The sequence below is a fragment of the Pseudoruegeria sp. HB172150 genome, from assembly GCF_013184805.1.
Lineage (GTDB): Bacteria > Pseudomonadota > Alphaproteobacteria > Rhodobacterales > Rhodobacteraceae > Psychromarinibacter.
In genome coordinates this window covers 1,697,953-2,149,968 of the sequence record NZ_JAATNG010000001.1, presented here as the reverse complement: position 1 = coordinate 2,149,968, position 452,016 = coordinate 1,697,953, and the positions used below count along the sequence as shown (strand labels likewise).

Sequence of the window (452,016 nt, the reverse complement as noted above, 5' to 3'; positions counted from 1 at the left end):
CCTGATCCCGCATATCGTCAAGAACGGCAAGGCGATGGCGCACCGCTTTGCCGACAGCTGCGTGATGAGCGGGCTGGAAAAGGAGCCCTACTGGCGCGACGTCGGCACCATCGACGCGTTCCACGAGGCCAACATCGACCTGACGGATTTCATCCCCGAACTGGACATGTACGATCAGTCCTGGCCGATCTGGACTTATTCCGAGCTGGCCCCGCCCGCCAAGTTCATCCACGACGAGGAAGAGCGCCGGGGCAGTGCCGTGTCGTCGCTGGTGTCGGGGGGCTGCATCGTTTCGGGGTCCGAGATCCGCAATTCACTGCTGTTTACCGGCGTCCATGCGCACAGCTATTCCTCGATGTTCGAGGTTGTGGCGCTGCCCTACGTCGATATCGGCGAGAAGGCCGATCTTAAGAAATGCGTGATAGATCGTGGCGTGCAGATCCCCGAGGGGCTGGTCGTCGGCGAGGATCCTGAAGAGGATGCAAAATGGTTTCGCCGGACCGATGCCGGTACCGTCCTGATCACGCAGGACATGATCGACGCCCGGGCAGCGAAACTGGGGTAGACAGATGCGGCGCGTTCTTTCCGTAGCTTCCGAGTGCGTGCCGCTGCTGAAGACCGGCGGACTTGCGGATGTCGTGGGCGCGCTGCCCAAGGCGCTGAAGGAGCACGGCTGGGGCATGCGGGTTCTGTTGCCCGCCTATCCCGGTCTGATTCAGAAGCTGACGAAGCCCGTCGTCGTGTGGAAGGATGCCGACCTTTTCGGTGGCAAGGCGCAGATCCTGAGCGGTCAGGTCGAGGGGCTCGACATGCTGCTTCTCGATGCGCCGCACCTCTATGACAGGGCAGGCGGGCCGTATTCCGGGCCGGGCGGCGACTATCCCGACAATCCCGAACGTTTCGCCGCGCTCAGCTGGGCCGCAAAGGAGATTGCGGCCGAGGGACTCAGCGACGGCTGGCGCCCCGAGATCGTTCATTGTCACGACTGGCAGGCCGGGTTCGCCCCGGCCTTTATGCGTTACGCCGGCATCGAAGACGTCAAATCCATCGTCACGGTTCACAACATAGCCTTCCAGGGCAATGCGCCCGTCGACCGGTTGCAGGCGCTGAAACTGCCGCCCTCCGGTTTCACCTCGGACGAGCTGGAATACTGGGGCAACCTGTCCAGCCTGAAGGCCGGGCTGGTGATGGCCGACGCGATCACAACCGTCAGCCCGACCTACGCCAACGAACTGATGCGGGGCGAGTACGGGCTTGGGCTGGAAGGGGTGATCCAGAAGCGCGCGAACGACCTTCATGGCATCCTGAATGGCGTTGATACGGAGATCTGGTCGCCGGAGACGGACCCGCATATCGAGAATTTCAGCGCCAAGGCGCTTGCCGACAAGGCGAAGAACCGCGCCGCGCTGATCAAGGAATTCAAACTTGGTCCGGTGCCCGGCCCGCTGGCGGTCGTCATCAGCCGCCTGACCACGCAGAAGGGGCTGGACCTGATCCCCTCGCTTCTGACCGAGTTCACGTGGCGCGGCGGCGGGCTGATCGTGCTGGGTTCCGGCGATCCGCAGATCGAGATGGCGCTGCTGCACGAGGCGGATCTGAACCCGACGCGGATCGGCATGCGCATCGGCTATGACGATCCGCTGTCGCACCGGCTGTTCGCGGGCGGCGACGCGGTGCTGGTGCCGTCGCGGTTCGAGCCCTGCGGCCTGACCCAGATGTACGGGCTGCGCTATGGCACGATCCCGGTGGTGGCCGCCACCGGCGGGCTGAACGACACGGTGATCGACGCCAATCCCGCCGCCGTTGCGGCGGGCGTGGCGACCGGCGTGGTGTTTCATCCGACAGACGGATTGGCCTTTGCGCAGGGGCTGCGCCGGCTGATAACGCTTTATGAAGACAAGAAGGCCTGGCGGCAGCTGCAACGCAACGGAATGAAAGCAGAGCTTGACTGGGGGCGCTCTTCGGCGGCTTATGCCGATCTATACGAGAGCCTTGCGCCATGAACGTAATGAAAGAACGCCTGCCCGCAAAACTGGCCGGGCATTCCCTGTCGGCAGGCCGGCCTGACCCGTTGGGGGCGACCTTTGACGGGGAAGGGGTGAATTTCGCCGTCTTCTCTGCCAATGCCGAACTGGTCGAGCTTTGCCTGTTCTCCGACGACGGGTCGGCCGAACTGGCGCGTATTCCCCTGAGCGAGCGGGACGGCGATGTCTGGCACGTGCATGTCTCGGGGCTTGGACCCGGCACCCGCTATGGGTTTCGCGTTGATGGCCCGTACCGCCCGGAGGAAGGGCACCGGTTCAATCCCAACAAGCTGTTGCTCGATCCCTATGCCAAGAAGATCGCGGGCCAGCTGACATGGAACGACGCGCTTTACGGCTACGACATGAATGCGCCGAAGCGCGATCTGAGCTTCGATCCGCGCGATTCCGCGCCTTTCGTGCCGAAATCCGTGGTGGCCGATCCGAGCTTCAACTGGGGTGACGACAAGCCGCCGCGCATCCGCCGGTCTGAAACGCTGGTCTACGAGGCGCATGTGAAGGGCCTGACCCAGGCCCATCCCGACATCGACCCCTCCATCGCCGGGACCTACCGCGCCGTGGCCAGCGAGCCGATGCTGGATCACCTGGTGAAGCTGGGCGTCACCTCGGTCGAACTGCTGCCGGTGCACTATTTCCTCGACGACCGCTTCCTTGTGCAGAAGGGGCTGCGGAATTTCTGGGGCTACCAGTCGCTCGGGTTCTTCGCGCCGACGCCGCGCTATTCCGCGCAGGGCGATCTGTGGGAGTTCCAGGCGATGGTGCGGCGGCTGCACGCCGCGGGGATCGAGGTGATTCTCGATGTCGTCTACAACCACAGCGCCGAGGCGAACGAGCTGGGGCCGACGCTGGCCTTTCGCGGGCTCGACAATGCCAGCTACTACCGGCTGACCGGCGGCGGGCGGTATTACGTCAACGACACCGGAACCGGCAACACGCTGAACATCGCGCATCCGGCGATGCTGCGGCTGGTGATGGATTCGCTGCGCTACTGGGTCGAGGTGATGCATGTCGACGGCTTCCGCTTCGACCTGGCCGCGACGCTGGGGCGGGAGGCGGACGGGTTCGACCCGAATGGCGGGTTCCTCGATGCGATCCGGCAGGATCCGGTGCTGGCCAAGGTCAAGCTGATCGCGGAGCCGTGGGATATCGGGCCGGGCGGCTATCAGCTGGGCGCCTTCCCGCATCCGTTCCTCGAATGGAACGACAAGTTCCGTGACGGGGTGCGGCGGTTCTGGCGCGGCGACGATCTGATGACGGCGGATCTTGCCAGCCGCGTCACCGGCTCGGCGCAGCAGTTCGACCACTCCGGCCGCGCCGCCACATCCTCGGTGAACTTCGTCACCGCCCATGACGGTTTCACGCTGGAGGACCTCGTCAGCTACACGTTCAAGCGGAACCTTGCCAATGGCGAGGGCGACCGCGACGGCAAGGACGAGAACTTCTCGGACAACCTCGGCTTCGAGGGGCCGACCAAGAATTACACGATCCGCAAGGCCCGCGACCTGCGCAAACGGAACCTGCTGGCGACGATGTTCCTGTCGCAGGGAACGCCGATGCTGCTGGCCGGAGACGAGCTTGGGAACTCGCAGGGCGGCAACAACAACGCCTATGCGCAGGACAACGCGACGGGGTGGATCGACTGGGTGAACACCAACCCGGATCTTACGGATTTCGTGGCGAAATTATCCGCTCTTCGGCGGGAGCACTCGGTGCTGCGGCAGCGCCTTTTCCTGCATTCCCGCCCGCGGGAACGCGACGGCGTGGCGGATCTGTTCTGGCACCGGCCCGACGGCGAGGTGCCCAGCAAGGAGGACTGGCAGGATCCGGACTGGAAGACGCTTTGCGTCGAGCTTCGCACCTCCTACGGAACCCCCGAATACGCCGCCTCGGACGACGTGATTTTTGCGGTGTTCAATGCCGGGGACGAAACCGAGGTGACGCTGCCATCCTGCCCGCAGGGGTTGATCTGGGAAGTGATTCTCGACACCACTCTGCCCGAAGCCGGGCCGCATAACCCGCTGGGCGGCAAGCTGATTGCGCCGGCGCAATCGGTCTTGGCGCTGCAGCGCGTGCCGATGAAAGAGGATGTTGAATGAGTATTGCCACGGTCAAGACCGAGCCGATCCACGGGCAGAAACCGGGTACCTCCGGCCTGCGCAAGAAAACCCAGGTCTTCATGCAGCGGCACTACCTGGAGAATTTCGTTCAGGCAATTTTTGACGCGATCGGCGGGGCTGCCGGCAAGACCTTCGTCGTCGGCGGGGACGGGCGCTATTTCAACGACCGTGCCGTGCAGGTAATCCTGCGGATGGCGGCCGCGAACGGCGCCACCAAGGCAATCGTCGGGCAGGGTGGAATCCTGTCAACTCCGGCTGCCAGCCATCTGATCCGGCTGAACAAAACCGATGGCGGCATCATCCTGTCGGCCAGCCATAATCCCGGCGGGCCGGATGAGGATTTCGGCATCAAGTTCAACATGTCCAATGGCGGACCGGCCCCGGAATCGGTGACCGCCAGGATGCTCGAAGCCGCAAATTCCATGTCCGAATACCGGATCCACGAAGGTCACGACATCGACCTGTCGGCGCTGGGCACGCACATGGTCGGGGACATGTCGGTCGAGGTGATCGATCCGGTCGCCGACTATGCCGACCTGATGGAAACGCTGTTCGATTTCGACGCGATCCGTGCGGCCATCGCCGGTGGCATCCGCATCCGCTTTGACGCTATGTGCGCCGTGACCGGCCCCTACGCGGTGGAAATCCTCGAAAACCGCCTTGGCGCGCCGCGTGGCACGGTGGTGAACCGCCAGCCGCTGCCCGATTTCGGCGGCCTTCACCCCGATCCGAACCCGGTCTGGGCCAAGCTGCTGATGGACGAGATGTTCGGTGCCGACGCCCCGGATTTCGGCGCCGCCAGCGACGGCGACGGCGACCGCAACATGATCGTGGGGCCGAATACCTATGTCTCGCCCTCGGATTCGCTGGCCGTGATCGCCGCCAACGCGCATCTCGCCAAGGGCTATGCCGACGGGCTGAAGGGCGTCGCGCGGTCGATGCCCACCTCCGGCGCGGTAGATCTTGTGGCCAGGGCCAAGGGCCTCGACTGTTTCGAGACGCCGACAGGCTGGAAATTCTTCGGCAACCTGATGGATGCGGGGCGCGTCTCGCTCTGCGGCGAGGAAAGCTTTGGAACAGGTTCCGACCATGTCCGCGAGAAGGACGGCCTCTGGGCGGTGCTGATGTGGCTGAACATCCTGGCGAAACGCGAGGAAGGCGTGGCCGATATCATGGCCGCGCATTTCAGGGAATACGGCCGCAATTACTATTCCCGGCACGATTTCGAGGGCCTCGATACCGCAAAGGCAGAGGCGCTGCTGAGCGACCTGAAGGGGCGGATGGGCGACATGCCCGGGCTTGAAATCGACGGGATGACAATCGCTTCCGCGGATATCTTCAAGTATGAAGATCCGGTTGACGGCTCCGTGTCCGACAACCAGGGCTACCGCATCGTTTTCGGGGATGGCTCCCGCATCGTGATGCGCCTGTCAGGCACCGGGACCACCGGAGCCACGCTGCGAGTCTATCTGGAACGCTACGTGCCGGGCCCTGACGGCCTGAACGAAGACCCGCAGGTGGCGCTTGCCCCGATCATCAGCGCGGCGCGCGACCTGTCCGGCATGGCGGCGCATATCGGCCGCACCGAGCCCGACGTCATTACCTGATCCGTATCTTCTTCTGGTCGAAAATATCCCGGGGAGCGCGAGGGGCAGAGCCCCTCGCACCGGTCGGATCGCCGAAGGCGATCCGAAACCTCAGGCGTCCAGGGTGATCCAGACCGGCACGTGATCCGACGGCTTGTCGCGGCCGCGGATTTCCTTGTCGATCCCGCAATCGGTCATCAGGTCGGCCGCCTGCGGCGTCAGCAGCAGGTGGTCGATGCGGATGCCGTTGTTCCGCTGCCAGGCGCCGGCCTGGTAATCCCAGAAGGAATAATGCCCGGGGGCGGAGGTTCGGGCGCGGAACGCCTCGGTGAAGCCGAGGTTCACGATCCGCCGGAACGCGGCGCGGGTCTCGGGCAGGAAAAGCGCGTCCTCGACCCAGGATTCGGGTTTCGCCGCATCCTCTGCCTGCGGAATAACGTTGTAATCGCCTGCCATCAGCGCCGGTTCTTCCTGCTCCAGCAGGGCCTTGGCGCGGGTTCTTAATCTTTCCATCCAGGCAAGCTTGTAGTCGTATTTCGGCCCCGGCACCGGGTTGCCGTTGGGCAGGTAGAGCCCGCAGACGCGGACCGCGCGCTTGCCGACGACGGTGGCCTCGATCCACCGGGCATGATCGTCCTCGTCATCGCCGGGCAGCCCGCGCACCACGTCCTCCAGCGGGAATTTCGACAGGATAGCGACCCCGTTGAAGCTATTCTGTCCGTGGGTTTCGACGTTGTAGCCCTTGTCCTCGAACATCTCGCGCGGGAACGCCTCGTCGACCGACTTGATCTCCTGCAGGAGCGCCACGTCGGGCTGCGCCTCGTCCAGCCAGTCGGACAGCGCCTTGATGCGGGCCTTGATGCCGTTGATGTTGAAGGTGGCGATTTTCATGTCGGCGCTCCGGCTGTTCCGGTTTCAGGTTGACCACATGGTGCCGGGCTTGTCACGCGCGGGCGGCGATGGCGGTGCCTGCGGCCCAGCCCGAGGACCAGGCCCATTGGAAGTTGTAGCCGCCGAGCCAGCCGGTGACGTCGACCGCCTCGCCGATGTAATACAGGCCGGGAACGAGGGTAGACTGCATCGTGCGGCTGTCCAGCGCGTCGGTGGCGACGCCGCCCAGCGTGACCTCGGCGGTGCGGTAGCCTTCGGAGCCGGCGGGATTGAGGGTCCAGCTGGTCAGGGCGTTGGCGATCTCTTCGAGTCGCGTGTCGGGAGTGTTGGCGAGTTGTCCGTGGAGGCCGTGGAGGTCCGCCCAGGCTGCCGCGAACCGCGACGGCAGCAGGTCCGCGAGCGCCGTTCCGATGGCGCGGCGGCCGTTTTCGGTGCGGGCGGTTTTCAGGGCGTCGAGGGCGTCTGTTTCGGGCAGGAGGTTGATCGAGATGGTTTCGGTTTCGCGCCAGTAGCTGGAGATCTGCAGGATCGCCGGACCGGAGAGGCCGCGATGGGTGAAGAGCAGCGCCTCGTCGAAGCTAACGCCGTTGCAGGTGACGCGGACAGGCAGGGAGACGCCGGCAAGCGGTTTGGTCAGCGACAGGATGTCGGGGCCGAAGGTGAGGGGCACGAGGGCGGGGCGGGTTTCGGTGACGCGGTGACCGAACTGGTCGGCGATGCGGTAGGCGAGGCCGGAGGCTCCCATCTTTGGGATCGACTTGCCGCCGGTCGCGATGACGAGGTTGGAGCAGGTGAGTTTCGGGTCGCGGGCGACGCTGAGGGTGAAGCCGTCGTGGCCGTGGGAGATCTCGGTGACTTCTGCCTGCAGGCGCAGGTCGGCGCCCGCCCGGTTCAGTTCGGCCAGCAGCATCGCGATGATGTCTTTCGCGGAGGTGTCGCAAAAGAGCTGGCCGAGCGTCTTTTCATGCCAGGGGATGCCGTGGCGGTTCACGAGGTCGATGAAATCCCACTGGGTGTAGCGGGCGAGGGCGGATTTGGCGAAATGCGGGTTTTCGGAGAGGAAGTTTTCGGGGCCGGCGTAGAGGTTGGTGAAATTGCAGCGGCCGCCGCCGGAGATACGGATCTTTTCCCCCGGGGCTTTGGCGTGGTCGAGGACCAGCGTGCCGGGGCCGGCATGGGCGGCGGCCATGAGGCCCGCGGCGCCAGCGCCGAGGATGATCGTTTCGTGGTACATGGGGGCGGTTTGGCCTGTTGCGGGGCGTGCCGCAAGTGGGGGTGTGGGTGGCGTGCACCGGGTGCAAACCGCTTTCGCGTTATGCTGCGGTGCGGTTAACTGTCGGTATGACCGACGCGAAACGTCTCAGCCTTCACGCCTCGCACACGCATCTCTACCCGGGTGCCGGCGGGCGCTATGCGGGGACGTGGCGCGACGGGCCGTGCGCGCTGGAGTTCTCGGACGGGAACGTGGTGCAAGCGCGGTTGGTGAAGGAGGTTCTGGAGGTGCCGGAGCACCGGACGCTCGCCGGGACGCGGATCGCTCAGAAACGCTGGGAAATCCGCGGTGAATGCGACGGGTTCACAATCCTGCGGGCGGCCTAGACCGGTATCAGATCGAAAACGACGTTCCGCAGCCGCAGGACGAGGTGGCGTTCGGGTTTTCGATGACGAAGCGCGCGCCGATCAGTTCCTCGGTGAAGTCGATGGTGGCATCGGCGAGGAAGGGCAGGGAGACGCTGTCGACGACGACCTTCTCGCCGCCGCCTTCGAGGACGAGGTCATCGTCGGCCGGGTCGTCGAGCGAGATGTCGTACTGAAAGCCCGAACAGCCGCCGCCTTCGACGGCGACGCGCAGGGCCTTGCCCTGTTCGGCCGCACCGATCTCGGCCAGGCGGTTGTAGGCGCGCTCGGTCACCTTGGGCGGAAGGATCATCTCGGACTCCGGCATATCATTCCAGACACATAGCGCATATATGAGCCCCGGGACAGGGCGACAAGAACGGGGCAGGACATGCTTCAGCCATTTGCGGCGCGCGAAGAGGACTCGCGCGGACGCCTATTCGAAGAGGAACCGAGCCGGTTTCGAGATTGCTATCAGCGGGATCGCGACCGGATCGTGCATTCCAGCGCCTTCCGGCGGCTGAAGCACAAGACGCAGGTCTTCGTCGAGCATGAGGGCGACTATTTTCGCACACGCCTGACCCATTCCATCGAGGTCGCTCAGGTCGCGCGCACCGTCGCGCAGGCGCTTGGGCTGAACACCGATCTTGCCGAAGCCGTTGCCCTGGCCCACGACCTTGGCCATCCGCCCTTCGGCCATACCGGCGAGGACGCGCTGTCGCGGCTGATGAAGCCCTATGGCGGCTTCGACCATAACGCGCAGGCGATCCGCATAGTGACCGCGCTCGAACGTCATTACGCTGAATTCGACGGGCTGAACCTGACCTGGGAGACGCTGGAAGGCATCGCAAAGCACAATGGCCCTGTGGTGGGCGAGGTGCCCTATGCGCTGGCGGAGTTCAACGCGGTCTACGACCTGGAACTTCACACCCATGCCAGCATAGAGGCGCAGGTCGCCGCACTTTCCGACGATATCGCCTACAACTCGCATGACCTGCATGACGGGCTGCGTGCGGAGCTGTTCTCGACCGAGGACCTGTCGCAGCTGCCCCTGCTCAGCGAGTGTTTCGCGGCGACCGACGAGAAATACCCGAACCTGAACCTCTACCGCCGCCGGCACGAGGCGCTGCGCCGGTTCTTCGGCATCCTCGTCGATGACGTTGTGACCCAGGCAAAGATGCGTCTGGCCGAGCTGCAGCCGCAGACGGCGATGGATATCCGCCTTGCCGGCCGCCCGATGGTGCGGTTTTCGGACGAGATCTGGGAACAGCTGAAGGTCACCCGCGAGTTCCTGTTTCACCAGATGTACCGCGCGCCCGACGTGGTGAAGGTGCGCAAAAAGGTGACCAAGGCCGTGGACGGTCTGTTCCCGTTCTTCATGGATAACCCGGCCTACCTGCCGAAACAGTGGCGCAAGGAAGTGGCCGAGGTGCCGGACGAAACTGCGCTGGCGCGCATCGTCTGCGACTATATCTCGGGGATGACGGACCGGTTCGCGCTGCGCGAGTGGAAGCGGCTGAAGAAGCTTTAGGTGCGGTCCGTCAATCGAGACCGATATAGGTCAGGGCGTAGACCGACAGCTTGTTCAGCTCTTCCGTCAGGTCTTCGTCCTCGACTTCCGGGAACACGATCAGGGTCGGACCGAGCTGTCCAAGGGCGATCGGCAGGCCGTCGATCCGGGTGGCAAGGATCGGCTGCTGCGTCTCTACCATGTCCCACGCAATTTCCACTTCGTACCCATCGAGCGCCATCGGGTGCGAAGTCTTGCCCTGTGCGCCCGCCATGGTCAGCACATCGGCGAGCAGCGGGCCGCTGTAGGTCGCGGCGCCCTCGTCGGCGAACAGGGTCCGCGTGATTTCCTGCTGTGGCAGCGTGTCCAGGATGGCCAAGTCGAGGCCGATACCGGTGCCGTATTCAAGTTCCAGATAGTTGAAGAAGCCCCGCTTTTCCGGGTCGGGCGCGGCGCCGTTGGCTTCGGCGGTGCCGCCAAGGGTGACGATCACCAAGCCCTCGGGTTCCGGCACCTCGGCCAGCGCCGGCGTGGCGAGTGCCAATGTCAGAGCGGCCAAAAACGACAAACGCATCCTTCAAATCCTTCCGCTGAGTCCAAATTCGGCGCCACTCTAGCCCCGCGCAATTGTTTCGCGAGTTATGAATCTCGACAGGTGGTATGTGGGCGAAATCCAGCCCTGCAGCGCCGGACGCAGGCGCGTTCTGCGCGTCCATTGCCGGGCCGCGCGGGGAAAGACCGGCTTGACCCTTCGCTTGCCTCTGTTACAGCAGCAACCTGCCATTCACCGGAGACATCGATGAACCTGTTTTCAGAGATCAGAGACCTCGTTCTGGACCAGCTGGCCGCGCTGGCGGCCGAGGGCGTGCTGCCCGAGGGGCTGGACACCGCCAACGTGACGGTCGAGCCGCCGCGAGACGCGGCGCACGGGGACATGGCGACGAACGCGGCGATGGTGCTGGCGAAACCGGCGGGCATGAAGCCGCGCGATATTGCCGAGACGCTGGCGGCGAAGCTGGCGGGCGATGCGCGGATCGAAAGCGCCGAGGTGGCGGGGCCCGGGTTCCTGAACCTGCGGCTGTCGGCGGATGTCTGGCAAGGGCTGGTGACGCGTGTGCTGGCCTCGGGCGAGGCCTATGGCCGGTCCGATATGGGCAAGGGCACGAAGGTGAACGTCGAATACGTCTCGGCGAACCCGACCGGTCCCCTGCATGTGGGCCACACGCGCGGCGCGGTGTTCGGGGATGCGCTGGCGTCCTTGCTGGATTACGCGGGCTACGACGTCACGCGGGAGTATTACATCAACGACGGCGGCGCGCAGGTGGATGTGCTGGCGCGGTCCGCCTTCGAACGCTACCGGGAAGCCTGCGGGCTGGATCCGGAAATCGCCTCGGGCCTCTATCCCGGCGACTACCTGATCCCGGTGGGCGAGGCGCTGAAGGAGAAATACGGCGAGGAGCTGCTCGACAAGGGAGAGCAGTACTGGCTGGCCGAGGTGCGCGAATTCGCGACCGAGCGGATGCTGGCGATGATCAAGGAGGATCTGGGCGTTCTGGGCGTCGAGATGGACGTCTATTTCTCTGAGAAGTCGCTTTACGGCACCGGCCGGATCGAGGCGGCGCTTGATGATCTGAACGACAAGGGCCTGATCTACGAGGGCGTGCTGGAGCCGCCGAAGGGCAAGGTGCCGGAGGACTGGGAGCCGCGCGAGCAGACGCTGTTCCGGTCGACCGAGCATGGCGACGACGTGGACCGCCCGGTGAAGAAATCGGACGGCGCGTGGACCTACTTCGCGCCGGATATCGCGTACCATTATGACAAGATTACCAGAGGGTTCGACGCGCTTATTGATGTGTTCGGCGCGGATCACGGCGGGTACGTGAAACGGATGAAGGCCGCCGTCAGCGCGCTGTCGGACGGCAAGGTGCCGCTGGACATCAAGCTGACGCAGCTGGTGCGGCTGTTCAAGAACGGCGAACCGTTCAAGATGTCGAAGCGGGCCGGCAACTTTGTCACCCTGCGCGACGTGGTGGATCAGGTCGGGCCCGACGTGACCCGTTTCGTGATGCTGACGCGGAAGAACGACGCGCCGCTGGATTTCGACTTTGACAAGGTGCTGGAGCAGTCGCGGGAGAACCCCGTTTTCTACGTGCAGTACGCCAATGCGCGGGTGCATTCGGTGCTGCGCAAGGCGGCGGAGCAGGGGCTCGACATCTCGGACACTCCGACGCTGGAGGACGAGGCCGAGATCGCGGTGGCCAAGAAGCTCGCGGAGTGGCCACGGCTGGTGGAAATCGCCGCGCGGACGCATGAACCGCATCGCGTTGCGTTCTATCTTTACGAGCTGGCCAGCGATTTCCATTCGCTCTGGAACAAGGGCAACGAAAAGCCCGAGCTGCGTTTTCTACAGGACGATTCCGCCTCTGTGGAAAAAATTGCCCTGCCACGGGCCGTTGGCGTTGTTATTTCAGCCGGTCTTGGTATTCTTGGCGTGACCCCGGTCGAGGAAATGCGCTGATAAACAGGCGCAACCCGGCCTCAGCGGGTCTTGAGCAGGCAAGATAAGCCCAAAGAGCGCGGCGGCGCCGAAAGGGCAGTGAGGCAGACATGGCGGATATGTATCTGGGCGGACGCGCAGAGCCGGACGGTGTAGCCGGTCAAAGCGTTTTCGGCTTCATTTTCAATTGGGTGGGTGCAATCAGTTCGGTGGCGTTGATCGCCGGGCTCGGGCTGTGGGGTTACCAGCTATTGATGCGCGACGTGTCCGGCGTGCCGGTGGTGCGCGCGCTGGAAGGGCCGATGCGCGTCACGCCGGAAGAACCCGGCGGCGAACAGGCGGAACATCAGGGGCTGGCGGTGAACAACGTCGCCGCCGAGGGCGTGGCCGAAGGGCCCGCCGACCGGCTTGTGCTGGCCCCGCCGCCACTGGACCTGACCGAAGAGGATCAGCCGACGCCGACGCTCAGCGCGTCGGAGGCGACCGAAACCACCGAGGTGATCGCGTCGCCGGAGGAACGGGCCTCTGCGGATGATGTCATGGCGCTGGCCGATGAGCTGACAAGCGGCGTCACGCCGCTCTCTGCCATCATCGAGGAAAAGGACATGGCGGCCGAGATCATTCCGGCCAGTATCCCCGGTGTCTCGGCTTCGCCGGTGCCAAGGGTTCGCCCCGCCGGTTTCGGTGGCGGCACCGACGCGACGGCCGAAGCGGTTGCCGCCAGCGTTGCCCGCGCCGTGGCCGCCCCGGCGGTCGAGGTCGATCCCGAAACCATCGCCGAGGGCACCCGTCTGGTACAGTTCGGCGCCTTCGCCAGCCCCGACGAGGCGCGGCAGGAATGGGCGCGGCTCGACGCCCGGTTCACCGATTTCCTGACCGACAAGAGCCGCGTCATCGAAAAGGCGGTCTCGGGTGGCAAGACCTTCTACCGCCTGCGCGCCGAGGGTTTTGAGGATATCGCCGACGCACGGCGCTTCTGTTCGGCCTTCGTGGCGGAGAAACAGGCGTGCATCCCGGTGGTCGCCCGCTGATGGCCGGGCTTACCTCGGTCATACTTGGCTGCGACGGTCCGCGCCTTACGCCGGAGGAACGCCGCTTCTTCGCCGAGGTGCAGCCCTGGGGCTTTATCCTGTTCGCCCGCAACGTCCAGACACCGGATCAGGTCAAACGTCTGACCGATGGGCTGCGCGACGCGGTGGGCCGCGACGCCCCGATCCTGATCGACCAGGAAGGCGGCCGGGTGCAGCGGATGGGCCCGCCGCACTGGCGGCAATGGCTGCCGCCGCTGGACCAGATGGCGATTGCGGGCTGCAACGCCGCGCGGACGATGGAGCTGCGTTATCGGATCATTGCGTCGGAATTGCGCAACGTGGGCATCGATGTGAATTGCGGTCCGACCTGCGACATCGCCGAGGACGGGACGCATCCGATCCTCAAGAACCGCTGCTATGGCACCATGCCCGGCCCGGTGACGGACGCGGCCCGCGCCGTGATCAAAGGACTGCGCGCCGGCGGTGTATCCCCGGTGATGAAGCACATGCCCGGACATGGCCGCGCGCTTGTCGACAGCCACCTTGGCCTGCCTGTGGTGACCGAAAGCGCCGAAGCGCTGCGCGCCTGGGATTTTGCGCCGTTCACCGCGCTGTCTGACCTGCCGATGGCGATGACCGCGCATATCGTCTTTACCGCCTTCGACCCGGACCAGCCGGCGACCACCTCTGTCATCATGCAGCGGGTGATCCGCGAGGAGATCGGCTTCACCGGTCTTCTGATGACCGACGACATTTCTATGGAGGCGCTTGCAGGCGGGCTGGCGGACCGTACCGCCGCCGCGCATGCCGCAGGATGCGACCTTGTCCTTCACTGTTCCGGCCGGATGGCCGAGATGCAGGAGGTCGTGGGTGCGTCGCATACGCTGTCGGGCGTTGCCCTGCTGCGTGCAGAGGCCGCTCTGGCCGCGCGGCCGAACCCCGTCCCCATTGACATTGCGGAGGCGGAAGCGGAGCTTGAGGCGCTATTGAAACATGGTGCCGATGACAGACGAGTCAGCCTTTGAAAATGTCGAAAGCGTCGAGGCCCGCCGGGCGGCCGAGGCGCTGATCGTCGATGTCGACGGCTTCGAGGGGCCGCTCGACCTGCTGCTGACCCTGTCGCGCACCCAGAAGGTCGATCTGCGCAAGATTTCCGTCCTGCAGCTGGCCGAGCAATACCTTGTTTTCGTGAAAAAGGCGCAGCAGCTTCGCATCGAGCTCGCCGCCGACTATCTGGTGATGGCCGCATGGCTCGCCTTTCTGAAGTCGCGCCTGCTGCTGCCGCCCGATCCGACCGAGGAAGGACCTTCGGGCGAGGAACTGGCCGCGCATCTGGCGTTCCAGCTGGAACGCCTGCAGGCGATGCGCGAGGTGGCAGCGCGGCTGATGGGCCGCGATCAGAAGGGCCGCGACTTTTTCGTGCGCGGTATTCCCGAGAACATGGAACGGGTCCGGCGGATCACCTACACCGCGACGCTGCTGGATCTGATGCAGGCTTATGCCCGGATCCGCACCAAGGACGATTTCCGCCCCTTCGTGATGGACCGGGACCGGATCCTGACGATGGAGCAGGCGCTGGACCGGATGCGTCCTCTGATCGGCTTTGCCGGTGAATGGACCGACATCATGTCCTACCTTCCCGAAGGCTGGGAAACCGAGCCGCAGCTGCGCCGTTCGGCCACGGCGGCGACATTCGCGGCCTCGCTGGAACTGGCCAAGGAAGGTCGGATCGAGATACGGCAGGCCGAGACCTACGCGCCGATCCAGATACGCAGAAGGAACACGGATGGCTGAGGAACAGGAGGAAAGCCTGTTCGAGGCCCCGCCGATGGGCGAGCAGGAGCGCATGGTCGAGGCAATCCTTTTTGCCTCTGCCGAACCGGTCTCGGTTGTCGAACTGAATGCGCGGATGCCGCATGGCGCCGACGCGTCGGAGGCGCTGGTTCACCTGAAGAAGCGGTACGAGGGCAGGGGCGTTCACCTTGTCCGCGTCGGCGATGCCTGGGCGCTGCGCACCGCGCCGGATCTCGGCTTTCTGATGCAGAAGGAGACGGTGGAGACGCGGAAGCTGTCCCGCGCCGCCATCGAGACGCTGGCGATCATCGCCTATCACCAGCCGGTTACGCGGGCGGAGATCGAGGAAATCCGTGGCGTATCCGTGTCCAGAGGCACCGTCGACCAGCTATTGGAGCTGGAATGGATCAAATTCGGCCGCCGCAGGATGACACCGGGCCGCCCCGTCACATATGTCGTGACGGAAGAGTTCCTTGATCACTTCGGGCTGGAAAACGCTCGCGACCTGCCGGGGCTGAAGGAGCTGCGCGAGGCGGGGCTGCTGGAAAGCCGGCCACAGATGGGGCCGCTGCCGGCGGGCGAGAGCGAAGAAGACGACGACGAGGCCGTGCCCGATACCGATCAGGGCGAGATGTTCGAATAGGAGGCCCGCAGGATGAACACGAACCGACTGGTGAACATGGCGATCCGCTATCTGACGCGGAAGGGGATGTTCATGGGCGTTGATGCGGCCACGAAACGCATGAACCGCAATGGCGCTCCGGCAGACCCGAAACAGAAGCGCCAGAACGCCGATGCCGCCAAGCGCGCGCGGCAGGGCATGCGGGCGCTGCGGCGGCTGACCCGCTTCTGACCGGCGCAAGTGTTAACGGCCCCGTCGGTCGTAAGGGATTCATTTAAAACTCACGCCAAACTCGCTCCGCCGGTTTAGCTCTCTTTTACCGCGCCGGCGCTAAACGATCCCCAATCGAGGTGGCGGCAGGATCCTGGATCCCCGCCGGCTTTGGGGGCCGATGGTGTGACGATGACCGATCAGGCAGCGAATGCGACTGGCGTTTCCGGTGTGAAACCGGGGCGGCGCTCAATGCGGCTGGTGCGCTGGGTCCACGGCATGCGCTACAGCCTTGTCTGGGCGGTGCTGGCCATGGGTTTCTTGGTCTTCGCGGGCTACGCTCTTGGGAACGAAAGGATGTTCCGCCCCGTGGAAGGTGGTGGTGGGACCCATCCCCTGACGCTTTTCTGCGTCTACCTCCTGGCTGCCGCCGTTTCCACCTACCGGCCCCTGCGCCGCCTGACCTTCGTCGCGCGCCTGTTTGCCGGCCTGGTCGTCGTCATCTGCCTCGCGCGGTTCGCGGAGGTTCTCATTGCCGGGAACGACATGCCGTTCAGCGACCTGTTCCTGCTGCCGGGCGTGCCCGTCGATCCTGACAATCCGATCCGCATGGGTGCGAACACTGCCTGGGTGGCACTGGCCGTGGCACTCGGTCTGCTGCTCCGGCGCGAACTGCCGCGCAGCGGCTTCTTCTTCGCCTCCGCTGCGCCTTTCCTGCCACTGATGTCGCTGATCGGCTATTCCGACGGGGTGAACCGGTTTCACGGCGCGATGTCGCCTATCTCGGCGCTTATGCTGCTGGTTCTGGCAGTCGCAGTGCTCAGCACCTATGCCCATCTCGCCTCGGTGCGAGTCCTGATGCGGGACGATCTGCCCGGGCGGCTGGTGCGTTACCAGATCATGGCGATCACGGTCTTCTTCGGTGCCTGCGCCTTCCTGCTGCCGCGTGTCGGGGCGGATTACGGGGCAATCTTTGCCACCGTGACGATCTGGTTCAGCATCGCCATGGTGACCTATACCAGCCAGCTGCACGAGAAATCCGACCTGCGGCGGCGGCTGGTGGAACGCCGGCTGAAATGGGAATCGGTGACCGATCCGCTGACCGGGCTTACCAATCGCCGCGCCGCGACGGCGCTTGGCCAGAACCTGTTCGCGCAGGCCTGCCGCACCGGCGAGGCAATGTCGGCGTTGATGATGGATCTCGATCACTTCAAGCGCGTCAACGACACCTATGGCCATGCCGAGGGTGACCGCGTGCTGCGCGATGTGGCCGAGGTCCTGCGTACACGCCTGCGTCGCACCGATGTGCTCTCGCGCTGGGGCGGTGAGGAATTCCTGCTGCTGCTTCCCGGCGCCGGCGAGGTCGAGGCGCATGGTGTCGCCGAAGAGCTGCGCCGCCTTGTCGCAGCCCGGGTGAAACCGCCCGCCGGCCCGGTCCATCTGCCGATCACCGCGTCCATCGGCGTCGCCGGGCAATCGACCTCTGACGAAGACCTGAACGAGCTGATCCAGCGTGCCGATGCCGCGCTCTATGCCGCGAAGGATCAGGGCAGGGACCGCGTCGTCGGCTGTCACCAGCTGGTCGAACTGCAGACCGGCGCACCATGCCCGCATGCCAGCCCGGAAGGACGCGGCAATCCGGGCCCCGGTTTCGGGGCGTCGCCCTGCGGCGACTGCCCGCTCCACGGCTGCGCTTCGCGCATGGTGACAGAGACCTTCATGATCCCGAAGGCAAAACCGGCCTGACCGGTCACGACGCGCCGGTCAGGCAGCGCGGAAGTGCTTCGACAGCTTCAGTCCCTGGCCCTGGTAGTTCGACGCAATCCCCGCCCCGTAGAGCTGCTCCGGCCGCTCTGCCATCTGCTCGTAGACCAAACGCCCCACAACCTGCCCGTGCTCAAGCACGAAGGGCGCTTCGTGGCACCGCACCTCCAGCACCCCGCGCGACCCGGCGCCGCCCGCAGCGGAATGCCCGAACCCGGGGTCGAAGAACCCGGCATAATGCACCCGGAATTCGCCCACCATCGCGAGGTATGGCGCCATCTCGGCGGCGTAATCCGGCGGGATATGCACCGCCTCGCGGCTGACGAGGATATAGAACGCGCCGGGGTCGAGGATGATGCGCCCATCCTTGGTGTGCAGCTCTTCCCAGTATTCGGCGGGGTCGTATTCGCCGATCCGGTCCAGATCGATCACCCCGGTATGCGGCTTGGCGCGGTAGCCCACCAGCGTCCCGTCGCGCGGTTTCAGGTCGACGGAGAACCCCAGGCCCTCACCGATCACCGCCTCGCCATCCACCAGCGGCTCCTGCGCGTGAAGCGCGCGCAGGGTGTCGTCGTCCAGCACCGCGTGTCCACGACGGAACCGTATCTGGTTCAACCGCATTCCCGGGCGGACCAGCACCGAGAAGGAGCGGGGGCAGATCTCGGCGTAAAGCGGCCCGACATAACCCGGCAGGATCCGGTCGAACTCGGTGCCGCCATCGGTGATCGTCCGGGTGAGCAGGTCGAGCCGCCCGGTGGAGCTTTTCGCATTCGCCACCGCCTGAATGCCCTCTGGCAGGGCGAGCCGCTCCATCAGCGGCACCACATAGACACAGCCCTTTTCCAGCACCGCGCCGTTGGTCAGGTCGATCTCGTGCATTGTGAATTCGTCCAGCCGGTCGGCGACCTTCGCGCCCTGACCCGCAAGGAACGACGCGCGCACGCGGTAGGCACGGGTGCCGAGACGGAGATCGAGCGAGGCGGGCTGGATCTGAGCAGGGTCGATCGGCGGATCGGCGGCGAGCACGCCCGAGGCGATCATCGCCTCGATCTCCTGGCTCGGCAGCACGCCGGTCCGGCTCATCGCCCCCTCCGATACGACAACGCCCGCGGCGCAGGCTCGCGGGCGGAGAATTCCTTGGTCGGGCTAGCAGGACTTGAACCTGCGACCTTCCGTCCCCCAGACGGACGCGCTACCAGACTGCGCCATAGCCCGACGCGAGCCCCTTCATACTGGTTTTGCCGGGCGGGGCAAGGGCGGAATGGGTCCGTCAGTGACTGTGCTCCGCATCCATGCGGTCACGCAATTCGGCAAGCTGCCGGTAGATCGGCAACAGGTGCTCCGGCGGCGCCTTGGCACCGGCGCGGAGCCGCTCGAGTACCTCGTCGGCGATGGTCGGGCCATCGGGAATCGCGGCGGCTTCGGGCAGCACCAGCGGAGCCGGGCGCGGCGGTTCCGGAATAGCGGCGGCATCGGTGGCGGGCTCCGGCTCGGGGCTGTGCTCGAGGTCGTAGGGCTGCACCGGCTGCGCTTGCATCGGTTCAGATGCTGGCGCGGGTTCATGCACGGATTTCGGCGCAGGTGTCTCCGGCTCTGCCTGAGCCGGTTGGGCGGACCCGTGAGAGAATCCGGGGAAGGACGGCTGATCGTCTTCTTCGTCCGCAGCGGGCGGCTCTGCCGGTTCCGGCGTATCGGCGATCTCCGGTTCCGCCGTGGGCGGCTCGGGCGCCGCGCTGAACGGCACCGATGGTGCCACGGGTTCCGGCTCCGGTTTGGGCTCGGCGGGCGTGGCAGCAAATGCGGGTGGGCGGTCGGATTCCGCGACCGCCGGCTCCTCGGCAGTTGACGCGGCAAAGGGGTTCACGGTTTCGCCGGTGGGTGCGGGCGTGTGCGGCGGCACCGGATCGGGCAGGGTGGCGGCGGATGCCTCCGCTGGCTCCGGCTCTTCAGATCCGTCCAGCGGCTGCGACAGCGCGGCCACGTGCTTTACGCCCTCCGTGCGCAGGATCTTCTGCACGCCGCGGATCGTCAGCCCGTCATCGTGCAGCAGCTTCTTGATCCCGCCCAGCAGCGCCATGTCGTTGGGACGGTAATACCGCCGGCCCCCGGCGCGTTTCACCGGCTTGATCTGGGTGAAGCGGGATTCCCAGAATCGCAGGACGTGGGTCGGTGTGCCGAGCCAGTCGGCAACTTCGCTGATCGTGCGGAATGCGTCGGGCGACTTGTCCATGCGGTTCGGGTCTTAACCCTTGTTGCCCGCCGCCACGCGATCTTTCATCAAATGCGACGGGCGGAAGGTCAGCACCCGCCGGGGGAGAATCGGGACCTCCTCGCCGGTCTTCGGGTTGCGTCCGACCCGTGCCGCCTTGTCACGCACCGAGAAAGTCCCGAAAGACGAGATCTTCACGGTTTCCCCCGAAACAAGCGCATCGGACATGTGATCGAGAACCGATTCCACGAGCTGCGCGGATTCGTTGCGGGAAAGGCCGACCTCGCGAAATACTGCTTCGCTCAGGTCCATACGGGTCAAGGTCTTGCTCATCAAACGCTCCCATCCGGAATTACGGCAGGATAGTTCGGGAAAATTTTCGGAGTCAACATCAACCAAAGGGGCTATGCGATTGACTCGCCGCTTTTTTCCTACCAGCGCAGGACGACGGAGCCCCAGGCGAGCCCGCCACCGATGGCCTCGGTCACGATAAGGTCGCCCGGTTTGATCTGTCCGCGCTCCACGCCGACCGATAGCGCCAACGGAATTGACGCAGCGGAAGTGTTGCCGTGGTCTTGGACCGTTACAACGACATGGTCCATCGGAACGCCGAGTTTCTGGGCCGTTGCCTTGATGATCCGCAGGTTGGCCTGGTGCGGCACGATCCAGTCGACATCGTCATGGGTCAGCCCGGCCTTTTCCAGCGCCGCGTCGGCGGTCTTGGCCAGCTTTTCGACCGCGTGGCGGAAGACTTCCTTGCCCTGCATCCGCAGGTAACCCGTGGTCTGGGTCGAGACGCCGCCGTCGACATAGAGCAGTTCGCGGTGGCGGCCGTCGGAATGGAGATCCACAGACAGGATGCCGCGGTCGGCGGTTTCGCCGGTGCCCTCGGCGGCTTCCAGCACCACCGCGCCGGCCCCGTCGCCGAACAGCACGCAGGTGGATCTGTCTGTCCAGTCCATGATCCGGCTGAAGGTCTCGGCGCCGACCACGAGGATCCGCTGCGCCTGTCCGGAGATGATCATCGCGTTGGCATTCGACAGCGCATAGATGAACCCGGCACAGACCGCCTGCACGTCAAAGGCAAAGCCGCCGTCCATGCCCAGCTTGGCCTGCAGCATTGTCGCGGCGGAAGGGAAGGTCAGGTCGGCGGTCGAGGTGGCGAGGATGATCGCGTCGATATCGGTCGCCTTCACACCGGCGCTTTTCAGCGCGGCGGTGGCCGCGTGAAAGGCGAGATCAGAGGTGGTTTCCCCTTCGGCGGCGAAATGCCGGCGCTCGATTCCCGACCGTGACCGGATCCACTCGTCCGACGTGTCGAGCGTCTTCTCGAACTCCGTGTTCGGGACGATCCGTTCGGGTAGATAGTGACCGACACCAGTTACGACGGCGCGTTTTATCATTGATTATTACCGTGCCCGGCCTCTTTACTGGCGGCATCATTGCCCGGCATGGCAGCGGATGCAACCCGAGCGGCCAAACGTTCGGTAAAGTTCGATTGAGCGAGGCGGAAGGCCAGCTTGATCGCCGCCGAAACGCCCGTTGAATCCGCCGCGCCGTGGCTTTTCACCACGGTCCCATTCAGGCCCAGGAACACACCTCCGTTGACCCGGCGCGGATCGGTCCGCTTTTGCAGACGGCGCAAAGATGTCACCGCCAGCAGTGCTGCTATCCGCGACAGCGGCGTCGCCTTGAACGCCTCGGCCAGAAAGTCGCGGATCAGCGTCGCGATGCCTTCGCCGGTCTTTAGCGCGATATTGCCGGTGAACCCGTCGGTGACGATCACGTCGACGCGGTCAGACGGGATATCGCCGCCTTCGACGAACCCGACATAGTCGTAGCCGCCCAGCGACTGCGCGTTCGACAGCATCTCGCCCGCGATCTTCAGCTCGGCCCGGCCCTTGTGCTCTTCGGTGCCGACGTTCAGCAGGCCGACGCGCGGACGGTCCAGCCCCATGCCGTTGCGGGCGTAGGACGCACCCATCATAGCGTATTGCAGCAGGTCGTCTTCGTCGGCACGGATGTCGGCGCCCACGTCCAGCATCATGTTGAAACCGCCGGGGTTTCGCGACGGCCACAGGCACGCGATGGCGGGACGGTTCACGCCCTCCAGCTTTCTCAGCCGCACCATCGACAGCGCCATCAACGCGCCGGTATTGCCGCAGGAAACACAGGCCTGCGCCTCGCCGTTGCGAACTGCTTCGATCGCCGACCACATCGAGGTGCCCTTGCCGTGACGCATCACGTGGCTGGGCTTCTCGTCCATGGTGACGACGCCCTCGGTATCGCGGATTTCGCAGCAATCCTTAAGCTGCCAGCGCTTGGCGACGAGCGGCTCAAGCTCGGTCCGGCGACCGTGCAGGATGAAGGCAATTTCCGGATTCTTCGCGGCGGACTTCGCACAACCGGCAACAACGGCGGCCGGTCCCCGGTCGCCGCCCATTGCATCGACAGAAATTACATAGCGTTGGGCGCCTTCGACTGGCAATTGCGTGTCACTGGCACCCATACTGACGCCTGTTCCGGCTTACGCCGCGTCTTCGTCCAGATCGATTTCATCGACCATGGCGACGATTTCGCGGTCGTCGTAGTGGCCGCAGGACGGGCAGACGTGATGCGGGCGTTTCAGCTCGCCACAGTTGGAGCACTCGTTCGGATTCGCACCGTTGAGCGCGTGATGCGACCGGCGCATGTTGCGCCGCGACTTGGTAACTTTATTCTGAGGGACAGCCATGTCTCAACCTCGGTTTACGGCGGGCCTAAGCGCCCTGATTTCGTGATGCGGCGCGGGGTGCGCAACCCTTCGGCCCGGATATCTCAGAGAGGGCGCGAACATACTGCGATTTCTTTCCCATGCAAGGGGTTTTTCCACGATTTTGTAACACCCCCGAGAGGCGCGTATCAGACGGGAAAGATTGTCGCAATCCGTGTGTCTCCGGCGAAATTTCTTGACGCGGGGGGCGGCCTCGTCCGAGCATGACCGGTACCCGCCCGGGCTTTGCGCCCATGAAGCGGGGCAGAGGCAGGCATATCCGCATCCGTTCGGGCAGGGCGCCACGCGCCATGTGCCACCACAACGGAGGAGGATGATTATGCGTTGCTTCACGGTACTCGGACCGTCGCAATCCGGTAAAACGACCCTTGTCTCGGCCCTGGCGGGGCTGGACGGGCGAGCGCAGGAAAGCCGTTTCTCCGACCGTTTCACGCTGACGACATTCGATTATCTAGGCGAACCCTGGGGCGCCTTCGACATCACCGGCGGATCCGACAACCTTGGTGCTGCGGGTCACGCGCTGGCGGCGTCCGACCATGCCGTGCTGGTGTTGCCGCCGCATCCCGACGCCGCGCCGCAGGCCGCGCCCTACCTGCGTCTGATCGAGGAGGCGGGTGTCCCATGTTCCCTTTTCATTAATCACATGGACGGTTTCGAAGGGCGGGTACGAGACATCGTGGCCGCCCTTCAGCTTTATGCGAGTCATCTTCTGGTCCTGCGCCAGGTGCCGATCCGCGAGGGCGGAGAGATCGTCGGCGCGGTCGACCTGATCTCGGAACGCGCCTGGGAATACCAGGAAGGCCAGCCTTCCAACCTTGTCGAGATGCCCGATGGCGTGCGCGACCGCGAACAGGAGGCGCGGACAGAGCTGCTGGAATGCCTGGCCGATTTCAACGACGACCTCCTGGAGCAGCTGATCGAGGACAAGGTGCCCGCGCCTGACAGTGTGTTCTCGATGGTTGCCGATATGCACATGCGCAACGAGCTGATCCCCGTCTTCCTGGGCTCCGCGCTGCATGCCAACGGCGTAACCCGGCTGATGAAGGACCTTCGCCACGAATCGGGAAGCGCCGAGGCGGTGGCGGAGCGTATGGGCATTGCGCCGGACGCGGTGATCGGGGTCTATGCGGACAACCGCAAACATGTCGGCAAATCTGTTCTTCTGCGCGCCCTGGGCGGCGGGCTGACGCAGGGCCAGTCGCTTGGTGGCGGCGGCATCGGTGCGCTGAACGGGCCGGACGGCAAGCCGATGAGCGGGGCGGTTGATCCCGGCGGGCTGGCCGTCGCGGTGAAGTCCGACCATCTCAACCCGGGGATCGTTTACAGCGGCGGCGACGCCAATCCGGTTCCCGAATGGGCCTACGGCCCGCCGCCGGTCTTTCGCCGGGTGCTGACCCCGGCCAACGAGCGCGATGACGCGCGCCTTTCCGGCGCTCTGTCGCGGATCGAAGCGACCGATCCCGGCCTGCAACTTGGCCAGGACGAGGATAGCGGCCACATCCTCGCCTGTCTGCAGGGTCCGATGCACCTGCGCCGTGTGATGCAGACCCTGAAGGACGATTTCGACATCGTGGTGGAAGAACACGTGCCAGCGGGATCGTATCGCGAGACGATCTCGGCCAGCAGCGACACCCATTACCGGCACCGCAAGCAATCGGGCGGTGCAGGGCAATTCGCGGATATCCAGATGACGGTCAAGCCGCAGGCCCGGGGCGATGGTTTTGCCTTCGATGAAGTGGTGAAGGGCGGCGCCGTGCCGCGGAACTACATTCCCGCGGTGCAGGCGGGGTGCGAGGAGGCGCTGAAGACCGGGCCGCTGGGGTTCCGGGTGATCGACGTGGCAGTGACCCTGACGGACGGCAAGCATCATTCGGTCGACAGCTCTGACTTTGCCTTCCGCACTGCGGGGCTGATGGGCATGCGTTCGGCGCTGCAGGAGTGCAACCCGGTGCTGCTGCAGCCGATTGACCAGGTCGATATCCATCTGCCTTCGGTCTACACCGGCGCGCTGGTTGGCGAGATCTCGTCGCTGAAGGGGCAGGTGCTGGGCTTCGACCCGCATCCGACCGCCAAGGGCTGGGACGTGTTCCATGCCCTGATCCCGGCGCCGGCGCAGGACGCACTGTTCCAGTCCCTGGGCGGGCTGACACACGGGACCGGCTGGTACGAGACCCGGTTCGACCACTACGAGGAGATCCACGGCCGCGAAGCCGAGAAGGTGCGCGCCGAGCGGGCGGAGGCGGTGGCCTGAACCGGATCGGACTGCGGGTTGCAATCCGGCTGGCGGCTCTGCCTATCCGTCCTTGCCCATCTTGTCCTTCAGCGAGGCAAGCCCGGCGAACGGCTTGGTCTCTTCCTCGCTGATCGGCTCGGCGCCCGGCGCCGCAAAGGTCTCCTCGACCGGCGCGGCACCGTCGACATGCGGGTAGAGCGGCAGGTTGAGCGCGAGTTCCTCGATCATCAATGCTTCGAGGTCCAGAACTGCCGGCAGTTCCTCGATCGTGTCGTCCTCGGGGATCTCTACCTCGTCGCCTTCCGGCATCGGCGGCGGATCGGCAAGGTAGCGGCGGGTGATGTCTGCGTCGATCCGCGTGGTCACCGGCTCCAGCGTCGAGACGCAGGGCTGCACGACCGTTGCCCCGATCTGCGCTTCCAGCCGCCAATCGGATTTTCCCTCGGGAATCAGGCGTCCTTTCAGCCGCAGCTTACGCAGGCCCAGCAGGTCCAGCTCCTCGGCGATGGCCGCGCGGGCGGTGGCGTCCGGCTGCAGCAGGACATCGCGCACACCGTCGCCGTGAAGCCCCTGAAGGCGCAGGCGCGGCGTGCCGGCCTCGGGTTGCGGGGTGTCTTCCATTCCCTTGATCCTTCAGCCTTCCTTCTGTAAGCGGATTAAAAGCTCAGCCATATCATGGCAAGAGGGGGCAGTATGGGCAGGCATATCACCGGTTTCCGGGTCATTCTACTGGCGGGTCTGCTGGGCCTTCTGGCGGCCTGCTCGAACATCGACCGGAGCCATGGTTATGTCCCCCTGGACGAGGATTTGAACCAGCTTATCGTCGGCGTCGACACGCGGGAAACCGTCGAAGAGGTCGTTGGTCCGCCCTCCGTGTCCGGCATCCGCAGCGTCGGCGGCTGGTACTATGTGAAAAGCAAGTTCCGCGCCTATGGCTTTCGCGAGAACAAGGAAATCGGCCGCGAAGTCGTTGCGATCACCTTCGACGAGCAGGGTGTGGTCCGGAACATCGAGCGCTTCGGCCTCGAGGACGGCCGCGTCATCGCGTTGTCGCGCCGCGTCACCGACAGCAACATCGAGGGCGTCTCGTTCCTGCGGCAGCTCTTCGGCAGCGTCGGCAACTTCACCGCTGAACAGCTTCTGGGGCAGTAGCCCCGGGGCGGCCGGACCGGTCACCCCTCGTCGGGCTTGAACTCCAGCGCCACGCCGTTGATGCAGTAGCGCAGCCCGGTCGGCTGCGGTCCGTCGGGGAAGACGTGGCCCAGATGCGCCTCGCACTGGTTGCAGTGCACCTCGGTGCGCTTCATGAACCAGCTGCGGTCGACGCTCTCGCCCACCATCTCGGGGTCTTTTGGTTCCCAGAAAGACGGCCAGCCGCTGCCGCTGTCGAACTTGTGCGCCTGATCGAACAGCGGCGCGCCGCAGCAGACGCAGGCGAAGGTGCCGGGCGCTTTCGGGAAATCATCATGGGTGAAGGCCCGCTCGGTGCCGTGCTTGCGAGTGACCTTGTAGGTCAGGTCATCAAGCTCTGCGCGCCATTCCTCGTCGGTCTTCGTCACCTTGCTCATTTGTCCGCTCCCGTTCCGTTTCGTCAGACGCCTGTCACATCTTGTGTGTAGGCATGGTCAAAACCATAGCTAAGATACAGGCACGGCTTTCCAAGCCAAGCATTCGTGAAGAGGTGTGGCATGCTTCGCAAGGGCAGGTACGACGCACGGCTGGCGGAAACGCGCGCAGATGTAGTGGCGGCGCAGGAACTGCGCTACCGCACCTTCATCGCCGAGACCGGCGCTTCCCCGCGCGAGGGCGGGCGTGATGCGGATCCTTTCGACGAGATCTGCAGCCATGTGCTTGTGGAAGAGGTCAAGACCGGACGCCTCGTCTGCTGCTTCCGGCTTTTGCCGCTCAAGGATGGTGGCGAGATCGCGCGCAGCTACTCGGCGCAGTATTACGATCTGGACGCGCTGGAGGCCTACGGCGGCAAGATGGTCGAGATGGGGCGGTTCTGCATCGCTCCCGACCATGCGATGGATCCGGATATCCTGCGCGTCGCCTGGGGCGCGATGACTCGTTTCGTTGACGAGCAGGAGGTGGAGATGCTGTTCGGCTGCTCCTCTTTCCACGGGACGGAGACGGAGGCTTATCTCGACGCCTTCGCGATGCTGAAGGAACGCCACCTTGCGCCGAAGCGCTGGCTGCCGCGGGTGAAGGCGCCGAAGGTATTCCGTTTCGCTGCGCGGCTGCGACGCAAACCGGACCTGAAGGCGGCTATGAAGACGATGCCGCCGCTGCTGCGCACCTACCTGATGATGGGCGGCTGGGTCAGCGATCACGCGGTGGTCGATCAGGACATGAACACGCTGCATGTCTTTACCGGGCTGGAGATCTCTGCGGTGCCGCCAGCGCGGAAGCGGGCGCTGCGGATGGTGGCCGGGTAGGGCGTTACACCGGCAATCGCGCGGCCCCCGTTGACGTTTCACGGGCGCGGTTATAGCTCGCGCTGCATGGCACGGGCACCTCTTCTTCAGCTTTCCGACATCGCGCTGACTTTCGGCGGCAATCCCCTGTTCGACGGGGTCGACCTTGTCGTGCAGCCGGGCGACCGCATCGCGCTGGTCGGCCGCAACGGCTCCGGCAAGTCGACGCTGATGAAGGTACTCGCGGGGATGGTGGAGCCGGACCGCGGCGACCGCGTTCTGTCGCCGGGGACAGGCACCGGTTACATGGAACAGCACCCGGATCTCTCGGGTTTCGCCACGCTCGGAGATTTCGCCGCCAGCGGGTTGGACGCCGCCGACGCCTACCGGGTCGAGATGGCTGCCGAAGGACTGAAATTCGATCCTGCCACGCCGGTCGGGGCGGCTTCGGGCGGCGAGCGACGGCGTGCGGCGCTGGCCAAGCTGATGGCCGAGGTGCCGTCACTGATGCTGCTCGACGAGCCCACCAACCACCTCGACATCGAGGCGATCGGATGGCTGGAAGAACAGCTGAAGGCGACCCGCGCTGCTTATGTCCTGATCTCGCACGACCGCGCCTTCCTGCGCGCCTTGACGAAAACCACGCTCTGGCTCGACCGGGGCGAAGTGCGGCGGCAGGAACGCGGCTTTGCCGATTTTGAAGTCTGGCGCGACAAGGTCTGGGAAGAAGAAGACGTCGCCCGCCACAAGCTGGATCGCAAGATCAAGGCGGAGGCGCGGTGGGCTGTCGAAGGCATCAGCGCCCGGCGCAAGCGCAACATGGGGCGGGTCCGTGCACTGCAGGATCTGCGGGCCGAGCGCGCCTCGCTGATCCGGCGCCAGGGCGCCGCCGAAATGGCGCTGGAGGCGGGCCCGCAATCCGGCAAGCGTGTCATCGAAGCGAAAGAGATTTCAAAGAGCTATGACGGAAAGCTCATCCTGAAGCCTTTCTCTCTGCGGGTGCTGCGGGGCGACCGGGTGGCCTTTGTAGGGCCGAACGGCGTGGGCAAGACCACGCTGCTGAAAATGCTGACCGGGGAAATCGCGCCGGACAGCGGCACGGTCACCCAGGGAACGAATCTGGAAATTGCTGTCTTCGATCAGAACCGCTCGCAGCTCGATCCCGATGCGACGCTTTGGGACAGCCTGACCAACGATCCGCAGATGAAGATTTCGGGCCAGTCCGATCAGGTGATGGTGCGCGGCACGCCGCGCCACGTGGTGGGTTACCTGAAGGATTTCCTGTTCGACGAGGCGCAGGCCCGCGCCCCGGTGCGCTCGCTTTCCGGGGGAGAGAAGGCGCGGTTGCTGCTGGCGCGGATCATGGCGCGGCAGTCGAACCTGCTGGTGCTGGACGAACCTACGAACGATCTGGATATCGAGACGCTGGACCTGCTGCAGGAACTGTTGGGCGATTATGACGGCACCGTTCTGCTGGTCAGCCACGACCGGGATTTCATTGATCGCGTCGCATCGACCACCATCGCGATGGAGGGGGACGGGCGTGCTGTGATCTATGCCGGGGGCTGGAGCGATTACCGGGTGCAGCGGGGCGATGCCGGGGCGGACGTGAAACCGGCTTCTCCGAAACCCGCTCTGAAACCCGAAAAGGTGGAAAAACCCGAGGCGAAACCGGCAAAACCGGTGGGCAATGGCCTGAGCTTTACCGAGAAACACCGGCTCGACGTTTTGCCTGGAGAGATGGAGCGGCTGGAGGCGGAAATCGCGAAACTGACCCAGTTTCTCGCCGATCCGGAGCTTTTCACCCGTGAGCCGGTGAAGTTCCGCAAGGCCTCCGACGCGCTGGTCGAGCGGCAATCGGCGCTGTCCGCCGCCGAGGAAGAATGGCTTTCGCTCGAGGAAAAGGCAGAAGCCGCGCGGACGTGACTGCGGCACGGTGGCAACACGGCCCGGCGGGCGTGCCATCCACCTTGGAAACCGGCGTGATCGCACCTAGCTAGACTGTCATGGGGACAGACGGAGCTTAGCCACGACATGGCACGCAGCACGATCGCCTACTTCCGGTGGGCATTTCTCGTCACGGTTGTGGGATTGCTGCTGACCGCCTGGCTTGGCTGGACCTGGACAGGTACACTGGCCGGGACCCTGACATTCCTGATGATCGGTGCGGTCCTGGCGGTTCTGGAGATCTCGCTGAGCTTCGACAACGCCATCGTCAACGCCAACAAGCTGAAATACATGACCCCGAAGTGGCAGCACCGGTTCCTGACCTGGGGTATCCTGATCGCCGTTTTCGGCATGCGGATCATCTTTCCTCTGGCCGTCGTTGTGGTCGCCGCCGGTATCAGCCCGTGGGCCGCGGTCAAACTGGCGGCGACGGAGCCCCATGCCTACGCCCAGATCATGGAAGGCGCGCATGTCAGCATCGCGGCCTTCGGCGGCGCATTCCTGATGATGGTGGCGCTCACCTATTTCATCGACGAGGGGAAAGAGGTCGACTGGATCGGCGCGCTGGAATGCCAGCTGCGACGCTGCGCGCCCATCAGGGGCATGCAGTTTTCCACCGTTCTCGTGCTGCTCCTGATCTTCGCAAGCCTGCTGGACGAGGCGCACCGGTCGGAGTTCCTCTATGCCGGCCTCTTCGGTCTTGTGGTCTTTACGCTGGTGGAGATCCTGGGCCAGGTTCTGGACAAACGCGAGCAGGCCAAGGCTATCGGCGCCGGGGGCGGGCTGGGAGCATTTCTTTACCTTGAAGTGCTGGACGCCAGCTTTTCCTTCGACGGCGTGATCGGCGCCTTTGCGCTGACACACAACCTTTTCCTGATCGCCATCGGGCTGGGCATCGGTGCGATGTACGTGCGCTCGATGACCATCATGCTGGTGGAGAAGAAGACGCTGGCGCAGTTCCGCTATCTGGAGCACGGCGCCTTCTATTCGATCTTCGCGCTATCAGTGATCATGTTCGCCCAGTCGATCTACGAGATACCGGAACTCATCACCGGGCTGATCGGGGCAGGGCTGATCCTGCTGGCGCTCTGGTCCTCGATGCGCTGGAACCGGCGTCACGGTCACGAAGGCGTCGCCGGGTTCGAATGATTTCGCCGTGTCAGGCCTCGGAGTCCTTGCCGCAGAACAGGTCGTAGACCACTTCCATGATCCGCGTCGAACGGTCGTCGGCAAGGCTGTAATAGATCGTCTTGCCTTCGCGCCGGGGGGTCACCAGCCCCTCCAGCCGCAGCCGCGAAAGCTGTTGCGACACCGCCGCCTGCCGCGCCGACAGCAGCTCTTCCAGCTCCGTTACCGATTTCTCGCCGCTGGCCAGGTGGCACAGGATCATCAGCCGCCCTTCGTGGCTGATCGCCTTGAGGAAATTCGCCGCTGCCTGAGCGTTCCGGGTCATACGGTCGAGATCGGCCGAGGATTTGTTACCGGTGAAAGCGGGCAGGGTATCGCTGTCCGCAATGCCAAAGCTGGTTTCGTTCGTCCGTTCCAATAGGTCTTCCTGCTGCATCTTCGCGAACACGCGCTTTCCTTAACATAGCGACTTGACGGGGCCAGGCCAAATTATGTACCGGACCCGCCGGTTTCGAGACAAGCCCGACCAACGCCCAATCGATGGGCGGATCGCGCAATTCACATTCACTAAATGGTATGTGTCTTGCTCCTTTCAACCGGGCGGGCGGGCAAAATGCCTTGTTCTTTGGCAATACCGCTCAGGGAAAATCCCCTCACAAGATCGTGCGCAGGCATTTCGAGCCTGCGCGGAGGGCGCTCCAAGTCGCACCCGATTCGGAGAAAACAGCACAAAGTTGCGCAGAAATGTCCGCCTGGGATCGGATTCGGCCCGTGATCCGGCATCTGGCGCAATCGTCCGCCGTGCACGTCGCGTAATATCACTATCTGGTTGCTGGCAGATTCGGTCTCTATAAAATCGCTCCATTCTTAGGCAGCGCCAAACGGAGAAACAAACCGGCAGAAATGGCGCCAACCAGGGGAGACCTTACATGAAACAGATGACGAAACTCATGCTGACGACCGTGCTGTCGGCGTCGGTCATGACCGGTGCGTCCTTCGCGGCCGGAACACATCCCACCACGGGCGAACCGCTGGCGGACGACCAGACCTTCACCTACCGCGTTCTCGACGAGCACAGCTCTGTCGACCCGCAGGTGGTCGAGGATGTGTCCGGCTCGGAAATCGTGCGCGACCTGTTCGAGGGCCTGATGAACCAGGACGAGAACGGCGAACTCGTTCCCGGCGTCGCCACCGGTTATGACGTCTCTGAAGACAAGCTGACCTACACCTTCCACCTGCGTCCCGAGGCCGTCTGGTCGAACGGCGATCCGGTTGTTGCGGGCGATTTCGTCTTCGCCTGGCGCCGCGCTGCCGATCCGGCGCTCGCCTCCCCCTACCAGTGGTTCATCGAGCTGATGTCGCTTGAGAACGCCTCTGAAATCGTTGCGGGCGACATGGCCCCCGAGGAACTGGGCGTTACCGCGGTCGACGACCACACGCTGGAAGTCAAGCTGACCGCTCCGCTTCCCTACTTCCCCTACATGACCACCCACGCCACGACTTTCCCGTCGCCGCAGAAGGTGATCGAGGAATTCGGCGAGGAATGGACCCGGCCCGAGAACATCGTCTCTAACGGCGCCTACATCCTGACCGAGCACCTGCCGAACGAACGCTCCGTGCGCGAGCGGAACGAGATGTACTGGGACAACGAGAACACGATCATCGACAAGGTCGTCGCCCTGGTCATCAACGACGAGAACGTGGCCCTGACGCGTTACCTTGCCGGCGAGCTTGATCGCACCGAGGTTCCGGCCGGTCAGTATCCGCGCCTGCACGAGGAATATCCGGACGAGGCGATCTCGTTCCCGCGCCTCTGCAACTACTATTACACGTTCAACCTGTCGGATTCCGGCCCCGAGGCCTTCAAGGACGTGAACGTGCGTAAGGCACTGGCGCTTGCCGTCGATCGCAAGATCATCGTCGAGAACATCCTCGCGGGCGGTCAGCCCGAAGCCTACACCTTCACTCCTGAGGCCGTCGCCGGGTTCACCCCGCCGACCGTTCCGATGGCCGAGATGACCCAGGCCGACCGTGACGCGATGGCGACCGAACTGCTGGCCGAGGCCGGCTATGGTTCGGACAACCCGTTGTCCTTCTCGCTGGTCTACAACACCTCGGAAGCGCACGAGAAGATCGCCGTGGCGCTGTCCCAGATGTGGAAGCAGAAACTCGGTGCCGAGGTCGAGCTGGCCAACATGGAGTGGAAGGTCTTCCTCGAAGAGCGCGGCAACCAGAACTTCGAACTGGCCCGCGGCGCATGGTGCGGCGACTACAACGAAGCCTCCACCTTCCTCGACCTGCTCGACAGCCAGTCAGGCTATAACGACGGAAAATATTCCAATGAGGAATATGACAGCCTGCTCGAAGCTGCCAAGACCGCAGAGGACACGACGCCTCTCTACACCTCGGCTGAACAGATCCTTGCCGAGGAAATGCCGGTCATCCCGATCTACCACTACGCCGGTGTCTACATGATGGACAGCGACGTCGGTAACTGGCCGGTGAACAACGTCGAGCAGAACTGGTACTCGAAGAATCTGTACAAGATTGCCGAGTAACCCAACCTAACTACAACTGAACCATTATCCCGCCCCACGCGTTCCAGCGTGGGGCGGCGATAATAATTTGGTGGCATTGCCATGTTTGCCTACATCATCCGACGCGTCATGGTCGCGGTGCCGACGCTGCTCTTGCTGATTGTCGCGTCGTTCTTCCTGATGCATCTCGCGCCCGGGGGACCATTCACCTCTGAACGCCCGCTGCCGCCGGCCGTGCTGGCGAATATCGAAGCGCGCTACGGTCTTGACCAGCCGCTGCTCGTGCAGCTCTGGGACTACATGACGAACATCATCCTGCATTTCGATTTCGGCCCGTCCTTCAAGTTCAAGGACCGGGACGTGAACGATATCATCGCGCAGGGTTTCCCGATCTCGCTGACCTACGGTTCGCTGTCCTTCCTTGTGGCGACGATTGCCGGCATCAGCCTCGGGATCGCAGCCGCGATCAAGCACAACAGCTGGATCGACTATACGGCCGTGTCGCTGGGTATCGCCGCACAGGCGCTGCCGAACTTCATCATGGGTCCGATCCTGATCCTGACCTTCACACTGTGGCTGGGCCTGTTGCCGGGCGGCGGCTGGAACGGCGGGCAGTGGCAGTACCTGATCATGCCGGTTATCGCGCTGGCGACCTCATATATCGGGAACATCACCCGGATCACGCGGTCGTCGATGCTTGAGGTGATGAACTCCAACTTCATCCGCACCGCGCGGGCCAAGGGCCTACCGCAGCGCACGGTAATCTGGCGCCATGCGATGAAGCCGACGCTGCTGCCGGTGATCTCGTATCTCGGCCCCGTTTTCGTCTACGTGCTGACCGGCTCGGTCTTCGTCGACCTCTATTTCTCCACCGGCGGGCTCGGGCAGTCCTATGTCAATTCCGCGCTGACCCGCGACTACGCGGTGCTTCTGGGGGTCACGATCCTCTACGGCGCGCTGACCATCTTCGTGAACCTTCTGACCGACCTGGCTTATGCCTGGTTCGATCCGAAGATCCGGTATTGAGGGGGCGGCCATGTTTGGCAGATCCGAAAAAGCAGAGGCGCTCGCCTCCGACATCACCGATTTCACAGCCGTGCGCGGCCGGTCGCTGCTGCGCGATGCCCGCGACAGGTTCCTGCGCAACAAGGCCGCGATGGCCAGTGTGTTCGTACTGGGCCTCATCGTTCTGTTCGTGATCTTCGGCCCGTTCTTCGCGCAATGGTCGAATGAGGAAATCGACTGGGCGCGCATGGGCGACATCGCAGGGCAGGGCGCCCCGTCGATCGAGAACGGCCACTACTTCGGCCTCGATGAACTGGGCCGCGACCTTTACAGCCGTGTGATCCAGGCCACCCGCACCTCGCTGCTGGTCGGCCTGATCGGCGCGGGCATGGCGCTGCTGGTCGGCACCGCCTATGGCATCATCGCCGGCTTCTACGGGGGGCGGCTCGACAGCGTGATGATGCGCATCGTCGATATCCTGCTGGCGATCCCGCTGACCCTGGTCATCATCCTGATCCTGGTGATCGCGGGACGTTCCTTCGTTACGCTCTTCATAGCGCTCGGAGCGGTGTCATGGCTGACCATGTCCCGCATCGTGCGCGGTCAGACCCTGACGCTGAAGACCCGCGAATTCATCGAGGCGGCCCGCGCCGGCGGCGTGTCGGAACCAACCATCATCGTGCGGCACATCCTGCCGAACCTGCTGGGCGTCGTGATCGTCTACGCCTCGCTGCTGGTGCCGGAGATGATCCTTGCCGAGTCGTTCATCTCGTTCCTCGGCCTCGGCATTTCCGAACCCAATACCTCGCTCGGTCGCCTGATCGCCGAGGGCGCCGGCACCATGGCGTACGGCACGCTCTGGCAGCTGCTCATCCCGCTCTTTTTCTACGTCACCATCATCATCACGATGTTCTTCATCGGCGATGGCCTGCGTGACGCACTCGACCCGAAGGATCGCTGACATGTCCGTTCTGACCGTCAAAGACCTGAAAGTGGGCTTCGACACGCCGGACGGGCGCGTGCAGGCCGTCAAGGGTGTCTCGTTCCACATCGAGCCGGGCGAATGCCTTGGAATCGTCGGGGAAAGCGGATCTGGCAAAAGCCAGACGTTCATGGCCGCGATGGGCCTGCTGCCTCCAAATGGTGTCACGATCGGTTCTGTACAGCTGCAGGGCAAGGAGATCCTGAACCTGCCGATCAACCGCCTCAACAAGGTGCGCGGCGCCGATGTGGGCATGATCTTTCAGGACCCGCTGACCGCGCTTACACCGCACCTGCGTGTCGGCGATCAGATGGCGGAGGTCCTGAAGGTCCACCGCGGGCTCTCCGGCAACGAGGCGCGGCGCCAGTGCATCGACTGGCTTGATCGTGTCCGCATCCCCGAGGCCGCCCGCCGTCTGAAGCAATATCCGCACGAACTGTCCGGCGGCATGCGCCAGCGGGTGATGATCGCTCAGGCGATGCTCTGCGATCCCAAGCTGCTGATCGCCGACGAGCCCACTACCGCGCTCGATGTGACTGTGCAGGCCGAGGTGCTCGACCTGATCGCGGCGCTCCAGAAGGAGCACGGTACGGCCGTCGCGCTGATCACCCACGACATGGGCGTCGTCGCCCGGATGTGCGACCGGATCGAGGTGATGCGCCTTGGCGGCTTCGTCGAAAGCGGCGATATCGAAGATATCTTTGCCCGCCCCCAGCATGAGTACACCCGCAAGCTTCTGGAAGCGATGCCGCGCATCGATGCCGGCGATGCGCCGGACGACGTGAAGCCCGATGCCAAGCCGATCCTGCGCGTGAACGACATGAAGGTGCATTTCGGCATCCGCGTCGAAGGCGGTCTGTTCGGCCGCCACGTGCCGCTGAAGGCGGTGAACGGCGTGACCTTCGACCTCGCTGAGGGCGAGACCATGGGGATCGTCGGCGAATCCGGCTGCGGCAAGTCCACGCTTGCGCGCGGGGTTCTGCGGCTGATTGAGCCGACCGCCGGTTCTGTCAGCTGGCTTGGCAAGCCGCTTACCGATCTGGACCGCAACGAGATGACCAAGGCTCGCAAGGACCTGCAGATCGTGTTCCAGGATCCGCTGGCTTCGCTCGATCCGCGGATGACGATCTCGGCCTCGATCGCTGAACCGCTGAAGACCTTCCGCCCCGACCTGACCACGCGGGAGCGCAAGGAGGTGGTGCAGGAGATGATGGAGCGCGTTGGCCTCGACCCGTCTATGTACAACCGCTATCCGCACGAACTGTCAGGCGGGCAGAACCAGCGTGTCGGCATCGCCCGCGCCATGATCAACAAGCCCAAGCTGATCATCTGCGACGAGGCCGTCTCTGCCCTCGACGTGTCGATCCAGGCGCAGATCGTGCAACTGCTGAAAGACCTGCAGGCCGAGTTCGGCATGTCGATGCTGTTCATCAGCCATGACCTTTCAGTGGTGCGCTCGATCTCGAACCGGATCATGGTGCTTTACCTTGGCCGCATCGTGGAGCTTGCCGATGGCGAGACCATCACGAAGCACCCGCAGCACCCATACACCAAGTCGCTGATCTCGGCTGTGCCGATCCCGGACCCGGTGGCGGAACGCACGCGCCAGCGCATCCGGCTGCCGGGCGATCTGCCGTCGCCGCTTGATCCCCGGGCAGCACTCCGGTTCCTGCCCAGCAAGCTGGCGACGGGGCAGGTGGATTATGTCCCCGAACTGCAGGAGGTCGCGCCGGGTCACTGGGTGGCCGAACACGACCCGCTGGAAGAGATCATCGCCGGCGAGCAGGAACTGCAGCAGTCAGCCGCCTGAGGACGGCCGTATGACCGGCGGCTGAATAGTGTGCAGCCGCCGGCGAAACCGGAGAAATCCGCGCGGATCTGCGCAGAGGACATTGCGCCCGAACCGGCGGATTCGTAACCTCGCCACAGTGATTTAGCGGCACGGCCGATAGGCCGGAAAAGGTTTCCCCGACAGATGGGCCAGCCATCGTCCAAGCGCGCACCCGCAGCGGCGTTCCAGCCTGCCGAAGCCATTACGGCACTGCATTCCGCCGATTTCTTCCCGGCCCTTCTGCGCCAGCTCGACGCCGTCGTGCCCTTTACCGGCGCGCTTCTGACCCACATCCACCGCGACCGGAAACCGGAGCACATCTTCGACACGGTCCGCGCCGAACGGCGCCGCGCGGTCGTCGACCAGTACCTCGACAGCGCCTACCTGCTTGATCCCATCTACGATGCGTTCCGGCAGGGGGCGACGAACTGCGTGATGCGCCTGCGGGACGTGGCGCCGGACCATTTCCGGCGGTCCACCTATTACAAGCACTATTACGGCACCATCGACCTTGGCGACGAGCTTGCGATCCTGATCGGCATGCCGCGCGACAGCGCGGTCTTCGTCTCGGTCGGCCGTCCGGGGAATGGCAGCCACTTCGCCACGCGCGAACTCGCGCTGATCCGACGCGACCTCGACGTGATTTCGGCGCTCGTCCGGAAGCATTTCGACCGACCCACACAGGAGCCGGCCCAGATTGACGTCGGCAGTTCGATTTCCGCGGCGATGGACTGCTTTGGTGACGGGGTTCTGACAGCCCGGGAACAGGAGGTCGCAACGCTTATCCTGCGCGGCCATTCCTCGCGCTCAATCGCTGCGCGAACCGGTACGTCCGAGGGCACGGTGAAGATCCATCGCAAGAATCTTTACCGCAAGTTGCGGATTTCTTCGCAGTCCGAGTTGCTCGCGAGTTTCCTCGGCTCGGTCATGCCCTAAGGTTAATGCGCGGGAATATATCCCCTTCGGGGTATTTACGCGGCTTGGCGGTGGCTCCTAGCCTTTGGAAAACGACGGGGAACGCGTGGCGACACAGACGATGGAAAAGGCCGGTGCCGAAAACCGGCGCAATGTGGCGATCAGCGCGCGCTCGCTGGTGAAGACCTTCGGAACCGGCGAATTCGCCGTCCACGCGCTGAAGGACGTGGACATCGACATCCGCGAAAACGAGTTCTTCACGCTGCTCGGCCCGTCGGGCTGCGGCAAGACCACGCTTCTGCGGATGATTGCCGGGTTCGAGTTGCCGACCAGCGGCATCATCCAGCTTGACGGGCAGGACATCACTGCGCTGCCGCCGCACAAGCGGCCGGTGAATACGGTGTTCCAGTCCTACGCCTTGTTCCCGCACATGACCGTGGCAGAGAATATCGGCTTTGGCCTCAAGATGCTGGGTCGCTCGGGCGGCGACATCGACAAGCGGGTGAAGCGGATGCTGGCGCTGGTGCAGCTTGAGGCGATGGCCAATCGCCGTACCGACCAGCTTTCCGGCGGTCAGCAGCAGCGGGTGGCGCTGGCCCGCGCGCTGGCGCCGGAGCCGAAGGTGCTGCTACTGGACGAACCGCTGGCCGCGCTGGACCTGAAGCTGCGCAAGAACATGCAGATCGAGCTGAAAAGCCTGCAGGCCGAAACCGGCATCACCTTTGTCTTCGTCACCCACGACCAGGAAGAGGCGCTGACCATGTCCGACCGCATCGCGGTGATGCGTGCGGGCGAGATCCTTCAGATCGGCGCGCCGACGGATATCTACGAGCGTCCGACGCACCGCTTCGTCGCGGACTTCATTGGCGACATCAACATTCTGGAAGGCTCGGTGGTTTCGTCCGAAGGCCGGACTGCGCAGGTCCGCCTGAAGGACGGCGCGGTGATCGAGGCGCGGGTACCTGAAGGCGTTGACGGCAGCGGCGACGTGGCGCTTGCCATCCGGCCGGAGGCTGCGCGGCTTGCCGGCCCGGACGAAACCGCGGCGTTATCCGGTACGCTGGAGAACGTCGTGTATTTCGGCGCCGCCAGCTATCTGCATCTGCGGTTGGGGTCGGGCGAGGAATTCGTTCTGCGCCACTCCGGCGCGCTGGATGCGTATGATCTGAGTACGGGCAGTGTGCTCGGGATCGCGCTGCAGCCGGGCCGCGCCCGGGTGCTCGAATGAGCGGCGCGCAGCTCTCCGCCGCCCATGCCGAGGCGGGACGGCGCGCCCGCAACGCGCGGCTGGGCCTGCTGGGCCCGGCGGTCCTGATCATCCTGCTGATCAGCATTCTGCCGCTTGGTATCACGGTGGTGTATTCGTTCCTGACGCCGGGCACCTACGGCGGCGTCACCTGGGAATTCTCGACCGCCGCCTATGTCCAGTTCCTGTTCGAGGAGGACATCTTCGACGGCACGCTGGCCTTCAACCCTGCTTACCTGCAGATCTTCCTGCGCTCCATCGGGCTGGCCTTTGGTGCGATGATCGGAACGCTTATCCTGGGATTCCCGACCGCCTATTTCATCGCGACCAAACCCCGCCAGCAACGCACCTTCTGGCTGTTCCTGATCACGCTGCCGTTCTGGACCAACATCCTGATCCGGACCTATGCGATGCTGCTGATCATTCGGGACGAGGGCTTCATCAACCTGACCCTGATGAACCTGAGGATCATCAACCATCCGCTCTCGATCCTCTATACCGACACCGCCGTCTTCATCGGCCTGATCTATACCTATCTGCCCTTCATGGTGCTGCCGCTTTACGCCAGCCTGGAGAAGCTTGATTTCCGTCTGGTCGAGGCCGGATACGACCTGTACGCCAGCCGCTGGAAGGTCCTGAGCCACGTCATCGCACCGCTCGCGAAGCCCGGCATCATCGCGGGCTGTGTGCTGGTCTTCATTCCTGGTCTCGGCGCCTACATCACGCCGGAACTGCTGGGCGGCGGCAAGAAACTCATGATTGGCAACATGATCGCGATCCAGTTCGGATCCTCGAGAAACTGGCCCTTCGGATCGGCGGCGGCGCTGATCCTGATGGCGCTGGTCGTGATCGTGCTGCTGGTCTACGCGCGCGCTGCCGGGAGGGAGGCCAAGGCTCATGGCTGACCTCGCCACCACTCACGATGCTGCCCCGGCGGCGCGCGCACGGAAACTGAAAGCCCGCGACCTGAAGGCGATGCCCGGGTTCAAGGCCATTGCCTGGGCCTGCATCGTGGCGCTGTACCTGCCGCTGATCGTGCTGATCGTGTTCTCCTTCAACGACAACCGGTCGGTGGTGAAATGGACCGAGTTCTCGCTGCGCTGGTACCAGGCGGCGCTGGAGAACGAAGGTATCCGGAATGCCGCCTGGGTTTCGGTGAAGGTCGCGCTGGTCGCGACGATCCTGTCCACCATCGCCGCCACCATGGCCGCGCTGGCGACGACCCGCGCGGCTGCGTTCAAGGGGCAGGGGCTGGCCTATGCGATCATCAACCAACCGCTGATGATCCCCGAGATCGTCACCGCCATCGCGACGCTATCGCTGTTCTCGCTGGTGAAATACGTCACCGGGATCACGGGGATCGGCTATCTGATGGCGGCGCATACGGCGTTCTGCATTCCCTTCGCCTTCATGCCGATCCGAGCCCGGCTGGAGGACATGACTCTGACGCTGGAACAGGCCGGCGCCGACCTTTACGCGACGCCGCTGCAGGCGTTCCGGTACATCACGCTACCACTACTGATGCCCGGCATCGTGGCCGGCGCGATGCTGGCCTTCGTCGTTTCGCTCGACGATGTCATCATCACGCTGATGGTCGCTGGCCCGGGTGAAACCACGCTTCCCATTTACATCCTCGGCGCCATCCGCCGCGGTATCACGCCCGAGATCAATGCCGTCTCGACGATTCTCGTCGGGGTCTCGGTGCTTCTGGTCGCCCTGCTCTTCCTGGTGCAGCGGCGCATGGAAAAATGACGGCTCAACAGGAGAGAAGAACCATGAAACCAACCATCCGCATCGCAGCTGCCGCTTCGGCGTTTGCGTTCGTCGCCGTGGCTGCCAATGCCGAAGGCGAACTGAACATCTACAACTGGGGTAATTACACCAGCCCCGAGATGATCGAGAAGTTCGAGGCCGAGAACGACGTTACCGTCAATCTCGACGGCTACGACTCGAACGAGACCATGCTCGCCAAGGTGCAGGCCGGGAACACCGGCTACGACATCGTCGTGCCGGGCGATTACATGATCAAGGTGATGATCGAGCAGGACCTTCTGGAAGAGGTAAAGCCGAACGAAATGGAGAATTTCGGCAATGTCGATCCCGACTGGGTCGATGTCTGGTGGGATCCGGGCCGGAACTACTCGATCCCCTATCAGTGGGGCACCACGTCCTTCACCGTCGATACCGAAGTCTATGGCGGCGACATCGACACGCTGGCCCTTATGTTCGACGCGCCCGACGAGCTGAAGGGCCGCATCAACATGCTCAACGACATGAACGACGTGATCAATGCGGGTCTCCGTTACCTGGGCTACGGCCGCTGCAACGGCAATGAGGACGAGATGCGCGAGGTTCTCGAACTGCTGCTGGCGGCCAAGGAGGACTGGCGCACGATGGATTATTCCACCATCGAAAAGCTGACCTCTGGCGATGTTGATCTGTCGCAGACCTGGAATGGTGCTGCGATGCGCGCCCGCGCCCAGCGTCCGACGCTGAAATACGCCTATCCGAAGGAAGGCTTCACCGGCTGGATGGACAACGTCGCCGTCCTGAAAGGCGCGCCGAACCTGGAGAACGCGAAGCTGTTCATCAACTTCATGATGGACCCGGAGAACGCCGCGATGACCTCTAACTTCGCGCGCTATGCCAATGGTATCACGGGCTCGGAAGAATTCATGGATGCCGAGATGCTGGACGCGCCCGAGATCGTCATGCCCGACGGCGCGCCGACCCCGGATTTCGTGACGCCTTGCCCGCAGGAGGTCGTCGATCTCTACAACCGCGTCTGGACGCGTCTGAAGCAGTAATCGTTTCCGGCGCGCGGGGCTAAGTTCCGCGCGCCGTTGTTCCCTCTTAAGGACAGTCTGATGGCCAACACGACGCTGCCTCCGCGCGGCGCGCCGAAGACGGCACGCCAGCTCGGCATCATGGAAGGCTTTCCGCCGCCACCCGAGAAGCGTCCGACACTGGAAAACTGGGACCTGCCGCCGTTCAATCGCTGGAGCTTCCAGAACGTCCGCAGCTTGATCCCCTCGGTCGACGTGTTCCGCGGCTACGGCCCTGAAGGCACCTTGCCGGAGGCGCCCGAGCCGCTGGACGACCTGCCGGTCGCATTGGAGGGCGAGACTGTGCCGCTGGCGCGCGTTCTGGCGGACACTTACAGCGACGGCTTCCTGGTGATGCATCGCGGGTGCGTCGTTTATGAACGCTATTTCAACGGCATGGCGCCGGAGGCGCTGCACCTGTCGCAATCGGTGGCGAAGTCGGTGGTCGGCCTGCTTGCCGGGGTGATCCATGGCGACGGACTGCTGGATCTGGACGCGCCTTTGGCAGATCTGGTCCCGGAGCTTGCCGCCTGTGGGTATGGAAGCGCTACGCTGGACCAGGTGCTGGATATGCGCTCAGGTGTACGGTTTACGGAGGATTACAACACGCCGGGCAGCGACATGACGCGGATCGACATTGCCGCCGGCTGGCGGCCGCACGGCCCCGGCGAGGCGCAGACGACGATCCGCGACGTGATCCTGACGCTGCCGCAGATCCGCGAGCATGGCGGCGTTTTCGACTATCGCTCCATCGAGACCGACATGGTTGCCTGGGCGGTGGAACGTGCCACCGGTGAGGCGCTGGCGCCGCTGCTGAGCCACCGCATCTGGCAGAGGATCGGCGCCGGTCGCGATGCCTATTTCACTGTCGATACTGCCGGTACCGCGCTGGCCGATGGCGGCTTTAATGCAACGCTGCGCGACTATGCCCGGATCGGGCTGCTGGTACTGAACCGGGGGAGGGCGGGGGACGATCAGATCGTGCCCGAAGCCTGGATTGACGCGATGCGGCAGGGCGACCATTCGGTGTTCGGCGAGCCGTGGTCGCTGAACTATCCCAACGGCGCCTACCGCCGTTTCTGGTGGATCCGCGACGCCGACCGCGGCGATATTTGCGCCGTTGGCGTTTTCGGCCAGTTGATCTATGTCGATCCGGAAAGCGACATGGTCGTCGCCAAGCTGTCGACATGGCCGGATTTCCTGATGCCGGCGCTCAGCCGCAAGACCTTCCGCGCCATCGACACCATACGCGACGCCCTGACCGGAGCCCCGTAACATATGACCATCGCCGACAGGATCATCGTCAACGGCGCCGTCCTGACGATGGACAGCTGCATGCCCAATGCCGAGGCCATCGCCATCGCGGACGACCGGATCCTCGCTGTCGGCTCGAACCTTGAGATCGAAGCGCTCGCCGGTCCCGAGACGGACCGAATTGATGCGAATGGCGCTACCGTCCTGCCGGGGTTCATCGAAAGCCACATGCACCTGTTCATTGGCGGGGCGGAGTTGGGCAATCTCCATCTCGACAATTGTGCCGACCCGGACCGGATGCGCGGGCTGATCCGCGACTACGCGGCGTCGCGCCCCGACCTGCCGCTGGTGGTCTGCCAGTCGCCCGATTACGGGGTTTTCGGAGATACTCTGCCGCGCGTTCTGCTCGACATCATTCTGCCGGACCGGCCATTGGCGCTTGTGGGGCACGATCACCATACGGTCTGGGCCAATACCGCCGCATTAGATGCTGCCGGAATCCTGAACGGGATGGAGACGGATCCCGGGCACGAGGTCGTCATGGGTCCGGATGGCCTTGCCACCGGCGCGCTCTACGAGCCGCAGGCCTATGAGCCGGTCATGTGTCTGGGCGGGCAGGAACGGATGATGCTGGGCCTCAATACCGGCCGCGATCCTGATCCGGCGCCGACTGATGCAGAGCGCGAGGAGGATCTCGCGCATCTGAAACGCGGGCTTGATCACTGCGCCGCGCAGGGCATCACCTCGATCGTGAACATGGATGGCAACGTTTACACGCTGGAACTACTTGAGGAACTGCGCAGTCGTGGCGAGTTGAACGTGCGGGTCCGGGTGCCGTTCCATTTCGTGCCCGATATGGAGGTTGGAGAGCTCGAGACCGCGCGTCTGATGAACAAGCGGTGGAACGACGACTGGCTGTCCTGCGGGTTCGTGAAGTTCTTCATGGATGGCGTGATCGACAGCGGCACCGCCTTCATGACGAACGACTATCCTGGGCGGCCGGGGCACCGGTCGACCGGTCGCTTCACGGCCGAGCGCTTTGCGGACCTCGCCACGAGGGTCGATGCCCTGGGCCTTCAGATCGCCGTCCACGCCATCGGCGATGCTGCCATTGCACGCACCCTCGATGGCATCGCCGCCGCCCGTGCGGCCAATGGCAGCGAGATCCGGCATCGGATCGAGCATCTGGAACTCGTGGCGCCCGAGGATTTCGATCGTCTCGCTGAGTTGGGCGTCACCGCTTCGATCCAGCCAGCCCACGCACCGGGATGCGCCGGGCTGCCGCTGGAACCGACGCTTACAAATATCGGCCGAGACCGCTGGAAGGATGCGTTCGCGTGGCAGCGTCTCGCCGGAAGCGGTGCCCTGATTGCGCTCGCTTCCGACTGGCCCGTGGCCGATGTCTCGGTGATGGTCGGTCTGCACGCCGCCGTCACCCGCGAGGCCTGGGTTGCGGATGTTCCCGACCATCGCTTCAAGCTTGAGGCGGCGCTGGCAGGCTACACCATCGGCGGAGCCAAGGCAGAGCAGACCGAGGCAAAAAAGGGCTCGCTGCGCGAAGGCAAGCTTGCCGATATCGTCATTCTGGACGGTGATATCACCGGCATTCCGTCGTCCGATATTGGCGGGATGCGGATCCGCACCACGATCTGCGGCGGTGCCGTGACCTATCACGGCACCGGGTAGAATCACCCGGTTTCGCTAGGTCGCGAACAGCGGACCCCGGTGTCCAAATTTTCTGGTGCGGCCCGCAACAATCGCACCCCGGCTGAGAGGAACACCTAACGAACCGCAAAAATGCGGGTGAATTGGTCACAGTACGTGCTACCAATGGTGGTAGGCTGAGGAGCGTAGCAAGTGCCTGACCGCAAGCATCCAGATCTTGATCGGACCGTACTGAACAAGCACTGCATCGTCACTTATTCCGACGAACACCACGTACTGGTGGATGTAAACGACAAGCTGCTGCAAATTACCGGCTATGACCGCGACGACCTGATTGGGAAGGACGCCAAGATCCTGCACCCGCCGAATGCCGCACCGATCGCGACAGCGATTCGGCAGGCAATGGAAAAGGGCGAATCCTGGGATGGCGAAACGCGTCTGCGCTGCAAGGACGGCTCCCTTAGGTGGACACAGACGACGGTTTATCCCTACCTGGGGCCCGACGGCCAGTTCCTTGGCGCCATCTCGGTGCGGACCGACGTCACCGACGTGAAGATTGCCACGACTGACCGGGAAATGACCTCTGTCGTCCACCGGATTGCCGATCTCGTTTTCGTCATCGATGCGGCAACCCATCGGTTCATCTACATGAACGAAGCGGCGGCGAGCCAGCTTGGCTGGACGGGACAGGAATATGCCAGCCGCTCGCTCGCGGACGTCAACGAGCGTATTACGCTCGAACGGTTCAACGAGATCGTGCAGCCGCTTGTCGACGGCAATGCGACGCGGATTGACCTGGAGACCGACATTTTCAGCGAACCGCATTCCGTCACGGTTCAGCTCGTCACTCCTGAGGCTGGCTCGGCCCGGTATGTCGCGATTTTCCACAATATCAGCGCACGGATGGAGGCTGAGCGTGTAAAGAGCGAACTGGTGGCCACCGTCAGCCACGAGCTCCGTTCGCCGCTGACTTCGGTCAAGGGTGCCATGGGTCTGTTGCTCGCCGGGGCCTGTGGGGAACTGCCCGACAAGGTGCGCGAGATGGTCGAGATCGCGCAGCGGAACGCCGACAATCTGGTCCTGATCGTGAACGACATCCTCGATATCGAGAAATTCGCCGCCGGTCGGATGGAGTTCAACATACAGAACAGCGACATATGCGCCGTGATCCGCGAAGCTGTCGAAGCCAATTCCGCCGGTGCCGCCCGGTTCGATGTCGAGTATGTCATAGAGGGCTGTGACGAGGCGGTAATGGTCGATTTCGATTCCGGCCGGATCCAGCAGGTTTTCGGCAACCTGTTTTCCAATGCGATGAAGTTCTCCAACGCAGGTGGACGGATTGTCGTGTCTCTCAACCCGGTCGAGAACGGCTATGACATTGCTGTGCGCGACTATGGTGTCGGGATCTCCGAAGAGGAACTTGGCGGCCTGTTTGAACGCTTCTCGCAGGCGAGGAACCGGACCAAGCGCAGCGGCGAGGGTACCGGGCTGGGCCTTAGCATCGTCAAGGCCATCGTCGAGGCGCATGGCTGGACGGTGCGGGCGGAGAGCACCCTCAACGAAGGCACCTGCATCACGATCTGCCTGCCGCGTCCGGACGGGGGCGCCATGGCATCGGCGGACGAGTCAGATGGCAAGCGCCGTAATCATACCTGAGAAAGCCGCGGCGCGATGAGGGACGCGGTGCGAAACCCCATCGCCATGATCGTCAGAACCGGGTTGAATGCGCCATTCGTCGGATGCAGCGAGGCATCGGCGATCCACAGGTTTTCATGGCCCCAGACGCGCCCCTCTGGCGTGCAGACAGATGTTTCAGGCGACTTGCCGATACGGCAGGTGCCCGCCTGATGCTGGTATGCCGAAAGCTTTGGTTTCGGGACCTCTCCCCATGTTTCCCGTGCGTCGGACGCCAGCAACCAGTCCCGCGCGCGGTCGAGCAGGTACGCCGCCGTCCGTGTGGTTTCCGGATGCACCACGCCGGAGAGCCGGGCCACCGGGCGACCCCACTTGTCCCGGACATTCGGGTCCAGTTCCACCCTGCAGGCGGGCGACGGGATCTCTTGCACCGGACCCTTCACCTGCGTCACACGGCGGTAGTTGTCATGCATGAAGGCGTGTGGCTCGGCGCCCCAGTGTTTCAGGCGCGGCGGCAGCGCCTGCCGCCAGAACTGCGCAGGTACCATGATGAAGTCGTCGGCCATCATCGCGCCGCCGATCACGCCGGGATTGCCATGCGTCCATTCTGTCGTGGCGATGCTGACACCGGGCCCGCGATCCGGGTGCGCCTGCGTGTCAAAACGGCCGTAGACTGTGGGATAGGTATGTCCCTGCAGGTTTCGCCCGACTAGCCCGGCACCGTTGCCGAGCCCTTCCGGTTCGCGTCCGGAAGCGGAGAGCAGCAGCAGGCGCGCGGTCTCGATTGCGCCGGCGGCGAGAACCACGGTTTCCGCATTGATCGTCAATTCTTCCGGGCCGTTGAGGCCCTCGCGAACCACGGAAACCCCGGTGACCGTTCCGGCGCTGTCGGTTTGCAGCCGCTGGACGACAGTTCTGGTGGCGAGCGTCAGGTTTCCCGTAGCGAGTGCTCGCGGCAGGACTGTGTTCTGGGTCCCGTTCTTGGCATCCACCGGGCAGGGAAACCCGACGCAGGTTGCGCATTCGATACAGGCGGGCCGGTCCTGTCGGGGGACGGTGTTGACGGCCAGTGGAGGAACGAAGGTCCCGATCCCCAACCTTCGGGCACCTTCACTGAGTACCCGCGCGCTTTCATATTGCGGGACAGGCGGCATCGGCAGGTCGGCTGAACGAAACGGTTCGTGCGGCAGACGACCGGACGGACCCGCCACGCCGATCTCGGCCTCCGCCCGCGCATACCAGCGCTCCATCTCTTCATAACCGAACGGCCAGTCGGCCAGCGAGGATCCCTCCGGCGTGCCATAGCGGGAGGCCATGCGAAAATCGTCGGGATGGAACCGCCAGGCCTGGGCGCCGTAGACGAAGGTGCCGCCACCGACGCAGGCGGCATTGTTGGAATAGCCCGGCTCGTGCGGGGCAAACTCCCGCGCCGCGCCGTCCGGGCCAATTAAGACCCGCGCGCCGTCGCTGTCGTCCGGCCCGGTGTTATGACCGTAGCGCGGATTGCGGTGATTGCGCAGATGGTCGCGCGGATCGTCCTGCGGCGTCAGCCAGTCGCCGCGTTCGATCAGCAGCACCTGCTTCCCGTTCAGAGCCAGCTCCGCCGCGCAGACGGTTCCACCTGCGCCTGCACCGACGACGATCACATCGACGAACTGGCGGTCGCGGGTCAGTGCCGGGGCAGGAGGTGGTGTAGTGCGAGGTGCTTCAACCGTTCCGCGCGGATCGGAGAACCCGATCCATGCCCAGCCACGACCGTCGCGGTTCCCGCCGTTTCCGGGGTCGGCATAAATGCCCTCGGCCACCCATTCGGATAGCTGCCGGAACCAAGGTTCGTCTTCTACCTCGTGCAAGTGCCCGCGCAGGTCCCCATCCGCAATACCGCGGAGACGCTCGATCCCGTTGCGGACCGTGCCGTCGTCTTCTGCGAGGCAGTTTTCGACATATGGCAGGGCGCCCGCAGCAATTGCTCCGCCGTCCGGGTCCGGGGCGATGGCATCGCAGATCTGACGCAGCAGGTCATCCATCGCAGACGTATAGCGCGGTTGCGGCGTCCCAGTCGTCCTCTGTGTCCAGCGGCCACATCGGGCGGTCGATCTTGCTCCACTCCAGTGCAGACAGGTCCAGAGCGGAGCATCCGGGGCTGGTTAGAAGGATATGGCGAGCGGCGACATCCTCGAGCTGCGGGTGCAGGTAGCCGAGTTTGACCACGTAGATATCATGCGCTTCCGGGTCGATGCCCATGGCGCGGAAATGCGCGGGCGTTGTGATGCCGACCGGTGAGTCGTGGAAGGTGGCGAGGATGCCACCAATCCGGGCTACGGCCCACGCGCCCTCGCGCGAGCGGTAGGGCTGGAAGCCGCCAAGTTCCAGTTCCGGTGCTGCAGCGATCACCTCTGCGCGTACGGTTCGGTGTGTGGCGGGAGCGGAAACATGCTCTGAACCAAGGTCCAGTTCGACTGTTGCGCCAGGGCCCGCAGCGCTCAGTTTCCGGACGGTTTCCGGCGCGGTGATACCGGCGACGACGGTGTTTGCCAGGCCGGCATCGAGAGCCGCCTGCAGTACCGTTGTAAGGTCACCCGGCGCGCCAGCTGTCGTGTTGTCGCCGGAATCCGAAACGAAGACCGGGCGCGCAGCGGAACCTGCTGCGAGTTCCAATCCCTCGGACAGTCCGGCGGTCTCCATCCGCAGCCGGAACTCGGCGCGTTCCGCCCAGATCCGCCGGGCGAGATCGAGCGCCTGAGCATTTGCCAGTTCTGCATCGCCTTCGCTCACCGCGAAAGCAGTTACGGAGGTCCACGGACGGTCGTTCCAGGCAAAGCCGAGCAGGATATTGGCCTCCATCATGCCCGGAACGCTGTCATAGTCCGGCAGGCATCCATAGAGCTGTCGCGCCGGGGGCAGGGCGGTCACGGCCGTTTCGCCGGGAACAAGGATAGGGATCTTCACCGCGGCTTTTGCGGGCCGGATCCCGGTGCGGATGACCTGCAGCAACTGATCCGCAGCCCGACGCCCGGTTTCTGCATCGTCGCGATGTGGTGCGGTGCGCAGAACCGAGAACACGGTTCCCGCGCGTAGCAGTCCCTCGGTCATGTCGCCGTGCAGGTCGAGCGAGACGCCGATCGGGATATCCGGCCCCACAGCCGCGCGGATCGCTTCGACGAAATCGGTATCGGCATCGCGGCCCAGACCTGCCACCTCCAGTGCGCCGTGATTGGCCAGCAGCACACCGTCGAACGGCCCCTGCGCCGCCATTCCATCCAGCACCTGCGCCTTCACCCCGGCATAGGATTCGGCGGTCATTGAGCCGCCCGGCAGCGCCGTGGTCCAGGACAGCGGCACCGGCTCCACATCTGGTTCTTCGTCCAAGCGGGCCAGCATGCCGCGTATCATCCAGAGGTCCTGCGACCACATTTCCTCGGCGGAATAGGCCTGCAGGTCTTTGGACTCTGTCGGCAGCGGCGAGGACAGCATCATCTCTATGGATATTCCGGTGATCGCGATGCGCATCGTCAGGACCTTTCGCTTTTGGATCGTCCGCTGGCTTCCAGCCCGTCCGTCGGCGTCAGGCGAAGGAACCCGAGCGCCGCCGCCGCGGGAAACAGCCCCAGAACGATGAAGCCCGTCGCGTAGCCGCCGTCGTCGCCGATCCACGCCACGAGGATCGCCGACAGGGTCACGCCAAGCGCCATTGTAAGCTGCTGCAGCACGCTGCCGAGCGTCACGCCCTCGGTCTGCCGCCGTTTCGGCAGCTCTGCATAGCTCAGTGCGTTGCTGCCGTTGTAGTGCCACGACCGGACGCTGCCGATGATCAGCAGCAGCATCAATATGATGACCTGTGGCGTCGCAGGCGTCAGCAGCGCCAGCGACGCGGTCAGCGCCCCGGCGATCAGGCTGTTCAGGATCAGCGCACGTCGAAAGCCCAGCCAGGCGAAGATGCGCGCGGTGAACAGCTTGGCCAGCAGCGAGCCGAGGCCGAGGATGAACACCAGCCCGCCGGCGATGTGCGGCGCGAGTCCGAAGCCGACCTGAAGCTGAAGCTGCAAAAGGAACACGATGCCGGTCAAGCCGATGCGGCCAAGCCCACCTGCGATAACCCCGATGCGGAAGCTGCGATAGCGGAACAGGCCAAGCCTCAGCACCGGGCGCGTCACGCGCCGCGTATGGGCGAAGTAGGCGGCCCCTGCGGCTACCGCTACGCCCGCCGCGCTCCAGCCGAGCCAGGCGGGAAGGAACGCGCCGCCGAGGTTCTCTGCCGCCGCCTGCGCCCCCAGAAGGGCAAGGCCGCAAAGAAGGAATCCCAGAAGGTCCAGGCGCCCGACCTTCTGCGGCGGCTGGGGATGCAGCACCCGCGCCGCTGCGACCAGCAGGAACAGGCTGATCGGCAGGTTCATCAGGAAGATCCAGCGCCAGGAGCCGAAGCTGACCGCCAGCCCGCCAATCAGTGGCCCCACCACCGGGCCGATCATGGCGGGCGTCGACATCAGGGTGATACCGCGGACGATATCGGCGCGAGACACACTGCGCAACAGCATCAGCCGCCCGACCGGCGCCATCATCGATGTGGCCACGCCCTGCAGCATCCGCGCGGCGATCAGTTGGCCCAGCGTTCCGGCGGCGGCCGAACATAGCGAGCCGGCCATATAGGCGCAGACGGCGCAAAGGAACACGCGCTTTGCACCGTATCGGTCGGCGACCCAGCCGCTGATCGGGATGAACACGGCCAGCGTCAGCATGTAGGACGTGATCACCAGCCCCATCCGCGCCGGCGCCTCGCCGAATTCGCGCGCCATTTCCGGGATTGCGACCATCACTGCGCCGGTATCGAGCTGTTCCATCAGGAAACAGATGCCAAGCACCAGCGCGGCACGGCGCCAGTAGGGGTTACCCTCTGCCTGCGGCTTGGTGCGATTTAGCTGGCTCTCTGTCGTCGTGGTCATGCGGGCGTCCGTTCCAGCCGGTTCGGCGGCATCAGCCAGAGCGACCCAAGCACCAGTGCCACCGCAACAAGGCTCAACGCCGATGCGGCGAAATAGGCAGAGGCGCCTGCGCGTTCGGCGAGGGCGCCGAAGCCGATCAGCACCACGGCGGCCATTGACTGACGCATCACCGAAACGATGCTTTGCGCGCGCGCGGCCACCGCGTCATCCGTCCAGTTCACCACGAAGGCGATGGTGGCGAGGTAACTTAGGCCGAACGAGAACATGTGCAGCACCTGCAGCCCGGCCAGAACCCAGAATCCTGGTTCCAGCGCCAATCCGGCCCAGCGGATTGCGGCGACAATCCCCGCGGCGGCCAGCATCCAGCGCGCCGAGGCGAGCCGGGATAGCTTGCCGAAGCTGAACATCAGTACGATCTCGGAGGCCGTCGCCGTTGCCCAGAGCAACCCGATCTGCCCGCTGCTTAGCCCCGCCTGCGCCCAGTAGAGAGCGCCGAAGGCATTCTGCATCAGGTGCGAGGCGTTGATCGTGGCGGCGGCCAGCAAGGGCAGCACGAACCAAGCGCGGCGGAACTGTGCCATACCGGCGGGCGGCGGCGCCCCGGTCTCCGGCCCGGCCGTTTCCGCCCGCCGCATCTCTGGCAGGGCAAGCCCGGTCAGCAGGCGCATGCCCGAGATCAGGAACAGCAGCGGCAGGAATGCCGCGATGCCGAAGGCGCCGATCACGAAGCCGGACCCGGCTGTGATCAGCATGTGGCCGATGGTGGCCCAGACGCGGATATCCGCATAGCTGCGGCCCTCGCGCCGCGCGATCCGCGCGCTGGCCGCATCGGTGACGGGGATCGTCACGTGCACAGGCAGCAACACCAGGAGCCAGCACAGGGCGAAGATCCAAAAGCGATCCGCGAAAAGCAGGCCAAGTGGCGTTAACGCTGCGACCGTAACCCCGGCGACGATGGTGGTGCGCCAGGTGAACAGCAGGTCGGCCACGCGGCCGACGATCAGGTTGAAGGCCAGCACCGCGGCGAAGGGCGCGGCGTTGACGAAACCGATCTGCTGTTCGGTCAGGCCCCGCCCGCTGAGCCAGATGGCAAGATACGGCGTGGCCAGCGCCGTCGTCCCCATCAGCCAGAAATAGAACGCCGATACGCGGTAGAGGTGCGGGATGCGTGACAGCATCCCGCTGGGAGGTGACTGGAACACGGCGAAACCTGCGTCAGGCGGTGGCGAGCAGCCCCTTGTTGCCCTCGAATACGCCTTCGATCGAGCTCCACTCCATGTCTCCGTCCATCGGGAAGCAGGGGCGTTTGACCTTGCTGTATTCCAGCAGGGTGAAATCCAGCGCGCCGACGCCTTCGGACAGAAGGCAAATGTTGCGGTTCATGATGTCTTCCTGCTGCGGATGCAGGTAGCCGACCTTGACCACGTAGATCTTGTGCGCGGTCGGATCGACGCCCACCGCCTCGAAATGTCCCGGCCCGGTGAAAGAGACGCGCGCGGAATGGAAGGTGGCGATGACGCCGCCGATCTGCACCTTGGCCCAGGGCGAGTCGTTGCCGCGCAGGTTGGTGTAAGCGGATGTGTCCACGGCATCGCCGCTCGCCAGAACCTTCGCCGTCACCGTCTTGATCTGCTTGCGGGCAGAGATGTGGTGGCCAAGCTCCAGAGTCACCTCGCTGTCCACGCCTGCCGCGATGCACTGGTCGACGAGGTCTGGCGCATAGATGCCACCGATGATGATGTCTTGCATGTCCAGGTCGATGGCTTCCTGCAGCACGAATGTCAGGTCGCCACCAGCGCCGCAGGTGGTGTTGTCGCCAGAATCGGCGAGGTAGATTATCTTCTCCGGCGCAGCTGCGGCCTGCTCCAGCCCCTCGCGCACGCCAGCAGTGGGCATCTTCAGCCCGAATTCCTTTCGCCGGGCCCAGACCTTGTCAGCGATCTCGCGCGCCAGGCGCAGCGCCTCTTCCTCACTCGTTTCATGGGTGACAACGGCCTTCATCCCGCACCACGGCAAGTCGTTCCAGCCAAAGCCCACGAAGATATGCGCCTCGGTCACGCCGGGCAGGGCGTCGTAGTCGGGCAGCATGCCGAACAGGTCCTTTGCGGGGGCGTAATCGGTCATGCATTTCTCGCCAGGGATCATCATCGGGATATGCACCGCAGCCTTCTTCGGTTTGCGGCCGGTCTTCATGATGTCGATGAGCTGTTTCGTCGCGCGGACGCTGGTCTCGTAATTGTCCCGGTGCGGCGCGGTGCGCAGGCAGGCCATCGCGTCGATGGCGTCGAGCAGTTCCTGTGTGACCTGCCCGTGGTGGTCGAAAGGTACCGTAATCGGGATGTCCGGGCCGACCACCTCGCGGACCGCGACGATGTAATCGGTATCGGCATGCACACCCAGCCCGTCCGTTTCTCCCGCACCGTGGTTCAGGACAAGGACTCCATCAAAGAGGCCGTGCTCTTTCAGCAGGTTTAGCGAGTCGCCCTTCATCTTTTCGTATAGTCCGCGTTCGAACCCGCCTCCGGGCAGGGTGCGGCAGAACAGAAGTGGCACCGCTTCGAAACCGTCTTCCGCCGCGATCGTGTCGAAGACACCTGTCAGGGTCGTCACGGGCACGTCGAGCAACTCATCAAGGTACCATGTCATCGTCGTGCTTTCATCGGTCAGGAACGGGCAGGCGATCATGGCTTCATGTCTGAACCCGAGCACGGCTATGCGCTTCGATGTCATCGGTGCATCCTTTCTGGCGTTGCGATATGTTTTTCTGGTGGTCGGATAAAAGTCTGTCGGCGCTACCGTTCGCCGTCAAGCGGACCAGTCGCACCATGCGGGAAATTCGGTATTATTCTTTAATCCCGTCAAAATTAGCCCAGATCGCCGCGTTTTTTTTTGGCGCAGGGTCGCCTCCAGGTTAGATTTTGACCATTTTTCAGGCATTTTTACGAATCTCCCGGCGCCGCTCAGAGAAAGATTGACTCGTGACGGTATCCATTTTTTATTTTTTTGTGAAATCGGAATAAATTGATTTCATCCGCGAGAGTGATCTCAGCACCGCAGGAGAGGTATGGAAATGAACGGAGTATTCGCAAAATTGCGCACGGGTTTGGCTGCCGCTGCGCTTGCGTCGACCGCGCTGGCTGGACCGGTGTCGGCGCAGCAAGTCAAGGAATTCTGGCACTACCTGGGGGCCGGCGGCGAGCTTGAAGGCGTCGAAGGCATGATGGAAGTCGCCAAAAGCAAAATCGACGAAGAGTTCACGCACCGCGTCGTGCCGGGCGGCTCGGCCGGCCTGCGCCAGCAGGTGCAGGTGTCGCTGATGGGGGGCGTGCCGCCGATGGCCTATCAGGTCTCCGCCGGGCTGGAGCTGAACCAGCTCGCCCAGAGCGGCCGCCTGGTGCCTCTGACCGAGGCCTGGGAACAAATCAACGGTGACGAGATCTTCCCCGAGGGTCTGATCCAGGTGATTTCTTACGGCGACGAGAAATACGGTCTGCCCTTCGCGATGAGCATGCTGGGCAACACCTGGTACAACAAGGGGATCTTCGAGGAGCTCGGGCTGGAAGTGCCCACGACATGGGAGGAATGGGACGAGGTCGCCACGACGCTCGAGGAAAACGGCTATGTCGCGCTGACTTCCGGTGGTGGCTCGGCTGCATGGACCATCTATCAGTTCTACGCTGCCCTGTTCGACGCGGCGGGAGCCGACGGGTACTGGGAATTTGTCGGCGGCATGATGCCGTTGGACGATCCGCGCTTCGTGGAAGCGGTGGACCTGTTCGAGGCACATTTCGTCAAATACTTCGATGATGAATGGACCGGGGGCGTCTGGTCGGACGGGCTCGACCGCCTGATGGCCGGCGAAGTCGCGATGTACAACATGGGCGACTGGGCCTCGGGCTATATGCGTCAGCGGGGCTGGACGCCGAACGAGGAATACAGCTTCTTTCCGGCGCCGAGCCTTCAGAACGTCACCATCTTCCAGTCAGACGTGATCGTTGTGCTTAAGGGCGAGGAAACCGACCTCGGCATGAAATTCGCCGCCGCGGCCGCTTCGCCAGAGGCACAACAGGCATTCAACGCGGCGAAAGGTTCCATCGCGCCCAGCAACGAGATAGATCCGTCGTTCTACGATCCGATCGCCAAAATGGAATACGACAAGCTCGTTTCCGAAGACGCGATCGTGCTGCCGAACCTTTATGTGCTGATGCCGTCGGGTTTCAAGGAAGACCTCGGAAACGCCTTTACCCGCTTCGGCGCGACCAAAGACCGGGCAGCCTTCGATGAAGAGCTCGCGCGCCTCGAAGAGATGCGTAAGGAAATGTACGAAGCCGGCGAATTCGGTACTTTCTGATCCTGTACCGGCAGCCGCGCAACGCGCGGCTGCCGGCATCCTTTCTTTCGGAGCCCGACTCCCCGTGACCACACTGAACCCACTCGCAGCGATCCCGTTCCGCCAGCGCGACCGGATGACCTATTTCATCTTCCTCATGGTCCCGGCGGTTCTATACGTGGCCGCCTACATCTACCCGACGATTGAGACCTTCCGGCTGTCCTTCTTCGAATGGGACGGGTTCTCGCCGCCAGAATACATCGGGCTGGAAAATTACTGGGAACTGCTGGGCGAACCCCGGTTCCGAAACGCGTTCTTCAATAACCTGAAATGGCTGGTTTTCTACCTGACGCTCCCAACCGTTACCGGGCTGGCACTGGCGCTACTGCTGGATGCGGAACTCAGGGGATCGGTCGTGTTCCGCACGATCTTCTTCATCCCCTTCACGATCACCACCGTGGCCGTCGCCTCGGCCTGGCGCTGGATGTACAAGCCGTCCAACGGCGTGATGACCCAATTCGTCGAGGCGCTGGGGTTCGACGCGCCCAACTGGCTGGGTGACCCGTCGATAAATACCTATTCGATCATGGGTGCCGCGCTCTGGGCGTGGAGCGGTTTCACCTTCCTGATCTATTTCGGCGGCCTGCGCGCGCTGCCCACGGAACTGATCGAAGCCGCCCGCATCGACGGCGCGAAGTTCTGGACCATCCTCTTCAAGATCAAGCTGCCGCTGCTCTGGCCCTCGACCATCGTCGTGCTGGGCATTGCGGCCGTCGACTCGATGAAGATCTTCGATCTCGTCTGGGCGATGACACAGGGTGGCCCCTACCGGTCATCCTCGGTGCTCGCTGTCGAAATGTACGAGACGTCCTTCGTTATGTTCAAACTGGGACAAGGCGCCGCCGTCGCCTTTGTCCTGCTGGTCGTCGCCTCGATCGTGGTGATGCCGTACATCTATCACATGACCCGTCAGGTCGATGAGGTGAAGGAATGAGCGTGACCACCGACACCCACCCCGTCGCCGCGTCCCGGATGTCCGGCCTGACCCGCAAACAGGTCACCCGTGGCCTTCGCTACGTCGCGCTGACGCTGCTTGCCATCGTGTACATGATGCCGCTGCTGGTGGTCCTGAACGCCAGTCTGAAGACACCGGCCGACATCCAGCAGGTGCTGGCCCTTCCGACACAGATCGAATGGGCGAACTACGTCGCCGGGTGGGACCGGATCGGGCGGTCGCTGTGGAACTCGGTCCTGATTACAGGACCGTCCGTGGTGCTGTCGATCCTGATCGGCGCCATGGCGGCCTATCCGCTGTCGCAGGTGCGGTTCAAGGGCGACAGGATCGTTTTCCTGTTCCTTCTCGCGGGCATGCTGGTGCCGCAGCAGGTAGTGCAGATCCCTCTCTTCATGATGATGCGGGCGCTGGGGCTCTACAACACGATCCCAGGCCTGTGGCTCGTGCACCTCGCCTTTGGCATCCCGTTCTGCACCTTCTTCCTGCGCAACTTCTTCACGACCATTCCGTCTTCGATGTTCGAGGCGGCGCAGATTGATGGTTGTACCGCCTTCAGCTATTTCTGGAAGATCCTGATGCCGGCCTCGATCTCTGGCATCGCGGCGCTCGCAATTATCCAGAGCCGGTCGGTCTGGAATGACCTGTTCTTCGGTCTGACGCTTACCAACAGTCCGAACACACAGCCGACACCGGTGGCGCTCTATACGTTGATCGGCGGCATGGAGGTGGACGAGGGCCCGCTGATGGCGGCCACGGTGATCTCGATCATCCCGGTGATGGCCGTCTTCCTCGTGTTCCAGAAGGCATTCACCCGCGGGCTGCTGGGAGGCAGTTCCAAATAATCAGGTCTCTCCCGGCCCGGCGTCACAGCCGGGCAACTGAAAATGGCCGGCTCTCTTCCCGGCCATTTTCTATGTTTCCGCGGCCAGGCAATAGAATACCCGCCACACTTGCGCGTGACGGGTCTGCAATTGTAAGGCTTGGCGCTCAGCGGCCGGGTTTCAGCACCTTCTCGGTTTCAGGATCAATCAGGTGCATCCGCGACAAATCCAGGCTGAAGGTAACCTTGTCGCCATGGTGCCCGGTAAAGCCCGCGGGCATCTTGGCGCAGGCGTTGACCTCTCCCACAGGGAAGAACACCAGTGTTTCCGCGCCAAGCGGTTCCAGATAATCGATCTCGGTGGTCAGATCGCCATAGCCGTAGGCGCCGGCCTCGCCGATGGCCTCGGGGCGCAGGCCCAACAACATCTTCTTGCCGACCGCGGCACCATAGGTCGCCTGACGGTCCGCCGGCAGCGTCACCACAGTGCCGTTCTCCAGCCGCGCCTGCAATCCGCCGTCGCCGCGATCCACTGTCACCGGGAAAAGATTCATTGCCGGAGAGCCGATGAAGCTGGCGACGAACAGCGTGTCCGGATGGTTGTATAGCTCCTGCGGCGGGCCGACCTGTTCGATCTTGCCGTTGGACATCACTACGACGCGGTCCGCCATCGTCATCGCCTCGATCTGGTCGTGGGTAACGTAGATCGTGGTGGTCGGGATCTTCTGGTGCAGGTGCTTGATCTCTGCACGCATCTGTACCCGCAACTTAGCGTCTAGGTTCGACAGCGGCTCATCAAACAGAAATACCTTCGGGTGCCGCACAATGGCACGGCCCATGGCGACCCGCTGACGCTGGCCACCGGACAGCGCCCGGGGCTTTCGTGCAAGAAGTGGCTCAAGCCCCAGGATCCGCGCGGCATCGGCGACGCGCGTCTTGATTTCGGACTTGGGCATCCGCTGCTGCTTCAGCCCGAACGAGATGTTGTCCTCTACCGTCATATGCGGGTAGAGGGCATAGTTCTGGAACACCATCGCTATGTCGCGCTCCGCCGGGGCAAGATCGTTCACGCGTTTTTCGTCGATCAGCAGGTCGCCCGACGTGATCTCTTCCAGACCCGCCACCATGCGCAATGTCGTGGACTTACCGCAACCGGACGGACCGACCAGCACGACGAATTCCTCGTCGCGTATCTTAAGGTCGAAATTGGTGACGGCCTGCACGCCCTCGCCATAGGTCTTACCGACAGTGTTAAGCGAAACGGTGGCCATGGTCAGTTCTCCAGATCGGGCGAAAGCGTCAATACGCGGTCCGGCTCGGACCATTCGGGTGGTAGCCAGAGTGGGGTGTTCGACAGCGGTAGGACTTCCGGTGCCAGTTCGAGACCAATGACATCGGAAACGAAGGCGCGCCGCGCCTCGACGCGGGCATAAAGCTCTGGGTGAAGCTCTGCGAGTTTCCCGCACAGTTCCTTATCAGCGAAGACCACCGCATCTTCGCAGTTCAGCGCCTGTCCCTTGCCGAGCGGGCCGGGGATCACATCCACCTGAAAGGCCATGCCGGAACGGATCTTTTCGGTCGAACCCGGCCGGATCGCGCTGTGTGTCCATTCGTCGTAACCCAGCAGGTGGCCGGGGTTCAGCGCCGGTTTCAGCCCGCCCTCAGCCAGCGCGGCGGTCACGGCATCATGGATCTCGCCGCCGGTCACGCCGATGCGGGCCGTCTTGTACCAGGTGACCAGCGCGTTGAAGTAGGTATGGCAGGCATCGAGGAACCCGGGCGCCGCCGAAGCGCCGCTCAGCATCCCCGCACGAGAGGACAGGGCACCCCAATAGCCCACAGCCGTGGTAACCCCGCTTCCAGCCGTCAGCCGCTTGGCCGTGGGGCTGCGCAGGCCGACCACGCGCCCTGTCTCGTCGGCGGACGCCATCATCATGTGGCACGACAGGGGCTCGCCCTGGTAACCCATCAGCCCCGCTGCCTCGAACTCCGTCATACCGGGCCCCGTGCCCTCGACGATCCGCCGCACGGCGGCAGAGGCACGCGCGGCGGCCCATTCGAAGACTGCGATCTGGTCCGCATCCACCACCGCGCGTTCGCCGGTTTCGGGATGCATCAGGATCGGCGTCGCTTCCACCAGTTTGTCCGTTCCGCCCACTGCTTCACGGACAGCAGCCAGAATGTTGTGGGGCAGGACAAAGCCGGCGCCTTCCTCGGGCGTAAGGTATTTCCAGCCGACAAGGCCGACAGTCTGTCCCGGCTTCAGGCCGATTTCCCACAATACCGGGGCAAGGGCAGGGGCCACGCTGCGATCCTGACCCATCAGCGACAAACTCTGGCACAAGTGCAGGTCCAGCCCGTCAAGCCGCGCAAGTGGCGCATAGTCCATCGTCTCGTTACCAACGACCAGCGCCCGTAGCCCGTTGCGCCCCAGCACGAGCAGCGCCTCCTCGAACCGCGGTTCGATGCCTGTAAGGTGCAGCATGTTGGCCACGTGCTCGCGGTCCGCGTAGACAACGACCCAATCCGTGCCGGCACGCGCCAGCAGGCTGTCAGCGCGCCGGGCATAGGTTTCTCGCGGGATCTGAGGCAGGGCCGCGGGGATGCCGAAATCGGGCAGCGTTATGCGCCGAAGCGTGCAGGCAGGAGTGCCGCCGGTTATCGATTCGGCTTTCGTCATAAAGTCTCTCCGCTGGTTGCGAGGGAATTAAGGGGTTCGCGCTGCTGCGGCGGCGCCCAGGGTGCGTGTTCCAGGGCCGCGAAACCGGTGCAACCTTCCAGAGCGATGGCGACGCCGCCCAGCGGCCGTTCCCGGTTCTCTTCCATTCCGACGGTAAAGCGCAGGTCGACCAGCAGCTGTGGATGGATCAGGTCTTTCAGCGCCTCGTGCAGTTGCCGCTCGATATGCGGGTACATCGCCGCCATACCGCCCGACAGAACTACGTCGGGCAGGCCGGTCACGGATACCGAATTGGCCAGCCCCATTGCCATTGCGTCGATGTAATCCTTCATGATCCCGGTCATGCGCGGATCGCCGGCCTCGACCAGCCGCACGATATCGGCAAATTCGTCAACCTCGATCCCGGCCTCGCAGACGATCGCCATCATCGACCGGTTTGAGACATGGGCGTCGAGGCATCCATGCGACCCGCAGATACAGTTCCGCCCGCCGCGCATGATTTTCTGGTGGCCGATCTCGCCGGCAAATCCGCCATCGCCACGGCAAAGCTCACCGTTATAAACGAGGCCTGCGCCCACACCTGAATCGCAGAGCACCAGCATGAAGCTGCGGTCGCTCGGCGGGTTCTTCAGCAGAATTTCACCCAATGCGGCGCCGTCTGCGTTGTTTCCGATGAAGACGGGCACTTCGGTTTCGGACATCAGCTGCATCTTGGGATTGAAATTCGACCAGTCGAGGTTCGGCGAGTGCCGCACCGTCCCATCTGTCTGCACCAGGCCCGGCACAGTGATTCCGACGGCGCGCAGTGTCGCTTCTTCCAACCCGGCCGAAATCATCAAGCCGACGATTCCAGCGTGGATGCTGCGGCCGATATCGTTGACGTTCTCGGCCATCGGGCGTGACAGCACAGCGCGCGGTTCTCCGGCCAGGTCCGCCAGCACAAGGCGGATCTCCTTCGGGCGCAGGTTCACTCCCACGACCAGCCCGCCGGCGGAAGAGATCGCGTAGCCCTCGGACGGGCGGCCACGGCCGCCGGAATGACGGCGTTCGACGCGTTCGATCAGGCCCAGCTTTTCGAATTCGCGCAGTACGGTCGATACGGTCGACTTGTCCGCCTCGGACATTTCGACGATTTCCCGTTGGGTCGCGCCCGGCGTTGACCGGACGGCGTGAAAGATGCGGGTTGCATTCCGGTGGCGGACGGCGATCTGAGACATGGAGCCTAATTTTTACGACTTCTGTAAAAAATAGATCGTGACTTGCGGAAGAGGTCAACCCCGCGATGGTTTGACACCTTACAAAACTGGTGATTTCGCCATTTTCTTAGGCGGAATTGAATCTGTTCATTCGGCGAATACGTGCTGTTTTCACCTATTTTTCTCCAATTTTTCCGATGGATGCTTGACTCCGGCGAATGCCGGAACCTTTTAATCCGATATCAGGAAAAAAGGAGCTGTCATGCGTCGGATCGCGGTAATGGGCATGTCGAATGAGACCATGCTGGCCTCTCCCGGTCATATCGACCTGTCGACCTCGCTGTTCTGGCGGGGCGAGGAAATCTTTGGGGAAGAGCTTTTCCTGATGCGCGGCGTGCTTCAGCGCCTGAGAGAGGAACCGGACGTGGAAATCGTGCCGATCATGCTGGTGCGCTGCCGCGCGACGCCGGTCTTTTCCCGCGCGCAGTTCGACGAAGTGAAGGGCGAAATACTGGAACGCCTCGCCGCCGCCGGCCCTCTGGACGGTGTGGTGGCCGCCAATCATGGCGCAATGGAGGTCGAGGATGGCGAATCCACCGCCGACACCGAACTGATGACTGACGTGCGCAGGATCGTAGGGACGGACGTTCCCATAACAGTGGGACTCGACCTACATGGCCACGTCACACCTGGCTATTTGAATCAGGTTGATGGATTCGCGGTCTACCGCACTGCGCCGCACCGGGATGACGGTGAAACCGGCTATCGCGCCGCCGATCACCTGATGCGGATCATGGCTGGGGCCAAACCGCGCCACGCCGCGGTTCACATCCCACTGTTCCTGCCCGGTGAAACCGCGATGACGATCTATCCGCCGGCTGACGAGCTTTATGCAATGCTGTCGGACTACGACGCTATGGACGGGGTGGTAGAGGCGAACCTGTTCATAGGCTTCGCCTGGAACGACCTGCCCTGGGCCGGCATGCACGCACTTGTCACCACGGACGGCGATGTTGATCTGGCGCGCAAGCTGGCACAGGACATCGCCGCCAAAGTCTGGGCACGGCGCAGCGAGTTCGGCCTCCAGATGCCCAGTTACGAGGTGGAGGAGGGGTTGCGGAAAGCGATGGAAATGCAGCCACCCGTCCTGCTCAGCGATTCCGGAGACAACGTCACTGCAGGCGCATTCGGCGACCTGACGCTGGTCCTGCAGCAGGCGCTCGACATGCCGGAGCTGGAAGACATCGTGATCGTCAACATCGTCGCCCCCGGCTTAGTCGATCAGGCCCGGCAGGCCGGGGCTGGTGCAATGATCGAGGTCGATATCGGCGCCGAGCACCTGTCGCGCCCCGCTACCCACCGCAAAACGGAGGCCGAAGTTCTTGCCACTGGCGCAGAACTGAACCCACCCGGCGTCTTCCGCGGCTCCTCTGCGCCATGGGCGGTGCTGAAAATCGGCCACGTGACGGCCAGCTTCCATCATTCGCGCCTCTCGATCAACTCGCCGCAATTGCTGGAAGCGATGGGGATCGACAGCGCCGCGCACCGTCTCTACGTCTACAAGGTCGGCTACCTGCACCCGAAACTGGAGGATCTTGGCTTCGGTCACGTGTTGCTCTTGTCCGATGGCACTTCGAACCTCGATCTCACGAAGCTCGACTATCACCGCATCGTTCGCCCGGCCTATCCCTTCGACCCGGATATGACATGGTCGCCAGAACAGGGCCTGTACGACGACGGGCGCGGCTGATGGCCGAATATGCTGCGCTTCCCTTTGACGCAGAGGTAATTCTTGCGGGCGTAAGGCCTTGGGTCACCTGCGAAAGCCCGTCATGGGATGTTGCCGCCGTAGAACACATGTTGGCTATTGCCGCCGCCGACATGGCGGCGATGGGCGCGCGGATTAGGTCTCTGCCCACGGAGTACGGCCGCGCCGGCTGCGTTCTCGCCGATTTCGGCCCCGAAACGCACGCGCCCGGGATCCTGATCCTCAGCCACCTCGATACGGTCCATCCCCTCGGCAGCCTCGCCGGCGCCGTTCCCTGGAGACGCGATGGCGACAAGGCCCACGGCCCCGGCCTGTTCGATATGAAATCCGGAGCCTATCTGGCGCTAGAGGCCCTGCGACAGCTATCTACTGCAGGCATTTCGCCAAAGCTTCCGGTCCGGGTCATGATGACCGGCGACGAGGAAAGCGGCAGCGTTCCGGCGCGGCCGCGGATTGAGGCACAGGCGCGAGCGGAGAAATACGTTCTTGTTCCGGAAGGCGCGCAGCCCAACGGGCACCTTGTAACCGGCCGCTTGCCGTCCGCCCGGTTCCGCATCTTCCTGCACGGCCGCCCGTCCCACGCTCTGTTGCAGAAGGAGGAGGGGACCTCTTCCATCCTCGCCATGGCCACGCTGTTGCAGCGGATCGAGGCGATGACGGACGGCGAGACCGCACTTACCGCAAGCATCATCCAGGCAGGCCAGGCGGTTTCGTCCGTGCCCCTGACCTGCATGGCCGAGGTGGTCTGCGTCGCTCCAGACGACGACAAACTCGACGCGATCGAAAAGCGCATTCGTGCGATGGCGACGGAACTCCCCGGTATCCGGCCAGAAATCGACCGAAAGACCCACCGCCCCACATGGTGGCCCGGGCTGAAGGACCGGCAGCTTGCCGATCTGGCAACAAAGCTAGGCAGGGGCATTGGCCTGGATCTGGAATTCGACATGCTCGCAGGCGGATCCGACGGCAATTTCACCGGAGCAATCGGAGTGCCGACACTGGACGGCCTCGGCCCTGTCGGCGCCGACGCCCATCAGCTGAGCGAGCATATTTTCGTGTCGAGTATCGTGCCACGGGGCAGGCTGCTTGCAGGGCTGATCGCCGAACTGGAGTGATGCCGCCGGGCTGAAACTAGATTGCTTGGTATTTGGCGCGGCCCGATGGCCGCGCCGTATCGTTCGGGTTGCGCCCGTCAGGTGAACGCAAACTCGTCCGTGCCGAAATCGAGCCCCACGATCAGCGGATCATGGTCCGAAGAGGCATAAACCCCGTCATTGTAGAAATCGGCGTTGTTGTAGGTGCTGTCATAGCCGATCAGGTCCGGTTCATCGGCGTTGATGTGCCATTCGGTGACACCAGTGACATTGTCCGCCATCGAACCGTCCGCCAGACCCTGGTCCAGTGTGCCTTGCATTCCGTCGAAGACATAGGAATAGGCCTCGTCCTGGCCGATGAAACTGTCGATCAGGTCGGTCAGTCCGGCATCGTCGTCGAGATATTGAACCGCGTCTTCTTCGGCATAGGAGTTCAGGTCGCCCAGCAGCAGATAATTGCTGACCCCGACGTCGTTGTACTCGGTAGAAATCCACTCGGCCAACTCCATCGCCGCGTCCAGCCGAACGCCGTTCCAGAAGCCCTGACCATCGCCCTGGTCGAAGTTGGCGTCGGCATACAGTTGGTTGAGCAGGTCCGAAACCGCGTCGTAATCTGCGGAACCGCCGTTGTTCGCCAGCCAGCTTTCCGCCGCATCCGCAACGTCCTGCAGGTCGCTGTCGCCCTTCGACTTGAAGTGCGAGGATACGATGGTGAAGGTCTCTCCGGTAGCATTGTCCTCGAATGTCGCAGCGACCGACGGGCGGTTGCGCTGGTAATCGTCGAACTCGGCGCCGACCAGCGCGGCCAGAGCGGACGCGATGGCATAGGTGGCGTCGGCGGAACTCTCCTCGAACACCAGGTAGTCGCTGTAGATCAGCGTCACCGCCGAGCTGTCATAGATGATGCCGGTCGTGATCGCGTCGGTACCGATGAAATCGCCGATCCCGGTCGGGTCGACAAAGGCATAGGTGGCGCTGGTCCCCTCGGCATTAAGCAGATCAACGAGCGTGCCGATGGCGGTGGTGCCGTTGTTCTCGATTTCCTGCAGCGCGAGAACTTCGGCGCCGGTGCCAATGATGCCGTCGACGATCTTGGCCGACTGCCGGTCGAATTCTTCCTGGTTGTCGGCGCCGCGCGGATCCAGGTCGCCGCCCGGGCCGGTCCCGCCCGAGAACGTGGTGAAGAAGTTCAGCACGTTGTACGACGCAACCTGCAGCGAACCGCCCACATCCTCCGGACTGCCCTCGCGGGTACCGGAATTGGTTTCCTCGACGAAGGTCATGGTCTCGGATACGTTCAGCGTCCATTCGTCGTAGGCAAAGGTCAGAACGCCTTCGACGCTGCCGTCGACCTCGGCGCCAAGCCGGACGGTGGTGCCGCCGTCGGAAAAGTCGTCGCCGCTGTCGAGGATACCGTTGCCGTCGTCCCCTGCGCCGCCCGGTAGGTAGGCAAAGCTGTCGGGGTTTTCGGTCGAGGATGCGTCATCCAAAAGCAGCCGGGCATTCGCATTGGCCTGGTTCAGCGCTGCGACCTCTGCCGCCTGGGTCTGGGCGTCGTATATCTGCGTGGCCTGGGTCTGGGTGCCTGCCGAGATTGTGATCTGGCCATAGCGGTCGAGGTTGAAGTTCTCGATCACCGTGAGCGCGTCGCTGTTTCCGGTGGTGACCGACAGCCTCATGCCTTCGACGCTTTCATAATCTTGCACAGTGTCGGGCGACAATGCGATGACGGTCGCGGCAGGCAGTTCATAGTCCGACGCAAGGATCTCGATCGACGATACCGAGGTGATTTCTGTCAGCCCATAATACTCGGCAACCGTGCCGGTCGCTTCGACGAGGTCGCCAAGCGTCACCGCGTAGCCGCCATTCGTGTAAACGAAGATCCCTTCAGATGTCAGCAGGCTGCCGTCGCTCTCCAGGTCTTCTTCCTGGAGGAAGAACCCGTCATCGGTGATCATGGTCACCACGGCCGAAACGGTCACCGCCATTCCGACCATCGCCGACTCTGCCACTTCGCCCTGGATTGCCGAGATCAGCGTGACTTCGGGCTCTTCGCCGCCGTCGCCGGAGGCATCGGGATCAGAGGTCACTACGACATTGTCGATGTAGAGCGCCTCGTCGGCCGAGTTGCTGTCCAGTTCGACCACAAGCTGTACCGAAGAGATCTCGTCGCCAATTGTCGCCGACAACGTCTGCCAGCTGCCTTCAATCCCAAGGTCGTCGATATCCTGACCGGTGGTATCCAGCAGCGACACGATGCCCTGATCGGTCATGACGTAGATGTTCGCCAGGTCATCCGCTTCCCAGCCGGTCTCTTGCAGGAAGGCATCGAGCGAGATGGTGACCTCTCCCACGGCGGACAGGTCGATCTCGTCAAAGCTCAGCCGCAGCAGCCCGTCAGCATCGGAAAGCTCGTAGCCCTGGCTGCCATCGGTGAAGCTTCCGACGACACCGGTGTAATCCTGCACGCCGACGAAATCGGCATCTGACAGACCGACATCCTCGCGGCTGTTCACCCAAGTCAGGTCATAGCCCAACAGCCCAGCAGACGCCTCGGTACTGTCGACAGAGGCAAGCCCGTCGATATTCGGGACCTCCACTTCGTCACCTTCGGCCACGAAGCCATCGGCCGCGCCGTCGAAATCGTACTTGCCGCCGGTCGCCTCGGTTTCGAAGCTTTGTGTCAGCTGGAACACTTCCTTGACCGCGACATTGTCGAGATACAGCGTCTCGGACGAGGAATTGCTGTCCAGCTCAACGATCAGCGTCGCCTCGGTCACATCGGCCGCCAGCGTCGTGCTCAGGGTGGTCCAGCTATCCTCGATACCCAGATCGTCGATATCGGTGCCGCTGGTGTCGAGCAGGGCCACGGTGCCTTGATCGGTCTCGATGTAAACGCGGATCAGGTCGTCTTCTTCCCATCCTGTCTCGTTCACGAAGGTGTCGAGCGAGATCTTGACGACTGTATTCGCTGCGCGTGACGACAGGTCGACCGTGTCAAAGGTCAGTCGCAGCAGCCCGTCGGCGTCCTGCATTTCGTAGCCCTGCACACCGTCGGTGAACTGGCCGACATCGCCTGAATAGTCAGTGACGCCGATGTAGTCGCCATCCGATATCCCCTCATCGTCGCGCGTGTTCACCCAGCTCAGGTCAAAGCCCAGTAGACCGGCCGAGGCGTCGGTACTGTCGACGGCAGACTGGCCGGCGAAGTTTGGGAGATCTACCTCCGCCCCGATCTCCACCAATTCGCCATCGGCGCCGTCGAACTGGTACTGGCTTGCGGCGGTTTCGGTCTCGAAGCTCTGGGTCAGAGCGATCGGGTCCCAGAGGTCGCTGACCGAAACCGACAGGGCGGTGCTGTCGGTGGCACCGAATTCGTCAGTCACGGCGACCGTCAGCTCATAGATGTTGTCGCCATTCGCGTCTGCGGGAGCTTCGAAATCCGGCGTGCCGGCAAAGGCGATCTCGCCTGTGTTCGAGTCGATCGAGAACAGCGCTGCGTCGGCGCCATCCAGGCTGTAGGTAAGCACCGCGCCCGCGTCGACATCGCTGGCGCTGACATCGACAGGCACGGCCGTCTCGCCCTCTGCCACGCTCACAGCGGCATCCGAAATCATCAGAACCGGCGCGTCGTTGCTGCCGGTCACGGTGACCGTGACGGTGGCTACATCGGTTCCGCCTTTGCCGTCATCTACGATGTAGGTGAAGCTGTCGATAATGGTCTCGCCCTCGGCCAGCGCGTCGAACGCGGCGCCCGGGTCGTAGGTGATCTCGCCGCCGCTGAAGCTGACGGTCGCGCCAAGCGCGGAAGTTCCGTCGACTGCCGCGATAAAGATCGCGTCGCCGTCGAATTCCAGGTCATTTGCCAGCAGGTCGGTCGCGGACAAAACTGTGGCGCCATCCTCGTTCGCCGCAGCGTTGTCATCCCCAGCCAGAACGGCGTTGTTGCGGCCATCAAGGTACAGCGTGAAGTCATCCGCGCGGAAATACAGGGCCTCGACATTCGTCAGCGTATCGACGGAGTTGATTTTTCCGTCGCTGTCATATCCGGTGACCAGGGCGGTGCTCGCTTTCAGGCCGTTCGCCTTACCCCCGGACACACCAAAGAAACTCATCTCCACGTCGCGGATCGACCCGTCATACAACACCGTATCGAAGTCACGGCCGCCGTCGATCCAGTCGAGTCCGAGCGAGGCGACAATCGTGTCGTTGCCTTTCAGGCCGAAGATCAGTTCAGTCTTATCCGTTCCCGACAGGGAGTCGTCGCGCCGGCTGCCGATTTCGAGATTGACCGGAAAGCGCGCCAGCGCCGCGCCGAATCCATAGGACTGAAATGATTTGTAGAACATTATGACCCCCTGTGCGTTCTGCCCGGTCTGCATCCCATCGCTGGGTAACAGCCACATGAATTTACTGTTGCGATGTGAAGGAAGTCTGTCTGAAAAGCCGGAGTTATGAAACCGAAGATTGACGGAAGTGGAACGTTCTGGGTATCGTCCGCTGCGAAATTTTCTATTCAGTCGTCAATATTGTAGGATGGAAATATATCTAGCTTTGTACGGTGGATATTGAAATAAAAAGTCCTGATACTAAAAATACGTTGAAAATTTCTGGTGAAAAAAAATAGTAATTTATTATTTAAATCTGATGGATCACGTGCCGATGGAAATCACGAAGATTGCTCGCGCCATGAGTGCATAGCAAAACCTTAAGTGGAATCCGCACTTAACACACGCCGTCGACATCTCAATATTCCCGGTTGCGGGACATACTTGCGGGCGTGTGCCGGCTTGCTTGCTTAACCGCTTCAGTTCCCATTCTACGCCGGAAAAATCCTTGCCACAGGAGTATGAACCTAGTCGCGGATTGCACTGCTTCCGGCTGCCGCAATATCCGGTTCGCTCATCCCGTTCCGCCAATGCGCAAAGGCAACCGTGTTACTCGCCGGAATTCCAAGGTCGCGTACGGCCCGCCGCATCGAGCGGAACGCGCCATATTCGGCACCGCACCAGAACGCGCATTGCTCGCGATCTGTCGGCCAGTCAATTTCGGCAAAGGCCTTTTCAAGCAGATTTGAAGTGCCCGGGGAGACCCTGCCGCGCCACAGCCACCGGACTGCCATACCGTCCGGTGCCGACAGTTCCTGTTCGTCTTGTGGACCTTCAATCTCGATCAGCGCCACGCCCTCCGCGCCCCGGTCCAGCGCCTCAAGGCAGCGTGCGATCCCCGGAAGTCCGGTTTCATCGCCGGCGAGTACCTGGAATGGCGCCCGCACTAGGCCCCGCGCGGCGGGACCGATGAAGCCGACGCCATCACCTGGCTCCGCTCCGTGCGCCCATCTTGTGGCAGGCCCGTCATGATCGCCGAGAAAGAAATCGACAGCTAGTCGGCTCGCTGCCAAGTCTACCGACCGAACCGTGTAGACACGCGTGTCCAGCGCCGCGTTTCCGTCCGGCCACCGAATCTGCCCTGCATCGGTCATTACCGGCCAGTCCGTAGGGATGCCCCGCCCACGTTTGAAGAACAGACGGCTGTGCAGCTGTTCGACCGTGTCGTAGCGGGTCAGATCGTCCCCGGAAAACCAGATCCGGCGCATGCGCGGCGTGATCTGCTCGGTGTTCGTTACCTGCAATAACTGCAGTTGTGGCGGCAGCGTATCGCCCGCCATATCGCCCTCCCAATGGATCTGCGGCGCAGCCTCGCGGGCATTGAAATCGATCAGGCTCGTTACCGAGTAGCGCATCGAATTCAGCGATGCGGCGTCCCGGCAGTTTATCGTCACGTCCAGCCGGTTGCCGCGGATCTCCAGCGCGACTTCGCTGCCCGGGCCGGCGATGGCCCGTTGGGGACCTTCGCGGCGCACGGGCAATTGATGCGCCTCAAGTGCGTCGAGAATTGTCGGGAAGTACCGATCCGCGTCCGGAAATTCGATCCGGGCATATGTTTCGAGCATTAGTCATCTTCCAGCGATAGCCACAAGGGGCCTGGCAATGGGTGGGCGAAGTAGTGATTCAGATCGTTCAAAGTCTTGGCGGGGGCGAGGTCGGCGCAGTTTTCCGGATGCATCCACTGACCCAGGCATTCGGCAAGAACCGGGACCAACAGAGGTGACGAGATCAGGCCCGACCAGATGCCGTGAACACGGCCATTTAGCACTGCAGGTGAGACTTTCAGAGCCGCGCGTGAGGCTGCTCGCCGCAGACCTTCACGCCCCTTCGCCGGATCTAATCCCGGGCCGATTCCGGGCTGCCGGTCAGGGGCAAAGCTGCCGCCAGTCGCAACGTAGACTTCGGGTTCTAGCGAGATTAGCCCTTCCTCGGAAAGCTGCCCGCCCCAACCGTCGGAACCGGCCAACAGGGTGCCCCCGGCCATGTCGAACAGATCGCCCCAAAAAGCGCTTCCGGCAGCCCAGCAACAATCGTCGAAGGTCGACATGATCTCCATGTAAACCCGCGGCTTCGGGCCGACCGCGGCACAGGTGCGAACTGCGTCGAAACGCGACAGGCCCAGTTCCGCTACCTGTTCGGCTCTGGCCGTCTGCCCCAGTACCGCGCCCCAGAATGCCATCGCGCGCGTCAGCGATTGGTCCGGCGGCAGCGCCAAGTCGTGGCCGCTGGTCCAGGCAACGGGAATGCCGGCGGCCTGTAGATGTTGCGCCAGTTTCGATCCGCCGTCAGGCGGCAGCATGTAGGCGCTGGCGACCACGAGATCCGGGTCCAGCGCCAGGATGCCCTCGACAGAGACCGTGTCGGCGGACAGCTTGCCCACCTCCGGAATATCCAGCTTCGGCAACACGCCGGACTTGCCCAGATCCAGCCGCGCCACGCTGGACCAGCCCACGATCAGTTCGGTCGGGTTCGGTACGAGCGCCGCGATGGAATAAAGGTCGGTCGCGTCGAGCAACACGATCCGTCGTGGCGGTGCCGCAAGCGCAATCCTGTTGCCCAGTACATCCACCGCCTCGACGTCACCCGCGCGCACAACCGCTGGCGCAGCCAGGAACGCCGCCCCCGCCACCAACAACCGGCGCCGTGTCACCATGTCTTGCGCAGTCCAGCCGTCACGATGCGGCCCTCGCCGTACTGGCAATAGAAATTGTAGCTGCAGCTCGAATAGTAGGTCTCGTCGAACAGGTTGCGCACGTTCAGTGTCGCCTCCATCCCGTCGAGCGCCGGATTGGCCTGGCCGAGGTCGTAGCGTATCGCAAGGTCGACCAGCGTATAACCGTCGGCCTTCACGGTGTTGGCGTCGTCACCATAGCTGGAGCCCACGAAACGCACCCCGCCGCCCAGTTCGAACCCGTCAAGCGAACCTTCGAACGCGTAGTTCAGCCAGATCGACCCGAAGTACTCCGGAACCGCCTGCGGGCGGTTGCCAATGATGCTGGCATCGGTCGATTCCGTAACCTCAGTATCCAGCAGCGTCAGCGCGCCGATCAGTTCCAGCTGCGGCGTCACCTGTCCACGCGCTTCGAATTCCAGGCCCCGGGACCGGACCTCGCCAGTCTGGATCGAGAACCCGGGAACGCTGCCAGGCGTCAGAACGTTTTCCTGCGTGATGTCAAAGGCCGACAGTGTGAACAGCGCATCGATTCCTGCCGGCTGGTACTTCAGGCCCAGCTCGAACTGCTCGGACCGGGTTGGAACGAAGGGATCGCCGCCGGCATCGACGCCGATCACCGGCTCGAAAGAGGTCGCGTAGCTGACATAGGGTGCGACGCCGCTGTCGAAGAGATACAATAGCGCGGCGCGATAGGACGTGGCCTCCGAGTCCTGCGTGGTTGTCACGACCGCCAGCCGGTTCTCGCTTTCGGTTTCGATCCAGTCATGCCGCGCGCCCAGCACGGCGCGGAATTTGCCGAACGACAGCTGATCTGTGACATAAATGCCGGTTTGCCAAGTGGTCTGCAGGCTGTCGGAGAGCGGCACAAACGGGCCGGGCACGCCGCCATAGACCGGCGCGGTGACGTTGAGTATCGGTGCAAGCGCGTAGGCATACTGCCAATCGCTTTCGTTCCGCATCAGATCGACCCCGGCGAGCAGCCGGTGCGAGACCGCACCCGACGCGAAGGTGTATTCCAGATTGGTGTCCCAGGCGAAGCCCTTGATCTCTTCTTCGGACATCACTGCCAGGCGTGTCAGATCGCCGGTGGCCGAGATCGGCGCAGCCATTTGGATTCCCTGCATGTCGGCCTGAACGTTGGCAAAGCGCAACTTCGACCGAAGTGTCAGGTTTGGCGCAACGCCGTGCTCAAGTCCCGCGTAGACACCCCATTGCGTCCTGTCGAAGGAATCGAAATCCGGATCACCAACGTTCAGGTCACGATTGAGTTCGTCCGCGAAGTCCGGCGCAAGGAAGGTGGGGTAGATCGAATTGAAATAACCGCCCTCGGGGTCCGACTGCCAGTAGGCGCCGAATGTCAGCCGGGTCCGGTCGCTCGGTTGCCAGACCAGGGTCGGCGCAAGCGCATAGCGCGCTTCGTCCACGTCGTCATAGCGTGAACCCGCGCCGCGCCCCATGGCGGCAAAGCTGTATTGCAGCGACCCGTCCTTGGCGAGCACACCGTGTTGCTCGAATCCCGCCTGCACCCGGCCATAGCTGCCGAATTCCAGCCGCGCCTCGCCGCCGGTGGTTCCGTCCGGGCTCCGGGAAACCATGTTCACCAGCCCGCCTGGATTGCCATAGCCGTAAAGTAGTGCTGAAGGTCCTTTCAGCACGTCCACACGGTCCAGTACGAACGGGTCGATTGCGGATTGCGCAAAGGCCTGACCTCTAGGAAGGCGCAGCCCGTCAAGAAACGACACGAATTGCGAAGCCGTTCCGAACCCTCCGAAACCACGCAAGAACACACTGTCGTACCGGGTCGAGGCATCGACCTCAGAAAGCACGCCGGACGTATAGCGCAGTGCCTGGCCAACCGTCTGGGTGTTCTGGTCGTCGAATTGCTTACGCGTCAGCACGGTCAGTGCCTGCGGAGTCTCGACGACGGGCGTGTCCGTCTTCGTTGCCGACCGCATCTCGGGCAGCGCGTAGGAGTTCGACGTGTCGGCCACGTCCGCTTCCAGCACGATGGTCCCCAGATAGTCGTAGTCCTGCGCGATGCCCGCTGTTGCCACCCAGCAGATCGCGGCCGCCAGTGCCGAAACTTTCCCCAACATCGCGCGTCTCCGTTCCTTGCGTCCAAGACAGCGCTACCAAAACGGGACAGTAACGTCCAGATAAATCCTGATAGAAACAATAAGAAATATACGGACATTGTCGGACAGCGCAAAATCCGCGCATAGTCCCCTAAACTATCTGGAAGAACCGAACAGGCATGCAGACGTCACAGGCAAAGCGACCGGCACGCGGCGGGAGGCCGACCAAGCGCGAGTCCGAACGGATCGCGGCCGACATAGTGGACGCCGCTCGGCATCTCTTCGTGACGCAGGGCTTTTCGGCGACGACTATGGAGCAGGTGATCGCTCGGTGTGGCATCGGCAAGGACACGCTGTACCGTCGCTTCGCTACCAAAGAAGATCTCTTCGCTGCGGTAACCGAAATGGCACTTGCGCGCACCATTGACTGGCTAGAAGCAGCCGAAGCTGAAAGCCCGTCGCAGCCTCTGGATCGCGTGCGTCATCTCGCCCGCTGGTTTCTCGATGCCAACTTGGACCCGCAACTGCTTGCCCTAAAACGCGAAGCATTCATCGAAGCGATGCGCGCGCGGCCGCTCGCGGGCGAAGACCCCTTCACACCTCGCCTCGCTAAAGCCATCGCAGAAGCCGACGCCAAACGCCAATTGCACGCCCCCGATCCCAAATTTATGGCCTCGCAGCTCATCGCGGCGGTTGTACTTGGGCCCAGCAACTCGGCGCTTATGGGCGACATGGCGCTAGAAGATTCCGAGGCGCGGGATGCCTGGTTCGAAAAAGCATGGGCTCTGTTCGTAGAGGGCGCTGGTGTGGGCGAAACCTCCAAGCAATCTGACCGGGCGAACCAGTAGCGCTTAAGCGCATGGCCAGCCGCACAGCAGTTACGATGCGTATACTTCGGCGACAAAAATCCGGACTTTGGAATGGGGCAGGGCGGCCACCGAGCCACAATGTGACGAGATCCTGCCCGAGGCGTGCGACGGCTGTATACTAGCCCCGTCCTCAAGCGCTATGACCGGAACGCTGGACAATCTCGACTGTCACGCCGCCGGGGCCTGCCCCGGAACTGGAGGGAGGACCCGACAATGACCGTGAAATTTGCAATCCTCGGTGCCGGGCGGATCGGACAGGTCCATGCAAGAGCTATCGCGTCAGTTCCCGGCGCGGCATTGGTGGCCGTGGCCGACCCCATCGCCAAAGCTGCCGATACTGCCACCGCCGCGTATGGTGGCGAGGTCCGCACCATCGACGCGATCTTGACGGCGGAGGACGTGGACGCTGTGGTCATCTGCACCCCCACTGACACCCACGCTGACCTGATCGAGCGAAGCGCCAGGGCCGGCAAGGCGATCTTCTGCGAAAAGCCCGTGGACCTCGACGTTGCCCGCGCCAGACGTGTCGTTGAAGTTGTCGAAGAGGCCGGCGCCACCCTCATGGTCGGCTTCCAGCGCCGTTTCGATCCAGATTTCCGTGCGCTCCGCGCGGAGGTCGACCGTGGCACGATCGGTGAGGTCGAGATGGTCACAGTGATGTCTCGCGACCCCGGAGCGCCCCCAATCGACTACATCAAACGGTCCGGGGGCATCTTCCGCGATATGACGATCCACGACTTCGACGTCGCCCGTTGGATGCTCGGCGAGGAAGTGGCAACGGTCATTGCCGCCGCCTCCAATCTGGTCGATCCCGAAATCGGCAAGGCGGGCGACTGGGACAGCGTCAACGTCATCCTGACCACGGCCAGCGGCAAGCAATGTACCATCAGTAATTCCCGCCGCGCAACCTACGGCTACGATCAGCGGATCGAGGTGCACGGCAGTATGGGCAGCATCGCGGCGGAGAACACGCACAAGGCGCGGGTGACCGTAGCAAACGATACAGGCTACACCCGACCGCCGCTGCTCGACTTCTTCATGACCCGCTACACCGCTGCCTATGCCGCCGAGATCGCCCATTTCGTAGACGCGCTCGAAAGCGGCAGCCCCACGGCGACCACCGGGTACGATGGAGTTATGGCCCTTGTTCTGGCCGAAGCGGCCGTCCGCTCGGTGGACGAGGGCCGCACCATCAAACTGTCGGAGGTACTCCTGACATGATGATCCAAGATCCGATCGGGAGAGTTCCCGGCATTCAGGGCGAAACGCCAGCCGTGCCTGAACGGCACGCGATCCGCACGGCCCGCGCCGGTAACATGGCCAGATTTCCACGGCAGAGGGCCAACTGATGGCAGTCCAAATAGGCATATCTCTGATCGCCTGGCAGAACGACGACCTGCCGGATCTTACTGCGGCATTCACCACAGAAGGTGCGATGGAGGATGCTGGCAGGATTGGCTATGCCGGCGTCGAACGCGGCCGCAGGATGCCCGCCGACACCGACGGCCTGCGCGAATATCTTGACCGCCACGGCGTGTCACTCTGCGGGGGCTGGTTCTCTGGCGAAATGCTATCGCGTTCCATTGACGACGAAAAAGCCGCAATGGCAACGCAGGTTCAGCAGTTCGCCGCGCTCGGCGCGCCCTGCATCGTTTACGGCGAGTGCTCAAACTCAATCCAGGGAGAGCTGGCAATTCCTGTCTCGCAACGGCCCAGGCTTTCGCGCGACGAGATCACCAGCTTCGCCGGCCGCATGACCGAACTGGCCAAGTGGAGCGCGGGGCAGGGAATGCCACTGGCATATCACCACCATATGGGCAGCGTGATTCAGGCGGCGGAGGATATCGACTGGCTCATGGATGGGTCCGGTCCCGATCTGACCCTTTGCTTTGATACCGGCCACCTGCTATTCGCCGGGAGCGACCCGTTAGCCGTCCTCGACAGGTGGGGCGAGCGGGTGCATCACGTCCATTTCAAGGACGTGCGTCCGGTGGTTCTGGACTGGGTTCGTACCGAGGACAAGAGCTTCCTCGATGGCGTCCGCCACGGCGTTTTCACCGTTCCCGGCGACCCGGACGGCTGCTTCGACTTTGGGGCAGTGACCGACCGTCTGGCGCGTATCGGCTTTTACGGCTGGATTGTAGTCGAGGCAGAACAGGATCCGGAAAAGGCCCCGCCTTTCGAGTATTCCAAATTGGGCTTTGAACACATCAAGAAGATCTGTGCCGCCTCGAAGCTGGTAGTCGCAGGGTAGGGCGCGAATTAAGCAGCGCGGATCCCAGTGCCAAAGAAAGGCATAGTATCAACCGCGCAAACCCTGACCACAAATTGTTACAGCTCAGGCGGGCCTGCCCGAAGTTGCCCTGCAATTCGGAAAGAGGATGATGCGACCCGTCAGGCACAGTGAGCAAAAAGGTTCGATGTCTCCAGGTAGTTGTTAGATCAAAAATGATCTTTGGAGTTTCGAACGACAGCCCGGTGCATTCGTCGTCGCTCAATAACCGAATTTCTGCTTTGACGGATGACAGGTAATTGAGGTCGAGAAAGGCGAGGGAATGGTGGCCGCTTCAGGTCAAGCGACGGAAGTTTTCAGGTCCTGGCAGCAATGTCAGGTTTATTCCGCCGCTATCGTCATCGAAGCATCCGGGCGGTAATTCAGGATCGGCGCGAGCCATCGTTCGGCTTCTTCCAGTTCCATCCCTTTCCGCGCCGCATAATCGGCTACTTGATCGCGTTCGACCTTGGCAACACCGAAATAATAGGTGTCCGGGTGGCCGATGTAGAGGCCAGAGACGGAAGAGCCAGGCCACATTGCCATGCTCTCAGTCAGTTCCACCCCTGTGGCGGCTTTCGCGTCCAGCAGGTCAAATAGGGTCCGTTTCTCGGTATGATCAGGCTGTGCGGGATAGCCCGGGGCTGGGCGGATGCCGCGATACGGCTCGCCAATCAGTTCGTCAGGCGCAAACTGCTCGTCAGGCGCATAGGCCCAGAACTCGCGGCGCACGCGCTCGTGCAGCATCTCAGCCATGGCCTCGGCGAACCGGTCGGCAAGGGCCTTGACCATGATCGCGCCGTAGTCGTCGCCGGCTTTCTCGAACCGCTCTGCCAATTCGGCCTCTTCCGGTCCGGCCGTCACCACGAAACCGCCGACCCAGTCTTTCACGCCCTCCGGCGCAACGAAATCAGCGAGGGCAACGTTCGGGCTGTCCTTCCGCTTTGATGTCTGCTGTCGCAGCGTGTGAAGCATCGCGAGCTCTTGTGTTCGTTCCGGATCACGGAAGAGACGGATGTCGTCCCCGTAGCGGTTCGCGGGCCAGAATCCGACGACCGCGCGGGGGCCGAACCAGGATTCCCCGATGATTCGCTGCAGCATGGACTGCGCATCCGCCAGCAAGTTGCGTGCAGCCTCGCCGTACTTCTCATCGTCGAGGATGCGGGGATAGACGCCTTTCAATTCCCACGTCTGGAAGAAGGGCGTCCAGTCTATGTAGCGGGCGATCTCGGCCAGGTCCCAGTTGTCTACCACCTTTGCTCCGGTGAAGGCCGGCCGCGGCACAGAGTAATCGGTCCAGTCGATCTTCAAGGCGTTCGCCCGGGCAGCGGCAAGCGGCAGTCGGGATTTGGCCCGTTCGGCGCGCTCATGGCGATCGGCCACCTCCGCGTACTCAAGCCGGATGCCGTCGATGTAGTCTTGTTTCTGGGTCTTGCTCAGAAGCGACGAGACCACCCCTACGGCCCTACTGGCGTCGGTGACATAGATCGCCTGGCTGCGGGAATAGCGCGGCGAAATTTTGACCGCCGTATGCACTCTGGAGGTCGTCGCCCCGCCGATCAGCAAGGGAATGTCAAAGCCTTCCCGTTCCAGTTCCGTGGCAAGGTGAACCATTTCGTCCAGAGACGGGGTGATCAGGCCGGAAAGGCCTATGATATCGACATTACGCGCCTTTGCCTCTTCGAGGATCTTCTGCGGCGGCACCATCACGCCGAGGTCAATGATCTCGTAATTGTTGCAAGCCAGGACCACGCCGACGATATTTTTGCCGATGTCATGCACGTCCCCCTTCACGGTAGCCATCAACACTGTGCCGGCAGTTTCTTTTCCACCGCCTCCGCTGAGCCGCTTCTCCTCTTCCATGTAAGGAAGCAGAACGGCGACGGCCTGTTTCATAACACGGGCCGATTTCACCACCTGCGGCAGGAACATCTTGCCGGCACCGAAGAGATCGCCGACCACGTTCATTCCCGCCATCAAGGGTCCTTCAATTACGTCCAACGGCTTCTCGGCCATTTGGCGCGCTTCCTCGGTGTCGTGGTCGACGAATTCCGTGATGCCGTTTACAAGAGCGTGTTCCAACCGCTTTTCTACAGGCCAGTCTCGCCAGGCGAGATCGCGTTTCTTCTCTTCGCGCTTGTCGCCCTTGTAGCGCTCGGCGATGTCCAGAAGGTTCTCGGTCGCGTTGCCGCCGTTGGCGGTCGATCGGTTCAGGACAACATCCTCGCAGGCTTCGCGCAGGTCGGCGTCGATCTGGTCGTAAACGGCAAGCTGGCCCGCGTTTACGATCCCCATGTCCATCCCTGCCTTGATGGCGTGGTAGAGAAAGACCGCGTGCATCGCTTCGCGCACCGGTTCGTTGCCGCGGAAGCTGAAGGACAGGTTAGAAACGCCGCCAGAGATGTGGCAATGCGGCAGGTTCTGTCGGATCCAGCGCGCCGCCTCGATGAAGTCGACACCGTAGTTGTCGTGCTCTTCGATGCCGGTCGCGACTGCAAAGATGTTGGGGTCGAAAATGATATCCTCGGGAGGAAACCCCACGCGCTCCGTCAGGATCTTGTAGGCTCTTGCGCAGATCTCGGTCTTGCGCTCGAAACTGTCGGCCTGACCTTCCTCGTCGAAGGCCATGACGACCACTGCCGCCCCGTAGGCGAGGCAAAGGCTTGCATGGTGCAGGAACACCTCTTCGCCTTCCTTGAGCGAGATCGAGTTGACGACCGGCTTGCCCTGCACGCATTGTAGACCGGCTTCGATCACATCCCACTTCGAACTGTCGATCATCACCGGGACCCGGGCGATGTCCGGTTCGGCAGCGACCAGGTTGAGGAAGTCGATCATCGCCTGTTTGGAGTCGATCAGCCCCTCGTCCATGTTAACGTCGATGATCTGAGCGCCATTTTCGACCTGATCGCGAGCGACGTCGAGCGCGGTGGCATAGTCGCGGTTAGTGATCAGCTTGCGGAACTTGGCAGAGCCGGTAACGTTGGTTCGTTCACCGACGTTCACGAAGGGTATGTCCTTCGTCAGCACGAATGGTTCGAGACCCGATAGTCGGAGTAGCGGCTCACGCATCAGCCATCTCCCAGATGTTGCGCGGGGCGTAGGCGCTAACACGCTCGGCGATTTCGCGGATGTGGTCCGGCGTGGTGCCGCAGCAACCTCCGACCACGTTGACCAGGCCTTCCTTGGCAAAGACCTCGACCTTGCGGGCGGTGTCTTCGGGCTCTTCGTCATACTTGCCGAAGGCGTTAGGCAGCCCGGCATTCGGATAGGCGCAGACCAGGGTATCGGCGGCGCCCGCCAGTTCGCTCAGGTGCGGACGCATGGCGTCCGCGCCGAGTGCGCAGTTCAGACCGACGGTATAGGGCCGCGAATGGCGGACCGAGTGCCAGAAGGCCGTAGGTGTCTGACCGGAAAGCGTACGGCCCGACGCGTCTGTGATCGTGCCGGAGATCATGATTGGCAGGCGTGCCCCATGCTCGGCAAATGCCTCGAAACAAGCGAAGATCGCGGCCTTGGCGTTCAGAGTGTCAAAGATAGTCTCGATCAGGATCAGGTCCGCCCCGCCGGCGATCAGCCCGCGGATCTGCTGGCCGTAGGCGATGCGGAGATCGTCAAACGTCACGGCACGGTAGCCCGGATCGTTTACGTCCGGGCTGATCGAAGCGGTCCGGTTTGTCGGACCGACAGCGCCGGCGACCCATCTAGGCTTGCCATCTTCCGCCGTCGCGCGGTTCACAGCCTTGCGCGCGATGCGGGCCCCCTCGGCATTGAGGTCATGTACCGCTGCTTCCATTGCATAATCAGCCTGGGCGATGGTCGTGGATGAGAAGGTGTTCGTCTCGACGAAATCCGCGCCTGCCATGGCAAAATCGTAGTGAATCGCTTCGATCGCGTCAGGCTGCGTCAGGATAAGGAGGTCGTTGTTGCCCTTCTGCGGAAGCTCAGAGTGATAGGCGCAGCTGCGCCCTCCTTGGCCGCGAAATGCGTCCTCATCCAGTCCGAGAGACTGGATCTGGGTACCCATGGCGCCATCCAGAAAGAGAATGCGTTCCCGGGCGACCCGGTTCAAATCGGCAATGTTTTTGGCTGGCGGAACAGTAAAGCTGCGCATCTCGGGCTCAATGATTTCAAGCCTTTTAGTTATGCAATTGCAGCGCGCAGATCAAATTCATCTTTTGCGACAGGATTATGAAAATCCCTCATAATCCTGTCGCTCTGCCCATGCTTCTAGCTGAATCCGTAGCTGTTTTTCGGCTAGAGCATTCGTCTACGCTCGTGCGCACCGCCCCGGCGACGTCGCTCGGGCAGATCGAGGTCGAGCGGTTCGATCCGCCCGGAGAGCGATCTCCGGACCAGATCGCAAAAAGCCCTGATTGCAGGATCAGTTTCGCTGAAGGGTTCTGCCAGGTTTAGGGCCCGGGCCGTTTCCTCCGGATAGCAGGCCTCGGGGCTCAGCCAAGCAAGCCATTGCAGGAACCCAAGTTTGCCGAGTTCATTGGCCCGCTCAGGGCTCTCCGCCCGGCATTGCAAAGAGGTGATTGTTCTTTCCAGCAGCATTGCGCCCTCCGCACGAAGAGACAGGGCCGCAAACGGCAGGACAATGATGTCGGTGGACTGAAACTATCCATCTCAAGACCTCCGCCCCCGTGGCGCCCCGACCGGTTCATGGTGACTGCGACGCGATCAAAGCGCCGGAGATGGCAGGTCTCCTGACTCGCGGGTCTATGCTGTCCCGAACCTTCCCGGACTCGTGGATCCAGTGGTGTCAATCGGGACCGCTCTCCGCCTACAGTTGCGGGGGCAGTCGCGGCATTGGGCAGAACCCGCACCGCGTTCCCTTTCTGGCCGTCGGTTTCGGGCGGTACCATCGGAGCGATGCTTTGCACGGAGTACGGCTATTGTAAACGACCTTGTTGCGCTCATCCTGTGGCTGCGAACATAAGACGCGGAAAGCTCGGCCATATGTCATCCGAAGATGATCAAGTAAAATCGAAAAACAGCCAGCGAAGGTATCCGCCTATGGGTTGTTTCCCGCCTGATCGCATCGTCCACCTCACGGAAGAAACCGTAGAGACACTCGATCTACTTGGACATGAGTACCGGATCGTCGGCATATAGGGTTATACGGTGCGGCCAAGGCGTGCGCGTCATGAGCCCCCCCCGGTTCTCCGCTTTCACCTTGGCCGAAATTCCGAGGATCATGGTGCTCGAACCGGACCTGGCACTCACATTCTCCGACCTTCAGGCCGACGGCACGGCACATCTGTTGCGCCAGGGCGTCACGGGTATTGGCGCCAATTCGCGTGGCATCGCAGGGATCTTCGCGATGATCCGCATGCTTGGGGCGTTGACCGGATGTGAAGTGGCTACCTCGAACCTGATCGCCGGTTACCAGCGCCCATTGACGGAACTGGCGGCGGCTACAGAAGGCCGGAAACGACCAATCGTTTATCTCGAGGACCGGCCAGGCTGGGAAATGATTCCAGCGGTCAGTAGCAGTCGCATTATCGAAATCAAGTCGCCCCTCATCTTGCAGCCCGATCCGGCCGCATTGACCAACGGGCTGGATGCAATCCGTCGCTGCGCAGCGAGGCTAACGAAAGATCGTCCTATGAGTGAACACACTGCGGCGGAATTGTCCCCGGGACTTATGCTCCGCGTCAGTTCCTGAGAAATGCCTGAAAGCCGGTGACCAGAGAAGCCTTTGGCGTATCGCAAAGCTGGGCGTACTGCCGGCGCAACTCCGACTCGTCCAGATTTGTCCCAATCACCACCAACCGATTTTCAATCGAACCCGCGGGCCATTTTTCAAGGCGGTAGATCGGATAGAGACGATGCTGTACGGCATGGACCACCGCTGGCGACCCGGGATGATCTTGTAATGCCAATAGGCCCTTGATCCGGAGCAGGCCATTCTCCGACGAGGTGGTCAGACTGATGAGAAACTGATGCAACCTGTCGGCCGGTAGCGGCGAGTCGCTCGTTAGTGGAACAGCCAGGACCTTTCCATGACGGTTGAGGTTATGGAAATGTCTGCCGTGACCGTGTTGGTCGGTCTCATCCGCCAGCCACCTATCCACGTTTTCGCCTTTTCCAAAGGCTGAATAGCTGCCTGGTACAAGAAGTGCGGCAGGGTCGAAATCCATCGCTGACTCGTCATGCACTGTCAGGTTGCCGTTCATTGCCCGCAGGCGTTCTGGCCAGTCGCCTGCGGGCATTTCTCCTGTTCTGGTCAATACGGCATGATCTGAAAACGCGATCTGGCGCAGGCTCTCGGGATGTGCGTCGAGCGCGGCCGATATGCTCTCTACATTCACAACGGTAATTACGCCGGACAGTCGAAAGGCGCGCGCAACCATGTGATCGCCAAGCGACATTGCTCTGGTCCCGCCGGGAATCAGGCTGTTGATGATTGGCGCCGGATCTGCGAGGCCCGTCGTTTCGACAATGACGCGAGAAAAAGGTGGCAGTTGCCCGTTCTGGCGGCCAACAAGCAGCTCTTCGAGCGATGAGCGAAGATCGCTGCCAACAGTACAGCAGATGCAGCCGGTAGTGGTAACGACCGGCCGCTCTCGCCCTTCGCGAACCAGGTCATGATCGACAGGGACGAGACCGAACTCATTGATGATGATCGCGGTATCGTGAAACACCGGATCCTTGAGAATGCGGTTCAACAGCGTCGTCTTCCCGGCGCCCAAAAACCCGGTCAGCAGAAAGACAGGGATCTGATCCCTAGAGACGATCACGACAGTTTCCTAACTGAAGTTTCACCGGACGGTGCATCATCATAACCGGATTGCGTCAACTCTCACCCCAGATCGCCTCCGCTGTTTTAAACATGAACTCAAGCATCAGCTTTTCATCATCTTCCGTAATCTCGTTACTGCGCTCAGTTGAAGCAAACCCACATTGCAGCGCAACATCCAACTGATCTGGATCGACGTATTTCGATGCATCATCATTCTTGGACTTCAGCCTGTTCCGAGTCTCCAGCTTTCCGGTTTTCGTCGTGATAAAACCAGGCATTACCAATTTTCCCCATTTGGAAGCCTTGCAAGCGGTTGGAGCCCATCCACGCGTTCGGTGTCATATTCCATCAGGTAGTCATCGACCGAGGTCATATTGAAGATTGCATTTGCCGCAATGTGATACCCGCCCTCGGCAAAATGAGACGACCGGAAGCTGCCTCGATATACATGCATACCGATCACCATATCGTCGGGGCGGTCCTTGATCGCCTCTTTCGGCATCCAGGCATATTTATGCACCAGCCTTCCGGTCCCTGCCTCAATGCTCTGCGCTCTTCTCGCTGGTCCGCGTCTTCCAGATAGTCAAAGAAGATGTCATCAAGCCGCAGGTAACGATAGCCCACGTCGCAGAAGGCTTGCACGGCCTTCTTGTAGGTTGCAGCAATGTCGTGGAACAACATTTTGGTCCCGATAGGTTTCGTCTCCGGTATTGTCGGGCAGCGCGTTTGCATTCCTAGTGCGCGTCCCGAGTCGCAATTAGCAGAGGTCTCGAAACGATGAAGCGTAGCGTGAAGGTTATCGGCATTGGTGCGGGCAACCCCGAATACGTGACTGTTCAGGCCATCAATGCGATGAACCGCGTTTCGGTTTTCTTCATTCCCAACAAGGGCGCTGAAAAAGCGGCTCTTCTTCGTCTGCGCTACGAAATCTGCGAGCGTTACATCGAAGGAAGCAACTATCGTTTCGTTGATTTCGATGTCCCGGAGCGATCAAAAGCTGGCGCATACAAGGCTGATGTCGAGGCCTGGCGTGGAGAGGTTCAGAAGATTTACGAGAACCTATTGGCCGAGCACCTTAACGAGGACGAGGTTGGTGCGTTCCTCGTCTGGGGTGATCCCACACTTTATGATGGCACACTGAGCATTCTGGATCGCATCGAGTTCGGCGGCGGATTCGATCTGGAGGTGGATGTCATTCCCGGTATCAGCAGCGTTCAGGCCCTGGCGGCATGCCACAGGGTCGCGCTGAACCGGATCGGCGAGTCGCTGACGATCATGACGGGGCGCCAGCTGGCGAAAGGCTATCCCGACGGTGGGGGTAATATCGTTGTTATGCTGGACTCGCTTGGAGCCTTCCGCGAACTTGATGGAGATGTCGATATACACTGGGGCGCCTATGTCGGGACCGAGGACGAGATCCTCGTTGCCGGTAAATTGCGCGAGGTATGTGACCAGATCGACAGGCTCCGTGCCGTTTCAAAGGATGAACACGGCTGGATCATGGATACATACATGCTTTCCGGAAACTGCCGGGATGGCGACACGTAGTCCGGGTCGCGCTTACAGTTCGGGGGGGCAGCCGCGGCTTTGCCCGATGAGGGACGCCCCAGGCACCTTTTCAACCGCAAATGCGAAAGTGACTGTCATCGCTTACATTGCCTACGCTGGTGGCACCTAGGTCGAGCCGGTATCGACCTCCCAGGATCCGGTTCCATCAGAGCGGTCATGTTTAGTCACAGCCCGATGCAGGATATGGAACTAAGGTGCGTGTGGTGACATTGGCTACAAGTGGGCAGCCACTCATCAGAAAAGCGTTCTGGCGTCAGTCGCGGCGTTCGCAGAGTTTGCACGCCGTTCCGATGTCTGCGGCATTGATACGCTGATCCAGCGGCACACGTTGTCAGGCTCTGTTTTCGTTTTGCACGGTTGGAGTGTGGAAAGATTTATTCCTGTCGAGGCGAGGCCCTGAAACACCGGGTGAAATGCAGCGGACACTTCGGCGGCCCTGATTACTGCAAACGCGGATCACACCTAAACCTCCTCCCAGGGATCAGCCAAAACCCGGTTGCGATGTTCATGCGGTTGCCTTTCGCGATGCCTGTCGCAAATATCGGTATGAGACAGATATGCCAAGATGAGCTGCCATCAGTTGTCAGGTTCACGAAGGTAGAAGTCGGTGCCAATCGTGTAATTGCTTGCTGCAAAGTGGGCTTGGCGCAGCAGTCCAAACCGAGGCGTCTGAACACTTCCTCGAATTTAGAACTTCAAATGGAGTTGGAACCCCATTGAAACCGTAAGCTGACATCAACCACGGGTTTAGTGTGTGGGCTAATTGGTGATCGATCGATTGGTGGCGAAAATTATCATGAAAGCAAAATTTGCTACATGATTAAGTGGCGGAGAGACAGGGATTCGAACCCTGGGAGCCCGTGAAGGCTCAACGGTTTTCGAGACCGCCCCGTTCGACCACTCCGGCACCTCTCCGCGAAGGGTCTGGGCGGCTCATGTAGGGCAAGTGCGCCGACCGTGCAACCAGAAAACAGGATGTTTCCGCCGGCTCAGAAATCGGGTGGATTTGCGGTCTTGGAATGGTTGGGGCGGGGTATTAGCTTTGACAATCAACCAAAGGATCCCTGACATGCTTCGCGCCCTTCTGATAACCGTCGTCCTTGGATTCATGCCGCTTGCGGCGCACGCACAAGCGACCGCGCGGATCGATCCCGTTTATCGGGCCCTGAAGATGCCAGAGGTTATCGCCATCATGCGTGACGAGGGGCTCGACTACGGCAAGGAACTGGCGCTCGAGGTGTTCGGCGAGCCGGGAGGAAATGCCTGGGCACGTGTCGTTGACGGAATATACGATCAGGCCTTGCTGGAAGAGGTAGTCCGCCGAAGCCTGGCAGAGGATCTCGATGGCACGAACATAGAAGCAATGGTGACCTTCTTCGATTCCGAACTGGGTCAGCGCATCATCGGCCTCGAGATCGGCGCACGCCGGGCTCTGCTCGACCCGGATATCGAAACCGAAAGCCGCGCTAACCTTGCCGACATGCGCTATGACAGCGACCCGCGGCTGGATCTGATCGAAGAATTTAGCGAAGTGAACGCGCTGATTGAGAACAATGTCGTGGGTGCGCTGAATTCGAACTTCGCCTTCTACCAGGGACTGTCCGAAGGCGGCGCCTTCGAACAGACCTTTTCCGAGGAAGAGATGCTGGCCGATGTTTGGAGCCAGGAGGATGCGATCCGTGTCGAAACCGAGGATTGGCTCTATTCCTACCTCGCAATGGCCTACGACCCGCTGAGCGACGAGGAACTGCGCAACTATATCGCGTTTTCGCGGACCAAGCCGGGCGAGGCTTTGAACCAGGCGGTGTTCAACGCCTTTGACGATATGTTCGTGGCCGTCAGCCTCGCGTTGGGCAGCGCGGCGGCGGATTTCATGGCCAGCCAGGAACTCTAGGCACGTTCGAATCCATCGCGGGAATCGGAGGCGAGGGCTTGACGAAACGGCCCATCTTGCGCATAAGCGCGGCTCTTGCGGCGGGCTGAGTCCCGCCCATATGACTCAATGCGCAGTTTGACGGCGGGCCAGTCGTGCCCTAAACGCCCCGGAACCCGGGGGGCCACAGGACGCGGAACGAAAAGGAAGACAAAAGATGTTTGCGGTCCTCAAGACCGGTGGCAAGCAGTACAAGGTGACCTCGGGCGATGTCCTGCGGGTCGAAAAGCTGGCCGCCGATGCGGGTGAAACCGTTCAGTTCAACGAGATCCTGATGGTAGGCGACACCATCGGCGCTCCGCTGGTGGAAGGCGCCGGGGTACAGGCCGAGGTCATTGACCAGATCAAGGGTGACAAGGTCATCCACTTCGTCAAGCGCCGCCGGAAGCACTCGTCGCAGCGCACCAAGGGCCACCGCCAGCAGTTGACCCTGTTGCGCGTCACCGAGATCCTGGAGAAAGGCGCCGAAAAGTCCGGTGTCAAGGCCGCCATCGGTGCCGGCTCCGTCTCGGGCGCCGCCGTTGCCGCCGCCGCGCCGCAAAAAGCGGAGACGAAGGCCGAAAAGCCGGCGAAAGCCGAGAAACCCGCCGCCGAAGCCGCTCCGGCCCAGGGCGACGACCTGAGCGCTATCACCGGCGTCGGTCCCGCCGCCGTTAAGAAGCTGAATGAGGCTGGCATCACCACCTATGCTCAACTGGCCGAGGTGGACCCGGAGACCTTCGAAGGCACCAAGGTGAAGCCCGAGTGGGTCGAACAGGCCAAAGAACTGGCCGGAAAGTAAGGAGCAAGATCGATGGCACACAAAAAAGCAGGTGGTTCCAGCCGTAACGGCCGCGACTCCGCAGGCCGTCGCCTTGGCATCAAGCTGTTCGGCGGTCAGGAAGCGATTCCGGGCAATATCATCGCGCGCCAGCGCGGCACCAAGTGGTGGCCGGGCGAAGGCGTCGGCATGGGCAGGGATCACACCATCTTTGCAACCGCCGAGGGCCGCGTGACCTTCCACAAGGGTCTCAAGGGCCGCACCTTTATTTCGGTACTCCCGGCAACGGAGGCCGCAGAGTAAGCCGACACCTCAGGTAAAGACTTTCAAGGGGGATCGGCGAAAGCGCCGGTCCCCCTTAAGCGTTTTGGAGGGGAAAGAGCGTTAAGTCCGATCCATTGCTCTGGGAGGAGCAGATGAAACTGGAGAAAGTGATCGACCAGCCCGTTATCGAAGCCGCGCGGTTCTTGCTGCGGCCGCTGCGGCGTTCCGATGCCGGGCTACTGAATATGTATGCCGGTGACGAGCGTGTCGCGCGCAACACCACATCTATCCCGCACCCTCTGCCGCCCGGGGCGACAGAGGCGTTCATCGCCCGCGCCCTGGCAGACGACCGGGATGAGGATGTCTGGGCGCTGGACGGCGCGCAGGATGGGCTCAGCGAACTTCTGGGCGTGATCAGTCTGGAACGCATGGGCGGAGGCCAGTCCGAGATCGGATACTGGGTCGCGCCGGCCTTCTGGAACACCGGAATCGCGTCCGAAGCGGTCGAGGCGTTGCTGGAGGCCAACCCGCATGACGCACGGACCTTCTTCGCCTCTGTCTTCCAGGACAATCCGGCCTCGGCCAAGGTGCTGACCCATGCCGGGTTCCAATACATCGGCGATGCCGAGGCGTTCTCTGTCGCGCGCAACGCCAAGGCTCCGACCTGGACCTACCTGCGGAAGCTGGACCGATGAGCCGCGCGCCTCTGGCCACGGCCCGGCTTCGGCTGCGGCGGCCGGAGGCGGCGGACGCCGGATGGATCGCCCGTAGCATCTCGCTTCCCGAGGTGCAGAAGAACCTGACCTCGCCACCGCACCCGTTCCAGCAGCACCACGCCGAGGAGTGGCTGGCGCGTGAGGCAGAAAAGCCCACTTCTCTGGTGATCGAGGGCGACGAAGAGGAACCGCTTGGTGTTGTCACCCTGCGGACGGGTGAGGTTGCGCCGGTGCTTGGCTACTGGCTGAAGCCGGGTGCCTGGGGCAGGGGCTACATGACGGAAGCAGCCGGTGCCGTTCTGGCGGATCACTTCGCGCAGACGGAAACCACTGCCCACTCCGGCTACATGCCCGACCACCCGACCTCCGGCCGGGTCCTGGCCAAGCTCGGCTTCGTCGAACTGGAACCGGAACTGCGGCAATGCCATTTCCGCGGCGGCGAAGTGCCGGTGATGCCGGCGGAACTGACCGCCCAACGCTGGCGGAGCTTGAGGCAGGCGGCGCAATAACGTATCCGCAGGGCTCGGAACGCTAGCGCGAAAGGCGCATTTCACGATGAAGTTTCTCGATCTGACCAAGGTCTACATCCGCTCTGGCGCGGGCGGTAACGGGGCGGTCTCGTTCCGGCGCGAGAAGTTCATCGAATACGGTGGACCGGACGGTGGCGACGGCGGTCGCGGCGGCGATGTCTGGGCAGAGGCGGTGGACGGGCTGAACACTCTGATCGACTTCCGCTATCAACAGCATTTCTTCGCCAAGAGCGGGCAGGGCGGCATGGGCCGTCAACGCACGGGCAAGGACGGCGACGACATCGTGCTGCGGGTCCCCGTTGGAACTGAAATCCTGGACGAGGACGAGGAAACGGTCCTCGCCGACCTGACAGAGGTCGGCCAGCGCGTGCTGCTGGCAAAAGGTGGCAACGGTGGCTTCGGCAACTTGCATTTCACGACCTCGACCAACCGCGCGCCGCGCCACGCCAATCCGGGCCAGCCCGGGGTGGAACGCACGCTTTGGCTGCGGCTGAAGCTGATCGCGGATGCGGGTCTTTTGGGCCTACCCAATGCAGGAAAGTCCACTTTCCTCGCCGCCACCTCAAACGCCCGGCCCAAGATCGCCGACTATCCCTTCACCACGCTGGTGCCCAATCTCGGCGTTGTCGGCGTGGACAACGCCGAATTTGTCGTGGCCGACATACCCGGCCTGATCGAGGGTGCACATGAGGGCAGGGGAATCGGCGACCTCTTCCTCGGTCATATCGAGCGCTGCGCGGTCCTTTTGCACCTCGTCGACGGCACCGCCAACGAGGTGGCAGAGGATTATCAGACCATCATCGACGAGATCGAGGCCTATGGCGAAGGCCTTGCCGACAAACCCCGCATTACGGCGCTCAACAAGATCGACGCGCTGGACGACGAATTGCGTGACATGCAGCGCGAGGAGCTGGAGAAAGCGTGCGGCGGCAAGGTCTATATGATCTCCGGTGTCAGCGGAGAAGGACTGCAGGACGTGCTGCGCGCGGTCAAGGCGGAAATCGACGACGACCGTCTGCGCTACCGTGCCACCGACGAAGAGGAAGACGCGCCTTGGCGTCCCTGACCGCGGCGAAGCGCCTGGTCGTCAAGATCGGCTCGGCCCTGCTGGTCGACCGTCAAACTGGCGCATTGCGCCATGACTGGCTGGTTGCGCTGGCGCTCGACGTGGCCGAATTAAAGGCACGCGGCGTCGATGTCATTCTCGTCTCTTCCGGCTCCATCGCCCTTGGCCGCAGCGCCCTGAACCTTCCTGCGGGCACCCTCGCTCTGGAACAGTCGCAGGCCGCCGCCGCCGTCGGCTCCATCCGTCTTGCCCGCGCCTACGAGGAAGTGCTGGCACCCCACGGCCTCGTCGCCGCGCAGGTGCTGCTGACGCTCGAAGACAGCGGCGACCGCCGCCGCTACCTCAATTCCCGCGCCACGCTGGAACAGCTGCTGCGCCTCGGCACCGTTCCGATCGTGAACGAAAACGATACCGTCGCCACGGATGAAATCCGCTATGGCGACAACGACCGCCTTGCCGCGCAGATCGCCGTGACCGTGGGCGCCGACACGCTGGTGCTGCTCTCCGATGTCGACGGCTTCTATTCCGGCAACCCCAAGGAAGACCCCACAGCCAAACGCTTTGACGTGGTCGAGCACATTACGCCCGAGATCGAGGCGATGGCGGGTGATGTCGGATCGGGTCTGTCGAAAGGCGGCATGAAGACGAAACTCCTCGCCGCGCGCACTGCCACCCATGCCGGCTGCGCCATGGCGATCACCGAAGGCTCCGTCCTGCGCCCGCTCAAGGCGCTGGCAGATGGCGCGCCTTCCACGTGGTTCCTTGCCGAGGGCGACCCGCAGGCCGCGCGCAAGCGCTGGATCGCCGCGATGAAGCCGCGCGGCCGGATCTTGGTGGATGCCGGGGCGGCGCGGGCGCTGGGGCAGGGGAAATCCCTGCTGCCCGCCGGTGTGACCGCGGTGACTGGTGAGTTCGGCCGTGGCGAACCGGTAGAGATAGCGGGACCGAAAGGCGTGTTAGCGAAGGGGCTCACGCGCTATACTTCGGAAGAGGCCACCCTGATCGCGGGGCGGCAATCCGGTGACATAGAGGCCGTGCTGGGCTATCCCGGCCGCGCGGCGCTAGTTCACCGCGACGACATGGCGATGTAAGCGGCAGGAGGCGAGGATGAAGGATCTCGACGATATCCACGCAGTGATGACCGACCTGGGCCAGCGCGCCCGGGCCGCCGCCGCGGATCTCGCCTTCGCCCCGGCCGAGACCAAGACCAAGGCGCTGAACGCCGCCGCCGATGCCGTCTGGACGCGCCGCGCCGAGATCGTCGAGGCCAACGACAAGGACATGGAGTTCGGCCGTGAAAAGGGCCTGACCGCCGCCATGCTCGACCGCCTGATGCTGGACGAGTCCCGCATCCGGTCCATCGTCGACGGCCTCCGCAACGTTGCCGCCCAGGACGATCCCGTCGGCGCCGTTATCGCCGAATGGGACCGCCCCAACGGCCTGCATATTAAGCGTGTGCGCACCCCTCTTGGTGTCGTTGGTGTGATCTACGAATCCCGTCCCAACGTAACCGCCGATGCCGGCGCACTGTGCCTGAAGGCCGGCAATGCCGTGATCCTGCGGGGCGGGTCCGAAAGCTTCCATTCCTCCGGCGCGATCCACGCCTGCCTTGTCGAGGGGCTGCACGCCGCCGGCCTGCCCGAGGAGGCAATTCAGCGCGTGCCCACCCGCGACCGCGCCGCTGTCAGCGAAATGCTGACCATGACCGACTACATCGATGTAATCGTTCCCCGCGGCGGCAAGGGCCTCGTGGGGCTCGTTCAGCAAGAGGCGCGGGTGCCGGTCTTCGCCCATCTCGAAGGCATCGTGCATATCTACATCGACAAGGCCGCCGATCCCGAAAAGGCGATGCGCGTCGTTCTGAACGCCAAGACCCGCCGCACCGGCATCTGCGGGGCCGCCGAATGCCTGCTGGTCCATCAGGACGTCGCGGACACTCTGGGCGTCGACCTGATCCGGAGCCTGATCGAAGCGGGGGTAGAGGTCCATGCCGGCCCCGGGTTCGACATCGACGGCACGGTTCCGGCGACAGAAGACGACTGGGGCCGTGAATACCTCGACATGAAGATCGCCGCGAAAGTTGTTGGGAACATTGACGAAGCAATGTATCACATTCGCCGCTATGGCTCCAGCCATACCGAGGCGGTTATCACCGAGGATGACGTAGCCGCGCAGCGTTTCTTCGACCGGCTCGACTCGGCGATCCTGATGCGTAACGCCTCTACCCAGTTCGCCGATGGCGGCGAATTCGGCATGGGAGCGGAAATTGGCATCGCCACTGGCAAGATGCATGCCCGTGGCCCGGTGGGAGCCGAGCAGCTGACCAGCTTCAAGTATCTGGTTACGGGCGACGGCGCGACGCGGGCCTGACCGCCCGCCGCACGTACGGCTTTAAAACCAGACCGTTGCGCTGGTCTCGCTCAGCTCTACCGTTAGGCTGCGGTCCAGATCGCGCGCCACAGACGGCGCCAGCAGGAACTGCACCTCGGCCGCGCTGACGCCAAGGGCGGTTCCGGGCCGCGCCAGCGCTTCCCACAGCGGCCCCTCGATTCTCAGGCGCTCCGCCGTTGCCTGCAAGTACCATTGCCCGCCATCCCGCGTGACGTCGACCCGCCCGCCACGCGGCATCGCGCTTTCCAGGCAATTCAACACCAGGAAGGCCAGCTTCACCTCCGGCCGCGGCGCATTGCCGTTGGCGTTCCACACAATCTCGATCCGCTTGCCGCGCGACAGATCCGCCAAAACCTGCCGAACCTCCGGCTCTCCCAGAGTCTGCTCTTCCGACGCCGCGCCGAACGCGATGCGGAAAAACCCGATCCGGGCATTGGCGTGCTCGACGCTTTGTGCGATCAATTCGATCTCGGGCATCGAACCGGCGCCCGACATCGCCAAAAGCTCGACCCCGTTCGAGATTGCCCCGATCGGCGAAATCAGGTCGTGGCAGATGCGCGAGCCGAGCAGGGCGGCAATGTCGGATGACGGCAGGGTCATGGCACGGCCTCCTTGGCCGGAAAGGGAAAGATGAATGACCTCAACAGTTTGCTCGAGCCCGGAATGATGGTACGCCACCCGCACCAGCCGGATTGGGGGCTGGGCCAGGTGCAGTCGAACATCGGTGGCCGGATCACGGTCAATTTCGAGCACCAGGGTAAGGTGGTGATTGACGGCAAACGGATCGAGCTCCTTCCCGTATTCGATCAGTAACGTTTCATTGACTCTACCAGAAAGGTTAATAGTCGCCTAATGACTCGCCGCGGACAGAGCAATATTGCCAAGCCCGCCATGCAGCCTGTAAAAGCCGCGCGATGAAGGCCGACACCCCTAGCCAGACGGCGGAAAAGCCCGTCCTCGCGCCGGAATTCGAGGTCCGGCTTGCCGCCGGTCCGGACGATCTGCGCGCGGCGCAGCGGCTACGCTATGAGGTTTTCGTTAAGGAACTGGGCGGGTCGGGGCCGCTTGTCGACCATGCCGCGGGGCTGGAACGCGACGAGCTTGACCCGCATTTCGACCACCTTATGCTGTTCGACCGCGCCCGGAAGGGCGAGCAGGTGGTTGGCGTCTACCGTTTGCTGCGCTACGACCAGGCCGCACAGCTTGGCCGGTACTATTCGGAAACCGAATACGACCTTACCCCGCTCCTGTTTTCCGGCCGCCGCCTGCTCGAACTCGGCCGCTCCTGCCTGCACCGTGACTATCGCGGCGGCACGGCGATGTACGAGTTGTGGAGCGGTCTGGCCGACTACGTGTTGAAACACGGGATCGAAGTGCTGTTCGGCGTGGCTTCGTTCCACGGTACCGATACACGGTCGCTCGCCGCGCCGCTGTCGCTGCTGCATCACCGCCACCTCGCATCGCCGGAACTGCGCGTTCGCGCCCGCGCCGATCACTATCAGGACATGAATCTGCTGCCGGAGCACGAAATCGACCGCGTCGCCGCCATGCGCGCGGTCCCGGCTTTGATAAAGGCTTACCTGCGCCTCGGCGGCTTCGTGGGAGAGGGCGCCTGGATCGACCACGCCTTCAACACCACCGATATCTGCCTCGTCATGGACACCACGCGGATGAGCGACAAGCACCGCAGCCTCTATACCGGCGGACGCGCAAGGTGAACGTCACCTGGCGTTCCGACGAAGAACCGGCCGCGAAACCGATCCGCTTCGCCGGCTGGCTGCGTGTCGTTATCCGAACTTTAATTATAGCCTGTATCATGCTAACCGGGCTGGTAATTTTTCTCCCATTGCGCTTGGTGGAGTGGGCCGTTCACGGCCTTTCCAGGCCCTGGAGCCCGTGGATCGTTCACATCTTCTCGCGCCTCGTCTTCCTGACGCTCGGACTGCGCCATCGGGCCGAGGGACCGCGCCTTGTCGGCCCCGGAGTGATCGTCACCAACCACGCATCCTGGCTCGACATACTCGTGCTGAACGCGGTGACGCCGGTGACCTTCGTTTCCAAGGCCGAAGTCGCGCGCTGGCCGGGTATCGGATTCCTCGCACGGATCGCCGGAACGATCTTCATCACCCGCGACGCGCGCCACGCGGGGCAACACCGCGATCTCCTCGAATGCTACCTGCGGGCCGGGCACCGGCTGGCCTTCTTTCCGGAAGGGACCTCCACCGATGGCATACGGGTTCTGCCATTCAAATCAACGCTCTTCGCGGCTCTCTTCATGCCGGACCTACCCGCGCTGTCCGTGCAGCCCGCCACCATCCTCTACCGTGCACCAGAGGGCGAGGATGGCCGCTTCTATGGCTGGTGGGGCGACATGGATTTCGGCGTGCATGCCTTGAAGCTGCTGGCGCAGCGCTTGCAGGGAGAGGTCAGGGTAATCCTGCACCCACCCGTCAAGGTTGCGGATTTCGCCGACCGCAAGGCGCTCGCCGCAGCCAGCGGCGGCGCCGTCCGGCAGGGGATGGAAACCGCCCTAGAGGATCGCTGAGGCCAGCGTCTTCAGTGCCTCTGCCGGGTCTTCCGCCTTCCAGATCTCCGGCCCGATGGCGAAGAAGTCCGTGACTGGCGCCAGCGACGCCACCAGTTCAGCCGTCAGTCCGCCCTCGGCCACTACCGGCACCTCGATCATCTGCGACCACCAGCCGAACAGCTCTGCATCGGCAAAGGACCCGTCACCAAGCGCCGTCGCCGCGCAAGGCCCGAAGGCCACGTAATCCGCGCCGGCCTCGCCCGCGTTCATGCCGTCATGCCGCGAGGTGCCGCTGAAGGCACCGACGATGGCGTCCTGTCCCAGCGCCTTGCGCGCCGCGCGCACGTTCCGTGCTCCGTCCAGCAGGTGTACCCCGTCCAGCCCCAGCCGTTCCGCAAGCTGCCAGTGCCGGTCGATCACCAGCGGCACGTCCCGTGCATGCGTCACCTCGCGCAGCGCATCGCCCGCCCGCATCAGCCTGTCCTCGTCGGTCGAGGTCAGCGCCAGCCGCAGGCACGCCACTGGCGCCGCGTCCAGCACGGTGGCCAAACGGTCGGGAAAGGACGACAATTCCACCTCGGCGGGGGTGATCAGGTAAATCTGCGGCTGCTCGGCATCGGCCATTGTCGGGCTCCTTCGTGTCTCGGTGCGCGCCCTATAGCGTTTGGCTACTTCGGCGGCAACGCACCCACGAAGCCCAGCGACAGCCGCAGCCATTCGCCGCGCCGCGCATCATCCGCCAGTGCCTCGTCGCTGACATCCACCATGCCGCTCATTGGCCGCCCTGTGAACGTCATCGGCCCGGCGCCCTCAACCGCCAGCGCCGCGGCCTCGTTCTTCTTGCCGACGCGGATCATGCCGCCGCCTTTGTGGGCGCCGCAAACCAATGGCCGTTCAGCAGAAAGCACAGACCGCCGAACATCTTTTTCTCGGTCACGCCCGGTGGCTCCGCCAGATCGCCCCGCATCAGCTTCGCCAGCCCTTCGTCATAGGCCATGGCCGCCCTCCTTGCCCATCCGTGGTCATCAGACTATCACCCGGCGCACCGTTCCGGAAGAAAGCCCGCATGACCGACCGCCAGCCGATCTTCGTCCTCGTCCGCCCGCAAATGGGAGAGAACATCGGCGCGGCCGCGCGCGCGATGCTCAACTTCGGGCTGGACCGCATGCGCCTTGTTGCGCCCCGCGACGGCTGGCCGAACCCGAAGGCTACGGCGATGGCCAGCGGGGCGGGGCGGCTCCTCGACCGGGCCGGCCTCTACGGCACCACGGCCGAAGCCGTCGCCGACTGCACCCGCGTCTATGCCACCACCGCCCGCCCGCGCGACCTGACCAAGCAGGTCCTGACCCCAGAGGCGGCGATGCAGGACGCAAATGCGCGCCTCGCCAGCGGCGAACAGGTCGCCATCCTCTTCGGCCCCGAACGCGCCGGGCTGGAAAACGACGATATCGCACGCGCCAGCGCCATCATCTCGGTTCCCGTGAACCCCGAATTCGCCTCGCTCAACCTCGCGCAATGCGCACTGCTGACCGCCTATGAATGGCGCCGGCAGGCCGAGGCGGCGGAACCCGTGCGCATGGATTACGCCGGCACTGAACCCGCACCGCAGATCGAAGTGGAAAAGCTCGGCGACCACTACGAACAGCGGCTGGATGCGGCGGGATTCTTCTTTCCGGAAACCAAGGCGCCCGGCATGAAACGCGCGCTGCGCAACATGTGGTCGCGTCTGGAACTGACGCGCGCCGATGTGCAGATGTTCCACGGCATGCTGCGGCAGCTTCTTCGCCGTCCTGATGACCTTGAAGGCGGAGAGCTGCGTGACTAGGGTCTGCCGGTACACGACGTCCCGGCACACGGGGCGCAGCCAAGTGCCCATTATACCCCCAGTGCCGTCAGCAGGGAAGCGAAGCCCATGAGCCAGAAACGGTCGATTTTCGAAGAGGTTGGCGTGGAGAGTTCAACCCGCCAGACCCCCGCGACCGGCGCCATCGACAGCGGCCGTCGCGACGCACGCGGCGCGATCCGACTATGGCTGATGCTGCTTTTTGTGCTGGTCGTTCTGATGATTGCCGTGGGCGGGCTGACCCGACTTACCGATTCCGGCCTGTCGATCACGGAATGGAACCCGGTCACCGGGGCGCTGCCGCCGATGGATGAGGCGAAGTGGCAATCCGAATTTGAGAAATACCAGGCGATCCCTGAATTCCAGCTTCAGAACAGCGAAATGACGCTGTCCGAATTCCAAAGCATCTACTGGTGGGAATGGGGCCACCGCCAGCTTGGTCGCATCATCGGCCTTGTCTGGGCCGTGGGCTTCCTGTTCTTCTGGCTGACCAATCGGCTGTCGCCCGGTTGGCCGCTGCGCCTGCTTGGCCTCGGCGTGCTCGGCGGGCTGCAGGGTGCAATCGGCTGGTGGATGGTCTCGTCCGGACTGACCGGCGTGATGACCGACGTGGCGAGTTACCGTCTCGCCCTACATCTCGGCCTCGCCTTCGCGATCCTCGGCCTGATCGCCTGGTATCTACTTCGCCTCGCCCGGCCTGAACGGGAGCTTATGCAGGCGCGCCGCTCGAAGGATTCCGGCCTCATGACGCTCGGCAACCTGCTGATTGCACTGGCGCTGATCCAGATCCTGCTGGGCGCGCTCGTCGCCGGCATCGACGCCGGGCGCAACTACACCGACTGGCCGATGATGGCGGGCAGTATCACACCTCCCGGCATGTGGGAGATTGAACCAATATGGCGCAACGTCTTCGAGAATGACGGCACCGTACAGTTCATCCACCGCATGGTCGCCTATCTCCTGTTCCTTTTCGGTCTTTTCTCCTGGTTCGCCGCCCGCCGCTCCGCCCTGCGCTCGGTAAAGACCGCTTATTCCTGGGCGGCGGTCGCGATCTTCGGCCAGGCAGTGATCGGGATCGTCACCGTCATGCATTCCGCCCCCGTGGCGCTTGCTCTGATGCATCAGCTTGGCGCCGTCGTCGCGTGGAGCCTGATCCTGCGCGCGCGTTTCATGGCGCAATACCCCCTCGCACAATCGGTCAGAGGATAGCGAATGAACCCGTTTGAAGAGCTGATGGCCTATCAGCGTGACACAGAAGCGCTGGCAGCCATCGCTGGGCGGCTGGGTTGGGACCAGGAAACGATGATGCCCCGCGGCGCTGCCGAGCAGCGCGGCGAGGAGATGGCTGCCATCGAATCCGTCCTGCATGCCCGACGGATCGACCCGCGCGTCGGCGACTGGCTGTCGCTCATCAACGAAGAAAAGCTGGATGATGCCGACCGCGCCAAGCTGCGCCTGATCCGCCGCAGCCACACCCGTGCCTCGAAGATCCCGGCACGCCTGGCCAGCGAACTGGCCCGCGTAACCTCCGTTTCGCAGGGCGTCTGGGCCGAGGCACGCCGTTCCGAGGATTTCGACGGCTTCGCCCCCACGCTCTCCCGCGTTCTCGACCTGAAGCGGGAGGAAGCGGCAGCGCTTGCCAATGGCGGCGATCTCTACGATGCGCTGCTCGACGATTACGAGCCAGGCATGACGGGTGCCGAGCTGGATCGCCTGTTTTCCGCCCTGCGCCCGCGACTTGTCGCTCTGCGCGAGGCGGTGCTGGGCGCGAACCATCAGCCCGACCCGATCAGCGGCCATTTCGACGAAGCCGTGCAGATGCATCTGTCCCGCGAAATGGCGGAGGCATTTGGCTACGATTTCAGCCGAGGTCGCATCGACAAGGCCGTGCACCCGTTCAGTTCGGGCTCTGGCAGCGATGTGCGGATCACCACGCGCACTGTGGAAAGCGAGCCGTTCAACTGCATCTATTCCACCATCCACGAGGTCGGCCACGCCAGCTATGAACAGGGTATCGACCCGGCCTATGCGCTGACGCCGCTGGGGCAGGGAGTCTCCCTCGGCGTCCACGAAAGCCAGAGCCGAATTTATGAGAACCAGCTTGGCCGTTCCCGCGGTTTCACCTCGTATCTGTATGACCGGATGAAGGCGCTTTATGGTGACCTAAACATCCGCGATGCGGACGCGTTCTATGGCACCGTCAACCGGGTCTCACCCGGCTTCATCCGGACTGAGGCGGACGAGGTACATTACAACCTCCACATTCTGCTGCGCTTTGATCTGGAACGAGCGCTCGTCTCCGGCAAGCTGGAGGCCGCGGATCTGCCCGACGCCTGGAACCAGCGGTTTGAGGCGGATTTCGGTGTGAAGATCGACCGCCCCAGCCGCGGGTGCCTGCAGGATGTGCACTGGTCTGTGGGCCTTTTCGGCTATTTTCCGACCTACACGCTGGGCAATGTCTATGCGGGCTGCCTGCTGAAAGCGCTGATGCAGGACATCCCCGACCTCGACGCGCAGCTGGAGGCTGGCGACACCACTGCCGCAACGGGCTGGCTGCGGCAGAACCTGCAGCAGCATGGTGGCCTGCGTGAACCGCGTGCGACTATTGCACATGCTTGCGGCTGTGAACCGGGTGAAGGGCCACTTCTGGACTACCTGGAGGCGAAATTTGCGGCGCTCTACCGTCTGTAACTGGTGGAATACCTGACCTTCGGAGGGGCTGACCTAAAGTAAGGCTTCCGTACCTCGTCTCGAATGCATTATTCCGTTCCAATCTTATATTTTGAGCGGACACGGGGCAGGACCTACCGATGGCCGGGAATTTCCTTCAGACGGCGCCGGACGCCGCAGACTCTGTATTCCATGTCGGACGCTGGCGCGTTGACCCCGCCGCGCGCCATGTCACCAATGGCATCCACGACCGGCGCCTGTCTCCGCGCGCGATGCGGCTGTTGCAGGAGCTTGCCGAGGCAGGGGGCGACGTCATTACTCGTGAGAGCCTGCTCGAACGTGTCTGGCCCGATGTCGTCGTCGGAGACGACAGCCTGACCCAGGCCATTGCCGAACTGCGCCGCGTTTTCGAGGATCCGAAGGTTATCGAGACAATTCCGAAGCGCGGCTATCGCCTGACCGCCTCAGTCTTGAGTGGGGTGGAACCCGATCACCTGCCATTTGCCGATACGGTTGAGGATTTTGATCTCGCGGCCTATAGCCTCTGCCTCGAATCCCGCATGGTCCTGTCCCGCAGTGGCGCGGGCGCACTCGAACGCAGCGAGTTACTGGCACGTGAGGCCGTGCAGGTCGCCCCCACTTTCGCCATGGCGCAGGCCGATTTGTCCGTCGCGCTCGTGCAGCGGCATCTCTACAGCGTCTGCGGCCTTGCCGGGCTGACCGAGGCGTTGGAATGCGCTGAAGCCGCTGTGCGCCTACGTCCGGATCTGCCCGCCGGCCACATGGCGATGGGCTTTGCGCTTGGTGCGGTAGAGCGCTGGTCGGAGGCGAAGGCTGCTTTCGCCCGCGCCATAAGTCGTGATCTGAACGACCCCGACACCCACTATCTTGCAGCCCGCACCATGTTCGCGGCGGGCGATGTTCGTACTTCTGCCGCCCTTGCCGAACGTGCCGGGCAATTAAATCTCGAGGATTACCGCGCCCTCTACCTTGCGGCTCGTGCTGCGGGCGGGTTCGACTCCGAACGTGGCCGTCGGAATGCTGAAGCATCTCTGTACCGCGTACGGACACGGCTGGCCCGCGATCCAAACGAACCTCGCGCTCTGAACGCGCTTGCGCCGCTACTGGCGCACCTCGGAGAAGTTCCCGCCGCCGCCACTGCGCTCGAGGCAGATGAGGTGCGCGGCTCACCGCTGGAATTCTACAACGCTGTCACCCGCTCAATGGTCGGTGACACGAGCGGCGCTCTCGACGCGCTGGAAAGCGTCGCCGAACGTGGTTGGAGCCATCCGGCCTGGTTGCGTGTGGAACCTTCGCTGTCGCGGCTATCCGCGGAGCCCCGGTTCCAAAGGCTTTCCCGCCAGCTCGGCGCCGCCTGAAGACAATCTTCAGAAAAGATTCAGCGGACCTTCAGGCGTTCCGTCCCAAGCTGCCGTAGAAGGGCCTTCTCACGCACGGCGGTCTTTTCAGGTCGCCGCGGAAGACCAAACCATGAGGATACCAATGTCTCTTTATCTGGGCGCTCCCGCCCCCGACTTTATTGCGGAAACCACCGAAGGCACCATCAGCTTCCATGATTGGATCGGCGACGACTGGTGCATACTGTTCTCTCATCCGAAAGACTTCACCCCCGTCTGCACCACGGAACTTGGCGCCGTCGCGCGGCTGATGCCAGAATTCAAGCGCCGTGGCGTGAGGGTCATCGGCCTTTCGGTAGATACGCTCGCCCAGCACCGCGCGTGGTCGAACGACATCGTCGAAACCCAGGGCATCGCGCCGAACTACCCGCTGATCGCGGATCCGGAGCTCGCGATTGCCAAACTCTATGGCATGCTGCCTGCCGATGCCGGAACCACGGCAGAAGGCCGTACCGCCGCGGATAACCGAACCGCGCGTAGCGTCTTCGTCATTGGACCCGACAAGACCGTGGAGCTGATGATCACCTATCCGATGACCACAGGCCGCGATTTCAACGAGATCCTGCGCGCCATCGATTCATTGCAGCTCACCCGTCGCCATAAGGTCGCGACCCCGGCCAATTGGCGCCAGGGCGAGGATGTGATCATCGTGCCTGCGGTTCCGGATTCCGTCGCGCAGGAGATGTTTCCCGCTGGTTGGAACGCTCCGAAACCTTACTTACGGCTCGTTAAGCAACCAGCTGCGTAACCCCGACAATTCAAGGACTGAACCCATGTTTCAAAGAACACTCGTTCGGCTCGCCGCAGGGATGGCTCTGGCTGCCTCGCTGGTCGCCCATGGCACGGCCCAGTCGGGTTACGCGAATCCCGATTTGCTGATCGCGCCCGAAGAACTGGCGCAGGCAATCACGGATGCAAAGTATGGCGTGCCTCCACTAATACATGATGGCGAAATCCTCCTGATCGACGTCAGAGAGGCCGCCGATTTCGACGCTGGTCATATCCCCGGAGCATTGCAAATCTCACCGGATGCCGTCGCGGATCCCGATTCTCCGGTCGCTGGCGCTCTGCGTCCGCTTGAGGAGCTTGCCGCGATGCTGGAGGCGCTCGGCGTTACCCCGGCCAAGCGGCTGATCTTCTACGACGACCGCGGCGCGTTCCACGCCGCTCGCATGTTCTGGCTCGCTGAGTACCTCGGTCATCAGAACGTCAGCGTTCTCGACGGGGGCCTCACCGCCTGGACCAAAGCAGGCGGACCGCTCGCCACCGGCCAGGCGGAAGCAGCCGAACCCGGTGCATTCACTGCGGCGCTGATGCCGCGCCGCCACGCCACGGCCGACTGGATACTGGAGCACCGGGACGATGCAAGCGTCATCGACGTGCGTCCGGCGAAGATGTACGCCGAAGGCCATATCCCGTGGGCCCAGAACATCCCGTGGGCCGGCAATCTCGGCGACACCGGCCGCATGTTGCCGGCAGATGCCCTGCAGGCGCGGTTCGCGGAATTCGGTGTCACGCCCGACAGCAATGTCGCCATTCATTGCCAGGTCGGCCTCGCCGCAGCGCACAGCTATGTCGCCCTGCGCTTGCTCGGCTATCCACAGGTCCGGGTCTACCACCGCTCGTGGTCGGAATGGGGCGCCTTCGACGATCTGCCCCGCGACGGCGGCGCTTGACCCGAGATAACACGCAACGACGAGGGGCGGCGACCACTGCCCTTCGACACTGAATTTGCATTGTCGGATCAGTGTTATGGCAAGCTTACTTCATGTTAGAAGGCGTCGACCCATCAACAACCTCCCCAGCAAACAGTCCATGGATGCCGGGCTGTCCCTGATGCTGAAGGTGCGCCGCGAACGCCGCAGACTCGGCGACCTCCCGCCATATCTGATTGAGGATATGGGCTTGACCCCTGAGGAGGTCGATCGCGAAGCCAATCGCTGGCCGTGGGACCTGCGCCGCATCCGATGAAACTTATTGCCGCCACTCCGGATCGCGTTTCTCGAGGAAGGCGGCGATGCCTTCTTCGGTATCGCGATCCAGCATGTTCTCGACCATGACCTGCCCGGTATAGGCATAGGCTTGGTCTAGCGGCATCTGTATTTGCTCGTAAAAGGCGCGTTTGCCGATCCGCACTGCGGATGCAAGTTTGCCCGCCACGGTTTCCGCCAGCTGTTCGGTCACCGCCGATAACTCCGATGCTGGCACCACCCGGTTCACAAGACCAAGCGACAGTGCATGCTCCGCTTGTATGAACCCGCCGGTCGTCAGCATTTCGAATGCCTGCTTGCGCGGAATATTCCGCGACAACGCCACCATCGGCGTCGAGCAGAACAGTCCAATACTCACGCCGTTCACTCCAAACCGAGCCTCCTCCGACGCCACCACCATATCGCAGGAGGCGACCAACTGGCACCCCGCGGCGGTGGCCAGCCCTTGAACCTCGGCGATCACCGGCTGCGGCAGACGCGGAATCGCTTGCATCATCTCGGAGCAGCGCTGGAACAGGTGGGCGAAATAGGCGGCTCCGCCATCCTCGGCCTGTCGTCCCCGCGTCATCTCCTTCAGATCGTGCCCGGCACAGAACGCGCGACCTTCCGCACGCAGCACCACGACGCGCACCGTCTGATCCTCTGCCAGCGTGTCGAACGCATCCTGCAACGCAGCCAGCATCGTATCGCTTAATGCGTTCAGGTTCCCCGGCGAATTGAGCCGCAGATAGGTGACAGCGCCCTGATCCTCCCGTTCCAGCAATGCCATCTTGTCCTCCGCGCAGTTTCACCCGAGTCTAGGCGTCCGGGAGGAATTGGAAAAGCATGACAGTAAAGATGACGGTGGATGAGCTCCACGCCTTCATGGCGACGGAATTTCCGCAGGTCGCCGGCGACTACACCGTCGAGGAGGTCGGCGGGGGAACGATCCGCGTACGGATGAATGTTGGCGAGAAGAATCTGCGCCCGGGTGGCACAGTCTCGGGCCCGTCGATCTTTTCTTTGGCGGATGTGACGATCTACCTCGTCCTGCTGGCGATGATCGGCCCGCAGGCGCTGGCAGTGACGACGAACTGCTCCATCGATTTCATGCGCAAACCCGCCGCAGCCACAGACCTGATCGCCGAGGGGAGGATTCTGAAACTCGGCCGTGTCCTCGCCGTCGGAGACGTGCTTGTCTATTCCGAGGGCGCCGCCGAGCCCGTGGCTCGCGCCTCTCTGACCTACTCTATCCCTCCCGCCCGGTAATAACGGAGTATCGATTTCACGCGAGTTCTCGCGGATCGCCGACCACACGTACGGCATTCGATCCGACACGCTGTCGAATCCAGTTCCCCTGGCTCAGTTCCACGCGCACATCTATCGTCCCTTCACCAAGCCGCGGCATGGTTAACCGCTCCTAACCGGGTTTTACCAGCACGGTCTCGATAACCGCTTCCGCCTCCAGCGTTCGGTGCACCGGACAGCGATCGGCAATCGCCAGCAGTTTCGCTCGCTGCGTGCCGGACAATGATCCCTCCAGTGCAATCTCGCGCCGGAACCGGTCGACCTTGGGGGAAGAGGCGTCACCGACATCTTGTGCATGCACCTTGGAATGGCTCACATCTACCCGCACATGCTGCAGCGGCCAGTCCTTGCGTCGCGCGTACATCCGGATCGTCATCGAGGTGCAGGCGCCCAGACCGGCCGCCACGAACCCGTAGGGCGACATCCCCCGGTTCGTCCCGCCATAGGCTTCCGGCTCGTCCGCCACGGTGTGATGCCAGGGCCCGTGTGAGACGTCCTGCAGGAATCCGTCCGCATCCGCTTCGCTCACACGCACGATCCCTTCTGGCGCGCCAGGCGGCGGCGCCGGCGGATGTAGCTCGAGGTATTTGCCCGCCCAGGCCGAGATCACTCCGGCCGCGTATTCCGCATCCTCTGCTCGCGATACTAGGTGATCCGCATTGTCCAGCGTCACGAAGCTCTTCGGATGTTTCGCCGCCCCGAAGATGCGCGCGGCATTCTCTATCCCAACCACCGCATCGCGTGGCGCGTGCAACACCAGCAGTGCACGTTTCAGTTCGGCTAGCGCCGCCTCGATGTTCGCTTCCTGCACATCCTCGACAAAGTGCCGCCCGACCCGCACCGTGCGCCCGCCCAGAGACACCTCGGCCACGCCTTCCGAGGCAATCTTTGGCATTGCGTCCTCGAAATGGCGCACAATACTTGCCGGATCGAACGGTGCGCCGATCACGGTGACCGCCTTCACACTGGCGATTTGCCCGGCGGCGCAGACCACCGCCGCGCCGCCTAGCGAGTGCCCGATCAGCAGTGCGGGCGCCATGCCGCGCCCCGTCAGGTACTCCGCCGCAGCCACCAGTTCGCCGACATTGGAGGCGAATGTAGTTTCCTCGAAATCCCCCTCCGAGTCGCCCAGGCCCGCGAAATCGAATCGCAGGACCGCAATCCCCATCGCCGCCAGCCGTTGCGAGATTCGCCGCGCGGCCGGGTTGTCCTTGCCGCAGGTGAAGCAATGGGCGAAAAGCGCGGTAACGAGCGTCGGTCCCTCGGGCAAATCGAAACGGGCGGACAGCGTCTCGCCAGAAGGTCCGTCAAAGAACACGGGCGCCGTTGGCATTTGGGTCGTCCTTTCGGGTCGCGGCTGCAGGCCGCCAATGCTGGTCCCGACGGCACCAATCGGCAAGGTGTCAGCTGGGACCGTAACGCCAAGGTGACGGCAAGAGAGCGAGGGGCAGGGGAGTGGGCAAGTCGTTCCGTGTGGTGCTGGCAATGCTGGCAGGGCTGGCGCTCTGCCTGCTCGCGTTCAGCTTCGCCGGCGCACTACACCCCATGGGCGATTCGCTCGCGGTGCTGCGCTGGCAGATCGCCTCCACCTTGGCCCTCGTCGCCGCCGCGATGCGATTGGTGAACATGAAAGGCTCGAGCTGGCTGCTCTTGGCGGCTCTCCTCGCCGTCACGCCCATTCTCTGGGCCATGCTCCGACCGCAGGCGGTGCCGGAAGACGCGGTCACGCTCTACCAGAAAAACATGCTCTGGAGCATTGGTGACCACGCGCCGCTGATCGCCGACATCCATGCCACCGCGCCGGACGTCCTGACTCTGCAGGAAGTCACGGACAATAACCGCGCGTTGCTCGACGGGGTCAGGGATATCCTGCCGACGCAATTCTGGTGCCGTTTCCAGACCGTCGGAGGCGTCGCGCTCGCATCGCGCTGGCCGCTGATCGAGGGGACCGAAACCTGCGGCGTCGGGCTCGCCGCCGTTCAGCTGGAAACGCCGCACGGTCCACTCTGGCTCGTTTCAGTACACTATTACTGGCCGTGGCCGCACGGCCAGGCGCACCAGGTCGAACGGCTGCTACCCGTGCTTGAAACTCTTCAGGGGCGGGTCGTGATCGGAGGCGATTTCAACATGGTCCCATGGGGCAGCTCGGTTGGGCGGCTCGCTCACGCCACAAACACCGAGCGGATCGGCCGCGCGCTAATCTCGTTCGCTCGGCTGGGACCCTTGCTGCCGCTTCCCATCGACCAGGTCCACGCCCCCAGAGGCGCAACCGGCGCGGTCACGCTAAGGCCGCTTCTGGGATCGGACCATCACGGCCTGCTTGCTCGGATCGGCCTCTGAAGCGTTTCAATTTCACCCTTAAACGGATCGCATAACGTAATGCGTTGAAATTTCAGATTTAAGGCAGCACTGCGTGAGTCAGGTCAAACCGACAAGGCTATGGTCATTGCCTTGTTAATCCGCCAACTTGCGTGCGAAGGAGATGCGCGATGCTCACAGGATCCTGCCTTTGCGGAGCCGTAACCTGGCGGCTTGCCGAAACACCCGATCACGCGACCGCCTGTAACTGCACCGCCTGCCGCAGATATGGCTCGCTATGGGGATACGGGTACGAGAACGAGGATCTTTTCGTTGACGGTCCGTCCGGCAACTATGTGCGTGGTGACAAGGAGCTTGCCTTTCACTTCTGCAACACCTGTGGCTGCTTGACCTACTGGCGGGGGGTAGAGCCGGGCCCGGACGGCCGCCGCCGCATGGCAGTCAACCTGCGCCTGGCAGAGCCAGAGGCTGTCGCCGACGTGAAGATCAAGCATTTCGACGGTCTGGATACTTGGCGGACCGTCGAACGCGAGGCGACCTGCGTCGCCGATATGTGGTATTGATCGCCTGGAGCCATTTCGAATTTATCTTAAGCACGCAACGCTGCCTGAAATCAGATGTTTCGGCGCAACGCGTGATGTAGTCCTTTTTGCGAATGAAATCGCAACGCCCTAACCGTCGATCTGTGCCGCGATGATGGCGATGGCGCGCTGATAGACGCTTGCCGCGTTCCACTCCTTGATCGCGGCGAAATTCGGCTGCCCCTCCTGATAGCCCGCGCCAGGCTGCCATCCTTTCTGCCGAAGGTACCAGGCGGTCGAAGCCATCGCGTCGGCCAGGTTGGTCAGGTCCACGCGCCCGTCGCCATTGCCGTCGCGGCCATAGGCCAGCACGTTACCCGGCAGGAACTGCGTGTGCCCCAGCTCACCATGCTTTGCGCCCACCGTCGCTGGCGAGATCCAGCCCCGATCTACCATCTGTAGTGCCGCAATCAGATGCGGGCGAAAGAACTCCGGTCGCCGGCAGTCATAGGTCAGCGTCGCTGTTGCAGAGACGAGATTCGTGTCCCCCATGAACCCGCCGAACCCGGTCTCCATCCCGTGGATTGCCAGCAACACCCCTGCCGGCACCTCGTAGACCCGCTCCAGACTTGCATAAAACTGCGGGTTCTGCGCCTTCATCTGTCGGCCGCGGTTCACAATGTAATTGGCGCCGCGGATCTCCATGAATCTGTCGAGAGTGTAGGTGAAACTCTTCTGGTTCCGGTCAGCCCCGATCGTTCCGTGCGAGTAGCCGGCATTGGCCAGCGCGGCTAGCCCCGGCTGGCCCACGCCTGCCTGCGCGGCTTCCTGTGCAAAGGCGGCTTTCCAGGCATTGAAGCCGGACGCATCGTTGCCGCAGGGGGCGGCGAGTGAGGCAACGGGAAGGGAGCAAAGGAACAATGTGGCAATAGAACGCATGAAACAGACCTCCAGATACGCTTACCCAGCACCATAGCGGGGCGATTGCGCCCCGGTAACCCTTTGCGTGGCACCGGTTTTCAGATTGGCGTGAGCATGCCCATACCGCTGCGGTTTCGGCACGGGGCAGGGCGCTTCACCAGCTTCCGTAAACCAGCAGCACAAGTGGGATCGTCAGCACCGCTGCGAAGGTCTGCGCGGTGACCAGGCCCGCCATGAACGTGCCGTCGCCGCCCAGCTGCCGCGTCAGCACATAGGCGGTCGGCGCCGTCGGGATTGCCGCGAAGATCACAAGGATTAGGGCCTCTGTTCCCTCCAACCCGAAGATGTGGCCGCCCAGCACCGCCAGCACCGGCATGCCCAGTAGCCGCAGCGCCCCGTTCCCCGCGAGGGCCGCGATGTCCTGCCGGACGGCAGCGGGCTGCAGCGCCGCACCGACGCAAAGCAGGCCCAGCGGAAGACTCGCCTGCGCCATCAATTCCAGGAAACGGTCGGTTCCGAAGGGCAGCCCGACTCCGGCCAGCGCCAGAGCGAAGCCAAAGGTGCAGGCCAGGATCAGCGGATTGGTCAGCACGGCGCGCAGCAGGATTGCCGGCATCCGCGTCCCACGCGCCTCGGTGAGTGCAATGATTGACAGCACGTTCACGAAAGGCACTGCGATCGCCAGGTACACCGCCGCCCGAGTCAGCCCCTCGTCACCGGTCAGGCTGCCGGTGATCGCGAGGCCCAGATAGGTGTTGAACCTGATCACACCCTGCAGCGCGGGGCCGAACCGCGCTGCCGGCACCGGACGGATCAGACGTGCTAACGTCATCCCCGCCGCTGCCACGCAGATTGTTACGAGCGCCGCGCCGCCAAGCCGCAGGATCGCAGGATCGCGCACCGGCGCTTCCACAAGGCTGGTAACCAGCAGCGCCGGGAACAGCACAAAGTAATTCGCCCGCTCCGCCGCGGGCCAGAACGCCGGGTCCGGGAATCCGGTCTTGGTGAATACGAAGCCAAGACAGATCAGCCCGAAAAGCGGCCAGATCGTATAGAAAAGCACGTCACACCGCCTCAATTTGTCCCGGCAACACTACCAGAACGTTCAGAAATCCTTCGGATAGAGGAACACCTGCGTCCCGAGCGGCACCTGATCATAGAGGTGCACCATATGATCGTTGATCAGCCCGACGCAGCCATTCGAGACCGCGTGCCCAATGCTTTCTGGCGCGTTGGTGCCATGGATCCGCAAAAAAGTGTCGCCGCGCCCCGGCTGGAACAGGTACAGCGCCCGCGCGCCCAGCGGGTTGTCGGGCCCGCCCGGCATTCCATCTGCAAACTGCCCCCAGCGCTCTGGCTCGCGATCGATCATGCCCGGCGTCGGCACCCAAGACGGCCATTCCTTCTTGGCTCCAATCGTATACTCGCCCGGCTCGTAAAGATTGCCGCGCCCGACTCGCACTGCATAACGGATCGCGAACCCGTCGGGCACGGTCCAGTACAGCGCGAACTCGTTTGGATAGACCAGGATCACGCCGGGCCGGTATTTCACTGGCATCTGCACGATCTGCGGCGGCGGCACGAGTGGTCCCGCCGGCAGTTCTGTCGTGGCCGGGATTTCCTGGGCGAGGGCCCGTGTGCCGGAAACGGCCGCAATTGCGCCAGTCAGCAGGGTTCGGCGGTTCAGGGTCATGGCGGACACTCGCTAATGAAATCAAATGGTCCGCTACCATCGTTATTGAAGCAACAGACGGCAATCCAGCGATCGCGCAGTCAACACACCGCGACACCCCTGACTGTGACACGCCCGCCGCAGGTTACCGATTGATATCCGGGCAATGCACGAGATAGTTAACATATCACGTGTTAGCGATCAGGAAAGCGTATGGTCCGCACCGGCTTCATTGATCACATCGGCCTTGCCGTCCCCGACTTGGCGGAAGCCAGAAGTTACTATGATGAACTGATGCCGATCCTGGGGATGAAACAATGGTTCCCGACAGCTCCAGAGTTCAATTACGGACCGAACGGGACACTCGGCACGCAACTCTTCTTCTATGAAGCGCGCGAAGCGGCGACCTATTCGCGCCATGCCGTCGGCCTGCAGCATATCGGCTTCGCCGTGGCTAGCCGCGCCATCGTTCGTGAAGCTCACGACTGGGCGGGTTCGAAAGACCCTGCCTGCATCCTCGAGGCGCCACAGAACTTTCCGCAATACGGCACCCACTACGCGACCTACTGGCTCGATCCCCACGGATTCAAGCTGGAGGCCGTATGCCACATCGAAGAAAACGTGTGAAATCGCGGGAAATGACAAAATATCTGATCATGTTCGTCAGATAGTATTCACTATCCTTTTCAGCACGACCCCGTGTGGCCCAAGCCCGATCCGGCAGCGCGGCGCCATAGGTCGCGGCACTGGACAACACAGCAGGGAACCGCAGCGATGATCATCGACCAGCCGATCCCGGAATTGCCCGTGCGCGACGTGCGAAGCGCCCAGGACTATTTCCACGACAAGTTCGGCTTCCGATGTGGCTTGGCACAATGAAGAGGGCCGGATCGGCGCCGATATCGTCGACCCGATTGCGGACAAGCCTTGGGGCCTACGCCAGTTCACAGTGAAGGATCTGAACGGGAACCTGTCCCACTTTCACCACGACCTTGGCTGAGGCGCGACAAAGGGCAGGCCGCGGCTACTCCGGGCCGTCGCTCACCCCTGAATGCACCGCCGGAACTCGGCGACCGTCACCGCCATTTCCACCTCGCCATCCAAGATGCGCCCCGTCCGCCGGAACCCGCAGCGCTCGTAGAACGGGATCGCGCCGAATTCCTTCTCCACCGCGGACACCAGTAGCCGGGGCCTGTCCCAGTCTTCGGCCACCGTCGCCGCCTCCGCCAGCGCCCGCTGGCCAAAACCCTTGCCCTGATAATCCGCATCCACCATCAGGCGCCAGATATAGGCCGCGTCGTATTCCACCTCTTCGCCCTCGGGATGCTGCACTGGGTCGATCATCGCCAAGAGTCCGACAGGAACGTCCCCGTCCCACAGCCCCCAGACCAAGCCGCCCGGCTCATAGGCCGCCTGAGCCAGGGTGATCGCATTCGGAGCCACCTGGCCATCCTGCTCCGGTTTCACCGCCAGACGGCAAAGCGCCCTGACGTGCTCGCGGGTGACGGGCCGTCGGAAGTCCATATGCCTGCTCCAGTGTTTGCTGACTTCCGCCAACAATAGCCGAATCCGGGCCGTCCTGTCTTGGTAGTCAGGTGGGTCTACGCCGTCCCCATCAGCGCCGCATCGTACGGATACCACGTCAGCAGTTCATACCCCGTATCGGTGATCAGCACTTGGTCCTCCAGCTTGATCGAGAAGCCGCCGCCCGGTTCCGCGACCAGCGCCTCGACGCACAGCACCATGCCCGGCTCGAGCAGGTACTCGTAGGCCCCCTCGTCGAACCCATCTGGATAGCAGATCCGGGGCCACTCGTCGCACAGGCCCACTCCGTGCATCATGCAGCCGTATTTCAGCTCCTGAAACCGATCGTCCAGCTTGTGCGCGTTGAAGGTCAGGTCACGCATCGGCACACCCGGCGCCAACAACTCCATGTTGGTCATGATATGCTCGTGCCCGTGCCGCATCGCGTAGATCATCGCGTTGGTGGGTTTCTCGTCGCCGATCCACCAGGTGCGCGAGATATCCACGCAGATCCCGTAGCTGCCCACCAGATCGGTGTCGAAGGCGAGTATCTCGTTGTTCTGCAGCTTCCGCGGCCCGCATTCCTGGAACCACGGGTTGGTGCGCGGACCGGAAGCCAGCAGTCGCGTCTCGATCCACTCGCCGCCGCGCCGGATGTTTCCCAGATGCAGCTGCGCCCAGACGTCGTTCTCGCTGACCATGCCGGTCGGCCCGAATTCCCGCGCGAAGGCTTCCATCTCCGCCATCGCAGCCTCGCAGGCGTTCACCGCGCAGCGCATCGCGAGTATCTCGTCCGGCCCCTTGATGACGCGGGCCTTTTCGGTCAGCTCCTCGCCTTCCATCAGGTCGTAGCCAAGCTCTTCCAGTGCCCGGACCCCGTGCAGCATCAGCTTGTCGATGCCCAGCCGCTTGTTGCTGCCGCCATGCTCCCGCACCAGCGAATCGACCTTCCCGGCCCAGGCGCGCGCCTTGTCCTCCGCAACGTCGCCCGCGTCGAAATAGAAGAAATCCGCGCCGGTCTCGCGGATGCGCTCCCTCACCAAAGGATTGAATTCCGTCAGGAACGGCGCCCGCTCGTAATCCCAGATCGCCATGTAGCCGTCCGCGCCGACGAACAGCGCCCGGAACGGGTTGTGCATGTTCCAAAGCTGCATATTCGTGGAATCCGTGGCGTAGCGGATGTTCAGCGGATCGGTCAGCACCACGCCGCCCCAGTCCCGCGCCACGATCCCCTCGACCAGCCGCCGCCAGCGGTATTCCCGCATTCGCGCCAGATCCGGCAGCACCAGCCCCGCCGCCTCCCACTCGCCATAGGCCAGCTCGGTCGGTCCGATTTCGCAGCGGTCGGCGTCGTTCGGTGTGCCGTCGCCCAGCACCGGGCCTTTCGTGGGGTCGATCTTCCTGGCGTCGCGGTAGAACTGGGTCATCGGCACACCTCCGTATACCACAGATGCTAGGCGGGCGAGGAAGCAAGTCCGGCAGGAAACCGACACGGAACGGGTCCGTTTGCGAACTGTTCGGGAAAAAGCGCCTGCGCGACCACCCAAGACGCCACGGCTGCGACAGTCGGGCGATATGGCCCGTCCGGCCGCAGGAAGGTGAGCCCTAGCCGAAGACCATCGTGCCGAGAACCGGCATCGTGCAAATGCCGATTGCGGCGGAAGAGCACATCATTGATGCCCCGCGCACCACCTGGTGCTTACTCGGCCGGACCAGCGGCTGCACCGGCTGCATCTCGTCGCGCGAGGTTTGGCCACCGGTAATGCGCTCGATCACAGACTGGCTCCGCGCTTCGCGCCGGTGCGCGCCCTGCGTAATCTGGGTCTGGATGTAGAACATCGCGTTCGCCTCCAGCGTCCGCTGGCTGTCGAACTGCTTGCGACCCTCTTCTAGCGTCGCTGGTGCACGTCGGCGCTCGGTTTCTGCCTGCTTGCCCTTTCCGCAGGCCTTGGCGAATTCCTCGCTTGCGAACAGCATGTCCGTGTCGCTCCAGAACACCAGCGAGGCCCGGTGCCGCTCGCGCAGCGCGTCAGTGATATGCCTGCACAGCCGTTCCTTCAGTGTTTGCCGCTCTTCGCAATCGGGGAATGGCAGTTCGGGATTGTCCGTCACCAGAACGGACAGGCTGTATTCGTGCGAGGTCAGCCGCGCCAGCACCGCGGTCTCGTTCAACAGGGTTTCGCCAGGACGTTGTGCTTCCAGGAAATGTGCAGCGGGCAGCGGATCGCCGCAGCCGGTGATTAGGACCTGGATCTCGCCGAGATGAAACAGCCTGAAGGCCGGATCGTCGGTCGGCAGCATCCTAACTGTCAGGTCGCACGCCCTTGCGATCCTGCCTACATCTTCCTCCAGCCCCGCCGGATCGTCATCGATCGGCGCTTGAAACAGGAGGCTCGATTCGAAAATCGGAGTGAGTGAGTCCATCCCCGGAACCCTCTGAAACCTGTCTTTTTGTATATAGACTTAAGCAATGTGCCGAAACTGCGGCGCTAACAGGGTTCCCTAAGGGCAGATTTAGCATTTATTGACGTCTAAGTGGGCGGAAAATCGCTTATTTTTGGGAATCCCCGTGCTGGTTTCCGCAAGGTAAACAAAGGAAAAACAAGAAATTCGTGCGCTGTGGCTCCGGGATGAAAACGATACCGGCGGATTCTTGCAGATTACCGGTCGCTTGCACAACAATAGCACTAATCCCGCCCTAATCTCTTCACAGTTGTTAGCCAGATTTTAACCAATGAACGATTGTCAGGGCGAATCTGGACCGATGACAAACAATAAGATCGAGGCAAAACTGCTCTACGGCGCTACCGGCGACATGTTGGACCGCGTCGACAGGCTGGCACTGGAATCCCTGGTGGAGAACCTCGGATTTCCTATCGAGGATCGCGGCTATGTCGCCGGCGACTATATTTCCATGACCCTGCCGGGTGTGCAGGTGGTGATCGCCTACACTGATAAGCCCTTCGCCATCCGTCACTTCCGAGGGGTAACTCGCCCGCCGGAAGACGAGAAAAAGCGCCGCAAAGTGCTGCAGCGCCTGTCGAACCACAAAGCTAGCATTAGCATCGTCGCGCTGGACCGGACAACCGGCGGTCCGGTTCCGCAAGGCCGCAAGCAGCGGCTGGTCTGGGAACTCGTTGACCATATCCTGACCGTGGCCCATGTGGACCTGGTACAATGCCCGGGGCTCGATCGCCTGATGACCGGCGAAGAGGCAGAGGACTGGCTGACAGATATTGTCGACCGGATACCAGACTTCGCTTTCGAAGCCTCGCATGACCGCAATTCCCGCAAGGCGATTTTCATGGAAGAGCCGCACATGTCGCCCCGCGTGGCCGACTGGCTGGGACAAAAGCCGGAAGACGACGAGGAAGAGGATCTGCTGGGTGACGCCCTGCGTGCCTTCCTTGCTCACCAGGACGGCCCCGAGACCAAATCGCTCTCCGATACCGCGGCCGGCCGTTCGGCGCTCTATATTTTGAGTGCGACGATAATGATCTTCGCCCTGCCGCTCGGTGCCTCGGCATTGACATACAACGCGCTCTCGGGCGGCTCATTCAGATTTACGGCCTATACGATGGCGGCGACCGGACTGATCTCGGTCGGCGAGAAGATGGGCCTGACGGAGACGGCAATGCAGTTGATGCCGTTCTTGGGTTAAAAAATTCTCCAGCGGGGGATGCGCCCGGATCGTGTAAGCGGAGATCCGGGCGCATCCCAGACGCATCGCTCTGGAAAGCCGGCGTACCCTACGCCGGCTTTTCTGCATCCAGCCCGGCGAATACGCGGAATAGCCGCATCAGCTCTCTGGATTTCCCAGGGTCTGTGGACACCGCATCAACCAGCTCTTGAGACGCGGGCTGGGTTCCGTCCTTCTTCTGTACAGCCTCATCCCGTACCTGGCCGTCTCCCATTGTCCGCAGCAGCTGTGTGATATGCGACAAGGAAGAGAAAACCTTGTACCAGAACGGTCCGCCAAGTCCGATCAGGAAGCCGGCCAGAAGCACCTTTGCCGCCCAGGAGGCATAATCGCCGATGTCTGCGTCATTCGGGACGCCGCTTTTTCCATAAGGGAAATAGCTATGGCCGATCGGCAGATCGAATTCCGTGCTAAGCCTCCGCAAGTTTTCTTCGGTGGCCATTAAACGCTCGCTGATCATCGCGCGCTGCTCATCGGTCAGTTCGACTTCCGCATCGATCTCCAGGACATCCAGCACCCGCTGGAACGCAGAACGGGTCGCTTCATCCAGGCGGGCGGCTTCTTCGAACTCGCCGCTGATTGCGCCGCTGATCTCCCGCTCCTCGAACAGATAGTTGAACAGCCGTACTGCATCGATGTTCATCGCGAACGCGAAGATGATCGAGACGACCATTGCGATCGCCTGAGCCTGCTTGCGGAACAGTTCGTTGGAGGCGGCGACATAGCGCTCGAACCCCATCGTCAGGCCGCGCAGTATGCTTTCATTCGCGGTTTCGGCAATTTCCCTGCCAAGATCGGTCGTCGCCAGACGCTGCAGGAAGGCGTAAGTGGACAGCTTGTCCACCCGTTCGGCACCGTGGTTCCACGCAACCATCCCACGCAGTCTGTTGAGAAAGGAACCGTTCTCGCCGATTGGCGCGCCACCGGCCGGATTTTCGGTCAGCCGGTCTCGAACCTTCGCCAGCTTGGCATCGGCCAGCAGGCTCACATCCTCGACTGCGGCCTGCAGAACCCGGTCCTCCTTGAGGAACCGCAACACTGTCGCCGCCAGTACCCGCGCCCGCTTGGCCGTGATCCGAAGATAAGTTTCCGTCAGCCCGGTAACCGCGGTGGAAGACATGATCATCACCACGGCAAATGCCATTGCGGCCTGAAATACGTCCATGGGGAAGCCCCCAGAATATCATTAAACTATCAGGTGAGTATATCACGGAACTCTGCAATCAGGAAAAGAAAAGACACGCAACGCCGCCCGCTTACCCGCGTGCAACCCGGCGTCGGAGCCGCCTTTTCGGTGCAAGTCAGATCACGACCTCACCCTCGATCTCCATCGCGAAACCCAGCGGCAAGCCCGCCACTCCGATGGTCGACCGGGTATGCCGACCCACAGCCGTGCCGAAGACTTCGAAGACTAGGTCACTGAACCCGTTCATGACGAGATGCCGCTGGGTTTAGCCAGGCACCGAGGTGACAATCCGGTGAACCCGCAACCATCCGGATATTCTGGATAACTCTCCGATCACCGCTTTGATTTTCGCCAACGCGGAAGCGGTATTTCCCCACGCATCGGCATAGGCTTGGTCGGTCGATAGGTGGGTTCCGACTGTTCCAAATGGTCCCGCGATTCTTCCGTCCATCGCGGTCTTGGCATGGCCGGAAAGCAAAAGCCTATCACCCCTTGCAGTCATGAATGAAAACGGCAGATGCAACCCATCTGGCACCTTTGTCGGCCGCGGCAGGGTTAGGCCTAATTCTGACAGCCCGGCTTCAGGGGAGGCATCTGAATGAACTCCTCCAGCTGGTATGCCTGCTAGAGTCGCCCTCTCACCGCCCGTTTGGGAATAAATACCCCTTACGCCGCAGGTTCGGGCCTGTACACTCGGCTTCCCTGCAACTGACTCCGATTGCGCGAGGGATCATCCTGATCCGTTCGCTGCGCCCGCTGTTGAAATCTGTAAACCAAAAAAGGGCGCCGAAACCGGCGCCCCTCTCTCTATTCTGCGGCCGTCGATCAGCAGCTGTAGTACATCTTGAATTCCATCGGGTGCGGGGTGTGCTCGTAGGCGTAGATCTCTTCCCACTTGAGCTCCATGTACCCTTCGATCTGGCTCTTGGTGAACACGTCGCCGGCCAGCAGGAAGTCCATGTCCTTTTCCAGCTCGTCCATGGCTTCGCGCAGCGAAGCGCAGACGGTCGGGATCCCGGCCAGCTCTTCCGGCGGCAGATCGTAAAGGTCTTTGTCCATCGCGGCGCCCGGATCGATCTTGTTCTTGATCCCGTCGAGACCGGCCATAAGCAGAGCCGAGAAGCACAGGTACGGGTTCGAAGACGGGTCGGGAAAGCGGGCTTCCACACGCTTTGCCTTCGGCGATTCTGCCCACGGGATTCGCACGCAGCCCGACCGGTTCCGCGCCGAGTAGGCGCGCAGCACCGGCGCCTCGAAGCCCGGGATCAGGCGTTTGTACGAATTGGTCGACGGGTTAGTGAAGGCGTTCAGCGCCTTGGCGTGCTTCAGGATGCCGCCGATGTACCACAGCGCCTCGTCGCTGAGATCGGCATATTTGTCGCCCGCGAAGAGCGGCTTGCCGTCCTTCCAGACCGACATGTTCACGTGCATGCCCGTCCCGTTGTCGCCGGCGATCGGCTTCGGCATGAAGGTCGCCGACTTGCCGTAGGCCTGCGCCACGTTGTGGATGACATACTTGTATTTCTGCAGCTCGTCCGCCTGCTTGGTGACGGTGCCGAAGATCAGGCCCAGCTCGTGCTGGCACGACGCCACTTCGTGGTGGTGCTTGTCGACACTCATCCCCATGCGCTTCATTGTCGACAGCATTTCGGACCGGATGTCCTGGCCGTCGTCGATCGGGTTCACCGGGAAATAGCCGCCTTTGACGCCGGGACGGTGGCCAGTATTGCCCATCTCGTATTCGGTATCGGTGTTCCATGCCGCGTCGAGCGCATCCACCTGGTAGCCGACCTTCTGCATCGACACTTCGTAGCGCACATCGTCGAATAGGAAGAATTCCGCTTCCGGTCCCATATAGGCTGTGTCGCCGATGCCCGAGGACACCAGGTAGGCCTCGGCCTTCTCGGCGGTGCCGCGCGGATCGCGGTCATAGGCTTCCATCGTGTCAGGCTCCACGACGGTACAGTGCACGCAAAGGGTTTTTTCCGCGTAGAACGGATCCATGTAAGCAGACGACCCGTCGGGCATCAGTTTCATGTCCGACTGGTCGATCGACTTCCATCCGGCGATGGACGAACCGTCGAACATGAACCCCTCCTCCAGGAAGTCCTCGTCGACTTGGTCCGACATTACCGTCACGTGCTGCAGCTTGCCGCGCGGGTCGGTGAAGCGGATGTCGACATATTCGACCTCTTCATCCTTGATCGTCTTAAGAACGTCAGCGTTGCTCATAGTTTTTCCCTTGTCGTGGAACGTTTGGTTGTCTGAAAATGGCCCGGGCGGCGCGTCTTACAGCGCGTCTTCGCCGGATTCTCCGGTGCGAATCCGGATCGCCTGTTCGATCGAGGAGACGAAGATCTTTCCGTCGCCGATCTTGTCAGTCTTGGCGGCGCCGATGATGGCTTCGATCGCGGAATCGACCTGGTCGGTCCCCAGGACCACCTCGATCTTTACCTTGGGCAGGAAGTCGACAACGTATTCCGCACCCCGGTAAAGTTCGGTATGCCCCTTCTGACGGCCGAACCCCTTGACTTCGATGACAGAGAGCCCCTGAACGCCGATCTCCTGAAGGGCCTCCTTCACCTCATCAAGCTTGAAGGGCTTGATGACCGCCTCGATCTTCTTCATGTGCTGCGACTCCCTAGAAACCATACGGTCGGTGGTTGAAGATCACTTCTCTACCTGCGTCACAATTCGGTAGGGTAACGCAAAGAGCGCCGCAACAGGGGATTCTGACCCATTGCTCATTATTTATGCAAATTGCCCTAAACCAATGCGAGTTGTCAAAACGGGACCGGATAATCCATGACGATACCCATTTCGACCGCCCAAATGCGCGCGATAGAGCGGGCCGCGATCGCCTCAGGAGAGGTGTCGGGGCTCGAATTGATGGAACTTGCCGGCCGCGGCGTCGTCGATGCCACGCTGGAGGAATGGCCAGCCCTGGCCGATGGGACTCTGCCGGTGGTTGTGCTTTGCGGGCCCGGGAACAATGGCGGCGACGGCTTTGTCGTGGCCCGACTATTTGCCGAACAGGGCCTGCATGTCGTAGTGTTTCTCTATGGCGACCCGGAGAAACTGCCGCCTGACGCCCATGCCAGTTACGACCGCTGGCGCGCAATGGGTCCGGTCGCGCCGTTCCCGCCACAAAGCTATGCACCCACGCTGGAAATCTACCGCCCCGGAGCTATTTTCGTCGACGCGCTCTTCGGTATCGGCCTGACCCGACCGCTGGATTTCGAGCTCTTCACCGCGGTTGTCGGGCTGGTCGAGAACACCTTTGCCTATGAATGGCGCATCGTCGCCGTCGATATCCCTTCCGGGCTGGACGCAGACAATGGAGAACTGCTCTGCGATCCGCCGCCACACCCGGGGGTTGCGGCCGCCGCCGACCTCACGGTGACCTTCCACGCTCCGAAGACGGGCCAGGTCACCGGTGCCGGTCCGGAGGTCTGCGGCAAACTGGTGGTGAAGGATATTGGCCTCAGCAGATGGGCGGACACCTCGGCGTGACGGAACTTCTCACCGCCGCCCAGATGCAGGCCGTCATCGATGCCGCCATCGCGTCGGGCGAGGTGACCGGGCTGGAACTCATGGAACGGGCAGGGCGGGGCGTCGTCGAGGCGGTCTTCGAGGAATGGCCCGAGCTACAGGCCACGACTCACCGTGCTGTCGTGCTCTGCGGGCCCGGAAACAATGGCGGAACCGGCTTCGTCGTGGCGCGCCTGCTGAAACACTGGGGCTGGGAGGTCGAGGTCTTTCTCTACGGCAATCCGTCGCAGCTGCCGCCGGAGGCGCGGGCGAACTACGAGCGTTGGGGGGAGATGGGAGAGGTAACCGCTCTACAACCCGATAAGGTTGCCGCGACCTGCAACTTAGAAGATCCGGCAATCTACATCGACGCTCTCTCTGGAACCGGCCTTGGCAGGTCGGTGGAGGATGTCATTTCAAAAACGGCTTTTGCGGTTCATGGAGAACTCGGCCGTGCCGGGGTCGCCATCGACTGCCCGTCAGGCCTTTGCCTAGATAGTGGCCGCCACTTTGCCGAAAGCACGGTCTTCGACGTCGCTCTGACAGTCTCTATCCATCATGAGAAAGTCGGCCATCGATTGTTTCCGGGAGCAGGGTTTTGCGGCGCACTCCAGGTCGTTGACATTGGTGTCGGTTCATACGGCGACGGGTCTTCGTCCGTGGAACTCCTCACTAAAGACGCCGTTCTGTTCGAATTGGAAGATAGCCCGCACGCGTCGAAATCCGCCTTCCAGCACAAATACGCCCACGGCCACGCCCTGATCCTCTCAGGCGGACCCGGCCGCGGCGGCGCCGCGCGCATGGCCGCCCGCGGCGCGTTGCGAATAGGGGCTGGGCTGGTCACCATCGGCTGCCCGCCCGCCGCGATGCAGGAGAATGCCGCGCAGCTCAATGCCGTCATGCTGCGCGGCGTCGGCGATGTGTCCGCGCTGGAAAAGACGCTAGAGGATACCCGCCTCAATGCCCTCTGCCTTGGTCCCGGCCTCGGCTTGACCGACGACAGCAAGGCGCTCATCGAAACCTGCCTGAAGGCCCGCCGCAAGACGGTCCTCGATGCCGACGCCCTGACCCTTATCGCGGGGGATCCCGCGCTTTTCGCGCTGCTTCACGACAATTGCATCCTCACCCCCCATGGAGGCGAGTTCGCGCGCCTGTTCCTGGACATCGCCAACAAGCTTGCCGAGGAAGCCGCAAGCGCCCCGGCCTATTCCAAGGTCGACGCCACCCGCGACGCCGCCGCCAGTGCCGGCTGCACTATCCTCTTCAAAGGGCCCGATACCGTCATTGCCGAGCCCTCGGGCCGCGCCTCGATCAACTCCGCCGCCTACGACCGCGCCGCGCCCTGGCTGGCGACTGCGGGGGCAGGGGACGTGCTGGCCGGTTTCATCGCCGGCCTCCTCGCACGTGGCTTCGCACCGATGCAGGCCGCCGAAACTGCGGCCTGGCTCCATGTCGAATGCGCCCGCGCCTTCGGCCCCGGTCTGATCGCCGAGGACCTCCCCGAAATGCTCCCGAAGGTCTTCCGCGACCTCGGTCTCTGACCGCAGCCTGCCGGGGACAGAGATACGTCCTCCGACCCGCAAACGATCCGCCCCTTCTTCCGGCCGAAAACATTCCCGCCGGAGGCTCCAGCACCGACCGCCCCCGCGACCGCCGGGACATCGCGCCGCCCGGCCACGCGACCGACCCATCGCGGGACTGGGGGGCGGCACCCATCGCAACATCAATGAAATCCGTGCGCACGGCCTGCGTACGGTGGGTGTACAGGCTGTGTACCTCCGGTGCCTGGCCGAAACGCCGCTCAGCCGGAACAGCTCGCCCCGCCCAGTACGCAGAACTTTGCGCAATGCGGATGGTTCAGGAACACCTTACCCTCCGCCTCTGCCAGCGTTTCCCCAAGCTCGAATGCCGACTCATAGGGCAGCAGAGTACAGGCCACGACGGCACAGCGGTCCGCGCCCTTCCGCTTCACCACCATACGGCTCGAGGCGCACATCACATCCCCAGGCGACTTGCCCAGGATGCCCCAGCAGGCGGTCGTGATCTCGGGTACATCCACCCGCGAGTCCATCTCCGGAAACAATACCGTCATAGCCGGATCGAATGCATCGACGGCAAGTCCGTGCCGCGCGTAGAGCGCCGCATATCCGGCCCGCGCCTCCGCCTCGCTCTCGCCCCAGACGGTCCGCCCGGCCACCGCCATGCGCACGCCGGAATCGCGCAGCCATTCCATCCCGCGCAGGGTCTTCGCAAAGCTCCCGGCTCCGCGTTCCTCGTCATGCAGGCACGCGTCCCAGTGATCGACCGAAACCCGCAATATCAGCCGGTTGCCATGCATTGCGGCAAGATCCCGCAGCCCGTCCTGAACCTTCGGCCGCATCATGGGCCGCATCGCGTTTGTCAGGATCAGGACCTCATAGCCGCGCTCCAGCGCTGCCCCCGCCATCGCGATTATCTCCGGGTTCATAAACGGTTCGCCGCCGGTAAAGCCGATCTCGCGAACGCCCCAGTTCCGCGCTTCCAGCTGGTCCAGATACTCCGCGACCTCCGCAGATCTTATGTAGACCAGCCGGTCATTCTCCGGCGAGCTTTCGATATAGCAATTGACGCATTCGATATTGCAGAGCGTTCCGGTATTGAACCACAGCGTCCGCGGATCGCTCAGCGCGACCGACGCCCGCGCCTCGCCCTTCGCCGTCACCTCGCGATCCCGGAATTTTCCTGGGTCCAGCGCCTCGAAAACCTGATCCTTCATCGGGTCCTGCCCATCCGCCATCCGAAAACAGCTAACGCGCCGCACCGCGGCAGAAAAGCCGCGCAATCGCGCTGCACGTGGTTGTGATGCCCGACAACCACGCTAGACTTCGGACCAGCATGTGCTACATGCGGGCCCGTTAGCGCTAACCCAAATCCAAAAGAGGCTGCCCATGGTTTCGCGCGTCATCCCCGTAGATCCCTTCGATCTGGTCATCTTCGGTGGCACAGGCGACCTCGCGCGCCGCAAGATCCTGCCGGGCCTGTACCGGCGCTACTGGGCAGGTCAGCTGCCCGATGACTCCCGTATCGTCGGCGCCTCGCGCCGTGAGATGACCGACGACGAGTTCCGTCAGTTTGTCCGAGAGGCGATCGAGGAGTTCGCCATCGAAGGCAAGGACGATGCCCCCAAAATCGACGGTTTCCTCAAGCTTCTGAGCTACAATGCCGTCGACGCCACGGGTGACCAGGGCTGGAAGGAACTCGCGGACAAGATGCGAGAGGATGTGGTCCGTGCCTATTATTTTTCGGTCGGCCCCAGCCTGTTCGGCCACCTGGCAGAGCACCTGCACAAGTACAAGATCGCCGGAAACCACGCGCGGATCGTCGTCGAGAAACCGTTCGGCCACGACCTGAAATCTGCGAAAGATCTGAACGCCACGCTGCGCAAGTATTTTGCCGAGGAACAGATCTACCGGATCGACCACTATCTAGGAAAAGAGACCGTTCAGAACCTGATGGCGGTCCGTTTCGGGAATGTTCTGTTCGAGCCATTGTGGAACGCACTTTACGTGGATCACATCCAGATCACTGTCGCCGAGACCGTCGGTGTTGGCGGCCGGGGCACCTACTATGACAAGTCCGGCGCGATGCGGGACATGGTGCAGAACCACATGATGCAGCTCTTGTGCCTGATCGCAATGGAGCCGCCGCATCATTTCGAGCCCGACGCGGTGCGTGATGAAAAGCTGAAGGTCATCCGAGCTCTCGACCCGGTGGGGCCGCAAGATATCGTCCGCGGCCAGTATTCCGGGGCCGAAGGCATTGACAGTTATTTCACTGATGTGGAGGACGAGCGCTCGACCACGGAAAGCTTCATCGCCATGAAGCTGCATATTTCCAACTGGCGCTGGAAGGGCACGCCGATCTACGTCCGCACCGGCAAGCGGTTGAAGACCCGTGCCAGCGAGATTGCCGTGGTCTTCAAGCACCCGCCGCACTCGATTTTCGGCGAGAACCCAAACGACCGGCGCGGCAACGTGCTTGTCATCCGGCTGCAACCGAACGAGGGTATGAACCTCAGGGTGACGATCAAGGAACCCGGACCTGGCGGCATGCGTCTGATCGAAGTTCCGCTCGATATGTCCTTTGCCGAAGCCCTCGGGCCCGAGGCGGCCGATATACCGGACGCCTATGAACGGCTCATCATGGACGTGATACGCGGCAATCAGACACTGTTCATGCGCGGCGACGAGGCGGAGGCCGCCTGGGCTTGGGCCGATCCGATCATAGAATCCTGGGAAAAAGCGGGAGACCGTCCGAAGCTATACGACCCGGGCTCGGCCGGACCGGAGGAGGCACTGATGCTGCTCTATCGAGAGGGGCGTCGCTGGCGGGACATCAGGGAATGAACTTCGTTGAATATCCCGACCGCGACCTGATGATGATCACACTGGCCAACAAACTGGCGGGCGAACTCAACAGCCATGTCCAGCGCCATGACGAGGCCACGCTTGCGGTGCCGGGCGGCACCACGCCGGGCCCGGTTTTCGACGCGCTGTGCGCGGCAGATCTCGATTGGTCGCAAGTGCGCGTGATGCTGACCGACGAACGCTGGGTCCCAGAGGAATCCGAACGCTCCAACACCCGATTGATCCGCGAACGTTTGCTAGTCGAACGCGCGGCCGCGGCGAAGTATGTGCCGCTCTACGCGGAGGCGGAGGAACCAGAGACCGTGCTGGATGAACTGTCCGAACGGGTGAAGGAGGTGCTGCCGATCACCGTCCTTTTGCTCGGCATGGGCGACGACATGCACACAGCCTCGCTCTTTCCCTATGCCGTCGGGCTGGAGGACGCATTGGCCGACAATGCTCCGCCGCTTCTGCCAGTGCGAAGCAAGGATCAGCCGGAACCGCGCATCACGCTGACGAAGCCCGTACTCAGGGGTGCGATGAACACGCACATATTGATCACCGGCCCGAAAAAGCGAGAGGCGCTGGAACGGGCCCGCAAGGAAGGCGACCCGGTCAAGGCCCCGGTCATCTCGGTCTTGGGCGACGCCACAGTCCACTGGGCGGAGTAATCCCATGTTCGAAGAGCTGAAGACCCTCCAAGCGAAAACCGGGGAGCGTCAGATCCTGTCGCTCTTCGATGATAACAACCGCGCACGGGATTTCTCGGTCACGGCGCTCGACATGCTCTTCGATTATTCCAAGACCAACATCGACGCCGAAACGCGCGACGCTCTGCTGGCACTCGTGGACAGGGCCGATGTTGCGTCGCGGTGCGAGGCGATGTTTTCCGGCCAGAAAATTAACGAAACCGAGGGCAGGGCGGTCCTGCACACGGCACTTCGGAACCTGGACGCGTCGGTCATAGTCGACGGCAACGACGTGATGCCTGGCGTACGCGAAACGCTGGACAGGATGGCCACGTTCGCTGACGCAGTCCGCAAGGAAGAGATCAAGGCGCCGGGTGGTCGGGCCTTCACGGACGTTGTGAACATAGGCATCGGCGGATCCGACCTCGGCCCGGCCATGGGCGTGCTGGCGCTGGCGCCCTATGCGGATGGTCCGCGCTGTCACTTCGTTTCCAACGTGGACGGTGCACATATCCACGACACCCTGAAGGATCTGAATGCTGCAACGACTCTCGTGATCGTCGCCTCAAAGACCTTCACCACCATCGAGACAATGACAAACGCCGCAACCGCGCGCGATTGGATCGCATCGCATTGCGGGTCCGATGTGGCTGGTGATCATTTCGCGGCGCTTTCCTCGAACCTCGATAAGACAGCAGAGTTCGGCATCGACCCGGCTCGAGTGTTCGGTTTCGAGGATTGGGTCGGCGGCCGGTATTCAATCTGGGGGCCGATCGGACTGTCGCTGATGCTGGCCATCGGACCGGACGATTTCCGCGAGTTTCTTGCAGGCGGGGCCGCGATGGACGCGCATTTCCGCGAAGCGGCCGGCATCGAGAACATGCCGCTGATGCTGGCGCTCGTCGGGATTTGGCACAATCAGTTATGCGGTCATGCGACTCGCGCGGTTCTGCCTTATGACCAGCGGCTGTCGAGGCTGCCGGCCTATTTCCAGCAGCTGGAGATGGAGAGCAACGGCAAGTCCGTCGCCATGGACGGTAGCCAGCTGGATTGCAATTCTGGCCCAATCGTCTGGGGAGAACCGGGCACCAACGGTCAGCACGCCTTCTACCAACTGATCCATCAGGGCACCCGCGTTGTCCCCTGTGAATTCATGGTGGCGGCACAGGGGCACGAACGCGATCTTGCGCACCAGCACGACTTGCTGCTGGCAAATTGCCTCGCGCAGTCCGAGGCTCTGATGCGCGGCCGGTCGCTGGAGGAGGCCAAGGAAAAGGTCGCGGGCAAGTTCGCTGGCGCCGAACTGGAGCGGCAGGCAAGCCACCGGGTCTTTGCCGGAAACCGCCCCTCGACAACGCTGATCTATCCGAAGCTGACGCCAAAAATGCTGGGCCAGATCATTGCGCTGTACGAGCATCGCGTATTCGTCGAGGGCGTGATCCTGGGTATCAATTCCTACGACCAATGGGGCGTGGAACTTGGAAAGGAACTGGCGACGGCTCTGGGGCCCATCGTGACGGGTGACGAGAGCGCCGACTCCAAGGATGGTTCCACGAAACAACTCGTGGCCTACATCCATGCCCACAAGGGCTGATCAGCCGGGCGAAACCTCGGACACCGGGATCTCGTAGCGCTCGTCGCCGATGCTGACACGCACGATGTCCTCGACTGTCTCCACCGTGGCGTTGGCACTGCCGTGATAGGCAAAACCGCCATCAGCAAAGAACATCACGCGCGCGCTGCCGCTTGGAAGGTAGACGGTGAGGACCGCAAGATCCCTGTCGGTCGCTACGCCATAGTCGCAATCCAGCGGCTCGTTGTTGCCGCCTAGTTTGCAGGATAGTCGTCCGGTCCGGTCGAACAATCCTTCGTCAGCCCGTCTCTCGGCACTTACGGGCTGCAGGTACTCGGCCGCTGCCCAGCCCTGCGTCGGCGTTTCGTCGAGTGTTTGGACCTCACACCAGTCGTGCTCCGCTCCCTGCTGGCACCCCTGGTTCGACAACATTGTCCCAACCGTGATCTTGGCGACGACCTCCCCTTCGGTCGAAGGGGCATTGCGCAGGTTCAGATTTCCCCTCAGGCCCTGCACGTTGAGGTATGGCGCATTGAACGCAAGCGGCATGGCCGTTCGTTCCGAAGGATCGCTGCGCACCGGGTCGTCGCCGGTGACCAGTGCAAGCGACGTGCCGTCGCGCGACAGGGTCATCGTCGTGCCGAACGGATCGAAAGCCAGTTCGATTGATCCCTGTAACAAGGTGCCGATCGTGGCCTCCTGGCGGGTCAGCGCCAGGTCGGTACACGCTTTTCGGGTTAGTGCTAAGTTTCCATCGATGACCAACGATGTTGCTTCGGTTCGCCCGCGCCCGACAAATTCATTGCAGCCGGTGCTTCCGGTGATCGTTCCGTCCGGGTCGAACCGGATTTCGGGCTCGCCGAGTGCCTCGAACCCGTCCACGGCGACGATGCGCCATTCGGCACCATTGACTGGCTCGGCCAACGCAAAAATCGCGGCGCAGAATATTGCCGGTCTCATGAATGTTCCTCCACGCGGAAACTCCGCTCAACTCGCAACGACAAAGCCGCGCATCCAATGAATGATGGGTAGCAGTCGCATACCGATACGCCTTGGCATCATATCGAGTTGCCGAGTGGTCGTACCAGCACGTTAGCGAGGGCAGTGTCGTGATTTTTGGCGGCTCTCATTTGGGCGTCCTACGCCGATTTTCGCGCGATCGTGCCTTGCATTGTGCCGAGACTGACGCATGCATTGTAAAGCTCTGTTCCATAGGCCGGATCGAACCCGACATGGTTCCCTGCAATCCGGACGTGTGATCCTTGCTGTCTTCCGATAGCGCCCGGACTATCAACTATAGGGCGATTGGAAAACAACAAAAAGAGATCCGGATATGCCTATACCGCAGCTCTGAAAATCGCGTCGTTGGCGACTATCCGCCGCAATCTGCGTGAGCGCTGACATCGACTTCACAAGTGGCGGCAATAAGAGTGGGCCGGTGTGTTTCTAGCGTATCGAACGCCGCACGCACCTCCACCCGCGAAGTCGTCTCCGGGTCAATTTCGGTGAGATCAACCAACAGAGTCCCGGGAAGGTTCGGAAGCCGCTCCGCCAATCCGACGGCTTCCCGCTGCGCCGATGCCAGGTGACGCGAAATCGAGTCGTCAGACCAGCTTTCTGCGCCAAGTTGATCACGCAAGGCGTCGAGATTTCTCTCATACCCGTCGACGTAGTGCCGCAGAGTCACGGACTGCACGAGTTCGTCGTCCTCAGGCGCCATCATATAATTCATCGCGAGCGCTCCTGCGCCCACGGCAACACAGGCACCGACTATGAACCAAGTCTTGCGGGACATCTGGCGCATCCCCCGTGTAATCAAGAATAACCAACGAACGACGGAGGCCTGCCGGCGCGCCGCCAAGCTAACGCTACGTCAAAAATTGCGAATCAGGAAGGTTCGAAGCGCACTTCCGCCCTAAGTGCCTGAGAAACTGACTACGGTTGATAGCGGTGGCTTGGAGCGGGTGAAGGGAATCGAACCCTCGTCTTAAGCTTGGGAAGCTCCTGCTCTACCATTGAGCTACACCCGCGTTCCGTCCGGCAGAGGTAGACAAGGCGGGAGGGCCAGTCAATCTGAATGTTGGCCCTTGCCGGGTCTGCTCGGCGGTGCGTGTAAGGCACCGCCACCACACATGGTTTTACGAAGTCAGGCGTTTAGAATACGCGCTTTCTGCGCTTCAAACTCGGCGTCGGTCAGAATGCCCGCGGCTTTGAGGTCAGCCAGTTCCTTGAGCCGTGCGATCGCATCCGCATCGAGGCCGCCCGCAGATGCGGGAGCGGGGGCAACTGCCGGTTCCGGCTGTGCCGCGTTGGCCGGGCCCCGTTTACGGGTCATCGCGTTGGCGGTTCCGACGACAACAGCCGTGCGGCCCGCGGTTCTTGCGGCTTGACCGATGAGGCTGGGCCGTCCGCGTCTGCTTCCAAGCATGGTTAACTCCTATCTGAATAAGTTCGGTCAGGCCGTTTTTGCCGCTTCCAGAAGGCTCGCGCGGGCCGCGTCCACGATATCGCCGGGGATCCGCTGCGCCATTGTCAGCACACCGCCCGATGCGCGCACAGCCTTGGCGAAATCACCAAGCCATAGATGCTCGAACAGGACCATCATGGACGTGGAGTTGTCCGGAACCTCTGCAACAAGATCCATCAGGTCTTCTTCTGACATCAGGCCGCTGAACTCGCCTGCTAGTGCTTTCATCGCCTGAGCCACATCCTCGCGCAGATCCTGCATTTCGAGTACATCTGCATTGCCGTCGGCATCTTTGATGACGACGGCAAGGTCGATGACACGGATAAAGCCCTTGTCGATGAGGTCGAGAAGGCTGGAAGCGACCTCTCCATTGAACTGGTTGCCCTCAAAGTCGATCACGACAAGCTCGACAGGTCCGATCGAGGTGCTCATGGGCCAAACCTTTCACTGAAAATCGCCTGCAACAACTTTGCCGCGTAATTCGAGGCCGGACAAGTCCGGGTAGTGCATGACGTGAGGTTTCATCAAAAATTCAAACAGGGCCCGTGACTTGGCCGGTGTAGAACTCCCAGTGAGGTGTTGAGAGCCGCGGATCACACACGCCTGCGCCGCCTGCGTCCGCCGCCATCCGCATCGCCCGTGTTGAACGCCACATCTGGCAGCGACACAACCTGCCGCAACTGACTAAAAGGCGCGGTCGCATGCGGGATCGCGTTGGCCGCCACGAAATGCTCCTGGAACCGCGGCTCGATAGCAGTCTCGACTTTGTGGATCTCATACACCCGCCGTTCGATCTCTGCCCGTGCAGCCAGAGAACATAGAGCGATCCGCGCGCCAGTGCCGGCGGCGTTTCCGGCAGAGGTCACATTGTCCAGCGGGCAGTCGGGGATCATCCCGAGAACCATCGCGTGCAGCGGCGAGATATGTGCACCGAACGCGCCGGCAAGAACGACACGGTCCACGGTGTCGGTTCCGATCTCGTCCATCAGCAGCCGCGCCCCGGCATAAAGCGCGGATTTCGCCAACTGGATGGCGCGAATGTCGCCCTGGGTCACGGTGATTACAGGTCCGCCTTCGGCGCTGCCATCGTGAAGCAGATAGGCATGGGTACGCCCCTCGGGCAGGCTGCGGGCGGTTCCGGTCTGTTCGGCCGAACCGATCAGGCCCTTTGAGTCTACAAGACCCGCAATCCGCATTTCAGCGACCGCCTCGATGATGCCGGAGCCGCAGATTCCGGTGATCCCGGTCACGGCTGTCGCCTCGGCGAAACCGTCCTCATCGGACCAGAGATCGGAGCCGACCACGCGGAACCGCGGTTCCTTACTCACCGGGTCGATACGCACCCGCTCGATGGCACCCGGCGCTGCGCGCTGGCCAGAGGAGATCTGCGCGCCCTCGAACGCAGGGCCGGTGGGAGAGGAACAGGCAAGGGCCCGGTTCTTGTCGCCAAGCTGAATTTCGGCATTCGTGCCGACATCGACGATCAGGACGAGATCGTCGGATTTGTACGGCTCTTCGGAAAGCGCCACCGCCGCCGCATCGGCGCCGACATGTCCGGCGATGCAGGGCAGCACATAGACTCTGGCTGCCGGGTTGATGGCGGTCAGATCAAGTTCCGTCGCATCCAGCGACATCGCGCCCGAGGTGGCCAAAGCGAAAGGCGCTTGCCCCAGTTCCACCGGGTCCAGCCCGATCAGCAGGTGATGCATCACCGGATTGCAGACGAATACCGTCTCCATGATCTGGGCCGGCTCGATGCCGGCATCTTCGGCGATGCCTTTCACCAGTCCGTTCAGCGCTTCGCGAACGGCGGTTGTCATCTCGCGGTCGCCGCCCGTGTTCATCATGGCGTACGACACACGGCTCATCAGGTCCTCTCCGAACCGGATCTGCGGGTTCATCACACCCGCACTGGCGACGACATCGCCATTCCGCAGGTCGCAGAGATGCGCAGCGATGGTGGTGGAGCCAAGGTCTACAGCAAGGCCATAAAGCCGCCCTTCCCAGTATCCTGGCCAGATATCGAGCAGCCGCTCCTCGTCATCCGCATGATCGCGGTGCAGGGCGACGGTGACCTTCCATTCGCCCTTGCGCAGGGCAGGCTGAAGTTTCGACAGCACCGGAAGCGGCACGCGGAGGCCTTGCTCGCCCACCTGCCATTGTTTGGCGAGGGCGGCCTTCAGGCGCTCGAGGTCGCCCGACGGCTCATGCATGTCGGGCTCTTCGACCTCGACATAGAACAGCCGGGTTGCCGGATCCATGACGACGGCGCGCTCGGCTGCGGCCTTCCGGACCACCTGCTTGTGAACCTGGCTTTCGGGCGGCACGTCGATTACCACGTCGCCCTGGATCTGCGCCTGGCAGCCCAGTCTGCGTCCGGTCTTCAGCCCGCGCACGCGGTCATAGCGTTCCTCGACCGCGTTCCAGTCGGACAGCGCGTCTTCGCGGACCGTCACACCATGCTTGGCGAACTCGCCGTAGCCGGGGGTCACTTGGCATTTCGAGCAGATGCCGCGCCCACCACAGACGGAATCGAGATCCACGCCCAGTTGCCGCGCCGCGGTCAGGACGGGCGTGCCCTTGGGAAAACGCCCGCGTTTGCCGGAAGGGGTGAAGATGACGAGCGGATCCATAGGGGCCTTTCACATGTGACTGCGGCGCAGGATAGCGATTGACGGTGGGGGAGAAAGGCGATTGGCGGCGGAATTCGGTCCTCCGGCGGCATCGCAGCGACCGAGTGGCGTTACTGATGTATGAAACCGGGCCACCAAAGCCAGACGCCCAGCGGCAATGGCAGCACCGCAAGCGCGATGGTCGCAAGAGTGGCCGCGGGTAGAAACAGGCGCGTAAGACCGGCCATGAAACAGATCCCGCCGCCGCCGCCGATCACGGTGCTGCCGGGCAGGTTGATCAGCAATGCCAGCAGCAAATAGCGGCCACGCACAGCCACCGGGCCCAGCCAGTGGGGAAGCCTCGTCCGCAGCGCCGCCAGCCGCTCGTCCGGCGACAAAGGACGGATCGTTTCCACCAGCCCGCTCCAGCGTTTCAGGCCAAGATCGTTCAGCATCCGGCAGAGGTTCCGGTAGGGCAGCCACCGGCCGACGCCGTAGGACACCGACAGCCCCAGAACCGTCGCGAGATAGACGAAGGGTGCCATCGTCGACCCGCCCATGGCGATCATCGTCAGGCCGATTTCCACCCCCGGAACGAATGGCACCGCGATCAGAAGCGCGTAGGCGAGAAGGATGACGACCAGAAGCACGCGGTGCATGGCCGCCGTTTCCGGTGTAAGCGAGTTCGTCGCCGTCATCAGATAATGCGTCAGGCGATACAGCAGAAAAGCCGCCACAAGGACGATGGCAAGCCGCAGCAGGTTGCGCCAGAGCGGGTTGCGGGGGCCGCGTTTCGGCTCGTCCGGGTCGGGCGAAGGCGCGGTGATGGCCCGCGTCCTCAGCGCTCGAGGACCAGCTTGTCGCCGGAGATCTCGATCCGGTTGAAGCGCTGCAGGTAATCCATGCCCAGCAGGGAGCCTTCCATATCGCCGCGGTTCACCCAGACCCTGACGTCATGGTCGGTGATCGGGCCGACAGCAAATTCGTCAACGCGGGCGGGGGCAGTCTGGACGACGCCGTTGGCGGTGCCGGCCTGTCCGGAAAAAACCAGCCTGTCTGGATCGATCCCGACCATTCGCGCGTCGCTCTGGGTCAGGACGATGCCCGTCGCGCCGGTGTCGACGACGAAGATCACCGGCTTCTCGTTGACCAGGGCGGTCAGATAGTAGTGACCGTCATGGGCGCGGGGCACCTCGATCCGGCCGTCTTCGGCAAAGACCGACTGTTGTGGCATCACGTCCCGGCGAATGTCGGACCAGAGACCGACGCCGGCGATGACGCCGATGAAGATCAGGCCCCAGAGCAGCGCGTGCCGCGCGACCTGGCCCAGGTTGCCGCGATTGCTGACAAGGAAGTAGCTGAGGACCACGCAGCCCAGCAGGACCAGGTAGACGAGGCGGCCGATGTCGTAGCTGTCCATGAGGGGCGATCCTTTCTTCCCCATAGATAGGAAAGTTCTGGGGCTGTGTCAGCGGCTTCACGCAAGCGTCAGAGGGCGATACCCGCGCCGCGGAGGCCGTCGAGGACGAACTGGACCGACAGCGCGGCGAGGAGCATGCCGAGCAGGCGGGTGACGACGTTGATACCGGTGGGGCCGAGCAGGCGCTCGATCAGGCCGGCAGCGAGGAACAGCGTGAAGGCGATGGCGACAACGGCGATCATCACCAGATGGACTGCAAGGATCCAGGTCCAGTCGCTCCCGGACTGGCCGACGAGGAGGATCATCGTGGCCATGGCGCCGGGGCCGGCGAGAAGCGGGACGGCGAGGGGGAAGACGGACGGATCGTCGCCGGGGTCATCCTCTTCATGGCTACGGTTCTCGCGGCGCTTGGTGCGGCGCTCGAAGAGCATGTCGAGGGCGGTGAGGAACAGGAGGATGCCGCCGGCGATGCGGAAGGCGGGCATGGAGATGCCGACGAATTCGAGGAGGGTCTCGCCGAAGAGGCCGAAGAGGGTCAGGAGGCCGATGGCGACGAGGCAGGCGCGCAGTCCGATGGCACGGCGGCGTGCGGGCTCGATGCCCTGGGTGAGTGCGACGAAAAGAGGAGAGAGGCCGATCGGGTCGATGACCACGAAGAGGGCGACAAAGGCGGTTATGAGGGCCGTGGGGTCCATGGGCAGGTCATATCGGAGGGGCAGGAAAGGCGCCAGAGGGACGAAATGGCTGTGTCCGCTTGCGGACGCCATTCAACACACTGAAATCGCAGGAGAAAATACAGACTCGGCCTTTACACGCCGTGAACAGGCGCGAAGACAGGCTCCGAAAGCGGCGGCGCGTCAGTGCGTCTCCGCCGCCTCCAGCTTTTCCTGTGCCTGCATCCAGAGCCCTTCGGCGCGGTCGAGACCATCCATGACCTCGGCGTATTTCTTTTGCCAGACTTCCATCTCGCCGAGTTTCTCCGGCTCGTAGAGCCCCGGATCGGCCAGCTTCTTCGCCAGCTTGTCGCGCATGTCGTTCAGCTTCTCGACGCGCGCCTCGCATTTCCGGACCTCGGCGCGCAACGCCAGCTTCTGCTCGCGGGAGGCCACGGGCTTCGGCTTTTCCGCCCTGGCCTTGTCGACTGGCTTGTCCGAGGACAGGAGCATCCGGCGATAGGCCTCCAGATCCTCTTCGTAAGGCGTGACATGGCCGTCCTTCACCAGCCAGAGCCGGTCGGCGACGAGGCTCAGAAGGTGCATGTCGTGGCTGACGAGGATCACTGCGCCGGTATATTCGGTCAGCGCCTCGACCAGCGCCTCGCGGCTTTCGATGTCGAGGTGGTTGGTCGGTTCGTCGAGGATCAGCAGGTGCGGCGCGTCGAGCGTCGCCAGCATCAGCGACAGCCGCGCCTTCTGCCCGCCCGAAAGCTTTCCGACGACGGTTTCCGCCTGTGCGGCGCCCAGCCCGAAGCCGCCAAGCCGCGCCCGGTGCTTGCCCGGCAATTCACCCGGCAGCAGACGCCGCAGGTGTTCCAGCGGCGTTTCCTCGACCCGCAATTCGTCCACCTGATGCTGCGCGAAATAACCGATGCGCAGCTTGCGCGCCTTGGTCATGCGGCCGTCCATCAGGCCCAGCCGGTCTGACAGCAGCTTGGCCAGGGTCGACTTGCCCTGACCGTTGCGGCCAAGGAGCGCGATCCGGTCGTCCTGATCGATCCGCAGGGTCATGCCGCGCAGGACCTTGCGCTCGCCATAACCTGTGGCGGCGTTTTCCAGCGAGATGATCGGCGGCGACAGTTCCTCGGGCTCGGGGAACGTGAACTTCCTGAGTGCGGCTTCCTGCGGTGTCGCGACCAGCTTGATCCGTTCGATCATCTTCAGCCGCGACTGCGCCTGCACCGCCTTAGATGCCTTGTAGCGGAAGCGGTCCACGAAGCTTTGCAGATGCGCGATCCGGGCCTTGGCCTTGACGTTCTCGGCCTCGGCCTGCGCGATCTTCTCCGCCCGACGTTCCGCGAACTGGTCATAGGGAACGGCGTAATAGGTGAGCTTGCGATCCTCCAGATGCAGGATCGAGCCCACAGCACGGTTCAGAAGGCCACGGTCGTGCGAGATGACGATGACCGTATGCGGGTATTTAGCAAGGTAGCTTTCCAGCCACAGCGCGCCTTCAAGGTCGAGATAGTTGGTCGGTTCGTCGAGAAGCAGCAGGTCGGGCGCCGCGAATAGTACTGCCGCCAGCGCCACGCGCATCCGCCAGCCGCCGGAGAAGGCGGAGCAGGGCATGCGCTGTTCCTCGTCGGTGAAACCGAGGCCCTTGAGAATCGACGAAGCGCGCGCTTCTGCCGACCATGCGTCGATATCGGCAAGCCGGGTCTGAACCTCTGCGATCCGGGTGCCGTCGGTCGCGGTTTCTGCCTCTGCCAGCAGTTCGGCGCGCTCTGTATCGGCCTCCAGAACTGTGTCGATCAGCGATACTTCCGACCCCGGCACTTCCTGCGCGACGCCGCCGATGCGGGCGCGCGTGGGCAGGGAGATCTCGCCCGACTCCAAGGCCAGTTCGCCCCGGATCAGACGGAACAGCGTGGTCTTGCCCGCGCCGTTGCGGCCCACGAGTCCGACCTTGTGGCCGGTGGGAATCGTCGCCGATGCGCCCTCGAACAGGGGGCGGCCGTCGATGGCGTAGGTTATGTCCTCGATCCGAAGCATGCGCGCCGGGATGCTTTGCCCGGCGGCGCTTGTCAATGGCGGCTGGCGCCGCCTAGGGTGCCGCCAAGCCCGGAGGCCGCCGATGCGTCACATCCTGCCCGTCCTGCTTGTTGCCGCACCTGTTCATGCGCAGGATTATAACCTGCCCGACCTGCCGTTCCAGACGCCGGACGGCGCCATCGCCTGTGTCATCATCACCGGGCTGGAGAATTACGTGCGCTGCGACATCGCGGGGGCGGAACCGAGTTTCACCGAGCCACCGGAGGATTGCGACCTGGACTGGGGTTTTGCCTTCGAGGTCAAGCCAACCGGGCCGGGGCATTTGTTGTGCGCGGGCGACACGATCGCCGACCCTTCAGTGCAGAAAATGGAGCCGGGCTTCAGCCATTCGCGCGGGGGCGTCGCCTGTTTTTCCGAGCCGGACGGGATGACCTGCCTGAACGCGGAAAATCGCGGCTTTACCCTGACGTTGGGGAAGCAATCGGTCTTCTGACGCGCCGCAGGATTGTCGGTATCCCGTCGTGAAAACGTTGCGTTGGGGTGAAATGCCGGGTCCACCACTGGCGCCGGTAGGGCTTTGCAATCGCGAATCTCCGTGCTAACCGGCGCAGCAATGACGATTTCGGGACCGGACAGGCTTGTCCGGTCTTTCATCAAGGAGACCCCGACATGGCCATCGAGCGCACGCTGTCGATCATCAAGCCCGACGCCACCAACCGCAACCTGACCGGCAAGATCAACGCCAAGTTCGAGGAAGCGGGGCTGCGGATCATCGCGCAGAAGCGCATCCACCTGTCGAAGGAGCAGGCCGGCAAGTTCTACGAAGTGCACGCCGAGCGCCCGTTCTACGACGAACTGTGCGAATTCATGGCGTCCGCGCCGGTTGTCGTGCAGGTGCTGGAAGGCGAAGGTGCCATCGCGAAGAACCGCGAAGTGATGGGCGCGACCAATCCGGCCGATGCCGCCGCGGGCACGATCCGCGCCGAGTTCGCCGAGTCGGTCGGCGAGAACTCCGTCCACGGGTCGGACGCGCCGGAGACGGCTGCGGTGGAAATTTCCTACTTCTTCGCCGGGATCGAGATCGTCGGCTAAGCCGGGAACTTTCACGGATACAGATTGAAGGGCCCGCGCCGGATGCGTTCCGGGGCGGGCCTATTTCTTTTGCGCCGTCAGTGCCGTTCGGAGGCGTATTTCCGCATCAGCGGTTCGTACTGGTCTTCCGGCGGAAAGCCGTCGAACTGGTGCGGCGCGTCGAGGGCGGCGTAGGGCAGCGCCTCGGCCAGGCACGTCTCTATGAAGGGAACGTCACCGGGCACATTGTCCAGCATGGTCGTGCGGACATTGACGAGGAAATCTGCGCCGGCGGGCCGGGTGAAGACCCAGGAATGGCAGTCGGGGCAGTGCATGTGCTTGTTCTCGTTTCGCAGGCCGCCGGGCACCGGATCGCCGCTGTCCACGCGAAAGCCGACTGCCGGGACCGACATCGTTAGGGAATAGGCGCTGCCGGTCATCCGCTGGCAGCCGCGGCAATGGCAGGCGGAGGAAAAGAACGGCGACGCGGAAATTTCGAAACGGACGGCGCCGCAGCGGCAGCCTCCGGTGGCGGGCAGGGGGAGTTCGGTCATGGCAGCCTCCGTATTTGCGCAGCAGGGTGACAGATGCGGTCGTCAGCGCAAGCGAATGTGCGCTGGCTACCGGCACTGGAAATGCTCTCGCAGGAGGCGGACATTGCGGCGGTTCGACTTGAACCCGATGTCGAAGAGATCGCCGACGATGGGGATGGTGCCGATGGCGAGGTCGATGCCGGAGTTGAGGCCCATGCGGGCCAGCAGGTGCGCGGGGGCGCCGATGCGGCGGGCTTCGTAGAGGATGTAGAGGCCGGGGAGCAGGGCCACGGCGTCGCCGATGCCTGGCACGAGCCCGATAAGCGTGTCGAAGCCGAGCCGGACGTTGAAGATCGGGATGCGGAACCGCGCGTCCATGGTGTTCGCGATGCTCTGCAACCGGTCGAGGGTGGCCTGACGGTCGGTGCGCGGACGTGTGGTCCGGGCTTCGGTTCCGGCGCGTGTGTCGAACGTGTATGCGGTGCTCATCGGTCCTACCCGGCGTTGCGGTTGCGTGAACCTAACGAAGGGAAAGGCGGTGCGGTTCCCGCCTGTCAGCGCGGCGCGCGGACGCCGATTTCGTCTAGGGCGGCTTCGATGGCGGATAGGCCGGCGGGACAGGCTTCGGCGCAGATGGCGTCGAAACGGGCGCGAAGCGCGGTCTTTTCGGCGCCCTGGCAATCGTTCCAGGGGCGTCCCTGCAGACCCATCACCATGGCGTAGTAGGCGATGAAGTGCGGCCTGCTGCCGCTGGCGAGAAGCCGGCGGTACGCTTCGTCCGGTCCCAGATCGCGCAGCGCGTCGGCGCTGTCGATGCCGGCGAGGGCGTAGACCCTGTCGGAGGCAGGGCCAAGGTTTCGTATCGTCGAGACAGGGTCGGCCATGGCGCCCAGACTAGCCGGGCGCGGCGGTCCTGCAAGGGCTCAGATGCTGGCCCAGTCGGTGAAGATGGGGCGTTTTTCGTCGACCATTTCTTCGGGGCGGTAGAAGCGGCGCTGCTCTGCCTGGGGGGCGGGGTAGCTGCGTGGCGGCGTTTCGGGCCGCTCGTCGAACTGGCTGTCTTGTTTCTTGTTCATTTTTTTGTCCTGCTCTCCAATTTGCGCGAACTTGCCGTTTCGCGCCGGTCCCGGGAGCATCGCCCCTTCGGGCCCGTAACCGTAGAACACCAGATTTATTGGCCTGTTGGGAGGCGCAATTACGGCATCGTCGTGCCGATTCGTTTTGGGTTGTCTAAAATGTCACAGGTCCATGCGATAACTGCCGGAAGATCGAGCGGTTTGATCAATAAAGGGAATCCGGACATAGTCGGTCGGTCCGGCCAGATTGCGGAGGGGTGCAATGCGTCGATTTCTTGCCTGTTTTGCCGCGGCCTGCCTGTTTTCCGCGTGTCTGCCGGGTGCGGTCGCAGCGCAGGGATTCGTTTTCCAGGAGTCGGAGCCCGAACCGGAAGTCTCCGACCCCGCCGACGCGCCGGAGCAGGCACAGGCCGAGACGCCGGTTCCGGCGTCTGAATCGCCGGAACAGGACAACGACCCGCTGGAAAGCTTTTCCTTCGGCGGCGGCACGAGCGGCACAGGCAGTGCATCGGGCGCCGACCGGGCAGCTTGGCGGGCTGCGCGTGCGGAGAACTCAGCTGACGCATACGGTGACTACCTGAAGACCTTTCCGGAAGGCGCTTTTGCGGAAGACGCACGGCGTCAGCTTGCAGATCTTCAGGCTGCCACGGACCGACGTACGGCACTGATTGCGGCTTGCGACCGGATGGCCGGTGATCCAGAGGACAGCGCGCTCAGCGACGGCGCCACCGGCATTGCCGTGGGAGAGATCGACCCGGACGCGGCGCTCTGGACCTGCGCGCGTGCCCGCGCTGCCGCGCCGGACCTCGCGCGGCTCAGCTACAACATCGGCCGGATTTCCGAAGCCCAGGACCAGCCCGATGCGGCGCTGCGGTCCTATCGCTCCGCGCTGCGCCAGTCCGTCGAGCAGGACGGTGCGCCACACCTTGCGGCGGTAAAGGCGCTGCTGCGCCTGTCGGAGCCCGGGACGATAACGTCCGGCGGCCAGACAGACCGGACTTTGCTGCAGCTTATCGTCGAGGCGGAGAGCCGCACCGATGCGCTGCGCACAGAACTGACAGAGGCGCGCAGTGAAGCCAGATCACTGCGGGAGCAATTGGACGCTGCAGCTGCACGTGAAGCAGAGTTGCTTGAAAGACTGGAGGCGGCCCAGATAGAGGCACCGGCCGAATAGTCCTTACGTCACCTTCGGATATAGCACTTGAAACACAACCACCGGTGGTATTAGCGTTTTATCCACAGTGGGTGTGGAACGATGACGGGTCGGTTTCGGGTGACCGGCGTGTCGTTGGGCGAGATGTGTAGGAAAAGTTTCAATTGAAAACACTTGACGGAATCGTCTTTTCCACATGCTATGACAAAAAGACAACAACGGGACAACGATGCCGCTAACCTACGCGATATTCTTGTTTTTCGTGGCCGGGCTTGGAGAGTTCATGCGCCGCGGAGGACTGGATCTGACACCACTTGCGTCCGCTGGCGTGGTTGGCGTGATGACTGCGGCGTTTGCGTTGTTCCTTCTGGGCCGGGATGTTCCGTCGCTGATTCGCGCTCCGGGCCGCCGCCTGTACGATCAGGACGGCCTCGGCTGGTCCTGGGGACGAAGTGTTTCCCTGCTGGGCCTGATACCCGTCGTGCTGAGCGTTCCGATCGCTTGCGGCCTGCTGCTAACCGACATCGTCGTGTTCGTACCCGGCGTACAGAGCCTGCTCTGGGCGCTGTTCGTCCAGATCGCGATCATCGCGCTCCCGCAAGAGCTGTTCTTTCGCGAGGCGACGCTGAAGGTATTCAGAGCGAACCTGCCTGGGGCATTCGGCGTGTCGGCACTGGCGATGGTGCTCTACAAACTGCCAGAAGGCCTGCCGGCTGCATTGATTGCGGCGGGTGGGGCCTTTGCCTTCATGGCATTGCGGGTGGCGGGAATGAACATCCTGTTGGTCGCGGTGGTGCATGGCACGACAGCAGTGCTCTTCGGACGGGTGCTGGTTGCCGAACTGAGCGGCCAGGCGCTTTGGCTCTACGCGACCTGCTGCATGCTGGGCCACGCCATGTTTGCGCTGGCGGTGGTAACGGTGCTGCGCGCACGCAGGCCAATCGTCGTCGAGGCCGGGACCGAAGCATAGCCTGCTGACGTCGGACACCGGCATTAACCGAATGTTTACATAGAACTCCGCACAACCAAAGGGTCGGTGCACGGATTGCTGCCGTGCCAGCAGGGCGCTGGCCAAATGGCGTAAGCGCCCCGGTTACCCGAACGTTTCGGGGGAGTTGGCGCCATGTCAGAGCGGAACCGCATGCAGATCCGGTTGCTGGGAGATCTCGAACTGTCCGGCGAAACCGGCTGCCCCGTGCGGATGACGTCGCGGCGATGCTGGGGGCTGCTGGCCTACTTGGTGCAATCGGCGGGCCGGCCCGTTCCGCGACAGGAACTGGCAGAAATGTTCTGGCCGAAACGCTCGCCGGGACAGGCCCGCGCAAGCCTGCGGCAGGAGCTGGCCGTTCTGCGCAAGGCGCTTCGGGAAGCCGGGCTGGATGCGATCCGCGCCAGCAACACAGTGGTTACCTTTGTCGCCGACCCGGCAATTGCCGACTGCCGCGCGCTGGAGGTCTGTGTCGCTTCCGGAGAGGACCACGACCTGAGCAAGGTCGCGCAGATCTACCGGGGGCCGTTCTTGCAGGGCCTGACCTTGCCTTCACAGTCGTTCAGCGCCTGGCAATCATCCGAATGCAATCGCCTGCAGGCGATTGCGGTCGGGGCGCTGAAACAGCTATTGGAAAGCGAGCAGACTACGGGAAACACCCGGGCCGCCATGGGGGCGGTCGCAGCCTTGCTTGCCGTGGATCCGGGATCGGAACAGGCGCATCGCGTCTGGACCCGGGCGCGAAAGGCTACGCCGAAATGTGCGATACCACGTGAGACCGCGTTCGAGAATATCGCCGCGCTCGAACCGGTCGAAGTCTGTCTTCCCGATGCGACCGGCATCCCCGGCGATCCGCATGAGGCGGCGGTGCTCATCGCTTGCCTTCCGGAGCTTTCGGCGTTCGATCCAGGGATTGATCCCGGTGTCGTGCTGCACGCGCAAGCCGCGTTTGCAGATTTCGCGCGGCGCACGGTCGAGGGATACGATGGTACGGTTTTGCCTGGGCCGGGCGACCGGGTGGTCGCCGTGTTCGACGGAGGCGAGGCCGAGGAACAGGCGGAACGGGCCGGGCTTGTCGCGCTGATCCTCACGGCTGAGCCGGTGGCGGTGCAAGGGGCACGGCCGATCAGTGTATTGCCCGCCGCGGCGGTGGCACGCGGGCTTGTGGTGCGCAGCGGCGACGGGGCGATGGGGTTGCCACTGCTCTCCGCCGCACGGACGGTTGCGCTGGCACAGACGGGCGAGGCGCTGGCCGATGCATCATTCGGCGGTCTGAGCCCGGTGGACTGGTATCTGACGGCGGCGGAGGAACGCGCCGGGCTTTACATCCTGCGAACGGCTGAGGAGAGGCCGGCGATAGTAACGAGACCGCCGCAGTTGCCCGTCCTCTGGCAAAGCTGGCGCGCGGCCCTGACGCGGGGCGATCTGGCGCTGGTCCTGGCCCTGGGAGAGCAGGTGCGTTCCTGCGGCGGACGTGACCGGGCCATCGGTGACGTTATGGTCGGTGCCTCGCGGTTCTTTCGCGGGCGGCTGGCGGCGGCGGAAGAGGCGCTGTTGCCGGTCGAGGACCTGTACCTGCCGGACGGACCGCCGGGGCTGGACCCTGGCATGGTTGCGCGCAGCCTGCTGGCCTGGACGCGGGTGCTGCGCGGCCGCACCGCCGCATCGGGCGAGACGGTGCGCCGCGTGCTGAGCGAGGCGCAGGGGCTGGGCTGCGCGGACACCGCCCTGTGGTGCCGGCTTTTCGCCGCGCTGGTGCAGGGCGAGCTAGGCGCGGCGCGGGTCAGCCTGGCGCTGGCACAGACGGCGGCGGGACAGGCGCAGGGTCAGCCTCTGCGGCAGGCATTGGCGCGCGCGATCGTCGCCCGCGCCCGGGACAGGCTGGGCGAGCCGGACGCGGCGCGGCAGTTGGCAGGGGCGCTCGGCGACTATCGCCGTGGCGGCGGTACACTAGCTGTGCCCATGATCCACGCATGGCTGGCCGATGCGGCGCTAAGCGCAGGTGGCGATGACGCGCTGCTGCAGGTGGACGAGGGGCTGGCGGCTGCGTCGGCGACCGGTGTGCTGCACTATGAGCCGGAATTGCTGCGGCTGCAGGCGCAATTGTTGATCCGCAACCGCGATACGCGGGCGGGGCAGGCGGAGGCGGCGTTCCTGTCGGCGGTGGAGGCGGCGCGGCGAACCGGATCGGGGCTGCACGAGCTGCGGGCCTCGGTCGGGTTCGCGGCTTATCTGCGGCAGACAGGCCGCGCTCGCGACGCGGCGCTGAGGCTGGACCGGGGGCTGGAAGCGGTGGATCGGGGCGCGTCCTTTTCCGCCGATATCCGCACCGCGCAGGCGCTGCGGCAGCGGCTGGCAGTAGCTTAGCTTTCGTTTCTATCCGCCTCTTTCAGAAGCAGAAAAGCACGCCGGATGCGTTGCAGCGCTGTGACGTGGCAGAGGATCGCGTAAACGGTCAGCCCGGCGGGAAGAACCCAGTTCCACGGCAGTAGCCCGGCGAGCAGAAGCAGAAAGCAGAGGTAGATGATCCGCTCCATCCGCTCGAACAGGTCCGGCCAGTCGGTGTTGCTGACCGGCGTCTCGATGGCGGTGCGGGCCTTGGCGTAACTGGTCAGCATAGCACCGGAAAACGCCAGCAGCGCCAGTGCCCAGTGGCCTGTGACCCAGCCGATGGCGAGCAGGACGATCAGTTCCTGATACCGGTCGACCATTGCGTCGAAGTAACCGCCAACCTTGCTGGAAAGCCCGGTCTGCCGGGCCACGGCGCCATCCAGCGCATCGAAGACGAAGGCAAATGCCAGCGTCAGGCCGTAGATCCAGGGCGAGCGGTGCCAGAGATAGGCCAGCGAGGCGAGGATGATCAGCGCCAGCCCCAGCGCGGTGACCTGGTTCGGTGTAAGCCCGGCACGGGCCAGCGGACGCGCCATTGCTTCCCAGAGCGGGTCGATCACGTCCTTCATCAGACCGTCGATCATGCCTTGCCCTTACGGCGTTTGTAGAGCTTTGCCAGCGACTTGCGCAGCAATGCTAACTCGGCATAGCGGTCCTGCAGCATCGCCACGCGCCCCGGATCCGGCACGAAGTTCCGCGCCGGCCCGTCACGCAACCTGCCCGCAGCCTGCCACACGTCCCCGGCCCAGCCCAGTGTTGGCGCCGCGATGGCCGCCGCGCCGCGCATCCCGGCAAGGGCGGTTTCGCCGACAGAGATGGGCCGGTTCAGCACGTCGGCCAATGCCTGCGCCAGTTGCGGGTTAGCCGCCGCACCGCCGACCGCGGGGATCGGCCCGTCGGTGCGCGTGCCGCGCTCCTTTGCCACCAGATCGTAGGCCCAGCGGATGTTGCAGGCCACGCCCTCCAGCGCCGCGCGCTTCAGTGCCTCTGGCCCGTGCCGCAGGTTCAGCCCGTAGAAGGCGCCGCGCAGGCGTTCCTCGTCCATCGGCGAGCGTTCCCCTGCGAGCCAGGGCAGGAAGAACGGATCGTCCGCGGCGTAGTTGCCGATCCTGTCGTAATAGGCGGACAGAGCCGCATCGTCCGTGCCCGCACCCTGCATCCGCGCGAGCCAGGCGAGGGCCGAGCCCGCGGATTCCTGCGTCGCGATCAGCAGCGGCCGATGCCCGATAGCCGACGTGACCGTGGCATAGGAAGCGAAGATGTTCAGCACCCGGCGGTCGTAGAAGCCCGACACCCAGGAGGAGGTCGAGAGGCACAGATGCAGCGCGCCATCCGCCACCGCGCCGGAGCCGATGGCGGTCGCCGTCACGTCGCCGCCGCCTGCGACGACGGGAATGTCGGCGCGCAGTCCCAGGCCCTCAGCGGCCTCCCGGGTCAGCCCGCCGACAACCTCGGTGCCGTCGACGATCTTCGGCAGCTTGTCGAGCGTCAGGCCAAGGTGATGCGCCAGTTTCGGCGACCAGCCTTCGCGCCCCCGCCGTGTGTCCATCAGCCAGGTCAGGTTGGCGCTGTCTGCAGTGGTGGTGACCGTCCCGGTCGCGCGCAGAAGCAGCCAGTCCTTCACGTCGAGGATATGGTCGGCGCCGGAAAAAACGTCCGGCTCATGCTGCATAAGCCAGAGCATCTTGCCCGGCGGGTCCATGCCATTATGCGACGGCGCGCCATTGGCGATCCGGATCGAGCGCAGAAGGAAGGGCAGGTTGTACCCCGCCAGTGTCACAAGCCCGCCCATGCGCTTGCGGATCAGCGGCGCCGCGCGCTTGTCGAGCCAGACCATCGCCGGGCGCAGCACCGTACCGTCGGATTTGGCACAGATCACCGCGCAGAGCTGTGCCGTGAAGACCACCGCACCGCAACGCGCGGCGAGATCGGGGATCTCTGCCTTCAGCCGCGCGATGCCGCGCGCGAGCGCGTTCCACCAGTCTTCGGGGATCTGCTCGGCATGAGACGGCGCGGGCAGGTGCAGCGGATAGGGCTCGACCGTTGTGGCCACCGGCACGAGGTCGGGCCCGACAGCCCCGATCTTGACGCCCGATGTGCCGAAATCGGCGGCGAGGATCAGATCGGCCGTGCTCACGCGTGTCCCTTGCCCTGTGGCGGTCGGGTCAGCCGTGCCACGCGGGCCGGGGATTGGCAACATCGCATGGCCTTCGCGGGTGGCTGTTTTCGACGTCTGCGCTTTTGCCCGGCTCTGGTGCAGGCGGCGCGTGCGGGAGCCTCCGGCGGGGATATTTTCAGCAGGAAGAAGCGGGCGGATGGTCCGCGAGAACGGATTCGTAGAGCCGGAGAAACCGCGGGCCCTGATGCGCTATGTCGAGTCGGGCGGCCTCGTGCCGGGACCAGCGGTGGAGGCTGTCACAGGTCTCCGGGGCTGCGGCTAGGGTGATGATCTTCCGCGCCAGGGCACCGGCGTCTCCGGGCGGAACCAGCAGTTCCGCGCCGGGGCCGGTGAGGACGGAGGCGAAGCCGGGATTGGCGGCGGCGACGGGCAGGCTGCCGGCGGCCATCGCCTCTGTGAGCACAAGACCGAAGCTTTCGCCATATGGCGCCGGGGCGAGGCAGAAATCGGCGGCGGCCAGCAGCACCTGTGCTGCGGCGTCGTCCGGGCGGCGCACAAGGTGCAGTCTGTCGGAACGGGCGGCGTCGACCTGCGGGCGCAGTGGTCCGTCGCCAGCGATGGTGAGATGCGCGTCGGGCAGCGCCGCGGCAATGCGCGGCCAGGCGTCGAGCAGCACGTCGACGCCCTTGCGCGGCTCCAGCCGGCCGAGGAAAACCAGCGAAAGCCCCTTGCGCCGCACCGGCGACCGGCCCGCCGTGACCCAGGGAGACAGGTCGATGGCAGGCGGCAGGATCTGCGGTTCGAGGCCGGGCAGCAGGCGGCGCAGCATCGGCAGCGGCGCCCCGGACGGGATCACGACGGCGCGCGATTGCGGCAGGAGGCGCCGCGCGCTCCGTCGGATGAAGCGGTCGGCGATTGAATTCAGGCCGGATTCGGGAAGCGTGGCGTGGACCGTGGTAACTGCGGGCAGGGCGAGGGCGCGGAACATCTGGGCCGTAAGAAACGGTGTCCACGGCGTGTGCATGTGCACAAGCTCCGCGCCCCAGAGCTTCAGTTCGCGGGCAAGGGCGCGCAGGGCGGCGCGGCTGGCCCAGCTGACCTCGAATTCGGTGCCATGAAGGGCCAGCTTCCGGGCGTGGCCGATGCTGGTGATTTTGCCGTCGGCGCCGGTCTGGCCGCCCGGGGAGGGCGGGGCGATGATGCGGGTTCTGTGCCCCTCGCTCTCCAGCCATGCGGAGAGGTCACGGACGTGCCGCTGCACGCCGCCCGGGCGATCCATCGCGTAAGGGCAGAGCTGGACGATTTTCACGGGCGGAGATGCGGTAGCAACGCGTCGCCGATGTCGAGCAGGCTGTAGAGCAGGAGCAAGGTTGCCGCCACGCCTAGCCACACGCCCGTGAGCGCCAGGAACGGAAACAGGCCGGACAGGCCGGAGACGAAGACTATGGGCAGGTCGGCGAGGCGCAGCGGCGCCGGGTCTGCGTCGTCCAGTCCGCCGAGCCGCTCTCGCAGCATGCGGGCGAAAAGGCGCGTCCAGGCCGCGACAAGGGCCAGTGCGGTCCAGCCAAAGCCGGTGCCGAGGGTGCGGTCAGCGAGGAGGCCGATGGCGATGTAGAGGCAGGCCCATTGCACCATGTCGACGAACAGGTCGAACTCTGCCCCGGCGGGCGACGTGCGGCCGGTCACGCGGGCGAGGGTGCCGTCGGCGCAGTCGAGGATCTGGAACAGGACGGCCGCGACGACCACCGCCCAGGGGGCGGCGGAGAGCGGCACGCCCCAGGCGAGGAACGGCAGAGAAAGGGCGATGAAAAGGCCCACCCCGGTGACGGGCATCGGCCCGATGCCGAGGCGTGCGAAACTCCAGACGAAGGGCAGGCTGGGTACCCGGTAAAGCAGGGTCAGCGACCACGCGCTGCGCAATTCGTCGGCGATGCGCTTGCCGCGCAGGTCGGCGGCGATCCGGCCGATGCCAACCTTTTCATTTTCCTGCACGTTCATCGCTGCCTGCCGTCTTGATGCCGTGCCCCCCCTAGCATACCGTTCGGGTCAAGGCACGCCCGGTTCGCGCGCGGACCGGGACGAGGAAAGGGCAGGCATGACCGGGATCACGGCCGTCATCGTTGCGGCGGGCATGGGCATTCGGATGGGGCCGCTTGGAAAGATGGTTCCCAAAGGCATGCTGCCGATGGGCGGAGAGACCCTGATCTCGCAATCTCTGGCCAGCCTTAGGGCTTTCGGGGTACCGAAGATCCGGATCGTCACCGGCCATCTCGCGGATCATTTTCAGTCGGCACACGGGTCAGATGCAGATGTGGAACTGGTGCACAACCCAGCCTATGCGGTGACGGGCAGCCTGTTGTCGCTGCTGACAGGGCTGAAGGACCTGTCGGGCCCGTGCCTCGTGCTGGAATCGGACCTTGTCTATGCGCCGCAGGCGCTTGCGGCTGCGCTGGACGGGGAGACGCGGCTGCTGACGTCGGGTCCGACCCGGGCGGGGGACGAGGTTTATGTCTGGACCGGGCCGGGGAAGCACCTTGCCGCGATTTCGAAGGACCTGTCTGTGCGGCCGGAACCACCCTATGGCGAGCTGGTCGGAATCACCCGGCTGAGCGCCGAAGCGGTCGAGGCTTTGCGGGAGGTCGGCCCGAGAGTGCTCGCCCGTGTGCCGGACGAACATTACGAAGCGGGCATCGTCGAACTCGGACGCGAACTGCCGGTCGAGGTATTCCGCATCGACGATCTGCCTTGGGCCGAGGTTGATAACCTGTCGATGCTGGAGCGGGCCGAACGCGTTGTCTATCCTTGGATTGTCGAGGCGCGGAAAGAGATCACGTCGCCCGCCTGATCAGCAGAACCGCGACCGCCAGCCCGGCCAGCAGCGGTGTCAGCAGGGCGACGGGCGCGGACAGCGTGCCAAGCTCGCCAAGGCTCCAGAAAGTCTTGATGGCGGCGGTATAGCCGTAGCCAGCCGCGGCAAACGCGATCTGGTGCGGGATCAGCACGCGTCGGCCTTCGAAGCCAAGATGGGCAAGGCCCGCCGCCAGCAATGCGACCACTCCGGGCAGGAACCATGCGACGCGGCGGCGCCAGATCGCGGTTTCGATGTCGGCGATGTTCTCGGGCGGGTCCGGCATAGCGGCAATGGCGTGAAGCGGCCCATTGGGCAGGTAGAAGCCGGGGACGTCGTGGTACTGCAGCTGCTCGGGGATGAGAGCGAGGTCGAGGGTGCCGTCTGGCGCGGACAATGGTGCGGCGCCGGTCCCGGCGTTGCCGGGCTCCCATCGCGTGACGCCCTCCATCTGCCAGACCAGCGGCGTGGCGGTCGGCAAGATGCGCGCGGCCCCATCGATTGCTTGAAGCTGATCATCGCGAATGCCGTGGAAGATGACCGCGTTACGCATCTGGGCGTCGCTGTCGCGCAGGATGTCGGCACGGATCGCCGTATCGCCCGCGACCAGCCAGGTGTTGTCGCGCCATGTACGTGGAAATCGCTGTGCGTAGCTGCCAAAGCCGGTCTCCACCTGCGCCCAGATCGCCGCCGGCCGCCAGCGCGTTTCCAGCGCCCAGTGGACACTGCCGAGGACAAGCGCCACCCAGAGCAGGGCCGCGAAGCCGCGCGCGGGCGTCGCGCCGGCGGCGGCGAGCATTACGCTTTCCAGCCGCATCCGGCGGAAGATCTCGATCAGGAACACGCCGAAGAATGTGGCCATCGGCAACATGCGGGTGACGATGTCGACCCCGCGCTGGCCGAGATACGGGAAGAGGAGCGTAGGCAGGAACACGCCCTGACGCTGTGCGGCGGTGCGCAGCTTGGGGAAATTTCCGGCCAGGTCGATGGTGTAGGCGATCATCAGCAGGATGAAGAGGATCAGCAGGACGCCTGCCAGATACTCCGCCGCAGCACGCCGGGTGGCGAGCGCGAAAACGGCGGGCCGGCCCCTCATTCCCGGCCCCGGAGCGGGATGACGATCCGCTCGGCGCGGTGCCGGACGTAGATCAGGGCGGGGGCAAGGCCGAGCGCCAGCAGCGCCATGGCCCCTGCCCAGAACGCCGGATACCCGAGCGCCGCCGCCTCTCCCAGCACGGCGCGACCGCCGACATCCCCGCCGAGAACGAGGATCAGGCCAAGTGGCAGTCCGAGAAAGCGCCCGCGCCGCGTGCCCGCAAGGGCTGCGCCCGCGACCGCGAGCAGCGCGGCGACCGGGCAAAGGAGCGCGGCGGCGACGATTTCGCCGAAGGTGGGTGTAGGGGCGGGCGCTATCGCACCGTCGGCGTTTTCCACCGGTTCGCCGTCCACGGGTCCGCCTGCCTGCAACAGGAAGCGTTCGTTGAAATGGCGACTGCGGTCGACAGCCTCGACGATATCGCCGATCTGCAGCGCTACCTCCACAGTCTGCACATTAACCTGCGCGAAATCGAGCGTGGCCTTTCCCGGTGTGTCGTCTGGCATATCCGTGGGCGGCGGCGCTTCGGCCGCGTCGCCGCGATACTCGCGGAACCGCTTCAGTGCGACCTGATAGGCCCCGTCGTCATCCGGGCCGACAACCGCCCAGTCATCCGCGCGCGCCACCCGCCACCCGCCATCCGCCGTGCCGCTGTAAATGAAAAGAGAGCCGCGTTCGCTGTCCGGTGAGTCGGGCGGGCTGGCGATGATCGTTCGGCCCTCGATCTCCTGGATATGGATGCGGTCGCCGGGGTCAGTGATCGCCTGCAGGATGCGCTGTGACTGCAGGTCGTAATAAGTCAGCCGCAGCAGGTGGTTGGAGGCGGGCGTGATCAGGCCGGAAAAGAGCAGCGACAGCAGCATCGCCAGCAAACCGAATGTCAGCGCGACGCGCGGAATCTTCTGCCAGCGCTCGCCGGCGGCGGCGCAGATGATCAGTTCACGATCCGTCCGGGCGCCGTCGATAGCGAAGTAGAGACCGAGGAACAGCACGATCGGCAGGGCAAAGTCGATGACCTCGGGGGTGCGCAGCAGCAGCAGGCGCAGCAGGTCAAGCGCATGGCCGCCGCTTGAAATCACCGCCTCGAGTTCGGAGGTGAATATCTCGGTGATGAAGATCATGACGATCAGAGCCATCAATCCGAGGAGAACCCGCGACGCGCGCCGGGTCAGCAGCCGGATCATCGGGCTGCGCGTCATGGCAACGGGGTCTCTGGTGTCCGGATCACGGCGCGATGATGCGGTGAAGAGGGCGCCGGTTCAAATGCTTCGCGGCGCACGGGAGGTCAGAACGCGCCCGAGAGGGCAAGGAACCCGATGGTTGTGGCAATCCAGGCGTCGGTGATGTCAAGGAGCCCGCCCTGGTATGGCATGATGCGCGGGTAATCCTTGACCCCCGCGATCCGTTTGAGGCGCGAGGCGCAAAGGTCGCCCGCGACACTGAAGGAGCCAGCAGCGAGCGCGGCAGCGGCGGCCATTGTCACCGGGACGCCAAGGGCAGGGCCCAGCAGCACGGCGGTGAAAACCAGCATCACCGCCCCGGCGATCAGTCCCTCGATGGTCTTGCCGGGGCTGATCTGCGGAAACGCCTTGCGCCGGCCGAAAAGCTTGCCGCCGAGCAGGGCGTAGCTGTCGAAGGTCTCGACCAGCAGGAACGCGGCCAGCAGCAGTGCCGCCTCGCCGCGAAGGCCCGCGGCCGTGAAGACGATGAGAGGCAGGCCGGGAAACAGCACAATGTCGAGCCAGGCGGCCGCAGGGGATGTGCGCGGATCGGAGAAGGCAAGAACCAGTGCACCGATCAGCGCGAACAGGGCCAGCATCGCGACATTGGCTGCAAACACTTCAGAAAGGTATACCGAGCCCAGCCAGCCGAGCGCGGCCAGTCCGATGCCGAAGCCAAGGGCGGGCCATGGGCTTTCGTCGGGAAGGCGCACGCGGGCCGCCTCGTATCCGGTTCGGGCGGCATGCAGAAGGAGGGCGGCGGTCAATATCCAGCCACCGGCCCAGAGCGCGCCGACGGCGACACCGACGATGACGACCTCGGTCAGAAGGATCGGCAGCGCGTCGCGCGCTGTGGCCGCGGTAGCCGGGACGACGGCCAGTACCAGCACCAGCAGCGCGCCGAACGCCAGCAATACAAGGCAGGCCTGTGCCAGCAGCGCGATCTCCGGCATCATTTGCGGGTCTTCCGCACGATCCCCGCCTGCCAGCGTCGCAACCCCGGCGCCAGCAGCGAATGCAGCCAGAGAAGCGCGGTCATCTGCCAGCCGGGGGTGACGGCAAAACGTCCCTTGTCCGTGCGTTTGAGGATGACCCGGGCCACGTCTTCGGGCGACCACAACCCGCCGCTTGCGGTGATGAGCTTCGTCGCTTCTGGTTTCAGCCGTTCCTCGGTTTCCAGCATGGGCGTTTCGGTGTCGGGAGGATAGGCGAGCGTGACCGAAATGCCCCGGGGCGCCAGTTCCACCCGCAGCACCTCCGCCAGACCGCGCACGGCGAATTTGGACGGGGCGTAGGCGCCATAACCGTAGATGCCGAAGAAGGCGGAGCCCGAGCCGACGAAAACCAGATTCGCGCCCTCGGGCATCGCCACTGCGCAGGCACGGGCGAAATAGAGCGCGCCGAAGTAGTTGATCTGCATCTGGTATTCGTGCGCGTCGATGCGCTGTTCCAGAAACTCGCCCGGTTCGGCCACGCCGGCATTGGCGATGGCGTAGCCGGGCGCGCCGAGTTCCTCGATGGCCTGCGACACCGAGGCCTCGACCGAGGCGCGGTTGGCGACGTCGCAGGGATAGGCGCGGACATTCGGACCGATCGCTTCAGCTGCGGCCTGCAACTTGTTGGGACGTCTTGCGAAAATCGCGACAGGGTGGCCGCGCTCGGCGAGCTGCCGGGCAAGGGCCAGGCCGATACCGCTGGAGCCGCCGGTGATGAAGGCGGGGCGTTTGTCGGGGGTGTTCATTCGGTGTCGCCTTCGGCGAAGGCGAGCAACCGGTCATGCGCCTCCGGGTCGTCCATCTGCACCGGCGGATGCTTGAACAGGAAGGCGCAGGCATCGGGGATCGCGCCTGCAAGTCCCCGGTCACGCGCGATCCGGGCAATGCGGATCGCAGTAAGGGCCATGGCAGCGGCATTCGGGCTGTCTTCCACCTCCAGCCGCAGTTCGACGCTGGTGCGCGCGCCGCCCAGCAGCCGGCCTTCGAGGCGGACATATGCGACCTTGCGGTCCTGCAGCCATGGCACGTAATCCGACGGCCCGATACGGATGTCGCCATCGGCGAGGCGGGTGTCCATCGCGGCCTGCACGGCCTCTGTCTTCGACTCGCGTTTCGTTGCCAGCCGGTCCATGTCCATCATGTTGAGGAAGTCGGTATTGCCGCCGACGTTCAGCTGGTAGGTGCGGTCGATCTTCACGCCGCGCATATCCGCCAGATGCGCCAGCGCGCGATGGATGACGGTCGCGCCGAACTGCGCTTTGAAATCGTCGCCAAGGATCGGAAGGCCAGCCTCTTCGAACCGCAGCGCCCAAGCAGGCTTCGAAGCGAGGAAGACAGGGATGCCGTTGACCACTGCGCAGCCTGCGGCGAGCGCGCAGTCAGCGTAGAATTCCACCGCTGCAGTGGAACCGACCGGCAGGAACAGGATCAAAACCCCGGCCTGCGCGGCCCTGAGCTTTGCAACCACCTCGTCCCGTGTCAGGGCCGGGGCGTCTGACGGCGCGAAACTCAAATCGGACGGTTGATTGCGCATATAGGCGGAGATGCCGTCGAGATCGGGACCGCGATGTACCTGCGCCGGCTGATCATCCAGCCTGTCCCAGAAAACCTCGGTGCAGTTGGGCGTGGCGAGGACCGCTTCGCCAATGGGCCGGTTCACCTTGCGCGCGTCGATGTCGAAGCCCGCGACAATCTCGACATCCTCCGGTCGGTATCCGCCCAGCACCGGAAAGCTGACGCCGACCGCCTCTTCCCCCATGGCGCGGCAATAGGAAACCGCCTGCACCAGCGATGACGCGCAGTTCCCAACCCCTGCTATAGCCGTTCTGATGCGACCGCTTTGGGTCTTCGCCATGTATAGCCCGTTACAGTCCCGTTACTCTGGGCCAATCTCTTGGCACGGGTCGCGGCGCGGTGCCAGCAACTTCCGGTCTAATTCCGGGTTAAGGCCGGTATTCCCCGCCCGCGACGCTGAAATACTCCGAAATCGCGCCGCCGTCCGGCAGCACGCCGTGCAGAGACAGCCCGTTCACGCGCGGGATCAGCCCGGTATCGTCGACCTCGGCATAGGCATAGACGGCACGCGCGGTCTGTCCGCCGATCCGGCCCAGCAACTGCGCCTGACCGGGGGCGGTCTGCATCAGCAGCATGGACAGCTGGGGAAGCGGGTTTAGCCACACGGTATACTGATCTGGCTCGGGCCGTTTGCGGATCTGCATCCCGAAGGCGAGGATCTTTTCGATCGGTTTCAGCGGCATTCGTTCCCCCGCATCCCCGTAGCGGCGCCAGTAGATCTCGGCCGCATCGGGAAAGACCAGCTGCCCGTCGCCGTCATAGCGCGCCGTGAAGACGATGGTGTTCGCGTTGATCGACCGCTGCAGGTAAAAGATCTGGTTCGGCTCGTCCGGCACCGGCCACTCCGGCTGCAACAGCGGGACTCTGGGCTGTTCCGCCACCTTCACGCTGCGCAATGTCGCCGCCCCCGCCGGCAAGGCTGGCAGAAGGGCGGCGGCCCCGCTCGACAGGATCATGGCGCGGCGATTCATGATCGCAGTCATACGCTGGCCCGGAAGACCTGGCGAGATGGATTGCAGAGCCGTCGGCGGTGTTTTGCAGAGCGGCTCAGACCGTGGCGAGACGGGGAACCGACCGGACCCGCGTCGCGCCCGCCACCACGTCGACGGCACGCAGTATATCGGCCTCGTCATGTTCGGCGGAAAAGAAGAAGCGGATCCGCGGCTGATCCTTCGGCACGCCGATCTGCACGATGGGCGGGGCGTAGATACCGCTGTTCATCAGCGCCTGGCTGACCATCATCGTCTCTTCGGCGCTGTCGAAGAACAGCGGAACGACGGCAGCGCCGATTGCCTTGCCCGGATCGAGTCCCGCATCGCGCGCGGCATCCCGGAACAGAAGCGACTTGCGCTTCAGCCGCTCCACGCGATCCGGTTCCCGCCGCAGGATGTGCAGCGCGGCATTCGCGCTGGCCACCGTCGCGGGCGACAGGCCGACCGAATAGACGAAGCCGGGCAGGGTGAAACGCAGCCATGCGATCACGTCGGCAGAGGCACAGATGAACCCGCCCGAGGACACGAAGCTTTTCGACAGGGTGCCGACCGACAGTTCGATTTCCGCTGGATCGATGCCGAAATGCTCGCAAACGCCCCGCCCGTTGCGGCCCAGCACACCGAAGGAATGCGCCTCGTCCACCAGAAGCCAGGCGTCGTGGCGCTTCTTCATCTCGATCAGGCGGGGCAGGTCGGGGATATCTCCATCCATCGAATAAAGACCCTCGACCACGATCAGGACGTGACGGTATTCGCCCCGCGCCGCGGTCAGCTTTGCCGCCAGATCGTCGAGGTCGTTATGCGCGAAGGTCTTGCACTCGAACCGGCCGGACCGCGCGCCCACGACGATGGAGTTGTGGGCCAGCGAGTCGATCAGCACCAGGTCGCGCGGTCCCAGCAGGTGGTTGATCAGCGACAGATTGGTCAGGTAGCCGGAGATCAGCGTCAGTACGTCGCCGACGCCAAGGAATTTCGCGAGGTTCCGTTCCAGCGCGCGATGCGCGGTGCGCTCGCCGCCGACAAGACGCGAGGCGCCGACTCCCGCGCCGTGGGTGTGCAGCGCGTCGGACGCGGCACCCAGCACCTCCGGATGGCGGGCAAGTCCGAGGTAGTCGTAATGCGCCAGGCTGACATAGCCATCGGGCCGCGCGGCATACATCTGTTCCAGCCGGTCGACGGGAACGAAATAGGGGTGGCCCTTTTCGATGATCGACTTGCCAGCCAGCCGGAACCGCCTTTCGGCGACAGCCTGAAACCCCGGCCTTTCCGGCTTTGCCTCAGTCGCCATCACTGCCTCCTTCTGCGGCCTGCTGCCCGACCCGCTGCTTAAATCGCAAACTTGTTGTCACACTACCGTAACTGTCGGGTGCAGCAATAGTGATGCCCGGCTAAGTCCGGATAGTCACGCGGAAACGTGACGCACCCCTGTTTCTGGGCCTGGAAGATCAGTGTTTCCACCGCAGTCTTAGGAAATGGTTAAACGATGTCGCGCATGGCGCGGACCGGCGTGTCTTATCTGTATTCGCCCGTAGTAGAAGGCTGGCGCAATTGCGCGACCGGATTGATGCCGGTTCGCAATGTGCTTTCTCATGATCTCGCGTACCAGCGCACGGGCGTCGTGACTGTGCACGGTGCCATGCAATAGCGCATACTCCCGGCCCCAGTTGCAGCCCGGAGTTCCGCGTTCTAGGAGCTATTCACAGGTTAACGAAGGGATCAGGCGGAATGACGGTGCGGAGTAAGGGGGCCGGGTGGTGATCGGGGAATTCGCGCTGATCTTCGTCGCGATCGCAATGGGTGGCCTGCTGAAGGGTGCGATCGGGGCAGGAGCGCCGGTTCTGGCCGTTCCGGTCCTCGCATTGTTCTTCGACGTGCAGCTTGCGGTGGCGGTGATGGTCGTGCCGAACCTGCTGAGCAACTTGTGGCAGGGCTGGTTCTACCGGCGTGACATGCTGCCGAACGCCTTCACCTGGGGTTTCGCAACATCCGGCGGCATCGGCGTGCTGATCGGCACCGTTATTCTGGCCAGCGTTCCCGCACAGGTCCTGCTGATCGCGGTGGCGGCCACCGTTTTCGGCTACATCGCGTTCCGTCTCGCGCGACCGGACTGGGTGCTGAGCTATACCGCCGCCCTGCGCGCGGTCTGGCCCACGGGGACCGTCGCAGGCGTGCTGCAGGGGGCGACCGGCATCTCCGCGCCTGTCTCGATCACCTTCCTCAACTCGATGAAGCTGAAACGCGAGAGTTTCATCGCAACGATATCCGTCTTCTTCGCGCTGATCTCGGCGCTGCAGATCCCGGTTTTGTGGTGGTACGGGATCATGACGCCACAGAGGTTCCTCTACGGGCTGCTGGCGATGATTCCGCTGTTCGGCGCCATGCCGGTGGGCAATTTCATCGCCCGGCACCTGCCGCCCAGGGTTTTCGACCGGGTGATCCTGGTGCTGCTGGCACTCATCGCGGTCCGGATGATTTTCAAGGCGCTGCAATAGCTTCCGATGGGAAGCTCAGAAATCCGCCTCGTGCTCGATCACCTCGCACAGATGACTCGCGCAGCCGACCAGCGCGGCATAGTCGTCCGACACCACCGACACGCCGAAATTCTGCATGAACCCGGCAAAGCGGCCCTTGTCGCGGAAAGCGTCGTCGAAACCGAAGCGCTCCAGATAAGGCGCGAAAGCCGTCGCGACGCCGCCGATCAGGTAGATCCCGCCGAAGGGCAGCATGGTCAGAGCGAGGTTTCCGACGACGGAGCCCAGCAGCCGCACATAGACGCGCGCGGTTTCCTCGGCACGCGGATCGCTGCCTTCGGCCAGCGCCTCCATGATCTCCTTGGCGCGGACTTCGCGGACCGCGCCCTGCTCGTGGCCCAGCCAGGCGTAGATGCGTTCCAGCCCGCGGCCCGCCAGCACATCCTCGATGCCGGGGAAGCCATGCGCCGTCTCGACGAATTTCGCGAGGCGCAGATCGGCCTCGTTCCGGATCGGCATGTTCGCATGCCCCGCCTCGGCGGGCGGCACGATCCGGCCCTTGCGGGTGTGATAGACGGTGGCAGAGTTGAAGCCGGTGCCGGCGCCCACCACCAGCCGGGTGGCGTCGGGCACTGCGTCGGGCATCGGGATCACGGTTTGCAGGCTTTCGGGCTTCAGGTGTTCCAGCGCAAAGCCCTGCGCCTGCAGGTCGTTCAGGATCGATACGGTTTCAGCCTGCGTCGCCCGCGCCAGCGTGTCCGTGTCGATGCGCCAGTCAAGGTTGGTCAGCTGCCCGACACCGTTGCGAACCGGGCCCGCCACGGCAACGCAGGCGCCGGCGCAGTCGACGTCATCCTCGGACTCGAGATACTCGCGCAGGACCGTCTCCAGCCCCGGATATTCGGCGTTCCGGTAGCGGCGCACGGTGCCATGTACGATGTCGAGCCCCTCGGCGAGGGCGACGCGTGTGTTCGTCCCGCCGATATCGGCGACAAGGGAATAGCGGTCGGGCTGTCTGGTCATGGTCCTACTTGGCCAGGGCTTTCTTCAGCGCGTCATAAGAGGCTTTCGGCGTGCGTTCCAGAGTGTCGAAGTCGACATGGATCAGACCGAAGCGTTTTTCGTATCCCAACGCCCATTCGTAATTGTCCAGCAGCGACCAGATGAAATAGCCGCGAACGTCGGTGCCATCGGCGATGGCGCGTTTCACGACCCCAAGGTGTTGTTGCAGGTAGTCGATGCGGTGCTGATCGTTCACGGCACCGTTTCGGACCACGTCCGCCGCCGACATGCCGTTCTCCGTTACGTAGATCGGGATGTTCCGGGCATAGGCGTCGCCGACACGCTTGATCATCTGGTACAGGCCCTCGGGATAGATCTCCCATCCCATCGTCGTCTGCGGCAGGTCGCCGACACCTTCCTTGAAATCGCCGAACAGGCCGGACTCACCCGGCGAGATCAGCTTGCGGGTGTAGTAGTTGATTCCCGCCCAGTCGACCGGCGCCGAGATCGCCTTCATGTCGTCCTGCCAGTTCGTCGGCATATGCGGCTCCAGCCCCTCGAGCACGTCGGCGGGATAGGTGCCCGAATAGATGCCGGACAGGAACCAGCGGTTATAGATCCCGTCGTAAAGATGCGCGGCCTTGGCGGCCTCCTCGGTGCCGTCGGCGGGCAGGGGCCATTCGTGGTTGGTCACGGCGCCGAGGTTCTTCATGCCCAGCCCGCGCATTACCTCGATCGACCGGCCATGCGCCAGCAGGACGTGGTGCATCGCCCGCGCGGCGGCGCGGATGTCGCGGATGCCGGGGGCATGCAGACCCATGAAATGCGACAGCCACGCCACGCACCACGGCTCGTTGATCGGGGCGGCGGCATGCACGCGGTCGCCGATGCGGCCCATGATCACCTTGGTGAAATCGCCGAACCACTCGGCGATGTCGCGGTTGCGCCAGCCGCCGAGATCGGCCAGCGGCGAGGGCAGTTCCCAGTGATAGAGCGTCGGGAAGGGTTTGAGCCCGCGCTCCAGCATCGCGTCGACGAGCCGGTCGTAGAAATCGAGTCCTTCCGGGTTCGGCTTACCGCGCCCTTCCGGCAGGACCCGCGCCCAGGACGTCGAGAAGCGGTAGGCATCGACCCCCATTTTTGCCAGAAGATCAAAGTCTTCCTCGTATCTGTTATAGTGATCGCAGGCCCGCGATCCGTTCTCTGCCCGCACCACATTCCCGGGCGTCGCGGCGAAATCGTCCCAATGGGTGCGGCCGGCGCCACCCTGGGCGTGGCCCTCGATCTGGTAGGACGAGGTCGACGCCCCGAAGACAAAGCCCTTGGGGAATTCGGCGCGTATGGGAAGCATGGATACCTCTTAATCAGGTTTGGTTCGTAGGGGCGGGACCGGTCGACTGGCCCACCGTGAGTTCGGCCTCCAGCAGGCAGTGTTGCGCCGGCTGGTCGGGGTTCTGGACGAGGTCGATCACCCGTTCGGCACAGATGCGCCCCGCCTGCCGCACCGAGGAGCGGGTGGCGGTGAAGATCGGAACCTCGCGTCCGTTCGACAGGTAGGACAGATCGTCGTCATGGGTAATGATCGAAACGTCGCGCGCAAGTTTCAGCTCTGCCAATTCGACGGCGCGGCGCACGCCCATGGCGGCGATCATCGACGAACAGAGGAAAGCGGTCGGCGGCTCGGTAAGGGCCAGCATTTCTGTCGTCGCATCGAATCCATAGGCCTCGGTCATCTCTCCGGACCGTATCAATGCGTCGTCGTTCTCAAGCCCGCGTTCCTCGAGCGCCTCGACATAGCCCATCAGGCGCCGCTCGGCGAAATCCATCGAGACGAGACCGTTGATCAGGGCGATGCGGCGGTGGCCGAGGTCCAGCAGGAACTCCGTGGCACGTCGAAAGGCGCTGAGGTTGTTCACGTCCACCCAGTCGTAATCGTCGATCCGCCGCGACATGCGGCCATGCACCACGAAGGGCAGGCCGATCTTGCGCAGCATTTCGACGCGGGTGTCGTCGATCCGGGGGCCATGAACGATGATCCCGTCGACGGATCCCTTGGCGGCGAGTTCTCGGTATGCGCGTTCCTCTTCGTCGTCGGGAACGAGTGACAACACCATGTCATATCCGTGCCTTAGATAGCTCTCGCCGGCCCCGGCGATGAAGTCCGCAAAGATCGGGTTCACCATTTCATGCTGCGACGACACCGGAATGACATGCCCCACGGCCATGGCCCGGCCTGTCGCAAGGCTTTTCGCGCGGGCGTTCGGGCGATAGTTGTGTTTTGCGGCGGCTTCGAGGATCTTGCGGCGCGTCGCCTCGGCAACCTCGGGATAGCCGTTCAGCGCGCGGCTCACTGTGGTTTGCGAGAGGCCCAGCTTTTCCGACAGTTCCTTGAGGTTCATGCACGTTCCGGTGGTCAAAGCGCTTTGAGGCAATTTCGAAACTACGCGCGGATGGCAGCGGCGTCAAAACATTCAATTTCTGCGCTGCGTCATTGCAGGTGCAGAATTCCCTTTAATTCTTCGTACCTTGACGATTGCGCATTGACAGTTAACCTCAGATGAAAGAGCCTGACGGCGCCCAAAGCGCTTTGGAAATCGATTCAGGCGCTCAGTTCACCTTGGAAGGCGCCAGCGCGCCAGATCGGGAGGGAAATCCATGAAACATCTACTCTACACCGGCGCAGCATCTGTCGCGCTGGTTGCCGGTTCGGCAAATGCCGAACAGATTACCGTTTTCGGTCCGTGGATCGGTCCGGACCAGGAGCATGTCGAGGTCATTCTGAACGCCTTCGCCGAGGAATCCGGCCATGACGTGCGTTACACCGGCTCGGACAGCTTCGAGCAGCAGATCCAGATCGACGCCGAGGCCGGATCGGCCCCGAACGTCTCGGTGTTCCCGCAACCTGCGCTGGCCGCGAACCTCGCCGCGCGCGGGTTCCTGACGCCGCTGGCCGACGGAACCGCGGACTGGGTGAAGGACAACTACGCCGCCGGCCAGTCCTGGGTCGATCTCGGCACCTATGCGGACGAGAACGGCGAAGACCGGCTCTTCGGTTTCTTCTACAAGGTCGATCTGAAGTCGCTGGTCTGGTACATCCCCGAAAACTTCGAGGATTTCGGCTACGAAGTGCCGGAATCCATGGAAGACCTGAAGGCGCTGACCGAACAGATGGTCGAGGATGGCGAAACGCCGTGGTGCATCGGCCTCGGGTCCGGCGGCGCTACCGGCTGGCCCGCGACCGACTGGGTCGAGGACCTGATGCTGCGCACGCAGCCGCCCGAGGTCTACGACGAATGGGTGTCGAACGAGATCCCGTTCGATGACGAACGCGTGGTGGCCGCCATCGACGAATTCGGCTGGTTTGCCAAGAACGACGATTTCGTCGCGGGCGGCTCCGGGGCGGTCGGGTCCACCGACTTCCGCGATTCCCCCAAGGGTCTGTTCGATGTGCCGGCGCAGTGCATGATGCACCGTCAGGCGTCGTTCATCCCGTCCTTCTTCCCGGAAGGCACGGTCGTGGGTGAGGATGTCGACTTCTTCTACTTCCCGGCCTACGCGGAGAAGGACCTGGGCAACCCGGTTCTTGGCGCCGGCACGCTGTGGGCGATCACCAACGACAGCCCCGCCGCGCACGAGCTGATCGCGTTCCTGGAAACACCGGAAGCACATGAACTGTGGATGGCGCGCAAGGGCTTCCTGACGCCGCATACCGGCGTTGACCTCGACGTCTTCTCCGACCCGACCCTGCGCAAGATGAACGAGATCCTGCTGGGCGCGACCACCTTCCGCTTCGACGCGTCGGACCTGATGCCACCGGCCGTGGGTCAGGGGTCGTTCTGGACCGGCATGGTCGACTTCGTCGGCGGCAAGTCGGCCGAAGACGTCGCTTCGGAAATCCAGGCAAGCTGGCCGTAAGCCTGCCTGACACATAACGAAAATCGGTGACCCGGGGCGTTCCGCGCCTCGGGTCGTCGGCAAGATACGGGTGAAACAAGCGGCATCGATCCGTGTCACCCGCGCGAAGGGAGGGCGGCATGCATCCGGCATTACTGGCAGTCATCACGATCGCGATCGGCGTCGGTGGCTGTATCGGGTATTTCTACCTGTCGAACCTGTTCCTCGATAAGGTCCTGTTCCCGGCGAAGGGCCCGAACATCGGCCAGAACATAAACCGCGCCAACGCGATCCGCCCCTGGCTGTTCCTGTTTCCCGCGATGTTCGCCCTTGGGCTCTACCTTGCCTATCCCGTGTTCGAGACGCTGCGGCTGAGCTTCTTCAACCGCTCCCTCGGGCAGTATGTCGGCTTCGACAACTACGCCCGGATGTTCGGAGAGCCGAAATTCCTCGAAGCACTGCGCAACAATTTCCTTTGGCTCCTGATCGTGCCCGCTGCCTCCACCGCCTTCGGGCTGATGGCGGCGCAGCTGACCGACCGCATTAAGTGGGGCAACCTTGCCAAGTCGCTGGTCTTCATGCCGATGGCCATCAGCTTTGTCGGTGCATCGGTGATCTGGAAGCTGGTCTATGACGCCAAGCCGCTGGGGCAGGAGCAGATCGGCATCCTGAACGCCATCTACCTTGGCCTTGGCGGAAGTGAACCGCAGCAATGGCTGACCATCCCCCTGTGGAACAACATGTTCCTGATGATCGTGCTGATCTGGATCCAGACCGGCTTTGCCATGGTGATCCTGTCCGCCGCCCTGCGCGGTATCCCCGAGGAAACCATCGAGGCGGCGATCATCGACGGCGCGAACCCGTTCCAGATCTTCTTCAAGATCAAGGTGCCGCAGATCGCGGGCACCATCGTCGTGGTCTGGACCACGATCACGCTGGTCGTGCTGAAGATCTTCGACATCGTATTTGCGATGACCAACGGCCAGTGGAATACGCAGGTTCTGGCCAACTACATGTACGACAAGCTGTTCCGCGCCGGTGACTGGGGCGTCGGCTCCGCCTCGGCGATCGTGATCATGGTCCTGGTGCTGCCGATCCTTGTCTGGAACGTGCGCTCGGCCCGGAAGGAGATGCGGTAATGGACAACATCGCTGGTTCCAAGGCTGGCCTCACCTGGGCCGTTCACCTTTCCGTCGCCCTGCTGGTCTTCGTCTGGATGGTGCCGACCGTGGGCCTGTTCATCTCGTCGTTCCGCACGGCGGACCAGATCTCCTCCACCGGCTGGTGGAAGGCGGCCTTTCCGATCGAACAGAACCTGACCCTGCGGACGGCGGCGCCGGACACGCAGGTGCAGGAAGGCGACCAGTTCGTAGTCACCGGCAACCTCTTCGAAGAGGCGGAAAGCACGGTCTCCAACCTTTCGGCCTTTGCGATTTCGGCCAGGGATATCGGCGCTTACCAGCCCGGAGAGACGGCCGAAATGCGTGACGGTTCCAGAATCACGGTCGAGGAGAACGGCGACTATCGCCTGGAGAGCGCCGAAGCCTTCGAGGGCAGCCGTGGCGAGCGGGTGTTTGTTACCGCAACCGTGCCACCGGAATTCACGCTCGCGAACTACGATCAGGTGCTGGGTAAGGATGTAGCCAGGAACATCGTCATCTACGCGGTCGCCTCGCTACTGTTCGGCTTTGCCCTGACGCTGATCTTCCGAAGCTACGAAACCGGCGTGATGTCCTTTGCGCATTACATCGGTGGTTTCCTGCTGTTCTTCGCGCTGATCGCGATATTCGGTCTCAGCAGTGGCAAGGTCGCGGGCGCGCAGTCCACCGACGACATGTCGCGAGCCTTCATGTCCACACTGACGGTGACGATCCCGGCCACGATCATCCCCATCGTGATCGCAGCCTTCGCCGCATACGCGCTGGCGTGGATGGATTTCCCTGGTCGCGCGCTGCTGATCGCCTTCGTCGTGGCGCTGCTCGTCGTGCCGCTGCAACTGGCGCTGATCCCGCTCCTGAAGCTTCACCTCGCCATCGGCATCGGCAAGGGCTACCTCGGGGTCTGGCTGGCGCATACCGGCTTTGGCCTGCCGCTGGCGATCTACCTGCTCCGGAACTACATGGTCGGCCTGCCGCGCGACATCATCGAGAATGCCAAGGTCGACGGCGCCACCGATTACCAGATCTTCGTGCGGATCATCCTGCCGCTCAGTTTCCCGGCGCTCGCCAGCTTCGCGATCTTCCAGTTCCTGTGGACGTGGAACGACCTGCTGGTCGCCAAGGTCTTCCTGATCGACGCCACCGGCGACACGACCGTGATGACCAACCAGATCGTCGAACTTCTCGGCACCCGTGGCGGCAATTGGGAAATCCTGGCAACGGCTGCCTTCGTGTCCATCGCCGTTCCGCTGCTGGTGTTCTTCATGATGCAGAAATACCTGGTCCGCGGCCTTCTGGCCGGGTCCGTCAAGTAAGTAAACAGAGGCCTAAGTTGAACCTGCTCGACCCGACGACACCGCACCGCGACAACACCTCCACCGATCCCGACTGGTGGCGCGGCGCGGTGATTTACCAGATCTATCCCCGCAGCTATCAGGATTCCAACGGCGACGGGGTCGGGGACCTGGCCGGCATCATCCATCGCCTGCCGCATATCGCGTCCCTCGGGGTCGATGCGATCTGGATTTCGCCCTTCATGAAGTCGCCGATGCTGGACTTCGGCTACGACGTCTCGGACTACCGCGATGTCGACCCGATGTTCGGCACGCTCGGAGATTTCGACGCGCTGATCGAACGCGCGCATGAACTGGGCCTGAAGGTCCTGATCGACCTCGTGATCTCGCACAGTTCCGAGGTACACCCGTGGTTCAAGGAAAGCCGCGCCTCCGCCGACAATGCCCGGTCCGACTGGTATGTCTGGGCCGATGCGAAACCGGATGGCTCGCCGCCCAACAACTGGCTGTCGATCTTCGGCGGCTCGGCCTGGGAATGGGACGGGGAACGGATGCAGTACTACCTGCACAACTTCCTGACCTCGCAGCCGGACCTGAACCTGCACAACCCGGCCGTGCAGGACGAGCTGCTGGACATCACCCGCTTCTGGCTGGAACGGGGCGTCGACGGCTTCCGTCTCGACACCATCAATTTCTATTTCCACGACAAGAAGCTGCGCGACAATCCCGCGCTCGACCCGTCGGAGCGCAACGACAAGACCGCGCCGGCGGTGAACCCGTATAACTGGCAGAACCACCTCTATTCCAAGAACCAGCCCGAGAACCTGGAATTCCTCAAGCGTTTCCGGGCGGTGCTGGACGAGTTTCCCGGTTCCACCGCGGTGGGCGAGGTCGGCGAGGCGCAGCGCGGGATGGAAATCCAGGCGGCCTACACCTCGGGCGGCGACAAGGTCCACATGTGCTACGGCTTCGACTTTCTCGCGAACGAGCCGCTGTCGGGCAGCCACGTGGCACAGGTGCTGAAGGATTACGAGGAAGGCATCGGCGACGGCTGGGCCTGCTGGGCGTTTTCCAACCACGACGTGGTGCGCCACGCCTCGCGCTGGTACCTGTCCGAGGACGGGCTGCGCCTGGCCGCGGCGCTGTTGATGTCACTACGCGGCACGCTCTGCCTGTATCAGGGCGAGGAACTGGGCCTGACCGAGGCCTATGTCGCCTACGAGGACCTTCAGGATCCCTACGGCATCCGCTTCTGGCCGAAGTTCAAGGGCCGTGACGGCTGCCGCACTCCGATGCCGTGGAACCGCGACAATCACAACGGCGGCTTCACCGAGGGCAAGCCGTGGCTGCCGGTCGCGATGGAACACGTGAACCGCGCGGTGTCGGTGCAGGAGGACGACCCGTCCTCCACGCTTGCCTTCTACCGAAGGGCCATCGCGTTCCGGACGGCGCATGCCGCCTTCGCCAAGGGCAGCCTTGAGGTGGTGGAGGCCAGTCAGGACATCCTTGTCCTGATCCGGGCCCATGAAAAAGAACGCATTCTGTGTGCTTTCAATTTCGGCGGCGCGCCTGCAACTGTCTCGCTGCCCGACGGTGACTGGACAGCCGCGCCGGACGCGCCCTACGAGAGAACGGCAGAGAACGGAACCGTCATGCTGCCGCCGCTTGCCGCGTATTTCGGCATCGAGAAGAACGGGTAAGGGAGGACGCCCATGGCTGAGCTGAAACTGACCGATGTCGGCAAGAAATACGGCGGGACGGTCGAGGTTCTGAAGGACATCAACCTCGACATCCAGACCGGAGAGCTGATCGTCTTCGTCGGCCCATCCGGGTGCGGCAAGTCAACGCTGCTGCGGATGATCGCGGGGCTGGAAAAGATCACCTCCGGCACGCTGGAAATCGACGGGCTGGTCGTCAACGACGTGCCGCCCGCCCAGCGCGGCATTGCCATGGTGTTTCAATCCTACGCGCTTTACCCGCACATGACCGTGCGGGAAAACATGTCCTTTGCACTGAAAATCGCGAAGAAAACCAAGGAAGAGATCGACGCAGCGGTGAACAAGGCGGCAAAGATCCTGCAGCTTGAACCCTATCTCGACCGCCTGCCCAAGGCCCTGTCCGGCGGACAGCGGCAGCGGGTGGCTATCGGTCGGTCCATCGTGCGCGATCCCAAGGTCTACCTGTTCGACGAACCGCTCTCGAACCTCGACGCGGCGCTGCGCGTGGCCACGCGGATCGAGATCGCTCAGCTCAAGGAATCGATGCCCGACTCGACCATGATCTACGTCACCCACGATCAGGTGGAAGCGATGACGCTCGCCTCGCGCATCGTCGTGCTGGCGGACAAGGGGATCAGTCAGGTCGGCACGCCGCTGGACCTGTACGAGAAACCGCAGAACGAATTCGTCGCGCAGTTCATCGGCTCTCCCGCGATGAACCTGATTCCCGGCGAGGTGATCGAGACCGGCGCGCAGACAAGGATCAAGCTGGATGGCGAAGGCATCGCGGTATCTGCGATCCCCACGACCGACGCGGATATGGGGATGAAGGTCAAGGTCGGCGTCCGGCCCGAAGACCTGACGCTGGCTCAGGGCGAAACCTGTGTGATCGACGGCAAGGTCGACATTCTGGAAGCGCTCGGAGAGGTCACGCTGCTGTATTTTGTGCCCGAGCATGGCCGCGATCCGCTGATCGCCAAGCTGCCCGGCATCCACGACGACCTGCGCGGCAAGGATCTCCGGCTCGATGCGGCGCCGGGAAAGGTGCACCTGTTCCACGAAGGCAAGTCGCTGCTCTACCGCTGACCGGCGGGCGGACTGAGCCGGGAATATCGGAACATCGGGGCGGGTAGCTTCGTTTCCTTCTTGAAGGGAAGGAAACGCCTCCGCCATGCTCGATACGACTCAGTCCCGCAAAGCCGTGCTTTATCGCATGCTCATGCCCGACCACCTGTGCCCGTTCGGCCTGAAATCCAGGGACCTGCTGGAACGCGAAGGCTACGAGGTAGAGGACCATCCTCTGACCACCCGTGAGGAAACCGAAGCCTTCATGGACCGACATGGGGTGGAGACCACCCCGCAGACATGGATCGGCGACAAACGGATCGGCGGTTACGACGACCTGCGTGTGCATTTCGGCAAGGACGACCCCGAGCAGGAAACGAGTTATCAGCCGGTCATCGCCATCTTCGCCACCGCCTTCCTCATGGCCGTGGCGCTTGCCTGGGCCGCCTTCGGCACTCCGCTGGTCCTGCGCACGCTGGAATGGTTCATCGCACTGTCGATGTGTTTCCTCGCAGTGCAGAAGCTGAAGGATGTCGAAAGCTTCTCGACGATGTTCCTGAACTACGACCTGCTGGCGCGGCGCTGGGTGCGCTACGGCTACATTTACCCCTTCGCCGAGGCGTTCGCGGGCATTCTGATGCTGGCCGGCGGTGTCGCCGTCTGGCTGGCGGCCCCGGTGGCGGTGGTCATCGGAACGATCGGCGCGGTATCGGTGTTCAAGGCTGTCTACATCGACAAGCGAGAGCTGAAATGCGCCTGCGTCGGCGGTGACAGCAATGTGCCCCTGGGTTTTGTCTCCCTGACCGAAAACCTGATGATGCTGGCGATGGGCGTGTGGATGCCGCTGCGAATGATCCTCGGCCTCTGACCCTCAGGTAAGCAGCGCCCAGAGCGCCAGCCCGGCAAGGAAAAGCGCACTCCACGCGGCGGCCAAAAGCCCCGCGGCCCAGAGGGTAGGCCGCGGGGGCGGGGCATGTATCCCCGAAACTGAGTCGTTCGTTCGCTGCATAGCGCCATTAAGCTGGCATTAGGTTTCTGATGCGTTAACGTCTCCATGGAGATCCGCTGGGACAGACTGGACACCGCCGCATGGCAGGAGGCCCTGCCGCCCGACGCCTGCGCGATGCAGCAAAGCTGGCGTTACGGCGCGGCGGTCGCGGCCCACGGTCGCCACGTGTGCCGCGCTGAGATCCGGACAACGGAGGGCAGGGCGCTTGCCCAGACGATTATCCGCCGGGCAGGGCCGGTCACTGCAGGCTACCTGCCGCGCGGCCCTGTAGGCGTCTGCGGTCCGGAGATCTTATCCGCATTGCACCGAACGCTGCCCGGACACGGCCTGCGCCTTCTGATCGTCGCACCCGAAACGGAGACACCCGGCCTCCTGCCGCTCGTGACGCCTCAGACCCACGCGGAACTTGTCCTCACCGAGGCCGCCACCATGCGCCGACGCATGCACGGCAAATGGCGCAACCGGCTGAGCCGGGCGGAAGAGGCGAAGCTGAAGATCACCGTCACGACCCCCTCGCGTCAGGAGCTGCAGCAACTGGCCGACCTCGACCGCGCCCAATCCCGCGCACGCGGCTATTGCGGCCTGCCACCCGCATTCCTGAGCGCATGGTCCGAGACCCCCGGACCGCCGCCGCAACTCTTTTCCGCCCGCCAGCGCGGCGAAACCATCGCGACGATGCTGTTCCTCGATCATCCGCCCGGCGTGACCTATCAACTCGGCTGGTCCGGCGACGCGGGTCGTGCTGTCTCGGCGCATAACCTGCTGCTCTGGCGCGCGATGCTACACTTCGCGGGCAGGGGCCGCCGGCGTCTCGATCTGGGCACGCTCGACACCGTCACCGCCCCGGGACTGGCGCGGTTCAAGCTGGGGACGGGCGCGACAGTACGCAGGCTCGGCAGCACGGGCCTCGTACTGCCGTGGCGCCCATCGCCTCAGCCGTCCGCCGGTTCCGGCTCCACGACCGGCACCATCTTGAGATAGGCGGCAATCGCGGCGCGGTCCTCTTCCGGCAGTTCGGCGAGGTTCTGGACCACCAGAGCCATGTGCCCGCCTGCGCTGTCGAAATCGGGCGTGAAGCCCGAGGTGAAATACTCGATCAGATCCGCTTCCGACCAGTCCAGCGCACCGGGCGTGATGTTCGGGAAAGAGCCGCGCCCGGCCGGGTTCGGTGCGCCGCTCAGCCATTTCGTGGTCTCCAGCCCGCCCAGCGCATTGCGCGGCGTGTGGCATTCGCCGCAATGACCAAGCGCCTCCGCCAGATACCGCCCGCGTGTCTGCACCGGATCCAGATCCGCATTCACTACCCAGTCATCGTTCAGGAAAAGCCATTTCCAGCCACCAAGGCTGCGACGGATGTTGAACGGAAATCCAACGTCATGCGGCGTGTTCGCGGCATCGCTCGCCGGCAAGGTCTGCAGGAAGGCGTGAAGCGAGACGATATCCTCGGGCGTGGCCCGGATATAGGAGGCGTAGGGAAAAGCCGGGTAATAATGGCTGCCTTCCGGCGACACGCCGTTGTGCATCGCATTGTACAGGTCGAGCGCCGACCAGTCACCAATCCCGGCGTCCGGATCGGAGGAAATGTTCGGCGCGTAGAAGGTGCCGAAAGGGCTGGCAAAGCCCTGGCCGCCGGACAGGACCAGCTTGTCCTCGCCGCTCGCATCCACGGCGGCGTGGCACGAGGCGCAGCCACCGGCGTAAAACACCAACTCACCCTGCGCGAGATCCGGCTCGATCCCTTCCAGAACTTCAGCACTGGCCGTTACGGGTTTGGTAATCCACCAGAAAACGGCCGCCCCGATGACAATCAGGACGACCAGAAAAAGCAAAAAACGGCGCATGCCCTGATCCTATCGAAAAACCTCAGTCGGTTTGACGATAGCTCTGATGACAGGCTCCGCAAGCCCCGCCGATACCACCCATGTTCGCCTGTACGCCTTCCAGCGTTCCCGCGGCTCCAGCCATCGCCTCTGTGGCGGCCTGCAGCGCCGCGACCTTTTCCAGAACGTCAGGGATGTTATCCCACATGGCGGGCAGGGCACGGGTGTCTTCGACATCCGCATTGCTCGAACCCGGTGGCCAGTAAGCGGTGGTGTCCATCGCTGCAAGCGCGGCAAGGTTGTCCGCCGCGCGTTGGGCTGCATCGGCGTCGAAATCGACGTCGCCCTTGGCCATGTTTCCGAGGATACCGAGGTTGTAGGCATTCAGTTGCATATGGGCCTTACGGGCCTTGATCGCTCCCTCGACATTCACATGGCTGGCGGCAAGGACGACACTGCCCGCGACAGCGATGGCCGCGCCGAGAAGGGTAATGCTTGCGATTCTCATCTGCTGGCTCCCTGATCAAAAGATTTTGACGTAGCGGAATGGTAGCTGTGAGTTATTGGAATACCAGTGACCAATTTTGCGGCGAGGCTGTGAGCAATTGCACAAGGGTAACTGGGACGATCTGCGCTTCGTGCTGGCGGTTGCCGAGAATGGATCGGTGGCGGCGGCCGCGCGGTCTCTGGGCGTGAACCACGCCACGGTGCTGCGCAGGATTGCGGCATTCGAAGAAAGGCATGGCGGCGAGGTGTTTCTTCGCACCCCGCAGGGCTATGCCGTGCCGCAGGACCGTCAGCGACTGTTCGAGGCCGCTCGAGAGGTCGAGGCGGCGATCCTCGCCGTCGAACGCGTCATCGAGGGCGGCCACGCCCCGCTCACCGGAACCGTCCGGGTCACGTCCACCGACACTCTCTGTTCCACCCTGCTGCCTCCGGCCCTGGCAGAGGTGGGAAGGGACGCGACCGGCCTGAAACTGGAACTGATCTGTTCGAATGCGCATCTCGACCTTGCCCGCCTTCAGTCTGATATCGCGGTTCGCCCCGCCGCCGCATTGCCCGACGATCTGACAGGCATCCCCGCCGCGGATCTCGGCTTCGCGCCCTATGCCGCGCCCGGCGCGCCGGACCGGTGGCTCGTGCCCGGCGGTGCCCTGTCACGCTCCGTGCCCGCGAAATGGCTGGCGGAGCGGCATATGCCCGGCGGCATTGCCGGGTCATCCGACAGCTTCGTCACCCTGCGAGAGATGGCGGCGGCCGGCATGGGGCGCACGATCCTGCCCGCGATCCTCGGCGACGCCGATCCACGGCTCGACCGTCTGGAAGGCGTGATGCCGGCGATGTCGGTGCCGCTCTGGGTGGCGAGCCACGCGGATCTGGCGGCGGCGCCACGCATTGCCGTTGTGCGCGACCGGCTGGCCGAGGCGCTGGCGACACGGGCAAAGCTGCTGCTCGGCGAGCTCTAGGTCCTAGTCAGCGCACCACGCGCCCCGCCGGGAACCGGTTCGGCGTCAGCCACTCGGGCCACCCGAAGAAACGCTCGTAGGCGAACAGCGCCAGGCAGACGGCGACGATGGCGATCACAAAGACAACCCGCTGCCACGATGGCGGGTGCTGCGCCCAGCGCTTCATTCGCAGGAACCAGGCCGGTCCCATCAGGTCTCCGTCAATTGGCGCGGCAGGGCCGCGTGATGCCGCCATTCAAGGCGATTGTCGCGCCGTGCTCAACCCGCGCCCCGGCGGGCCCTCAGGCGCCGGTGAACCGGACCTTGCCGATATAGGGCAAGTTGCGGTTCCGCTGGGCATAGTCGATGCCATAGCCCACCACGAATTCGTCGGGGATCTCGAAACCGGTCCAGGTCGCCTTGATCTCCACCTCACGCCGAGACGGCTTGTCGAGCAGCGCGATGGTCTCCAGCCGCCGTGGCTCGCGGCTTTCCAGCAGCCGCACGACGTGGCTGAGGGTGAATCCCGTGTCCACGATATCCTCGACGACCAGAACGTCGCGCCCGGCAATCTCGCCGCGCAGATCCTTCAGGATGCGCACCTCGCGGCTCGATTCCATCGTGTCGCCGTAAGAGGACGCCTCGAGGAAATCGACCTCCACCGGCAGTTCCAGTTCGCGCACGAGGTCGGCGATGAACACGAACGATCCGCGCAGCAGGCCCACGACGATCAGTTTGCCGGTGCCCGCGAAAGTCGCTTCGATCTCGTCCGAAAGCTCTTCGATCCGGGCCGCGATGGCCTTTGCCGATATCATCTGATCGACCACATAGTCAGGCTGAGACATGCCGCCCCCTTGGATTCCCCGCCCGGGAACCATACGAAACACGGCATCAGACGAAAGTAGAATCCAGTTCCGTATGACCGCACATTCCGAAACCCGGCGCCTGCCGTACTCCGCCAGACAGATGTACGATCTGGTCGCCGACGTGGAAAAGTACCCCGAGTTCCTGCCCTGGTGCGCCGCCGCACGGGTCAACAAGCTGGTCGACACCGACTATGGCCGCCTGATGGAAGCGGATCTCGTGATCTCCTTCAAGGTCTTCCGCGAGAAGTTCGGCAGCCGCGTCGAACTTCACGACGAGGAGTTGAAGATCGTCACGGAATACATTGACGGGCCTTTCAAATATCTGAAATCCGTCTGGAACTTCCGCGATCTCGACGAGGGGTGCGAAGTGGCCTTCGATGTTGATTTCGAGTTCAGGAACATGATCCTGCAGCGTGCCATCGGGCTGGTCTTCAATCAGGCGATGCACCGCATCGTCGCCGCGTTCGAAAACCGCGCGAACGCGCTTCACGGCTGACGCGCCGGCTCTGGTCAGCCGGGAACCCAATCTTTACGATTTGCCGCGATAGGAGGAGGCGGGGCGTCCCCGAGCGGGCCTTCGCGCACGCCGACATTGTTATGGGCGGCCATCCGGTTGGGAGAGTTGGATGTGATGGTAACCGAGACTTTGGCGAAATTCGCGGTCGCGGCGCTGCCGAGCGAAGGCGCGCGCGCAATGATGCGGCTGTCGCTGTTCGACTGGGCGGTCTGCGGCATCGCCGGGCGGAACGAACCGGTCTCGCGCATTGTGCGCGAGATGGTCCGAGCCGAAGCTGGCGCGCCGCAATCGACGCTGTTTTGCGACAGCACGCGTGCACCAGCCCGTGCCGCCGCCCTGTCGAACGGCGCCACCTCGCATGCGCTGGATTTCGACGACACGCATTTCGGCCCCATCGCCCACCCGTCGGTCGCCATCATACCCGCGGCACTCGCCGTGGCGGAACGGGAAGGGGCCGACGGCGGCCGCTTCCTCGATGCCTGCCTGATCGGGGCGGAGGTGGCAATTCGCCTCGGCGAATGGCTGGGCCGGTCGCATTACGATGCGGGTTTCCACATGACCGCGACCGCCGGCACCTTCGGCGCCACCGCTGCCGTCGGCCGGATCCTGAAACTCGATGCCCACCGCATGGCCCACGCGCTGTCCATCGCCGCCACACGCGCGTCCGGGCTGAAATCGCAGTTCGGTACCATGGGAAAACCCTATCACGCCGGTCTGGCCGCCGCTGCGGGGGTGGAGGCGGCGACGCTGGGCGCCGCCGGCATCATCTCGCGCCCCGACGGCATCGAATGCGCCCAGGGCTTTGCCGATACCCATGCCGCGGAACGGAACGCCGATGCTTTCGACGAACTGGGGGAGGACTGGCGCTTCGACCATATCACGCACAAGTTCCACGCCTGCTGCCACGGCACCCACGCGACCGTGGAGGCGTTGACAGGTATGGCGCCGCGCCTCGCCGGGCAGACCATCGACACGGTAACCCTCCGCGTCCATCCAAGCTGGCTGAAGGTCTGCAACATCGAAACGCCCGAAACCGGGCTGGCGGCGAAGTTCAGTCTGCGGCTCTGCGCGGCGATGGCGCTGGACGGGCAGGAGACGGCGGATCTGGCGACGTTCAGCGATGAAGCCTGCAAGCGCCCGCGCCTGATCGAACTGCGCGACAAGGTAAGGGTGGAAGGCGACGACAGCCTCTCGGTCTCGGCAACCCACGTCGCCGTTTCGGTCGCCAGCGGCAGCACGTTCGAGGCGGTTCATGATCTGCAGACGCCGCTTCCGATGCCCGACCGGGCCACCAAGCTGCGCGGCAAGGCGCGCGCGCTGCTGGGCGACCCGATCTTCGGCCCGATCTGGAAAACGATCACGACCCAGGAAAAGCCGCACCTGCCGGCTTTCATTCGCTGTGTCGGTGGACAGTTTCCGGCACAGGTCGCGGCGAGCGGATGATGTTTTTTTTATTTGTATCAAAACCTAGAGCGGCATAGCTAACCTAAATCTGCGCCCCGGGCTTCAACGCCATCAGCATCAGGTCCAGCGCATAGTCCACGGTCGCCTGCCGAACGGCCGCACGGCCCAGCGCGCCGAACTCCATCACCTGCACCTCCACCGGCAGGCCCTCGCGTGCCAGCCCGAAACAGACCCGGCCTTCGGGCTTGTGTTCAGACCCACCGGGCCCGGCGATCCCCGTCACCGAAACCGCGATGGTTGCCGCCGACCGCGCCAGCGCGCCCGCCGCCATTTCGCCGGCAACCGCCTCGCTGACCGCCCCATGCGCGTCCAGCGTTGCTTGACGAACCCCCAGCATCTCGACCTTCGCGGCGTTGGAATAGGTGACGAATCCCCGGTCGAAGATTTCAGAAGAACCCGCCACATCGGTGATCGCACCGGCGATCAGTCCGCCGGTGCAGCTTTCCGCGGTGGCAATGATCGCTCCCGCTGTCCGGGCGCGGGACAGCAGCGTCTCCGCCCGCGTCGTCATACGCCCATCAGCCCGTGCGCCACGAAGGCAGCGATCCCGATGACCACCGCCGCCATCACTCCGGCGATCAGGTCGTCCAGCATCACGCCCAGCGCATCGCCGCGGCGGTCCGCCCAGCCGACGGGGCCCGGTTTCCAGATGTCGAACAGGCGGAAGAAGATGAACGCCCCGACCCAGCCCGGCCAGGGAAACACCCACGAATCCACGCCTGCGTGCCAAAGCCCGCCCGACAACGGCCAGAGCGCGATCCACACACCCGCCACCTCGTCGATCACGATCTCGGACGGGTCGTGATCGGTCGCGCCCTGCGTCTCCATCGACGTGGCCCACCACCCGGCAAGCACGACGACGATTGTCGCGGCCACGAGCAGGGGAAATCCGCCCAGCCCGTGCAGGACCCAGGCCACCGGGATCGCAAAGGCCGTGCCCCACGTGCCCGGCGCCCAGGGCAGGTAGCCCACGTAAAAGAAGGTTGCGATCAGACGGCTCATGCGCGCGCCAGCAGGGCCGTCGCAAGCGCGGCGATCCCTTCCTCCCGGCCGGTAAAGCCAAGCGTTTCCGTCGTGGTCGCCTTGATCGAGATGCGCCCGGGTTCCACTTTCATGATCTCCGCCATCCTTTCGGTCATCGATTGCGCATGTGGGCCGACCTTGGGCCGTTCGCAGATCACCGTCACGTCCACCGAACTGATCGCATATCCGCGCTCCGTTGCCTGCGCGACCGCGTGGCGCAGGAACAGGGCACTGTCGGCGCCCTTCCACTGCGGGTCGGAGGGCGGGAAATGGCGGCCGATATCGCCCAGCGCCAGCGCGCCATAGATCGCATCGGTCACCGCGTGCATCCCGACATCTGCATCGGAATGGCCCATCAGCGCCTTGTCATGCGGAACCCTGACCCCGCACAGCACCACGTGGTCGCCCTCGCCGAACCGGTGCACGTCGAACCCGTTGCCCAGCCGTATGTCCATCGCTTCCCTCAACATCGCTTCGGCGCGGACGAAATCACCCGGTTGGGTGAGCTTCAGGTTCCGTTCCTCGCCCGGGACCATCGCCACCTTGATCCCTGCGGCGCGCGCCACTTCAACATCGTCCGCCGCCGCGCCGCCATGCGCCCGGTGCGCTGCGAGAATCGGGTCGAAATGGAACCCCTGCGGCGTCTGTGCCCGGAGCAGCCCGTCGCGCGGCTGCAGGCCTGTTACAATTCCGTCATCGCCGCGCCAAAGCGCATCGGTGACCGCAAGCGCCGGCGCCGCGCCCTGATTGTCCTCCAGCGCCGCGATCACGTCCGCGATGATGCGCTGGCTGACCAATGGCCGGGCCGCGTCGTGAATCAGGACCCGGTCAAAGCCGCCATCCGCCAGCGCCTCCAGCCCGGCGCGCACCGAATCGGACCGGTTATCGCCGCCCGCGACCGCCAGAACCTCGCCAAGCCCTTCGCATAGCGGCATTTCCTGCGGATGCAGCACCACGACGATCCGGTCGACGCCCGGCGCATCGCGGAACGCATCCAGCGTCCGGTCGATCACCCTTCGGCCCGCCAGAGGCTGCCATTGCTTCGCCACGGGGCCGCCCGCGCGCAGACCCCGCCCGGCGGCGACAATGATGGCGGCGGTGCGGCTCATTCGGCATCCTCGGACATGGCCGTCTGTCTATTGCCAGACCGCAGAGGTGACAATGGAGGACGTTTCGCGGGCGGAAGTGATTAAATTTTACGCAACTGTAAAATTGATTGGTTAATCAAGTCTTCGGGAATTGTCATTGCCCCGATACCGCATTACCTCCCAAACCGTCCGCACAAGGAATAGGCATTTGACCATTCAAGTGGCGTCACTCACGTTCGCGCCTCCCGTTCTGTTGGCTCCGATGGCCGGCATCACAGACCTTCCGTTCCGCCGGCTCGTCGCCGGTTTCGGGGCTGGTCTCGTGGTGTCCGAGATGGTGGCCAGCCAGGAGATGGTGCAGGCAAAACCCGGCGTGCGCGAAAAGGCGGAACTGGGATTCGGGGACGGGCGGACGGCGGTTCAGCTTGCGGGGCGCGAAGCGTTCTGGATGGCCGAGGCCGCGCGGATGGCAGAGGCCAATGGCGCGCGGATCATCGACATCAACATGGGGTGCCCGGCCAAGAAGGTGACCAGCGCCTCCGGCGCGGGCGCCTGCGGCTCGGCGCTGATGAAGGATCTGGACCACGCGCTGACCTTGATCGAGGCGGTCGTCGGTGCCGTCACCGTGCCTGTGACACTGAAAACCCGGCTCGGCTGGGACGACACGCTGCGGAATGCCCCGGAACTGGCGCACCGGGCAGAGGCCGCCGGGGTTCGGATGATCACCATCCACGGCCGCACCCGCTGCCAGTTCTACAAGGGCCGCGCCGACTGGGCCGCGATCCGCGCCGTAAAGGACGCGGTATCGATCCCGGTGATCGCCAACGGCGACATCTGCGGCCCGGCCGACGCGCGCATGGCGCTGGCCCGCTCCGGCGCCGACGGTGTCATGGTGGGTCGCGGCGCGCAGGGAAAGCCGTGGCTGCTGGCACAGATTGCCGCGGCGCTCTACGGCACACCCAAGCCCCGCATCCCCGAAGGCGCCGCCTTCGCCGACATGGCCGCCGCGCATTACCAGGATGCGCTGTCCTTCTACGGCACCACGCTGGGCGCCCGCGTCGTCCGCAAGCACCTCGGCTGGTACATGGACGTCGCCGGCACGCCCGCCGCCCTGCGGCGCGAGGTGCTGACCGCCACGCCGGCAGGCACCCTGCGCCTGCTGCCGGGCGCACTGGCCGAGCCGGCGCTGGAGGCCGCATGACCTCGCTCGGTGAAACCATCTGGGCCTCGCTGCCGGTTCCCGCCTTCGTCGTCGATGGCGACGACCGGATCGCAGAGGTCAACGCCCCGGCAGAGCAGTTCCTGAACCTCTCCGCGCGGGCATTGCGCAGCGCGCCGATCTTCGACCGGCTCGCGATAGACGCCCCACTGGAAGAGGCCTTCGCCCGCGTCCGCACCGACCTGTCGCCACTGTTCATCAACAAGGTCGACGTATCGGGCGGCAATTCCGCCCCGGTGCAGTGCAACATCCAGATCGCCCCGCTGATCGGCCAGCCCGGGCACGTGCTCGTCCTGCTGGAACCGCGCCAGATCGCCGACCGCATGGGCCGCGCCTATTCCGTGACCTCGGCCGCCAAGTCCGCCATCGGCATGGCCGAGATGCTGGCGCACGAGATCAAGAACCCGCTCGCCGGCATCACCGGGGCGGCACAGCTGCTGTCGATGAACCTGCGCGACGGCGACCTCGAACTGACCGACCTGATCGTCGCCGAAAGCCGCCGCATCGTCGCGCTGCTGGAGCAGGTCGAGCAGTTCGGCAACCTGCGCCCGCCCGAGCGGCGCGTGGTCAACATCCACGATCTTCTCGACCGCGCCCGCAAATCGGCGATGGTCGGCTATGCCGCGAACATGAAGATCGTCGAGGAATTCGATCCCTCGCTTCCGCCCACCTATGTCGATTCCGACCAGATGCTGCAGGTATTCCTGAACCTTCTGAAGAACGCGGCAGAGGCGTCGGGCGGGCAGGGCGGCACGATCCGCCTGCGCAGCTTCTACGACATGTCCCTGCGGCTGCGCCGCCGGGACGGGGCAGGCGGCGCCCTGCCGCTGCAGATCGAGATCGTCGACGACGGGCCGGGTATCCCGCCCGAAATTGCGACGGAGATCTTCGACCCGTTCGTTTCGGGCCGAGAGAACGGCACCGGGCTCGGCCTGGCGCTCGTCAGCAAGATCATCTCCGACCACGACGGCTGGATCTCTGTTGATTCAGTGCCGGGCAAGACCGTCTTCCGCATTTCGCTCCCGGTCGCGCCGAAAGAGACGAGGGAGGACCAGTAATGTATGCCAAGGAGGCGATTTAGATGGACGGCACGGTACTTGTCGCCGATGACGACCGCACGATCCGCACGGTCCTGACTCAGGCTCTGACCCGCGCGGGCTGCAAGGTGCATGCGACATCCTCGATGGTGACGCTGATGCGCTGGGTCGAGGAGGGGAAGGGCGACCTCGTGATTTCCGACGTCGTCATGCCCGACGGCAACGGCCTCGACGCGCTTCCGAAGATCGCAGAGGAACGTCCGGGCCTGCCGGTCATCGTGATCTCGGCCCAGAACACGATCATGACGGCGATCCAGGCGGCCGAGAAGGACGCCTACGATTACCTGCCCAAGCCCTTCGACCTGCCGGACCTGATGAAGCGCGCCGCGCGCGCGCTCGAGGTCAAGCGGCGCGCAACGCCCAAGCGGGTGAATGGCGAGCAGACGCAGGACGACCTGCCGCTGGTCGGCCGCACGCCCGCGATGCAGGCGCTGTACCGGCTCGTGGCGCGGGTGATGAACACCGAGCTTGCGGTGCTGATCACCGGCGAATCGGGGACCGGGAAATCGCTGATCGCCCGTGCGATCCACGACTTTTCCGACCGCCGCACGCTGCCGTTCGTGGTTGCGGGCGCAGCGGATCTGGCAACGATGGATGGCCCCTCCACGCTGCTGTCGCGGGCCAAGAACGGCTCCATCCTGTTCGACGAGGTGGGCGATCTGGATGACGAGGCGCAAGCCCGAATCGTCCGCATGCTGGACAGCTTCACCGACAACGCGCCGCGCGTCATGGCCACCAGCCAGGCCGATCTCGCCTCCAAGATGGAAAACGGCGCCTTCCGGCAGGATCTGTTCTACCGCCTCTCCGGGGTGACTCTGAACGTGCCCAGCCTTAGGGAAAGAGTGGACGATATCCCGTTGCTGGCAGAGCATTTTCTGTCGCGCGCGGAACGCGACGGTCTGCCGGCGCGGCGCTTCTCCGAACCGGCGCTTGACCTGATCCGCGCCTATTCGTGGCCGGGCAACGTGCGCCAGTTGGAGAACACGATCCGCAGGCTGCTGGTGACTTCTACCGAAGAGGAAATCAGCCGCAGCGAGACCGAGCAGGTGCTCGGGAACCAGCCAGCGATGGAGCCTCTGCAGGGTGGAGGCGACGGCGACAAGCTGTCGTCCAGCGTCGCCAAGCATCTGCGCCGTTATTTCGACCTGCATGGCGGCGTCCTGCCGCCCCCCGGACTTTACACGAGGATCCTCAAGGAAGTTGAACTCCCGCTTATAGAAATCGCACTCGATGCGACGGGCGGAAACCAGGCCAAATGCGCCGATCTGCTTGGAATTAACCGTAATACGTTAAGAAAAAAGATCACCGATCTGGATATTCAGGTGACACGCCGCCGCAAGTTGATGTAAAACGGCAACAGAAGAGTGGCATAGGCGCCGCAGGCAGCGGAAAAGGCCACCAGATTTTGCGGTAGCGTCGCCGGAGTGCGGCGAGATAGTGAGGTGAGTCTCGTGCGCACAGCCGTACGTAGTCTCAAATGGGAGCGTCTGAGCAGGCTCCGCCGACAGCGCAAGGTGCAGAACGCGGCCACCCTCGGGCTGGTCATTCTGGGACCTTTGCTCGCGGCGGCGACTTTCCTGGTTCTTGGGCCGCTGAACCAGGGCACGTCCGGGCTGGCGTTGCGCCTCGTGCTTCTGGCCGACTTCGTCTACGTCATGCTGATCGCAGGGCTGGTTTTGCAGCGTGTGGCGGCGATGATCGCCGCGCGCCGCGCGCAATCCGCCGGCTCGCGCCTGCACCTGAGGCTGACGGGCGTTTTCGCAATCGTCGCCCTGGCCCCGGCGATCCTTGTGGCCGTCTTCGCCGTCATCACGGTGAATTTCGGCCTTGAAGGCTGGTTCTCTGACCGCGTGCGCACCGTCCTCGGCGCCTCGCTCAGCGCGGCGGAAGCGTACGAAGAGGAACACCGCCGCGATCTGCGGACGGATGCCGAGGCGCTGGCCGACTACCTCAACCGGGCCCGTCGCGCGACCTTCTTCGTCTCGGACGGCCAGTTGCGGCAGATCCTGACCCAGGGCCAGGCACAGATTCAGCGGGGGCTGCGGGAAGCCTACGTGATCAACGGCGCCGGAGAGATCCGGGCGAGGGGCGAACGCAGCTACCTGTTCGATTTCGAAGAGCCGGACACCGGCCTGCTGGAACAGGCGCTCGAAGGCGGGACCGTGGTCATCGAGGACTGGGACAACAACGAATTCCGCGCGATCGTCGCACTGGACGCCTATCTCGACCGCTATCTTTATGTCTCGCGCGAGGTCGACGGAGAGATCCTGAACCTGCTCGATGATACTCAGGAGACGGTTCACCTCTACACCCAGTTGGAAAGCGAACGCGGGCGCATCGTTTTCGAATTCGGATTGCTCTATCTGGGCTTTGCCGTGATCCTCGTGATGGCGTCGATCTGGCTGGGCCTGTGGTTCGCAGAACGCCTCTCGGGTCCGGTGGGGCGTCTGGCCGGCGCCGCACAGCGTGTCGGGGCTGGCGACCTGGACGTGCAGCTGCGTGAAGAGAAGGGCGATGACGAAATCGCCATGCTCGGGCGCATCTTCAACCAGATGACCCGCCAGCTGAAAGCTCAGCGCAACACTATGCTTGAGGCCAACGCTCAGATCGAGGCGCGGCGGCGGCTGTTCGATTCCGTGCTGAGCTCGATCACCGCCGGCGTGATGGGGCTGGACGATTCCGGGCACGTGACCTTCATCAACCGGTCCGCGGCCAGGCTGCTTGGCCTCGACCCCGATATGCATTCCGGCCGGCTGGCCGAAGTGGTTCCTGAATTCGACCCTCTGTTCAAGCGTCTGCGCAGCGGTATCTCGGAAACCGTTCAGGAAGAGATCAAGATGCTGAGGCAGGGGAAGCTCGAGAACCTGCTGGTCCGCATGGCCACCCGGCGTACGGATGATGGCAAGCTGGAAGGCTTCGTGATTGCATTCGACGATGTGACCGACCTGGTCTCGGCCCAGCGTATGGCGGCCTGGGGCGATGTCGCCCGCCGCATCGCGCACGAGATCAAGAACCCGTTGACCCCGATCCAGCTCTCGGCGGAACGCATCCAGCGCAAGTTCGTCCGCGAAGTCGAGGATGCCGAACGCCTGACCCAGATGACCGAGGTCATCATTCGCCAGACGAACGACCTGCGGAGGATCGTCGACGAGTTCTCCAAGTTTGCCCGCATGCCCGAACCGGACCGCAAGGTACAGGACCTGACCGGCATCCTTCGTGACGCGGTGCTGTTGCAGGAGGATGCGCAGCAGCAGGGCGTTACCGTTACGGCTGACCTGCCGGATGATCGGGTGCTCGCCGATATCGACGCCACGATGATCAGCCAGGCGCTGACGAACCTGATCAAGAACGCCGGAGAAGCGGTTGAAAGCTATCGCGAATCTTCGGAGGATGCCGACTATCCCGGCGAGGTGCGCGTTGCCATGCGCATCGGTCGCACCAGCGCCATTATAACCATTGATGACAACGGCATCGGCCTGCCGCCGGACCGGTCGCGCCTGTTCGAACCCTATGTAACGACGCGCGAAAAGGGCACCGGACTGGGCCTCTCCATCGTCAAGAAGATCGTCGAGGAGCACGGGGGAACCCTGTCGCTCATCGACGCGGAACCGTTTGCCCCGGGCGCCCGCAGCGGCGCCCGTGCCGAAATTCGCCTGCCGCTGGTGCCGCAGGAAAACACCCCCAAAAACCAGGAAATGGCCATATGAGGAAGCAGTCATGAGCGATATTCTGATAGTCGACGACGAACGCGATATCCGCGAACTGATCTCCGACATTCTCGAAGACGAAGGCTACACGACCCGCCTCGCCGCGAATTCCGACGAGTGCATGGCCTCGATCAACACCGAGCCGCCGGCGCTCATGATCCTCGACATCTGGCTCAAGGACAGCCGGATGGACGGCATCGACATCCTCAAGACCGTCAAGCGCGACAATCCCGGCATCCCGATCGTCATCATTTCCGGCCACGGCAATATCGAGATCGCGGTCGCGGCCATCAAGCAGGGCGCCTACGACTTCATCGAGAAACCGTTCAACATCGACCAGCTCATGGTCGTCATCGGCCGCGCGATGGAAACCTCCCGCCTGCGCCGCGAGAACTCGGAACTGAAGCGCCGCGACGAGGGCCCGACAGAGATGGTCGGATCAAGTTCCTCCTTCAAGGCACTGAAAAACAACCTCGACAAGGTGACCAAATCCAACGGCCGCGTGATGCTGACCGGCCCCGCCGGCGCCGGCAAGGAAGTCGCCGCGCGCTATATCCACGCCAATTCCAACCGCGCGCAGGCCCCGTTCGTGACCGTCAACTGCGCCTCGATCGAACCCGAACGGATGGAAGAGGTCCTGTTCGGCCGCGAGGGCGCGGATCGCGGCGTGGAACCGGGCTTCCTCGAACAGGCCCACGGCGGTGTGCTTTATTTCGACGAGGTCGCGGACATGCCGCTCGGCACCCAGTCCAAGATCCTGCGCGTCCTTGTCGAACAGCAGTTCCAGCGGGTCGGCGGCACCGACAAGGTCCGCGTCGACATGCGCGTGATCTCGTCCACCAACCGCGACCTCGAGACGGAGATCGACGCAGGCACCTTCCGCCAGGAACTGTACCACCGCCTGAACGTCGTCCCGATCCAGGTGCCGTCGCTGGAAGACCGCCGCGAGGATATCCCGCTGCTCGCCGGCCATTTCATCGAGGCGTTCAACAAGACCCAGGGCCTGCCGCTCCGCGATGTCAGCGACGACGCCATCGCGCTTCTGCAGACGATGGTCTGGCCCGGCAACGTCCGCCAGCTGAAGAACGTGATCGAGCGCGTGCTGATCCTCGGCGAGGGCACCGGCCCGATCACCGCCACCGAACTCCCGCAGAGCGAACCGGCGGGGCAGGAGGAGGGCAAGGTCGTGCTCTCCGGCTCGCTCGCCACGCTGCCGCTGCGCGAGGCGCGCGAACTGTTCGAGCGGGAATACCTGCTGACCCAGATCAACCGGTTCGGCGGCAACATCTCCCGCACGGCCAGCTTCGTCGGCATGGAACGCTCGGCGCTGCACCGCAAGCTCAAGTCGCTGGGCGTCGTGACCACGAACAAGGCCGGCAGCCGTATCGCGACCGTCGAGGAGGAAACCGTCAAGGCCGGCTAGGACCGGCACGGCAGAGGGAGGCAATCATGCGTGTAAAGAGGTTCCTGCCCGTGGCAGCGGGCACCCTGATGGCGGCCGCCCTGGCCATCGGCATGTCCGGCGCGGCCCGGGCCGATCCGGTCGCCGACATACTGGCCGAGGCCGCCGCGACCTGCGCCAGCTTCGAGAACGGCGCGTTCGACCCGCGGGACGCGGTCGCGCAGGCGGACCTGACCGGCGACGGCGCGATGGACACGCTGATCGACGAAAGCCGGTTCAGCTGCAGCTCCGGCGCGTCGATGTTCTGCGGCTCTGGCGGCTGCCTGCTGCACGCGGTCATTGGCGACCGGTCCTGGTCCTACCAGGCCGAAGGCTGGCGCCTGACCGACTGGGATGGCCGCCCCGTCCTGCTCATCGCCCGCGACGGAGGCTGGTGCGGCGGCGCAGGCGCGCAGCTCTGCTACGAAGCCGTGACCTGGAGCGCCGGCGAGATGCTGACGGTGATGCCGCAGGGGAATTGATGGCCGTTCGCGGAAGGGGCTGGAAAGAGCTTTTTCGAATTCGGCGAACTGCGCGGCAATTGACGCGATGGGCGGTAAGCGATCATTCGCTGCGCAAATCACCAACGTCCGCTTGGCGGACCAAGCTGACCTTCGATGAACGGCAGCTCCCGGCGTGGGACATAAGCGGTCATTTTTGTCGGTGACGGAAACCATGGGCACAAACGACCGAAAACGCGCCCGAGCTGAGGCACCGGCATCAAGGGGCCGTGTCCTCAGCCTTCCGGCTTGCAGGCCGCACCAACTTCTTGACGCAGAACCCTGTCCGTCTCCTAGTCTGCAGCAGTGAAGGCAGCTCCGAAGAACACGCGCCAGCTCAGCCGGACTTTAATCGCAGACACGTCACTCAGAAGGGCAGGGTGACAGTGTTCAGCCAATGCAGGGCTGTCCCCACCACCTGGCCGATCTTCTCAACGACCGGAACCCCTGCGAGCTGAGCAGTGACGCTGCCGACGACCGCGACACCGCTCGCTGAGCCAATCGCAGCCATGAAGCTATCGACGGACTTATCCAGTTTCTTGCCGATCCAGGAGAGGACTTTTTGCAACCGTCCTGCCGCGTCGACCACGACCTCTACGTTGGGCATTTCCTTTGCAAGCTCTGCATCCATCTCGTCGATGGCAACGGTTGCTTCGATCTTCAGGTCGACCGTCAGTGCCAGTTGCTCTGGCGGTTGATTGTGGCCAATTCCGCCATGCGGCTGCGGGTCTTGAGCGAGGAGCGCGCGCAGCTCCGCCAGTTCGCGGCGCAACGCCTCGCGTTCCTCGCGTTCAAGCGGGTTGCCAAAGGAAGGAACGACGCCGTTTTCTATCCGCCGCTGAATGTCCTCTAAGGCCGGGGGAGGGAGCTCGTCATAGTGTTCGGCCATTGCCTCTTCGCGGGCGGCTATCTGATCAGGGTGATTTGGACCTGGTGCCCATTCTAGCGTGCCGTCTGACTGTACCTCTTGGACGGCTTCCTGGATAACCTCAATGGGCACTATGCCGCTAAACTCGTCTTGGAGCTGTTCGTCGGCATCGTAAGGTCCGCCCCAAGGATAGCGATAGGGAGAGTCGCCAGGGTCTTCCTTGTCCGCGTAGGGCATCTCGTTCTGAGGGTCTTCAAACATGCCCCGAAACCAGTGGACCATGTACTCGAACTGCTTCTTCCGACCGAGGCGCTTGAGCCTGGATGGCGTAATGTAGTTTTCTGGATCGTCCGGTGAGTAATAGTGGGCTGCCACGTCCTGTCTTTCGTTAAAGGTTCGGGCCTACATCACTACTATCACCGCGTTGATGTAAGGGATGTGCTGCCACCTCGTACCGATTAATCTCGACCACCAGCAGGACAAGCGCCTTCGTACGCTTAAGGTAGTTCAGATCTTCTAGGGGCACGAGCATATCCCAAGATATCGCGCCATAAACGGTAGCTTTTAGGAATTCCAGTTAAAATCTTGGATCTCTCGCCAAGGCACTAGATTACGTTGCGGTTGCACTCCTGGAGTTCTGTCCTGTTCGATCATGCGCAGGGCGATTAGCTTTCCGGATCGCTTCAGATCACGAAGCTCATCCAGTGACTCGACGGCTATCTCGGCCCGGTAAGGGCCCATCGTGTCGAACTCCACAGGCACAAATACAGTTTCGCTGCCATCATCGTTCTCGCGGATACGTTTCAAAGATGAACCCTCGTCAAGGAGCTTCTGGACGTGATCAATCGAACTAGTGGCTGGTAATTTGGCAAGTCAACAAAAAAGCTTTTTGTAGCCTGCTTAGGACTGAGTGCCACAAACGGTCGTTTCTGTTCCTCCCTAAGGGTGCCTGCCACTACAGAAGGTTAGCCGCGACAGAACCCCAAAGCAAAACCCATGTGGTTCTGGCACGTATTTAGGCTGCTCGCGAGAGCCGCCGTTCGCCGCAGCCCGTCAAATGATCAGGAAGGGCTCGCAGTTGCCGTTCACTGCGTTTGTGATGAACGGCGGCTCAGGGCTGAAACCATACGACACTTCTTGAATTGGTGAGTGTCCGCATCGTCCACCAATCCAACCTTCGCCCACCCACAACTCCAACCTTCGCCCACCCACAACCTTGCATCCTCTGACACCCCCTCCGCCAGCCTTCCCCTACCGGCGCGGCACGCTGAACAGGATGTAGCCCATGTGCCGCGCGACCTCGCGGCCGCCGGTTTCCGAGGCGAACAGGCCCGGATCGGTTCCGACGGGGCAGGCGACAAGGTCGGCCGCGTCGTCGAGGAATTCCGCCGTGACTTCGCTTTCGCCGACCCGGCGGCAGGCGTCGCCGTCTCCGCGGTATCCGTCGCCGAACAGGGGCAGCCCGGCGGGCGGCGGGGGCGGCGGTGCGGGGGCGGGCTCGTCCTCGCATCCCGCAAGCGCCAGCAGCGCGGCCGTTCCCGCGATCAGTCCGGTGAATGTCCGCATGTTGTCCTCCCTCGGTCTGCGACCTGTTTCGGGAAAGGCTATTGTCTGCGTGGCGGGCTGGCTATCTTTCCGCCGCCGGCAGGCGGAATCCCGCCTTGCCGCCGCGGCGGTGCCGGGGCGCCGTCTGCCCGGCCGGTCGTCCCCGTCGGCGCTGCGTCCTCACCCGACGTTTGCGCTAACATGCCTGAAATCAAGCACTTGACCCCCCGTCCCCATGGGGACGCCCCGGATCGGATGCGGCCCGGATTGACCCCGGACCCGGCTTCTGCCATCGGTTAGGTCCCGGAAGCGGCGAGGCGGGAGCCCATGAAGGTCATCATCTGCGGCGCGGGCCAGGTCGGCTGGCAGATCGCGCGGCATCTCTCGGGGGAGAGGAACGACGTGACCGTCGTCGACAACAACCCCAACCTCGTCCGCCGCGCCACCGACACCCTCGATGTGCAGGGCATCGCCGGCTTCGCCTCCTATCCGGACGTCCTCGACCAGGCCGGCGCCCGCGACGCCGACATGGTCATCGCCGCCACCCATTCCGACGAGGTCAACATGGTCACCTGCCAGGTGGCCCACTCGGTCTTCTCGGTGCCGAAGAAGATCGCCCGCCTGCGCTCGCAGTCCTACCTCAACGCCCTCTATTCCGACCTCTACCGGCGCGAGCACATGCCCATCGACGTGGTCATCTCGCCCGAACGCGAGGTCGCCGACGCCGCCCTCCGCCGCCTCGCACACCCGGCCGCCTTCGACACCGAGAGCTTTCTCGACGGCAAGGCGCAGTTGATGGGCATTCTCCTGGATGACGACTGCCCGGTCGTGAACACACCGCTGCGCCAGCTCTCCGATCTTTTCTCCACCCTGCGGGCCATCGTCGTCGGCGTCCGCCGCGGCGGCCGGCTCTTCGCCCCGGAATCCGGCGACCAGCTTTTTCCGGACGACGAGGTCTATGTCTTCTCCCACACCGAAGACAGCGACCGGGCGCTGGAGATCTTCGGCAAGGAAGTCACCAAGACAAACCGCGCCGTGATCGTCGGCGGCGGCAATGTCGGCCTCGCCGTGGCCCGCGCCCTCGAAGGCCGGACGGACCGCGTGCGGGTCAAGGTGATCGAGCGCAGCCGCGACGTGGCAGAGCGTGCCGCGGACTCGCTGGAACGCACCATCGTTCTGAACGGCGACGGCCTGAACATGGAGCTCCTGGAAGAGGCCAACATCGAGCGTGCCGATGCCATCCTCGCGGTAACAGACGACGACAAGACCAATATTCTGGCCTGCGTTCGGGCCAAGGCGGCGGGGGCCAAGCTGGCGATCTGCCTGGTCAACGATCCGACGCTGACTTCGCTGATGGTGCCGCTGGACATCGACGCCTACATCAACCCGCGATCCACGACGGTCAGCTCGATCCTGCGCCACATCCGTCACGGGCGGGTGCGCAACGTCTATTCGATCGGCGATGCCGAGGCGGAAGTGATCGAAGCGCAGGTTCTTTCGACTTCGCCGATTTCCGGTCAATTGCTTCGTGATATCGACTTTCCGGAAGGCGTGCTGATCGGCGCAGTGATGAAGCAGGGCGAAGTGCTGCGACCGACAGGCAGGATGCGGATCGAGGAGGGTGATGTGATCGCCATCTTCTCCATGGCGGCGGACGTGCCGGAGGTCGAGCGGCTGTTGCAGGTCTCGATCGACTACTTCTGATGCGCGAGCACCTGTACCGCCTTCCGCTGCTGGTTCACCTCATGGGTATCGGGGCGGCGGCGATGCTGCTGCCCGCCGCATATGCCACCGCCGCACGCGACTGGGATAGCGCAAGGGTCTTTCTGCACTCTTCACTGATCTTTCTCGGTCTGACTGCGATGATCGGTGTGGCAATGGTCAACTTTGCGCCCCGACGGCAGGCGCGAAGCCACCTGTTGGCACTCTTGGGCGCCTACCTGGTCTTGCCGGTCATACTCGCTGTGCCAATCTACGAGTCGGTTGGAGACACGCGCTTCCTAAATGCCTATTTCGAGATGGTTTCGTCACTGACCACTACCGGCGCGACCATCTATGACGACCCGGCGAGATTGAGCGGGGCCGCGCATCTGTGGCGCGCAATGGTCGGGTGGATGGGCGGATTTCTGGTCTGGGTGACGGCGATCGCGATTCTGGCACCTTTGAACCTAGGCGGGTACGAGGTGCTGGGAGACAGGACGGAGCGGACCGGTCGCATCACTCAGATCATCGAGCTCGCCGACGCTCCGGCGCGGCTTCGACGGTACGGACTGCAGCTGCTGCCGATCTATCTGGTACTGACGCTAGTACTGTGGGTTGCGCTGCTGATAGCCGGCGATACTGCGCTGACAGCCATATGCCACGCAATGTCCACCTTGGCGACCAGCGGCATCTCTCCGAAGGGAGGGCTTGAAGGAGCCGGTTCGGGGTTTGCCGGCGAGGTTCTGATATTTCTGTTTTTCGGGTTTGCCCTTTCTCGACGTACATTTGAGCGAGAGGGTAACATCAGCCGTCGGCGCCGCCTCCGCCATGATCCCGAGATACGGATGGCTGTCGGCCTTGTGGTGATTGTGCCGGTGTTCCTGTTCCTGCGTCACTGGTGGGGTGCCTTCGAAGTCGAAGCCGGCCAATCGTTCGGGCAGGGGCTGCAGGCCCTGTGGGGTAGCCTTTTCACTGTTCTATCTTTCCTGTCGACCACGGGTTTCGTAAGCAACTCCTGGGACAGCGCGCAGAGCTGGTCCGGACTGCACACTCCGGGGCTGATCCTTATGGGGCTGGCGCTGATTGGCGGTGGGGTGGCGACCACGGCAGGCGGGGTAAAGCTGCTGCGGGTCTATGCGCTGTACAAGCACGGTCTGCGAGAGCTTGAGAAACTGGTTTATCCGTCGTCTATCGGCGGCTCCGGTGCGCTGGCGCGGTATCTGCGCAACCGTGGTGCCTACATCGCATGGATCTTCTTCATGTTGTTTGCGATCACCATCGCGGTGGTGATGTTGGCTTTGTCTTTAACGGGTCTGGGCTTCGACACGTCAGTGGTCCTGACAATTGCCGCGCTGTCGAATACCGGACCGCTGGCTGCGGTCGCCGCCGAAGCGCCAATCAGCTATTCCGAGTTGAGCGACCTTGCGAAAGCGATCCTCATCGGTTCGATGGTTCTAGGGCGGCTTGAGACGCTGGCGATCATCGCGCTTCTGAATCCCGAATTCTGGCGCAGCTGAGGGCCCAGAGCGTTCAGCCGGACGATTTTGCCCGATTTTCAATCGGAACCGGCCCATTTTTGGGGCTGGAATCCCGTTATGTTCCCGTACATACTTGCAGAGATGAAAAGCGGGACAGTCCGCGGCAGAGTATAAAAAAGGGTAACAACCAATGGCTGCCGACAAGCAGAATTTGCAGGATGCATTTCTGAATCATGTCCGGAAGACCAAGGTCTCGGTGACGATTTTTCTGATCAACGGTGTGAAACTCCAAGGTGTAATCACCTGGTTCGACAATTTCTGCGTGCTCTTGCGCCGCGACGGACAGTCGCAGCTTGTCTACAAGCACGCGATTTCGACTATCATGCCGTCTCAGCCGATCAGCCTGTACGAGGGCGACGACTAAGGCGTGAGTGAGGTTGACGCAGACATAACCCGTGCCTGGGTTCTGCATCCTCACATCCAGACCGACCGTGACGCGCGGGACCCGCAACCCGCGCTTGAAGAAGCCGTGGCCCTGGCCGCGGCTTTGCCGGGTCTGGAGGTGGTGGGGGCCGAGATCGTGCGCCTGCCCAAGGCGCAACCTGGGCAGCTGTTCGGGTCGGGCAAGGTCGAGGAACTTGGTGCGCGGCTGAAAGAGGTCGAGATCGACCTGGTTCTGATCGACGGCCCGGTTTCGCCAGTACAGCAGCGCAATCTGGAAAAGGTCTGGAAGGTCAAGATCCTGGACCGGACGGGCCTGATCCTTGAAATTTTCTCGGATCGTGCGCGTACCCGGGAAGGTGTTCTGCAGGTCGAGATGGCGGCGCTGTCCTACCAGCGGACGCGGCTGGTGCGGGCCTGGACGCACCTGGAAAGGCAGCGCGGCGGGCTTGGGTTTGTCGGCGGCCCTGGTGAAACCCAGATCGAGGCCGACCGTCGTGCCATCGACGATCAGCTGACACGCCTGAAGCGGCAGTTGGAAAAAGTGGTCAAGACGCGGGAACTGCACCGTGCAGCCCGACGCAAGGTACCGTTCCCCGTTGTCGCATTGGTGGGCTATACGAACGCCGGAAAGTCTACACTTTTCAACCGGATGACCGGCGCAGCTGTGATGGCCAAAGACATGCTTTTCGCCACTTTGGACCCGACGATGCGCGGTGTCACCCTGCCGTCCGGTCGGGAAGTGATACTGTCGGACACGGTGGGGTTCATATCCGATCTGCCGACGCAACTGGTCGCGGCGTTCCGTGCCACGCTGGAAGAGGTGCTGGCGGCCGACCTGATCCTGCATGTGCGCGACATTTCGCATTCCGAGACCGATAATCAGGCGGAGGATGTCGAGACCATTCTGGCTGAACTTGGTGTTGGGGAAGAGACGCCGATGGTCGAGGTCTGGAACAAGATCGACCTCGTCGAGGGCGAGCGCCGTGAGGCGTTGCTGGCTCAGGCAGAGCGGCATCCGGACGTGTTCGCCGTGTCGGCCTGGACCGGTGACGGGCTTGAAACGCTGTTCCAGGCGGTTTCGGACACGCTCGAAGAACCGAAGGTGGAGCGCGACCTGCATCTCGATTTCGCCGAGGGCAGGCGGCGCGCATGGCTTCACGATCAGGGCGTGATCGAGAAGGAAGTGCAGACCGAGGCGGGTTTCGACCTGCACGTCCGCTGGACGCCCCGGCAGGAGAAGCGGTACCGCGACCTTTAGCGTGGGACCAATGTGGTGATCCCGACCGCCGCCGCGCGTGCCAGCTGCGGGTCCAGAGACATCGGAATGTACTCGCCGCGGCGCCAAAGCTCGCCCAGGTCGTCATAGTGGCGGCTGAGCGGATGGCCCGACTGGCCAGTGGCGATGATGAAGACAGAGCTGTCCGGGTCCGCAAAATCGTAGATACCCCGATATCCGGCACCGTGAACGTTCAGGAATGGTTCCGGGTCACGGCCCGAGACGCGCCCTCGCATGAGGGTCTGATCGCCGCCGGAGGTCGACTGACGGATATTCACGATCCAGCCCAGGACCGGTACGTCGCCCAGCACCTGATGGTCATGCGTTGCCTGGTGCGCATTGCCCCAGCGCAGCGACTCCAGCGAACCCGGGTAGTTCTCGCCGATCCAGATCAGGGCATCGTCCAGCGCCATGCGCGCGATGTCCGTGCAGGTTTCCTCCGCCGCTGACTGGATCACGTCGCACCAGACGCCAGCGCCCTGCACATTCCGGAACACGCGCTCGATGAAAACGGGATCGACATGGGTGTAATCCTGCGCCAGCAGGCCAAGCTCATCACGGACCAGCCGGTCCTGCAGCGCGCGCATCCAGGCGTAGTAGATCAGCGGTTCGGGTAGATGCTCGTTCATCTCGCCGTTCCAGTCGGCAAGCAGTTGCAGCGCCTCCTGCCGCCGACGTTCAGGGGTGCCCGCAGGTGCGGCTTCTCCGGTGAACCAGAGGTTGGCGGCAACAAGGGGAAGCAATGAACGCGCGGCGTAAGAGACCGTGTCGAGCTGCGCCTCGATGAAGCTTTCGCGGGTATGCACCTCGCGCGCCTGCATGAGCCGGCGCCAGCGCTGGATGCGCTGGGTGTCGCCCCAGTCGTAGGAGATGTGCAGTGGGAAGGGGCGTTCAACAGTCTTATTGTTGGTGTTACCAAGAATTCCGCCCGCGGGCGAGACGAACTCGGGGTTGGCCTGGTAGTTCATTGTGCCATGCCAGCGGTTCACGTCGAGCCACCCGGGCGAAGGAATACGCCCTTTGGTCTGGTGCGATGCGTCGCGTCGCGGCATCACGCCCACCGTCTTCATCGCGATGGTTTCGGCATCGGCCAGAACGAGGTTCTGGCTGGGTGCAATGAATCGTTCGCCCGCCTTTAAGCCTTCCTCCACGGATTTCGCCTGCATCAGTTCGATGGCCGCGCTCATCGACGTGTCCCGGCCCGACAGAGCGGTCCAGGAGAGCGAGACAACGTGGCCGGGCGGTGTGATTGAAGACAGGCCGTACTGGTTTCCGGGCAGGACCGGGCCATTCTCTGTCCATTGCAGATCGATAGTGACCGGAACAGAGTCCTTGATCTGGATGATCGACGGCCGTGTCTCCATCGGCTTGAAGCCGGTGGGCGTGCGAACCTCGCCGGGATTGTCGGGGTTCACCTCCTCAATATGGAGATCCTGATCGTCAAGGTAGGAGGAAGTGACGCCCCAGCCGAAGTGCTCTGACCGCCCGACCAGCACGATGGGCATGCCCGGAATCGTGCCGCCGATTACTCCCCCGGATTGCAGTTCAAGCCGGGCAAGATACCAGGTGGACGGTGCCGTGAAACCCAGATGTGGATCGTTTGCCAGCAGTGTTCCGCCGCTGGCCGAGCGGTTTGGTGCGGCAGCCCAGGCGTTGGAGGCGCCGGAAAGCCCGCGAGGGGCGTAGGGCGCCAGCGGATCGGTTTCCGGAGCGACCTCTGCGTATTTTGGAACGTCCGGAAACAAGCTGGCATATTCCGGCAGGGCCGCGATGCCGGGGCCGGGGCTGTCGGGCAGGATGTCGCGCAGCCGCTCCGGCGAAAGGAGCAGGGATGTGCGGGCACGCAGTACCTCTTCGGCAATGTGGCCGGACAACTGCAGTGCCATCAGCTTGACGATCGCCAAGGAATCGGCCGGCTGCCATGGCGCGATCTGGGGTGGAAACAGGAAGAACTCTGGCGCGCCACGGCCCAGTGAGCCTTCGTTGATCTGGGCGAGCCGGGCGTTTACGCCAGCGGCATAGGCCTCTAGCGCGAAGATGGTCTGCGCGTCCTGAACCTCCACCGACTGGACCGCGAGATTGTAGATATCGAGCCGCCGCATCAGTTCATCGAACCGGAAGGTGCGCCGGCCGAATATCTCCGATAGCCGCCCTTGTGCGGTCCGGCGCATCATCATCATCTGCCAGAGGCGGTCTTGCGCATGGGCATAGCCAAGGCCGAAGTACACGTCGGCGTCAGTTTCGCCGAAAATATGCGGTACATCCGCATGGTCCCGCACGATCTCCAGCGGCGCGCTCAAACCATCGACCCGGACCGTTGCCGAGTAGTCGGGCAGGGAACGCGACGCAAAGTAATAGCCCAGGAACAGCGCGATGATGGCCAGACCGGCGACGACCCCGAAGAGCCTCAGAAGCCATCGAAAGGCTGTGGCCATGTGCGCGTTCCCCGGGTTGACCGCTTGATTGGGGCCGTTAGTTAGTCGGGGTCAGCAGTCACCGCAATGGGAGAGTGAAGGTCATGGCGAAAGTCGCATTTCTGGGCCTCGGGGTCATGGGATACCCCATGGCAGGGCACCTCGCCGCCAACGGGCATGAGGTTACCGTTTACAACAGGACCTTCGCCAAGGCGGAGAGTTGGGTTGAGCAGCATGGCGGCAGCGCCAAGCGAACGCCGCGTGAAGCGGCGGCGGGTGCCGCATTCGTGATGGCCTGTGTCGGCAACGATGACGACCTGCGCTCGGTCTGCCTAGGGGACCACGGCGCATTTGCCGGGATGACGGCCGGAACGGTCTTCGTCGACCACACGACGGTGTCTCCCGCAGTGACCCGCGAACTTTTCGAGGTCGCCAACGATTCGCAGGTGTCCTTCGTCGATGCACCGGTTTCCGGTGGGCAGGCCGGGGCCGAGAACGGCCAGCTCGTCATCATGTGTGGCGGCGACGAAGGGGCGTATGCGCGGGCTGAGCCGGTGATGGGATGCTATGCCAAGCTATGCAAGCGGCTGGGAGAGAGCGGATCGGGCCAGCTCTGCAAGGCGGTGAATCAGATCTGCATCGCCGGGCTGGTGCAAGGCCTGTCCGAAGGCCTGCACTTTGCCGAGAAGGCCGGGCTGGACGGGCGCGCAGTGGTGGAAGTGATCGGCGGCGGGGCCGCGGGCTCGTGGCAGATGGTGAACCGCTACGAGACGATGCTGGACGGTAAGTTCGACCACGGTTTCGCGGTGGACTGGATGCGCAAGGACCTCGCCATCTGTCTGAAGACCGCCGACGAGACAGGCGCGGCACTGCCTGTCACGGCACTCGTCGATCAATTCTACAAGGAAGTGCAGAAGATCGGGGGCGGGCGCTGGGATACGTCTTCGCTGCTGGAGCGACTGCGCAAGCTGGACGGTTGAGCGGGTTCCGACGAGGTCGGAACCTGCAATGCCATCGAACTTTTGGTGGGCGCGTGCTTTTTGTACGCGTCTTACCTTCTGCAATCGCACAGGCGGGAAATGCGGGCGCACATGGCGCGGGTATTTTAACCTGAAGACGCGAGCATTTCAGCGTTTTGACGCGCGCCAGGCCATGACCCAGATGACGACAAGCCCAAAGCTGATCAGCGCGTTCCAGCTGGCCATTGAGAGGCTCAGAAATTCAAACTGCACCTGATCGCAGCGCACAAGCGGCGGACCCGCGTCAATAGCCGGATTGATCAACTCGTCGGCGCTCAGGTTACCAAGACCGCCGAGGCCTGAGCACTCGGTGATGCCTTCCCACCAGCCGCGCTCCACGCCGGTGTGGAAAACGCCGATCAGTCCAGTGGTCAGGGCGGCAAGAGCCCCAAGAAGCGGCAGCAGCGCCCAGGGGACAACCAGGGCGGCAGCGCCGATCAGTACGGCCGCACCATGCGGCCAGCGCTGCCAGATGCACATCTCGCAGGGAGCCAGCCCGCCGATGTATTGCGAGCCCCATGCACCAAGAAGCAGTGCGGCCGAGCCGCCAGCGGCGAGCAGTACGAGGGAGTTCCGGGAGAGAGTCATAGGTATTTCAAAGCCACGAATCCGCCCAGCAACAACACCATGAAGACGGTGAACATCAAGCCCAGGCGGCGCTCGATGAAGTCACGAATTGGTTCCCCGAACTTCCAGAGCAGCGCGGCCACGACGAAAAATCGCAGACCGCGCGCGACGATCGAGGCAAATGTGAACACGACGATGTTCAGATGGGTCACACCCGACATGATCGTGATGACCTTGTATGGAAAGGGCGTGACGCCGGCGACCAGCACAGCCCAAGCGCCCCATTCGTTGTATTTTCGAGCGAACTCGTCGAAGTAGATGTCCTTGCCGTAGAATTCGAGGATCGGCTGGCCGACCGTCTCGAACAGCGCGTAGCCGATATAGTAACCGAACATACCGCCGAGAACGGACGAAACCGTCGCGATGCCCGCGATGAGAAAGGCGCGTTTCGGTGTGGCAATGATCATCGGGATCATCAGGATGTCGGGCGGGATCGGAAAGACAGAGCTTTCGATGAACGCAATTACAGCCAAGGCCCAGAGCGCATGCTGCGATGATGCGAGAGATATCGTCCAGTCGTAGAGCCGCCTGATCATGCCTGCCTCTTACCCTTTGCGCCCATTGGCCATGCTGCGCCTGCAAGGTCAAGCTTGCCGGATTGCCGGCGCGACATATCCTTTTGTCGTCCGATTGAGGAGTTCGACGTTAATGCGGTGGAGAGGGCGGCGCGGCAGCGCGAATATCGAGGATCGCCGGCGTGCCGGTGGTGGTGGCATTGCAATCGGCGGTGCCGGCGGGCTCGGCATACTGGCGATTGTTGTGGTCGGCTGGTTTTTTGGCGTCGACCTGTCGCCGATGCTGGACGAGACGGTGACGACGGACAGTTATGGCGGTGGCGTCGGGCTGACCGAGGCGGATCAGCAGGCGGGGGAGTTCGTGTCGGTCGTGCTGGCCGATACCGAGGACGTGTGGACCCAGGTGTTCAGCCAGGAGCTTGATGTGCAATACGATCCGGCAACGTTGGTCTTGTTCAAGAATTTCACGCAATCGCCCTGCGGTGGCGCCAATGGGGCGACGGGACCATTCTACTGCCCGCTGGACGAAAAGGCCTATCTCGACACGGCCTTCTTCACTACGCTGGCGCAACGGCTGGGCGCGAGTGGCGATTTCGCTGCGGCCTATGTGGTTGCACATGAGATCGCCCATCACGTGCAGGACGAATTAGGAATTCTTGCGCAGGCCAACGCAATCCGCGAGCGGTCGAGCGAGGCACAGTCAAACGCGATTTCGGTCCGCATCGAGTTGCAGGCGGATTGCCTGGCCGGAGTCTGGGCACGGTATGCCGACGAGCGGTTCGACATTCTCGAAGGCGGCGACCTGGAGGAGGCGATCAACGCGGCAAAGCGGATCGGTGACGATACGTTGCAGCGCAATGCCGGGCGGGTTCCGGCACCACACACCTTCACTCACGGTACCTCGGAACAGCGGATGCGCTGGTTCCAGCGCGGGTTCAGTGAGGGCAGGATCGAAGCTTGCGACACATTCAGCGCGCAGTCCTTGTGAAAAATCCTGTTTACGACGCGCATGCCGGACGCTAATCGAAGGGCCGGTGGCCCGAGTGGCGGAATGGTAGACGCAGCGGATTCAAAATCCGCCGGTAGCAATACCGTGGGGGTTCGAGTCCCCCCTCGGGCACCAGCTTTTCACATTTGCATCTGCTTGCCTTTTGCGCGGGCTCCGCTCCCTTGAGGGTTGCGCACGGGCCCTTCGTTGTCCGATGAAGGACGGGACAGAGGCGCGGGAAGGGTAGCTAATGCGCGGAAGCATCGAAACGCGGGCGGCGATCATCGCGGCCTGTCAGGAGATGAACTGGAGCGGGATCAATCAGGGTACGTCGGGGAACATCTCTGTTCGCGAAGGCGAGGGGATCCTGATCACGCCTTCAGCGACGCCTTACGACCTGATGACACCGAAAGATATCGTCTGGATGGGGTTTAACGGCGCGATCGAAGGCGAACTGAAGCCCTCGACCGAATGGCGGTTTCACCTCGATATCCTGCGCGACAAGCCGGAAGCCGGCGCGGTGGTGCATGCGCATCCCATTGCCTGCACGACACTGGCCATTATGGAAAAGCCGATCCCGCCGCTGCATTATATGATAGCGGTCGCAGGTGGTACGGATATCCGCTGCGCCCCTTACGCGACCTTCGGAACCGCGGAACTTTCGCGTCACGCGCTTGAGGCGTTGCAGGGGCGGCAGGCCTGTCTGCTCGCCCATCACGGGATGATCGCTTGCGGCGCGACGCTTGACAAGGCGATGTGGCTGGCGGTGGAGGTGGAGACACTAGCGAAGCAGTATCTCGGCTGTCTGCCGTTCGGCGAGCCGCCCCTGTTGAGCGAGGCGGAAATCGAGCGCGTACTTGAGAAGGTGAAAGGCTATGGCCGCCAGGACTGACACCTTGTGGCAAGCCAGACGCGCTTGGTCTACGGTGCAGGAGGCCGAAAACCGGTCGCCGACTGTGGCTGAGGCACTAGCGGGCAATGCCGGTTTCGCATGGCTTGGCCCGAGGAGGGGAATTGAAGACAGATGCGCCGGGTAAGGACACTGACGTGGACGACCCATTCCTGATCGCACCGGATCCCGCTGACCCGCGGTTGACGCAGGCGGTGGACGGCGTCGATCATGAGGGGCAGCCGGTGACCCTGAATGTCGTGACGGAGCGTCCACTGACCATTTACCTGAATTCGCAGGAGATCGTCACTGCGATGACCATTGGCGATTATCCGGATTATCTCGCACTCGGGTTCCTGCTGAATCAGGGAATGCTCCACCAGGATGACGACGTCACCGGTGTCGATTACGACGAAGAACTCGACGTCGTTGTGGTGCGTACCGCGCGAGCGACCGATTACGAGGACAAGCTGAAGAAGAAGACCCGGACGTCCGGCTGCGCGGTTGGGACCGTGTTCGGTGATATGATGGAGGGGTTACAGGGCGTTACCTTGTCATCCTCAACTGTCAGGACGTCTTGGTTGTACACACTGGCGCAGGCGATAAACACCGCGCCCAGCCTGTATCTGGAAGCCGGCGCAATCCATGGAACTGTACTTTGCCGGGAAGATCGGCCGCTGGTCTACATGGAGGATGTCGGACGCCACAATGCGGTCGACAAGATCGCGGGCTGGATGTTTCGTGAAGGTGCCCCGGCGGCCGACAAGATCCTCTACACCACCGGGCGCCTGACCTCGGAAATGGTAATCAAGACAGCGCAGATGGGAATTCCCGTGCTCGCGTCGCGGTCCGGATTTACCGCATGGGGCGTTGAGATCGCAAGAAATGTCGGACTTACGCTGATTGGCCGGATGCGGGGAAAACGGTTCGTGTGCCTTTCCGGCGCTGAACGGCTGGTCTGGGATGCCGATCCGCTGGCCGTGCCCGAAGAAGATGGTCGACACAGGAGGAAAAGCGCCGGTGTATGATATTCCGGGTGTAATCCTTGCCGGCGGGCTGTCGCGGCGAATGGGGGGCGGAGACAAGTCTCTGCTGCCTCTGGGCGGGCGCCCGATCCTGTCGCACGTGATCCGGCGGCTGACACCGCAAGTGCAAACAATCTACCTTAACGCCAATGGCGATCCGGAACGCTTTGCACCTTTCGGTCTGCCGGTTTTGCCGGACACGGTCAGCGACAATCCGGGGCCGCTTGCCGGTGTCCTGGCAGGGCTCGACCGCGCGGCGGAGGACGGCGCCGACTGGATAGTGACCGTCGCTGCAGACACACCGTTCTTTCCCAAGAACCTCGTGAGGAAACTTGCGGATGCCGTTGAAAAAGAAAGATATCCCATCTCGTTAGCCGCGACTCAGGATGAGAGCGGCGAACAACATCGACACCCGACATTCGGTCTTTGGGCGGTGACCCTGCGAGATGACCTGAGGCAGGCGTTGAAAGACGGGACTCGCAAGGTGGTAGCCTGGACCGACCGTCATGGTGCGGCTACGGCGCGTTTCCCTGCAATGCCCTTTGAGCCGTTCTTCAACATAAACACCGCCGAGGATATGCTCTTGGCCGAGGATATCCTGCGGGAGGAAGTATGAGTGCTGTGTTCGGTATCGTCGGCTGGAAGAACTCGGGAAAAACCGGCTTGATGGAGCGTTTGGTCACCGAAATCCGCGGACGCGGAGTCTCGGTATCCACGGTGAAACACGCGCATCACTCGTTCGATGTCGACCAGCCTGGAAAGGACAGCTATCGGCATCGTGACGCAGGTGCTCAGGAAGTTCTGCTGGCGTCGGGCCGGCGTTGGGTCCTGATGCACGAGCTGCGCGGGGCCACGGAGCCAACGCTGGAGGAACTGCTCGAACGGCTGTCGCCGGTCGATCTCGTACTGATCGAAGGCTACAAGCGCGACGCACATCCCAAGCTCGAAGCACACAGGTCTGCCACAGGACAGCTCCTTATCGCGACTGAAGACACATCGATCCTCGCGGTGGCGAGCGATGCGGATCATCCAGATCTGAACAGGCCGGTTTTCGACCTCGACGACACCATTTCCATTGCTGATTTTGTATTGGAGCAGACCAGCCTTGCGGCTCTGCGTCGGACCGGATCGTGAAACCGCCGCCGTTAAAGAACGATTGCTTCGCATTGCCACCGGGAGTGGACTGGACGCCGGTTGATGACGCCAAGGCGTTACTTCGACAGCGCCTTCACGCTGTGACTTCGGTCGAGCGTGTACCCTTGTTCCAAGCCGCTGGTCGGTTTCTGGCGGAAGATGTTTTGGCGGAGCGGTCCAATCCACCAATGCCGAATTCGGCAGTGGACGGGTACGGCTTTGCAGCCGCGGCGACCGGGCAGGGCGTTCAGATCCTTCCGCTGGTGCCGGGGCGAGCGGCAGCCGGGCAACCGTTTGAAGGTGAAGTACCCGACGGACATGCCATCCGCATCCTGACCGGAGCCATGTTGCCAGACGGAGTCGATACGGTTGTCCTGCAAGAGGATGTCACGGCGGAGACGGCGCGTATTGCGTTCCGTGGACCGATAAAACCAGGCTCGAACACGCGCAAGGCGGGTGAAGACGTACCGGCGGCAACCGTAGTTTTCAAGAAATCCAGACGGCTTGAACCACAGGATTTGGCGCTTCTTGCATCCGTTGGAGTGCGCGAAGTCAGGGTACATGTGCCCTTAAAGATTGGCGTACTATCGACAGGTGACGAGATCCGGGCGGTCGGCCAGGAGGCTAAACCGCACCAAATCTTCGATGCAAACCGTCCGATGCTTCTGTCGCTTGTCGCGAGCTGGGGCTACCGCGCGGTCGACTTGGGACACGTGCAGGACGACCGACATGAGCTGAGCGTCAGGATGAATATGGCCTCCGAGCAAGCGGATGTGATCCTGACCACTGGCGGCGCATCGGCGGGGGAAGAGGATCACATCTCTGCTCTTCTTAAAGACACAGGGACGATTGAGAGCTGGCGGATAGCAGTTAAGCCTGGGCGACCATTGGCTTTGGGCCTTTGGCGGCAGGTGCCGGTCTTTGGTCTTCCCGGCAATCCCGTTGCCGCCTACGTCTGCACCCTCGTATTTGGGGGCCCTGCCTTCCGAGTACTGGCCGGAGGGGACTGGCAGGAAGCCCTCGGCTACATGGTGCCTGCCGCTTTCAGCAAGTCGAAAAAACCCGGCCGTCGCGAATACCTGCGGGCGCGATTGAATGGTGACGGCGCAGCCGAAGTTTTCCGGTCGGAAGGGTCGGGCCGAATCTCGGGCCTAAGCTGGGCGTCGGGTCTGGTGGAGATCGGCGACGCTGCGCAGGAAATCCGACCCGGCGATCCTGTCCGCTTTCTGCCGTTTGAAGCTTTTGGGCGCTGACCGGTATTGTAGCGCAATCGATTACAAGTAAGCCAAAACTGAATAGCCGCCCCGAATGGGACGGCCGTGCTTTGGATTTACGAAAGGATTGCGGCCCTATCAGGCGCCCCAAGACCGGACTGCGCCGCAGTCCATGTGGACGAATTGCGACCCGGAGTACCGGCCGACACCGCCGGCGCGGCAAGCCTCCGCGGCGCGGGCCATTTGATTCACGCTACGAGATTGCAGGTGAAGGTCCGCAGCCTGGCCCTGCATATGCAGCGAATTCCTCGCCACACCGCTGGAGCGAGCACGAAGCATCGCGTTGGTCGAGGGGGAACGATAACCGGAGAAAAGCGTGTAAGGCTCCGTCGCATCCAGCAGGTTATGCGCAGCGGACATGATGTCTATTGTGCGCATGTCGATTCCGTGAAGTTCGTCTGTGCGCCAGTCGCGCATGAAATAGGTGACCTCTTGCATCACCTCTTTGATGTATTCACCCTCGATCCAGTAGATGCTGTCGATCATCTCGCCGGTTCGACCGGAGTACATTCGGATTCTGCGGATATCCCCTGCGCCTCGCAAAAACCCTGCTGCATTGCTGAAAGTCGGTGCTGCCGTTGCCGCGGTCGCGGCAAATGCCCCGAGCAACGCGCGCCTCGAAAGGCCATTCGAGCTCGTTCCCATGATGTAAAAGCGTCCCGTCGCTTGCCGTGTATGCCACTGTTATCGTGGCGTTTGTTGCTGCCTCATCCCCAGGCGCATCGTTTTTGTGCCACAGGTTCGAGGTGATTGCCAATACCTGCCCCGGTCAGGGTTCCAAAAAGCTTTTGGAATCGGCGGAATTCTGCTGAAACACTCTTACATTAACGTTAAGGCAGCGGAATTCAGCTTTTGGGGGCGAGCGTTGCGTGAAAGTGACACCGCCGTTGGCTGACCAAAACGTGATCAATTGAAGGCGAACGGTTCGGGCTACGTTATCGTCTTGTATGCATGTGAGAGTTGGGAATTGAAGAAAAGGGATCGAGTGGGAATGCTGCTGCCGGGATTCAATACAAGATTTGGCCGTGCTTTGGCTGCTGTGCTTTTTGCGACTGCGTCTTTTGGTGCATGCGTCGAGGTGCAGGCAGACCCGCGCGTGACTCCGTTCATGTCCGCCGTCGCCGAGACTGCCGCGCTGGATGATGAGATTGCGACGTTTTATCGATCCAATGCATATGCACCGGTCTGGGTCGGTCAAGGCGCTGAATTTGAGGCGCGCCGCGTCGCGTTGTTCACGGCGCTAAAGCGTGCGGCAGATCATGCCTTGCCGGCGTCCAGCTACAAGACCGATGCTCTCGAAGCGGCTATGCGTGGCGTCCGTACTCAGCGCGATCTCGGTCGGGTGGAAGTCATGCTGTCGCGCGTGTTCCTGAAATACGCCCATGATGTCTCAACCGGGATCCTCACTCCTAAGTCGATCGACGAAGGAATCGTTCGCGATGTGCCGCGCCGAGACGGCACCGATCTTCTCAAGTCGTTTGTGTCTGAAAACCCCGTGGTGTTCCTCCGCTCGCTGCCGCCGAAGGCGCCGGAATACAACCGTCTTATGAAGGCGCGTATCGAACTTCAAAGGCAGTTGGAACGTGGTGGCTGGGGCCCAGTGGTCAATGCGTCCAAGCTGGAGCCGGGCGACAGCGGAAACGCTATTGTGCAATTGCGCAACCGCCTGATTAAGATGGGTTACCTCAACCGTTCGGCTTCGGTCGACTACGACGCGGCTTTGCAGAAAGCGGTACAGGATTTCCAGTATGATATGGGCCTGAACACCGATGGGGTTGCGGGGACTGCCACGATCGAAGCCATCAATGTTCAGATCGAGGATCGGCTGCCTTCGATCCTCGTAGCTATGGAACGCGAGCGCTGGATGAATATCGAACGTGGCGAACGTCATGTCTGGGTTAACCTTGTAGATTTCACCGCGAAGATCGTCGACCACGGCGAGGTGACGTTCGAGACCCGATCGGTTATCGGCGCGAATTCCCATGATCGGCGCAGTCCGGAATTCTCTGATGTCATGGAGTACATGGAGATCAACCCGTACTGGAACGTGCCGCGATCGATTGCCGAGAATGAATATCTGCCGGCTATGATCGCCTCGCGCGGTGGCGCTGCGCGGCACCTGCAGATCGTCGCGGGAGGCGGGCAAATCATCCCTCCGGAACGTATCAACTGGGCGGCCGTCACGCCCAACAACTTCCCCTTTGCGCTTCGCCAGCCGCCCAGCAACGGGAATGCGTTGGGCTTGGTAAAGTTCATGTTCCCGAACCGCTACAACATCTACCTGCATGACACGCCTTCTAAATCCTTGTTTGCGCGCGACCGCCGCGATTTCAGCCACGGCTGCATCCGGCTCGCTGACCCATTCGACTTCGCCTACCATCTGCTGGCGCGGCAGGTTGACAACCCGGTCGATTATTTCCACCGGATCCTGAACACAGGGCAGAACACCCAGATTGATCTGAAGGAACCTATCCCGGTGCATCTGGTCTACCGGACGGCGTTCATTTCGCCGAAAGGGCACGCGAATTTCCGCAGTGACGTCTATGGGCGCGATGCCAAGATCTTCGACGCGTTGCTGCGCGCCGGGGTAGTATTGAACGGCTTCGCCAGCTAAACACGCCGCGATGATCCGGAACGGCGCGGGTTATCGGACCCGTGCCGTTGCGCTTTGTGCGGAGTAGGAATGCACGGTTTCACCATAGCCGAACTTGCCGAAGCTCTGGGCGCGAGCGCCTTTGGCAAAACGAGCCTTCGCGTAACCCACGCCGCCGAACCGGCTAGGGCCGGACCGGACGATCTGGCTTTGGCTATGGATCCGAAATACGCCGAGGGACTGACGCGGGGCAGGGCGCGCGCGGCGCTTCTCTGGCCCGGCGCCGACTGGAAAGCCCTGGGGCTGAAGGCCGCCATTGAAGTCCCACGCGGGCGGATGGCGATGGCTGCACTAACAGCGATGCTCGATCCGGGACTGGAGATTGCGCCGGGCGTCCACAAGACGGTTGTGATCGGAGAAGGGGCGGAGATCGGCTCGGGCGCTGCGATTGCGCCTTATGTCGTGATCGGGTCGGGCGTTCGGATTGGCCGCAACGCCCGGGTCGGACCGCATGTGTCGATCTCGAAGGACGCTGTGCTGGGCGACGATGCCCTGATCCATCCCGGCGTACGGATCGGTGCCCGCGTGAAGATCGGAGATCGGTTCATTGCCCAGCCTGGCGCTGTGATCGGTGCCGATGGCTTCAGCTTCGTGACGCCCGAAAAATCGAAGGCCGAAGCAGCACGGGAGACCATGGGCGACGCCGACACTGCCAAGGCACAATCCTGGATTCGGATTCACTCACTGGGTGCGGTGGAAATCGGAGACGATGTCGAACTTGGCGCGAATGCCTGCATCGATGCGGGCACGATCAGGCCGACCAGTATCGGCAGCGGCACAAAGATCGATAATCAGGTCCATATCGCGCACAACTGCGAGATCGGACGCGATTGTCTGTTCGCGGGACAGGTCGGTATCGCCGGTTCGGTCAAGATTGGAAACAACGTGACATTCGGCGGCAAGGTCGGCGTCGTCGACAACATCTTCATCGGTGACGGCGTGGTCGCGGGCGGCGCGACGGTCATCATGTCGAACGTTCCGGCCGGGCGTGTGATCCTCGGCTATCCGGCCGTGAAAATGGACACGCATGTCGAGATGTACAAGGCGCTGCGTCGTCTGCCGCGCCTGATCGACCGTCTCATGGAGCGCAAGAAACCGGTTTCAAATCCGGACCGGACCGACTAAATCACGCCGCAAAAGGGTGAGAGGACGGGCATGACTGCAGCTGTCAGAGATCGCGTCATCGGGATCATCGCCGAACAGGCGGTGCTCGAGGTCTCGGACGTCAAAGGCGAACAGACGCTTGAAGACCTGGGAATCGACAGTCTGGGACTGGTCGAGTCGATCTTTGCGATCGAAGAAGAGTTCGACATACAGGTGCCGTTCAACGCCAATGAACCCGAGAAGAGCGATTTCGACATTTCTTCCGTCAATGCCATCGTCACCGCGGTGGAAGGCCTGGTGAAAGACCAGCACGGATGAGACGCGTTGTCATAACCGGTGCGGGTACGATCAACCCGCTCGGTCAGAATGTGTCCGACACGCTGGAGGCAATGCGCGAGGGGCGCTGCGGTATCGGTGAGCTTGAAATTCGCGATGTCGACCGGCTTTCCGTCAAGATCGGCGGACAGGTTAAAGGATACGACGAGCACGCCCATTTCAACCGCCAGCAAATAGCCCTCTACGACCGTTTCACCCAATTCGCTTTGCTCGCCGCGAAAGAGGCGATCGGTCAATCGGGTTTGGAATTCATCGGAGACCTTGCAGCGCGGTCAGGTGTGGTCCTGGGGACCTCTGGCGGTGGCCTCTCGACCCAGGACGAGAACTATCGCGCGGTCTATGAGGAGGGCAAGAACCGAGTTCACCCCTTCATCGTGCCGAAGCTGATGAACAACGCGGCTGCCAGTCACGTATCCATGGAATGGAACCTGAAGGGTCCGACTTTTACCGTTGCAACGGCTTGCGCGTCGTCGAACCATGCGATGGGGCAGGCGTTTCAGATGATCCGCTCCGGCATGGCCGACGCGATGGTGACGGGCGGCTCGGAATCAATGCTCTGTTTCGGTGGTGTGAAAGCCTGGGAAGGGCTTCGCGTCATGTCGAAAGAGGCATGCCGCCCGTTTTCGGCCAACCGGTCCGGAATGGTGCAGGGCGAGGGGGCTGGTATCTTCGTTTTCGAGGAATACGAGCGGGCGAAAAAGCGCGGCGCTGAAATCATGGCAGAGGTCTCAGGCTTTGCGATGACTTCCGATGCGTCCGACATCGTGATGCCGTCGAAACAGGGCGCAGCGCGCGCCATAACCGGGGCTCTGGCGGATGCCAGAATGAACCGCGACGACATCGGCTACATCAATGCGCACGGAACCGGTACTGCCGCGAACGACAAGACCGAATGCGCGGCGGTGGCGGACGCACTGGGCCGTCAGGCGGACCGGTTGATGATATCATCCACGAAGTCTATGCACGGCCACCTGATCGGCGGGACCGGCGCGGTGGAGCTTCTGGCCTGCATCCTGGCGCTGCGCGACGGTATCATCGCGCCAACCATCGGTTATGAGGAAGCGGACCCTGAATGCGCGCTGGACGTTGTGCCGAATGACGCGCGCGAGGCGCCTGTCGACGCGGTGCTTTCCAACGCGTTCGCCTTTGGCGGTCTGAACGCCGTCCTTGCTTTGCGGAAAATCTGAAGTCCGAAGCAGTGTTTCGGGCCAAAAAGAAAACGCCGCCGGAGCCCGGCGGCGTTTTGTGTCCGGTATTGTCGTGGCGCGTTACTGAGCCGCGGTCGCAAGTTCCAGCGCTTCCTCGTAGGCCGCCGTGAAGCCTTTCAGCGAAATCGCCAGCGTGACGCGCTGGTCGGGGGCTGCGACGGGTACGATCACGACCGTTGCGGAGTTTCCGGCCTTGAACGTATCTACATCAGCCTGCGTGAAACCAAGCCGTGCAAAGCAGCCAATCTGCGAGCACCAGCTGAACGGATATTTCTTGAAGCCGCTGGTGTCCACGGACAGGGCAAGCTGTGCGGTGAGCAGCGTTTCCAGCGGCGTGACAACCGTTGCACCGGCCACTGCGTCGCCACCGGCTTCGCCCAGCGGAAAGATGTTGATTTCCGAAACCGGGTTGCCGTTCTCATCACTCAGCAGCTGATAGAGTTGGCACGGATCCTCGCCGCCTTCCGTACGGATACAGCGGATCTGCCAGTCATCATGAACCGATTTCTCATAGATTGAGCCGGGACCTTCTTCGGCAGTCTGGCCCATGTTCAGTTCCAGAGGATCAGGTGTGGCTTCCTCGGTTGCTTCGGGTGTGCCGGTTGCTTCCTGCGCAACGGCCGGTCCGGCAAGCGCGAGAAGAAGGGCAAGAGGAAGAGTGCGAATCAAGTCGTGCATTGGGCATCCATCTGTCATCAGACATTTCGTCGGCGCAGGGTGTAACATGGGTGCCCGCTGGTGTCAGGCCCCGATTTGGAGCCGCGGCAAGGCTCTGCCAGCGTTAAGACAAGACATGAAAAAAGGGCCATAAAAGGCCCTTTTCCCTGATAGTTTCTCTCCCTGCCGGACTGGCCGACTTGTATTGTGACCCGGAAGCTACGGCCTTTGTTCGCAGGCGTCAATGGGTAAGTTTTCACAATTTTTTCGCATCTTGGAGGCAGCAAAAAAGACCGCGCCCGAAGGCGCGGCCAGTCTGACAGGGAGGAAGTCTGCCCGTCGTCCAATGGATCGCCGGGCGCCTTCTCTATGGCACTCAAAACTTAACAATGTATTTTCGCCAGGTACGGATTTGACAGCTCAGGACGATTTGATGGAGAACCGGATATTCCTTGGCGGCGGCGGCGAAGCATACAGCGAACCTCAGGGTTTACGTCTTGACTATGCAAATCGTCACGGTCTGATCGCTGGCGCGACCGGCACCGGAAAGACGGTGACGGTTCAGATCCTCGCTGAAGGATTTTCCAAGGCCGGCGTTCCGGTGTTCCTGGCTGATGTGAAGAGCGATCTGGCGGGCCTGGCGATTTCCGGTTCGCCGGAATTCAAGCTGCACGAGGCGTTTACCAGTCGCGCCGAAAAGATCGGTTTTGACGACTACGACTACGAGGCATTTCCAGTCACATTCTGGGATCTCTTTGGGAAGAAAGGACACCCGATCCGCACCACCGTGGCCGAGATGGGGCCGCTCCTGCTGGCCCGGATGCTGGATCTGACTGAGGCGCAGGAGGGAGTTCTGAACATAGCCTTTCGGTTGTCCGACGAAAAAGGGCTGCCGTTGCTGGATCTGAAGGATCTGCGCGCTTTGCTGGTCTGGGTCGGCGAGAACGCGGCGGAGCTTTCGCTGCACTACGGGCATATCTCCAACGCGTCTGTCGGCGCGATCCAGCGCCAGTTGCTGGTGCTGGAGAACCAGGGAGGGGCCGGCATATTCGGCGAACCAGCTCTCGAACTGGCGGATTTGATGCAGATTGACGCAGACGGGCGTGGCAGGGTCTCGGTCCTGGCAGCCGACCAGCTTATGGCTTCGCCAAAGCTATACGCGACGTTTCTGCTCTGGCTTCTGTCCGAGCTGTTCGAAGAGCTGCCGGAGGTTGGCGACCCGAACAAGCCGAAGCTCGTTTTCTTTTTCGACGAAGCGCATCTCTTGTTCGACGACGCAGCCAAGGCACTCATAGATAAGGTTGAGACGGTGGCACGACTGATCCGGTCTAAAGGTGTCGGTGTCTACTTCTGCACTCAGAACCCCGATGACGTCCCCGAAGACATCCTGGGCCAGCTCGGCAACCGTGTGCAGCATGCGCTGCGGGCGTTCACCGCGCGGGATCAGAAGGCGCTTGTACGGGCCGCCGAGACCTATCGCTCGAACCCCCGCTTCGACACGGCAGAGGCGATCAAGGAGGTCGGGACCGGCGAAGCCGTGACCTCGATGCTGGAGGACAAGGGCGCACCGGGTATTGTCGAGCGCACACTGGTCCGGCCGCCTTCATCGCAGCTCGGAGCAATTAGTGATCAGCAAAGACAGGAAGTCATCGCGGCTTCGCCCTTGGCCGGCAAGTACGATACACCCTTGGATCGGGAAAGCGCATTCGAACTGCTGAAGCAGCGTGCCGATGCTGCAGCGAAGGAGGTCGAGGCGGCCGAGGCAGAAGAAGCCCGCTTGGAGGAGGAAGAGCGGGAATTCCGCTCTGCCCGGCGGTATTCCGGCGGCTCCGGTACGAAAAGTTCCAGGCGTTATGGTAATGACAGCATTGGCGGTGCGCTGACCGATGCTCTGGTCAAGGAACTGAGCGGTACTACCGGCCGCCGCATTGTGCGCGGAATCTTCGGATCAATCTTCAAAGCGCGTTAGCGATCCGTAGTTTCGTTGGACCGGGCCCGCCTACGGTCAGGACGCCCCGCTCGGTCGGATCTTGAGCCGCGTCAGACGGTTGTCCTCGCGCTTCACGACCTCGAAGCGAAACCCATGAAAGACGAAGACCTGACCCTGGCTCGGGATCATCTGCGCCTCGTGGATCACCAGGCCGGCAATGGTGTTGGCCTCTTCGTCAGGCAGTGACCAATCCGCGGCCCGGTTCAGGTCGCGGATCGTCATGGCGCCGTCGACCAGGTAGTCGCCATTCTCGGTCTGGCGAAGGGGATTATCCTCGTCCAGGTCGAATTCGTCGGTAATCTCCCCGACAATTTCCTCCAGTATGTCTTCCAGCGTGATCAGCCCTTCTAGTGAGCCGTATTCGTCTACGACCAACGCGAAATGGGTGTGTCGGCGAAGGAACTGCCGCATCTGGTCGTCGAGTGTCGTGGTCTCAGGTACGAAATACGGAGCCATAGCGATCTCGAGCACGTTGAACTCCGCCATTGCGTCGCTGCCGGTATCATCGTCCCGCATCCGAGCGTACATGGCGCGAAGCAGGTCCTTGGCATGAATAACACCGACGATGTTCTCGGGCTCGTCGCGATAGACGGGCAGGCGGGTGTGAGAGGAGTCGAGGCAGAGTTTCAGCACTTCATGCGCCGGCAGTGCGGCGTCGATCATCTCGATCTGGCTGCGGTGAAGCATGATCTCTTCGACTGTGCGCTCTGCAAGGTCGAGCGCGCCCAGCAATCTGTCACGATCTTCTTTTTCCACCGCACCTTCGCTGTGGCCAAGGGAAATGGCCCCGGCGATTTCTTCCCGGACGGCGAGGATCTGACTGGATGGGTCGGTCTTGACTCCGAACAGTGCCAGGATCGCGCGAACCAGCCAGCGGACCGCCGAGACGACCGGGTTCAGGACCAGAATTACCAAGCGGATCGCCGGCGAGACGAAACTTGCCGCCGTCTCGGCATTGGTGATGGCGTAGGTCTTCGGCAGCACCTCGGCGAAGATCAGCACCAGCAGGGTCATCACCAGTGTCGCCAGCGCCACACCGTTTTGTCCGAACAAGCTGGTGAACAGGGCGGTCGCCAGCGACGTGGCCAGGATGTTGACCAGGTTGTTGCCGAGCAGAACAGAACCGATCAATCGCTCGTTGTCTTCGGTGATCTTCAGCGCCATTGCGGCGGTCTTGGACCCCTTGTCGGCTTGTGCCCTGAGCTTGCCACGAGAGGCGGCTGTTAACGCTGTTTCGGAGCCTGAGAAAAATGCAGAAAGGACGAGAAGGGTTAGGATCGCGGCGCTGGTGATCCATATGGTGGCGTCGGCGGCCATTGGGTGGGGGTTCCTGTGTTGTTCCGGTATATTTTGAAGGCGTGTGCGTTGCCATGCAAGAGGTGCCGGAAAGGTCTCCTTGCATATGGTCGCACGCACAATGCTTTAATAAATAACAATAATCTCTGCGTTTCCGGGCTTTAGCTGTATGATTGATTTCTTGTGCCAGTATCGATAGCGTCGCTGCACCGCCTCGCCAGCCAGCCGCCAGCCGTTCATTTCGCGCAGTGTTCAACATATGCGCGGAGTGGCTTCGACATTTGCCGTGTTCTTTTCGAACGCGGCGCCTCAACCGCCGGAGATACCTCAATGTACATCGCCATGAATCGCTTCACTGTTCCTCTCGAGAATGCCGAGGCTTTCGAGGAGCGCTGGCTGTCGCGCGACAGCTATCTGCAGGAATTGCCCGGTTTCGTCGCCTTTCACATGTTGAAAGGGCCGGAGGAGGATGGCAACCGCCTCTATGCGTCCCACACGGTCTGGGAAAGCGAAGAGGCATTTTTTTGCCTGGACTCGCAGCGAGCAGTTCCGGACGTCACATCGGACGGCCGGTGAAACCAAACCGCTGCACGATGGCCATCCGCGGTTCGAGGGTTTCACCTCGATCCAAGGGATCGGTGCCTTGGAAGGTGTCTAATGGGTCCGGTGCGGATTTAGACGCCGCGGGCAAGGGGGTGATGTTCGAGCACGAGTTCCTTTAGCCGCTCGTCCAGAACGTGCGTATAGATCTCGGTGGTAGAGACGTCTGCATGTCCCAGTAGTGTCTGTATCGACACCAGATCGGCGCCATTCGCCAGCAGGTGCGTAGCGAAAGCGTGGCGCAGCGTGTGCGGTGTGACCTTGGCGGGTGATACACCGCCGGCAGCAGCCAGTTCCTTGATCAACATGTAAAAACGGTGACGTGTCAGGTGGCCGTCCTTGCTGCGCGAAGGAAACAGGTAGGGCGATCCTGGTCTCCCATTTTTCTGCGCCTCGGCATCCTGCTCGTCGCGAAGTGCAATCCAAGCTTTCAATGCGTCCCGGGCGGGCGGCGACAATGGCACCATGCGCTCCTTGCCACCTTTTCCCTTGACCAGCAGCATGCGCGGATCGCCTCGTGTGGCCGAGACGGGCAGTGTGACCAGTTCGCTGACGCGCATTCCCGTGGCGTACAGCAGTTCCAGCAGACAGGTATTGCGCAGCCGATCGGTCTTGGACCTACCATGGGTCTGTGCAGCCCGCAGAAGCGCGTCGACTTCCGGTACCGACAGAGTCTTCGGAAGCTTCGCCTCGCGGCCAGGACCCTTGATCTGGATTGCCGGGTTTTCACTCCGCAAACCTTCCTCAAAGGCGAACCGATAAAGCTGCTTGATGGCCGAAAGTCGGCGCGCTCGGGTCGATTTTGCCAGACCCTGCGCATCGCAATCGACCAGATACGCCTCGATGTCGCTGCGGCTGGCGCTAGCCAGGTCGCGGCCATTCCTTTCGAGCCAACCGGCGAAGTCTTTCAGATCACGGGCATAAGCTAGTTGAGTGTTTTTTGCGGCGTCGAGTTCGGCCGCTTGCGCTTCGAGAAAGCTCTGGACCCAATGCAGGGTCATGCGTCCTCCACAAGGATCATAGTCTGCAAGGCGAAACGACGCGCAGTGTCTTCCAGGCCGATGGAACGGAATAGCGCAACGGCGTCTCTCAGCTTTTCGAGGTCGCCTTGCGCTCCGTCCGTGGCCATACGTATCGCCCGCAGGATCGCTTCGCCGAGATTGCCGTCGTTTACCAGCCCGGCTAGGCGCTCGGGCGGTGTAGACATGCGAAAGCCTTCCGCGATCGCCGCTGAGGTCTCGTCTGGCGCGGAAATGCCGGTCACATCGCCTCGCGCGACCGCCTTGAGAAATTTTTCACTCGCATCCTGTGGCTGATGTTCCAAGGCAATCGACTCATAGTGCGGCGACAGCAGACCAACCTCGAATGCAAGATGTCCGGCTTCGCCGCCTAGAGCCGCGTCAGCCAGTTTGTCGGCGTAAAGGTCCGCGAAAACGGGTTGAAGATCGGCTTCCCCCAGAACGTTCCAGGCATGAACCAGGGTGCTCGCGATTTCTTCGTGATTTCCTGCGGCGAGCGCTGTTTCGAACGCCTGCACCGCCGCAACGCGATCCCACACCCCGCCGGATGCGGCTGGCTGGCGTTCCGTGTAAAGACCCAGCAGGCGGTTTTCGTCCAGCGTTCCAGAACGAGCGAGCCGTTCGGCCGCTTCGATCTGCGATTTCCAGCCGGTGTTCAATCGCAGGTCAGCCTGAGCGAATGGAAGCGGTAGTATGTTCGAAGGGATCGGCTCACCAACAGATTCGTATAGTCTGAACACAAGAGGCGTCGGGCGTGTTGGCGGCGCAAGTTCTGGCGCGCCCGAGAACGTTTCGGGGTCAAGGAACCGAGCCAGAATTGCATCTTCAGCGCCGGTCAACTGGTCAAGAGCACGGCCCGTTTCCAGAGTAACAGCGGCGGCATGCCAGTCTCCGTTGCGCGCCAGGCAGAAGATCCGCGTCGCAAGATTGGGGGCCAAATCCGGCTTGATCTTGAGTGTCGCGCAAGCGGCATCCTCAGTCCCGGTTAGCAGGCTCGCATCGAACCAACGGCTGAATGTTTCTTCGTCCGAAGGCCCAGCCCGTCTCAACAGCGCCTCGGCCTGTTCGACCGCGCCCAGTTCCATAAGCGCATCGACGCGCGCCAGGAACAGCGCATGTGACGGATCGCTGTCTGAGGGTGGGTCGAGCTCCGCCAAAAGCAGAGTAAGCAGCAAATCCTGCATTGCCGGCATCAGGCCGGTCTGGATCTGTTCAAGCTCCCGCGCCAGATCCTCGGAAGAACTCGTTCCCCAAAGTGTGCGCGGCAGGCCGGTTACCGATGTCGGCAGCAGCCCCACGGCGTCAGGCGAGACTTCGTCCAGCGGCGTGACGGAGATTGACTCGGTTCCTGCGCCATCGCTGGTCGTCGGCTCGTTCCAAGGAAAGGCCAGTGGATCCGAAGATACACTATCCGACAGCCAGTCGATCGCCGACATCGGTTTTTCCTGAGCGCCGGCGGTTGTCGCAATAGCCAGGGCGCCAAGCACAAGTGCGGAAATCTTCCTAGCTGCCATCCAGAATCACCGGTTCCGACACATCCTGTTGCTCCGGGGTCATATCCCCCAGATAAGCATAACCCGTTAGCCCGATCGCGCCCAACACCAACAATATAAGGATGAGCTTGAATATCAGTCTCATGGGTCTCCTGCCTGTCTGACCGTCTTGGGATGCGGCGTAGTCGGATTTATATATGGCATTTTCCGGCTCGACACGCCATTCAGTCCACCGGACGAATTTATGGGCGGGACAATGCCGTTTTGAGATACCGGCTGAAAAAGACTGTCGTGCTTGTCGGGATGATGGGTTCGGGCAAAACGGCTGTCGGTCAGGCACTGGCAAAGATCCTTGGTGTACCTTTTCTGGATTCCGACAACGAAATCGTGAAGGCGTCGAATCTGACGATTGCCGAAGTGTTCGAACGCTATGGCGAGCCTTTCTTCCGCGACAAGGAGACTCAGGTGATCACACGTCTTCTGGACGAACGGCCCGGCATTCTGTCAACCGGTGGCGGGGCCTTCTTGTCGGCGGACAATAGAGAAGTCATCTCACGTCGCGGTGTGGCCGTTTGGCTGCGGGCAGATGTTAATCTTCTGTGGCAGCGGGTGCGGCACAAGGCGACCCGGCCATTGCTGCGTACGCCGGATCCGTTCGCGACGCTGAAATCGCTGTGCGAAATCCGAGAGCCCTACTATGCGCAGGCACAACTCGTGGCCGATGCGCGGGCGGACTATGCCATTGAAGAAATGGCAGCGAACGTCATCGACGTGTTGCGGCAGAGGCCTGACGTGCTGGAGGTGCACGAATGACAGAGACGGTGCGCGTCGAACTCGGTGACAGGTCGTACGACGTCCGGATCGGAGAGGATCTGATCACCAGGGCAGGGCAGGAAATCGCGCCGCTGCTGCATGCGCCACGTGTCTCGGTTGTGACCGACAGTCATGTTGCGGACCTGCACCTCGCTCCCTTCTGCGATGGATTGGCCACGTCCGGCATCGAAAGCGAAGCGCTGGTCCTGCCGGCGGGCGAAGCGACGAAAGGATGGGAACAGTTCTCGCGCTGCGTTGAGTGGCTGCTGGAACAGAAAGTCGAGCGCCGCGGCATCGTCGTCGCACTCGGCGGCGGTGTCATCGGCGATCTCGCCGGTTTCGCCGCTGCCGTGCTTCGGCGGGGCGTACGCTTCGTTCAGGTGCCGACCAGCCTGCTCGCGCAGGTGGATTCCTCGGTTGGCGGCAAGACCGGCATTAATTCGGTTCAAGGCAAGAATCTGATCGGCGCATTTCACCAACCCTCGCTTGTATTGGCTGACATCGGCGCTCTGAGCACGCTGACTGGCCGGGATTTCCTCGCCGGGTATGGCGAGGTGGTGAAGTACGGGCTGTTGGGCGATGCGGAGTTTTTCGAGTGGCTGGAGGTTAACGGCCCCGGACTAGCGGCCGGAGATATGGCTTTGCGCAGCCATGCGGTGAAACGATCCGTCGAGATGAAGGCCGAGATCGTCGCCCGGGACGAGACCGAACAGGGTGACCGCGCTCTTTTGAACCTTGGCCATACGTTCTGCCACGCACTGGAATCGGCCACGGGCTATTCCGACCGGCTGCTTCACGGCGAGGGCGTCGCCATCGGCTGCGCATTGGCATTCGAAACCTCGGCGCGGCTTGGATTGTGCTCGCAGGAAGAACCGAGTCGAGTTCGGGCACATTTGAAGGAAATGGGGATGAAAACCGACCTGGCCGACATCCCGGGTGATCTTCCCGGTGCAGCAACCCTGCTCAACCTGATGGGACAGGACAAGAAGGTGCTGGACGGCAAGCTGCGCTTCATCCTAGCCCGCGGTATCGGCAAGGCGTTCGTTACTTCGGATGTCCCGCATGAGGTCGTGATGGACGTCCTGTCGGAAGGGCTAGCCGCGCGGCGTTGAGCCGCGCGGGTCATAGCATACAGTGACGGCGATCATACCGCTGCCTTGCGCGAGCCATCGACACTCCACGCTCCGGGTCCGGCGAAGACCATGTAAAGGAAGACAAAACAGTACATGATCGCCAGTTCGCCTCCGTTCAGCACGGGGTAGATGGACGACGGCGCGTGGAACATCCAGTACGCCACTGCCATCATGCCTGACAGGATGAAGGCGGTGATGCGCGTCTGGAATCCGATGATGATCAGGATACTGCCCACGAGTTCCAGGATGCCGCCGACGCCCATCAGCGATGCGATGGGTGGTTGACCCATTTCGGACGGCGGGAAGCCGAACAATTTCTGCGTGCCATGCTGTAGAAACAGCAGGCCAGTGACGACGCGTAGGATAGCAAGGACGCGAGGCGCCTGTGCGTTGAGCGTATTGATCATTCTGTCTGTCCAATCTTGAATTTCGGGCTGCGAAGTGCAGCGTTCCCGCATATCTAGCGGGCGGGAACTGGACGGAAAATCTCAATCCGCGCAGACAAACTGCGCGCAAATGCTCAGTGAATTGGTGTGCCCGAGGGCGTACTCACTCGGCCTGGCGGTTCATCATCTGCCAGATCAACGCCCCGATCGCACCGCCGATCAGCGGTGCGACCCAGAAAAGCCAAAGCTGAGCAAGGGCAGGCGCATCGGCGAATAGGGCGACGCCAGTTGAACGCGCCGGGTTTACCGATGTGTTCGTAACCGGAATCGAAATCAGGTGAATAAGCGTAAGTGCAAGCCCGATCGCAATCGGCGCGAAACCGGCCGGCGCTCCGGGTGAAGTTGCACCGAGGATGATGATCAGGAAGAAGGCAGTGAGCACGATCTCGATGATCAGCGCTGACATCACCGAATATCCCTGCGGTGACGCGTCTCCGAAGCCGTTGGTTGCAAAGCTACCGACACCGGCGAACTCGGACTGACCGGATACTACCAGATAGAGAACGGTTGCCGCGGCAATGGCTCCAAGAACCTGCGCGATCCAGTAGGGGATCAACTCCTTGGCTTGGAACCGGCCCGCAATCATCAGGCCGAGCGAGACGGCGGGGTTGAAATGCCCGCCCGATATGTGGCCGACGGCAAATGCCATCGTCAGCACCGTCAGGCCGAAAGCCAGCGAGACACCCAGCCAACCGATCCCGACATCCGGTACACCGGCAGCGAGGACCGCCGCGCCGCACCCACCAAAAACGAGCCAGAATGTCCCAAAGAATTCGGCCAAGAGCTTGTTGGTCATCGTTAGTCATCCCAAATTTAATCGAACTTTCCGCCACCCTTCAGCTCGAAGGATTCAAGTCGAACTGTAAATTCGAGAAGTTTTCCGAATTGTCCAAACCTGACAGTTTGCGCAAATCAGACTATTAGCCCGGATTTGTGCCTTCCGACCTCAAATGGACATTTCAAATCTGGCCGGGGCATTCACTCAAATGAAAAACCGGGCTTGCGATACGGCCCGTTTCCAATGTTCTGTGTGGAAATAAACTGGCAGACACTGCTGACGCCACCGACAGCTTTCCGTCAGAATGGAATCTCGTCGTCGATATCGCCGCCCGCTGGCGCAGATCCGCCATAACCGCCACCGCCCTGGCCGCCGCCGCCGCCGGAATACCCTCCGCCGTAGCTGCCGCGGTCATCCGAGTATCCGCCGCCACCGCCCTCACCACGGCTGTCCAGCAGTGTCAGTTCACCCCGGTAGGGCCTAAGGACAACCTCGGTCGAGTAGCGATCCTGACCGGACTGGTCCTGCCATTTCCGGGTTTCTAGCTGGCCCTCGATGTATACCTTCGAGCCCTTCTTCAGATACTGCTCGGCGATCCGCGCCAAGGGCTCCGAAAAAATCGCGACCGAATGCCACTCGGTCCGCTCTCGTCGCTCGCCGGTGTTGCGGTCCTTCCAGTTTTCCGATGTGGCGATCCGCAGATTGCAGACCTTGCCGCCGTTCTGGAACGTGCGGACTTCGGGGTCGCGGCCCAGATTGCCCACCAGGATGACCTTGTTCACCGAGCCCGCCATGCGCCGTTCCTTTTCTCGAATCTGTTTCCCGTCGGGTGCCTGTTAGACCATTCGTACATGGTGAAGAAAAGGTAAATGCGCAAGGAAATGCCGGCGCAGGTGGGTAGGGCTGGCGCCTGCCTGATAGCTGTTACAGGAATAACACTGGCGATGAGGGCGCAAAAACAATATCATGGCTATCGTTAATCAAAAGGGACAGTGAGATGCGAATTCTCTGGGGGGGCTTTTGCGCTGCTGCCATGCTGTGCGCGGGCTCTGCATCTGCCGAGGGGCTGAACCTTTCGACCAAGAACCGTATGGGTCTGTTTGCGGCCCAGACGAAGCTTTTGGACGAGCGTGCGTCGACGCAATACGCGAACTCCGTCAGATTTCAGCCAAAGACCTTCGAACTCGATGGTGCTGCCATTCAAGGCTACAGTGGCACATATGCCGGCCCGTATCTGGACATGGCGCGTAATGCGGCGCGCAAACACGGCGTGCCGGAGGATCTGTTCCTGCGCCTAGTGCAGCAGGAATCCGGCTGGCAACCGAAGGCCAAATCCCACAAAGGTGCTTTCGGCCTCGCACAGTTAATGCCCGAGACGGCGCGAACACTGGGTGTGGACGCGGCCGATCCGGCAGAAAACCTCGAAGGAGGTGCAAGGTACCTCAAGGCGCAGTATATGCGGTTCGGCTCTTGGCGGTTGGCGCTCGCGGCCTACAATGCCGGCCCCGAGGCGGTTGAGAAGCACAAAGGCGTGCCGCCCTACGCTGAAACACGGAACTACGTGCGGGTGATCTGGGGCAGTTAAGCGCCACTAAACCGTTGTCGGGAACCTCTTGGCCCATGGATGAGTTGCGCATGGGTAAGAGGAGTTGTTTTGTGCCCCAAAGTGATCTGTCCTGGACCCTGCCAATCATGCGCGCCGGTTATGCCGGACGTGGGCTCACCTATCTCGCAATCGCGGGTTTCTCGCTCTGGGCTATTTCGCGGGGCGGAGACGCGAAGGGGACCGGATCGGCGCTGCAGTCGCTGGAATCGAGTGGCGGCGGATACGCCGTGCTGGCACTGATCGCCCTGGGTCTTAGCGCCTATTTTGTCTGGCGGTTGGTGGATGCGTATTGGGACCTCGAAGCATACGGGACCGGCGCAAAGGGCATCATCGCCCGCGCAGGGATGGTCGTGACCGGGCTCATCCACGCTGCACTGGCTATCGCTGCACTGTCATTGATCTTTGGGTCCGGCAGCGGCGGAAATTCGGCGGTTATCACTTATGTCGGGAAGGCCCTGTCGGTACCGTTTGGCCGCTGGCTGATCGGGATTGCCGGGGTCTGCACAATCGGCGCCGGGATCTATTACGGCTACAAAGGGCTTGCAGGCAAATACCGGGAACACCTGCGCGGCAACAGCTTCACGATGAATTGGAACTGGGTCCTGAAGGCCGGCCTTCTGGCTCAGGGCGTCATCGTCGGCCTTATCGGTTTCTTTCTGATCCGCGCTGCTATCCTCGGCCAGCCCGAAGAAGCGGGCGGGCTCGACAAGGTGTTCGACTTTCTGGAATCGCAGGCCTTCGGTAAGGTGATCGTCGTAGCGATCTGTCTCGGTCTGCTTGGCTTTGCCGTTTTCTGCTTCGTCAACGTACGCTACCGCATCGTGCCGCGCGTGGCCGATGATGGCATCGAAACACTCGCGGCACGAATAGCGGCGGCCATCTGAAGCGCCTCAGGCAGCGCGCTTTGACCTGCAATAGCAGGACGCCCGCACCGGCACTTCCGCCCGCGCCTGCGCCCGGGCAAGCTGCTGGCGAATGTGCAGGATCTCCACACTCTCACCACGCCGCTGCAGGCATTCATGCAGTCCGTGCAGCGCCCAAATATTCTGTGGGTTCTGCAGGGGGCGGGGCAGCGTCGGATCGAGCCCCAGATCGGCGCGGTAGACGGTCTCTGCCTCCTCCCACTTGCCGGCCTCTATAAGAAGCGCCCCTAGCGCGTGCCGGGCAGGCTGGGGCCAGGCCCAGGGTTCTTCGTACATCAGACCGTCATCCAACCGCACCGCTTCGCGCAAATGCGCGAGACCCTTGTCGGTATTGCCGGACTTGAACGCGATCTCGCCCAGCATCATCTCCCGCGCCACGGCAAGAACGTCCCGGGCTTTGTTCTGGAACAGCATCCGTTCCTCCGGGATCGCGGCCATGGCGGTCAGAAATTTCTGCCCTTCCGCCTCCGCTTCGACAGGACGATGAAGGTTCGCCAGGGCTATGGCGCGGGCGTAGAGTGTCAGAGCCTGGGTGACGGCGTAGAGTTCCGTGTCCTGCGGGATCGTTTCGTTCAGGATCTCCTGCCACATGCCGAACCGGATCAGGACGTGCGGTCGCGATGCGACGAACGTTTCGAACAGGTCCGGATAAACCCGCACCACCTCGTCCGGCACTTCCGCGCGCAGACGCGCAGCGGCATCCAGAGCCCTGGAAGGCTGGGCCAGGAACATGGCCCCGTAGAGCTCGAAATGCAGGTTGTGGATGCGGTAAAGCGCATAGAAGTTCGCGCCGCCGGCATGCTCCTTGAATCGCCCGTCCACCAGCGAAGCCGCATGGTTGCGGGTCACGACGTTCTGGTAATCGCCGCAGAGAACGTCGATATGCGTGGCCATGTGCACGAGGTGCCCGGCATCCGGAACCAGCCCGGTCAGCCGGTCGCCGTGGCGCAACGCTGCCTCCGGTGTAGGCGACATCTCCATCAAGTGAATATACATGTGCAGCAGCCCCGGGTGATCCCAGGCGGCCGGCGTCTCGAAGGCACGTTCCAGCACCGCCCGCGCCTCTTCCGTTGAGGCATGCGGTGCGGGCTTGCCGGTGGGCAGATCCCAGAGCTGCCAGGGCGTGCGGTTCATCAGTGCCTCGGCGAAGACGAAGGTGACATCCAGATCGTCCTTGTGCGCCTCGTAGACCGGGCGCATGGACTCGGCGAAACCGTCGTTGAACGGCTGATAATCTTCGATTTCCGGATCCTGTGGATACCGCTCTGCCAAAGCTTCGACCATCGCGCGCTCGGCAGGCGGAAGGTCGAGCGCCTGGGCAGCGGCCAGCGCGGCGTGGGCACGGGCGAGGGCCGGGCCCTTTTCTTCCTCTGTGAAGACTTCCCAGGGCTTGTTGTAGTTAGGGCCTATTGCATAGGCGATGCCCCAATGCGCCAGACCGCAGGCAGGGTCGGCGGCCAGCGCCTTTTCGAAGCAGACAATGGCTTCCTCGTGGTTGTAACCGAATAGCCAGACAAGGCCCCGGTCGAACCATGTCTGCGCTTCGGCGATGCGGGTAACGGGACGCGAATAGGTCCCAAGATCGAAATAGCTCATAAAAAATCCTCCAATGTCCCTTGCCAACATCCCGGTTTCGGATGTCGACCGTATGAAGCGTACATGGGAGCAAACGCTTGTCGCGTGTGAACTGGTCGTTAGAGAAAATTCCACGCTTGAAGCGCGGCGAACGTCACTCCGCCGCGATCTTGATAACCGGCTCCATGTCCGCGAGCTGTTCATCGGACAGCCAGCAAAGCACCCTGTGCCCATCGCTCAGGTCGCGGTAGGGCGGCAGTTCCGACTCGCACTTGCCGCCGGGAACCTGAGATTTCCACCGGCAGCGGGTTTGAAACGGGCAGCCCGGCGGCGGGTTCATCGCAGAGGGAATGTCACCCTCCAGCACGATGTGCTTCTTCTCGACATGCGTATCGGCGATGGGCACGGCCGACAGCAGCGCTTCGGTGTACGGATGGTACGGCGGCGAGAAAACCTGCTCGGTCGTTCCGGTTTCGACAATATGCCCCAGATACATCACGACGATCCGGTCCGAGAGATAGCGGACGATGGACAGGTCGTGCGAGATGAACAGCAGCGTCGTCTTCTCATTGCGCTGAATCTCCATGAGGAGGTCGGTCACTGCTGCTTGCACCGAAACGTCGAGCGCCGAAACCGGTTCATCCGCGACCACGATCTTCGCGCCGCCGGCAAAGGCCCGCGCGATGCCGACGCGTTGCTTCTGCCCGCCCGAAAGCTGTCGCGGCATCCGTTCGGCGAACTCACGCGGGAGTTTCACCAGGTCGAGTAACTCCAGCATTCGCTGCCGACGTTCGGCTTCGTCTTTGCCGATCTTGAAGATCTCCAATGCGCGCATGATCTGGCGCCCGACACTCATCGACGGGTTCAGGGTATCGAAGGGGTTCTGGAACACCATCTGTACCGAAGACACCGTGTCAGTGCGCCGATCCTCAATCGGGATGTCCTGGATGTCCTGATTGTATAGCAGAACTTGCCCATCGGTTGCGGTCTCCAGACCCATCAGCACCTTGGCAAAGGTGGATTTCCCGCAGCCGGACTCACCGACAATAGCCAGGGTTTCAGACTCCCGCGCGTCGAAACTGATCGACTCGTTGGCCTTCACCACCTTCTTGTCGCCGCCGCCGAACAGCGCGTTGGCCGCGACCTCGTAGTACTTCTTGAGGTTGTCCATCTTCAGGACGACGTCACCGACCTGCGTCTTCTCATGCGTTTCGGCGGCCGCGACCTTGGCATGCCAGTCGATCTCGTCGATGCGCCGGCATCGAGAGGCGTGCCGGTCATCGCCGGGGATCTCAAACATCGGGACTTCGTCCGCGTTGCAGACGCCCTTTACGAAATAGTCGCAACGAGGACCGAAGTTACACCCGGGGGGCCGCTCATGGGGCAGGGGAAAGTTGCCCGGAATGGCTTTCAGCGGGCGCGTATTCTTGTCCGCCCCCGGCAAAGGGATCGAGCGGAACAGTGCCTGCGTGTATGGATGCCGCATCTTGTCGAAAACATCCTTGATCGAGCCCGTTTCAACCGCTTCACCCGAATACATCACGCAAAGCCGGTCGCAGGTCTCCAGTACCAGCCCGAGGTTGTGGCTGATGAACAGCATCGACGTGCCGTATTTCTTGCCCAGGTCCTTGACCAGTTCGACTACGGCGGCCTCGACCGTCACGTCCAGTGCCGTGGTCGGCTCGTCGAGGATCAGAAGGGACGGCTTCGACATCAGCGCCATCGCGATGACGATTCGTTGCTGCTGGCCGCCCGAAAGCTGGTGCGGATAGCTTTTCAGCATCCGCTCCGGGTCCGGCAGCTTTACGTCCGTTACGACCTCGAGCGCCCGTTTCCAGGCTTCCTTTTCCGAAACCCCCTCGTGGATCATCGGAACCTCGATCAACTGGCGCCCGATCTTCATCGCCGGATTCAAAGAGGCCATAGGCTCTTGGTAGATCATGGCGATCTCGCTGCCGCGGATGTCGCGCAGCTCATGATCGCTCATCTGGCCCAGGTCGCGGCCCTTGAACTTGATCGAACCGCCGACGATGGACCCGTTGACCCCAAGGTCCTGCATCACGCCCAGAGCTACGGTTGACTTTCCGCAACCGGATTCACCGACCAATCCCATAGCTTCGCCGGGTTGCACGGTGCACGAGAAATCCATGACCGCCGGGATCTCCCGTAATCGCGTAAAGAAGCTGATCGAAAGCTGGTCAATCTCGAGGATCGGACCGTCGTAATCCCATTTCGCCATGTCAGTCCCTCAAGCTTTCTTCGCGCAGACCGTCGGCCAGCAGGTTTAAGCCCAGCACCAGCGACAGCAGCGCAAGCGCGGGGGGCAGGGCAGGGTGCAGGTAGATGGAAAGAAGCTTCCGGCCCTCGTTGATCGTGGACCCCCAGTCCGGGCTTTCCGGCGACAGGCCCAGCCCGAAGAATCCCAACGTGCCGAGCAGGATGGTGGTGTAGCCGATACGGAGGCAGAAATCGACGATCAGCGGTCCGCGTGCATTCGGCAGGATCTCCCAAAGCATGATGTACCAGGGCCCTTCGCCACGGGTCTGAGCCGCCGCAACATAGTCCCGCGTCTTGATATCGAGCGCCAGGCCGCGAACGATCCGGAACACGGTGGGCGAGTTCACGAATACAACCGACACAAAGACCACCAGCAGATTTGGCGGGAATGCGATGATACCGAACGGATCGGCGTTCCACGCGATGCCGGCATACAGCCACAGCCCGACGACCAGCGTGATGCCGATATAGATCAACCGTTTCTGTGGCTGGGTGTGGAACCGCGAATTGAACAGCACCACGAAGAACACGATGGGAAAGATGAACAGGACCGCCGCCATGTAAACGGGTATCCCTGTCGCCACGATCTCCGGCGTGACCAGCAGGTAGAACAGCAGGATCACAGGGAAGGCGAGGATCAGATTGGCGAGGAAGGACAGGAACGTATCCAGCTTGCCGCCATAATAAGCTGCGGGCAGCCCCAGCGTGATCCCGACCATGAAGGCAAAGACGGTCGCGAAAGGAGCGATCTTGATGACTTCCCAGGCGCCCGCGACCATCCGGCTGAACACGTCGCGCGCCAGATTGTCGCCGCCCAGAAGATAATAGGGATAGTCGCCTTCCTCGGCGCCGGACAATGGCGTGCCCGGCAGCTTGTTCTTCATGCCGGACACCTGGGTCAGCGGGTCGTGGGTCAGGATCAAGTCCATCGCCGCGTAGATTCCGGTAAAGACCCAGAACATCACCAGTCCGAACCCGATCATCCCGATCGTCGAATCGAACAGCTTGCCGTACAGCCCGAGCCGCCGCTTGAACTGCAGAGAAAGTGCGAACACGACGACCAGCGACAGCCAGACCGGCCACAGCCGCTGCGACATCGCGCCCAGGATGCCTTTGGCCTCGAGGCCGGGTATCACCAGACCGCCGACGAGGTAAGCCAGGCACACCAGCACGATTAGGGCAAAGCTGGCAGCGGTGGCCCAGCCTACGTAGTCCGAGAGACTGCGCGGCGCTGCCATCGTCGGGCCCTGTATGACCGGGCTGGTTGTCACGAAAGACAACACGATCTGCAGCAAGACCGAGATGCCGAAGACAACGGCGGCGGCGATCAGCAGCGGGTTCAGAACGGGGCCGAGGATGCCGGTCCAGGTTAAGGGTTCCATCGGTGCCTCCTCAGCTCACGCGGATCCGCGGATTCAGATAGACGTAGCCGATATCGGATATCAGCTGCGTAATCAGAACCACGAAGACCGAGACGACCGAGACGCCCAGTAGCAGCTCGATGTCGTTGTTTCCTGCCGCTTCGACCAGCGTCCAGCCAAAGCCTTTGTAGTTGAACAGTGTCTCTACGATCACCACGCCGTTGAGCAGCCAGGGGAACTGCAGCATGATCACCGTAAACGGTGCGATCAGCGCATTCCTGAGCGCGTGCTTAAGTACGATATTCGGAAAAGACACACCCTTCAGCCGAGCGGTGCGGATGTATTGCGCGGTCATCACCTCGGCCATGCTCGCGCGGGTCATCCGCGCGATATAGCCCATGCCGTAAAGTGCTATCGTCAGCACCGGCAGGGTGAAGTTCTCCCAGGTGATGTCTTCCATCGCGCTGGTAGCGGTACCCTTGAACCATTTCAAGCCGACCGTGGAAGACGCGAAGACCGCGATAAAGATCACACCCGAAACGTATTCCGGCGTCGCCGTGGTAATGATCGAGAATGTCGATAGCGACCGGTCGAGCTTCGATCCCTCCCGCATCCCTGCCAGTACCCCGATAATCAGGGCGCCCGGCACCATTACACACATCACAGCCAGCATCAGCCAACCGGTCAGCCCCAACCGTTTGAAGACGATGTCCTGCACCGGTTCGCGAAACCGTGTCGACCAGCCCCAGTCGCCCTGCAGAACACCGCAGAAAGTCGGTGCGTCCTCGGGCGATCCTCCCTGCGGAAAACAACGCCCCCTCACCACACCATCGTTTCCTTCGATGACGTACCCGGGAAGGACGCCGAGCCATTCGCCGTACTTCACGAACAGGTTTCGGTCGTATCCTCTGTTGGCAAGCCATACCTCGACCTGCTCATCGGACATCCGCTGGTTGCCCTGCGTTTTCGCGAGCTTTTCGAGGTTGGGATACAGGTTCGTGAGAAAGAAAACGATAAACGTCAAGCACAGTGCCGTAAGGATCATGATCCCCAGTCGGCGGAGGATGAAGAGCGCCATGGCTTCCCCTGTCGTGGCTAGGGCGGATCAGCACCTTTTGCGGCGTCTTGCGCGGCCGTTCCCGTTAGGACCGCATCCGTCCCATTAGCGAAAAACCGCGCCCCGGTCGGGGCGCGGCGGTAGCTTTGGTCGTCAGGCTTCGAGTGCCCACTTGTAGTGATGATGCTCGAAGGTAATGTGCTGTTCGGCACCGATGATCCCTTCCCGCATGTGACGGAAAAGCGAGCGCCAGTAAGGTTGAATGGTAACGCCCTCATCCTGGATCAGCTTCTCGCACTTTGCCGCGATCTCGGACCGTTTTTCAGCATCGGCAACCGATAGCGCCTCGGCGAGCAGGGAGTCGAACTCTTCGTTTTCCCAGCCGAATTCGTTCCAAGCTTCGCCAGACCGGTAGGCGAGCGCCCAGATCTGCACCGCAAGAGGGCGATGGTTCCAGTTGGTCGACGAGAACGGGTACTTCGTCCAGTCATTCCAGAACGTCGATCCCGGAAGGATCGTCCGTTTCACCTTGATGCCGGCGTCCCGCAGCTGCGCGGCGACAGCATCGGTGGTGTTGCGGCGCCAGTCGTCGTCGATTGAAAGGATCTCGTGCTCGAAATCGGCCATACCGGCCTCTTCCAGCAGTGCCATGGCTCCGGCCGGGTCATAGGCCGGATCGCCGATATCCGCGTATTCCGGGTGCTTCGGTCCGGCATGGTGGTTTTGCGCCACGGCACCGCGTCCGCCATAGCCCAGTTCCAGCAGGACGTTGTTGTCCACCGCCATCGCCAGCGCCTTGCGGACCTTGGGGTCGGCATACGGCATTTTGCCGTCGATTTCGGCCAGCTGGTTCGGACGGATCACCAGGGTGGCCATGGTAACGACCTCTGACTTGACCAGTCCAAGCCCGTCCATCACGTCGATGAACTCGCCGACAGACTCGTAGAGCATGTCGACCTCCTCGGACTCGATCGCCGCAAGCCAGGCAGCCGGGTCGGTCCCGAAATCGATGTACTCGATGGTGTCCAGATACGGGCCACCATAGACTTCCGTGCCCCACCAGGTGTGATCGGTGTTCCGGACCAGGGTGCATTTTACGCCGACTTCAAGCTCAGAGATCAGGTATGGGCCGGTGCCAACAGCACTGATCACGTCATTGGAATTGAAGGTTTCGTGAACGATGGCAGCAGGATAGTCGGCAAAGCCGGCAATCAGCGAGATGTCCGGCGCCGGCAGGTGCAACAGCACGGTCGTCTCGTCAGCGACTTCGATGGCGCCTTCGATCGCGACGCCAGTGTCCGGATCGATGAGCGCACCGACGCGTCCGGCCATCGAGTTGGCTTCCACATCCTTCTCGCACCAGCGCGCGATGTTGCGGGCAACATCGTCTGCGGTGAACGGATCGCCGTTGTTCCAGGTCACACCGGGACGCACCTTAAGCGTGTATTCGGTGGCGTCGTCGTTGATTTCCCAGCTCTCCAGCAGCATGCCGCGGATCGAGCCGTCATTGTTGTACTCAACGAGGTACTCCAGGGTGCCGCGGCACTGGTTGGCAATTTCCGACCAGTCCCAGGTTCTGGTGTCCTTCAGGTCGTGAACGACCATCTGAACCCGCAAGGTTCCGCCTTCCTGCATATTGCCTTGGGCATGCGCAGGTTGGACGGCACCGATCAGGCCATAAGCCGCGCCAGCGGCCACGCCCATCGATGTCGCGCGCGTCAGGAACTCGCGGCGGTCCATCAGGCCCGCGCGGTACTCTTCGGCGTACATTTCCACGGCCGGATGGACCCGACCAGTTTCGGTGTGAAGCGTCATAGTCTACTCCCTGTGAGACATGATCTTTTTATTTTGGTGGCGCATGTCGTGCGAATGACACCGCACGCAGCTGTTATTTTTTTGCCGATGAACGGCGCCCTCCCTTGGCTTGACATTCCGCACACGTTTTGGCGTCGCGTCAATCGCCGCTTCCGTCTTATGACGGTCTGAAAGCGACATGCGCTTTGAGGAAAAACGACATAACCCTTCAATGCAACCGGAATCCCGGAATCTGGGCCGCTAGTCACGTGCTTTTATCGGCGGAACGCGTCAGCCGTGCTTACGGAAGCCCGTGGGCGTTTCGCCGGTATGTTTCTGGAACGCGCGGGTGAAATACGCGGCAGAGTTGAAACCAAGCTCCTGCGCGATGTCTTTCACCGGGCGCCTGGTTTCCGTCAGCAGGCGCCGTGCCTCGAAATGGATCCGGTCGGCCAGCAAAGCCGATGCCGACCGTCCACAGGCGATCTTGCAGCACCGGGTAAGATGTGTCGGTGTCACGCCCAGTTGTGAGGCAAAATAGTTTATGGTGCGACCGGTCTTGTAGTCGCGCTCTACCATCGCCGAATACGCAGCGGCAATCCGGCGGGCTGCATCCGGGTGCAGATCTTGTCGATGCCCAGCTTCCACTTCGCGATCAAGCCAGACCGCCAGTAGGCCTGCATGGGCTAGCATTGCCCGTTCCTTGCCGGGCCGGTTCGCCTGAAGCTCTGCCTGCAGGTTTTCGATCATGACCGAGAGTTCGGCCTGCTGCTGTACATCGCGGAAGCGCAGATGCACCGGCTCCTCCGGCAGGTTCAGGGACCGGTCGGTCGGGAGGTAGACGGCTGTACCGAATACCTGGCCGGACATCTCGTATCCGTGCATCGTGTCAGCGGGCAAGAACACCGCGTGATGCGGGCCGAAACCATGTGTGACGCCGGCGACGGTGATGCGGCCCTGGCCGCGCGTGAACCACAGAAGCAAAGGCTGCGCGTAGGAGCGCATCGCTTCGGTCCGCCACCGGTTTTCCGGTGTCACACGCGGCAGATTCTCGACGCGAAAGCGTCGAGCGCCAGTCGCCATGTTAATGTCGGGTCGGTTCTCGCTGAAGATCCGCATCGGATAAGTTGAGTATCACTGTCCCAGGTTTTTTAACACAGATTGCCTGTGTATTTGCAGCTTTTGTGCGATTGATCGAATATTATTTTGGCAGCTCGACCGTCGCCCATCCTTTCATCTTGGACCGAAACCAGGTGCGCTGTCTCTTGGCGAATTGGCGAGTAGCTGTTTTTCCTGCAGAGACTGCGTCTTTCAAGCTACGGTTTCTCAAAAGGTGGTCGATAAGCTCTTTTGCTCCAATGGCTTTGGCTGACGGCATCGTTGGGTCCCACCCTTCGGCCAGATTCCGCCGGGCTTCTTCCAGCGCTCCGTTCGCCATCATCGCATCGAAACGGCGGTCGATCCGATCGTTCAGCCAGTCTCGGTTCGCGTCGATCAGGAGTGTCTGCGACTCGCCTATTGGCAAAAGCGGCGGCGGTGTCTCGTCCTGCCATTGCGCGAGTCCACGTCCGGTTGTCTGCAAGACCTCCCAGGCGCGCTGGATCCGCATCGGGTTCATTCGGTCAATCCGCTCTGTCGTGGCTCTGTCGAGTTCGGCCAGAAGGGCGTCCGCGCCTTCCGCTTCCATACGCGCCATCGCTTCCTCACGCACGCGGTTCGGCGTTTCCGGAATGGCAGCCAGTCCTTCTGTCAAGGCGCTGAAATACAATCCGGTTCCGCCAACGATGATCGGGCGCGCGTCGCCGGTAAGGATCGGCTCGACATCTCGTAGCCACTGACCGACAGAGTACGGAAAATCCTTCGCGACATGTCCGTATAGAAGGTGTGGGGCCAGCGCTTCCTCGTCCAGCGACGGCCGGGCTGTCAGCACGCGCCAGTTCGCGAAGACCTGCAGCGCGTCGGCATTGACGATCACTCCCCCGGCGCCAATGGCAATTTCGAGGGCCATCGCAGATTTTCCGCTCGCCGTGGCGCCAGCGATCAGCACCGGTCGCTCGCTATCCAGGCGTTTCAGCGCTTTGGTGCACATCTGGTCGCTTCCGGATTGAACATGCGGGCCTTTTCCGACATTTTGCAGCGCAAGAAAAGCGGTGGCCGAGGGCAGGAAGATGAGTGATGTGGCGACGGCGATCTTGCCGGAAACCAAATACAAGCGTGTCCTGCTGAAGATTTCCGGCGAGGCGCTGATGGGCGATCAGGGTTTCGGCCTGCATCCGCCAACGGTGGAGCGAGTCGCGCACGAGGTGAAATCCGTTCACGACCTCGGCGTCGAGATCTGCATGGTGATTGGCGGCGGCAATATCTTCCGCGGGCTGGCAGGCTCGGCTCAGGGGATGGAACGTACGACCGCCGATTACATGGGTATGCTGGCAACGGTTATGAACGCCCTCGCGATGCAGTCATCGCTCGAGGGCCTCGGCGTATTCACCCGCGTCATCAGTGCCATCCGCATGGATGAGGTGGCGGAGCCATACATTCGCCGCCGCGCGGTGCGTCACCTCGAAAAGGGCCGCGTCTGTATCTTCGCCGCGGGGACAGGCAATCCGTATTTCACGACCGACACTGCGGCGACGTTGCGCGCCAACGAGATGTCGTGCGAAGCGATTTTCAAGGGGACCAAAGTCGATGGTGTCTATGATTGCGACCCCAAGAAACACGCTGATGCCAAAAGATACGACCGGGTCACCTATGACGAGGTGCTGCAAAAGCACCTGAACGTCATGGACGCCTCCGCCATTGCGCTGGCGCGGGACAACAACTTGCCGATCATCGTGTTTTCCCTCGACGAACCTGGCGGCTTCCGGGGAATTCTGGCCGGGCAGGGCACCTATACAACGGTGCATAGCTAGGTCTATAAGGCCCCAGCCCTCGGGAGGGGTGCCCGAATAACAGTAAAAGAGCGGTGCGATGGCTGACGAAATCGAAATCGATATTGATGACCTCAAGCGGCGGATGGACGGCGCAATGACCGCGCTGCGCCACGAATTCGCGTCGCTCAGGACCGGTCGCGCTTCAGCCTCGATGATCGAGCCGATCACGGTGGAAGCCTATGGTGCGGTGACACCGATAAACCAGGTAGGCACCGTAAACGTGCCCGAACCACGGATGGTCACGATCAACGTCTGGGACAAGGGCCTTGTCGGCAAGGTGGAAAAGGCGATCCGTGAAAGCGGTCTTGGCATCAATCCGCAGCTCAACGGCACCATCATCATGCTGCCCATCCCCGAGTTGAACGAGGAACGCCGCAAGGAACTGACGAAGGTTGCCGGCCAATATGCCGAAAGTGCCCGGGTCGCGATCCGCAACGTGCGGCGTGACGGCATGGAACAGCTGAAGAAAGCCAAGAACGCCGGCATGTCAGAAGACGAGCATAAACTCTGGCACGACGAGATTCAGGAACTGACCGACGGCCACATTAAGTCCGTCGACGAGGCACTGGAAGTGAAACAGGGTGAGATCATGCAGGTATAACCTGCCGGCGCGGAAACGCTCTGTGCACTATTTCCGCCGCATTTGGGCGTTACAGGCGGATATGTTTGAACCGATTTGACGCTGGACTGTAGAATTGGACATGTCAGCCGCGAGGCGATTGAGGCCGGGAGCAGAGCCATGACGAAGACCGCAGGAAAAGGGCCGGACCATGTGGCCATCATCATGGACGGCAACGGTCGCTGGGCGCAGGCTCGCGGCAAGGCCCGTCTCTTCGGCCATCACGCTGGTGCCCGCCGAGTGAAGGAGATCGTGCGCGCCTGCCCGGGACTGGGCGTCAAGTATCTGACGATCTTTGCATTCTCCACCGAGAACTGGAAACGCACCCAGTCCGAGGTTGCCGGATTGATGTCGCTGTTCCGGCGCTACATCCAGCGCGAGGCGCAGGAACTGCTGGCAGAGGGCGTGCGCGTCCGTTTCATCGGCGACCGCATCCGTCTGGATGACAAGCTTGTGCAGATGATGGACGAGCTCGAACTGCTGACCTCGAACAACGACAAGGTACATCTGACCGTCGCGCTGAATTACGGCGGGCGGGACGAGGTTGCCCGTGCGACGCGTCGGCTCGCGCACGATGTGAAGGCTGGCAAGCTGGATCCTAAGAATGTGGATGAAGAGACACTGCCAAAGTATTTGGACACCTACGTTTTGCCGGACCCGGACCTGGTCATCCGCACCTCTGGCGAGGCACGCATCTCCAATTTCCTGCTGTGGCAATCCGCCTATTCCGAGTACGAGTTCATAGACACGCTCTGGCCGGATTTCACGAAGCGGATTTTCGCCGAGATCGTCGAGAATTTCGCGGGTCGTGAACGCCGTTTCGGTGCCGTGCTTACATGACGTCCAGTGGGCGCCGATGGGACGATCTGCGCCCGCGGGTCATTACCGGACTTAGCCTGACAGCGGCCGGAATCATCCTGATCTCCATTGGCGGGACGACATTCGCGATAACAGCCGCGTTGGTGACCGGCATCATGCTTTGGGAACTCGCCACAATGGTCGCGCCGGACCGTAAGGCGGAAGCGATCCAGATCGGCGTGCTGACCGCCGCCGCGGTCCTCCTGGCTCGGGGGTTGCCCTCCGTATTCACGCTTCCGCTGCTGGTTGCACCGGCCCTGACGGGCATCGCATTGCTACGTCGGCATCCGCTGATCTTTGCCGTTTACGCGGTCGGCATCCTCGTCGCGGGTTATGGCCTGACCTGGGCGCGCGACACCTACGGCGTCGTCTGGCTGTTCTGGTTGGTGATAACCGTCGTTATGACCGACATAGCGGGTTACTTTGGCGGTCGGATGATCGGAGGCAAGAAATTCTGGCCCTCGATCAGCCCGAAAAAGACCTGGGCAGGTATCATCAGCGGCTGGATCGCGGCTTTTCTTGTCAGCCTGGTCTTTAAGAACATCACTGATGCCGGGCGAGACCTGTACTGGATTGCGGTCCTCCTGAGCTTCGCATCGCAGATGGGCGACATCGCAGAAAGTGCCTTGAAACGCCGCATGGGCGTAAAGGACAGTTCTAACCTGTTGCCGGGCCACGGCGGAGTCTTCGACCGCTTTGACGCATTGCTGGGGGCCTCGCTTTTCATGCTGCTGACTGCGCTGATCGTGGATGTTCCGGATTTGACACTCTGAGAGTCTGGTATGACGAGACGGGTAACGATATTCGGCGCCACCGGGTCGATCGGGCAAAACACCCTCGACCTTATCGCACGTGATCCCGAAGCTTATGATGTCGTCGCGTTGACGGGCGGCGCGAATGTGTCGCAGCTGGCGGAAGATGCGAAACGTTTCCGCGCTGACATCGCGGTTACGGCACATGAAGAACAACTGCCGATACTGCGCGAGGCACTCGCCGGCACCAGCGTCGAGGCGGCCGCCGGGGCAGGGGCGCTCATCGAGGCGGCGGACAGGCCGGCGGATTGGATCATGTCCGCCATCGTCGGATCGGCCGGGCTGGCGCCGGGCTTCGCGGCCTTGAGGCACGGCACAACCCTCGCGCTGGCAAACAAGGAAAGCCTCGTTGCGGCGGGACCGCTGTTGATGGCCGAGGCCAGAAAGCAAAACGCGACGATCCTGCCGGTGGACAGCGAACATTCCGCGGTGTTTCAGGCGTTGGTCGGTGAGGACCCCGCCTGCATCGAGCGCGTGATCATAACAGCCTCCGGCGGCGCCTTCCGCGACTGGCCGCTTGAGAACCTTGCCTATGCCTCGCCGGAACAGGCCGCCTGTCATCCGAACTGGGCCATGGGCCAGCGGATCACCGTCGACAGCGCGTCCATGTTCAACAAGTCCCTGGAACTGATTGAGACCAAGGAATATTTCGGCCTGGATCCGGACAGGATCGAGGTCCTTGTCCACCCCGAAAGCCTTGTTCACGCACTTGTTGGGTTCCGCGACGGGGCGCTTATGGCGCATATGGGCGCACCGGATATGCGACATGCCATCGGATATGCGCTGCACTGGCCCGAACGGCGGGATCTGCCGGTGGAGCGGCTGGATCTGGCGCGGATTGCCAGCCTGAGCTTCCGTGCGCCGGATCCGGAGCGTTGGCCCGCGCTGGGGCTGGCCCGCGAGGTAATGCGCATCGGCGGACTGGCTGGCGCGGCTTTCAACGCGGCAAAGGAAAAGGCGCTCGACGCATTTCTGGAAAGGCGTCTGGCGTTCACCGGGATGGCAGAGATCGTCGGCGAGGTTCTTGAGCGAATGTCAACCGAAGAGGGTCTAAGTTCCGCCCGATTCGACCTTGATAACGTGTTTCAAATGGATCATCTGGCCCGTGTTCGCGCGGGCGAGGCGATCGAGAAAAGACAGTAAGAGGCAGTGTTTTGGAACTGACCGAGCTCATCCCGACCTTTGGGAATACACTTTACACGATCGGCGCCTTCGTTGTTGCGCTGAGCATCATCGTCGCGGTTCACGAATACGGCCACTACATTGTCGGCCGCTGGTGCGGGATTCGGGCAGAGGTGTTCTCGGTCGGCTTCGGGCCAGTGTTGTGGAGCAGAACCGACAAGCGTGGCACGCAATGGCAGATTGCCGCGCTGCCGTTCGGTGGTTTCGTCAAGTTCCTCGGCGACGCCGGTGCGGCCAGCGACAAGGCGAGCGACGCCTATGATGCGATGGACGAGGAAACCCGACGGCACACAATGCATGGCGCGCCGCTCTGGGCGCGCATGCTGACGGTGGCCGCGGGGCCGGTATTCAACTTCATTCTCTCGATCGTCGTCTTCGGCGCTATTATCATGGCCACGGGTGTCGCGAGCGACCCGCTGACAGTGGGCGATCTGCGCCCGGCGCCAGGCTTGCAGGGACAATTGCAGCCGGGGGACGAGATCCTGGCGGTCGAAGGCGAACCGACGCCGCCCGTCGCCGAATTCCGCGATTTCATCGACACGCTTCCGGTCCAGCCGGAGCTGGACTTCACCATCCGCCGTGACGGGCAGGAAATGACTGTGTCCGTCCCATACCCCTATCCGGGGGCAGTGGTCGGCGTTACGCCGGGATCCGCGGCCAGCGAAGCCGGGATTCAGGAAGGCGACGTGATTACCGCCGTGGATGGCGAACCAATAGTGGCCTTCGAGGATCTGCGCACTGCCGTGGGCGAGTCCGATGGTGGCGAGATGGTCATGACGGTCTGGCGCGACGGCGAGACGTTCGAAGCCAGCCTGACACCCAAACGCATGGATCTACCGCTTGCGGATGGCGGGTTCGAGACGCGCTGGCTGATTGGCGTCAATGGCGGCATGATTTTCGAGCCGATGACGGAAACACCCGGGCTTGGCCAGTCACTGCTCTACGGCGTGAACCAGACGGTATTCATCGTGAAGTCGTCTGTCTCCGGCCTGTATCATATGGCCGTTGGCGCGATCTCCAGCTGCAATCTCCGGGGCCCAATCGGAATCGCTCAGACCAGTGGCGAAGCGGCAAGCCAGGGGATCGAAACCTTCATCTGGTTCATCGCGGTGCTTTCGACTGCGGTCGGCTTCCTCAACCTGTTTCCGATCCCGGTGCTTGATGGGGGCCATCTGGTCTTCCACGTCTACGAAGCCGCGATCGGCCGCCCTCCCAGCGACCGCGCCCTGCGTGTCCTGATGAGTGTGGGGCTTTTCATGCTGTTGAGCCTTATGGCTTTTGCCCTCTCAAACGACCTGTTCTGCCCTTGAAGCGGCGTAGACACGCCCAAATTCCGCCCAATTTCGACCCTACGTCATTTGCGCAAGTATCTTGCTTGGGTGAATGGAGGCAGAACTCATGAATGCGCTTCGGTCGGGATATCGCGGCCTGTCTTTGCTGGCTGACCTGAACTGGGACCGGCTGCTTTTCGCCGGTGGCGCCGCCGCCGCGCTGTTTGCTGCGGCCTACATTATCTCGCTCTAAGACCACCGGCGCCCAAAGCGCCATCGTAACAGGGCCACCATATCTGGTGGCGTAGCACCCGCTCGATGAATATCGGTGGGTGCTTTTGCTTTGTTTTCCGCTTTTGACACGACCCTGCTTTCGCGGTAACCACATTAAAAAACAAGCTTGTGGTGGGACTGGGACAGATGAAGCGGGCAACAATCAGCGAGCAGAACAAGGGACACAGAAGCCCAACAGCGATTTACAGGGCCGCTCTTGTCGTTTTCCTTGCAATCTCAACCTATTTTGGCGCTTCGCTTAGCGCCGCCGACGCGCAAAGCTACACGTTCTCGAACGTGACGGTGGAAGGTGGCGGCCGTATCGAACCCGGCACGGTGTTGTCGTATGCGGGAATCGAGCCCGGCCAGACAGTCACCGCCGGCCAGCTGAACGAGGCTTACCAGAACGTTCTCGGCTCCGGGCTGTTTGAATCTGTGGCATTCGAGCCACGGGGCGGCACGCTCGTGATCGTCGTACAGGAATTTCCGACGATCAACCGCATCAATATCGAGGGCAACAGCAAGCTGAAGGACGAAGCGCTTCTTGGCCTGCTCCGTTCGCAGCCCCGCCGCGTCTACTCGCCGACAGTGGCCGAGCAGGATGCCGCCGCGATTGTCGATGCGTATGAACAAGCAGGACGTCTTGCTGCGACAGTTGAACCGGTGATCATCCGTCGGTCCAACAACCGCGTCGATCTCGTCTTCGAGGTTGCCGAAGGCAAAGTCGTCGAAGTTGAACGCATCAGCTTCGTCGGAAACCGAGACTTCTCCGATCGCCGCCTCCGCCGCGTGCTGGAATCGAAACAGGCCGGTTTGTTCCGGCAGTTGATCCAGCGCGACACCTTCATCGGCGACCGGGTGCAGTTTGATCGTCAGGTTCTGACGGACTTCTATCGTTCCCGTGGCTACGTCGACTTCGATGTGTTGTCGGTCGCATCCGAATTCTCCCGCGAACGCAACGCCTTCTTTGTGACCTTTACGGTCCGCGAGGGCCTCAAGTACCGGTACGGCAATATCAGCGTTAGCAGCGACCTGCCGGAGATCGATGTCAGCGCCTATCAGAACGCAGTGGCCATCCGTTCCGGCCAGGTCTACAACCCGCTCGATATCGACAACACCATAGCCCGGCTGGAACGTCTGGCGGTGCAGCAGGACCTGGATTTCATCCGCGTCGATCCGCGTGTGACGCGTGACGACCGCAACCAGCTTCTGTTCATCGATTTCGCCATCGTCCGTGGCCCGCGTATCTTCGTCGAACGCATTGATATCGAAGGCAACGCGACCACGCTGGACCGTGTCATCCGGCGCCAGTTCACGGCGGTGGAAGGCGATCCTTTCAACCCGCGTGAAATCCGCGAGGCGGCGTCGAGGATCGAAGCGCTCGGCTTCTTCTCCAAGGCTGAAGTGAATCCGCGGGAAGGTTCCTCGCCGGATCAGGTCATCGTCGATGTCGATGTCGAAGAGCAGCCGACCGGTTCGCTGGGCTTCGGCGCCAGCTATAGCGGGTCTGCCGGGTTCGGTCTGACATTCAACTTCTCGGAGCGGAACTTCCTCGGCCGTGGTCAGGCGCTCAGCTTCGATGTCTCAACCGGTTCCGGTACGCAGAACTACTCCTTCGGCTTCCGGGAACCAGCCTTCCTCGGACGCGATGTGGCTTACTCCTTCAACATCGCCTACACCACGACGGAAGAAGCGAACTCGACCGACTACAACACGACCTTGGGCCGCGTCACCACCGGTTTCGATTTCCCGCTGGGCGAGTACTCGCGGCTTGGTCTCAACGTCTTCGGACGGCTTACCGATATCACTGACGTGCCGGCCGAGTCCTCGGCGATCCTCGCAGCTGAAGCTGCGCGCGGTCAGGAATGGGCCATTGGCGCCGGGTACGAATACACCTACCGCACGCTTCGCCGTGGCCTGAACCCCGACGCGGGTATCCTGTTCCGTTGGAGCCAGGACTTCGCCGGTATTGGCGGCGATGTTTCCTACGTGAAGAGTGAGGCGCTCTTGGTCGGTGAAACCAAGGTTGTGAACGACGAGGTCACTCTGCGCGCGATTTTCGAGGGCGGCGCGCTCAACTCGGTCAGTGGTGGCGACTCCCGCATCGTCGATCGCTTCACCTTGAACGGCAAAATTCGCGGCTTCGAGTACTTCGGCGTCGGTCCGAGGGACCTTGGTGCAGCCAACGAGGACGCCCTCGGCGGCAACTACTTTGCGGTCGCCAAATTCGAGGCGGAATTCCCGCTGGGTCTGCCTGAAGAGTACGGCATCCACGGCGGTGTCTTCCTCGATGTCGGCTCGGTTTGGGGGCTGGACAACACGGCCGGGACCAGCACCGTCGATGACGACTTTGCGCTGCGTTCGGCTGCTGGCATCTCGATCTTCTGGGATACGCCGATCGGACCGTTGCGCTTCAACTTCTCGAAGGCCCTCGTCAAAGAGGACTACGACGAAGAGCGTGAGTTCGACCTGACGATCTCCACGAGATTCTAGGCCATGGTGCGGCGCGTCCTCGTGCCGCTCCGCGCTTTCCTCGCGGCGCTGGCTCTGACGGCAGGGTCAGCCGCCGCGCAGGACGTGATACCAGTTCCTCCGCCGGTTCTTACCCTGGACCAGGAAAAGCTGTTTGCCGGATCCCGCGAGGCTGCGCGGATTGGCGAGGAAATGGAGCAGCGGGCAAACGAACTCGCCGCCGAGAATCGAAGCATCGAAGCAAACCTGACGTCCGAGGAACTCGATCTCACCGAAAAGCGCAAAACGCTGCCACCGGAAGAATTCCGCGCTCTTGCCGATGCATTCGATGCCAAGGTGCAGCGGCTCCGCACAGAGCAGGACGCCAAGGAACGGGACCTGCAGCGCATGCGCGAAGAGGCCCGGCAGAACTTTCTGAGCCGGATCACGCCCGTGCTGACGGAAATCGCCCGCGAACGCGGCGCTCTCGTCGTGATGGACCGGCGCGCAGTCCTGCTTTCTGCGGACTCGGTGGATATCACCGAGGAAGCGATAGAGCGCATCGATGCGACGTTCTCTGGACAGGGTGATGGAGCTGGCGGCGAAGCAACGTTGCCCGAAACTGACACGCCGGAGCCGGAGGTGACGATACCGTCCGAGCCCGAGACCTCAGACACCACCGATTGAACCCGCATCGCCGCTCACCACCGCTTGTTTAGCCGCGTCTTCGCTGCTACCAGACGCTGGCCTTTCCGAAGACCAAGGACCGCCCAATGAACGAAGCCCTGAAGACCGCCGATAACGACATGATCCAGCGGATCCTGCCCCACCGCTACCCGTTCCTTCTGGTAGATCGCGTGGTGGATATCGACGGCACGAACTCGGCCACGGGCATCAAGAACGTCACCTTCAACGAACCGCATTTCCAGGGTCATTTTCCCGGTACGCCGATCATGCCCGGCGTGACGATCATAGAGGCAATGGCGCAGACTGCCGGCATCATGATCGGGGTGGCGAACGATATCACCGATACCAACCTGCTGATCTACCTGATGAGCGTCGACAAGGCGAAGTTCCGTCGCAAGGTTGTGCCGGGCGACCAGCTGAAGCTGCATATCACCGGGCTGCGCACCGGCGGCAAGGTGCTGAAGTTCCACGGCGTCGCAGAGGTGGACGGACAGAAAGCGGCCGAGGCAGAATTCGCCGCGATGGTCGATCTGACACCGGGGAGTTGAGCCATGAGCATCCACGCCACCGCCCGCATCCATGACAGCGCCATTGTCGAGGAAGGGGCCGAGATCGGGCCGGATGTAGAGGTTGGAGCTTTCTCGGTCATCGGATCCAAAGTGAAGCTTTCGGCTGGCGTCAGGGTGAAGAGCCATAATGTGATCACCGGCCAGACCGAAATCGGCGAAAAGACCGAGGTGTTTCCGTTCTGCTCCATCGGTGACATTCCGCAGGACCTGAAGTTCTCGGGCGAGGACACGCGCCTGATCATCGGCGCCCGGAACACGATCCGTGAACATGTCACGATGAACCCGGGCACCGCACATGGCGGCGGAGAAACCGTCATCGGAGACGACTGCCTGTTCATGGCCGGCGTTCACGTTGCACATGACTGCCGTATCGGCAGCCGCGTGATCGTCGTGAACCAGTCCGGCATCGCGGGCCATGCCGTGATCGGCGACGACGTGATCATCGGCGGCGTCTCGGGCGTGCATCAGTGGGTTCGCATCGGAAAGGGTGCCATCATCGGCGGTGTCACCAAGGTCGCAAAAGACGTGATACCGTATGGCATGGTCGATGCCGACGCGGGAGAATTGCGCGGCCTGAACCTGGTCGGGCTTCGCCGAAAAGGGGTCGACCGGGCCGAGATCACCGCGCTGCGGGCGGCCTACAAGGTGCTTGGCGACGGCGACGGATCTTTCCAGGAACGCGCCGCGCGGCTGATGGAGGAAACCGACAGCGCCTACGTGAAAGAGGTTGTGGAATTCATCCTGACCGACAGTGACCGCCATTTCCTGACGCCGCGCTGATGGGAAGACTGGCGATTATCGCGGGCAGGGGCGCGCTGCCGCACCAGATCGCGAAAAAGCATCCCGAAGCCTTGTTCGTGTCGATCTCCGGTACGGATGTCGATGCCCCGCAGGGGGTCGATAGTGCCGAAATCAGCTACGAACGGTTCGGTCAACTGTTCCGCACACTCCGCGGGGCAGGGACCACCGACGTTGTCATGGCGGGCGGGATGGTCCGGCCTGTTCTGAACCCCGCGCGCTTCGATACCAAGACGATGATGCTCGCGCCCCGCTTCCTCAAGGCCATGCAGGGCGGCGACGACCAGTTGCTGCGAACCGTCGTTAGTGCATTCGAAGAAGAAGGGTTTGCAGTGCGCGGCGCCCACGAGCTGCTGCCGGACCTGACGGCGAAACCCGGACGCCTCGCGGGACGCAAGCCGTCGTCGAAGGATAACGCCGATATCGACCGGGCAATCGAAATCCTGACCGCACTCGGGCCGCTCGATGTGGGGCAGGGCGCCGTCGTGGCGCAGTCGCTCTGCTTCGGGATCGAAACGGTGCAGGGCACCGATGCCTTGCTGCAATATGTGGGCGACACGCGCCACAAGCTGCGCCATCAGGGCGGTGTGCTTGTGAAGGTTCCGAAACCGGGTCAGGACCTGCGGGTGGACATGCCAACAATCGGGCCCCGCACAATCGAAGGGGTTCAGAAGGCCGGCTTGAACGGCATCGTCATTGCAGCCGGAAAGGTGATGATCATCGACCGCCCGGCCGCCATCGAAGCTGCGGAAAAGGCCGGGCTTTTCCTGCTGGCAAAGGACGTCTGATGCGCGTCTTCATCCTCGCGGGCGAGCCATCCGGTGACAGGCTTGGCGCCGCACTCATGCGGGGTCTGAAAGCATTGCGCCCGGAGGTCCAGTTCGACGGTATCGGCGGGGCCGAAATGCAGGCCGAAGGACTTGTCTCCCGCTTTCCCATGGAAGAACTCAGTGTCATGGGCATCGCCGAGGTGCTGCCGAAGATCCGGCATCTGAAGCGCCGGATCTCACAGACGGCGGATTGGGTGGCGGACACCAAACCGGACGTGATGATCACCATCGATAGCCCCGACTTCAGCCTTCGCGTCGCAGCGCAGGTGAAGGCGTCCAGTGACATCCGCTGCGTCCACTACGTAGCTCCTTCCGTCTGGGCCTGGCGCGAGGGCCGTGCGCAGAAAATGGCGCGCTACATCGATCAGGTTCTGGCGCTCCTGCCGTTCGAGCCGCCCTACATGGAGGCCGCAGGGGTTCGCTGCGACTTCGTGGGCCACCCCGTCGTCGAAGACCCGCTGGCAAGCCCTGATGAGATTGCGGAATTCCGTGCCGAGACTGGGTTGTCCAACGCGCCGATCCTGCTGGTTCTGCCCGGCTCCAGACGTGGCGAGGTCTCGCGCCTTGCCCCCATCTTCGGCGAAGCGCTGCGTCCTGTTCTGGCTGCGTTGCCCGAAACCCGCGTTGTCGTCCCCGCAGCGCCCGGAGTCGCAAGCGCGGTCATCGACGCAACGCACAATTGGCCCGGTAACACAATCGTCCTCGATTCCCGTGATAGCGCCGGTGTTGATGTCGCCCGCCGCAAGCGCGCCGCCTTTGCTGCGGCGGATGCGGCGCTGGCCGCCTCCGGTACGGTGTCGCTGGAACTCGCCGCGGCGGCCACACCGATGGTCATCGCCTATGACATGAACTGGCTGACCTGGCAGATTGCCAGCCGCATGCTCAAGATCGACACGGCGACACTGGTGAACCTTGTCAGCGAGACTCGCGCCGTTCCCGAATATCTTGGTCCAGCCTGCAAACCGGCGCCGATCGCTGACGCATTGATCGCCTTGCTCGAGGATGAACAGGCGCGCGCCGCCCAGCTTGCGGCAATGGAAAAGACGATGACCGCCCTTGGCAAGGGCGACGAGCCTCCCGGCCTCCGCGCCGCCCGCGCGGTCCTCGATGGGCTGAACTGAAAGGGCGCGCCGGAAACCAGCGCGCCTTTTGATACTCGGATGAACAAACAAATCTTCGACGCTAGCCAAAGCGCCGCATAGTTCCGATCAGCCGTCCGTACGCACAAGCCGCAAATAGGGCCGCTCCGAAGGTTGCGGCGTCACATAGCTCTCCGGTTTCGGCTCTGCGAACTCCACCGGTTCCGCCGTTTTCGCTGATACCTCGGCGTCCGGTCGCTTGGTCTCGACGATCCGCCGCAACTGCACCTGCTCGATGGTGAACCGGCGCGGCGCGCGACCGATATCGCCACGGCTCTCAAGGCAGGCCAGAACCCGTGGCGATCCGCGGCCCGAATTGGCAAGCGGAGCGAGCAGCAGCCGTGCCGGCAGAACGGGCTTCCCGATACCGCGCTCACCGGCAATAGAGATGTCCGCCACCTGCGGCGTCGTCACCACGCTTTCCAGCACCCGCGAAATCCGGTCTCGCGCATCCGGAACGAAGAAGGCAGTAAGCGGCATTCCGCGTACTTCCATGCCCAGGATGTCCCGCAGGTGCATACCCGAGATTCTCACTCGTCCGATTCCCGGCGCCACATGCTCCAGCAGGAAGGTGTATTCCAGTGCCGAACCGAGGCCGCGCGGATCCACCTCGGCGCGATCCGGCATAATCCGGCCGGCGCGCAGGGCCTCCCAATAGGCGTCGACCTGGCCAATTGCCTGATATTTCAAAGAAGCCGCTCCATCGAACAACGCCACCACGTTGCCGTTTCCGGCATGCCTCATCTCCATCTTCTTACCCCCGCCAGGTCGCGGACATTGCCGCCCGACTCCCGGCTTGTTAACTGATACTTCAGATTCCTTACTCTTTCCTTAATCTGCCACAGAATGTGGCGAGATGGAGGCGAAAACTTACCAAATGGTTAATAGCAATGGTTAAATCCATGACGGGCTTTGCGGCAACAAAGGGGAATGCCGTAGGCTATAGCTGGAACTGGGACATTCGTTCGGTCAACGCACGCGGGCTCGATATTCGCACGCGGCTGCCCGACTGGATCGAGGGGCTCGACCAGCCGGTCCGCGCTGCCGTTTCAAAAACCGTAGCCCGAGGTAATGTGACCGTGGGCCTGAAGCTCGCGCGCGACGAAGGGGCAGCGTGCGAAGAAGTCGACCCGGCCGCACTCGCACGCATATTGGGCCAGTTGAAGCAGGTAGAGGCGGCGGCGGCCGAGGCAGGGCTCAGCTTCGCGAAACCCACCGTGACCGACGTACTGGCCGCACGGGGCGTGCTCGTAAGCAATGCCTCCGAGACGGATGTAGCCCCCCTGGCCAAGGCCATCACGGCGGGCCTGCCGGATCTCGTCAATGCCTTCGACCAGATGCGGCAGGCCGAGGGCGCCGCACTGAAAGACGTGCTTTTGGGTCAGCTTGCCACCATCCAGGACCTGACTACCGAAGCCGCAGAGCTTGCCGAGGCACGCAAGGACCAGATGGCCGACAGGCTGCGCGAGAACCTTGCGCGCATCCTGGAGAATTCCGATGGCGCCGACGAGGCTCGCGTCGCACAGGAACTGGCGATGATCGCCGTCAAGACGGACGTGACCGAGGAAATCGACCGGCTCGGCGCCCACGTGACGGCAGCCCGGGAACTGTTGGAAACCGACGGCCCCATCGGCCGCAAGCTCGACTTCCTCAGCCAGGAATTCAACCGCGAAGCCAACACGCTCTGTTCCAAGTCGCAGTCCACGGACCTGACCCGTGTCGGTCTTGACCTCAAGGCCACCATCGATCAGATGCGCGAGCAGGTTCAGAACGTGGAGTAGAACATGGCCGAGCGGCGCGGACTTCTGATCATCCTGTCCTCGCCCTCGGGGGCCGGTAAGTCGACCCTCGCGGGACGGCTTCGCGCCTGGGACCCGTCGATCAGGTTCTCCGTCTCCGCCACGACCCGGGAACCACGTCCCGGCGAACAGGACGGGCGCGAGTACTATTTCACGGACGAAACCGGCTTCAAGCGCATGGTCTCGGACGGCGACATGCTGGAACACGCCCATGTCTTCGGCAACTTCTACGGCTCGCCCCGCAAGCCGGTCGAAAGCGCCATCACCAGCGGCACCGACGTTCTGTTCGATATCGACTGGCAGGGTGCCCAGCAGATCCGAAACTCCGCCCTGCAGGACAGCGTTCTGTCGATCTTCCTCCTGCCGCCGTCCATCGCCGAACTTCACCGCCGCCTCATCAGCCGGGCTCAGGACGACCCTGACACCGTCGAACGCCGGATGAAACGCAGCTGGGACGAGATCAGCCACTGGGACAGCTACGACTACGTGCTGGTCAACGACGATCTCGACGAGACGGAGGAGCGGCTGAAAACCATCGTGACCGCCGAACGCCTGCGCCGCCCGCGCCAGCCTGGACTGACCGATGTGGTACGCCGCCTGCAGCGCGAATACGAGGAGACGGCGCTATGACCCTCTATGTGCTCGGCGACAGAGAGCCACAGCTGCCCGAGGATGGGGATTTCTGGGTCGCGCCCGATGCGAACGTCATTGGCAATGTCATCCTGCGCTCCGGCGCCTCCATCTGGTTCGGCGCCACGCTGCGCGGCGACAACGAGCCGATTGTCATCGGCGAAGGCTCGAACGTGCAGGAAAACACGGTCATGCACACCGATCCCGGTTGCCCTCTGACGATCGGCGCCAACTGCACCATCGGCCACAAGGCCATGCTGCACGGCTGCACGATCCATGACGGGGCTCTGATCGGCATGGGCGCAACGGTACTGAACCACGCGGTGATCGGGGCAGGGTGCCTGATCGGGGCCGGCGCGCTGATCACCGAAGGCAAGGAGATCCCGCCGGGCTCGCTGGTGATGGGAGCGCCTGGCAAGGTTATCCGTCAGCTCGACGAGGCGGCATTGAATGGCTTGCTCGCCTCGGCTGCCCACTACCGTGACCGCATGCGCCTGTTTCGCGAAAGCCTGCGGCCGATCTGACCACGGCTTGGCGGCACAAACACAACCAGCCAGTTGCGTATCGTCCGGAATGTTTCACGGACTCCCAATAGACGGATAGACAATGACCGAACCCAAACACAGCCTCGTGCGCCGCACATCCTGGCCCGACAGCGCAAGCCGGCCCGTCGTGACACCTCTGCAGCCTTCGGTGGTTTATGCGTCGGACAGCCCGGACGCGCTTGACGCGCAATACGAGGGCAGGGCGCAGGGTTACACCTATGCCCGCGAAGGCCACCCCAACGCGACGGTTCTGGCCCGCAAGATCGACGGGATGGAAGGCGTGGACGGCGGGCTGATCCTCGGCTCCGGGATGGCCGCAATCACGGCGCTGATGTTCGGTCTGCTGGGAAAGGGCGATCACGTGTTGGGCGGCAACCAGCTGTATGGCCGGTCGATGCGGATGCTGCGCGAGGAACTGCCGCGTCTCGGCATCGACGCGACCCTCGCCGATCCGACCGACGCCGACAGCTTCGCCCAATCGATCCGCCCCGAAACCCGGCTGATCCTGCTGGAGGTCGTGTCGAACCCCACACTGCGCGTATCCGACGTGACGGGCATTGCCAAACTGGCGAAGGATCGTGGCATCCTTCTGGCCATCGACAACACCTTCACCACGCCGCGCGGCTTCCAGCCCTACGATCAAGGCGCGGATATCGTGCTCCACTCGGTGACCAAGCTGCTTGGCGGCCACTCCGACGCGACGCTGGGATACATTTCCGCGCGCGACCCGGCCCACCGCAAACGCATCTATGACACCGCCGTCACGCTGGGCCTTACGCCAAGCCCGTTTGACTGCTGGCTGGCAGAGCGTGGCCTCTATTCTTTCGAACTGCGCTACGACCGGGCAGAGCAGAACGCCAGAACCCTCGCCGATGCCTTCGCCGAAACACCCGGCGTCAAACGTGTCCTGTACCCGACGCGGCCCGATCACCCCGACCATAACCGCGCCGCGGCCCTGCTGGGGGAACGCGGCGGCAACATGGTCAGCTTTGAAATCGAAGGCGGCCGCGACGCGACCAATGCGCTCGTTCAGGCCGCGCCGAATATCGCCTTCGCCCCCACGCTCGGCGATATCGGCACCACGCTCAGCCATCCCGCCAGTTCCTCCCACCGCGCCCTCAGCAGTGACGAACGCGCCGAACTCGGCATGTCCGAAGGGTTTTTCCGCGTTTCCGTGGGGGTCGAAGACGTCGATCTGCTCGTCGCGGAGTTTCGTGCGGCGATTGCCGCGGCCACAGGCACATGACCGGGCAGGACATCTCCACTATCCTCGCCGCGATCCCGCTTCCACTGGTCCTGATCGGTGGCGACGAGCGAGTGATCGCGGCCAATACGGCCGCTGGTCAGCTCTTCGGCGCTGCTGGCGCGGGATATCACTACATCACCGTCCTGCGGCAGCCGGTTCTTCTGGATTGCGTCGAAGCGGCGCTCAAGGCGGGACAGCGGCGCGAGGCGCAGTTCCTTACCCGTGATGGCGAACGCGACGTGACTTTCAATGCCGTCGCCGCTCCGGTCGGCGATGGCGTCATGCTCAGCCTCGAAGACATCAGCCACGTGCAGGCCGCCGGCGAGATGCGCCGCGACTTCGTGGCCAATGTCAGCCATGAACTCCGCACGCCTCTGACCGCGCTCATCGGCTTCATCGAGACCCTGCAGGGCCCGGCCCGCAAAGACCCGGACGCGCAGGCGCGCTTCCTCGAGATCATGGAACGTGAAGCGGGCCGCATGAGCCGTCTCATCCAGGACCTGCTGTCGCTTTCGCGCGTCGAAAGCGAAGAGCGCGTACGCCCGACGGAACGCGTGGATGTCGCCAGCCTTGTCACCTCTGCCTCGATGACGCTCGGCGCCGTGGCCGAAGAACGCGGCGTGTCTTTGACGGTGATCGGAGCCGACGATGCCGCGGAAGTGCCGGGCGACTCCGATCAGCTATTGCAGGTCTTCACCAACCTGATGGAGAACGGCATCAAATACGGCGGCGGCGAAGTCACCGTCGAGCTGACCCGCCAGGAACGCGACCCGATGTTGCGCGGTCCGGCTGTGCGGGTCGAGGTGCGCGACAATGGCGACGGCATCGATCCGTTGCACATTCCGCGGCTGACCGAGCGCTTCTACCGCATAGACAGCCACCGCTCGCGCGAGATGGGCGGGACGGGCCTTGGCCTTGCGATCGTGAAGCATATCGTGAACCGGCATCGCGGCCGGCTCAGGATTGAAAGCACGCGCGGGCAGGGCAGTCGCTTCGTGGTGGTGCTACCCTCCTGAGGGCGAATATCAGTGCCATGACGCAGGCGAACGGAGTATCCGCGCGTGATGCCGCTGGATCTACTCCCCGGCTCTTTCCAGAGATCTTGCCGGAACGAGTCTTCGAAATGGTCCGGACGATTCGGAACGTTCCATTACGTCCGGTAAACGTATGTGACAAATCGATTCTATCGGCGCGGCCTGACCTGTTACCTTTGGCCGTCCAGCTATCGGGCAACCCAACGTAACCTTCTGCGGAGTCCATGGATTTTTCATGTATCCGTAATTTGTCTAGTTGGCGAGAATATACCTTAAGTATCGGAAAATAAATTGAAACATGCAGGAGCACATGTTCCGCCACCAAGCGTTGTCTGTGGGTGTCATGAAACTGTTACCCAGTTGTCACAAAAGCTTCTGACCACAGCCGTAGGCAGCCCAGCACGAAGGGGGATTTAGAGAGAGACAGGGGTCCCCCTGCGAAACTCAATCAGGAGCTATCTATGTCCTTTGCGAAACTGACCGCCTCCACCCTGGCGATCGCTGCCGTGTCCGCGACTGCTGCCGCTGCGCGTGACAACGTCCAGGTGGCTGGCTCGTCGACCGTTCTGCCCTACGCGTCGATCGTCGCCGAAGCCTTCGGCGAGAACTTCGACTTCCCGACCCCGGTCGTGGAATCGGGCGGTTCGTCGGCTGGCCTGAAGCGCTTCTGCGAAGGCGTTGGTGAAAACACCATCGACATCGCGAACGCTTCCCGTGCGATCCGCGACAGCGAAATCGAAACCTGTGCCGCCAACGGCGTCACCGATATCGTCGAAGTCCGCATCGGCTATGACGGCATCGTCTTCGCCTCGCAAATCGACGGCCCGGCCTTCACCGCGTTCGAGCCGGCCGACTGGTTCTCCGCCCTGGCCGCCGAAATCCCGGTTGATGGCGCGATGACCGCCAACCCGAACATGACCTGGGCCGACGTGAACCCGGATCTGCCGGACGTCGAAATCGCCGCTTTCATCCCGGGCACCAAGCACGGCACCCGTGAAGTCTTCGAAGAGAAGGTCCTGCTGCAGGGCTGCGAAGACACCGGCGCGATGCAGGCCATGATGGATGCCGGCATGTCCGAAGACGACGCCGAAGGCGCCTGCATGGCGGTTCGCACCGATGGCAAGTCGGTCGACATCGACGGCGACTACACCGAAACCCTGGCCCGGATCGACTCGAACCCGAATGGCCTGGGCGTCTTCGGTCTGGCGTTCTACGAGAACAACACCGACAAGCTCAAAGTCGCGACCATGTCCGGCGTCGAGCCGTCGACCGACACCATCGCCTCGGGTGAATACCCGGTGTCGCGTCCGCTGTTCTTCTACATCAAGAAAGCGCATGTCGGCGTGATCCCCGGCCTGCAGGAATACGCCGACTTCTTCGTGTCTGACGAGATCGCCGGCCCAAGCGGCCCGCTGTCCAACTACGGCCTCGTGTCCGACCCGGAACTCTCGGCGACCCAGGAAAAGGTCCAGAACCTGGAGACCATGGGCAGCTCCATGTAATCAGGCCTCGGCCAAACGTCAGAGGCGGCCATTTGTGCCGCCTCTGCTCAATTGAAACATCTGACGAAATCCCTGGGGGAAGCGCACATGCCCGTGCTTTGGATCGTCGCGATCATCTTGGCGCTGGCCGTCATCGGCTATTTCATGGGACGGTACAGGGCGATTGCAAGCGCCGGCGGCGACAGCCGCAAACTGCACTCTCTCCCGAACTACTACGGAACCAGCGTTGCCATCTTCACGACGGTCTTCTCGCTGCTCGTCCTGATAATCTGGCTGATTGTTCAGCCCCTGGTGATCGAGAACCGGGTTTCCGGGACGATCCCGGCCGAGGCGATCCCGGAAGGAAGCACACTGGGACTCGTGATGTCGGACGTGCGCCGCGTCGCGAACGGGCTCGACATTGCCGTCGCAGGCGGTGCAATGACCGAAGACTACGCCTCGAGCATCCGTACGGAATTCACGGACGTCCGTGACCGCCTCGCCGGGGTCGGCGTTGCCCTCGGTTCGGACGTCGGCTCCTCCACGCTCCGCGCGGCGCAGCTTTACCGGACGATGTCTGCCACTGGCGCCTTGTTGATGGCCATCGTGGTGCTTGCCATCGCGCTTGGCGGTTTCCTCTTCGCCCTGATGCGCACCCACAAGGATTTCCGTGCCCGGAATGTCGTGGAAACGTCGATCAGATACCTGCTGATCGGCGCGGCCTCCATCGCCATTCTGACAACGGTCGGCATCATCCTCTCGCTGATCTTCAACACGATCGAGTTCTTTTACCGCTACCCCGCATGGGATTTCTTCTTCGGCACCACCTGGGCGCCGAGCTTCGGTGGCGGATCGGAACTCGGCATCATCCCTCTGCTCTGGGGCACCCTCTACATCTCGTTCATCGCTCTGGTGGTCGCGGTGCCGATCGGTCTCTTCGCGGCGGTCTACCTGTCGGAATATGCGACACCGAGGATCCGCGCCTTCGCGAAGCCGCTGATCGAGGTGCTGGCCGGCATCCCGACCATCGTCTACGGCCTTTTCGCGCTGCTGACCGTTGGTCCGCTGCTGCTGTCGGTCTTCGGACCGAACAGCGTGGGCTGGATGGGTGCGGCTTCCTCGGTCATGACCGCGGGCCTTGTCATGGGCATCATGCTGATCCCCTTCGTCAGCTCACTGTCGGACGACATCATCAACGCGGTGCCGCAGGCGATGCGCGACGGCTCGCTTGGCCTTGGCGCCACCCATTCCGAGACGGTCAAACAGGTGGTCCTGCCGGCTGCTCTGCCCGGCATCGTCGGTGCCGTGCTGCTGGCGGCCTCGCGGGCCATCGGTGAAACCATGATCGTGGTGATGGGGGCAGGGGCCGCGGCAAGGCTCTCGCTCAACCCGTTCGAGGCGATGACCACCGTTACCGCGAAGATCGTCAGCCAGCTGACCGGCGACGCGGACTTCTCCTCGCCCGAAGCGCTCGTCGCCTTCGCCCTGGGCATGACCCTCTTCGTCATCACCCTCGGCCTCAACATTCTCGCACTCTACATCGTGCGCAAATACCGGGAGCAATACGAATGACCGACGTGACAAATACACCCGTTCCGTCGGGACCGGAAAAGTCTCGTGGCTCGTCGCTCTACGCGCTGGACAAGCGTACCAAGCGCCGCAATGCCGCCGAAGCCCGGTTCAAGGCATACGGGATCGCCGCTGTCTGTGTCGGTCTGGCGTTCCTGGTAATCCTGCTGGTCTCGATCGTCCGCAACGGCATTCCGGCCTTTACGCAGACGTTCGTCGAGCTGCCGATCTACCTGAACGAGGAAAAACTCGATCCCGACGGCAACCGCGATCCGGCGGCGATGAGCAAGGTGTCGACCTTCGGCTACAACCCGTTGATCGAGGATGCGCTGGTTCAGCTCATGGCCGACAACGGTATCGAAACCGACATGGATGGGCCGACGCTGCGCAAGATGCTATCGTCGTCCGTTCCGGCTCAGGTCCGGGATTATACGCTCGCCAATCCGGACCAGGTTGGGGAAACCGTCACGTTCCGCGTTCTCGCCTCTAGCCGCGTCGACGGTTACATGAAGGGCAGGGTGCAGCGCGAGGACCTCGAGCGTGACAAGAACCTCGACGCTGCGCACCTTGACATCGTCGACCAACTGGTAGACGCGGGAGCAGTCGAACGTACCTTCAACTGGGCCTTCATCACCGGCGCCGACGCGTCGGAAAGCCGCCCGGAACAGGCCGGCATCGGGGTTTCTATGATTGGGTCGTTCTTCATGATGATCGTGGTCCTTGTCCTGGCGCTGCCCATCGGCGTCGCGGCTTCCATCTATCTCGAGGAGTTCGCGGCGAAGAACCGGTTCACCGACCTGATCGAGGTGAACATCTCGAACCTCGCGGCCGTCCCGTCGATCGTCTTCGGTATCCTCGGTCTGGCGGTGTTCATCCAGTTCGGCGGCCTGCCGCAATCGGCGCCGCTCGTGGGTGGCCTCGTCCTGACTCTGATGACCCTGCCGACGATCATCATCTCGACCCGCGCGTCGCTCAAGGCGGTGCCGCCGTCGATCCGCGACGCCGCGCTGGGGGTAGGGGCCTCGAAAACCCAGGCCGTGTTCCACCACGTGCTGCCCCTGGCCATGCCCGGCATCCTGACCGGTACCATCATCGGCCTTGCGCAGGCGCTCGGTGAAACCGCGCCGCTGCTGCTGATCGGGATGGTCGGCTACATCGCCACCAACTACCCCGAAGGGATCGTCGATGGCTTCCTGGCGCCGAATTCGGCCATGCCCGCCCAGATCTACGAATGGGCCAAGCGCGCCGACCCGGCCTATTACGAACGCGCCTGGGGCGGTATCATCGTGCTGCTCCTGTTCCTTATGACCATGAACATCATCGCCATTATACTGCGTCGCCGGTTCGAGCGTCGCTGGTAAGGAGAAGAGCCAATGAATCAGATGCCCATGACCAGCGAGAACGTCACCACCATGCCGACGAAGAACACCAAGATCACCGCACGCGACGTGCAGGTCTATTATGGGGATACCCACGCCATCAAGGATGTGGACGTCGATATCGAGGACCGCACCGTCACCGCCTTCATCGGTCCGTCGGGCTGTGGCAAGTCGACCTTCCTTCGCTGCCTGAACCGCATGAACGACACGATCGACATCTGCCGGGTGGAAGGTGCGATCAAGATCGACAACGAGGACATCTACGACAAGAAGGTCGACCCGGTGCAACTCCGTGCCAAGGTCGGCATGGTGTTCCAGAAACCGAACCCGTTTCCCAAGTCGATCTACGACAACATCGCATACGGGCCCCGGATCCACGGACTTGCGAAATCCAAGGCGGACCTGGACGAAATCGTCGAGAAATCCCTGCGCCGCGGCGCGATCTGGGACGAGGTGAAGGACCGTCTGCATGCGCCCGGCACCGGCCTGTCCGGCGGCCAGCAGCAGCGTCTCTGCATCGCCCGTGCAGTTGCCACGGAACCGGAAGTCCTGCTGATGGACGAGCCGTGCTCGGCTCTGGACCCGATCGCCACCGACCAGGTGGAGGATCTGATCGACGAACTGCGCAGCCAGTATTCGGTGGTCATCGTGACCCACTCGATGCAACAGGCCGCCCGCGTCAGTCAGAAAACGGCCTTCTTCCACCTTGGTAATCTTGTGGAGTATGGTGAGACCGATCAGATCTTCACCAATCCAAAGGATCCGAGGACCGAAAGCTATATTTCGGGCCGTATCGGTTAAAGAAATAAATGCAAGACAAGCACATCTCTTCTGCCTTCGACCGCGACCTTGAATCCCTTCAGTCTCTCATCATGAAGATGGGGGGCCTCGTCGAAGCGTCCATCCAACAGGCGGTCCGAGCTTTCCTGGACCGTGACGAGGATCTTGCGAACATGGTTCGCAAGACGGATGTGCGCATCGACGCACTGGAAAACGAGGTCAACGAGGAAGCGGCGCGCGTCATCGCGATCCGCAATCCGATGGCCACCGATCTGCGTACCGTGCTGTCGGTCATGAAGATCAGCGCCAATCTCGAACGCTGTGGGGACTACACCAAGAACCTCGCCAAGCGGACCACCGTGCTAGCCACGCTGCAGCCGGTGGAAGAGGCCGCGCCGGCGATCCGCCGCATGGCCCGCGATGTCGAGGCGATGCTGAAGGACGCGCTCGACGCCTTCGCGCAGCGCGACAACGAACTGGCCGAACAGGTTATCGAACGCGATGACGAGGTCGATCAGATGTACAACGCGATTTTTCGTGAATTGCTGACTCACATGATGGAAGACCCTCGCAACATCACCGCCTGCATGCACCTCCATTTTATTGCCAAGAACATGGAACGCATGGGCGACCACGTCACGTCCATCGCCGAACAGGTGGTCTACATGGTGACCGGTGAAATGCCCGAGGAACGCCGCCCGAAAAGTGACGAGACGCCATACATGGATGCTGACGGGGTAGTCTGATGGCAGCTGCACAACCGAAAGTCCTGGTCGTCGAGGACGAGCCTTCGCAGCGCGAAGTGCTGGCCTACAATCTGGAGGCAGAGGGCTTCGACGTCGCCCGTGCCGGCACAGGAGACGACGCGCTGCTCCTCGTCGAAGAGGACACGCCGGACATCATCCTGCTGGACTGGATGCTGCCCGGTGTCTCCGGGATCGAGATCTGCCGCAGGCTCAAGACACGTCCCAACACACGCGGCGTGCCTATCATCATGCTGTCGGCGCGCTCCGAGGAAGTTGACCGGGTGAGGGGGCTCGAGACTGGCGCCGACGACTATGTCGTCAAACCGTTCTCTGTCGTCGAACTGATGGCGCGCGTGCGCGCCCAGCTGCGCCGCACGCGGCCTGCGTCTGTTGGCCAGCGGCTGGAATTCTCGGACATCATGCTCGACTCGGAGACCCACAAGGTCACGCGTTGCGGCCAGGAGCTGAAGCTGGGGCCGACCGAATTCCGTCTGTTGACCACCTTCATGGAAAAGCCGGGCCGCGTCTGGAGCCGGGAACAGCTCCTGGATCGTGTCTGGGGGCGCGACATCTACGTCGACACCCGCACAGTTGACGTTCACATCGGACGCCTGCGCAAGGCTCTCGGCGCGCATGGCGGCGAGGACCCGATCCGAACCGTACGAGGCGCAGGCTACGCACTCGGCTGATTGGCGACGGGAGAGGCGTGCCGATAGCGCCGGATGTCAGATCCATTAATCCGATAATCGGTATTATGTAAATGATGAGGGTCTGTGGAGCTACGCCGTAACCCATTGCTGCCTTGGTCTTTTTAACCAGGTGCATCGATGCGGCCGGTGTTGTCTGCGCGATGGTCCCTCTGCTTGTTTGTGCCCCCCACGCTGCACGGCCCGGCATCAAAGCTTCCATGGCCAAGTGCCCGTAAAGAGACTCGTTTTCGCTCTCCTGGGCCATGGATAGCCCCGGACTGCGGATGTCTTCGGTGTCTGAGACGCGGCGGCGAGGCATTCATACGGATGAGCATTTCACAATCTTGTGAGCAAGCGCTCGCGTCGAAACCGCGACGGCCACACCCCGAACTGGTTAAAATCGGGTTAATTGCCACATTTACGCCAGTTAGGATCGATACAAGCGGACGCAACGTCAACTTCGTGCGCGCACGGATATCGCGCACATGCAGGAAAACGGTTGACCTTATGATAGAACTTATAAAAATCAGCCCTCGGATGAGGACCCCGCGGAACGACGGGATGACAATGCTTGACTATGTCGAGGGCGTAATCGCGTCCACAAACATGGATGAGCTGTGGCAGCACCATTGTGATGCCATGGCTTCCTACGGATTCACGCGGCTGCTCTACGGAATGGCTTCGTCGCGGTCGCGGTCGTCGCTCGGCGCGCGTGACGATTTTCTGATTTTGACCAATATCGTCGGCGACTACATGGATACCTTCGTCAACGACGGTCTCTACCTGCATGCGCCGATGGTCCGCTGGGCCACCGAAAACAGCGGTTCCTGCTCGTGGAGCTGGATCCGTGAACATGCCGAGGCGCTAACCTCCAAGGAACGCGAGGTCGTCGAGTTTAACACCCGCCACGGTCTGACCGCAGGACTGTCGATCAGCTTTGCCGAGACTGGCGCACGGGGTATCGCCGCCATTGCGCTCATTCCTGACGAAGGTGTGCCGCAGTCCGATGTGGATGCCATCTGGGCCGTAAAAGGCAGTGAAATCGAGGCGATGAACCACGTTCTTCATCTCAAGATCCTGACCCTGCCCTACCCCAACACACGCAAACCGCTCACAAAGCGCCAGCGTGAAGCGCTCGAATGGGTCGGTGAAGGTAAGACGACTCAGGATATCGGGGTCATCATGGGCCTCACTCCGGCCACTGTCGAAAAGCACCTGCGCCTCGCTCGAGAGACGCTGGATGTCGAGACGACGGCCCAGGCGGTATTGAAAGCAAGTCTCCAGAATCAGATTTTTCGGATCGAAGGCTAGATTTCGAGCTTTTCCGTCAGGTGTAGCGGCCCGGTGTCATGGCTGGGACGGGGCGAGAGCGTGAGTCCGGAACTCTCTGGAATCACTGCGCAATTTACGCAATTTTAACGCTGCTTTCCGTAAAGGTAGGGAATCCCATACTTTCTTTACCAAGCGTTAAAAGGCACCTTTTTCGTGTTCCGTGAGTGGTGGCAATTAGCCAAGGAACAGCTGGGCCGGGGAACCCTGTTATTGCTGGGTGAAAGGTTCGGCACCGGGAAACCGGACGCCGGTCTGTCTGTGTATAGTCCACAGGCAGGCCCGGCACGAAATAAAGGTGGCCGCGTCCTCATCCCCATTTGTCCGGGCGCCTTTAGATAAGACGGTGCAGTCCACGCCCGGACTGCACCGTTCTTTGCTGTCTGGCTTCCACTTTCGGATGGTTCGCGCTGGTCGCCTGTTCCAAAAGAAAAACGCCCCCCGCAATACCGCGGAGGGCGTTCAGCTTGGTTCGGTGCGGGCGATCAGCCTTGGGCGACCTTCGCGACCTCGGCAGCGAAATCTTCCGCTTCCTTTTCGATCCCTTCGCCGACCTCAAGCCGGACAAAGCCGGTGATCTCGACGCCGGCTTCTTCCGCAGCCTTGGCGACGGTCAGGTCGGGGTTCACCACGAACTGCTGGCCCAGCAGCGTGACCTCGGCCATGAATTTCTTCATCCGGCCTTCGATCATCTTCTCGATCACGGCTTCGGGCTTGCCCGACTCGCGCGCGATATCGATCTGAACCTGCTTTTCCTTCTCGACGACGGCCGGATCCAGGTCCGCCTCGCCCAGCGAAGCCGGGTTCGCAGCGGCGATGTGCATCGCGACCTGCTTGCCGAACGCCTCGTTGGTGCCTTTCAGCGCAACCAGGACGCCGATCTTGCCCATGTCGGTGGCGGCCGCGTTGTGGATGTACGACGCGATCGTATCGCCCTCGACCATGGCCATGCGGCGCAGGGTCATGTTCTCGCCGATGGTCGCGATCTTGTCGGTCACGACGTCCGCAACGGTCTTGCCGCCAAGGTTGGCCGCAGCCAGCGCCTCGACGTCCGACACGGTCAGCGCGGTCTCGGCAATCGCCTTCACCATCGTCTGGAAATCCGCGTTCTTCGCGACGAAGTCGGTTTCCGAGTTCACCTCGACTGCAACGCCCTTGCCACCCTTGACCGCGACGGCAACAAGGCCCTCGGCGGCGGTGCGGCCGGATTTCTTCGCGGCCTTGGCCAGGCCCTTGGTGCGCAGCCAGTCAACGGCCGCTTCCATGTCGCCGTCGGTCTCGACCAGCGCCTTCTTGGCGTCCATCATGCCTGCGCCGGACATTTCGCGCAGTTCTTTCACCTGTGCAGCGGTGATTGCCATCTCGGCTCTCCTCAAATCGAACGGATAGTGTCCCGGGCGCGGCCATAGCCGCACCCGATGACGTTTCGGTGACGGTCGGGCCCGATCAGGCCTCGGCCTTCGCCTCTTCTTCGGCCGGGGCTTCCTCGACAGCGGCTTCTTCGCCGGCCTCGTCGTCCAGCCCTTCCTCGACCATGCCCTCTTCCAGCGCGCCTACATCGACGCCGGCCGCGTCAAGCTGTGCCGACATCCCGTCGAGAGCCGCACGCGACGCCAGGTCGCAGTAAAGCGCGATGGCGCGGGCCGCGTCGTCGTTGCCCGGGATGATGTAGTCAACGCCTTCGGGCGAGCAGTTGGTGTCGACGACCGCAACCACCGGAATGCTCAGCTTCTTCGCCTCGGCGATGGCGAGGTCTTCCTTGTTGACGTCGATCACGAACAGCAGGTCCGGAACGCCGCCCATGTCGCGGATGCCGCCCAGCGACGCTTCCAGCTTCTCGCGGTCGCGCTCGACCGACAGACGCTCGCGCTTGGTCAGGCCCTCGGCGCCTTCCGCCATCTGCTCGTCGATCGCCTTCAGACGGGCGATGGACTGCGACACGGTCTTCCAGTTGGTCAGCGTGCCGCCCAGCCAGCGGTGGTTCATGTAATACTGTGCGCAGCGTTCGGCAGCTTCGGCCACCGGTTTCGCGGCCTGCCGCTTGGTGCCGACAAACAGGATGCGGCCACCCTTGGCGACGGTTTCGCGGATCACGTTCAGAGCAGCGTCCAGCATCGGGACGGTCTGCGTCAGGTCCATGATGTGGATGCCGTTGCGTTCGCCGTAGATGAACTCGCCCATACGGGGGTTCCAGCGTTGGGTCTGGTGACCGAAGTGTACGCCAGCTTCCAGAAGCTGACGCAAAGTGAATTCAGGCAGCGCCATGTTCGTTTCCTTTCCGGTTTGCGCCTCGGCGGGACCACTTGAAGCTTTCGCTCAACCGGCGGACCTTACGGGATGTCTCCCCGCAAGGCCCAAGCCCCGCCTGTGAAGTGTCGCGCGATATAAGCGAAGGTTGAGCATTGCGCAAGCCCCGGCGCCCCGCGTTCGCCGAACCCCGGTCAAGAAGGCTTGCATCGCCCGCGCGGCAGACGGCAAAAGAGGCAAACGCGACTGCCAGTACAGGGACAACCGTGGCCCAACCAGACATCCTTTGCATCGGTGCCGTCCTCTGGGACGTGATCGGCCGCGCCACCCGCGTCATGCAGCTCTCGAACGACGTGCCGGGCCGGATCACCCGGCTGCCCGGCGGCGTCGCCATGAACATCGCGATGACACTGCGCCGCTTCGGCCTGACCCCTGCCCTGCTCACCGCCATTGGCCGCGACCCCGAGGGCGATGAACTCCTTGCCGCCTGCGCCCGCCTCGGCCTCGATACAAGCCATGTCTACCGGTCCGAGGACCTGCCGACAGACCGCTATATGGCAATCGAAGGCTCCAACGGCCTGATCGCTGCCATTGCCGATGCCCATTCACTGGAAGCCGCCGGTGCCAAGATCCTCGCGCCGCTGACCGACGGCCCGCTGGGATCGCGCGACGCACCATACCAGGGCACAATCGCGCTCGATGGCAACCTGACCCGCGACCTGCTGGCCGAGATAGCGCAAAGCCCGGCCTTCGCCGCCGCCGACCTGCGCATCGCCCCCGCCAGCCCCGGCAAGGCCGAACGCCTGCTACCGCTCCTCGGCGTCCGGGGTGCCACGCTCTACGTCAATCTCGAAGAGGCCGGCCTGATCTGCGCCGAACCCTTCGCCGATGCCGAAACCGCCGCCCAGGCGATGCGAAAGCGCGGTGCCGCCCGCGTGCTGGTAACCAACGGCGGCAAACCCGCCGCCATGGCCGCGCCCGAAGGCATCCTCACCGCCTGCCCGCCCGAGGTCATGGTGACCCGTGTGACCGGCGCAGGAGACACCTTCATGGCCGCCCATATCGCCGCCGAACTCGACGGCGCGGCTGGCACCGACGCGCTCGACCGCGCCCTCCAGGCCGCCGCCGCCCACATTTCAGGAGACGCTGCCGGATGACCGACCTTCACTTCTCGCCGGAAGTCTCGGACGCCAAAGCGAAAAACGCGCCCATCGTCGCGCTTGAGTCGACGATCATCACCCACGGCATGCCCTATCCGCAGAACGTCGAGACCGCCCGTCTGGTCGAGGACGACATCCGCGCGGCCGGCGCCACGCCCGCCACCATCGCGATCCTCGACGGCAGGCTCCACATCGGCCTCACACCGGGCCAGCTGGAAACGCTCGCGCAAGCCCAAAACGTCCTGAAACTGTCCCGCGCCGATCTCGCCGTCGCCCTCGCCACGGGCCGCACCGGCGCCACCACCGTCGCCGCGACGATGATCGCAGCCCACGCCGCCGGGATCTCCGTCTTCGCCACCGGCGGCATCGGCGGCGTCCACAAGGGCGCCGAGACCAGCTTCGACATCTCAGCCGACCTCCGCGAACTCTCCGAAACCCCCGTCACGGTCGTCGCGGCCGGTGCCAAGGCCATCCTCGACATTCCCAAGACGCTCGAAGTTCTCGAAACCCTCGGCGTCCCGGTCATCGCCTGCGGGCAGGACGATTTCCCCGCCTTCTGGTCCCGCAGTTCCGGCCTGACTTCGCCGCTGCGCCTCGACAGCCCCGCCGACATCGCCAGATCCCAGCTCACCCGCACGGCCCTGGGCCTCAAGGGCGGCCAGCTCATCGCCAATCCGATCCCGGAAGACGCCGAAATCCCCGCCGAAACCATGCGCACCGCCATCGACGCCGCCAATGCCGAGGCAGCCGAGCAGGGCATCACCGGCAAGGCCGTCACACCCTTCCTGCTGGATCGGATCTTCCACCTGACCGAAGGCGCCTCGCTGACCGCCAACATCGCGCTGGTGCGCAACAATGCACGGCTCGCCGCCGCCATCGCCAAAGAAATGTGCGTTGCCGCCAGATAATTACACAGCCGTGCTGCCGGAACATTGTTAGCGCCCTGCAAAGTGCCTATCTTCAGGTCGACAAACGCAGCTGCTGACGCGACATGACCCAATCGCCATTGCCACCCCCGGGAGAGAGCCTACCTCCCCCCCGGCCAAGACGCAGGATGTTCGGTGCCCTGCGCACCTCGTTTCTGACGGGTCTCGTCGTCATCGCGCCCATCGGCCTGACGATGTGGCTGCTCTGGACGGTGATCGGCTGGGTCGACGGCTTCGTTCTGCCCTTCGTACCGAACGCTTATCAGCCAGAGAACATCCTACGCACCGTCTTCGGCATCGACGCGCCGGTGAACATCCGCGGCGTCGGCGTGGTGATGTTCCTGATCTTCACGGTCTTCGTCGGCTGGATGGCCAAGGGCATCATCGGCCGCTCGATGATCAACTACGCCGAAAGCCTCGTCGACCGGATGCCGATCGTCCGCTCGATCTACAACGGCCTCAAACAGATCGCCGAAACGGTGTTCTCCCAGACGGAATCGAACTTCGAAACCGCCTGCCTCGTGCAGTATCCGCGTCCGGGCATCTGGGCGATCGCCTTCATTTCGACCACCGCCAAGGGCGAGATCAACAGCCGCATCCCGATAGACGACACCCTGATGTCCGTGTTCCTCCCGACAACGCCGAACCCGACCTCCGGCTTCCTGCTCTTCGTGCCCCGCAAGGACGTCATCGAACTGGACATGACGGTGGAGGACGCAGCAAAGCTGGTGATCTCCGCAGGGCTCGTCTATCCGAACGGCCACGTGCCGCCGGTGGAACCCGCCAAGCTCCCGGAAAAAGAGCGCGAGAAACTCAGCGCCTGAGCGTGTCCCGAGGCACCACCTTGTACAGTGCGTGCCCCGCCTACTGGCTGGTCCAGCCCCCGTCCGCCGAAATCGTGGTCCCGGTGATCTGCGAGGCCGCGTCCGAACACAGGAACAGGGCGATGCCGCCGATCTGTTCCACCGTCACGAATTCCTTCGACGGCTGCTTCAGCAGGATCACCTTCTCGATCGCCTCGTCTTCCGAGATCCCGTATTCCTTCGCCGTGTCGGGGATCTGCGCCTCGACCAGCGGCGTCAGCACGTAACCCGGACAGATCGCGTTGCAGGTGATCGGCTCCTTCGCCGTCTCCAGCCCAATCACCTTGGTCATGCCGACAACGCCATGCTTGGCGGTGACATAGGCCGACTTGAACGGCGACGCGCGCAGCCCGTGCGCCGAAGCGATGTTGATTACCCTGCCCCACCCGGCCTTGCGCATCATCGGCAGCGCGGCGGCGGTGCAATGAAAGGAAGAGTTCATGTTGATCGCAATGATTGCGTCCCATTTCTCTTCGGGAAACTCGTCGATCGGCGCCACGTGCTGGATGCCGGCGTTGTTGACGAGGATATCGCAGGTGCCGGCCTGCGCGATCAGCGCGCGGCACTCCGCACCCTTGGACATGTCCGCCTTTATATAGCGCGCGTTGACGCCGAATTCCTTGCCCAGTTCCGCCGCCAGCGCGTGATCTTCTTCGTTGTCGGTGAACGAGTTCAGCACCACGTCCGCCCCGGCCTCCGCCAGCGCCCGCGCCACGCCCAGCCCGATACCCGAGTTCGAGCCGGTAACGACGGCGGTCTTTCCCTTCAGACTCATGAAAGCTCTCCCATGCTTCGTTGCGGCGCAGCATACAGGCGGGCCTTGCGATGAAAACCGGCAATGATTGCGTAGTCTCGCGCAAGTGATGGGCCGGATTGCGAAGGTCGGTTTTTCAGACTGCGCCAGCCTGATAGCAAGCCCGCGATTCTCCTTCTCGAAGTCAAAGGAGCTTCCCGGTGGCGCGTTTCTGAAATGCCCAAAAAAAACGCCCGCACGAAGCGGGCGTTAAGTTATTGAGGCAGGTTTCATACAGGCAAGAAACCTATCGAGCAGTGCACCCTTTATACGCGCTTAACTGCTGGGGTCAAAGGTAAAAGTTTGAAATGCCAGACGCCTGCCGGTAGATTCGCGCAAAAAGCACCGGCGGAGCAGAAGGATTGTTGCCGAAATGAAACGTAACCCCCACCTCCTGGGACTGGCCTTCGGGGCAGTTTCGGCTGCGCTACTTTCAATTGGCCAGATAAGTGCCGAACCAATGCATGGCATAGCTATGTACGGCGATCCTGCGCTGCCACCAGATTTCGAGGCGTTTCCATATGCCAACCCTGATGCACCGATAGGTGGCCGCATCATTACGGGCGAAGTCGGCAGTTTCGACAGCCTCAATCCTTACATCCGCAAGGGAACGGTTCCCTGGCAGCTCCGCTTCCTGACCGCGGACACGCTAATGGCCCGGAATTGGGATGAACCGTTCACGCTGTACGGTCTTCTCGCCGAATCGGTGGAGACGGACCCGGAGCGGACCTGGGTCGAATTCACCCTCCGGCCCGAGGCGGAATTCTCCGACGGCTCGCCCGTAACCGTCGAAGACGTGCTGTGGTCCTTCGAGACTCTCGGCACAATCGGTCACCCCCGCTATGCCGGCGCCTGGACCAAGATCGAAAAGGCCGAAGCCGTCGATGAGCACACGGTGCGCTTCACCTTCAACACCGAGGACCGCGAGCTTCCGCTCATCCTCGGCCTGCGCCCGATCCTGAAAAAGGCGCAGTGGGAGGGCAAGGATTTCGCCGAGTCGGGCCTCGACGAGATCCCGATCACCTCGTCCCCCTACAGGATCGACGATTTCGAGGCCGGCCGCTTCGTATCGCTCAAACGCAACCCGGATTACTGGGGCTGGGACCTGCCGGTCTGGAACGGCCACGCAAATCTGGACGAGGTGCGCATGGAGTTCTTCTCCGACGGCACCGCCCAGTTCGAAGCCTTCAAGGCCGGTGAACTGAACTCCAACCGCGAATTCAACGCCGCGAAATGGGAAGATCAGTATAACTTCCCCGCCATCACATCCGGCGATGTGATCAAGTCCGTCGTGCCGCATGGCCGGCCCTCGGGAATTACCGGCTTCGTCATGAACACCCGCCGCGACCTGTTTTCCGACTGGAAAGTTCGCGACGCGCTGATCCACGCCTTCAATTTCGAGTTCATCAACAAGACCCAGACCGGCGGCCAGCAGCCACGGATCACGTCCTATTTCTCCAACTCGATCCTCGGCATGGATCACGGCCCCGCCGAGGGCCAGGTGCGCGCGTTCCTGGAGCCCTACGCCGACAGCCTGCTGCCCGGCGCGCTCGAAGGCTATGAACTTCCCGTATCCGACGGCACCGTCCGCAACCGCGCCAACATCGCCAAAGCACAGGACCTGCTGGCCGAGGCAGGCTGGACCGTCGAAAACGGTGTGCTGGTTGACGAGGGCGGCAATCCCTTCGAGTTCGAACTGCTGCTGTCGATCGGATCCTCCGAAGAGGAAGCCTTCGCCAATATCTATGCAGAGGCGCTGTCGCGTCTGGGCATCGATGTCACGATCAACATCATCGACAAGGCCCAGTACAACGAGCGTATGCGGAATTACGATTTCGACATGACCTACTACCGGGTCGGCGTCTCGCTCAGCCCCGGCAACGAGCAATATGGCTACTGGGGGTCCGCCGGCGTCACCGAGCCCGACAGCAAGAACTGGATGGGCATGGATTCCCCCGCCGCCGATGCGCTGATCGGAGAGATCCTGACCGCCGAGTCCACCGACGGCTTCATCGCCGCGACCAAGGCGCTGGACAGGGTCCTGACCACGGGCCGCTACGTGATCCCCTTCTATCAGTTCAACACCAGCCGTCTGGCGCATGCCAGGGAACTGCATTATCCGGAGCATGTTCCGATTTATGGCGACTGGCTGGACTGGCAGCCGCTCGTCTGGTGGTGGGAAGAAGAATAAGAATATGAAACGCACTCTGTTGATTGTCGCGCTGCTTTCGGCGCTGGCCGCCTGCAACACCGTCGAAGGTGTTGGCGAGGATATCTCGGCCAGCGCGCGGACCGTCAGAAACACCTTCTGACGCCGCGGTCAGCGGCCAGGAACGCGGATCCATCCGTACAAAAGAGGGCCCTTGCGAGGGCCCTCTTGCATTTGAAGCGCCAGGCAAGGATACAGGCCGCACTGTTATATCAACGATCCTTGATATGACATGAATTTGTTACACAGGACCTGTAGCGCGGCCCGCATGAACATACTCGTACTCTGTACCGGCAACTCCGCCCGTTCGATTCTGCTTGAATCGCTTCTCAACGATCTCGGCCAGGGCCGGGTGACCGCCTATTCCGCCGGCTCGAAACCGGCGGGCCAGGTCCATCCCGGCGCGCTCTCCCTGCTGCAGCAGCAGGAGCATCCGGCCACCGGCCTCCGCTCCAAAAGCTGGGACGAATTCGCCGAACCCGGCGCGCCCGAAATGGATGCGGTCATCACCGTCTGCGGCAATGCCGCCAACGAGACCTGCCCCTACTGGCCCGGCGCCCCGGTGCGCGGCCACTGGGGCGTGGAGGATCCCGCCGCCGCCACACCGGACGAACAGCCGCAGGCGTTTTCCGACGCCTACGCCACCCTGCGCCGCCGCGCCGAATCCTTCCTCGACCACCCGGTCGAGACGATGGATCCCGGCGAGCTGAAGGCGCTGATCGGCCGGGTGGGCAAGGTCGCATGAGCCAGAAACTCTGGGCCGAATTCATCGGCACCGCCTTCCTCCTGATCGGCGTCGTCGGCTCCGGCATCATGGCCGAGGCGCTGGCCGGCGGGAACATCGCCGTGGCGCTGCTGGCGAACGCCATCGCCACCGGCTGCGTCCTTTACGTGATCATCACCATCCTCGGCCCGATCTCCGGCGCGCATTTCAACCCGGCGGTCACGCTGGTCTTCTGGCTGCGGGGCGAGATCGCGACCAGCGCCGCCCTGACCTATGTCGCGGTGCAGATCGTCGGCGGCATCCTCGGCGTCTGGATGGCGCACATGATGTTCGATCTCGAAATCCTGCAGCTCTCGCAAAAGGCCCGCACCGGCCCGCCGCAATGGTTCGCCGAGATCGTCGCCACCTTCGGCCTCGTCTTCGTCATCCTCGGTGGCATCCGTCACCGGCCCGAGGCGGTGCCGACCATCGTCGCCCTCTACATCACCGGCGCCTACTGGTTCACTGCCTCCACCAGCTTCGCCAACCCCGCCGTCACCATCGCGCGCTCGCTGACCGACACCTTCGCCGGCATCTTTCCCGGCCACATGCCGCTCTTCATCGTCGCCCAGTGCATCGGCGCGACGCTCGCCTGGCTGGTCGGCGCGCGACTGTTCCGCCCCGCCTGAATGTGATCGCGCCCCGCGCAGGGGCGCTTGCATCGCCGCCGCCCGGGCCCTATCGGACAGGTTCATGGACGCCGTCTTCGATCAGGGCCCGCCGCCTCCCTGCCCGGCCAGGTTCAACCTCGCCGCCTACGTCCTCGCGCTGGCCCCCGAGATCCCCGACAAGATCGCCCTCGCCGTCCTGTCCCCCTCCGGCGCGCAGCGCTGGTCCTACGCCAGACTCGAAGCGGCGGTCCGCGGCACCGCCGCCGGCCTCCTCGACCGCGGCCTGCAGCCCGGCGACCGCGTCTTCATGCGCCTCGGCAACACCGTCGAGTTCCCGATCACTTTCCTCGCCGCCCTCGCCGCCGACCTGATCCCGGTTCCCACCTCCGCGCTCCTCACCGCGCCCGAGGTCACCAAGATCGCCAACGAGATCGCCCCCGCCCTCATCGTCGCCGAGCCCGGCCTGTCTCTCCCTGACCCGGTCCCCTGCCCGGTCATCGGCACAGACACCCTCGCCACCTTCCATGACCTGCCGCCTGCCGAATACGCCATCGGCGACCCGAACCGCCCCGGCTACATCATCTACACCTCCGGCACCTCCGGCAGCCCCCGCGCCGTGACCCACGCGCATCGCGCCATCTGGGCGCGGCGGCTGATGTGGTCCGGCTGGTACGGTCTCCGCCCCGATGACCGCCTGCTCCATGCCGGCGCGTTCAACTGGACCTACACGCTCGGCACCGGCCTCCTCGACCCGTGGTCCATCGGCGCCACCGCCCTGATCCCCGGCAAGGGCGTCACCCCGGCCCAGCTGCCGCTGCTCCTGAAACGCCACGACGCGACGATCTTCGCCGCCGCCCCCGGCGTCTACCGCCAGCTCCTGCGCCACCCGGTGCCGCAGCTTCCGAAGCTCCGCCACGGCCTTTCTGCCGGCGAAAAGCTTCCCGACACCACTCGCGCTCACTGGCAGGAGGCCACGGGCACGCAGATCCACGAGGCCTTCGGCATGTCCGAATGCTCCACCTTCGTCTCCGGCGCCCCGTCACATCCCGCCCAGGACGGCACGCTCGGCTACCCCCAGCCGGGCCGCCGCGTCGCTGTTCTCGGCGAAAACGGCCCCGTCGAAGCAGACCAGCCCGGAACCCTTGCCGTCTCCAGCCGCGATCCCGGCCTGATGCTCGGTTACTGGGGCCAGCCCGAGGAAACCGCCGCCCGCTACAATGGCGGGTGGTTCCTGACCGGCGACACCGTCTCGATGAACGCGGACGGCGCCATCACCTATCTCGGCCGCTCCGACGACATGATGAATGCCGGCGGCGTCCGCGTATCGCCCATCGAGGTCGAAACCGCCCTGAACGCGCATCCCGGCATCCACGAATGCGCCGCCGCCGAGGTGCGCGTGAAATCCGACACGACCGTCATCGCCGCCTTCTACACTGCCGACAGCGACCTCGACCCAGCAGAGCTCGACCGGTTTGCCTCTCGCAGCCTCGCACGCTACAAGGCCCCCCGCATCTACCACCGGGTGGCGGCTCTGCCGAAAAACCCTAACGGCAAGATCCAGCGCCGGAAGCTTCGCGCCGAATGGGAGGCCGAACATGATCAAGCTTGATATCATCTCCGATCCGATCTGCCCGTGGTGCTACATCGGCAAGACCAACCTCGACCGCGCGCTGGAACAGGTGCCCGACCACCCGTTCGAGATCGAATGGCACCCGTTCATGCTGAACCCCGACATGCCCGAGGGCGGCATGGACCGGAAAGAGTATCTGGAACTGAAATTCGGCGGCCGTCAGGGCGCCATCGACGCCTACGCGCCCATCGTCGACGCTGCCGAAAAAGCCGGTCTCAAGATCGACTTCGCCGGCATTCAGCGGACGCCCAGCACGGTCGACGCCCACCGCCTGATCCACTGGGCCGGGATCGAAGGCCGCCAGACCGCCGTCGTCTCCTCGCTGTTCCGGGCCTATTTCACCGAGGCGCGCGACATCGGCGATATCGACGTGCTCTCCGACATCGCCGACAGCTGCGGCCTCGACGCCGCGATGATCCGCCAGCTTCTGCAGGGCGACGCCGACAGGGAAGACATTCGCGCGCGCGACCGCTGGGCTCGCGAACACGGCGTCTCGGGCGTTCCCACATTCGTCGTCGGTCAGCGCCACGCGGTGCCCGGCGCGCAGCCGCCGGAACTCTGGGTGCAGGTGATCGAGGAACTCAAGACTTCCGCAGAATAAGCAGGCCGCAGGCGGCAATTCGCGGTTTTCCAACCCCGCCGAAACAGCCGCTCCCTGCCCGTTCCGGCCAGTTACATGACTCCGGCATCTTTCTCTGGCAGCTGCCATTCAATGTGGTAGACGGCCCTCATGCCGACAAAGCCGCTCCCTCTTCCGGAATTCATCATCCTGACGGCCATGATCATGGCCTCGGTGGCATTCTCCATCGACTCGATGCTCCCGGCGATGACGGCCATTGCCGAGGAGCTTACACCCGACGCCCCGAACCGCGCGCAGCTGATCATCACCAGCTTTGTCCTCGGCATGGGCGTCGGTACGCTGTTCACCGGCCCGCTCTCCGACCGGTTCGGCCGCAAGCCCGTGGTCCTGTTCGGCTTCGTCCTCTATTTCTTCGGCGCGTTCCTGTCCTGGGCGGCGCCCACGCTGGAACTCGTCCTCCTGGCCCGTGTGTTTCAGGGCATCGGCGCCGCTGGCCCGCGCATCGCGATCCTCGCCATCGTCCGCGACCAGTTCGAGGGGCGCCGCATGGCGCAGGTCATGTCCTTCGCGATGATGGTCTTCACGCTCGTTCCCGCGGTTGCTCCGCTGATGGGCTCGTTCATCATCGACGCCATAGGCTGGCGAGGCATTTTCCTGGCGTACATGGCCTGGGCGGTCGCGATCCTCGTCTGGGTGGCCGTGCGGCAAGGCGAGACCCTTCATCCCGAAGACCGGCGTCCGTTTCGGCTGAACACGATCGTTCGCGGATCCATTGAAATCCTCTCGATCAGGGCCGTCACCGTCACCATCGCGATCCTGGCGTTGGTTTTCGGCGTGCTGTTCGGCACGCTCTCCACGGTCCAGCCGATCTTCGCCCAGACCTTTGGCGCCGAAGAGAGCTTTCCGAAATGGTTCGGTGGCATTTCGCTGATCTCGGCGGGCGCAAGCTTCCTCAATGCCCGGATAGTGGTGCAGATCGGCATGCGCGCCGTGATCCGCTGGACGCTCTGGACAGAGCTCGCCATATCCACGCTCATTGCCGTGATCGCACTCACCGGGGCATTCGAAGGCACCGCCTATTTTATCCTCTTTCTGATCTGGATCCAGAGCATCTTCTTCATGGCCGGGCTCTGCATCGGCAACCTGAACGCGCTGGCGATGGAACCTCTCGGGCACCTTGCCGGTCTCGGTGCCTCGCTGATCAGCGCAATCGCCACGGTCGCCGCGGTCGCCGTCGCCGCCCCCATCGGCCTCAGCTTCGATGGCACGCCCATCTCGCTCGCCGTCGGCACGGCGCTCTGCTGCGCCGGAAGCCTGGCCCTGATGCAGTTGCTGGGCCCATCGACTCACACCGCGCCGACGACGGATCCCGCAGCCTGACAGGCCCCGTTTTGGGCCGTGCCCACTATCATCTCGCGCGGATTCCCGCCTGCACGATTCCGGAATACGGCTAATTTCAAAGCGAAAATTAATATGCGTTTAGCAAATACCTGCTTTGCGCATGTTTTTTCTGGTATTCGGCCAAAGACATGTTACCTCCGGCTCCATGACCAGTAAGAAGCTTTCACAACCCGAATTCATTGCCCTCATCGCGATGATGATCGCGTCGGCGGCCTTTGCCGTCGATTCCATGTTGCCCGCCCTCACCGAGATTTCCGCCACCCTGACCCCGGACAACCCGAACCGGGCGCAGCTGATCATCACCAGCTTCGTCTTCGGCATGGGGATCGGCACGCTGTTCAGCGGCCCGCTCAGCGACACCTTCGGCCGCAAGCCAGTGATCCTCGCGGGCATGACACTCTACGTCGCCGGCGCGCTTCTCTGCTACTTCGCGCCCACGCTCGAACTCCTGCTCGCCGCCCGCGTGATCCAGGGGCTGGGTGCTTCCGCGCCGCGCGTCGCCGCGCTGGCGCTTGTACGCGACACCTATGAAGGCCGCCGCATGGCGCAGATCATGTCCTTCGCGATGATGGTCTTCACCCTGATCCCGGCCATAGCGCCTCTCACCGGCCAGATGATCATCGCCGTCGCCGACTGGCGCGCGATCTTCCTCGGCTACGTCGCCTTCGCTGGCGTGGTCGCGCTCTGGCTCGGCCTGCGCCAGCCCGAAACGCTGATCCCCGAGAACCGCCGCGACCTGCGCCCCCGGGACCTCGCTGCCGGCGTGCGCGAGATCCTCGGCAACCGCCTCGTTTCCCTGACCATCGGCGCGCAGGCCTTCGTCTTCGCGGTCATGTTCACGCTGATCTCCACCGCCGAGCCGATCTTTGTCCAGGTCTTCGACCGCGGCGACACCTTCCCCTACTGGTTCGGCATGCTCGCCCTGCTCTCCGCGGGCGGAAGCTTCCTCAACACCCGCCTCGTGATGCGCTTCGGCATGCGCCGCATCGCGATGACGGCGATGGCGGTGCAATGCGTCATGTCCTTCACGATGACCGCGATCATCCTGACCGGCGCCCTTACCGGCAACGCCTATTTCGCGGCGTTCATCGTGTGGATGCTGTCGATCTTCCTGATGGGCGGCCTCTGCATCGGCAACCTCAACGCGCTGGCGATGGAGCCGCTGGGCCGCATGGCCGGCCTCGGCGCCTCTGTCATCGGCGCGCTCGCCACCATCGGCGCCGTGATCATCGCCGTTCCCATCGGCCAGGCCTTCAACGGCACCCCGCTTGCCCCGGCGATGGGCGCGCTGATCTGCTACGCGATGGGCCTCTCGCTGCTGTCCCGCCAGGGCACCGAGCCGAGCGGTGCGGAACCGATCCCGGCAGAGATCACGCCCGCCGAATGACCTATGCTCAGGCGGCCTTCTCCGCCTGAGCGAACTTCGCCAGATCCTGCGCGATGGCATAAGCACCCTGGATCCGGTCCTTCGTCCCCTTCCAGTCGCGCCGCACGATGATCTTGTTGTCCTTCACCCGCGCCAGCCCGTTCTGCGCCTTGATGAAGTCCACCAGCCCGGCGGGATTGGCGTACTTGTCGTTGTGGAACTGGATCGTCGCCCCCTTCGGCCCGCCATCCAGCTTCGCGATCCCGGCCCGCTTGCACATGTCCTTGATCCGCACGATCAGCAGCAGCATGTTGACCTCTTTCGGCAGCTTGCCGAACCGGTCGATCAGCTCCGCCGCGAAGCCTTCCAGCTCCACCTTCGAGTGCAGCTCCGACAGCCGCCGGTACAGCCCGAGCCGTACATCAAGATCCGGCACGTAATCCTCTGGAATCAGGACAGGAACGCCAAGGTTGATCTGCGGCGCCCATTGGTCGCCGCCCGCATCGGTCAGCCCCTCCAGCTCGCCAGACTTGATCTTGGCAATCGCCTCTTCCAGCATCGACTGGTACAGCTCGTACCCGACCTCGTTGATGTTCCCCGACTGCTCCTCGCCTAGCAGGTTCCCGGCGCCACGAATATCCAGATCCTGCGAGGCCAAGGTGAACCCGGCCCCCAGCGAATCCAGCGACCCCAGCACCCGCAACCGCTTTTCGGCGGTCGCGGTCAGCTTCGCGCGCGGCTTCGTCGTCAGATAGGCATAGGCCCGCGTCTTCGACCGTCCGACGCGCCCCCGGATCTGGTACAGCTGCGCCAGCCCGAACATGTCCGCACGGTGAACGACCATCGTGTTCGCCGTCGGGATATCCAGCCCCGACTCGACGATCGTCGTCGCCAGCAGCACATCGTACTTGCCGTCATAGAACGCGTTCATCCTGTCATCGAGCTGCCCGGCCGCCATCTGCCCGTGCGCGGTGACAAATGTCACCTCCGGCACCTGTTCCTTCAGGAATTCCTCGATCTCCGGCAGGTCGGAGATCCGCGGCACCACATAGAACGACTGTCCGCCCCGGTAATGCTCGCGCAACAGCGCCTCGCGGATCGTCACCGCGTCGAATTCGCTCACATAGGTCCGGATCGCCAGCCGGTCCACCGGCGGCGTGCCGATGATGCTCAGATCCCGCACACCCGTCAGCGACAGCTGCAGCGTCCTCGGAATCGGCGTCGCGGTCAGAGTCAGCACGTGCACGTCCGACCGCAGCTCCTTCAGCCGTTCCTTGTGGTTCACGCCGAAATGCTGCTCCTCGTCGATGACCAGCAGCCCCAGGTCCTTGAACCTCACGCCCTTCGCCAGCAGGGCATGCGTCCCGATGACGATGTCGCAGGTCCCGCGCGACACAGCATCCCGCGCCGCCGCCGCGTCCTTGGCGGAAACGAAGCGTGACAGCTGCCGCACCTCCACAGGGAAGCCCCGGAACCGCTCGGCAAAGCTCTTGTAATGCTGCCGCGCCAGCAGCGTCGTCGGCGCGATCACCGCCACCTGCTTGCCGGACAACGCGGCGACGAAGGCGGCGCGCATCGCCACCTCGGTCTTGCCGAATCCGACATCGCCGCAGACCAGCCGATCCATCGGCCGCCCTGCCCCAAGATCCTCCAGCACATCGACAATGGCCGATAGCTGATCGTCGGTTTCCTGATACGGGAATCGCGCGGAGAACGCGTCCCACATCCCTTCGGGCGGTTCCATGATCGGTGCGCGGCGCAGCTCCCGCTCGGCGGCGATCCGGATCAGCCGGTCCGCCATCTCGCGGATCCGCTCCTTCAGCTTCGCCTTTTTCGCCTGCCACGCCCCGCCGCCCAGCCGGTCCAGCAGCCCTTCCTCGTGGCCGTAGCGGGACAGCAGTTCGATATTCTCGACCGGCAGGAACAGCCTGTCACCGCCGGAATATTCCAGCGCGATGCATTCGTGCGGCGCCCCAAGCGCCGTCACCACTTCCAGCCCGGTGTAGCGCCCGATACCGTGATCCACGTGCACGATCAGGTCGCCCGGCGACAGAGACTGCGCTTCGGTCAGGAAGTTCTCGGCCCGTCGTTTCTTCTTCGGTGCGCGGATCAGCCGGTCGCCCAGGATGTCCTGCTCGGCGATCACCGTCATGTCCGACGTGGTGAACCCGGTTTCCAGCGGCCACACGGTCAGCGCCGGCCCGGTCAGGTCCACCAGTTCACCGGCGCGCGCGACATGCTCGGTCCCGGTAATGTCGTGATCCTGCAGCAGATGCCCCAGCCGTTCCGCCGAACCTTCGGAATAGGCGGCCAGAACAACCGGCCCTGCCTTCATCCGCGCGCGAACATGGTCGGCCACCGCCCCGAAAAGGCTGATGGATTCCTGTTGCCGTTCCGGCGAGAAGTTTCGCCCGATCCGCCCTCCGGCATCCACGACCGAGGGCCCCGTCGCCTGCGGCAGCGGGTTGAACTGCAGCACCCGTCGCGCCCCCAGCGCCGCGTCCCAAGCGGCATCGTCGAGGTACAGCAATCCCGGCGGGCACGGCTTGTAGACCGTGTCCATCCGGTTCTTCTGCTGCATCGCATGAACGCGGGTCTCGTACTGGTCGACGATCCCCTCCCAGCGCGAGGTTCGCGCCGGCCCGACCTGATCGTCCAGGCAGACGGACGCACCCGGCAGATAGTCGAACAGCGTTTCCAGCGACTCGTGGAAGAACGGCAGCCAGTGCTCCATGCCCTGATGCTTGCGTCCCGCGCTCACCGCCTCGTAAAGCGGATCGTCGGTACCAGCCGCGCCGAACTCGATGCGGTAATTCTGCCGGAAGCGGGTGATTGCGGCCTCGTCGAGGATCACCTCGGACACCGGCGCTAGTTCCACGGTTTCCAGTTTCTCGGTCGTCCGCTGCGAGATCGGGTCGAACCGCCGCGCCCCGTCCAGCACATCGCCGAACAGGTCCAGCCGCACCGGCCCGCCCTCGCCCGGCGGGTAGATATCGATGATCCCGCCCCGGACGGCGTAATCTCCCGGCTCCATAACCGTAGGCGCCTGGGTAAAGCCCATGCGAACGAGGAATTCGCGCAGCGCCTTTTCATCGACCCGGCTGTCGACCCGTGCCGTGTACGACGCCTCCTCCAGCACGCCCCGCGCCGGCACCCGCTGCGTCGCGGCGTTCAGCGTCGTCAACAGGATGAAGTTGCCGGGCATCCCCTTGACCAGCCCGGCCAGCGTCGCCATCCGGATCGCCGCGATGTCGGCATGCGGCGAAACCCGGTCATATGGCAGGCAGTCCCAGCTCGGGAAGGCGACCACAGGCATCTGCGGCGCGAAGAATTCCAGCGCCGACTGCATCGCTGCCAGCCGCTTGTCGTCGCGCGCCACGTGAATTACCGGCCCGCCGGATTTCTCCAGTTCCTGGACCAGCAGCCGGGCGTCAAAGCCCTCGGGCGCACCGCCGACGGTGATATTGGTTGTCTGGGACATGCGGACGGACGGGTAAAGGCCAGGCCGGGCATGTCAACGACAAATTGCTATTGCGATGTCCATCGGCGCTGCCGGAGCACTTGCGCTATGACGCTCGGAAGGATGAGTGCGCAAAGCAAATACCGACGAGACAGGCGCCCAGGCTCAGAAATCAATCTCCAGAACCATTCAAGTGCGAGTGCTCGCATCCACACAGGTGCGCGTCGGTGGGGCCAGGCGATGTAGTCAATTCCAGCACCGATGGAGGCGAATCCAACGTCCGGGATGATCATTCGGCCGCGTGTGGCCAGAATCTCCTGTTTCGGAACACCCAGAGCCAGGAAACAAAGACCGGCACCTGATTCAGCAATTGCGCGCAGAACGGCATCTGCCTCTGCACCCATAGGGTCAAAATCGAACGTCGGGGCAAGGCAAAGTGCAACCTGAAGACCGGGACAATTCTGAACCAGACTGCAGGCCGCCGATTTGAGCGCCGCATCCGTCGAGCCGACCAGCGCGATGGATATTCCGAGTTCGGACGCGATCTTCGCCATCGGCAAAAGCATGTCGGAACCAGTAACCAGTGAAACTGGACTGCGCCCCAACCGGGAAAGCCACACCACAGGGTTACCATCGGCGCAGATCAGATCCTGCGCGGCAATTACGCTGCAATAGCTTGGGTCGCCCCTCAGGACAGCAATATGATGTGTGTTCAAGGTAGCAAGTGTGAATCCGTCACCGGCCTCTAGGCGATTGCGGATATTCGTTAACAGATCATGCTCATTTTTGATATTAATGCAGATCTTTTGATTACTGATAAAGATACTCAAAACAAACCTCCCCTGACGCCGATAGGGATTTACTTCCCGTGATCGACAAATTTTTAGTCGGGGGTCTGCGGCGAATATTATTGTTCAACTAGGTTAGTTTGTCATCCTTAATTATAATTTGGTGAAAAATACTTCTATTGTGTTGATGTAATTTTGAAATTGTTCGTCGGCACATCTCCGCGCTTTGCACGGAAATGTATTTGTTTTCTTAATTGAGGGAGATTTCAGTCAATGCAATCGCTGCGCGGTTGCTGCCGATTCGGGCGAAACAGAAGTCAGGTGGATCAACCGCCGAGCGCGCCGGTGGTCATGTTCTGCCACATGCCCCACATGGCCGTGACGAAGATCGCGACCAGCCCGATGATCTGCACGTACAGCCTGTGCAGCCGCAATCGCCGTTGCAGCGCCTCGCCCTCCAGCCTGCGCCGCATGATGCCGCGCGCGGTCTGCAGGCTCATCACCCCCACGATCGCCAGCGGAAACAGGATCAGGAACAGCGCCTGCGCGAACTCGATCCAGTAGGCAAATCCCAGGATCGCCAGCCCCGACAGGATCGCACAGGAAATCCCCATGATCCAAAGGCCGGAGACTTCGCCGATATGCACCATCCGGTTGGTGTTGATCCGCACCAGGTCCTCTAGGTCCTGCTGCCGCTGCTCACCGTAACGCGCCGCGCTATGAACAAGGTCATAGGGCACGCCAAGCACCCAGTGGCTGGCCGAAGACCATATGACAGCAAGCCCGATCCAGTACCAGAGATTGGAAAAGGATCGCATGTCGATGAGTTCGAAAACGGTGCTGTACCAGTCCACGCTGCTCGCCCAGTCGTCTTTTGAGGCGGACCCTAGACCCCTTCTGCGGCAATTCCTAGACTTGAGCTACCTGCAATTCCCTGCGATTTCTGCCCTGTAACAATCCGACGACAGGCTTCTCATGGTTTCCGTTCCCGCCCCGTTTCCGGCCGCCCGCTTCCGCCGCCTCCGCGCCACCGACGCGCGCCGCCGACTCGTGCGCGAAAACACCCTGACCGCCGACGATTTCATCTGGCCGGTCTTCATCCGCGACGGCGAGAACGACGAAACCCCGATCCCCTCGATGCCCGGCGTCTCCCGCCTGACCATCGACCGCGTCGCAAAAGCCGCCGAAGAGGCCGCAACCCTCGGCATCCCCGCCATCTGCCTCTTCCCCTACACCGCGCAGAAGGACCGCACCGAAGACTGCGCCATGGCCTGGGACCCGGACAACCTGACCAACCGCGCCATCCGCGCCATCAAGGCCGCCGTGCCCGAGATCGCCGTGATGACCGACGTCGCCCTCGACCCCTACAACATCAACGGCCACGACGGCTTCGTGGTGGACGGCGAGATCCTGAACGACGAGACAGTCGAAGCCCTCGTGAAGATGACCCTCGCCCAGGCAGAGGCCGGCGCCGACATCATCGGCCCCTCCGACATGATGGACGGCCGCATCGGCGCCATGCGCGCCGCGCTGGAGGCCGCGGGCCACCAGAACGTCACCATCCTCTCCTACGCTGCCAAGTACGCCTCCGGCTTCTACGGCCCTTTCCGCGACGCGGTCGGCGCGTCCGGCGCGCTCACCGGCGACAAGAAAACCTACCAGATGGACCCCGGCAACACCGACGAGGCGCTGCGCCTCGTCGCCCGCGACCTGGCCGAAGGTGCCGATATGGTGATGGTCAAACCCGGCATGCCCTACCTCGACATCTGCCGCCGCGTGAAGACGGAACTGCAGGTTCCGACCTTCGCCTACCAGGTCTCCGGCGAATACGCGATGCTGGCCGGGGCCGCGCAAAACGGCTGGCTGGACGGACCCAAGGTCATGCTGGAAAGCCTTTTGTGTTTCAAAAGAGCAGGTTGCGACGGTATTCTCACATATTTCGCGCCCGAAGCCGCCCGCGCCCTCAAGGCCGGCAGCTGACGCACCCCTCAACATCTAGCGATTTGCCATTCCACCGTGCATAGAAGAAGTGACACCGTGGAAACATTCCGCTAAAGTTCCGCGCGAGCGCCGGAAAACAATGGCGCAAGAGGCAAGACGGTAGAACAAGGGCAGTACTCATGACCATCCTCCCCCGCCGTGGATTCCTGGCTGGTGCCGGCAGCGCATCGCTTCTGGCCGCCTGTGGCAATGGCGTCGGCTCCACCGGTGCAACCACGATCGACGCGCGCGTCGATCAGACGCTGAACTTCATGTATTCCAAGTATCCCGGCACCCGCGATCTGGCCGACAAGGCCAGCGGCATGCTGGTGATGCCTGTCGTGACCAAGGCGGGCCTTGGCTTCGGCGCCTCATATGGCCGCGGCGCACTGCGCGTGAACGGCGCGACGGTGGATTACTACTCCGCCGCCTCCGGCACCGTGGGCTTCCAGATCGGCGCCGCGCAATACTCCCATGTGCTGTTCTTCATGACGCCAGAGGCGCTGTCCGCCTTCCGCCGCTCGCCGGGCTGGGTGGCAGGCGCCGATATCGAATACGTGCTCAAGGAAAATGGCGAGAACCTCTCTGCCGACACAACCACCACGCTCTCCCCGGTGATCGCGGTGATCTTCGGTCAGGCTGGCCTGATCGCCGGTGCCACGCTGAAGGGCACCAAATACACTCGCATCATCCCGTAACACCGGCTCCGGCAGGGGCGCCTGCCCCCGCCAACTCAATGCAGGGTGAACTCGCCGACTACGTTCCGCCACTCTCCGGGCGAGATCATCTTGCGATGCACGAAACGCACCGAATGCAGCGGCCCCTCGATGGAGTCCTGCCAGAACTCGATGAACTTGAAGAGGTTCGGATGATCCGGCGCCAGATCGTATTCCTGCCAGATAAAGGTGTTCAGGACGCTCTGGTAATCGGGCATCCGATAGTAGAACTCCGCGGTCGTCAGGCCGTATCCCTTGAGCATAAGCTCCGTCTCGGACTGGCTCATTCTTGTGCTCCTTGACTGCTCATTGGAAAAAGCATGCCGGAGAATTGTCAATAAGCAACAAAAACAGTGTGTTAGCACTCGCCCCTTGTGGCTGCTTGCACAAATAAAAGTCGCTGTTGAACCCCATATGAACGGTAGGGTATACTTACCCACAACAAGATATAGCGCTTGAGCAAAAAGGCCAAAGGCACGTGAGCGATACGCCCGAACCTCCTGAAACCGATGACGAAATGCCGCCGGAACGCCCCGAATACGACGGTCCGTCGATCACCATCGAAAGCGAGATGCGCAATGCGTATCTTGATTACGCGATGTCGGTCATCGTTTCCCGCGCGATCCCGGATCTGCGCGACGGCCTAAAACCTGTGCACCGCCGCATCCTCTTCGCAATGAACGAGGTCGGGAACACCTTCGACAAGGCCTACCGCAAGTCGTCGCGCCCGGTCGCCGACACCATGGGCCAGTACCACCCGCATGGCGATGCGGCGATCTACGACGCCCTCGTGCGGATGACGCAGGACTTCTCGATGTCCCTGCCGCTGCTCGACGGTCAGGGTAACTTCGGCTCAATGGACGGCGACCCTCCGGCCGCCTTCCGTTACACCGAAGTGCGGATGGCGAAGGCGGCGAATTTCATTCTCGCCGACATCGACAAGGATACCGTCGACTTCCAGGACAACTACGACGGCAAGCAGCGTGAACCCACGGTTCTGCCCGCGCGCTTCCCGAACATGCTGGTCAACGGTGCCGGCGGTATCGCTGTCGGCATGGCCACCAACATCCCGCCGCACAACCTTGGCGAGGTGATCGACGCCACTCAGGCACTGATCGAGAACCCCGATCTCGATTCGATCCAGCTTATGGAATACATCCCCGGGCCCGATTTCCCGACCGGCGGCGTCATGCTCGGCCGCGGCGGTGCCCGCAAGGCCTACACCGAAAGCCGCGGCAGCGTTATCCTGCGCGCCAAGACCAAGGTCGAAGAGATCCGCAAGGACCGCTTCGCCATCATCGTCGAAGAGATCCCTTACCAGGTCAATAAGATGAAGATGGTCGAGCAGATTGCTGATCTCGCTCGCGAAAAAAAGATCGACGGCATCTCTAACGTGCAGGACGAATCCGACCGTGTCGGCGTCCGTGTGGTCATCGAACTGAAACGCGACGCGACCCCCGAGGTCGTGTTGAACCAGCTGTTCCGCTTCACCCAGATGCAGACCTCCTTTGGCTGCAACATGCTGGCGCTGAACGGCGGCCGGCCCGAGCAGCTGACCCTGCGCGACTTCCTTTCACACTTCCTGACCTTCCGCGAAGAAGTCGTTGCGCGCCGTACAGCCTACGAGTTGCGCAAGGCGCGCGAACGCAGCCACATCCTCTGCGGCCTCGCCGTCGCCGTCTCCAATGTCGACGAGGTGGTCGCGACGATCCGTGCTTCTGCCGACGCCGCCGAGGCACGCGAGAAACTGATGTCGCGCCGCTGGCCCGCTTCCGATATCGCCGAATACATCCGGCTGATCGACGACCCGGGCCACACCATCAACGAGGACGGCACCTACAACCTGTCCGAAATCCAGGCCCGCGCCATCCTCGACCTGCGCCTGCAGCGCCTGACCCAGCTTGGCGTCAAGGAAGTCACCGACGAGCTGCAGGAACTGGCCGGAAAGATCCGCGAATATCTGGAAATCCTGCGCTCCCGCGAACGGATCATGGGCATCATCTCGGACGAACTGGCCGAGGTGAAGGATCTCTTCGCCGTCCCCCGCCGCACCGAGATCGCCGACTGGTCCGGCGACATGGAGGACGAAGACCTCATCGAGCGCGAGGATATGGTCGTCACCGTCACCCAGGGCGGCTACATCAAGCGCACCCCGCTGGTCGAATTCCGCGAACAGAAACGCGGCGGCAAGGGTCTCTCCGGCGGCGGCCTGAAGGAAGAGGACGTGGTCACCACCCTCTTCGTCGCCAACACCCACACCCCGCTCCTGTTCTTCACGACCGACGGCATGGTCTACAAGCTCAAGACGTGGCGCCTGCCCTCCGGCAGCCGCACCGCACGCGGCAAGGCCATCGTCAACATCCTGCCGATTCCCACCGGCGTCTCCATCGCCGCGATCATGCCCGTCGACGTGCCCGAAGAGGAATGGAACAACCTCCAGATCTTCTTCGCCACCTCCGAGGGCGACGTCCGCCGCAACGCCCTGTCCGATTTCACCAACGTGAAATCCAACGGCAAGATCGCGATGAAGCTGCCCGAGGACGTGTCCCTCGTGAACGTCCGCATCTGCACCGAGGATGACGACGTCATGCTCGTCACCGCCCGCGGCCGCGCCATCCGCTTCCCGACGACCGAGGTCCGCGTCTTCAAGGGCCGCGACTCCACCGGCGTCCGCGGCATCCGCCTGCAGCCCGACGATTCCGTCGTCTCGATGGCCGTCATCCGCCACTTCGAGGCCGACCCCCAGGAACGCGCCGCCTACCTCAAGATGCGCCGCGCCGTCGCCGGCATCGTCGAGGAACCCGAGGCCGATGCCGACGAGGAAGCCGTCGAAGCAGGCGAACTGCCACAGGAACGCTACGCCGAGATGTCCGCCGCCGAGGACCTGATCCTCACCATCACCTCCGGCGGCTCCGGCAAACTGTCCTCCAGCCACGACTACCCCGTGCGCGGACGCGGCGGCCAGGGCGTCGCCGCGATGGACAAGGCGATGCGCGGTGGCCGCCTCGTCGCCTCCTTCCCCGTGGACATGGACGACCAGATCATGCTCGTCACCTCCACCGGCCAGTCCATCCGCTGCCCGGTCGACGGCATCTCCTTCCGCTCCCGTGGCGCCGGCGGCGTCAAGGTGTTCAACACCGCCCCGGGGGAAGAAGTCGTCTCCGTCGCCTGGATCGCCGAGCAGGAAAACGGCGACAGCGCCCCCGAAGACGACACGTCGGAAACGGAATAACGCCGCAGGCACTACTTGCATGACTGCGCAATTGCCGCAGTTATGCCCCAAACGGGCCAAAAGGACGCCAAAGGTGGCGCCCCAAACTCATCCCCGGCTGATTTGCCCAGGGGTGAAGTTATGAACGACATTACTCAAAGCCAGTATGGCTCTGCCGAAACCGCGTTTCTCCGGTCTGCCAAGTCCACCGTCCGCGTCCTTGTCGGCGCCTATTTCCTCGCTGCCGCCGTCGCCATGCTGATCGAACCGGACAGCGCCACGCTGCTTTTCGGCAACGCGGCACCGGCGATCGGCGCCGGGCTCGCCCTGATCTCGGGCGCATTCCTGATGAGCCTCGCGCCGCGCGTCACCGCCGCAGCGCTCTGCACCTACCTGATCGGCGCCGCCCTCGCCAATGCGTGGCACGGCCTGATGCCCGCGGTCTGGGGCAACGTCGCGCTCTTCGCCACGGTGGTCCTGCTGGCGCTGCCGCGTCTGGAACCGCGCCGCGCCACGGCGCAGGCCCGCGATCGTCTCGCCTAAGACCCTTCCCTTCGCGCGCCCGCTCCCCTAGATCGGGCGCATGACGGAACAGCTCAACATCGTCGGCGGCGGCATGGCCGGCTCCGAAGCCGCCTGGCAGGCGGCGCAGGCCGGAATCGACGTGGTCATCCACGAGATGCGGCCAAAGGTCGGCACCTTCGCCCACAAGACCGGCGATCTCGCCGAAATGGTCTGCTCCAACTCCTTCCGCTCCGACGACAGCGAACAGAGCGCCGTCGGCCTCCTGCATTGGGAGATGCGCGCGGCGAACGGCCTGATCATGGAAATGGCCGATGCCCATGCCCTGCCCGCCGGCGGCGCATTGGCGGTAGACCGAGATCCTTTCGCCCGCGCCGTGACCGAACGGCTCAGAAACCACCCGCGCATCACCATCCGCGAGGGCGAGATCACCGAACTGCCGAAAGACGGCCACTGGATCGTCGCCACCGGCCCGTTGACCTCTGGCGCGCTGGCAGAATCGATCCGCGCCGAAACCGGCACACAGGCGCTCGCCTTCTTCGACGCCATCGCCCCCATCGTCTATGCGGACTCCATCGACATGACCGTCGCCTGGATGCAGTCGCGCTACGACAAGGGCGAAACCGAAGAGGAACAGAAAGCCTACCTCAACTGCCCCATGAACAAGGCGCAGTACGAGGCGTTCATCGACGCGCTCCTCGCCGCCGACAAGACAGAATTCCACGAGGGTGAAACGGCAAAATACTTCGACGGCTGCCTGCCGATCGAGGTCATGGCCGAACGCGGCCGCGAAACACTGCGCCACGGGCCGATGAAACCCGTTGGCCTGACCAATGCCCATAAGCCCGATGAAAAGGCCTATGCCGTCGTCCAGTTGCGGCGCGACAACGCGCTCGGCACGCTGTTCAACATCGTCGGCTTCCAGACCAAGATGAAATACGGCGCGCAGACGGACGTATTCCGGATGATTCCGGGCCTGGAGAATGCCAGCTTCGCGCGGCTCGGCGGTATCCACCGGAACACGTTCCTGAACTCGCCTACATTGCTTGACGCCCATATGCGGCTGAAATCCCGTCCGAATATCCGGTTCGCCGGGCAGGTCACCGGGGTTGAGGGCTATGTCGAATCCGCGGCAATGGGCCTGCTCGCCGGCCGCCTGGCCGCGGCAGAACTGCAGGGCGCGACGTTGCCGCCCCCACCGCCCGAAACCGCGATGGGTGCCCTGATCCACCACATCACCGGCGGCGCCGAGGCAAAGACGTTTCAGCCGATGAACGTCAATTTCGGCCTGTTCCCGCCCGTCGACCTGAAAGGCGGCCGCAGGAACCGCCCGGCCCGCTACAAGGCCTATACCGACCGCGCCAAGGCTGCCTGGCAGGGCTGGCTCGCCATGCAGGGCGACGCCGTTCCCGCATGACCCCGCAAGATGAGGAATAAGCGGGTAACCGCTTTCCAACCCCGCAGCGCTGCACTACCTTCCCGCGCATGGCGGACAAGACATATCTCGACAAGGTCTACGACCTCTCCACGCCCGACGAGACGCGGGCGCTCTACGACCAGTGGTCGGACAGCTATGACGACGAGGTGCTGGAAAACGGCTATGTGACGCCGATCCGTGTCGCACGGGCCCTTGCCGCACAGGTGAAGAATCTGGACCGGGCGGTTCTGGATTTCGGTTGCGGCACAGGGCTTTCCGGCGCGGCGCTGATCCAGACCGGTTTCACCACTGTCGACGGCGCCGATCTTTCCGCCGAGATGCTGACCGAGGCGCGCGAAAAGGGCGTCTACCGCGATCTCTGGCAGGTGCATCCCGGTGGCGAACTGCCGTTCGATCCCGGCCGCTATCATGCGATCACCGCCAGCGGAGTAATCGGCTCCGGCGCGGCGCCGCCGGAAACCTTCGACCTGCTGATGGAGAACCTGGCTCCGCAGGGCCTTCTGGCCTTCAGCTTCAACGATCACACCCTGTCGGACCCGGAATACGAGGGCCGGATGCGCAGCTGGATCGAAGAGGGTAAGGCGCACGTGCTGTTCCAGGAACATGGCGATCACCTGCCCAAGATCGGCTTGAAGGCCACCGTCTACGTGCTTGAAAAGGCGTGAATTACGTCACCCGGTTCGCGCCTTCCCCGACCGGCCCGCTTCATCTAGGCCACGCATTCTCGGCCTTGACCGCCTTTGACCGGGCCCGTCAGCATGGTGGTACGTTCCTGCTGCGGATCGAGGACATAGATCGCGACCGATCCCGCGCGGAATACGAGGCCCTGATCTACGAGGACCTGCACTGGCTCGGCCTCAACTGGCCCGAACCGGTGTTACGGCAATCGGACAGGATGCCCGCCTACGCCGCCGCCTTGGAGGCACTGACGGCTCTTGGTCTCTGCTACCCGTGCCGCTGCTCCCGCGCCGACATCCGTGCCGCACTCTCCGCCCCGCAGGAAGGGGCACCGGTGCATGGCCCCGATGGCCTCGTTTATCCCGGCAACTGTCGTGGGCGGTCCATGTCCGACGCCGGGCCGAATGACAGTATCCGTCTCGACATGGCGCGGGCCGTGGACCACCTCGCCACCCTGCCCGCCTTCAACGAGACAGGCTCCCTGCACGAAGGCCGGCACCAACTCGATCGCGAAACGCTGGTTCACGGCGTCGGCGACTTGGTCCTTGCGCGTCGCGACATGGGCACGTCCTATCACCTGTCGGTCGTGGTCGACGATGCCGAGCAGGCGATCACCGAGGTTGTACGCGGTGCCGACCTGTTCGAGGCTTCACAGATCCACGTCCTGCTGCAGGCGCTGCTTGGCCTGCCGCATCCGGACTACCACCACCACCGTCTGATCCGCGACGAGACCGGCAAACGCCTCGCCAAGCGCGACGACGCCCGCGCGATCCGCCTCTTCCGTGAAGAGGGAGCCACCGCCGCGGATCTCCGGGCCATGGTCGGTCTCTGACAGGATGCGACGTGGCCTCTCATTCGGCCGGTCCGCACACCCGTCCCCACCCATACGTTTGCGCTAACATACCTGAAATCAATGGCTTGACCCCCCGTCCCCATGGGGACGCCTATTCCATGGGTCTCATGATCTCCACTTCTTCCCCCTCCCGGAGGGCCGTATAGAAGCAGCTTTTCCGGTTCGTATGGCATGCTGGCCCGGTCTGGTTCACCACCACCAGCAGGCAGTCCCGGTCGCAGTCCACCCGCATCTCCACCAGCTCCTGGACATGCCCCGACGTCTCGCCCTTCACCCAGAAATCCGCCCGCGACCGGGACCAGTACGTCACCCGCCCAGTCTCCAGCGTCCTGGCCACCGCCTCGGCATTCATCCAGGCCAGCATCAGCACCTCGCCCGTCCCCGCCTCCTGCGCGATGACCGGCACCAGCCCCTTCTCGTCATATGTCAGACTGCCCGGATCGAAAGCCATCGAACTTGTCCTTCCCTCAGCGCCACCGCCGCCCTATGTAGAGGGTCCAGGTAGCCGGGAAAACCCATGAGCGACTCCGATCTCATCAAACTCTATTCAGGCCGCATCCTCGAGCTGGCGGCCGATATCCCGCATCTCGGCCGCCTCGACGCGCCCCAGGCTTTCGTCAAGAAACGCTCCCCCCTCTGCGGCTCCACCGTCACCGTCGACCTGACCACCGAAGACGGCCGCATCGTCGACTATGCCCAGGACGTGAAGGCCTGCGCCCTCGGCCAGGCCGCCGCTTCAATCGTCGGCGCCAACATCCTCGGCGCCACCCGCGCTCAGGTCGAAACCGCCCGCGACCAGCTTAAGGCCATGCTGAAAGACAACGGCCCGGTCCCCGACGCTCCCTTCGACGGCCTCGAGGTCCTCCTCCCCGCCCGCGACTTCAAGAACCGCCACGCCTCGATCATGCTGACGCTTGAAGCCGCCGCCGAAGCCTTCGCCGAGGCCGAAAAGGCCGCCTGCGCCTGACCTCTCCCATCACTCGCGCAAAAAAACCGCCGCACTCCCGGGACAAGGAGGCGGCGGCAGGAAGCGTCTGATCATGCGGTTGGCCGGAGCCGGGGCAATGAGGCGAGCCCCGAGCCAGACAGGACAACGGCTTGCGCGAAAGTAGGGGACAAGGCGCAGGAACCGGCCGATGACAGGACGCAGGCAGAAACTCAGACAGGCAGGTTCAGAACGGCGACCAGCATCACGATAAGCGCGGCACCACCCACGAAATCCTGCAGAATCGTCATCGAAGAGCGGGACAAGACGTTTTTCAGATCGGCCAGCATCGGGAACCTCCATAGTGTTGTTGCCTCTTTGTTCTCAAATTCGCGCCAAACTGTAAAGAACTTTTTAGGAACATTCGCGAACAAAAGTGGCTCAGTCGAGCTAACCGACTGAAATCAAACGGATCGCTTTTTCCTGCTCCATCAGCCAGAGAAGAACGCGCGCCGCCTGCCCGCGTTCGCTTTCCAGCGCCGGATCGTCGTGCAGCAATTTCCGCGCGTCCGACTGCGCCAGCGACATCAGCGCTGATTGCCGCTCGAGATCCGCAATCCGGAACCGCGGCAGGCCCGACTGCGCCGTCCCGATCAGGTCTCCTGCGCCACGCATTGCGAGGTCCTCTTCGGCAATCCGGAACCCGTCCTCGGTTTCCCGCAAGATCTCCAGCCTGCGCCGGCCGGCTTCGGACAACGGTGGCTGGTACATCAGCAGACAGGTCGAAGCTGCCTCGCCCCGCCCCACACGCCCCCGCAACTGGTGTAATTGCGCCAGTCCAAACGACTCGGCGCGCTCGATCACCACGATCGAGGCATTGGGCACGTCCACGCCGACCTCGATGACCGTCGTGGACACCAGCACCTTCGTCTTGCCCGCAACGAAGCGGGCCATGGCGGCATCCTTGTCTCGCGGCGGCATCTGGCCGTGTACCATCCCGACCACGCCTTCCCCAAGGGCCGCGCGCAGGTGCCGGAACCGTTCTTCGGCAGCGGTCATGTCGACCGTCTCGCTTTCTTCGACAAGTGGACAGACCCAATAGGCCTGCCGCCCCTTGGCAACGGCCTTGCGCAAACGCTCGATGACCTCGTCCATCCGGCCAGCCGAAACCAGAACCGTCGTGATCGGCTTCCGCCCTGGCGGCTTTTCGTCGAGAACCGATACGTCCATGTCGCCGTATTGCGCCAGGCTCAGCGACCGTGGGATCGGCGTGGCGGTCATCACCAGCACGTCCACCGCGCGCCCCTTGGCCCCCAGCTCCATCCGCTGCGCGACACCAAACCGGTGCTGTTCGTCGATCACCGACAGGCGCAGGTCGTGAAACTCCACGTCCTTCTGGAAAACGGCATGGGTTCCGACGAGGATTTGGATATCCCCGGCCTTCAGCGCCGCCAGCTTCGCCGTGCGCTCCGCGCCCTTGTCGCGCCCTGTCAGGATCTCCAGCACCACACCGGCCGCCTCGGCCAGGGGCCGCAACCCTTCCAGATGCTGCCGTGCGAGGATCTCGGTCGGCGCCATCATCACGCCCTGCCCGCCGGCTTCTACAGCGACCAGCAATGACATCAGCGCAACCAGCGTTTTTCCGGCGCCGACATCGCCCTGCAGCAACCGGTTCATCCGCAGCGGCCTGGCCATGTCGTCGGCGATCTCGCGCATCGCCCGTTCCTGCGCATTCGTCGGCGAATAAGGAAGCGAAGACAGAACCTTGCGGCGCAAAGCTCCGGTTCCCTCGGTCACCACCCCCTTACCCTTGCGCAGCGCAGAGCGCGCCAGCGCAAGTGTCACCTGATGCGCCAGCAATTCGTCATAGGCCAGCCGCTGCCGTGCAGGTGCGGTCGCGGCCATCTCCGCTGCGCCAAGCGGGGTATGCGCTGCCTCCACCGCCGCCTTCCAGCCCGGCCAGCCTTCCTGTGCCCGCAGCCCTGGATCGATCCACTCCTGCAACTCCGGCAGCCGTGCCAGCGCGCTCGCAGCCGCCTTCGCCATCGTGCGCTGGGTCAACCCGGCGGTCAGCGGATAGACCGGTTCGTAAAGCGGGATCTCCTCGGCCTCCTCGACTGGCAGGATGTGGTCGGGATGGACCATCTGGCCGATCCCGTCGAACAATTCCACCTTACCTGAAACGATCCGGTGCTGCCCGGTCGGCAGCTGTTTCTTCAGCCAGTCGCCGCGCGCGTGGAAAAAAACCAGCTGAAACGTCGTCTGCGCGTCCTGCACTTCCACGCGGTAAGGCCCGGTCTTCGTGCGCGAAGGCATGTGGCGGCCGACTTCCACCTCAACGGTCAGCGTCGCCGGCAGTTCCGCACCGAGGATCGTGGACCGCCTGCGCCGGTCGATCCCCGAATACGGCAGCGTGAAGATCAGGTCGCGCGGCTTCTCGATATCGATCTTTTCCAGCGTTTTGGCGACCTTCGGGCCGACGCCTTCCAGCGTTTCGAGCCCCGCGAATAGCGGAAAAAGGCTTTCCGGCCGCCCGCTCATGATCCGCCGATCAGGCTCAGCCAGGAATCCTCGTCGATTGTCTCGACACCCAGCTCCGCAGCCTTCTTCGCCTTCGACCCCGCACCGGGACCGGCCACGACCAGATCGGTCTTTGCCGAAACGCTGCCCGACACCTTCGCGCCAAGCGCCTCCGCCCGCGCTTTCGCCTCTGCACGCGTCATCTTTTCAAGCGTACCGGTGAAAACGACGGTCTTGCCCGCCACCGGACTGTCCGACGCCGTCGGTGCCGCGACGTCCTGGATGTCAAGTTCCGCCGCCAGACGATCAATGGATGCTCGCTCGGCCTCCTGATGAAAGGTCGTGACCAGTGACACCGCCACGGTGGCACCGATCCCGTCAATGCCGACAAGGTCGTCCCATGCCGCCTTCGCCTCCGCCGGAACGGCCGGATTGTCCGCCCAGACGGCATTGCGTGTCGCGGTAATCTCGGCGCGGCGCCCCTGTTCGGCGGCCGTCTGCCGTTCCTTCGTCACGGCCTCTTCCGCCTTGAGAAACCGTTGCGCCGCCGGCACCGCCGCGTCGACGGCCGAAGTGAACGCTGCCCAGCTGCCGAAGTGACGTGCGAGGTCCGCCGCCGCAACCTCGCCCACATGCCGGATCCCGAGAGCGAAGATCACTCGGTTCAGTTCGATTTTTCGCTTTTCGTCAATTGCTTGAAAGAGATTTCTCGCGCTCTTCTCGCCATAGCCATCGCGGTTCTTCAGCTTTGACACGGTATCCGCGTCGCGCTTTTCCAGCGTGAAGATATCGGCGGGCTCGCGGATGGGCAGCGTCCCGTCGCGGTAGAACATTTCAATCTGCCGCGCTCCGAGCCCCTCGATATCAAAAGCCGCGCGAGAGACGAAATGCTTGAGCTTCTCCACCGCCTGTGCCGGGCAGATCAGTCCACCGGTGCAGCGCCGCACGGCGTCACCCTCCTCTCGCACCGCTTCCGACCCGCATTCCGGGCAGACCGTCGGAAATTCGTAGGGCACCGCGTCGTCCGGCCGTTGGCTCAGATCCACATCGGCCACCTTCGGGATCACGTCGCCCGCGCGGTACACCTGCACCCAGTCGCCCTCGCGGATATCCTTGCCTTCGCGGATCGGTTCTCCCTTGGCGTCGCGGCCGGCGATGTAATCCTCGTTGTGCAGAGTCGCGTTCGACACGACGACGCCGCCCACGGTGACCGGAGTCAGCCGCGCCACCGGTGACAAGGCCCCGGTACGACCGACCTGGATCTCGATTTTCTCAAGCCGGGTCCAGGCGAGTTCGGCGGGAAACTTGTGCGCAATGGCCCAGCGGGGCGTCGTCGACCGGAATCCGAGCCGGCGCTGAAGGTCCAGGTCGTTCACCTTGTAGACCACGCCGTCGATATCGTAACCCAGCGTCGCGCGCTGCGCCTCGATCTCAGAGTAGTGTTCCAGCATCTCGTCCATGCCGTTGCACAGCTGGGTCAGTGGGTTGGTCTGGAACTCCAATGACCGCAAACGCTCGATCGCGCCCAGCTGTGTCTCGGCCAGCGGCTCGCTCAGATCGCCCCAGGCGTAGGCAAAAAACTTCAATGGACGCGCAGCAGTGATCTTCGCGTCCAGCTGCCGAAGCGATCCGGCGGCGGCGTTACGCGGGTTTGCAAAGGTCTTTCCGCCCGCTTCTTCCTGCCGCTTGTTCAGCGCTGCGAAGTCTGCGTGGCTCATATAGACCTCGCCGCGCACCTCCAGTACATCGGGCGCACCGTCAAGCCGATCCGGAATATCGCCTATCGTACGGGCGTTTGCGGTGACATTCTCACCTGTTTCACCATCCCCCCGCGTTGCCGCCTGGACCAGCCGCCCGCCTTCGTATCTCAGCGACAGAGACAGGCCGTCGATCTTCGGTTCGGCGGTATAGGCAATTGGCCCGTCGCTATCGCGCAGGCCAAGATATCGGCGGACGGTTTCGTTGAAATCCGCGATATCTCCAGCCTCGAAAGCGTTGGCCAGCGACATCATCCGCACAGCATGTGTGACCTTTGCAAAGGTCTCGCTGACCGGTGCACCGACCTGTTCGGTGGGGCTGTCTTCCCGTTTCAGATGAGGAAACGCTGCCTCGATCTCGGCATTTCGCCGCTTCAGCGCATCGTATTCCGCGTCAGAGATTTCCGGCGCGTCTTCGGTGTGATACGCCCGGTTAGCCCGCTTCAGCGCATCGGCGAGCGCTGCCAGTTCCTGCGCCGCCGCCGCTTCAGTCAGCTCCGCGATCGGTGTCTCTTTGGCCACGCTTGGCGTCCTCCGAAAGTGTCTCCCGAATTCTTAGGAGCGCTCCCGGAGGAGGTCTAGTCTGTGAGTGGCGGGCTGTCGCCTGTGGGCGCCTTTCAGGCGCCGATGGCAACCGGGTCGTTCATTTCGCTGGGCTCCGGATCTCGCAACACATAGCCACGACCCCAAACCGTTTCGATGTAATTGTCGCCTTCTGTCGCTTGGCTCAGCTTTTTGCGCAGCTTGCAGATGAAGACATCGATGATCTTCAGTTCCGGTTCGTCCATGCCGCCATAGAGATGGTTCAGGAACATCTCCTTGGTCAGGGTCGTGCCCTTGCGCAGGCTCAGAAGTTCCAGCATCTGGTATTCCTTGCCGGTCAGGTGCACCGGCTTGCCGTTGGCTTCCACGGTCTTGGCGTCCAGGTTCACCTCGACCAGCCCCGTGCGAATAACCGACTGGGAATGCCCCTTGGACCGGCGAATGATCGCATGGATCCGTGCGACAAGCTCCTCCCGATGGAAAGGCTTCGTCAGATAATCGTCTGCGCCGAACCCGAAGCCCTTAAGCTTGTTTTCGGTGTCGTCTGCCCCGGACAGAATCAGGATCGGTGTGTCGACCCGGGCGATCCGCAACTGCCGCAAGACGTCGTGGCCGTTCATGTCGGGAAGGTTCAGATCAAGAAGGATAAGATCGTAATCATAGAGTTTCGCTAAATCTATCCCCTCTTCGCCAAGATCCGTCGCGTAGACGTTCAAGTTGGCGTGGGACAACATTAACTCGATACTCCGAGACGTGGCAGGATCGTCTTCTACCAACAAGACGCGCATGTATACTCTCCACTCTCAACCTTTCCGATGCCCGCAACACTGGCCAAGAAAGGTTAATCACACGTTACCGCACGACAGGAATCCTGCCACACAAATTTACACATGGCAAAAGAACTGAATGATTAGATGTAAATTGCGCGCATCTTTACCGCAGAAAACCGTCCTCACCCAACGTAAAGTTGAGTCCGCTCCGTTGCAGTTAACCTATTGAATGGTTTCCCGGGCCGAGCTCAACGCTGTTGTAGCTCGATTTGACCGTTCCAGTGACCGGCGAAAAACAGCTACCGTTAACGAAACTTCTGCAGTGCCGTCGCTTTCAACGCCGCCTCGCCATGGATCTCGACCGCCTGTTGCCAGGAAGAGAGTTCGTCGTCGCTCAGCTCGTAGATTTCCAGAGCTTCCTTGTGCGAAATCAGACCCGACGACACGCCGCGTACGACGGCGGCCTTGCGGCTTGCGACCCATCTACGTGTCTTCGGGTCGGGAAGGTCCGCCCGGCTCATCGTGGTCCCGTCCGGCAAGGTGACGGTGCGAGGCCCGCTCACTTTGCGTAGATACATGTCAGTTCCCCTCAGATATGACGGGCGCAGACTGCTAGGCACGGCTTAAGGACGGGTGAAGCCGGGGGGTTGAGAGTGCTTCGCATTTTCCTATATTCCGGCGGACCCCGTAAGGATTTTCAGATGCCCTTGGATCGAGAGCTGAATTCGCTGGGCCTGCCCAAGGCTCCGGCAGACACGCGCGTCGTCGTTGCGATGTCGGGCGGCGTCGACTCGTCAGTCGTCGCCGCGGAGCTTGCGCGCGAGGGCTATGACGTGGTCGGCGTGACGCTACAGCTTTACGATCATGGCGCGGCGCTGGCCAAGAAAGGCGCCTGCTGTGCCGGTATCGATATCCACGATGCGCGGCGCGTGGCCGAGGAAATGGGGTTCCCGCATTACGTCCTCGACTACGAGAACATCTTCAAGGACGCGGTGATCGACGAGTTTGCCGACAGCTACCTGGCCGGGGCGACGCCGGTGCCCTGCATCCGCTGCAATGAGCGGGTGAAGTTCAAGGACTTGCTGGAGACGGCGAAGGACCTTGATGCGGATTGCATGGCGACGGGCCATTATATCCAGCGGAAGGATGGGCTCCACGGGCCGGAACTGCACCGCGCCGCCGATCCGGCGCGGGATCAGAGCTATTTCCTGTTCTCGACCACGCCGGAGCAGCTGGGCTTCCTGCGCTTCCCGCTTGGCCATCTGGAATCGAAGGCGGAGACGCGGGCGCTGGCGGCGCGGCATGGACTGAGTGTGGCGGACAAGCCCGACAGCCAGGACATCTGTTTCGTGCCGGACGGCAATTATGCCTCGGTGATCGAGAAGCTGCGGCCGGGGGCGGCGGAGCCGGGCGAGATCGTGCATGTGGATGGCCGGGTGCTGGGGGAGCACCGGGGGGTGATCCACTACACCATCGGGCAGCGGCGGGGGCTGGGGATCGGCGGGCTGGAGGAGCCGCTTTATGTGGTCCGGCTCGATGTCGATGGCCGGCGGGTGATCGTGGGGCCGAAGGAGATGCTGGCGACGCGGGTCGTGCCGGTCAGGGAGATCAACTGGCTGGGGGATGCGTCCTTCACCTCGGAAAAGGAGTGGCCGCTGGCGGTCAAGCTGCGGTCGACGCGGCCGCCGCGGGAGGCGGTGATCCGGCCGCTATCTGAGACCGAGGCGGAGGTGGAATTGCTGGCGCCGGAGGAAGGGGTCTCGCCGGGGCAGGCCTGCGTTTTTTATGAGCCGGAGGGGAGCCGGGTCTTCGGCGGGGGCTGGATCTGGAAGGGCCGCTGAGGCCGTTTTCGGGGCGTCCCCATGGGGACGCCTCTTAACTTACTGGAATCCCGAAAAAACTTTCCTAACTCGAATTTAACCATTCGAAAACTGGACCATTGCTAACCGCTGGCGTCATCTGTCCAAGCCGCCCCGTCGCTAGAGTGGGGAATAGTCTCAGACGTCGATAGCGGTCTGGTTCGGGCGGGCCTTATACCGGCAGTGGAATGCCTGCACCGCAGTGTAATCATCCCAACATCGTGATTTTCCTTATTGCTCATCGCGAAAAAAAACTTAACAAAATACTCAGTTAAACCACCGTCCGGTTGGGGGAACCGGGGCGGCGCGGCGAGACACGGCCGATCCTGGTCACATGTGGCAGGCAGGAATGCAGGGGACATGTGCCATGGGACGGCTTTTTACACGTGTTTTTTCGGCGATGGTTGGGGTCGGGCTCCTTGGGGTGCCTTCGACAGCGATGGCGCTGGATGGAGATTTCGTTGACCAGAACCCCGCGATTGGACTGGGATTGGGTTGCAGTTTTCAATTTTACACCAATTCCCCATTCCGAAACGGCTATATATACTTTATAAATGGAAATCAAATTGCCGGAGGTAGCCAATATTATTTTAATGGCACGCTTTCCTCAAATTCTATCACCGAAACACAGCTAGAACTTTATTGTAACCTTACCTCCGTAGAAATTCTGTCGCAGAACGGCGCGGACAGCACTTATCCCGTCGACGACTATATGGGAATAGTGTTCCGCGGAAGCCCGGATGGCGGCACCACCTTTTACGATTACGAAGTCGCGCTGGCTGGCGTGACCGGGACAACCGTCGTGAATACCCGAATACTGGTAAACGAAACCCCGACGGCGAATGCAGGCCCGGACCGGACGGTCGCCTCCGGCGCGACGGTGACGCTGGACGGGAGCGGCTCGTCCGACCCCGAGGATGACACGCTGACCTATGCGTGGACGCAGACCGGCGGAGATACGGTCACGCTGGTCGATTCCACGTCCGCTTCGCCAAGCTTCGCCGCGCCGGAGCTTGATTTCAACGTGGACAACCTAACGCTGGTGTTCCAGCTGATCGTGGATGACGGCTATACGGCTTCTGCTGCCGATACGGTGACCATCACCGTCGCCGCCCCGGTCGATGTCACGCGGCCAGAGGTCAGTATCCTCGACGCGCCGGAACAGATCGTCGACGGGTCCCCGTTCAAGGTGACCGTGCGGTTCAGCGAGGATGTGACCGGGTTCGCCGCCTCGGATCTGGCCGTCACCGGCGCTGCCGCCACCGGACTTACCGGCAGCGGCGCCGAGTATGAGGTGACGATCGACCCGGACGGCGGTGAGGATGTGACCATCGCGGTGCCGGCGGGTGTCGCGAGCGACGTGGCCGGCAATACGAACACCGCCTCCGCCACGGTGACGGTCACCTACGTGCCCGTCGAGGAGACCGAGAAATTCATCGCGGAGTCGATGCAGGCCCGTGCGCACGCCCTGATCGCCACGCAGCCGAAACTCGGGCGGATGCTTTCCGGCGGAGGCGGCGGCGGGTTCGACGCGGGCGTCAGTCAGGGACGGCACTTCTTCGATCTCGAAACCTCGACCGATGCGTTGATCTGGATGCATGCCACTGGTTACTGGGCGACATCCGGCGAGACCGGTTCGAGCTATTACAACGCGATTCTCGGCGCCAACCTGTACCGCGGCGAACGGATCCGGCTGGGTGTCATGCTGCAGGGGGACCGGTTTTCGGCCGGGGACGGCACGTTCGACTTCGACGGCAATGGCTGGCTGTTCGGTCCTTATGCGGTGTACCGGCTGCCGAAGCATCCGCTGATCTTCTCGGCCTCCTATCTGGAAGGGCGTGCGCAGAACACGGTCTCGGGGCCGGCGGGCGGCGATTTCGAGAGCCGCCGCTCGCTGCTGACCCTCGGCGTCGAGGGAGAGATCGTGCTGGAGTCGATCACGCTTATGCCGCGGCTCGATTATGCACGGGCGACGGACCGGCATGACGGTTACACGGCGAATGCCGGTGTGCCGGTCTCGGGCGAGAGCGCCACCGTCCAGGAGGCGTCGCTCGGGATGGATTTCGAACTGCCGCTCAAGGGGTTCGGGCCGAACCTGATTCTGACGGGCGGACTGGGCGGAATTTTCGCACGCGAGGAGACGTCGCCGGGAGCCGATGAAAGCTCGCGTGCGCGGCTGGCGTTTGGACTTGAGCAAGTGACCGAGAATGGCAGCGTCATCCATATCAGCACCTTCGCCGAGGGTCTTGGTGGCGGCGTGGAGGCCTATGGCGCGGAACTGAGCTGGCTGCTGAAGTTCTGATGCGCTGACCTGCAGGATGGGCTGGGAGGCGCCTTGTGTGCACACGGACCAGTGGCAGCTGCACGTGTGAAGATCCGGGTTCGCGGGAACCCCGGACGGAAGGCTGCGCGTCCGGAAGGGCGCGCCGATTTTCGTTGCGGGACAGGGAATCCGCTCGACATGTCTAGTTGTATAGTTGTAGGTCTAAGCCAGACATCCCCTGCCCCGAGTCGAGGTTCACCATGTCCGGACCAAAGATCGAAAAGCCGCGGCTCGGCGAGCCGTATCTGCTGACACCCGGCCCGCTGACCACCTCCTACGCCGTCAAGGAAGCGATGCTGCGCGACTGGGGCAGCTGGGACGGGGATTTCCGGGCCATGACGGCGGAATTGCGGGCGCGGCTGGTGGGTCTGCTGGGCGACGGGAACGAAGGGTTCACCTGTGTGCCGATGCAGGGCTCGGGCTCCTTCTCGGTCGAGGCGATGCTGGGCAGCTTCATTCCGAAGGATGGCAAGGCGCTGGTGCTGGCGAATGGCGCCTACGGGCTGCGCGCGGCGCAGAGCCTCGATTACATCGGACGGCCCTGCCGGCTGCTGGACAAGGGCGACTACCTGCCGCCGCGCGGATCGGAAGTGGCGGCGATCCTGGCGGAGGATCCGGCGATCACCCATGTGGTCGCGATTCATTGCGAGACATCCTCTGGCATTCTGAACCCGATCGCAGAGATCAGCGAGGCGACCTATGCGGCGGGCCGCAAGCTGTTGATCGACTCCATGTCGGCCTTTGGCGCGATCCCGGTGCCGCCGGCTGAGGTGCGGTTCGAGGCGCTGGTGTCGTCGGCCAACAAGTGCATCGAGGGCGTGCCGGGGTTCGGCTTTGTGCTGGCCAGGACCGACGTGCTGGAGGCCGCGAAGGGCAATGCACATTCGCTGGCGCTGGACCTGCACGCGCAATGGGCGGCAATGGAGAAGACGGGCCAGTGGCGGTATACGCCGCCGACCCATGCGGTGGCGGCGTTCCTGGAGGCTCTGCGCGCGCATGAGGCCGAGGGCGGCGTCGTGGCGCGAGGCGCGCGGTATCGCGAGAACCGCGATGTGCTGGTGGCGGGGATGCGCGGGCTTGGGCTCGAGACCTTGCTCGACGACCGCTGGCTGTCGCCGATCATCGTGACGTTCTTCTGCCCCGCCGATCCGGCCTTCCGGTTCCCGGAGTTCTACGACCGGATGAAGGCGAAGGGGTTCATCCTCTATCCCGGCAAGCTGACGGTGGTGGAGTCGTTCCGCGTCGGCTGTATCGGGCAGATGGATGCGGATGTGATGCGCGAGGTGGTCTCGGCCGTGGCCGAAACGCTGCGCGAAATGGGTGTGACAAGCGCTGCGCCGCCGGCGGAGGCGCTGGTGGAACGGCAGAAACTGGCGGAGGCAGCGGCATGAGCAGGTTCAAGGCAGTGGTGTTCGACTGGGCGGGCACGATGGTGGATTTCGGCTCTTTCGCGCCGATGGGCGTGTTCGTGAAGGCGTTCGAGAGCTTCGGGATCCCGGTGACGATCGACCAGGCGCGCGGGCCGATGGGCTCGGCGAAGTGGGACCATATCCGCGCGATGATGGACATGCCGGAGATTGCGGCGGCGTGGGAGGCAAAATACGGCGCTGCGCCGACGGATGCGGATGTCGACAAGGTTTACGAGGTCTTCGTGCCGATGAACGAGGAGGTCGCGGCGGATTACGCGGATCTGGTGCCGGGGGCGCTGGAGACGGTGATGTACCTGCGCGGCAAGGGGATCAAGGTGGGCTCGACCACGGGGTACACGCGGTCGATCATGGAACGGGTGCTGCCGGTGGCGGCAAAGCAGGGATACGTGCCGGACAACCTGGTGTGCTCGGATGACCTGCCCGAGGGGCGGCCGGGGCCGCTGGGGATGTACAAGTGTTTCGTTGATCTGGTGGCCTATCCGCCTCAGGCCGTCATCAAGGTGGACGACACCGCGCCGGGGATCGCCGAGGGCGCGGCTGCCGGGTGCATCACGGTGGGGCTGGCGCTGTCGGGGAATTTCGTGGGCAAGACGCCGGAGGAGCTGGCGAAATGTTCGGAGGCGGAGCTGGCGGAGTTCCGGCGCGGTGCAGCGGAGGTGCTGAAGGCGGCCGGGGCGGATTACATGATCGACACGGTTGCCGACCTCCCTGCCCTGATCGACAAGCTGGAAAAGGCGTAGGTCAAACGCCGGAACGCCAGAACGGAAAAAAGGGCGCGGAACCGGATGGTTTCGCGCCCTTATTCGTTTCTGACCTGCGGATTACTCCGCCGCGGCCTGCTGCTGCGGGCGGCGCTGGCTGATTTCCTCGGCGACGAGGAAGGCCAGTTCCAGCGCCTGGCTGGCGTTCAGGCGCGGGTCGCAGGCGGTGTGGTAGCGGTCCGACAGCGTTTCGTCTGTCACCGCGCGCACGCCGCCGGTGCATTCGGTCACGTCCTGGCCGGTCATCTCGAAATGCACGCCGCCGGGGACGGAGCCCTCGGCATTGTGGACGTCGAAGAATTCCTGAACCTCGCGCAGCACACTTTCGAACGGCCGGGTCTTGTAGCCCGAGGCCGACTTGATCGTGTTGCCGTGCATCGGGTCGCAGGACCAGACGACATTGGCGCCCTCTTCCCGCACCGCCTTGATCAGCTTGGGCAGGTGGTCGCCCACGGTACCCGCGCCAAAGCGCGCGATCAGGGTCAGGCGGCCGGCCTCGTTGTCGGGGTTAAGCCGCTGCATCAGCACCTTGAGGTCGTCGGCCGAGATCGACGGGCCGCATTTCAGGCCTATCGGGTTCGAGACGCCGCGGGCGAATTCCACATGCGCACCGTCCGGCTGACGCGTGCGGTCGCCGATCCAGATCATGTGGCCGGAGCCCGCGATCTGCACGCCGGTGGTCGAGTCCGTCCGGCAGAGCGCCTGTTCGTATTCCAGAAGCAGTGCTTCGTGGCTGGTATAGAAGTCCACGGTGGACATGTCTTTGTGGGTCGTGCCGCTTACACCGGCCGCCGACATGAAATCCAACGCATCCTGCAGGCGGTTCGCCATGTCACGATAGCGTTCGGCTTCATCGCGTTCGGTGAAGCCAAGTGTCCAGGCGTGAACGCGGTGCACGTCCGCGAAGCCCCCGGTTGAAAAAGCCCGAAGGAGGTTCAGCGTCGCTGCAGCCTGCGTGTAGGCGCGCAGCATGTTCTCCGGGTTCGGGATCCGCGCCTCGGGCGTGAAGGCAAGCTCGTTGATGATGTCGCCACGGTAGCTAGGCAGTTCGACGCCGTTCACCGTTTCGGTCGGGGCCGAGCGCGGCTTGGCGAACTGCCCGGCCATGCGGCCGACCTTTACCACCGGCATCTTGGCGCCGAAGGTCAGCACCATCGCCATCTGCAGCAGCACCTTGAAGGTGTCGCGGATATTGTCTGCGGAGAACTCGGCAAAGCTCTCGGCACAGTCACCGCCCTGCAGCAAAAACGCCTCGCCACGGGAAACCGCGGCAAGCTTGTCTTTCATGCGGCGGCATTCCCCGGCAAAGACGAGCGGCGGATATTTCGACAGCTGCGCCTCGACGGCGTTCAGCTTGGCCTCATCCGGATAGTCGGGCATCTGGACCCGCGGCTTGGAGCGCCACCCAGATTTTTCCCAGTTGCTCATCTCACTTCTCCAAAGTGCATAGATTTCGGGTGTCCCCGTATAAAGGCAGGCGGCTTTCGGGGAAACAGGGAAAATTCAGGCAATTCCGACATCGCCTGACGTTTTTATACATTGGCAATCTTGATCGCCTAAAGCAAAACTGGTTCCGTCCAGCACTACGCTCGCGGAGAACGGCGAAAATGGATGTGAGTCGCCAGACGATTGAAGTGGTTGATACCGGCAAGAAGCCGCGCCGCTTTGTATTTGTCCTATTGGACAATTTCACGATGCTCTGCTTCGCCTGCGCGCTGGAGAGCCTTCGGATCGCCAACCGGATGGCGGGCAAAACGCTCTATTCCTGGACGATCACCGGCGAGAACGGTGACATAGCCGCGTGTTCCGCCGGAACCGCCTTCAAGCTGGACAGCGGACTGGAAGAACTGGCCCGCGATGACACGATCCTTGTCTGCGGCGGCGTCGACGTGCAGGCCGCGTCGACCAAGAAGGTGCTGAACTGGTTGCGGCGCGAGGCGCGCAGGGGCGCGATCGTCGGCGGATTGTGCACTGCGGGATATACCCTGGCCAAGGCGGGCCTTCTGGACGGCAAGCGTGCAACGATCCACTGGGAGAACCAGGACAGCTTTGCCGAGGAATTCGACGAGGTGGAACTGACCAAGTCGGTCTTTGTCGTCGACGGCAACCGCTTCACCACTGCGGGCGGCACCTCCTCCATCGACCTGATGCTGAAGATCATCGCCGACGATTATGGTGAGGAACTTGCGAACGCGGTTGCGGATCAGCTGATCTACACCACCATCCGCACCGACCAGGACACCCAGCGCCTGTCGGTCCCGACCCGGATCGGCGTGCGGCATCCGAAGCTGAGCCAGGTCATCCAGATGATGGAGCAGAACATCGAGGAACCGATCAGCCCCTCAATCCTGGCCCGCGATGTCGGCATGTCGACACGGCAGCTGGAGCGGCTGTTTCGCCGCTACCTGAATCGCTCGCCCAAGCGGTATTACATGGAACTGCGGCTGCAGAAGGCGCGGAACCTGCTGATGCAGACCGACATGTCGGTGATCAACGTGGCGCTGGCCTGCGGATTTGCGTCGCCCTCGCATTTTTCGAAGTGTTACCGGGCGCATTACAACACGACGCCCTATCGCGAACGGGGCAGCCACGCGGCGCGACTGTCCGTCTAGGTCGCCTCGCAAACGTGGATCCGGAAATGCGGTAAGGACACGTTGACCGGGGTGCCGTTCGGCCACGCCCAGATTCCGCCATATTCTTCGTTAAGATCGAAACACTCGCAGCCCCGAGGGGCCTATTAAGGTGCGTCCGGTGGACAGGTTCGAAGCCGCAGTCAGGATGTCGGAAACCGAGGCGATCCGCTCGCTGGATCTGTCCATGTTCGACCTGCGCGACATCGCCAATATCTGTCTGCAGCGGCCCGAGGTTCTGGCGGACATCCCTGAACGGCGCGACATCCTGAGATCCTGGGTCGAGGGGGATGATCGCCCGCTGATGCGGACCGCCAATCGCTACATGCTGGAACTGGTGTCCCGGGCCATCGGCTTCATCCTGCTGGAGTATCGCGAGCTTCGCCCCCTGTTCCACGAGATCTCGCCGGAGCGCATCGCCGATATCGGCTGTGGTTACGGCATTCTGGATCTTTTTCTTCACGCCGATCTCGGCATGGAGATGTTGCTGATCGACACGGAGTACGGGCCGGAACGGCATCTCTGGTATCAGCCGGTCGGCAGCGGCTGCAGCAACCTTGACGTGGCGCGCCGGTTTCTGGTGGCCAATGGTTGCGATGCGGCCAAGCTTCGGCTGCTGAACCCACGGCAGGAGTCGGTGATGGAGGCCGGAGAGGTCGACCTTGCCGTCAGCTTCCTGTCCTGCGGGTATCTGTATCCTGCCGATACCTACGCGAGGTTCCTGCGCGAGCGGGTTCGTCCGGGAGGGTCCGTGCTGCTGGACATCCGCGCGACCAAGGCGCCGGAGGTTCTGCGTGCGCTGGTGGGGCTTGGCCGGTTCAGCCGCGTCGGCACCGTGGCCGGCGGGCTGGGGCTGCGGCTACAGATCCAACGTCCGGCCGCCAGCGCCGTCCGCGCGGCCTGACCTGCCGCGGCGTTGGCCTTACGGCCACTCTTCCCTTTTCATTGGAGCGCCCTTAGGCTCCGCCGCATAACAGTCTACCAGACAGGGAGTTGACCATGAAAAAGCTGCTACTGGCCTCCGCCGCTGCCGCGCTCGCCGCTGGCGCCGCGCAGGCGCAGGACGTCAAGATCGGTGTGATCCTCGGGTTCACCGGTCCTATCGAATCGCTGACGCCGCAAATGGCCGACAGCGCCGAACTGGCGATGAAAGAGATCAACGATGCCGGCGGCATCCTTGACGGGATGATGCTGGAAAGCGTGCGGGCGGATTCGACCTGCATCGACAGCGGTGCGGCCACCGCCGCCGCCGAGCGTCTTGTGACCTCCGACGGCATCGTCGGCATCATGGGTGCCGACTGTTCGGGCGTGACCGGCGCGATCCTGGCCAACGTCGCGGTGCCGAACGGCATTCCGATGGTGTCGCCGTCGGCCACCTCGCCGGCGCTGTCGACCGCCGAAGACAACGGCCTGTTCTTCCGCACCGCGCCGTCCGATGCGCGGCAGGGCGAAGTTCTGGCCGCGATCCTTGCCGACAAGGGCATCACCTCGGTCGCTGTCACTTACACCAACAACGACTACGGCAAAGGCCTTTCGGACGCCTTCATCTCGAACTTCGAGGGCGACGTAACGGCGAACGTTCCGCATGAGGACGGCAAGGCCGATTACACCGCGGAAGTCGGCGCGCTGGCTTCGGCCGGCGGCGAGGTTCTGGTGGTTTTCGGCTACGCCGACCAGGGCGGCAAGGGCATCATTCAGGCTGCCGTCGACACCGGCGCCTTCGACACGTTCGTCATGGGCGACGGCATGTATGCCGAGGCACTCGTCGGCGACCTGGGCGACATGCTGGCCGGGTCCTACGGTTCGGTTCCGTGGTCCGAGGGCGAAGGCTCCGACGCGTTCATTGCGCTGACCGAAGCGGCGGGCGTGGCCGGCGAAAGCTCTTTCACCCGCGAAAGCTATGACGCTGCGGCGCTGCTGGCGCTGGCGATGCAGGCAGGCGGCGAAGCGACCTCTGCGGCGATCGCGGCGAACCTGCTGGATGTGGCCAACGCACCGGGCGAGCCGATCCTGCCGGGTGAGCTGGCCAAGGCGCTGCAGATCCTCGCTGATGGCGGCGACGTCGACTATGTCGGCGCGACCAACGTGGAACTGATCGGACCCGGTGAAGCGGCCGGCACCTACCGCGAGTACGTCATCGAGGATGGCGCTTACTCGACGGTGCAGTTCCGCTGACGCCACAAAACCGTTAAGAACATGCACAGCCCGGCTTTTCAGGCCGGGCTGTTTGCCATATGGACCCGCGGATGATCACGGTCGAAAATCTGCACAAGCATTTCGGGGGCTTCCACGCCGTGGACGGTGCCTCGCTGACCATCGCCGAAGGCTCGATTACGGGCCTGATCGGCCCGAACGGCGCCGGAAAATCCACACTTTTCAACGTGATCGCGGGTGTCTTTCCACCGACCTCCGGCAAGGTGACGATGGCGGGCGAGGACATCACCGGCCTGCCACCGCACGAGCTGTTTTCGAAGGGGTTATTGCGCACCTTCCAGATCGCGCATGAATTCTCGTCGATGACGGTGCGCGAGAACCTGATGATGGTGCCCGGCGACCAGTCGGGCGAGACGCTGTGGAACAGCTGGTTTCGCCGCGGCCAGGTGGCGCGGGAAGAGTGCGATCTGATGAAGAAAGCCGATGAAGTTCTTGAATTCCTGACCATAGATCATCTGGCGGACGAAAAGGCAGGGAACCTGTCCGGCGGACAGAAGAAGCTGCTGGAACTGGGCCGGACCATGATGGTCGAGGCGCGGATCGTGTTCCTCGACGAGGTCGGCGCCGGGGTGAACCGGACGCTGCTGAACACCATCGGCGACGCGATCATCCGGCTCAACAAGGAGCGCGGCTACACCTTCTGCGTCATCGAGCACGACATGGATTTCATCGCCCGCCTCTGCGACCCGGTCATCGTGATGGCCGAAGGCAAGGTGCTGGCCGAAGGCACGCATGACGAGATCCGCTCCAACGAGCAGGTGATCGAGGCGTATCTGGGCACCGGACTGAAGAACAAGGACAAGCTGGAGGCATGAGCGGAAACGCTTATCAGGAAGACCGCGGCAACAAGGACCGCTCGATCACCAAGGACGGCGGCGGCACGCTGCGGCCCGGCAGGTATTCCGGCGAGGCGCAGGCTGGTGCCGAGGGCGAACCCTTCCTGATCGGCGATGCGATGACCGGCGGCTATGGCGGCGGCGCGAACATCCTGCATGACTGCACCATCGCTGTCGAAAAGGGACAGATCGCGGTGATCGTCGGCCCCAACGGCGCGGGTAAATCTACGGCGATGAAGGCCGTTTTCGGCATGCTGGACCTGCGCGGCGGGGATGTACGGCTGGGCGGCGAGAGCATCGCCACGCTGACCCCGCAGGCGCGGGTGGCGAAAGGCATGGGGTTCGTTCCGCAGACCTCAAACGTCTTCACCTCGCTGACCGTCGAGGAAAACCTCGAGATGGGTGCGTTTATCCGGCGTGACGATATCCGCCAGACGATGGCGCAGGTCTATGACCTGTTTCCGGTTCTTGCCGAGAAGCGGCGTCAGAAGGCCGGCGAGCTGTCCGGCGGGCAGCGCCAGCAGGTTGCCGTCGGTCGCGCGCTGATGACTGAGCCGCAGGTGTTGATGCTGGACGAGCCTACCGCCGGTGTTTCCCCTATCGTGATGGACGAGCTGTTCGATCGGATCATCGAGGTGTCGAGGACCGGGATTTCCATCCTGATGGTGGAACAGAACGCCCGGCAGGCGCTGGAGATCGCCGACAAGGGCTATGTGCTGGTGCAGGGTGCCAACCGATACACCGACACGGGCGCGGCCCTGCTGGCCGATCCCGAGGTCCGGGCGAGTTTTCTGGGGGGCTGAACGGTGCGCGCTGGTCCTGTCATCGCCCTTGCCACCCTGCCCTGCGCGGCGCTGGCCGAGGGCAATGTGTCAGAGCTCGACTGCAAGGTGGTCACGCTCTGTGACGGCACGGGCGCCTGTGCGATGCCGGACGAGACGCTGCACCTGACGCTGGCCCCAACCGGGCGCGAGGGCGACACGATCAGCCTGACCGTGACGCTGGACGCCGAGACCGCCGAGGCGCGGCAGGAGGGCGATCTGGGGCCGATCATCTGGGGTCAGGGTGCAGAGACGCATTTCCTGCTGCCGACCGGCCCCAGCAATCTGGTCTGGATCACCCGTGGCTTCGACCCGGACATCAGCGCCGAGACGCGGTTCCTGAGCTGCGGGGGCGTGTGATGACGACTTATCCGGAGACACCCGAGGGAGACGGAATGGCAGACACCGGGGGACGGCTTTCGTGGACTTCCTGAACGCCTTCGTCGCGCTGGCGAATTTCGTGATCATCCCGGCCGCGTCCTACGGGTCGCAGCTGGCCATCGGTGCGCTTGGCGTGACGCTGATCTACGGGATCCTGCGGTTTTCCAACTTTGCCCATGGCGACACCATGGCCTTCGGCGCTATGGCGACGATCCTTGTGACCTGGGGACTGCAGGGGATGGGCGTATCGCTCGGTCCAGTGCCGACGGCGCTGCTCGCCCTGCCCGCCGGCATTGCGATCACGGCGCTGCTCCTCCTTTTTACCGACTGGGCGGTCTATTCCTTCTATCGCGAACAGAAGGCCAAGCCGGTCGTGCTGGTCATCGTCTCCATGGGCGTCATGTTCATGATGAACGGGCTTGTCCGCTTCATCATCGGGCCGGACGACCAGAACTTCGCCGACGGCGAGCGGTTCATCATCAATGCGCGGAATTTCCGAGAAATGACCGGGCTGAGCGAAGGGCTGGCCTTTCGCACCAGCCAGGGCATCACGATCCTTACCGCGATCATCGTCGTCATCCTGCTGTTCTGGTTCCTGAACCGGACGCGGACCGGCAAGTCGATGCGCGCCTATTCCGACAACGAGGATCTGGCGCTGTTGTCGGGGATCAACCCCGAGCGGGTGGTGCAGATCACCTGGGTCATCGTGGCGGCGCTGGCGACGATTGCGGGAGTGCTTTACGGGCTGGACAAGTCTTTCAAGCCGTTCACCTATTTCCAGCTACTGCTGCCGATCTTCGCCTCTGCCATTGTCGGCGGGCTGGGATCGCCGTTGGGCGCCATCGTCGGCGGTTACCTGATCGCGTTTTCCGAGGTGATGGTGACCTATGCGTGGAAGAAGGTGATCACCTATACGGTCCCGCCTGAGATGGCGCCGGACGGGTTGGTGCAGCTTCTGTCCACCGACTACAAGTTCGCGGTCAGCTTCGTGATCCTGGTGATCGTGCTGCTGTTCCGTCCCACCGGCATCTTCGCAGGCAAATCGGTATGAGCCAGACCACAAAGAACACCCTGCTCTTCGCCCTTGTCGCCGCGCTGATCCTGCTGACCGGGTTCGAGCGCAGCTGGAACGTGGCGTTGGGGATCGTGAACATGGGCCTTCTCAGCGCGATCATGGCGCTGGGAGTGAACATGCAGTGGGGCTATGCCGGGCTGTTCAACGTGGGCGTCATGGGGTTCGTGGCGCTTGGCGGGCTGGGCGCGGTGCTGGTCGGCATGCCGCCGGTGCCGGATGCCTGGGCGGCGGGCGGCTGGCGCCTTATCGGCGGGCTGCTAATGGGCGCGGCCGCCATCGCCGCGGCCATCGTCGCGTGGAAGCGGCTGCCGCAGGGCTGGACTCGGTCGCTGGCGGTGGCGGCTATCCTGATCGGCGGGTTCTTCCTGTATCGCGCCGTCTTCGACTCGGCCGTTTCGGCGGTCGAGGCGGTGAACCCGGCCGCAACCGGCTACCTCGGCGGCCTTGGCCTGCCGATCATCCTGGCGTGGCCGGTGGGCGGGCTGCTGGCGGCGGGCGCCGCCTGGGCCATCGGCAAGACGGCATTGGGGCTGCGGTCGGATTACCTTGCCATCGCGACGCTGGGGATCGCCGAGATCATCATCGCGGTTATGAAGAACGAGGACTGGATGGCGCGGGGGGTGAAGAACGTGATCGGCCTGCCCCGTCCGGTGCCCTACGAGATCGACCTGCAGAACAGCGCGGCCTTTACGGCGCGGATGGCGGACTGGGGCGTCGACCCTGTGGCCGCCTCGTCGATCACGGTGAAACTGGCCTATGCGGCGCTGTTCCTCGCGGTGCTGCTGATCCTGATCGCGCTGGCGCAGCTGGCGCTGCAGTCACCCTGGGGCCGCATGATGCGCGCGATCCGCGACAACGAGGTCGCGGCGGAGGCGATGGGCAAGGATGTCACGAAGCGACACCTGCAGGTCTTCATCCTCGGTTCAGCCATCTGTGGACTGGCGGGCGCGATGATGACCACGCTGGACGGGCAGCTTACGCCGGGGACCTACCAGCCGCTGCGCTTCACCTTCCTGATCTGGGTGATGGTGATCGTCGGCGGGTCGGGCAACAACTTTGGCGCGGTGCTGGGCGGGTTCCTGATCTGGTACCTCTGGGTCGAGGTGGAGCCGCGCGGCCGCGAGCTGATCGAGCTGATGACCGCCGGCATGGCGGACGGCAGCTGGCTGAAAGTGCGCCTGATCGAGAGTGCCGCGCATATGCGGCTGTTCGTGATGGGTCTCGTGCTGCTGCTTGTGCTGCGGTTCAGCCCGCGCGGGCTGATACCGGAGCGGTGACCGCCCCGATTGCCATCCTGCTCTTCGCGGCTGGCTCCTCTTCGCGCATGGGCGCTCGTGACAAGCTGACCGAGGACGTGGACGGAGAGCCGCTGCTCCGTCGCAGCGCGCTTCGGGCGATTGCGACGGGTCTGCCGGTGCACGCCCTGCTGCCGCCGGACCGGCCCGAGCGGTGGCGTGCGGTCGAGGGGCTGGACCTGACCCTGACGGCTGTTCCCGATGCGCGGGATGGCATGTCGGCCTCGATCCGCGCCGGTCTTGCCTCCCTGCCCGAACGGACCCCCGGTACGATCATGTTGATGGCCGACATGCCGGATCTGGAATCCGCCGATCTGACCGCACTGGCAAAGCGCTTTGCCGACCTCGGGTCCCAAACTGTCGTGCGCGCAGCTACCGAAGACGGCAGGCCCGGCGCGCCAGCACTAATTCCGCGCCACCTGTTCCCGGCATTGCAGGCGCTGCAGGGGGATACCGGCGGCCGCGATGTCCTGAAATCAGTACCGCAGGACCTCGTGCCCCTGCCCGGCCGTCGCGCGGTTACCGATCTAGACACGCCGGACGACTGGGCGGAGTGGCGTGAAACCCGGGGTTAACCCGCCTTCAGCGCCGCAGCCGCGCCCGCATGCTCCTCGCATAAAGGAAGAACAGGAAGGCCAGCACAACTGCCGCGATCAGGAAGCCGAGCCCGACATAGCCGGTCACCTCCATCACCGACGGCTCACGCAGGACGATCATTCCAACCGCCGTGACCGCCCATCCGAGGAAAGACAGCGCGAACAGGCTTCCGGCGGTCCCCGAGCGTGCCAGCAGCAGGATCGCCCCCAGGAACCCGGCCCAGACGCCGATCCCCCAGGCGATCTCAATCCATAACGGCATCAAAAGGAACCAGTTCATCTGTACCTCGCTGAACCCGGCTGTGTAAACGTCGACTTCCAGCCGCAGCGCGAGGAAATCGCCTGCCGCCAGCAGATGCCAGAGCACTGCGATTGCCGAGACCGGAAGGTGATGCCATGCGCGCGCCATATGTCCCCCATCAGACTGGCCGAAGTCCCCCTGACACTGGCCTGCCGGTCGGCGGCTGTCCAGACCTGCGATTTTGCTTCCCCCGGAATCAGGAAACCCGCCGAGCCCCCCAGCTTAGCGGGTTTCCCTTTTGGCCGGTGGGCACGGAGCCCGGGCCAGCCAGCTGCATTCAGCGCCGGAGGCGTCCGGCTTCTCCCGGCGTCAGCACGCGCCGCGCCGCGAGATAGGAATCGAGCCCCAGGCTGGTCCTGAGCTCAGGAAACAGGTCGAGGATCTCCTGGCGTTGTGCCGCGCCGATACCCCGCAGCGAGAAGTCGCCGGGCTGAAAGCTCTCGGTCCAGGCGCCGTTCGACAGCACCACCTCGTGATGCTCGAACATGAAATGGATGTAGGTCGTGGCGACAGTCGGCACCGCACGTACGTCGCGGTTGTTGATCAGGTGTTTCGCGGCGCACAGCACCTCGCGCTCCTCGAAGTAAAGTGCCGTTTGCCACGAGGCGACCAGAACGCGATGGTTCGGGCTGACCATGAGGTCGCGCGCCGGAAGCCCGTTGCCAAAAGCGTCCGCGCGGATGCGCACCGGCCGCAGGTCGGAACGCTCGGCCGCGTCCAGACCGGTCAGCCGCTTGGCACCGATCCAGCAAATCGGCTGAAATCCGTTATCGCGGGTCATCACCTTGTCGCCGACCTGCAGATCTTCGACGGGCACTGCCCCGTTCGCCGTCGCAATCAGCGTGCCCGGCGTGAAGCAGGGAGTGACCGACGCCTCGTCTGCCGTCGCGACATGCGGCCTCGCAAGGGGACGCGCCCCCGCCGCACCGCGATCGCGGGCGTTCCCGCCCGGTAGCTGGTTCGTACTCGCCATACAATGTTCCCCGCGGCCCGGCCGCACCAATTGCGGCTGGGGCCGATTACCCAAGTGACGTGACCGTAACCCTGAGATGTCCAGGGACGAAGCGAATTGTGGTTTCTTTTGGGCATTTTGCGGCGAAACTATGTGTCAGCGCGCCATATTTGCGCCGTAATGCCTGTGCCCGATCCCGGTTTTGTCCCTGACCGGGAAACCCTGAAACTCTCCTGATACAACTACCATGGCGCTGTGCCGCCCGCCGGTGTTGCTTGTTTTATAAGCATAGAAGGAACGTGTTTAACTTACGGTGAATAGGCGGCTTCCACGCGCCCGCAGCACAACCTTGGGTCGACTGTTGTTTCCTGTCAGGTGACCGACCCTTGCTCCCGCCCCAATGCGGCAGTCACATTCCCGCCACATTCAGCATGCGACGACAATGCCTCGGAAACCCGACACATTGTCATCGGAGTTAACCATTTTGCCTGTCGAATCGTACAGGATTGCCGGGGTGATCTACGAAAAGCCGCCCCCTATGCTCCATCACCAGCATCGCGGGAACGCGGAGCGCGCCGGGATTGGCGATCCAGCTGTTTCCGACACAGTCTAGCGGATAAGCAGCGCGCGAAAGTCGTTTACGTTTGTTCCGGTCGGTCCCGGCACGAACAGGTCACCCAGCGCATCGAACGCACCCCAGGCGTCATGCGCCGCCAGCAATGCCGCCGGGTCCTGCCCCGCCAGCCGTAGCCGACCGGCGCTGGAGCCATCGGCAAAGGCGCCTGCATTGTCCTCTGACCCGTCGATGCCGTCGGTATCCGCCGCCAGTGCGACGACCCCGTCGGCCCCGTCGAGCACCAGTGCGCAGGCGAGCAGAAATTCCGTGTTGCGGCCGCCGCGCCCGCCCTCGGCGCCGCCCAGCGTCACCGTGGTCTCGCCGCCGGACAGCAGCACCACAGGCGGCGTGAAGGGCCGTGCCTTGCGCCGCACCTCCCCGGCCAGTGCCGCCAGCACCCGGCCGACGTCTTTTGCCTCGCCCTCTATCGCGTCGGACAAGATTGCGGCCGAGATGCCCTTTTCCTCTGCCCGCGCCGCGGCGGCTTCCAGCGATTTCGCGGCAGAGGCGATCACGTAGACCTCGTCATGTGAAAACCCGCCCTCGTCCGGGCGCGGGGCGTCCTCGGGCGCGGTGTCGAGATACTTGCGCACGGTCTCCGGCAGGTCGATCCCGAAGGCCGCCACGTGGGCCAGAGCCTCTTTCCGGCCTACGGAATCCGCGACAGTCGGGCCGGAGGCTACTTGCGCCGGATCGTCGCCTGGCACGTCCGAAACGATCAGGCTGACCACCTTCGCCGGATGTGCCAGCGCGGCGAGGCGCCCGCCTTTCACCCTGCTGACCTGCTTGCGGATCGCGTTCATCGCTGAAATCGGCGCGCCCGAGGCCAGAAGCGCCCGGTTCAGCGCCTGTTCATCCTCGAGCGTCAGCCCTTCGGGTGGCGCAGGTAACAGCGCAGACCCGCCGCCGCAGATCAGCGCAACGACAAGATCGTTCTCACCCAGCCCCGACAGTTCGGACATCAGGCGTTCGGCGGCGGCCTGCCCCGCCGCATCCGGGACCGGATGCGATGCCTCGACGACTTCCAGCGTCGGGCACGGCGTTGCGTAGCCGTAGCGGGTGACCACCAGGCCCTCGACGGGCCCATCCCACAGTTTCTCGAAGGCGGCTGCCATCTGTGCTGCACCCTTGCCGGCACCGATGACATAGGTACGGCCCTTGGGTTTTGGCGGCAGATAGGCGCTCAGCGCCTCCATCGGGTCGGCGGCGGCAACGGCGGCGTGGAACAGGTCGGTCAGGAAGGATCGGTCAGTGGCGGATATCATGTCGCAACAGGATCACGAAACGCGGGACCGCACCAGCCCCGAGGGCTCGTCTTCGCCGCCGTTGCCGACGGAAAGATCAAGCGCCGGAAAGGTGGCGACAATTCGGGCGCCGCCGGACGCCGACGACTCGATAGCCAACTGCCCGCCCTGCGCCTCGGCAAGACTGCGCATGATCGCCAGCCCCAGACCGGCGCCACCGGTGGCGCGGTTCCGCGAAGGTTCGCCACGGGTGAAGGGTTCCAGCAGACGGTCACGCAGCTCTGGCGGAATACCCGGTCCGTCATCCTCGATAGCGACCCGCACCGTATCTCCCATGCTTTCAACCGAGATTCGCGCCTGTCCGGCGTATTTCAGCGCATTCTCAACCCCGTTGGCCAGCAGGCGGCGCATTGCCAGCGGATCGCCCAGAATCGCGGACGCCATATTGCCGGACACGCTCACATCCGCCCCCTCCCCGAGCCTCGCTTCTGCTTCCGCAAGGGCAACCTGGCCGGGGCGAACCAGCTGTTCCTCGATCACGCCACTTTCGGCCCGGCCCAGCAGCAGGGCGTCGTCCAGCAGCCGGATCATATCGGCGATCTCGGCCTCGGCGCGGGCGCGTTCCTGCGGGTCTGGCAGATGCTGTACTCTCAGCCGGAGCCGGGTCGCGAAGGTGCGCACGTCATGGCTGACCCCGGAAATCACCGTCGTCCGGGCCTCCAGCGCCGAATGCAGCCGCGCCTGCAGGCGCTCGAAGGCGCCGATCAGCGCGTGCAGCTCGGGCGAGGCGCGCCGCGGCCGCGGGAGTTCGACAATGCGTCCGGGCTCCATCCGGTCGGCGGCGCGGGCCAGCGCCGCCAGGGGGCGGGCTTCGCGCAGCAGAAACAGCAGCAGAAGCAGGGCGATCAGGCTGGAAAGGAACCCGGCCACCAGCCCGAACGGCAGGCCCGCTCGCGTGAGACCTGGCAGTGCGGCGCGGGTGACCGAAAGATACCGCCCGTCGGTCAACTGAACCACGAACAGCGCGCGGTGCGGCAGTTCCTCGTCGTATGGCCGCTTTATCAGCCGCCCGATCCGGAGTGCCGGGTTCCAATGCGCCGAGACCGCGCGCGGTGCCAACACTGTGCTATATTGAGCGAGAACCTCGTCGGGTAACGAATCCATCTCCGGCTCCAGCCGTTCCGGCCCAAGCTGCAGCCGAAGGCCCGGCGCGGACAGCCCGACCATGACCGCCGACTCGCCCTCGCCCGACGCCTCCACCGCCAGAACGATGGCGTTCAGACGCTGCGGCGTCAGCGCCGCTTCGTCGGTTCTGAGCCCGGACCGGTAGAGCGCCGCGGCGACCAGCAGCCACAGCGCGAACAGACCCAGCCCGAACAACAGCAGGACCCGTCCCACCAGCCCCGGCGCTCTCATGGCAGTTTCGCCACGGTCGCGGTGAACAGGTATCCGGCATTGCGGATCGTGGCGATCAGCCGCTCCTCCCCGCCGGTATCACCCAGTTTGCGGCGCAGCCGCGAGACCGCCATGTCGATCGATCGGTCGTAGACGCCGGTTTCACGTCCGTGCACCCAGTCCAGAAGCTGGTCTCGGCTCAGCACCCGGCCGGACCGCTGCAGGAAACAGACCAGGAGTTCGAACTCGGCACCGGTCAGGTCGATCCACTCGCCATTTTTCTCCAGCCGCCGGGCATCGAGATCGGCCACGAAACCGGCAAATCCCAGCCGCTGCCGGGGCGCCGCCGCCGGAGCCGCGTAGGACCGGCGCAGAAGCGCCCGCACCCGCGCCAGCAACTCGCGAGGATTGAACGGCTTCACCAGGTAGTCGTCGGCTCCGATCTCCAGCCCCACCACTTTGTCGATATCGTCGCCCCGTGCGGTCAGCATCATGATCGGCAGGGTCGGATCGCCCCGCAGGCGGCGGCAGATCGAGAGCCCGTCCTCCCCCGGCAACATCAGGTCTAGGATTACCAGATCCGGACGCGTCCGTGCCATCGCGCGATCCATCTCCTCGGCACCGGAGGCTTCGGCGACCTCGAACCCCTCGTCCCGGAACAGGCCGGACACGAGGCGGCGGATTTCGGGATCGTCCTCGACGATCAGCAGGGACTTGGGCGCTGACATGAACGGCATCTTGGCAAGACGTCCGTGCCAGACAAGCGCAAAGGCGCGCCGGTTACCTTCCGTTACAAAGCATTACGCGCCAGAAATGCGCCAGTTGCAGCAACGGTCCAGTTTGCTGGTCATCGGGTTCGACACGATCCCGCCCCGACACAAAGACAAAGGACCTCGCAACATGAAACGCACGCTCCACATCGCCGCCCTCGCCTTCGTCGGCCTCTCCGCCGCCGCCGTGCCCGTGCTCGCCGACAGCAACAGCACCATCTATGGGCCGAACGGGGTATCCACGGTAAACCGCGACAACAATTGCTACGACCACGGCAATGGCGGCACCTGCAACCGTAATGTCACCGCCGTCGGACCGAATGGCGAAAGTTACAACCGCAACCGGACCATGACCTGCGAGAACGGCATCTGCACCGGCAACAAATCGGTCAACACATCGACCGGGGTCAACCGCGGCCGTACCGTGACGATCAGCCGGTGACCTGCATGAAGACGCATATCCCCCTTCTGGCCGGTGCTGTGCTGGCAACGGCCGCCCTGCCTGCCCTTGCCGAGACCGTGAAGGGCTCGACAACCATCGAAACCCGGCGCGGCACGATCAGCCACGCATTCGTGACAGAGATCGATCCCGGCTCCGGGGTCATCACCCGCGCCGGGACGCTGGTCTTTCCCGGCGGCGACACGGGTAGTTACCAGCTGGTGGCGCAATGTGATCCGGACCGTCGCAGCTGCGGCCTGACCGGCTCGGGCACCGGGCCGCGCGGTATCGGATTCACCGGCAGCGGGCAGGTGTCGTTCACCGACACCGGTACCCGCCTGACCGGTGAACTGGTCAGTGAAAAGGGCCGCACCGTGCGCATCGACCGACAGGTCGACCGCACCAGCTGGCCGGAACTCGACATGCTGGGCCTGCTGCCATAGTCCCTACCCGGCGTGCTCTTTGCCGCCGGGAACAGGCAGCCCCCTGCATCGTGCCGCCCGCCTGTCCCGCGCGGGCGGCACATCTTGTTGCGGCACGCACCGCTTACAATACGTCGGCGAGCGTCACGTCCTGCCACTGGCTGACGGCGCCACTTTCGGCGTCGTCATCGGTCACGAAGACCAGGGTATCGTAATGGCCGGTAAAAAACTCTCCGACCGGGATCTCGTAATGGCGCGTGCCGCCGGACGCGTCCGGTTCGGTGAAATAATCGCGGATGCCGAAATTGTCCTGCGTGCCAGTCAGGACAAAGATTGTCTCGCCATTCGGTATGTCGTCGTTTTCAAAGCCGATGGCGTGGATTTCACCCACCTCGTAGGCCGCGAAATCGAACTCGAGCAGTGTCTTCGCTGTGACGTCGTAGTCTATCTCGACCATTTCCCAGGAATTGGGGTACTGAATCATGACATTAAATCCTTGGTAGAACACGAAATCGCCCCTGTCCTGCGCCTCGCTGTAGGAGGTGATCGGATAATCGTCGTTGTCGACGACGACATAGGGGGCGCTCTCGTAGAGATTGAAATTGCTCCACGCGCTTTGTGCGAGCGCGGCGGGATTGCCGGGCACGCCGTCCTGATCGGTGACGAAGACCAGCCGGTCGAAGGTGCCGGTGAAATACCGGCCGACAGGAATCGCGAAGGTGTCCTGCCCGGTGTCGGACAGGCCGTTGAAATCCTGGATGCCAAAGCCCTGGCTGCCGTCGAGCTGAAAGAAGGTGGTGGCATCGGGGTTTTCGTCATTCTCGAACCCGATGGCGTGAACTTCGCCTTCGACCAGCGTTTCGTATCCGAAGGTGAGGATCGTGCGGCTGGTGACTTCGTAATCGATCAGGACATGGTTCCACGCGTTGCCGGTCTGAATCAGCGTCGCGCCGTGGTCGGTGACCTCGAAGCTGCCTTTGTCTTGCTTGCCGCTGTAACTGAGGACGTCGTGCAGCGTATCCGCGATCAGGAAGACATCCGCGAAGTCGGTGTTCAGTTCCAGCGCGCCTAGATCCGTCGTGCCGGGCCCCTCATTGCCGATCGTAAACAGGTCGAACTGTCGGGCGAATCCGTCGCCGCGCGCATCGGTCAGCAGCGCCGAACCAAGCGCGTCCGTGGCCAGTTCAGCATTGCCCACGTCAAGCGCCGGGTTCGATGCATCGGCGCGCAGCAGGAGTGTCGGGAATGGGCCGCCATTGTCGGTCAGCAGCGCGCCGCCTGCCCCGGTATTCTCGAAAAGCTGCGCCACTGAGGTGTAGTCGATGATGCTGTCACCCTCCATCACAGCGGTGCCCAGCACATTGGTTCCGAGGCGGTGGACGCTCCATCCGATGGTTTCGGTGACGATGCTGTTGACCGCCGCCACATAGGCGCGGTTGTCGATCTCCAGTCCCGGGTTGGAGGTCACCGTGGACTGGATCAGCGTCAGGTCGCCGGCATTATGGATCGCGACCGTGTTGCCGTAATAGGCCGAGGCGTCTCTGTTCCCGGTGACGGTGGCGTTGCTGACGACGAAAGTTCCGCTGTTGTAAATCGCACTGCCGAGAAGCCCGTAGTTTTCGGTGACCAGCAGGTTCATCGCATAGGCAGTGCCGGTGTTGTAAATGCCGCCGCCGGGTCCGGCTATTCGGCCAGAGGCGGCGTTGTCGGCGATCAGTACCGTGTCCAAGTACATTGTTCCGCTATTCGCGATCCCGCCGCCGACACCGGTTTCGCGGGTGATTCCGGTTTCGTTGCCCGTCACTTCGGAGTTGGTCAGCCACAGCGTGCCTTCGTTGTGAATGCCGCCGCCGGTCTCAAAGGAGTACCCGCCGCCGGTATTGTTCTGGATGCGGACGTCGTAAACCTTCGCCGACGCCCCTTCCGCGATCCAAATTCCTGCGCCGTTGCCGCCACCCATCAGCACGTTCGACGGGTGACCGGCATTGGTGATGTCAAAGCCCGAGATCTCGACATCGCCCGCCGCAATCGAAAACGTCCGCGGCCCATCATCCGCGTCCAGGACAATCCGGCCCGAGGTTCCGCCGATCGCGTCGCCGTCGATGGTCATGTCGGTCGAGATGGATAGCGTTTCACCCCGCAGGACGATCCGGCCATTGGCCAGGTCCGGTGCAAACAGGATCGCATCCTCGGCAGCATCGGCGTTCGCCAACGCGATGGCCTCTCGCAGGGACAGTCCGAGCCCATCCGCCGCCTCGGCGACCGCATCCGGCGGTACGGACGCGGCGACCCCTTCGTCGGCGAGTGTGGTCACGATGTAGGTTGCCATCGAGGACTCCTGTCAATCACAGGTATTTCAACCCGCAGCACCACGATACCGGATGGACATCCGGCAACGTCTCCTCTGGAGCGCGGCTACAATTTAAAGTAGAGGGCAGCTATGTTTATCTACCGTTAATTTTACTTATGCATAATCCCAGTACAACCAGGTCTTTGTCCGGCATATGGAAACTGGCACGACTTCGCCCAAATCCCGCTGATTAAGGCCCGGTTGCTGATGATCGCAAAAAGATCGGGCCGTAACCCGGTAAAAAAGGCAGCAGAAAACCAGCGGTCGATTCGGCGTGTCGGGCCAACTTGGCTGGCCCTGTAAAGGCAATTTCGTCCCAGATAATGCCCGCCCACCATGGTGGCCGGGCCGTCGGGCACAGTAACGCCGCCCTAGATGCGCTGACCACTCGCTGCGTCGAACAGCGAGATCGCCGATACCGGGAAGGATACCTGAAGCAGACCGCGCCCCACGGATACGTCCTTGCCCGCCCCGATCAGCAGCGGCTGGCCATTCAGCTTGGCGTGAAGCACCTTGTGGGCGCCCAGTTCCTCGACGATGTCGACGGTCAGGGCCATCCGGCCCTGCGGGTCGGGCACGAGGTCTTCGGGGCGAATGCCGACGATGACCTTGCCGTCCGCAAGCCCGGCAGGTGCATCCTTCACCGCCATTTCGCCCACCATCACCTTGCCGCCGCGCACCTCGCCATCCAGCAGGTTCATCGGCGGGGCGCCCATGAAAGCGGCCACGAAGGTCGACGCCGGCCGGTTGTAGATTTCGCTGGGCGTCCCGATCTGCTCGATCCGCCCGGTGTTCAGCACCACGATGCGGTCGGCCATGGTCATTGCTTCGACCTGATCGTGCGTCACGTAGATCGAGGTCACGCCGAGACGGCGCTGCAGCGCCTTGATCTCGATCCGCATCTGGTTGCGCAGCTTGGCGTCGAGGTTCGACAGCGGTTCGTCGAACAGGAACAGCGCCGGATCGCGGACGATGGCGCGGCCCATCGCCACCCGCTGCCGCTGGCCGCCGGAAAGCTGCGAGGGCTTGCGTTCGAGGTAGTCGCTGAGGTTCAGCATCCGCGCAACGTCGTCGACCTTCTTCGCGATCTCGTCGGCTGGGACGCGGCGGGTCTTCAGCCCGTAGGCGATGTTCTTGCGCACGGTCATATGCGGGTAGAGCGCGTAGTTCTGGAATACCATCGCAATGTCCCGGTCAGCGGGGTCGATGCCGTTGACCACCCGTTCGCCGATCCGCAGCGTGCCCTCTGTGATCTCTTCCAGCCCGGCGACCATCCGCAGGATCGTCGACTTGCCGCAGCCGGAAGGCCCGACGAGGACAAGGAACTCCCCGTCATTGATGTCGAAGCTCGAGGGCGTTACCGCCTCGGCCCCGTTGGAATAGACCTTGCGAACGGCCTCGAGCGCCACGTTTGCCATGTTTCCGTCGTCCCTACTTGTCGGATTCCGTAAGACCTTTCACGAACCAGCTCTGGAAGAAGATCACGATCAGCACCGGCGGGAGTACCGCCAGGATCGCGAGCAGGTTCGAACGGCCAAATTCGGGGATGTGGTTGCCTTCGAGGCCTTGGGTGATCTGCTTGATCCCCTGCACCAGCGTCATCTTGCCCTCGTCGGTCACGATCATCGTCGGCCATAGATACTGGTTCCAGCCGTAGACGAACATGATGATGAAGATTGCCGCGATCATCGTGCGCGACAGCGGCACGAGGATGTCGATGAAGAACCTGATCGGCCCTGCGCCGTCGATCCGCGCCGCTTCGATCATTTCTTCGGGCACGGACATGAAATACTGTCGGAAAAAGAACGTGGCGGTCGCCGAGGCGATCAGCGGCACGATGAGGCCGGTATAGGTGTTCAGGAGCCCCAGCTTCTGCGTGATCTCGTAGGACGGCAGGATGCGTACTTCCAGCGGCAGGAGCAGCGTGGTGAAGATCAGCCAGAACGCAAAGGTGGCGAACCGCAGCCGGAAATAGACGATGGCATAGGCGGCCATCATCGAGATGATGATCTTGCCGACCGAGAATCCGACGCCGAGGATCAGGGAGTTCCTGAACATGCTGACGCCGGTATTCGCGCCGGAATAGCTCATCGACTCGAAGAGCGCCTTCTGCAGGTTCGGCCAGAACTGATCTCCGATCTGCAGCGAGGGGCCGGTTTTCATGATCTCGGCATCGGGGATCGTGCTCATCTGCAGCAGCATCAGAAGCGGCCCGATCATCACGAAGGCGCCAAAGATCAGGATTGCGTGGTCGGCGATCAGCGACCAGCGGAACCGCCGGTGAACGAGATCGGGTTTTTCGACCGGCGCGGCGGATGTGGTGGAGGGCTGGGAAATCTCTGCCATCGTCGGTCCTCAGGTGTAGTGGATGCGCCGCTCTACCAGCCGGAACTGGAAGATGGTCAGCGCCAGGACAAGCACCATCAGCACCACCGACTGCGCCGAGGATCCGCCAAGGTCCTGCCCGCGGAAACCGTCGAGGTAGACCTGATAGACCAGCGTGATCGGGTTATCGCCGGGATTGTTCCGGAGGATCGTGTCGATCGTGCCGAAGGTGTCGAACAGCGAATAGGTGATGTTGATGATCAGCAGGAAGAACCCGGTGGGCGCCAGCAGCGGGAAGGTCACGGTCCAGAACCGGCTGATCGCGGACCGGTTGTCGATGAGTGCCGCCTCGCGGACGGCGCGCGGGATCGACTGCAGACCGGAGAGGAAGAAGATGAAGTTGACCGGGATCTGCTTCCAGACCGAAGCCATGATCATCGCGACGGCGGTGTCGAAATAGTCGAGCCGCACCCGGAAATCCCAGCCGAAATGGGCAAAGAAGTTGGTCATCGGCCCCCAGCGCTGGTTGAACAGGATCAGCGTGAGAAAGCCGGCGACGGGCGGTGCCACCGCATAGACCCACATCAGAAGCGTCCGGTAGGTCTTGGCGCCACGGATCACCGCGTCGGCCTTGACCGCCAGCAGTAGGGCAAAGGCAAGCGAGAACAGCGTGACCGAGAAGGTGAAGACCACGGTGAACCACGCGGTGCGCATGTACTCGCTGCTGCGGAACAGGCGCAGGTAATTCTCCAGCCCGACGAAGGTGGACCCGAACCCGAACGGGTCCTCGAGGAAGAAGGAAGATCGAAGGGCCTGCCAGGCGGGCCAGTAGAAGAACAGGCAGATGATCGAAAGCTGCGGCAGCAGCATCAGGATCGGCAGCCACCGGGTGTTGAATCCAGCGCGTTTCAAGTGCGGCCCTCTTGCATGGGGTCCGGCGGCCGCGAATGGCGCGGCCGCCGGACAGTCTCGGGAAACGAGTGTTTACTTCACCGTCTGGGCGAAGCGGGCCAGCAGCTCGTTGCCTTCTTTCTCGATGGTGGCCAGCGCATCCTCGATCGAGGTCTCGCCGTTCAGGAAGCGGGCGAGTTCACGGTTTTCGACGTCGCGGATCTGGACATAGAAGCCCATGCGGTAGCCATGGGTGTTCTCGCCGTCGCGCAGCGACAGCTGGATGACGCCGGTTTCGGCGGCCGGGAAGCGTTCGTAGTGGCCGTCTTCCTGGGCCAGTTCGTAGGCGGCCAGGGTGATCGGCACATAGCCGGTTTCACGGTGCCACATGTACTGGACCTCGGGCGAGGTCAGGTACTCGAAGAACTTCGCCGTGGCAGCGTTCTCCTCGGCCGGCTGGCCGGACATCGCGAACAGAGCGGCGCCGCCGATGAAGGACTGATAGCCCTCGCCGCCGGTGATCTCTTCCCAGTAGGGCAGCATGGTGTTCGACCATTCGAACGGCAGGTCCAGCGCGGTCAGGCCACCGAAGTCGCCAGACGAACCGATGTACATCGCGGCTTTCTGGTCGAGGAACTGGGCCTTGTTGTCGTCCCAGCCGGTGCCGAAGAAGCCGAACAGGCCGGCGTCGAGCCACTCCTTAACCTTGGTGAAGTGCATCGCCATTTCCGGCGAGTTGATCAGGATCTCGGTGCCTTCGGCGCCGTCATAGCCATTGTTGTTGTTCGCGAACGGCAGGTTGTTGCGCGAGTGGAAGTTCTCGACGAATTCCCACGGCAGGTGCGTCTGCACCATCGGGATGTAGCCGGCTTCCTTCAGTGCAGGGGCGATCGCTTCGAATTCCTCGTAGGAGGCTGGCGCTTCGACACCGGCTTCGGCCAAGGCGTCGGCATTGTAGTAGAGCACCGGCGAGGAGGAGTTGAACGGCATGCCGATCATCTTGCCGTCGCTGTCGGCATAGAAATAGCGGACGCCGGGGATGTAATCTTCGATGTGGAACTCGACGCCGTTCTCTTCCAGCAGGTCCTGCACCGGAACGGTTGCGCCCTTGGCGCCGATCACGGTGGCGGCGCCGGCGTCGAAAACCTGCACGATGTTCGGCTGCTCGCCGGCACGGAAGGCGGCGATGGCGGCGGTCAGGGTTTCCTCGTAGGAGCCCTTGAAGACCGGAGTGATCGTGTATTCGTCCTGGCTTTCGTTGAAGCCGGTCGCGATCTGGTTGACGACGTCACCCAGGTGACCACCCATGCCGTGCCACCAGGTGATTTCGGTTTGTGCAGCGGCGGCGGTCGCTACGAAGGCGCAGGCCGCGGTCATCGTGAAAGTGAGTGCTTTCATCTCGGTTCTTCCATCTGTTGTAGCCCCAATAGGGCCGGATGAATGGTTCAGCGATGGCGCGGCCAAGGACGGCCGCCCGTAAAACGGGTTTCACGGTCCCGAGGCGTGCGGAAATGCTTCGATTGAATTCCCCCAGCATCCGCGCGGCGCGACCCGTCGAGGCGCGGCGTAGTGGCTGGAGGTGACATATTTGTAAGGGGCCGGTGACATGCTTGTAACAGGCCGGAAATGAGCCGTGCGGCATCGCATGGGGCGCTCCGGGAGACCCGCTTAGGTTGCAATTGCTGAATTCGTCAGCAGCCGGAGGTCCGGAATGAAGACCTGATTGCCGGGACTGAACGGCTGCGAAAACCTAACGGCTGCGAAAGCGCACGGTTAGTATATATGCTCTGACCTGAGTTTGGCGCACCCGAGAGGATTCGAACCTCTGGCCTCTGCCTTCGGAGGGCAGCGCTCTATCCAGCTGAGCTACGGGTGCCTAGGGCGCCCCTATATCGGGCTATTCCGAACGGTGCAACGGCAATCCGCCCCGCCCGGTTGTCGGGCCCGCGTCCGACCTGATAGCCTTAGTTCCATCGCATAGGAGACCGGCATGGCATTGGCGACCGAAGCACATGAGATATCCGACATCGCCTTCGGCTTTATGGGGTCGAAGGCCTTGTTCGCGGCGATCGAACTGGGAATTTTCGACCATCTTGCCGCGGGCGCTCTGACCGCGGAGGAACTGGGCGAACAGGCCGGAGTTCACACGCAGCGCGCGCTGACACTGTTGACGGCCCTGGCGGGGCTGGGGCTGGTCGATGTGTCCGAAGGCCGTTTCGCCAATTCTCCGGCCGCCGCCTCGTTCCTCGTGAAAGGGCAGCGGTACGACTTCAGCGATTACCTGCAGCTCCAGGTCGGACAGCAGATGTACGGGCTGATGGATCAACTGGTGCCGGCCCTGAAGGATGAACTGCCGGAAGATGCCGTCGGCTCCTATGCCGACTGGTTCTCCGACCCAGAGGAGGCGCGGCTTTATTCCGACAGCCAGCATGCCGGCTCGCTTGGTCCGGCCAGGGCTTTGGCGCGGCGGGTCGATCTCGGCAATGCCAGGCGCATGCTGGATGTGGGCGGCGGAACCGGCGCCTTCTCGATCACCTTCTGCCGGACTTTTCCCAACCTGCAGTCCACCATCGTCGACTTTCCGAACGTGGCGGCGGTCGGCCGCGAGAAGATCGCCGAGGCGCGGCTGGAGGAACGCATCCGCTACGTCGAGGCGGACGCCACGGGCCTGCCCGACTGGCCCGATGATCAGGACGTGGTGCTGATGTCCTACCTGCTTTCCGGCGTCCCGGGCGAGGATCATGCCGCTATGTTTGCCGCTGCTGAACGCGCGCTGAAACCCGGCGGCCGGATCTTCGTTCATGACTTCATCGTCGAGGGAAGCCGCAGGGGCCCGCATCTGACCGCGCTCTGGCAGTTGCAGCATACGGCCTTCACCCCGCGCGCCGCCTCGCTCGATGCCGAAGGGCTGGCGGATCGGCTGGAGAAAACCGGGTTCACCGAGGTGGAAGTGGCACCGATGATCCCGGAAATGACGATGCTGGCCGAGGCGCGCAAGGCCGCCTGAGGCGGTTCCGTCTCGCTGGTGGCAGAGCGCCTGAAAGCGCTCTGCCGGGATGACCTGCCGTCAGTGCTGGTGACCGCAGAAAAGCTCCTTTCGGTGCGCCACGTCGGCGCGGTGCTTTTCGACGTATTCCATGACCGATCCCATGGTGCAGTCCTTGCCGCCGAAGCCGGACCACGGCTCGAACCCGTGGACGTGCAGAACGCTTTCGGGATCGAGCTTGAGAATGCGGATGATGACCGAGGCGACGATCTTGCCTCCGACACCGGTCAGCTTGCCGTTGCCCTTCTCGCCCGCCTCCTGCAGGCAGTAGAACCACAGCGGCGTCTTGTCGATGTGGTGGTCCTTCAGGACCTGCGGCGCCGGCAGCGGATCGAGACCCAACGCAATCGCCGCATGCTGCCCGGATTCGACCTGGATCGCCGTTCGGTCGCGCAGGATGTTGCGCAGCGCGAGCTTGCGGGCGCGCTCGATGCTGATCTCATAGCCGTTCCAGTTTTCCGGCTTGTTGACGATGTTGTCCGGAAGTTCGAACAGCGCGGCAGGCATCTTCGGCCCGACAGGCAGGGCCCGTTGGGACTTTGCGCCGCCGATATCGAAATACATCTCCATGTCCAGTTCGGTGTCTTTCGTACGCCAGGTGAACCCGCCTTTCAGAAGGTCCAACATGTCCATGTCTGCGCCGTTCTTTTTCAGCTGGTATTTCGGCTGCACCGTCGCATGGCCGAAGCGGTAGGCCGCCACCGAGAAATCGGCCGGCATGATCGGCGCCTTGCCGTGGAACGGATCGTGTTTCAGGACGTGCTTGATCACCTCCGGATCCACGAAGGATGGCAGGAAGTGATGCAGGATCAGCCACTGGTAATGCAGGCGGATAAACCGGCGCACTTCTTCGAAGCTTTTCATCTTCGGAGGAACGATCTCGTCCCAGACCTTCTTGCGCACGCCCATGCTGGCGCAGGTGGAAACCGCATGCGCACAGTCTCCATCTTCAGCCATCTGCGACATGAGGATGTTGTGCAGGGCGATGAAGGCGCCCTGGATCTGGCTGACGATGATGTTCTCGTCATTGCGCGGGTCGCCGATCAGTGCGCGACCGTGATCATTGCGGGGAAGGTCATATTCGTAGTCCTTCCGCCCGTAGAGCATGAACCCCTTGTGCTTCTCGGAATAGAGATGCGGAGATGCATCCGGTCCGTCACCATACACACAATCCAGATCCAGGTTCGGTGTGCGCACGTTGCGGATCGAGCGCGGGTCGATGCGCGTGCCGATGGCGCTGGTGGCGTCGAGGGTGATGTCGTGGTCTATGAACTGGCCGAAGAAGGTCATTCCCGCTTCGGCAGGCCCTTCAGGTTCGTCGCCGACCGGCAGCCGCATGGTCTCGACGAGGGCGTCAAAACCGTCGACGATTTCCTTCTCGGTCAGGTTGCCGGTGATCGGATTGTGCTTGAAGAGATAGCCGAATATCTGCGGCAGGACTTCAATCGTATTGAGCGCGTTGGCTCCCAGACACTCGTGCATAAGCAGATCGAGCCGGCCAAGGCCGTGGTAGCTTTTTGTCATGAAATTCAATCCTGAAATTTACAGTACGATACAACCGGGACAGAAAATTCCCTTGGGTAACTTACTATTAAAAGGTGATTCCGGAAAGGCCGAATTCCAGCCGGCCTAGCTTGTCATGAATTGGGCCCGATTTTTTGGGCTCCACCAGATGCCTGGCCTGGCTCAGGCGAACAGCTCATGACAGAGCTCCAGCGCATCCACCAGCACGTCGATCTCCTGCGTCGTGTTGTAGAGCCCCAGAGAAGCACGGCAGGTCGCCGTCAGGCCAAGGTGATCCATCAGTGGCCCGGCACAGTGATGCCCGGCACGCACGGCCACGCCCTTCTTGTCGAGCACGGTGGAAATGTCGTGCGCATGAGCCGCCCCTTCCAGCGTGAAGGAGAAGATCGCCGCCTTGTCCGGTGCGGTGCCCTGCAGGTTAAGCCAGTTCAGTCCCGCCAGCTTAACTACCGCATAGTCGCGCAACGCCGCCTCATGCGCCGCGATGTTCTCCATTCCCAGCGCCATCATGTAATCGAGCGCAACGCCCAGCCCGATCATCGACACGATACCCGGCGTCCCTGCCTCGAACTTCATCGGTGGGTCGGCCCAGCTGACGGCGTCCTTGCTGACCTCCCGGATCATGTCGCCACCGCCCATGAACGGCCGCATCTCGGCCAGCCGCTCTTTCTTGACGTAGATCGCGCCCGATCCGGACGGGCCATACAGCTTGTGGCCGGTGATCGTGTAGAAATCGGCACCCAGATCCTGCATGTCGAGCGGCATGTGCACCGCCGCCTGCGACCCGTCGACCAGCACCGGCACGCCTTTTTCATGCGCCGCTTCGACGATCGTCTTCACGTCGACCACGGTGCCAAGGACGTTCGACAGATGCGTTACCGCGACCAGTTTCGTCTTGGGCCCGATTGCGTCGATCACCTTCTGCGGGTCGAGCCATCCGGTCGCATCGGTATCCACCCATTTCAGCACTACACCCTGCCGTTCGCGCAGGAAGTGCCAAGGCACGATATTCGCGTGGTGCTCCATGACCGAAAGCACGATCTCGTCGCCCGCCTGCATCCGTGGCGCTGCCCAACCGTAAGAGACCATATTGATCCCCTCGGTGGTGCCGGTGTTCATGACTATCTCGTCCTCGGACGCCGCATTGAGGAACCGCGCAATGGTGCCGCGCACCGCCTCGTACTTCTCGGTCGCGAGGTTCGACAGGAAGTGTAAGCCGCGGTGTACGTTCGCATATTCCATGGAATACGCCTGTGTCACCGCATTGATAACCGCATGCGGCTTTTGCGCCGAGGCACCGTTGTCGAAATAGACCAGCGGCGCACCGTTCACCTCGCGCGACAGGATTGGGAAGTCCTTGCGGATGGTTTCGACGTCATACATTGGCGGGCACTCCGACGCTGAAACCGATCAGGTTGAGGATGATCGCAAAGCAGAAGGTCAGCGCGATGATCGAGACGATGATCATGCCGAACACCTTGCCAAGCGATGTAAAGCCGTGCAGCTCAGCCACGAAATTTGTCAGCAGCCAGAAGAACGCGACGATGGACGCGAGTGATATGATCACCGCGACCGGTGGCAGTACCACCAGCGCCAGCGTCTGTGCCACGCTGAGCAGAAAGATGCAGAACTGCAACCACACCACCAGAATGATAGCGTCGGCAAAGCGCCCGGTGCCGCCCATCGCGCGACCGATCCAAAAGATTGCGAAGATAGCGACCAGAAGCGAACAGGCCTGAATGATCGCCGAGGTGAATGGGCGGTTCAGTATTTCTCCGAACATGACGAGGCCAGGATCGCCGAGATAACGCACGCTCATGTATTGCAGCGCAACGCTCAGCACGACGACCAGCAGCAGCGCTTCCCAGCGGGACCGCCGCGGCAGCCCCAGCTCCATGATCCAGCGCGCCGCCTCTCGCGGCTGTGCGAAGGTGGCCCATGCCTGGCCGATCAGCGTCTTGAGATCCAGCGTCATGCGACCGCGTCTGCTTTTTCCGTTTCCCTCAGGCTCACGCCCCAGAACAACAGAAAGATGGCGAGCGCAAGTCCACCGGTGATGTTCAGGGCCAGTCCGGGCCCGACGAACCCGGCCACCAGACCATTCAGCAGCCAGAGCGGCGCGGCGGCCAGCAGCGACCAAAATAGGGCCAGCCGGGCGCTGTAACCAGTCCCCTGCCCGCCGAACAACCGCGCAATCAGCCGGCTGGCCCCCGCCAGCAAGTAGGCAAAGAGCGGCACGATAAAAAGCCATGCAAACAGCGCGCCGCCAAGACGCGCCTGCAGCGATATTTCCGGGTTCAAGTACGCCTCGCGCGACAGCCTCGGCCATTGCGCCACGAAGATCAGCAGGCAGGCGACCATCAGGAAGATAAGCGCCCGGTCTTCGCGCGGACCCGCCGCCTGCAATCGCCGGACAACGGCGCGCGGGCGGCGGTACATGGCCGCCATGTCCGTCGTGACCGCCATCAGCCCTTCCGCCGGCGCTCCAGCCAAGCCTCGAGCCGCACACGGATATCTTCCGCGATAGCCGGGTTCTCGATCTCCTGGATCGCTTCGGCCAGGAAAGCCAGAACCAGCAGGTCCTGCGCCTGTGATTCCGGCACGCCGCGCGAGCGCAGATAGAAAAGCGCATCGTCGTCGATCGCGCCGGATGTCGACCCGTGAGAGCACTGCACATCGTCGGCGTAGATCTCCAGCTCCGGCTTGGCGTAGAACTCGCTGTCGTCGTCCAGCAGCAATGCCTGGCTGATCTGGTAGCCGTCGGTTTTCTGCGCCTCGGGCTGAACCAGGATCTTGCCCTGGAACACGCCCGTCGCACCGTTCCTCAGTACCTTCTTGAACACCTGCCGGCTTTCGCAATTCACGGCGTTATGGGTGATGAAGACAGTGTCGTCATGGTGAAAGTCGCCGTCGCCAAGAGCCGCGCCGGCCACATGGGCCGTGGCATCGTCGCCGGTCAGCTCGACCACGCATTCATTGCGCGTCATCACGCCGTTCGCGGTCATGGTGAAGGACTTGAACACACTTTCGCGGCCAAGGCGCGCGAAGGTATGCGTTACAGCCTGGCGTTCGTGATCACGCCCTTGCGCCCGGATATGGTGGAAGGCAGCGCCATCGGCGACCTCGACTTCCATCACCTTGTTGAACCGGGCCGCCGCCGGACCGTTCTCCAGCACTGTCAGCGAGGCGCCTTCCTCGACCTTGATGCAGTGGTGCAGCATCGCATCGGAATTGTCTGACTTGTGGAGATAAATCAGCGATACAGGGCATTTCGCTTTGCGCGTTGCACGGATCATTACCCCGTCGCTGGCATAGGCCGTGTTCAGTGCCGCCAGCGGCCGCGCCACCGGATCCTGCGCGCGCTCCTCGAGGATGCCGTAAACGTCTTTCGCCCAGTGGATATCGGCCCGAGTTGCCTGTTCCAGCCGCTCGATCTCTACCCCGGCCATCTTCGGATCGTCGGATTGCTTCGCGTCGAACACACCGTCGACAAACACCAGCCGCACGCGGTCGATCTCGGAAAAGATCGGTTGCTCGTCGTTCGGAAAGACCTTGGCTGTCGCTGCTTCTGCGGCGTTCAGCCCGTCGGGCCGGGTCCATTTCCAGTATTCGTCGCGCCGCCCGGGCAGGCCCATCGCCTGTACCCGCGCCAGCGCCGCCTCTCGCGCCGACGTGGCCCAACCCGCCCCGTCCGGCAGGCGCAGCCCGGCCAGGCGCGCGTCTGTCGCGTCCTGTTTGACCTGCGGCAGTGCCATCACGCGGCCCCTTCCAGCTCGGCCAGGATGTCGGCATAGCCGTTTTCCTCGACCTCAAGCGCCAGTTCCTTGCCGCCGGTCTTGACGATGCGACCCTCCGCCATGATGTGCACGACATCCGGAACGATGTGGTTCAGCAGGCGCTGGTAGTGAGTGATCACAAGGAACCCGCGCCCGGCATCCCGTAGCGCGTTTACGCCGTCAGAGACCAGCTTCATCGCGTCCACGTCGAGGCCCGAGTCGGTTTCGTCGAGGATGCACATCTTCGGCTCCAGCACCGCCATCTGCAGGATCTCGTTGCGCTTCTTCTCGCCTCCCGAGAAGCCCATGTTCACCGGCCGCTTCAGCATCTCGCTGTCGATCTTCAGCGATTTAGCCTTTTCGCGGATCAGCTTCAGGAAATCTGCTGCGCTGACTTCTTCCTCGCCGCGCGCCTTGCGCTGCGCGTTGAGCGCGGTGCGCAGGAAGGTCATGTTGCCGACGCCGGGGATTTCCACCGGGTACTGGAACGCCAGAAACAGGCCGGCCGCGGCGCGTTCTTCCGGCTCCATGTCCAGGATGTCCTCGCCATTCAGAGTGGCGGCACCTTCGGTCACTTCATAACCATCGCGGCCTGACAGAACATAGCTCAGCGTCGACTTGCCTGACCCGTTCGGTCCCATGATCGCGTGCACTTCACCGGCGCCAACCTCCAGGTTCACACCCTTAAGGATCTGCTTGTCTTCTTCCTCAAGCTTGACGTGCAGGTTTTTGATATTCAGCATATTTTCCTCGTCACATCCGGGCGTCGCATCGCGGTGCGTCATGCCCCCGTGTCAATCTGTAAGCTTCGGCCTGATCCGATGTGAAAGACCGTGGCTGTTTCCAATCCGGTCTAACCGACCGATCCTTCCAGCGAAATCGCCACCAGCTGCTGCGCTTCCATTGCGAATTCCATTGGCAGCGCCTGCAGCACGTCTTTGCAGAACCCGTTCACGACCAGCGCGACGGCCTCTTCCTCGTCCATGCCGCGCTGGCGGCAGTAGAACAGCTGATCCTCGTCCACCTTGGACGTGGTCGCCTCGTGCTCGCAGCGCGAGGAGTTGTTGCGCACCTCGATATAGGGCACGGTATGCGCCCCGCAGCGGTTGCCGATCAGCAGCGAGTCGCACTGGGTGTAGTTCCGCGCGTTCTTCGCCTTCGGATGCACCGCGACCTGACCGCGATAGGTGTTCTGCGCATGGCCCGCGCTGATCCCCTTCGACACGATCCGGCTGCGCGTATCCTTGCCAAGATGGATCATCTTGGTTCCGGTATCGGCCTGCTGGTAGTTGTTGGTGATCGCGATGGAGTAGAATTCGCCCTGCGATTCATTCCCGCGCAGGATGCAGCTTGGGTATTTCCACGTCACGGCGGAGCCAGTCTCGACCTGAGTCCACATCACCTTGGACCGGTCGCCCCGGCAATCGGCGCGCTTCGTCACGAAGTTGTAGATGCCGCCCTTGCCGTTCTCATCGCCGGGGAACCAGTTCTGCACCGTGGAATACTTCACCTCGGCGTCTTCCTCGACGACGATCTCGACCACTGCCGCGTGCAGCTGTGTAGTGTCGCGCTGCGGCGCGGTGCAGCCTTCGAGATAGGACACGTACGAGCCCTTGTCGGCGATGATCAGCGTCCGCTCGAACTGGCCGGTATTTTCCGCGTTGATGCGGAAATAGGTGCTGAGTTCCATCGGGCAACGCACGCCCGGCGGCACGTAGACAAAGGACCCGTCCGAGAACACGGCTGAGTTCAGCGTCGCGAAGAAGTTGTCCGAATAGGGCACGACGGAGCCGAGGTACTTCTTCACCAGTTCCGGATGCTCGCGGATCGCCTCGGAGATCGAGCAGAAGATGACACCCGCCTTTTCCAGTTCCTTCTGGAACGTGGTCCCCACGGAGACGGAATCGAACACTGCATCGACTGCAACCTTGCGGCCCTCGGCCGGCGCATCTTCAGCGCCCTCGACCCCGGCCAGGATCATCTGCTCTTTCAGCGGGATGCCCAACTTTTCGTAGGTTTCCAATAGCTTCGGATCCACCTCGTCGAGCGATTTCGGCTTCTCCATCATGCTCTTCGGCTTGGCGTAATAGTACTGGTCCTGATAGTCGATCGCCGGATAGTTGATCATCGCCCAGGTCGGCTCTGTCATCTGCTGCCAGCGCTCGAATGCCTTGACGCGCCAGTCAGTCATCCACTCAGGTTCGCCGTTCTTGGCAGAGATCAGCCGGACGATATCCTCGTTCAGCCCCTTCGGGGCATAGTCCATCTCGATCTCTGTTTCCCAGCCGTACTTGTACTTTCCGGCCATGGATTTGACGGCATCAACCGTTTCCTGGTCGACGCCTTCTTTGACCTGCGTCTGATCCAACGCTGCCATAGCTTACCCTCTCGTTACGCCGCGCGCGTCCGGAACTTCCGGTGCTGCACGGACCAGGCGTCGACGAAACGCCCGATCATCTCCTCGGTGGTGGCCGGTCCAAGCGATACTCGTATCGCTGACGACGCCACTTCCTCGTCGTATCCCATCGCGCGCAGCACTCGGCTCGCGCGCACTTTTCCACTGGAACAGGCCGATCCCGCAGAAATCGCGAAACCCGCAAGGTCCATCTGCATCACTTGTGTTTCGCCTTTCCAGCCGGGAACCGCGAAACACGCGGTATTCGGCAACCGCGATGCATCTTTTCCAGCCAAGATAACCTCTGGCGCGGCGTCCACAATGGCACTTTCTAGAATATTTCTAAGTTTTTCCACTTGCGCCCAGATTTCATTGGTCAAATCGGACGCCGCGGCCTCGGCTGCGGCCCCAAATCCGGCAATGGCTACGACGTTTTCCGTACCGGACCGCCGCCCCATCTCCTGCCCGCCACCGCGGATTCGCGCCTGAAGGTCGGTGCCGCGCTTCAGGATCACCGCGCCGACGCCCTTCGGTCCGCCCAGTTTGTGGGCCGAGGCCAGTGCCATCGTGCAGCCCAACCAGTTAAACGCCACCGGTAACTTGCCCCAGGCCTGCGTCGCGTCGCAGACGGCCAGACCTTCGGGCAACTCCTGCAGTACGCCGGTTTCGGAATTTGCCAACTGCAGCGTGCTCGCCCCCGGATCGTTCACCGTCACGCGGCCATTCGGCGCAACCGGAAGGTCCGGTGTGATCCACGCCGCCACCGCATCATGCTCCGCGTCGCCGCCGTGCAGGCCGCGGCCCGCAAGCGCCAGCGCCGCAGCTTCGGTCGCGCCAGAGGTAAAGACGATATCCGCCCCCTCGGCGCCGAAGGCCGCCGCCACCTGCGCCCGCGCCCGCTCGACAAGTGACTTGGCCGCCCGCCCCTCGGCATGAACCGAGGACGGATTACCCGCGATCTCCATCGCCGCGACCATCGCTTCGCGCGCTTCCGGGCGCAGCGGCGCCGTCGCGTTCCAATCGAGATAGATCCGGTCCTTCACCAAGATCCCCTGCTTCTTCTGGTCATAAGATATTCCCGCCGGAGGCGTCGCCTCGTTGGGGCGACCACGTGCGCACCACCTGGGGCGTTCCCGTTACCGTGCCGCGTCCGCCTCGTCCACCACCGCAAAGAGGCTTGGCACTGCGGGACAGGGTTTCAGTCCGTTGCCCACCACATCCGCCAGCGTCGTCTGGTGCAGAAACACGTAGACATGGCTCGACAGGTTCTCCCATAGCCGGTTGGTCAGCGACTGCGCCTTCGATCCGGACGACCCGCCCGAGGCGCCGGCACCCGTCTGCAACGCGCTTACCGTCTCGTCGACCGCGCCAAGAACGTCAGCCACGGTAATCTCGTCGGTCGGCTTCGCCAGCCGGTAACCTCCGCCGGGCCCGCGCACCGAATCTACCAGCCCCGCCCGCCGAAGCTTGACGAAAAGCTGCTCGAGATAGGGAAGTGAAATCTGCTGGCGTTTTGACACTTCACCGAGCGAAGACAGTGCATCCGCCGGTTGCAGCGCCAGATCGGCCAGCGCCACCATTGCATAACGTCCCTTCGTCGAAAGCTTCATGTGACGGTCCCCGCCTTACTCATTGACCTCATGTCTCGCGGTCATTAACTGCAATACGACCTTCAGCCGCCCTCGGCTACCCGTTGCGGAACTTAGAATAGTTCTAAAGTGGTCGAGCGATTCCGTCAAGAATTCCGGCGGCACGGAAGTAACGTGTTGAGGAGGGCCCATGCCCGAAGTGATTTTTCCCGGCCCCGAGGGCCGGCTGGAAGGGCGGTATCACCCGCAGAAGACCAAGGACTCCCCGATTGCGATCATCCTTCATCCGCACCCGCAATTCGGCGGGACGATGAACAATCGCGTGGTCTACAACCTGCACTACGCTTTCTACAACATGGGGTTCACCGTTCTACGGTTCAACTTCCGCGGTGTCGGGCGCAGCCAGGGCGAATACGATCAGGGTATCGGCGAGCTTAGCGACGCCGCCTCGGCGCTCGATTATCTGCAGTCGATGAACCAGAATGCCAAACATTGTTGGGTTGCCGGCTTTTCCTTTGGCGCCTGGATCGGCATGCAACTTCTGATGCGGCGGCCAGAGATCACCGGCTTCATCAGCGTGTCTCCGCCGGCGAACATGTACGACTTCTCGTTCCTGGCGCCCTGCCCCTCTTCGGGCCTGATCATCAACGGCACTGCTGACCGCGTAGCGCCGCCGCGCGACACCCACGCGCTGGTCGACAAGCTTCACGAGCAAAAGGGGATTACGATCACTCATCAGGAGGTCGAAGGTGCCGGGCACTTCTTTGAAGATCCGCACATGGAACAGATGATCGGCCAGGTCGACGAATATGTCCGCCGCCGGCTGACAGAGACGACGCGTTAGTCCAAAGACAGTACCCGGAACAGAGGGGCGCCCGCGGAATGTGGAACGCCCCTTTTTTCTCGTCGTCAGTGGATCAGGCAGGCCGGTGATCCGGCGTTTTCGCGATGATCCACACCGCATGTACGATGCCGGGGATATAACCCAGGATTGTCAGCAGTATGTTCAGCCAGAAATGCTTGCCAAATCCGACCTGAAGGAACACGCCAAGCGGCGGCAGCAGGATGGCGATCACGATACGTATAAAATCCATCATGTCTGGGTCTCCTTTTGCAGACCCAACGCCGATCCGCCCGCCGGGTTCCCGGGCTCCGTCACGGCGCGTCGAGATCCACCTGGAACGGCAGCAGCGGTTTCGGACGGTATTCCCCGATCTCTCGCCAGCGCCGCCGCGCCGGGTCGGACACGTCGCCGAATGCTGCCGGGCCCAGCTTTTCCACCCGGTCCTGAACGTTCCGGCGCAGCAGCTTGGTCAGAAGCCCCGGTTCCGCCGTCTGGTTGTGAAGCGGAACGTGGAAGTCTTCTGAGCCGAGGAACTCTTCCATCTGCGCGACGTCGAACACCAGACCCTGTTCAGCTGCGCCCTCGGCGATCCAGCGCAGCGCGATGTTCGACAATCCCACGATATCGCCGCCGCCGCCGACCGACCCGTGATCGCCTGAGAACCAGAGCTGCTGATAAGGCTGATATGGCCCGCTACGCCCGGCGTTCAGCTCCGCGAGGTTGTTCCACAGTGTCGGCGGAAAGGTCTTGCGTCTTTCGTCGATAGCCACTGCATGTCGCGCCGCCTTCACGCTGCTCGACAGTTCGGTGTCGTGAAATCCGTGACTTCCGTTAAAGACCTGCGACAACACCTTGTAATGGCCGGGTATTCCCAGTGCGCCCACAGTATCCCATACCCCGAGATAGGTGATGGAAAGCAGGTGCGGCTCTGGTTCGCCGCGCGCCACGCGCCAATCGACCTCCTTCGGGCTGGTGGCCACCAGCGGAGAAAATTCCAGTCTGAACTCGTGGCTTTCATCGGTCCCCGGCCGGGTTTCCTCTGCCGTGTCGCGGTAGCGCTTCAGCGCTTCTTCCACCCGGTGCGCCTGTTCATGCGGCGGCAGGCCCGAGGCGCGGATCATCCCGGCAAGTGACCGAGCCGTGAAAGCGCCGCGCGAGAATCCGAAGATGTAGATCTCGTCGCCGGGCTCGTACTGCTCCGCCAGGAACCGGTAGGCCGCCAGGATGTTGCGTGTCACCCCGGCCCCGGTCGCGCCGCCCCAGACCTTATCCCACCACTTCCGGACGCCCGTCTTGCCAAAGCCGGTACCGACACCTGGGATGTACTTCAGGATCTGGGCGACGCCATCTGTTCCCGTCTGCTGCGCCGACTTGTGAAGGTGATAGACATTGGTTGGATACCGCGCATCCGGCCTGTTCCACGTGCCGTCGCAAAAGATTGCGATCCGCTTCATCGCAAAACCTCCCTGATTCCAATATCTTTCGGCGCGTTTGCAATGCAGGTGCAGCGTTACAGTGGCGCCATAAATTCAACCGGAACTATAGCATTTCGCTCACCGCTTAACCATCAGGTGATTCGTGACCGGCGGTAACCTTTCGTATACCAATGCATACCGTCTTCCCCGTGGCTCTGAATTTCGCTAAGACGCCCGCAATGCCCGAATCCAGCCATCGGAGACACCCATGACCAAGATCAAGGTGGACAACCCCGTCGTAGAGATCGACGGGGACGAGATGACCCGCATCATCTGGGACTTCATCAAGCAGAAGCTGATCCTGCCCTATCTCGATGTCGATCTGCTCTATTACGACCTGTCGATTCAGGAGCGCGACCGAACCGAGGACCAGATCACCATAGACGCCGCCGAGAAAATCAAGGAGGTCGGCGTCGGCGTAAAATGCGCCACCATCACCCCTGACGAGGCGCGGGTAGAGGAATTTGGGCTCAAGAAGATGTGGCGCAGCCCCAACGGCACGATCCGCAACATCCTCGGTGGTGTCGTTTTCCGCCAGCCGATCATCTGCAAGAACGTCCCCCGCCTCGTCCCCGGTTGGACCAGGCCCATCGTCGTCGGCCGCCACGCCTTTGGCGACCAGTACAAGGCCACCGACTTCCATTTCCCCGGCGCCGGCAAGCTGACGATGAAATTCGTCGGCGAAGACGGCACAGAGATCGAGCGCGAAGTGTTCGACGCCCCCTCCGCCGGCGTCTTCATGTCGATGTACAACCTCGACCAGTCGATCATCGATTTCGCCCGCGCCTCCTTCAACTACGGGCTCAACCTGAAATGGCCGGTTTATCTGTCGACCAAGAACACCATCCTCAAGGCATACGACGGCCGCTTCAAGGACCTGTTCCAAAAGGTCTTTGACGAGGAATTCGCCGACAGGTTCAAGGAAGCCAAGATCTGGTACGAACACCGCCTGATCGACGACATGGTCGCCTGCGCCCTGAAATGGAACGGCGGCTACGTCTGGGCCTGCAAGAACTACGACGGCGACGTGCAATCCGACACGGTGGCGCAGGGCTACGGCTCCCTCGGCCTGATGGCCTCGCAGCTGATGACCCCTGACGGCAAGATCGTCGAGGCCGAGGCGGCGCACGGCACCGTCACCCGCCACTACCGCCAGCACCAGGAGGGCAAACAGACCTCCACCAACTCCATCGCCTCGATCTACGCCTGGACCGGTGGGCTGAAACACCGCGCCAAGCTCGACGAGAACATCGCGCTGATGTCCTTCGCGACCACTTTGGAAAACGTCGTGGTCAAGACCGTCGAGGACGGCTTCATGACCAAGGATCTCGCGTTGCTCGTCGGCCCGGACCAGGGCTGGCTGACCACGATGGGCTTCCTCGAGAAGATCGACGAGAACCTGAACAAGGCGCTGGCGGGTTAGCCGGCAGCGCCTAACAAGCGCTCGCCGGACAGTGCCCCGTCCAGCCGCTTAGAACTCGGCACGCGGAACGCGGGGCAGATCAAAGGTACCGCCACCAACTGCCCCACGCGGCCGGGCTGTCGGCCAGCCCCACATCTCGCCGCAGGTGTGGGTCGGCCGGCGCCCGCCGATGCCGCCTTGGGAACAAGCGTCGATAGAATTTTCTCATGCCGGTCCTCATGCCCGATGGGTTAAGAACCGATCTAGTGAGGGCGTTGCCCGAAGGGAAACGAAGCCTCTGCATGATCAGCATGAGAAATCGTCATGATCACTGATTATCCGTCCCTCCCACCGCTGCAATGTCTTCGCGCCTTTCTCGCCGTCGCGGACCTACAGCACTTCACCCGCGTGGCGGATCGGCTCGGCCTTACCCAGACGGCGGTCAGCCACCAGGTCGCGCAGCTTGAGGAACAGCTTGGCTGCAAGCTCTTCGTCCGATCCCGTCCGTCTGTCGCGCTCACGCCTGAGGGCCAGCGGCTTCTGCCTGCCGTGCACGACGGTCTGCGGCTGATCCGCGAAGGGATAGAGGCGGCAATGCCCGCCCGCCCTGGATCGGACGTGTTCCTCTCCTGCTCTCCAGAACTCAGCGCTCAATGGCTGGCCCCGCGGCTGGAGCGATTCTATGCCGAACACCCGAACGCCCGGGTCTGCGTAAAGGTGGAATACCACCGCGCCAACCTGTCGGCCGGCGAGGCGGATATCGCGATCTGGCCAGGCCCGGGCGGGCCGGAGCACGACGCAATCCCTTTGGGGCTGGAGGAAGAATTCGCCATCTGCTCGCCCGATCTCTACGCGACGCTCCCGCCCACCAAGGCGCTCAAGGCGGCACCGCTGTTAAGCTATGCCGGTGCGCGCCACACAGTACTGGACTGGGCCCGATGGTACGCTCAGGCGATCGCCCTGAAACCGCCCGGCGCACCTGGCTTCGACTCGCTGGAATTCGGGCCCGAATACCCGACCTTCGAGGCCATGCTGGAAGCGGCAAGGCGCGGCGCCGGTTTCGCGCTGGTCCGCACCTCGCTTGTAGACGGTGAACTCCGCCGGGGAGAGCTGGTCAGGTGCTTCACCGGAAGCGTCGCCTCCGACATGCGCTACCATATCGTTACCGCAAAGAACGCCACCGCCCGGCCCGAGATCGGCGAACTGCGCGACTGGCTGCTTCTGGCCGCGACGGAAGAAGCCTGACGGGAAATCTTGTTTCGAGCGGCCCGATCCCCATTGACCGGTCAGGACCCCTGCCCTAATCCCGCGCCATGAACACGGAAACACCAGATACCGTCAAGCACACCGTCCTGGACGACGTTCAGGGACTCGGATTCGGCGTGTTCATGTGCGCCATAGGCCTCCAGATCCTGACCAGCGCCGGGCTGATCACCGGGCAGACCGCGGGGATCGCAGTGATCCTGTCCTACGTCACCGGCTGGGGTTTTGGCCCGGTGTTTTTCGTGATCAACATCCCGTTCTACATCATTGCCTACCTGCGCCTTGGTCTCGCCTTCACCATCAAGTCGCTGATTTCCGTCACCGCGTTGTCGCTCGTCTCGGAACTTCTGCCGCTCGGCTGGACGGTGGGCGAGATCCACATCGGCCTCGCCGCGCTGATGTTCGGCGCCATCGTCGGCTGCGGCCTGCTCGCCATGTTCCGCCATAACGGCTCTCTCGGCGGGCTGGGCGTCGTGGCGCTGCTCATCCAGGATACGACCGGTTTTCGTGCCGGCTATGTCCAGCTTATCGCCGACGCGGTGATCTTCGCGGTGGGCTTTCTGCTCTTCCCCTTGGGTGTTGTTCTGTGGTCTCTCGCGGGCGCGGTGGTTCTGAACATGGTCATCGCTCTCAACCATCGCCGCGACCGCTACATCGCCACCTGAGGGTTCTCAATGGTTTACGTCTATCTTGTCCTCGCTGTCATGGCAGAGACGATCGGCACATCCGCGCTGCAGGCCAGCCAGCAGTTCACGCGCCCCCTGCCCTCGATCCTCGTCGTTGTCGGCTACGCTGTCAGCTTCTTCCTGCTGTCCCAGGTGCTGAAAACCGTACCCGTCGGCATCGCTTATGCGCTCTGGTCCGGGCTTGGCATAGTGTTCATCGCTTTGATCGGCCTCGCCGTCTTCGGGCAGAAGCTCGACCTGCCCGCGATTCTCGGCATTTCGATGATCCTGGGCGGCATCGTGGTGATCCAGCTCTTCTCTAGCGCGACGCCGCACTAGTCGCGACGCTGCGGCTGCAGCATCAAAGGGCTGGCCTTTCGCCCCGGCCCGCTGTACCAGCCGCGCAATCCCTAACGAGACGATTTCCATGGACCTTCGCAACATCGCGATCATCGCCCACGTCGACCACGGCAAGACCACGCTGGTCGACGAGCTTCTGAAACAATCAGGTGCCTTCCGCACCGGCCAGGCCGTGGCGGAACGCGCCATGGACTCCAACGACCTGGAACGCGAGCGCGGTATTACCATCCTTGCCAAGGCGACTTCGGTCGAATGGAAGGGCACGCGCATCAACATCGTCGACACTCCCGGCCACGCCGATTTCGGAGGCGAAGTGGAGCGCATCCTGTCGATGGTCGACGGCGTGGTCCTGCTGGTCGACGCGGCTGAAGGCCCAATGCCGCAGACCAAGTTCGTCACCTCCAAGGCCCTGGCCCTCGGCTTGCGCCCCATCGTTGTGCTGAACAAGGTCGACAAGCCCGATGCCGAACCCGATCGCGCGCTCGACGAATGCTTCGACCTGTTTGCCGCGCTCGATGCCGACGAGGACCAGCTGGACTTTCCGCACATGTACGCCTCCGGCCGCTCCGGCTGGGCCGATGCGGAGCTTGACGGACCGCGCAAAGATCTGTCGGCGCTGTTCAATCTGATTGTCAACCATGTTCCGGCGCCAAAGCAGATCAAGCACCAGCACGAGGATTTCCAGATGCTGGCCACTACGCTCGGCTCCGACCCGTTCGTCGGCCGCATGCTGACGGGCCGGATCGAAAGCGGCCACATCAAGGTCGGCCAGACTGTGCAGGCGATCAGCCGCATCGGCCAGAAAATCGAGCAGTTCCGCATCACCAAGGTCCGCGCCTTCCGCGGCCTGATGCAGCAGGACATCGAGGAAGGTGTCGCCGGCGACATCGTCAGCCTTGCCGGCATGTCAAAGGCCACCGTCGCCGACACGATCTGCGCGCTGGCGGTGGACGAGCCGCTCGACGCGCAACCCATCGACCCTCCGACCATCACGGTGACCTTCGGCATCAACGACTCGCCGCTGGCGGGCCGCGACGGCAAGAAGGTGCAGTCCCGCGTAATCCGCGAGCGCCTGATGAAAGAAGCAGAATCGAACGTCGCCATCAAGGTTGCCGACACGCCCGGCGGCGAGGCGTTTGAGGTTTCGGGCCGCGGCGAACTGCAGATGGGCGTTCTGATCGAAAACATGCGCCGCGAGGGGTTCGAACTGTCGATTTCGCGCCCTCAGGTTATCATGCGCGACGGCGATGCGGGGCGCGAGGAACCGGTGGAAGAAGCCACCATCGACGTCGATGACGAGTATTCCGGCGTGGTGATCGAGAAGCTCACGGGCGCCCGCAAGGGCGACCTGGTCGAGATGAAGCCCGCCGGCGCTGGGAAGACCCGGATCGTCGCTCACGTCCCTTCGCGCGGGCTGATCGGTTATCACGGCGAGTTCCTGACCGATACCCGCGGCACCGGCGTGCTGAACCGTGTCTTCCACGGCTGGACGCCTTACAAGGGCCCGATCCCCGGCCGCCGGGCTGGCGTTCTGATCTCGATGGAGAACGGCGAGACCGTTGCTTATGCGCTCTGGAACCTAGAGGAACGTGGAAAGCTGTTCCTCGGCGCCCAGGCGCCTGTCTATCAGGGCATGATCATCGGCGAGCACAGCCGCGAGAACGACCTCGAGGTGAACCCGCTCAAGGGCAAAAAGCTGACCAACGTCCGCGCCTCCGGCACCGACGAGGCCGTGCGCCTGACCACGCCGGTCACGCTGTCGCTGGAAGAGGCCATCGCCTATATCAACGACGACGAACTAGTCGAGGTCACGCCAAACGCAATCCGCCTGCGCAAGCGCTATCTCGATCCGCACGAACGCAAACGGCAGGCACGCGCCGCCGAATAAGGGCCGGATTGCCCGGCCCGCCACCCGGGGCTAACCTGTCCCGGGTGGTGTACATGGTTCGGATAGGTTTCTTATTTGCCCTTTGCAGTCTCGCACTGCCGGTACAGGCCGCAGACCTGACCTGCCCGCGTGGCGCGATCACTGTCTCGGGAGACGACCGGACCCTGATCGAGCAGACCTGCGAAATCGCCGAGTCTGCCGCCGACCGTCTCGCCGCCTGCAATGCCCCGATCACTCGTCCGGTCCGCATCGAGATTGTCGGCGAACTGCTGACCGGCTGTGTCGGCCTTTATCACTGCGGCGAGGACTGGATAGAGATCCTGCCGCCTGCCACTGCCATCGGCCTGCGCAGTGTGGACAGTCCGTTTCAGAACCTTTCCTCGGACGACTACTTCGCCAGCATCGTCACCCATGAAATGGCCCACGCCGCCTATGACGAAGCCACCTGCCCGTTCGCCGATTGTCCAGCCACTGCGGAGTACGTCGCTTACGCGATGCAGGTCGGCGCGCTGACCGCCGACCAGATTGTCGATTTCGAAGCCGCCGCTGACATCGACCGCCGCGTCGGCCATGACGAGCTGAACCGGGCATTGCTGATGATGAATCCTAACGGCTTTGCCGCCCGTACCTGGACGCATTTCAGCCAGCGCGAGGACGGCTGTGCCTATATCGGTCTGGTCATGTCCGGTAACATCCTGTTCGATACGGAGCGGCCGTGACAGCTTGAGCGAGATGGAGAGAACGATGCCGGAACCGAAAATGGTAAGACATGCGGACTGGGCGAAGGATCCGATTGTCTGGCAGGGCAACATACAGGGCCATCAACTCGGCACCGGAGTGACGGTACTGTTCTTCAGCACGGATCGCATCGGCCACGGCCCGAAGCTGCATGTCCACGACTATGACGAGGTGTTCATCGTCCGCGAGGGTCGCGCGCTGTTTACTATCGGTGACGACACGGTCGAAGCCGGTACAGGAGACGTGCTGCTAGGCCCGGCGGGGGTGCCGCACAAATTCGTCAATCTCGGACCGGGGCGATTGGAAACGACGGATATCCACCATTCCGACCGCTGGGTGCAGACGGATCTGGAATAGATCTCGGATCGCTTCGCGACCCGACGTAGCTGGGGAGACGTCGTCCCGCCAGACCTCCCTAGGGTATTTGTGGCCAGAAGAATCAGGGATTCCGGTCAGTAACGGCTGACGGTGTCGCCTATCGCAAGGGATCTGGCTCGATCATCTCGGCGCACCATCCGCCGTGGCCGCAGCCCGATCCATGCAACCCGCCCCGCCTGCGCATCGGTCACAGTCAGCTCGGCGAGGGTCCTCAGGCTTCTTCCACCACCATCAGGTCGCGCTCGCTCGCCTGTTTGGCGTATTCCAGCGCCTCCTGATAGCGGGGTGAGTTGTAGCACTCGACCGCGGCCTCCATCGACGGGAACCGCGCCACCACGTTGCGCGGCCGGTCCTTGCCCTCCAGCACAGTGTACTTGCCGCCGCGCGCCAGGAAGACACCGCCATGGGCGGCGATCGCTTCGGTCGCGATCTTCGCGTATTTGCCGTAGGTCTCCTCGTCGGTGACCGTCACATGCGCGATCCAGAGTGCGCCCATCCTAACCTCCCAGAACTTTTTCCGCCGCGGCGATGGCGGCCTCTGCATTGCCGGCATCCTTGCCGCCGCCCTGCGCCATATCCGGCCTGCCGCCGCCGCCCTTGCCGCCCAGCTCCGCCACCGCGGCCCTGACCAGATCCACCGCGCTGACAGCGCCGGTCAGATCCTGCGTCACGCCCGCGGCCACCGCCGCCTTGCCGTCCGCATCGGCGATCAGCAGGATCGCACCGGACCCCAGCCGCGCCTTGTGCTCGTCGATCAGCACCGGCAGATCCTTGCCGGAAACGCCCTGCAGCACCTGCGCCAGGAACTTGTGGCCGTTGACGTCTTTCGCCTCGGCGCTACCCGGCCTGGTCCCGCCGGACATCGCCAGCTCGCGACGCAGTTGCGCGACTTCGTTGGTCAGCGACTTGCGCTCGTCCAGCAGCGCACGCACGCGGGCCACGGCCTCGACGCCGGTCGATTTCACCATCTCTTCGATCTCGGACATCACCAGGTCGCGTCCGCGCAGTTCGGTCAAAGCCGCCTGCCCGGTCAGAGCTTCGATCCGCCGCACGCCCGCCGAGGATGCAGTTTCCGAGGTCAGCGCGAAGGCGCCGATATCGCCGGTCCGCGCCACATGGGTGCCGCCGCAGAGCTCCAGCGAATAGGTCTCCTTGTCGAGGCCCTTGCCGGTGGGCGCGCGGCCCATGGACACAACACGGACCTCATCGCCGTACTTCTCGCCAAAGAGCGCCTGGGCGCCGATGCCGCGGGCGTCGTCCGGAGTCATGATCCGGGTTTCGACGGCGGTATTCTGGCGTACGTATTCGTTCACCTCGCGCTCGACCTGCGCGATTTCCTCCGACGTCAGCGCCTTGGCATGGCTGAAGTCGAACCGCAGCCGGTCCGGCGCATTCAGCGAGCCGCGCTGTGCCACGTGATCGCCAAGCGCCTGCCGCAGCGCCTCGTGCAGCAAGTGTGTCGCCGAGTGGTTCGCCCGGATCAGCCCGCGCCGCGCGTGGTCAACCTTCAGCGAAATAGCGTCGCCCTTCTGCAGCGCCCCCTCCCCGGCTTTCACGAAATGGCCGATGATTTTGCCGCCACCGAAACGCTGCGTGTCGGTGACTTTGCCGACCACATCGTGATCCGACAGCGAGCGGATCACGCCTTCATCGCCGACCTGGCCGCCCGCCTCGCCATAGAACGGCGTCTGGTTGACGATGATCCAGCCGCTTTCACCCTCGGGCAGACTTTCGGTCAGCTTTCCGTCGTTTATGATCGCCAGGATCTGTCCCTCGGCCACTTCGGTGTCATAGCCTAGGAATTCGGTGGCGCCGTGCGTTTCCAGCAGGTCGAACCACACGGCCAGATCCTTCGCCTCGCCTGTCCCAGCCCAGGCGGCGCGCGCCTTTGCCTTCTGTTCCGCCATCGCCGCGTCGAAGCCGGTAACATCCACTGCACGCCCCATCTCGCGCAGCGCGTCCTGCGTCAGGTCGAGCGGGAAACCATAAGTATCATAAAGTCGGAATGCCGCCTCGCCTGGCAGATCCGCGCCCTCGCCCAGCTTGCCAAGCTCGTCGTCCAGCAGCTTCAGTCCGCGATCCAGCGTCTGCTTGAACCGGGTCTCCTCCAGAAGCAGCGTCTCCTGGATCAGCGCCTGCGCGCGGCCAAGTTCGGGATAAGCCTGTCCCATCTGGCCGACCAGCGACGGCACCAGCCGGTGCATCACGGGATCCTGGTTGCCCAGCAGATGCGCATGCCGCATTGCCCGCCGCATGATCCGGCGCAGCACGTAACCGCGCCCCTCATTCGAGGGCATAACGCCGTCGGCGATCAGGAACGAAGTCGACCGCAGGTGATCCGCGATCACCCGGTGATGCACATTGCCGTCGCCATCCGGATCGGTCGAAGACGCATGCGCCGACGCCTCGATCAGCGCCCGCATCGTATCGGTGTCGTAATTGTCGTGCTTTCCCTGCAGCAGCGCACCGATCCGTTCCAGGCCCATGCCGGTGTCGATCGACTGCATGTCGAGCGCCCGCATAGAGCCGTCCTCGAACTGCTCGTTCTGCATGAAGACAAGGTTCCAGATCTCGATGAACCGGTCGCCGTCCTCTTCCGCTGAGCCCGGTGGCCCGCCCCAGATATGGTCGCCGTGATCATAGAAGATCTCGGTGCAGGGGCCGCAGGGTCCGGTCGGGCCCATCTGCCAGAAATTGTCGGACGTGGCGATCCGGATGATCCGGTCTTCCGGCACGCCGATCTTCTTCCAAAGCTCGAATGCCTCGTCGTCTGTGTGATAGACCGTGGTCAACAGCCGCGACTTGTCGATGCCGAAATCCTTGGTCAACAGCTCCCATGCATAGGGGATCGCCGCTTCCTTGAAGTAATCGCCGAAGCTGAAATTCCCCAGCATCTCGAAGAAAGTGTGGTGCCGCGCGGTGTACCCGACATTGTCGAGGTCGTTGTGCTTGCCGCCGGCGCGCACACATTTCTGCGCCGTGGTCGCCCGGACATAGTCGCGGCGCTCGACCCCGGTGAACAGGTTCTTGAACTGGACCATGCCCGAGTTCACGAACATCAGCGTCGGGTCGTTGCGCGGAACCAGCGGCGAGGACGGCACGACTTCGTGGCCTTGCCGGCGGAAATAATCGAGAAAGGTGGAGCGGATTTCGTTCAGGCTGGGCATGGCGATCTGGCGGTTCCGGATTAGGTGGAGGCCGGTCTATCTCCTAACCGTATTGCAGTAAAGCAGCCCTTGGAGTCTCATGCGCAACTTCATTGCCGATACGCTGGCGCTGGTGATCTTTTTCACGATCACAGGCGTGCTGAATGAACGATTGATCGCGGGGATGGACTGGGCGGAGGTCCTGCGTGCGCGGACAATCGGCGCGCCGCTCATGGTTCTGACGGCGCGGCCTTACGGCGTCTGGCGCGACTGGATGATGGCGCGGCGGGCCGCTGAAAGCCAGCCGCTGATCTTCGACAGCCTGGCACTTTTGGTATTCCAGGTGCCGATCTACGCCGGGATCGTTGCCGCCGGCGGTGCGGATGCGGCAGAGACCGCGAGGGCCAGCGCCGGCGCGGCGCTCATGATGCTGGCGTTCGGGAGACCCTATGGCGTCTGGCTGGGGATCGTCCGCGGTTGGTTCGGGCTGCCACCGGATGGGCAGAAACCGATGTCGCTGGGCGGGTGAGCGACCGCGCGGTGCATTCTACTTGCCCCAACATCATCATGTCCCTACGGTGCCGCCCTCCGCCATCAAACGAAAGCCCCTAACATGGCCCGCCTGTTCATCCGCCACCGCGTCGGCGAATTCGCCCCCTGGTTCAAAGGCTACAGCGAGAACCCGGATTTCCGGAGCGAACGCGGCGTGACCCATGACGAGGTGCATTGCGCCCTCGCCGACCCAAACGATGTCACCGTGATCCACGATTTCGACAGCGGCGCCGATGCCGAATCCTTCGTCGCCGATCTCCGCGCCGAAGGCATCTTCAGCGAACTCGGCGTCGAGGGCGCGCCGGAGATCTGGATCACCGACCCGGTCGACTAGACTGCGTCAGGCCGCGGGGCGGCAGGCAACCGTCCCGGGGAATATCAGGATCTTCGCCTCGTGGCGTGGGCGCCGCGCGACAGGTCCGGCCTTGCCGTCGACATATTCGGCGATCTCGTCCCGGGTAATCCCCAAGTCCCACAGTGCCTGGCGTGACATCGCGCTCAGCTCGCGGATGGCTTGCCGCCGCTCGCGGCGATCACGCAAGTTTGCCAATAGGTTCTGCATTTTTGTTTCCTCCTGCTCTTGCCGGTGTTGAGATAGCCAATGTATATACATTCGCGATCAAACGCAAGTCCCGGAGGGTGCAAACCCGCTATGCGGCGCAGCAGACCGGTTGGGAACACGCCGCCACGGGAAACTGCAGAATATCCGCCGCCCGACGTGATCGAATCGCCGGTCCGGCCAGCCCATCGACGTAATCTTCGATCTGGCCGCGGTCGATCCCGATGTCCCAAAGCAGCTCATCGGACATGGCATTCAGTTCCCTTATCGCGTCCCGCCTTTCCCGGCGTTTCCGCGCTTCACTCATCCAGCTCCACATGGGTGACTCCATCGATTTCTATATTTCTAGAAATATTAAAATGACCAAAAAAGAAAAGGGCCAACAAGCGCTGGCCCTCTACACCTTCCCGTGAACGAAAACCTAGTCGTCGACCAGTGCGTCGTCGTCATCCTCGCGTGCAGCATCGAATTCCAATCCGTGCGCGGCGCGGATCTTGTCCTCGATCTCGAAAGCTAAATCAGGGTTCTCTTTCAGAAAACTCTTCGCGTTCTCGCGTCCCTGCCCGATCCGCTCATCCCCGTACGAGAACCAGGCGCCGGACTTCTCGACCACGCCGGCCTTTACGCCCAGGTCCAGCAGCTCGCCGGTCTTCGAGATGCCCTCGCCATACATGATGTCGAATTCCACCTGCTTGAACGGCGGCGCCACCTTGTTCTTGACGATCTTGACCCGGGTCTGGTTACCGACAACCTCGTCGCGGTCCTTGATCGCGCCGATGCGGCGGATGTCCAGCCGGACCGAGGAATAAAACTTCAACGCGTTGCCGCCAGTGGTCGTTTCTGGCGAGCCAAACATGACGCCGATCTTCATCCGGATCTGGTTGATGAAGACAACCGTGCATTTCGACCGCGATATCGATCCCGTCAGCTTGCGCATTGCCTGGCTCATCAGTCGCGCATGCACGCCGACAGACGAGTCGCCCATGTCGCCCTCGAGTTCCGATTTAGGCGTCAGCGCTGCCACCGAATCAACCACGACCATGCTCACCGCGCCTGAGCGCACCAGCGTGTCGGTGATTTCCAGCGCCTGTTCCCCAGTGTCGGGCTGCGAGATCAGGAGCTCGTCCAGGTTCACGCCAAGTTTCTTGGCATATTGCGGATCTAGCGCGTGTTCCGCGTCGACGAAGGCACAGACGCCGCCCTTTTTCTGCTCTTCCGCTATGCAATGCAGTGTCAGCGTCGTCTTGCCCGAGCTTTCCGGCCCGTAGATCTCCACGATCCGGCCCTTCGGGATACCGCCGATCCCCAGCGCGATATCCAGCCCAAGCGATCCGGTCGAGGTCGCCTCGATATCCTGCAGTGGGTTGTCGGCGCCGAGCTTCATGATCGAGCCCTTGCCGAATTGCCGTTCGATCTGCGCCAGCGCCGAGTCGAGCGCCTTCTGCTTATCGCCGTCCTTCTTATCCATGATATTCAGAAGTTCTGCCGTAGCCATGATTGTTTGTTCCCTTATTTCACAGCGCCTGCCCGGCGGCAATCACTGCCGATGTTCGCCTCTTGTTCTGATTTCTGTTATGAGAACAAAACGCGCACATTTCAACATGAATCTTTTGTATTCCATCTTGGCAGGTTTAGGCTTAAGGAACCGTGTACGCGGGGCCGATCTTCAAGAATTACCCATAACGCATTGCCTTGGCAAAAGAATCGTCCACCGGATAGGCTCAGACCAGCTGCTGCTGCACCGTGTCCGTCAATTGCGCCAGGGAAAACGGCTTCGGCAGGAAGACCGAATTCGGGATCTTCGAGCGGTTATGCGCGATACTGTCTTCGGCATAGCCTGACACGAACACGACCCGCACCTCGGGTCGCTGTTTTAACGCCTGCGCTACCCAGGTCGGACCGTCCATTCCCGGCATCACCACGTCGGTCACGAAAACATCGACGTCGAGTTCCAAATCCTCCAGCGTCCTAAGCGCATCCTCGGCGCAGTCGGCCTCCAGCACTGTATATCCCCTCAACCGCAGCGCCCGGCTGGCAAAGGCCCTTACCGGTGCTTCATCCTCGACCAGCAGCACCACGCCGCCACCGGTACGCGCAGCAGGCCGCGACGGCGGCGGCAGCGCCGAGCCGGGCGACGCGGGGCGTCCGCGATGCGCGGGAAAATACATGGAAAACACCGTGCCCTGCCCATCGACGCTGTCGGCAAAAATGTAGCCGCCTGTTTGCTTGACGATGCCATAGGCCATCGATAACCCGAGCCCGGTCCCCTCACCTGTACGCTTGGTCGAATAGAACGGCTCAAAAATCTTTACCAGCTTGTCCGGGGGGATGCCGCATCCCTCATCCTCGACTGTCACCACAACATAATCGCCCTTCGGCACCTCGGCCCGGTCGCGGCAAAGCGGCTCTTTCAGCCGCACCGCCCGAGTGGCAATCTTGATCTCGCCGCCCTCTGGCATCGCGTCGCGCGCGTTGACGACGAGGTTCATCAGCACCTGCTCCAGCTGCCGTTTGTCGGCGCGCACACGTGGCAACTCCGGATCATGCATCCAGTCCAGATGGATCTTCTCCCCTACCAGCCGGTTCAGAAGATGCGTCAGGTCCCCCAGTGTGTCGCGCAGGTCGATCAGTTCTGGCTGCATGTTCTGCTTGCGCGAAAACGCCAGCAACTGCCCCACCAGCGCCGCGGCGCGATTAGCGTTCTGATTAATCTGCACTAAGTCGCCGTAGTCCGGATCGCCCGGCGCATGGCGTAAAAGCAGCAGGTCGCAATGCCCCGAAATCGCCGTCAGCAGGTTGTTGAAGTCATGCGCCACGCCGCCCGCCAGTTGCCCGACCGCCTGCATCTTCTGACTCTGTACAAACTGCGCCTCCAATGTCTTCAGTTCGGTCGCATCGATCAGCACCGCCAGCAGCGAGGCATCGCCGCTTTCTACCATCCGCCCCAGTGCCACCTGCAGGTAGACGTCCTTTTGCGGCATGGTCGCGCGCACCACTTCGGCCTGGGTTCCGCCGCGCCCCTCGGACACGTCGCGCAGCCAATCCTCCACCGGCCGCCCCAATCCCTCTACCACCGAGGCGAAATCGAGCCCCGCCTCGTCCGGCAGCGCCAGCAGGAGCCGCGCCCGCCTGTTCGCCATCAGGATCCGGCCCGATGCAGACAGCTTCAGAATCGGTGCCGGAACCGCATCAGCATGGATCAGGTGACGCTCTGGTGCTTCACCCGGTAGTGCGAAAACCTGTGTCAGCCCGCCCGGCTCTTCCAGGATCGCGAGATGCGCGGCGAACTGGCCCCGCGTGGTATCCAGATGATGCAGCTGCCCGTTAACCAGAGGCACGTCGATGACAACGCGGTCCAGTGTCTTCGGGCGGCTTCCCAGCAAAGTCTCCATCGCCTGGTTCATGTCGACGATCTTGCCGGTTTTTGACAGGCGCATCATCGGCATCGCGATCTCTGCCAACTCCGCGGTGCCATGGTCGTCGAGCCGCCAGATATACCCGCCCGGATCGGCTCGCGTCACCGACAAGCGCAGCGCGCCCTGTGCCGTTGCCACATCCTCCGCAGCGGCGCCCTGGGCATCCGCGCGCAGCCGCATACGCTGCAAAACGTGGTTCGGCGCGGCGAAATGCTCGCCAATAGCCGCCGATAGCGTCTGCCCGTCGCTACCGGGGTACTTCTGCGCCGCGGCCGGATTGCGATAGACGATCTGCCCCGCTTCGTCGGTCAGGAAACTCGGCACCGCGTCGCGCCCGATCAGAGCCGAGATTGCGGTAGATATCCGCAGTTGCTGCGACTTGTGGCGCCGCACAAGCAGGTGAATCAGCAGAACCAACGCAATGAGCGTCGCGCCGGACACCAGAAACACTCGGCCCGCAAAACCGCCGGCGAAGAACAGGGCAAGTCCCAGCAAGCCAGCACCGGGTGCCAGCATGCGGCGCCACCGAGGAGCCACGGCCAGAGCCATGCGTGTAAGGGGCCCGGTCGGAGAGGCGGTATCGGACAAGAGCAACTCCTCAACCGTTTCTCGCCGTTTATGGTGTAAGAAACGTTAACACACTCTTAACATTTCAGACGGCTGCCGCCGGGTTCCGGAAAACCTCAAGAATGGCGCAGTAAAAGCCGTCGCCTTCACTAAGAGGTGTAAAGCTTTGTTCAGAAACGAGTATCACTTCTGGATGCGCCCGCTGCAACGCCGCGACCTGCCTGCCGTTCTCTGATTCCAGCAGCGAGCAGGTCGTATAGGCTAACCGCCCATTCGGCGCGACCAGCGGCAACGCCTGTTCAAGGATATCCGCCTGCAGGGCGACCAGTGCCGCCAGGTCGTCGGCCGTCAGTCGCCACTTCGCCTCCGGTGTTCGCCGCCACGTGCCGCTGCCGGAACAGGGCGCATCGCACAGCACCAGATCGAACGGCCCCATTTCCGCCAGTTCCACCGTCTCGGCCAGCCCAATCCGCGCACCGGCGCGCTCTGCTCGCACCGGCAAATCGCGCATTCGCCGCGGTTCGGCGTCATGAGCGACTACCTCCGCTCCCAGCGCCGCCATAGCCAGAGCCTTGCCGCCACCGCCCGCACAGAAATCAAGCACCCGCTTGCCCGGCACCACCCCTAGCGCGGCACAGGCGGCCTGGCTTGACAGGTCCTGCAATTCCACCTGCCCCTCGCGGTAGGCCCTGCTCGCCTTCACCCGGCGCGGGTTCTTCGTCACCTCCAGCGCCCATGGTGACAGATCGTGCGCCACCGTCTCGATCCCGTCCCTGGCCAGCGATGCCTGCGCCTCCTCGCGGTTCGTGAGGGCCGCATTGACCCGCAGGAAAACCGGCGCCCGCCGCCGCATGGTCGCCAGCACCGGTTCCGCTTTGTCACCCAAACTTTCACGCGTCAGCGCCAGCAACCACTCAGGCGTGTCCAGCAGCACGGCCTCCGGCGCGGCGTCGAGCACCCGCTCTTCCGTCTCTGCATTTGTCAGTGGTGCTGGCGCATAGCCTTCCCCACTGAACAGCGTTCCCGCATCCATGCCGGCGGCCCGCGCTGCCCCGATCATCAGGCCGCGCCCGGTCTCCGATCCGCCGAGCCAGGCAAAAGACAACCGACAGCGCAGCGCGTCATAGACATGATCGCGGATCGCCGCCCGGTCGCCTGACCCGGCGTAGCGGTTATTTCGTGCCCAGTTTGTCAGGACCCGCTCCGCCGGCGCACCGGCGAGCACCTCGTCCAGCACAGCAATCGCCGCCGCAATCCGTGCGCCCGGGGTCATTGGCTAAACCTGAAGATCGGCGCGTAACCCACCGCAATACTAGGCCATCCGGTAGTTTGGCGATTCCCGGGTGATCTGCACGTCATGCACATGGCTTTCTTTCAGCCCGGCGCCGGTGATACGCACGAATTCGCAATTCTTCCGCATCTCTTCGACCGTGGCACAGCCGGTATAGCCCATCGCTGCGCGCAGCCCACCCACCAGCTGGTGAATGACGGCGCCGGCAGACCCCTTGTAGGGCACCTGCCCCTCGATCCCTTCGGGGACCAGCTTGTCACTGGCTGCATCTTTTTGGAAATACCGGTCCGCAGATCCGCGCGCCATTGCGCCCAGAGACCCCATGCCGCGATAGGATTTGAACGAGCGCCCCTGATACAGAATCACCTCACCCGGGCTTTCGTCAGTCCCCGCGATCATCGAACCAACCATCGCGCAGGACGCACCCGCGGCGATCGCCTTGGCGAAATCGCCAGAGAACTTGATGCCGCCATCCGCGATCACCGGCACGTCGCCCGCCGCCTCGGCGCATTCCATGACTGCAGTCAGCTGTGGAACCCCGACACCCGCGACCATCCGCGTGGTGCAGATGGAACCCGGTCCGATTCCCACTTTCACAGCATCTGCGCCCGCATCGATAAGCGCCTTGGTCGCCGCCGCGGTCGCGACATTCCCCGCGATCACCTGTACTTCGTTTGACAGGCGCTTGGCACGCTGCACCGCTTCGATTACGCCACGTGAATGGCCATGTGCGGTGTCCACAACAACTATATCCACGCCCGCATCGATCAGCGCCTCGGTCCGCTCAAAGCCGGCATCGCCGACAGAGGTCGCGGCCGCCACACGTAGCCGCCCGAGGTCATCCTTACAGGCGGTCGGGTTCAGCACCGACATCTCAGTATCCTTGAGCGTCAGCAGCCCGGTCAGCTTGCCGTCCCTGTTTGTCACCAGTAGCTTCTCGATGCGCCGTGCCTTCATCAGGCTGATTGCCTCGTCCCGGTCTGCCGGTTCCTGCAGGATCGCCAGGTCCTTCGAAGTCATCATCACCCGAACTGGCGTGTCGTCCGAGGTCGCGAAACGCATGTCCCGGTTCGTCACGATCCCAACAACGCGACCGCCCTCGTCCACCACCGGGAAACCGGTGAAGTTGTAACGCTCGATCAGCGCCTTCGCATCCGCCAGCGTCTGGTCGGCCCGTAGCGTCACCGGGTTGTAGACGATGCCGCTTTCGAACCGCTTCACACGTCGCACCTCGCGTGCCTGCGCCTGCACGTCCAGGTTCTTGTGGATCACCCCGATACCACCCGCCTGCGCCATGGTGATCGCCATTCGCGATTCCGTGACGGTGTCCATCGCCGAACTGAGCAATGGAATATTCAGCGCGATGGCCTTGGTGACATGGGTGCGCGTATCCGCCGTCGAAGGCAGAACGCTCGAAGCTGCAGGTACAAGCAGCACATCATCGAAGGTAAGTGCCTCACGAATCACCATCGGGCTCTCCAAAGGGTGGGGTCGGTTGGCGCCCCCCTATTGCATGGCTTGGCAGCGGGGGGAAGAGGGGTTCATCATCGAATCGCAAGATATGCCGTCCAAACAGCACCGAACCACGATAGAGGAGCCCCTGAATGACCGAAGCCCCGCTCGCCGGATGCGTCGTCCTCGACCTGACCCATGTCCTCGCCGGACCCTATTGCACGATGACGCTGTCGGACCTCGGAGCCCATGTCATCAAGGTGGAACGCCCCGGCCAAGGCGACGACACACGGGAATTCCCGCCCTTCGTCGACGGTTTCAGCGCGTACTTCGCGGCGATCAATCACGGCAAGGAATCGATCGCCCTCAACCTGCGTGCAGAGGAGGACCGCAAAATCTTCGACCGGCTGGTGGCAAAGGCGGACATCCTCGTCGAGAATTACCGCCCCGGCGTGATGGAACGCCTCGGCTACGGCTGGAATGACCTCCACGCCAAATACCCGCGCCTGATCTATGGAGCCGTCTCCGGATTCGGCCATACCGGGCCAGAGGCGCAGCGCCCCGCCTACGACATGGTCGTGCAGGCCCGCGGCGGCGTGATGTCCATCACCGGCGAGAAGGACCGCGAGCCGGTCCGCGTTGGCGCCTCCATCGGCGATATTGTTGCCGGCATGTTCCTGGCTCAGGGCCTCCTCGCCGCGATCATTTCCCGCGACAAGACCGGCAAGGGGCAAAAAGTCGATGTCGCAATGCTGGATTCACAGATCGCGATCCTTGAACACGCCGTCGCCCTAACCTCCGCTACCGGAACAGTCCCCGGCCCCTCGGGCGCACGCCATCCGACGATCACACCTTTCGAAACCTACCATGCCCAGGACGGTCTGTTCGTCATCGCTGCCGGAAACGATGTGCTTTTCGCAAGACTTTGCAAAGCATTGGGGCTCGATCTTCAGGGCGATCCGCGATTTGCCAGCAACGGTGCGCGTTGCGAGAACGTGAAGGTGTTGAAGCGGCTGATTGAGACGGTGACACTGGAAAAACCCAAGGCGCACTGGATTGAACTCCTTGAAGGCGCTGGCATTCCCACTGGTGCGATTCAGAACGTTGCCGAGGCACTGCAGGACCCGCAACTTCTCGCCCGCTCGATGGTGGTGAAAGTTCCCGGTCCCACGGGTCACGTCTTCACCGCCGCCGGCAACCCGATCAAGATGTCGGGCCTGCCCGACAGCACCGAACGCGACCCGGTTCCGGCGCTGGATGGCAGCCGAAAGAAGATCCTCGACTGGTTGGAAGCGCAGGGAGGTTAGGCCGTGCCTGGTGTCGTGAATTCAAATCGTCTCGTGCGGTTCGGCCGGCTGGAGGCTTTGCCCTCTAGGTCCCTCAATAAACTTTCAGCCGGAACAAGAAGGCGGCTTCGTTTCGTGCCCAGTTACGCAATCGCTGCATTGGACTTCACTGTCAGAACGCCCTTGATCCAGAGCTGTAGAATCTTTGCTGCGATCCACGGGATCAGCAGTGTCGCACCAAATAGGGTGATGCCGCCGGCCACCCGAAACAATGCCCCCTGCCCGGCCAGCGCCAGCATCAGCCCCGCGAAGGCGGCGAGCGGAAAGGTGAAGGCGCCCCAGAACGGGCTGAATCCCGCCGCCGCAAGATACCTTACACCAACCAACAGCGCCGTCAGTACAAGCCCGGCTATGCCAGCGAAAACCAGAGCGAGTGACGTCATCCCCAGCAACGCCGCCGCGGTCCCGAACAGCGCCACAGGCGCAAGGTGGATCGCCAGCAGCGGCCGCAAAGGTGGGGGCGGCGCACGGCGGATCAGTTGCACTGCGCTCGCTGCATAAATCGCGGCCGCCGCCAACATCGTGCACCACAGCACCCATTCCGCCAGCGCCGTCATACCCAGCGGCACCGCTGCCAACGGTGAGACGATGAAACCAACGAACGCCAGGTGCCACGCGGGTGTGACGACTCGGCCCTCAGTCGGGCTATTCGACAGGACATAAAGCACCAGCAGAGCAATCACCCCATGCAGGGCCAGCCCCGCAAGCAGCAACCCTTTCGCAAAGCCGGGCGCCAGCGGCATCAGTCCACCCGCAAGCAGCATCACCGACATCGACAACGCGGGCATCCCCGTTCGTCCCGGCAGCACTTTCAGATCCTCGATCAGCACAGCGGGCCGCGTGATAAACTTCGCCGCGTAAGCAACCAACACAACGATAAAACCCATAGTCACCGCACCCAACAACAGGTCCGCGATCCCGGCCGGAAGGCCGAAGACACTCACAGCCCGCCGCCATGCCAGCGACAAACCGAACAGCCCCATTATCGGCGGATAAACCGCCGGCGGCATGCCGCGCCACAGATTTACCCGTCCCGGTATCGCCATTTCGTATTCCAATTCCAGAATGCTTCACGTCTACCGCGCCGCCCGCGCCCTGCCAAGCGCCCATTCGCCGCACACCGCCCCTTGCGAAAGGCGGCATTCCCGGCAAGCCTCGCCGCATGAGCACCCATGGATACCTAACCGGCCGCCTGAACCTGCCCTTCACCGGCATCGCCACCTTCGGCAAGCGTCCTTACGTCGAGGACTGGAGCCGGATCGATGCCCATGCCGCCATTCTCGGCGCGCCCTTCGACGGCGGCACCCAGTATCGGCCCGGCGCCCGCTTCGGCCCGAGGGCCGTGCGCGAGGCGTCCACCCTGTTCTCCTTCGGCCATGCTGGCGCTTATGACCACGAGGACGACGCCACCTATCTCGGCTCCGATGTGAAGATCGTCGATATCGGCGATGCCGACATCGTCCACACCGACACGATCCAGAGCCACGCCAACATCCGCAAGGGGGTCGAGGCGATCCTTGCCGCCGGCGCCCTGCCGGTCACCATCGGCGGCGACCATTCCATCAACATTCCCTGCATCGACGCCTTCGAAAACACCGGCGATTTCCATATATTGCAGATCGATGCTCATCTGGATTTCGTCGATGAACGCCACGGCGTCCGCTTCGGCCACGGCAACCCGATGCGCCGCGCCGCCGAGAAGCGCAATGTCACCGGCCTGACCCAGATCGGCATCCGCAACGTCTCCTCCACCGCCCGCGAAGGCTACGAGGACGCGCGCGCCATGGGCTCCACCATCCTGTCTGTCCGCAAGGCCCGCAAGCTCGGCACCAAAGCCGCCCTCGCCTCGATCCCGACCGGCGCGAAGCTGTACGTCACCATCGACATCGACGCCTTCTGCCCCTCCATCGCCCCCGGCACCGGCACGCCCAGCCATGGCGGCTTTCTCTACTACGAGGTGCTCGAACTTCTCCAGCACGCCGCCAGAACCCACGAGATCGTCGGCATCGATCTGGTCGAGGTCGCGCCGGATTATGACCCGACGGGTGCCACCGCCATCCTCGCTGCACAGGTTTTGCTGAATTTCCTCGGCTTCATTTTCCACGCACGCGCCGCAGGAACCTAACACATCACATCTGCGCCAAGGCTCTTTGCGGACGCAGCAAGTTACGGTATTATCCCCTCATAACAACAAGCTGAACAACGGCTTTCAAAGGGTATGAGGCAGTGCGAGCAGCCTTCCTAATCACCGCGGCGTTTTTCAGCGCCGGAGCGGCACAGGCGCAATCCTCCCTGCCGATCGAAACGTCCGGCGGCGTCGCATTGGGCTTCGCCGACCGTCTGCCGGAATCGGGCCTGTTCCTATCCGGCGACTTGAACCTGCGGCTCTCTTTCAACCGTGTCCCGCTGGGGCTGGAGCTAGGAGTCTACGGCTATGCCGACGAGGCCGACAGCCCGCACGAGACATTCGGCGCCGTCACCTGGGACTTCGGCAACAGCCGCATCTCCGCCGGCGTACCGCATCCGGCCTATGACAGCTTTGCCGTTTCCGCGCTGGAACGCAGCTTTCCGACGATCGCTGCCGACCATGCCGAGCGCACACGGTCCGAGGCAACCTGGGGCCCGATGCATGACGGCTACCTGCCCTGGGGTGCTCGTTTCGATGGTCGCAGCGGCCAACTGAGCTATGCGGTATCGGTCCACAACGTTTCCAACCACGACACCGTGATCGGCAGTGTCGGTCTTGGCTACACCTCCGGCGACTGGGACGTGTCGGTAGCGCTCGAGTCCAACGATGACGGCGACAGCAGCGGCAAGCTGCAGGCGCAATGGCATGGGCCAAAGGTGGATGCCGGCCTCGGTCTTTTTGCCCCTGGCGCCGATGACGAGCCGACCTTTGTCGAGGGCTTCGCCGTTTACCGCGCCTTCGGCGCCGTCACTTTATCAGGCGTGGTGCAGCTTCCCTTGGACGGCTCCGATGTAACCGCCGGCCTTGCCGGACGCTACGATTTCAACGAGCGTGTCGGCCTGTCACTGGGCGTCGCATCGGATACCGAGGCGGACACCGTGGTCAACGGCTTCGTCGGGCTAAATTTCTGAACAAGCGTGACCGTCAGGCCGGTCAGGCGATTCCGAGTTTTGCGTTGCGCGCGTTCCGCAGCCGCGCGAAGTCGTCACCTGCATGATAGCTGGACCGTGTCAGCGGCGTCGCCGAGACCATCAGGAAGCCCTTGCCAAATGCGGATTTCTCGTAGCCCGCGAATTCCTCCGGTGTCACGAAGCGGTCTACCCTGTGGTGCTTCGGCGTCGGCTGCAGGTACTGGCCGATGGTCAGGAAATCGATATCCGCCGCGCGCATGTCATCCATCACCTGCAGTACGCCCTGCCGGTCCTCACCCAAGCCAACCATAATGCCGGACTTGGTGAACATCGCCGGATCCAGTTCCTTTACGCGCTGCAGCAACCGCAACGAATGGAAATACCGCGCACCCGGCCGTACTGACGGGTAGAGCCCCGGCACGGTCTCGAGGTTATGGTTGAAGACGTCCGGCCGCGCCTCGACCACCGTTTCCAGCGAGCCGGGCTTCGATTTCAGGAAGTCCGGCGTCAGGATCTCGATAGTCGTGTCGGGTGCGCGCTTGCGCACTGCGCGGATCGTCATCGCGAAATGTTCGGCCCCGCCGTCATCGACGTCGTCGCGATCTACCGAAGTGATCACCACGTGGTTCAGCCCCAGCTTGGCGACGGCATCGGCCACCCGCCCCGGTTCGAACACGTCCAGCGAGTCGGGCCGGCCGGTTGCGACGTTACAGAAGGTACAGCCGCGCGTGCAGATCTCACCCATGATCATCATCGTGGCGTGGCCCTGCGACCAGCACTCGCCCACGTTCGGACAGCCCGCTTCCTCGCAGACGGTCGTCAGGCGATGCTCGCGCATGATGTCGCGGGTCTGCTTGTATCCGGCGGAGCTGGGCGCCTTTACCCGGATCCAGTCAGGCTTCTTTGGCTGGGCGTTGTCGGGGCGGTGCGCCTTTTCCGGATGGCGCTGGCCCGGGATCTTCAGATCGCGCATGGTCTCTCCTCGCTCGCACCTATCTAGCGCATTTTTCAGGCAAAACGAATGAATAAAGTACACGCCGCCACCCTGCGCATGGCGGGTATGCAGAATGGTCAGGGAAGCGGCCCCATGCCCGTATTGCGCATGCAGCATGCGGCCCGGTATTTCATTGTGCATACGCAGAATTCTGACTTCCGAGCCGAGGAGCCGCGCCGATGAAAACGGGCCACAAACTTCCCCAGATCACCTTCCGCACCCGTGTCCGGGACGACAGCATCGAAGGGCCGAACCCCTACCGCTGGCAGGACGTGTCGACCGACGATTACTTCAAGGGCAAGCGCGTCATCCTGTTCTCGCTCCCGGGCGCCTTCACGCCCACCTGCTCCACCTACCAGCTTCCGGGGTTCGAGGAGAATTACGAGACCTTCCAGGAACTCGGCATCGACGAGATCTACTGCATGTCCGTCAATGACAGCTTCGTCATGAACAAATGGGCCCAGGCTCAGGGCATCCAGCACGTCAAGGTGATCCCGGACGGCTCCGGCGAATTCACCCGCCGCATGGGAATGCTGGTGAACAAGGACAATCTCGGCTTCGGCATGCGCTCCTGGCGCTACGCCGCCGTGGTCAATGACGGCGTGGTCGAGGCATGGTTTGAGGAACCGGGCCTTTGCGACAACCACCCCGAAGATCCGTACGGCGTGTCGAGCCCGGACAATCTGCTCGACTACCTGCGCACCGAGGCCGCCGGCGCCGCCGCCTGACCTCTTTGCACCGGACGATTTGACAAGGGCCCGCCAATCGCGGGCCCTTCCGCGTTTCAATCCAGCGTTATGTCTTCCAGCCCCGCCACCTTATCGCTTTCACCCGGTATCGCCTGGAATGCCACGCTGGCTCGGTTCCAGCCGTTGATCCCCATCACCACGAACGTCAGGTCGGCGACTTCCTTGTCGGTCAGCACCGCGCGCACCGCATCATAGACAGTATCCGGAACGCCATGCGTACCCAGATGCGTCAACGCCTCAGTCCATTCCAACGCAGCGCGTTCCTTTTCATCGAAAAGCGGCGACTCGCGCCAAACTGCCAGATGATGCATGCGGATCTCGCTTTCGCCCTTCTGGCGCCCGCGCCGCACATGCAGGTCGACGCAATGGGCGCAGCCGTTCATCTGCGACACCCGCACCGCCACCAGTTCACGCATCCGCGCCGGGATGACACTGTCCAGCAGCGCATTGGTGAAAGCATAATATTTTTTGAATAGTTCGGGCGACAGCGCGGCGTAGTCGAGACGATGCGGCATTCGGGGCTCCCTGATACGGACCGCCCGAGCCTATCCTTTAGCGGCAAATGGGCAATCCACCTACGGTGATCCTTTCCTGGCATCGAATATGAACTCCCGCCGCAGGTGCGTTCCGATGTCGTTTGCGTAAAGATTCAGCGCCAAGTGTCTGATCTGAAGCCAGATTGAACAGGCGGAACATCCATTATGCATCGGCCGTATCCATTTCGTCCATCAGAAAAAACTATGGCTTCGATAGCTAAATTTCATCTCTGATTATTCTAGACGCCGCTGGATCAACGCTACTTCAAAAGCAAGCAGCAATCTCAGGCACCATTCGGAGGCACCCATGACCGACAAAAAGATGACAACCACCGCCGGTGCGCCGGTTCCCGACAACCAGAACTCGATGACGACCGGCCCGCGCGGCCCGGTATTGATGCAGGACTACCAGCTTCTCGAAAAGCTGGCGCACCAGAACCGCGAACGCATCCCCGAGCGCACCGTCCACGCCAAGGGCTGGGGCGCTCACGGTACCCTGAAGATTACCGGCGATATTTCGAAGTATACCTGCGCCAAGGCGCTGCAGCCTGGCGCGGAAACCCCGATGATCGCGCGTTTCTCCACCGTGGCCGGGGAACAGGGCGCAGCCGACCACGAACGCGACGTCCGTGGCTTTGCGCTGAAATTCTACACCGAGGAAGGAAACTGGGACCTCGTGGGCAACAACACCCCTGTCTTTTTCGTGCGCGACCCCTATAAATTCCCGGATTTCATCCACACTCAGAAACGGCACCCCAAAACCAATCTGCGCTCACCCACCGCGATGTGGGATTTCTGGTCGCTGAGCCCGGAGTCACTGCACCAGGTCACCATCCTGATGTCCGACCGCGGCCTGCCGCAATCGCCGATGCACATGAACGGCTACGGCTCGCATACCTATTCCTTCTGGAACACGGAAGGAGAGCGTTACTGGGTGAAGTTCCACTTCAAGACCGAACAGGGTCACGACTTCTACACCAATGCAGAGGCCGAAAAGGTCGTAGGCAAGACCCGCGAGGGGTATCAGGAGCGGCTGTATAACACGATCGAAGACGGCAATTTCCCGCGCTGGAAGGTGCAGGTCCAGATCATGCCTGAAGAGGACGTCGAGAAAACGCCTTACAACCCCTTCGACCTCACAAAGGTCTGGCCGCATGCTGACTACCCACCAATCGACATTGGCGTGCTGGAGTTGAACCGGAACCCGGAAAACTACTTCCAGGAAATCGAATACGCCGCGTTCAGCCCGTCCAACATTGTCCCAGGCATCTCGTGGAGTCCGGACAAGATGCTGCAAGCGCGGATCTTCTCCTACGCTGATGCGCACCGTTACCGTCTGGGCGTGCATTACGAGCAGATGCCGGTCAACCAGCCGAAATGCCCGGTGCACCACTACCACAAGGACGGCCTGATGAACTATGCGGGCCTCCGCACTGGTGCCACCGACGCATATTACGAGCCGAACTCAGTGCCCGGCGCTGCGCGCGAGGTTCCGGAAGCTCAGGAACCGCCTCTAAAGGTCTCCGGCGACGCCGACCGCTACAACCACCGCATCGGCAATGACGACTTCAGTCAGCCCCGCGCGCTGTTCGAACTTTTTGACGACGCGCAGAAGCAGCGGCTGTTCTCGAACGTTGCTGCCGCGATGGGCGGCGTTCCGGCCGAGATCATCGAGCGCCAGTGCCGGCTCTTCGATCAGGTGCACCCGGATTACGGAAAAGGTGTCCGCGATGCGGTGCGCGCCGCCGACCCGGACAAATACGACCCGAACGCAGTACCGGTAACCGAAAAGACACCGCAGGAAGCGGCCGAGTGACCAACCACTCATGTAACAAGAAGGCGTCCGGACAACCGGGCGCCTTTCGTTAGGAGGGCGGATCGGTCAGCACGTTGATCAGTGTCGCCCCGACGATCCAGATCGCAAAGGCCGCCGCCAATGCATTTCGCGGCGAATACAAATCACCAACGATCCCTCCAAGCGCGGCTGTAACGCCAAGCCCTCCGACCAGCCCGTGCAGCGCCCGGCGCCGGTTTTTAAGGTTCATCTGTCTCTCCTCCGCTCCCCGCGGCCCATTTTTCGCCTGCAGTCTGCCTGCTCCGGCGCGCGTTTTCCTTGATATTCATCATGCGCTCGGGCTCCATTCGCTGCATTGACGCTGCGAAGCGGAGCCCGCCGAATGGCCAGCCACGAGTCTTCCAGCGCGCTGAACCGCGCGCAGATCTACCTCCGCCCGATGGTCTATGGCGGCAATGATGGCATCGTTACTACCTTCGCCATCGTCGCCGGCTTCGCTGGGGCGAGCGCCGAAGGCGCCGTGGAACTCGGGATTCTTGCGGTCCTGATCTTCGGCTTCGCAAACTTGTTCGCCGATGCTGTATCGATGGGTCTGGGCGAATTCCTGTCCGGCCGCTCGCAGCGCGGCCTTTACCGCACCCTCCGCCGCCAGGCTCTTGCCGAGATCGCCGACAATCCCGCCGCTACGGAACGGGATCTCGCCTCCCTGCTGCGCGGCCATGGCCTGCCGGCGCCGGTCGCGTCACAGGCGGCGGGCCTCCTTCGTCAAAGCCCCGAACTGGTGGTCGACCTGCAACTGCAGCACCGCCACGGCGTCGAGGCGCCGAGCGACGTTCACCCAGCCGCCACCGGTCTTTCGACCTTCATCAGTTTCGTGATGCTGGGCGTCGTTCCGCTCCTGCCGTTCCTGCTCTGGCCGGATCACGAGCGGCTCTTCGCCTTCTCCGTCGTTGGCACACTTTGCGCGCTGGCACTTCTCGGTCTGCTTCGTGGCTGCACCTCCGGCGAAGGGATCGTGCGCGCCGTCACCGAAACCGTCCTCGTCGGCAGCTTCTGCGCCTTCGTCGCCTACCTCGTCGGACTACTCGTCGCGGCGGCATGACGGATCATCCAATCAGGCTCGCCGCGCTCCCCAGTCCCTCATAATGGTGCTTCAGCCGTTGCAATGCGATTTTCAGGACGATCTTACCCGACCGGGCCGACCAGCCCATGCGCTTTTCGGCCTGCTCCATGCCCTCCAGGAAACAACAGCAGCGTAGCGCAACATCTCCCAGGCCAGGCCCCAGTTCCTTAAGCGCATTCGAAACCCGGTCGCGTGCCGCTTCCGATCCGTGGCCGAGTTCGGTGCCGGACCGGAAAGACGCATGATCCGTACCAGTCAAAAACCGATCCCAGTTCTGTGCCACCCGCGGCCCTAGCTGCGCCAGTTCAAAGTCCTCGCGCAGCCGCTCGCCAGCTCTGACCAGTTCGGTGCTCAGAAACGGGTGCCCTTCCTTGTCACGACGTCGCGAAAGCGCCACCAGAGGGCTCTCATTGGCGTTGTATAGCACCCGCCGCCCGCGGCGGCGGTCGCCCTCCGTGTCGCAAGCGCGGTGCTGTTCGCCGAAAATCGACGGCGCCTCGGAAAAGACGCCGCTCGTTCCAGCCTGTTCCGCTTCCAGCCGTTTCAGAGCCGACCGCCCCACCGGAGAGATCCTGTAACGTGCGATCCGCCCTTTGCGCTTGCCGGCGATCCAGTCCTTCAGCGCAAAGGCCTCGGCGATCTCCGCATCCAGCACCGCAGTCCGTACATTACGCCCGTCCGACATCTCACGCACCACCACGGCCTTTTCCATGCCCGGCGCCACAGCCAGTATTGCGTCCGGTTCTGCGAGCAGGCGCAGCACCCGACGTGCCTCGTCGTCGATCCTGTCGGCCTCGGGCAACTCACAGCTTTCGATACGGTAGTCCATCTTCATGTTCTGGCTGTCCTCGTGCTCGCGGGTGGGCGGATGGCGGACGACCGCCGCCAACCGGGTGATCGCCTTGTCGACGAGCGGGTCGTCGCGTCTGGTCTCGTTGCGGCGGACCTGGCGCATCACGGTCGAAGCGTGACAGCCGGCATTCCGGGCGAGTGCACGGATCGATTCTCCGCATTCCGTATGCACAACGTAATGGCGCACATGTGTCGGTACCCAGCTCGGAAACAGGGTCTCCGAGACGTTCGCGATGTCTGCCGTCATCGTTCCGATAGCCCCTCAGCGACTTGATACTGTCTTCGACCCGGCGCGGGCACCCATCCCGGCAAGCCGCATTTCCGGCCAAAGAGTTAACAACTAGCGGTGGAATTTGTTTCTATTTCGTTAAATTTATCCACAGCCTCGAAAATCTGCCCCCAATCCATGAACATATTCCTAATCGCCAGCCCGAAGGCGGCTTGAACGCAACATGCACAGGGGATGCGGCACTGTTTTCAGCAGGATGAAATTGCGAGAGACTCGGGATGTCGGAACTCATTGACCTTGTAAATGCCCTGCACCGCCCGAAACTGCTGTTACAGGCGGTGCGCCACGGACTGGCCGACTACAACCGGGAGAGGATGCTTCCGCGCCTTTTCCAGGACCGTGCCGCGCCCACGCCGCATCGCGCAGTGTCCGACCTGCTGCTTACCGAGGAACTGATGGATCTCGCGCGCAGGGATGGCGAAGCCAGCTACAGCCCGGCACGTCACATAGAGGTATTAGTGGCCCTGATTGCCGAGGCGCGTGAATTGGCTAGCGAAGCCGCCAGGCTGGAGCGCGAAGCCGCCTCTTCCGTCCCGGTCCATGCCGCGCTCAGGTAAAGCTGTCAGGCATTTCTGCTTTCTTTCGGGAAACGTAATCCGAGATACCCTCGGCAATCCCTGGGTCGAGATGCGGCTGCTGGTAATCGGCCAGCAGCTTCTCCACCCGGATAGCCGCCAGCGTATCGGTGTCGCGGGCGCCCTCTTCATACCAGGTCTCGTAGGGCTTGTAATCCAGCACCTCGGACCGCCAGAACGCGGATTTGAAATTGCGCTGGGTATGGGCGCAGCCAAGGTAGTGTCCACCCGGCCCCACCTCGCGGATCGCGTCCATCGCCTGCGCGTCCTCGTCCACGGCAACACCCTGCGCCATCTTGTGCAGTGCGCCCAATTGGTCGGCATCCATCACGAATTTGCGGTAGTCGGAAACCAGACCGCCTTCCAGCCAGCCGCAGGCATGCAGCATGAAGTTCACGCCGCTCTGCAGACCCACGTTCAGCGTGTTCGCCGTCTCGTAGGCCGCCTGCCCATCTGGCAGTTTCGACCCGTTGAACGAGCCTGCTGACCGGTAAGGCAGGTTCAGCCGCCGCGCCAGTTGTCCGGCACCATAGGTGATCTGCGCCGCTTCCGGCGTCCCGAAGGTCGGCGCGCCCGAGTTCATGTCGATCGAGGTCACGAAGGCCCCAAAAATCACCGGCGCGCCCGGCCGCACCAGCTGCGAATAGGCCACACCCGCCATGACCTCGGCCAGCACCTGTGTCAGCGTGCCTGCTACCGAAACTGGCGCCATCGCGCCACCCACAATGAATGGCGATACAATCGCCGCCTGATTATTCGCGGCATAGACCTCCAGCGCGCCCATCATCACCGAATCGAAGGTCAGCGGCGAGTTGATGTTGATGAGCGAAGTCATCACCGTGTTGTCCTGCACGAACTCCTTGCCGAACAGGATCTCGCACATCTCCACCGAATCCTGCGCCCGGCTGGGTTCCGTCACAGACCCCATGAACGGTTTGTCCGACAGCGTCATATGCGCCATCAGCATGTCGAGGTGCCGCTTGTTCACTGCGATGTCGGTCGGCTCGCAGACCGTACCGCCGGAATGGTGCAACCATTTCGACATGTAGCCGAGCTTTACGAAATTCCGGAAATCCTCGATCGTCGCATAGCGGCGCACGCCGTCCAGGTCGCGAACGAAAGGCGGCCCATATACTGGCGCCAGAACTAGGTTCCGCCCTCCGATCTCCACCGACCGCTCCGGGTTTCGCGCAACTTGCCGGAACTGCGAGGGCGCAGTGGAGCACAACTGCCGCGCCAGCCCGCGCGGAATGTGCACTCGCTCGCCCTGCACGTCCGCACCCGCCTGCCGCCAGCGTTCCAGCGCCGCCGGGTTCTCGACGAAGTTGACGCCGATCTCCTCCAGCACGGTCTCCGCGTTGGTCTCGATGATCTCGATGGCCTCCGCCGTCAGGATCTCGAAATTCGGGATGTTGCGCTCGATGAACCGCGCCGTCTCGATGCGAACCGCGCTGCGCTCCGCCCGCCGCGCAGCTCCGCCGCCGCCCCGAGTTCTGCGCCGTTCACCCATGGTCGTCTCCACTTGTTTCGTCCCCCGAACAAGGCTTTTGCGCTCTTTACCTTGCCGTGCACTTTGGCCGAGGGCGAATTGCGTCGGAATTGACGCGAAAGCGACACCTGTTGCCCCGCTCCGCCGCTCTTGCGCCTTCCGAAGACCTTCCTTAATGGCATGTCATGACAGCCAGCCACGAACGCCTCCTTATCATCGACTTCGGTTCTCAGGTGACGCAGCTGATCGCGCGGCGCCTCCGCGAAGCCCGGGTCTACTGCGAAATCCACCCCTATCAGGCCGTCGGCGATGCCTTCCTCAAGGACTTCGACCCAAAGGCCATAATCCTCTCCGGTGGTCCCTGCTCGGTCACCGACGAGGATGCGCCGATGCCGCCGCAGATGGTCTACGACATGGGCGTTCCCGTCCTTGGCATCTGCTACGGCCAGCAGGCGATGATGCAGCAACTGGGCGGCAGGGTGGAATCGGGCCACCACCGCGAATTCGGACGCGCCTATGTCGAACCCTCCGGCGCGCACACATCCGACCGCATCTTCCGCGGCCTGTTCACGGCTGGCAAGGAACAGGTCTGGATGAGCCACGGCGACCGTGTGACCGAACTCGCCCCCGGCTTCGAGGTCATCGGCACCTCACCCAATGCCCCCTACGCCATCGTCTCTGACGACGAACGCCGCTTCTTTGCGACCCAGTTCCACCCCGAGGTGCACCATACCCCGAACGGCCGCCTGATCCTGCAGAACTTCACCCGCCTTGCCGGCTTCTCTGGCGACTGGACCATGGGAGCGTACAAGGCCGAAGCGATCCAGAAGATCCGCGACCAGGTGGGTGACGCCAAAGTGATCTGCGGACTTTCCGGCGGGGTCGACTCGTCGGTCGCGGCTGTGCTGATCCACGAAGCCATTGGCGACCAGCTCACCTGTGTCTTCGTCGACCATGGCCTGCTGCGGCAGGGCGAAGCCGACGAAGTGGTTTCAATGTTCCGCGACAATTACAACATCCCACTGATACACGCCGATGAGGCAGAGCTGTTCCTCGGTCAACTGGACGGCGTAAGCGACCCTGAAACCAAAAGAAAAACCATTGGCCGCCTGTTCATCGACGTGTTCCAGAAATACGCCGACCAGATCGAAGGCGCCGCGTTTCTGGCGCAGGGTACGCTCTACCCGGACGTGATCGAATCCGTCTCCTTCTCCGGCGGCCCCTCGGTCACCATCAAGTCGCACCACAACGTCGGCGGTCTGCCCGAGAAGATGGGCTTGAAGCTCGTCGAACCGCTCCGCGAGCTGTTCAAGGACGAGGTCCGCGCCCTCGGCCGCGAACTCTGCCTCCCCGACAGTTTCATCGGCCGCCACCCCTTCCCGGGACCCGGCCTCGCCATTCGCTGCCCCGGCGAGATCACCCGCGACAAGCTGGAGATCCTGCGCAAGGCCGACGCGGTCTATATCGATCAGATCCGCAAGCACGGCCTTTACGACGAGATCTGGCAGGCCTTCGTCGCCATTCTCCCCGTCCGAACCGTCGGCGTGATGGGCGACGGCCGCACTTACGACTACGCCTGCGCCATGCGCGCGGTCACCTCGGTCGACGGCATGACCGCCGACAGTTATCCGTTCAGCCACGAATTCCTGACCGAAACCGCCACGCGGATCATCAACGAAGTCAACGGCATCAACCGCGTCACCTACGACGTCACCTCAAAACCGCCGGGAACGATTGAGTGGGAGTAAGGGCTTAGCCGATCCCATCCGCCCCAGGCATCTCAACTGCGACGGTATGGATCGACGTCTCTCCAAAACGGGCAAATACAGCGCCGCGATCTGCATGGTCGCCCCCAACAAGCCCGCTTGAGTCGAAACGTCCTTAAGGCAGCCCACAACTCAGGCACGTTCGAGCCAATACCTGGCGATTGCACATCAGGTTTGTCGCGTAAGGAATTGATAATAAACTACGGTGCTCAATGCGCTTTTTCGTTAACGCCGCAGACCGACCCTCGAATATACTCCCGGAAAATCATTCACCCCGGAGCCATTTCATGAAACGCATCGCCCTTACCCTTGCCGCCGCCCTCCTCGCTCTCCCCGCCACTGCACAGCCCGGCTATTTCCGAGTTACCGGCGTAGCCTCCGACGACACTCTCAACGTCCGCGCCGAACCGTCTGCCGACAGCGCCGACATCGGCGATCTTGGCCCGACCGCGACAGGTATCGAAGTCACCGGCACCAACGAATCCGGCGATTGGGGCCGCATCATCTGGCAGGACGGCAACGGCTGGATCTCGATGAATTTCCTCGAGCCCGAGACCCTACCCGCCATCCCCAGCACCGAGCTTCCCGCCGGCCTGCTCTGCGGCGGGACCGAGCCGTTCTGGAATATCCGGTATTCGGAGACCAGCGCGCTCTATTCCGATATCATGGGTGCCAGCGTCACCATGCCCATCGCCGGTGTGATGGTGGCTGAGGGCCGCCCCGCCTTCCCGGTCGCCATCACCAGTGGCGCATCTGGCTATGGCGCGCTCGCCGTCATCAAACCGCAGATCTGCAGCGACGACATGAGCGACCGCGACTATCCCTACTCGCTCACTGTAATACTCGAATCCGAAGGCAAGCGCCGCTTCCTCGACGGCTGTTGCAGCCTGCCTCTCGAAGCCGGGTCGAACTGACCTTTCCAACCTGCGCGCAATCTCCTAAAGGCGGTATCCGCACCCGACGAATGGGAGGATGTCCCGTGCCCCGTCCCAGCCGCGCCCGTTCCCGATGAACGCGCAGAACACCCTGCGTGCCGCCGCCTGGATGATCGGCGCCATCGTCTCCTTTACCTCCATGGCCATCGCGGGCCGTGCGCTGGCGGGCCAACACGACACCTTCGAGATCATGACTTACCGATCGCTCGTGGGTATTGCGATCGTGCTTGCCGTCGGCTGGCGCGCCGGCACCCTGCAACAGATCACCCGCCGCAGCCTCCACATCCACTTCATCCGAAATATCAGTCACTTCATCGGTCAGAATCTGTGGTTTTTTGCCATAGCCTCGGCGCCGCTGGCACAGGTCTTTGCCCTGGAATTCACTTCGCCGCTCTGGGTCACCGTGCTGGCACCGCTGGTACTGAAAGAACGCCTGACGTCCACCCGTGCTCTCGCCGCGGCGCTGGGTTTTGTCGGCATACTCTTCGTCGCACGTCCGTTCGGCGGCCTCTCTCTCGGTCCCGGCCTGATCGCCGCGGCGCTCGCCGCCATAGGCTTTGCCGGTTCGGCGATATTCACCCGTCTCCTGACCCGAACCGAAACCATCACCTGTATCCTGTTCTACCTGACCCTGATGCAGGCTGCGTTCGGTTTGATCTGTGCTGCTCATGACGGCGCCGTCACCCTGCCGACCGCCGCGACACTGCCCTGGCTGATCCTGGTCGGCTGCGCCGGACTCGTCGCGCATTTCTGCCTGACCACTGCGCTGTCCTTGGCCCCCGCCTCGGTCGTGATGCCGATCGATTTCGCGCGGTTGCCGATCATCGCAATCGTCGGAATGGTCCTTTACGCTGAACCTCTGGACCCCGCGATACTTGCCGGCGCCGCAGTAATCTTTGCCGCCAACTGGATGAATATACGCAAGGAAACCCGCGCCTCTGCGTCATGGTGACGCGAAAGCTACACCGATCGAACAACTTAAGTATTACCTAAGGTCAATATTTGACCAATAATAAAATCTCCCGCTACCGTGTTTCACAGAACGAAACAAGAATGTTCAAGGGATGTGGGACATGAAAAAGATCGTAACCGCGACCACTCTTGCGGTGATCTCTTCGACCGCAGCGGAGGCAGGGGGTGTCGATCGCTCCGGGCAGATCATGAGTGCGCTGTTCGAAGAAGGCAATTATGTGGAATTTAGTTTCACGACCGTCAGTCCGGAAGTGTCCGGGACGCAGTTGAACAATCTCCCAGTTGGTTCTCCATTTACGTTTGCAGGCGCTGACTCCGGAGACCTCACCAGAGGCTATGGCTACGTTGGCTTGTTCGCAAAGTTTGCAGTCAGCGAAAAGTTCGACGCTGCGCTGCAATACGATCACCCGTACGGAGCCTCGATTGCTTATCCATCCTTCTTCGAAACAGGTTATTTCGCAGGAGGTTCTACTGCAACACTTCGTTCCAACACAGTGAATGCGATTGGGCGGTACAAGTTTAACGACAATTTCAGCGCATACGCTGGACTGCGGTATCAAAATTTCAGCGCTGAAGCGATGATCCCCTTCATTTCATCTACTTTTCCGCCAATTGGCTATTCTGGCTCGACTAACACGGACTACGGTACAGGTTATCTCTTAGGCGTCGCCTACGAAAAACCGGAGATCGCCCTGCGAGTAGCACTGACATACTATTCAAGCATTAGCCACGAACTTAGAACCACCGAATCGATTGACGGCAGCCCAGCTATTTCCTCGCTAATGGATGTTGACACGCCGCAGGCCGTGAACCTCGATTTCCAAACCGGCATCGCGGAGGACACACTGCTGTTCGGTAGCATTCGCTGGGCTGATTGGAGCGAGTTCGACATTTCACCTTTCCTGTATGGCGTTGCGACCAGTGGTCAGTCTCTCGTCTCCTACGACGACGACACCTTCACTTACACCCTGGGCGTTGGCCGCCAGCTAACCGAAAACTGGGCCGTAGCCCTGTCGGCGCTTTACGAGCCCAGCACCGGCGGCTTCCGCTCCAACCTGAACCCACCCGACGGCCGCACCGCGGTGGGCGTCGGCGTCACCTATACCGAGGGCAACATGAAGCTGCAGACCGGTGTCCAGTACAGCTGGCTCGGCGATGCAACAACCCAGGCCTTCGGCACTCCGGCGGGCGACTTCACCGACAACACCGCCGTCGCCTTCGGCATGAAACTCGGCTTCAGCTTCTGATCTCTCCCGAGTTCCACCACGGACAAAGCCCCGCCTGCCACCGCAGGCGGGGTTTTTAATTTCGCATGAAACGGGTCGTGTCGGCCGCCGCCCTGATCTAATCCGCATGGCATGACACAGCAGACCTCCATGTCCGCCCGCGCCTGGGCCGAACTCATGCTCCTCGCCCTGATCTGGGGCGGCGTCTTCCTGTCGGTCCGGGTCGCGCTGGACGAGATCGGCTTCGTAACCGCCGTGGCGCACCGGGTGTTCTGGGCCACGCTGGTGCTCTGGATCGTTGTCACCGCCCGTGGCCTGCCCGTCCCGCGAAGCCCCCGCATCTGGGGCGCTTTCCTCGTCATGGGGCTCTTGAACAACGTGATCCCGTTCTCTCTCATGGCCTGGGGCCAGTTGCACATCGAATCCGGCCTCACGTCGATTTTCAACGCCGCCACCGCGATCTTCGGAGTCATCGTCGCCGCCATAGCATTCCGCGACGAGCGTCTGACCGCCCGCCGTGCCCTCGGCGTCACCCTCGGCTTTCTCGGCGTCGCCACAGCCATCGGCCTGGAAAATCTCGCCCAGTTCGACCTGCGCTCGCTGGCGCAGCTCGCCGTGCTCGGCGGCGCCTTCTCCTACGCGCTGGCCGGCGCCTGGGCCAAAAAGAACCTGTCGGGCCTGCCGCCGCAGGTCGCCGCCGCCGGCATGCTGACCGGCTCCGCCGTGGTGATGGTTCCTGCCGCCTTCTGGTTCGACGGCATGCCGAGCTTCGACCTGGAACTTCGCACCCTCGCCGCCATCGCCTATTACGCGCTGGCCGCCACCGCCTTCGCCTATCTGCTCTACTACCGCGTCCTCGCCATGGCCGGCAGCGGCAACCTGATGCTCTGCACCTTGCTGATCCCGCCCGTCGCCATCCTGCTCGGCGCATGGATCCTCGATGAAACCCTGCCGCCCCGCGCCTATCTCGGCTTCGCGCTCCTGGGCCTTGGGCTGGTAATCATCGACGGTCGCATGTTCCGACGCCGTCCTCCCGTGCCGACCTGATCTGCCAGTTCCACCCAGGCCCGCAGTCGCACTGGCCTTTCCGCCGCGTTTCGCGATAGTTGGGACGGGCGAGGCAGGGATACAGGCATGCTTTACGAGACAGCGGACGATTGGCATCGAGCGGAACGCAAGCGCGTTCTGCTCTTCGGCATGTCCGGACTGGGCAAGACCCACATCGCCTCGATGCTGCGCGAGACCGGCGGCTGGTACCACTATTCCATCGATTACCGCATCGGCACTCGGTACATGGGCGAATACATTGTCGACAACTTCAAGCGCGAGGCGATGCGCGTTCCGTTTCTGCGCGACCTGTTGATGTCGGACTCGATCTTCATCGGCTCAAACCTCAGCTTCCACAATCTCACGCCGCTTTCCACCTATCTCGGTAAGCCGGGTGACCCGGAAAAGGGCGGTCTTCCCTTCGGCGAATACATGGAGCGCCAGGAACAGCACCGCGTCGGCGAGATCAGCGCGCTACTCGACACCGGGCATTTCATCCACCGCGCCCTCGGCATCTACGGCTACGACCACTTCGTCTGCGATTCCGGCGGCTCGATCTGCGAAGTCGTCGACCCCTCGGACCCGCACGACCCGGTCATGAATGCCCTTAGCGAAGCCACTCTGATGGTCTGGATCAAGGGCAGCGACGCCCACACCGACGAACTGATCCGCCGCTTCGACCGTGCACCAAAACCAATGTACTACCAGCCCGATTTCCTCATTCGCGCCTGGGCCGACTACCTTGAAGAAACCGTTCTGCCAGAGGACAAGGTCGACCCCGACGCCTTTGTCCGCTGGACCTACGCCCGCGCCCTCGCCCACCGCCAGCCGCGCTATCAGGCGATGGCCGACAACTGGGGCGTCACAGTCACCGCAGAGCAGGTGGCCAGACTCCAGGACACCGACGGCTTCGACGCGCTGATCGCCTCGGCCCTTGAGCGGCGCTGACAACCCACATATCTCACCCAGTCTGCAAACGGAGATCAATCCATGCCGATTACCTTGCCGTCCGACCTGCCCGCATTCGAGGTTCTGAACCGCGAAGGCGTGATGGTCATGTCGGACGTGCAGGCGGAACGGCAAGACATCCGCCCGATCCGCATCGGCCTTCTGAACCTGATGCCCAAGAAGATCCAGACCGAGACACAGTTCGCCCGGCTGATCGGCGCCACGCCGCTGCAGATCGACCTGCAGCTCATTCGCATGACCGAACACCAGACCCGGAACACCGCCGCCGAGCACATGGAGGCGTTCTATCGCCCGTTCCAGGAGGTGAAGGACGAGAAGTTCGACGGCTTGATCATAACCGGCGCCCCGATCGAGCATCTGCCCTACCAGGAGGTGACGTACTGGGACGAGCTGACAGAGGTGATGGACTGGACCCAGACCAATGTGCATTCGACCTTCGGCGTCTGCTGGGGTGGCATGGCGATGCTCTGGCACTTCTGGCAGATCGACAAGCACATGCTGGACCACAAGGCATTCGGCTGCTTCCGGCACCGCAATCTCCTGCCCGCCTCACCCTACCTGCGCGGGTTTTCCGACGATTGCGTGATCCCGGTCAGCCGCTGGACCGAGATCCGTCAGGACGAACTCGACGCAGAGCCCGGGCTGACCACACTCCTCGGCAGTGATCAGTCGGGGCCCTGCCTCGTCGAGGATCAGGCACACCGCTCGCTTCTGATCTTCAATCACCTGGAATATGACAGCGGCACGCTGAAAGAGGAATATGACCGCGACATCGCGGCCGGCACCCCGATCAACGTGCCCGACAACTATTATCCCGGGAACGATCCGAAGCAGCCGCCACAGAACCGCTGGCGTAGTCACGCGCACCTGCTTTACGGCAACTGGATCAACGAGATCTACCAGTCCACGCCCTTCGACATGGGTCAGATCGGAGCCTGACGCGCGCCCGCATTGCGTTGCGGGCCGGGTCGGGCATACTGCCCGGTAAGAAAGTGAAAGAGGTAAACATGTCCCTGCCCTTCGACGGCGCGATCAGCGACTACTTCGAGAATCATGCGCCCAAGCCGGTTCGCGACGAGATCCTGGCGCATGAGGGCAAAACGGTCCTTGACGCCAGCTACCCTTATGACGACCGGATGGACGAAGACAAATACAAGAAGGCCCTGGAGGATCTGCAACTTGAACTCGCCAAGCTGCAATCTGACGTGAAAGCCACCGGCAAGCGCGTGGTTGTCGTTTTTGAAGGCCGAGATGCGTCCGGAAAAGGCGGTACGATCAAGAGGTTCCGGGAGAACCTTAATCCCCGGGTGGCACGTGTCGTCGCCCTGTCGAAACCCTCCGACCGTGAACAGGGCCAGTGGTACTTTCAACGCTACGCCGAACAGCTCCCGACAGAGGGCGAAATGGTCCTCTTCGACCGATCCTGGTACAACCGGGGCGTCGTGGAGAAAGTCTTCGGCTTCTGCGAGGATGCCGACCGTGAGCGCTTCTTCCGACAGCTTCCGGGCTTCGAAATGATGCTGCAGAGCGAAGGTATGCATTTCGTCAAGCTCTGGCTGAATGTTGGACGCGCAGAGCAGCTCCGGCGCTTTCTTCAGCGTGAGAAAGACCCCCTAAAGCAATGGAAACTAAGCGAGATCGACGTTGAGGGTCTGCGCCACTGGGATGACTACAACGACGCGATAAGCGAAACGCTCAGCCGCACGCACATGGAACTCGCCCCCTGGAATGTGATCCGCTCCGACGACAAGCGCCGCGCCCGGATCGCCGCCATCCGTGCCGTGCTCTGCGATATCGACTATCGCGGCAAGAACAAGAAGGCCGCCTGCGCGCCGGATCCAAAAATCTGCGGAGGCCCAGAAATCTGGAATGCCTAAGCGCGGCTACCATCACGGCGACCTGCGCCGCGCGCTGGTCGAGGCGGCGCTGAAGCTTATCGAGGAAAAGGGTCCCACCGGATTCACCCTCTCCGAAGCCGCGAAGCGAGCCGGCGTCACGCCTGCCGCCGTCTATCGTCATTTTGAGGGTCGCGAAGACCTGATCGCGGAAGCTGCGCGCCAAGGCTACCAGATTTTCGCCGACGTGATGGAATACGCCTACAGCAACGGCCAGCCCTCGGCGCTTGCTGCCTTCGAGGCAACGGGCCGCGCATATCTCGCCTTCGCCCGGAAGTATCCTGGCCACTACATTGCGATGTTCGAATCCGGTATCTCGGTCCACCGCAGTTCCGAACTGGCCCATGTCGCCGCCCGCGCAAACGGTGTACTGGAAAAGGCCGCAGCGGAACTCTCTCAACACATTCCCCCGGAAAAACGTCCACCTCCGGCAATGTTTTCCGCCCATATCTGGGCCATGAGCCATGGCGTCGTAGAACTCTTCGCGCGTGGCGCTGCCGGCAGCCGATCGCCTTTTCCGCCCGAAGAGTTACTCGAGGCCGGGATCGGCATTTACCTGCGAGGCCTGGGGCTGGTTGCCCCCGATTCCTGACACAGGATTGTTGCCGAACCGCCACCAGTTCGTTTACCGTACGGCAGGCGACGAGCCGGCAATTTTATGACAGGATTATGTTCAATTGAATCAAGGGGGTTTTTATGTCTGGCACCAGTCAGGAACTGATTTATCGCGTCATGCGGCAGGTTGAACCACCCGCCGCACCCGTCGAGCCGGTGCAATGGAGCATGCCGGGCTTCGCCCCCATGACCCGCATAGCCTGTTCCTTCGCCGACGTTCCCGCCGCCGCCCTGCGCGAACGAGACCAGGTGCGCAGCCGCAACGGTTTCATCGCGATCCGCCGGGTACGGCGCATGACGCTGGATCAGGAATTCCTGTCCCGCCACCCAGATGCCCAGCCCATCATGATCCAGGCCAACACCTTCGGCCCCGGAAAGCCTGCCGCCGATATCATGGTGTCGCCAGCGCAGATGATCTCGCCCGTGCCGGGCAGGTTGCCGGTTGCCCGCCGCGCCACCGAATGCCTGTCGATGCCCGGAGTATTCCGCCGGCCCGAGACCGGCCTCAGCTACACCATCATCGAACTCGACGCGCCCGCCGAGGTTTGCGCCGAAGGGCTATGGTGCAGCACTGCCACGCGGGACAGCGCCACCCATTGACCCTGCCTGCGCCTGCGGCCACCTTGCGCCCACCTAACGACGGGAGGGGACAGTCATGCCACAGGCGCCAGCACTCGAACACGCCTGCACGATCACGGCAGAACTCGGGCCGATCCGGGAAATGGGCGCCGGCCGCTTCGGCCAGCGCCGCATCATCCCGATCATCGGCGGCACCGTCTCCGGCCCGCTGCTGAACGGCACCATTCTGAACCTCGGTGCGGACTGGCAGACGATCCAGGCCGACGGCGCAGCGCATCTCGACACCCGCTACGCCTTCGAAACGGATGACGGCGCCCTGATCGAGATCATCAACATGGGCACCCGCCACGGCCCGCCCGAAGTGCTCGAACGCGTCGCCCGCGGCGAGGATGTGGACCCCGCCACCTACTACATGCGCACCACCGCCCGGCTCGAAACCGGCGACGCCCGTTATGCCTGGGTGAACAACACCATGTTCGTCGGCACCGGAAAACGGCTGGCCAGCGGTGTCGAGGTGCACCTGTTCGCCGTGCGGTAACGCGCCGCCCGTAACGACCTTCAGCGCATAACAAAAGGGCCGCCCAATCGGACGGCCCTTTCGGAAATCTGTCGCGAAGATATCAGCGCTTCGAGAACTGGAAGCTCTTACGGGCCTTGGCCTTACCGTATTTCTTCCGCTCGACAACACGCGCGTCGCGGGTCAGGAAGCCGGCCGCTTTCAGCGGAGCCCGCAGGCTCGGATCGTAAAGCTGCAGCGCCTTCGAGATACCGTGCTTGACGGCACCGGCTTGCCCCGAAAGACCGCCACCCTTGACGGTCGCCTGAACGTCAAACTGGCCCTCGACACCGGCAACGGTGAACGGCTGGCGCAGGATCATCTGCAGCACCGGACGCGCAAAGTAGGCATCCATTTCCTTGCCGTTAACCGAGACCTTGCCCGAACCCGGCTTGATCCAGACGCGGGCAACCGCGTCCTTCCGCTTGCCGGTGGCATAGGCACGGCCCAACTCGTCACGAACGGGCTCGCGGTTGATGAGTTCTTCGGTGACCACGGCCTCGGCTGCACCGGTACCCTCGGCGACCTGGCCCAGCTCTTCGAGCGAATTCACTTGATCGGCCATTACGCGGTCCTCGTGTTCTTCTTGTTCATCGACTTGACGTCCAGCACCTCGGGCGACTGCGCCTCGTGCGGGTGCTCGGCGCCGGAATAGACCCGCAGATGGGTCATCTGCTGGCGCGCCAGACGATTGCCCGGCAGCATGCGCTTCACGGCCAGTGTCACGACACGCTCAGGATGCGCCCCGTCCAGGATCTCTTCGGCAGTTTTCGACTTGATGCCGCCCGGATGGCCGGTGTGACGGTAGTAGGTCTTCTCGGCGCGCTTCTTGCCGGTAAGCTGCACCTTGTCGGCATTGATGATGATGACGTTGTCACCCATGTCCATGTGCGGCGTGAAGCCCGCCTTGTGCTTGCCGCGCAGGCGGTTGGCCACGATCGAGGCAAGACGGCCCAGAACAACGCCCTCGGCGTCGATCAGGATCCATTTCTTGTCGATATCCGCAGGCGTCGCGGTATAGGTCTTCATTCTCGGAACCTCGGTTACGGATAAGGGCCCGGCATATGCCCGGCCCGGAATTCGGATTGCGGGGTTATACACGCAGGAAATGGCCAGTCAAGCGGCGCAATCCTTATTTAATTATGTTAAAACAATGCTTTAAAATTATGGTATTATAATACCCCAAATCAGAAGCTGATATTCTCCGGCGGATTATCCAGCAATTCCCGCAATGTCACCAGCGCCCGCTCGAACCGCTCCATGCCAATTCGCGCGTTCATCGAGATCCGGATCGCGTGCGGTGCGCGGCCTTCGCGCACGACGAACTCCTCGGCCGAGCGCACCTGCACGCCCCTCGCCTCCGCCGCCTGGCAGAACGCCCCGGCGCGCCAGCCCGCCGGCAGCCGCAGCCACAGGAACGGCACATCCTCGCGCCAGGATATCTGGTAGCCGCCAAGCACGTTCAGCGCGACGCGGCTATATTGATTGATCACGCGGCGCACCTCGGACGTCAGGTCCGGCAGCCCCGGCCATGTCATGATCCCGACCACAAGTTCGACCATCGGCGCGGCGAGGCCGAAATAGTTGTATTCCGCCATCCGCCGCAGCCGTGCTCCGCGCCCCCGTGGCGCCACGGCGAACCCGACACGCAGTGACGGCGTCAGCAGTTTCGACAGGGATGAGATGTACCAGCTTTGTTCGGGCAGCATCGCCCGGTACGGCAGCCCCTGTCCCGGCCCCATCCGATAGCAATCGTCCTCGACCAGTTGTAGCCCGGTGCGTCGCGCGACATCCGCGATCTCCTGCCGCCGCCACGGCGGCGTGCACAAGGTCGTCGGGTTGTGAACCTCCGGCGACGTCATCAGCGCCTGTGCGCCGTGTTTAAGCGCCAGTTCCTCCAGAGCCTCCGGCACAATGCCGAAACCGTCCATCGGCACAGGAATCACCTGGGCCCGCACCAGTTCCGCGGCGCGCCGGAACCCGGGGTAGAACAGCTCCTCCACCAGGATAACCGGCGCATCCCCGCGCAGGCAGGCCTGCAACGTCAGAACCAGCGCGTTCTGCCCGCCATTTGAAATAACGACGTCACCGGGGTCGAGCGGCCCCAGATGTGACCCGGCCATCCAGCGGATCGCGGCCTCGCGCAGCGGCAGTTTCGTATCACGGTCGGGGTAGTCCAGCAGGCCGGCCACGCCGCCGTTCTGTCCAATCGAAACCATCAACTCGCGGATTAGGGCGACCTGCCCGACATCGGGCACCGAAGCACCGTACAGCCGTACCGGCCCCTCTGTCTCTTCCGACGCCTCTATATCCGGACGGCTGACAGGTACCGATATCGGCGCTGCATGATCCTGCGCCGCAACGAAGGTTCCCCGCCCCACTGCCGCCTCCAGCACCCCGTCATCCGTCAGGATGGTATAGGCGCGCGCTACTGTGCCCGGAGTAATTGACAGCTGCCAGGCAAGTTCCCGCACCGGAGGCAACTTTGCCCCAACCTCGAGGTCACCATCCGAAACCGCCTCGCGGATCGCCTCGACGACCGCCTTGTACTTCGGCCCGCCGCGCCCTTCGATGCTCGGCTCCCAAATTGTATTCAATACAATATTTCCCTCGACTTGGTACAAATCCGTTTGTATCCATTCAATCGTGGCAACTTCGCCACTTTGTGTCAATACAATTTTGAAAGGATATCCCATGACACAAGCACGCACCAACGACTCCCTCGGCTATCTGTCCAGCCGTCCCCTGACCCCGGTTGCAACCGCGGTTATCGGTTTCGTGGCGCTGCTCGTGAAGTGGGACGAGCGCCGCCGATCCCGTAAGGCACTCGCAGAGCTCGACCATTTCATGCTGTTCGATATCGGCATTACGCCTGAACAGGCTCGCCGCGAAATCTCGCGTCCATTCTGGCGCGACTGACGGTCCCCTGGGCGCCGGTTGCTTCCTGACCGGCGTCTGTTCTGGGGGCGGGTTCGGCCCGCCCCCCTTTTTGTACCAAAATGGAAAATGACGGCACGTAATTGCATAGCTGACATCCGTCGCAAAATTTTCTCTTGAACGACTCGAAGTGAGGTCCTAAGTGCGCCTCACGAGCGAGGGACCGATCCCAACCCCGAAGATAACGGGGGGGCGCTAAGGAACCTCTGGATTCAATCTGCTGGCTAGAAGGGGCAGTGCCATGGACGGCGCCAACCTCTTCCAACTGGGGATCGGTCTGGAGACAGGCGCCCACGAGGAAGATTCCTGTGTCCGTATGCAGGACACCACCATCTCTCGCGATCTCTTCGATGAAGATCGTGACGATCACTTCATCCGCCGTGACGGCCGCGTTTTCGCGGGCACGCACCTCATCATCGAGGTCGTGAACGGCACTGGGCTGGACGACGAAGCCCGCATTCAGCAGGCGTTCCGCGACTGCGTTGACGAATGCGGCGCGACTCTGCTGCACATCCACACGCACAAGTTCTCGCCTCAGGGCGTGTCGGGCGTGGCGGTGCTGGCCGAGTCGCATATCTCGGTTCACACTTGGCCCGAGATCGGCTACGGCGCCTTCGATGTGTTCATGTGCGGCGATGCGCAGCCCTGGCGCGCGGTCGGCGTACTGAAAGCCGCGTTCGCGACCGATGACGTTCGGGTCAACGAACTGCTGCGCGGTGACGGCCTGGTTAATGGGGCCGAGGCCGCCTGATCTTCCGGGGCCGGCTCAGCCCGGCCCCGCCTCCAGTGCCAGTCGCAGCACCGTGTCCACGTCCCGGCTCATTGGCCTGGCACCTGACAGAACCTCGTCAAACGGAATCCAGTCCGCTTCGGAAACGTCATCTGCTGCCCTCGCCTGCCCGCCGCGATAGGCGCAATGCACTGCGACCAGCAGAAAGTGATGCTCGGTCCCGCCATCGTCATCCGGCAGGATGATGTCGAGGTTGACGAGTTGGCTGATTGCCTCGGCGCTCACGCCAGTCTCTTCGCGCAATTCACGCAGGGCCGCATCTGCAACGGTCTCGCCCCAGTCGACTTTTCCGCCGGGATAGCCCCATAGCCCCGCATCGGGCGGATTTTTCCGGCGCACGAGCAACAATTGCCCTTGATGCGGCAGAACGGCCAGTGCGGCTAGGATCGGACGTCGTTCCATGTTCCCCGCTTAGCTTGCCCCCGTCGCGTCAACAAGCACCGCGGTTGACTTCCCGGCCAACCTGCCCATGGTCTGCGCAGCCGCCGAGCAAGGAGCAAACATCATGAACGATCTGACCGGATGGAGCGTCGAGCGCCTGCATGACGATCATGCTCAGGCCCTGCGCGAAGACGAGGTGTTCTATGACAGCCGCACCGAACATCAGCGGCTACGCGTCTTCTCCAACCCGACCTTCGGGCGCATCCTGACGCTGGACGGCGTGGTGCAGACCACCGAGGGCGACAACTTCATCTACCACGAGATGATGTCGCACATGCCGGTCTTCGCCCACGGCGCGGCAAAGCGCGTCCTGATCATCGGCGGCGGCGACGGCGGCATGGCGAAAACGGTGCTGAAGCACACCTCCGTCGAGCATGTCACAATGGTCGAGATCGACGCGGGCGTCGTCGATTTCTCCAAGGAATACCTGCCGGGCCTCTCGGAGGGCGCCTTCGACGACCCGCGCCTGCACCTCGTCATCGCCGACGGTGCGCAGTTCATCCGCGAGACCGAAGGCGGCTTCGACGTGATCATCGTCGATTCGACAGACCCCATCGGCCCCGGCGAGGTGCTGTTCACCGACAGTTTCTACGGCCACGCCAAGCGCGCAATGGCGCCGGGCGGAATCATCGTGACCCAGAACGGCGTACCTTTCCTGCAGGGCGACGAGCTGACCAACACGATGCGTGCCTTCAAGGCGCTGTTCGCGGACTGGACGTGTTACATGGCAACCGTGCCGACCTACGCGGGCGGTCCGATGGCCTTCGGCTGGGGCACGGACAGCGATGCGCGGCACGTGGACCTCGCGACGTTGCAGGACCGCTTCGCATCAGCCGGCATCGAAACCGATTACTACACGCCCGAGGTACATCTCGGCGCCTTCGCCCTGCCTCCTTACGTCTCGCGGCTGATGCCCTAAACCCGCTCGGCGCTGGCCGTCGCAGGCGTCGGCGCCGTCCCGGACGAAACCCGCTCGCTCACCCGAAGCCGGATTCCGTTCTTTGCACGCACCGTCAGGTAGGCGACCGGCACCGGTTCGGCGCCCTCGATCCGCTCGAACCGGAACGCCCGGACCAGCAGCGCCAGCAGCAGAACGCCCTCCGCCATAGCGAAACCGGCACCGACGCAGACGCGCTTGCCGGCAGAGAACGGGATATACGCGTCCCGCATGCACTCGCGGCCTTCGGTGGTCTGGAACCGGTCGGGATCGAAATCGTCCGGCCGCTCCCAGATCCGCTCGTGCCGGTGCAGGTGCCAAGGGCTGATCACCACCTGCGCGCGCTTTGGCAGATCCCGGTCGCGGAAACGCTCCGGCTTCGTCGTTTCGCGCACCATCATCGGCACCGGCGGATAGAGACGCAGCGTCTCTCGGAAGACGTCTCGCGTAAAGCGCAGGCGCGACAGATCCCCGAAATGGATCGCGTCGCCAAGCGCCGCGGCCTCCTCGGCAACCCGCTCCTGCGCCTCGGGGTGCAGCGCCAGAAGGTACAGCGCCCAGCCGAGCGCAGAGGCGCTGGTTTCATGCCCCGCAAGAAAGAAGATCGCGACCTGGTCTACCATCTCGTCGGTCTCGAACAGGAGGCCGGTCTGTGGATCCGGGGTGGACAGAATCTTGGTCGCAAGGTCGTTCGGCGGCGCACCGGCCTCTATGGCCCACATCCGGTCGGTCGTTAGCTGCGTGATCAGATGGCGGATGGACTTGGCGGCGCGGATCGTGCGGCCCCGGTGCAGCCGGGGCATCCATCGCGGCACAGGCAGGAAAGCGGCGAGGTTCAGGATCGGCTGTGTCCGCTGATAGGTGCGGAACTCGCGGAAGACCCGCGCCGCGATCTCGTGCTCGATGGGAATGGAAAACAACGTCCGAAAGATCACGTCGGCGGCGGCGTGGCTGGCCATCTCCTCGATCTCTACATCGCCCTGCCGCGCACGCAGCCTTTCAACCGCTGCCTTGCCTGCAGCCAGCATCGCCGGAAACGTTTCGCGCAACCGGCCTCCCTCGAAGGCCGGGTCAATGATCCGCCGTTGGCGCAGCCACGTCTCACCGTTGGTCAGGAACACCGAATTACCCAGCAAAGGGCGCAACCCTTCGCCAACGCGCGACGACTTCGGAAATTCCATCGGCCGCGCGTTCAGAACCTCGCGGATCAGCTCAGGCTGGTTGATCAGGTAAGACCGGAAGAACGGCGTCCTGAACTCCGCCATCCACGCCCGATACAGGCGCGCGGGCTGTGCCGACAGGATGTCCTGGCGGAACAGGCGCAGATAGCGCCAGAGAGAGACCTTGTCGGCCCGGGCTTCCGGTTTTGGCGGTTTCATGCTGCCATCGACGTATAGCGTGACGCTGGCACGTCAATTCGTGAGCGGGATGGTGCCCGGCCCTCGTACCGCTCGGCGAGGGTCAGTGGACCGGCTGTGATCTGGAAGTAGTCGTAATCCCCGGGCCGGTCGAAAGCGCAGAGATACTGGAAATGCAGCCGGAAGAAACGCCAGCGCAGCGCCTTCCACCGCTCCGGGCTAAGCGTCTGGGTAAAGGCAGCCGACAGGATCAGCGGCCAGCGTTGATTTGCCGGGGCGACACCAGATACCGCCACCGGATCGCAGAGCGCGAAGGCACAGCCATCCCCCGGTGCAGTCACGTCGACCCAGGTCAATTCCTCCCGCTGCGACAGGTAATGCAGGTCAGCGCGCAGGCGGTCGGCCTTCGGTAGGAAGGACACCATTGGCGCCACCTGCCCAAGCGACAGGAAAGCCAGCTTCGCGCCGTTCGCCGGCACGCGCCCGGCACGGATCAGGTCGGCAAGGATCGTCACCGCAAGGTGCGCACCGGAACTGTGGCCGACCACCAGCACTTCATCCGTGTCCCCGGTCAGTGCCTCGGCGATGATCTTCCCGAACTCGATCATTCGCGCCTCCAGTTCCGGCGGATAGGCTCCATTCAGCTGGCAGGAATACGCGTAGTCATGCATCAGGTAGTAGGCGTAAAGCTTCCCATCCATCGCCTTGAACCAGCGCAGGACAGCGACGGTCGCCACGCCGAACGCCGCCCACCAGACAAGGTTCAGGAAGAGTGTCCAGACAGCACCGCCTGCCTCTGCACCGAACCAGCCCAGTACCAGCCCGACAACCGCTCCGATCAGCCGGATCAGAAGCCCGCCCGCGGCGGCGCCCGCGACAACCGCCAGGACGGCCTGCAGGATCAGCATTCCCACCGGGTACAGCGCCGCCAGCACCGGCCCTTTCCGCATCCACATCAGCCGCCGCAGCGTGCCGGTCGCGATGTAGGTCCACGCGGTACGGGCAAGCTGCAGATACGTCGCCGGGATCGTGTTCGACATCGAAGCGCGCACGATATCTGACCAGACCAGCACCTCCACCCCGGCGGCGACCTTCTGGTCGCCGATGATGGCGCGCACATCCCAGCCGTATCGCTCGCCCTCGCGCGGCTTGATCCCGATCCGGTAGCCGGAAATCTCCGCCTGAGCCGCGGATTCCTTTCGGTAGAGTTCGCGGTAGCGGCGGGGGTGAATCGGATCGTAGCCCGGAATGTAAAAGACCCGGCGGCGCTTTACGGGATGGTTCGGCTCTGGCGCCGTATCGGGATCGCGATCATTCATCTTGCCGAGATGCTAAGGGAAGTTCGGGGCAAGATTAAGCCGCCGTAACGGCCCGATTAGCGTCTCAGCCGATCACCGCAAGTCCCGGGAACTTCTCAAGCAGCCAGTAGGAGAATGCGGTGAACTGCCCTGTCAGCATCATCAGCCCGACGGTCCAAAGCAGCAGTCCCATGATCTTCTCGATCCGGTCCATGTGCCGCTTCATCCAGTTCATGACCCCCTTCATCCTCGGGAAGAAGGCGGCGACCAGCAGGAACGGAATACCCAGCCCCAGCGCATACACCCCCAACAGCAGCGTGCCGCGCGGCAGGCTGGCCTGCTCCGCGGCAATCGACAGGATGGCACCCAGGATCGGCCCGATGCAGGGCGTCCAGCCAAAGGCGAAAGCCAGCCCCAGCACATAGGCGCCAAAGGCACTGCCCCCGCGGTCGCCCGCCTCCAGCCGCAGCTCGCGATCCATAAAGCCGATGCGGTAGACCCCGATGAAGTGTGCGCCGAAGATCATCACGACGATCCCGGCGCCGATCACGAACCATTCCTGGTTCTGCAGGAAAAACGCGCCGAAGGCCGAGGCGGTGAAGCCGAGGAACAGAAAGACCGTCGACAGCCCCAGCACGAAGAAGATCGCCGACATCAGGACGCGCCGCCTTGCCGCGCGGTCGGCCTCCATCTCAGCCATGCTGATCCCACCCATATAGGCGAGATAGGGCGGCACGATCGGCAATACGCAGGGCGACAGGAAGGACAGGAACCCCGCCGCCGCCGCCACCAGCATGGCGGGCAGCAGGCTAGCATCCATGATGTCGACGCCGAACATGCAGGTCCCTTCCGTTCCCCTCGTCCGCTTCTCTTAGCGGCTGGAAGGTGTGGCGTCACGGGGCGCTTTGGTCACATCCCCGTGGCGCTACTACAGTGCGGCGGAACGGTACCCCAAAAGGCACTTCAAGCGCGCTGCTCGATGGCCTAAGCATCGCAGTCATGGATCACGATGCCTTCCTCGATGCCCGCGGCCTGATATGTCCCCTGCCCGTCCTGAAACTTCGCAAGCGCCTGCAGCCGCTCGAGCCGGGTCAGGTTCTGGAGGTTCACGCCGACGATCCGGTCGCCCTGATCGATATCCCGCATTTCTGCCAGGAAGCTGGCCATGCGCTGGCGCATCACGAAATGCGGGACACGATACAGGTCTACCTGATCCGGAAAGGCGGGTAGACGGGGCTTAACGCCCCATCGACCACCAGCCGCGTTTCTTCGGCTTCGAGCTGTCCTCGTCCGCCTCTGCCATTGCAGGCTCGGGCTCGGGCTCCGCTTCAGGTGCAGGCTCCGAAGCCGTTTCCGCTTCCGGCTCAGCCGCGGCAGCCGGTTCCGGCTCCGCAGTCTCCTGCGGCTCGGGCTCGGCCTCTGCCACAGGCTCCGGAACCGCAGCGGGCTCCTCGGCAGGCGCCGCTTCAGCGGCTTCCGTTTCCACCTTCAGCTCTTCAGCCTGCGCTTCGGCGGCCTCTGCCGCTGCGGGCTCTTCGGTCGTCGTGGATTTCTTCGACCGCGAAGACGATGACCTGCGGCGCGAGCGCTTCGGCTTTTCTTCCGTCTTCGCCTCCGCCTCCGCCTCAGCCGTTTCCGGCTGCGCCTCGGCTACTTCGGCTGCTTCAGCCGGCGATTCCGTGGCAGTCTCGGCTTCGGCCTCGCCTTCACCTTCGCCAGATGTCACGTTTGTCTGATCATCGCCATTCGACTGGGCCGAGGACTGTTCGCCCCCCTGCTCACCACCATTGCCGCTTCCGCGCCGACGACGGCGACGACGGCGCCGCTTCTTGGGTTTATCGTCGCCATCCGTGGTGTCCGGAGTATCCTCGGCTTCCGCTGCGACGGCCTCTTCTTCCTCGTCGAGATCCGCCATCAGCGACGCGTTGACCGACACCACCGGCGCTGCTTCGGCCACCGGCCGGGTCGCGGTCTTGAACTTCTCGATGGAGAAATCCGGCGAGATCAGGAACGGATCGGCCTCGATCCGCACCGACATGCCATAGCGCGCCTCGATCTGCGCCACGTGCTCGCGTTTCTGGTTCATCAGGAAGTTGCAGATGCCCACCGGCGCCTTCAACAGCACCTCGCGCGACTTACGCCGCGTGCCTTCTTCTTCCAGCTGCCGCAGGATCGACAGCGCAAGGTTGTCATCCGACCGGATCAGGCCGGTGCCGTGGCAATGCGGACAGGGCTGCGTCGTCGCCTCCAGCATGCCGGGGCTCAGCCGCTGCCGCGACATTTCCAGCAGCCCGAAGCCAGAGATGCGGCCCACCTGGATACGCGCGCGATCCGTCTTCAGCTTGTCCTTGAACTTCTTCTCGACAGAGGCGTTGTTCTTACGCTCCTCCATATCAATGAAGTCGATCACGATCAGCCCGGCAAGGTCACGCAGGCGCAGTTGCCGCGCGATTTCTTCCGCCGCCTCGAGGTTCGTCTCAAGCGCCGTCTCCTCGATCGACCCCTTCTTGGTCGCCCGGCCGGAGTTGACGTCGATGGCCACCAGAGCCTCGGTCACACCGATCACGATGTAGCCGCCGGATTTCAGCTGCACCACCGGATTGAACATCGAGGACAGGTACGACTCGACCTGATAGCGCGCGAAAAGCGGCATCTGGTCGGCGTAGTTCTTCACGTTCTTCGCGTGGGACGGCATGATCATTTTCATGAAGTCCTTGGCCACGCGATAGCCGCTTTCGCCCTCGACCAGAACCTCGTCGATGTCGCGGTTATACAGGTCGCGGATCGACCGCTTGATGAGGTTGCCTTCCTCGTAGATCTTCGCCGGCGCGATGGATTTCAGCGTCAGCTCGCGGATCTGTTCCCACATCCGCTGCAGGTATTCGTAGTCGCGCTTGATCTCGGACTTGGTGCGCTTGGCGCCCGCCGTCCGCACGATCAGCCCCGCACCCTCCGGCACGTCGATTTCCGACGCGATCTGCTTCAATTTCTTGCGGTCGGTCGCGTTCGTGATCTTGCGAGAAATCCCGCCGCCACGCGCCGTGTTCGGCATTAGCACACAGTACCGCCCGGCCAGCGACAGGTAGGTGGTCAGCGCGGCGCCCTTGTTGCCCCGCTCTTCCTTGACGACCTGAACCAGCAGGATCTGACGAACCTTGATGACTTCCTGGATCTTGTACTTGCGCGGCTTCGGCCGGCGCGGCTGACGGATTTCCTCGGTGACGTCCTCTTCCGCGACGGATTCGATCTCTGAATCCAGCTCGGTCGCATGATCGACGGCGGCATAGGGCTCGTCGTCATCGTGATCGTCATCTTCGTCATCGGAATCATCGCCATCGTCGTCGGACCCGTTCGAAGAGGTTTCGGACGTCGAAGCCTCGGTTTCGCCGGTTTCGTCTGAGTCTGAACTCTGCGCTTCGGCTTCATTCTCTTCCGGCTCAGCCGTATCCGCCGCGCTTTCCGCCTCTTTCTTCGCCTTCGACTTCTGGTCGTCGTCGGTCAGATCGACCGGACCCGTGTCGTCATCGTTGCCGTCTTCATCAAGGTCAACGACACCCATGCCGGGAATGTCGTCGCTGGAGACTTCGCGCGTCTCTACAGCGTCGTCGGAAACGATCGACTCGGCCTTTTCGGTGGTCTCTTTCTTGTCCGACGACTTGCGCCGCCGCGACCGGGACCGGCGCGAAGAAGATTTCGGCTTCTCGTCCTCGTCCTCGTCCTGCGCCTGAGCATAGGCGCGCTCTTCGGCGAGCAGAGCCTCGCGGTCCGCGACCGGGATCTGGTAGTAATCCGGGTGGATTTCCGAGAAGGCCAGGAAGCCGTGGCGATTACCGCCATACTCGACGAACGCCGCCTGGAGCGATGGCTCCACGCGAGACACTTTCGCAAGATAGATGTTGCCGGCTAGCTGGCGTTTGTTTTCAGTTTCAAAGTCGAATTCCTCGACCTTGTTTCCGTCGACCACCACAACGCGGGTTTCTTCCGCGTGGGTGGCGTCGATGAGCATTTTCTTTGCCATGAAGTCCTTCGGCACCGCGGCAAAACCCCTTTCCCTGGCGGGGCGGAGCTGTGCGGCGGGTGTCTTGTCTGGGCGAGGCTGGGCGCGCGCGCGTCAGCGAGAGGCGGCTCTGTGGCCGTCCGTCCGCTCATGTATCGTCCTGCGCGCCTCATCGCGGTTCTTCTCCGGCGTCCCTTGTTGTCACGGACACCAATTCAAGGCCCGGCCTCTGCAGGCTTTCTCGGGCGATTCCCTGGCCGCTCGGGCCTGGTTTTCATCTCGCGTTTTTCTTCGGGCGTTGCCGTTGGTCAGAAAATCGCGAAAATTCAATTCTCTACGCGCCGGCAGATCAAAGCTCTTGGCGCGCTGCCTTGTAACATAAAGGCGAATACGACGGATTTACAATGGCGAAAATTGCGGACAGGTCGCGTTCCGAAGAAATGAAGCCATTACATATACAACCCAAGGCTGTTTTGTGGGCAGGTCGTATTTTGCCGGTCCAGCCGTTGGGCAGAACGCGAAAACTGTCGTCTCTCCGTCGCTGCTTCGTCACATGCAACCGCTAGCGGAATGTCGTCCCAATCTTCGCCGGAGACCCGCCATGAACCGCACTATCTGCACCGCGCTTGCCACGTTCCTCGCCATGCCCGCCTTCGCGCAGGACGCGCCACCCACACCGGAATTCCTGGGTCAGATCGTCGTTCCCTCCGGGTTGTCCGTGGCTGGCGTGGTTTTCGGCGGCATCTCGGATCTCGCCTACGATGCGGAAGGCGACCGCTTTCTCGCGATCTCGGATGACCGGGTGCAGAACGGTCCCGCGCGTTTCTATGAGCTGAAGCTGGGTCTTGCAGAAGGCATCGTATCTCTCGATCTCGCGGCCATGCACGAGCTTGCCGGCCCGAATGGTGCCTTTGCCGAGAAAGGTACCGACCCCGAAGGCATCGCATTCGATGGCACCCACCTGTTCTGGTCGAGTGAGCGGGACGAAAATGGCCGGCCCGCCATTTACATGGCCGCGCCGGACGGGTCCGCGCCGGAGCCCATCGCGCTTCCCGAGGCCTATCTGCCCGATACGGACAACACCAGGGGGATCTACAACAACCTCGGCTTCGAGGGGCTGACGCTGACGTCCGACGACAAGCTGATCGCCGGAACCGAGAATGCGCTGGCGCAGGACGGGCGGAAGGCGACGCTGGAATCCGGCAGCCCCGCGCGCCTGCTGGTCATCGACCCGACCACGATGCAGCCCGCAGCGGAATACCTCTACGTGACCGAGCCGATCTCTATCGAAGCGACGCAGGATCCGTTCTGGAACGACAACGGGCTTTCAGCGATCGAGGCGATGCCGGACGGGCGGCTCGTAACCGTCGAACGCACCTTTGCGCTCGGTGTCGGCAACCACATCCGGTTCTTCATCGCCGACATGAGCGGCGCTGACGATATCTCAGGCACCGCATCGGTCGATCCCGCCGCTGTGACGTCGGTGACGAAAACGCCGTGGTTCGAAATCAGGGAAGGCGACTTCGGACTGGATATCGACAACATCGAATCCTTCGCCTTCGGTCCCGTCATCGACGGAAAGCAGACCTTCGTGATCGCCTCCGACGACAACTTCAATCCGGCGTCCCAGTTCACCCAGTTCGCCGTCTTCGCGATCCCGGCGGAATGACCTAAAACGCGAGATCGAGGATCAGCGGGCGGTGATCCGAGACGACCGGCTCCGCCGGAACGTCGAACGACACCACCCGCACCTCGGGCGAGACGAACATGTAATTCGCGTGCCGTTGCGGCTTCTTGTAGAGCGACGTTCGCGTGTCATCGTGCCCGCGCGTGGTCACCAGATCGGTCAGCCCGATCCCGCCAAGAACGCCGAACACGTCCGAGCCCGGCAGCACGTTCAGGTCACCTGCGACGACAACTGGCTCACCCGGCTCCCGGAACGTCTCGACCGCCGCCGCAAGCGCCCGCCACTGCGCGCTCCGCTCCGGCGTGTCGCCCTTCCCCGAAGGATCCCGCAACCCGTGCAGGTGACCAACGACGACACTAGAATCGTCACCCGTCGCAATCCGCGTCACCTGACAGGTCCGGGGCACCGGCTCCTCGCCCCAGCCGCCGACACGAAACGAGCCATGAACGAACCCCTGCCACTGCCCTGCAATCGCAAGGTCCGGCGCGACCCACTGTGCAATCCCGTGCTCCGAGGGATGCACCCCGCCATCCGCGTCCAACAGATCGCCTCGCGCCGCCGGCGCGAACCGCGCCTGATAGCCCGGCAAATCTGCCGACACATCCGCAAACAGATCCCGCCGCTGATCCAGCGACCGGAACGCATCGCCATAGCGCAACCACTCCGGCCCCGGCGCCAGCCCGCGGATTACCTCCTGCAGACACAGTACATCCGCACCGACCGTCCCGAGCCACGGCCCAAGCGCATCCCAAACCTGCCCGCCCCAGGCATTCAGGCTGACGATCCTCATTCCGCGTCCGGCTCAAATCTGAAAACGAGCTCCAGCTCGTCCCGGATTGGCAGACCATTCGCCGCCACCAGCGGTAGCCCAGGCTTCAACTGCCGCGCACGGTCCACGGCGCCCGGCCGCAAGCCACAAAGCCGGAATCCGGCGCGCTGGTAGAAAGCCAGTGCCGCGATGTTGTCATTCGTCGTCGTCAGCCGCACCGCGCACCGGCCAGACTCCCGCGCCACCCCAAGCACCGCTTTCAACAGCTTCGTACCGATACCCTGCCCGGCAGGGCGCGCGCCGATGGCAACCAGCTCCAATTGCTTGCCGTCATCGAGATAGGTGGCATAGCCATCGCCGCACCTCATAGCGTCACAGTCCTCCAGCCGAAGCCATTCCCCATCCCGCACCACGTCCGGCATTCCAAAATCCTCAGAGACGCGACGGGAAAGCCAGCCTCTCTCCTCCGGCCGCAGCGGTCGCACGTCCTCGCTGCATCCGGCCTCCGCGTCGGAGCCATTGCCCATGCCTCATCACCTCCGGTAGCCGTACGCAATCAATCCGCCGACCCGCGGCGAACATATCGTGCTGGCGAAAATTCGCATGTCAGCTTCGCCGATACGCTTGATAGCTCAGGATTGCACCAACCAGAAAGTTGAAAGCGATGAGGGCATAGGTCACGGGACCCTCGCTCATCTGCGGCGCTGTCGGGAAGAACATCCGATATGCACCGGCGGCAAGAAGAAGCCATCCTGCCAGGGTCACAAGCCCCCGCCAGTTCAACTGCCAGATATTGTGAAACCGCACCACCCCGAGACCGACGGCAAACAGGATCAGCCCGTTCAGATACACCAGCGTCGGGTCCGCTTCGGTCCAGATCCCGAGATTCAGCGCCTCGCTCGCCGACAGCACCACGAGGATGGGCCCAAGTAGCGACGCGATGATGCCGGAGACATCACCGCGCATGGCAGCCCCTCGCAAGGGACTGTTCCGCAGACCACATGGTCAGGTGCACGCTCTCGCTAAAGATAATCCGACCGCTGCAGCCCATACTTGGCCATCTTCTCGTTCAGCGTCCGGCGTGGCAGGCACAGTTCATCCATGACCGCGACGATAGAGCCCTTGTGGCGCCGCATCGTGTTGTCGATCAGCATCCGCTCGAACGCCTCGACGTATTCCTTCAGCGGCTTGCCCTCGGTGGTCATGACCGGCTGCGTCTCGTCGCTCTCCGCCATCAGCAGCGACGCGATGGTGCCGGTGCCGCGGCGGTTCTGCAGCACTGCGCGCTCAGCCACGTTGATCAGCTGGCGGATGTTGCCGGGCCAGGGCGCCTGCAGCAGCTGTGCGGCTTCCTGCGCCGACACCTTCGGCGCATCGCAGCCGTATTCCTCGGCGAACTGTTCGGAGAAATGGGTGAACAGCATCAGGATGTCCTCGCCCCGCTGGCGAAGCGGCGGCAGAGTGATCTTCATCGCGGCGAGGCGGAAATACAGGTCCGGCCGCAGCACGTCCTCGCAGGTCTTGCCCTGCTCCTGAAGGTTCGAGATCGCGACGATCCGGGTCTCGGCCGGCGTCCCCTGCTCGTTCATCCAGCTCAGCAGCCGGGCCTGAAGGTCCTGCGGCAGCGACTCGATATCTTCCAGCACCAGCGTGCCGTTCCGCGCCTCTTCCAGCGCCGGCAATCCGCCGCCTTCCTCGATCGGCCCGAAAAGACGCGCTGCGAGCGCATCGCTGTCCTGTCCGGCGCAGGAAAGCAGAACGAATTTCTTCCCGGCCTTGGCGCCAACCGCGTGCAGCGCATGCGCCACCAGCGTCTTGCCGGTCCCGGTTTCGCCGTCGATCAGCACATGCCCTTCGGCCTGCCCCAGATCGAGGATGTCCTCGCGCAGACGCTCCATGACCGGCGACGCGCCGATCAGCTTCTTCATCAGCGTCGAGCCGTCCGACAACTCCTTGCGCAGCGCGCGGCTGTCCAGCGTCAGACGCCGGCGCTGCGTCGCCTTCTTCGCAAGCTCCGTCATCCGGTCCGGGTTGAACGGCTTTTCCAGAAAGTCGAACGCGCCCACGCGCATCGCCTCGACCGCCATCGGCACGTCACCGTGGCCGGTGATCATGATCACGGGCAGCGCCGAATCCACGCTCATCAGCTTCTTCAGGAACTGCATCCCGTCCATGCCGGGCATCTTGATGTCGCTGACGACCGCGCCGGGATAATCGGTTCCCAGGGTCTTCAGCGCGTCTTCGGCACTGGCGAAGGTTTCGGTGTCGAACCCGGACAGGGCCAGCCACTGGCTGATCGATTGCCGCATATCCTGTTCGTCATCGATGATGGCGATTTTCATTGCCTGCGTCATTAGTCTCTTTCTACCTCACTCGGCAGCTTTGATATCCGTGTCTATCAGGGGCAGGCGAACCTCGAACACGGCCCCGCCGGCACGCCCGTTCCGGGCATATAGCCTGCCGCCGAGGTCCTTCACGATGCCCGAGGAAATCGCAAGGCCAAGGCCCACCCCATCGCCTGGCGCTTTCGTCGTATAGAACGGCTCGAAGAGCGATTCGAGATCTTCGATCCCCGGGCCGTTGTCCCTGACTATCAGGGCAGCGGTCTGCCCGACGGTCAAGAGAATCTCGATTGCCGGCTCTTCGACCTCCTTGGTCGCGTCCACGGCGTTGCGCAGCAGATTGATCAGAACCTGCTCCAGCCGGATGCGATCTGCCATGATCATGACGGGTTCGGCAGGCAGCGAGCGGGTGATCTTCACCTTCCGCTCTTTCAGCTGCGGCTCCATCATCGACAAAGCCGAAGAAATACAATCCCTTGCATCCAGCGGCTCCAGGGCATCGCCACCCTTTCGGGCAAAGCTCTTCAGCTGCCGCGTGATCGCGCCCATGCGCTCGATCAGATCGTCCACCCGCTGGAAGCTGGTCAGCGCCTCTTCCGGCCGACGCCGCTGCAGCAGCAGCTTGGCACCGGCGAGGTAGGTCTTCATCGCCGCCAGAGGCTGGTTCAGTTCGTGGCTGACGCTGGCCGACATCTCGCCGAGGGCGGCAAGTTTCGAGCTTTGGGCGATGGTCTGTTCGGCCACCTCGAGGTTCTTTTCCACCCGTTCCCGTTCGGCGATTTCCCGCTGCAACGTATCGTTCAGCTGGCGAAGCTCTGCCGACTCGCGCTGGAAAAAGATCGACCGCGCCAGCGCCCGGCGGCTGGTCAGATAGAAACCGCCCGCCAGCAGGATCGCGAAGAACATGATCTCCAGCGCAAGCACGCCGTTCACCCGTTCGCGCACGCTGGAATAGGTCGTGTATGTGACCATCCGCCAGCCGCGGAACGGAATCCGGTTCTCCAGCCGCATTAGCGCCGAGCCGCGGTAGAACGCCTCCGTCGGCAGCGCGGCCCAGTCCGCGGTCGCGCGGATCGCCCGTTCGATGGCCGACGGCGCGGACCGCAGCTTCAGCGCCTCGTCTTCCGTCAGCCCGCGCCACCTCGGCTCGGTCGACAGGATGATCTGTCCTTCGCTGTCCAGAACGACGACGGCATCCGAGATCGTCGACCACTGCTGCTCGAACTTCCGCAGGTCGACCTCGACCACGATCACGCCGATCAGTTCGCCGGCCGCCTCGATCCGGCGGGAATAGACGAACCGCATCGCCCCGTTATCGGTCCGGTAGGCGTTGAACACGGTCTCGTTGGATCGCAAAGCAGAGATGAAATACGGCTCCGTCCGGTGCGAGGAGCCAATCAGGGCCCGGTCCGACGCAGCCACCGTCCGGCCGCTGGCATCTAAAAGGATCAGCGATGCCGCACCGATTTCGTCCTTCACGCCGATCAGGCGCTGCGATGTCTGGCTGAAGTCGGCGGAGTTCAGCGCCCCGATCAGCACCGGGTCGCGCGCCAGCAAGAGCGGCACGACGGAGTTCCGCTGCAGTTCGCTCAGCAGGTTCCCTGCATACAGCGTCTGGCGAACTTCGGCACGGTTCTTGGTGGAAACGGTGTAGCGTTCAGTCAGCAGTTGGTTGGTCACCCAGACCACCGCGACCGCCGCGACAATGAAGACGAGCAGAGACATCCGCGCACGCCACGAAAGCGCACTGCGGACCGGTTCCTTGCGCGGATCGGTGGTCTCACTCATCGCAACAATCTAGAGCGCGGCGTCGCCGCGCTCAAGCCAAGGCGGTCAGGCAGGCTCCGTCAGGCCCGCAATTGCGCGGAAGATCGCCGTCCCGTCGCTGCCGCCGTGACTGTCGTCGACCGCCCGTTCCGGGTGCGGCATCAGCCCCAGCACACGCCGGTTCTCGGACAGAACACCGGCGATATCCGCCACCGACCCGTTCGGGTTGTCGGTGTAGGTAAAGGCGATACGATCCTGATCCTGAAGGGTTTTCAGCTCATCCGGTGCCACGATGTAGTTGCCGTCATGATGTGCCACCGGCAGGTGGATCACGTCGCCCTCCGACAGCCCCCGTGTGAACACGCTGTCCGCCGTCGCCACCCGCAGCCCGACGCTCTTGCAGATGAACTTCAATCCTGCGTTACGCATCAGTGCGCCGGGCAGAAGCCCCGTCTCCGTCAGCACCTGAAAGCCGTTGCAGATCCCGATGGCATGGCCACCCGCATGGACAAAGTCGATCAACGCCTTCGAGATCGGCGACTGCGCGGCGATGGCCCCGCAGCGCAGGTAATCCCCATAGGAAAACCCGCCCGGCACCCCGACGATGTCGAGCCCCGCCGGCAGATCCGTCTCCTTGTGCCAGACCATCTGCACCTCGGCGCCTGCACGCTCGAAGGCGACGGCAAGGTCCCTGTCGCAGTTGGAACCCGGGTAGACGATGACGGCGGCTTTCATGGGATCTCTCCTTTATCCGGCGAAGTCGGTGATGACGGCGACACCCGGCGGCGCCGGGCGGTCGAAGGCGGCAAGTTCGGCGCTGGCGTCGCTCAGTTTGACGCGGCGCGCGATCAACGGGGTCAGGTCCACATGCCCGCCATCGATCAGCGACATCAGGCTGGGATAACGGTGCGCGGGCATGCCGCGCGTACCATAAAGCGCCAGCTGCCCCGAATAGACCGCGTCCATCGGCAAAGGCATCGTTACATGCTCGCCCGCGGGCATACCGACCTGCACCATCCGCCCGAGTTTCCTGAGCGACAGCAATGCGTTGCGCGACGTTTCCGTGATTCCTAGCGCCTCGACGGCGACATGCGCGCCGCCGCCCGTCACCTCCCGCAGATGCGCCACCGGATCGCCCCGGCTCGCGTCGATCGCGGCATCCGCGCCAAGATCCTGCGCGTAATCCAGCTTCTCGCCGACCACGTCGACCACCGCCACCCGCGCACCCAGCGCCCGCCCCAGCAGCATCGCCGACAACCCCACGCCGCCGGTGCCCCAGACTGCCAGCCACTCGCCCGCCTTCAGGGCGGCGCGCCCGGTCAGCGCATGCCACGCCGTCGTCACGCGGCACCCCAGCGCTGCCGCCAGCGCCGGGTCCATCGTCTCGGGCAGCCGGGTCAGGTTCACATCCGCATGGCGTACCGCGATCCGCTCGGCAAACGCGCCCGCCACCGTGAACCCCGGAACGACCTGTTTCGCACAGATGGTCTGGTGCCCGGACTGGCAATCCGGGCAGCTCCCGCAGGCCAGGATGAACGGCGCGATGACACGGTCGCCGACAGTCCAGCGCGTCACGCCCGCGCCGGTTTCAACCACAACTCCGCAATACTCATGTCCGGGGATATGCGGCAGCACGATGTCGGGATCGGTCCCGGTCCACGCGTGCCAGTCCGACCGGCAGACGCCGCAGGCCAGCACATCCAGCACCACGCCATCCTCGGGGCAGTCAGGGTCCGGGGCGTCCGCGATCTCCAGCGGCTTTCGGTACTCCGTAAGAAAGGCCGCCCGCATGCCCTGCCCTTTACCCGATCTCGATCTGGTAGCTTTCGATGACGGTGTTCGCGAGCAGCTTCTCGCACATCTTCGTCACGGTATCGCGCGCCTTGTCGGCATCGGTCTCGGCCAGGTCCAGCTCGATCAGCTTGCCCTGACGCACCCCCTCGACACCGTCGAAGCCGAGGGAACCGAGCGCGTGGCGTACCGCCTCGCCCTGCGGATCCAGAACCCCGTTCTTCAGCATCACCTGAACCCGTGCCTTCATGCTCTCACCCCTGCCGCGGGGGCGCGAACCCCCGCTTCTTTTCGTTCAGATTTCGCACCTGCAGGGCCACGGCGGGCCCTGTCAGTTGATCAGGTGCGGTTTCGTCGTATGGGTCACGTTGGTCGGCAGCACGCCAAGCCGCCGCGCAACCTCGGTATAGGCGTCCGCGACATTGCCCAGATCGCGGCGGAACACGTCCTTGTCCAGCTTCTGGCCGCTTTCCATGTCCCACAGCCGACAGCTGTCGGGAGAGATTTCGTCGGCCACGATCAGGCGCTGGAAGTCGTTTTCCCAGATCCGACCGATCTCGATCTTGAAATCGACCAGCTTGATCCCGACCGCCAGCATCACGCCGGACATGAAGTCGTTCACCCGCAGCGCCAGCGCGATCATGTCGTCGAGGTCCTGCTGCACGGCCCAGCCGAAAGCGATGATATGCTCCTCGGTGACCAGCGGATCGCCGAGCGCATCGTCCTTGTAGTAGAACTCTATGATCGGGCGCGGCAGCTGTGTGCCCTCGGCAATACCCAGCCGCTGCGTCAGCGACCCGGCCGCAACGTTGCGCACCACCACTTCCAGCGGAATGATCTCCACCGATCGGATCAGCTGCTCGCGCATGTTGATCCGCTTGATGAAATGCGTGGGCACGCCGATGTTGTTCAGCCCGGTCATGAAATACTCGGACAGGCGGTTGTTCAGAACGCCCTTGCCGTCGATCACGTCCTTTTTCTGGGAGTTGAACGCGGTTGCATCGTCCTTGAAGTACTGAACCAGGGTGCCGGGTTCCGGGCCCTCGTACAGGATCTTCGCCTTGCCTTCGTAAAGCTTCTTGCGCCTTGCCATGGGGTGATTGAATCTCCGATGGGCGGCCCAGGGCGACAGCCCGGTCCTTTTGCCGCCCTATAGGGCAAGCCGCGCGAACTCGCAAGGCAGGCTGCCTCTTGCGATATGCATCGGCGGCAGGCATACGGTCCCTTACAAAACTTTACTTGGGGAAGCCGATGACCACGTTTGACGAACGCGAAAGTGCTTTCGAGAACAAATTCGCCCATGATGCGGAGATGCAGTTCCGGGTCGAGGCGCGGCGCAACAAGCTCGTCGGCCTGTGGGCCGCGGAACTCTTGGGCAAGACCGGTGATGAGGCCGACGAATACGCCAAATCCGTGATCCGTGCTGATTTCGAAGAAGCCGGCGACGAAGACGTATTCCGCAAGCTGTCCGGCGATCTGGGTGACAAGGCCGGCGAGGCAACGATCCGCGCCAAGATGGCCGAGTACCTGAGCCTCGCCAAGGTCCAGCTGATGGAAGAGCATAAGGACTGACCGCAGTCCCGCCCGGTCAACTTCCGGTCGTAAGCCATTAACCAAGCGCGGAGAATCCCTCCGCGCTTAATTGTTTCGTGGGTGTTCCGCCACTATTCCGATGCCGGGGGCGCGGATCGGAGGGGAAATCCATGAAACACCGCAGATCCGCCTCGGCGGCGGATACGGGCAATTGCCTTCGGGCGCTCTTGCTGCGCCAGGCTTGGCCTTTGTTGCTTATGACCGCCGTGGCGATGGTGCTCGCCCGGCAATCTGCTGAGCTGGACATCGCCTCTGTCTTCGACGCCGCAGGAGAGATCCGGCCGGTGCAATGGCTTGCGGCGGTCCTGGCCACTTATTGCAGCTTCTGGGCATTCGGCCGGTACGAGGCGGTCATCCACCGTCTCTCAGCGACCAACGTCGCCGCCGGCTATGCCCGCACTGCCGGAATCGGCGCAACCGCGACGGCCCAGCTTGTCGGATTCGGTCTGCTGACCGGATCATTGGCACGCTGGCGCATGTTCCCCGAAATGTCGCTCTGGCGTGCCATGCGGCTCACCGCCGCGGTCTCACTGTCCTTCATGGCCTGCCTCGCCTTTCTGATCGTTACCGGTCTCGCGTTTTCAAGCCTGCTGTCGCCGTCGCTCCGAGCGCTGGCAGCTGTGGGTCTGCTTGTCATGGTCGGGCTCAGCCTTCTGACACTCTGGCGTCCTTCGCGTCTGCTCCACCTGTCTCTGCCCTCCCTGCGCGCGCAATTTCGACTGCTGTTTCTCGTGGCTGTCGACACCGGCTTTGCGGCGCTCGCGCTTTATGTCCTGCTGCCGCAGCACGCGCTACCGCCGCCAATACTGTTCTACGCCGTCTTCCTGCTCGCACTCGGCGCGGGCCTCGTCGGCGCCACTCCGAGCGGCGTCGGCCCGTTCGAGTTTCTCTGCCTCACCTGCCTGCCCGCCCTGCCCGAGGCCGAGCTGCTCGCCGCGATCATAGGCTTCCGTCTGGTGTACTTCGCTCTGCCCGGGGTTGCCGCACTGGCGATCCTCGCCGTCGGCCCGCACGTCCGGCATGACGCGGCGCCGAAAGCCACGCTGGCCCCGGCGATCGCCACCGATGTTCCGCCGCTGAAGTCCCAGGCGTTCAGCTACATTGCCGACCGTGCCGAAGCTGGGCTGATGCGGCAGGGCACCTTCGAACTGCTTTGCGACGCCCGCTCCCGTCCATTGTCCCTCGTCGCCGAGACCGGGCAGAGCCTGATCATGCTGTCCGACCCGCTTCGACGCGGCGAAAACACGTTGCACACGCTCGATACATTGGCACAGGCCGCACGCGATCGCCTTCGTGTCCCGATCCTTTACAAATGCGGCGCACGCACCGCCGCCGCCGCCCGCCGTTCCGGCTGGCGCGTGTTGCCTGTTGCGCAGGAGGCATGGCTGATCCCGGACAGCTTCGACATCTTGCAGCCTGCGTACCGTCAGCTCCGCCGGCAGCTCCGGAAGGCCGAGAAAGCCGGGCTGGAAATCCGCGAAGCAAGGAACGAAACACTGCCGATATCCGAAATGCGTGCACTTGTCGAAGATTGGGCGGCGGAGCGCGGCGGAGCCCGTGGCTTCTCGATGGGCCGGTTCTGTGGCTTCTATGTTTCCGGCCAGATCGCCTTTCTCGCCTACAAGGACGGCCAACTCGTCGGCTTCGTTACCTTCCACGAAGGACATACCGAGCGCACGCTCGATCTTGTCTGTCATGGCCCGACGGCGCCACAGGGCACGATGCACCTGCTGATCGTCACCGCGATCCAGGCCGCAAAGACAGCGGGTGTCGCGCGTCTTTCGCTGGCCGCCGTCCCGCGTGACTGGCCCTTGCCGCGCCCGCTCGGCGCTCTGATCCGGCGCAGCACCGGCGCGGAAGGGCTGCGCCGTTTCAAATCCAGCTTTGCCCCGCACTGGGAAACACTCTACATCGCCGCCCCCGGCTACGGCGCGCTTTTCCTGGGTGGAATAGATCTTGCGGATCGCATAACCCGCCCGCGTGAAGGAAAGGCTCCGGCGGGAACTTCATGAGTCGCAACCGCTCAAGATTATGACGATTATCAATTTGCGTCATAATCGGTCGGATGGCATCAAACACAAAAGGCTGTGCCACGACACGGCCTCTTCGAGCATTGGAAAAATGGATGAGTGACGCCCTCTCTCGCATGCTTGCCGAACGCGACTGGATTCTCGCCGACGGCGCCACCGGCACCAACCTCTTCAACATGGGATTGAGTTCTGGCGACGCGCCAGAGTTCTGGAACGAAACCGAGCAGGACAAGATCCGCGCCCTTTACAGCGGGGCGGTCGACGCGGGCAGCGATCTGTTCCTCACGAATTCCTTCGGCTCCAACGCATCACGCCTGAAGCTCCACAACGCCGCCCACCGCGCCCGCGAACTGTCGCGCATGGCCGCCGAGATCGGCCGGGACATTGCCGACAAGGCCGGTCGGCCCGTCATCGTCGCCGGCTCGCAGGGACCCACCGGCGAGATCATGGCGCCGATGGGCTCGCTGACCCACGAGATCGCCGTCGAAATGTTCCACGAACAGGCCGAGGGCCTGAAGGAAGGCGGCGCGGATGTCCTCTGGGTCGAGACCATCAGCGCCCCGGAAGAAATGAAGGCCGCCGCCGAAGCCGCCAAGCTGGCCGACATGCCGCTCTGCGCCACCATGAGCTTCGACACCGCCGGCCGCACGATGATGGGCGTCACCTCGGAAGCCTGGGCCAAACTGGCGGAAAAGCTGACCAAGGTTCCGCTGGCCTACGGCGCCAACTGCGGAGTCGGCGCCTCCGACCTGCTGCGCACCGTGCTGGGCTTCTCCAGCCTCGGGGGCGACCTGCCGATCATCGCCAAGGGTAATGCCGGCATCCCGAAATATGTCGATGGCCATATCCACTACGATGGCACGCCCGACCTGATGGCCGACTATGCCGTCCTCGCGCGGGATTCCGGCGCCACGATCATCGGCGGCTGCTGCGGCACCATGCCCGAGCACCTCGAAAAGATGCGCGCCGCCCTGGAAACCCGTCCGAAGGGCCCCCGCCCGTCGCTCGAGGAAATCGCCGAGCGCCTCGGCGGCTTCTCCTCGGCCTCCGACGGCACCGGAGCGGATGCCGCGGCAGCGCCCGAACGGAAACGGCGCCGCCGGCGCGGGTAAGCATGGAGGCGCGGCCAGCCATATCCGGCGCGACCGCCTCCGCCCGCAGCAGGCACCCGCAAAACCGGGACATCCGCGCGTCAGAACAGCTCCAGCTGATCCCCGGCGCGCGGCGGAATGCGGAACAGATCCGTCCGCAACGGCGGCAGGTCGCGATCCAGCCCCAGCCGCTTGACGGCCAGCTTGAACCGCTGCGCCATCATCTGCGCGTATTCCCCCTCGCCGCGCATCCGCTTGCCCCATTGCGCGTCGTAATCCTTCCCGCCATGCGCCTCGCGCACCCGCCCCATCACGCGCGCGGCCCGGTCGGGGTAATGCTCGGCCAGCCAGTCGCGGAACAGCGGACTGACCTCGTATGGCAGCCGCAGGTTGATCCAGCTCGCCGCCACCGCCCCGGCATCGCGCGCCGCCGTCAGGATCGCCTCCATCTCCGGATCGGTCAGCCCGGGCACCAACGGCGACACCATCACCCGAACGTCGATACCCGCCTTGCTCAGCCGTTCGATGGCCTTCAGCCGCCGCTTCGGCGCGGGCACGCGCGGCTCCATCCGGCGGGACAGATCCGCGTCCAGCGTGGTCATCGATATTCCCACGCGCGTCAGACCCAGCGAAGCAAGCTCACCCAGCACGTCCACATCCCGCTCGATCAGCGTGCCCTTGGTCACCATGCCAACCGGGTGGCGATGCTCCAGCAGCACCTGAAGGATACGCCGGGTAATGCCATGTTCGCGCTCGATCGGCTGGTACGGGTCGGTATTCGTTCCCATCGCGATCATGCGCGGAACGTAGGACTGCGCCCGCAGCTCGCGCACCAGCTGCTCGGGCGCTTCGGGCCGCGCCACCAGCTTCGTCTCGAAATCCAGCCCCGCCGACATCCCCAGATAGGCATGCGTCGGCCGCGCGAAGCAGTAGATGCACCCGTGCTCGCAGCCCCGGTACGGATTGATCGACCGGTCAAACCCGACATCCGGCGACGTGTTCCGCGTGATCACCTTGCGTGGCCGCTCAATGCTGACTTCGGTGCGGATCTGCGGCAGACCCTCCTCGATGTCCCAGCCATCGTCCACGCCTTCGGCGGAGTAGCGGTCGAACCGCACATCCGGGTTGGACGTGGCGGCGCGCCCCTTGCGGCGCTCGGCGGGGATCGAAACGGGCGTCATCGCGTCAGAATAGAACATAAAGAGAACATCCACCAGACAGCTTTTATGCACAGGTCGGTCCCGGTCCCGGCCATGTCGCAAAAGGCGAAGTGCATTCCGCAGAATTCGCAGAGAAAACGTTAAACCACCGGCGCAAATGCGCCTATTCGGAGCGCCCGTATGGCTGACGAAGACGACGACATCATCCTGAGCGAGCTGGACGACGAGGAACTGGTGCAGCAGATGCACGACGACCTCTATGACGGCCTCAAGGAAGAAATCGAAGAGGGCGTGAACATCCTGCTCGAGCGCGGTTGGCAGCCTTATGACGTTCTGACCAAGGCGCTTGTAGGTGGCATGAAGATCGTCGGCGACGATTTCCGCGACGGCATTCTCTTCGTGCCAGAGGTGCTGCTGGCCGCCAACGCGATGAAGGCCGGAATGTTTATCCTGAAACCGCTGCTGGCCGAAACCGGGGCCCGCACCATCGGCCGCATGGTGATCGGAACGGTCAAGGGCGACATCCACGACATCGGCAAGAACCTCGTCGGCATGATGATGGAAGGAGCGGGTTTCGAGGTGGTGGACCTCGGCATCAACAACCCGGTCGAGGATTACCTCGAGGCGCTGGAACGTGAACAGGCCGATATCCTCGGCATGTCCGCCCTGCTGACCACCACGATGCCCTACATGAAGGTCGTGATCGACTCGCTGGTCGAGAAGGGCCTGCGCGAAAACTACATCGTGCTGGTCGGCGGTGCGCCCCTGAACGAGGAATTCGGCCGTGCCATCGGTGCCGACGCCTATTGCCGCGATGCCGCCGTCGCCGTGGAAACCGCCAAGACCCTGATGGCGCGCAAGCACAACCAGCTCGCCGCCGGCTGACCTCCCGCCGCTGCAGGGCACCGCAAGCGCGACACGCGTGCTTGCGGGACACGGCCGCAGCGCCCACATTGGGGAAAAGGAGCAACGCCAATGCCTCTGGACAAGTTCGTCCTTCTTCTCGTCGTCGTGACCGCTGCCGCGGGGCTGACCGTCTGGATCGGCTCGCTGGTGCTGGCCGCGCTGCAGATCCCCGGGCTCTGGATCGCCTTCATCCCCGCGGCCCTCGTGGGATACGTCGTCTGGCGCGTGATCGCCGACAGGATCGGCAGCGCGGAGGACGATCATTATGATCACATCGAAAAGTGAGGTTCTGCTGGTCACCACCGACGGCATTCCCGGGCGCGAGGTGGCAGAAGTCCTCGGGCTGGTTCGCGGCTCCACCGTGCGTGCCAAGCATGTCGGCACCGACATCGTCGCCGGCCTGCGCAACCTCGTCGGTGGCGAGGTTCGCGAATACGCGTCGCTGCTGGCCGGCTCACGGGAACAGGCAATCGACCGGATGATCGACGAGGCGATTCAACTTGGCGCCGATGCCGTCATCGCAGTGCGCCTGCAGACCTCGATGATCCAGCAGGGCGCCAGCGAGGTGCTGGCCTACGGCACCGCGGTCCGCCTGGCCTGAGCAAAGGCCATGCAGGCGCCCGACGACTCCACTCTCACGGAATCCGGCCTCGCCCCTTCGCACAGGGGCCGTGTTCTTCTCCTCGCCTGCGGCGCCCTCGCCCGCGAAATCCTCGACCTCATAGAGGCGAACGGCTGGACGCATCTGGACCTGATGTGCCTGCCGGCGATCCTCCACAACCGCCCCGACAGGATCCCGGATGCCATCCGTCAGGCCGTCGCCAGACACCGCGCAGAGTATGAGACCATTCACGTGGTCTATGCAGACTGCGGCACCGGCGGTCAGCTTGCCCGGACCTGCAAGGAACTCGGACTCGACCTCGTCGAGGGCCCGCACTGCTATTCCTTCTTCGAAGGCAACAAACGGTTCCTCGACCGCGCCGAAGATGAAATCTCGGCCTTCTACCTCACCGATTTCCTCGTCCGGCAGTTCGACGCCTTCGTCTGGAAGCCGCTCGGCCTCGACCGCCACCCGGACCTGCGCGACATGTATTTCGGGAATTACACCAAGCTCGTCTATCAGGCACAGACCGACGATCCGGTGCTCGACGCGCGCGCGCAGGACTGCGCCAACCGCCTCGGCCTCGCCTACGAACGCCGCCTCACCGGATACGGCGACCTCGCGACGACCCTCGAATCCTGGGCGAAACCCTAGGCCGCCCGCTCCGTCGCGATCAGCCGGATACGCTCCACCATCGCCCGCAAGCCGTTCGACCGCTGCGAAGACAGGTGATCGTTCAACCCCAGCCGGCCAAGTTCGGCACCGGCATCCACCGCCAGCACCTCCTTGAGTGTGAGACCGGAATACAGCGCGTTCAGGATCGCGATCAGCCCGCGCACGATCATCGCGTCGCTGTCACCCCGGAACCGGAACACCGCGCCGGCCCCGTCCCCCTCGATCTCCGGCACGATCCACACCTGGCTGGCACAGCCCTGCACCTTCGTCGCCGGGACGCGCAATGCCTCTTCCAGCGGGTCCATCGCCTTGCCAAGGTCGATCACGTGGCGATAGCGATCTTCCCAGTCATCGAGAAAATCGAACGTTTCCGCGATCTCTTCGAACGCCTCGGTGGCCATCTTGCCTCTCCATCCGGTGATTTCCTTGACCTAAGCGCACACCCCGCAAACGTCCAGTGCCCGCGCCCGTGCCTAAGCCTTTTCAAAGCCACTGCTTTAAGCTAACCCGGTCAGGCAGTGCATGAGGGGGCAGTATGACAATCAGGCTGGTCATCGCTTTGGTTCTGGTGACGGCAACCGCGTCTTGCGGCGGCCTGAGGGAGTCGAACCTCAATCCGTTCAACTGGTTCGGCGGGTCTCAGCCGGCGCGCACCATCACCGTCAACACCTATTCGGATCCCCGCCCGCTGGTCGATCAGATCGTCGACCTGAGGATGGAGAAGATCCCCGGCGGCGCCATCATCCACGCGACCGGTCTTCCCGCCCGGCAGGGCTATTTTGATGGCGACCTCGTTCCGCTGAACGGTGGTGTACCGATCGACGGCGTGCTGGCCTTCCAGTTCCGGATCGTCCCGCCACCCACGCCGACCCGCGTAAGCACCCAGCAATCGCGTGAAGTGGTCATAGGAACATATATCTCGGATCAGGCGCTGGCGCCGGTTCGCGTCATCCACGTCAGCGGCGCCAGGAACGCCCTGAGCGTACGCCGCTAGGTCCGGCGCGTCCGCGAAACGGAGTTACTTTGGCAATTTCACTTGGTGCATGGCCAAGCGTCAGCCATTGTGCTGCTTGAAAGGTGTACGGTTCGGACGAGCCTAAAGCTCGATCGAGCCTAAAGCTCGATCACCCCGACCTTCTCGCCTTTCACTGCCAGCCCGACCTCGCCCTGGCACAGCCGCAGCGCATCTTCACCGAACACGTCACGGCGCCAGCCCTTCAAGGCAAGCCCGTCGCGTTCTCCGGCGGCCAGGGCATCCAGATCCGAAGCGGTCGCGATCAGCTTCTGCGCCACACCGGCCTCGTCCGCCTTCGCCTTCAGCAGCACACGCAGCATATCCGCCAGCGCCGGATTGACCTGCATCGCATCCTTGCGCAGGTCCGGTTCCGGGTGCTGCTCTTTCGGCATTTCCACGCCTGCCTTCACCGCCGCAAGAATCCCGTCCGCGATCTCCCCCCGCCGCGCTTCGCGCAGCAGCAGGCGCGAGCGGCCCAGATCGTTCAGCGACTGCGGCTTGGTAGAGGCCAGCTCCAGCAGCGCATCATCCTTGAACACGCGGCTGCGCGGCACGTTCCGTGACTGCGCATAGCCCTCGCGAAACCGCGCCAGTTCCTTGACGATCGCCAGGAACTTGCCGGTCTGCGTCCGGGTCTTCACCCGTTTCCAGGCTTCCTCGGGCGACACGACATAGGTCGCCGGATCGGTCAGAACCTGTAGTTCCTCCTCGACCCACGCGGTGCGGCCCGATTTCTCCAGCCGCTTTGCAAGGTATTCGTAGATCACACGCAGATGGGTCACATCCGCCAGCGCGTATTTCTTCTGCGCCTCGGTCAGCGGCCGCCGCGACCAGTCTGTGAAACGGGACGTCTTGTCGAGCGGTGATTTCGCGATCCGACGCACCAGAGTCTCGTAGCCGACCTGCTCGCCAAAGCCGCAGACCATCGCCGCCACCTGCGTGTCGAACAAAGGCTCCGGCAGAACGCCGCCCTCGATGTAGAAGATCTCGAGATCCTGACGCGCCGCGTGAAACACCTTCACGACGTCGCGGTTGCCCATCAGCTCGTACAGCGGGTCCAGCGACAGGTCCTCGGCCAAAGGATCGACAAGGACGGCAGTGTCGTCGCCGGTCCCCGGCATCGCCAGCTGCACGAGGCACAGCTTGGAGTAATAAGTCCGTTCCCTCAGGAACTCGGTATCGACTGTGACGTAAGGTTCCTTGGCCGCGCGGTCGCAGAAATCCTTCAGGTCCTTGGTGGTGGTGATCGTAATCATACTGCCCGGATATTCGCATTTTCGTTCCGCGTCTTACCCGGAACCTCACGTGTGATAGGCAAAACTTCGGTTAAAGGGAAGACTTGCCGCACGCGTCGGCCACCGATCGCGGCTAAGCCGCCGTAACATCGCACCGGTCTGCAAGACCAAGGCTATCGCAGCGCGGCAATTGCCATCGAAAATTCAAATACATGCCAAGCCTTAATGGAAGGCCGATGGCGGTTCCCGCTGTATATCACCCACCGAAACAACGCGGTTACATATCCAGCTGACGGAAGCCGCCGTTCGAATCGAGCCGCCAGATCGCAACAGTCCGCCGCTATAGCTCGACCGGTTCCCGGTTCCCCTCGGCGAACCGCCGCAGCACGGCCGGATAGAGCCGATGCTCCATGCCAAGAACCCGCGCCGCCAGCGTGTCGGGCGTGTCCCCCGGTTCCACCGCGATCCGTGCTTGCCCCAGGATGGGCCCGTCATCCAGTGCGGCGGTCACCTCATGCACGGTGCAGCCATGCTCCGCCTCTCCCGCCTCAAGCGCCCGCGCGTGGGTGTGGAGGCCACGGTATTTCGGCAGAAGCGACGGATGAATGTTCAGCATCCGCCCCTGATAGGCGTTGATGAAGTCCGGCGTCAGGATGCGCATGAAACCGGCAAGGCAGATGATATCCGGCTCCGCCGCATCCAGCGGCTCGCGAAGCGCCGCCTCGAACGCGGCGCGGTCGCTCTTGAACGGCCGGTGATCGACCGCGGCCACCGGCACGCCCATCTCCGCCGCCTTCTTCAGCCCGCCCGCGTCCGGGTCGTTCGAAAGGACCAGCGCGGCCCTTGCAGGGTGGTCGCCGGTCATGCTCTCGACCAGCCGGACCATGTTGGAACCGCCGCCCGAGATCAGGATCGCCACGCGTTTGGTCAAAGAAGCGACCCGGAATACTGGATCGCATCACCCGGAACGACAGAGCCCAGCCGGTAAACCGTCTCGCCCGCGCCGCTCAGCAGATCGGTCAGCGCCTCGGCGCGGTCTTCCGCCACGACCAGCACCATGCCGATCCCGGCGTTGAAGGTCTTGAGCAGCTCCGCCTCGGTCAGGCCGCCCTGCTTCGCCAGCCAGTCGAACACGCCTGGCAGCGTCCACGCGCCCAGATCCACGGCACCGGTCAGCCCCTCGGGCATCACGCGCGGCAGGTTCTCGGTCAGCCCTCCACCAGTGATATGCGCCAGCCCGTGCACGCCGCCCGCCCGGACCGCTTCCAGCGCGGGCCGCACGTAAAGCCGCGTCGGCGCCAGCAGCGCAGCGCCCAGCGTCCCATTCACCCACGGCGCCGGGTCTCCCCAGCCAAGCCCCGCCATCTCCACGATCTTCCGCACCAGCGAGTAACCGTTCGAATGAACCCCGTCCGACGCCAGCCCCAGCAGCACATCGCCCTCGACGACGCCCGCCGGCAGTTCCGCCCCGCGCTCCATCGCGCCGACCGCGAACCCCGCGAGATCGAAGTCCCCTTCCGAATACATCCCCGGCATCTCGGCTGTCTCGCCGCCGATCAGCGCGCAGCCCGCCTCTTTGCAGCCGCCTGCGATCCCCTCGACGATCCGTGCCGCCGAATCCACGTCCAGTTTTCCGGTCGCGAAGTAATCGAGAAAGAACAGCGGCTCCGCCCCCTGGCACACCAGGTCGTTCACGCACATCGCCACCAGGTCGATCCCGATCGTGTCCACGTTGCCCGTGTCGATCGCGATCCGCAGCTTGGTGCCGACCCCGTCCGTCGCGGCCACCAGCACCGGGTCCTCGAACCCCGCGGCCTTCAGGTCGAACAGTCCGCCGAACCCGCCAAGCCCCGCCATCACCCCGGGCCGGTCGGTCGCCTTCGCCGCCGGTTTGATCCGGTCCACCAGCGCATTCCCGGCATCGATATCGACCCCCGCCTCGCTATAGGTGATCCCGTTCTTGGTCATGCTTATAGGCCCCGCTCCGCCAGTGTCGGCCCCCGATAAACCAGCCTGTGCGCCAAGTCCATTCCGCCCGTCCGCAGATTTCTTTGAACCGGCACAGCCCGGCGCCCGACACATGCAGGACACCAGCAAGGGACAGCCAGGATGAAGCTTCGCATTGCCATCTGTATAGCCTCCGCGCTTTGCCTTGCCGCACTGACCGGCGCCATGGAAAACTGCGGCACGCTCCGCGCCTGTCTTGCGGACGCAACAGCCGCCCATGCCACCGCCGCCGCTTATTTCACCGATACCGGCGAAGAAATCATCACCGCCGAGGAGGCCCTGGAAACCGACCGCCGCCTCACCGCGCTGATCGGTGGTTGAGCCCGAATGACCAAGCCAGCTTGACCCCCGCCCGATCTCTGGTAATCACCACCGGACGGCGGGCCTGTAGCTCAATTGGTTAGAGCAGAGCGCTCATAACGCTTTGGTTGGGGGTTCAAGTCCCTCCGGGCCTACCAGATCTCCCCCGTTCCCGTATGACAGTTCCGTAACGATATCTCGCCCTTAGCGAGTATTACCCTCTTCTCTGTGGATAACTTTGCCGTTGTCACATTGGCGAAACATTGCCTAGGCTTTGTCCCGCATACCAATCCGCTTTCAAACGGGGAAAATCATGAAACAGGGACTGATCAGCGCAGGTGCCTTGCTCCTGCTATCGACATCGGCATGGGCAGCGTGCCCTGCGATTACGCAGAGCGACATGCAGGGCGTCTCCGCCGGCGCATTTCCGCAGCAATACGACCTGACGGAATTTCAGGAAGCAGCCGGCTGCGAGATGGAATTCGCCGCCAACCCCGAAATCGAGGCGCTGAACGGCGAGATCCAGGGCAACCCCGAACTGCCGCCGCTGGCCGATCGCCTGCCCTCCGAACCGCTGGTCGTCGTGCCCTATGATTCCGTCGGCGCCTATGGCGGCACCCTGCACGCCCTGTCGAACGCGACAGAGGCCGGCACCTCCGACTTCCTGTCGGTCCGCCACGTGAACCTCGTCCGCTATTCCGACGACCTGAACACCATTGTTCCGAACGTCGCCAAGTCTTGGAGCTGGAACGACGACTTCACCGAACTGACCTTCACCCTGCGCGAAGGCCACAAGTGGTCCGATGGCGCGCCCTTCACCTCGGCCGACGTCAAGTTCTGGTACGACAACATCTCGCTGGACTCGAAGGTCATCGAAAAGGCCAAGGACTACGTCCTCGTCGCCGGCGAGCCGATGACCGTCGAAACGCCCGACGACGTGACCGTCGTCTTCAAGCTGCCCTCGCCGAAGCCCGGCCTTCTGGCCCACTTCGCGACCAGCTTCGCCCAGGCCTTCCTGCCGGTGCACTTCCTTGGCCAGTACCACCCCGACATCAACCCGGATGCCGACGCGCTGGCGCAGGAATGCGGCTTCGAAACCGGGCTGGAAGTCATCACCGCCTATTTCGGCAACTCGGACTGGACGGACACGCCCACGCCGATGCTGAACAATCCCGACAAGCTGGATTGCCTGCCCAAGGCCACCTACCCGACGCTGGAATCGCATATCTACACCAGCGACACCACAGAGGGCCGGACGCTCGTCGCCAACCCCTATTTCTTCATGGTCGACACCACCGGCCAGCAGCTGCCCTACATCTCGCGTCAGGATGAGCTTTACGCCAATGACAACGAGGTTCGGATTCTCAAGCTGGTCAACGGCGAGGCCGACTACAAGTCGCAGTCGCTCACCCTTGGTTCGGCGCCGCTTCTGCTCGACTCGATGGAAGCCGGCGATTACGCGATCCAGCTGAAACCCACCATCGCGATGCCGTCCTTCTCGTTCAACGTGACGTCCGAGGACGAAGGCAAGCGCGAGGTCTTCGGCAACATCAAGTTCCGCGAAGCGATGTCCGTGGCGATCGACCGGAACGAGCTGAACGAAGTGGCCTTCTTCGGCCAGGGCGAGCCAAAGCAATACATCGGTTTCTCGCCGACACCGTCCTGGGTCGATCCTGCACTGACCGGCTACATGGCCGAATACGATCCGGAAACGGCGAAAACGCTCCTCGACGAGATCGGCATGGTCGACACCGATGGCGACGGTTTCCGTGAACTGCCGAACGGCGATCAGATCGTCCTGAACATGCAGTTCGCCACGCAGGGCATCGGCGGCGAAGTCGTCGAACTGGTCGCGCAGAACTGGGCCGATGTCGGCATCCAGACCACGGTGAAAGAGGTCACGCCGGATGAATACCGTTCCGCGCAGTCCTCCAACCAGCTCGACGTCGGCATGTGGGAAAAGGGCCAGCCGGTCGCCATCGTGCTCGGCAATAACGAGCTGTGGGTGCCGCCGTTCGAGAACTACTTCGGCCACCGCACCGGCATGCTCTGGGCTGAATGGGTCGACACCGACGGTGCCTCGGGCGTCGAGCCGCCGGACTTCGTGAAAAGCCTGATGGACGACGTCGCCGCTTTCCAGGGCGCCGAGCCCGGCTCCGACGAGCAAGCCGAAGTCGGCGCGCGCATGGCGGAAACGATGACAAAGAACCTGCTGTTCATCGGGACCGTTCAGGCGCCGAACGTTATCTATCACCGCAATGCGCTGAAGAACTTCACCGAGTTCCAGACGCAATCCTACGAATACTACCGGACCTTCCCGTACCTTCCGGTCCAGTGGTACTTCGACGAATGATCTGACACAGGGCGCGGCCCCGGCTTTCCGGCCGGGGCCGCGCACTCCGCCACGCTCCTGTTACCCGAACCGGTTAGCCAGATCGCACCGACTGCGTTCACCGACAGGAGAGTCCCATGCACCGCCGAGAGTTTCTGGCCGCCGCCGCGGCCGCTTCCGTTTTTGCGCCCAAAGTTCTGACCGCGCAGGAAAAACTGTTCATCAAGCAGTTCGACAGCGCCGAAGCACTGGCCGCCTATTCCCGCCTGTCCGCGCTGCAGGTCAGCCAGCCGCTGCTGATGGCGCATCGCGCCGGCTACAGCCCGCAGGGCGGCCTGCCGGAATGCTCGATCCCCTCCGCCGAACTGGTGATCCGAACCGGCCCGGCAATGATCGAGATCGACGTGCGCCGCACCTCCGACGGCGCCATGGTCTGCCTGCATGACAGCACACTCGACCGCGAGACCACCGGCACCGGAGAAGTAAAGGACGTCACCCTGGCCGAATTCAAGGCGCTCAAGCTGCGCGACGCGAACGGCGATCCCACGGAAATCGGCCCCTCGACCTTCGAAGAGTTCCTCGCCTGGGGCGAGAACGGCGCGCTTCTCTGGCTCGACACCAAGGACGTGGACCCGGCGACGCTGGTCGCGATGATCCGCGATCACGCTGCCGAGGCGCGGGTCATCGTTTCGGCCTACGGCAGGGAAACCCTGGACAAGTACATGGCCGAGGACGCCGGCCTCGTGCATTTCGTGCCGCTGATCCCGGCGCTCGATCTGCCCGACCTCCCAAGCGTTCTGGCCACTGGCCTGCCAGCCAGCCACATGATCGGCTTTGCCGGCTGGTACGTCCCCAACCTGCGCGGTTCCCTCGACATGGCCGAGGCCGACATCCCCGCCCTGCTCGACCTCGGCCGCGCCGATCAGCGCCTGACGCCCGACGCGATGGACCCGATGCTCTACGAGAACGCGGTGAAGGAAGGTTTTCCGATGATGAATACTGACCAATACGCGCGCGTGCTCGAGATACTCGGGATCACCGATTGGGCATGACCGCATCACGATGATCAAAAAAGCGGCTCGGGCGGCGACTGCCGCCCGAAGTTTTCTTGACCCGCCCCCCGATTCCCCGCTTCATTCGGAAAAAAGCTCCTAGGGGACGGATGCTACAATTCCTGCAGTTTGCGGCGGTCCGCGCAGCCATGGCGATGTTCACGCTGCTGATGGTGTCGCTCATCGTCTTCACCCTGATGGAGCTGGTGCCGGGCACCTGCGCCGAGCGCTACCTTGCCTTCAAGAACACGCAGGGCTCCGGCATCTCTGTCGCCGACATCGAGGCAGAGGAACGTCGCCTCGGCCTCGACCGCCCCTTCCTTGTCCGCTGGGGCAGCTGGGTCGGCAACGTGTTCCTGCATGGCGAATTCGGCGACAGCTGCATTCTGCGCCTCAACATCAACGACCTTCTGGGAGACAAATTCCTCATATCTCTGGCGATATGCCTGACATCGCTATTCTTGGCATACCTCATAGCCATACCCGTCGGGATCATATCCGCCTCATCAAAGAACGCCTGGCTTAACGGTTCCTTGCGCTTCGCGTCCTACCTGGGCCTTGCCATGCCGAACTTCCTGCTGGCGCTGATGATCATGCTTGCCTCCACGGTCCTCTTCGGCGACTCGATGACCGGGCTTTTTTCCAACGAGTACAGAGACGCAGACTGGTCCATGGCGAAGCTGCAGGATTTCCTGTCGCGCGCCTGGCTGCCGGTCTTCATCCTCGGCTGGTCCGCAACCGCCTTCGCGCTGCAGACCGTCCGAGCCCTGATGCTCGATGAGCAATCCAAGCTCTACGTCACAGCCGCCCGTGCCCGCGGCCTCTACGGCCGCCGCCTGCTCTGGCGCTATCCCGCCCGCCACTCGCTCGGACCCATCATCAACTCGCTCGGCTTCGACCTGAACCGCATCTTCAACGAGCTGCCCATCGTCGCCTTGATCCTGACTCTGACCGAGGCCGGCGCGCTCCTGCTCGAGGCGCTCGCCCGTTCCAACGACCAGCAGCTTGCCGGCGCCATCATCTTCCTGCTCACCGCCACCATCGTCGGGGTGAACTTCATCACAGACATCGCACTGGCGCTGATTGACCCGCGCATCCGCAAGTCCGTGGTCGGAGGTCACTGATGGCACAGTTCGACCCCACCAAGCCCAACCTCGCCGAAACCACCGGCCCCACCGTCGACGTGGTCGAGACCGAAGACGCGATCTCGCGTCGCGCCAAGGAAGCCTATTTCACCGCCACCCAGCGACAGCTGATCTGGGCACGGTTCAAGAAGAACCGCACCGCGATGTTCGCGGCGTCGATCCTGATCGCGCTGATCCTGATGGGCCTCTTCGCGCCGTTCCTGTCGCCCTACGACCCGACGATCAAGGGCCGCAACAAGGACTACACCAACGGCGCCCCGCAGATCCCGCAGTTCTGCGACCAGAATGGCTGTTCCTGGCGGCCCTTCATCCACGGCGTCAAACGCGAACGCTCCATCGCCACCAACTTCCGCTGGGTGACGGCCGTCGACCCCGAAGACCGCCGCTATGTCTATTTCTTCGTCGAGGGCCAGCCCTACAAGCTCTTCGGCTTCATCCCCGGCCACATCCGCCTCTTCGGCGTGGACGAAGGCTTCATCCACCTCTTCGGCACCGACGACACCGGTAAGGACATCTTCAGCCGGACGCTCCACGCGGTCTTCACATCCCTCGCGGTGGGTACGCTCGGCGTGCTCATCTCCTTCGTTCTCGCGCTGATCATAGGAGGGGTGGCCGGCTATTTCGGTGGCATCACGGACGGGATCATCCAGATGGTCACGGACGCGATCCGAACCATCCCCATCATCCCGCTCTTCATGGCCATCGCCGCCTTCATCCCCGACACATGGTCGTCGGAGACGCGGTTCTTCGTGATCTCGATCATCATCGGCTTCATCAACTGGCCGACGCTCGCGCGCCGCGTCCGCACCCACCTGCTGGTCGAGCGCACCCAGGAATACGTCCTCGCCGCCCAGCTCTGCGGCGCCAGGCCGGGCCACATCATCCGCAAGCACCTGCTGCCTTCCTTCACTTCCTACATCATCGTCGACCTCGTGATCTCCTTCCCCTACATCGTTCTGTCCGAAACCGCGCTCTCCTTCATCGGCCTCGGCCTGAAGGACCCGGTCAACTCGCTGGGCGTCATGCTGCAGAACACCACTTCCGCCGACGTCCTGCTGAACTACCAGTGGTACTTCATCCCGGTCTTCTTCTTCATCGCGCTGGTGATGTCCTTCGTCTTCGTCGGCGACGGGCTGCGCGATGCCGCCGACCCCTATTCGAGTAGCAAGAAATGACCGAGACACCGCTGGTCGAAGTCGAGAACCTGACGATCCAGTTCAAGACGGACGAGGGTCTGATCACCGCCGTCGAGAACGTGAACTTCCACATCATGCCGGGCGAGGTGCTGGGCCTCGTGGGCGAATCCGGCTCCGGCAAGTCGGTCACCGCCAAGTCGTTGATGCGCCTGAACGGTGACAACACCGTCTACGCCCCCGGCTCGCATATCCGCCTGAACGTGCCCGGCAAGGCGCCGCTGGAAGTGCTGGAGATCAAACGCGAAAGCCAGATGATCCAGATCCGTGGCGGCGCCATCTCGATGATCTTCCAGGAGCCGATGGCCAGCTTCGCCCCGGCCCTCACCATCGGCAAACAGATGGTCGAGCAGCTGCAGCTGCACACCGACATGTCGAAGAAACAGGCGACCGAGCTCAGCATCGAGATGCTCGACCGCGTCGGCATCACCGAGCCCTCCAGGCGCATCAACCAGTATGCCTTCGAATTCTCCGGCGGCATGCGCCAGCGGGCGATGATCGCCATGGCGCTCTCGACCAAGCCGAAGATGCTCATCGCCGACGAGCCGACAACCGCCCTCGACGTGACGATCCAGGCCCAGGTCATCGACCTGATGAAGGACCTCGTCGCCGAATTCGGCATGGGCATCCTGTTTATCACCCACGACCTCGGCGTGATCGCGCAGACGGCCGACCGGGTCGCCGTCATGTATCTCGGCCGGATCATGGAATCCGGCCCGGTGCGCGAGGTGATCCGCCGCCCCGCCCATGCCTACACGCAGGGCCTGCTGAACGCCCTGCCCAAGCTTGACGACCTCGACGCGCCCTTGACGCCGATCGCCGGCGACATCCCCAGCCCGCTGGAACGCCCGCGCGGCTGCGTCTTCCATCCGCGCAACCCGACGCTGCAGCCGGGCTCGCGCTACGAGACAGAGGTGCCGCCGATGTCCGAGGTCTCGCCCGGCCACTTCGCCGCCCTCTTCCCCGAAGACATCCCGGGAGCCGCGTGATGGCCGAACCGCTGATCAAGGTCGACGACGTCTCGATCCTGTTCCCGCTCGGCCGCCGGCTGATCGGCCAGCCGCCGATGCTGCGCGCCATCGACCACGTCTCGCTGGAGATCCCCAAGGGCTCCTTCTACGGCCTCGTCGGCGAATCCGGCTCCGGCAAGACCACGCTGGGCCGCGCCATGCTGCGCGCCGCGCCGATCACCGAGGGCACGATCCGCTACAATGATGGCGAGGTCGATTACGACATCGGCAGCATCGGCAAGGCGGAACTGCGCGACTACCGCAGGCGCGCGCAGCTCATCTTTCAGGACCCCTATGCCGCGCTCAGCCCGCGGATGACCGTCCGCGACATCATCGCCGAACCGCTGGAAGTCATGGGCCTGACGAAAACGCGCGCCGAGACCGACGCCCGCGTCCGCGAGATCGCCGCCAAGTGCCGCCTGAACCTCGAACACCTGCGCCGCTACCCGCACGCCTTCTCCGGCGGTCAGAGACAGCGGATCTCCATCGCGCGGGCGCTGGTGACGGGCCCGAAATTCGTCGTCGCCGACGAATCCGTGGCCGCGCTGGACGTCTCGATCCAGGCCGATATCCTGAACCTTCTCAAGACCCTGCAGCGCGATCTTGACCTGACATTCCTGTTCATCAGCCACGACCTGTCGGTCGTCGCCCATGTCTGCGACTTCGTCACCGTACTCTACCACGGCAAGATCATGGAACAGGCCCCGACCCGCCAGCTTTTCGCCGATCCGCAGCACGAGTACACCAAGTGCCTGCTGTCGGCGATCCCGTCGCTCGACCCCGACAACCGCCAGCGCGCAAGGGTCTACAGGCCCGAGGGCGAGACGGCGGGATAGCCTGCGCAGACTGCGGCGACGCGGCCGCGCAACGGTCCCGGCCCCTGAAGTAGCCCATACTCAAAACCACTGAACGAACAGGATAATCCCAGGATTCAGGGCTCGCCCTCGTTCGCAAACTCCCCCGACCAATCTAACGGGTGTTGGCTTCCCGGACCTCCGCGATCAGTTTCCGTCACCGGCAACACTGAATGGAGGCGTCATCAGGCCCGCTGTTCGCCAGATCTGATCGGGTCCGGCAATTCCTTCGATCCAGTCTAGGACAAGATCGGTATCGACGCGGACGATGTTGCGTTCGTACTGGTTCTCCAGGGGCGTATCCGTATACACCTCATGGCAATTGAGCGGGTTGAGACTGCCGGACACAACCCCCATGAGCACCCATTTTCCGAACCCGTCCCGGCTTCCGTCGGCCCATTTGAACATGCCGCTGCCGCTGTCCCCTGCGCACAGGCCCAGAGACTCGTCGTGGAAAATCCCTTCCTGTAAGCCGTCGCATCCGATGTCCGAGGTTTCAGAGCCATACAGGCACTCAGTGAGGCGGCGGAACGTGTATTTCATGGCCCGCTTGTTTCCTGCCAGCCCGTCGAGTCCGACACCGAAACCGAAGGTGACGAAGACATTCCCTGCGATCCCCGCGTCGGTCTGCCAGATACTCGGCCCGGTTTCCTCCGAAGCAAGCGCGGCCCGCGCGCGCCCTGCCGTTTCATACTCGACGCCCAGGTCCCGCAGCCGCTGGACCGCCGATAAGAGGCTTCCATCTTCCAGCGTAAGGATCGCCAGATCCCCGTTGGACTGGCGGTACTCCAGCGGAAGCCCGCTGTCAGCGCAGATATCCGATCCGGAGTGATTGAAGAAATGCACCCCTTCCGGATCGAGGGATATTCCTGCCCAATACCCTGGAATTCCGATTGATGCGGTGATCTCGTCAGACAATATGCCATTGGCGACCTCGTCGCAGACGCAATGCGCCGCCGTCAAAAGATGGTTGTCCGAGATCAGGGTGCCGGTGCAGATCGTTCCCCGGTGCGTCGACATCAGGCGGGCGGCGTAGAGAGCGCAATGCGTCGTCTCATCCCCGTTCGCAGCGCCGCAATCGACCGGGACGGGTGATGCCGCCACTTCCAACCGGCGCTCCGTGGGCTCGTCCGGGCCAATTTCCACTCCCAGGTTCCGCACGATGATGATGTCACCGGTGTTCGACGCCTCGTCGCGAAAGTTGCCCGGCAGTTCCAGGATTCCCACGGCGGACTGGTCGCCAAAGAGATCGCGGAACCGCGACGTGTCCTGTGGAAGCCCGATTTCCGATATGCTTTGCGTGACCACCAGTTCGCCCTGTTCCACGCGCGCGGTAAACGCGGCTCCGTCACGGAACAGGATCCGGACGGGTGCGCCATTCGAAACGGCAAGGTCCTCGACCGCCACCCAGTCCTGTTCCCGCAGGGTGGCGAGCCTGCCCGTGATCCGCTCGGACTGCTCTACCGGCAATACGGGCCGGTCCGGCTCTGCCAGGTTGAAGGATTCGACCCATTCCAGCGTGCCCAGCTTGTCCAGCTGCAACGTCTTGGCGTTGCCTGCTAGCGCCTCGGAAATCTGGCTGTCGGTGTTTGCATAGGGCGTCAGGTACAGGACCTTCGGCCCGGATTGCGCGGATGCGGACGGTGCGATCGCGACCAGCACCAGGAAGCCGCACAAAATGTGTAACGTCTTTTGCATCTCTGCCCCCTCAGAGCTTTGTAAGATCGACGGCGCCGTAGCCGGTTTCGACCGAGTATTCCGGACCTTTGGGATTGCACAGGGCGATCAGCTGCCTGCGCAGGTCGGCGGAACCGGGAAAGCCGCTGGCGCGCCCTGAAAGAAGGGCCAGCACGCCCGCGACCTGCGCCGCCGCAGCGGAAGTTCCGCCGAATCCGAAGGGCTGGCCCGGATGGCTGAACAGCGCCAGCGGATCGGCCGCGAACCCGCCGGGGCCAGCGATATCCGCTGTCGCTACCGGCAGCGTATCCTGCCCGAACGCGTGCTCCGGTAGCTTTTCGCCGTACCAGTCGCAGCGGAACGGAGGATTGTCGGCCCGGTCCGACGGTGCAACAGCACAAAGGCCGGGTCCGAATTGGCTGTAGACCGGCCGGCTGAACATCGTCCGGTCAATCGTGTCCGGCGCACCTTCGTAATTCGCGCTTCCGATCACGATGATCCCGGTGTTGCGAAAGGCATCGCGCCGCTCGGCATCGGACAGGTCGGGCTCTTCCGCCGTGTTCTCCGCCTCGCCGGTTGCTGCAAGCCCGGTGGCGAGCAGCGCGGCCATGGGCCCGTCGGCGAAGGCATTGAAACGAGCCTCAAGCTCACTTTCGTTGACGATCATGTTGAACTGGCGCGCCATGCGGCGCAATTGATCCAGGACGGCGCGCCGGCCGTCGGGATCGGCCATAAGCTCCAGGACCGGGAGGTAGTCCTCGAACGACGCCGGGTAGGCCAGGCGATTGCCGCCACGGTTGCCGGAAGGAATGACCACCGGAACGAAAATCTGTGCCACAAGGATCGCGACGATGAACGGGTCGCAGACAGGAAGCCCCTCTTCTATGAAGGCGTCGACGATGGCGCCGGGACCGGGGCGGCGTGTGTTGCCGGCCGCCTCCGCCGCACGTGCGGCTTCCAGTCTTGCGGCAGTCAGATAGCCGGCGTCTTCCTTGTCAGGTCGCGGAAAATCGAGCGACAACAGGACCGCCGCAACCTTTGCGGCAACCGAGGTTTCCGGTGCGCAATTGCCGGAGGTGTCCTTGCGGTGGCCATCCAGCGCCAGCGCCAGCACCTGTACACCCAGTTCGAACCGGTCCTCGTGATCGTCCCGCGCAAGGTTCGCCGCGCGCACGGGCAAGACCTTGGCCTCCGGCGCCACGCCGAACGTCCTGCCATCCATCCGCCCGGCGATCAGGCCGGCCATCGCCGTTCCGTGGCCGATCCCCTTCGAGGACATGCACCACGGATCGTCCTGCGGCATCGGGTAGTCAAGGTTCACGAACTCGCCCTCGATCGCAGCCGCAATTGCCGGGTGCTCGGTATCCACGGCGGTGTCGATTATCCCGACAACCGTGCCCGCACCCTTAACCTCGGGCGGCAGCGTATCTGCCCCCAGCGCGACGAGGTTCCAGGCAAAGGCCCCGCTGGTCGGGTCCCCCATGACCGGCGCTGCGGCGATACCGGACAGCCGGCCGAGGAGATGGCAGTTGGCCTCGGCATCCGCGTTCAGTTCCGTGACGGCGTCGGTAATGATCTCGTCGGCGACCAGCCGCACTATCGGGAAGGCCGCCCGCGCGATCAGCACGCCGGCTTCTGTGTCGGAGGCATAGTGGACGCCGGCATATTCCCGGTTCACGCTGATCCGTTCCGCGATATCGAAGAGCCGTCCGACAAGGGCGGAGTCTTCGTAGACCTCTGCCAGGCCATGGGCGATCAGGTGGGTCTGCGTCGCGTGGGCGCTGGGGTACGAGGAATGCGTCGGCACCTCGATGGCCGGTTCAATCCGCGGGTCGAATACGTTCGGACGCAACCGGCCGAACCGGCGCTTGAAATGATAGGCGATGACGTAGCCGGCCATGTCCATCACGTTGATCAGGCGAAGCACAGCGCCCGGCGGCCCGGCGAAATCCGAGATCGCGTTCAGGAATGGTGTTGCGATATCCCCGATCTCGACATTGATCTCGCGTTGGCGGCGGCGGCGCTCTTTGCTTTTCTGCATCTGAAGCAGCAGCTCGATTTCGTTATTCGCAATGGTGCCAACGTAATCGGGGTCGGACAGGTAATAGGGCGGGCGGGCGCCGGGTGCCCGCAGAAGTTCGACAATCGCCGGGACCACCTCGCTGATACGCTGCCGATAATAAGCGATCTCCTCCTCGAACAGGAAATCCAGCACGGCCTGTTGACCGCCTTCGCGGTTGGTCGACCGGCCCCGTCCCCGGCCACGCCCCCTGCCGCGTCCGCGTCCCCGGCCCCTGCCACGCCCCCGCCCGCGTCCGACGCCGCGCACGCTTTCCGCAGCGAAGACACCAGCCGGGAACGTCCCTGGGTCGCTCTCGCAGACGGTAAGCCGCTCGGGAAAAATCGCATCGGGCGGCACCGCATCGCCGGTGACCAGCACGGTTGAAATGGCATCGACCGAGGTCGAAACAAGGTAGGTCGACGTACGGCTGAAATAGAGACCGGCCAGGTCCAGCGTCTCGCCATCTTGGGTCTGGTAGCATCCACCGGTGATTCCCGGAACGAACCGGTCCTGTGCGCGATTGATGATGCCGCGCAGCAATGACGCCAGATCGTTCGTCTCCGGAAACGTAAGGCAATCCGTCGGTTGCGCAAGACCGGGAACAGCATTGGCGAGGAAGGTGGCGCTCGACGCGCCGGCCACGAAGGAACGTCTGTTAAGTATCATTTGAGCCTCCCAAAAATAATTCCGAAAAGGTCAGTCAGGATCAGCGATTAAGGCCCAGCACGCGGAACGTCTGGCCGATGGCCTCGCGGCTTACCGTGCTGGGCAAAGGATAGGTCGGATCTAAAATGCCTTCGGGGCCGAAGCCCTGATCGATCTCGCGGACACGGCCGATCATGCGCAGCGCATCGTCGTGCCGGCCCAGACTGGACAGGCTGGCGCTGCAATGGCGCATGACGGCCAGAAAATCCGGCATGCGCGACAGGACCGATTGCGACACGCGAACGGCCGTTTCATGGTCGCCGCTTAGGGTCGACGTGATCGCCAGTGACGATTGGAAAAGCGGGCGATAAGGGCTGAACTGCCCCAATCTGCTGGCAATCTGACTATATTTCAGGGCGGTCTCGACATCTTCGCGGTAGACCGCATTCATCGCCGAAAAGTCCCAGCAGATGGCAAGGTTCGGCGCCGACTTGCGCGCAAGTGTCAGCATTTCCGCCCCGAGCGTGAATTCCCGCAGTCCGAAACCATAAACATGGCCAACCAGCGCCAGCACTATGGGGTTCTGAGGATCGAGGGCGCGGGCCCTGATGGCATGCTCCTCCGCTTCTTCTATGTCGGCGGATCGCACGGCATCTTCGCCCATCGTATTCACGATGGACAGGGCATAGCAGGCGCTGGACATCGCGGAACCCTGCAAATCAGCCCGCGTCGACAGGTAGTTCCGCACTTGACGCTGCCCGGCCCGCGACATTCCAAGGAGCCTGTGCAACACGCCAATCATCGACGCGGGCGAGTTGGATCGCTGATCGTTCCTCAATTCCTGATTCCGGAAACAGGCGATCAGGATCGCATCCACAGTGTGGTTGGCAAAATCGATCGCTTCCTGCGGTGTGAACAGGAATGGCCCCGCCTGATCAGCAGCAAGCGACCGGTTCCACAAAAGCTGTCGGCTGGGTGCCGCGTAGACCGACACGCTCATCTGGGCCATGGTGCCCACCTTGATGACTTGCAGCTCGACCAGCATCTTCGGGTCCGGGATGGTGGCTATGCCCCCGTCTCTGTCGGCCGGCTCCGAGTGCCTGAAATCGTAAAGGTCGACGACATCGTAGGCGCGCAGACCTTCGGCCACATAGTCGAGTATCCGGGAAGCAAGCAACGCACAGTGCGGATCGTCTACCTGCGAACGAACGGGCACGATGCCGATCGAAAGTTGGCGTACCACTTCCGGAACCATCCCGGACAGGTTCGAGGTAAGTTGCCTCCGTCCGGCCCTCTCCGTCTGCAGCCAGTCATCGAAATGCGATCCGATCGTGGTCGGCGCATCCTCGAAGAACTCCATCCCCCCGACCGGCATCTCGACGGAGTCCACCATGTCTTCAAGCCAGACATAAGTACGATCCGCGCGTAAGAAGTCTCCCACGTCGCCCAGATCGCGTCGCAGCGCGGCCAGTGTCGCCCGCAGGCTTCCGGCCGCCTGGGCTTCGTCGCTGCGCGGCCAGAGCGTGGCTTTCAGATAGTCCCGCGTTTTCTTCTGCTGATCCGACGCCGCCAGGATTGCGAGCAACGCACGATGACGCGCGCCGGTGATCCTGATCTCGACCCCGTCGGCTTCGAGCCGAAAATTTCCGGCAAGCTTGATCCTAATGTTGCTTCCGTGTGACAACTGCGTGCCCTCCTGACACGAGCGGACCACAGATAAGAAACGGTGCTCAACAGGTCTTACGTTGAGGCATTCACAATTAACGCAAGCTTAACGATTCCGCGTCATCCTTTCCATCATTTCAGCCATGCATGCATTTGTTTTGTATGCCTGATCCGGGAAAATTCACCTCCGATTGGCACCAAATTGCAGAATTCGCGCGAAATTCGCGCATCTTTCTTGCTGGCATCGCGGTGCATTCATGGGCTGCGTACAGGATGGCGGCGGTCCCGCAATACATGATCCAGACCGGACGAAACGCGGGACGGATCGACCGGTCAATTGGAAGGAAGTTATTATGAAACTGATGCAAACAGTCGTTTTCTCGGCATCTCTCGCTCCGATCCTGGTTCTGTCCGCAGCTGCGCACGCAGGTTCGAGCTATCCGACGGTCGCACGCGCGGTGGCTGTGCCTACCCCGATCTACCGCCCCTGTACGCAACTGGAGCGGTCCGCAGGGATCGCGGAAAGCCAGTGTGGCTCGATGACGCTGAGCCAGGTCGTTGCCACCAAGGCAGAGAACGACTCCGACGAAGACGAATGATCAAACGCTGAATGATCCTGAAGGAGCCGGCTAAGCCGGCTCCTTTTCGATGGTGGAGCCCATTCAAGATGAGTGTGAATGGCATCGTCCGCTGGTGAATGCTCGGCACCGGTCTCGATCGTCAGACGTAACGCATCCGCATCCATCCAGCCCAGCATTAACACCTCGCCCGTCCGCGCATCGCTGGTGATGCAGGGCAAAAGGCCATCCGGATCGACAAGAGCTTTGGATACAGGAAGGATGCCAACGGTATTCTGAGAATTGTGCCGCACCATACGTCACTTCCCCACCAACCCTGAAGCGGTACGTCCCAGCCGCGCGAAGTTGCGGTTTCTTGACGGTTTTCAAGCCATGACACGCCTTCTGGCGACCACGGAAGACGTCAGCCCGCATACCGGCCCGAGACACCGTTTTGGAAGCGTCCAGCGCCATACGTGCCGCAATCGCCTCGACAAAGCCGCGATGCGTAAGAACACCGGGCGATGTGGAACAAGCATGAAGCCGATGGCAGCTCGCTGGCCAGGCTTTCGTTACGCGTTTTGCCCCACTTGGTGTACCTCCACTGTGGTGTGTGACACGTGATCGATCTGTTGAAGCTTTCCCTTGTACTCGGAAGCAGCCTTCGGAGCTTCTGAAGCGACGGAGGCGATGACCGAATAGTGTCCGGGACCGATCTGCCAGACATGCAGGTCAGTAAGCGTATCCGCGTCGGTCTCGACGGCTTCACGCACTTTCGTCTCAATTTCCCCGCCATCCGGCACGCGATCCAGCAATACGCCGCCGGTGTCTCGGATCAGCCCCCACGACCAACGCGAGATTACAATCGCACCAATGATTCCCATCACTGGGTCAGCCCAGAACCACCCGTAGGTGCGCCCCAGAAACAGGGCAACAATAGCAAGGACCGAGGTTAGGGCATCTGCCAGCACATGTAGGTATGCCGCTCGCAGATTGTTGTCCCGAGCATGCTCGTGATGGTTGTGATCGTGCCGGTGATCATGGTGCCCATGGCTATGATTATGGTGGTGGTCGTCTCGAAGAAGCCACGCACTCACTAAGTTGACGATCAGGCCGACGACCGCCACCAATATGGCCTGACTGAAGCTGATCGATACAGGTTCCACCAGCCGCAGCAGACTTTCCCAACCGATCAAGAGCGCAATCAAAGCCAACACCACCGCACTTGCAAAGCCGGCAAGATCGCCGACTTTGCCGGTGCCGAAACTGAACTGGCGGTTGTTGGCGTTCTTCCGCGCGAACCTGTAGGCCAGAACGGCGATCAGCATAGCCCCTGCGTGAGTGGACATGTGCCACCCGTCCGCGATGAGCGCCATGGACCCGAACCAATGACCAGCCGTGATCTCAACGATCATCATCGTGGCGGTTAGCGCAATGACCAGCCAGATCTTCTGCTCGTTGCGTTCCTGGTTCGCGCCGAGAAAGATGTGCTCATGAGCGAGAGTCGCGACATCTGTGTGACCCATGGCATCTCTCCTCTGGACCATCTCTCTCGTCATTTCAGGTACGACCTCAGAATCTGGATCATTTCTTCCGCACCCTTCTCTCGGGCGGCGGTATCGGCTGCATCGACCACGTGACTACGCAGATGCTCTTCGAAGACTTCATTCGTTAGACCGTTCATGGCCCCGCGAATGGAGGCAATCTGCCGAAGCACTTCCGTACAATCGACATCCGCTTCTAACGCGCGCTCGACTCCTTCAACCTGTCCTTTGATCCTGCGAAGACGGGCAATCAGTCTGGAATTGTCGCGGTTGAGGTGGGACATGTTGCGCTCCAAATTAGTATAGGGGGGTATACTATATTGAGGCTGCTCGGCAATCCAGGAAGGACGGGCGAAGCGCGCCAAAACTCATACGGTTCTGGCTCCGGCGAAACCACCGTTTCTGACTAGTAGTTTGACTCCGACCTTGGCGCAGGCGCAGGAAAAGCTCGCTCTGCCCCCGTCTTCGTCGTCCGGTATCCATTTCCCACCCCTTCTTCTCGTCCCGAATGCGCCCTCCCAAGCGTTATCCAATGCTCCGGGGGGCCACTTTTGCGGACCAACCACCTCAAACCTGTGGCCCGCTCCATGTCCCCACCATAGGTTTGCGCCAACATGCCTGAAATCAATGGCTTGACCCCCCGTCCCCATGGGGACGCCCCCTAGCGGGCCAGCACCAGGTCCGCTTTCAGCCCCCCCATTCCATCACTCTCCCCCAGCACCAGCGTCCCGCCATGCCGCCGCGCGATATCCCTCGCGATGGCCAGCCCCAGCCCGACCCCGGTCCCCTTGTCCTGGTTCCTCGCCTCGTCCAGCCGGGCGAAGGGCTTCAGGGCCTCCTCCCGCCGGTCCTCCGGTATCCCCGGCCCGTCATCCTCCACCGAGATCCGGACCGCCCGCTCCGATACCGCCACCCGCACCTCGCAGCGGCTGCCATACCGAAGGGCATTCCCGATCAGGTTCTCCAGCGCCCGCCCCACCGCCATCGGCCGCAGCTTCGCCCTGCCCTCGCCCGTCACCTGCGCCAGCCCTGCGCCATCGCCGAACCGTCCGATCACTTCCTTCACCAGCGCCACCGGATCGCACTCGACCGGATCGTCCAGCGACTCCTCCCGCGCGAAGGCCAGGAATTCGTCCAGCAGCCGCTCCATGTCGTCGACGTCCCGCTTCAGCGCCGCCACCTCATCGCCCGGCTCCAGCATCGACAGCTCCAGCTTCATCCGCGTCAGCGGCGTCCGCATGTCGTGACTGACCCCCGACAGCATCATCGTCCGCTGCTCCATCTGCCGCTCGATCCTTGCCCGCATGTCGAGAAAGGCATTCCCCGCCGCCCGTACCTCGTTCGCACCGGACGGCCGGTATGGCACGATCCGCCCTCGCCCGAACTCCGTCGCCGCTTCGGCCAGTCGATTGATCGGCCTCAACTGATTGCGCAGGAAGACAAACGCGATGACCGTCAGCAGGATGCCGGTGAAGATCATCAGCACCAACAGCTGATGCGGGTTAGACGCTGAGACACGGCGGCGATCGAATGTCGCCTCCAGCACGCCCTTGTCCGATGCCAGCCAGAGCGTCACCTCCCTCGACGAACGGGCCAGATCGGCAGCAATCACGCCTTCCATTTCGTCCCGCAGAGTCTCGATCATCTGCTTTCCGGAGAAATCGTAGAACCAGAGGGACGACTCTCCCGGCGGCTCAACGGGCAGCTCAGTGACGTAATTCAGCGGCCCAGCAATTGTCGCCAAAGCCTGCCCTGCGGCAGCCACACTATCGGCGGAGTTTATCGCGTCCCGCAGGAAGCGCAGCTCCAGAGCGATGTTTCGGGTCATCTGTTCCGTTACGCCTTCGAAATGGCGCTGGATGAACACGACCGACACCACCAGCTGCAACGTCACCACTGGAACCAGAAGGATCAGCGCCGCACGCCCGTACAGCGACCGCGGCATATATGTTTTGGCCCAGGCGAAGTTCATGGGATAGCAATAGCCTCGTTGGTACCGGGCAAGGAAGCGTTTCCATGAACATGGCCGAGCAGAGCCCCGTTGCTGGCGAGCCCTTGGTGCTCGAGCCAGGGCTCCGGCGCATCCTTGCGCCCAACCCGTCCCCGATGGCCCTTCACGGGACAAACACTTACTTTCTAGGGGAAGGTGATGTCGCCATCATTGATCCCGGCCCGGCGATGCCGGAACATCTTGGTGCGATCCAGCACGCGCTGAACAAGGGTGAACGGTTCACACATATCCTTGTCACACACGCGCATCTTGATCATTCCGGCCTCGCCCCACTCCTGGCGGAACAGACCGGCGCACCTGTTCTTGCCCGCGGCAATGCTTTCGCTGGTCGCAGCGAAACAATGCGGGCGCTTGCTCGCCAGGGGTTGAGCGGTGGCGGTGAGGGTCTGGATAACGGGTTCCGCGCTGACGTATTGCTGGCAGATGGTGAGATAGTCGGCGGTAATGACTGGACGTTGCAGGTACTTCACACACCCGGGCATGCGGCAAACCATGTTTCCTTCCGTTGGGGCGACACGGTCTTCACCGGCGACACGGTCATGGGCTGGGCCAGCACGCTCGTTTCACCGCCGGACGGAGACTTGAGCGCGTTCATGCGCTCCGTTGAACGGATCAAAGCGCTAGATTCTCGTGTCTTCTATCCCGGGCACGGCTCCCCTATCACGGAGACCAATGCACGCTGCGAGTGGTTGCTTGCACATCGCCGCCAGCGTGAGGAGGAGATCTTGTTGGAACTGAGCAATGGCTCTGCAACCGTGGCGGCTCTGACTGCTGCCATCTACGTTGACACGCCGCCAGCTCTGCTTCCCGCTGCAGAGCGGAACGTCTTCGCTCACCTTATTGATCTCGTGGAGAGAAAGCAGGCCCACGCCCATCCGAGCCTATCGATTTCAGCGCGGTTCCACCGCGTGTGACAGATCGCAAAATCAACCGTTTTCCCTCTGGACGCGGTGAATCGGTGTTGTTATACGGACAGCCGGTGTTCCGGCGTAGCTCAGCGGTAGAGCAGTTGACTGTTAATCAATTGGTCGTAGGTTCGATCCCTACCGCCGGAGCCAAAAAACCCCTTATAATTCAGTTTGTTGCAGTGAAATTTAGCAACGTGAGATTGTTCGCTTGACAGCGAAATACGGTGATTCACCCCGCTGTTTTTGACCTTTTGTCACATAAAGGGGTGAATAAGGGGTGAATCATTTTGGGGTGAATCGGATCGCTTTTCCGGGGTGAGACTAGAAGACGATACGAATCGTCACATAGCCGGAGCATCCAACTCGGAAACGCTTAATCTCCCTAATAGTAGTGATTGGATGGCTCCTTACAATCGATTGTAGCGGGCTCAAGGTTTGAGCCATACGTCTGACTCACAAGCCCAAAAACCGGAAAAGGACTCCTGCGGCAAAATAGACGATTGTGACTCAAGCCTTGAAATTGACGCTTAAGGCTTCTATTTGGTTTGCATGAGCGGACTCCGCGAGCGTTGGGACCGTCCTTAGCCGGCAAGTTGGGATGACGTCACGCAGCGGGGGCTTCCGGTAAAGCCAGATCGGGTACGCGCCGGTCAGTCCGCTTCTTTTTCCCAAATCGGTGCATCACGCGAACTTGCGGTTGGGATCGCAGTGATGACGTGCCAACAGTCTCTCTCAACCGACCAATCCAACACGCATTTGATCCAAACATGGCCCTTCTTTCTCCAAAGGATTGGTCGACCGTTGTTTCCAATCGATATTTTGTCAGGATCAACGCAACAAAACGCAACCATATGTACCAGCGTTCGAAAGCCAAGCTTATCGGTAGAATAATTCTTTCGCGTTTGATGGCTTTCGATGTGTGCAAGGCCGAAGCCTGCGTGTCTACCATTGTCGAAACCATTCAAGAGGCGAACAAGCCCCTCGGCTCTACCAAGTTTTAAGGCCATAGCCTCATCAATTACGCCCACATGCATGGCACCGTTAGGTGCCATCACTGACCGAAACTCAGGCTGAATAGGGTTGTTTTTGTCCACCCGCTGTACCGCTCGCATCGCTCTCGTCTTTGTAAATGAACGCAAGGCTACCTTCTACGAGCTTGAGCCAAGCGTCTCGGTCGGCTCTTGGCCAAACGGACTTCGGAGAGGGCAAATGCGCAAGAAGTGCTCTGATCAGTGGGTCCACATTATCAAACTCTCCCCCGCTTCCGCCGTCACCAGCGCCCCCCGCTTCGCCTCCCCTCTGATCATGGCTACCGCCATTTCCTTCTGCCTTCCCTTCGCCATGGCTCGATCCTTCGCCCGCTTCGCGAAGTTTCGCAGGGCGAACAAGTTTATCTCTTCCGCTTTCAAAGTACCCTGCTGTCTCTGCCGAACGCTCAAATACCTGCCTAGCTCGCTCTGACTGCTTTTCCGCCACTCCGAAGCCAACGAGTCTGCGTTCCAATGCAGCCGCTGGTGGCAAATGGCCCGCCCTGAAACTATCGTAGATTGTTCGGAACAAATCCACACGAAGAAATGCGTCGGCTTTCGCCGTACGCTCCCATTCAGGGTCGATTATCTTTAGCCCAAGATCCGTCAGTTCAACGGTATCAGCCCCACGAGGCGCGTTGATCAGCCCGAATTGCTTCGCCGTAGACACTCTCGTACGAAAGCCTGAGCTTTTGGTACTAAGGCTCAACTGCGCAGCCAACTCATCCGGCTGGACGGTGCCGCCGCCATTACGTTCGAAGGCGGCTGCCGCAACCTCAATCGCCGCAGAAAGGTCCATGTACGGAAAGTCGATTGTCGACCGCTGCCTTCGGGCCACCCCGTCACTGTCTGCGGGTTCGTTCACTTGTGGTTTGACGTCTTGCTCTTCCATAACGCGCTCCCATCGGCCACCCGGGAAATGCCCGAGTATATAGCCTTGGGGGCTGAAAACTTCAAGGACAATGTCTGCCGTGTCTGCGGACTTTTCATATGCCCTTGTTTTGAATCACAATTTCTGAAGGCGGTATGCTGGTTTGATAGCGATGCGCTTCCTAAGAACCTATCCATTTGGGTCGTAATAGCGAACCCGTGGCAATTGGACGTTTGGAGTTTCCTCGCCAATTTCTCGTAAGGCACGTTTGTGTATGTCCTGCGGCGCGCGTGGGATAAGGCCACCCTTCCGGAGATTGACCTTGTGTTGGTCGATCGCCGCCCTGCGGTTCATTCGCTCCGAAATTGTCAGGAAGACGTACGCTGCAATCAAAACTGGTAGTATCCACGCAAATCTTTCCATCGCCAGCCCCTCGGTTGCAATGTCACTGTCAGACAAGGTACGAAAGACTGCTGGATTTATGAAGGTGGAGGCGAGGGAGCCTCACTCACCTAGCTCCCTCGCTCAATTTAGACAGGCCAGAGGCAGGCCCGCCCTTTGCGGAGCGTAGGCTGTCACGGCTATCCACGCCCTGCGGTGGCAACGTTTACGTTGTGTTTTCGCAACGTCAACGCGATAGTCCCGGTGGATGGCGAATAATTGCCTTCGCAACAAAACGCGAAACCGCGTCGCCGGGGTTGTGGTCTGGAAACCATGCGCGAGGGTCGTGCTTGAAGTGGGCGCGCTCGTTCGCAGCCCACGCCTTCACGTCCGGGTCCGGGCATATCTCGACAAGTGCTTTCACCTCATCCGCTGGGATTGGCTGCAAAACGGTCGGTGAAAAGCGATCACGCGTCCGCAGTTCGCGTACGGCGTCCCCCAACGCGCCGGGGCGGTGGATTAGCCCGCCGTGCCGGTGGTCCTGCCGGGCTTTCAGGTTCGAAGCGTATCCGACGTAATCGGTTCCGGGCACGGTAAAGAGATAGACGGGCGCCCACTTACCCATTCTTAGCCTGCGCCTTCTGTCCAGCCATGGCGGCCTGTTGCGCGATTTGCGTTTGAGACTTCCGAAACGAGTCCGCATCCGGTGTTTGAATGTGCCAAGTGTAGTTATTGGTGACGCCGCCGCGACCGCCCTTGCCGTTGCCCGCGCCGTTTCCATCATCCATCTCGACCGGAACCTTGCGGCCTTTGCTCAGCGGGATAACTGCTTCATTCGGATGGAGCACCGCAGGGATGCCGGACGTGTTGTGCGTACCTTCCGCATACTGTCGGATGCCAACCGGGTCTTTCGGGTCGTCCTCTTCTGCCTCGTCATCGCTGCCACTGAATAGCGATCCAAGCAGCGATACGCCCGCGCCTACAAGAAGACCTGTCATACCGCCGCCGCTAAAGAGGCCGCCACCTCCGCCGCCACTGGATGCGCTTCGCATGCTTGCTGCTGCGGTGTTACCACCAGACACGATGCCGTTTTGCATCTGCATTGCTGCCGTCTGCCCGCCGCTGTTTATCTGTGTGTTCATGACAGCGCCGGACGATGTTGCGGCAGTGTTCATTTGCGATGCGATAGTGCTTCCGGTGGTTTGTCCCGCCTGCGTGGATGCCGATACAATGGCGTTGCGCATAATCTCCGCGCCCTGCGTGGAACCGTTCACAATCGCATTGGACATGGAAGCACCTTCGCTGAGGCTGGCAGCATCTGTGGTTTCTTCCCCGCCGAGCTTGGCGATAGTCTTGCCAATGCCCATGCCGTTTTCGTCCCAGCCGAATAGCTGCAAAATCTCTTTGGTCGCTTGATCGGCGATCACGTCGGCAAACGTCCCGAGTATGGCATCGCCCAAGGACTCAAGGCTAAAATCCCCGGTCATTAGATCGCGGATTCCATCGCGAAGGTTGCCAATTACACCTTCCTCGATCTGGTTTCCGGCTTCCGTCCACGACGGAACGGAATCCACAAATTCTTTCGCCGGGTTTCGCGCCAGTTCGGTTAGTTCTTTTTGAAGGCGTTCGGCTGCCTCGATCTGGCGAACCATAGCAAGCGTGGACTCATCCAGCGGGTTGACGCCGCTAAGCATCGCCTCGCCCAATACCTTCGCTGCGGCTTCGGAGTCGGTGTAGCCCATGGCCAGAAGCTGCAATGCGTTATTCTCTGCCTGAATGCTTTCAAGGCTGGAATCCAGCGCTTCATTCATTTCTTTCAGCGCTTCCGCGAAGGTCTTGACGTCAGATGCGGAACCGCCCCCGCCGCCACCCTTTTTTGTCTTGGGATTAAAGACGTCTACGAGGTCCACGACATTGCGAGGTAGCGGTTTGGAGGTGTCCCCGAACCCTAGGATGGTATCACCACCAACTGTTCCTCCGTATTTGTCATTCGATAGACCGAAGCTAAGCCCGGTCTTGTCTGGGACCGGCAGGCCGCTGACAGGGTCTAGCGTCCCGCTCTGTGCGCCAATCATTTGGCTTGCGGCTGCGGCTGCCCGGAGTTGACTTGCGAGTACCCCAGCCTGTTGGGCCGCCGCGCCTATGTTCCCCGCCATGTTTACGTTGGCGATAACACGGGCAGCATCTGCGCCGCCTTCAAGCTCTTTCTTTGCCTTAGCCATGATCGCGCGAACGGCGTCGGACTCGTTGCTCAACTCGGCGGTTGCCGCAAGCGCCTTCCGAAGCGCTTTCGGGAAATCGGCGAGTTCGATTCCTGTTGACTCCGCGTAGTCGCGCAACTTTTGGAGCGCCGCAACTTGTGCGTCGAGCCCATCGGCCTTGCTGTAGTCATGCAAAAGGTCGTTAAGCTCGCGGGCCTGCGGCGTCGTGATACCGAACGTGTTGGACAGGTTGTCCAGCGTAGTTTTCAGTTCGTGACCACCAGTTGCCGCCGTCGAGAATGCGCGGGCCGATTTTTCGATTTCGGCGGCATTGTCGGCGAGCGCGTCGCGGATTTCGCCTATCTTCAACTGCGTTTGAATCATTGCCATTTCGCGGGCGCGTTCTGCGGCCTTGCCAAACTTGGCGGATAGTTCGTCAGACGTCATTTGGAGCACGTCCAACGTGCTCGACAGGTCGGAGGAAAGGGTTTTTAGGCTACTCAACTGGTCTTCGAGCGACTTGCCAGCATCCTCAGCGGACCATGCGTTGATTGCCCACTGTGCAAGGGCCGCGCCGCCCGCGATAACGCCTATGGTCAGCAAGCTCATTGGGCTGACCATGGAAAGGAAACCGGCCTTCATGGTGGAAAAGATTTGAGCCCGCGTGCCCATCATGGCCCAAAGCTGGTTTAGCTGTGTACCTTGTTGAATCGCGAGGATGAGCGGGCTTTGACCGCTCGCGAGCATAACGCCAATGTCGTTTAGCTGTGCGGTCATGTATGCCGTCTGGTGCCCGCTCGCTTTCATTGCTGCGCCGTATTGACCGGCTGCGACAGAGGACGCGGAAAGCTGCGCTGCGGCGCGCTCGCGGGCTGCGCTTGCTACCTGCGCCGATAGCGCGCCTTCGCGTTCTGCAAGTGCAATTTCTTCTAGTGCCGTCTCGTATTGTTTGGATGCGGCATAAAGCGGGTTGTACTGGCCCTTGAGGCGTTCCAGTGCGGCGCTGGCCTCATCGCTGGCGCGCTGGTTCGCACGAATGGTCGTATTAATTTCTTCTAGCTGACGGTTCGCGCGGTTCGCGGCGCTGGCTGCGCTGTTGAATTCGGCGGTCGCAAGCGTGATGTCGGCAGGGCTGGCTGCGTTTCGTACCGTCTGATTGAATTGCGCATAGGCCTTTTCCAGCTTCACAATCCCTGCCGTGTTCCCGGCGAAGTTCATCCGTTCCATAGAACGTGCAAAGCGATTGCTCGCTGTGGTCGTGGCATTCATCATCGAAGCGGCAAGGCGTTTCACTGCCGCGTCGGTCTGTGTCAGCGCCTTTTCTGTCGTCTTTGCGGCTGTCGTGGCCTTGGATGCATCGATGCGCTGAAAGGCTCCGTCTGTAGCCTTGTCGGCGGTCTGTACGGCGGCTTTGATTGCGTTGATTGCACCGACAAATTCGCGCGCGCCACTCTTTGCGGCTGCCGCATTGATTTTTAGACGGAGTTCGTGGGTTTCCATTAGATAGGGGCCTGTTCTGGATTGATGCGCGTCGCTTCCGCCCAACCAGAACCAAGAAACGGAAGCGACGCGCTGGGAGCGCGCGGCGATGGGGAGAAGGCATGCCCGCCGCGCATATTTGCGGGAGGACTAGACCACGCAAATTAGAATGAATCGTCAGGCGCTAGGTGATAAGTCCTGTTTGCGCTTTTCGCCCGAGATTAAAAACGAAAAGAGTAATGCGCCTGACATGTGGAATTATACCATTGAATCCGGTGTTTCGCCAAATGCGAACGGGTCATTTTGGCATGTTTACTAGGCCGAAAATGAGGTAAATTTTCTAAGGGGCATATTGCGAGTTGGACGAATATTTTGAATGTGGGCGGGTCCCCCGGTGCTAACTTACCCAAACGATACTCCAATACTTACTGTCGCCTACTGAGCCGGTTGCCACCCCGTATACAGTATACCCGAAAGGGACCCTCGGTTTATTATTTGGAAACAATGTTTGGGGCGATTGTCAGGACAATGAAGAGAGTCAAAGTCATCTGTTGAGAGTTGAGCGACTTGCCCGCTGACGCGGGCTCATATCAACCAATAGTATTACAGCCTATCAGGGCTGCGCGGCTGGCAGGCTATGCGGTTCAATGGTGATTGGGGGAATGGTGGCCCGCGTTAGCGGGCCTGAGTGCCACAGCATTCCGAGTCTGAGGTAATGGTTGCCCGCGTCAGCGGGCACCCTGATACACGCCAGCACGTTGCAACATCTGTTTGATGCTGTGCGCTGCGTATGCGCTGCCACTAGGTGCCGTATGTCCAAGCTGTTCCAGTTCCTCAGCGATCTTGCGAAGGCTACGACGCGCGCCTGTTTTGGGGCTCTTGCGATACAGCCGCTTGGCTTCGGCTATGGTCGTATCAGGCACAGGCTTGCGGCCTTCTACGCGTCGCCCCAGCGCCGCAGACTTGCGGTCCCGTGCATGCCGCAACTTGTCGGTTGTCATGCGACGGTCAAAGGCAGAGACAGCGCCAAGGATCGAACGGACAAGCTCTGCGGTCGGGCTGTCTTGCGTGAAATAGTCCGGCGCTGTGGTTGGTATCAGTTCAACGCCGCGCTCTTTAAGCAGTCTGTGGCCAAGCTCTTGAACCACTGCATCACGGGCGAAACGGTCGGGCGACTCCACCAGTATGGTGCGCGTCCCATTCGACAGCACAGCGTCCAGAAGGGCGAGCATGCCGGGCCGCGTATCAATCGGATCGGTGCCGCTTACAGCCGCGTCATAGAATTCCCCGACGATTTCGAAACCGTTTGCCTTTGCGTATCCTTCGATTGCCGCACGCTGCCGAGTGTCCGAGTCCTTGTCGGCACCAACGTTTGCGGCGCTGGACGTCCTCATATAGGCGAATGCCGGTATTTTCTTCACTCGAAACCCCTTTCTTGCGCAGTAGGTTAGCCTAATCTGGCGTAATCAATCTTGAGATAAATTACATTAAATCGAGGACGGAGTCACGGAAACAATCGAGATTCAGGCCTCTAGTTGCGAATGATTCTCATCTTTTGGGTCGAATCTGGTCGAAACTGAACACGTAATATTATTGCTTACGAAGGAGAAAATATTTCCAATTAATGCGCGCGGCGGCTGTGGAGGGGGTTTTGTTCCAAATGTTCCGGCTTGTTCCAACCATGTTCCAGTCGTGTTCCGGTCTAAGCCATTGATTTCCTAGGTCTTTGTTCCAATGTTCCAATGTTCCAGAAAAAAGAAGCACACGGCAGCGCGCGGCGTGCGCCGTCGAAGGTGCGACAGTGGTGTGTGGTCCTCAAACTCTCCTATCTTCTTTTTCCTTGGAACAATTGGAACATTGGAACAAATGTAATGAAAACATAGGGTTAGATGGAATTGTGATTGGAGCATGCTTGGAACAATTGGAACATTGTTCAAAATCAACCACTTACGAGACCCCAATTGACGAAAAGGCCCGCGTTAGCGGGCCTCTTTCAATCAAAACACTGCTACGCCGCAGCCTCTGACGGCGGTGGAAGCATATTCAGCGGCAGGACGTAGCAGTTCCGGTTCAGTTCGATTTCCGACCATTCTTCCGCATCATGCTCACCAGACCGCCGGTAGTAGCATTTCCCACGCGACCGCACCGCAGTGAGCGGCTGACCCGATACACGTTCGAACACCCGCGCCGGGTCGCGCTCTGCGGCCTGTCGAACGTCACCATATCGTTCCGCGAAGGCCCGCAGCCATTGCGTTGGAATGCGTGTATGTCCTTTGGCGAAGACAAACCGGTACTTTTCCATGCCGTCCTCAAAATGGAATTCACCATCCTCGATCATGTTAGCGAAGGCGCGATAAACCGGGCGCATCGTCTCCTGTTCCATGGCCGCGCGATCACTGGTTTCCGGTGCCATAAAAACATCGCTCCACTCCATACCAACGCTGGCAGGATCATAAGTTGCCAGTTCATAGAACAGCGCCTTAATACCGTCGCCGTCTATCTGCTCACGCAGACGACGGAAATAGTCGATATCCCCGCGCTTGGCATCCGAGACGCGTTGAACGAAATAACGCCGTTCGCTGCCGTTACCTTCGATGCTGATTGCGTCGGGGTGGTTGGAGTCGAACACATACCGCGTGTACGAGTCCATTTCGAAGGGCTGAATATTCTTCACCTCCACGCGCACCTTTTCGTGGTCAACTTTGTGCTTCAAAGCATTGGCCACGCGCCGGTCACCACTGAAAACGGCTTCCTCTGATACGCAGACAAGGTTGAGCGCGTGTGTTTCGCCAGCCCACCGCCCGATTACGGAGTCCGCGTCCCCCAGCGTGGTGCCGTATGGATGGACCAACGCCCGAAGGATGCGCCCGAAATGCCCCTTACCGATTCCGCCGTCGCCCCAGATAACCACGGCGGTCTTCGGCTTTTCACCGGGGCGTTGCACCAGATGCGCCATCCAGTGCCACAACCACCGGAACGCCTCTTCATCACCGTCGCAGATGATGTCCCGGATAAAATCTTCCAGCATCGTGCAGTCGCCCGGTTCGGGCTCAACAGCGAATCCGCGAAAAAGGTTATAGGTGGAATCGCTGATCGTGGCAGGCGGCGGGGCGAACGCGGTACCGCCCCAGCGGGTGGCCTGCTTAGAGTGCACCGCGACGGGGTTGATATCGCCGCCGTCTGCGGATTCGTACTCTTGGTTCGAGTACCAACGCGCGAGCGCCGTTGTGTTCCACACGTCCAATTTGGGCGGTTCGCCTCGTGCAAGTTGCCGAACAAACTTGCCTTCGCCACCAATGTTGACGAACCGAAACCCACGCGACAGCGAGTCCAATGCTTCGCCGAGCGTGTCACCTAGCGACGCGGTTATGTCGAAAGGCTCCGCGTCCTCGATTTCGCGCTGTTCTGCGATGTAATCGCGGGCCTGTTGAATGCGCGTGTCTAGGTAATCGTCGGTTGCATAGCGAGACTCCGCACGGTCGTCTTTACATTCAGACGACAGGATCGCGTCAAGCAATGCCGTTTTCAGCGGTGCGCTGTCAGCATCGGCACTATGACGGGCAAAGTAGGCGCACGCCGCCGCGTAGATAGGAGCGTCAAAACCGCGTTGACCGTCACCATCGCCGATATCGGCAAGGTGCGCGTCCAGCCCCTTGACGCCCTCCGCCTGACGGCGGCTAGTGCGTTTAGTGGAAGTCTTCCGCTTCTTTTCTTGCTTAGCCTTTGGCTTGTCGGTTTGCCGGTGTTTCGTCGCCTCGAACGCCAATTTTCGCAACCATTCCGGCGCATCTGCTACGTCGCATTCCCACGGCGCGCAGCCATCCTGCCAACGATAAAAGCTGCCATTTGGATGGATGGACGGCGGCGCGATAATCTGCCCATTCTTGCCGCGAATATCGACGCCGGGCGCGATCTCGGAAGCGGTGTTGCGGATGTCCAGCCCGTCCGCCTTGAAGATCAGATGCAACCCGCCGGAACCGGTAATGGACTCCCATGTAACTGGTAGGTTGCCGTGCGCGTCTTCCAGCGCCTCCAGCGCCTGCATTCCGGCTTCGCCGTCGATATCGAGCACAAACAGCCCGCAACCTTCCGGGAAGGTAATCGCGACGTTACGCGGTGCCGAGACAGGCGCATACGGGTAAACGTTCCCGCTCTTGTCCTCCGGATATTCGCCGTCGCCAGTCCAGAAGGTCAGAATCTCATCTAGGTCATTACTGGCGCGCTGTTCCCAGCGTGCGCCGCGCGGCACTTTCGACTGTCCGCCCGGACCGGTGGGCTTGCCACTACCGTCCAACGCGTGCGCGTCGATGACGTACAGGCCCGCATCCGCGTAGGCTAGTGCGCATGCCAGCGTCAGCATGTTGTGCTGAAGCGCGTGGTTACCAACGGCGGCAGCGGCGGTGCGGGCATACTCGATGGGTAGGCGCTCGCGTACATCGTCTTTAGCTGCATCAGCAGCCGGTTTCAGATATGGATTCTTTCGGTCCCGAAGCTTCTGGAACACGTCCGAGCCCGGTTGTTTTTCGATGGCTACAGCCATAACATAATCCTTCTATTTGACCCTTCCTCTATTGCCTTTTCTAATGGCTCTCTGGTATAAGGGACGCGGTTCATGATTGCCCGCTTTGCTTTTTCCTTCGGCAAGGCGGGCATTTTTTTAAGGGTCTACACCCGTTCCGGGCATTCCCAAATAGGTAACGGGTCATGACCTATTATTTGAGTCAGCATGTGTGACCTATTCAATACGCTCCACCGCGCGCCCGTTCTTGTTTTCCTGTCGTTACGTGGTCCATCCAGTCATACACCCGCGCGCCCCCCGCTTCGGGCTGCGCGCGTTTCGGGGCAGGTTCCATCGCCCGTTTGACCATCGCATTGATGGATTCTTCCGTCATGGCCGCTGCCGTGCCCCGCCGCCAAGAAAGAAACAGCTTTTCGCGGTGGCGCTGGATATAGTCCTTCAAGTCAGATTCTGTCTTGGCGACTAGGCAGAATCCGTCACCCGCGTAACTCAGCACCTCGCAGGGAAATCGGAGGCCTTTCATTACGCCGCCCGTCCCTGTAGCCAGTGCCCGTCCATTATCGGCGATCAAAATTGTCTGCATCGGCTTGCCCATTACTCGCCACCCTCGAAGAGGTCGCGCGGCAAGGTCACCTTCGCGCACGGTTCGCCAGCCGGGGCGTCTGTGTACCGCTGCTTGCCCGGTTGCCGTCCGTCCAGTGTCCGCCGATAGCCTGCGATACGGATAGCGCAATCAACGATCTCATCGGGCCAGCTTTCCAGCAAAGGCGACGGGTCAACCAAGGCGAAGTTACAATCGCTGTCGTAAACCGCCGCGAAAACATGGTCCGCAATAGCATCTGCCATGTTCAATATCTGCGCCGGGTCGTCGTGAAGCGCTACAGCTTCGGCATAGGCTTGTCGTGCAGACTCTTCCGGCGATTTGGGTTCGCCCGGCGAAGCGCCTAGGGCTGACAACATCGCGCAGTGTAGGGCGCTGCGCTCGCCTCGTGTAAGGTTCATGGTGGTCTCATTAAGTTTCATTTTCGTTGCTCGCTAGTTGGGCCTGTAGGGCCTCTTTTGATTGTTGGTCGGGGGTGTCGGTAAAAATTGCGCGCGCATTTTTCGCCGTGTTGATGCGGCCTTCGCTATCCACGCCATTTGCACACAGCATGTGAAAACGGCGGAATGCGAACAGCAGGTGACTGCTTACAGGCGGCGGCACCGTTCCGGGTCCTGCCGCGTCGTCATCTGGAAGGTGTGCGCTGAAATGAGAGAGCTTGGTAAGCGCCCCAGAAAGTACATCGGCGGTTTGGTGGATGCGCTGGAAAAGTTGGCGCAGGTCGCGAGGTTGTGCCACCTTGATCGCGGCAACCGTATCGCCAAGGCGGGCCGCCTCGCTCTCGCATACGTACAGAAGCGACTGAATCGTTACATCGGAGGTCATTGTGGATACGCACCGGGCCAGAACGTCATTTTGGTGGTGAAGTCTTGTAGGATGCCGCCGTCACTCTGGGGTCGTTCTGGCGCATCAATCTTGTCTTGCGCTCGCTGGCTGCGCCCGGCCATCACGGTCAAAAGTTTCCGCAAACTGGTCGCAATCGCCGTCTCTCCGTGAAAATCGGCGAGTTTTGCGGCTTCTAGTACGGCAGAAGTGGTCTCCGCGAAAATGCTATTGATACTTTGTGCGGTCAGGCGCGCCGCATCGCTCGCGAACTTGGCGTTTTGCTTTTTGAGGAAGGCCACGCGGTCCGCAACATGAACCTTTTTTGAAAGCTTGGTTGCAGCGGCCCGCACAGCATCGGGGAAGCCTTCGCCTTCTGCGGGCAACGGCTTTGAAAAAGCCCGGCAATAGCTTTCGGCTTGCCCCAGCCCCTCCGCCAGCCCCTGCGCGAACGCTTCATGTCGCGCATTTTTCAAGGGCGTATCGCTCATCGGTCTGCCTCGGGGATGGGCGCCGCCATTGCGATCAGCGCCGCTTGATTGTCAGAGTCCCATTCGGGGAACACGCGATCCATGGTCCGTTGCGCGTCGGACAGATAGAAGTATTTGCGGCCCTGTTTCCCGACCACGAAACGGCAGTTACACAGGGCAAGTACCTTGGCCACGAAACCGACGTTCGCGCCCCGGACGTTCAACGCCCGCGCGACGTCATCACGGCGCACGTAAAGGTCATCCGGGCTCATACCGCCACCTCTTTGTGCGAAGGCTTCGCACTGGCCCGAAGCCGTTCCTCGATTTCCGGTCGAAAAGTGCGAAACATGCGGAAGTGTTCAATTATCGATTCAAGCAAAAAACCTTTTTGAGTTGAGGGTTTACCGCTCTTCGTGATCTTGTCTGTCGTCACCCGCGCGGTATCGACGCGGGGGAATCCCACTAGTGCGAAATGGTGCCGAACGACAGATTCGTTGACTTGGAAGGCGCGCGCGATCAAGGGCACCGAAGTATAAAGTGGGCGGGTCATTGGCCGCCCTCCTGTGCCGTCTTGGCCTTTAGTGCATCGGTCAGGCGCTCGCGCTCGCGACCTAGCGCCATGCGCGTTCCGGGGTCGCGGGTCGTTTTCAACGATTTGTCGATTTCGGCAAGGCGCTTTTCGGGCGTCTTTTCGGGCGCGGGTGGATCACCTGCGGCAGCGCGGACTCGTTGCATCCGGCGAGCTTCAGCAATTCGATCCGCTGGCTTCAGCGCCATTAGCTCTGCCTCTGCGGCGTCCGCCTCTTCTGCGTTGACGCTGTCGATTGCCTGTTGTCGTCCAGCCGCGACTCGAATGCCTTCAAACTCGGGCAAAGTATTCACAGCTTGCTCCAGAAAATCCGGTCCAAACTCTTCGCCCGTTTGGACAAACAGGCGAACGCCGTTGATCTTCAACAGAGAGCGAGGGTCAAGCGTGACCCCGTATTTTTCCACGGATGCCTTTACTATTCGATCACTAATGTTTTTGAAGTTTGCCGCGTAAGCCGGAACGGCTAGTAGTTCATCATCGGTCATAGTGTCTTACTCGACCCGCTAACGCGGGCGCCTCTAAGATTTCATGTTGATTGGGGAATGATATTGAGAAGGGCGGGCTCCCGCCCCTCTCATTCGTTTGCCCACAATTTATAGCGCCGCCCTTCGGACGTACCACTATTTAAGCGGTACAGTATCGTACCCAGCGTGTACTGTCAATACATAGTGGTTGCAAACGGATCAGAAATCGGATAAGGGGCGCGATTCGCGGCCAATGGTAAACTAGGAAACACAGGACATCGCTTCAAGGTGCCGCATGACGCGCGCCTTCACATCGCCAGACACCCGCTCTAGGCTGCCCCCGACCAATTGATTCTGGGGTGACTTGTGGCCAAGCTGATCTCACTAAAACCGACGCCGAAAGGCGAAGCTCGCTATGGCGTTCGATGGAAAGACGAAACCGGAAAGATGCGGCAGCGCAGTTTTGCGAACCGATGGGAGGCACAGAATTTCCGGGCTGAGCGGGAAGTGGCCGCACCACGTAAGCGCCGAAAGGTGAATCCAATCTTTCTCGACAACAAGATTGCATTCAGGGAAGCCGCCGCAGCCTATCTGCACCACCTAGAGTTTCCAGAGCCGGGTATTGAACCAAAGGAACCAGTCACACTGCGCGCGTACCGTTCGATCCTAGAAGAGCACGTCATTCTGCGGGTTGGTCGGAAATTGGTCCGCAACATCACAAGCGACGACTACAAGCTTATCTTTCTCGGCTGCAAGGAAACGGGCATGTCGCCCCGTACTCGCGATGAGGCACTGCGGCTGTTCCGGGCCGTCCTGTCGTATGCCCAAGCAAACGGATACATCGAACACGTGCCAGATAAGCCATTAATGGAGTCTCGCTCCCGCGCCGAGAAACAGGCGGAGAAAGAGGCGTCCGAAAGGAAATATTACTCCCCGGATGAAGTCTTTACGATGCTGGCGGCAGCGGATGCACTGGCACAGGACGATAACAAGCAGACGCGGCGCACATGGGCGCGATATCGACCGATGCTTCACCTTCTGGTCTATAGTGGCGCTCGTATCAGCGAAGCTCGTGCATTTCGCCGACAGGATTACGCGCCTCAGGAGGGGCGCATATACATCCGCCAGAGCGCGCCAGAGGGTAAGGGAAGTAACAACGTCAAGGCTACCGCCAGTTATAGATGGGTGCCCCTCCACCCTGCCCTACGCGACACGCTGGAAGCCTACATTCAAACGCACAACCGTGAGCTTCTTTTCGGGACCAAGACCGACCACCCGATTAGCCTACCGACGCTCTATCCGAGGCTTCTTGATCCACTCAAAGACCAAGCCGACTTGCTGGCTGCGTCTGGTTCGAATGCGCGCTATGTGAAAGTCCACCGCGACCGCCAGTTTCACGCTTTCCGACATCACTTCGCGTCATGGCTGGTGCGCCGTGGCGCAAACCTAAAGCAGCTTCAGAAGTACATGGGCCACACCAAGGCATCCTTTACCTTGGACGTTTACGGGCATCTCTTCGAAGATGACGGGCAGGAACTTATGGAAAGGATGACCCTATAAAATGTCACATGCAGGTCCGAAGACAGGTTTTTGGGCTTTTGACAAGGGGGTGAAGGGGTGAATAAGGGGTGAATCTTTTCAACTTGATATTCGTTCTAATGCACTGCCTATTAACAAAAAAAGTCCATGTGACACAATTGCCTGTTAATCAATTGGTCGTAGGTTCGATCCCTACCGCCGGAGCCAACCATCAGTAATACTGTCAATCGCCAGCTGCGTTCCGGTTTTCTCAGGTATCCGCCACGCCGTAAGGCTCGTGTGCCAGTTTCGGTCGATTGGCTGAAATCGGCGAATATTGGTTGCTGCCCGTTTCTCGCACCCGATCCAGGTTGAAACACCATCACGGCTCACCTATCAGGACATTCAAGAGCTTGGTGGGTATTTGGATGAAGAAATCGATCCTCGTACTGGTGGCCATCGCTGTCATTGCCGTGGGCTATTTGGCATACCGCCAAAGCCAAGCGTCAACCCTTCCGGAAGACATCGCATCGGGCAATGGGCGGGTCGAAGCCGTGCAGGTTGACGTCTCTTCACTGATCGCGGGCCGAGTTGCCTCGATAGAGGTGCTTGAAGGTGACTTGGTGGATGTCGACGATCTACTCGTCACCATCAATGCCGACACATTGGCGGCACAGCTGGCCCAGGCAGAGGCCGAAGTCGATGCCGGGCTTGCACAGGTGGCGGCTGCGCAGGCGTCGATCAAGCAGGCGGAAGCTCAACTGGCGTTGGCACGTGAGGAACTGACCCGCACCGAGACCCTGACCGACCGTGGCACCGCCACTCTGCAGACTCTCGACACAAGGCGCACCGATGTAGAAGTGGCGACGGCTAATCTCGCGGCAGCGGAGGCAACGATGCGGGCGAACGAAAGTGCGGTCGATGCCTCCCGAGCGGTCGTCGACCAGATCCGCTCCAACCTGGACGATACCGAGCTTCTCTCACCCGTTTACGGTCGCGTCCTGTATCGTCTGGCCGAGCCCGGCGAGGTGGTTTCCGCCGGGTCCCGAGTTCTGACCCTGGTGGACATGTCGCAAGTGTTTCTGGAGTTCTTTCTTCCGGCGACACAGGCGCATCGCGTCGCTGTCGGTGCCGAGGCGCGGATACGGCTGGACCTACTGCCGGACGCCGCCATTCCTGCAACTGTGACCTTTGTTTCGCCCGTGTCCCAATTCACGCCCAAGACCGTGGAGACAGCTGAAGAGCGAGAGAACCTTGTTTTCCGTGTCCGTGTCCGGGTGCCGCAGGAACTTGTCGAACGGTTCATAGATATCGTGCGAACCGGCATTCGCGGCGTAGCATATGTGCGGCTGGCAACCAGCGGCGCCCCCTCGCCCTGGCCCGACGATTTGCAGGTGCCCGATTTCGACGCCCTGACGGAAAGCCTGGATGAGTGACGTCTCCGCCGTGCGCGACAGCATCGTCCGCGCATCGGGCGTCAGCCAGCACTACGGTACGACGGTCGCGCTGCAGGGTGTGACGCTCGACGTACCGGCAGGCCTGATGGTAGGCATACTGGGTCCGGACGGAGTGGGAAAATCGACACTGCTCGACTTGATCGCCGGCGCTCGGAAGCTGCAGAGCGGCGAGCTGGAAGTGTTGGGCGGAGACATCCGCAGCGCATCTCACCGCCGGGTCCTGGGACCGCGGTTGGCCTACATGCCGCAGGGGCTGGGCAAGAACCTTTACCACTCGCTGAGCGTGCGCGAGAATCTCGACTTCTTCGGCCGCCTCTTCGCGCTCGACACTGCGGATCGCGCAGCGCAAATCGAGCGGCTGACCCGAGCGACTGGACTTCTTCCCTTTCTTGACCGACCGGCGGGTAAGCTTTCCGGTGGTATGAAACAGAAGCTGGGCCTGTGCTGCTCACTTCTGCACGACCCGGATCTGCTTATCCTCGATGAGCCGACGACCGGCGTCGATCCGCTTTCTCGCGGGCAGTTCTGGGATCTGATTGCCGATATCCGAAAGGGCCGGCCGAACATGTCTGTACTGGTCTCGACGGCCTACATGGACGAGGCAGATGGCTTCGATTGGCTCGTGGCAATGGCAGATGGCCGGATCCTCGATACCGGTACGCCCGAAGAATTGCGCCACAAGACGGACGCCGCTGACCTGGAGACCGCGTTCGTACGTTTGTTACCGGAAAATCGGCGCGGTAGTGGTGTCGAACTGGATATCCCGCCGCTCGTCGCTGACGGAGAAGCGCCGGCGATCGTTGCACGAGGTCTGACGAAGCGTTTCGGCGATTTCACCGCCTTGCGGGATGTCAGTTTCGAGATCAGACCCGGCGAGATTTTCGGTTTTCTTGGCTCCAACGGCTGCGGCAAGACGACAACCATGAAGATGCTCACCGGATTGTTGCCGATCACCGAAGGCGAAGCGGAATTGATGGGTCGGCCTGTCGATGCTTCGGACATCGCGACCCGCAAACGTGTGGGCTTCATGAGTCAGGCATTCTCGCTCTACGGTGAACTGACGGTGCAACAGAACCTCGCGCTGCACGCCCGTTTGTTCGACCTGCCTCGAGACCACGCCAAGCGGCGGATCGAGGAGGTGGTCGAGTTGTTCGACCTCGCGCCGATCCGAAACGAAAAATCCGGAGACCTTCCGCTCGGTATGCGGCAGCGCCTGTCCCTGGCCGTGGCGGTCCTGCACGAGCCCGAAGTGCTGATCCTCGACGAACCCACATCCGGTGTCGACCCGGTCGCGCGGGACCAGTTCTGGGATCTGCTGGTCCATCTTTCGCGCGAGAAGAAGGTAACGATATTCATCTCCACACATTTCATGAACGAAGCCCTGCGCTGCGATCGGATCTCCCTGATGCATGCCGGCCAAGTGCTGGTCTATGATGAGCCGAAGCGCCTTGCGGACCAAAGCGAAAGCGGCCGGCTAGAAGAGACCTTTATTCACTACATCGAGGATGCAATTGCGAAACAGGGCGGGTCCGAACAGCCCGAGAGCGCGGATTTACTGCTCGGCAATGCTGCGCAACACGCCGGATCAAAAGCCAGTGGTTTCTCGATCGGCCGGCTCCTGGCGATCTCATATCGGGAGATGAAAGACCTTAGTCGGGATCCGATCAGGGTCGCTTTCGCTTCGCTGGGATCCGTCTTTCTGCTGCTCGTGATTGCCATGGGTATCTCGATGGACGTCGATAATATCACCACAGCCGTATTGGATGAGGATCAGACGCCGGAAAGCCGGGCTTACATGGATGCGTTCTTTGCGTCTTCCTATTTCACGGAGTCGGCGCAGCTTGCCTCGCATGACGATCTCATGAGCAGGTTGCGTAGCGGCAACATCAGCGTAGGAGTAGAGATTCCACGCGGGTTTGGGCGGGATGTTCGTGACGACAGGACCGTCGATGTCGCCGCAAACATCGACGGCGCAAACACGCAACGCGCTGGTACCGTTGAGTCCTACGTGACCGGGGCACATGCACAGTACCTGCAGGACCTTCTGCGCGGCCAGGGATTCGATCCGGATGAACTGAGCACCTACGGCTTCGAGAGCCGCTATCGCTACAATCCGACTTTCGAGAGCCTGAATGCGATTGGACCGGCAGTTCCTCCGATCATGTTGTTGCTGATCCCGGCGATCCTGATGGCACTGAGCGTCGCGCGCGAGAGGGAGATCGGCACGATCACAAACTTCTACGTCACACCGACCACGAAGCTGGAATTCCTGCTGGGCAAGCAGTTGCCCTACATTGCCGTCACAATGGTGAACTTCGCACTGCTCATGCTCGTGGTGGTGCTTGTTCTGGGTGTGCCGATGACCGGGGATTTCCTGCCATTTGCGATCGGTGCCTTGTTCTATGCCATCGTCGCGACGGCATACGGGCTGATGATTTCCGCAGCGGTAAAGACGCAGGTCGCCGCCGTCTTCGCCGCCTCGATCCTGTCGATGATGCCGTCGGTACAGTTTTCCGGCCTGATCCAGCCGATCTCGACCTTATCGGATGCGGGCCAGGCGATCGGGACGTTCTGGCCGGCCTCCTACTTTGTCCACCTGAGCACCGGAGCCTTTACAAAGGGGCTCGGCTGGGAAGAGATGTTGCCAAGTCTTCTGGCACTGGTCGCTTTCGTTCCGGCGTTCATGCTGCCGGCCTATCTGTTGTTGCGCAAGCAGGCCGCCTGAGATGAAGTGGGTCAGGCACATATTCTGGCTGGGCACAAAGGAACTTCGGGCGGTGCTGACGGACCCGATGATGGTGTTCCTGATCCTCTTCATGTTTTCCGGGATGGTCTATCTTCAGGCCAGCGCCGTCACCGAGAACGTCAACAATGCGTCCCTCGCCATAGTCGACGAAGATAACAGCCTTGTAAGCAGGCGGATCGCCAACGCCTTTTTCCCGCCAAATTTCCAGCGGCCGGATTACATAGAAGCCGATGACGTGACTGGTGCGATGGCAGACGGACGATATCTTTTCGTCCTGTCATTCCCACCGAACTTCGAGCGTGATCTCCGGCGAGGATGGCAACCGACCCTTTATCTCGATGTTGATGCCACGGCCATGATGCAGGCCGGGCTTGGCGATGGTTACATCCAAAGTATTGTCGCCGCGGAAATTACGGACTTCCTTCAGAGCGACGGAGCATCTTCCGATTCACCGGTCGCCTTACAAACTCGTAGAGCCTTCAATCCAAATGGCACGCAGCGCTGGTTCCAGGCAATTTCCGCCGTCCTGGATTTCCTGTCTTTGGTCACGATCATCCTGGTCGGCGCAGCTCTGATCCGTGAACGCGAGCACGGTACCATTGAGCATCTTCTGGTGATGCCGCTAACCGCGACCGAGGTTGCGCTTGCGAAAATTTGGGCCAATGGCCTGATCATCCTGGTCGCATTTTCGGGATCCCTTACCTTGGTGGTCGAAGGGCTCCTTGGCGTGCCCGTCGCCGGCTCACGCGGACTGCTCATGTTCGGTGCCGCCGCATTCCTGTTCGCCCAGGCGTCTATCGGCATTCTGCTTGGCATTGTGGCGCGCAGTATGGCGCAGTTCGCATTGCTGATGCTGCTGGTCGTATTGCCGATGATGATGCTGTCCGGCGGCATGTCGCCTGTAGAGAGCCAGCCCAACGGCGTACGCCAGTTCACCTGGTTGTTCCCTTCGCGGCATTTCCTGTCCTTCTCGCACGCAATCGTTTTCCGTGGAGCTGATCTGACCCTTGTCTGCGGGGACTTGTTGAGATTGCTGGGCCTGGGATCGGCCTATCTCGTGATCAGTCTTACTCTGTTCCGAAGGTCGCTCAGCGCCAGCGGGTGAGAGGCCACGACCTAATTGTCGTTCCCCACCTGTGTGGTCGTTGCCAGGTGCGACCGATGAACTAGTCTACTGTCAACCATACATTTCAGGGACCGGATATGAGCGGACTTCTCGCACTTCTCGACGACGTAGCAGCCATCGCAAAGGTGGCTGCCGCCTCCGTCGACGACGTGGTCGCCCAGGCGGTCAAGGCATCTTCCAAAGCGGCCGGCGCCGTTATCGACGACGCCGCAGTCGCGCCCAAATATGTCCACGGCTTTTCCGCCGACCGAGAGCTTCCCATTGTCTGGAAGATCGCGCGCGGCTCCATATTCAACAAACTGGTCATCCTTCTGCCGGCCGCGTTGCTGCTGTCGGTTTTTGCTCCTTGGGCGATAGCTCCCCTTCTGATGCTGGGGGGCGCGTACCTGTGCTTCGAGGGCGCCGAAAAGGTCTGGCACTGGCTCAACCCTTCGGATCATCACACTGAAGAGCTTTACCAAGAGAAACTCTCGGACGCGCATCTGGAGGAAAAGAAGGTCTCCGGTGCGATAAAGACCGACTTCATCCTTTCGGCCGAGATCATGACAATCACACTATCGGCCCTGCCGGAGCTGAGTTTTGCCATGACGGCCGGCGCGCTCGCAGTGGCCGGGATCATCATCACGGTTGCCGTCTACGGAGCGGTGGCACTGATCGTGAAGGCTGACGATCTGGGACTACACCTCGCTGCGGAAGGGCGCACTAGTTTCGGCCGCTCGCTCGGGCGAGGTATTGTTCGTGGGATGCCGACGTTCATGCGACTTCTGGTAATTGTCGGAACGGCGGCAATGCTATGGGTTGGCGGGTCGATCATCATCCATGGGCTGGAGGAGATGGGTGTCGCGGAACCCGGGCATACGGTCCACGAAATCGCGCTTGCAGCAGGCCATACTATCCCGTCTTTGGAGGGTACAGTGGAGTGGATCGTCTCAGCCACAATCAGTGGCGTCCTGGGGTTCTGCCTCGGCCTAGTTCTGATGTTGGCTGTTAGTTCCGTTGTGAACCCGGTGATCGCGCTGTTCAAAGGTGAAAGCCAAGGCTGACCCTGCCGCACACGCTTAAGCCCTCTGCATATTGACCATCGCTACCTCAGGGATTGGCACCGGCCTTCGGGCTCACCGCAAGCCATTCCGAGCGATCTCGACGGCCAGCTTGCTCACGGCGCGGCTGCGTGCGCGGGCGATTTCGGCCGGACCACCGTCACCGGTAAGGGGCGCGTCTATGCTGAACTGCCCGGACCTGTTCCTGCCCTCAACTTCGGGCGCTACGAAGAACTGCCCCGACATCCGAAAGCTGCCTGTCGGAACTGCAAGGAACTCCTCTATACGAACATCGACCCTTGCGTCCGCCGGCTCGACGAATGGCCACGGTTCAGGAGCTGCCAGAGCCCCAGTCACCGTGCGGAGGTCACGGGCCAGTTGAAGCGTGACCGCCCGTTCCGGAAGATCGGTCCAGAGCGGCCCGAGCGGTGATATCGCGCCACTGGTGGATTTTACATAGATTTCCTCGTTCGCGGCATAGCTCGGCATCGTCACCGCCACGACTTCTATGCTGTGGTAGGCTGTGTAGACTCTCTCGCCAGGGGCGCTGGCAGATCCTGGTCTGACTGGTTCTCCATACCGGCTCTCCACCTCTCCGCCACATCCGGCAACGAACAGCAGGACGAACATTGTAGGGAGGTGACGAACTAAGGCTGCGAGGGTCATATCATCTTCCGGTGATCAGGGAACTTGGGTCGCGCTGCAATTGCCGCGCAAGCCGGTCGATAGCGCCGGCGGCCGACTCGATTTGTCGGATTGCGGCGCGAAGGTCACGATTGAATTCACTGTCGCGGTCGTAGGATGCAAAGGCCGAACCCGCCTGACTGGCAACACCGCTCAGGCGTTCGGCCAGGTCAGGCAGCGACGCGCTCGCTTCTGCGAGGGCGTCCGCCGCATCCCGGGCCGAAGCGAAAGTCGCATTTGCGTTTGAGATCAGGTTGCCCTCACGCAGATCGCTCAGAGTGCCCTTTAGCTCGACCAATGCAGCACTCACCTGTTCTGGCAGATCGCGCGTGCTGTCCTGATCGATCACCGCTTCAACACTCGCCAGAAGCTCGTTCGCGCGGTCGGCAAGCGTTTCTAGGGAAACTTTCTCGGCATCGCTCAGGATCGCGCTCGCCTGCGCTGCCAGGCCAGGAAATGTACCGACGGCCGAATCCACGCTGTCGATCAGTTCGGACACCGAGGCGATGATCGCCTGCTCCTGGAAGTCTTCAAGTAGCGAGTTCAACCTGTCCGCGGCGCTTTGCAGCCCTTCTGCAAGGGTTGAAATCTGGCCGGGGATGGCACTGATCTCGTCACTTTCCGCCACCGCCCGTACAGCTTCGAGCGTGGCGCGCAACTCGTCCGGTGCTGCCTGAAGCGCTTCGCTACCAACAAGACTGCGTGACTCGTCAAGGAACGCTATGGCGGACTCCAGCAGTTCCTCCACCGGAAGGTCATCTACCCTTTGCAGTAAACCCTGCGCACTGGCGGCAACGTTCCTGACTTCGGCCGGCGCGGTCGGGATCTGGGGAAACGGATCGGCGTTTCGGTCAATGCTTGCAGGCGCCGCGTCGGGTACCTCAACCAAGTCGATCCGAAGGCCACCTGTCAGAAGTGACGCGTTTCGCAATTGCCCGCGCAAACCATTGGCGACCCTTTCATCAAGGTAGTCGAGCAACCCTTCCTCTCCAGCATCTGCGTCGAGGCCAATACGTCCCGGGTTCAGCCTTAGCGTCGCTAGCAGCCGGACGTCGCCGTCGCCAAACCTGTCCTCATCGACGATCCCCGAAATTGTCGCAACCTCACCAACGCGGAGACCGCCGATTTGTACCGGGGCGCCCGCCGAAAGGCCGGAAAGGTTTTCATCGAATACCATCATGAAGTCGACAGCGGTGCCGTCGCCCTCGATGAAATAATCCTCTCGGGCAGTCTTCTCGTCGCGGTGAAGCTCGAAAACGGAATCCTTATTCAAAGGCTCGCCACCGGACGCCATGGTTTCGAAGGTCACGCCTCCGGTGATGAGGGATGCCAGCGAGGTGATATCCAGCCGCGCGCCAGCCGCGTCGAGTGAAAAACTGAAGCCTGAGATATCCCAGAAGCGGGTAGATGAGGTAACCAGCCGCTCGAAGGGTTCGAATATCACTGCCTCGGCTTCGACGGTCAGTCCGTCTTCCGATACCTCGGCAGCGCCAATGCGCCCGATTTCAACACCCCGAAAGATGATAGGTGGATTGCCGGTTGGCAGGCTAGTATCCGAGAACAAGTGAAATACCGTGCCGCCCTGCCCAACCTCGAGCAATGGTGCGTCCGCGAGGCCATCGAATTTCGATTGTGGTTCACCCGGAGTCCCGTCCCAAGCGCCTTCGATGTATACGCCGGACAAAACCGTATCCAGGCCGGAGACCCCTTGCGCACTGACCCTTGGCCGTACGACCCAGAAACTCGCATCTGCGTCGACGAACCGTGCCATTTCCTTGTCGACACGGATCGAGACAATGACCGTTTCAAGGTTTTCGCCAAACCCGACATCCTCGACATATCCCACGGCAATATCGCGGTGGCGTAGCTCTGTCTCTCCGGACAGGACGCCCTCTGCATTCCGGAAAGAAACCTCGATCAAGGGTCCCCTATCCGCATAGTTTTGCCATGCAACACCGAGCGCTACCGCCAACGCGAGCAGTGGCACGAGCCAGACGAGCGAGAACCTTGGCAGTCGCCGGTGTCGTTTTGTCTCGATCGGCACCTCTTCCGGGGCCGTATCGTGGTCTGGCGTATTGCTCATGCTGCTTCGGTCAGTTCATTGTTGTTGCAATCAGATCTATCCCAGATCAGGCGCGTGTCGAACGACCTCGCCGACAGCATCGTGAATATGACCGACAGGGCAAAGGTCAGCGATGCCGGTCCCGGATGGATCGACGCGACCACCGACAATTGCACCAATGAACTGAGGATGGCCACCACGAAAACATCGATCATTGACCATCGCCCGACAAACTCGATGACTTCGTACAGTCGTTGCCGACCAAGTGCACTTTGCGCGGAATGCCGATGCACCGACAGGCAAAGGTAGGCGATGGCCATGAACTTGCTGATAGGGATCAGCACGCTCGCGATCAGAACGATGGCTGCGATCCCGTATTCGCCGTGATGTGCGATTTCGAACGCACCGCCGACAATGGTATTGCGCTGGGTCGAGGTCAGCGTTTCTGTAACAAGCATCGGGTACATGTTTGCGGGGATGTAGCAGATCAGGCCCGCCGCCCACCAAGCCATGACTTGCTGCAGGGATGTCTCATGGCGCGAGACAAGCCGCGCACCGCAGCGGTCGCAGTGTTCCTGGGCGACGGGCCAGACACTTGCACAACTTCGGCATGCGACAAGCCCAGCTTCCTTCGCCGTAGTCATTCTGCGTCCTCCAGCGACTTCCAGATTGACCAGGAACAGACGTAAGCGTCGTGAATGACCACGAACACCGACAGAAGCGCGAACATCCAGAAGGCCGGTCCGAATTCCAGTCGCGCCAGATCCGTCACCTTTGCGAGCGCCACGGCGCAGCCGATTGCGAATACCTCCGTCATCGCCCATGGCTTCAATTCCTGGGCCGTGCGAAAGGCGATCCGAGCGTGGGGTGCGGGCCTCCGGCCGAAAACGATGGGGCCAAGCACGTAGCAGAGCAATAGCGTCCGTACTAAAGGAACAAGGACAATAAGCATGACCGTCGCTGCCGAAACCAACACCAGCGCGCCGGACCGGAAGCTTGTGGCGATATCCAGTAGCGATGCCCGGTTTCCTATACCAGCCGCGCTGATCTGCAGGAACGGAAAGAAAACGGCTGCAGCAACCAGGATCGTGATCGCGAGGCCGAGCGCCAGAATCCTAATTCCGGCCTCCTGGCGCGTTGTGATAAGCACCGTATGACACCGTTTGCATACGGCGCGTCCGCCTTCTTCGGGAATGCGCGCCTGGTAAAGCCAGTCGCAGTTCGGACAGGCAATCAGCTCTGAGCTTGCGGTCTTGGCCACGGCGCTTTCTGATTTGGTGTCACTCACTTGGGTCGCTGCGAGCGCCATTTGGTGCTCCTAACTGGGTTCGGATTGAATGGCGGATCCTTTTAGAACCCCACTGCGGATGTTCATGAGTGAAACTAGAGCGCCAAAGCCCTTTGCCCTCTCAAGTTTCGGTTCGGTGTATGCTCACCAGACTCGGATGAGGCTAGGCCGTGCCGTTGGCGGGGGCAAGATCGGGAAAACTCGCACGGCCCGGCGGTGACGCGTTATGTCGATTGAATTGTCCGCGGGGTAGACGCGACCGGTTGTCCCCTCGCGTCGCTGAAGCGATCATTCAGGCCAGGATCAGACTTTCAGGAAATCTCTGCCTGTCATCCGCGCCAGGTTTCCATGGTACAAAGATGCCCGGACATCATCCGATATGTCCATTTCTTCGATGGCGCGGATGGTTTCCCGGATGAACATTCGGCCGCCCTCCGGGTCGAACGGTGCGTCGGACGCAAAAACCATCTTGTCGTATCCGAAAAACTCCGCTGCCAGTCTGATGGAACCTGCTGCACCGAAGGTGGCCGTATCGGCATAAAACATGCGGAAATAGTCCAGTGGTCGGTGCTGAAGCTCCGCGCGTAAGGCCGCATAATCCTCGTCGGATGTCCGCGCGCCGAGAACATCGTTGCCCGGCCCAACACGCCCTTCAAAGAACGGAACCATTCCTCCAGCGTGATGCGTGATTATCTTGAGGCCAGGATGTCGGTCGAAAATTCTCGAATAGACCAGCCGCGCCATTGCAGCAGAGGTTTCGTATGGCCACCCGAAAGTCCACCATATCTCGTACTTGGATCTGTCCTCGGTGGCGTAGTCCGTCATTTTCGCGCTGCGCGCGGGATGCAACCAAATGGGGCGATCGACCTCGGCCATATAGTCGAAAAGCGGTACAAATTCCGGGTCGTCTAGAGGACGGCCCGAAACATGGGTGTAAAGCTGAACTCCGAGAGCGCCTGCATCCTGTATGGCATGGCGTGCCGCATCTAATATCGCCTCGATACCGGCCCCCATTGGCAGCGTCGGGATAAATCCCGGGAACCGGTCTGGATACTTTGTGCAAAGCTCCGCCATTGCCTCAGTTCCGACCCGGGCGAGTTCCAACGCCTGATCTGATCTTGCGACAAGTTCCAGCGGCGGCGAACCCAGCGACAGGATCTGCCGATACTCGTCATAAAGGTCCATCACCCGGAACCGTTCGTCGAGGTCGACCATCATCGGCTGCGCCTCGGATCGCCGTGTGATGTCGGTCATCGCACCCGTCACATCTGCAAGCGCCCGATGATAGCGTGCCGGCCAGATATGAGTGAAGGCATCGACTTTCAGCATCAGTCTGATCTCCAGTCAAAGGTCAGAACAACGGCATAACGGCACCGCCGACATACCCGTCGATGAGCTCTGGTCCGGCGCCGATCCATGGTTGTACGCGAAGCACTGCCAATCCTGCCAAAGTCAGCAAAGTCGCCAGGATCGCGAGCGGAATCGCGAAGCGCCAGCGAACGCCGCCCTCGAACCCCAGATAAAGTGCGACCAGAACCGGCGGCACTACGTAGAAGCCGAAGAAAAAGATCAGCACCCAGAACAGCAGGACGTAGCTGATGACCCGCAGTGCCGCCCCCCACTCCGCTGGCTGTTCTGCCTGCATCTGATTTCGGTCGTCCGACCGTGGGGTACGCGGCTTAAGAAACTCTGCATGCTTGGGAAACAGTTCTGCGGCGATGCCCAAAGTCAGAAACACAAGCGTCGCGATGCCGACGACCGTTGGCATCATTCGTGCTTGTTGAGGCAAACCCTGCGCGTCGACAACTGCTACCAGAATTATGACAGCCAGAACGGCGTCGACGATCACCTTGCCGATTTCAGGTCGCTGCTCTGTCATCTGCCGACCCTCCCTGCCGTGTTGTTCTGGGCCTTTTTGGATGGATCGCCACGACGCGTTCGACGTACAGCATCCGCAATGAACGGACCGAAAAGCGCACTCAGAGTGCAGACCATCAGCACCAACGCGATTGGCGAAGACCAGAATACGCCGAACCCGCTCTGCGAGATCAGCATCGACTGAAGAAAGGATGTCTCAAGCAGCGGACCCAGTATGAAACCGATCGCAATCGTGATGAGCGGAAAGCCGAACCGCCGCAGAACGTAACCCATAATGCCCACGAGAACGGCCGCGCCGGAATCCAGTATGTTCTGGTTCAGCATGAATGTCCCGACCACCACAAGGCTCAGGACGAACGGTGCCAGCCAACGGCTGCGGATCACGCTGATACGCGCCAGCAACGGCGAAGACACGAGACCAAATGCGCTTGTGGCTATCTGGCTGACGAAGATGCCGAACAGAAGAAGGCAGACAATGTCCATGTGCTCGCGCAGCAGGGTCGGCCCCGGCTGTAAGCCATGCAGGATGAATGCACCCAGCAGGATCGCGGTATCTGGGCTACCCGGGATGCCGAACGCGACGGTCGGCAGCAGTGCGCCGCCATCCTTGGCATCGTTCGCGGTTTCACTGGCGATTATTCCTTCCGGGCTGCCCTTGCCGTAGCTCTCGTCCCGACTTCGCTGCATCCCGATGATGTATGACATGAAAGATGCGACACCGCCGCCCAGACCGGGAATGATTCCGACGCCAGCGCCAATGGCAGCGGCCCGCATCGTTTGTGCCGGGCGTATGGCCACATCGCGGACCCCCTGGGCGACCTGCCGCGTCCACTTCACACCGGCCATATCCACGCTGTCGGCTACGGTCGAACCGCC

General features: G+C 62.7%; 428 protein-coding genes, 7 tRNA genes, 1 pseudogene and 1 riboswitch (2 of these 437 cut by a window edge). Of the genes and pseudogenes, 231 read left to right on the top strand and 205 right to left on the bottom strand.

From position 1 onward, the window contains the following. The 4 genes in view from glgC to HCO70_RS10265 are tightly spaced (at most 4 nt apart) and all read left to right on the top strand, a layout consistent with a single transcriptional unit that may run on beyond the window. On the top strand, positions 1 to 565 hold the 3' end of the coding sequence (glgC, locus tag HCO70_RS10280) for a glucose-1-phosphate adenylyltransferase (protein WP_172295558.1). 704 nt of this gene lie to the left of the window's left edge; the window shows 565 of its 1,269 coding nt (coding positions 705–1,269); the start codon falls outside the window, past its left edge; it ends in the stop codon at positions 563 to 565. Positions 566 to 569: 4 nt separating this feature from the next. Next, positions 570 to 2,003 carry a glycogen synthase GlgA gene (gene glgA / locus HCO70_RS10275; protein WP_172295556.1) on the top strand — a complete coding sequence of 478 codons (1,434 nt, stop codon included), beginning with the start codon at positions 570 to 572 and terminating at the stop codon, positions 2,001 to 2,003. Continuing rightward, the gene (glgX, locus tag HCO70_RS10270) at positions 2,000 to 4,138 is read left to right on the top strand and encodes a glycogen debranching protein GlgX (RefSeq protein WP_172295554.1); all 2,139 of its coding nucleotides are present in this window, start codon (positions 2,000 to 2,002) and stop codon (positions 4,136 to 4,138) included. The genes glgA and glgX overlap by 4 nt, the downstream gene beginning before the upstream one ends. Next, on the top strand, positions 4,135 to 5,766 hold the full coding sequence (locus HCO70_RS10265) for an alpha-D-glucose phosphate-specific phosphoglucomutase (RefSeq protein WP_172295552.1): 1,632 nt from the start codon (positions 4,135 to 4,137) through the stop codon (positions 5,764 to 5,766). The genes glgX and HCO70_RS10265 overlap by 4 nt, the downstream gene beginning before the upstream one ends. A gap of 90 nt (positions 5,767 to 5,856) precedes the next feature. Here HCO70_RS10265 and xth read toward each other — a convergent pair whose 3' ends face one another. Both xth and HCO70_RS10255 read right to left on the bottom strand, forming a co-directional pair. Next, positions 5,857 to 6,636: an exodeoxyribonuclease III gene (xth, locus tag HCO70_RS10260; RefSeq protein ID WP_172295550.1), complete on the bottom strand. Its 780-nt coding sequence runs from the start codon at positions 6,634 to 6,636 to the stop codon at positions 5,857 to 5,859. 52 nt (positions 6,637 to 6,688) lie between these two features. Next, positions 6,689 to 7,870 carry an NAD(P)/FAD-dependent oxidoreductase gene (locus HCO70_RS10255; protein WP_172295548.1) on the bottom strand — a complete coding sequence of 394 codons (1,182 nt, stop codon included), beginning with the start codon at positions 7,868 to 7,870 and terminating at the stop codon, positions 6,689 to 6,691. A gap of 107 nt (positions 7,871 to 7,977) precedes the next feature. Between HCO70_RS10255 and HCO70_RS10250 the strand changes: the two genes are divergently transcribed. Further along, the gene (locus HCO70_RS10250) at positions 7,978 to 8,235 is read left to right on the top strand and encodes a hypothetical protein (protein ID WP_172295546.1); all 258 of its coding nucleotides are present in this window, start codon (positions 7,978 to 7,980) and stop codon (positions 8,233 to 8,235) included. Between the two features lie 7 nt (positions 8,236 to 8,242). On the opposite strand, the gene HCO70_RS10245 is transcribed toward HCO70_RS10250, so the two are convergent. Then, a complete protein-coding gene (locus tag HCO70_RS10245) occupies positions 8,243 to 8,566 on the bottom strand; it encodes an iron-sulfur cluster assembly accessory protein (RefSeq protein ID WP_172295544.1) in 324 nt (107 codons plus the stop codon). A gap of 78 nt (positions 8,567 to 8,644) precedes the next feature. Between HCO70_RS10245 and HCO70_RS10240 the strand changes: the two genes are divergently transcribed. Continuing rightward, entirely contained in the window at positions 8,645 to 9,784 is a 1,140-nt protein-coding gene (locus tag HCO70_RS10240; protein ID WP_172295542.1) for a deoxyguanosinetriphosphate triphosphohydrolase, read from the top strand. Between the two features lie 10 nt (positions 9,785 to 9,794). On the opposite strand, the gene HCO70_RS10235 is transcribed toward HCO70_RS10240, so the two are convergent. Continuing rightward, positions 9,795 to 10,337: a hypothetical protein gene (locus tag HCO70_RS10235; RefSeq protein WP_172295540.1), complete on the bottom strand. Its 543-nt coding sequence runs from the start codon at positions 10,335 to 10,337 to the stop codon at positions 9,795 to 9,797. 225 nt (positions 10,338 to 10,562) lie between these two features. Between HCO70_RS10235 and argS the strand changes: the two genes are divergently transcribed. From argS to HCO70_RS10200, 7 genes are all read left to right on the top strand, one after another. Beyond that, entirely contained in the window at positions 10,563 to 12,281 is a 1,719-nt protein-coding gene (gene argS / locus HCO70_RS10230) for an arginine--tRNA ligase (RefSeq protein WP_172295538.1), read from the top strand. Between the two features lie 89 nt (positions 12,282 to 12,370). Beyond that, positions 12,371 to 13,291, top strand: coding sequence for an SPOR domain-containing protein (locus HCO70_RS10225; RefSeq protein ID WP_253913155.1), 921 nt, complete (start codon positions 12,371 to 12,373; stop codon positions 13,289 to 13,291). After that, positions 13,291 to 14,316 carry a glycoside hydrolase family 3 protein gene (locus tag HCO70_RS10220; protein WP_172296246.1) on the top strand — a complete coding sequence of 342 codons (1,026 nt, stop codon included), beginning with the start codon at positions 13,291 to 13,293 and terminating at the stop codon, positions 14,314 to 14,316. The genes HCO70_RS10225 and HCO70_RS10220 overlap by 1 nt, the downstream gene beginning before the upstream one ends. Continuing rightward, on the top strand, positions 14,294 to 15,085 hold the full coding sequence (locus tag HCO70_RS10215) for a ScpA family protein (protein WP_172295536.1): 792 nt from the start codon (positions 14,294 to 14,296) through the stop codon (positions 15,083 to 15,085). Before HCO70_RS10220 ends, HCO70_RS10215 begins: the two co-directional genes overlap by 23 nt. Further along, a complete protein-coding gene (scpB, locus tag HCO70_RS10210) occupies positions 15,078 to 15,728 on the top strand; it encodes an SMC-Scp complex subunit ScpB (RefSeq protein ID WP_172295534.1) in 651 nt (216 codons plus the stop codon). The genes HCO70_RS10215 and scpB overlap by 8 nt, the downstream gene beginning before the upstream one ends. Before the next feature lie 12 nt (positions 15,729 to 15,740). Continuing rightward, positions 15,741 to 15,938 (top strand): hypothetical protein, encoded by a 198-nt coding sequence (locus HCO70_RS10205; protein ID WP_172295532.1) that lies wholly within the window; start codon positions 15,741 to 15,743, stop codon positions 15,936 to 15,938. A gap of 171 nt (positions 15,939 to 16,109) precedes the next feature. Continuing rightward, positions 16,110 to 17,663, top strand: a complete 1,554-nt coding sequence (locus tag HCO70_RS10200; protein WP_172295530.1) for a diguanylate cyclase — start codon at positions 16,110 to 16,112, stop codon at positions 17,661 to 17,663. A gap of 18 nt (positions 17,664 to 17,681) precedes the next feature. On the opposite strand, the gene HCO70_RS10195 is transcribed toward HCO70_RS10200, so the two are convergent. From HCO70_RS10195 to rpmF, 7 genes are all read right to left on the bottom strand, one after another. Next, entirely contained in the window at positions 17,682 to 18,764 is a 1,083-nt protein-coding gene (locus tag HCO70_RS10195; RefSeq protein ID WP_172295528.1) for a 2'-deoxycytidine 5'-triphosphate deaminase, read from the bottom strand. A 55-nt stretch (positions 18,765 to 18,819) separates the two neighbouring features. Next, positions 18,820 to 18,896 (bottom strand) — tRNA-Pro (locus HCO70_RS10190). Positions 18,897 to 18,951: 55 nt separating this feature from the next. Next, positions 18,952 to 19,911, bottom strand: a complete 960-nt coding sequence (locus HCO70_RS24835) for a MerR family transcriptional regulator (RefSeq protein ID WP_253913154.1) — start codon at positions 19,909 to 19,911, stop codon at positions 18,952 to 18,954. A 12-nt stretch (positions 19,912 to 19,923) separates the two neighbouring features. Beyond that, on the bottom strand, positions 19,924 to 20,226 hold the full coding sequence (gene ihfA / locus HCO70_RS10180) for an integration host factor subunit alpha (protein ID WP_172296244.1): 303 nt from the start codon (positions 20,224 to 20,226) through the stop codon (positions 19,924 to 19,926). Between the two features lie 95 nt (positions 20,227 to 20,321). Further along, the gene (locus HCO70_RS10175) at positions 20,322 to 21,293 is read right to left on the bottom strand and encodes a beta-ketoacyl-ACP synthase III (protein WP_172295526.1); all 972 of its coding nucleotides are present in this window, start codon (positions 21,291 to 21,293) and stop codon (positions 20,322 to 20,324) included. Beyond that, positions 21,290 to 22,399, bottom strand: a complete 1,110-nt coding sequence (gene plsX / locus HCO70_RS10170; RefSeq protein ID WP_172295524.1) for a phosphate acyltransferase PlsX — start codon at positions 22,397 to 22,399, stop codon at positions 21,290 to 21,292. The genes HCO70_RS10175 and plsX overlap by 4 nt, the downstream gene beginning before the upstream one ends. Before the next feature lie 18 nt (positions 22,400 to 22,417). Then, on the bottom strand, positions 22,418 to 22,624 hold the full coding sequence (gene rpmF / locus HCO70_RS10165) for a 50S ribosomal protein L32 (RefSeq protein WP_172295522.1): 207 nt from the start codon (positions 22,622 to 22,624) through the stop codon (positions 22,418 to 22,420). Positions 22,625 to 22,982: 358 nt separating this feature from the next. Between rpmF and HCO70_RS10160 the strand changes: the two genes are divergently transcribed. Then, on the top strand, positions 22,983 to 24,914 hold the full coding sequence (locus HCO70_RS10160; protein ID WP_172295520.1) for an elongation factor G: 1,932 nt from the start codon (positions 22,983 to 22,985) through the stop codon (positions 24,912 to 24,914). A 42-nt stretch (positions 24,915 to 24,956) separates the two neighbouring features. Here the strand turns inward: HCO70_RS10160 and HCO70_RS10155 are convergent, their stop codons facing one another. Then, positions 24,957 to 25,517 (bottom strand): DUF177 domain-containing protein, encoded by a 561-nt coding sequence (locus tag HCO70_RS10155; RefSeq protein WP_172295518.1) that lies wholly within the window; start codon positions 25,515 to 25,517, stop codon positions 24,957 to 24,959. A gap of 72 nt (positions 25,518 to 25,589) precedes the next feature. On the opposite strand from HCO70_RS10155, the gene HCO70_RS10150 reads away from it, so the two are divergent. Continuing rightward, positions 25,590 to 26,048 carry an outer membrane protein assembly factor BamE gene (locus HCO70_RS10150; RefSeq protein ID WP_253913153.1) on the top strand — a complete coding sequence of 153 codons (459 nt, stop codon included), beginning with the start codon at positions 25,590 to 25,592 and terminating at the stop codon, positions 26,046 to 26,048. Between the two features lie 20 nt (positions 26,049 to 26,068). Here HCO70_RS10150 and msrB read toward each other — a convergent pair whose 3' ends face one another. Next, positions 26,069 to 26,464 (bottom strand): peptide-methionine (R)-S-oxide reductase MsrB, encoded by a 396-nt coding sequence (msrB, locus tag HCO70_RS10145; RefSeq protein WP_172295514.1) that lies wholly within the window; start codon positions 26,462 to 26,464, stop codon positions 26,069 to 26,071. Between the two features lie 120 nt (positions 26,465 to 26,584). Between msrB and HCO70_RS10140 the strand changes: the two genes are divergently transcribed. From HCO70_RS10140 to HCO70_RS10130, 3 genes are all read left to right on the top strand, one after another. Continuing rightward, the gene (locus tag HCO70_RS10140) at positions 26,585 to 27,334 is read left to right on the top strand and encodes a GNAT family N-acetyltransferase (protein WP_172295512.1); all 750 of its coding nucleotides are present in this window, start codon (positions 26,585 to 26,587) and stop codon (positions 27,332 to 27,334) included. 66 nt (positions 27,335 to 27,400) lie between these two features. Beyond that, positions 27,401 to 29,239: an ABC-F family ATP-binding cassette domain-containing protein gene (locus HCO70_RS10135; protein WP_172295510.1), complete on the top strand. Its 1,839-nt coding sequence runs from the start codon at positions 27,401 to 27,403 to the stop codon at positions 29,237 to 29,239. A 108-nt stretch (positions 29,240 to 29,347) separates the two neighbouring features. Further along, on the top strand, positions 29,348 to 30,409 hold the full coding sequence (locus HCO70_RS10130; protein ID WP_172295508.1) for a DUF475 domain-containing protein: 1,062 nt from the start codon (positions 29,348 to 29,350) through the stop codon (positions 30,407 to 30,409). Between the two features lie 10 nt (positions 30,410 to 30,419). Here the strand turns inward: HCO70_RS10130 and HCO70_RS10125 are convergent, their stop codons facing one another. Then, complete coding sequence (locus HCO70_RS10125; protein ID WP_253913241.1) at positions 30,420 to 30,713, bottom strand: helix-turn-helix transcriptional regulator; 294 nt, start codon at positions 30,711 to 30,713, stop codon at positions 30,420 to 30,422. 604 nt (positions 30,714 to 31,317) lie between these two features. On the opposite strand from HCO70_RS10125, the gene HCO70_RS10120 reads away from it, so the two are divergent. From HCO70_RS10120 to HCO70_RS10065, 12 genes are all read left to right on the top strand, one after another. Then, complete coding sequence (locus HCO70_RS10120) at positions 31,318 to 32,946, top strand: peptide ABC transporter substrate-binding protein (protein WP_172295506.1); 1,629 nt, start codon at positions 31,318 to 31,320, stop codon at positions 32,944 to 32,946. Positions 32,947 to 33,027: 81 nt separating this feature from the next. Then, a complete protein-coding gene (oppB, locus tag HCO70_RS10115; RefSeq protein WP_172295504.1) occupies positions 33,028 to 33,951 on the top strand; it encodes an oligopeptide ABC transporter permease OppB in 924 nt (307 codons plus the stop codon). A gap of 10 nt (positions 33,952 to 33,961) precedes the next feature. After that, positions 33,962 to 34,891 (top strand): ABC transporter permease subunit, encoded by a 930-nt coding sequence (locus HCO70_RS10110; RefSeq protein WP_172295502.1) that lies wholly within the window; start codon positions 33,962 to 33,964, stop codon positions 34,889 to 34,891. 1 nt (position 34,892) lies between these two features. Further along, positions 34,893 to 36,722, top strand: a complete 1,830-nt coding sequence (locus tag HCO70_RS10105) for an ABC transporter ATP-binding protein (RefSeq protein WP_172295500.1) — start codon at positions 34,893 to 34,895, stop codon at positions 36,720 to 36,722. A 165-nt stretch (positions 36,723 to 36,887) separates the two neighbouring features. Beyond that, the gene (locus HCO70_RS10100; protein ID WP_172295498.1) at positions 36,888 to 37,679 is read left to right on the top strand and encodes a helix-turn-helix transcriptional regulator; all 792 of its coding nucleotides are present in this window, start codon (positions 36,888 to 36,890) and stop codon (positions 37,677 to 37,679) included. Positions 37,680 to 37,779: 100 nt separating this feature from the next. Further along, positions 37,780 to 38,886, top strand: a complete 1,107-nt coding sequence (locus HCO70_RS10095; RefSeq protein ID WP_172296240.1) for an ABC transporter ATP-binding protein — start codon at positions 37,780 to 37,782, stop codon at positions 38,884 to 38,886. Then, positions 38,883 to 39,809 carry an ABC transporter permease gene (locus HCO70_RS10090; RefSeq protein WP_172295496.1) on the top strand — a complete coding sequence of 309 codons (927 nt, stop codon included), beginning with the start codon at positions 38,883 to 38,885 and terminating at the stop codon, positions 39,807 to 39,809. The genes HCO70_RS10095 and HCO70_RS10090 overlap by 4 nt, the downstream gene beginning before the upstream one ends. Further along, positions 39,802 to 40,656: an ABC transporter permease gene (locus HCO70_RS10085; RefSeq protein ID WP_172295494.1), complete on the top strand. Its 855-nt coding sequence runs from the start codon at positions 39,802 to 39,804 to the stop codon at positions 40,654 to 40,656. Before HCO70_RS10090 ends, HCO70_RS10085 begins: the two co-directional genes overlap by 8 nt. 23 nt (positions 40,657 to 40,679) lie before the next feature. Further along, entirely contained in the window at positions 40,680 to 41,711 is a 1,032-nt protein-coding gene (locus HCO70_RS10080; protein WP_172295492.1) for an extracellular solute-binding protein, read from the top strand. A 60-nt stretch (positions 41,712 to 41,771) separates the two neighbouring features. Further along, the gene (locus HCO70_RS10075; RefSeq protein ID WP_172295490.1) at positions 41,772 to 43,004 is read left to right on the top strand and encodes a serine hydrolase; all 1,233 of its coding nucleotides are present in this window, start codon (positions 41,772 to 41,774) and stop codon (positions 43,002 to 43,004) included. Positions 43,005 to 43,007: 3 nt separating this feature from the next. Further along, a complete protein-coding gene (locus tag HCO70_RS10070; protein ID WP_216665321.1) occupies positions 43,008 to 44,669 on the top strand; it encodes an amidohydrolase in 1,662 nt (553 codons plus the stop codon). A 171-nt stretch (positions 44,670 to 44,840) separates the two neighbouring features. Further along, positions 44,841 to 46,304, top strand: a complete 1,464-nt coding sequence (locus HCO70_RS10065; RefSeq protein ID WP_172295488.1) for a PAS domain-containing sensor histidine kinase — start codon at positions 44,841 to 44,843, stop codon at positions 46,302 to 46,304. Here the strand turns inward: HCO70_RS10065 and HCO70_RS10060 are convergent. Genes HCO70_RS10060 through HCO70_RS10040 form a run of 5 tightly spaced genes read right to left on the bottom strand, consistent with a single transcriptional unit; the run spans position 46,295 to position 53,953 of the window. Continuing rightward, a complete protein-coding gene (locus tag HCO70_RS10060; protein WP_172295486.1) occupies positions 46,295 to 48,310 on the bottom strand; it encodes a GMC family oxidoreductase in 2,016 nt (671 codons plus the stop codon). The two genes, HCO70_RS10065 and HCO70_RS10060, sit on opposite strands and share 10 nt — an antisense overlap. Then, on the bottom strand, positions 48,303 to 49,793 hold the full coding sequence (locus HCO70_RS10055) for a M81 family metallopeptidase (protein WP_172295484.1): 1,491 nt from the start codon (positions 49,791 to 49,793) through the stop codon (positions 48,303 to 48,305). The genes HCO70_RS10060 and HCO70_RS10055 overlap by 8 nt, the downstream gene beginning before the upstream one ends. 2 nt (positions 49,794 to 49,795) lie before the next feature. Continuing rightward, positions 49,796 to 51,223: an MFS transporter gene (locus tag HCO70_RS10050; protein WP_172295482.1), complete on the bottom strand. Its 1,428-nt coding sequence runs from the start codon at positions 51,221 to 51,223 to the stop codon at positions 49,796 to 49,798. Next, a complete protein-coding gene (locus HCO70_RS10045; protein ID WP_216665320.1) occupies positions 51,220 to 52,401 on the bottom strand; it encodes an MFS transporter in 1,182 nt (393 codons plus the stop codon). Before HCO70_RS10045 ends, HCO70_RS10050 begins: the two co-directional genes overlap by 4 nt. Positions 52,402 to 52,438: 37 nt before the next feature. Beyond that, entirely contained in the window at positions 52,439 to 53,953 is a 1,515-nt protein-coding gene (locus HCO70_RS10040) for a M81 family metallopeptidase (protein ID WP_172295478.1), read from the bottom strand. A gap of 340 nt (positions 53,954 to 54,293) precedes the next feature. Between HCO70_RS10040 and HCO70_RS10035 the strand changes: the two genes are divergently transcribed. The 3 genes from HCO70_RS10035 (at position 54,294) to HCO70_RS10025 (ending at position 57,410) form a co-directional block, all read left to right on the top strand. Then, positions 54,294 to 55,574: an ABC transporter substrate-binding protein gene (locus tag HCO70_RS10035; RefSeq protein ID WP_172295476.1), complete on the top strand. Its 1,281-nt coding sequence runs from the start codon at positions 54,294 to 54,296 to the stop codon at positions 55,572 to 55,574. Positions 55,575 to 55,638: 64 nt separating this feature from the next. Next, positions 55,639 to 56,547, top strand: a complete 909-nt coding sequence (locus HCO70_RS10030; protein ID WP_216665319.1) for a carbohydrate ABC transporter permease — start codon at positions 55,639 to 55,641, stop codon at positions 56,545 to 56,547. After that, on the top strand, positions 56,544 to 57,410 hold the full coding sequence (locus tag HCO70_RS10025; RefSeq protein WP_172295472.1) for a carbohydrate ABC transporter permease: 867 nt from the start codon (positions 56,544 to 56,546) through the stop codon (positions 57,408 to 57,410). The genes HCO70_RS10030 and HCO70_RS10025 overlap by 4 nt, the downstream gene beginning before the upstream one ends. Positions 57,411 to 57,555: 145 nt before the next feature. On the opposite strand, the gene HCO70_RS10020 is transcribed toward HCO70_RS10025, so the two are convergent. Genes HCO70_RS10020 through HCO70_RS10010 form a run of 3 tightly spaced genes read right to left on the bottom strand, consistent with a single transcriptional unit; the run spans position 57,556 to position 61,285 of the window. Next, entirely contained in the window at positions 57,556 to 58,659 is a 1,104-nt protein-coding gene (locus HCO70_RS10020) for an ABC transporter ATP-binding protein (protein WP_172295470.1), read from the bottom strand. Between the two features lie 2 nt (positions 58,660 to 58,661). After that, a complete protein-coding gene (locus tag HCO70_RS10015; protein ID WP_172295468.1) occupies positions 58,662 to 60,068 on the bottom strand; it encodes a M24 family metallopeptidase in 1,407 nt (468 codons plus the stop codon). Then, positions 60,065 to 61,285: an ROK family protein gene (locus tag HCO70_RS10010; protein ID WP_172295466.1), complete on the bottom strand. Its 1,221-nt coding sequence runs from the start codon at positions 61,283 to 61,285 to the stop codon at positions 60,065 to 60,067. Before HCO70_RS10010 ends, HCO70_RS10015 begins: the two co-directional genes overlap by 4 nt. Before the next feature lie 241 nt (positions 61,286 to 61,526). Between HCO70_RS10010 and HCO70_RS10005 the strand changes: the two genes are divergently transcribed. Then, complete coding sequence (locus HCO70_RS10005) at positions 61,527 to 63,014, top strand: M81 family metallopeptidase (protein ID WP_172295464.1); 1,488 nt, start codon at positions 61,527 to 61,529, stop codon at positions 63,012 to 63,014. Then, complete coding sequence (locus HCO70_RS10000; protein WP_371742179.1) at positions 62,972 to 64,147, top strand: M20/M25/M40 family metallo-hydrolase; 1,176 nt, start codon at positions 62,972 to 62,974, stop codon at positions 64,145 to 64,147. Before HCO70_RS10005 ends, HCO70_RS10000 begins: the two co-directional genes overlap by 43 nt. 77 nt (positions 64,148 to 64,224) lie before the next feature. Here HCO70_RS10000 and HCO70_RS09995 read toward each other — a convergent pair whose 3' ends face one another. From HCO70_RS09995 to HCO70_RS09980, 4 genes are all read right to left on the bottom strand, one after another. Further along, complete coding sequence (locus HCO70_RS09995) at positions 64,225 to 68,475, bottom strand: ExeM/NucH family extracellular endonuclease (RefSeq protein WP_172295460.1); 4,251 nt, start codon at positions 68,473 to 68,475, stop codon at positions 64,225 to 64,227. Between the two features lie 506 nt (positions 68,476 to 68,981). Next, positions 68,982 to 70,079 carry a siderophore-interacting protein gene (locus tag HCO70_RS09990; RefSeq protein WP_172295458.1) on the bottom strand — a complete coding sequence of 366 codons (1,098 nt, stop codon included), beginning with the start codon at positions 70,077 to 70,079 and terminating at the stop codon, positions 68,982 to 68,984. Continuing rightward, positions 70,079 to 71,167, bottom strand: coding sequence for an ABC transporter substrate-binding protein (locus HCO70_RS09985; protein ID WP_172295456.1), 1,089 nt, complete (start codon positions 71,165 to 71,167; stop codon positions 70,079 to 70,081). Before HCO70_RS09985 ends, HCO70_RS09990 begins: the two co-directional genes overlap by 1 nt. Further along, on the bottom strand, positions 71,161 to 73,284 hold the full coding sequence (locus HCO70_RS09980; protein WP_172295454.1) for a TonB-dependent siderophore receptor: 2,124 nt from the start codon (positions 73,282 to 73,284) through the stop codon (positions 71,161 to 71,163). The genes HCO70_RS09985 and HCO70_RS09980 overlap by 7 nt, the downstream gene beginning before the upstream one ends. A gap of 158 nt (positions 73,285 to 73,442) precedes the next feature. Here HCO70_RS09980 and HCO70_RS09975 point away from each other — a divergent pair, with 158 nt between their 5' ends. From HCO70_RS09975 to iolE, 3 genes are all read left to right on the top strand, one after another. Further along, complete coding sequence (locus HCO70_RS09975; protein ID WP_172295452.1) at positions 73,443 to 74,111, top strand: TetR/AcrR family transcriptional regulator; 669 nt, start codon at positions 73,443 to 73,445, stop codon at positions 74,109 to 74,111. A 234-nt stretch (positions 74,112 to 74,345) separates the two neighbouring features. Next, positions 74,346 to 75,353, top strand: coding sequence for an inositol 2-dehydrogenase (gene iolG / locus HCO70_RS09970; protein WP_172295450.1), 1,008 nt, complete (start codon positions 74,346 to 74,348; stop codon positions 75,351 to 75,353). A 127-nt stretch (positions 75,354 to 75,480) separates the two neighbouring features. Further along, positions 75,481 to 76,386: a myo-inosose-2 dehydratase gene (gene iolE / locus HCO70_RS09965; protein ID WP_172295448.1), complete on the top strand. Its 906-nt coding sequence runs from the start codon at positions 75,481 to 75,483 to the stop codon at positions 76,384 to 76,386. Positions 76,387 to 76,746: 360 nt separating this feature from the next. Here iolE and metH read toward each other — a convergent pair whose 3' ends face one another. The 3 genes from metH to HCO70_RS09950 form a co-directional block, all read right to left on the bottom strand. Then, positions 76,747 to 79,476, bottom strand: coding sequence for a methionine synthase (gene metH / locus HCO70_RS09960; protein ID WP_172295446.1), 2,730 nt, complete (start codon positions 79,474 to 79,476; stop codon positions 76,747 to 76,749). Further along, positions 79,469 to 80,518 carry a homocysteine S-methyltransferase family protein gene (locus HCO70_RS09955; protein WP_172295444.1) on the bottom strand — a complete coding sequence of 350 codons (1,050 nt, stop codon included), beginning with the start codon at positions 80,516 to 80,518 and terminating at the stop codon, positions 79,469 to 79,471. The genes metH and HCO70_RS09955 overlap by 8 nt, the downstream gene beginning before the upstream one ends. A 143-nt stretch (positions 80,519 to 80,661) precedes the next feature. Continuing rightward, on the bottom strand, positions 80,662 to 80,964 hold the full coding sequence (locus tag HCO70_RS09950; protein ID WP_172295442.1) for a hypothetical protein: 303 nt from the start codon (positions 80,962 to 80,964) through the stop codon (positions 80,662 to 80,664). A 124-nt stretch (positions 80,965 to 81,088) separates the two neighbouring features. Then, positions 81,089 to 81,291: riboswitch (cobalamin riboswitch) on the bottom strand. 295 nt (positions 81,292 to 81,586) lie between these two features. Between HCO70_RS09950 and HCO70_RS09945 the strand changes: the two genes are divergently transcribed. Further along, positions 81,587 to 82,078 carry a hypothetical protein gene (locus HCO70_RS09945; RefSeq protein ID WP_216665318.1) on the top strand — a complete coding sequence of 164 codons (492 nt, stop codon included), beginning with the start codon at positions 81,587 to 81,589 and terminating at the stop codon, positions 82,076 to 82,078. On the opposite strand, the gene HCO70_RS09940 is transcribed toward HCO70_RS09945, so the two are convergent. The 3 genes from HCO70_RS09940 to HCO70_RS09930 are packed head-to-tail and all read right to left on the bottom strand — an operon-like array spanning position 82,068 to position 83,675. After that, complete coding sequence (locus HCO70_RS09940; RefSeq protein WP_216665317.1) at positions 82,068 to 83,153, bottom strand: GTP-binding protein; 1,086 nt, start codon at positions 83,151 to 83,153, stop codon at positions 82,068 to 82,070. The genes HCO70_RS09945 and HCO70_RS09940 overlap by 11 nt on opposite strands. Positions 83,154 to 83,208: 55 nt before the next feature. Beyond that, positions 83,209 to 83,433: a hypothetical protein gene (locus HCO70_RS09935; RefSeq protein ID WP_172295440.1), complete on the bottom strand. Its 225-nt coding sequence runs from the start codon at positions 83,431 to 83,433 to the stop codon at positions 83,209 to 83,211. Beyond that, positions 83,433 to 83,675 (bottom strand): hypothetical protein, encoded by a 243-nt coding sequence (locus HCO70_RS09930; protein WP_172295438.1) that lies wholly within the window; start codon positions 83,673 to 83,675, stop codon positions 83,433 to 83,435. Before HCO70_RS09930 ends, HCO70_RS09935 begins: the two co-directional genes overlap by 1 nt. Positions 83,676 to 83,932: 257 nt before the next feature. Here HCO70_RS09930 and cobF point away from each other — a divergent pair, with 257 nt between their 5' ends. Further along, complete coding sequence (cobF, locus tag HCO70_RS09925) at positions 83,933 to 84,703, top strand: precorrin-6A synthase (deacetylating) (protein ID WP_172295436.1); 771 nt, start codon at positions 83,933 to 83,935, stop codon at positions 84,701 to 84,703. 846 nt (positions 84,704 to 85,549) lie between these two features. On the opposite strand, the gene HCO70_RS09920 is transcribed toward cobF, so the two are convergent. Continuing rightward, positions 85,550 to 85,639, bottom strand: a tRNA-Ser gene (locus HCO70_RS09920). Between the two features lie 154 nt (positions 85,640 to 85,793). Here HCO70_RS09920 and HCO70_RS09915 point away from each other — a divergent pair. From HCO70_RS09915 to HCO70_RS09880, 8 genes are all read left to right on the top strand, one after another. Further along, positions 85,794 to 86,618 (top strand): DUF2059 domain-containing protein, encoded by an 825-nt coding sequence (locus HCO70_RS09915; protein WP_172295434.1) that lies wholly within the window; start codon positions 85,794 to 85,796, stop codon positions 86,616 to 86,618. 196 nt (positions 86,619 to 86,814) lie between these two features. Next, positions 86,815 to 87,438: a 50S ribosomal protein L21 gene (locus HCO70_RS09910; protein ID WP_172295432.1), complete on the top strand. Its 624-nt coding sequence runs from the start codon at positions 86,815 to 86,817 to the stop codon at positions 87,436 to 87,438. 12 nt (positions 87,439 to 87,450) lie between these two features. Continuing rightward, a complete protein-coding gene (rpmA, locus tag HCO70_RS09905; RefSeq protein WP_172295430.1) occupies positions 87,451 to 87,720 on the top strand; it encodes a 50S ribosomal protein L27 in 270 nt (89 codons plus the stop codon). Between the two features lie 113 nt (positions 87,721 to 87,833). Then, complete coding sequence (locus HCO70_RS09900) at positions 87,834 to 88,376, top strand: GNAT family N-acetyltransferase (protein WP_172295428.1); 543 nt, start codon at positions 87,834 to 87,836, stop codon at positions 88,374 to 88,376. Beyond that, entirely contained in the window at positions 88,373 to 88,906 is a 534-nt protein-coding gene (locus HCO70_RS09895; RefSeq protein WP_172295426.1) for a GNAT family N-acetyltransferase, read from the top strand. The genes HCO70_RS09900 and HCO70_RS09895 overlap by 4 nt, the downstream gene beginning before the upstream one ends. 46 nt (positions 88,907 to 88,952) lie before the next feature. Continuing rightward, positions 88,953 to 89,993 carry a GTPase ObgE gene (gene obgE / locus HCO70_RS09890; RefSeq protein ID WP_172295424.1) on the top strand — a complete coding sequence of 347 codons (1,041 nt, stop codon included), beginning with the start codon at positions 88,953 to 88,955 and terminating at the stop codon, positions 89,991 to 89,993. After that, positions 89,981 to 91,084, top strand: a complete 1,104-nt coding sequence (proB, locus tag HCO70_RS09885) for a glutamate 5-kinase (protein ID WP_172295422.1) — start codon at positions 89,981 to 89,983, stop codon at positions 91,082 to 91,084. The genes obgE and proB overlap by 13 nt, the downstream gene beginning before the upstream one ends. Before the next feature lie 16 nt (positions 91,085 to 91,100). Further along, on the top strand, positions 91,101 to 92,363 hold the full coding sequence (locus HCO70_RS09880; protein WP_172295420.1) for a glutamate-5-semialdehyde dehydrogenase: 1,263 nt from the start codon (positions 91,101 to 91,103) through the stop codon (positions 92,361 to 92,363). A gap of 21 nt (positions 92,364 to 92,384) precedes the next feature. Here the strand turns inward: HCO70_RS09880 and HCO70_RS09875 are convergent, their stop codons facing one another. Beyond that, on the bottom strand, positions 92,385 to 92,984 hold the full coding sequence (locus HCO70_RS09875; RefSeq protein WP_172295418.1) for a histidine phosphotransferase family protein: 600 nt from the start codon (positions 92,982 to 92,984) through the stop codon (positions 92,385 to 92,387). Positions 92,985 to 93,014: 30 nt separating this feature from the next. On the opposite strand from HCO70_RS09875, the gene HCO70_RS09870 reads away from it, so the two are divergent. From HCO70_RS09870 to HCO70_RS09860, 3 genes are all read left to right on the top strand, one after another. Beyond that, positions 93,015 to 93,197, top strand: coding sequence for a DUF3553 domain-containing protein (locus HCO70_RS09870; protein WP_172295416.1), 183 nt, complete (start codon positions 93,015 to 93,017; stop codon positions 93,195 to 93,197). Positions 93,198 to 93,298: 101 nt separating this feature from the next. Then, positions 93,299 to 94,102, top strand: coding sequence for a GNAT family N-acetyltransferase (locus tag HCO70_RS09865; protein ID WP_172295414.1), 804 nt, complete (start codon positions 93,299 to 93,301; stop codon positions 94,100 to 94,102). 137 nt (positions 94,103 to 94,239) lie between these two features. Further along, positions 94,240 to 94,929 carry a lysophospholipid acyltransferase family protein gene (locus HCO70_RS09860; protein ID WP_371742200.1) on the top strand — a complete coding sequence of 230 codons (690 nt, stop codon included), beginning with the start codon at positions 94,240 to 94,242 and terminating at the stop codon, positions 94,927 to 94,929. Here the strand turns inward: HCO70_RS09860 and HCO70_RS09855 are convergent. Genes HCO70_RS09855 through HCO70_RS24825 form a run of 3 tightly spaced genes read right to left on the bottom strand, consistent with a single transcriptional unit; the run spans position 94,915 to position 95,908 of the window. After that, positions 94,915 to 95,535, bottom strand: coding sequence for a thiamine phosphate synthase (locus HCO70_RS09855; RefSeq protein WP_172295412.1), 621 nt, complete (start codon positions 95,533 to 95,535; stop codon positions 94,915 to 94,917). The genes HCO70_RS09860 and HCO70_RS09855 overlap by 15 nt on opposite strands. A gap of 44 nt (positions 95,536 to 95,579) precedes the next feature. Then, positions 95,580 to 95,768: a hypothetical protein gene (locus HCO70_RS24830; RefSeq protein WP_253913150.1), complete on the bottom strand. Its 189-nt coding sequence runs from the start codon at positions 95,766 to 95,768 to the stop codon at positions 95,580 to 95,582. Continuing rightward, complete coding sequence (locus HCO70_RS24825) at positions 95,765 to 95,908, bottom strand: TfoX/Sxy family protein (protein WP_253913149.1); 144 nt, start codon at positions 95,906 to 95,908, stop codon at positions 95,765 to 95,767. Before HCO70_RS24825 ends, HCO70_RS24830 begins: the two co-directional genes overlap by 4 nt. A 69-nt stretch (positions 95,909 to 95,977) precedes the next feature. Between HCO70_RS24825 and HCO70_RS09845 the strand changes: the two genes are divergently transcribed. From HCO70_RS09845 to HCO70_RS09815, 7 genes are all read left to right on the top strand, one after another. Then, positions 95,978 to 96,736 (top strand): RNA methyltransferase, encoded by a 759-nt coding sequence (locus tag HCO70_RS09845; protein WP_172295410.1) that lies wholly within the window; start codon positions 95,978 to 95,980, stop codon positions 96,734 to 96,736. Between the two features lie 87 nt (positions 96,737 to 96,823). Further along, positions 96,824 to 97,963 (top strand): heme A synthase, encoded by a 1,140-nt coding sequence (gene ctaA / locus HCO70_RS09840; protein WP_172295408.1) that lies wholly within the window; start codon positions 96,824 to 96,826, stop codon positions 97,961 to 97,963. Positions 97,964 to 97,966: 3 nt separating this feature from the next. Beyond that, complete coding sequence (locus HCO70_RS09835) at positions 97,967 to 99,445, top strand: carboxypeptidase M32 (RefSeq protein WP_172295406.1); 1,479 nt, start codon at positions 97,967 to 97,969, stop codon at positions 99,443 to 99,445. A 119-nt stretch (positions 99,446 to 99,564) separates the two neighbouring features. After that, entirely contained in the window at positions 99,565 to 100,803 is a 1,239-nt protein-coding gene (locus tag HCO70_RS09830) for a transcriptional regulator (protein WP_172295404.1), read from the top strand. 124 nt (positions 100,804 to 100,927) lie between these two features. Then, the gene (locus HCO70_RS09825; protein WP_172295402.1) at positions 100,928 to 101,590 is read left to right on the top strand and encodes a peroxiredoxin; all 663 of its coding nucleotides are present in this window, start codon (positions 100,928 to 100,930) and stop codon (positions 101,588 to 101,590) included. Between the two features lie 25 nt (positions 101,591 to 101,615). Then, positions 101,616 to 102,518, top strand: a complete 903-nt coding sequence (locus HCO70_RS09820; protein ID WP_172295400.1) for a sulfurtransferase — start codon at positions 101,616 to 101,618, stop codon at positions 102,516 to 102,518. A gap of 139 nt (positions 102,519 to 102,657) precedes the next feature. After that, complete coding sequence (locus tag HCO70_RS09815) at positions 102,658 to 102,813, top strand: hypothetical protein (protein ID WP_172295398.1); 156 nt, start codon at positions 102,658 to 102,660, stop codon at positions 102,811 to 102,813. Positions 102,814 to 102,816: 3 nt separating this feature from the next. Here the strand turns inward: HCO70_RS09815 and HCO70_RS09810 are convergent, their stop codons facing one another. Beyond that, positions 102,817 to 103,602: an enoyl-CoA hydratase gene (locus HCO70_RS09810; protein WP_172295396.1), complete on the bottom strand. Its 786-nt coding sequence runs from the start codon at positions 103,600 to 103,602 to the stop codon at positions 102,817 to 102,819. A gap of 56 nt (positions 103,603 to 103,658) precedes the next feature. On the opposite strand from HCO70_RS09810, the gene HCO70_RS09805 reads away from it, so the two are divergent. Further along, positions 103,659 to 104,081 carry a PaaI family thioesterase gene (locus HCO70_RS09805; protein ID WP_172295394.1) on the top strand — a complete coding sequence of 141 codons (423 nt, stop codon included), beginning with the start codon at positions 103,659 to 103,661 and terminating at the stop codon, positions 104,079 to 104,081. Positions 104,082 to 104,232: 151 nt separating this feature from the next. Here HCO70_RS09805 and HCO70_RS09800 read toward each other — a convergent pair whose 3' ends face one another. Continuing rightward, positions 104,233 to 105,453, bottom strand: coding sequence for an alpha/beta fold hydrolase (locus tag HCO70_RS09800; protein ID WP_172295392.1), 1,221 nt, complete (start codon positions 105,451 to 105,453; stop codon positions 104,233 to 104,235). A gap of 122 nt (positions 105,454 to 105,575) precedes the next feature. Here HCO70_RS09800 and HCO70_RS09795 point away from each other — a divergent pair, with 122 nt between their 5' ends. Together HCO70_RS09795 and HCO70_RS09790 are read left to right on the top strand one after the other, a co-directional pair. Continuing rightward, entirely contained in the window at positions 105,576 to 106,460 is an 885-nt protein-coding gene (locus HCO70_RS09795; protein ID WP_172295390.1) for an endonuclease/exonuclease/phosphatase family protein, read from the top strand. Between the two features lie 149 nt (positions 106,461 to 106,609). Next, positions 106,610 to 107,002, top strand: a complete 393-nt coding sequence (locus HCO70_RS09790; RefSeq protein WP_172295388.1) for a GFA family protein — start codon at positions 106,610 to 106,612, stop codon at positions 107,000 to 107,002. 108 nt (positions 107,003 to 107,110) lie between these two features. Here HCO70_RS09790 and HCO70_RS09785 read toward each other — a convergent pair whose 3' ends face one another. The 3 genes from HCO70_RS09785 to HCO70_RS09775 all read right to left on the bottom strand — a co-directional run bounded on the left by HCO70_RS09785 (position 107,111) and on the right by HCO70_RS09775 (position 109,574). Then, a complete protein-coding gene (locus tag HCO70_RS09785; RefSeq protein WP_172295386.1) occupies positions 107,111 to 107,899 on the bottom strand; it encodes a lytic transglycosylase domain-containing protein in 789 nt (262 codons plus the stop codon). Positions 107,900 to 108,035: 136 nt separating this feature from the next. Next, positions 108,036 to 108,944: an AEC family transporter gene (locus HCO70_RS09780; protein WP_172295384.1), complete on the bottom strand. Its 909-nt coding sequence runs from the start codon at positions 108,942 to 108,944 to the stop codon at positions 108,036 to 108,038. A 42-nt stretch (positions 108,945 to 108,986) separates the two neighbouring features. Next, a complete protein-coding gene (locus HCO70_RS09775; RefSeq protein ID WP_172295382.1) occupies positions 108,987 to 109,574 on the bottom strand; it encodes a L,D-transpeptidase in 588 nt (195 codons plus the stop codon). A 192-nt stretch (positions 109,575 to 109,766) separates the two neighbouring features. Between HCO70_RS09775 and HCO70_RS09770 the strand changes: the two genes are divergently transcribed. Both HCO70_RS09770 and HCO70_RS24820 read left to right on the top strand, forming a co-directional pair. Further along, positions 109,767 to 110,180 carry a VOC family protein gene (locus tag HCO70_RS09770; protein WP_172295380.1) on the top strand — a complete coding sequence of 138 codons (414 nt, stop codon included), beginning with the start codon at positions 109,767 to 109,769 and terminating at the stop codon, positions 110,178 to 110,180. Positions 110,181 to 110,415: 235 nt separating this feature from the next. Beyond that, positions 110,416 to 110,553, top strand: a complete 138-nt coding sequence (locus HCO70_RS24820; protein ID WP_253913148.1) for a hypothetical protein — start codon at positions 110,416 to 110,418, stop codon at positions 110,551 to 110,553. A 41-nt stretch (positions 110,554 to 110,594) separates the two neighbouring features. Here HCO70_RS24820 and HCO70_RS09760 read toward each other — a convergent pair whose 3' ends face one another. From HCO70_RS09760 to HCO70_RS09750, 3 genes are all read right to left on the bottom strand, one after another. After that, positions 110,595 to 111,077 carry a GNAT family N-acetyltransferase gene (locus HCO70_RS09760; protein WP_172295378.1) on the bottom strand — a complete coding sequence of 161 codons (483 nt, stop codon included), beginning with the start codon at positions 111,075 to 111,077 and terminating at the stop codon, positions 110,595 to 110,597. Positions 111,078 to 111,154: 77 nt separating this feature from the next. Beyond that, entirely contained in the window at positions 111,155 to 112,504 is a 1,350-nt protein-coding gene (dddP, locus tag HCO70_RS09755) for a dimethylsulfonioproprionate lyase DddP (RefSeq protein ID WP_172295376.1), read from the bottom strand. Positions 112,505 to 112,682: 178 nt separating this feature from the next. Continuing rightward, positions 112,683 to 113,501 (bottom strand): hypothetical protein, encoded by an 819-nt coding sequence (locus HCO70_RS09750; protein WP_172295374.1) that lies wholly within the window; start codon positions 113,499 to 113,501, stop codon positions 112,683 to 112,685. A gap of 340 nt (positions 113,502 to 113,841) precedes the next feature. Here HCO70_RS09750 and HCO70_RS09745 point away from each other — a divergent pair, with 340 nt between their 5' ends. Further along, positions 113,842 to 114,738, top strand: coding sequence for a hypothetical protein (locus HCO70_RS09745; RefSeq protein ID WP_172295372.1), 897 nt, complete (start codon positions 113,842 to 113,844; stop codon positions 114,736 to 114,738). 88 nt (positions 114,739 to 114,826) lie between these two features. Here HCO70_RS09745 and HCO70_RS09740 read toward each other — a convergent pair whose 3' ends face one another. The 4 genes from HCO70_RS09740 to HCO70_RS09725 all read right to left on the bottom strand — a co-directional run bounded on the left by HCO70_RS09740 (position 114,827) and on the right by HCO70_RS09725 (position 118,591). Further along, positions 114,827 to 115,765 (bottom strand): hypothetical protein, encoded by a 939-nt coding sequence (locus HCO70_RS09740; RefSeq protein WP_172295370.1) that lies wholly within the window; start codon positions 115,763 to 115,765, stop codon positions 114,827 to 114,829. Positions 115,766 to 116,078: 313 nt separating this feature from the next. Further along, on the bottom strand, positions 116,079 to 116,210 hold the full coding sequence (locus HCO70_RS24990; RefSeq protein ID WP_256372959.1) for a hypothetical protein: 132 nt from the start codon (positions 116,208 to 116,210) through the stop codon (positions 116,079 to 116,081). A gap of 578 nt (positions 116,211 to 116,788) precedes the next feature. Then, positions 116,789 to 118,195, bottom strand: coding sequence for a type I glutamate--ammonia ligase (gene glnA, locus HCO70_RS09730; protein WP_172295368.1), 1,407 nt, complete (start codon positions 118,193 to 118,195; stop codon positions 116,789 to 116,791). Positions 118,196 to 118,252: 57 nt separating this feature from the next. Further along, on the bottom strand, positions 118,253 to 118,591 hold the full coding sequence (locus HCO70_RS09725) for a P-II family nitrogen regulator (RefSeq protein ID WP_172295366.1): 339 nt from the start codon (positions 118,589 to 118,591) through the stop codon (positions 118,253 to 118,255). A gap of 177 nt (positions 118,592 to 118,768) precedes the next feature. Between HCO70_RS09725 and HCO70_RS09720 the strand changes: the two genes are divergently transcribed. Further along, a complete protein-coding gene (locus HCO70_RS09720; protein WP_172295363.1) occupies positions 118,769 to 119,476 on the top strand; it encodes an NAD(P)H-hydrate epimerase in 708 nt (235 codons plus the stop codon). After that, positions 119,473 to 121,035, top strand: a complete 1,563-nt coding sequence (locus tag HCO70_RS09715) for an NAD(P)H-hydrate dehydratase (RefSeq protein WP_172295361.1) — start codon at positions 119,473 to 119,475, stop codon at positions 121,033 to 121,035. The genes HCO70_RS09720 and HCO70_RS09715 overlap by 4 nt, the downstream gene beginning before the upstream one ends. A 260-nt stretch (positions 121,036 to 121,295) precedes the next feature. Here the strand turns inward: HCO70_RS09715 and HCO70_RS09710 are convergent, their stop codons facing one another. Beyond that, on the bottom strand, positions 121,296 to 122,249 hold the full coding sequence (locus HCO70_RS09710; RefSeq protein ID WP_172295359.1) for a radical SAM protein: 954 nt from the start codon (positions 122,247 to 122,249) through the stop codon (positions 121,296 to 121,298). 172 nt (positions 122,250 to 122,421) lie between these two features. On the opposite strand from HCO70_RS09710, the gene zwf reads away from it, so the two are divergent. From zwf to pgi, 3 genes are read left to right on the top strand one after another with little or no spacing between them, the layout of a single operon-like run. Further along, positions 122,422 to 123,879, top strand: coding sequence for a glucose-6-phosphate dehydrogenase (gene zwf, locus HCO70_RS09705; protein ID WP_172295357.1), 1,458 nt, complete (start codon positions 122,422 to 122,424; stop codon positions 123,877 to 123,879). Next, positions 123,876 to 124,550: a 6-phosphogluconolactonase gene (gene pgl / locus HCO70_RS09700; protein WP_172295355.1), complete on the top strand. Its 675-nt coding sequence runs from the start codon at positions 123,876 to 123,878 to the stop codon at positions 124,548 to 124,550. The genes zwf and pgl overlap by 4 nt, the downstream gene beginning before the upstream one ends. 4 nt (positions 124,551 to 124,554) lie before the next feature. After that, on the top strand, positions 124,555 to 126,162 hold the full coding sequence (gene pgi / locus HCO70_RS09695) for a glucose-6-phosphate isomerase (protein ID WP_172295353.1): 1,608 nt from the start codon (positions 124,555 to 124,557) through the stop codon (positions 126,160 to 126,162). Here pgi and HCO70_RS09690 read toward each other — a convergent pair whose 3' ends face one another. From HCO70_RS09690 to HCO70_RS09645, 10 genes are all read right to left on the bottom strand, one after another. Further along, a complete protein-coding gene (locus tag HCO70_RS09690) occupies positions 126,163 to 127,101 on the bottom strand; it encodes an META domain-containing protein (RefSeq protein WP_172295351.1) in 939 nt (312 codons plus the stop codon). 412 nt (positions 127,102 to 127,513) lie between these two features. Then, positions 127,514 to 127,936: a hypothetical protein gene (locus tag HCO70_RS09685; RefSeq protein ID WP_172295349.1), complete on the bottom strand. Its 423-nt coding sequence runs from the start codon at positions 127,934 to 127,936 to the stop codon at positions 127,514 to 127,516. A gap of 161 nt (positions 127,937 to 128,097) precedes the next feature. Next, positions 128,098 to 128,171, bottom strand: a tRNA-Gly gene (locus tag HCO70_RS09680). A 116-nt stretch (positions 128,172 to 128,287) separates the two neighbouring features. Next, the gene (locus HCO70_RS09675) at positions 128,288 to 128,476 is read right to left on the bottom strand and encodes an SHOCT domain-containing protein (protein ID WP_216665314.1); all 189 of its coding nucleotides are present in this window, start codon (positions 128,474 to 128,476) and stop codon (positions 128,288 to 128,290) included. 120 nt (positions 128,477 to 128,596) lie between these two features. Then, entirely contained in the window at positions 128,597 to 129,040 is a 444-nt protein-coding gene (locus HCO70_RS09670; RefSeq protein ID WP_172295345.1) for a DUF6325 family protein, read from the bottom strand. Positions 129,041 to 129,201: 161 nt separating this feature from the next. Continuing rightward, on the bottom strand, positions 129,202 to 131,241 hold the full coding sequence (locus HCO70_RS09665; RefSeq protein WP_172295343.1) for an ASKHA domain-containing protein: 2,040 nt from the start codon (positions 131,239 to 131,241) through the stop codon (positions 129,202 to 129,204). A gap of 110 nt (positions 131,242 to 131,351) precedes the next feature. Further along, the gene (locus HCO70_RS09660; protein WP_216665313.1) at positions 131,352 to 131,957 is read right to left on the bottom strand and encodes a hypothetical protein; all 606 of its coding nucleotides are present in this window, start codon (positions 131,955 to 131,957) and stop codon (positions 131,352 to 131,354) included. A gap of 101 nt (positions 131,958 to 132,058) precedes the next feature. Beyond that, on the bottom strand, positions 132,059 to 132,640 hold the full coding sequence (locus HCO70_RS09655) for a TIGR02281 family clan AA aspartic protease (RefSeq protein ID WP_172295339.1): 582 nt from the start codon (positions 132,638 to 132,640) through the stop codon (positions 132,059 to 132,061). Positions 132,641 to 132,708: 68 nt separating this feature from the next. Next, entirely contained in the window at positions 132,709 to 133,335 is a 627-nt protein-coding gene (locus HCO70_RS09650; RefSeq protein WP_172295337.1) for a MarC family protein, read from the bottom strand. A gap of 162 nt (positions 133,336 to 133,497) precedes the next feature. After that, positions 133,498 to 135,348 (bottom strand): ABC-F family ATP-binding cassette domain-containing protein, encoded by a 1,851-nt coding sequence (locus HCO70_RS09645; protein WP_172295335.1) that lies wholly within the window; start codon positions 135,346 to 135,348, stop codon positions 133,498 to 133,500. Between the two features lie 82 nt (positions 135,349 to 135,430). Between HCO70_RS09645 and HCO70_RS09640 the strand changes: the two genes are divergently transcribed. Continuing rightward, complete coding sequence (locus HCO70_RS09640) at positions 135,431 to 135,841, top strand: DUF6636 domain-containing protein (RefSeq protein WP_172295333.1); 411 nt, start codon at positions 135,431 to 135,433, stop codon at positions 135,839 to 135,841. Positions 135,842 to 136,017: 176 nt separating this feature from the next. Further along, positions 136,018 to 136,440, top strand: coding sequence for a nucleoside-diphosphate kinase (ndk, locus tag HCO70_RS09635; RefSeq protein WP_172295331.1), 423 nt, complete (start codon positions 136,018 to 136,020; stop codon positions 136,438 to 136,440). Between the two features lie 77 nt (positions 136,441 to 136,517). Here ndk and HCO70_RS09630 read toward each other — a convergent pair whose 3' ends face one another. From HCO70_RS09630 to HCO70_RS09615, 4 genes are all read right to left on the bottom strand, one after another. Continuing rightward, positions 136,518 to 136,973 (bottom strand): GFA family protein, encoded by a 456-nt coding sequence (locus tag HCO70_RS09630; protein ID WP_172295329.1) that lies wholly within the window; start codon positions 136,971 to 136,973, stop codon positions 136,518 to 136,520. A 66-nt stretch (positions 136,974 to 137,039) separates the two neighbouring features. Next, complete coding sequence (locus tag HCO70_RS09625; protein ID WP_172295327.1) at positions 137,040 to 137,441, bottom strand: DUF4112 domain-containing protein; 402 nt, start codon at positions 137,439 to 137,441, stop codon at positions 137,040 to 137,042. A gap of 65 nt (positions 137,442 to 137,506) precedes the next feature. Continuing rightward, on the bottom strand, positions 137,507 to 137,836 hold the full coding sequence (locus HCO70_RS09620) for a TfoX/Sxy family protein (protein WP_172295325.1): 330 nt from the start codon (positions 137,834 to 137,836) through the stop codon (positions 137,507 to 137,509). Positions 137,837 to 137,875: 39 nt separating this feature from the next. After that, positions 137,876 to 138,028, bottom strand: a complete 153-nt coding sequence (locus HCO70_RS09615) for a hypothetical protein (RefSeq protein ID WP_172295323.1) — start codon at positions 138,026 to 138,028, stop codon at positions 137,876 to 137,878. A 262-nt stretch (positions 138,029 to 138,290) separates the two neighbouring features. On the opposite strand from HCO70_RS09615, the gene HCO70_RS09610 reads away from it, so the two are divergent. The 3 genes from HCO70_RS09610 (at position 138,291) to HCO70_RS09600 (ending at position 142,536) form a co-directional block, all read left to right on the top strand. Further along, positions 138,291 to 139,202 carry a lipopolysaccharide assembly protein LapB gene (locus HCO70_RS09610; RefSeq protein WP_172295321.1) on the top strand — a complete coding sequence of 304 codons (912 nt, stop codon included), beginning with the start codon at positions 138,291 to 138,293 and terminating at the stop codon, positions 139,200 to 139,202. Positions 139,203 to 139,464: 262 nt separating this feature from the next. Beyond that, on the top strand, positions 139,465 to 140,151 hold the full coding sequence (locus HCO70_RS09605) for a type II CAAX prenyl endopeptidase Rce1 family protein (protein WP_172295319.1): 687 nt from the start codon (positions 139,465 to 139,467) through the stop codon (positions 140,149 to 140,151). Positions 140,152 to 140,304: 153 nt separating this feature from the next. Further along, a complete protein-coding gene (locus HCO70_RS09600; RefSeq protein WP_172295317.1) occupies positions 140,305 to 142,536 on the top strand; it encodes a BTAD domain-containing putative transcriptional regulator in 2,232 nt (743 codons plus the stop codon). Here HCO70_RS09600 and HCO70_RS09595 read toward each other — a convergent pair. The 4 genes from HCO70_RS09595 to HCO70_RS09580 all read right to left on the bottom strand — a co-directional run bounded on the left by HCO70_RS09595 (position 142,533) and on the right by HCO70_RS09580 (position 146,677). After that, positions 142,533 to 143,144, bottom strand: coding sequence for a CDP-alcohol phosphatidyltransferase family protein (locus HCO70_RS09595; protein WP_172295315.1), 612 nt, complete (start codon positions 143,142 to 143,144; stop codon positions 142,533 to 142,535). The genes HCO70_RS09600 and HCO70_RS09595 overlap by 4 nt on opposite strands. Further along, positions 143,141 to 144,697: an FGGY family carbohydrate kinase gene (locus HCO70_RS09590; RefSeq protein ID WP_172295313.1), complete on the bottom strand. Its 1,557-nt coding sequence runs from the start codon at positions 144,695 to 144,697 to the stop codon at positions 143,141 to 143,143. The genes HCO70_RS09595 and HCO70_RS09590 overlap by 4 nt, the downstream gene beginning before the upstream one ends. Positions 144,698 to 144,854: 157 nt before the next feature. Next, positions 144,855 to 145,988: a glycosyltransferase family 4 protein gene (locus tag HCO70_RS09585; RefSeq protein WP_172295311.1), complete on the bottom strand. Its 1,134-nt coding sequence runs from the start codon at positions 145,986 to 145,988 to the stop codon at positions 144,855 to 144,857. Further along, a complete protein-coding gene (locus HCO70_RS09580) occupies positions 145,985 to 146,677 on the bottom strand; it encodes a CDP-alcohol phosphatidyltransferase family protein (protein WP_216665312.1) in 693 nt (230 codons plus the stop codon). The genes HCO70_RS09585 and HCO70_RS09580 overlap by 4 nt, the downstream gene beginning before the upstream one ends. A gap of 97 nt (positions 146,678 to 146,774) precedes the next feature. On the opposite strand from HCO70_RS09580, the gene HCO70_RS09575 reads away from it, so the two are divergent. Next, a complete protein-coding gene (locus HCO70_RS09575; protein ID WP_172295309.1) occupies positions 146,775 to 147,524 on the top strand; it encodes an NTP transferase domain-containing protein in 750 nt (249 codons plus the stop codon). On the opposite strand, the gene HCO70_RS09570 is transcribed toward HCO70_RS09575, so the two are convergent. From HCO70_RS09570 to HCO70_RS09540, 7 genes are all read right to left on the bottom strand, one after another. Further along, complete coding sequence (locus HCO70_RS09570) at positions 147,508 to 148,623, bottom strand: LptF/LptG family permease (RefSeq protein WP_172295307.1); 1,116 nt, start codon at positions 148,621 to 148,623, stop codon at positions 147,508 to 147,510. The genes HCO70_RS09575 and HCO70_RS09570 overlap by 17 nt on opposite strands. Further along, complete coding sequence (locus tag HCO70_RS09565; protein WP_172295305.1) at positions 148,620 to 149,822, bottom strand: LptF/LptG family permease; 1,203 nt, start codon at positions 149,820 to 149,822, stop codon at positions 148,620 to 148,622. Before HCO70_RS09565 ends, HCO70_RS09570 begins: the two co-directional genes overlap by 4 nt. 86 nt (positions 149,823 to 149,908) lie before the next feature. Beyond that, positions 149,909 to 150,799 carry a phosphatidate cytidylyltransferase gene (locus tag HCO70_RS09560; protein WP_172295303.1) on the bottom strand — a complete coding sequence of 297 codons (891 nt, stop codon included), beginning with the start codon at positions 150,797 to 150,799 and terminating at the stop codon, positions 149,909 to 149,911. After that, positions 150,796 to 151,584 carry an SDR family oxidoreductase gene (locus HCO70_RS09555; protein WP_172295301.1) on the bottom strand — a complete coding sequence of 263 codons (789 nt, stop codon included), beginning with the start codon at positions 151,582 to 151,584 and terminating at the stop codon, positions 150,796 to 150,798. The genes HCO70_RS09560 and HCO70_RS09555 overlap by 4 nt, the downstream gene beginning before the upstream one ends. Beyond that, positions 151,581 to 152,693 carry an inositol-3-phosphate synthase gene (locus HCO70_RS09550; RefSeq protein ID WP_172295299.1) on the bottom strand — a complete coding sequence of 371 codons (1,113 nt, stop codon included), beginning with the start codon at positions 152,691 to 152,693 and terminating at the stop codon, positions 151,581 to 151,583. Before HCO70_RS09550 ends, HCO70_RS09555 begins: the two co-directional genes overlap by 4 nt. 88 nt (positions 152,694 to 152,781) lie before the next feature. Next, positions 152,782 to 153,396, bottom strand: coding sequence for a DUF4833 domain-containing protein (locus HCO70_RS09545; RefSeq protein ID WP_216665311.1), 615 nt, complete (start codon positions 153,394 to 153,396; stop codon positions 152,782 to 152,784). A 64-nt stretch (positions 153,397 to 153,460) separates the two neighbouring features. Next, positions 153,461 to 154,693, bottom strand: a complete 1,233-nt coding sequence (locus HCO70_RS09540; RefSeq protein WP_172295295.1) for an aminotransferase class I/II-fold pyridoxal phosphate-dependent enzyme — start codon at positions 154,691 to 154,693, stop codon at positions 153,461 to 153,463. A gap of 466 nt (positions 154,694 to 155,159) precedes the next feature. On the opposite strand from HCO70_RS09540, the gene HCO70_RS09535 reads away from it, so the two are divergent. Further along, positions 155,160 to 155,897: a sulfite exporter TauE/SafE family protein gene (locus HCO70_RS09535; RefSeq protein ID WP_371742178.1), complete on the top strand. Its 738-nt coding sequence runs from the start codon at positions 155,160 to 155,162 to the stop codon at positions 155,895 to 155,897. Positions 155,898 to 155,912: 15 nt separating this feature from the next. On the opposite strand, the gene HCO70_RS09530 is transcribed toward HCO70_RS09535, so the two are convergent. Genes HCO70_RS09530 through HCO70_RS09520 form a run of 3 tightly spaced genes read right to left on the bottom strand, consistent with a single transcriptional unit; the run spans position 155,913 to position 159,277 of the window. Beyond that, positions 155,913 to 156,899, bottom strand: a complete 987-nt coding sequence (locus HCO70_RS09530) for an ROK family protein (protein ID WP_172295293.1) — start codon at positions 156,897 to 156,899, stop codon at positions 155,913 to 155,915. A gap of 4 nt (positions 156,900 to 156,903) precedes the next feature. Next, positions 156,904 to 158,229, bottom strand: coding sequence for a GH1 family beta-glucosidase (locus tag HCO70_RS09525; protein WP_172295291.1), 1,326 nt, complete (start codon positions 158,227 to 158,229; stop codon positions 156,904 to 156,906). Between the two features lie 13 nt (positions 158,230 to 158,242). Beyond that, positions 158,243 to 159,277 carry a LacI family DNA-binding transcriptional regulator gene (locus HCO70_RS09520; protein ID WP_172295289.1) on the bottom strand — a complete coding sequence of 345 codons (1,035 nt, stop codon included), beginning with the start codon at positions 159,275 to 159,277 and terminating at the stop codon, positions 158,243 to 158,245. Positions 159,278 to 159,533: 256 nt separating this feature from the next. Here HCO70_RS09520 and HCO70_RS09515 point away from each other — a divergent pair, with 256 nt between their 5' ends. The 7 genes from HCO70_RS09515 (at position 159,534) to HCO70_RS09485 (ending at position 167,997) form a co-directional block, all read left to right on the top strand. Next, positions 159,534 to 160,793 carry an ABC transporter substrate-binding protein gene (locus HCO70_RS09515; protein WP_172295287.1) on the top strand — a complete coding sequence of 420 codons (1,260 nt, stop codon included), beginning with the start codon at positions 159,534 to 159,536 and terminating at the stop codon, positions 160,791 to 160,793. Positions 160,794 to 160,912: 119 nt separating this feature from the next. Continuing rightward, the gene (locus HCO70_RS09510; protein WP_172295285.1) at positions 160,913 to 161,911 is read left to right on the top strand and encodes a carbohydrate ABC transporter permease; all 999 of its coding nucleotides are present in this window, start codon (positions 160,913 to 160,915) and stop codon (positions 161,909 to 161,911) included. Next, positions 161,911 to 163,245, top strand: coding sequence for a carbohydrate ABC transporter permease (locus tag HCO70_RS24815; protein ID WP_253913146.1), 1,335 nt, complete (start codon positions 161,911 to 161,913; stop codon positions 163,243 to 163,245). Before HCO70_RS09510 ends, HCO70_RS24815 begins: the two co-directional genes overlap by 1 nt. 17 nt (positions 163,246 to 163,262) lie before the next feature. After that, positions 163,263 to 164,924: an alpha-glucosidase family protein gene (locus tag HCO70_RS09500; protein WP_371742176.1), complete on the top strand. Its 1,662-nt coding sequence runs from the start codon at positions 163,263 to 163,265 to the stop codon at positions 164,922 to 164,924. Positions 164,925 to 164,936: 12 nt separating this feature from the next. After that, positions 164,937 to 166,028 carry an ABC transporter ATP-binding protein gene (locus tag HCO70_RS09495; RefSeq protein ID WP_172295283.1) on the top strand — a complete coding sequence of 364 codons (1,092 nt, stop codon included), beginning with the start codon at positions 164,937 to 164,939 and terminating at the stop codon, positions 166,026 to 166,028. 85 nt (positions 166,029 to 166,113) lie between these two features. Further along, the gene (locus tag HCO70_RS09490) at positions 166,114 to 166,875 is read left to right on the top strand and encodes a glutaredoxin (RefSeq protein ID WP_253913145.1); all 762 of its coding nucleotides are present in this window, start codon (positions 166,114 to 166,116) and stop codon (positions 166,873 to 166,875) included. Between the two features lie 186 nt (positions 166,876 to 167,061). Further along, a complete protein-coding gene (locus HCO70_RS09485; protein ID WP_172295281.1) occupies positions 167,062 to 167,997 on the top strand; it encodes a GNAT family N-acetyltransferase in 936 nt (311 codons plus the stop codon). Here the strand turns inward: HCO70_RS09485 and HCO70_RS09480 are convergent. Both HCO70_RS09480 and HCO70_RS09475 read right to left on the bottom strand, forming a co-directional pair. Continuing rightward, positions 167,949 to 168,857, bottom strand: a complete 909-nt coding sequence (locus tag HCO70_RS09480) for a cytochrome c (RefSeq protein ID WP_172295279.1) — start codon at positions 168,855 to 168,857, stop codon at positions 167,949 to 167,951. The two genes, HCO70_RS09485 and HCO70_RS09480, sit on opposite strands and share 49 nt — an antisense overlap. 22 nt (positions 168,858 to 168,879) lie before the next feature. Continuing rightward, the gene (locus HCO70_RS09475; protein ID WP_172295277.1) at positions 168,880 to 169,344 is read right to left on the bottom strand and encodes a cytochrome c; all 465 of its coding nucleotides are present in this window, start codon (positions 169,342 to 169,344) and stop codon (positions 168,880 to 168,882) included. A 97-nt stretch (positions 169,345 to 169,441) separates the two neighbouring features. On the opposite strand from HCO70_RS09475, the gene HCO70_RS09470 reads away from it, so the two are divergent. After that, positions 169,442 to 170,302 carry a LysR family transcriptional regulator gene (locus tag HCO70_RS09470; RefSeq protein WP_172295275.1) on the top strand — a complete coding sequence of 287 codons (861 nt, stop codon included), beginning with the start codon at positions 169,442 to 169,444 and terminating at the stop codon, positions 170,300 to 170,302. A 7-nt stretch (positions 170,303 to 170,309) separates the two neighbouring features. Here the strand turns inward: HCO70_RS09470 and HCO70_RS09465 are convergent, their stop codons facing one another. Continuing rightward, positions 170,310 to 170,492, bottom strand: a complete 183-nt coding sequence (locus HCO70_RS09465) for a hypothetical protein (protein ID WP_172295273.1) — start codon at positions 170,490 to 170,492, stop codon at positions 170,310 to 170,312. Positions 170,493 to 170,583: 91 nt separating this feature from the next. Beyond that, a complete protein-coding gene (hpt, locus tag HCO70_RS09460) occupies positions 170,584 to 171,126 on the bottom strand; it encodes a hypoxanthine phosphoribosyltransferase (protein WP_172295271.1) in 543 nt (180 codons plus the stop codon). Between the two features lie 73 nt (positions 171,127 to 171,199). Here hpt and HCO70_RS09455 point away from each other — a divergent pair, with 73 nt between their 5' ends. Together HCO70_RS09455 and HCO70_RS09450 are read left to right on the top strand one after the other, a co-directional pair. Continuing rightward, the gene (locus HCO70_RS09455; protein WP_172295269.1) at positions 171,200 to 171,643 is read left to right on the top strand and encodes a type II toxin-antitoxin system RatA family toxin; all 444 of its coding nucleotides are present in this window, start codon (positions 171,200 to 171,202) and stop codon (positions 171,641 to 171,643) included. A 135-nt stretch (positions 171,644 to 171,778) separates the two neighbouring features. Continuing rightward, positions 171,779 to 173,107 (top strand): MmgE/PrpD family protein, encoded by a 1,329-nt coding sequence (locus HCO70_RS09450; protein ID WP_216665310.1) that lies wholly within the window; start codon positions 171,779 to 171,781, stop codon positions 173,105 to 173,107. A 43-nt stretch (positions 173,108 to 173,150) separates the two neighbouring features. Here HCO70_RS09450 and HCO70_RS09445 read toward each other — a convergent pair whose 3' ends face one another. Genes HCO70_RS09445 through HCO70_RS09435 form a run of 3 tightly spaced genes read right to left on the bottom strand, consistent with a single transcriptional unit; the run spans position 173,151 to position 175,260 of the window. Beyond that, complete coding sequence (locus tag HCO70_RS09445) at positions 173,151 to 173,639, bottom strand: CinA family protein (RefSeq protein WP_172295265.1); 489 nt, start codon at positions 173,637 to 173,639, stop codon at positions 173,151 to 173,153. Beyond that, the gene (locus HCO70_RS09440; RefSeq protein WP_172295263.1) at positions 173,636 to 174,130 is read right to left on the bottom strand and encodes a phosphatidylglycerophosphatase A; all 495 of its coding nucleotides are present in this window, start codon (positions 174,128 to 174,130) and stop codon (positions 173,636 to 173,638) included. Before HCO70_RS09440 ends, HCO70_RS09445 begins: the two co-directional genes overlap by 4 nt. Next, positions 174,127 to 175,260 (bottom strand): bifunctional 2-C-methyl-D-erythritol 4-phosphate cytidylyltransferase/2-C-methyl-D-erythritol 2,4-cyclodiphosphate synthase, encoded by a 1,134-nt coding sequence (locus tag HCO70_RS09435; protein ID WP_172295261.1) that lies wholly within the window; start codon positions 175,258 to 175,260, stop codon positions 174,127 to 174,129. The genes HCO70_RS09440 and HCO70_RS09435 overlap by 4 nt, the downstream gene beginning before the upstream one ends. 187 nt (positions 175,261 to 175,447) lie before the next feature. On the opposite strand from HCO70_RS09435, the gene dusB reads away from it, so the two are divergent. From dusB to HCO70_RS09405, 6 genes are all read left to right on the top strand, one after another. Beyond that, positions 175,448 to 176,440, top strand: a complete 993-nt coding sequence (dusB, locus tag HCO70_RS09430) for a tRNA dihydrouridine synthase DusB (protein ID WP_172295259.1) — start codon at positions 175,448 to 175,450, stop codon at positions 176,438 to 176,440. Further along, complete coding sequence (locus HCO70_RS09425; protein ID WP_172295257.1) at positions 176,437 to 177,516, top strand: nitrogen regulation protein NR(II); 1,080 nt, start codon at positions 176,437 to 176,439, stop codon at positions 177,514 to 177,516. The genes dusB and HCO70_RS09425 overlap by 4 nt, the downstream gene beginning before the upstream one ends. Before the next feature lie 23 nt (positions 177,517 to 177,539). After that, positions 177,540 to 178,904, top strand: coding sequence for a response regulator (locus tag HCO70_RS09420; protein WP_172295255.1), 1,365 nt, complete (start codon positions 177,540 to 177,542; stop codon positions 178,902 to 178,904). A gap of 102 nt (positions 178,905 to 179,006) precedes the next feature. Beyond that, entirely contained in the window at positions 179,007 to 181,262 is a 2,256-nt protein-coding gene (locus HCO70_RS09415) for an ATP-binding protein (protein WP_172295253.1), read from the top strand. 10 nt (positions 181,263 to 181,272) lie between these two features. Beyond that, positions 181,273 to 182,685: a sigma-54 dependent transcriptional regulator gene (locus tag HCO70_RS09410; protein WP_172295251.1), complete on the top strand. Its 1,413-nt coding sequence runs from the start codon at positions 181,273 to 181,275 to the stop codon at positions 182,683 to 182,685. Positions 182,686 to 182,711: 26 nt separating this feature from the next. After that, positions 182,712 to 183,185, top strand: a complete 474-nt coding sequence (locus HCO70_RS09405; RefSeq protein WP_172295249.1) for a hypothetical protein — start codon at positions 182,712 to 182,714, stop codon at positions 183,183 to 183,185. Positions 183,186 to 183,570: 385 nt separating this feature from the next. Here the strand turns inward: HCO70_RS09405 and HCO70_RS09400 are convergent, their stop codons facing one another. The 3 genes from HCO70_RS09400 to HCO70_RS09390 form a co-directional block, all read right to left on the bottom strand. Next, entirely contained in the window at positions 183,571 to 184,446 is an 876-nt protein-coding gene (locus tag HCO70_RS09400) for a hypothetical protein (RefSeq protein ID WP_172295247.1), read from the bottom strand. Positions 184,447 to 184,635: 189 nt separating this feature from the next. Then, on the bottom strand, positions 184,636 to 184,878 hold the full coding sequence (locus HCO70_RS09395) for a hypothetical protein (RefSeq protein ID WP_172295245.1): 243 nt from the start codon (positions 184,876 to 184,878) through the stop codon (positions 184,636 to 184,638). Between the two features lie 444 nt (positions 184,879 to 185,322). Further along, positions 185,323 to 185,637 (bottom strand): hypothetical protein, encoded by a 315-nt coding sequence (locus HCO70_RS09390; protein ID WP_172295243.1) that lies wholly within the window; start codon positions 185,635 to 185,637, stop codon positions 185,323 to 185,325. Positions 185,638 to 185,943: 306 nt separating this feature from the next. On the opposite strand from HCO70_RS09390, the gene trkA reads away from it, so the two are divergent. From trkA to hflX, 4 genes are all read left to right on the top strand, one after another. Further along, the gene (gene trkA, locus HCO70_RS09385; RefSeq protein WP_172295241.1) at positions 185,944 to 187,320 is read left to right on the top strand and encodes a Trk system potassium transporter TrkA; all 1,377 of its coding nucleotides are present in this window, start codon (positions 185,944 to 185,946) and stop codon (positions 187,318 to 187,320) included. Then, positions 187,320 to 188,834 (top strand): TrkH family potassium uptake protein, encoded by a 1,515-nt coding sequence (locus tag HCO70_RS09380; RefSeq protein WP_172295239.1) that lies wholly within the window; start codon positions 187,320 to 187,322, stop codon positions 188,832 to 188,834. The genes trkA and HCO70_RS09380 overlap by 1 nt, the downstream gene beginning before the upstream one ends. 151 nt (positions 188,835 to 188,985) lie before the next feature. Then, positions 188,986 to 189,219: an RNA chaperone Hfq gene (gene hfq / locus HCO70_RS09375; protein ID WP_172295236.1), complete on the top strand. Its 234-nt coding sequence runs from the start codon at positions 188,986 to 188,988 to the stop codon at positions 189,217 to 189,219. A gap of 3 nt (positions 189,220 to 189,222) precedes the next feature. Next, the gene (hflX, locus tag HCO70_RS09370) at positions 189,223 to 190,497 is read left to right on the top strand and encodes a GTPase HflX (protein ID WP_172295234.1); all 1,275 of its coding nucleotides are present in this window, start codon (positions 189,223 to 189,225) and stop codon (positions 190,495 to 190,497) included. On the opposite strand, the gene HCO70_RS09365 is transcribed toward hflX, so the two are convergent. Next, positions 190,494 to 192,950: a penicillin acylase family protein gene (locus HCO70_RS09365; protein ID WP_172295232.1), complete on the bottom strand. Its 2,457-nt coding sequence runs from the start codon at positions 192,948 to 192,950 to the stop codon at positions 190,494 to 190,496. The two genes, hflX and HCO70_RS09365, sit on opposite strands and share 4 nt — an antisense overlap. An 83-nt stretch (positions 192,951 to 193,033) precedes the next feature. On the opposite strand from HCO70_RS09365, the gene HCO70_RS09360 reads away from it, so the two are divergent. Beyond that, entirely contained in the window at positions 193,034 to 193,909 is an 876-nt protein-coding gene (locus tag HCO70_RS09360) for an NAD(P)-dependent oxidoreductase (RefSeq protein ID WP_172295230.1), read from the top strand. A gap of 147 nt (positions 193,910 to 194,056) precedes the next feature. Here HCO70_RS09360 and HCO70_RS09355 read toward each other — a convergent pair whose 3' ends face one another. Then, entirely contained in the window at positions 194,057 to 194,536 is a 480-nt protein-coding gene (locus HCO70_RS09355) for a disulfide bond formation protein B (protein WP_172295228.1), read from the bottom strand. Next, positions 194,533 to 195,111: a YqaA family protein gene (locus HCO70_RS09350; RefSeq protein WP_172295226.1), complete on the bottom strand. Its 579-nt coding sequence runs from the start codon at positions 195,109 to 195,111 to the stop codon at positions 194,533 to 194,535. Before HCO70_RS09350 ends, HCO70_RS09355 begins: the two co-directional genes overlap by 4 nt. A 112-nt stretch (positions 195,112 to 195,223) precedes the next feature. Here HCO70_RS09350 and HCO70_RS09345 point away from each other — a divergent pair, with 112 nt between their 5' ends. From HCO70_RS09345 to glp, 7 genes are all read left to right on the top strand, one after another. After that, complete coding sequence (locus tag HCO70_RS09345) at positions 195,224 to 196,078, top strand: neutral zinc metallopeptidase (RefSeq protein ID WP_172295224.1); 855 nt, start codon at positions 195,224 to 195,226, stop codon at positions 196,076 to 196,078. Between the two features lie 49 nt (positions 196,079 to 196,127). Further along, a tRNA-Leu gene (locus HCO70_RS09340) sits at positions 196,128 to 196,213 on the top strand. A 115-nt stretch (positions 196,214 to 196,328) separates the two neighbouring features. Next, positions 196,329 to 196,970, top strand: coding sequence for a class II aldolase/adducin family protein (locus HCO70_RS09335; protein ID WP_172295222.1), 642 nt, complete (start codon positions 196,329 to 196,331; stop codon positions 196,968 to 196,970). A gap of 200 nt (positions 196,971 to 197,170) precedes the next feature. After that, entirely contained in the window at positions 197,171 to 197,995 is an 825-nt protein-coding gene (locus tag HCO70_RS09330) for a formate dehydrogenase accessory sulfurtransferase FdhD (protein WP_371742199.1), read from the top strand. Then, positions 197,961 to 198,608 (top strand): molybdenum cofactor guanylyltransferase MobA, encoded by a 648-nt coding sequence (mobA, locus tag HCO70_RS09325; protein WP_172295218.1) that lies wholly within the window; start codon positions 197,961 to 197,963, stop codon positions 198,606 to 198,608. Before HCO70_RS09330 ends, mobA begins: the two co-directional genes overlap by 35 nt. After that, on the top strand, positions 198,605 to 199,126 hold the full coding sequence (gene mobB, locus HCO70_RS09320) for a molybdopterin-guanine dinucleotide biosynthesis protein B (RefSeq protein ID WP_172295216.1): 522 nt from the start codon (positions 198,605 to 198,607) through the stop codon (positions 199,124 to 199,126). Before mobA ends, mobB begins: the two co-directional genes overlap by 4 nt. After that, positions 199,123 to 200,379, top strand: coding sequence for a gephyrin-like molybdotransferase Glp (gene glp, locus HCO70_RS09315; RefSeq protein WP_371742175.1), 1,257 nt, complete (start codon positions 199,123 to 199,125; stop codon positions 200,377 to 200,379). Before mobB ends, glp begins: the two co-directional genes overlap by 4 nt. Positions 200,380 to 200,478: 99 nt before the next feature. Here the strand turns inward: glp and HCO70_RS09310 are convergent, their stop codons facing one another. After that, positions 200,479 to 201,045 (bottom strand): DUF882 domain-containing protein, encoded by a 567-nt coding sequence (locus HCO70_RS09310; protein ID WP_172295214.1) that lies wholly within the window; start codon positions 201,043 to 201,045, stop codon positions 200,479 to 200,481. 346 nt (positions 201,046 to 201,391) lie between these two features. On the opposite strand from HCO70_RS09310, the gene HCO70_RS09305 reads away from it, so the two are divergent. The 4 genes from HCO70_RS09305 to HCO70_RS09290 all read left to right on the top strand — a co-directional run bounded on the left by HCO70_RS09305 (position 201,392) and on the right by HCO70_RS09290 (position 205,680). Then, a complete protein-coding gene (locus HCO70_RS09305) occupies positions 201,392 to 203,014 on the top strand; it encodes a murein L,D-transpeptidase (RefSeq protein ID WP_172295212.1) in 1,623 nt (540 codons plus the stop codon). A 69-nt stretch (positions 203,015 to 203,083) separates the two neighbouring features. Beyond that, entirely contained in the window at positions 203,084 to 204,178 is a 1,095-nt protein-coding gene (gene lpxD, locus HCO70_RS09300; RefSeq protein ID WP_172295210.1) for a UDP-3-O-(3-hydroxymyristoyl)glucosamine N-acyltransferase, read from the top strand. Positions 204,179 to 204,208: 30 nt separating this feature from the next. Continuing rightward, entirely contained in the window at positions 204,209 to 204,475 is a 267-nt protein-coding gene (locus tag HCO70_RS09295) for an acyl carrier protein (protein WP_172295208.1), read from the top strand. After that, the gene (locus HCO70_RS09290) at positions 204,472 to 205,680 is read left to right on the top strand and encodes a beta-ketoacyl synthase (protein WP_172295206.1); all 1,209 of its coding nucleotides are present in this window, start codon (positions 204,472 to 204,474) and stop codon (positions 205,678 to 205,680) included. Before HCO70_RS09295 ends, HCO70_RS09290 begins: the two co-directional genes overlap by 4 nt. Before the next feature lie 81 nt (positions 205,681 to 205,761). Here HCO70_RS09290 and HCO70_RS09285 read toward each other — a convergent pair whose 3' ends face one another. Further along, positions 205,762 to 206,379: an invasion associated locus B family protein gene (locus tag HCO70_RS09285; protein WP_172295204.1), complete on the bottom strand. Its 618-nt coding sequence runs from the start codon at positions 206,377 to 206,379 to the stop codon at positions 205,762 to 205,764. A 412-nt stretch (positions 206,380 to 206,791) separates the two neighbouring features. Here HCO70_RS09285 and HCO70_RS09280 point away from each other — a divergent pair, with 412 nt between their 5' ends. Next, complete coding sequence (locus HCO70_RS09280) at positions 206,792 to 208,327, top strand: helicase HerA-like domain-containing protein (protein WP_172295202.1); 1,536 nt, start codon at positions 206,792 to 206,794, stop codon at positions 208,325 to 208,327. 36 nt (positions 208,328 to 208,363) lie between these two features. Here the strand turns inward: HCO70_RS09280 and HCO70_RS09275 are convergent, their stop codons facing one another. Continuing rightward, on the bottom strand, positions 208,364 to 209,665 hold the full coding sequence (locus tag HCO70_RS09275) for an HlyC/CorC family transporter (protein WP_172295200.1): 1,302 nt from the start codon (positions 209,663 to 209,665) through the stop codon (positions 208,364 to 208,366). A gap of 309 nt (positions 209,666 to 209,974) precedes the next feature. Between HCO70_RS09275 and HCO70_RS09270 the strand changes: the two are divergent. Further along, a pseudogene (locus HCO70_RS09270) lies at positions 209,975 to 210,302 on the top strand (antibiotic biosynthesis monooxygenase). A gap of 16 nt (positions 210,303 to 210,318) precedes the next feature. Here HCO70_RS09270 and HCO70_RS09265 read toward each other — a convergent pair. From HCO70_RS09265 to HCO70_RS24985, 3 genes are all read right to left on the bottom strand, one after another. Continuing rightward, positions 210,319 to 211,245 (bottom strand): site-specific tyrosine recombinase XerD, encoded by a 927-nt coding sequence (locus HCO70_RS09265; RefSeq protein ID WP_172295198.1) that lies wholly within the window; start codon positions 211,243 to 211,245, stop codon positions 210,319 to 210,321. Further along, complete coding sequence (locus HCO70_RS09260) at positions 211,242 to 212,699, bottom strand: hypothetical protein (RefSeq protein WP_172295196.1); 1,458 nt, start codon at positions 212,697 to 212,699, stop codon at positions 211,242 to 211,244. Before HCO70_RS09260 ends, HCO70_RS09265 begins: the two co-directional genes overlap by 4 nt. Positions 212,700 to 212,766: 67 nt before the next feature. Further along, positions 212,767 to 212,901: a hypothetical protein gene (locus HCO70_RS24985; RefSeq protein WP_256372958.1), complete on the bottom strand. Its 135-nt coding sequence runs from the start codon at positions 212,899 to 212,901 to the stop codon at positions 212,767 to 212,769. Positions 212,902 to 212,996: 95 nt separating this feature from the next. On the opposite strand from HCO70_RS24985, the gene HCO70_RS09255 reads away from it, so the two are divergent. After that, positions 212,997 to 213,569, top strand: a complete 573-nt coding sequence (locus HCO70_RS09255) for a shikimate kinase (protein ID WP_371742198.1) — start codon at positions 212,997 to 212,999, stop codon at positions 213,567 to 213,569. Beyond that, a complete protein-coding gene (gene aroB, locus HCO70_RS09250) occupies positions 213,566 to 214,681 on the top strand; it encodes a 3-dehydroquinate synthase (RefSeq protein WP_172295192.1) in 1,116 nt (371 codons plus the stop codon). The genes HCO70_RS09255 and aroB overlap by 4 nt, the downstream gene beginning before the upstream one ends. Before the next feature lie 32 nt (positions 214,682 to 214,713). On the opposite strand, the gene HCO70_RS09245 is transcribed toward aroB, so the two are convergent. The 3 genes from HCO70_RS09245 to ssb form a co-directional block, all read right to left on the bottom strand. Continuing rightward, on the bottom strand, positions 214,714 to 215,109 hold the full coding sequence (locus HCO70_RS09245; protein ID WP_172295190.1) for a DoxX family protein: 396 nt from the start codon (positions 215,107 to 215,109) through the stop codon (positions 214,714 to 214,716). A gap of 142 nt (positions 215,110 to 215,251) precedes the next feature. Further along, positions 215,252 to 215,944 (bottom strand): aquaporin Z, encoded by a 693-nt coding sequence (gene aqpZ, locus HCO70_RS09240; RefSeq protein WP_172295188.1) that lies wholly within the window; start codon positions 215,942 to 215,944, stop codon positions 215,252 to 215,254. Between the two features lie 281 nt (positions 215,945 to 216,225). Continuing rightward, a complete protein-coding gene (gene ssb, locus HCO70_RS09235; RefSeq protein ID WP_172295186.1) occupies positions 216,226 to 216,720 on the bottom strand; it encodes a single-stranded DNA-binding protein in 495 nt (164 codons plus the stop codon). A gap of 203 nt (positions 216,721 to 216,923) precedes the next feature. On the opposite strand from ssb, the gene HCO70_RS09230 reads away from it, so the two are divergent. Both HCO70_RS09230 and HCO70_RS09225 read left to right on the top strand, forming a co-directional pair. After that, entirely contained in the window at positions 216,924 to 217,511 is a 588-nt protein-coding gene (locus HCO70_RS09230) for a lytic transglycosylase domain-containing protein (protein WP_172295184.1), read from the top strand. Positions 217,512 to 217,582: 71 nt separating this feature from the next. Further along, positions 217,583 to 218,416 carry a DUF1206 domain-containing protein gene (locus HCO70_RS09225; RefSeq protein ID WP_172295182.1) on the top strand — a complete coding sequence of 278 codons (834 nt, stop codon included), beginning with the start codon at positions 217,583 to 217,585 and terminating at the stop codon, positions 218,414 to 218,416. Between the two features lie 6 nt (positions 218,417 to 218,422). Here the strand turns inward: HCO70_RS09225 and HCO70_RS09220 are convergent, their stop codons facing one another. From HCO70_RS09220 to miaA, 7 genes are all read right to left on the bottom strand, one after another. Next, entirely contained in the window at positions 218,423 to 220,051 is a 1,629-nt protein-coding gene (locus HCO70_RS09220; RefSeq protein WP_172295180.1) for a M48 family metallopeptidase, read from the bottom strand. A 133-nt stretch (positions 220,052 to 220,184) separates the two neighbouring features. Then, the gene (locus HCO70_RS09215) at positions 220,185 to 222,269 is read right to left on the bottom strand and encodes an ABC transporter ATP-binding protein (protein WP_172295178.1); all 2,085 of its coding nucleotides are present in this window, start codon (positions 222,267 to 222,269) and stop codon (positions 220,185 to 220,187) included. Position 222,270: 1 nt separating this feature from the next. After that, a complete protein-coding gene (locus tag HCO70_RS09210; RefSeq protein WP_172295176.1) occupies positions 222,271 to 223,689 on the bottom strand; it encodes an ABC transporter permease in 1,419 nt (472 codons plus the stop codon). 10 nt (positions 223,690 to 223,699) lie between these two features. Continuing rightward, entirely contained in the window at positions 223,700 to 224,746 is a 1,047-nt protein-coding gene (locus HCO70_RS09205) for an ABC transporter permease (protein ID WP_172295174.1), read from the bottom strand. A 132-nt stretch (positions 224,747 to 224,878) separates the two neighbouring features. After that, positions 224,879 to 226,540, bottom strand: coding sequence for an ABC transporter substrate-binding protein (locus HCO70_RS09200; RefSeq protein ID WP_172295172.1), 1,662 nt, complete (start codon positions 226,538 to 226,540; stop codon positions 224,879 to 224,881). 270 nt (positions 226,541 to 226,810) lie between these two features. Then, on the bottom strand, positions 226,811 to 227,602 hold the full coding sequence (locus tag HCO70_RS09195) for an AraC family transcriptional regulator (protein WP_172295170.1): 792 nt from the start codon (positions 227,600 to 227,602) through the stop codon (positions 226,811 to 226,813). 118 nt (positions 227,603 to 227,720) lie between these two features. Continuing rightward, the gene (gene miaA / locus HCO70_RS09190) at positions 227,721 to 228,608 is read right to left on the bottom strand and encodes a tRNA (adenosine(37)-N6)-dimethylallyltransferase MiaA (protein ID WP_172296225.1); all 888 of its coding nucleotides are present in this window, start codon (positions 228,606 to 228,608) and stop codon (positions 227,721 to 227,723) included. Between the two features lie 79 nt (positions 228,609 to 228,687). On the opposite strand from miaA, the gene pyrH reads away from it, so the two are divergent. From pyrH to lpxB, 13 genes are all read left to right on the top strand, one after another. Then, positions 228,688 to 229,428 carry a UMP kinase gene (gene pyrH, locus HCO70_RS09185; RefSeq protein ID WP_216665309.1) on the top strand — a complete coding sequence of 247 codons (741 nt, stop codon included), beginning with the start codon at positions 228,688 to 228,690 and terminating at the stop codon, positions 229,426 to 229,428. A gap of 58 nt (positions 229,429 to 229,486) precedes the next feature. Continuing rightward, positions 229,487 to 230,050 carry a ribosome recycling factor gene (gene frr / locus HCO70_RS09180; protein ID WP_172295168.1) on the top strand — a complete coding sequence of 188 codons (564 nt, stop codon included), beginning with the start codon at positions 229,487 to 229,489 and terminating at the stop codon, positions 230,048 to 230,050. A 138-nt stretch (positions 230,051 to 230,188) separates the two neighbouring features. After that, positions 230,189 to 230,908, top strand: coding sequence for a polyprenyl diphosphate synthase (gene uppS / locus HCO70_RS09175; protein ID WP_172295166.1), 720 nt, complete (start codon positions 230,189 to 230,191; stop codon positions 230,906 to 230,908). After that, positions 230,905 to 231,699 (top strand): CDP-archaeol synthase, encoded by a 795-nt coding sequence (locus HCO70_RS09170; protein WP_172295164.1) that lies wholly within the window; start codon positions 230,905 to 230,907, stop codon positions 231,697 to 231,699. The genes uppS and HCO70_RS09170 overlap by 4 nt, the downstream gene beginning before the upstream one ends. Positions 231,700 to 231,708: 9 nt before the next feature. Beyond that, positions 231,709 to 232,881 carry a 1-deoxy-D-xylulose-5-phosphate reductoisomerase gene (gene dxr, locus HCO70_RS09165; RefSeq protein ID WP_172295162.1) on the top strand — a complete coding sequence of 391 codons (1,173 nt, stop codon included), beginning with the start codon at positions 231,709 to 231,711 and terminating at the stop codon, positions 232,879 to 232,881. An 11-nt stretch (positions 232,882 to 232,892) separates the two neighbouring features. Continuing rightward, positions 232,893 to 234,230 carry an RIP metalloprotease RseP gene (gene rseP, locus HCO70_RS09160; RefSeq protein ID WP_172295160.1) on the top strand — a complete coding sequence of 446 codons (1,338 nt, stop codon included), beginning with the start codon at positions 232,893 to 232,895 and terminating at the stop codon, positions 234,228 to 234,230. Positions 234,231 to 234,318: 88 nt separating this feature from the next. Beyond that, positions 234,319 to 234,444: a hypothetical protein gene (locus HCO70_RS24980; RefSeq protein WP_256372957.1), complete on the top strand. Its 126-nt coding sequence runs from the start codon at positions 234,319 to 234,321 to the stop codon at positions 234,442 to 234,444. Between the two features lie 167 nt (positions 234,445 to 234,611). Beyond that, positions 234,612 to 236,957, top strand: a complete 2,346-nt coding sequence (bamA, locus tag HCO70_RS09155; protein WP_172295158.1) for an outer membrane protein assembly factor BamA — start codon at positions 234,612 to 234,614, stop codon at positions 236,955 to 236,957. A gap of 3 nt (positions 236,958 to 236,960) precedes the next feature. Then, positions 236,961 to 237,602 carry an OmpH family outer membrane protein gene (locus HCO70_RS09150; RefSeq protein WP_172295156.1) on the top strand — a complete coding sequence of 214 codons (642 nt, stop codon included), beginning with the start codon at positions 236,961 to 236,963 and terminating at the stop codon, positions 237,600 to 237,602. Between the two features lie 86 nt (positions 237,603 to 237,688). Beyond that, positions 237,689 to 238,150, top strand: coding sequence for a 3-hydroxyacyl-ACP dehydratase FabZ (fabZ, locus tag HCO70_RS09145; RefSeq protein WP_172295154.1), 462 nt, complete (start codon positions 237,689 to 237,691; stop codon positions 238,148 to 238,150). Positions 238,151 to 238,153: 3 nt separating this feature from the next. Next, positions 238,154 to 238,951 (top strand): acyl-ACP--UDP-N-acetylglucosamine O-acyltransferase, encoded by a 798-nt coding sequence (gene lpxA / locus HCO70_RS09140; RefSeq protein ID WP_172295152.1) that lies wholly within the window; start codon positions 238,154 to 238,156, stop codon positions 238,949 to 238,951. Then, the gene (locus HCO70_RS09135; protein WP_172295150.1) at positions 238,951 to 239,757 is read left to right on the top strand and encodes an LpxI family protein; all 807 of its coding nucleotides are present in this window, start codon (positions 238,951 to 238,953) and stop codon (positions 239,755 to 239,757) included. Before lpxA ends, HCO70_RS09135 begins: the two co-directional genes overlap by 1 nt. Continuing rightward, positions 239,757 to 240,920, top strand: a complete 1,164-nt coding sequence (gene lpxB / locus HCO70_RS09130) for a lipid-A-disaccharide synthase (RefSeq protein WP_172295148.1) — start codon at positions 239,757 to 239,759, stop codon at positions 240,918 to 240,920. Before HCO70_RS09135 ends, lpxB begins: the two co-directional genes overlap by 1 nt. 87 nt (positions 240,921 to 241,007) lie before the next feature. On the opposite strand, the gene HCO70_RS09125 is transcribed toward lpxB, so the two are convergent. Then, positions 241,008 to 241,682: a PAS domain-containing protein gene (locus HCO70_RS09125; protein WP_172295146.1), complete on the bottom strand. Its 675-nt coding sequence runs from the start codon at positions 241,680 to 241,682 to the stop codon at positions 241,008 to 241,010. Positions 241,683 to 241,828: 146 nt separating this feature from the next. Here HCO70_RS09125 and HCO70_RS09120 point away from each other — a divergent pair, with 146 nt between their 5' ends. The 12 genes from HCO70_RS09120 to HCO70_RS09065 all read left to right on the top strand — a co-directional run bounded on the left by HCO70_RS09120 (position 241,829) and on the right by HCO70_RS09065 (position 254,147). Beyond that, on the top strand, positions 241,829 to 242,719 hold the full coding sequence (locus HCO70_RS09120) for a YicC/YloC family endoribonuclease (RefSeq protein ID WP_172295144.1): 891 nt from the start codon (positions 241,829 to 241,831) through the stop codon (positions 242,717 to 242,719). Between the two features lie 3 nt (positions 242,720 to 242,722). After that, the gene (gene gmk, locus HCO70_RS09115) at positions 242,723 to 243,367 is read left to right on the top strand and encodes a guanylate kinase (RefSeq protein WP_172295142.1); all 645 of its coding nucleotides are present in this window, start codon (positions 242,723 to 242,725) and stop codon (positions 243,365 to 243,367) included. Then, complete coding sequence (locus HCO70_RS09110) at positions 243,364 to 243,891, top strand: gamma carbonic anhydrase family protein (RefSeq protein WP_172295140.1); 528 nt, start codon at positions 243,364 to 243,366, stop codon at positions 243,889 to 243,891. The genes gmk and HCO70_RS09110 overlap by 4 nt, the downstream gene beginning before the upstream one ends. A gap of 82 nt (positions 243,892 to 243,973) precedes the next feature. Further along, on the top strand, positions 243,974 to 245,158 hold the full coding sequence (locus tag HCO70_RS09105; RefSeq protein ID WP_172295138.1) for a PLP-dependent aspartate aminotransferase family protein: 1,185 nt from the start codon (positions 243,974 to 243,976) through the stop codon (positions 245,156 to 245,158). Next, on the top strand, positions 245,155 to 246,174 hold the full coding sequence (locus tag HCO70_RS09100) for an ATP-binding protein (RefSeq protein WP_172295136.1): 1,020 nt from the start codon (positions 245,155 to 245,157) through the stop codon (positions 246,172 to 246,174). The genes HCO70_RS09105 and HCO70_RS09100 overlap by 4 nt, the downstream gene beginning before the upstream one ends. Before the next feature lie 479 nt (positions 246,175 to 246,653). After that, a complete protein-coding gene (locus HCO70_RS09095; protein ID WP_172295134.1) occupies positions 246,654 to 247,694 on the top strand; it encodes a substrate-binding domain-containing protein in 1,041 nt (346 codons plus the stop codon). Between the two features lie 87 nt (positions 247,695 to 247,781). Beyond that, entirely contained in the window at positions 247,782 to 249,245 is a 1,464-nt protein-coding gene (pstC, locus tag HCO70_RS09090) for a phosphate ABC transporter permease subunit PstC (RefSeq protein WP_172295132.1), read from the top strand. After that, positions 249,242 to 250,603: a phosphate ABC transporter permease PstA gene (pstA, locus tag HCO70_RS09085; RefSeq protein WP_172295130.1), complete on the top strand. Its 1,362-nt coding sequence runs from the start codon at positions 249,242 to 249,244 to the stop codon at positions 250,601 to 250,603. Before pstC ends, pstA begins: the two co-directional genes overlap by 4 nt. A gap of 21 nt (positions 250,604 to 250,624) precedes the next feature. After that, on the top strand, positions 250,625 to 251,422 hold the full coding sequence (gene pstB, locus HCO70_RS09080) for a phosphate ABC transporter ATP-binding protein PstB (RefSeq protein ID WP_253913233.1): 798 nt from the start codon (positions 250,625 to 250,627) through the stop codon (positions 251,420 to 251,422). A gap of 8 nt (positions 251,423 to 251,430) precedes the next feature. Then, positions 251,431 to 252,147, top strand: coding sequence for a phosphate signaling complex protein PhoU (gene phoU / locus HCO70_RS09075; protein WP_172295126.1), 717 nt, complete (start codon positions 251,431 to 251,433; stop codon positions 252,145 to 252,147). Continuing rightward, positions 252,147 to 252,836 carry a phosphate regulon transcriptional regulator PhoB gene (phoB, locus tag HCO70_RS09070; RefSeq protein ID WP_172295124.1) on the top strand — a complete coding sequence of 230 codons (690 nt, stop codon included), beginning with the start codon at positions 252,147 to 252,149 and terminating at the stop codon, positions 252,834 to 252,836. Before phoU ends, phoB begins: the two co-directional genes overlap by 1 nt. A gap of 606 nt (positions 252,837 to 253,442) precedes the next feature. Continuing rightward, the gene (locus HCO70_RS09065) at positions 253,443 to 254,147 is read left to right on the top strand and encodes a LuxR family transcriptional regulator (protein ID WP_253913143.1); all 705 of its coding nucleotides are present in this window, start codon (positions 253,443 to 253,445) and stop codon (positions 254,145 to 254,147) included. A 503-nt stretch (positions 254,148 to 254,650) separates the two neighbouring features. Here the strand turns inward: HCO70_RS09065 and tsf are convergent. Then, positions 254,651 to 255,526, bottom strand: a complete 876-nt coding sequence (gene tsf / locus HCO70_RS09060) for a translation elongation factor Ts (protein WP_172295120.1) — start codon at positions 255,524 to 255,526, stop codon at positions 254,651 to 254,653. An 85-nt stretch (positions 255,527 to 255,611) separates the two neighbouring features. Next, positions 255,612 to 256,430: a 30S ribosomal protein S2 gene (gene rpsB, locus HCO70_RS09055; protein WP_172295118.1), complete on the bottom strand. Its 819-nt coding sequence runs from the start codon at positions 256,428 to 256,430 to the stop codon at positions 255,612 to 255,614. A gap of 248 nt (positions 256,431 to 256,678) precedes the next feature. On the opposite strand from rpsB, the gene HCO70_RS09050 reads away from it, so the two are divergent. From HCO70_RS09050 to HCO70_RS09040, 3 genes are all read left to right on the top strand, one after another. Next, positions 256,679 to 257,569 (top strand): PfkB family carbohydrate kinase, encoded by an 891-nt coding sequence (locus HCO70_RS09050; RefSeq protein ID WP_172295116.1) that lies wholly within the window; start codon positions 256,679 to 256,681, stop codon positions 257,567 to 257,569. Continuing rightward, entirely contained in the window at positions 257,566 to 258,480 is a 915-nt protein-coding gene (locus tag HCO70_RS09045; RefSeq protein ID WP_172295114.1) for a pseudouridine-5'-phosphate glycosidase, read from the top strand. The genes HCO70_RS09050 and HCO70_RS09045 overlap by 4 nt, the downstream gene beginning before the upstream one ends. 146 nt (positions 258,481 to 258,626) lie before the next feature. Beyond that, positions 258,627 to 259,322 carry a DUF502 domain-containing protein gene (locus HCO70_RS09040; protein WP_172295112.1) on the top strand — a complete coding sequence of 232 codons (696 nt, stop codon included), beginning with the start codon at positions 258,627 to 258,629 and terminating at the stop codon, positions 259,320 to 259,322. 40 nt (positions 259,323 to 259,362) lie between these two features. On the opposite strand, the gene HCO70_RS09035 is transcribed toward HCO70_RS09040, so the two are convergent. Then, complete coding sequence (locus HCO70_RS09035; RefSeq protein WP_172295110.1) at positions 259,363 to 260,136, bottom strand: 3-hydroxybutyrate dehydrogenase; 774 nt, start codon at positions 260,134 to 260,136, stop codon at positions 259,363 to 259,365. Between the two features lie 391 nt (positions 260,137 to 260,527). On the opposite strand from HCO70_RS09035, the gene HCO70_RS09030 reads away from it, so the two are divergent. The 8 genes from HCO70_RS09030 (at position 260,528) to HCO70_RS08995 (ending at position 268,735) form a co-directional block, all read left to right on the top strand. Beyond that, entirely contained in the window at positions 260,528 to 262,345 is a 1,818-nt protein-coding gene (locus HCO70_RS09030; protein WP_172295108.1) for an extracellular solute-binding protein, read from the top strand. Between the two features lie 4 nt (positions 262,346 to 262,349). Continuing rightward, the gene (locus HCO70_RS09025; protein WP_172295106.1) at positions 262,350 to 262,466 is read left to right on the top strand and encodes an entericidin EcnA/B family protein; all 117 of its coding nucleotides are present in this window, start codon (positions 262,350 to 262,352) and stop codon (positions 262,464 to 262,466) included. A gap of 165 nt (positions 262,467 to 262,631) precedes the next feature. Beyond that, positions 262,632 to 263,108 carry an arsenate reductase ArsC gene (locus tag HCO70_RS09020; protein WP_172295104.1) on the top strand — a complete coding sequence of 159 codons (477 nt, stop codon included), beginning with the start codon at positions 262,632 to 262,634 and terminating at the stop codon, positions 263,106 to 263,108. Next, entirely contained in the window at positions 263,105 to 263,755 is a 651-nt protein-coding gene (locus HCO70_RS09015) for an MIP/aquaporin family protein (protein ID WP_172295103.1), read from the top strand. The genes HCO70_RS09020 and HCO70_RS09015 overlap by 4 nt, the downstream gene beginning before the upstream one ends. 64 nt (positions 263,756 to 263,819) lie before the next feature. Next, a complete protein-coding gene (locus HCO70_RS09010; RefSeq protein ID WP_172295101.1) occupies positions 263,820 to 265,346 on the top strand; it encodes a class I adenylate-forming enzyme family protein in 1,527 nt (508 codons plus the stop codon). Next, positions 265,333 to 265,968 (top strand): DsbA family oxidoreductase, encoded by a 636-nt coding sequence (locus HCO70_RS09005; protein WP_172295100.1) that lies wholly within the window; start codon positions 265,333 to 265,335, stop codon positions 265,966 to 265,968. The genes HCO70_RS09010 and HCO70_RS09005 overlap by 14 nt, the downstream gene beginning before the upstream one ends. 129 nt (positions 265,969 to 266,097) lie before the next feature. After that, a complete protein-coding gene (locus HCO70_RS09000; RefSeq protein ID WP_172295098.1) occupies positions 266,098 to 267,327 on the top strand; it encodes an MFS transporter in 1,230 nt (409 codons plus the stop codon). 166 nt (positions 267,328 to 267,493) lie between these two features. Then, positions 267,494 to 268,735 (top strand): multidrug effflux MFS transporter, encoded by a 1,242-nt coding sequence (locus HCO70_RS08995; RefSeq protein ID WP_172295097.1) that lies wholly within the window; start codon positions 267,494 to 267,496, stop codon positions 268,733 to 268,735. Positions 268,736 to 268,742: 7 nt separating this feature from the next. On the opposite strand, the gene mfd is transcribed toward HCO70_RS08995, so the two are convergent. The 3 genes from mfd to HCO70_RS08980 all read right to left on the bottom strand — a co-directional run bounded on the left by mfd (position 268,743) and on the right by HCO70_RS08980 (position 273,816). Beyond that, entirely contained in the window at positions 268,743 to 272,195 is a 3,453-nt protein-coding gene (gene mfd, locus HCO70_RS08990) for a transcription-repair coupling factor (RefSeq protein WP_172295095.1), read from the bottom strand. Between the two features lie 47 nt (positions 272,196 to 272,242). Continuing rightward, positions 272,243 to 273,004 (bottom strand): WecB/TagA/CpsF family glycosyltransferase, encoded by a 762-nt coding sequence (locus HCO70_RS08985; RefSeq protein ID WP_172295094.1) that lies wholly within the window; start codon positions 273,002 to 273,004, stop codon positions 272,243 to 272,245. A 284-nt stretch (positions 273,005 to 273,288) separates the two neighbouring features. After that, positions 273,289 to 273,816 (bottom strand): component of SufBCD complex, encoded by a 528-nt coding sequence (locus HCO70_RS08980; protein ID WP_172295092.1) that lies wholly within the window; start codon positions 273,814 to 273,816, stop codon positions 273,289 to 273,291. A 121-nt stretch (positions 273,817 to 273,937) separates the two neighbouring features. Here HCO70_RS08980 and hemB point away from each other — a divergent pair, with 121 nt between their 5' ends. Continuing rightward, entirely contained in the window at positions 273,938 to 274,942 is a 1,005-nt protein-coding gene (gene hemB / locus HCO70_RS08975; RefSeq protein WP_172295091.1) for a porphobilinogen synthase, read from the top strand. A 140-nt stretch (positions 274,943 to 275,082) separates the two neighbouring features. Further along, positions 275,083 to 275,640: a YSC84-related protein gene (locus HCO70_RS08970; RefSeq protein ID WP_172295089.1), complete on the top strand. Its 558-nt coding sequence runs from the start codon at positions 275,083 to 275,085 to the stop codon at positions 275,638 to 275,640. Between the two features lie 35 nt (positions 275,641 to 275,675). Here HCO70_RS08970 and HCO70_RS08965 read toward each other — a convergent pair whose 3' ends face one another. After that, entirely contained in the window at positions 275,676 to 275,945 is a 270-nt protein-coding gene (locus tag HCO70_RS08965) for an usg protein (RefSeq protein ID WP_172295088.1), read from the bottom strand. 191 nt (positions 275,946 to 276,136) lie between these two features. Between HCO70_RS08965 and gyrA the strand changes: the two genes are divergently transcribed. From gyrA to gluQRS, 5 genes are all read left to right on the top strand, one after another. Continuing rightward, the gene (gyrA, locus tag HCO70_RS08960; protein WP_172295086.1) at positions 276,137 to 278,890 is read left to right on the top strand and encodes a DNA gyrase subunit A; all 2,754 of its coding nucleotides are present in this window, start codon (positions 276,137 to 276,139) and stop codon (positions 278,888 to 278,890) included. Between the two features lie 120 nt (positions 278,891 to 279,010). Further along, complete coding sequence (locus HCO70_RS08955) at positions 279,011 to 279,412, top strand: hypothetical protein (RefSeq protein WP_172295085.1); 402 nt, start codon at positions 279,011 to 279,013, stop codon at positions 279,410 to 279,412. A 40-nt stretch (positions 279,413 to 279,452) separates the two neighbouring features. Then, positions 279,453 to 280,808: a methylenetetrahydrofolate--tRNA-(uracil(54)-C(5))-methyltransferase (FADH(2)-oxidizing) TrmFO gene (trmFO, locus tag HCO70_RS08950; RefSeq protein WP_172295083.1), complete on the top strand. Its 1,356-nt coding sequence runs from the start codon at positions 279,453 to 279,455 to the stop codon at positions 280,806 to 280,808. Between the two features lie 68 nt (positions 280,809 to 280,876). Then, positions 280,877 to 281,494: a class I SAM-dependent methyltransferase gene (locus HCO70_RS08945; RefSeq protein WP_172295082.1), complete on the top strand. Its 618-nt coding sequence runs from the start codon at positions 280,877 to 280,879 to the stop codon at positions 281,492 to 281,494. After that, the gene (gene gluQRS, locus HCO70_RS08940; protein ID WP_172295081.1) at positions 281,491 to 282,339 is read left to right on the top strand and encodes a tRNA glutamyl-Q(34) synthetase GluQRS; all 849 of its coding nucleotides are present in this window, start codon (positions 281,491 to 281,493) and stop codon (positions 282,337 to 282,339) included. Before HCO70_RS08945 ends, gluQRS begins: the two co-directional genes overlap by 4 nt. A 112-nt stretch (positions 282,340 to 282,451) precedes the next feature. Here gluQRS and hisI read toward each other — a convergent pair whose 3' ends face one another. Then, on the bottom strand, positions 282,452 to 282,811 hold the full coding sequence (gene hisI / locus HCO70_RS08935) for a phosphoribosyl-AMP cyclohydrolase (RefSeq protein WP_172295079.1): 360 nt from the start codon (positions 282,809 to 282,811) through the stop codon (positions 282,452 to 282,454). A 66-nt stretch (positions 282,812 to 282,877) separates the two neighbouring features. On the opposite strand from hisI, the gene HCO70_RS08930 reads away from it, so the two are divergent. Next, a complete protein-coding gene (locus HCO70_RS08930; RefSeq protein ID WP_172295078.1) occupies positions 282,878 to 283,327 on the top strand; it encodes an iron-sulfur cluster assembly scaffold protein in 450 nt (149 codons plus the stop codon). Between the two features lie 408 nt (positions 283,328 to 283,735). Here HCO70_RS08930 and recG read toward each other — a convergent pair whose 3' ends face one another. The 4 genes from recG to HCO70_RS08910 all read right to left on the bottom strand — a co-directional run bounded on the left by recG (position 283,736) and on the right by HCO70_RS08910 (position 289,453). Next, the gene (gene recG / locus HCO70_RS08925; protein WP_172295076.1) at positions 283,736 to 285,826 is read right to left on the bottom strand and encodes an ATP-dependent DNA helicase RecG; all 2,091 of its coding nucleotides are present in this window, start codon (positions 285,824 to 285,826) and stop codon (positions 283,736 to 283,738) included. Continuing rightward, positions 285,823 to 288,084, bottom strand: coding sequence for an NAD-dependent DNA ligase LigA (gene ligA, locus HCO70_RS08920; RefSeq protein WP_172295075.1), 2,262 nt, complete (start codon positions 288,082 to 288,084; stop codon positions 285,823 to 285,825). Before ligA ends, recG begins: the two co-directional genes overlap by 4 nt. Positions 288,085 to 288,179: 95 nt before the next feature. Further along, positions 288,180 to 288,893 (bottom strand): response regulator transcription factor CtrA, encoded by a 714-nt coding sequence (ctrA, locus tag HCO70_RS08915; protein ID WP_172295074.1) that lies wholly within the window; start codon positions 288,891 to 288,893, stop codon positions 288,180 to 288,182. A gap of 287 nt (positions 288,894 to 289,180) precedes the next feature. Further along, positions 289,181 to 289,453, bottom strand: a complete 273-nt coding sequence (locus HCO70_RS08910) for a DUF1153 domain-containing protein (protein WP_172295072.1) — start codon at positions 289,451 to 289,453, stop codon at positions 289,181 to 289,183. A 123-nt stretch (positions 289,454 to 289,576) separates the two neighbouring features. Between HCO70_RS08910 and mnmA the strand changes: the two genes are divergently transcribed. The 4 genes from mnmA (at position 289,577) to phnX (ending at position 295,227) form a co-directional block, all read left to right on the top strand. Beyond that, positions 289,577 to 290,716, top strand: coding sequence for a tRNA 2-thiouridine(34) synthase MnmA (gene mnmA, locus HCO70_RS08905; RefSeq protein WP_172295070.1), 1,140 nt, complete (start codon positions 289,577 to 289,579; stop codon positions 290,714 to 290,716). Positions 290,717 to 291,455: 739 nt separating this feature from the next. After that, on the top strand, positions 291,456 to 293,036 hold the full coding sequence (locus tag HCO70_RS08900) for an Ig-like domain-containing protein (RefSeq protein ID WP_172295068.1): 1,581 nt from the start codon (positions 291,456 to 291,458) through the stop codon (positions 293,034 to 293,036). A 221-nt stretch (positions 293,037 to 293,257) separates the two neighbouring features. Continuing rightward, positions 293,258 to 294,448 carry a 2-aminoethylphosphonate--pyruvate transaminase gene (locus HCO70_RS08895; protein WP_172295066.1) on the top strand — a complete coding sequence of 397 codons (1,191 nt, stop codon included), beginning with the start codon at positions 293,258 to 293,260 and terminating at the stop codon, positions 294,446 to 294,448. Then, the gene (gene phnX, locus HCO70_RS08890) at positions 294,445 to 295,227 is read left to right on the top strand and encodes a phosphonoacetaldehyde hydrolase (protein WP_172295064.1); all 783 of its coding nucleotides are present in this window, start codon (positions 294,445 to 294,447) and stop codon (positions 295,225 to 295,227) included. The genes HCO70_RS08895 and phnX overlap by 4 nt, the downstream gene beginning before the upstream one ends. Before the next feature lie 81 nt (positions 295,228 to 295,308). On the opposite strand, the gene HCO70_RS08885 is transcribed toward phnX, so the two are convergent. Further along, positions 295,309 to 296,676 carry a class II 3-deoxy-7-phosphoheptulonate synthase gene (locus HCO70_RS08885; protein ID WP_172295062.1) on the bottom strand — a complete coding sequence of 456 codons (1,368 nt, stop codon included), beginning with the start codon at positions 296,674 to 296,676 and terminating at the stop codon, positions 295,309 to 295,311. Positions 296,677 to 296,855: 179 nt separating this feature from the next. Here HCO70_RS08885 and HCO70_RS08880 point away from each other — a divergent pair, with 179 nt between their 5' ends. From HCO70_RS08880 to HCO70_RS08840, 9 genes are all read left to right on the top strand, one after another. Then, positions 296,856 to 297,860, top strand: a complete 1,005-nt coding sequence (locus tag HCO70_RS08880; protein WP_172295060.1) for a GlxA family transcriptional regulator — start codon at positions 296,856 to 296,858, stop codon at positions 297,858 to 297,860. Between the two features lie 139 nt (positions 297,861 to 297,999). Then, positions 298,000 to 298,782: a class I SAM-dependent methyltransferase gene (locus HCO70_RS08875; protein WP_172295058.1), complete on the top strand. Its 783-nt coding sequence runs from the start codon at positions 298,000 to 298,002 to the stop codon at positions 298,780 to 298,782. A 95-nt stretch (positions 298,783 to 298,877) separates the two neighbouring features. After that, on the top strand, positions 298,878 to 300,053 hold the full coding sequence (locus HCO70_RS08870; protein ID WP_172295056.1) for an ABC transporter substrate-binding protein: 1,176 nt from the start codon (positions 298,878 to 298,880) through the stop codon (positions 300,051 to 300,053). Between the two features lie 71 nt (positions 300,054 to 300,124). Further along, positions 300,125 to 300,907, top strand: a complete 783-nt coding sequence (locus HCO70_RS08865; RefSeq protein ID WP_172295054.1) for an ABC transporter ATP-binding protein — start codon at positions 300,125 to 300,127, stop codon at positions 300,905 to 300,907. Next, complete coding sequence (locus HCO70_RS08860) at positions 300,904 to 301,731, top strand: ABC transporter ATP-binding protein (RefSeq protein WP_172295052.1); 828 nt, start codon at positions 300,904 to 300,906, stop codon at positions 301,729 to 301,731. Before HCO70_RS08865 ends, HCO70_RS08860 begins: the two co-directional genes overlap by 4 nt. A 3-nt stretch (positions 301,732 to 301,734) precedes the next feature. Continuing rightward, complete coding sequence (locus tag HCO70_RS08855) at positions 301,735 to 302,109, top strand: hypothetical protein (protein ID WP_172295050.1); 375 nt, start codon at positions 301,735 to 301,737, stop codon at positions 302,107 to 302,109. Between the two features lie 61 nt (positions 302,110 to 302,170). After that, on the top strand, positions 302,171 to 303,181 hold the full coding sequence (locus HCO70_RS08850) for a branched-chain amino acid ABC transporter permease (protein ID WP_172295048.1): 1,011 nt from the start codon (positions 302,171 to 302,173) through the stop codon (positions 303,179 to 303,181). After that, the gene (locus HCO70_RS08845; RefSeq protein WP_172295046.1) at positions 303,178 to 304,482 is read left to right on the top strand and encodes a branched-chain amino acid ABC transporter permease; all 1,305 of its coding nucleotides are present in this window, start codon (positions 303,178 to 303,180) and stop codon (positions 304,480 to 304,482) included. The genes HCO70_RS08850 and HCO70_RS08845 overlap by 4 nt, the downstream gene beginning before the upstream one ends. After that, positions 304,479 to 305,075, top strand: a complete 597-nt coding sequence (locus HCO70_RS08840) for an NTP transferase domain-containing protein (RefSeq protein WP_172295044.1) — start codon at positions 304,479 to 304,481, stop codon at positions 305,073 to 305,075. The genes HCO70_RS08845 and HCO70_RS08840 overlap by 4 nt, the downstream gene beginning before the upstream one ends. 7 nt (positions 305,076 to 305,082) lie before the next feature. Here the strand turns inward: HCO70_RS08840 and HCO70_RS08835 are convergent, their stop codons facing one another. The 5 genes from HCO70_RS08835 to HCO70_RS08815 all read right to left on the bottom strand — a co-directional run bounded on the left by HCO70_RS08835 (position 305,083) and on the right by HCO70_RS08815 (position 310,332). Then, entirely contained in the window at positions 305,083 to 305,505 is a 423-nt protein-coding gene (locus HCO70_RS08835; RefSeq protein ID WP_172295042.1) for a hypothetical protein, read from the bottom strand. A gap of 169 nt (positions 305,506 to 305,674) precedes the next feature. Next, positions 305,675 to 306,370: a Hint domain-containing protein gene (locus HCO70_RS08830; protein ID WP_172295040.1), complete on the bottom strand. Its 696-nt coding sequence runs from the start codon at positions 306,368 to 306,370 to the stop codon at positions 305,675 to 305,677. Positions 306,371 to 306,958: 588 nt separating this feature from the next. After that, the gene (locus HCO70_RS08825) at positions 306,959 to 308,230 is read right to left on the bottom strand and encodes a glycerate kinase (RefSeq protein WP_172295038.1); all 1,272 of its coding nucleotides are present in this window, start codon (positions 308,228 to 308,230) and stop codon (positions 306,959 to 306,961) included. 12 nt (positions 308,231 to 308,242) lie between these two features. After that, a complete protein-coding gene (locus HCO70_RS08820; RefSeq protein ID WP_172295036.1) occupies positions 308,243 to 309,625 on the bottom strand; it encodes a cell wall metabolism sensor histidine kinase WalK in 1,383 nt (460 codons plus the stop codon). After that, a complete protein-coding gene (locus HCO70_RS08815) occupies positions 309,622 to 310,332 on the bottom strand; it encodes a response regulator (protein WP_172295034.1) in 711 nt (236 codons plus the stop codon). Before HCO70_RS08815 ends, HCO70_RS08820 begins: the two co-directional genes overlap by 4 nt. Before the next feature lie 172 nt (positions 310,333 to 310,504). Between HCO70_RS08815 and HCO70_RS08810 the strand changes: the two genes are divergently transcribed. Both HCO70_RS08810 and HCO70_RS08805 read left to right on the top strand, forming a co-directional pair. Next, a complete protein-coding gene (locus tag HCO70_RS08810) occupies positions 310,505 to 310,816 on the top strand; it encodes a hypothetical protein (RefSeq protein WP_172295032.1) in 312 nt (103 codons plus the stop codon). A gap of 5 nt (positions 310,817 to 310,821) precedes the next feature. Beyond that, positions 310,822 to 311,256: a hypothetical protein gene (locus HCO70_RS08805; protein WP_172295030.1), complete on the top strand. Its 435-nt coding sequence runs from the start codon at positions 310,822 to 310,824 to the stop codon at positions 311,254 to 311,256. A gap of 103 nt (positions 311,257 to 311,359) precedes the next feature. Here HCO70_RS08805 and HCO70_RS08800 read toward each other — a convergent pair whose 3' ends face one another. The 6 genes from HCO70_RS08800 to HCO70_RS08775 all read right to left on the bottom strand — a co-directional run bounded on the left by HCO70_RS08800 (position 311,360) and on the right by HCO70_RS08775 (position 318,677). Beyond that, a complete protein-coding gene (locus tag HCO70_RS08800) occupies positions 311,360 to 313,564 on the bottom strand; it encodes a hypothetical protein (RefSeq protein WP_172295028.1) in 2,205 nt (734 codons plus the stop codon). 392 nt (positions 313,565 to 313,956) lie between these two features. Continuing rightward, positions 313,957 to 315,003, bottom strand: coding sequence for an ABC transporter ATP-binding protein (locus tag HCO70_RS08795; protein WP_172295026.1), 1,047 nt, complete (start codon positions 315,001 to 315,003; stop codon positions 313,957 to 313,959). Between the two features lie 13 nt (positions 315,004 to 315,016). Beyond that, positions 315,017 to 315,931: an ABC transporter permease subunit gene (locus HCO70_RS08790; RefSeq protein ID WP_172295024.1), complete on the bottom strand. Its 915-nt coding sequence runs from the start codon at positions 315,929 to 315,931 to the stop codon at positions 315,017 to 315,019. A gap of 9 nt (positions 315,932 to 315,940) precedes the next feature. Beyond that, positions 315,941 to 316,822 (bottom strand): ABC transporter permease subunit, encoded by an 882-nt coding sequence (locus tag HCO70_RS08785; protein ID WP_172295022.1) that lies wholly within the window; start codon positions 316,820 to 316,822, stop codon positions 315,941 to 315,943. Between the two features lie 72 nt (positions 316,823 to 316,894). After that, positions 316,895 to 318,199, bottom strand: a complete 1,305-nt coding sequence (locus HCO70_RS08780; RefSeq protein ID WP_172295020.1) for an extracellular solute-binding protein — start codon at positions 318,197 to 318,199, stop codon at positions 316,895 to 316,897. A gap of 401 nt (positions 318,200 to 318,600) precedes the next feature. Continuing rightward, positions 318,601 to 318,677, bottom strand: a tRNA-Arg gene (locus HCO70_RS08775). A 114-nt stretch (positions 318,678 to 318,791) separates the two neighbouring features. Here HCO70_RS08775 and HCO70_RS08770 point away from each other — a divergent pair. Continuing rightward, positions 318,792 to 319,808, top strand: a complete 1,017-nt coding sequence (locus tag HCO70_RS08770; RefSeq protein ID WP_172295018.1) for a methyltransferase — start codon at positions 318,792 to 318,794, stop codon at positions 319,806 to 319,808. A 60-nt stretch (positions 319,809 to 319,868) separates the two neighbouring features. Here HCO70_RS08770 and HCO70_RS08765 read toward each other — a convergent pair whose 3' ends face one another. The 9 genes from HCO70_RS08765 to HCO70_RS08725 all read right to left on the bottom strand — a co-directional run bounded on the left by HCO70_RS08765 (position 319,869) and on the right by HCO70_RS08725 (position 329,152). Beyond that, positions 319,869 to 321,371 carry a peroxidase family protein gene (locus tag HCO70_RS08765; RefSeq protein WP_172295016.1) on the bottom strand — a complete coding sequence of 501 codons (1,503 nt, stop codon included), beginning with the start codon at positions 321,369 to 321,371 and terminating at the stop codon, positions 319,869 to 319,871. A gap of 162 nt (positions 321,372 to 321,533) precedes the next feature. Then, on the bottom strand, positions 321,534 to 322,754 hold the full coding sequence (locus HCO70_RS08760) for a cysteine desulfurase (protein WP_172295014.1): 1,221 nt from the start codon (positions 322,752 to 322,754) through the stop codon (positions 321,534 to 321,536). Next, positions 322,747 to 323,346 (bottom strand): Yip1 family protein, encoded by a 600-nt coding sequence (locus HCO70_RS08755; RefSeq protein ID WP_172295012.1) that lies wholly within the window; start codon positions 323,344 to 323,346, stop codon positions 322,747 to 322,749. The genes HCO70_RS08760 and HCO70_RS08755 overlap by 8 nt, the downstream gene beginning before the upstream one ends. Continuing rightward, on the bottom strand, positions 323,343 to 323,837 hold the full coding sequence (locus HCO70_RS08750) for a YIP1 family protein (protein ID WP_172295010.1): 495 nt from the start codon (positions 323,835 to 323,837) through the stop codon (positions 323,343 to 323,345). Before HCO70_RS08750 ends, HCO70_RS08755 begins: the two co-directional genes overlap by 4 nt. Next, positions 323,837 to 325,126 (bottom strand): Fe-S cluster assembly protein SufD, encoded by a 1,290-nt coding sequence (gene sufD, locus HCO70_RS08745; RefSeq protein ID WP_172295008.1) that lies wholly within the window; start codon positions 325,124 to 325,126, stop codon positions 323,837 to 323,839. Before sufD ends, HCO70_RS08750 begins: the two co-directional genes overlap by 1 nt. Then, a complete protein-coding gene (gene sufC, locus HCO70_RS08740) occupies positions 325,126 to 325,890 on the bottom strand; it encodes a Fe-S cluster assembly ATPase SufC (RefSeq protein ID WP_172295006.1) in 765 nt (254 codons plus the stop codon). Before sufC ends, sufD begins: the two co-directional genes overlap by 1 nt. A 110-nt stretch (positions 325,891 to 326,000) precedes the next feature. Further along, positions 326,001 to 327,524 carry a Fe-S cluster assembly protein SufB gene (gene sufB / locus HCO70_RS08735; RefSeq protein WP_172295005.1) on the bottom strand — a complete coding sequence of 508 codons (1,524 nt, stop codon included), beginning with the start codon at positions 327,522 to 327,524 and terminating at the stop codon, positions 326,001 to 326,003. A 14-nt stretch (positions 327,525 to 327,538) separates the two neighbouring features. Then, complete coding sequence (locus HCO70_RS08730) at positions 327,539 to 328,585, bottom strand: cysteine desulfurase family protein (protein WP_371742174.1); 1,047 nt, start codon at positions 328,583 to 328,585, stop codon at positions 327,539 to 327,541. 93 nt (positions 328,586 to 328,678) lie between these two features. After that, positions 328,679 to 329,152, bottom strand: coding sequence for an Rrf2 family transcriptional regulator (locus tag HCO70_RS08725; RefSeq protein ID WP_172295003.1), 474 nt, complete (start codon positions 329,150 to 329,152; stop codon positions 328,679 to 328,681). 169 nt (positions 329,153 to 329,321) lie between these two features. On the opposite strand from HCO70_RS08725, the gene HCO70_RS08720 reads away from it, so the two are divergent. After that, positions 329,322 to 329,975 (top strand): alpha/beta hydrolase, encoded by a 654-nt coding sequence (locus HCO70_RS08720; protein WP_172295001.1) that lies wholly within the window; start codon positions 329,322 to 329,324, stop codon positions 329,973 to 329,975. A gap of 73 nt (positions 329,976 to 330,048) precedes the next feature. On the opposite strand, the gene HCO70_RS08715 is transcribed toward HCO70_RS08720, so the two are convergent. Further along, a complete protein-coding gene (locus HCO70_RS08715) occupies positions 330,049 to 330,225 on the bottom strand; it encodes a YqaE/Pmp3 family membrane protein (RefSeq protein WP_172296223.1) in 177 nt (58 codons plus the stop codon). Positions 330,226 to 330,286: 61 nt separating this feature from the next. Then, complete coding sequence (locus tag HCO70_RS08710) at positions 330,287 to 331,429, bottom strand: DUF2235 domain-containing protein (protein ID WP_172295000.1); 1,143 nt, start codon at positions 331,427 to 331,429, stop codon at positions 330,287 to 330,289. A gap of 229 nt (positions 331,430 to 331,658) precedes the next feature. Between HCO70_RS08710 and HCO70_RS08705 the strand changes: the two genes are divergently transcribed. The 7 genes from HCO70_RS08705 to HCO70_RS08675 all read left to right on the top strand — a co-directional run bounded on the left by HCO70_RS08705 (position 331,659) and on the right by HCO70_RS08675 (position 338,123). Then, positions 331,659 to 332,873: an NADP-dependent isocitrate dehydrogenase gene (locus tag HCO70_RS08705; RefSeq protein WP_172294998.1), complete on the top strand. Its 1,215-nt coding sequence runs from the start codon at positions 331,659 to 331,661 to the stop codon at positions 332,871 to 332,873. 303 nt (positions 332,874 to 333,176) lie between these two features. Then, positions 333,177 to 334,097, top strand: a complete 921-nt coding sequence (locus tag HCO70_RS08700) for a LysR substrate-binding domain-containing protein (RefSeq protein WP_172294996.1) — start codon at positions 333,177 to 333,179, stop codon at positions 334,095 to 334,097. Positions 334,098 to 334,165: 68 nt separating this feature from the next. Further along, positions 334,166 to 334,780, top strand: a complete 615-nt coding sequence (locus HCO70_RS08695) for a YitT family protein (protein ID WP_172294994.1) — start codon at positions 334,166 to 334,168, stop codon at positions 334,778 to 334,780. A 9-nt stretch (positions 334,781 to 334,789) separates the two neighbouring features. Beyond that, entirely contained in the window at positions 334,790 to 335,119 is a 330-nt protein-coding gene (locus tag HCO70_RS08690) for a multidrug efflux SMR transporter (RefSeq protein WP_172294992.1), read from the top strand. Between the two features lie 88 nt (positions 335,120 to 335,207). Continuing rightward, positions 335,208 to 337,028, top strand: a complete 1,821-nt coding sequence (gene typA / locus HCO70_RS08685) for a translational GTPase TypA (protein ID WP_172294990.1) — start codon at positions 335,208 to 335,210, stop codon at positions 337,026 to 337,028. Between the two features lie 53 nt (positions 337,029 to 337,081). Then, positions 337,082 to 337,747 carry a hypothetical protein gene (locus HCO70_RS08680; protein ID WP_172294988.1) on the top strand — a complete coding sequence of 222 codons (666 nt, stop codon included), beginning with the start codon at positions 337,082 to 337,084 and terminating at the stop codon, positions 337,745 to 337,747. 25 nt (positions 337,748 to 337,772) lie between these two features. Next, positions 337,773 to 338,123, top strand: a complete 351-nt coding sequence (locus HCO70_RS08675) for a cupin domain-containing protein (protein WP_172294986.1) — start codon at positions 337,773 to 337,775, stop codon at positions 338,121 to 338,123. A gap of 232 nt (positions 338,124 to 338,355) precedes the next feature. Here the strand turns inward: HCO70_RS08675 and HCO70_RS08670 are convergent, their stop codons facing one another. Together HCO70_RS08670 and alaS are read right to left on the bottom strand one after the other, a co-directional pair. Further along, a complete protein-coding gene (locus HCO70_RS08670) occupies positions 338,356 to 338,640 on the bottom strand; it encodes a DUF1330 domain-containing protein (protein WP_172294985.1) in 285 nt (94 codons plus the stop codon). A 1-nt stretch (position 338,641) separates the two neighbouring features. After that, positions 338,642 to 341,311: an alanine--tRNA ligase gene (gene alaS / locus HCO70_RS08665; RefSeq protein ID WP_172294983.1), complete on the bottom strand. Its 2,670-nt coding sequence runs from the start codon at positions 341,309 to 341,311 to the stop codon at positions 338,642 to 338,644. A 79-nt stretch (positions 341,312 to 341,390) separates the two neighbouring features. On the opposite strand from alaS, the gene alaE reads away from it, so the two are divergent. Together alaE and HCO70_RS08655 are read left to right on the top strand one after the other, a co-directional pair. Next, entirely contained in the window at positions 341,391 to 341,819 is a 429-nt protein-coding gene (alaE, locus tag HCO70_RS08660) for an L-alanine exporter AlaE (protein ID WP_172294981.1), read from the top strand. Positions 341,820 to 341,903: 84 nt separating this feature from the next. After that, positions 341,904 to 342,176 carry a hypothetical protein gene (locus tag HCO70_RS08655; protein ID WP_172294980.1) on the top strand — a complete coding sequence of 91 codons (273 nt, stop codon included), beginning with the start codon at positions 341,904 to 341,906 and terminating at the stop codon, positions 342,174 to 342,176. 6 nt (positions 342,177 to 342,182) lie between these two features. Here HCO70_RS08655 and HCO70_RS08650 read toward each other — a convergent pair whose 3' ends face one another. From HCO70_RS08650 to guaB, 6 genes are all read right to left on the bottom strand, one after another. Next, positions 342,183 to 342,404 carry a DUF1127 domain-containing protein gene (locus tag HCO70_RS08650; protein ID WP_172294978.1) on the bottom strand — a complete coding sequence of 74 codons (222 nt, stop codon included), beginning with the start codon at positions 342,402 to 342,404 and terminating at the stop codon, positions 342,183 to 342,185. A gap of 88 nt (positions 342,405 to 342,492) precedes the next feature. Further along, positions 342,493 to 342,708, bottom strand: coding sequence for a DUF1127 domain-containing protein (locus tag HCO70_RS08645; RefSeq protein WP_172296222.1), 216 nt, complete (start codon positions 342,706 to 342,708; stop codon positions 342,493 to 342,495). A gap of 114 nt (positions 342,709 to 342,822) precedes the next feature. Next, complete coding sequence (gene recA, locus HCO70_RS08635) at positions 342,823 to 343,896, bottom strand: recombinase RecA (RefSeq protein WP_172294976.1); 1,074 nt, start codon at positions 343,894 to 343,896, stop codon at positions 342,823 to 342,825. 226 nt (positions 343,897 to 344,122) lie between these two features. Then, a complete protein-coding gene (locus HCO70_RS08630) occupies positions 344,123 to 346,333 on the bottom strand; it encodes an ATP-binding protein (RefSeq protein WP_172294975.1) in 2,211 nt (736 codons plus the stop codon). Between the two features lie 136 nt (positions 346,334 to 346,469). Then, on the bottom strand, positions 346,470 to 347,657 hold the full coding sequence (locus HCO70_RS08625) for an RsmB/NOP family class I SAM-dependent RNA methyltransferase (RefSeq protein ID WP_172294973.1): 1,188 nt from the start codon (positions 347,655 to 347,657) through the stop codon (positions 346,470 to 346,472). Between the two features lie 39 nt (positions 347,658 to 347,696). Then, positions 347,697 to 349,145 (bottom strand): IMP dehydrogenase, encoded by a 1,449-nt coding sequence (guaB, locus tag HCO70_RS08620; RefSeq protein WP_172294971.1) that lies wholly within the window; start codon positions 349,143 to 349,145, stop codon positions 347,697 to 347,699. A gap of 134 nt (positions 349,146 to 349,279) precedes the next feature. Here guaB and HCO70_RS08615 point away from each other — a divergent pair, with 134 nt between their 5' ends. After that, a complete protein-coding gene (locus tag HCO70_RS08615) occupies positions 349,280 to 350,434 on the top strand; it encodes a CaiB/BaiF CoA-transferase family protein (protein WP_172294970.1) in 1,155 nt (384 codons plus the stop codon). A 122-nt stretch (positions 350,435 to 350,556) separates the two neighbouring features. Here HCO70_RS08615 and HCO70_RS08610 read toward each other — a convergent pair whose 3' ends face one another. Then, positions 350,557 to 351,519: a tellurium resistance protein gene (locus HCO70_RS08610; RefSeq protein ID WP_172294968.1), complete on the bottom strand. Its 963-nt coding sequence runs from the start codon at positions 351,517 to 351,519 to the stop codon at positions 350,557 to 350,559. Between the two features lie 116 nt (positions 351,520 to 351,635). Here HCO70_RS08610 and speB point away from each other — a divergent pair, with 116 nt between their 5' ends. Continuing rightward, the gene (speB, locus tag HCO70_RS08605) at positions 351,636 to 352,598 is read left to right on the top strand and encodes an agmatinase (protein ID WP_172294966.1); all 963 of its coding nucleotides are present in this window, start codon (positions 351,636 to 351,638) and stop codon (positions 352,596 to 352,598) included. A 101-nt stretch (positions 352,599 to 352,699) separates the two neighbouring features. Next, positions 352,700 to 353,572 carry a hypothetical protein gene (locus HCO70_RS08600; protein WP_172294964.1) on the top strand — a complete coding sequence of 291 codons (873 nt, stop codon included), beginning with the start codon at positions 352,700 to 352,702 and terminating at the stop codon, positions 353,570 to 353,572. A 22-nt stretch (positions 353,573 to 353,594) separates the two neighbouring features. Here HCO70_RS08600 and lipA read toward each other — a convergent pair whose 3' ends face one another. Beyond that, entirely contained in the window at positions 353,595 to 354,545 is a 951-nt protein-coding gene (gene lipA / locus HCO70_RS08595; protein ID WP_172294962.1) for a lipoyl synthase, read from the bottom strand. Between the two features lie 200 nt (positions 354,546 to 354,745). On the opposite strand from lipA, the gene HCO70_RS08590 reads away from it, so the two are divergent. Further along, entirely contained in the window at positions 354,746 to 355,294 is a 549-nt protein-coding gene (locus HCO70_RS08590; protein WP_172294960.1) for a peroxiredoxin, read from the top strand. Positions 355,295 to 355,350: 56 nt separating this feature from the next. Here HCO70_RS08590 and HCO70_RS08585 read toward each other — a convergent pair whose 3' ends face one another. Beyond that, entirely contained in the window at positions 355,351 to 355,830 is a 480-nt protein-coding gene (locus HCO70_RS08585; protein WP_172294958.1) for a carboxymuconolactone decarboxylase family protein, read from the bottom strand. Between the two features lie 328 nt (positions 355,831 to 356,158). On the opposite strand from HCO70_RS08585, the gene katA reads away from it, so the two are divergent. Next, positions 356,159 to 357,667 carry a catalase KatA gene (katA, locus tag HCO70_RS08580; RefSeq protein WP_172294956.1) on the top strand — a complete coding sequence of 503 codons (1,509 nt, stop codon included), beginning with the start codon at positions 356,159 to 356,161 and terminating at the stop codon, positions 357,665 to 357,667. A 49-nt stretch (positions 357,668 to 357,716) separates the two neighbouring features. On the opposite strand, the gene HCO70_RS08575 is transcribed toward katA, so the two are convergent. Continuing rightward, on the bottom strand, positions 357,717 to 357,896 hold the full coding sequence (locus tag HCO70_RS08575) for a hypothetical protein (protein ID WP_172294954.1): 180 nt from the start codon (positions 357,894 to 357,896) through the stop codon (positions 357,717 to 357,719). A gap of 132 nt (positions 357,897 to 358,028) precedes the next feature. Here HCO70_RS08575 and HCO70_RS08570 point away from each other — a divergent pair, with 132 nt between their 5' ends. Continuing rightward, the gene (locus HCO70_RS08570) at positions 358,029 to 358,748 is read left to right on the top strand and encodes a VIT1/CCC1 transporter family protein (protein ID WP_172294952.1); all 720 of its coding nucleotides are present in this window, start codon (positions 358,029 to 358,031) and stop codon (positions 358,746 to 358,748) included. A 4-nt stretch (positions 358,749 to 358,752) separates the two neighbouring features. Here the strand turns inward: HCO70_RS08570 and HCO70_RS08565 are convergent, their stop codons facing one another. Next, complete coding sequence (locus HCO70_RS08565; protein WP_172294950.1) at positions 358,753 to 359,868, bottom strand: DUF6456 domain-containing protein; 1,116 nt, start codon at positions 359,866 to 359,868, stop codon at positions 358,753 to 358,755. A gap of 260 nt (positions 359,869 to 360,128) precedes the next feature. Here HCO70_RS08565 and HCO70_RS08560 point away from each other — a divergent pair, with 260 nt between their 5' ends. Continuing rightward, a complete protein-coding gene (locus tag HCO70_RS08560; RefSeq protein ID WP_216665304.1) occupies positions 360,129 to 360,467 on the top strand; it encodes a DUF6477 family protein in 339 nt (112 codons plus the stop codon). Here HCO70_RS08560 and HCO70_RS08555 read toward each other — a convergent pair. Next, a complete protein-coding gene (locus HCO70_RS08555; protein ID WP_172294948.1) occupies positions 360,460 to 361,995 on the bottom strand; it encodes a trimethylamine methyltransferase family protein in 1,536 nt (511 codons plus the stop codon). The genes HCO70_RS08560 and HCO70_RS08555 overlap by 8 nt on opposite strands. 164 nt (positions 361,996 to 362,159) lie before the next feature. Between HCO70_RS08555 and guaA the strand changes: the two genes are divergently transcribed. The 11 genes from guaA (at position 362,160) to HCO70_RS08500 (ending at position 372,516) form a co-directional block, all read left to right on the top strand. Continuing rightward, positions 362,160 to 363,722 carry a glutamine-hydrolyzing GMP synthase gene (gene guaA / locus HCO70_RS08550; protein ID WP_172294946.1) on the top strand — a complete coding sequence of 521 codons (1,563 nt, stop codon included), beginning with the start codon at positions 362,160 to 362,162 and terminating at the stop codon, positions 363,720 to 363,722. Positions 363,723 to 364,027: 305 nt separating this feature from the next. Continuing rightward, on the top strand, positions 364,028 to 364,654 hold the full coding sequence (locus tag HCO70_RS08545) for an SH3 domain-containing protein (RefSeq protein ID WP_172294944.1): 627 nt from the start codon (positions 364,028 to 364,030) through the stop codon (positions 364,652 to 364,654). Positions 364,655 to 364,748: 94 nt separating this feature from the next. Beyond that, entirely contained in the window at positions 364,749 to 365,627 is an 879-nt protein-coding gene (locus HCO70_RS08540; protein WP_172296221.1) for a DMT family transporter, read from the top strand. Between the two features lie 121 nt (positions 365,628 to 365,748). Next, entirely contained in the window at positions 365,749 to 366,894 is a 1,146-nt protein-coding gene (locus HCO70_RS08535; protein WP_172294942.1) for an OmpP1/FadL family transporter, read from the top strand. A gap of 111 nt (positions 366,895 to 367,005) precedes the next feature. Then, positions 367,006 to 367,920, top strand: coding sequence for a DMT family transporter (locus tag HCO70_RS08530; protein WP_172294940.1), 915 nt, complete (start codon positions 367,006 to 367,008; stop codon positions 367,918 to 367,920). 87 nt (positions 367,921 to 368,007) lie between these two features. After that, the gene (locus HCO70_RS08525) at positions 368,008 to 368,868 is read left to right on the top strand and encodes an ATPase (protein ID WP_172294938.1); all 861 of its coding nucleotides are present in this window, start codon (positions 368,008 to 368,010) and stop codon (positions 368,866 to 368,868) included. 42 nt (positions 368,869 to 368,910) lie between these two features. Continuing rightward, positions 368,911 to 369,828, top strand: coding sequence for a homoserine O-succinyltransferase (gene metA, locus HCO70_RS08520; protein ID WP_172294936.1), 918 nt, complete (start codon positions 368,911 to 368,913; stop codon positions 369,826 to 369,828). A gap of 68 nt (positions 369,829 to 369,896) precedes the next feature. After that, the gene (gene ppk2 / locus HCO70_RS08515) at positions 369,897 to 370,766 is read left to right on the top strand and encodes a polyphosphate kinase 2 (RefSeq protein WP_172294934.1); all 870 of its coding nucleotides are present in this window, start codon (positions 369,897 to 369,899) and stop codon (positions 370,764 to 370,766) included. Beyond that, on the top strand, positions 370,759 to 371,376 hold the full coding sequence (locus HCO70_RS08510) for a TetR/AcrR family transcriptional regulator (protein WP_172294932.1): 618 nt from the start codon (positions 370,759 to 370,761) through the stop codon (positions 371,374 to 371,376). The genes ppk2 and HCO70_RS08510 overlap by 8 nt, the downstream gene beginning before the upstream one ends. Before the next feature lie 104 nt (positions 371,377 to 371,480). Then, entirely contained in the window at positions 371,481 to 371,999 is a 519-nt protein-coding gene (locus HCO70_RS08505) for a Hint domain-containing protein (protein ID WP_172294930.1), read from the top strand. A 55-nt stretch (positions 372,000 to 372,054) separates the two neighbouring features. Next, positions 372,055 to 372,516, top strand: a complete 462-nt coding sequence (locus HCO70_RS08500) for a DUF3237 domain-containing protein (protein ID WP_172294928.1) — start codon at positions 372,055 to 372,057, stop codon at positions 372,514 to 372,516. Positions 372,517 to 372,598: 82 nt separating this feature from the next. Here HCO70_RS08500 and rpsI read toward each other — a convergent pair whose 3' ends face one another. The 3 genes from rpsI to HCO70_RS08485 form a co-directional block, all read right to left on the bottom strand. Continuing rightward, entirely contained in the window at positions 372,599 to 373,099 is a 501-nt protein-coding gene (gene rpsI / locus HCO70_RS08495; RefSeq protein ID WP_172294926.1) for a 30S ribosomal protein S9, read from the bottom strand. Next, complete coding sequence (rplM, locus tag HCO70_RS08490; RefSeq protein ID WP_172294924.1) at positions 373,099 to 373,563, bottom strand: 50S ribosomal protein L13; 465 nt, start codon at positions 373,561 to 373,563, stop codon at positions 373,099 to 373,101. Before rplM ends, rpsI begins: the two co-directional genes overlap by 1 nt. 158 nt (positions 373,564 to 373,721) lie before the next feature. Then, positions 373,722 to 375,131 (bottom strand): PLP-dependent aminotransferase family protein, encoded by a 1,410-nt coding sequence (locus tag HCO70_RS08485; protein ID WP_253913140.1) that lies wholly within the window; start codon positions 375,129 to 375,131, stop codon positions 373,722 to 373,724. 97 nt (positions 375,132 to 375,228) lie between these two features. Between HCO70_RS08485 and HCO70_RS08480 the strand changes: the two genes are divergently transcribed. Both HCO70_RS08480 and speD read left to right on the top strand, forming a co-directional pair. Further along, the gene (locus HCO70_RS08480; RefSeq protein WP_172294920.1) at positions 375,229 to 375,453 is read left to right on the top strand and encodes a DUF1127 domain-containing protein; all 225 of its coding nucleotides are present in this window, start codon (positions 375,229 to 375,231) and stop codon (positions 375,451 to 375,453) included. A 259-nt stretch (positions 375,454 to 375,712) separates the two neighbouring features. Further along, on the top strand, positions 375,713 to 376,222 hold the full coding sequence (speD, locus tag HCO70_RS08475; RefSeq protein ID WP_172294918.1) for an adenosylmethionine decarboxylase: 510 nt from the start codon (positions 375,713 to 375,715) through the stop codon (positions 376,220 to 376,222). 15 nt (positions 376,223 to 376,237) lie between these two features. Here the strand turns inward: speD and HCO70_RS08470 are convergent, their stop codons facing one another. Then, positions 376,238 to 376,663, bottom strand: coding sequence for an NUDIX hydrolase (locus HCO70_RS08470; protein ID WP_172294916.1), 426 nt, complete (start codon positions 376,661 to 376,663; stop codon positions 376,238 to 376,240). 103 nt (positions 376,664 to 376,766) lie between these two features. On the opposite strand from HCO70_RS08470, the gene speE reads away from it, so the two are divergent. Next, positions 376,767 to 377,621 carry a polyamine aminopropyltransferase gene (gene speE / locus HCO70_RS08465; protein WP_172294913.1) on the top strand — a complete coding sequence of 285 codons (855 nt, stop codon included), beginning with the start codon at positions 376,767 to 376,769 and terminating at the stop codon, positions 377,619 to 377,621. On the opposite strand, the gene HCO70_RS08460 is transcribed toward speE, so the two are convergent. The 3 genes from HCO70_RS08460 to HCO70_RS08450 all read right to left on the bottom strand — a co-directional run bounded on the left by HCO70_RS08460 (position 377,618) and on the right by HCO70_RS08450 (position 381,133). After that, positions 377,618 to 379,018 (bottom strand): cytochrome P450, encoded by a 1,401-nt coding sequence (locus HCO70_RS08460; protein WP_172294911.1) that lies wholly within the window; start codon positions 379,016 to 379,018, stop codon positions 377,618 to 377,620. The genes speE and HCO70_RS08460 overlap by 4 nt on opposite strands. Then, the gene (locus HCO70_RS08455) at positions 379,015 to 380,316 is read right to left on the bottom strand and encodes a hypothetical protein (protein WP_172294909.1); all 1,302 of its coding nucleotides are present in this window, start codon (positions 380,314 to 380,316) and stop codon (positions 379,015 to 379,017) included. The genes HCO70_RS08460 and HCO70_RS08455 overlap by 4 nt, the downstream gene beginning before the upstream one ends. A gap of 64 nt (positions 380,317 to 380,380) precedes the next feature. After that, positions 380,381 to 381,133: a cytochrome c biogenesis CcdA family protein gene (locus HCO70_RS08450; RefSeq protein WP_172294907.1), complete on the bottom strand. Its 753-nt coding sequence runs from the start codon at positions 381,131 to 381,133 to the stop codon at positions 380,381 to 380,383. Positions 381,134 to 381,294: 161 nt separating this feature from the next. Here HCO70_RS08450 and HCO70_RS08445 point away from each other — a divergent pair, with 161 nt between their 5' ends. After that, positions 381,295 to 381,525 carry a sulfurtransferase TusA family protein gene (locus tag HCO70_RS08445; protein WP_172294905.1) on the top strand — a complete coding sequence of 77 codons (231 nt, stop codon included), beginning with the start codon at positions 381,295 to 381,297 and terminating at the stop codon, positions 381,523 to 381,525. A 7-nt stretch (positions 381,526 to 381,532) separates the two neighbouring features. On the opposite strand, the gene HCO70_RS08440 is transcribed toward HCO70_RS08445, so the two are convergent. Next, complete coding sequence (locus HCO70_RS08440) at positions 381,533 to 384,313, bottom strand: ribonuclease E/G (protein ID WP_172294903.1); 2,781 nt, start codon at positions 384,311 to 384,313, stop codon at positions 381,533 to 381,535. A 580-nt stretch (positions 384,314 to 384,893) separates the two neighbouring features. Between HCO70_RS08440 and HCO70_RS08435 the strand changes: the two genes are divergently transcribed. Beyond that, positions 384,894 to 385,961 (top strand): esterase-like activity of phytase family protein, encoded by a 1,068-nt coding sequence (locus HCO70_RS08435; RefSeq protein ID WP_172294901.1) that lies wholly within the window; start codon positions 384,894 to 384,896, stop codon positions 385,959 to 385,961. Position 385,962: 1 nt separating this feature from the next. Here HCO70_RS08435 and HCO70_RS08430 read toward each other — a convergent pair whose 3' ends face one another. The 9 genes from HCO70_RS08430 to purC form a co-directional block, all read right to left on the bottom strand. Next, complete coding sequence (locus HCO70_RS08430; protein WP_172294899.1) at positions 385,963 to 386,769, bottom strand: endonuclease/exonuclease/phosphatase family protein; 807 nt, start codon at positions 386,767 to 386,769, stop codon at positions 385,963 to 385,965. Then, a complete protein-coding gene (locus HCO70_RS08425) occupies positions 386,766 to 387,170 on the bottom strand; it encodes an N-acetyltransferase (protein ID WP_172294897.1) in 405 nt (134 codons plus the stop codon). Before HCO70_RS08425 ends, HCO70_RS08430 begins: the two co-directional genes overlap by 4 nt. Positions 387,171 to 387,354: 184 nt before the next feature. Continuing rightward, complete coding sequence (locus tag HCO70_RS08420; protein ID WP_172294895.1) at positions 387,355 to 387,714, bottom strand: hypothetical protein; 360 nt, start codon at positions 387,712 to 387,714, stop codon at positions 387,355 to 387,357. A gap of 56 nt (positions 387,715 to 387,770) precedes the next feature. Beyond that, the gene (locus HCO70_RS08415) at positions 387,771 to 389,102 is read right to left on the bottom strand and encodes a sigma-54 dependent transcriptional regulator (protein ID WP_172294893.1); all 1,332 of its coding nucleotides are present in this window, start codon (positions 389,100 to 389,102) and stop codon (positions 387,771 to 387,773) included. A gap of 15 nt (positions 389,103 to 389,117) precedes the next feature. After that, a complete protein-coding gene (locus HCO70_RS08410) occupies positions 389,118 to 390,878 on the bottom strand; it encodes an ATP-binding protein (RefSeq protein ID WP_172294891.1) in 1,761 nt (586 codons plus the stop codon). Positions 390,879 to 390,923: 45 nt separating this feature from the next. Next, the gene (purQ, locus tag HCO70_RS08405; RefSeq protein ID WP_172294889.1) at positions 390,924 to 391,592 is read right to left on the bottom strand and encodes a phosphoribosylformylglycinamidine synthase subunit PurQ; all 669 of its coding nucleotides are present in this window, start codon (positions 391,590 to 391,592) and stop codon (positions 390,924 to 390,926) included. Positions 391,593 to 391,604: 12 nt separating this feature from the next. Continuing rightward, entirely contained in the window at positions 391,605 to 392,648 is a 1,044-nt protein-coding gene (locus tag HCO70_RS08400) for a zinc-dependent alcohol dehydrogenase family protein (protein WP_172294887.1), read from the bottom strand. 10 nt (positions 392,649 to 392,658) lie between these two features. After that, positions 392,659 to 392,898, bottom strand: a complete 240-nt coding sequence (gene purS / locus HCO70_RS08395; protein ID WP_172294885.1) for a phosphoribosylformylglycinamidine synthase subunit PurS — start codon at positions 392,896 to 392,898, stop codon at positions 392,659 to 392,661. An 81-nt stretch (positions 392,899 to 392,979) separates the two neighbouring features. Beyond that, a complete protein-coding gene (gene purC / locus HCO70_RS08390; RefSeq protein ID WP_172294883.1) occupies positions 392,980 to 393,741 on the bottom strand; it encodes a phosphoribosylaminoimidazolesuccinocarboxamide synthase in 762 nt (253 codons plus the stop codon). Positions 393,742 to 393,899: 158 nt separating this feature from the next. Here purC and HCO70_RS08385 point away from each other — a divergent pair, with 158 nt between their 5' ends. The 3 genes from HCO70_RS08385 (at position 393,900) to bmt (ending at position 397,383) form a co-directional block, all read left to right on the top strand. Continuing rightward, a complete protein-coding gene (locus HCO70_RS08385; RefSeq protein WP_172294881.1) occupies positions 393,900 to 394,220 on the top strand; it encodes a DUF1476 domain-containing protein in 321 nt (106 codons plus the stop codon). Positions 394,221 to 394,351: 131 nt separating this feature from the next. After that, positions 394,352 to 396,253, top strand: coding sequence for a phosphatidylglycerol lysyltransferase domain-containing protein (locus tag HCO70_RS08380; RefSeq protein WP_172294879.1), 1,902 nt, complete (start codon positions 394,352 to 394,354; stop codon positions 396,251 to 396,253). A 113-nt stretch (positions 396,254 to 396,366) separates the two neighbouring features. Beyond that, complete coding sequence (bmt, locus tag HCO70_RS08375) at positions 396,367 to 397,383, top strand: betaine--homocysteine S-methyltransferase (protein ID WP_172294877.1); 1,017 nt, start codon at positions 396,367 to 396,369, stop codon at positions 397,381 to 397,383. 80 nt (positions 397,384 to 397,463) lie between these two features. Here bmt and HCO70_RS08370 read toward each other — a convergent pair whose 3' ends face one another. After that, positions 397,464 to 398,561, bottom strand: a complete 1,098-nt coding sequence (locus tag HCO70_RS08370) for a PA0069 family radical SAM protein (RefSeq protein ID WP_172294875.1) — start codon at positions 398,559 to 398,561, stop codon at positions 397,464 to 397,466. 141 nt (positions 398,562 to 398,702) lie between these two features. Between HCO70_RS08370 and HCO70_RS08365 the strand changes: the two genes are divergently transcribed. The 4 genes from HCO70_RS08365 (at position 398,703) to HCO70_RS08350 (ending at position 400,683) form a co-directional block, all read left to right on the top strand. Next, the gene (locus HCO70_RS08365) at positions 398,703 to 399,407 is read left to right on the top strand and encodes a B12-binding domain-containing protein (RefSeq protein ID WP_172294873.1); all 705 of its coding nucleotides are present in this window, start codon (positions 398,703 to 398,705) and stop codon (positions 399,405 to 399,407) included. A 90-nt stretch (positions 399,408 to 399,497) separates the two neighbouring features. Further along, on the top strand, positions 399,498 to 399,713 hold the full coding sequence (locus HCO70_RS08360; protein ID WP_172294871.1) for a hypothetical protein: 216 nt from the start codon (positions 399,498 to 399,500) through the stop codon (positions 399,711 to 399,713). Then, entirely contained in the window at positions 399,694 to 400,029 is a 336-nt protein-coding gene (locus tag HCO70_RS08355; RefSeq protein ID WP_172294869.1) for a YbjQ family protein, read from the top strand. The genes HCO70_RS08360 and HCO70_RS08355 overlap by 20 nt, the downstream gene beginning before the upstream one ends. 9 nt (positions 400,030 to 400,038) lie before the next feature. Further along, the gene (locus tag HCO70_RS08350; RefSeq protein WP_172294867.1) at positions 400,039 to 400,683 is read left to right on the top strand and encodes a DUF1638 domain-containing protein; all 645 of its coding nucleotides are present in this window, start codon (positions 400,039 to 400,041) and stop codon (positions 400,681 to 400,683) included. Here HCO70_RS08350 and HCO70_RS08345 read toward each other — a convergent pair. Next, on the bottom strand, positions 400,680 to 401,105 hold the full coding sequence (locus HCO70_RS08345; RefSeq protein ID WP_172294865.1) for a SufE family protein: 426 nt from the start codon (positions 401,103 to 401,105) through the stop codon (positions 400,680 to 400,682). The two genes, HCO70_RS08350 and HCO70_RS08345, sit on opposite strands and share 4 nt — an antisense overlap. Before the next feature lie 134 nt (positions 401,106 to 401,239). On the opposite strand from HCO70_RS08345, the gene HCO70_RS08340 reads away from it, so the two are divergent. Next, a complete protein-coding gene (locus HCO70_RS08340) occupies positions 401,240 to 401,698 on the top strand; it encodes a hypothetical protein (protein ID WP_172294863.1) in 459 nt (152 codons plus the stop codon). Positions 401,699 to 401,817: 119 nt separating this feature from the next. Here the strand turns inward: HCO70_RS08340 and rnd are convergent, their stop codons facing one another. From rnd to purM, 3 genes are all read right to left on the bottom strand, one after another. Continuing rightward, positions 401,818 to 402,975 (bottom strand): ribonuclease D, encoded by a 1,158-nt coding sequence (rnd, locus tag HCO70_RS08335; RefSeq protein WP_172294861.1) that lies wholly within the window; start codon positions 402,973 to 402,975, stop codon positions 401,818 to 401,820. A 319-nt stretch (positions 402,976 to 403,294) separates the two neighbouring features. After that, positions 403,295 to 403,885 carry a phosphoribosylglycinamide formyltransferase gene (gene purN / locus HCO70_RS08330; protein WP_172294859.1) on the bottom strand — a complete coding sequence of 197 codons (591 nt, stop codon included), beginning with the start codon at positions 403,883 to 403,885 and terminating at the stop codon, positions 403,295 to 403,297. Beyond that, a complete protein-coding gene (purM, locus tag HCO70_RS08325) occupies positions 403,882 to 404,922 on the bottom strand; it encodes a phosphoribosylformylglycinamidine cyclo-ligase (protein WP_172294857.1) in 1,041 nt (346 codons plus the stop codon). The genes purN and purM overlap by 4 nt, the downstream gene beginning before the upstream one ends. A gap of 141 nt (positions 404,923 to 405,063) precedes the next feature. Between purM and HCO70_RS08320 the strand changes: the two genes are divergently transcribed. From HCO70_RS08320 to HCO70_RS08285, 8 genes are all read left to right on the top strand, one after another. Further along, positions 405,064 to 405,282, top strand: coding sequence for a hypothetical protein (locus tag HCO70_RS08320; RefSeq protein WP_172294855.1), 219 nt, complete (start codon positions 405,064 to 405,066; stop codon positions 405,280 to 405,282). Positions 405,283 to 405,342: 60 nt separating this feature from the next. Continuing rightward, a tRNA-Ile gene (locus HCO70_RS08315) sits at positions 405,343 to 405,419 on the top strand. Positions 405,420 to 405,574: 155 nt separating this feature from the next. Further along, the gene (locus HCO70_RS08310; RefSeq protein ID WP_172294853.1) at positions 405,575 to 407,614 is read left to right on the top strand and encodes an ABC transporter substrate-binding protein; all 2,040 of its coding nucleotides are present in this window, start codon (positions 405,575 to 405,577) and stop codon (positions 407,612 to 407,614) included. A 116-nt stretch (positions 407,615 to 407,730) separates the two neighbouring features. Next, on the top strand, positions 407,731 to 408,645 hold the full coding sequence (locus tag HCO70_RS08305; RefSeq protein WP_172294851.1) for a glycerophosphodiester phosphodiesterase family protein: 915 nt from the start codon (positions 407,731 to 407,733) through the stop codon (positions 408,643 to 408,645). Between the two features lie 110 nt (positions 408,646 to 408,755). After that, positions 408,756 to 409,769: an ABC transporter permease gene (locus tag HCO70_RS08300; RefSeq protein WP_172294849.1), complete on the top strand. Its 1,014-nt coding sequence runs from the start codon at positions 408,756 to 408,758 to the stop codon at positions 409,767 to 409,769. Further along, the gene (locus HCO70_RS08295) at positions 409,769 to 410,965 is read left to right on the top strand and encodes an ABC transporter permease (protein WP_172294847.1); all 1,197 of its coding nucleotides are present in this window, start codon (positions 409,769 to 409,771) and stop codon (positions 410,963 to 410,965) included. Before HCO70_RS08300 ends, HCO70_RS08295 begins: the two co-directional genes overlap by 1 nt. Further along, positions 410,962 to 411,972, top strand: a complete 1,011-nt coding sequence (locus tag HCO70_RS08290) for an ABC transporter ATP-binding protein (protein WP_172294845.1) — start codon at positions 410,962 to 410,964, stop codon at positions 411,970 to 411,972. The genes HCO70_RS08295 and HCO70_RS08290 overlap by 4 nt, the downstream gene beginning before the upstream one ends. Beyond that, positions 411,972 to 412,829 (top strand): ATP-binding cassette domain-containing protein, encoded by an 858-nt coding sequence (locus HCO70_RS08285; protein ID WP_172294843.1) that lies wholly within the window; start codon positions 411,972 to 411,974, stop codon positions 412,827 to 412,829. The genes HCO70_RS08290 and HCO70_RS08285 overlap by 1 nt, the downstream gene beginning before the upstream one ends. 165 nt (positions 412,830 to 412,994) lie before the next feature. Here the strand turns inward: HCO70_RS08285 and HCO70_RS08280 are convergent, their stop codons facing one another. Genes HCO70_RS08280 through HCO70_RS08270 form a run of 3 tightly spaced genes read right to left on the bottom strand, consistent with a single transcriptional unit; the run spans position 412,995 to position 418,915 of the window. Next, a complete protein-coding gene (locus tag HCO70_RS08280; protein WP_172294841.1) occupies positions 412,995 to 414,545 on the bottom strand; it encodes a trypsin-like serine protease in 1,551 nt (516 codons plus the stop codon). Between the two features lie 10 nt (positions 414,546 to 414,555). Continuing rightward, the gene (locus HCO70_RS08275) at positions 414,556 to 417,252 is read right to left on the bottom strand and encodes a S8 family serine peptidase (protein ID WP_172294839.1); all 2,697 of its coding nucleotides are present in this window, start codon (positions 417,250 to 417,252) and stop codon (positions 414,556 to 414,558) included. A gap of 40 nt (positions 417,253 to 417,292) precedes the next feature. Next, positions 417,293 to 418,915 (bottom strand): hypothetical protein, encoded by a 1,623-nt coding sequence (locus HCO70_RS08270; protein ID WP_172294837.1) that lies wholly within the window; start codon positions 418,913 to 418,915, stop codon positions 417,293 to 417,295. A gap of 334 nt (positions 418,916 to 419,249) precedes the next feature. Between HCO70_RS08270 and HCO70_RS08265 the strand changes: the two genes are divergently transcribed. Then, the gene (locus HCO70_RS08265; protein WP_172294835.1) at positions 419,250 to 419,495 is read left to right on the top strand and encodes a hypothetical protein; all 246 of its coding nucleotides are present in this window, start codon (positions 419,250 to 419,252) and stop codon (positions 419,493 to 419,495) included. Between the two features lie 530 nt (positions 419,496 to 420,025). Here HCO70_RS08265 and dmeF read toward each other — a convergent pair. The 3 genes from dmeF to HCO70_RS08250 form a co-directional block, all read right to left on the bottom strand. After that, positions 420,026 to 420,979 (bottom strand): CDF family Co(II)/Ni(II) efflux transporter DmeF, encoded by a 954-nt coding sequence (dmeF, locus tag HCO70_RS08260; RefSeq protein ID WP_172294833.1) that lies wholly within the window; start codon positions 420,977 to 420,979, stop codon positions 420,026 to 420,028. Between the two features lie 29 nt (positions 420,980 to 421,008). Next, positions 421,009 to 421,281 carry a metal/formaldehyde-sensitive transcriptional repressor gene (locus HCO70_RS08255; RefSeq protein ID WP_172294831.1) on the bottom strand — a complete coding sequence of 91 codons (273 nt, stop codon included), beginning with the start codon at positions 421,279 to 421,281 and terminating at the stop codon, positions 421,009 to 421,011. A gap of 377 nt (positions 421,282 to 421,658) precedes the next feature. After that, positions 421,659 to 422,969, bottom strand: a complete 1,311-nt coding sequence (locus HCO70_RS08250; RefSeq protein ID WP_172294829.1) for an ATP-binding protein — start codon at positions 422,967 to 422,969, stop codon at positions 421,659 to 421,661. A 44-nt stretch (positions 422,970 to 423,013) separates the two neighbouring features. On the opposite strand from HCO70_RS08250, the gene HCO70_RS08245 reads away from it, so the two are divergent. After that, positions 423,014 to 423,922, top strand: a complete 909-nt coding sequence (locus tag HCO70_RS08245) for an MBL fold metallo-hydrolase (protein WP_172294827.1) — start codon at positions 423,014 to 423,016, stop codon at positions 423,920 to 423,922. A 69-nt stretch (positions 423,923 to 423,991) separates the two neighbouring features. Beyond that, positions 423,992 to 424,066, top strand: a tRNA-Asn gene (locus HCO70_RS08240). Between the two features lie 500 nt (positions 424,067 to 424,566). Here the strand turns inward: HCO70_RS08240 and HCO70_RS24615 are convergent. The 13 genes from HCO70_RS24615 to HCO70_RS08180 form a co-directional block, all read right to left on the bottom strand. After that, positions 424,567 to 425,010, bottom strand: coding sequence for a hypothetical protein (locus HCO70_RS24615; RefSeq protein ID WP_216665303.1), 444 nt, complete (start codon positions 425,008 to 425,010; stop codon positions 424,567 to 424,569). Continuing rightward, a complete protein-coding gene (locus tag HCO70_RS08235) occupies positions 424,982 to 425,836 on the bottom strand; it encodes a hypothetical protein (RefSeq protein WP_172294825.1) in 855 nt (284 codons plus the stop codon). The genes HCO70_RS24615 and HCO70_RS08235 overlap by 29 nt, the downstream gene beginning before the upstream one ends. Positions 425,837 to 426,443: 607 nt before the next feature. Next, on the bottom strand, positions 426,444 to 426,821 hold the full coding sequence (locus HCO70_RS08230) for a hypothetical protein (protein ID WP_172294823.1): 378 nt from the start codon (positions 426,819 to 426,821) through the stop codon (positions 426,444 to 426,446). Beyond that, positions 426,814 to 429,897 carry a phage tail length tape measure family protein gene (locus tag HCO70_RS08225; protein WP_172294821.1) on the bottom strand — a complete coding sequence of 1,028 codons (3,084 nt, stop codon included), beginning with the start codon at positions 429,895 to 429,897 and terminating at the stop codon, positions 426,814 to 426,816. The genes HCO70_RS08230 and HCO70_RS08225 overlap by 8 nt, the downstream gene beginning before the upstream one ends. Before the next feature lie 707 nt (positions 429,898 to 430,604). Next, complete coding sequence (locus HCO70_RS08220; protein ID WP_216665302.1) at positions 430,605 to 431,297, bottom strand: recombinase family protein; 693 nt, start codon at positions 431,295 to 431,297, stop codon at positions 430,605 to 430,607. A 587-nt stretch (positions 431,298 to 431,884) separates the two neighbouring features. Further along, positions 431,885 to 434,416, bottom strand: a complete 2,532-nt coding sequence (locus HCO70_RS08215; RefSeq protein ID WP_172294819.1) for a bifunctional DNA primase/polymerase — start codon at positions 434,414 to 434,416, stop codon at positions 431,885 to 431,887. A 199-nt stretch (positions 434,417 to 434,615) separates the two neighbouring features. Continuing rightward, positions 434,616 to 434,990, bottom strand: a complete 375-nt coding sequence (locus HCO70_RS08210; protein ID WP_172294817.1) for a hypothetical protein — start codon at positions 434,988 to 434,990, stop codon at positions 434,616 to 434,618. Beyond that, positions 434,990 to 435,397, bottom strand: coding sequence for a hypothetical protein (locus tag HCO70_RS08205; RefSeq protein WP_172294815.1), 408 nt, complete (start codon positions 435,395 to 435,397; stop codon positions 434,990 to 434,992). The genes HCO70_RS08210 and HCO70_RS08205 overlap by 1 nt, the downstream gene beginning before the upstream one ends. Before the next feature lie 10 nt (positions 435,398 to 435,407). Beyond that, positions 435,408 to 435,821, bottom strand: a complete 414-nt coding sequence (locus HCO70_RS08200) for a hypothetical protein (protein ID WP_172294813.1) — start codon at positions 435,819 to 435,821, stop codon at positions 435,408 to 435,410. Next, entirely contained in the window at positions 435,818 to 436,309 is a 492-nt protein-coding gene (locus HCO70_RS08195; RefSeq protein WP_172294811.1) for a hypothetical protein, read from the bottom strand. Before HCO70_RS08195 ends, HCO70_RS08200 begins: the two co-directional genes overlap by 4 nt. Continuing rightward, positions 436,306 to 436,560 (bottom strand): hypothetical protein, encoded by a 255-nt coding sequence (locus tag HCO70_RS08190; protein ID WP_172294809.1) that lies wholly within the window; start codon positions 436,558 to 436,560, stop codon positions 436,306 to 436,308. Before HCO70_RS08190 ends, HCO70_RS08195 begins: the two co-directional genes overlap by 4 nt. Then, complete coding sequence (locus tag HCO70_RS08185) at positions 436,557 to 436,838, bottom strand: hypothetical protein (protein ID WP_172294807.1); 282 nt, start codon at positions 436,836 to 436,838, stop codon at positions 436,557 to 436,559. Before HCO70_RS08185 ends, HCO70_RS08190 begins: the two co-directional genes overlap by 4 nt. Further along, positions 436,835 to 437,362 (bottom strand): hypothetical protein, encoded by a 528-nt coding sequence (locus HCO70_RS08180; RefSeq protein WP_172294805.1) that lies wholly within the window; start codon positions 437,360 to 437,362, stop codon positions 436,835 to 436,837. The genes HCO70_RS08185 and HCO70_RS08180 overlap by 4 nt, the downstream gene beginning before the upstream one ends. Positions 437,363 to 437,707: 345 nt before the next feature. Between HCO70_RS08180 and HCO70_RS08175 the strand changes: the two genes are divergently transcribed. From HCO70_RS08175 to HCO70_RS08155, 5 genes are all read left to right on the top strand, one after another. After that, positions 437,708 to 438,901, top strand: a complete 1,194-nt coding sequence (locus HCO70_RS08175; protein ID WP_172294803.1) for a site-specific integrase — start codon at positions 437,708 to 437,710, stop codon at positions 438,899 to 438,901. A 386-nt stretch (positions 438,902 to 439,287) separates the two neighbouring features. Then, on the top strand, positions 439,288 to 440,295 hold the full coding sequence (locus HCO70_RS08170; protein ID WP_172294801.1) for an HlyD family secretion protein: 1,008 nt from the start codon (positions 439,288 to 439,290) through the stop codon (positions 440,293 to 440,295). Then, positions 440,288 to 443,041 (top strand): ribosome-associated ATPase/putative transporter RbbA, encoded by a 2,754-nt coding sequence (gene rbbA / locus HCO70_RS08165; protein WP_172294799.1) that lies wholly within the window; start codon positions 440,288 to 440,290, stop codon positions 443,039 to 443,041. Before HCO70_RS08170 ends, rbbA begins: the two co-directional genes overlap by 8 nt. A gap of 52 nt (positions 443,042 to 443,093) precedes the next feature. Then, a complete protein-coding gene (locus tag HCO70_RS08160) occupies positions 443,094 to 444,167 on the top strand; it encodes an ABC transporter permease (protein ID WP_371742172.1) in 1,074 nt (357 codons plus the stop codon). Between the two features lie 98 nt (positions 444,168 to 444,265). Next, positions 444,266 to 445,231: a DUF808 domain-containing protein gene (locus HCO70_RS08155; protein ID WP_172294795.1), complete on the top strand. Its 966-nt coding sequence runs from the start codon at positions 444,266 to 444,268 to the stop codon at positions 445,229 to 445,231. 72 nt (positions 445,232 to 445,303) lie between these two features. Here the strand turns inward: HCO70_RS08155 and HCO70_RS08150 are convergent, their stop codons facing one another. The 7 genes from HCO70_RS08150 to HCO70_RS08120 form a co-directional block, all read right to left on the bottom strand. Next, entirely contained in the window at positions 445,304 to 445,858 is a 555-nt protein-coding gene (locus HCO70_RS08150) for a membrane integrity-associated transporter subunit PqiC (protein WP_216665301.1), read from the bottom strand. Positions 445,859 to 445,895: 37 nt separating this feature from the next. Beyond that, positions 445,896 to 447,995, bottom strand: a complete 2,100-nt coding sequence (locus tag HCO70_RS08145; RefSeq protein WP_172294791.1) for an intermembrane transport protein PqiB — start codon at positions 447,993 to 447,995, stop codon at positions 445,896 to 445,898. Further along, on the bottom strand, positions 447,992 to 448,618 hold the full coding sequence (locus HCO70_RS08140) for a paraquat-inducible protein A (protein ID WP_172294789.1): 627 nt from the start codon (positions 448,616 to 448,618) through the stop codon (positions 447,992 to 447,994). Before HCO70_RS08140 ends, HCO70_RS08145 begins: the two co-directional genes overlap by 4 nt. Further along, positions 448,615 to 449,283 carry a paraquat-inducible protein A gene (locus HCO70_RS08135; RefSeq protein ID WP_172294787.1) on the bottom strand — a complete coding sequence of 223 codons (669 nt, stop codon included), beginning with the start codon at positions 449,281 to 449,283 and terminating at the stop codon, positions 448,615 to 448,617. The genes HCO70_RS08140 and HCO70_RS08135 overlap by 4 nt, the downstream gene beginning before the upstream one ends. A gap of 282 nt (positions 449,284 to 449,565) precedes the next feature. Then, positions 449,566 to 450,591: an amidohydrolase family protein gene (locus tag HCO70_RS08130; RefSeq protein WP_172294785.1), complete on the bottom strand. Its 1,026-nt coding sequence runs from the start codon at positions 450,589 to 450,591 to the stop codon at positions 449,566 to 449,568. A gap of 22 nt (positions 450,592 to 450,613) precedes the next feature. Next, positions 450,614 to 451,141 (bottom strand): tripartite tricarboxylate transporter TctB family protein, encoded by a 528-nt coding sequence (locus tag HCO70_RS08125; RefSeq protein WP_172294783.1) that lies wholly within the window; start codon positions 451,139 to 451,141, stop codon positions 450,614 to 450,616. Beyond that, positions 451,138 to 452,016, bottom strand: the 3' portion of a protein-coding gene (locus HCO70_RS08120; protein ID WP_172294781.1) for a tripartite tricarboxylate transporter permease. 669 nt of this gene lie beyond the right edge of the window; only the last 879 of its 1,548 coding nucleotides appear in the window; its start codon lies off the right edge, out of view; it ends in the stop codon at positions 451,138 to 451,140. The genes HCO70_RS08125 and HCO70_RS08120 overlap by 4 nt, the downstream gene beginning before the upstream one ends.

What these genes read in the sequence shown, in the direction of transcription:
- glgA (WP_172295556.1), top strand. Translation starts at nt 570, where the DNA reads ATGCGGCGCGTTCTTTCCGTAGCTTCCGAGTGCGTGCCGCTGCTGAAG.
- glgX (WP_172295554.1), top strand. Translation starts at nt 2,000, where the DNA reads ATGAACGTAATGAAAGAACGCCTGCCCGCAAAACTGGCCGGGCATTCC.
- HCO70_RS10265 (WP_172295552.1), top strand. Translation starts at nt 4,135, where the DNA reads ATGAGTATTGCCACGGTCAAGACCGAGCCGATCCACGGGCAGAAACCG.
- xth (WP_172295550.1), bottom strand. Translation starts at nt 6,636, where the DNA reads ATGAAAATCGCCACCTTCAACATCAACGGCATCAAGGCCCGCATCAAG.
- HCO70_RS10255 (WP_172295548.1), bottom strand. Translation starts at nt 7,870, where the DNA reads ATGTACCACGAAACGATCATCCTCGGCGCTGGCGCCGCGGGCCTCATG.
- HCO70_RS10250 (WP_172295546.1), top strand. Translation starts at nt 7,978, where the DNA reads ATGACCGACGCGAAACGTCTCAGCCTTCACGCCTCGCACACGCATCTC.
- HCO70_RS10245 (WP_172295544.1), bottom strand. Translation starts at nt 8,566, where the DNA reads ATGATCCTTCCGCCCAAGGTGACCGAGCGCGCCTACAACCGCCTGGCC.
- HCO70_RS10240 (WP_172295542.1), top strand. Translation starts at nt 8,645, where the DNA reads ATGCTTCAGCCATTTGCGGCGCGCGAAGAGGACTCGCGCGGACGCCTA.
- HCO70_RS10235 (WP_172295540.1), bottom strand. Translation starts at nt 10,337, where the DNA reads ATGCGTTTGTCGTTTTTGGCCGCTCTGACATTGGCACTCGCCACGCCG.
- argS (WP_172295538.1), top strand. Translation starts at nt 10,563, where the DNA reads ATGAACCTGTTTTCAGAGATCAGAGACCTCGTTCTGGACCAGCTGGCC.
- HCO70_RS10225 (WP_253913155.1), top strand. Translation starts at nt 12,371, where the DNA reads ATGGCGGATATGTATCTGGGCGGACGCGCAGAGCCGGACGGTGTAGCC.
- HCO70_RS10220 (WP_172296246.1), top strand. Translation starts at nt 13,291, where the DNA reads ATGGCCGGGCTTACCTCGGTCATACTTGGCTGCGACGGTCCGCGCCTT.
- HCO70_RS10215 (WP_172295536.1), top strand. Translation starts at nt 14,294, where the DNA reads ATGACAGACGAGTCAGCCTTTGAAAATGTCGAAAGCGTCGAGGCCCGC.
- scpB (WP_172295534.1), top strand. Translation starts at nt 15,078, where the DNA reads ATGGCTGAGGAACAGGAGGAAAGCCTGTTCGAGGCCCCGCCGATGGGC.
- HCO70_RS10205 (WP_172295532.1), top strand. Translation starts at nt 15,741, where the DNA reads ATGAACACGAACCGACTGGTGAACATGGCGATCCGCTATCTGACGCGG.
- HCO70_RS10200 (WP_172295530.1), top strand. Translation starts at nt 16,110, where the DNA reads ATGACCGATCAGGCAGCGAATGCGACTGGCGTTTCCGGTGTGAAACCG.
- HCO70_RS10195 (WP_172295528.1), bottom strand. Translation starts at nt 18,764, where the DNA reads ATGAGCCGGACCGGCGTGCTGCCGAGCCAGGAGATCGAGGCGATGATC.
- HCO70_RS24835 (WP_253913154.1), bottom strand. Translation starts at nt 19,911, where the DNA reads ATGGACAAGTCGCCCGACGCATTCCGCACGATCAGCGAAGTTGCCGAC.
- HCO70_RS10175 (WP_172295526.1), bottom strand. Translation starts at nt 21,293, where the DNA reads ATGATAAAACGCGCCGTCGTAACTGGTGTCGGTCACTATCTACCCGAA.
- plsX (WP_172295524.1), bottom strand. Translation starts at nt 22,399, where the DNA reads ATGGGTGCCAGTGACACGCAATTGCCAGTCGAAGGCGCCCAACGCTAT.
- rpmF (WP_172295522.1), bottom strand. Translation starts at nt 22,624, where the DNA reads ATGGCTGTCCCTCAGAATAAAGTTACCAAGTCGCGGCGCAACATGCGC.
- HCO70_RS10160 (WP_172295520.1), top strand. Translation starts at nt 22,983, where the DNA reads ATGCGTTGCTTCACGGTACTCGGACCGTCGCAATCCGGTAAAACGACC.
- HCO70_RS10155 (WP_172295518.1), bottom strand. Translation starts at nt 25,517, where the DNA reads ATGGAAGACACCCCGCAACCCGAGGCCGGCACGCCGCGCCTGCGCCTT.
- HCO70_RS10150 (WP_253913153.1), top strand. Translation starts at nt 25,590, where the DNA reads ATGGGCAGGCATATCACCGGTTTCCGGGTCATTCTACTGGCGGGTCTG.
- msrB (WP_172295514.1), bottom strand. Translation starts at nt 26,464, where the DNA reads ATGAGCAAGGTGACGAAGACCGACGAGGAATGGCGCGCAGAGCTTGAT.
- HCO70_RS10140 (WP_172295512.1), top strand. Translation starts at nt 26,585, where the DNA reads ATGCTTCGCAAGGGCAGGTACGACGCACGGCTGGCGGAAACGCGCGCA.
- HCO70_RS10135 (WP_172295510.1), top strand. Translation starts at nt 27,401, where the DNA reads ATGGCACGGGCACCTCTTCTTCAGCTTTCCGACATCGCGCTGACTTTC.
- HCO70_RS10130 (WP_172295508.1), top strand. Translation starts at nt 29,348, where the DNA reads ATGGCACGCAGCACGATCGCCTACTTCCGGTGGGCATTTCTCGTCACG.
- HCO70_RS10125 (WP_253913241.1), bottom strand. Translation starts at nt 30,713, where the DNA reads ATGACCCGGAACGCTCAGGCAGCGGCGAATTTCCTCAAGGCGATCAGC.
- HCO70_RS10120 (WP_172295506.1), top strand. Translation starts at nt 31,318, where the DNA reads ATGAAACAGATGACGAAACTCATGCTGACGACCGTGCTGTCGGCGTCG.
- oppB (WP_172295504.1), top strand. Translation starts at nt 33,028, where the DNA reads ATGTTTGCCTACATCATCCGACGCGTCATGGTCGCGGTGCCGACGCTG.
- HCO70_RS10110 (WP_172295502.1), top strand. Translation starts at nt 33,962, where the DNA reads ATGTTTGGCAGATCCGAAAAAGCAGAGGCGCTCGCCTCCGACATCACC.
- HCO70_RS10105 (WP_172295500.1), top strand. Translation starts at nt 34,893, where the DNA reads ATGTCCGTTCTGACCGTCAAAGACCTGAAAGTGGGCTTCGACACGCCG.
- HCO70_RS10100 (WP_172295498.1), top strand. Translation starts at nt 36,888, where the DNA reads ATGGGCCAGCCATCGTCCAAGCGCGCACCCGCAGCGGCGTTCCAGCCT.
- HCO70_RS10095 (WP_172296240.1), top strand. Translation starts at nt 37,780, where the DNA reads ATGGAAAAGGCCGGTGCCGAAAACCGGCGCAATGTGGCGATCAGCGCG.
- HCO70_RS10090 (WP_172295496.1), top strand. Translation starts at nt 38,883, where the DNA reads ATGAGCGGCGCGCAGCTCTCCGCCGCCCATGCCGAGGCGGGACGGCGC.
- HCO70_RS10085 (WP_172295494.1), top strand. Translation starts at nt 39,802, where the DNA reads ATGGCTGACCTCGCCACCACTCACGATGCTGCCCCGGCGGCGCGCGCA.
- HCO70_RS10080 (WP_172295492.1), top strand. Translation starts at nt 40,680, where the DNA reads ATGAAACCAACCATCCGCATCGCAGCTGCCGCTTCGGCGTTTGCGTTC.
- HCO70_RS10075 (WP_172295490.1), top strand. Translation starts at nt 41,772, where the DNA reads ATGGCCAACACGACGCTGCCTCCGCGCGGCGCGCCGAAGACGGCACGC.
- HCO70_RS10070 (WP_216665321.1), top strand. Translation starts at nt 43,008, where the DNA reads ATGACCATCGCCGACAGGATCATCGTCAACGGCGCCGTCCTGACGATG.
- HCO70_RS10060 (WP_172295486.1), bottom strand. Translation starts at nt 48,310, where the DNA reads ATGGATGACCTGCTGCGTCAGATCTGCGATGCCATCGCCCCGGACCCG.
- HCO70_RS10055 (WP_172295484.1), bottom strand. Translation starts at nt 49,793, where the DNA reads ATGCGCATCGCGATCACCGGAATATCCATAGAGATGATGCTGTCCTCG.
- HCO70_RS10050 (WP_172295482.1), bottom strand. Translation starts at nt 51,223, where the DNA reads ATGACCACGACGACAGAGAGCCAGCTAAATCGCACCAAGCCGCAGGCA.
- HCO70_RS10045 (WP_216665320.1), bottom strand. Translation starts at nt 52,401, where the DNA reads ATGCTGTCACGCATCCCGCACCTCTACCGCGTATCGGCGTTCTATTTC.
- HCO70_RS10040 (WP_172295478.1), bottom strand. Translation starts at nt 53,953, where the DNA reads ATGACATCGAAGCGCATAGCCGTGCTCGGGTTCAGACATGAAGCCATG.
- HCO70_RS10035 (WP_172295476.1), top strand. Translation starts at nt 54,294, where the DNA reads ATGAACGGAGTATTCGCAAAATTGCGCACGGGTTTGGCTGCCGCTGCG.
- HCO70_RS10025 (WP_172295472.1), top strand. Translation starts at nt 56,544, where the DNA reads ATGAGCGTGACCACCGACACCCACCCCGTCGCCGCGTCCCGGATGTCC.
- HCO70_RS10020 (WP_172295470.1), bottom strand. Translation starts at nt 58,659, where the DNA reads ATGGCCACCGTTTCGCTTAACACTGTCGGTAAGACCTATGGCGAGGGC.
- HCO70_RS10015 (WP_172295468.1), bottom strand. Translation starts at nt 60,068, where the DNA reads ATGACGAAAGCCGAATCGATAACCGGCGGCACTCCTGCCTGCACGCTT.
- HCO70_RS10010 (WP_172295466.1), bottom strand. Translation starts at nt 61,285, where the DNA reads ATGTCTCAGATCGCCGTCCGCCACCGGAATGCAACCCGCATCTTTCAC.
- HCO70_RS10005 (WP_172295464.1), top strand. Translation starts at nt 61,527, where the DNA reads ATGCGTCGGATCGCGGTAATGGGCATGTCGAATGAGACCATGCTGGCC.
- HCO70_RS10000 (WP_371742179.1), top strand. Translation starts at nt 62,972, where the DNA reads ATGGTCGCCAGAACAGGGCCTGTACGACGACGGGCGCGGCTGATGGCC.
- HCO70_RS09995 (WP_172295460.1), bottom strand. Translation starts at nt 68,475, where the DNA reads ATGTTCTACAAATCATTTCAGTCCTATGGATTCGGCGCGGCGCTGGCG.
- HCO70_RS09990 (WP_172295458.1), bottom strand. Translation starts at nt 70,079, where the DNA reads ATGCTCGAAACATATGCCCGGATCGAATTTCCGGACGCGGATCGGTAC.
- HCO70_RS09985 (WP_172295456.1), bottom strand. Translation starts at nt 71,167, where the DNA reads ATGGTGACACGGCGCCGGTTGTTGGTGGCGGGGGCGGCGTTCCTGGCT.
- HCO70_RS09980 (WP_172295454.1), bottom strand. Translation starts at nt 73,284, where the DNA reads ATGTTGGGGAAAGTTTCGGCACTGGCGGCCGCGATCTGCTGGGTGGCA.
- HCO70_RS09975 (WP_172295452.1), top strand. Translation starts at nt 73,443, where the DNA reads ATGCAGACGTCACAGGCAAAGCGACCGGCACGCGGCGGGAGGCCGACC.
- iolG (WP_172295450.1), top strand. Translation starts at nt 74,346, where the DNA reads ATGACCGTGAAATTTGCAATCCTCGGTGCCGGGCGGATCGGACAGGTC.
- iolE (WP_172295448.1), top strand. Translation starts at nt 75,481, where the DNA reads ATGGCAGTCCAAATAGGCATATCTCTGATCGCCTGGCAGAACGACGAC.
- metH (WP_172295446.1), bottom strand. Translation starts at nt 79,476, where the DNA reads ATGCGTGAGCCGCTACTCCGACTATCGGGTCTCGAACCATTCGTGCTG.
- HCO70_RS09955 (WP_172295444.1), bottom strand. Translation starts at nt 80,518, where the DNA reads ATGCGCAGCTTTACTGTTCCGCCAGCCAAAAACATTGCCGATTTGAAC.
- HCO70_RS09950 (WP_172295442.1), bottom strand. Translation starts at nt 80,964, where the DNA reads ATGCTGCTGGAAAGAACAATCACCTCTTTGCAATGCCGGGCGGAGAGC.
- HCO70_RS09935 (WP_172295440.1), bottom strand. Translation starts at nt 83,433, where the DNA reads ATGCCTGGTTTTATCACGACGAAAACCGGAAAGCTGGAGACTCGGAAC.
- cobF (WP_172295436.1), top strand. Translation starts at nt 83,933, where the DNA reads ATGAAGCGTAGCGTGAAGGTTATCGGCATTGGTGCGGGCAACCCCGAA.
- HCO70_RS09915 (WP_172295434.1), top strand. Translation starts at nt 85,794, where the DNA reads ATGCTTCGCGCCCTTCTGATAACCGTCGTCCTTGGATTCATGCCGCTT.
- HCO70_RS09910 (WP_172295432.1), top strand. Translation starts at nt 86,815, where the DNA reads ATGTTTGCGGTCCTCAAGACCGGTGGCAAGCAGTACAAGGTGACCTCG.
- rpmA (WP_172295430.1), top strand. Translation starts at nt 87,451, where the DNA reads ATGGCACACAAAAAAGCAGGTGGTTCCAGCCGTAACGGCCGCGACTCC.
- HCO70_RS09900 (WP_172295428.1), top strand. Translation starts at nt 87,834, where the DNA reads ATGAAACTGGAGAAAGTGATCGACCAGCCCGTTATCGAAGCCGCGCGG.
- HCO70_RS09895 (WP_172295426.1), top strand. Translation starts at nt 88,373, where the DNA reads ATGAGCCGCGCGCCTCTGGCCACGGCCCGGCTTCGGCTGCGGCGGCCG.
- obgE (WP_172295424.1), top strand. Translation starts at nt 88,953, where the DNA reads ATGAAGTTTCTCGATCTGACCAAGGTCTACATCCGCTCTGGCGCGGGC.
- HCO70_RS09880 (WP_172295420.1), top strand. Translation starts at nt 91,101, where the DNA reads ATGAAGGATCTCGACGATATCCACGCAGTGATGACCGACCTGGGCCAG.
- HCO70_RS09875 (WP_172295418.1), bottom strand. Translation starts at nt 92,984, where the DNA reads ATGACCCTGCCGTCATCCGACATTGCCGCCCTGCTCGGCTCGCGCATC.
- HCO70_RS09870 (WP_172295416.1), top strand. Translation starts at nt 93,015, where the DNA reads ATGAATGACCTCAACAGTTTGCTCGAGCCCGGAATGATGGTACGCCAC.
- HCO70_RS09865 (WP_172295414.1), top strand. Translation starts at nt 93,299, where the DNA reads ATGAAGGCCGACACCCCTAGCCAGACGGCGGAAAAGCCCGTCCTCGCG.
- HCO70_RS09855 (WP_172295412.1), bottom strand. Translation starts at nt 95,535, where the DNA reads ATGGCCGATGCCGAGCAGCCGCAGATTTACCTGATCACCCCCGCCGAG.
- HCO70_RS24830 (WP_253913150.1), bottom strand. Translation starts at nt 95,768, where the DNA reads ATGATCCGCGTCGGCAAGAAGAACGAGGCCGCGGCGCTGGCGGTTGAG.
- HCO70_RS24825 (WP_253913149.1), bottom strand. Translation starts at nt 95,908, where the DNA reads ATGGCCTATGACGAAGGGCTGGCGAAGCTGATGCGGGGCGATCTGGCG.
- HCO70_RS09845 (WP_172295410.1), top strand. Translation starts at nt 95,978, where the DNA reads ATGACCGACCGCCAGCCGATCTTCGTCCTCGTCCGCCCGCAAATGGGA.
- ctaA (WP_172295408.1), top strand. Translation starts at nt 96,824, where the DNA reads ATGAGCCAGAAACGGTCGATTTTCGAAGAGGTTGGCGTGGAGAGTTCA.
- HCO70_RS09835 (WP_172295406.1), top strand. Translation starts at nt 97,967, where the DNA reads ATGAACCCGTTTGAAGAGCTGATGGCCTATCAGCGTGACACAGAAGCG.
- HCO70_RS09830 (WP_172295404.1), top strand. Translation starts at nt 99,565, where the DNA reads ATGGCCGGGAATTTCCTTCAGACGGCGCCGGACGCCGCAGACTCTGTA.
- HCO70_RS09825 (WP_172295402.1), top strand. Translation starts at nt 100,928, where the DNA reads ATGTCTCTTTATCTGGGCGCTCCCGCCCCCGACTTTATTGCGGAAACC.
- HCO70_RS09820 (WP_172295400.1), top strand. Translation starts at nt 101,616, where the DNA reads ATGTTTCAAAGAACACTCGTTCGGCTCGCCGCAGGGATGGCTCTGGCT.
- HCO70_RS09815 (WP_172295398.1), top strand. Translation starts at nt 102,658, where the DNA reads ATGGATGCCGGGCTGTCCCTGATGCTGAAGGTGCGCCGCGAACGCCGC.
- HCO70_RS09810 (WP_172295396.1), bottom strand. Translation starts at nt 103,602, where the DNA reads ATGGCATTGCTGGAACGGGAGGATCAGGGCGCTGTCACCTATCTGCGG.
- HCO70_RS09805 (WP_172295394.1), top strand. Translation starts at nt 103,659, where the DNA reads ATGACAGTAAAGATGACGGTGGATGAGCTCCACGCCTTCATGGCGACG.
- HCO70_RS09800 (WP_172295392.1), bottom strand. Translation starts at nt 105,453, where the DNA reads ATGCCAACGGCGCCCGTGTTCTTTGACGGACCTTCTGGCGAGACGCTG.
- HCO70_RS09790 (WP_172295388.1), top strand. Translation starts at nt 106,610, where the DNA reads ATGCTCACAGGATCCTGCCTTTGCGGAGCCGTAACCTGGCGGCTTGCC.
- HCO70_RS09785 (WP_172295386.1), bottom strand. Translation starts at nt 107,899, where the DNA reads ATGCGTTCTATTGCCACATTGTTCCTTTGCTCCCTTCCCGTTGCCTCA.
- HCO70_RS09775 (WP_172295382.1), bottom strand. Translation starts at nt 109,574, where the DNA reads ATGACCCTGAACCGCCGAACCCTGCTGACTGGCGCAATTGCGGCCGTT.
- HCO70_RS09770 (WP_172295380.1), top strand. Translation starts at nt 109,767, where the DNA reads ATGGTCCGCACCGGCTTCATTGATCACATCGGCCTTGCCGTCCCCGAC.
- HCO70_RS09760 (WP_172295378.1), bottom strand. Translation starts at nt 111,077, where the DNA reads ATGGACTTCCGACGGCCCGTCACCCGCGAGCACGTCAGGGCGCTTTGC.
- dddP (WP_172295376.1), bottom strand. Translation starts at nt 112,504, where the DNA reads ATGACCCAGTTCTACCGCGACGCCAGGAAGATCGACCCCACGAAAGGC.
- HCO70_RS09750 (WP_172295374.1), bottom strand. Translation starts at nt 113,501, where the DNA reads ATGGACTCACTCACTCCGATTTTCGAATCGAGCCTCCTGTTTCAAGCG.
- HCO70_RS09745 (WP_172295372.1), top strand. Translation starts at nt 113,842, where the DNA reads ATGACAAACAATAAGATCGAGGCAAAACTGCTCTACGGCGCTACCGGC.
- HCO70_RS24990 (WP_256372959.1), bottom strand. Translation starts at nt 116,210, where the DNA reads ATGAACGGGTTCAGTGACCTAGTCTTCGAAGTCTTCGGCACGGCTGTG.
- glnA (WP_172295368.1), bottom strand. Translation starts at nt 118,195, where the DNA reads ATGAGCAACGCTGACGTTCTTAAGACGATCAAGGATGAAGAGGTCGAA.
- HCO70_RS09725 (WP_172295366.1), bottom strand. Translation starts at nt 118,591, where the DNA reads ATGAAGAAGATCGAGGCGGTCATCAAGCCCTTCAAGCTTGATGAGGTG.
- HCO70_RS09720 (WP_172295363.1), top strand. Translation starts at nt 118,769, where the DNA reads ATGACGATACCCATTTCGACCGCCCAAATGCGCGCGATAGAGCGGGCC.
- HCO70_RS09710 (WP_172295359.1), bottom strand. Translation starts at nt 122,249, where the DNA reads ATGAAGGATCAGGTTTTCGAGGCGCTGGACCCAGGAAAATTCCGGGAT.
- zwf (WP_172295357.1), top strand. Translation starts at nt 122,422, where the DNA reads ATGGTTTCGCGCGTCATCCCCGTAGATCCCTTCGATCTGGTCATCTTC.
- pgl (WP_172295355.1), top strand. Translation starts at nt 123,876, where the DNA reads ATGAACTTCGTTGAATATCCCGACCGCGACCTGATGATGATCACACTG.
- pgi (WP_172295353.1), top strand. Translation starts at nt 124,555, where the DNA reads ATGTTCGAAGAGCTGAAGACCCTCCAAGCGAAAACCGGGGAGCGTCAG.
- HCO70_RS09690 (WP_172295351.1), bottom strand. Translation starts at nt 127,101, where the DNA reads ATGAGACCGGCAATATTCTGCGCCGCGATTTTTGCGTTGGCCGAGCCA.
- HCO70_RS09685 (WP_172295349.1), bottom strand. Translation starts at nt 127,936, where the DNA reads ATGTCCCGCAAGACTTGGTTCATAGTCGGTGCCTGTGTTGCCGTGGGC.
- HCO70_RS09675 (WP_216665314.1), bottom strand. Translation starts at nt 128,476, where the DNA reads ATGACCCGTAAACGGGGCCCGGCCAACGCGGCACAGCCGGAACCGGCA.
- HCO70_RS09670 (WP_172295345.1), bottom strand. Translation starts at nt 129,040, where the DNA reads ATGAGCACCTCGATCGGACCTGTCGAGCTTGTCGTGATCGACTTTGAG.
- HCO70_RS09665 (WP_172295343.1), bottom strand. Translation starts at nt 131,241, where the DNA reads ATGGATCCGCTCGTCATCTTCACCCCTTCCGGCAAACGCGGGCGTTTT.
- HCO70_RS09655 (WP_172295339.1), bottom strand. Translation starts at nt 132,640, where the DNA reads ATGGACAGCTACGACATCGGCCGCCTCGTCTACCTGGTCCTGCTGGGC.
- HCO70_RS09650 (WP_172295337.1), bottom strand. Translation starts at nt 133,335, where the DNA reads ATGGACCCCACGGCCCTCATAACCGCCTTTGTCGCCCTCTTCGTGGTC.
- HCO70_RS09645 (WP_172295335.1), bottom strand. Translation starts at nt 135,348, where the DNA reads ATGCTTCGGATCGAGGACATAACCTACGCCATCGACGGCCGCCCCCTG.
- HCO70_RS09640 (WP_172295333.1), top strand. Translation starts at nt 135,431, where the DNA reads ATGCGTCACATCCTGCCCGTCCTGCTTGTTGCCGCACCTGTTCATGCG.
- ndk (WP_172295331.1), top strand. Translation starts at nt 136,018, where the DNA reads ATGGCCATCGAGCGCACGCTGTCGATCATCAAGCCCGACGCCACCAAC.
- HCO70_RS09630 (WP_172295329.1), bottom strand. Translation starts at nt 136,973, where the DNA reads ATGACCGAACTCCCCCTGCCCGCCACCGGAGGCTGCCGCTGCGGCGCC.
- HCO70_RS09625 (WP_172295327.1), bottom strand. Translation starts at nt 137,441, where the DNA reads ATGAGCACCGCATACACGTTCGACACACGCGCCGGAACCGAAGCCCGG.
- HCO70_RS09620 (WP_172295325.1), bottom strand. Translation starts at nt 137,836, where the DNA reads ATGGCCGACCCTGTCTCGACGATACGAAACCTTGGCCCTGCCTCCGAC.
- HCO70_RS09615 (WP_172295323.1), bottom strand. Translation starts at nt 138,028, where the DNA reads ATGAACAAGAAACAAGACAGCCAGTTCGACGAGCGGCCCGAAACGCCG.
- HCO70_RS09610 (WP_172295321.1), top strand. Translation starts at nt 138,291, where the DNA reads ATGCGTCGATTTCTTGCCTGTTTTGCCGCGGCCTGCCTGTTTTCCGCG.
- HCO70_RS09605 (WP_172295319.1), top strand. Translation starts at nt 139,465, where the DNA reads ATGCGCCGCGGAGGACTGGATCTGACACCACTTGCGTCCGCTGGCGTG.
- HCO70_RS09600 (WP_172295317.1), top strand. Translation starts at nt 140,305, where the DNA reads ATGTCAGAGCGGAACCGCATGCAGATCCGGTTGCTGGGAGATCTCGAA.
- HCO70_RS09595 (WP_172295315.1), bottom strand. Translation starts at nt 143,144, where the DNA reads ATGATCGACGGTCTGATGAAGGACGTGATCGACCCGCTCTGGGAAGCA.
- HCO70_RS09580 (WP_216665312.1), bottom strand. Translation starts at nt 146,677, where the DNA reads ATGAACGTGCAGGAAAATGAAAAGGTTGGCATCGGCCGGATCGCCGCC.
- HCO70_RS09575 (WP_172295309.1), top strand. Translation starts at nt 146,775, where the DNA reads ATGACCGGGATCACGGCCGTCATCGTTGCGGCGGGCATGGGCATTCGG.
- HCO70_RS09570 (WP_172295307.1), bottom strand. Translation starts at nt 148,623, where the DNA reads ATGAGGGGCCGGCCCGCCGTTTTCGCGCTCGCCACCCGGCGTGCTGCG.
- HCO70_RS09565 (WP_172295305.1), bottom strand. Translation starts at nt 149,822, where the DNA reads ATGACGCGCAGCCCGATGATCCGGCTGCTGACCCGGCGCGCGTCGCGG.
- HCO70_RS09560 (WP_172295303.1), bottom strand. Translation starts at nt 150,799, where the DNA reads ATGATGCCGGAGATCGCGCTGCTGGCACAGGCCTGCCTTGTATTGCTG.
- HCO70_RS09555 (WP_172295301.1), bottom strand. Translation starts at nt 151,584, where the DNA reads ATGAACACCCCCGACAAACGCCCCGCCTTCATCACCGGCGGCTCCAGC.
- HCO70_RS09550 (WP_172295299.1), bottom strand. Translation starts at nt 152,693, where the DNA reads ATGGCGAAGACCCAAAGCGGTCGCATCAGAACGGCTATAGCAGGGGTT.
- HCO70_RS09545 (WP_216665311.1), bottom strand. Translation starts at nt 153,396, where the DNA reads ATGACTGCGATCATGAATCGCCGCGCCATGATCCTGTCGAGCGGGGCC.
- HCO70_RS09540 (WP_172295295.1), bottom strand. Translation starts at nt 154,693, where the DNA reads ATGGCGACTGAGGCAAAGCCGGAAAGGCCGGGGTTTCAGGCTGTCGCC.
- HCO70_RS09530 (WP_172295293.1), bottom strand. Translation starts at nt 156,899, where the DNA reads ATGACCAGACAGCCCGACCGCTATTCCCTTGTCGCCGATATCGGCGGG.
- HCO70_RS09525 (WP_172295291.1), bottom strand. Translation starts at nt 158,229, where the DNA reads ATGCTTCCCATACGCGCCGAATTCCCCAAGGGCTTTGTCTTCGGGGCG.
- HCO70_RS09520 (WP_172295289.1), bottom strand. Translation starts at nt 159,277, where the DNA reads ATGAACCTCAAGGAACTGTCGGAAAAGCTGGGCCTCTCGCAAACCACA.
- HCO70_RS09515 (WP_172295287.1), top strand. Translation starts at nt 159,534, where the DNA reads ATGAAACATCTACTCTACACCGGCGCAGCATCTGTCGCGCTGGTTGCC.
- HCO70_RS09510 (WP_172295285.1), top strand. Translation starts at nt 160,913, where the DNA reads ATGCATCCGGCATTACTGGCAGTCATCACGATCGCGATCGGCGTCGGT.
- HCO70_RS24815 (WP_253913146.1), top strand. Translation starts at nt 161,911, where the DNA reads ATGGACAACATCGCTGGTTCCAAGGCTGGCCTCACCTGGGCCGTTCAC.
- HCO70_RS09495 (WP_172295283.1), top strand. Translation starts at nt 164,937, where the DNA reads ATGGCTGAGCTGAAACTGACCGATGTCGGCAAGAAATACGGCGGGACG.
- HCO70_RS09490 (WP_253913145.1), top strand. Translation starts at nt 166,114, where the DNA reads ATGCTCGATACGACTCAGTCCCGCAAAGCCGTGCTTTATCGCATGCTC.
- HCO70_RS09485 (WP_172295281.1), top strand. Translation starts at nt 167,062, where the DNA reads ATGGAGATCCGCTGGGACAGACTGGACACCGCCGCATGGCAGGAGGCC.
- HCO70_RS09480 (WP_172295279.1), bottom strand. Translation starts at nt 168,857, where the DNA reads ATGCGCCGTTTTTTGCTTTTTCTGGTCGTCCTGATTGTCATCGGGGCG.
- HCO70_RS09475 (WP_172295277.1), bottom strand. Translation starts at nt 169,344, where the DNA reads ATGAGAATCGCAAGCATTACCCTTCTCGGCGCGGCCATCGCTGTCGCG.
- HCO70_RS09465 (WP_172295273.1), bottom strand. Translation starts at nt 170,492, where the DNA reads ATGGGACCGGCCTGGTTCCTGCGAATGAAGCGCTGGGCGCAGCACCCG.
- hpt (WP_172295271.1), bottom strand. Translation starts at nt 171,126, where the DNA reads ATGTCTCAGCCTGACTATGTGGTCGATCAGATGATATCGGCAAAGGCC.
- HCO70_RS09455 (WP_172295269.1), top strand. Translation starts at nt 171,200, where the DNA reads ATGACCGCACATTCCGAAACCCGGCGCCTGCCGTACTCCGCCAGACAG.
- HCO70_RS09450 (WP_216665310.1), top strand. Translation starts at nt 171,779, where the DNA reads ATGGTAACCGAGACTTTGGCGAAATTCGCGGTCGCGGCGCTGCCGAGC.
- HCO70_RS09445 (WP_172295265.1), bottom strand. Translation starts at nt 173,639, where the DNA reads ATGACGACGCGGGCGGAGACGCTGCTGTCCCGCGCCCGGACAGCGGGA.
- HCO70_RS09440 (WP_172295263.1), bottom strand. Translation starts at nt 174,130, where the DNA reads ATGAGCCGTCTGATCGCAACCTTCTTTTACGTGGGCTACCTGCCCTGG.
- HCO70_RS09435 (WP_172295261.1), bottom strand. Translation starts at nt 175,260, where the DNA reads ATGAGCCGCACCGCCGCCATCATTGTCGCCGCCGGGCGGGGTCTGCGC.
- HCO70_RS09425 (WP_172295257.1), top strand. Translation starts at nt 176,437, where the DNA reads ATGACCTCGCTCGGTGAAACCATCTGGGCCTCGCTGCCGGTTCCCGCC.
- HCO70_RS09420 (WP_172295255.1), top strand. Translation starts at nt 177,540, where the DNA reads ATGGACGGCACGGTACTTGTCGCCGATGACGACCGCACGATCCGCACG.
- HCO70_RS09410 (WP_172295251.1), top strand. Translation starts at nt 181,273, where the DNA reads ATGAGCGATATTCTGATAGTCGACGACGAACGCGATATCCGCGAACTG.
- HCO70_RS09405 (WP_172295249.1), top strand. Translation starts at nt 182,712, where the DNA reads ATGCGTGTAAAGAGGTTCCTGCCCGTGGCAGCGGGCACCCTGATGGCG.
- HCO70_RS09390 (WP_172295243.1), bottom strand. Translation starts at nt 185,637, where the DNA reads ATGCGGACATTCACCGGACTGATCGCGGGAACGGCCGCGCTGCTGGCG.
- trkA (WP_172295241.1), top strand. Translation starts at nt 185,944, where the DNA reads ATGAAGGTCATCATCTGCGGCGCGGGCCAGGTCGGCTGGCAGATCGCG.
- HCO70_RS09380 (WP_172295239.1), top strand. Translation starts at nt 187,320, where the DNA reads ATGCGCGAGCACCTGTACCGCCTTCCGCTGCTGGTTCACCTCATGGGT.
- hfq (WP_172295236.1), top strand. Translation starts at nt 188,986, where the DNA reads ATGGCTGCCGACAAGCAGAATTTGCAGGATGCATTTCTGAATCATGTC.
- HCO70_RS09365 (WP_172295232.1), bottom strand. Translation starts at nt 192,950, where the DNA reads ATGGCCACAGCCTTTCGATGGCTTCTGAGGCTCTTCGGGGTCGTCGCC.
- HCO70_RS09360 (WP_172295230.1), top strand. Translation starts at nt 193,034, where the DNA reads ATGGCGAAAGTCGCATTTCTGGGCCTCGGGGTCATGGGATACCCCATG.
- HCO70_RS09355 (WP_172295228.1), bottom strand. Translation starts at nt 194,536, where the DNA reads ATGACTCTCTCCCGGAACTCCCTCGTACTGCTCGCCGCTGGCGGCTCG.
- HCO70_RS09350 (WP_172295226.1), bottom strand. Translation starts at nt 195,111, where the DNA reads ATGATCAGGCGGCTCTACGACTGGACGATATCTCTCGCATCATCGCAG.
- HCO70_RS09345 (WP_172295224.1), top strand. Translation starts at nt 195,224, where the DNA reads ATGCGGTGGAGAGGGCGGCGCGGCAGCGCGAATATCGAGGATCGCCGG.
- HCO70_RS09335 (WP_172295222.1), top strand. Translation starts at nt 196,329, where the DNA reads ATGCGCGGAAGCATCGAAACGCGGGCGGCGATCATCGCGGCCTGTCAG.
- mobA (WP_172295218.1), top strand. Translation starts at nt 197,961, where the DNA reads ATGGTCGACACAGGAGGAAAAGCGCCGGTGTATGATATTCCGGGTGTA.
- mobB (WP_172295216.1), top strand. Translation starts at nt 198,605, where the DNA reads ATGAGTGCTGTGTTCGGTATCGTCGGCTGGAAGAACTCGGGAAAAACC.
- HCO70_RS09310 (WP_172295214.1), bottom strand. Translation starts at nt 201,045, where the DNA reads ATGGGAACGAGCTCGAATGGCCTTTCGAGGCGCGCGTTGCTCGGGGCA.
- HCO70_RS09305 (WP_172295212.1), top strand. Translation starts at nt 201,392, where the DNA reads ATGCTGCTGCCGGGATTCAATACAAGATTTGGCCGTGCTTTGGCTGCT.
- lpxD (WP_172295210.1), top strand. Translation starts at nt 203,084, where the DNA reads ATGCACGGTTTCACCATAGCCGAACTTGCCGAAGCTCTGGGCGCGAGC.
- HCO70_RS09295 (WP_172295208.1), top strand. Translation starts at nt 204,209, where the DNA reads ATGACTGCAGCTGTCAGAGATCGCGTCATCGGGATCATCGCCGAACAG.
- HCO70_RS09290 (WP_172295206.1), top strand. Translation starts at nt 204,472, where the DNA reads ATGAGACGCGTTGTCATAACCGGTGCGGGTACGATCAACCCGCTCGGT.
- HCO70_RS09285 (WP_172295204.1), bottom strand. Translation starts at nt 206,379, where the DNA reads ATGCACGACTTGATTCGCACTCTTCCTCTTGCCCTTCTTCTCGCGCTT.
- HCO70_RS09280 (WP_172295202.1), top strand. Translation starts at nt 206,792, where the DNA reads ATGGAGAACCGGATATTCCTTGGCGGCGGCGGCGAAGCATACAGCGAA.
- HCO70_RS09275 (WP_172295200.1), bottom strand. Translation starts at nt 209,665, where the DNA reads ATGGCCGCCGACGCCACCATATGGATCACCAGCGCCGCGATCCTAACC.
- HCO70_RS09265 (WP_172295198.1), bottom strand. Translation starts at nt 211,245, where the DNA reads ATGACCCTGCATTGGGTCCAGAGCTTTCTCGAAGCGCAAGCGGCCGAA.
- HCO70_RS09260 (WP_172295196.1), bottom strand. Translation starts at nt 212,699, where the DNA reads ATGTCGGCGATCGACTGGCTGTCGGATAGTGTATCTTCGGATCCACTG.
- HCO70_RS24985 (WP_256372958.1), bottom strand. Translation starts at nt 212,901, where the DNA reads ATGAGACTGATATTCAAGCTCATCCTTATATTGTTGGTGTTGGGCGCG.
- aroB (WP_172295192.1), top strand. Translation starts at nt 213,566, where the DNA reads ATGACAGAGACGGTGCGCGTCGAACTCGGTGACAGGTCGTACGACGTC.
- HCO70_RS09245 (WP_172295190.1), bottom strand. Translation starts at nt 215,109, where the DNA reads ATGATCAATACGCTCAACGCACAGGCGCCTCGCGTCCTTGCTATCCTA.
- aqpZ (WP_172295188.1), bottom strand. Translation starts at nt 215,944, where the DNA reads ATGACCAACAAGCTCTTGGCCGAATTCTTTGGGACATTCTGGCTCGTT.
- ssb (WP_172295186.1), bottom strand. Translation starts at nt 216,720, where the DNA reads ATGGCGGGCTCGGTGAACAAGGTCATCCTGGTGGGCAATCTGGGCCGC.
- HCO70_RS09230 (WP_172295184.1), top strand. Translation starts at nt 216,924, where the DNA reads ATGCGAATTCTCTGGGGGGGCTTTTGCGCTGCTGCCATGCTGTGCGCG.
- HCO70_RS09220 (WP_172295180.1), bottom strand. Translation starts at nt 220,051, where the DNA reads ATGAGCTATTTCGATCTTGGGACCTATTCGCGTCCCGTTACCCGCATC.
- HCO70_RS09215 (WP_172295178.1), bottom strand. Translation starts at nt 222,269, where the DNA reads ATGGCGAAATGGGATTACGACGGTCCGATCCTCGAGATTGACCAGCTT.
- HCO70_RS09210 (WP_172295176.1), bottom strand. Translation starts at nt 223,689, where the DNA reads ATGGAACCCTTAACCTGGACCGGCATCCTCGGCCCCGTTCTGAACCCG.
- HCO70_RS09205 (WP_172295174.1), bottom strand. Translation starts at nt 224,746, where the DNA reads ATGGCGCTCTTCATCCTCCGCCGACTGGGGATCATGATCCTTACGGCA.
- HCO70_RS09200 (WP_172295172.1), bottom strand. Translation starts at nt 226,540, where the DNA reads ATGACGCTTCACACCGAAACTGGTCGGGTCCATCCGGCCGTGGAAATG.
- HCO70_RS09195 (WP_172295170.1), bottom strand. Translation starts at nt 227,602, where the DNA reads ATGGCGACTGGCGCTCGACGCTTTCGCGTCGAGAATCTGCCGCGTGTG.
- miaA (WP_172296225.1), bottom strand. Translation starts at nt 228,608, where the DNA reads ATGTGCACCAAAGCGCTGAAACGCCTGGATAGCGAGCGACCGGTGCTG.
- pyrH (WP_216665309.1), top strand. Translation starts at nt 228,688, where the DNA reads ATGAGTGATGTGGCGACGGCGATCTTGCCGGAAACCAAATACAAGCGT.
- frr (WP_172295168.1), top strand. Translation starts at nt 229,487, where the DNA reads ATGGCTGACGAAATCGAAATCGATATTGATGACCTCAAGCGGCGGATG.
- uppS (WP_172295166.1), top strand. Translation starts at nt 230,189, where the DNA reads ATGACGAAGACCGCAGGAAAAGGGCCGGACCATGTGGCCATCATCATG.
- HCO70_RS09170 (WP_172295164.1), top strand. Translation starts at nt 230,905, where the DNA reads ATGACGTCCAGTGGGCGCCGATGGGACGATCTGCGCCCGCGGGTCATT.
- dxr (WP_172295162.1), top strand. Translation starts at nt 231,709, where the DNA reads ATGACGAGACGGGTAACGATATTCGGCGCCACCGGGTCGATCGGGCAA.
- HCO70_RS24980 (WP_256372957.1), top strand. Translation starts at nt 234,319, where the DNA reads ATGAATGCGCTTCGGTCGGGATATCGCGGCCTGTCTTTGCTGGCTGAC.
- bamA (WP_172295158.1), top strand. Translation starts at nt 234,612, where the DNA reads ATGAAGCGGGCAACAATCAGCGAGCAGAACAAGGGACACAGAAGCCCA.
- HCO70_RS09150 (WP_172295156.1), top strand. Translation starts at nt 236,961, where the DNA reads ATGGTGCGGCGCGTCCTCGTGCCGCTCCGCGCTTTCCTCGCGGCGCTG.
- fabZ (WP_172295154.1), top strand. Translation starts at nt 237,689, where the DNA reads ATGAACGAAGCCCTGAAGACCGCCGATAACGACATGATCCAGCGGATC.
- lpxA (WP_172295152.1), top strand. Translation starts at nt 238,154, where the DNA reads ATGAGCATCCACGCCACCGCCCGCATCCATGACAGCGCCATTGTCGAG.
- HCO70_RS09135 (WP_172295150.1), top strand. Translation starts at nt 238,951, where the DNA reads ATGGGAAGACTGGCGATTATCGCGGGCAGGGGCGCGCTGCCGCACCAG.
- lpxB (WP_172295148.1), top strand. Translation starts at nt 239,757, where the DNA reads ATGCGCGTCTTCATCCTCGCGGGCGAGCCATCCGGTGACAGGCTTGGC.
- HCO70_RS09125 (WP_172295146.1), bottom strand. Translation starts at nt 241,682, where the DNA reads ATGAGGCATGCCGGAAACGGCAACGTGGTGGCGTTGTTCGATGGAGCG.
- HCO70_RS09120 (WP_172295144.1), top strand. Translation starts at nt 241,829, where the DNA reads ATGGTTAAATCCATGACGGGCTTTGCGGCAACAAAGGGGAATGCCGTA.
- gmk (WP_172295142.1), top strand. Translation starts at nt 242,723, where the DNA reads ATGGCCGAGCGGCGCGGACTTCTGATCATCCTGTCCTCGCCCTCGGGG.
- HCO70_RS09110 (WP_172295140.1), top strand. Translation starts at nt 243,364, where the DNA reads ATGACCCTCTATGTGCTCGGCGACAGAGAGCCACAGCTGCCCGAGGAT.
- HCO70_RS09105 (WP_172295138.1), top strand. Translation starts at nt 243,974, where the DNA reads ATGACCGAACCCAAACACAGCCTCGTGCGCCGCACATCCTGGCCCGAC.
- HCO70_RS09100 (WP_172295136.1), top strand. Translation starts at nt 245,155, where the DNA reads ATGACCGGGCAGGACATCTCCACTATCCTCGCCGCGATCCCGCTTCCA.
- HCO70_RS09095 (WP_172295134.1), top strand. Translation starts at nt 246,654, where the DNA reads ATGTCCTTTGCGAAACTGACCGCCTCCACCCTGGCGATCGCTGCCGTG.
- pstC (WP_172295132.1), top strand. Translation starts at nt 247,782, where the DNA reads ATGCCCGTGCTTTGGATCGTCGCGATCATCTTGGCGCTGGCCGTCATC.
- pstA (WP_172295130.1), top strand. Translation starts at nt 249,242, where the DNA reads ATGACCGACGTGACAAATACACCCGTTCCGTCGGGACCGGAAAAGTCT.
- pstB (WP_253913233.1), top strand. Translation starts at nt 250,625, where the DNA reads ATGCCCATGACCAGCGAGAACGTCACCACCATGCCGACGAAGAACACC.
- phoU (WP_172295126.1), top strand. Translation starts at nt 251,431, where the DNA reads ATGCAAGACAAGCACATCTCTTCTGCCTTCGACCGCGACCTTGAATCC.
- phoB (WP_172295124.1), top strand. Translation starts at nt 252,147, where the DNA reads ATGGCAGCTGCACAACCGAAAGTCCTGGTCGTCGAGGACGAGCCTTCG.
- HCO70_RS09065 (WP_253913143.1), top strand. Translation starts at nt 253,443, where the DNA reads ATGGATGAGCTGTGGCAGCACCATTGTGATGCCATGGCTTCCTACGGA.
- tsf (WP_172295120.1), bottom strand. Translation starts at nt 255,526, where the DNA reads ATGGCAATCACCGCTGCACAGGTGAAAGAACTGCGCGAAATGTCCGGC.
- rpsB (WP_172295118.1), bottom strand. Translation starts at nt 256,430, where the DNA reads ATGGCGCTGCCTGAATTCACTTTGCGTCAGCTTCTGGAAGCTGGCGTA.
- HCO70_RS09045 (WP_172295114.1), top strand. Translation starts at nt 257,566, where the DNA reads ATGACCGACCTTCACTTCTCGCCGGAAGTCTCGGACGCCAAAGCGAAA.
- HCO70_RS09040 (WP_172295112.1), top strand. Translation starts at nt 258,627, where the DNA reads ATGTTCGGTGCCCTGCGCACCTCGTTTCTGACGGGTCTCGTCGTCATC.
- HCO70_RS09035 (WP_172295110.1), bottom strand. Translation starts at nt 260,136, where the DNA reads ATGAGTCTGAAGGGAAAGACCGCCGTCGTTACCGGCTCGAACTCGGGT.
- HCO70_RS09030 (WP_172295108.1), top strand. Translation starts at nt 260,528, where the DNA reads ATGAAACGTAACCCCCACCTCCTGGGACTGGCCTTCGGGGCAGTTTCG.
- HCO70_RS09025 (WP_172295106.1), top strand. Translation starts at nt 262,350, where the DNA reads ATGAAACGCACTCTGTTGATTGTCGCGCTGCTTTCGGCGCTGGCCGCC.
- HCO70_RS09020 (WP_172295104.1), top strand. Translation starts at nt 262,632, where the DNA reads ATGAACATACTCGTACTCTGTACCGGCAACTCCGCCCGTTCGATTCTG.
- HCO70_RS09015 (WP_172295103.1), top strand. Translation starts at nt 263,105, where the DNA reads ATGAGCCAGAAACTCTGGGCCGAATTCATCGGCACCGCCTTCCTCCTG.
- HCO70_RS09010 (WP_172295101.1), top strand. Translation starts at nt 263,820, where the DNA reads ATGGACGCCGTCTTCGATCAGGGCCCGCCGCCTCCCTGCCCGGCCAGG.
- HCO70_RS09005 (WP_172295100.1), top strand. Translation starts at nt 265,333, where the DNA reads ATGATCAAGCTTGATATCATCTCCGATCCGATCTGCCCGTGGTGCTAC.
- HCO70_RS09000 (WP_172295098.1), top strand. Translation starts at nt 266,098, where the DNA reads ATGCCGACAAAGCCGCTCCCTCTTCCGGAATTCATCATCCTGACGGCC.
- HCO70_RS08995 (WP_172295097.1), top strand. Translation starts at nt 267,494, where the DNA reads ATGACCAGTAAGAAGCTTTCACAACCCGAATTCATTGCCCTCATCGCG.
- mfd (WP_172295095.1), bottom strand. Translation starts at nt 272,195, where the DNA reads ATGTCCCAGACAACCAATATCACCGTCGGCGGTGCGCCCGAGGGCTTT.
- hemB (WP_172295091.1), top strand. Translation starts at nt 273,938, where the DNA reads ATGGTTTCCGTTCCCGCCCCGTTTCCGGCCGCCCGCTTCCGCCGCCTC.
- HCO70_RS08970 (WP_172295089.1), top strand. Translation starts at nt 275,083, where the DNA reads ATGACCATCCTCCCCCGCCGTGGATTCCTGGCTGGTGCCGGCAGCGCA.
- HCO70_RS08965 (WP_172295088.1), bottom strand. Translation starts at nt 275,945, where the DNA reads ATGAGCCAGTCCGAGACGGAGCTTATGCTCAAGGGATACGGCCTGACG.
- HCO70_RS08955 (WP_172295085.1), top strand. Translation starts at nt 279,011, where the DNA reads ATGAACGACATTACTCAAAGCCAGTATGGCTCTGCCGAAACCGCGTTT.
- trmFO (WP_172295083.1), top strand. Translation starts at nt 279,453, where the DNA reads ATGACGGAACAGCTCAACATCGTCGGCGGCGGCATGGCCGGCTCCGAA.
- HCO70_RS08945 (WP_172295082.1), top strand. Translation starts at nt 280,877, where the DNA reads ATGGCGGACAAGACATATCTCGACAAGGTCTACGACCTCTCCACGCCC.
- hisI (WP_172295079.1), bottom strand. Translation starts at nt 282,811, where the DNA reads ATGGCTTTCGATCCGGGCAGTCTGACATATGACGAGAAGGGGCTGGTG.
- HCO70_RS08930 (WP_172295078.1), top strand. Translation starts at nt 282,878, where the DNA reads ATGAGCGACTCCGATCTCATCAAACTCTATTCAGGCCGCATCCTCGAG.
- recG (WP_172295076.1), bottom strand. Translation starts at nt 285,826, where the DNA reads ATGAGCGGGCGGCCGGAAAGCCTTTTTCCGCTATTCGCGGGGCTCGAA.
- ctrA (WP_172295074.1), bottom strand. Translation starts at nt 288,893, where the DNA reads ATGCGCGTCTTGTTGGTAGAAGACGATCCTGCCACGTCTCGGAGTATC.
- HCO70_RS08910 (WP_172295072.1), bottom strand. Translation starts at nt 289,453, where the DNA reads ATGTATCTACGCAAAGTGAGCGGGCCTCGCACCGTCACCTTGCCGGAC.
- mnmA (WP_172295070.1), top strand. Translation starts at nt 289,577, where the DNA reads ATGCCCTTGGATCGAGAGCTGAATTCGCTGGGCCTGCCCAAGGCTCCG.
- HCO70_RS08895 (WP_172295066.1), top strand. Translation starts at nt 293,258, where the DNA reads ATGTCCGGACCAAAGATCGAAAAGCCGCGGCTCGGCGAGCCGTATCTG.
- phnX (WP_172295064.1), top strand. Translation starts at nt 294,445, where the DNA reads ATGAGCAGGTTCAAGGCAGTGGTGTTCGACTGGGCGGGCACGATGGTG.
- HCO70_RS08885 (WP_172295062.1), bottom strand. Translation starts at nt 296,676, where the DNA reads ATGAGCAACTGGGAAAAATCTGGGTGGCGCTCCAAGCCGCGGGTCCAG.
- HCO70_RS08880 (WP_172295060.1), top strand. Translation starts at nt 296,856, where the DNA reads ATGGATGTGAGTCGCCAGACGATTGAAGTGGTTGATACCGGCAAGAAG.
- HCO70_RS08870 (WP_172295056.1), top strand. Translation starts at nt 298,878, where the DNA reads ATGAAAAAGCTGCTACTGGCCTCCGCCGCTGCCGCGCTCGCCGCTGGC.
- HCO70_RS08865 (WP_172295054.1), top strand. Translation starts at nt 300,125, where the DNA reads ATGATCACGGTCGAAAATCTGCACAAGCATTTCGGGGGCTTCCACGCC.
- HCO70_RS08860 (WP_172295052.1), top strand. Translation starts at nt 300,904, where the DNA reads ATGAGCGGAAACGCTTATCAGGAAGACCGCGGCAACAAGGACCGCTCG.
- HCO70_RS08845 (WP_172295046.1), top strand. Translation starts at nt 303,178, where the DNA reads ATGAGCCAGACCACAAAGAACACCCTGCTCTTCGCCCTTGTCGCCGCG.
- HCO70_RS08835 (WP_172295042.1), bottom strand. Translation starts at nt 305,505, where the DNA reads ATGGCGCGCGCATGGCATCACCTTCCGGTCTCGGCAATCGCAGTGCTC.
- HCO70_RS08830 (WP_172295040.1), bottom strand. Translation starts at nt 306,370, where the DNA reads ATGGCGAGTACGAACCAGCTACCGGGCGGGAACGCCCGCGATCGCGGT.
- HCO70_RS08825 (WP_172295038.1), bottom strand. Translation starts at nt 308,230, where the DNA reads ATGATATCCGCCACTGACCGATCCTTCCTGACCGACCTGTTCCACGCC.
- HCO70_RS08820 (WP_172295036.1), bottom strand. Translation starts at nt 309,625, where the DNA reads ATGAGAGCGCCGGGGCTGGTGGGACGGGTCCTGCTGTTGTTCGGGCTG.
- HCO70_RS08815 (WP_172295034.1), bottom strand. Translation starts at nt 310,332, where the DNA reads ATGTCAGCGCCCAAGTCCCTGCTGATCGTCGAGGACGATCCCGAAATC.
- HCO70_RS08810 (WP_172295032.1), top strand. Translation starts at nt 310,505, where the DNA reads ATGAAACGCACGCTCCACATCGCCGCCCTCGCCTTCGTCGGCCTCTCC.
- HCO70_RS08805 (WP_172295030.1), top strand. Translation starts at nt 310,822, where the DNA reads ATGAAGACGCATATCCCCCTTCTGGCCGGTGCTGTGCTGGCAACGGCC.
- HCO70_RS08800 (WP_172295028.1), bottom strand. Translation starts at nt 313,564, where the DNA reads ATGGCAACCTACATCGTGACCACACTCGCCGACGAAGGGGTCGCCGCG.
- HCO70_RS08795 (WP_172295026.1), bottom strand. Translation starts at nt 315,003, where the DNA reads ATGGCAAACGTGGCGCTCGAGGCCGTTCGCAAGGTCTATTCCAACGGG.
- HCO70_RS08790 (WP_172295024.1), bottom strand. Translation starts at nt 315,931, where the DNA reads ATGGCAGAGATTTCCCAGCCCTCCACCACATCCGCCGCGCCGGTCGAA.
- HCO70_RS08780 (WP_172295020.1), bottom strand. Translation starts at nt 318,199, where the DNA reads ATGAAAGCACTCACTTTCACGATGACCGCGGCCTGCGCCTTCGTAGCG.
- HCO70_RS08770 (WP_172295018.1), top strand. Translation starts at nt 318,792, where the DNA reads ATGGCATTGGCGACCGAAGCACATGAGATATCCGACATCGCCTTCGGC.
- HCO70_RS08765 (WP_172295016.1), bottom strand. Translation starts at nt 321,371, where the DNA reads ATGACAAAAAGCTACCACGGCCTTGGCCGGCTCGATCTGCTTATGCAC.
- HCO70_RS08760 (WP_172295014.1), bottom strand. Translation starts at nt 322,754, where the DNA reads ATGTATGACGTCGAAACCATCCGCAAGGACTTCCCAATCCTGTCGCGC.
- HCO70_RS08755 (WP_172295012.1), bottom strand. Translation starts at nt 323,346, where the DNA reads ATGACGCTGGATCTCAAGACGCTGATCGGCCAGGCATGGGCCACCTTC.
- HCO70_RS08750 (WP_172295010.1), bottom strand. Translation starts at nt 323,837, where the DNA reads ATGGCGGTCACGACGGACATGGCGGCCATGTACCGCCGCCCGCGCGCC.
- sufD (WP_172295008.1), bottom strand. Translation starts at nt 325,126, where the DNA reads ATGGCACTGCCGCAGGTCAAACAGGACGCGACAGACGCGCGCCTGGCC.
- sufC (WP_172295006.1), bottom strand. Translation starts at nt 325,890, where the DNA reads ATGCTGAATATCAAAAACCTGCACGTCAAGCTTGAGGAAGAAGACAAG.
- sufB (WP_172295005.1), bottom strand. Translation starts at nt 327,524, where the DNA reads ATGGCAGCGTTGGATCAGACGCAGGTCAAAGAAGGCGTCGACCAGGAA.
- HCO70_RS08725 (WP_172295003.1), bottom strand. Translation starts at nt 329,152, where the DNA reads ATGAAGCTTTCGACGAAGGGACGTTATGCAATGGTGGCGCTGGCCGAT.
- HCO70_RS08720 (WP_172295001.1), top strand. Translation starts at nt 329,322, where the DNA reads ATGCCCGAAGTGATTTTTCCCGGCCCCGAGGGCCGGCTGGAAGGGCGG.
- HCO70_RS08715 (WP_172296223.1), bottom strand. Translation starts at nt 330,225, where the DNA reads ATGGATTTTATACGTATCGTGATCGCCATCCTGCTGCCGCCGCTTGGC.
- HCO70_RS08710 (WP_172295000.1), bottom strand. Translation starts at nt 331,429, where the DNA reads ATGAAGCGGATCGCAATCTTTTGCGACGGCACGTGGAACAGGCCGGAT.
- HCO70_RS08705 (WP_172294998.1), top strand. Translation starts at nt 331,659, where the DNA reads ATGACCAAGATCAAGGTGGACAACCCCGTCGTAGAGATCGACGGGGAC.
- HCO70_RS08700 (WP_172294996.1), top strand. Translation starts at nt 333,177, where the DNA reads ATGATCACTGATTATCCGTCCCTCCCACCGCTGCAATGTCTTCGCGCC.
- HCO70_RS08695 (WP_172294994.1), top strand. Translation starts at nt 334,166, where the DNA reads ATGAACACGGAAACACCAGATACCGTCAAGCACACCGTCCTGGACGAC.
- HCO70_RS08690 (WP_172294992.1), top strand. Translation starts at nt 334,790, where the DNA reads ATGGTTTACGTCTATCTTGTCCTCGCTGTCATGGCAGAGACGATCGGC.
- typA (WP_172294990.1), top strand. Translation starts at nt 335,208, where the DNA reads ATGGACCTTCGCAACATCGCGATCATCGCCCACGTCGACCACGGCAAG.
- HCO70_RS08680 (WP_172294988.1), top strand. Translation starts at nt 337,082, where the DNA reads ATGGTTCGGATAGGTTTCTTATTTGCCCTTTGCAGTCTCGCACTGCCG.
- HCO70_RS08675 (WP_172294986.1), top strand. Translation starts at nt 337,773, where the DNA reads ATGCCGGAACCGAAAATGGTAAGACATGCGGACTGGGCGAAGGATCCG.
- HCO70_RS08670 (WP_172294985.1), bottom strand. Translation starts at nt 338,640, where the DNA reads ATGGGCGCACTCTGGATCGCGCATGTGACGGTCACCGACGAGGAGACC.
- alaS (WP_172294983.1), bottom strand. Translation starts at nt 341,311, where the DNA reads ATGCCCAGCCTGAACGAAATCCGCTCCACCTTTCTCGATTATTTCCGC.
- alaE (WP_172294981.1), top strand. Translation starts at nt 341,391, where the DNA reads ATGCGCAACTTCATTGCCGATACGCTGGCGCTGGTGATCTTTTTCACG.
- HCO70_RS08655 (WP_172294980.1), top strand. Translation starts at nt 341,904, where the DNA reads ATGGCCCGCCTGTTCATCCGCCACCGCGTCGGCGAATTCGCCCCCTGG.
- HCO70_RS08650 (WP_172294978.1), bottom strand. Translation starts at nt 342,404, where the DNA reads ATGCAGAACCTATTGGCAAACTTGCGTGATCGCCGCGAGCGGCGGCAA.
- HCO70_RS08645 (WP_172296222.1), bottom strand. Translation starts at nt 342,708, where the DNA reads ATGAGTGAAGCGCGGAAACGCCGGGAAAGGCGGGACGCGATAAGGGAA.
- recA (WP_172294976.1), bottom strand. Translation starts at nt 343,896, where the DNA reads ATGGCTACGGCAGAACTTCTGAATATCATGGATAAGAAGGACGGCGAT.
- HCO70_RS08630 (WP_172294975.1), bottom strand. Translation starts at nt 346,333, where the DNA reads ATGCTGGCACCCGGTGCTGGCTTGCTGGGACTTGCCCTGTTCTTCGCC.
- HCO70_RS08625 (WP_172294973.1), bottom strand. Translation starts at nt 347,657, where the DNA reads ATGACCCCGGGCGCACGGATTGCGGCGGCGATTGCTGTGCTGGACGAG.
- guaB (WP_172294971.1), bottom strand. Translation starts at nt 349,145, where the DNA reads ATGGTGATTCGTGAGGCACTTACCTTCGATGATGTGCTGCTTGTACCT.
- HCO70_RS08615 (WP_172294970.1), top strand. Translation starts at nt 349,280, where the DNA reads ATGACCGAAGCCCCGCTCGCCGGATGCGTCGTCCTCGACCTGACCCAT.
- HCO70_RS08610 (WP_172294968.1), bottom strand. Translation starts at nt 351,519, where the DNA reads ATGGCGATACCGGGACGGGTAAATCTGTGGCGCGGCATGCCGCCGGCG.
- speB (WP_172294966.1), top strand. Translation starts at nt 351,636, where the DNA reads ATGAGCACCCATGGATACCTAACCGGCCGCCTGAACCTGCCCTTCACC.
- lipA (WP_172294962.1), bottom strand. Translation starts at nt 354,545, where the DNA reads ATGCGCGATCTGAAGATCCCGGGCCAGCGCCATCCGGAAAAGGCGCAC.
- HCO70_RS08590 (WP_172294960.1), top strand. Translation starts at nt 354,746, where the DNA reads ATGAAAACGGGCCACAAACTTCCCCAGATCACCTTCCGCACCCGTGTC.
- HCO70_RS08585 (WP_172294958.1), bottom strand. Translation starts at nt 355,830, where the DNA reads ATGCCGCATCGTCTCGACTACGCCGCGCTGTCGCCCGAACTATTCAAA.
- katA (WP_172294956.1), top strand. Translation starts at nt 356,159, where the DNA reads ATGACCGACAAAAAGATGACAACCACCGCCGGTGCGCCGGTTCCCGAC.
- HCO70_RS08575 (WP_172294954.1), bottom strand. Translation starts at nt 357,896, where the DNA reads ATGAACCTTAAAAACCGGCGCCGGGCGCTGCACGGGCTGGTCGGAGGG.
- HCO70_RS08570 (WP_172294952.1), top strand. Translation starts at nt 358,029, where the DNA reads ATGGCCAGCCACGAGTCTTCCAGCGCGCTGAACCGCGCGCAGATCTAC.
- HCO70_RS08565 (WP_172294950.1), bottom strand. Translation starts at nt 359,868, where the DNA reads ATGACGGCAGACATCGCGAACGTCTCGGAGACCCTGTTTCCGAGCTGG.
- HCO70_RS08560 (WP_216665304.1), top strand. Translation starts at nt 360,129, where the DNA reads ATGTCGGAACTCATTGACCTTGTAAATGCCCTGCACCGCCCGAAACTG.
- HCO70_RS08555 (WP_172294948.1), bottom strand. Translation starts at nt 361,995, where the DNA reads ATGGGTGAACGGCGCAGAACTCGGGGCGGCGGCGGAGCTGCGCGGCGG.
- guaA (WP_172294946.1), top strand. Translation starts at nt 362,160, where the DNA reads ATGACAGCCAGCCACGAACGCCTCCTTATCATCGACTTCGGTTCTCAG.
- HCO70_RS08545 (WP_172294944.1), top strand. Translation starts at nt 364,028, where the DNA reads ATGAAACGCATCGCCCTTACCCTTGCCGCCGCCCTCCTCGCTCTCCCC.
- HCO70_RS08540 (WP_172296221.1), top strand. Translation starts at nt 364,749, where the DNA reads ATGAACGCGCAGAACACCCTGCGTGCCGCCGCCTGGATGATCGGCGCC.
- HCO70_RS08535 (WP_172294942.1), top strand. Translation starts at nt 365,749, where the DNA reads ATGAAAAAGATCGTAACCGCGACCACTCTTGCGGTGATCTCTTCGACC.
- HCO70_RS08530 (WP_172294940.1), top strand. Translation starts at nt 367,006, where the DNA reads ATGACACAGCAGACCTCCATGTCCGCCCGCGCCTGGGCCGAACTCATG.
- HCO70_RS08525 (WP_172294938.1), top strand. Translation starts at nt 368,008, where the DNA reads ATGCTTTACGAGACAGCGGACGATTGGCATCGAGCGGAACGCAAGCGC.
- metA (WP_172294936.1), top strand. Translation starts at nt 368,911, where the DNA reads ATGCCGATTACCTTGCCGTCCGACCTGCCCGCATTCGAGGTTCTGAAC.
- ppk2 (WP_172294934.1), top strand. Translation starts at nt 369,897, where the DNA reads ATGTCCCTGCCCTTCGACGGCGCGATCAGCGACTACTTCGAGAATCAT.
- HCO70_RS08510 (WP_172294932.1), top strand. Translation starts at nt 370,759, where the DNA reads ATGCCTAAGCGCGGCTACCATCACGGCGACCTGCGCCGCGCGCTGGTC.
- HCO70_RS08505 (WP_172294930.1), top strand. Translation starts at nt 371,481, where the DNA reads ATGTCTGGCACCAGTCAGGAACTGATTTATCGCGTCATGCGGCAGGTT.
- HCO70_RS08500 (WP_172294928.1), top strand. Translation starts at nt 372,055, where the DNA reads ATGCCACAGGCGCCAGCACTCGAACACGCCTGCACGATCACGGCAGAA.
- rpsI (WP_172294926.1), bottom strand. Translation starts at nt 373,099, where the DNA reads ATGGCCGATCAAGTGAATTCGCTCGAAGAGCTGGGCCAGGTCGCCGAG.
- rplM (WP_172294924.1), bottom strand. Translation starts at nt 373,563, where the DNA reads ATGAAGACCTATACCGCGACGCCTGCGGATATCGACAAGAAATGGATC.
- HCO70_RS08480 (WP_172294920.1), top strand. Translation starts at nt 375,229, where the DNA reads ATGACACAAGCACGCACCAACGACTCCCTCGGCTATCTGTCCAGCCGT.
- speD (WP_172294918.1), top strand. Translation starts at nt 375,713, where the DNA reads ATGGACGGCGCCAACCTCTTCCAACTGGGGATCGGTCTGGAGACAGGC.
- HCO70_RS08470 (WP_172294916.1), bottom strand. Translation starts at nt 376,663, where the DNA reads ATGGAACGACGTCCGATCCTAGCCGCACTGGCCGTTCTGCCGCATCAA.
- speE (WP_172294913.1), top strand. Translation starts at nt 376,767, where the DNA reads ATGAACGATCTGACCGGATGGAGCGTCGAGCGCCTGCATGACGATCAT.
- HCO70_RS08460 (WP_172294911.1), bottom strand. Translation starts at nt 379,018, where the DNA reads ATGAAACCGCCAAAACCGGAAGCCCGGGCCGACAAGGTCTCTCTCTGG.
- HCO70_RS08455 (WP_172294909.1), bottom strand. Translation starts at nt 380,316, where the DNA reads ATGAATGATCGCGATCCCGATACGGCGCCAGAGCCGAACCATCCCGTA.
- HCO70_RS08450 (WP_172294907.1), bottom strand. Translation starts at nt 381,133, where the DNA reads ATGTTCGGCGTCGACATCATGGATGCTAGCCTGCTGCCCGCCATGCTG.
- HCO70_RS08445 (WP_172294905.1), top strand. Translation starts at nt 381,295, where the DNA reads ATGGATCACGATGCCTTCCTCGATGCCCGCGGCCTGATATGTCCCCTG.
- HCO70_RS08440 (WP_172294903.1), bottom strand. Translation starts at nt 384,313, where the DNA reads ATGGCAAAGAAAATGCTCATCGACGCCACCCACGCGGAAGAAACCCGC.
- HCO70_RS08435 (WP_172294901.1), top strand. Translation starts at nt 384,894, where the DNA reads ATGAACCGCACTATCTGCACCGCGCTTGCCACGTTCCTCGCCATGCCC.
- HCO70_RS08430 (WP_172294899.1), bottom strand. Translation starts at nt 386,769, where the DNA reads ATGAGGATCGTCAGCCTGAATGCCTGGGGCGGGCAGGTTTGGGATGCG.
- HCO70_RS08425 (WP_172294897.1), bottom strand. Translation starts at nt 387,170, where the DNA reads ATGCCGGACGTGGTGCGGGATGGGGAATGGCTTCGGCTGGAGGACTGT.
- HCO70_RS08420 (WP_172294895.1), bottom strand. Translation starts at nt 387,714, where the DNA reads ATGCGCGGTGATGTCTCCGGCATCATCGCGTCGCTACTTGGGCCCATC.
- HCO70_RS08415 (WP_172294893.1), bottom strand. Translation starts at nt 389,102, where the DNA reads ATGACGCAGGCAATGAAAATCGCCATCATCGATGACGAACAGGATATG.
- HCO70_RS08410 (WP_172294891.1), bottom strand. Translation starts at nt 390,878, where the DNA reads ATGAGTGAGACCACCGATCCGCGCAAGGAACCGGTCCGCAGTGCGCTT.
- purQ (WP_172294889.1), bottom strand. Translation starts at nt 391,592, where the DNA reads ATGAAAGCCGCCGTCATCGTCTACCCGGGTTCCAACTGCGACAGGGAC.
- HCO70_RS08400 (WP_172294887.1), bottom strand. Translation starts at nt 392,648, where the DNA reads ATGCGGGCGGCCTTTCTTACGGAGTACCGAAAGCCGCTGGAGATCGCG.
- purS (WP_172294885.1), bottom strand. Translation starts at nt 392,898, where the DNA reads ATGAAGGCACGGGTTCAGGTGATGCTGAAGAACGGGGTTCTGGATCCG.
- purC (WP_172294883.1), bottom strand. Translation starts at nt 393,741, where the DNA reads ATGGCAAGGCGCAAGAAGCTTTACGAAGGCAAGGCGAAGATCCTGTAC.
- HCO70_RS08385 (WP_172294881.1), top strand. Translation starts at nt 393,900, where the DNA reads ATGACCACGTTTGACGAACGCGAAAGTGCTTTCGAGAACAAATTCGCC.
- HCO70_RS08380 (WP_172294879.1), top strand. Translation starts at nt 394,352, where the DNA reads ATGAAACACCGCAGATCCGCCTCGGCGGCGGATACGGGCAATTGCCTT.
- bmt (WP_172294877.1), top strand. Translation starts at nt 396,367, where the DNA reads ATGAGTGACGCCCTCTCTCGCATGCTTGCCGAACGCGACTGGATTCTC.
- HCO70_RS08370 (WP_172294875.1), bottom strand. Translation starts at nt 398,561, where the DNA reads ATGTTCTATTCTGACGCGATGACGCCCGTTTCGATCCCCGCCGAGCGC.
- HCO70_RS08365 (WP_172294873.1), top strand. Translation starts at nt 398,703, where the DNA reads ATGGCTGACGAAGACGACGACATCATCCTGAGCGAGCTGGACGACGAG.
- HCO70_RS08360 (WP_172294871.1), top strand. Translation starts at nt 399,498, where the DNA reads ATGCCTCTGGACAAGTTCGTCCTTCTTCTCGTCGTCGTGACCGCTGCC.
- HCO70_RS08355 (WP_172294869.1), top strand. Translation starts at nt 399,694, where the DNA reads ATGATCACATCGAAAAGTGAGGTTCTGCTGGTCACCACCGACGGCATT.
- HCO70_RS08350 (WP_172294867.1), top strand. Translation starts at nt 400,039, where the DNA reads ATGCAGGCGCCCGACGACTCCACTCTCACGGAATCCGGCCTCGCCCCT.
- HCO70_RS08345 (WP_172294865.1), bottom strand. Translation starts at nt 401,105, where the DNA reads ATGGCCACCGAGGCGTTCGAAGAGATCGCGGAAACGTTCGATTTTCTC.
- HCO70_RS08340 (WP_172294863.1), top strand. Translation starts at nt 401,240, where the DNA reads ATGACAATCAGGCTGGTCATCGCTTTGGTTCTGGTGACGGCAACCGCG.
- rnd (WP_172294861.1), bottom strand. Translation starts at nt 402,975, where the DNA reads ATGATTACGATCACCACCACCAAGGACCTGAAGGATTTCTGCGACCGC.
- purM (WP_172294857.1), bottom strand. Translation starts at nt 404,922, where the DNA reads ATGACCAAGAACGGGATCACCTATAGCGAGGCGGGGGTCGATATCGAT.
- HCO70_RS08320 (WP_172294855.1), top strand. Translation starts at nt 405,064, where the DNA reads ATGAAGCTTCGCATTGCCATCTGTATAGCCTCCGCGCTTTGCCTTGCC.
- HCO70_RS08310 (WP_172294853.1), top strand. Translation starts at nt 405,575, where the DNA reads ATGAAACAGGGACTGATCAGCGCAGGTGCCTTGCTCCTGCTATCGACA.
- HCO70_RS08305 (WP_172294851.1), top strand. Translation starts at nt 407,731, where the DNA reads ATGCACCGCCGAGAGTTTCTGGCCGCCGCCGCGGCCGCTTCCGTTTTT.
- HCO70_RS08300 (WP_172294849.1), top strand. Translation starts at nt 408,756, where the DNA reads ATGCTACAATTCCTGCAGTTTGCGGCGGTCCGCGCAGCCATGGCGATG.
- HCO70_RS08295 (WP_172294847.1), top strand. Translation starts at nt 409,769, where the DNA reads ATGGCACAGTTCGACCCCACCAAGCCCAACCTCGCCGAAACCACCGGC.
- HCO70_RS08290 (WP_172294845.1), top strand. Translation starts at nt 410,962, where the DNA reads ATGACCGAGACACCGCTGGTCGAAGTCGAGAACCTGACGATCCAGTTC.
- HCO70_RS08285 (WP_172294843.1), top strand. Translation starts at nt 411,972, where the DNA reads ATGGCCGAACCGCTGATCAAGGTCGACGACGTCTCGATCCTGTTCCCG.
- HCO70_RS08280 (WP_172294841.1), bottom strand. Translation starts at nt 414,545, where the DNA reads ATGCAAAAGACGTTACACATTTTGTGCGGCTTCCTGGTGCTGGTCGCG.
- HCO70_RS08275 (WP_172294839.1), bottom strand. Translation starts at nt 417,252, where the DNA reads ATGATACTTAACAGACGTTCCTTCGTGGCCGGCGCGTCGAGCGCCACC.
- HCO70_RS08265 (WP_172294835.1), top strand. Translation starts at nt 419,250, where the DNA reads ATGAAACTGATGCAAACAGTCGTTTTCTCGGCATCTCTCGCTCCGATC.
- dmeF (WP_172294833.1), bottom strand. Translation starts at nt 420,979, where the DNA reads ATGGGTCACACAGATGTCGCGACTCTCGCTCATGAGCACATCTTTCTC.
- HCO70_RS08255 (WP_172294831.1), bottom strand. Translation starts at nt 421,281, where the DNA reads ATGTCCCACCTCAACCGCGACAATTCCAGACTGATTGCCCGTCTTCGC.
- HCO70_RS08250 (WP_172294829.1), bottom strand. Translation starts at nt 422,969, where the DNA reads ATGAACTTCGCCTGGGCCAAAACATATATGCCGCGGTCGCTGTACGGG.
- HCO70_RS08245 (WP_172294827.1), top strand. Translation starts at nt 423,014, where the DNA reads ATGAACATGGCCGAGCAGAGCCCCGTTGCTGGCGAGCCCTTGGTGCTC.
- HCO70_RS08235 (WP_172294825.1), bottom strand. Translation starts at nt 425,836, where the DNA reads ATGGAAGAGCAAGACGTCAAACCACAAGTGAACGAACCCGCAGACAGT.
- HCO70_RS08230 (WP_172294823.1), bottom strand. Translation starts at nt 426,821, where the DNA reads ATGGGTAAGTGGGCGCCCGTCTATCTCTTTACCGTGCCCGGAACCGAT.
- HCO70_RS08225 (WP_172294821.1), bottom strand. Translation starts at nt 429,897, where the DNA reads ATGGAAACCCACGAACTCCGTCTAAAAATCAATGCGGCAGCCGCAAAG.
- HCO70_RS08215 (WP_172294819.1), bottom strand. Translation starts at nt 434,416, where the DNA reads ATGGCTGTAGCCATCGAAAAACAACCGGGCTCGGACGTGTTCCAGAAG.
- HCO70_RS08210 (WP_172294817.1), bottom strand. Translation starts at nt 434,990, where the DNA reads ATGGGCAAGCCGATGCAGACAATTTTGATCGCCGATAATGGACGGGCA.
- HCO70_RS08205 (WP_172294815.1), bottom strand. Translation starts at nt 435,397, where the DNA reads ATGAACCTTACACGAGGCGAGCGCAGCGCCCTACACTGCGCGATGTTG.
- HCO70_RS08200 (WP_172294813.1), bottom strand. Translation starts at nt 435,821, where the DNA reads ATGACCTCCGATGTAACGATTCAGTCGCTTCTGTACGTATGCGAGAGC.
- HCO70_RS08195 (WP_172294811.1), bottom strand. Translation starts at nt 436,309, where the DNA reads ATGAGCGATACGCCCTTGAAAAATGCGCGACATGAAGCGTTCGCGCAG.
- HCO70_RS08190 (WP_172294809.1), bottom strand. Translation starts at nt 436,560, where the DNA reads ATGAGCCCGGATGACCTTTACGTGCGCCGTGATGACGTCGCGCGGGCG.
- HCO70_RS08185 (WP_172294807.1), bottom strand. Translation starts at nt 436,838, where the DNA reads ATGACCCGCCCACTTTATACTTCGGTGCCCTTGATCGCGCGCGCCTTC.
- HCO70_RS08180 (WP_172294805.1), bottom strand. Translation starts at nt 437,362, where the DNA reads ATGACCGATGATGAACTACTAGCCGTTCCGGCTTACGCGGCAAACTTC.
- HCO70_RS08170 (WP_172294801.1), top strand. Translation starts at nt 439,288, where the DNA reads ATGAAGAAATCGATCCTCGTACTGGTGGCCATCGCTGTCATTGCCGTG.
- rbbA (WP_172294799.1), top strand. Translation starts at nt 440,288, where the DNA reads ATGAGTGACGTCTCCGCCGTGCGCGACAGCATCGTCCGCGCATCGGGC.
- HCO70_RS08155 (WP_172294795.1), top strand. Translation starts at nt 444,266, where the DNA reads ATGAGCGGACTTCTCGCACTTCTCGACGACGTAGCAGCCATCGCAAAG.
- HCO70_RS08150 (WP_216665301.1), bottom strand. Translation starts at nt 445,858, where the DNA reads ATGTTCGTCCTGCTGTTCGTTGCCGGATGTGGCGGAGAGGTGGAGAGC.
- HCO70_RS08145 (WP_172294791.1), bottom strand. Translation starts at nt 447,995, where the DNA reads ATGAGCAATACGCCAGACCACGATACGGCCCCGGAAGAGGTGCCGATC.
- HCO70_RS08140 (WP_172294789.1), bottom strand. Translation starts at nt 448,618, where the DNA reads ATGACTACGGCGAAGGAAGCTGGGCTTGTCGCATGCCGAAGTTGTGCA.
- HCO70_RS08135 (WP_172294787.1), bottom strand. Translation starts at nt 449,283, where the DNA reads ATGGCGCTCGCAGCGACCCAAGTGAGTGACACCAAATCAGAAAGCGCC.
- HCO70_RS08130 (WP_172294785.1), bottom strand. Translation starts at nt 450,591, where the DNA reads ATGCTGAAAGTCGATGCCTTCACTCATATCTGGCCGGCACGCTATCAT.
- HCO70_RS08125 (WP_172294783.1), bottom strand. Translation starts at nt 451,141, where the DNA reads ATGACAGAGCAGCGACCTGAAATCGGCAAGGTGATCGTCGACGCCGTT.